This window comes from Pseudomonas sp. URMO17WK12:I12 (assembly GCF_000514395.1).
Classification (GTDB): Bacteria; Pseudomonadota; Gammaproteobacteria; order Pseudomonadales; family Pseudomonadaceae; genus Aquipseudomonas; species Aquipseudomonas mucoides.
In genome coordinates this window covers 115,344-570,513 of the sequence record NZ_AZVV01000003.1, presented here as the reverse complement: position 1 = coordinate 570,513, position 455,170 = coordinate 115,344, and the positions used below count along the sequence as shown (strand labels likewise).

Genomic DNA, 455,170 nt, shown 5'->3' with positions numbered 1-455,170 from the left:
TGTTAAGTGTTGAAATTTTGTCATGTGCTTCGAGGAGAGGGTATCCCCAAACGTGCACCCAATCCGTTTTCTTAACAGGAGTATGACAGGAGATACATGTGCTTGTATCTTTATTGGTTGTTATTGTCGGAGCATCTTGGGCAATTAAGGCCCATCCCCAACCGTTAGTCCATATTCCACTGTTTTGATAACGCCCTTTAGTGTCTTTTATCATCACAAACCATCCATCATTTTTATCCCAAAATGATGCGTGTCCTGTCGTTAAGTCAGCAGCAGTGGCTCCTTGCAACTCTTTAATTAACATAGCGCCATCGGGAAATTCGCCGTGGGATTTGTAATATTCAATTGAATCTCGATCGATATACACCTGGTGTAGTTGTTTCAGTCCGCCTAGTGAATCTCCACCAGGCACGGCGAATGAGCCTAAAAATATAAACGAAGTTCTATAATCTTTAGGGACTTTTATGTTTCCGGCCTTGTCGACATACAGTTCAAAAGTACGTGAATAGCTGGGTGTGTTACTGCTTGGGTGTATTGATGGGGAGCCTGCGCTTGATATTGCTGGCTGAAGGCATATGACCAAAGTCATGCAGGCGAACACAGTTTTAAAGTTCTTGGCACTCATATTAGTAACCTGCCTTGGAATTAGACCGTTATAGTGTGTTTAGGATGCGGCACTCACCTGCGCAACCGAGGCCCATCGTCTGATAAACATCATCGAGGTATCCGCCATGGTCTCGAATCTTACCTTCCATGGCAAAATTGGTGTTTCACGTGACGGTTAGCAAAGCCAGAGGTATCTGTATTGCCCTGGCGTTATACCAATATGTTGCTTGAACGCAGTACTGAAATGGGATTGCGAGCTAAATCCGCATTCTTGAGAGATTTGTGCCAAGCCTAAGGTGGACTCGGCCAACAGGTATTCGGCACGACGTACTCTATGTTCTAAAATATAGGCGTGAGGGGATTGTCCGGTCCTGGCTTTGAACGTGCGTGTGAAGTGAAAGTGGCTTTGTGAAGCGATACTCGCGAGCTCTCCTACATGAATTGCGGAGCTAATACGTTGATCTATGTATTCAGCGACCTTGTTGAACCGTGGCTCTGGTAACTGTGATTTTGGTATTACCATTTCGAAATTAAATTGATTGCTTTTGCGACCCTTTAGCAGCATTGCGAGAATAAATTTCGCCGCAGCGGGACAGTGAAAGCCGTTCCTGACCAGGCTGGCGCACGAGCTAAATCCTTCTCCAATTTTTTCGACGACGCGACGAGCCACACAATCGAAACCAGACTCTGGACCATGATGTGCAACTATATTTTTGAGGGATGTGAGGTTTAGCTTTAAAGTTTCAATTGTTCTTAGTAGAAAGTAATCATCAATCATTATTTCAACAAAGTTATTCGGTAGCTCCCATGCAGCGCTTTGCTCACTTTCAGCGCATCCAAGTACAATGCAAGTACCACATTTTATTTCTACTTCTTTGTGCATGTTGGCTTCTGTTAGCGAAAGCACGCCATTTCCCGTTAGGAAAATTAAAATCGTCATCTGTCCGCTATTCGATGAATATTTTTGATTGCCTCTTTGCTTCATGAATCGTGCGCAGACAACGCTATAAATTTGCGTTGCTGTAGAGTTTGAAGTAGAGTTAGGGAGGAGTAGCGTCGCCATATTAGCCTCTCTTATTAAATGTCCCGCGATTTGTTAGCGAGAATTTAAACTACGATCGGAATCCAAATCTTGTCTCATAGTGCTGCGGCAGCACTGTGAAAACTGGGCGAGAGCAATCCTTGAAACGCTTGGTCTAAAATCCGTGGACAGAAGGACGTAGTGGCACATTTTTTTGCTCCATCGTAGGTGCGCCTTCCTTTTGCGCTGCTGCTGCGTTTGAAAGCCCTTCGCTTTTTGGAAAGCATACTCCTTTCCGCGTCGAGCTGACTCAACCTCTCCTGAGGCCCCAAGAGCTTGAGGCCCCCAGGGCATGAATGTCACCGCTTTGTCGCTTTATCGCGACATCTCAATTTGACGGGCATCGCCCATGACAGATGAGCCAAGGCTAGCCCAATCAAGAGCTAAGCGATTACAAAAACGTGCGCATTTTATGAGTTTTTTTCCGTGGCTTCACTTTTGAAGTCAAACTGAGGAAAGTCAATCGTCGTATTATTTATTCTGTTAACTAAATTGATGAACGTCGTATTGCTCGCAACTAAACAAATCTCTATTAGGTTGTTTTCGGTATATCCGGTATCTAAAAGGGTCTGGATGCTGGAGAGGTCGACAATCCCTTTTGACGTGATCAGGGTGCAAACGAAATCGAGTAACGTATCTATTTTTTCGTTTAAAGTTGGCCGTGCGGTTCTTATGTTTTCTATAGTGGCTTTAGATAATCCCGAAAATTGCCCGAGAAATGCGTATGCGGTTATGCAGTAGTCACAGCATGCATGTATGCTTACCTTAAGCCTGATTGCAGCTAGTTCAGCTTCTGAAAGCGTACTTCCCTCGATAACCTTATCAAGCTCAATTATTGTTTTTAAACCGGTCGGGCAGTGCGTTCCAATCGTCGCATAAACATTTGGAACGATACCGGCCGCTTTTTTTATAGAGGCATAAATTTCTGAAATAGTACCCTGAGCTGACGAAGGGTGGGTTATGGATAAGCGAGACATTGAAGCTTCCCCCAGGTCTGATGGTGTGGTAATTGTTAAGCGTTTTGATGATGACGCTTGCTTTTATTAAGTCCGACAGTTGCAACGAAATGCTGCAATTATTCGCTCAAGCTAGATGATGACTACCGCAATAGGTGTAGTGGCTACTACGGCGTAGCAAAAAAACTCGAAGCGACATTTGCATCTAAGCATTAATCTTGATCTTGGTCCTTTTTCTGTATATTGTTAACTCTCCAACTCTAAGATAGTCGGTTATTATTACTTAATTGACTAGCCACCCAGCGTAGATAACATAAATTTGGATTTTGCATGAATGAGTATCTTTTTCCCTTTCGACTGTTCGTTCGCGTTGCGTATACAGGCAGTTTCTCGCGCGCAAGCAGAGAGCTAGGTATTTCTCAGTCATCAGCGTCGCGAATAATTGCCGCCTTGGAGCGTGATCTCGGGGTGATGTTGTTAGTTAGGACTACGCGAGCTATGGCATTAACACCGGCGGGTGCTAGTTACCTGGCGGATTTAGAGCCAATATTGGCGGCCTTTGAGGAGGCGAATTTTTCGGCTCAAGGGGGGGAGGAGCTTCGAGGGCGGCTGAGATTAGGTATACATGCCGGAGTATCCCTTAGAGAAGTTATACCTAAGTTATCAGCATTTCTTGATTCTCACTCAACGCTTGATGTTGATCTGGTTGCGGATCAGCCTGGTCGAGACGGTTTGAGGGCGCAGGTCGATCTTGCCCTGCAAGTCGTAACGCCTGAGGAGGCTACAACAGCGATGAGACTCATTACGAGTACTCCTAGGGTGTTAGTAGCTTCGCCAAAGTATCTCGTACGTAAAGGGATGCCGGGTTCACCTGTAGCATTGCTTGCGCACTCTATTATTGTCGAGCCCTCACCGGCAGGTGGAAGACCTTGGTTGTTTTCCCGAAATGGGAAAGCAGTGTCGATCAGTATCGATGGGAAAATCACTGCCAATGCATGCGAGGTAGCAATGGCGTCTGCTGTGAGTGGCGTTGGCATTTTGTCCACAGGGCTTTGGTCTTGCCAGGACGAAATAGACTCGGGTGTATTGATTCGCGTACTTGAAGGTTGGGATATGGGTGATATCAAACTGTACGCTTCGCTCCCTGCAGGAGCTGCATCAAAGACGGTCGCACGATCATTTGTTAGTCATTTGACGTCTGAGTTCAATAAACAGGACCTCTGCATCGAGCTTCCCTGAACAGCAGCTCGGGAAGCTCGTATCTCAATTTTCTTCTTGTGCTCTGGTTTTGGTGAAGAAAGCGGTTGCTCCAACTTCTATTTTTTTTGAGTCTCGATGGCTGAGAGGGAATTTCCGATTACAACGAAGGATGCAGCCAGTAAGCCGATATCCTTTAATAGAAATTGACCAGGTACAACAGTTATGGCGGGGAAGCCGAGAGCCGGCTCAAATACAAGTGGAGTGCTGAGCATAAAGGAAAGAGTCGTTACAAATAATCCTACAGATAATATGCCTCCAATAACTGAAAACTTTGGGGATACGCACCTCGCTGCGATTAATAACCCAATTGAAATTTCAAGAATGCCCAGGAAGTATGAGAATCCATTAATGCTCATGAAATTATACATCCACGATAGAAGTGGGCTGTGGCTCACAAAACCGGAGATGCCATTCGCCTCATACATGGTAAATTTCATTCCGCCGAACCATAGATAAATTATGGTTAAAGCGGCAAAAGTAGTAATCTCACCGATACGCGTGATGAGTGAGCCTGCTGGCTCGTCTAACACAGTAAGGATTTTCAGCTCGTTTTTAGGTGGTTGATTGAGGGGAGTGTTCATCGTATTACCTCGAGAAGTGGTTATCAGATGGTGCCCGCTACCTATCAAAGAGACGTTGATAGTTGATTTTTGGCGCTGTACTTGTGCTTGGAGTTTGGCCAGGTACGTGAATTCAAGTTGCGCTGATATTGTTTCATGGTTGAGATTGGGATTTGCTCATTGATCTATCGAAGTCAGATTTTGCAAATGACGAATTATCCCCGCGTGACAGTTTCTAGTGTTTTTGGAGGCGTGTTTTTGTATTAGTGATTAGTTAGTTTAAAAAAGAGTGGGCGCATAATCTCTAAAGCATGCGCCCACCCAAGGGACGACCTTACTAATTCCTTTAGCGAGACCCGTATTCACAGATTAAATTAAAATCTGAATATATTTCAGCTTCAGAGTTGGCACAGATTATCTTGCTTGTTCAATTGTTTATTTCAAAATCGTGCTGATTTTTCGTATCTTTTACCTTGAAAAGGCAGGCTAGTGTTGACTGGAAAATTGTCGCGCGACTTTTAGCCTAGGTAGAGCCGTGTCAGGGGTAGGGCGGGTCAAAACTAGCTTTGGTCAGCAAAGTCTCTCTTCGCAAGGTATGCTGATTGAATTCGCCATCTTGCGGGTGTCATTTCCATATGTTTCTTGAAGGCCCTCTGGAATGCCGCATCTGACTGATAACCGCAGTCTTGAGCTATTTTAGCGATGGGGTCAGATGTCTCAGCGAGTTGCTTACTTGCATTTGCCATCCGTATCTCAACAAGCAGATCGTTGGCGGATCTGCCTGCAGCTTCAGCAAATTGCCTTGCAAACGTCGCTCTCGACATTGAGCACAAGTCCGCTAGTTCAGCCATAGTCCATGTTCTGGAGTAGTTTTCAAACATCGCCGTAAAAGCTGGCTGGAGCCTTGGTCGCTGTGCCAGGCGCAGTAGGCCTATAGGGGGCTCAGCGCTCTCACTGGCTAAACGTAAGGTCATGCCAAAAAGAGCTCCAGACATGTGATTCATCATTGATTCACTGCCAGGACCATGCTCTATCGCCTCTTCATGCATCAATGTAATCAAGCGAGCCAAGCGGCTACTGGCAACATGTTCCTCTGTCAAGTGAGCCAGTTCTTCTGGCACTTTTACTCCTCTAATGATTAGTTGTTGAGGCAAGCTTTCCTTGATCATTTGTCGTGGGGAGGATGGCAAGATAAATCTTCCACACAGCATATTGACTGGCTTCGGGTCTTTGCTGTTAGTTCGAACCTGAAGTCCCCTTTCGCGGTGCATTTTGCCAACCGTCGATGGTGACCCGCTGCCCTCATACAGAACATGGGGGACGCCGGAGGGTATCAGTAAGATATCTCCCGCTTGCATTGACAGAACGGGGTTTTTCCCATCGTCCACCTGTGCTGTCCCGCGCAAAAGGACGTGGTAAGGGATCTCACAGGGACCGGTGGCAGCGTAGTCCAGCCTCCAGGGAGGGCTGAAATGACATCGGGTGTCGAGTGCACCGCTCACAGGCATGAGGAAAAGTAGGCTGCTTAAGATGTCCATTTGAGACGCTCGAGCATAATAATGCTAAATACTAGCATTAACATGGCGAATGTGGAGGATTAGGCTTGAAGTTGTCATAAATCGCTACTGGAAGCTATATCCAGAGGAGTTTTCGATGTCACGCCTAACCACTATGGAGCCGCATGAAGCTACCGGATTAGTGGCCGAAACGTTTGCGTCTATAAAAAGAGCCGCGGGCATGATACCTAACACCTACCTAACCATTGGGACGCACAGTCCTGAGGGACTGCACGCTGTATTACGGCTAGATGAGGTAGTCGCACAGAGCGAAATTTCAGATGCTGATTTAGAAATCATAAGACTGGTTGTAAGTGTTTGGTCGGGGTGTCGTTACGGCATCGCGGTCCACAGTCTAAAAGCCAAGTTCTCCGGGCTTTCGTATGATGCCATTGTGAGAATACGGGGGTCCAGAAGTACTGAGGACCCAAGAAGAGATGCGCTTATCGAGTTTGTTCGAAATATCGTATCAAGCACGGGGACTCTTAGCTCGTTAGATGTGCAGTCAATCATTGATGCAGGCTATTCCGAAAGTCAGATCATAGGTATATCGCTCACAATTGCCGCCACCATGTTTATCAATACGGTTAATCGGATTAACGACACGGTGTTAGATTACCCGGAAATTTGAGTGCCTTAATACGTTTTCACGCGCAGGGAACTATCTCTCAGCTGCGCCTGTAACGGACCAGGGGATATCCTGTTTTGGCTAATTGACAGTCAACATGACTGTGAAAGTACCGACTTTGTCGCGCGATGCGATAAAGTCGGTTGCCTGAGTAGCATTTCTATATCCTTATTTAAAAAGGGTGGATCATGTTGTTTATTGCTTTTTTCGGCGGTATGTTGACTGTTCTTAGCCCTTGTATTCTTCCAGTAGTACCATTTCTATTCGCTGGCGCTAATCGCACACGGTTATCGATACTCCTGACGCTTGTCGGAATGGCACTGACTTTTGCGTTGATATCCAGTCTCGCGGTGGTCAGTACCGAGTGGGTTGTAGGTGCCAGCAACGTCGGTCGTCATGTAGCCCTGATTGTAATGGTGTTGTTTGCACTGTCGCTAATGTTTGCCCGAGTTGGTGACTGGGTAACACGACCTTTTGTTTTGCTTGCCAATGTTCTCGATCCAATCAAGCGCGGAATATCAGGAATGCCTGGCTCAGTGTTAATCGGTGTTGCAACTGGTTTACTCTGGGCGCCGTGTGCGGGGCCGATTCTAGGGGGGATTCTCACAAGTGCCATGCTTGAAGGTGCCAGCGTCGACACTAGCTTGCTGTTAGTAGCCTATGGTTTAGGTAGCGCGATGTCTCTCGGTTTTTTCATCTTCGCCGGGCGCGGTATAGTTAATCGTTTTAAACCGTCGATGTCGGTAGCGGGCTGGATGCGGCGGGGTGGGGGAGTGGCAATGTTAGTTGGTGCGGCAGTGATCTCTACCGGTACCGTTAGCGTGCTTCTGCCCGAAGCATTGTCGAAAGGAGCCGGTGATGTCGAGAAAAGCGTATTCAAACACTTACCAGAATGGACAAGCTATCTCCCTGGGCAAGTAAAGGATCAACCTAAAAACAATAGCCTAGGTGCCATGCCCTCTTTGTCAGGCGCTGTGGAATGGATTAATTCACCTGCACTTACGAACGACTCGTTAAAAGGCAAAGTCGTGCTTTTGGACTTTTGGACCTTTGATTGCCTCAACTGCAAGCGAGATTTACCCTTCGTTAAGCTCTGGGCAGAAAAATATGGAAAAGAAGGTTTGTTGGTAATTGGTGTACATACACCAGAATATGGATTCGAGCGTATTGTTGAAAACGTCAAAAATAAAGTGAAGGAGTACGGTATTACCTACCCAGTAGCCATTGATAACAACAATACAATTTGGCGCAGTTTTTACAATCAGTACTGGCCTGCACATTACCTCATCGATGCTAAAGGGCAAATACGCTTTGTCTACTTCGGAGAGGGTAGTTACGAAGATCAAGAAAATATGATCAAGCGGCTACTAGAAGAATCCAAGATCAATATTATGGCCTTTGATCAGAAAGACTAAGTCCTGTTGTCCAGGTTTATTAATAGTTTTTGGTAGGCCAAAGTTCTTTACCTGTTAAGATTTTCAACGATGAAGATCTCGATACTGACCCGGCGTAATACCTATCCGTTTCTTGAAAGTCGTCGTGAAATGCGATTGGGAGTTGAAACCAGAGTCGTTTGCGATTTGCGACAAACTAATATCGGTTTCAGATAATAAAAACTCTGCCCGACGTAGCCTGCTGTCTAAAACATATGAATGTGGGGAGCGGCCAGTACTTGCTCGAAAAGTTCGAGCGAAATAGAATCTACTCTGTGTTGCGATTTCGGCCATTTCTGACACACTGATAGCGAATGAAATTTCATTTTCAATGTAATCGACAATAGCTTTCAATGTCCTTTCGGGAAGCTGAAGGTTCTTCTGGTTCCGTTTATTGTCGATTTTATTGTTCCGAATGCTAACCATCATGGCGATCAGAAATCGTGCGGCAGGAGCGCAATAATAGCCATCCGCTACTAAGCTCGCACTGCTATACCGTTGGCCGTGCATTTTTTCTGCTAAACGCTTTGCCAGTGCGCCAAACCCGGCTTCCGGGCCATAAACCCCTATGACGTCTGACAGTGCCGTTTTACTTGGCGTAACAGCGGCTATTACTGCAGATACAAATCTGTCTTCGATAGCGATTTCGAGAAATTTGTTCGGTGCGCCCCACGACATGGTGTGATTTTTTTCGATGTCGCCGATAAGTACTGTGGTTCCTACTTTTACTTCTACGTCGATGCTGGCTGACGCAGTATTAAAAACCAAGCGCCCGTTACCACTTAGAAAAATGATTAACGTGAAGCGCCCGGTGTTTGCAACGTAGCTGCTCGGCGATTCACAATTTAAAATGCGTGCACTGACCAGGACCACAGGGTGAAAGTGTGCTTCATTTTTTGACTGTATGTGCCTTTGGTGTCGCATTTTTTATCTCGTTTTCGCTGAAGTGGGTAAGCAGCTATTCCATCGCTCGAGCTTTTCGAAGCCGCGGCATATTGTCCAGCACTAAGAAAAGTTCATCGTCGTTAATTGGTTGTACATAATTTGTATTAACTTCTGAGTATACAATAATTCCTTGTTTGTCGATAATAAATAATGAAGCCATTGGTAGCGTATAACTGTCATCTCCGTTCAACTTATCAAGGTCTGCGCCTAGCATTTGGTACTTTTTTTTCAGCAAGTAAGACAGGCGCCATGTCACTTGGAATTGCAGCGCGACTCGACTATGAGTGTCGCGTAACACTGGAAAACTCAGGAGGCCTTTTCTCTGCATGTCAGTGCTGGAAAAATGTATTTGTGGTGAAATGGCGATAATTGAAGCGCCCCTGCTGATGATGGACTTATTAATTGCCTCAAGAGCGGTAAGCGTTGTGTTCGAATACTTGCACCATAGCCCTCTGATAAAAACAATTATCAACGGTCCCTTTCGAACCAGATCAGCCGAGCGAACTTCGTCTCCCCCGATACTGACAAGAGTGAAGTCAGGTGCGCGGTCACCAGCTTTGATTGACCCTGTTGAAACATTAGATTCGCAAAGTTCCATAACCGAATTTCGTAAAATTTTCTGATCCTCAGCCGCAAGCGGATTTTCATCTCCAGCTAAAAAGTCAATCATTTGCGTGCAAAGCACCATCAATTTTCCCTGATCACATTTAGTTTGATTCTGTTAGCTTCAACATTGGCGTCGAGCAGTTCGGAATGCTGGGGTTTATGTTTGTTAGCGCCTAAATTGAACGTTATTAAAGCTTCTGATATCGTAACCTATTGTTTTATAGGTATATTTCAAAAACCTGCGCTTTTTTTTCTGCTGTATAGAGGCGGATTTTAGGGTAAAGGGGAATATTGAACTCAATCCAGGTTAAGGTTCTGTGCAGAAGAATTGAAAGTTAGGGAAGGGGGGGGCGATAAAATTAAAAGGTGTGCTGTGGAGGGCTGCACCCAATGAAAAATAAGCCTTATTTTTTGATAAAATAAGGCTTATTTTTTTTGATCCGTTTTTTCCTTGTTTAAGGAAGTGGTAGTGGGGTCAGAATTGGCTTGTAGAATTGGACGTACACCATATCTTCCTTGGCGTTATCGATATGGCATCCGGCGCAAGATTCTTTCGGTGCTTCAGTAGAAACTGCTTCGAATGGAGGTGCGTGGTGACCAAAATTGAAGAAGCCCCAGTTTTTGGTTTTTGCAAAGCGTTTACTGTCTTTGACTGATATATCCATACCGCTGGGCCCGCCGCCCGGAAAATAGCCTCTTCCTGATGGCTCCACGCTTGACCCATCAGGTAACTGGCCTTTTTGAGTCAGGTGTAATTCTTTTACCATCATCGTACCTTCAGGCCAAGTACCTGTTTTTCGATAGAATTCAAAAGCTGCTGGCTCTACGTAAACGTTATGGTATTCAGGAAAGCCGGCTTTCCCGTTGTTTAGTCCGTTTGGTGTAATAGGGGCTCCGATAAATACCCACTGCCGAAAATCCTTAGGTTGCATTAATTGACCTTTTTCGTTGAATTTTGGCCCGATTTTTACATCAGGATATTCTTCTGTGGATTGCGCAGCAGCGGCATATAATCCTATGCATGTAGTAACTGCTATTGCAGTTACCGTATTGAGTCTCAGGCTTTTCATTGTGTGTTCTCCAGTAGGCAAAATGCAGATTTTCTGATCCAGGACACGGATGTTTAGTTATGCTGCGAAGTGGAGGCTAGCGCACGTGCTGATGCACCTCTTTCAAAAACGTGCGGACTTTGTCATTCGTTGGCTGCATCGCTTGACATTGGGGGGTTACGTTCCGAGAATAAAATCTAGCAAGGCATACCTGTTGCACTCTTAAAGAAGATGGGCGAACCAGGAAATATATGCGTCCTCGCTACTAGGGAAGATCTTTTTAGATCTCCATGGCGTATTGTTAATTTCTTACGGTTTCGCTTTGTATGCTGCTGAGTGTGCCTGAGTTTAGCGCCTTTTGACGTTCCAGTAGAACCGACTAGTACGTACTAGCATTGGAGTTTTATATGAAAATCATTTCAAGTAATTGCTCTGTTTCAGTTTTGATTGGTTTGATGACGCTTGTTTCCGTTGAGTCGGTGTTTGCTCAGGAGGGCGATCCAAAAAATGGTGAAATAGTTTTTCAACAATGCTCGATTTGCCATCAGGTTGGGCCGGCTGCAACTAATGGAATCGGTCCGAATTTGACGGGTGTGTTGAGCCGGAAGATGGGCTCGGTTACGGATTTTTCTTATGACACCGGTTTGCAGAAGGCGTCGATGGCAGGGGTTAGTTGGGATAAAGAAAAAATATTTAGCTGGCTCGGGGATCCACAGAACTACATCAAAAGTGTTGTACATGATGAGTCGGTTACTACGAGAATGACTGTAAAAATTAGTGATGAACAGGCTCGTCGTGATGTCATTGCGTATATCGCGACGTTCGGTAAATAGTAAGTTATCTCGTAATGCGCTTGCGTGCCGTTGTTACGATAGCTGTTTGTGTACGACAGTTATTGCACTCATAATTCGGACATATCGTTATGGCATTTCAATGGTTTTATCGGTTAGGTTCGCCCAAATGGTTTTATGAGCTGAGCGGCCGTTTTTTGCCTTGGTTGAGTGGGCTTGCCGTACTCCTGATCATTTCCGGTGTAGTGTGGGGCTTGGCCTTTGCTCCTCCGGATTATCAGCAAGGCAATAGTTTTCGTATTATGTATGTTCACGTTCCAGCCGCGATGCTTGCGCAGTCGTGTTATGTGATGTTAGCGATGTGTGGAGTAGTCAGGCTCGTTTGGAAAATGAAACTTGCTGACGTCGTTCTACAGTGCGCGGCCCCCGTCGGTGCGTGGATGACTGCAGTAGCGCTGGTCACCGGGGCTATCTGGGGTAAGCCAACCTGGGGCTCATGGTGGGTTTGGGATGCACGGTTAACTTCTATGTTGATTTTGTTATTCTTGTATTTCGGACTCATCGCACTAGGTAATGCGATCACCAACCGTAATAGTGCAGCTCAAGCTTGCGCCGTATTGGCGATCGTGGGTGTAATCAATATCCCTATCATAAAATATTCGGTCGAATGGTGGAACACGCTCCATCAAAGTGCGAGCTTTAGTCTTACTGAAAAGCCGGCAATGCCGGCTGATATGTGGCTTCCCTTGTTACTAACTATGCTCGGCTTCTATTGTTTTTTTGGCGCGGTGTTGTTGTTACGCATTCGTTTGGAACTACTAAGGCGTGAGTCTCGAACTAGTTGGGTTCAAAACGAGATTTTAAAAAGTCACTTGGTCATCTATCCAAGGAGGCTAAAGCAATGATTTTTTCTTCCTTCAGTGATTTCGTTGACATGGGACAGCATGGCCTGTTCGTTTGGTCAGCCTATGGTGTTTGTTTTCTTGTTCTTTCCATAAATGTCCTACTGCCGCTTTTGGCGCATCGACGTTATTTGCAGCAGGAGTTTCGGAGACTACGGCGGGAGGAAAGCACATGAGTAAGCTCCATAAGTTACGGTTGGTTTTCGTGCTAAGCATGGTGGCAGGGATTGGCACTGCTTCCACCTTGGTGCTGAGTGCCTTGCGGGAAAACATCAACCTGTTTTACACGCCGACCCAGATCGCCAACGGCGAAGCACCCCATGACACGCGCATTCGCGCTGGCGGCATGGTTGAGAAGGGCTCGCTGCAACGTTCCAATGACTCGCTGGACGTGAAGTTCATCGTCACTGACTTAAACAAGTCCGTGACCATCTCCTACCGTGGCATCCTCCCGGACCTGTTCCGCGAAGGGCAGGGCATTGTTGCCCTGGGCAAGCTCAACGTTGAGGGCGTGGTAGTGGCCGACGAAGTCCTGGCCAAGCACGACGAGAAATACATGCCGCCGGAAGTGACCAAGGCGTTGAAAGACAGCGGTAAGTCGGCAACTGTTTCTGTTAAAGAGGGGTAACTGATGACAGCTGGAATCTTCATCCCCGAACTAGGTCACTTGGCCATGATCCTGGCGCTGTGTTTCGCGCTGGTTCAGGCCGTGATTCCGTTGCTCGGCGCCTGGCGCGGTGACCGTTTGTGGATGAGGCTGGCCCAGCCGGCTGCTTGGGGGCAGTTTGCCTTTTTGCTGTTTGCTTTCGGTGCGCTGACTTATGCGTTCATGACCGACGATTTTTCCGTCGCCTATGTAGCCACTAACTCCAACAGCGCCTTGCCGTGGTACTACAAGTTCAGTGCCGTGTGGGGCGCGCATGAAGGTTCATTGCTGCTCTGGGCCTTGATCCTCGGCAGCTGGACCTTTGCTGTGTCGGTGTTCTCCCGGCAGTTGCCGCAAGTGATGCTCGCTCGCGTATTGGCGGTGATGGGCATGATCAGTACCGGTTTTCTACTATTCCTGATCCTCACTTCCAACCCGTTCTCGCGCATTCTGCCGCAGGTCCCGGTGGACGGTCGCGACCTTAACCCCCTGCTGCAAGACATCGGCCTGATCGTGCACCCGCCGATGCTGTACATGGGCTATGTCGGTTTCTCCGTGGTCTTCTCCTTCGCTATCGCTGCGCTGCTGGGCGGTCGCCTCGATGCGGCCTGGGCGCGCTGGTCGCGGCCGTGGACTATCGTCGCCTGGGCCTTCCTCGGCATCGGCATCACTTTAGGCTCCTGGTGGGCCTACTATGAACTCGGCTGGGGCGGCTGGTGGTTCTGGGATCCAGTGGAAAACGCCTCCTTCATGCCTTGGCTAGTGGGCACCGCGTTGATTCACTCATTGGCGGTCACGGAAAAACGTGGCGTGTTCAAGAGCTGGACCGTGTTGCTGGCCATCGCTGCCTTCTCGTTGAGTTTGCTCGGTACCTTCCTGGTGCGCTCCGGTGTGCTGACCTCGGTGCACGCCTTTGCCTCCGACCCGGAGCGCGGCGTGTTCATCCTGATATTCCTGCTGTTTGTGGTCGGTGGTTCGCTGACGCTGTTCGCCCTGCGCGCACCGGTGGTGAAGAGCCACGTCGGCTTCAACCTCTGGTCCCGGGAGACCCTGCTGCTGGGCAATAACCTGGTGCTGGTGGTGGCGGCATCGATGATTCTGCTGGGCACCTTGTACCCACTGATTCTTGATGCAATGACCGGCGCCAAGCTGTCGGTCGGCCCGCCGTACTTCAACGCGCTGTTCATTCCGTTGATGGGGTTGCTGATGGTGGTGATGGCGGTCGGCATGCTGGTGCGCTGGAAAGACACCCCGGTCAAATGGCTGGTGAACATGCTCACCCCCGTGTTGCTCGGCAGTGCCGCGTTGGCCGTGGTGGCGGGCGTCGTTTACGGCGATTTCAACTGGGCGGTGATCGCGACCTTCATGCTCGCCGCCTGGGTGTTGCTGGCCGGTGTGCGTGACATCGTCGACAAGACTCGCCACAAAGGCCTGATCAAAGGCTTGCCGACCCTGACTCGCAGCTACTGGGGCATGCAGATCGCGCACCTCGGTATCGCCGTGTGTGCCCTCGGTGTCGTGCTGTCGAGCCAGAACAGTGCCGAGCGCGACTTGCGCCTGGCGCCGGGCGAGTCCATGGACCTGGCCGGTTACCACTTCATTTTCGTAGGAGCCGAGCACTTCGAAGGCCCGAACTTCAGCTCCGACGAGGGCACCATCCGGGTGACCCGCAACCGCAAGGAAGTCACTGTATTGCACCCGGAAAAACGCCTTTACACCGTGCAGAACACTGTAATGACTGAAGCCGGGATCGACGCCGGTTTCACCCGTGACCTCTACGTCGCCCTCGGTGAACCGCTGGGTGATGGCGCCTGGGCGGTGCGCGTGCACGTCAAACCGTTCGTGCGCTGGATCTGGTTCGGCGGTTTGCTGACCGGTTTTGGCGGATTGCTGGCGGCGCTGGATCGGCGTTATCGAGTCAAGGTCAAAAGCCGTGTGCGGGAAGCGTTGGGCATGAGTGGAGCCACAGCATGAAACGTTGGTTGATGCTGCTGCCGCTAACGATCTTTTTAGTGGTCGCTGTTTTCTTGTATCGCGGCCTGTACCTGAACCCGGCGGAGTTACCTTCGGCGATGATTGGCAAACCGTTTCCCGAGTTTTCCCTGCCAGCGGTGCAGGGCGACAAGACTTTGACCCGCACCGATATCCTTGGCAGGCCGGTGCTGGTCAACGTCTGGGGTACTTGGTGCATTTCCTGCCGGGTCGAGCACCCGGTGCTGAACAAACTGGCCGAGAAGGGCGTGGTGATCTACGGCATCAACTACAAGGACGCCAACGCCGACGCCTTGAAGTGGCTGAACGAATTCCATAACCCGTATCAACTGAACATCCGCGACGACGAAGGCACCTTGGGCTTGAACCTCGGCGTGTACGGTGCACCAGAAACCTTCTTCATTGACGTTAAGGGCATCATTCGTGACAAGTACGTCGGTGTGATCGACGAGCAGGTCTGGCGCGAAAAACTGGCGGCCAAGTATCAGGCGCTGGTCGATGAGGCCAGGCTATGAAGCGCTGGCTCGCCTCTGTAATCCTCGGCTTGAGCGTAGCCAATGTAGCTCACTCTGCCATCGACACCTATGAGTTTGCCAGGGACGAAGATCGCGAGCGTTTCCGCGAGCTGACCAAAGAACTGCGTTGCCCCAAGTGCCAGAATCAGGACATTGCCGATTCCAATGCGCCGATTGCCGCCGACCTGCGCAAAGAGATTTTCCGTATGCTCGGCGAAGGCAAGGACAACCAGCAGATCGTCGATTTCATGGTGGATCGATACGGTGATTTCGTCCGCTACAAACCCGCTCTGAACGCCAAGACTGCTGTGCTCTGGTTCGGCCCCGCAGGCCTGCTGCTGGGCGGCTTCGTGGTCATCGCCGTGATCGTCCGTCGTCGTTTACATCGTGCCGAAATCCCGGACTCGTTTTCAGCCGAGGAATGCGAGCGCTTTAACCACCTGTTGGATAAAAACCAAGAATGATAGATTTCTGGCTCGCAGCAGGTCTGCTAATTCTGGTTGCCCTGAGTTTTCTGTTGATCCCCGTTCTGCGTGGCCGTCGCGCGCAGCTCGAAGAGGATCGTACTGCCCTGAACGTCGCGCTGTATCAAGAGCGTGTGGCTGAGTTACAGACGCAGCAGGAAGAGGGCGTGCTCAATGTTGCGCAAATGGACACTGGCCGCGCTGAAGCGGCGCGTGAGTTGCTGGCTGACACCGAGGGTGTTGCTGCGCCGCGCGAGTCTCGTCTGGGTAAATCGTTCCCGTTGTTGGTGGCGATCCTGGTTCCGGTACTCGGTTTGTGCTTGTACCTGCATTTTGGCGCCCGCGACAAGGTTGAGCTGAGTCGCGAGTTTGCCCAACCACCTGGTTCATTGACTCAAATGACCAGTCGTTTAGAGCGTGCGGTTAACGCGCAGCCAGAGTCAGCTGAAAGCGCATATTTACTGGCTCAAAACTACATGGCTCAGGGACGGCCTGAGGATGCGGCCAAAATGTTTGAGCGAACGGTGTCATTGGCCGGACGTCGACCAGAGTTGCTAGGTAGATGGGCTGAGGCGCTATATTTTTCAAATAGAAAAAAATGGTCAGCGACGATGCAAGCTCTGACAGATGAAGCGCTAGCGAATGATCCGAGTGAGCTAGTGAGCTTAAGCCTCTTGGGATTGGCAGCCTTTGAAGAGACGCGTTATGTAGAGGCCTTAAAATATTGGAATCAAACATTGGCAAGAATGAGCCCTGATGATGCATCACGCTCTGCTTTGATCGAGGCTATTAAAAAAGCAAAAAAAGGTGCTTCAAAGGGAGAAAATAACATCGACTTGATCAATGTTGGCGCAGTTGATATATCCCCGATATTGCTTCGGGTGCGGGTTGAAATTTCTCCTGAAATTATAAACAAGGTCAGTTTAAATGACAGTGTGTTCGTGTTTGTTCAGACGATTTCGGGGTCAAAAGTACCTCTTGCAGCTAAGCGGTTGAAGGTCTCCAACCTTCCTGCAGAACTAGAGTTTTCAGACGCGGACGCGATGATCATCAGCAGTACTTTATCGCGAGCGGGAGCGATTCAGGTGACTGCTAGGGTCTCAAAAAATGGGAAGCCTGCATCGGGGGAATGGTTAGGTCGCGGATCAACGACGATAAGTTCGAAGAATAATAAGCTTAATCTTATGATTGATCGTGCTGATATATAATCAGCAGGAGTTGTTTTATCTTGAGCTCTTTATTGAGCTGGTGCGCGAGCAACGTTGATCAGCGAAGGCGCCGACTACGCAGCAATCGCCATAGCAAAGGCCAACAGAAAATGAGCGGATATCGGTGCAAATATGGGCTGACCTTGATCGGTTCACCCAGATGTCTTTCAAGCTTCCAGAGGACGTAGTCGACAGCCCCTTCAAATGTAAAAAGAGCCTTGATCAGCCGCAAGATATTCAGCATACGACCTTGCAGACGCCTGACTTTCCATTTCCATCGGCAGTGTTGCCTTTCCGATATATCGCCGCTGTACATGAACACTTCCCGTCGACCTTCAACTGGGCTCAGATCAGGTATCGAGGCGGCGGCTCCGCGTGTCATCTGGATAAAGTACTCGGCGTTTGCACTGACGATCTCTCTCGACCGGCTCAATTTCTCAGGCCGCAATTCAGTCGCATAGGTTAGCGACAGGGCGTGCTCCCAGAGTTCAGTACTTGAGAGGGTGGAGTGTGCAACGGGGGCAGCTTCGGACACCATCCTTATCACTGCTCGACTCAACGCATAATGGATGCGTGATCTGATAATTTCGTTCTGGTAATACACAAGCCTGGAGGGTTGCGAAAACCTGCTCCACAAATAGCTGTGAAACCAGATCGATGTTCCTTTTTCGAAGTCTTTCAGGGTTACCAAAGCACACTTTGCGCGCAAGAGCCCGCCACCTGATGCTGGTGATTTGAGTAGGAAGACAGTGGGCGGTAGGCACCGACCGGCCAATCCGGATAAAAGACCCATACGTACGTTGGTGTAGTCATCCAGTAGCACATAGATATCGACCAGGCTGTCCTGCAGATTTCCATCACGAAGACACGAGCCATAGAACAGCAGCGCCATCAGCGCCGTACCAAATCGTGCTTGTAGCGTTTCGGTGATCGTCAGAAGGTCCGATGCCACCGGACGTGAACTTTCTTGATTCACGCTTTGCAGTAATGCTTGTGCGGGCTCGACCAGTCGTGTGCTACGCATTGCGTGACTCGGCATCAAATAGGATGAATCGAGCGCTAACATCTGCCGATAGACATAGTGGACTGCGGGTCGCAAAAAGCTCCCCGTCCAAAAGGTATTCGCTGAGGTTGTGAATAGCGGCATGAGTCAGGTTCTGGCTGACATATGCTCGGCTTTCCTGCATGGCTGCGTTGGATTTGCCACGCAACAGGAATGGGAGAGATGAGAGAAGACGCGGTGCGTGATGGGCGATTGCGGTGAAATGCATCGGTGCTCGCTCAAGCCCCCAGTAGGGTGTGCTCTTGAGTAACAGCTTATCAAGCGTAGTGGCGAGGATCAGTAGCCATGGGGAATAAAGGTATTGATGCTGCAGTTGCAGGCCTGCCCGTGTAGCTAAATTGATATCTTGCTCATTGCGTCGAAACAAGGAAAGCAGCATGCGCATAAAGGTGAAAGCCGGGCCCAAAGCGCCCCGTATGTTCTTGGGGCGCACTTGGGAGTGGAAGTATCTGACGCCATCGATGATCGCGCCGGCCCCAAAAAACAAGCCGAATTGTGGAAGGCCAGAACCGGCATCGGAGACTTGCAGGATTGATCGAGTGCTGACCGAGGGTGGGGGGGCAGTTCCTATGAGCCAACTGATCAGCGCCTCAAGCGTGGATGCCGGTGTCATGGTCATCCCCAGATCAACCGCACTCATGTTGGTTGTGCCTGCAGGTAGCGCCAGAATGAGGGGCGTCAATTTCATGGAGCGTCTGAGTGAGGCGGTAAGTGCAGCCTGAAGACTGCCGTCTCCGCCGATGACCACTAGCAGATCGTTTACCCCAAGGTTGAAAGTGTCTAACGCCTCTGCAATCTCGATAGGGTTTGAAGCTTCGATGACCATTGATTGCGGTATCTGCAACGCGAGCCTGCGAAGCGTTTTGAGATTTCGACTGACATGTCCGCTCTTGGGGTTGAAAACTACTCCAACATGCTTTGGGAGGGCTATCGGATCAATCATTGGAATAACCTGCGGTTGTGATGGATGGAACAAAGCAGTCGTGCCGGTTAACTGAAGGTATTGTGCTCATCAGCTCATCAGCTCACCCGGTCGAATCGATGTACGAGCATCATGGCGATGCCAAGCAAAGCGAACGATGGCAGTAGTGTGGTCAGCATGAGGTTGGCCGCGAACAACAAACCGAGATTGGCTATGATCTGATTACTCACATAGATCAGTAGGCCTAATACGGCTCCGATCGCCAAGCGCCCACCTAACCCGGGAGAGCGCTGTTGAACGAACGTGAAGGGCACCGCAAAAAGGATCATTGCCAGTGTCAGAACTGGACGTCCGAGTTTTTGCCAAATAGCCATCTCATATTCCGCCGTAGGTTGGTCAGAACTGGCCAAGAACTTGATGTAGTGATAAAGCTGAATCACGGAGAAGCTGTCAGTTGGCAGGGTCAATTCTTTCAAGCGTCGTTCTGAAAACACCGACTGCCACACGAGATACTCTTGCTGACTAATGCTTTCATCGGTCTGTTTCCACTCCCGGATCTGGGCATTCTTGAGCAACCAGGTTCCGTCCGGACGGGTGTCAGCACTGTCGGCAAAAACGTAATATTTAAGGCTCATGTCTGGGGCGTAGCGAAAGATCTCGATGCTGACTGGAGTGTTGTGCCGCGTCATCGCGCCGATTCGCGCCACCTCATTGCCTCGCCTTGCCCAGATGCTACCGTTGGGCTTTGTGGACTCACCTGAAACGGCCAGGGCTTCGTTTCTGATGAATACGCCGCGCTGTTGCAGTGGCGATGCAGCCCATTCATCTATGACTCCCATCATTACGACGAAAATCAAACCGGCTACAACGGTAGTGGTTGCGATGCGCACGATTGAGAAGCCGGCCGTGCGCATCGCTGTCAATTCTTGCGTGGTTGCTAGTTGGCCTAATCCGACGATGCCTCCCAGCAACGCAATGAAGGGACTCAGATCAACAGCGCGTCTGGGCAGTGTCATCAGCACAACCATAAGTGCCTGGTTCCACCGATAGCCATCGGACGTCACATCTTCGAGCTCATTGATCAAGTCAAAAGTGGTAAATAAGGGGAGTAGCAGTGCTGCTGCCGCGACGAACCCGATGAGGACATTACGAATGAGGTACGAGCTCGCTATTTTCATTTCGAACGCTGACGCAACAGAGACAAATCTCGGGCCATGAACGCAAGAACTCCCAATGCCATGAGCAACGGCATCAGCCAGACGCCAGGTGTAAGCGCGATGGTGGTATTGGCCACTAGCGTCCGACAGATGTTGCCGGCGTAGAAGATGATTACGAACAGCATGCTGACGGGGAGCAAGGTTGAGAAGCGACCTTTGCGTGGCGCACTTCGACTCAAGGGGACAGCGAGTAGCGCGAGGAGAAATGCACAGATACCGCGTGTTTCGCGCCATTGTAATTCTGCTTTGTCTTTCGGCAGGGAAGACGCGTTCAGCAGTTCTGTCGATGTTCCTTTGCGCTTGTTGTTTTCCTCCGTTTCGATGGGCTTCATGTGCAGCGCCATGGTATTGAAAAGGAGCGTAATGTCCTTCGTTCCCGCATGCTGCAGCGTGTAGGATGTCCCGTTCGTCATCGCGATTATCGGATCATCTGGATTAGGGTCGACCACCTTCGCAAGATTGGCGCGAAAGACACGAGTCTTCCCTTCGCCCGGATCGTAGATGAGGGTGTTTTTCAGGTTGCCTGATTCGTGGTCAACCTGTTCTGCGAGAATCATTCGGCCGTTGTCGGGGTTGAGATTGAATCGTTGATTCAATAGATGATTCACGTCCAGATCAGCCTTGGACTCCTGTTCCAGGCGATAGGTCTGGGTATACGCCCACGGGCGTCCGTAGACTGATAGGACTGTCACGGCGATGGCGATCGGAGTGGAGATCAACGCGATGGCCCGATAGAGCCGTAATGGGCTCGCACCGGAGGCCAGAATAGCGGTGACCTCCGAGTCGTGGTACAGCCTGCCCATGGCAATGGCCACCGAGGCGTACAACGCGACCGGCACCAGCATTTCGAGCGCGATGATGACCTTGTAAACCACCATGTCGATCACTGATTGCAAAGCCAGAGTGCCGTTGGCCGCTTGTGTCAGATAGCGCTGCGCTGAATAGCTTGCGAATACAAACGTGAGAATGCCCACCATGATCGATACAGGGTGGCGAATTTCAGCAATGATGTAGCGCTCGATCAAAAGCATTTCTGGGCCTTGTGGTCAGGCGGTGCAATGAGTTGTTCCTATTTGCCCCTCCGCGGAGCCATGAGGCTTAGCGGCTTCGGCGAAGCATCACAACGTAAGGGGCTTAGGATTTATCAGGCAGTTAAAAGAGCTTTCCGATCAACGCTCTCGCTCCGATAAAAAGTGTTCTACCAGCGCGTGATCACTAACGGAGTCGACGTCTACGGCAGCTTCAGCAAATGGCATGAGGACAGCGCCGATCTTCAATCCGACCATTGATGAGATGTGCTGTAGCGCCTGTTCGAGCGATAGCGTCCCCATGAGGTACTTCAAGGTCGCGGCCAACCCCAAGGCACTTGCAATCACCTTTCTCGGACTTTTGCGCTGCTCTTCGACAGATCGCCAGAATGCGGCGAGTTTCTCGCTTTCCGGTGTCATGAACGCGAACATGTTGCTGCCGCAATAGGGGCCACCCTTGAGTTTGATTGCTGTGCGACGATGTCCTGGAAACATTGTCGTTACCGTTTCCAATGGCGTTACAGCAACTGAAACATCGCAACCGCTGTGGCGCGAACGATCAAGAAAATAGTCAACGATCTCCGGGCTCAGAAGAACATGGTCAGCGGTCGTGACAAATAAGGGTCGGGTTTTGACATGCTGTAGTCCCAATAACGCGCTGGCACTGGGCGTGGACGCAGGTTCCAGTGCGAAAATTTCTCCGCGTCCCAAAAGTGTGTGCATGCGCAGGTCATTGTCCAAAGCCTGGCGCGAAGGACCCACCAGAGTAATTTCACTAATGCGATCGCTCGCTCTCAAGGCAGCCAGTACACGATGAAGCATCGGTATACCCTGGACTTTCGTGAGGGCCTTGCACCCCAAACCACTCATAGCTGCTACGGGATCATTGGCATGTCGATCACCTGCCAATACAAGCGCTGAAAAGCGCACCGGCTCAGATGTTCTTTTCATAGAGTCGATACCGTTTGTAGGCTGTTGCACCAATGCGTTCAAGAATCGTGCGCATACCTGTATTCGTTTCAAGAATCCATGACATCTCCAAAGCATTGAGTTTGCGTCTGACAAAGGGGGCTTTGAGCGCCTCGATCAGCAGCAACGCCAATACCGGCCCCTGCCTACTGAACTGGTAGCGTTGCCTGACGCCCATCAATGGAACTCGCGCAGTTCGAATGCCGGTAACCTTCAATTTCCAAAGCAACCGAAGCCAGCCAAAAGGTAAAAGCTTGCCTTTGAGGGGGGCGATTGCTTCATGGATGTTCGGCATGGCAACGATGAACGCACAAGGTTCATCGTCAATTTCAGCGATGTAGATGAGGTCGTCTGGTACCAGGAGTTTTAGTTGCGTACCCATGTCGCCGAAGTCCCTTTCGGTGAAGGGTACGAAGCCCCAGTTATTTGCCCAGGCGTCATTGAAAATATTGCGCAGCGTTTGCATCTCCTCGTTGAACCTCGACCTGTCCAGCATTCTGATACGAATCTGGGAGCGTTCGCGATTCATCATCTTCTGAAGGGGTGTCGGAAAGTTCAGCTCGTCGGTACGCATCCAGTAAGCCAGAAGGTCGATGGCTTTGCGGTAATCCAGCGCATGCAGGTGTGTTTGGTAGTAAGGATGGTGATGATTCATGAAAGCCGAAGGAGGTGTATCAAAACCCTCAACCAGCAAGCCGCTCTCTTGGTTGATATTCATACTGAACGGCCCAGTAATCTGCTTGACTCCATGCATATGCAGCCACGCTTCAGCGGTGGAGAGTAAGCTGAGAAATACCTCCGGATCGTCGATTGCATCGAGCATCCCGAAATGACCAGTGTCTGCACCATGGAGCTCTTGGTGCAGCGTATCGATCTGAGCGAGGATGCGACCCACAGGTACGCCTTCGCATGTTGCGATCCAAGCTTGCCAGCTAATGTGTTCAGAAGTTGGGTTCCTTTTCGACAGGTGTTCACGCCGTTCTAAGTGCAGCGACTCAATCCAGCAGGGATCATTTTTATATAGCACTCCAGGAAGTGAAATAAAGATATCAAGATCTTGCTGACTTTTAACTATTGTTGTTTTTATTAATGAATTCATTTTGTCCATGGCTGTTATTTGTTTTCTGCATAAATGAGAGGGAGTCAATTCGCATGTCTGTGTACCATTGAGGTAGGGTGCTTGAAAACTGTATTTAGCTGTTGCTGAAATATTTTGATACGGCTATATATAGCGCTATGAAACCGATTGGCCCTAGAGCCAAAGAGTGGAGTGATCCTTTTCTTAAAGCTCCGTTTTACGGTAGCTTTTAGGCGCATGGTTCCTAGGGTAGCCATGTATTGAGCATGGTGTGCCTTGGCTATGGTTACATCCTAAGTTGGCAGGCTGGTTTGTAGTGGTCTGGCTATTTTCATCTGAATGATATGTTCGAAGACGGGTCTTCAATGACAGTACTTGTCAGCGGCTGTAGGTCGGTTTTATGCGTTTTTATAGCAAGGACGCCCAGGCGGAAAAATTAAAAATGTCCAGGTATTCATACGATTTGTCGGTTGGTGAGCATGATTTTGGTTTGTTCGCTAATTGCGTAGTGCAAAGTTTCCTCCCGTGCATGTCGTGACCTAAAACCTAGCGCGAGATTTAGTGGTGCGCCTGATAAAGAGCTCAGACCTATGACCGTTCTCTATTTGTCAGAGACAAGTGCTGTGCGTTCACTGCCTCAACGTTTTGCGGACTTTTCTTCGCTCACCGAAGCGCTTGACTACGCAGCGCTCGGGCAGACGGGCATGAACTTCTACGACCGACGTTGTCATCTGGTGGCCGTTGTTGAGTACAGACAATTGCAGGCTCGAGCCGTTGTAGCGGCGAAGAAGTTACTGGGTATTGGCCTAAGAAAGGGCGACCGTGTAGGGCTTATCGCAGACACGACACCTTGCTTTGTTAAAGCTTTTTTTGCGTGCCAATACGCAGGTCTGATCCCAGTGCCACTGCCTATTCCCGCAGGGGTAGGGCACCATCATGCGTACGTTGAAAAGCTGCGAGGGTTGTTGGCCAGTTGTTCTCCTTCTGCAATTATCGGTGGCCGAGAGTGGCTGCCGTTTGTGGGTGAGGCTGTAGATCCTACCGCTCTGAAATTCTCTGGTGACTTTGATTCGGTCGAAGCGCTCGGCATGTTTGACGTCAAACTCGTGCGTCCGCAGTCGGATGATATCGCCTACCTGCAATACACCTCGGGCAGTACCCGCTTTCCTCGAGGTGTGGTCGTAACACAGCGGTCGGTAATGGCTAACCTTCGAGGCATCAGTCTTCATGGGATCGGGCTGCAACCCCACGATCGCTGCATTTCCTGGTTGCCGTATTACCACGATATGGGGTTGGTTGGTTTCGTCCTGACTCCGGTCGCCACTCAACTATCGGTTGACTACCTGCAGACACGGGATTTCGCCATGCGCCCCAAGCAATGGTTGAGCCTGATGAGCCGTAACAGAGGCACTGTGTCTGTTGCGCCGCCGTTTGGGTACGACTTGTGTGTGCGACGCTGTAGTACTGCCGAGGTAGAAAGCCTTGATCTTTCGTGGTGGCGGGTGGCAGGTGTAGGCGCTGAGCCCATTGCGATTTCCACGCTGAACCGCTTCGCCGAGCACTTTGCTCCAGCGGGCTTTAAAGCCAGCGCGTTCATGCCATGTTATGGCCTGGCTGAAAATACGTTGGCCGTCAGCTTCGCAGCGCCTGGTGCTGGCGGGCAGGTTGATCGGGTGGACCGGGACATTCTGGAACTAGAAGGGCGGGCAGTTAAAGCCACTGAGCAATCCGTGGCCGTCAGCACATTTGTTAATTGTGGCCGCCCTCTGCCGGGCCATCAACTACAGGTGCTAGATGACACGGGTCATGCACTCGCCGAGCGATGTATTGGTCGAATTGTCATTTCTGGCCCAAGCCTCATGGCAGGGTACTTTGAGGATCAGGAGTCGAAACAGCAGCTTGAAGTTACACGATGGCTGGACACCGGTGATCTGGGTTATCTGCTTGACGGTGACTTGTATGTCACCGGGCGCAAGAAAGACCTGATCATCATCCGGGGCAGGAACATCTGGCCCCAGGATATCGAGCTGGTCGCCGAATCAGAGCCGGAGGTCAGGCCAGGAGACGCCATCGTGTTCATTGTGCAGAACAACGGGGAGACATCGGTGGTAGTGCAGGTGCAATGTCGAATCGTTGCTCAAGAGGCGCGCGAATTACTGCTGCACACCTTGTTTGCCAAGATCCATAGTGAGTTCGGGCTCTCACCCATGATCGAGCTCGTTCCACCACATAGCATTCCTCGAACCTCATCAGGCAAGCCTGCGCGAGCTGAAGCGCGTAAGCGCTTTCTCAGTCAGTTGGTGGTGCGCCAGGAGACCCTCGCTGCCGCAGGTTCCGCGTGATGGTAATGACGGTGGCCCTGACCGGAGGGAGCGGATTCATCGGTAGCCCGATCGGGCGAGTGTTGGTAGCCCAAGGATTCAATGTCCGCGCGTTGAGCAGGACGCGGTCGGGTTTGTGCAATGGTATTTATTGGGTGCGAGGCTCGCTGGAAAACTCACGATCACTTGCTGAGCTTGTGATGGGCGCACGCATGGTTGTCCATTGCGCAGGTGCTGTCAGAGGGCGGGATGAATCTGGCTTTCATGTCACCAATGTCGACGGTAGCCGTCGAGTCATAAAGGCCGCACGTGTCGGCGGAGACTGCGAGCGATTTCTTCATATGTCGTCCTTGGCCGCGCGTCATCCTGAGCTTTCCTGGTACTCGAATTCCAAGTTTAACGCGGAGCAAGAAATTCTTCATGAGGCAGGAAACATCAACGTCGGTATTTTCAGACCTACCGCTGTGTATGGTCCGGGCGATCGAGAGCTGCAGCCTTTGTTTTCCTGGTTGTTGCGTGGGCTGTTGATTAGGTTGAGCGCGAGCGACTCGCATTTGAGTTTCGTCCATGTGTTTGATCTCACCGCAGCCGTATTGCAATGGATCACTACACCGTTGGTGATACCTGCGACGTATGAGATCAGCGATGGCACGTTAGGTGGATACAGCTGGAACGGCTTGGCGAGTATCGGGGCTGATATACGCAGCGCGCCTGTGCGGCAGATGACCATTCCTCGTGGCGCGCTGAACAGCCTGGCGCAACTGAACCTCATTTTATCCTACCTGATTCCCGGCGAGCCGATGCTTACGACCAGCAAGGTCAAAGAGCTTGTTCACGACAATTGGGAATGCAGCAACGCTGGCATTACCGATGCCATTGGGTGGGTACCCCAGATCATGCTGCGTCGCGCACTGAAAGACAGGCTGTTCTAAAAACGCGTCAAATCAAACGCTCAAGAGGTTGGCCATGGTTACGCTAGATACGATTCTAAAAAATGTCCTGGTATGCCTGCGGGAAATGGTCCCGGTATCGGAAGAAGTTTTCGCCGAGAGTGACATGGTTAACGACTTGGGGTTGGAGTCCGTCAAAATGATGGACCTGTTGATGAAACTGGAAGACGAGTACGACCTGTCCATTCCCATCAACATATTGATGGACGTCAGAACCCCGCAACAGCTGGCCAGTTCTCTGGTGGCCTATGTGGAGAAAAGCTATGGGGTTGTATGACCGTTTCAACCGCCTGGCAGCCGAGCGTTCCAGTTTGCAGAATGCGGCGCCGAGTCCATTTGGTACATGCATTGATGCGGTGTATTCGCCTACCGAGGGGCGCATAGGCGATCAAAGAGTCATCCTCGCAGGAACAAACAATTACCTGGGACTGACGTTTGATCCGGACGCCATTGTGGCCGCTCAACAGGCGCTGAACGCTGAAGGCACGGGCACCACGGGGTCGCGAATGGCCAACGGTAGTTATGGCGGCCATATAGCGCTGGAGGCTGAGCTTGCGGCTTTTCTAAATCGGCCTTCAGTCATCGTATTCTCCACAGGATATGTAGCGAACCTGGGGGTAATCGGTTCGTTGGCCGGGCCAGGGGAGGTGGTGCTTCTGGATGCAGATTGTCATGCCAGTATCTATGACGCGTGTGCGCTGGGCGGCGCTGAAATTATCCGGTTTCAGCATAACGATGCCAAAGATCTCGAACGACGGATGCATCGTCTGGGCGAGCGTGCCAAACATGCGCTGATTATCGTAGAGGGTATCTACAGCATGTTAGGAGATACCGCGCCGCTCAGAGAAATCGTTGAGGTCAAGGGAAGGCTTGGCGGATATCTGCTTGTTGACGAGGCCCACTCCTTCGGAGTTATGGGCGCCAATGGACGAGGTCTATCCGAAGCACTCGGTGTAGAGAGCGAGGTCGACATTCTGCTGGGCACCTTTAGCAAAAGTCTGGCAGCGATTGGTGGTTTTGCAGCAGGCAAGAGCAGCAGTATGGAAATACTGCGTTATGCAAGTCGACCTTACATCTTTACAGCATCACCGTCGCCTTCGGCCATCGCGTCGGTTCGGTCAACACTGCGTTCGATCGCGACACGTCCCGAGCTTCGAGATCAGCTTTGGAGCAACGCCCATCGTCTGTACCGAGGGCTGGAGAAGCTCGGCTATTCGTTAGGCCCGAATGTCAGCCCGGTCGTACCCGTCATGGTGGGTACCAAAGAACAAGGCCTACAGTTTTGGCATGCGCTGATTAAGCACGGTGTCTACGTCAACTTGGTACTGCCGCCTGCGACCCCTGCGGGCGTGACGCTGGTTCGATGCAGCGTCAGTGCTGCCCACACCCCTGATCAGATCGACCAGATTATCCATGCTTTCGCGATGCTGCGTTCAACGGCGAGCTTGGTCGGTTGACGGTGGTCAGGTTGTTTCGTCGATAGCGAGCCTGCCTTTGAACTGAGTCATCAGGTCGGGGTGTGCGACAAAAATACTGAAGGCGCTTAGCCTGTTATTACCTGTGAGTGCTATGCGAATTATCTTTGCGTTTGGTCGATCCTACCCGGGACGTACTACCTTGATGTTGCTGAGCCTCGTAGTCGCCGGACTGGTTGAGAGCGTCAGTCTGACCACCATGTTGCCACTGGTTTCGGTGATGTTGGGCGACAACGCTCATTCGAAATTTGGTTTGCATATTGTCGACGTACTGCGGAGCCTGGGGCTGGAGCCGACGATTCTTACGTTGTTGATCATTATTGTTGTCGGCATGGCAGTCAGCAGTTTTTTGATCCTTTTGGCCAACCGCCAAGTGGGATACACCGTTGCGCGTGTGGCCACCGACCTGCGGGTAGATCTGATCAAAGCCACCTTGGGAAGCCGATGGGAGTACTACCTACATCAACCAGGTGGGGCGCTAGCCAATGCAGTTGCCACGGAAGCCTACAGAGCGTCCACCGCGTATGAACACGCCGCTAATATGCTTGCCTTATCGATTCAAGCAGTGGCTTACGCAGCCATTGCGCTTATCGTGTCATGGCAAGCGGCAGTGGTATGCCTGGTCGTTGGATTGGCCATTCTTATTGGTCTTCGAGGGTTGGTCAAAACATCGCGTCGTGCAGGAAAAAGTCAGACTCGTCTCATGAAGGATTTGTTGGTGAACCTCACCGACACTCTTGGATCGGTGAAGCCTTTGAAGGCCATGGCCCGAGAAGACATTGCCGATTCCCTATTGAGACACCAAGCCACCGAGCTAAATGCTGCGATGGAAAAAGAAGTGACTAGCCGGGAGACACTGCGTGCTCTGCAAGAGCCCTTACTAGCCATTTTAGCGGCCGCCGGGCTATATGCCGGTTTGGTGGTCTGGCAGTTACCGTTGTCATCGGTGATGGTGTTGATCTTTATGGTCGTGCGTGTGCTCGGCCTTATGCACAAGGCACAACAGCGATATCACCGGATGGCGGGACAGGAGAGTGCATTCTGGGCGTTACGTCACGCGGTTGAGACAGCTGCGTCCCAGGTAGAGCCTCGGGGCGGTAGGGGCGAGCCCACGCTTGAACAACGCATTGATTTTGACAACGTGTCCTTTACTTACGAGCAACGTACAGTCCTAAGAAACGCTTCTTTTACGTTTAAAGTCGGGGCGATGACCACGTTGGTGGGGGCGTCTGGTGAAGGCAAGACGACCATACTCGATCTATTGTGCGTTTTGCTGAACCCTCAGGAAGGGCAAATACGCGTTGACGGCGCCATCCTTAATGACCTCGATCGCCGTAAGTGGCGCCGCATGATTGGGTATGTAACGCAGGAAACTCTCCTCCTGCATGACAGTATTTTTGCGAACGTCACTTTGGGGGAGCCAACGCTTGCACGTGCTGACGCTGAACGAGCGTTGCGTCAAGCTGGGGCATGGGAGTTCGTACAAAGTCTTGCCGATGGTATGGATTCGATCGTCGGTGAGCGCGGCGGAAAACTTTCCGGCGGGCAACGTCAGCGCATCGTTATTGCCCGTGCCCTGGCCCATCGTCCACGCCTCCTGATTCTCGATGAGGCGACGAGCGCGCTTGATCCCGAATCCGAGTTCGATATCTGCACATCCCTTAAAGCTCTGACGCCAGAAATTACGATCATCGCCGTTTCTCATCGTCCTCTCCTGATCGCACAGGCTGATCACGTCATGCAGGTGAGGGATGGACAGGTAACGCGCGTCTCCAAATTTACCGCTGAAACGAACGAGATCATTCAGTAGCAATGAGTGACTCCGTATTGCCCCCAATGATCGAGGTGGAGACCTTTCAATGAGCAGCGCAATCCATAACAAACACACGGTGGCTGGCGAGGATGCGGAAGAGAATTTTCAAGCTGATGTTGTACACCCTCAATTGCCTTTTTCAGATGTTTTACCGGACAAACTGGCACCACTGATTGCTTTCGTGGGGTGCGATGGCGCCGGCAAATCCACTGTGTCCGATGCTGTTCTTGTCTGGATGAAAGAATCCCGAGAAGCACAGAGTTGTCACTTGGGTATCCAGTCCAAATCAATAGGTGAGGCGCTGGTGAAGTGGCCTTTGGTGGGCCCTGCGATCGGACGACTGATTATTGCGAATTCCACTCGTGGTAACCCCTCATTTCGTAGCAATGGGAAAGGGCCGAGCACACTCGTTGCACTCGTAATTTTTCTGTTGTCTGTTCGGCGCTTGAGGCGATACCAAAAGATGATGGGGCTTCGTCGCCGCGGTATTGCCGTCGTTGCTGATCGCTTTCCCCAGATTGCGGTGGCGAACGTGAAGATCGATGGACCAGGTCTTCTGAAGGTCAAGCATCGTAATGGAGTTGTTCGTTTTTTGGCTGGGTGTGAACGTACGCTTTACGCCTACATGATCAGCTACCGACCTGACCTAGTCATCCGTTTGAACGTAGACCTGGAAACTGCTTTTTCACGCAAACCGGATCATCGTTATGAGTCTCTCGCATTGAAAATCGCGAGTGTTCCGCAACTCGAATACCAAGGTGCACCCATTCTGGATCTGGATAGCAGCTTGCCGCTTGAGGAAGTCATCGCACGAGCAAAAGCAGCCGTGTCTCTTCATTTATAAAATGGTTGAGTGATCTATGCCTGGTAATGATTCCAAGTCCTACATCCCTACCAATGAACACGACGGCCAGTGGGCCCCCTTGATTGCTATCATCGGTTCTGATGGAGCGGGCAAGACCACAATCGCTTCCTATCTGTGCAACGCCTTGAAAGGCGATGGAGCAACTTATTCGTACCTTGGCCTTGGCTCCGGCACGATCGGGTTGAAGATTCGGGCATGGCCTTTGATCGGCCCGATATTTGAGCAGCATCTGACATCCAAGGCGCAGCAGGCTCGTAATGTGGAAGAACGAATTCCCGGTCTCATCACGGCACTGACCATTTACGCCTTTTCCTTGATGCGGGCTCGCCGGTTCAAGCAAATGCTCAATATGCGTAAAAGGATGGGGCTAATCATCTGTGATCGCTACCCACAAGTAGAGCTACCCGGCTTCTACGATGGACCGGGTCTCAGTGCCGCGCGACCACGTGGTTACCTGACAGCTTTGCTTGCCATTGATGAGTTCGCCCTATATCAGCGAATGGCTCGTTACCGACCCACGCTGGTGATCCGTTTGAATATTGATGTGGAAACTGCTCTGGTGCGCAAGCCTGATCACAACCCAGAGTTGATCAAAAGAAAAGTGGACGCGACACCGTTGCTGCGTTTCGGCGGTGCGCGAATCGTTGATGTCGATGCGACGTTGCCTCTACTCGAAGTTCAGAGCAAGTGTTTGGAGTTGATCATGCAAATGATGAGTCGTGCCTAATCGTTCACTTGTGATCAGGTTTGTTTAAACAGTCTGTGTGTACCGCTGTTCTTCTCGAAACGACCACGTAATCCGATATCTGCAGTGAGGGAGGTGCTGGTGGACGTTGTTTGTAGACAAAGAGAGGTTTCATGAACGCTAAAAAATCTGATTCAGTCCGTCAACCTACTGATTGGCTTGGCCTAGCCTGGAGTTTCATTTCTTTCTGGTACTTCTCCGGGGTGACGCAGCTGTTGATTGTTCATGCAGGTGTGGCGGGTTGGAAGGGAATGATTCAAGCAACGATGGTCACGGTGCTGTGGTTGATTCCATTGATCCTTTTCCCAACCAGAGCGCGGGTACTGGCAGGGCTGATCGGCATTGTCCTTTGGGCGTCGTCGTTGTCAGGCCTGGTTTATTTTTTGATATATGGTCAGGAATTTTCCCAAAGCGTAATTTTCATCATGTTCGATTCGAACATGCAGGAGTCCGCCGAATATCTGGGGCACTATTTCTCCTGGTCAATTGTTAGCGTGCTCGCCGCCTATAGCATTGTCGGGCTGGTGCTCTGGACTCGTGTTCGGCCCACGTACATGTCTCGCAGCACGATCGTTGTGTGTTGCGCGATGTTCATCGTGGTGGGTGCTGGCTTCAATGCAGTCAATCAGTTGCGTAAGCGCCCGACACTGAGCCTTGCGATCTCCAAATTCGAAGAAAACATTGAGGCTGCGGCGCTATGGCAAATGATCGTTGGTTATCACCAGTACCTCCAGCAACTGGATGAAATGTCGAAGATGCTGACGGTACAGGCGCAGATACCTCCATTGAAAAACCTTTCCGATATCCATGCCGGACAACGTTCAACACTGGTGCTGGTCATCGGAGAATCGACTAACCGCCAGCGCATGAGTCTGTACGGCTACTCTCGGCAGACCACGCCAAACCTGGATCACCTGCGTGGCCAATTGCAGGTTTTTGATCAGGTCATTGCGCCGCGGCCCTACACAATTGAGACGTTGGAGCAGGTACTGACGTTTGCTGACGAGGAACATCCTGATCTCTTCCTGAGCACTCCGACAGTGATCAGCGTGATGAAACAAGCAGGCTACAAGACGTTCTGGATCACCAATCAGCAGACCATGACCAAGCGCAACACCATGTTAACGCTGTTCTCAAAGCAGGCTGATGAGCAGACGTACCTGAACAACAATCGCGACCAGAACCAGACCAGTCAATACGATGAAGATGTACTCGAACCCTTTTCGAAGGTGTTGGACGACGACGCCCCGCGAAAGCTCATTGTGGTTCACCTGCTCGGCACCCACATGAGCTACAAGTATCGTTACCCTGAGTCGTACGATTATTTCAAGGATCGAGCAGGGGTGCCGGACAACGTTACGCAAAGCCAGTTGGGGTTTTACAACGCCTATGACAACGCGGTGCGTTATAACGACTATGTGGTGTCGTCACTGATCAAGCGATTCAGTGAAACTGACCCCAACGGCTTTCTGCTTTATTTGTCCGATCACGGAGAGTCCGTCTACGACCCTGTCGCTCCGGATGTCTTGGGCCGTAATGAAGCAGCCCCGACGCGGCCGATGTACACCGTGCCCTTCATTGTGTGGAAATCGCCGAGCTGGAAATCGGCGCAAGGTACCGTAATGGAGCCTCCTGAATACCTGACGCGTCCTTACAGTACATCGCATTTTATTCACAGCTGGGTGGATCTGGCTGGGCTGCGGTTCGATGAGTTCGATCCTGCAAAAAGCATCGTGAACGCTGGATTCAAATCGACGCGATTGCTGATTGGCAACCCTCATGCTCCAGCAAGCCTGCGCGATTTCAATTTGCTACCTTCCGAGCCGCAGTTGGGCTCAGATGGCGAAATAGCGCAGCACAAGAGCGGTGAATAGCACAGTGCTGTTGCACTTGAAAATGACTGACCAAAGCTAAAATGTCGGTATGAATATCGGCTAGCCGAATGGACCAAAAGACCTATCCGCCTCTGTCTCCGGACAATGCCCAGATAGATCCTGATTACCCAGGCCGTAGGGGCTTGGTGCAGGTGAAAGCTTCCTGTTATTTTAGTATTGTGGCGGTCGATACAAAACTTATGATAGGGTCGACGACAAACCTGTAGAGATATTTAGTCCATGGCTCGCCCTCGTGCATTCAATGAATCAAAGGTTCTTGCCGCTGTAGTCGAAGCATTCTGGACGCGGGGGTATGAAGGCACTTCGACGAGAGATCTCGTCAAGTACACCGGCCTAAACCAGCCGAGCCTTTACAACGCATTTGGCGACAAACGTAGCCTCTATCTTCGCTCCCTTGAGCATTACTTGGAGTGCAGCGTGCGTGATCGTATCCGCCGCCTTGAGGTGTTGCCAAACGCAGGAATGGCCATTACAGAGTTTTTTGCTGAAGTGTTGAATCGCACGCTGACCGATCCACTTCATCGTGGATGTTTGCTGGTGAATTCTGCCCTTGAAGCGACGGCAGAAGATCCTGATTTGCGTCAGGCCATAGCAACTGAACTCGAGACAATTCGCACTTTTTTTCGAGAACGTTTGAATGCTTTCAGCAAACAATCAAGCGGTGCTGTGGGCACCGATGGCTGTCAGGGCGCAAATCATCTGCTCAGTGTACTGCTTGGCGTTCGAGTGCTGGCTCGGGTTAGCCCGGACCCGGCATGTGTCACTGAAGCGATCGAAATTGCACTCAACAGCCTGGGGCTGCCGCCCTTGATTCATTCCAACGTTCACTGATGTCCCCTGCCAGGAGTCAACATGATCAAGTTCTACTATCACCCGTCTCCCAATCCCGCCAAGGTAGCGTTGTTCCTTGAAGAATCGGGTCTTGCATACGAACTCATTCCTGTCGATACGCGTAAGGGCGAGCAGCACGATCCAGCGTTCCTCAAAATCAACCCCAACGCCAAGACACCGGCATTGGTTGATGGTAACAACATCGTGTTCGACAGCAACGCGATGCTGCTCTATCTGGCCGAGAGGACCGGGAAATTCTTGCCTGCCGACAGCCTGAAAGCACGCGGTGAAATGTATTCCTGGCTGATGTTCGTTGCGACAGGTATTGGCCCTTACTCTGGGCAAACGGTGCATTTCAAACACTACGCACCGGAACCAAAAGATTACGCCGTTACTCGCTACACCTTCGAAGCCTGGCGTCACTGGACGATCATCAACGATCGCCTGGCCAACCTGCCATACATGCTGGGAAATGAGTACACGTTGGTGGACATGGCGGTGTGGGGCTGGGCACGCGCGGTACCTTTCATCCTGGGGGATGAAGCCTGGGGGAAACTTTCGAACGTAAAGCGCCTCCTTGACGAGATCAACGCACGTCCGGCCGCTCAGCGTGCTGAAGCGCTGAAGACCCAGCACAGTTACAAGACCGAGATGGATGCTGACGCCCGTAAAGTCATGTTCCCTCAGATTGCTCAGTAGAGGTGCAAGTTCATGATCGACCTGCATTACTGGACGACCCCCAACGGGCACAAGATCACCCTGTTTCTTGAAGAGTCTGGCCTGCCATATCGCATCGTGCCGGTGAACATAGGGAAGGGGGATCAGTTCACTTCGTCGTTTCTGAACATCGCACCCAATAACCGCATTCCTGCCATCGTCGACCATTCACCTCTGGATGGCGGTCAGCCGTTATCGATCTTCGAGTCGGGTGCCATTTTGTTGTACTTGGCTGATAAAACGCATCAGTTCATTCCAGGTGATTTGCGCGGCCGCAATGAGGCATTGCAGTGGCTGTTCTGGCAGATGGGAGGACTCGGGCCGATGGCGGGACAGAACCATCACTTCGTCCAATACGCGCCTGAGCCAATCCCGTACGCTCAAGAGCGCTACGTCAAGGAAACCGCTCGTTTGTACGGGGTGTTGAACAAACATTTGGCTGATGGTCGTGACTATATTGCGGGCGACTACAGCATTGCCGACATGGCTAGTTATCCCTGGATCGTGCCTCACCAAAGGCAACAGCAAGCCCTCGATGACTTCCCACACCTGGCTCGATGGTTTGCGCGAGTAGGGGCTCGTCCTGCGACGAAGTGTGCTTACGCGTTGGCCGATCAGATCAACACTGCGCCGGTGGTCGACGAGAAGACGCGCAAGCTCTTGTTCAACCAGGATGCGAGCACGGTTCGATAAACAGCGGTCGCAATTTGTCAGGGGTCATATGAACAGCGGATGTTAAGGAGCGCAAGGACGCAAGAAACGGCAAAAAAGCACGGAAATCTGAGTCGATTATGAAAATCACTGTCGTAGGTGCTGGTGCTATTGGAGGTTTTCTGGCGTGCAAATTGTTTGCGGCCGGGCATGACGTCAGTGTCATAGCTCGTGGCGCGACACTTCATGCTATTTGCGAGCAGGGATTGCGTCTGCAGACGGGCAACGATGTTCTGATCGCTCCACTTAAGGCTACATCTGAGCCAAAAGAGCTGGGTGTTCAGGATGTGGTGATTTTTGCCGTAAAGGCACCGGCCTTGTCGACAGCTGTTGAAGTTGCAAGAGCGTTGATCGGTCCACAAACCATCGTCATCCCGGCGCTCAATGGGCTTCCTTGGTGGTATTTCCTGAAAGCCAATTCGGCGTTGTCAGGTACGCGTTTAAAGGCAGTCGATCCTGACGGCGTGATCGAAATGAATATCCCGACTGACGCCATCATCGGATGTGTTGTGTTTCCGTCTTGTAGGGTTGAGAGCCCTGGCGTGGTGAGGCATATGTCCGGAAGCAAGATCGTTTTCGGAGAGCCTGGTGGTGGCATCAGTAGCCGTATTTCAAACGTGACGGACTGTTTTCTCAAGGCCGGTTTTGATGCTCATGCGCACGAAAACATACGTGAAGAAATATGGCTTAAGCTGTTGGGAAATGCGTGTTTCAATCCCGTCAGCCTGCTGGTTAATTGCTCCACCGATGAGATGATCGATGACACTAACCTCAACGTGTTGTTCATCGAAATGATGAGCGAACTCCTTGAATTAGGAAGCCGGTTGGGCATCTCACCCAAGATTGATCCTCAGCAGCGGATCGCGATTACACGAAAACTCGGCAAAGTGAAAACGTCGATGCTGCAAGATGTTGAAGGGCACAAACCCGTTGAAATCGAGGCTATTTTGGGAGCGCTGATGTCGGTGGCTGATCTAGCTGGGGCGCCGATGTCTCGCGTGCGTACCGTGTATGCCTTGGCTCGCATGAGGGCACAAACGCTTGGTCTATTGCCGGATTAATTGAACCGACTGGTTCGTATTTAACCGCACCAGCGTCACTACTGAGGATCTCCCGATGACTCCAACAATTGCTTTCGATGTGTACGGTACGTTGATCGACACGAGGTCCGTAGAGAAAGTCTTGAGATTGTTGGTAGGCCAAAAATCTGTAGCTGTCTCGGAGCTCTGGAGACAGAAGCAGTTGGAATACAGTTTTCGTCGAGGATTGATGCAGGAGTATCGGGACTTCTCTGTTTGTACACGTGATGCACTTCTGTTTGCTTGTGAAAGCAATGGTGTGAAGCTAAGCATCCTAGAGCAGGAGCAGGCGATGCATGCTTATACAGAGCTGAATGCTTTTGAGGATGTGAAAGACGGGCTGGCTGACTTGCTAATGTCAAAGCTCCGACTGTTTGCTTTCTCCAATGGCAGCCGTACGGCCATTGACGCCCTCTTGCGGCATGCAACGCTACGAGAGAGCTTTGTTGATGTACTGAGCGTTGAGGCGGTGCGTTCCTTCAAGCCGGACCCAATTGTATATGAGTACCTTGTTAAACAATGTGAGGTGCCCGCACGAGATGTCTGGTTGGTCTCCAGTAATCCTTTCGACGTCATTGGGGCCGCTAATTACGGTTTGCGTACGGTCTGGCTGAATCGCGATCCAACGGTGATTTTTGATCCGTGGGGTGTCGAACCTGATCTGGTTGTACGAGGGCTGGATGATATCGCTAGCAAAATACAATCAGCCAGTGTGTAACTCAGCCAATGCATATGCTTCAGCTTCAGTTGCACAGTATTTGATTGCCGCACCATCAGCCACTACGAGCCATACTGTCCTGACATTCGGTCCTCGAAAACATTCCGGAATGTCAGTTCCCGTCAGCTTGTGCACCGCCACTGCCATACTTTATTCCTGCTACTCATTGATTCCCGAGGGCACAAGTTGCCCGTTAGATTTGACCAGAAGTCTCTGCGATTCACGGTTTCAGATCCGCGGCGACAGTGTCTCTGGAGTCGATCCTATCATTCTTGTAATGAGCTAGGGGGCAGGGTGTGGCTACTCTTGTAGCTCATCTTGTGTTGATTTTCGCTGGAGGTTTGCCTTGCCCACAGAAAAAACTGCACTCGTCCTCGCAGGTGGCGGAAGCCTCGGCGCGGTTCAGGTTGGCATGTTGCAAGCACTCGTCGAGGCGGGTGTTACATTCGATTTGGTGGTTGGTGCTTCGGTCGGTGCCATCAATGGTGCGTACTTTGCCGCGAGACCGAATGCGCAGGGGGTGTTCGAACTCGCGGCCTTCTGGCGAGGTTTACGCAAGTCCGATGTGTTTCCGTTCTCGCTAATAGATACCTTGACGGGAATCCTGCAGGGGCGAGGACATTTGCTTCGCGTTTCGGCATTACAGCGCCTGGTGCGCCGGTCACTGCCGGTAGAATTGATTGAAGAAACAGAATTGCCTTTGCATATCGTCACCACAAATTTACTGAGCGGTGCCGAAGAATTACTGTCCAGTGGCAATGTGGAGCAGGCATTGCTCGCCAGTGCAGCGATCCCGCTGGTATTTCCTACCGTGCGGATCGGTGGGAAGTTTTTAATCGACGGCGGCGTCGCCAGCAACACGCCGATTGCCAGCGCGGTTGTGCTGGGGGCAACACGGGTCATCGTAGTGCCAACGGGGTTCGGTTGTGCCACCACCATCCCACCCAAAGGGCTAGTGGCGTTAGCCCTGCACACATTGAATCTCATGAGCATGCGCCAATTGGTGCGCGATATTGAGTTGTATAGTCCTCGGGCGGCTATTCATGTGGTTCCACCACTGTGTCCCCTGGACACATCGGTCTTCGACTTCAACCAGACAGATCAACTGTTGCAACGGGCCTATCAATCCACTCAAACATGGGTCGAAGAGGATGGGTTGTCTAGCGTTGGAGTGCCGCATACGCTGCAGGAGCACACACATCACTTTGGCTGAGTTAATTTGTTCATGGCTATTCAACGCGTGGGGACAGGGTCCATTGATTTGAAAACTGTAAAATGGAAAGAGCCCACTGGGCCCTTTCCTCACGGCAACATCAACCGCCAACTATCAGTGATCTCCCGGCCAAGCCGTTTCAGGCTGGAGACCCTGGGCACTCCGGGGCGAAGCCTTTCCACCACTCAGGCCGGTCTGGTTGCTGCTGATAGGTCTGCACCTGATCAGCTGCGCTGCCTAACAGTTGTTCGATGCTCAGTCCTCGTTTAGCGACGTATTCCTCCAGTTCCTGCACAGCGCGGGACAATACTTCGTAGCCGCCAGTGAATACCGCTGAAGTCATCTCTGTGGCGCAGGCTCCTGATAGCAAAAAACGCGCGACGTCCAGCCCGTTGCGAGCTCCGTTGGTGGCGATCAGCGGGTAATCGTCGCCCATTGCTTTGCGAGTCATCATCAGCCAGCGTGCGGTCAGTGGTAGCGCCCAGCCGCCACCGATTGCGGCACTGGTGCCGAGCATGGGCAGGCCGGTGTCCAGGTCGGGAAGAAAGCCCATGAATCGACCCATCATCACAACACTGTCGGCTCCGCCTCTGCGTGCAGCCTGAGCCAGGCCGACAACGTCCTCGCTTTGCCCGGTGAGTTTGATCCACAGCGGTAATGTCGTGGCCTGTCGGATACGCGCCACAATAGCCTCAATGCGTGCCGCGCCGCGTTCAAGGACGATGGCGCCCTTGGCGGCTTCTTCACCGTGAGGGGCGCCAATGTTCAGCTCCAACACTCTCAGGCCAGCCTGTTCGATCTGCTGGGCGTAGTCCGCACATTGTTCAAGGTCACTGAGGATCAGGCTTGGGATAACGTAAGCATCTTGCTGCCGAGCTTCGCGGTCCAGCTTCGCCAGGTCGTCGAGCCATTCTCCAAAACTGCGTTGTACCAGACCCGAACGACCGAACAGACTGGCATCCGGTGGTGGGGAGAAGTCCCACGGCAAGCGGTTCCAGTTCGAATCCAGTAACACATAGTCCGTCTTGTCCAGTTGGTGCTTGGCGGCTTGCGATTCGTTGGTGGATTTGGCTACCACCGCGCCAGCGCCGGTGGCTAGGGCCGCGCGGATGGCATCGCGAGTCATGGTCTGCTCGCCAGCCCCGCAGATAACAGGATTCTTAAAGGACAGTGGCCCAATCTGAGTGGTAAGTCGCGTCATGACCGGGTGCTCACAGGTTCATCAAGCGGGAAGCGTTGCCGGAGGTCATCTTGCGAATATCCTCGTCGCTATAATCCAAACCCAGCAGTTGGCCGATTACATTGCGAAAGCCCTCGGCGATGCTTGGATTGCCTTGCTGACCCAGGTCGGATCCGAGGATGGTCAGGTCCACGGTTCCGGCTTCGATCACCTGTTTCAGGAATTGATCGTCGTAGAATTTGAACTTCGATCCAGGTACCCACATGCACATGGAGTGCTCCATGTAGACGCCTTCCTTAGCCAGTTGGCGCATATCATCGAGCGTTGCATCGACCACGTAGGTCGGATGGTTGACCAGCAGTCGTTTGACGCCACGTTTGCGGGCTTCCTCAAACAGCGGCCAGATCTCCCTGATGTTCAGGTGTCCGGCGGAAAGCACCACATCCTCTGCGGCAATCAGGTCGAGGATCGCTTTTACTTCTTCCTTCAAGCGGCCGTCGTCATCGAGGACGGTCAATGGAATCGGTTGCAGCATGCGTTGGGTAGTTTGCGGAAATTTTTCGGTGAATTTCTCGTCCTGATGGTGATGGGCGATGTGGTTGGCCGAGGAAAATGTTGGCATCCAGACCAGCTTCGCACCCAGCTTCAAGCCGTGTTCGACGGCATGGACATTGAGCCCGCCGACTGCGTTGTTCAGTGGCACACCCGATAGCATGTGAACGTCAAGCTCGCTGAAGTGTTTGTTCAGCAGGGTTGTCACTGGTGTGCAGCTGTAATAGTGGTCCTTGAGCAACACCGCCTTTAAACCAGCTGCGCTGGCTTCGCGCATGGCTTCGACATGGTCGCAGTAGCGTGGCATGACCGAGGGGCCGCTGTGGCAGTGCAAGTCGATGGCGCCGCGCATGAGACTGTCGATGCGCGCCTGGCGCTCTTCGTTGGCGGATGTATTAATGATGACGTTCATGGAGTTACCTCTTGTTGTTTTGCAGGCGGCTCAGCGGGTGAGGCTGTGGAAATGACATACCTGTTGAGTCCAGCCAGTGCGCAGCACCGCCTGGTCCGAACCCAGAATGAAAAAGCGCATTCCCTGGCTGCTGAAGCGCTCCAGGTCTTCGCTGTTGGAGACAAAAATCCCGGCAGCCTTGCCAGCTTGCCGTGCGGCCTCGATCACGCGGCTGACAGCAGATTCGACGCGCGGATCATCCAGCGCACTGACGCCGAGCGAGACCGCCAGGTCGGCACGTCCGACCAGCAGGCAGTCGATCTGCTCGACGCTGGCGATTGCCACCAGGTTGTCCAGTGCAGCGCGGTCCTCGATCTGGGCAATGATCGAGTGACGACCATCTTCGGCGGCCATGTGTTCGGCGAGGTTGGCGCGACCATAGGTGCCGGCCCGGGGTGAGTTGGAGAAACCGCGGCTGCCATTGCGATACCGGGTTGCCTGCAATATATGGCGCGCTTGAGCTGCATCGACAATATGGGGCAAAACCAAGCCGTCGGCGCCCAGGTCCAACGCCTGCAACAGCGTGGTTGGGCGGTCGTCGGCGACACGTACCAAACCAGCCACCTGCGCAGCGCGACAGGCCAGCAGACCGCGATCAAGACTGCCTTGATCGAAGGGGGCATGCTCGGCATCCAGGACGATTGCATCCAGTTTGCAGTCACCGGCAATTTCTACCAGCGCATGGCTCGGGGTCTTGATGAACGTACTGATCAGTGACTGGCCAGCACGAAGCCGGGACGAGAAGCTCATGCCGTTCATGGCTGTGCTTGCCCGGCGTCGGCGAACTCACCCGCCTGGTATTCGATCAAGTGCCGGTAGTCGTCGCGAATCGGCGAGAACACATCCAGGTTCATCACCACTTCGTCACCGATCGGTTCGGCGTAATGCACTACATGGGGCGGTATGCGGATCATGCTGCCCGGACCCCCTTCGACCACGTCGTCACCCAAGTGAAAGCGCACGCGTCCCTGCACGATGATCACCAGCTGTTCGAAGGTGTGACTGTGAGGGTTGACGTCCATGCCCGGGGTCAGCCAGTTCATCACACACAGCGTGTCATCGCCGCGGAAAGCCACGCGCTCGACGCCTTTGCGGACGGTTTCGCGGGGCAGGTCATCCCAGTTGTGAAGCAGTGCATTGGCAATACTCATCGGTTCGCACCTTTGTTTCTATTGTAGGAATAGTGTTTCGCTGTGAGATAAACCTAGCGCGCTCAGTTATAGATGGTCAAGCGACTTTTTCGCCTTGACATTCACGCTTTTAGACTCCTAGGATTGCGCCACACAGAGAAATCTTATTTCTCTCAATGAAACCAATTCTGTTCAGTCCCGAAAGGTTCTTTTTTATGCGAGTTATCGAATCCCTGTTGATTGACGGTCAATGGTCTGCTGGTGCCCACGAGCGTTATGCCGATGTGTTTAACCCTGCCACCGGCGAGTTGATTGCCAAGCTGAGCCTGGCTGCGACTGCCGATCTGGATCGCGCCCTGGCGGCGGCACAGCGTGGCTTTCAGGTGTGGCGCAAGATCTCGGCCTACGAGCGCTCGAAAATCTTGCGTCGGGCGGCCGACCTGGTGCGTCAGCGTTCGGACGAAATAGCGGCGCTGATCACTCTGGAACAAGGCAAGCCGTTGGCGGAAGCCAAACTTGAAGCCTTCGGCGCTGGAGATCACATCGATTGGTACGCCGAGGAGGGCCGTCGCGCGTACGGTCGAGTGATTCCTGCGCGTGCCCGAGGCGTCCGGCAGACCGTGTTGCGCGAGCCAGTGGGGCCGGTAGCAGCGTTCAGCCCCTGGAACTTCCCGGTCAGCCAGCTGGTGCGCAAGATTGCGGGCGCACTGGCGGCCGGCTGTTCGATCATTGCCAAAGGCCCGGAGGAAACGCCTTCATCCTGTATCGAATTGTGCCGGGCGTTTCAGGATGCCGGAGTGCCTGACGGCGTACTGAACCTCGTGTTTGGCGTGCCGGCCGAAGTGTCCGATTACCTGATTCGCTCCGAGGTCATTCGCAAAGTGTCGTTCACCGGATCGGTGCCGGTCGGTCGTGCGTTGGGTGCGCTGGCGGGTCAATACCTCAAGCGTTGCACACTGGAACTGGGAGGACATGCTCCGTTCATTGTCTGCGATGACGTTGACGTCAAGGCCGTGGCGGCGCTGGGGGCGGGCCTGAAATTCCGCAATGGCGGCCAGATCTGTGCCTCGCCGACGCGTTTCTATGTGCAATCGGCGGTGTATGAGCAGTTCGTCGATGCGTTCTGCGCAGCCGGTGCTGCCATCAAGGTCGGTGATGGCCACGATGCCTCGACACAACTGGGCCCGTTGGCCAATCCACGCCGGGTGGCTGCCGTGCAGGAATATGTCGATGACGCCTTGGCTGTCGGCGCACAACTGGCGTTGGGTGGCAAAACCACCGACGGCGCAGGCTTCTTCTATCCCGCTACGGTGCTGACCGATGTGCCTGAAAACGCACGGGTAATGAACGAAGAGCCGTTCGGCCCGATCGCGTCCATTGTCCGCTTCGATACCGTCGAAGAAGTGATCGAGAAGGCCAACGGCTTGTCCTTCGGGCTGGCAGCGTTCGTGTTCACCCGATCGATCCAGCGCGCTACGTTGCTGGCTGATGAACTGGAGTCGGGCATGGTCTCCATCAACCACTTCGGCCTTGCTGCTCCCGAAACGCCATTCGGCGGTGTCAAGGACAGCGGTTACGGCAGCGAGGGGGGGAGTGAAGGGCTGGACGCGTACTTCACCACCAAATTCGTCAGCCAGATCGGCTGAACAGAAACACCCGACACCGAGATCAATGCCAATGCAAACCTTCGATTACATTGTGGTCGGGGCCGGTTCCGCTGGCTGTGCCTTGAGCGCACGGCTGGCGAACGCTGGCAAACAGGTGCTGTTGATTGAAGCCGGACCGGCTGACAACCACCCGTACATTCACATTCCCGGCACCTTCATCCGGGTTCACGGCTCCCGGCGTACCTGGATGTATCGCACTGAACCCGAGCCTTTCGTCAATCAACGCCAGGTCTACATTCCCCAAGGCCGCACGCTGGGGGGCGGTAGTTCGGTGAACGCGATGATTTATATTCGCGGCCAGGCACAGGATTATGACGATTGGCAGGCCAATGGTTGCCCCGGATGGGGATGGCAGGATGTTCTGCCGGTGTTTCGGCGCTGTGAATCGAATGTCCGGTTGAGCGGTGCCTTGCACGGCCAGTCGGGCCCATTGAATGTCAGTGACGCGGGGCACCGGCATGCCCTGAGCCGTGCCTTTGTGCAGGCCGCTGTCGAAGCGGGGGTACGCGAGACAGACGATTTCAATGGCGCCAGGCAGGAGGGCGCGGGCTTCTATCAGACCACCACTTCACACGGTCGACGCGCCAGTTCGGCGGTGGCTTACATACGGCCTTTGCGCAACAACGTAAACCTCAAGGTACGCACCGAGACGCATGTCACCGAACTGCTGTTCGATGGTCGTCGGGTCACGGGCGTTCAGGCCACGGATCGCGAAGGTGTTGTGGTCAGGTTTGCCGCCCGTGCAGAGGTCATTGTCAGTGCCGGCGCGATCGCCTCACCCAAGCTTTTGATGCTGTCGGGGATTGGGCCGCGAGCTCATCTGGATGAAATGGGTATTGCTACGCGCGTTCATTCGCCGGGTGTGGGCGAGAACTTCCAGGACCACCTCAGTGCTTCTGTTTATGCGCAAACACGCGAACCTGTCAGCTTGCTCGGACATGACCGCGGCTTGCGGGCGTTGGGGCATGGGCTCAAGTACCTGGCCAACCGTTCGGGTCTGCTCAGCTCCAATGTGGTCGAGAGCGGCGCTTTCGTCGATGCCACCGGTTGCGGTCGGCCCGATGTGCAATTTCACGTGGTGCCCGCGCTGGTGGGCGACATCGACCGGTTGCCCCCCAGTGGCCACGGTATCTCGATCAACCCTTGCGCCTTGCGCCCACGCTCGCGCGGCCAACTGCGCCTGAAAAGTGCCGATCCGATGCAGGAGGTGTCACTGAAGGGCAATTATCTAAGTGATGAGCACGACCTTCGGACCATGGTGGCGGGCGTGAGATTTGCTCGACGCATCTTGCGTGCACCATCGCTGGCCTGCGTGGTGGAAAAGATGCTGTTGCTACCTGATCACGACGACATTCCAGACCATGTGCTGGAGGACTACGTGCGCAGTGTTGCAAAAACCGTTTTCCATCCGGCGGGTACCTGTCGCATGGGGACGGATGCTAACGCAGTGGTCGGGCCCGATCTTCGGGTGCATGGCGTGCAGGGGCTGCGCGTCGCTGACGCGTCGATCATGCCGACCATCGTCAGCGGCAATACGAATGCTCCCTGCATCATGATCGGTGAGCGGTGTGCCGATTTCATTTTGGGGAGCGCCGCGTAATCCCTTCAAATCTGCGCCTGATGCGCACCTCTTCGCATGCACAACAATTACAAGAGTACAGCGATGAACCTTATATCCCGCAGCACCTTCGACAATGAACAGGACAGCGTGCTCTACAACCGTATCGCCTGGCGCCTGCTACCGTTTCTGTTCGTTTTGTACGTCGTCGCCTTTCTGGATCGTGTGAACGTTGGGTTTGCCAAGCTTCAGATGTCGGCCGATATCGGTTTGAGCGATCTGGCGTTCGGTTTCGGAGCGGGGGTTTTCTTCATCGGCTACTGCCTGTGCGAGATCCCCAGCAATATGGTCCTGCAGCGCGTAGGGGCGAGGTTCTGGATCACCCGGATCATGATCACCTGGGGGTTGTTGTCGATCTCCATGATGTTCGTCGAAACGCCAACAGCCTTCTATATTTTGCGCTTTCTGTTGGGCATGGCGGAGGCCGGGTTCTATCCAGGGGTCGTTCTGTACATGACCTACTGGTTTCCTTCCTACGCGCGATCCCAGGGCATGGCCTGGTTCAATCTAGGCATTGCGATGGCCGGCGTTTTAGGCAGTCCGTTGTCGGGTTGGATCATGCAGACATTTGCCGGCGTAGCGGGCATGGCGGGTTGGCAATGGTTGTTTTTGCTGGAGGGGCTCCCGGCCATAGTGCTGGGTATCGCCGTGTTCTTTTACTTGGACGATCGACCTGGCAACGTGCACTGGTTAAGTTCTGAGGAGAACGCCCGCGTGGTGCAGCAACTGGTGGCTCAGCGTCAGCAACAGGAGGCGGCAGGGGCTGGCCACCACTTTCGTGCAGCATTCGTCAGTAAAGATTTGTGGTGCCTGATCTACGTGAACTTCGCGCTACTGTGCGGCACCTATGGGGTGTCGTTCTGGCTTCCGCAGATCGTTCAGGGACTTGGGGTGAAAAGTCTGTTTCAGACCGGGTTGATCGCTGCCATTCCCTTTGCGGTAGCCTCGATCGTCATGGTATTGGTCAGCCGCCACTCGGATAAAAAGCGTGAGCGACGTTGGCACGGTACGCTTTGCAATCTGGCTTCTGCCCTAGGGCTTGCCATCGCGGCGTACTTCCATGATCAGCCGGTGTTGGCGTTGACAGGGCTAAGTCTGGCCATGTCTGGCGGCCTGGCAGGTTTTTGTGTCTTGTGGGCTCTGCCCGGTGTGCTGCTTACCGGGACTGCGGCGGCAGCAGGTATTGCCCTAATTGCCACCGTCGGTAATCTTGGCGGCTATGCTAGCCCGTTCATGATGGGGTGGGTCAAGCAGAGCAGCGGGCATCTGGAATATGGCCTTTATGCGTTAGCCGGCATGACGTTGATAGGGGCACTGGTTATGTTTTCAATCAAGCCTCCAGGCGCCAGGGCTGTTAAAGGATTGCCTGAGTTATCGAACATCTGATATCGCAGAACAACACAAGTGTTTCGGCAGGAGATACAATTGGGCTTTCCAGTTATCGACTAGAGGTGACCTCTTGGAACAGGATGACGAAAAGCCCGCCACCGGCCCCGTATTGCTGGAATCGGTGGAAATGGTGTTCCGTCTGCTCGATGAGCTGACGGCTGCACGCCGCCCCTTGGGGGTGACTGAACTCGCGCATCTGCTTCAAACCGCCAAGCCGAGAACCTACAGGCATCTGGCCTCGATGCGTCAGCTTGGAATACTCGAACAAGACCCCGTCACCGAGAAATACCTCCTCGGCCCCCGCCTGGTCGCCTACGGTGAAGCAGCTGGTGAGCAGTTTGACCTGCGCGCCATTGCTGATCCTTACCTGACGCGTATCCGCGACGCCACAGGGCAAACTGCACTGCTGGCGGTCGCCACCCATGACACTGCGCTGGTGGTGTCGTGTGTCGAGTCCAAAGCCAATGTGTGCATTTCGGTCAAGCCCGGTAACCGCGTGTTGCCCTATTGTTCGGCACAAGGGCGCACCGTGCTCGCTTTCGGCGATGCTGCCAGCCAGCAACGGGTCATGCGACGCAAGATGCCGTGTCTGACCGAGCGTACCCTGCACGATCCCGAGTCGCTCATGCAGCGTCTGGAACTGATTCGTCAACGGCTCTATGACGATGCCGACGGTGAAGTGACCATGGGCATCAACGCCCTGTGCTGTCCGATCTTTCGCGAGAACGACGTGATAGTCGGCACCATTGGCATCGTGGGCCCAAGCGCGGCGATTCCTTCACCACCGCCTGCCGCCATGCTGCGCGAGCTGCAATCGGCAGCGGCTGAAATCAGCGAGCGTTTGCATGCCGGGATCTACAAGCGTTTGTGACGGATAGAGTCGCCGCAACCCCGCACTTGGGCTTCATTCGATTCCGGGGTTGGCCGTCGGGGCTTCTTCGGGACGCTCAAATGGAAAAAAGGACAGACCTGCAATGCGGGCCTGTCCTTTTTTTGCATGAGGATCTGGCTGTTACGAGCGTCGAGTCGCAACGCGTGATAACAGCAACAGCAAGGTGGCGAACAGCACCATGATGGTGGCGGCCGACAACAATACCGGGCTCAAGGCTTCGCGGGCCGTGGTGAACATCTCGCGAGGCAGTGTGCGTTGATCGGGGCCGGCGAGGAACAGGGTCACCACGACCTCATCCAGCGAGGTGGCAAAGGCGAAGAGTCCTCCGGACACCAGGCCTGGCGAGATGAGCGGTAATGTCACTTTGCGCAGGGTTGTCCAGGGCGTGGCGCCCATGCTGGCCGCGGCCCATAACAGACGCTGGTTCAGGCCGCCCAGTGCCGAACCGACATTGACCACCACGAACGGCACCGCCAGGGTGGTGTGCGCCAGAATCAACCCCAGGTAGGTTCGCGTCAGGCCTGCATTGGAAAACACAAAATACATGCCCACGCCGACGATCACCGCCGGCACGATCATGGGGGCGATCAGCAGGACTTCGATGAAGCGTTTACCCGGCATGGCCGGGTGTCGAAGTCCCAGCGCAGCCAGTCCACCCAGGATCACGGCAAGCGCGGTACTCGCCAGCGCCACCGCAAAGCTGTTGAACAGCGCGCTCAGCCATTGTGAGGAGGAGAAGAAGTCCTCATACCAACGCAAAGTAAAGTGCCCCAGCGGCAGCGACATGTAGCGGCTGTCGCTGAACGAGAGCGGCAGAACGATAAGAATAGGCAGCAACAGAAAGGCCAGTACCAGACAGCCACTCAGTGACACGCCGAAATTACCGGCCCAGGCCATCGGCCCGCGATTGGGATTACGGATCATCACTTCGCTCCTGTGCTGCGGCGGGCAAGATGCGCCTGAATGAGGTAGAGCAGGGTGGTCGCGACCAACAGCACCAGGCCCAACGCCGAAGCCAGGCCCCAGTTCAGTGTGCCGGTGGTGAATTGGGCGATGTAGAAACTGATCATTTGATCGGCCGGTCCGCCGAGCAATGCGGGCGTGATGTAGAAGCCGAGGGTGACGATGAAGACCATCAATGCACCGGCCGCCAGTCCAGGGAGGACCTGTGGAAGGTAAACCTGGAAAAACACCCGCGGTGGGCGAGCACCCATTGAGTAGGCCGCCTGTACCAGCAAGCGATTGCAACTGGACATGGCGGCAAGGAGCGGGAACACCATAAACGGCAGCATTACGTGAACCAAGGCCAGGATCACACCGAAGCGGTTGTACAACAGGTGCAACGGACTGTTGACCCATCCCAGCTTTAACAGCATTGCGTTGACGATGCCCTGGTCCTGTAACAGCACCATCCAGGCAGTCGTGCGAACCAGAATCGACGTCCAGAACGGCAGCAGAATCAGCAGCAACAGTGCGTTGCGGGTCTTGGGCGTTCGGCGGTCCAGAAACACGCACAGCGGGAAGGCCAGCAGCACACAAACCAGGGTTGTGATGGCGGCGATGCCAAAGGTGCGTCCAAGGATCGAGCGATACAGGCCGGCTTCATCCTTGCCGACCAGGCCCTGTTGGTAGTCGTGTTTCATGTCCACGGCGGACAGCAGGTGGTAAGTCCCGACAGGGCCTGAGGCGCGTTTGAAGGTTTGCCAGGTAGCATTTTCCAGCCACCGTGGGTCGAGCTTTTGCATGCCCGCGCTGCTGCCGTCCAGGTCACCGGCCTCGCGTTTGGCCGCCATCAGTAAAGCTCGCAGTTCCGGTGCCTCGTAGGCCAGGCGACGGGCAGCCGCTGCCAAGTCGCGGGGCGATACCGCGTTGAGATCCTGTACCAACGGTTTGAACAGTTGCTCATCAGGGGCCGACGTGCCATCCCATTGTGCGACGGCACTGGCCGTCGCGGGCATCGCCTGCGGCAGCTCGCTGTCAGCGACTGCGCGCCACAGCAATGTGCCGATCGGACCGACGAAAGTCAGGACAAGAAACACCACCAAGGGGGCCAGCAGGCCGTAGGCGCGCCAGAGGGCGCCGCGATCCCTGCGGGCGACCACTGGTGATGAGGCATTAATTGCGATTGCACTCATGTCTTTTACTCGACTCGAATCACTGGGCAGACCAAGCGGTCCATTTGGCGTTTAATTCGTCGATACGGTCGACCCAGAATTTGTCGTTGAGCACCAATACGTTGGCACTGTTCTGTGGGGCGCTCGGGGAGTCGGCTAGAGCCGCCGGGTCAGTTTCGGCGATCCCTTTGACGGACGTGATTCCGGTCGGCTGCAGGCTTGGCCATTTCTTCTGGTTCTCAGCTTTTCCCATTACATCGAGCAGGCCATAGGCTTTGTCGACGTTGGGCGAGTTGGCGAGGATCACCCAGCTGTCCATGGTTTGCAGAGACTGATTCCAGACTAGCCCGAATGGCTTGTGATCCTGATGGATCGCGTTGGTGACGCGGCCGTTATAGGACGTAGTCATGCTCACTTCACCTGATGCCAGTAATTGCATCGGCTGGCCACCCGCTTTCCAGAACAGCAGTTGGTTCTTGATCGTGTCGAGCTTCTTGAAAGCACGCTCTACGCCGCCTGAGGTGTTGAGGACTTTGTAGACGTCGGCCGGTGCAACACCGTCGGCCATGAGAGCGATTTCCAGGTTGCCCTTGGGACCCTGGCGCAATGCGCGTTTGCCGGGGAAAGATTTAGTGTCGAAAAAGTCGCTCCAATCTTTCGGGGCGCGACTGGCTTTGCTGGTGTCGTAGCCCAGCACGAAATTGTAGACCGCACTGCCGACACCGCATTCGCTGACCGCACTGGGAATGTAGTTGTCCTTGCCGCCGATGCGTTTGAAGTCCATCGAAACGAAAAGCCCTTCACCGCAACCCAGCTGTAAGTCTTCGGCCTCGACTTGAACCACGTCCCAACCACTGTCTGCGCCTTCCGCGTGAGTTCTCAACAACCCGATGCCGCCTTCCCAGCTGTCATCGATGATTTTGTTGCCGCTGGCTTGGCTGTACGGTTCGAAGAAGATCTTGCGCTGCACATCCTGATACGCACCGCCCCAGGAGGCCACGGTCAGGTCTCTGGCATGGGCGGTTCCCTGGAGCAGGGCAAGCCCGCACAAAACGAAGGTGAGACTGCGAACGGAGCATGAATTGAACATGATGTGACTCCCAGACTTTTGATTTAGTTGTGGTCGGCAGTAGTGACGTAACAGATCGAAGCGTTCTTGTTTTTTGCAGCGCTCAGCACAAAACCATTGCTTGAGCGGCGGGCAGCGCCAGCCTCACGCTTTCACCGGGGTGGGGAGGGGCCTGGCCTAGGTTTCCCGGGTTGTAAGTCATCGACAGCTCGCAGCCATTGGTCATCACCAGGCGCAGCTTGCAGTGAGCGCCATGAAAGATGCTGTCAACGACATTGGCTTGAATCGAGGCTTCTCCCGGAGCTGCCAGTCGTAGGTTCTCTGGGCGAATTGCAAGCGCTGCCGGGTTGCCTGCGGCCAGCTCGGGGTCAGAGCAAAAGGCCTCATGGACCGTGCCGCCTTCGGTCAGGCGGATTCGTGCGAGGTTGCCCGAGACACTGACCAGAACACCTTCCAGAATATTGGTCTCGCCCAGAAAATTCGCTACGAAGCGCGTAGCAGGACGGTTGTAAATGGTTTCCGGCCGGTCGATCTGGGCGATTTTGCCTTCATTGAAAACTGCTACGCGATCAGACATGGTCATGGCTTCGTCTTGATCATGGGTGACGTAGACGAACGTGATGCCCAACTGTTTGTGGATGGCTTTGAGTTCCAGTTGCATGTGCTCACGTAACCCTTTGTCGAGGGCGCCGAGCGGCTCATCCATCAACAGGATGCGCGGGCGATACACCAGCGCCCGGGCGAGCGCGACACGTTGCTGCTGGCCTCCGGACAACTGGGCGGGGTTGCGATCTTCGAATCCTTCCAGGCGCGCCAGTGCCAACGCCTCCTTGACCCGAACCTTTGTTTCGGCGGCCGGTATTTTGCGCAAATTGAGGGGGAAGGCGACGTTCTCGGCCACGCTCATGTGCGGGAAGAGGGCGTAGCTTTGGAAGACCACGCCCATGTCCCGTTTATAAGCTGGTAATTTGCTGATGTCATGGCCGTCCATGAGGATACGGCCACGATCCGGAGCGTCGAAACCGGCGAGCATCATCAGCGTGGTGGTCTTTCCCGAGCCGCTTGGACCCAGCAGGGACAGAAATTCGCCCTGACGGATGCTCAAGTCCAAGTTGTCCACAACCCAACTACGCTCGTCATATGTTTTGTGTACACCTTCGAACCGAACCAATACCGGACTTTGCGTTTCGGGTGCTGCGATGTTGTCGGGTATTGGCATAGGCACTCTGGTCAACGCGCGGCTGGAGTGTGCGGTCATGGTCGGATACTCGCGAGGACTTCATCGAGTGCCTGAGCCACTGCTTTGAGAATAGTCTGGATCTGATCGGCATCGACGATCAGCGGCGGTGCCATCACCAAGGTGTCACCCAAGGCACGCAACAGAATGCCGTTGCGTTGCAGTACATCGCTGACTTTGCTGGCCACTTTGAGCTCGGCAGGGAAGGGTTCACGCGTCTGTTTGTCGGCGACGAACTCCAGCGCAGCCATCAAGCCGATGCCGCGTGCTTCACCCACAAGGGGGTGATCGGCAAAGGCTTTGACGCCAGCCTGAAAGGCCGGGGCCACCTCAGCCACGTGTTCGACGATATCCATCTCGTCATACATGCGCAGGGTTTCCAACGCTACAGCTGCAGCCACTGGATGTCCTCCATAGGTATAGCCGTGACCCAGACCACCCAAGGTGTTGCTCTGATCGGCAATGACCTGATAGACCTGATCGCTGAGCAGCAAAGCCGAGATCGGCTGAAACGCTGCGGACAAACCTTTGGCGCACGTCAACATGTCCGGTTGGATACCCATGGCATGGCAACCCCAGTAATAACCAGTACGACCGAAGCCGCAGATCACTTCATCGGCCACCATCAGAATGTCGTATTTGCGCAGCACCGCCTGAACCTTGGCGAAATAGCCAGCTGGCGGCAGGATCACGCCACCGGTACCCATTACGGGCTCCGCGAAAAATGCGCCAATGGTTTCGGGACCCGCGTCGAGAATGGCTTGCTCCAATTCTTTGGCGAGGCGGGTGGAGAACGCTTCTTCGGTTTCGCCTGGCAGACCTTGGCGATAGAGGTGGGGGCAACGCACATGAATGACGTCGGCCAAGGGCTCACCCCAACCCTTATGCATATTAGGCAAGCCGGTGAGACTAGCCGCGGCCAGAGTGGTGCCATGGTAACTGCGGTGTCGGGCAATCAGGCGTGTCTTGCCCGGTTTTCCCAGCGCAATGTGGTAGTAACGAACGAATTTGATCGCAGTATCGATCGCTTCCGATCCTGAACTCTGGAACACCACTTTACCCAGGCCTGCCGGCGCATGAGCGACCAACTCGGCCGCAAGGTCCGCAGCCGGTCCGTGACTACGATGAGCAAACGTCTGTTGATAGGGCAACTTCAACATTTGCGCATACGCCGCTTCAGCTAGGCGCGGTTGGCTAAAGCCCAGCGTTGCACACCACAGGCCTGACATACCCTCGATGTAACGCCGGCCTTGCTCATCAAATACATAGATGCCCTCGCCACGCTCGATCAGCAATGGACCCAACTGTTCGTGCAGACGCAGATTGGTCTGCGGGTGGAGATGGTGGGCGATATCTCGCTTGGCCAGGGCCGAATCACGAGCGGTCATGACGTCATCCTCTTCAATCATCAATCAGTCGTATGCGTATGCGGTACGTGGTTTTATTTTTACGACTATTGTGGATGGGCGTCAAATGTTTTGTGTATCTCTAGGAGTAATGCTGTTTCTATCAGAGAAAACCATTCCGAGGATTTTTTGAAAAGTTGAATGCTTTTATAGAAAAATCAGCTGCTTAAGCTGCGGCAAATAAAAATTCGAGATGAGAAGCTGCGCGAGGCAAAAATGCGAGACTAAGGCTTGTTGATGAGTGACACACAGATGTATCGTTTCGCTTACGCGAACAACGTGCTTATTTGCAGCGCAAGCTTGCTTGCTCGATCGAGCTTCGATGTATTGCATTAATGGGGATCAAATATGAGCGACGAGGCAGGGAAAGGTGGGGTCAGGTCGGTGCAACTGGCCCTCGATGTACTCGAGCGGGTGGCAAGTGCAGGGGAGGAGGTGGGGGTCAGTGATCTGGCCGTACAACTGAGCATTACCAAAGGCTCAGTGTTCAGGCACCTGAAAACCCTGGTCGAGCGTGGTTACTTGAGCCAAAACCCGCAGACTTCAAAGTATCGGCTCGGCATCCAGGCCTATGTGCTCGGGCAGGTAGCAGCCGGCGGCATCGACCTGCTGAGTGCTTCCGTTGACGCCATTCGAGATCTGCGAGATGAGTTGGGATTGACAGTGGTTCTGTCGGTGCTCCAAGCGCGCCGATTGATGGTGGTGGAAACGTTGTTGGGGAAATCCACTCTTGAAATTGGCGTGCGTACCGGCACTGAACTGCAGCTGCATTGCAATGCTCAGGGTAAGGTCGCTTTGGCCTTCGCCAAGCAGTTGAGCATGGATCAGCTGCCAGGCGAGTTACCTGCTATCACCGTCAATACTGTGACCGACCATGTCGAGCTGGCGCGCCAAGTCAGCGAAGCCAGGTCCCAAGGTTGGGCATCTGCCATCGAGGAAGAAACATTAGGGATATCCGCTATCGCTGCACCGATATTAGGCATCAATGAGGAATTTATTGGCACTGTGGCGCTCGTGGCGACCGTGCAGAATATTTCTCGTGAGCTGGATCCTGAGCATGTCCGGGCATTGAAAAAAGCAGCGCTGCGCGCTTCTTGGAACCTTGGATTCAAAGGAGATTTTTAATCGCTGAAGGTTTTATCAGGAGATCATCCTGGTTTCCTCAGAATTACCAATGTCGAATTTGTGTTCGCGCAAGTCTGATAAAGAATGCAAAAGGCACAAATGCCGTATTTGCCAAGGGGAGGCTCGACCCGAGGCATGGTATTTTCAGCGTGAAATTTCAGTAGGTGCATATTGCTCTATGCGGGGTAGAAGCATTGGGTATTTGGCGTGGAATTGAGGCGAACGTAATTTCCAGTTTTAGAATACATTCTTTCCATTAGTCTACCTTTACTCGCACGCCAAATCAGGAAGCTGCGTTTAGTTACGACCTCCACCCATTGTGGAATTTCCTATACTAGTGATTGCGCGCTGTGTCAAAGCAATACACTTGTCAATATTCCCGGCCTTTTTTGCTTCCATTGCTTCTTTCTTTACTTGTTCAAGATTGTTTATCGCACTTCCTCCGAGATTCTGACCAGCCGTATGTATAACGTCATCAATGCTTTGTAGATTGACGTCGCACAAATTGTCAGCAGCTTGAGACTGGATGGAAAATATGGAAATGGCAATTGATATGATCAGAGCGAATTTATTTTTCATGATTTACTCCGGTAATGAGTATGGGTTACGAAACCAGGTGAACAGTTTTTTGCAAAATTAGCGGTTTCCGTTTCGCCTTTATTGTATATAACGTGACAGGGTGTTAATGCAAGTGGGTGAAACAGAAATATTGAAAATTATACACAAAAAAAAGCATGTTTCTAAAATACAAAATTAGTGGTCGGTGCTAGTGAGGGTGATCGTTAAGTCAAAAATGAGTTTAAATAAAATATTCATCAGGCACTTAATTCCTAATTGTTGGTTTGACGAGTTAGTAACTATTGGTCAAAGCTTTTGATTGCGCTGAAATTCGTAGTTCATACGAGAGTCAGCGCTTATCTCAAAAATTTTGAGATTCAAAGGTCAACCGCAACGACTCCTTGAGCCCTGGAATGTGAAGGAAATCCGTCTTTTGAAAGATCGACTGAGGCTGCTGCCTTAATCAAACCATTCTTTTGGACGGAAAAGCTGTGTATGGCGTTTCCAGTTTTACCAGTGTTTTCTTCGGTCTGATTAATTCTTTGATTGATGACATAAAGGAAATCCTCATCGGGTGAAAGCGCTATCTCGAATGAAGTGCTCCCTGGCTGTACCAAGCTTCGGTTGTTGATGAACGCCTCACCCGGGATAGGAACGTCAACGACTTGAATTTCCATAGGTGACAAGGCGTTTTCGCCTGCAATGTCATAAACAGATATTGTGCTAGTAGTCTGTTGTGTATTTAAGCGTGGCAGGTTGTTCACTGTGTAAAGTCGCGTTGCTTGTTTGTTGACCAGCACCCAGCAGATATCTTGACCGCTATTGTTTACTGCATTTACAAATTTGAGACGTCCAAAGTGGTCGTATGAGAATACACCTAGCTGATTTCTCGTTACGAACCCCGCATATAGTATATTTTGCGATGGGTGACTCCAAAGGCCTAATGGCATTGAGGGAACGCCTGGCGATCCAATGTATAGATAATTCTCAATAGTTTCTGGTAGTGTGACTACATCAGTAAGTGTAATTTTTCCCCTTTCGTCGACCCTCATGGTTCTAACTTGACCTTGAACGCTGTTTTTAGGGCCTGCTAAAAAAGACCGACTACCATCTCCGTCAAAATCAACGTCAACCTGAAATTCATCGGCAAAAAACAAATTTTTCACTGTCTTGGATGCATGAATCTGTGCAGGCTTTTGAAAGCCAGGCACCTTCAAGTTATCCGCATACATCAAGGATCCATTTTGCTGAATTTCAAATGAAGTATAACTGGCTCCCTCAGGGTCAGCTAAGCTCGCTTTTTGATGATAGTCCTCGTTCCGGTTAGCGGCCACCAGGATGTTGCCTGAAATATTAATACTGACTGGTGCGATACCTTTTGATGGGAATGGTGAGCCCGGGATTTCGGTCAGCGTGCCATCTTTTTTAATATTAAATCCTGATATATTGTTGCTATGCGTGTTCACTGCATAAAGTCGTTTTTTATCATTCGTGACGATGATTTGCGAATCGTTATCCTGTGGTCCAAGTTTTCCGTGGGTGTTATTATTAATTCCTGTACCATTCGTTTTGTAGAATCTTATGAATTGAATTGTGCCATCATTCAGCCGTTTGTATTGCGCGACTGCATTTTCATTTTCTTTGATGTTATTCGTTAATGTGTAAAGGAATTTTTTCTCGTTGTCCGCGAAAGCAATGCAGCTGACGCAGATAGCCACTGCTGACAGAATGAGTCTGGGTATTACTGTCATTGAAAGACCCTCAGGTAACCGATTTATTGGTGGGATGAGACTGTCGTTACAGATAACAGTTACTTGTGAAGTTCGAGCTAAGGTGGTCACACAAGGACGCTAACATTACCGTTAGCTGATTGCTTTCAAAAATATGCTTTTTTGCAGGGTGACATCTGTGGGGTCAAGCTTATAAAAACTCAGTAAACTAGTAAAAATGATTAAAGAGTGGAGGTTTATGAATGTCTGTTACTTTTTGGCACGTCGCCAATACACATGGAAGCTCCCCATGCGACAATATCGACTATGCAATTCAATCACAGCTTCCATATAGGCTAGCTTGACCGTGTCAGCTATCTGAATCGTCTTACCAAGGTCTCTTAAATTGCCTAATGCGTAGCGACCTGCGTGGTAGTGCGGTAAGGAATTGTCCTTAAAGTTCGATCCTTACGTGGATTGGCGCAGAGGTTGGTTTAAAATTTATACCCCAGGCCGATCATGTACACCCATGGATCGATGTCCACATTAAGCTTCAAGTCTCCGGCGCCGGCCAAATCGACGTGGGCATTAGTATCAATGTCGATATAACGCACCTGGCCGTTGACCATCCAATGCTCGTCAAGCATGTAGTCGACACCGATTTGTGCGGCCATTCCCCAAGAGTTATCCAGGTCAAGGTTGCTGTACCCTTTGGCTTCAGCACTGCTTGAAGTGTGAGTGTCATAAAAGGCTGTGTAATTAAGACCTATACCTGCGTACGGTTGGAACGCGTAATTTTTATCCAGCGGGTAGTAGATCAAGCTCAGAGTGGGTGGCAGCTGTTTGATATCACCGAGGTCGCCGTTGAGTCCTGCCAAATTACCTGACAGGCCATGTACACCTACATCATGGCTAAATGTGGCTGCCAATAATTCGATCCCCAAATGGTCTGTCATCATGTAAGCAAAATTGAGGCCTAGCCGAGTGTCGCTGTCGACCGTTGCTTTGCCACCCAAATTGCCTAGCGAGCTTTTCACGCCGGAACTATCCTCGTTCGGCTCAACGGTGATTGCGCCAGCACGAACGATGATGTCACCAGCTTCATAGGCGTGAGCAAAACTAGGGGCGGCCACCAGCACTAACAATTGACCAATGAGGGTATATTTATTCATGGAAAGTTCCTTCTGAACCGAGATTTTTCGGTGACGATTGAATTAGGCGCCAGAGTTGAACAGGGTTGATTAACAAACGGCTGCTGGTGAATGCAGTGCAAGGTATTTGCGAAGACGCTAGCATCGATTTTAGTAATGTTCTTACAGAAATATGCTTTTCTGTGGACGAGATGCATGAACAGCGCTTATGAAAAAAATCACAAGCGGATTAAAGAGAATAATCGATAGGTGGGTGCTCATGAAGGGCTATTGGCGTACCCGTAAAATGAACTCAACTCTGGTTCTCGAGTGACTGAGCGCTTCTTCGTAATTTGAGTATGTGTGAAGTGCTCAATACTAGCAGCCAGCCACATCGAATAGGTGAGTAGCTCGATTCCTTCTTCAACAGTAGTCTTGGCGAGTCGCATGTAACCTTCGCTCAGGACTAAGTGCCAAAAATCACCCATACCAAGTATACGAGAAAATACCAAAATGCTCAGCCCTGTAGTCATGGTCCCAAATACTCGAGTACGAGCGAAGGACGCTAAGGCAATCAGTGTTCCCTGGCGATTTTTCTTGTTGAAGGCAAGAGCAACGGAGACTGTTGCTATGGCTGTGAATGGCCAACACCAGGCGCTATGACTTATCGGGTCTAGTAAGCCATCCAGTTCCCGCATTAACAGGCATGCGAAAAAGCCACCAACCAAAATGCTGAATCCCTTTTTATCTGAGGTGCTTGTGCCTGCAAAAAACAGTACTGCACACAAAAATAGCATTGTCTCTTGAGAAATTTCTACAAAGGACATTTCCAACATATTCGTTTTGAATACAACGATGTCTAACCAAATCATACTTAAGGCTATGCCGGTTAGAGCCAACTTCAAACATGCTTCGATACATGAGGTCTGTAACGTTTTAATATCGGAATTCATTAGTACCCCGGGTTTCCGACCATCAGCCGAGACAATCAGGTGGAAAAAAGCCAAAATTTCACGAAATTTTCACATTTCGAGCGCGCACCTTAATATCGATCCTTGGGGGGTTCTTTCAGAAAATTGCTGTTTATAGAGGGGGTTTGCTTGCTGCCTATCATCCGTTTCCCACTGACTACGTCGTGTAGTTCAGCGCAGATATGCTCATACGCGCACCTACCGTACTGAGCTTCATGTATTCCAGGATGGACATTTTTAGGGGGGGCACGAACAATTGGAGTGCTCACTGAGAGCTGTACCCTCGTTTCATTCTGCGAGCTGACGAAACGCCGGTTCGGTAACATTAAAAGGCTTACCACTCCCCCTTTGATGACACCAAGCTATCGAGCTGTTTGGCATGGAGCCGTCGTCGGAGTGGGGAGGCAGGGGTATGGTCTGAGAGGAGAGACCCTATGTCGATTGCTGTAACAGAGGTGTACTGCTGCGGCAGGAGAAAGAGTTTTAACCTGATCTCTCACACCCGATGAACTCACAAAGATTGGGACGGGTTTGAGTTCGGTGAGCTCAATATTTAGGCGAGAAAATGGACAGCCAGGATTCTCTTTCCACACCTTGAGGCCAGCGACTCTTAATGTCTGCAGTACCAGCCTAAGGTTTTTAGTAGAACCGCGGAGTAAGCAGTTTAGGCTTTCGGGGGGACTTTGAGTTTTTTAACGCCGCTTATTTCCAAAAGATGAACTGTGTCCCCTGAATCATTCCATACCGCATTATTCAGGCCCCAATAGAAACGATGGAGAGGTTTTTCAGTAGTCGTTGTACCTAGACTATATTTTCCCGATTTGGTGAACAAAGCAATCCACTCACCTTTCTTAACCAGTTTGGACGGAAAGAAAAAAGTATGCCGAACTTTGTTGCTGGCATTCCCTGAAGCATCGTAGGTGTTGTCAACCACGGCGTATTTGCCCAGGTCGCAATCATCAAGAGCGAGCAGCATAAGGTATTCATTGGGGGCGTCGCCTTGCCCTTTTACAGCGCGGATCTCTAATTTCATCGCTTCGTCCTTGGTCTGAGTCGGTTGTTATGAAGGCCGCAGTCGCATGCTAGCCATTTGCTGTTACGCCGTCTAGCGTGAGCTTTTTTCTTCCACCCAAATCAAACGACAATGTCTATTTCGGCGCTCAAATTAAAGGATTGGATGGCCTTATTTTCTAGACAGGCCACCTCGATGGTGTGAAGCAGGACTTAATCAGTTGGGACAGTACCTGTCTGATGCCTAAACTAGGATCCAAGACAGGGACATTGAGTATCGCCAATGCGTCCGCGAGATCAATCCTGCTATGTCGCTCTTATAGGCTGGGCGGTTTGTTAAAGGCCGGTGTCAGCGATTGTTATTGTCATCTTGATTGTCATCTGCCTCAGAAGAAAAATTGATGACCTGCGAGTTCAAGTCCAAGAATTGCGAGGAAGATAAGAAACCAGCGCCGGAAGGTTGCGGCGCTTATACGCTCGCGGACCGTTGTTCCGAGCCACATGCCCAACAACGAGGGAATGATCGCGAGCACGGACAAAGTAATATTTTCAAGATGGAAGGCTCCGCCGCGAGCCAAGCCTGCTGCAAGCGCAATTGTTGAGACCGTGAAGGACAGTCCCAATGCCTGAATAAGATCATCTTTGGAAAGGCCAAGGGCTTGAAGATAGGGGACAGCGGGTAGCGTGAAAACACCCGTCACCCCGGTGATTGCTCCGGTTACCAGTCCTACTACTGGCGACAGTACACGCTCAAAACGCGCGGAGACTGACAATGGCTTCGCCCACAAACCATGAATCGCATAGAGAACTAATGCCGAACCCAATCCAACACTCGCGTATTTCGTATTAGCGCTTGTCAGGAACCATGCCCCGGCGAGTGTGCCAACCACGATGCAGAGCATCATCATCCAAAGCCTTTTTATTAGTAAAAGGAAATTAGAGCCCGTGAAAAGCTGCCAAAAATTGGTGACAAAAGATGGAATAATGAGTAGCGAGGCTGCGCTGACCGGTGAGGTGATTGCTCCGAGGATGCCCATTGCGACGGTGGGCAAGCCCATCCCTGTTACGCCCTTGACGATACCGGCAATAAAGAATGTCGATACAACAATCAGAACATGCAGCGAAACGTAATCATTCATTTGATTTGCTCGGATTGGTCGGGGTTGCACTCAATAGCGTGATAATTGGGAGTATCTTTTGTAAGCAGGCCCGTTCGATTGACGAGCAGTTTTCTGGTGGAGCCGGTTAGGAAACGGCGCCCATGTATATGTTTATTCATGAAGCTTTCCTCAATTCATTGTTCTGTCTTTTACCCGGTCGGGGGTAATGCCATTGCTTGAAGATTATTGGCGATGCTCTAAGCGTTTTTGATTTTAAGACCGGGTTTGATAGAACATGATGAATAATCTTGATAGAGCTATGCTGTTTTGGAATAGTCCTCGAAATTACTGCATCTCCCGGCTAGAGCGCAGTAAACTGAAGATTCAGAAAGCGGGATACCGTCATGCAAATCAAATGGTTAGAAGATCTTCTGGCATTATCAGAGTGGAAGACCTTTTCTCGAGCTGCGGAAGTTCGTTGCATCACGCAGTCGGCACTCTCGCGTCGTATACGTTCACTTGAAGATTGGGTGGGCGTTGAATTGGTGGACCGTGGAACCTTCCCTGTCCAGCTCACCGCAGCAGGGCGGAGTTTTTGTGAGGAAGGCCGCGAGACATTAACAGGCTTGTTGAAACTGCGATCAGCCTTGCGCGAGGTCGAGCGAATGCCCGGTCGATCTTTGCAGATCGCTGCTGGCCATAGCCTGTCAATGACGTTTCTACCGAAGTGGTTAACCCAGTTTCATCAGAACAACGAGCAATTCAGTGCGCGGGTTGTTGCTGCAAATATTCCGGATGCCATCATCGCTCTAGAGGAGGGGAGTTGCGATCTGATGATTGTCTACCACCACCCACTAGCCCCCATTCTTCTAGATCCTGAAAAATTTCGCAGCCTTACATTGGGAAGTGACGCTTTTTTTCCGTTATGTGCGCCTGACAAGAAAGGACAGCCGTTGTATCGCTTGCCTGGCACCTCAGCCCGCCCCGTTCCCTTTCTCGCGTATACGGCCACGACTTTTTTAGGTCGAGTTGCCGAAATCATGATCAAGAATGGAGCAAAAGTGAACGTGCTCGAACGCTGCTATGAGGCAGACATGGCAATGCTTTTGGTACGTATGGCGATCGAAGGGTATGGCGTGGCTTGGTTGCCACAAAGTGCTGTCATTGACGAGCTTCGGCGAGGGCAGTTAGTGAGGGCGGGTGGAGATGAATGGAGCACGCGACTGGAGATACGCTCATATTGCTCCGTCACGAATAAGAACCCTACGATGCACAGCTTGTGGAAGTCACTCGAAGAGGCTTCCCTTGATCTTCACGGAAAATCTGCCGATTGACTTCAGTCCCCAAGTCGAAAATCATCTTCAACGATGGGTAATGAGCTTTGCGCATTGGGTCATTCTGAAACGTCATAACCAGAATTTTTGCGTGTGATAGCTTCGTCGCAATTTGAATTGGCGCTGTTTATCTCCGCGATGACAGCCATAGTGAGGAGCGATGATGCCTAGAGTTTCACACCAAACATTACGTCGCTCGTTTCGTGAGCTGCTGACATCCAGTAGTTGTTTCCAAACCGCTTCAGTTTTTGATCCGATGTCAGCGCGCATGGCCGCCGATCTCGGATTTGAAGTAGGTTTCCTGAGTGGGTCAGTTGTTGCTCTGCAGGTTTTGGCTGCACCTGACTTCGCGCTCATTACCCTTCCTGAGTTTGTTGAGCAGGCGACCAGGATAGGCCGGGTAGCGCAATTACCAGTCATTGCTGACGCCGACCATGGTTATGGAAACGCACTCAACGTCATGCGAACTGTCCAGGAATTAGAGCGTGCAGGAGTAGCGGCACTCACGATCGAAGATACCCTTGTTCCAGCTCAATTCGGGAATAAATCAACAGGTCTCATCAGTACCGAAGAAGGTGTAGGCAAAGTACGGGCTGCATTAGAAGCACGCCGTGATCCCGAGCTTTCAATTATTGCACGAACCAACGCATCAGATTTACCGATGCACGAGGTCATTTATCGAGCAACTGCTTATCAACGGGCTGGGGCGGATGGCATTTGTATTGTTGGAATACAAGATTTTTCACACCTCGAACAGATCGCGGAACACATCAGGATTCCGCTGATATTGGTCTCTTACGCAAACCCAAGACTTAATGATAGCGAGCGGCTAGCCAAGCTAGGAGTACGAGTTATTGTTGCAGGTCATGGTGCTTATTTCGCCTCCATTAAAGCGACCTATGACAGCCTTCGTAAACAACGCCCGCTCACTCGAGACACATCAAACATTTGCGCGACCGATCTAGCTTACCGTTACACGATGCCGGAATCATATTTGACTTGGATCCGGGATTTTATGGGGGCGCAGGAGTGATGAAAATTTCTTGATCAGCTTTCGCCCGCTGCTCTGCGTATAGATTTCAACAAAACGAGGAAGCCTTAAGCGCTTATGACCAAGCCCAGCTGCGTAACGGGGCATATGGCCTGGCGTATTCATATTGTCGGGCACAATGTTCTTGGCATCGCCGACAGTCGTGGCCGATTGATGTCGGTCGGTCCTGATGGTTGTTGAATCGAAGGAAAGCGATGCATTTGCTTCTACTGGAGGGCACAGGATTATTCGACGCATTAGGATGCGTCCGCAAAGACACCTCGCGACGCGGGCCCACTGTTTTCGAGCGATGTTGTGTTGGCAGCATGCGTTTGGGTGGTCTGCGGTAGGCCAAGCATTTTTCAAGCTCGACAATGCGAAGCTGGAAATACAGATCGACACTCAAACGATCATCGAGAGCGTATTGACGAGCGCCTACAGCCTTTAAAAAAGGCTCGTCAAAAGCAGCCTCATAGGGAAATGGCTCCATGCCTCGTCTCTAGACTTCAGAAGCCGACGTTGAGCGCTTTGGTTCGTGAGTGTTTCGGCTGCAGTTTTCCTGTTATTTTTTCCAAGCCCCATGTCACCTACGTTTTCAACTGGTGTTTGGGCTTCGATCTGAGAGAGTCTCGGTTCAACCATGATTCGTGCCTCACTAAAATCACCCTTTATGGAATTGCGCCATCAGCGCTTACGGCCAAGGTGATGATCGCTAAGACCACGAGAAAAACGTACCATGCGGTAAGCAGTGTCCCTGGCTCGATGTCTTCAATTTTCATGACGTGCTCCGAAAACCGCTGTGGCTGACAGGCCTCAATTCCAAGTGATTTCGCCTCAACGGACAATCAGGTTTATTGGCAGTAGCCTTCGGAATAGTCGAAGGACGACGGAAGCGAAAAATGCGATTTGATCTGGTAGATCTTCGTCTATTTCTTTGTGTTGTTGATGCTGGAAGTATCACCAAAGGATCACAGCGAGCGAACCTTGCATTGGCATCCGCGAGTGAACGGTTACGTAGCATGGAGACCGATGCCGGCGTGACTCTTTTAGAAAGGCGCTCACGAGGAGTTGTAGTAACTCCAGCGGGGGAGGCTGTTGCTCACCACGCGCGGTTGATCTTGCAACAGCAAGCGATGTTGAAGGGGGAGTTAAAAGGCTTTGCCTCCGGTGCTGCAGGTACGCTTACGCTGTACGCCAACACAGCAGCCTTGACTCACTTTCTTCCGCATAGACTTGCTGCCTGGCTTTCAGAGCGACCACAAATCTTTGTAGAGCTACGTGAGCGAACCAGTGCGGAAATCATTCAAGGAGTCTCCGCTGGGCTGATCGACGCGGGAATTGTTTCCGACTCAGTCGACGCGCCGGGGCTTCAGCTGCACGCGGTTGCCAAAGATCATTTGGTGCTAATTGTTCCCGAAGCTCACCGCTTGGCGTTACACAAGACAGTGCAGTTCGCTGATGTTCTCAATGAGGTTTTCGTCGGACTCGCGCCAGGTAATGCATTGCAGGATCATCTTCAGGATCAAGCGCGCGTCTTTGGCCGTGAATTAACGGTTCGCATCCAGATGAAGACTTTCGATGGGCTATGTACGATGGTCAATCAGGGGGTAGGCTTAGGCATATTGCCGCAAAGCGTCGCGGCGCGATACAAACGCCGGTACTCCTATCACATATTGGAGATTGAAGATGAATGGGCCCGCCGCCACCTTTGTATAACCTATCGGAGCTGGTTTGACCTCACGCCCGCAATGCAGAGTTTGTTGACGCAGTTGGGTGCAACCGGCTGATGAATGCCCAAGCGATTAGCTCAATGTCTTCCGATCCTACCGCCTAAGGTCGAACTGAAATCCGTGATACGAGCTAAGGTCCGTGGACGGGCTACTGTTGCGCTTCACTTGGTGTGAATTCTTATCAGAGGTTTGCCTTGCCCTCTGGAAAACTGCACTCGTCATTGCGGGTGGCGGAAGCCTCGGTGGGGTTCAGTTTGCAAGAACTCGTCTAAGCGAGTGTTGCATTCGATTTAGTGGTTGGTGCTTCGGCCGGTGTCATCAACGGTGCATGTTTTGCCGCGAGACCGAATGCGCAGGGGGGGCGAACTTGCGGCCTTCTGACGAGGCTTGTGCAAGTCCAATGTGTTTCCGTTCCCGCCGATAGGTACCTTGATGAGAGCGAAAAGACGCCTTTGGAGGTATATCGCCAGTTATCAACAAAATACCGTAACGTTTGATTTGTAAAAGTAACCGTCCGGGCAACACACCTTCCTTGTCATCGCTTCAGGCGATAGTGGTCAACTAAATTTAAGTGGGCGCCATTTTTAGCCTTTTATGCAGAGCCCATGCAACAAGAACGTCACTCTTATTCCAAATCTTTCATGGCCCAAGTCATTGCCAAATGTGCGCAGCCTGACACCTCGATTGCGAATGTCGCCTTGACCCACAACCTCAATGCCAACCTCTTCCACAAATGGATTTAGGTGCATGCGCAGAAAAACCTGGCACCGCAAACTACCTTTATTCCGGTCAAGGCCGCACCGTCGATAGCGACGCATCAAGTCCCGCTACGATCCGAACCGAAGTGCTTCATTCAAAAGGCGTAGTCGTGGCGAGTTGGCTGACGGAAAATACATCGTCATGCTTCGCTTTCCAACGAGACCTGCCGCGATGATCCATGTTGATTTCATCTGGCTCGCCGCCGAGCCCGTCAATCGCATTGCAGTTCTGGTGCATAACTGCATGAGGATTTGGCTTGCAGCCCGGCACTTGAATCAAGGGGCGCTTCTGTTGGCCAGGCGCGGCACGGCTCTGAAGTCGAGTTGGATGCAGAGCAACTTCAGGCCTTGGTGCTCGGTTTACCGTGGCAACGCGTCGGTTCCGGAGGAGCCATCACGGTGCTCTAATTCGTCTGACATGGCCCGCTTGCCAGCGCAATTGGCCTATCAATCTGTCGCAGCCGTGTGCCCTCTCTTGCGAAACCGGCGACATGACTTCGCAACCGAATCTCTATCATTCAAACCCTGAAGAACTGCGCGCCTAACCGTCTCCATAGACGCCGCGAAACCTTAACTCTCGGTCACAATGGGCCTGAGGATATTTCGTTGGCGATGGCGCGCGAATTACTTTTGAACATGCTAAAAATCGTTCTCAGTGGCATCTCACTGGCGCTTGAAAATCAATGCGAGAAACGCCGGGTGGTCACCATCAAGACCTTCGGCGCGGCATTGGAGACACAGCTGGCCAACGCAAAGGTGGGCCGACGGCCGCATTCCGCTCGTTACCACATTCATTGGCCGAGACCTCCTGCCGGCTTACCGTACTTGCTTACTTACTGGCATTCAGGCGGAAGACCTGTGGACCTTTTGCATCAAGATCAAGGAGCGTGGGGCGACCGCCACTGCGGTTCACATTCGGGATATCGTGAAACAGGTCTATCTCTATGCGATAGCTCACGTTGAAAAGGTGGACAAACCCTGCTGACAGTGCGGGACCATCTTCGATCGCCACTTGCGTGCCGAAAGATCGCGTATTGTCGTCATGCCTAATGCTGCAGAAGACGAAGCTGGTGGCGATCTATCCGACGATCAGACTGGCGATTTTGGCGATTCGCTTGATTATTTAGCGCCCGATTTGCAGGCATTAACGTTTTTTGAAGATACTTCCATCGGCTCCATGAGTTGTCGCGCAAGTAAGCCGGCGTGCGGTGTGAGCGCTGAAAAATCGCGTGCGCAAAGGTGAAGCTCTCTAAGGGCCCAGTAGTCTTGCAGCGGCACCATCGCCAGCGCGAAGTGCTCCAAATCCTTGATTGAAGCCTCAGATAAGACGGCGATTCCAACTCCAGACTCCACCATCATTGCGACGTGCTCGATACCTCTAAGTTGAATGCGATAATGAATCTGACGGCCCAGGCGGCTTGCTCGTTCTCCGATATACGCCTCCAGCGCAGCGTCGAACAAACCGACAAATGGTTCATCTACTACTTCCGCAAACGAGATTGATTGTCGACCGCTGACACAATGCGTTTTATTTACTGCAACGACAAGCTGATCTTGCGTAATCAATCGAGTCTGCAATGCTGTCAGATTCGTGTTGTAGGATACGACTCCTAAATCTGCACGCCCCTCCAAGATAGCCCGGGCAATCTCAATGCTCGGTCGTTCATGGAGATCAATGGAAAGGTCAGGATAAGCGACCAAGAAACTGCCGAGTCGTGGTGGAAGGAAAGCGGCTAATCCGGCAGTGTTGGATAAGAGCCTAATGCGCCCCTTCAGTCCAGCGCCATAGCTGCGAAGTTCTCCGCGCATCTGCTCCACTTGGTCCAGGACCAAGCGCGCGTGGCGAACCAGAGCGTCGCCAGCCGCAGTCGTAGTCACCCCACGCCTACTTCGATTCAAGAGCTGCGCGCCCAACGAAGACTCCATTCCCGAGATGCGTTCGCTCGCCGATGCAAGAGCCAGGTGCATGATTTCAGCACCCTTAGTAAGGCTGCCTTGCTCTACTACGGTCAAGAAAAGCCGCATATCCGTCAAATCAAAGCGCATTGTATTCCTTCGGATTCTCCGAATCATGCCATCGGAAACGCCCAATTGTGATGTTCAATCCGTGAGCGTAAGGTGACTTAAGTGGCTAAGTTTTGCCTGTTTTGGTTAAAAAACGGGAAATTCTCGAACCACTTTTTTAATAGCTATGAATTGTTGTCGTCTTGCTGCGTAACGCGTGCGGCATACCATCGGTTTATGCGAAGCCAAGGATATGCTGCGCTACTCAATAGAAATGTCAAATGAATGATTATTTTTCGTCGTGCACCCTAATCGTCATGTTGACGTTCTTCGTTGCAGGAATCGTCAAGGGCGCGGTCGGAATGGGGCTCCCAACCGTTGCAATGGGAGTCCTCAGTGCCATCATGCCACCGATCAGCGCAGCTTCGCTGCTGGTCATTCCATCGTTCGTCACCAATTTTTGGCAGCTATTCACAGGGCCGAATTTCTTGGCTTTGATTAAAAGGCTTTGGCTGATGATGCTCGGTATCGTGATTGGCACGCTTACGGGGTCGTGGCTGCTGACGAGCGCAAACACGAAATATGCAAGTCTTGGACTGGGTTTCGCCCTTATCATTTATTCGATATACGGCCTTTGGGCGAAGCCGCTATCGGTTCCTGCACGCCTTGAACGTTCTCTGTCGCCAGTCATCGGGCTGACAACCGGGATAATCAATGGAGGGACTGGGGTTTTTACGCTCCCGGCTGTTCCTTATCTCCAGGCGATCGGCCTTTCCAAGGACGACCTTATCCAGGCATTGGGGCTGTCGTTCACCGTCTCAACAATTGCGCTCGCAGCGGGTTTGGTTCGTGGTGGAGTTCTTCATCTTGAAAATATTACGTTGTCCGCGCTTGCGATCATTCCGGCGTTGTTGGGAATGTGGGTTGGAACAGTGGTTCGCAAACGCATAAGCCCGGCAACCTTTCGACGCTGGTTTCTCATCTTTATCGCAATTCTTGGCCTTGAGCTCGCTGCTCATCCTTTCTTCTTCTAAGCCAAAAAACATGATCCATTTCATCAAAGTGACAGACGACAAATACGATTTTCCATGAAAGTAATAGATCAGGGGATGGACTTCTCGTATGCCTCAAATCGACTGGTTAAGCCACCTTCTGCAAATGATGCCCGTCACGGGCTGTGTGGAAGTCCGCTGCGTTTATGGCACACCATGGCGCATAGCTTTTGCTCAATCCGCGTTATACGAAATTCCCTACCACGTCGTGTTACAGGGTAGTGCGGTTATAGAAGATCCGGAAACGGGGACGGCGAGAGAATTAGTGGCTGGGGATATTGTCTTGTTGCCTCACGGGTCAGCGCATGTCTTGCACGATGGCACCGGGCATATGCCGGGTCGAACCTATAGGCGCCAAGTTTCCGCAGGATGGATGCTTAGAGATAACGATGGCAGAGGCGAGCAACTGGACATGTTGTGTGGGCGATTTTTCATCGGACCACCACACGACCGGCTGATTCGTAATTATTTACCCAAGACTCTAATGGTGCGTGCCACGAACGGCCGTGGTGAGCCGGGCATCGATTCTGCATCGCACCACCTGGCCAACCTAGTGCGCATGATGCGCATAGAGTCCGCTGACGAAAGACCAGGAGGGCACGCTATTCTCAACGGACTGACCCTGGCGCTGTTCACACTTGCACTGCGTGCGGCAAGTGAATCTGAACAGGCGCCTGCAGGCTTGTTGGCGCTGGCCGCCCATTCACGAGTGGCACCAGCGATTTCTGCCATGTTCGCCAATCCGGCGCGCCCCTGGAATCTTCCTGATCTAGCCGATTTGTGCAACATGTCTCGCGCAACCTTTGTTCGGCACTTTCGAGACAAGCTTGGTCGCTCTGCTATCGAACTCTTGACGGATATCCGCATGAGCATGGCTGCCAACGAACTGAGGAAGCCGGGACTATCCACCGAGTTCGTGGCCGATGCAGTCGGATATCAATCAGTAGCCGCATTCCGGCGTGTTTTTACCGACAAGGTAGGGATGGGGCCGGGGCAATGGCGCCGCTTGGCGCGCGAGGGTGAATAACGTGTTTTCGTTCTTGACTTATATCTTGGATAGAACATTCGAATATCGAACTTGGCTCGGCAAAACCTCCGCCGCGTCTCACTAGGGCTGATCGGTCGTCTCGTTATCTTGATACTTTTAAGCATTTTGTTGAGCGGACCTAGTCTCGAATTCGATACCGACTGAGCCTAATGTTGTGGCTCTTATCGCCTAACGAGAGAACCGTATCATGAGCCGTATCGTTATCCCCTCAATAGAGTCCGCCACCGACGCTACCGCTGATATCTATGCGCGGGTGAAGAAGCTTTCAGGTGGTCGCGTCCCTAATACGTATGCTGCATTGGGTCATCTTATACCGGCATCCTTGGCTGCGGTGCTCGACGCCCAAGCCACGTTGAACTCTGGCAACCTGAGCAGGCAGGAGCACGAGACGATCAAACTGCTGATTAGTGAAAAGACCGGTTGCGACGTTTGCGTAGCCGCGCATAGCTTCGTCGGCAAACTGGTGGGCTTACCCGTCGACGTTCTGCGTGCCATTCGCGCAGGGATGCCAACGGGGGACGCTAAGCGCGACGCGTTGGTGCGCTTTATATCCCACCTTCACGCCACGAGCGGCACGATTAGCGACGACGAGTTTAACGCCATCCGGGAGGTCGGCTACACCGACATTCAATTGGCGGAAATATCGTTGACCATGGCACTCGGCATCTTCACGAATACCTTCAATCGAATAAACGGGACCGACGTCGACTTCCCGTCCGTCGAGTAAATCGCCAAGCAGTGCGGATAACGCTCATCCGAGTTTTTTGTTTGCTTAAACATGCGGTGAGTGACGGCGGTCCCGCTTTGAGCGAAAGCACTCGAGTATCTCAATCTCTCCCTTTATTCGTAGAAACAACCATGACTAACGTGACTACCGAGATTAATGCAATCATCGAATGTATCGTGAGCCGCCGCTCTAGCAAATTCTACGATCCCACCGCCGTTCTGAGCGACGATCAAATTCGCGAGCTAGTGCGTATTGGCACCACTGCGCCGACATCCTTCAATTTGCAAAATTGGCGTTTTATCGCCCTACGTACGCCTGAAGCTAAGGCTCGTCTAAGTCCGATCGCTTGGAACCAGCCGGCGATCAGGGAAGCGGCTGTTACCTTCATCGTTATTGGAAAGTTGGCCGATGCGAGCACACTCCCGCTGCGCCTGGCTTCTGTCGTTGAAGCCGGGATCATGCCAGCATGTATGGTGCCGGAGAGCGAACGCCGAGCACGTAGTCTTTATGACGATCAACCCCAGCGTCAACGTGACGAAGCCATGCGGAGCGCAACCTTTGGCGCTGCAGCGATGATCTATGCCGCTCACTCCTTTGGCCTGGGCTCCACGCCGATGATTGGTTTTGACGCCGAAGCGGTACATCAAGAGTTTGGCCTTGGCAAAAACGAAGTGCCCGTAATGCTATTGACTGTCGGCCCTGAGCGAGTTGGGAACTGGCCGCAGAAGCCGCGTATGTTGGTAACCGATGTGCTTGATCTTATCTAACTCTTAGGAAAATCAATTTCATATATTGCTGTTCACAGCACGGCTATCCCCGCAATTGGTTTCTCGCACGACTTTACCCATTTACGACAATTAATTTGATCTCTGTAACGACCAAGACATGAATCGCATGTATGCAAATGCATCATGTAGTACGGCGAACCAACGTATCTCAGATTCGAAGAAAAATGAGCATATCGAGTCTTTGATTGAGCCTAACTCGTCTCGAAACAACTACTTCTTGGTCGTAATGTAAACATCTTCAACACCTAAATGAAAGGACCGTTATGACTACCGCAACTATTGAAACCACTCGGACCCGTAATACTACCGGAGGCCTGGTTATGACCAATGCAGTTATCGAAACCATGTTGAGTCGCAGCGCGACAAAATACTATGACCCCGAGGCTGTTTTGACTGATGAGCAGATCACCGCTCTTGTGGAAATCGGAACTTCGGCGCCGACCTCATTCAATTTTCAGAACTGGCGTTTTGTTGCCGTGCGTTCGCCTGAAGGAAAGGAACGGTTGCGTCCCATCGCTTGGAATCAAGCGATTAGTTACGAAGCGGCCGTGACATTCATCATCATTGGCCAGCTCGCAGATGCAAGCACCGTCCCCGCAGTCTTTGGTCCGATGGTGAAAGCTGGTTACATGCCGGCGGACCAACTTCCCGAGGCGGAAAAAGGTGCACGCGGTATTTACGACGACAACCCGCAACAACAGAGAGACGAAGCGATGCGTAGTGCTACCTTCGGCGCAGCTGCAATCATTTACGCTGCCCGGTCGATGGGCTGGGGTTCAACGCCTATGATTGGTTTTGATCCCGCCGCGGCAAGAAAAGAATATGGCCTCGCCAACAACGAAATTCCTGTGATGCTTCTCGCGGTCGGGCCTATGCGCGAAGGAAATTGGCCGTCTAAGCCACGTCTTCCCGTGCACGACGTTCTGAGCTTTCGCTGAACCATAGAGCGTACTGGGTCTGTTTCGATAGACGATTCGTTCGGTCACAGAAGTCCCTGACTTCACCTACCAAATCATTAATTCAGTAATGAGCGTATCACGTAACAGTATGGATATAACCCATTACGGAACACACTAACGATGACGGAGTTATTGATGTCCAGAATTACAATAGCTAAACCGGAAAATGTTCCGGTGGATTCAAAACCGACGCTTGATGAGTTTACTAAGAACATCGGGTTCACGCCCAACATGTTGACGGTCTTCGCGCAGAGTCCGATTGCCTTTAACGCTTGGGCTACGCTACTCGGATCTCTAAGCAAGGCGTTGGACGTGAAGACGCGTGACAGCATCGGTTTGGCCGTTTCCGAAGTGAACGGCTGCAATTACTGCCTGACGGTGCATAGTTTCACCGCCGAGCATATGGCAAAATTGTCGGCGGATGACATCATCTTGGCCCGAAAAGGGCATGCGAACGATCCGAAGCGCGATGCTGCGATCCAGTTTGCTCAAAAGGTTATCGTGACGCGCGGCCAAGTTAATGATGCCGACCTGCAAATCATTCGCAACGTCGGGTACACGGACGCGAACATCACGGAGATTGTCGCGCTAGTAGCTATGTACTCGCTGACGAACTTTCTCAACAACGTGTTCGATCCAGACAAGGACTTCCCTTTGGTAGCTGCAGCTGGGTCGATCTGAATTCAAGATCGTAACGTTTGAACCCGGGTGCATCTCAAGAAATTCGTTGAATGCACACCGGGCAATATAGTGAATATCAGAAGAAATTGTGTCCCAGGTTGATTGATTGAGTCGGTTCCTCAAGTGGTTATCGTCATTTGGCGATTAGAAGTCTTTGCTCGCATGAATCCCCATGGCGTTTGGCAAAGACTAAGTCGGCGACACATGAAAGTTCATACTATATCGTGCTCAATGGACAGGCTGTAGTCGAGTTTCGTTATCGAGTCGAAAACGCCCGAGGTTGCGCCGTGGTGATTTAGGTCTTCTGCCTCACGAATCGACGCGTATGCTACACGTTGGTAGTGAAGTCGCAGCGAAGTCGATCTATGTTCCAGACTTTCGATGGAATATGTAGGGTGGTTAATCAGGTGTTAGTTTTAGGTATGTCGTCTCATTCGTTGCGGCTCGATACAAGTGCCGGAGCTTCTATCACATATTGGCATTTGAAGATGAACTGAACGTCGCCGCTTGTGTGCGCCTCATCGAAGCTAATTTGAGCTCTCGCCTGCAATTCGCAGATTCGATTCAGTTGGGCGTAACAACCTGCTAGAAAATCTTTCAGATGGATGAAAGAAGGACTCAGATCGGCAGCGACTTTTCATGCCTAGGGCTACCGATCATCTATTTCTGACATCAGCGGAGCATCGCATCCGCGTTCTGTCTATGCACAGTTCTCATTTTTAAATGGAAAGTAGGCTGGGTGGAGTCTACTGCAAAGGAGGTTTTTGGTCTGGGTTCGGGGGAGGAGAGGGATTCCAAATTAGGCTGTAGGCTTCAAAGCCAAGCCAGAAATTGTCATAGTAACGAAAGTCCATGATTTTCGCCGTTTTGCGCTCATGCTCTCCTATGATTTCCCACACGTATTGAAATCGGTCTGTGAGGGTTTTTAATTCGAGTAGACGGGTGGCCTCATCAGGCGATAAACGAGCCACCCGCTCTAGCGCTTCTTGATCGTACTCCGGGTTTATCAGCCCATCAGTCCTCGCAGCCAAGCGTTCGGCATGGTCAAATATACCTAGGAGCCAGCCGATACATTGAAATTGGGAAATTTTGACCGATCTGAACTCCTCACTTAAACCGGTTATTTCGACGGAAACTACGGTTTCTCTTTCGAGATGACTTACATTGATGCAATAGGACATAATATTTTCCTTCGCCTGTTTTGGTGCATGCTTATAATTTCTCACGGATGAAGTTTATTTTGCAAGTAAAAAATAATTGCCAATTTGGCAACTAAAAACAGCGAGTATTGATGTTGGATGGTTTGTGTCGTGAAAAAATGCAATTCTCAATAATGTTGTCCGACGTTGGCCGGAACAATCATCGTAGCTGTATTTTGCATCTGCAAAACGGTAAGCGTTCAAATCTCTGTTAGTTGGGGTTAAATCAAATTGCCTCCGGCCGCCGCATAGGGCAGTAAGGTGAACTCGGGTTCTAATACTTTGGGGGTATAGGATCGAGGTCATAGGTCAGCATTCACCTCCTTATGTGTTTCTCGGCTCACTCTATTACGTCTGACAGATGAATTGCATGCTCTATCAGCGTTGTTATGTGCTTTGCAGCTGCAGATGCTATCCGTGTACACAAAGCAAATCCAATGCTGCTTCGCCATGGCGACGTAGCACGCGAACGTTACAGTTTCACTAGTTCCTAATGCATATTGGCTTGACGTAGGTCGCTCGTAAGTGCGGGCAATAAATTTTCCGCAATCCGTGGAATTAAATCTATTATTTGTGGCACCAGTTAATAATTGATTACTCTATTTGCGAGGCGTGTTACGACACAATCATGATAGATGAATTCGATCGAGTTAGATTTTGACGGTAGAGCGAGGTTTTTATTTCAGTGGTGATCAGTTAAGCTGGGTTGGTCGTACGAGATACGTTCAGCAAATTTTGTGCGGTACGTGCATAAAGTACATTCTTCCATCAGCTTGGAGTTGAACTGTTTTCTGATGGTAAGCGTTAACAAGGATTGAGTAGTATATTGCGATTGTTTTGTCTTTCAATTTCTTGCTTATTTGTTTTCGAGTGATCCAATAATTTCTTAAAGTTTGCTGGTCATAGCTTTAAGAGAGATTTTATAATCAGAGAAATAATCTAAAATTCATAGACTGGCTGTGTTTTGGTTTCATTACGTATTAGGTCTTCCTGGAGGTCTACCTTGCCTACTGAAAAAACTGCACTCGTTCTTGCGGGGGGCGGAAGCCTCGGCGCAGTCCAGGTTGGAATGTTACAAGCACTGGTCGAGGGGGGAGTGACATTCGATTTGGTGGTTGGTGCTTCTGTCGGCGCTATAAATGGTGCGTATTTTGCTGCAAGACCTAATGCGCAGGGTGTGTCAGAGCTAGCAGACTTCTGGCGCAATTTACGCAAGACTGATGTATTTCCGTTTTCGCTGGTAGACACCGTAATGGGAATACTGCGTGGGCGAGGTCACCTGCTTCGCACGTCTGCTTTACAGCACTTGGTGCGTCGATCTCTACCCATCGAATTGATCGAAGAAACGGAATTGCCCCTCCATATCGTCACAACAAATCTACTCAGTGGCGTCGAAGAGTTATTGTCGAGTGGCAATGCAGAGCAGGCTTTGCTCGCCAGCGCAGCGATTCCCCTGGTTTTCCCCGCCGTGCAGATCGGTGGGAAATTTTTAGTCGACGGTGGCGTCGCTAGTAATACACCGATCGCCAGTGCGGTGGTATTGGGTGCCACACGAGTGATCGTAGTGCCAACAGGGTTCGGTTGCGCGAGCGCCAGTCCCCCCAAAGGGTTGGTGGCTCTAGCGCTGCATACATTGAATCTCATGAGCATGCGCCAATTAGTGCGAGATATTGAGTTATATAGCCTTCGGGCGGCCATACACGTAGTTCCGCCATTGTGTCCTCTGGACACGTCCGTCATCGACTTCAACCAGACAGGTCAGCTGGTGCAAAGGGCTTATGAATCTACTGAATTGTGGATCAAAGAGGATGGGTTGTTCAGCGTTGGAGTGCCGCATACGTTGCAAGAACACACACATCATTTTGGTTAAGCGAAGGATTCGCAGCATCTCGGGTATACCTGTGACTATCAGGTGGTGATTTAAAGAAACTAGTATCGTTAATTGGAGTGAGACATGAACAAGAAACGGCCGGTTAATCTTGACCTGCGAACCATTAAACTCCCGCTGTCTGCGCTTACATCTTTTTTGCATAGAGTTTCAGGATTTCTGCTCTTTCTTTTTTTGATTCTAATGCTGTACACATTTGGAAAGTCGCTTGACTCCGAGGAAGGATTTAATGAGATCAAAGGTATATTGTTTTCACCGTTCGGCAAAATCATCACTTGGATAGTCTATTCCACATTTATCTACCATCTGGTCGCCGGGATTCGGCACATTATTATGGACTTCGGCGTAGGCCATACATTAGAAGGCGGCAAACGCGGATCTATCGCTGTCATCGTCGTGTCTGGGTTGCTAATAGCCATTGGCGCCCTATGGATTTGGTAGTGTGCAATGCGAGCGATATTGATATGCAAACTAAGCGTCAAGAGGCGTCATCAATGGCCTTAGGCTAGAGGATCGTCTCGCAACTCGCTACTTGACAGGCCTCGACCCTGTAACTAAAGCCCTCAATATGGTGAAGGGATTGGTTGCTACAGCCACGCGAAAAGCGCATTAAATGATGGGAGGCCACTGCTGGGTCACCGTGATTAATATGTCATTTTCCCATTGGAGATGTTGGAATGGATCTTGTGATCGGATTGGTTATGAGGAAGAATCAACCGGCCACCGCAACTATCAGCCTATGGCCGTATTTGTTATCAGATAGGAAACACTAGACTTGATTGAACTACTGAAATCAAAAATCGGGCTGCTGCACGGCGCAGAGCTCGAAAAGTTTATACGTAGACTGTTGCCAACCGTGTCCAACGACTACGAGCACTTAACCGACACGCTTAATTACTTGGGTAGGGTGACCCAAGGCTCGGCTGATTTGCTGGCTTATAAGAAAGCTAACGATCGCTACATCGCAGTTATATGTTCTGGCCAAATGTCCGGGCTCCAGACAAAAATTTTAGCTGACATTGAGAAACTCAGACGAGAAGATTGTGCGGTTCGCGATAAGATCGATGAGGTTGTGATCTGTCTATCAGTGCCAGGAAGCACGGATGAGGAGACCTATCGGGCGGCGTGTGCGGGGCACGGTTGGTCATCCACGATATATGCCCTGGATCTGTTGGCTCATCTTGCCAACGAAAGCCCTGAGATCTCAGATGCCCTTTGTGCTGTGGAGATCTCTGCATTGAGGAAAAAACTGGCGTCAGAAGAGCAGCCTTCGTCCAATACGCATATAAATCCAATAAAAAAACGCTTCTACGATTGTGGGAAACGGGTCGGCGCTGTGAGGGATAGCCTTTCGATGTCTCCCAGTCGATTCATTGACTTAATCGATTACGACAGTGAGAAGCGACTGTCGTACTTGGAGTCCGAGACGATCGATATGAGCCAGGCAGAGATTGCCAGTGTCTGCTACGCAACGGGTATCAGCGTGGAATGGCTGAGTTACGGGGAGAGGAATATGTACCCGGTAGAGACAATTTCTACCTACCACTGGGAAAAAATGAAGTGGTTGAAGGACGCAAACCCAACCTCCGTGCATATGCTGATCAACGACGAGACCCAACAGTTGGTCGTGCTTGCGCATTTGCACTCGAAAAACTGGAAGATCTACAGCATAGCATTCGACCTTAACTTTGCTGCTTGGTGGGGAGACCAGCACCAAATCCCGGAGGTGTACAACATGCTCAAGCAACTGGCTGATGACTACAGGGGTCGAATTTTTGGCAGGGTAATTGGCCCTAATGAGCATGCTGACATCTTATCAGGGCAAACACATCCAGCGCTTTTCTTGAAGAAAACCTACGCCGCAGGTGCTCATTGGTTTGACGATATTTTTGATTACGATCACAAGTATCCAATAGCCGAAAACTATGAAGGCTGGTACGGGAAATGGTTCACAACAGCGCAGGATTATTTCAGTCGATTAGTATCGAAGGCATCGACACCAGCCTAGCTGAGTCTCAATGCAGCGACTGAGTGTGGCCAATCCATGACAATGAATGCTTCCGGGGTTCTCCGAACCCCCCGAGAGGCTGGACAATGCATACGGCTTATCGGCCAGGTCCTCAAGGATGCGCAAAAACCGCATCCCGAGCCCAAGCAAACCTGTTAGTGGACCAAGTCAATTTCATACCGGCTGGAAGTTAAAGCTTCAGTGACTCCCTGCGACGACGGTATTGTCCAGGCAGGTCGAATCGACTGTAGAGCAAGTCCAGCACGCCATTGCCTTGAATGCTTGCCGGCAGCTCAATGAGCCACTCATGTAGGTCGCTGCCACGGACAGGAGGCAAGTGGTCGTTGAAGGCCCTAAACGCCATGAGATGTTGCATGCTCTCAAGGCTCATGTTGTTGAACCCTTTGACGTCGTCCAAAGTCGCGCCTTGTATCCTCTGCTGTATTCGCTTCGGAGTGGCATGCTGGACTTGGAAGCTGAACTGTAGCTCGGAGTAGATCCAGGGCGACAGGGTTCTTGCTTTGTCGCCAAAATTTAAAGGAACAGACTCTTTAGAGCGCACAAAAACGAATGTCTCAGCCCTGGCAATCGTGCGGTGCAGAGCACCTGCCAGCATCATGTGAATATCGGCATGGATACGATGGATGTGTTCTGCTTTCGTTTCGTCATTGTGTGGACTCGTCTGGTCGATGGTTTTCCTCACAAGATCGCCATAAAACCCCCAAACGGTCGAGTCAACGAATACCTTCAAACCGCGGTTTCCCAGCGCGAGCGCGAAGTCGATAGCGTTACGTTGATCGGCATGCGAATGAGAAAGAAAAACGTCGTAATGCGCTTCTGGAAAAATTGCCGCCGCCAGTGCTTCGGCATCCAATAAGCTACGGCGGTTGTAGGTGCCGATGAGGAATCGTGCGAGGTCGCCAATTCGAGTCTCAGCGTCATCTATATAACGGTCGATACGATAATCACGGAAGTGATTTGTCGGCTCGTAGTGTTCGATTTCAAAGCCTAGATACATCGGACAATCCTTGTTGCTTGAAGGGGGGGGGCGCCTGCCGGCGCCTCATGTTTTTTTATGGCTTGCCCGCTGCCTTCGCGGCGGTTTCAATCCATTTGCCGAGGTCTTCGCGACCGTTGTTCTTCCATAGGTAATGGGGTGCACCAGGTACACGAAGCGCACAGCAAGTGGTTGTGTTGCCATTGAAGTCCGAAATGCTGCTGATATCGATGGTCAGGATGCCATTGCCTCGCTCAATGCTTTGCTCAATCTCATATTTCACCCATTTGCTTTTGTCCGTCGTTGCCCCCACCAGCACAACGGTGACGCTCGTGCCGTACAGTTGATCATTGATCCATTTCTTGATGGCCGCTTCGCCCTTGCGCTCGACCTCTTCGAACTCGGCCTTGTCGATAAAGCCTACCTTGTCGTCGGAGGCGATGACGTTGCTGTTGCGCACGTTCATCGCGCGCTGTACGTCTTCGTACTGGAAGCTGAAAAAAACCTTTCTTGCCATGATGATCGTCCTTAAATGAGGGGCAGCAGTTGGAGGATGATGTCGTGGGCGCGCGCGAGGTCTGTGCCTTCAGTGCCCAATTCGTGGAGCAGGGGAGTGATGTTTTTTCCATGCTCGTACTTCGTTTCGTCATACGTCTTAATGACCTCTTTCCAGAGGTCTGCCGAGATCGAGCCGGTGATCCCTATCGGAATGACAAAAACGCCGTTGGCCACCGCGATATCGAACTCCTCGCGCATGCCATTCGACGGTACTACCTCGCCATCCTTTTCAAGCTTGTTGCCAAAGAGGAAGAGGGCGATGCCCGCATGAGCGAGCATGTCCCGGCGATATTCCGTCCACAGCTCTTTCAAAGGACGCTCACCGGATTGGCTTTGCGGGAACGGCCTCAAGATGAGTTGATCGCTGTCCAGACGATGCCCGTTCATGATGGTTTGCTCGACGACGCCCGTAATCACGGCGCTGCCAATGCCCAGACCGAACCCGGAGATCACGCGATACTGTTCTTTGCTGATGGCCTTGCTCAGCTTGTAGACGAACTGTTCGGATTCGGCCTCTGTCCAGGGGCTGTAGTCGTGGGCAGCACCTGATATGAAGATGGTCTTGCGCTTATGACGATGTTCAATCTCCCGCAGGATATCCGTGATCTGAGAGAAATCGTTGACATAGATGGCTTTGATCCCAAAACGAAGCAGCTCCTGCTTGAATAGCTCTTCCTTGCGTTCGCGATACTCGAAATCAGCCTGCTCCTCGTCCTTTTCCTGGCTGACCTTTCGGAGAATGCAGTAGTGCTGGCGCTGGTGTTTCCCGTACTGGATGCGCACCCGGCTCAAGATGTAGTCGAGGTTGGGGTCGGTAAAACTGAAGCCCAAGAACAGGAAGGTCTTCGCAATCAAATCACCACTGAGCGCAGTGATGAATGGCTGCATTTTCACGTGGTAACGTTCGTAGTCATCACGGATAAGAATCGCCTCGGACGCGTGCTCGACGTCTCCGTGCATCTTGTAAACCACAGCGTCGCGCTTTGGCTTGGTTATGGCCAGTTGCTTGACGGTGTACTTGACGTCAGGAATCTTCTCGTTGTCGTCAAGGGCAGTTTCAATCAGCCTGTCGTAGTTCGTTGTCCAGTAAGTCTGGATCGGCAGCCGCGCAAGGATCTTGTGATTATCCGTCGTTTTAACCTTTGCCGAAAATTCGGTCACTAACATCTGATCGAGCTTCGAGCGGTTAGTACCATTTGCGTTGGCGTGGTATTGCGCCAGCGCAACCAGATCTGTCTCCTTGTCGATATCAAGATCCAGTTCCTCCGCTATTGGCTTCAACAGCGTCTTCCAATTCACAAAACCTGCACCCTGCGAGAAGCCTGCGCCTGCGAAAATTGCGAGGTTTCCTTCCGCCAGCTCTTTGGACAGGGTGTCGATGAGCCGTAAATGTTCCCTTTTCATTCTCTTGCACTACCGTAGAGGTGAAGTTAAAGGTTGCGCACCCAAGTACCCTTGCCCCGTGTGTCGAACAGGGCGAGGCCAAGACCGTTACTGGGCACGTCAATCTTGTTGTAAAGGCTCAGATACTCGTTGCCGTAAAACTGGCCCCGGCTGTCTGAGGTGGGGATAATCGCAATGCGGTCATGGGCTTTCTTACCATCAGCAAAGCCGATTTCCCAAGGGCACCAACGGGACACCATCGAGTTCTGTGTGGCGAGAAATAGGAACCAGTCCGCTTTGACAATTGCGACCTTGATATTGAAAGCCGTTTCACCGTCCGGTGTCGCAGGCATCGCCTGATCCTGCCAGTCGATGTAGACGTCCCATCCTTGTCTCTTCAGCATTTCCTGCAAACCCAAGGCGAGCGGAGCATCCTGGTGGCTGTGACTCAGGAAAGCGCTAGGTTGCCCTGCACGCGGGCCAAATTGGCCCTGAGCTGAACGGTTGAAGCTTGTACTGAGCAAATCTGATTGGCGAATCGGCATTAGGGCTTCCCTAGCATTTAGTAGGCAACGTGGCATCTTTCCTAATGCTGCTAAAGCCAAGCCCTGACGAGAAGACGCAGGCGTGAGCGAGCGATGCATCCATGCTATGAGCTTTTAGCAGCGAACAATTATGTTGGCCGAACTGCCCAGACATCTTCCAAAAATGTGCTATTTCGGAAGTGCTCAGCTGTTCGTCTGGAACCTAGAATCGTATTTCATATGTACTGGTTGCCGGCGAGGGAGAGGAGGTTCAGGAATTCGAACAATATTGTTATGTGAGTCGAATTCGTAATCAGGATCGCCTGAGAGGGGAGATACCCCAACACAGGCTCAACCACTGCAGCCGTCCAGTTTTGTAGCTGTTCAGGGGGGAGAACGCCGAAAGTTATCCAAATCGGTGGCCATGCTTATTCGTCTGTATCACCTGTCTTAACTCGCGCTTCCGCTTCACTTAGCGTATTGCCCGTGGTTTGCCCCCGGACGATATCCACAGCCTGCGTGCCTGCCTGTTGAGCACCTTGCTCGGGAGTTATCGACTCATCCATAGGGGGCTCACGGGGCACGGTACGGGCCAGCAACGCTTCCTCGTCTTCAACGCTGTAAAGCGGCGCTATCCGCAGATAAACAACTTGGGCATTCAGCGTTCTTGTCTGCTCCGGATGCTGCGAGTCGTCTTTTGCCCTGATCAGCAAACGCTTGATGAGCTCGAAGTGTTTATCTGTGAACCCGTACTCGCGCAACGGCGAGAACCCTTTGAGGCTTCGGTTGAGAAAATCATCGGGGCAATGTGGATGCCGAAATAAAGGTTCAAGCAGATGCACAATCAACTCCAACAGCATGGCAAAGGTGCACCTGCCGGACTCATACATCTGACAAATAAAGCCGATGGTAGTGAAGCTTGCCGATCCGAATTCCACGGTTGGTGCCGCGAGGTATGCCCGCAGGCTTTTGATACCTGCGTTCGCAAAAACCAGGCCTTGGTCCATCATCCCAATAAGATCAGGGATGCTTACTGAGATGAAGCCGCGGCGTGCGATGATCATTTTGATCAGTGCGCATGAATATTCGACATATCTAAGGACACCAGCGTCAGCCATGCCTTTGAGTAGCATCTGGGGCGAGGCAGAATGCACATTCAGGATGGTGGCGAGTTGACGTAGACGTGCATCCAGAGTCAGCAGGCCAGCCTCATATTCCTTACAAAGCATGAGAGACGCATGCTCTTCCGTAGAAAGTATGTCACGGAGTCGCTGTAGCTCAGGCGCGGGTTGAAGTGGTCCGTAGGCAGGTACAACAGTGCAAAAACTCGCAATTGCGATGTCGATACTGCTGAGGAAGGCCTGGTCGCGAACGCATGCTTCCTCGGTTTCTTCATGGAATCCCAGCTGTCCCTCGTGCGTGAACAACGTGCCACTTTTGCGCAGTGCACCCGAGGACTCCATCTTCATGTCGAGCACCCGTCGTGTGGCGGTGCTGACGTATACCTTGGGCAGATGACTCAGCACATCCAAAAGGCCGAACATCGCGAGCTCGGTAAGCATGGCGAGATCAACAACCCAGCTCGATGCTTGGAGTGGACATGGGAGGGTGTCATGAGCTGTGCCCACTCCAATGGAGACTTCTAGGTAGGGGCCGTCCAAGGGCCAGCCGCGAACAAGATCAATGACATCTCGCCCCAATCGGTCGGCGATCAAATTAAGCGTGAGTGGATGCTGCTCATAAAGCTCGAGTGATTCGGCGACCTGAGATTGATGTCGATCGAGTTGCTGCAGGAAGATCGAAAAATCCATCTCGCCATTGGCATCTGTTGGGATCGTCATAGCAACGAGGGACTTGCTCGGTACAACTGAGTCTCTGACAAGCTTATGCGACAGTTCCAGCAGACGCTGATGAAGGGACATTATGTGCTTGAGCTCCAACACCTGAGTGCCCATCAGATTGTCGAAGGATACCGTTTCTGACACACGCAGACCGATCAGCCTCGTCGCGAACTCCGAATCAGGCGCGATGAACTCAGCACCGGAGGATGGGGACGTTGCGCCCGCAAAATCGATGCTGACATGTTGAAGACTGCCACTTTCGTCGGCTAGTGCGATGGATGTTCCTGGCTCTACTACATCCAGAGCCTGGTGAACCTTTTCCATGACCTCCGTCGCTTCTTGCGACAAGGTCAACATCACCTGTATGTGAGTTGCAGCCAGCTCAACGTCGCCGAGATTGTTTCGCACAGCGTGGGCGATCCGGTTCAAGCCTTTCTCTACTTGACCGTGACGCATTTCAATACTGGCCAATAACAACAGGTCTTTAGGGGTTCCCTCCATATGGCGGGGCATGTCCGAGACGAGTGTATCCAAATCGAGTACGCCTTCGCACGCTGCAACACGAATCAGCGTGAGCCAGGCGTTCGCATTTTTACGGTTCTCGCGGACTGACTGTTCTACGACCGCCCGCATGCGCGCCCAGTCGCCCACACTATTGAAGAGGAACAGCGCCTGCTCTCGAGCTTCGGGCGAATCGCGCCAAGTTGCGGGCATCGATTCGAGGAGGTTAAGGGCTTTCGCCTGTCGACCTGTCAGGGTGTAACAGTGAAGCAAATCAACATGCAGTGGTGTAAACGAATCCTCGGGCAGCAGCTTTTCAAACAGACCAATCGCATCTTCATAGCGGTGAGCGCGCAGCATCGCTCGCGCTCCCATTGCAAGCTCCTGCGGTTCAGTGCTCATAGGGGCAAGTTCTGCTACGCGATCTACAAAACGATTTTGCAGCGCCTCGTCGTCATACGCTCGGCTCGCAAAGCACAATTCGATGACAGAAGTACTGAGCGGCGTGATGCCAGCTTCCTCCAGCTCAGTGCGAACGGCTTTTGCATCGTCACGCAGTAACAACATGTCCCAGTGAATGTGCCGAAGCATGATCGCAATACGAGGTGCAATGTCGGACTCTGTACGCCGCGCCACCTCATCGCGAGCCAGTTGCAGTAGATCTGGACGGGATTGTGCGATGCACGCCTGGCCGAACCGAAGTAGGGACTCATCGGGCAACGTGTCGATCGCATCCTCGAAGCGGTCGATCACTTCTTTCCAGCAATCGAGATCGCACATGGCCTCGACTTCAACCCGGGTCATGACGTCCGTGACACGAACGCCCTTTATTTTTGCTTGCTGGATTAGCTCGATAGCTTCTGAGGGGTGCTGAAGCAGTATCATCCCATAGGCCAAGTGAGCGATGACATCGCTGACTACTTTGGGGCTTTGAGAAGACCAGATCGTATTGTCGCGGTCATCGAAGCGAGACATCGCGTCCGATAAGACCTCTGCATGACCGGGCAATAGTGATCGGCAGTTCACTCGAACTTCATCCAGCGTCGCGAGGCGAATAGCGTAGCGAAGGTAAGACTCAAAGATGAAGAACGAAGAGTCTGGCTTGTCCAGGGCTATGCGAATCGCACGTACAGCGCCATCATCGTCGCCCATCCCAGCGAGCGACGAGGCTATCAGTTGCCAGGCCGCAGCCTTGTCTGCAAAATTGCTCGGAATATCATTTTCATCTAATCGCTCGCCAGCGAGCAGCCGAGCGTTGGTTGTCACAGCCCAGACGGTAAAGGACTCAGGAAACCGTTCCAGCATCGCACGGCCGATTTCCAGTGCTGCCTGGTACTCATCTCGCAGCAGTCGAGCGCGCACCGCGGCCGCAGCGATTCGGTCATCGGAGTCGCAAAGGCTAGCGGCATTATCGAAATCGTTTGCAGCTGCCTCATCGTTACCCATATGCCAGAGCGAAAGGCCGCGGAGCAGATACCATCTCGCCTTCTGATGGTCGTCGAAATCATTCAAATCGCGTTGAAGAAGCTCCAGCTGCCTCAGGCTATCGCCATATCGATGCTCACGTTGTCCGTCGGTGATTTGATCGAGTTGTCGTGATATGAATGAGTTAGCAGAAGCAGCGCTACCGGAGGGGAGGTCATCCGCGATAAGAACTCCTTGGACGACTGCGTTGCTTCGCTTTGGCTTCAAAAATTCTGCGATTTGGCCCTGGATCTCAAGACTTAAAGGGAGGGCGGAGGTCAGTGTGCCCGCTGTGCCATCCAGTCCCTCACCTTGACCGGCATGGAAGCCCTTGAAGATTGAACGAGTGAGTTGAAACTCCAAAGCTAGCGAGCCCAGATGACGCTCTGCAGTGTCCTCACAAATTTGCCCAGCCGAGCTGTTCAGCTCAGCGCATACGGTTTGAAGCAAGGCCCACACATCGTTGCTCTGACGGGAAAAAATTCGCTGGCCAATGAGCTGTTTCTGATTGTCGACCTCAATGGTACGGTCAGAGTCCAGGTCATGTGACATGAACTTAAGATGAAGCACGAAGGGGTAGAGGTCTTCTTTATCCACCTCTGCACCTTTTTGGAGCTCCACCGCGTGTTTGATCGCTGCGTAGGCTTTGCGGTTGCTCTCGTTACTAAACTTTTCTGCGTGAACGCGCACGTGCCAATCGTCAGCGGAGCTGGAAACCATCGCATAACGTACGACCTCTACGGCTCCCTGCATTGAGGAAATGCTGGCGGCGTAATAGACGATGAGGAGTTCATCCAGGTTGCGTTGAAAACTAGTCTTGGAGAAATCTAACCAAGCGAGCCCGACCGCCTCATTGAAGATTTTATTATCAGTGGGCTTCAGGGACCGCTTCATCTGCAAACATTGCTTGGCAGTCTGCCCGGTGAGGGGGTGTCTGAGGAAAATGATCAAATCGTCCGTGTCGTGATCAAAAACTCGACCCTGGAACAGCAAGCGGGTGATAACGAATCCATCACGAGCACCTGGGCACTGCAATCCCAGACACATGGCGAGAAGGCGGACAGCTTGAACGCGGCGCTCGAATGAACCGCCGCGATCGCCCGTGGAGACAGGGCTTGCTACATTTTTCCGTCCACGTTTTGCAGGCGGGTCTTCGTTGGTTGGAGACACCTTTGCGGACTTTTTCCTTGGAGCCTTTGCCATACTTGGTTCGCAATCCTGAATTACAGCTGCATTTTAGCGGGACGCCATGTGCTGTGCGTTGTTAGGCGCTTTTTTCCATGTGAGGGGCATTCGAAAACCGCCAAAAGCCTGAAGTATCATTCTTTGGCGGTAAACCTCGAATCCTATAAAAACGCGGTTTTTTGTGCCCCTTTTGCGCCTTGATCTCGCGCTAATTTATCTTGTTGATGCCGTCGCCTTTTGTACTACCGAGATTTTGTACATCACGAACGCACCCACTGCGTAGATAATCCAATAAATCGGTGCTATTGCCAGGCTGACCAAGAACAGCAGTGCTGTGCTGACAATCAGGAAAATGATGTAGAGCTTGAGTAGCGGAGAGGTGACCGTTTTGCGGATTTGATTTAGCCCTAAAGCAATTCCTGCCATATAGAAGGTGGTGATTAGGCTCCAGATACGAAAGGTAACCGACAGTGCTCGGTCGCCTCTACCATGATCCTGCTCAAAGAAAATGGGCCCCAGCAGCCAAAAAATGCTGATTGATAACGCGATGGTTCCCGCAACGCCCCAACCGAAATAAGTAGCCGAAAAGCTATATTGGCCTTGGCAAAGCCGGCTTCGAAGAAAAGGCTTGGTCAGAAGTGCAAGTAACAAAGGTATGAGCGAAGACATCAGTGCGATCCATCGTGAGTGGTGTTGCTTCCTTGGCTGATGAATAGCCTGGCGCCGCAGTGGCGTCTTGGCTTGATTCAACAGTCCAACGTAGTTTGTGCCGCAAAATGTAGCACAGAGCCATTACGTAGCGCTCACCTGCATAGGTGACCAACCCGTGAGGGCCCGCAACGAAGGCGGCTAATCGATTCAGGCCTGGACAACCTGGTTTTCACCGGTACCAAGCGATCACCTTTGCCTCAGGAGTTCATGGTAGATGGATATGATGCGGTTCAATGACCTTTATCTGCGGTTATACAACGAATCTCGACAGGGGAATGGAGAGGCGCTACTGAATGAGTTTTATGCCCTTTGGTGCGAGGCAGAGAAGGGTGGAGTTGACCGAGCCACGCTGATAACTGAAGCAGACAATTGTTTGCTACAAATCGCAGACTCAGATCTGTTTACGTTGGCTGCCTGCGAATGGATAGGCAAGAAAGCACATCGCAGCATCAGCAAAGCGTTAATGCATCAGGTCGGCGTTCGCCATCTGCAATGCCTTCAGTTGCTCAAATTTGATCTCACTGATGCGCTTGAATCATCTGCCATAGCGGTTGCACCACGGATGTGTGTGCTGACCGCGCCTGTCTCAGTCGTTCTAGGCTGGGTCCTGAGTCTTCATGAAGCGCGACCTTTTAGTGCCAAGGTCATACGCATGGCCACCCGGGTAATTGATTTTCTGGTTGCAGAATATCCTGTCACGTGCAAACGCCTGCTAGAGGCAGAGCACTCACCCTTTGCTCATTCAGAAGTCGCTCAAGACGCGTTGAAGCGGCTGGTCACTGAAGCCGCAGATCTAGATGCACTTCCCGGCTTAATCGAGCTTCGGATGTCATCGGATATGCGGCGCAGCCTCCGATATCTGCGGCGCGACGAAAATCGATCGATGATGGAACAAGTGCGCGAAAACTCTTTGTTTGATCTGATCACGACAGCCCAGCATTTCAAATACTCCAATAGCGTAGCGATGGAGTACGTGACTGACCGCGAGCCCAATGACGCAATCATCCCAATGTTCACTGAAGAAATGAGTATTGAGCTGCCTCAAACCTGGATCACTGACCCGATCGGGTATGCGCAAATTATTAAGAATCTGTGGAGAACGTCAGACGAATGAGCATTCAGTTAGTCCTTTCTCATTATCTCTCAGGGCTGCGCGAACGTGACGAGCTGGATGCGCTTCTTCCAGACCTGCTCCTCGCCATGGGGCACTCAGTGCTGAGTCGTGCTCAGGTCGGGGTCAACCAGGGCGGTGTCGATGTTCTATCTACACAAGTAAACGCCGATGGAGAGACCGAAGCGTTTCTATTCGTGATCAAGTTTGGCAACGTAAACCGCAATGACTTCTACAGTGGGCAGCAGGCGATCCATCCCTCCATCCGACAGGCCGCAACCGAGTACATCCGCAATCGCTTGCCGGCACAATTGCGCACCTGTAAGAAAAAGATCGTTTTGGTCTCAAACGGCATCCTGAAGCAAGACGCCCAATCTGATTACTCATCACTGTCAAAAGAGGTTTCGGAGATTTGCCACCTCTGCTCATTAGACTTCTGGGGCATGGATCATCTGAGTCCTCTCATCGAGCAACATCTATTTGATGATGCGTTGCTGCTGGAAAAAGGCAAATCGGATTTACGGGCTGCCCTGGCCGGACTGGAAGACACGGATACCTCATTCTCAAGGTTCATACGCTTCGTCGAAGATTGCATAGACGCACCTGAAGAAGCTGAAGAAAGAACCCCGCAAGCTCGTAAGCAGCGTTTTCTCAAGCGCGCGGCTGCAGCGGCAATGGGGTGGGGTGTGCTGCTCGTTTGGGGGCAAAGCGAAGGCAACCATAAGCCAGGCATACTCTCGGGCGAATACCTGTTATTACGTCTGTGGGGCGCAGCAATAGCACTCGATGTACAGCGCGACGCTCAGTTCCTCAAGCGCTTTGAAACACTGGTGCAATTCCATTCGAACGCTCTGAGCCGCTACTACGATCGGGTACTGCCGTCACTGCTGAATCGGCGGAAGATGCTGGGGTACCGTCCGGACAACGTTCTTTACATTGACCTCGTCTGCGATGAGCTTGGACGTCTGGGCACAGCCTTGCTGTTGCTCCGGGCAGTGGGAGCAGAGCAGTCAAACCGCTTGGCGCTGCACAATCAACTCATCACCTTCCTCAATCTGCACAAAGGATGCTTGCTGCCCGTCTACGACGGACAAGCCATCGATCTTTCAATCGCATTAGCAGCAATCCTGGCACGGGGCGATTTTTCTAACGCGCAAGCCATCGTGAGCGAGTGCGTCGATCGCTTCGAAACGGCACTGCGCCATGACCTCGCCATGCCTGTAGATACCGACGATATCGAAGATGCCTTGGCGCTACGCAATAAAAAAGAAACCCTCAAAAGTCGGTTCTTCAAAACCACCACTTTGGTTCCGATGCTGGGTACTGTTGCCGGCATTCTGAACGATCAGGATTTGCTCACTAGGCTGTCAACAAACGTTGTCCCTTTGCTGAAAGGGGTGACCATGGAAAGGTGGTTTCCACAAATAGGCTTCCAATCGTTGACGGGCTCTGATGTCAGCTTGAACTTCATCGGGGTGTCGCGGGCTCTTTCAGGGTTTCGAAAGACACCAGCGGAAGAGGTCGATGCATCTGAAAACCTGCCGAAAAATTGTCCTTCGCCTGAGGAGTTCGCCTGGCACGACACACCTTGGGAGGTGTTGGTGGCCATTTCAGCCAGGATGCACCGTCACCCGTTACCAACCTGGTACCTACGGAGGTGTGCTCGTCAAGCCCAAATCGGAACGTTTGTTGATTAGGGCCCTCCTACAGCGACCGGTAACTACACCGGCCGCTGCCTTCGCAAAATTTACCGGTGCTGAATAGCGCTAAGAAACCATCTTGTCTGTTATCAATGAGTTTTTCGCCTTCTTCCGTGCTTACAGTTGGTCGAACGCGAACCATAAGGCCAGAGGATATCCGGGTGACCAATATCCCACCTTGCCATGGATTAAATCGTTAAAGGAGCGGGACGGTTGGCTGGTTGAACAGACATCAATGACCTGCGCACCGACGGATAATGTCCTCCTTGAGTGTGACGTCTATTTAGATCGACGGCGGTCGTACAAGGATCAGCGACTCTTCATTTAAGCCATCTTGCAGGTACCGCACGGGTATGAATTCTTCCCCAGGTGCTTCCATCGCCACCAAGGCTTTGGCTTGATCGAAGGCCTTGGAAGCAGATAGTCCAAAACCAATGGCCGAGTAAAACTGCGCAGAAAAAATGCGTGCAGGCAGGTCTCCTATATCCCTGTTCATGCCGATGGTCGCTGGAAGGTACCGCGTGCAGCCTTGGGCCTGATTGAAAGAGAAGCAAGTATTGAAGAACACCAGCTTCACACTTTACGAACCCAAGGCCATCGCGCTCACAATCGCTTCCATGGACACATGTTTCGGCTGGCCTTGGTCGTCTTGCAGCACCAGAGTATCGGCGATCGTGCCATGACCACTAAAATGCACGATGGTCGGTCGCAGCTCATTGATGGCCTGTAGTACATCCATCGGCCTCACAGCCCAGCGAGTGTGGAACTCCACGGCGTCTTTATACTCGGATGCCCGATACTCGGATGCCCGAATTCGTTCCCTGATCAACCTGGCTTCTTCATCGAGCGCCAACTTGGTGCTGGAAGAACTGCCGGGATCTGCTGCGAAGAAAACGACCGCTATTTTCTCTGGCAGAGCCTTCAGTCGCTCGATCTCCCTTGCAGTCTCGGCATGCAGGTCAGCGTGCTTAGACAGACCATCGTCCAGCACCCGCATTTTGCGATTTTGTTCTCTCATGGCACGTTCTTGCCCAACGAACATCTTCTTGTGATCCTTCACGTGCTTAGCCTGAACAGCATTCCGTTGCTTGAGCTCTCGTTTAATCTCATCGTCCAGGCGACGTTGCACCGCAATCAGCTTTTTATTCTCTGCGGCAATTTTCTTCCCGATTTTGCCAACCTCCACCTGCGTTTTCGCTTGGTCATCTGCATAACGCAGTGCGTCTCGTCGTTTCGAGGTGGCCGTGGAGATCGAAGACGTGCGGGCAGCAGCGGTTAACGCATCGGAGCTTCGTTTTCCGGCCTTCGCCGCATCCTCGACTTTCTTGGATTTATCGCCTTGAAGTTTGACAATGATTTTCTGAAGGCTGATCACCTGGTTGCGAAGCTGATCTGCGCTCAACGACAAACTCCTTTCGGGCGATGCTGCTAAATCGCTACTATACGCAGAATGAGTCTGTTGCCGTATCGGCTCCTGCAAGCAACGCTCCTGTTCCAATTCTCTTGTAAACAACGTGAGTCGAGATTTCTGTTCTGATGAATGAATCTATTACGTACCTGAAAGACCGCTTCAAGGAAGAACAAGCTCGCTTTGATCAGGTTGAGAACAAAAGCGCGAAATTCTTCACCGCGGTGTCGGTGCTGGTTGCTGGTTTGAGTGCGCTGGCGGGGCTCAAGAATGGCATCCTCTTTCAGCTTCAATCTCCCATCGCTATCCTCGCCTTTGTATCGTTCGCTGTGGCAGCTTTTGCCATCGCATGCGCTTGGGGGCATGCCTTGAGTGCCCTTAGTATCAAGGCCTACCCAAACCTGCCTTCCAATCGAGAAACGGCAGAGTACTTAAAGGTGGCGAACGAAGATGAGCGCAATAAGCACCTCTACAACTGCTACATCGACACTCTCGAAAAGCTCAAAACCTCGATCGATGAAAAATCCAAACCACTGAGCCTTGCGTACTCGGAAATCATCATTGGTGCTAGTGCCTTCGCAATGCTTGCCGTACTCATCATTATCAGGGAGCTAACAGCGTGACAGACGAGCAAAAACCACAGAACAATGAACAGACGCGCACACCACCACCGCCTGCGACTACGGAATATCAGCGGCGCTCCCAAGAGCCTCCAGTGAATCAGCAGGATCGATCCGGGCGCCGGTAATTGGTGCCGGAGTCGTTTCTTTAGGGGGGGCGCGGTCGTGTGATAACTCATGAAATCACTGCTATCAGGCTGTGAGGTAGGCGGTCGCTCCTAGGTCTCACGCGACCATTAGCACGCGCTCCATGGATGCCGTCAGAGACTTTTCCCGTTCAATGTATATTTCTTTACTGATTTTTTCTTTCTCGAAATCATCCAGCAGCCGTTTTCTCCGCTTCTCGTACGTTTCGTAAGTTCTGGCCACTTCAACATTATGAATGACCTGTTCGTATTTGGATTTGACCTTGAATGCTGTGTCTACGTAGTCCAGTAGGCTCTCCAGTGTGGCATGACCGCTCTTGATCATCGCTCGCTCGGCCAGCATCTTGTTAGTCATCAACGTCTGTCTGAACGAGTCTGGGCTCAGTGCCTGTGTTTCGGCAATTAGCTGGGCGACGATGTTCGTGCAGAATGCGTGCCGGAACAAGTGCGCGCAGGCCTGTTCTTCAACTCCAGCCGCGCGCCGAATCAACGAAAACTCAGTAGTGAAGGTGTCTATCCCAAGGGGGCGGCCGCCACGCTCGGTGACAAACAGGAAACCGTGATCCGGGACGTCTTTGAATCGCTTCATGATGGTAAAGCGGTCGCCGCGAATGTAGTTCAAGAGCTCCTCAATCATGGGAGGGCTAAGTTCAAGCGCACGTGTCAAACCCATTCCTCCTCGTTTTAGAGTGGTAATTGGAATAGTTGGTTTTTTCACTTTGGCGGCGGCAAGCACTTCGGCAACTGTAATGGGTTGAATCTCGCCCCGTCGCGCACCAAGCTCCTCGAATAATGAAATCATCAGGTGCCGGCGGTTGCTCAAAAACTCCGACGTCGATATTTCATCTATAGCATTACGCAATTTTTCGATAGTAGCTTCTTCAATAGGTCTACGGGTCTTCCTGGCCTCAGGCGTCCTGAACGACCTGTGGTGAACGCTGGAGCGCTTGAAGGCTTTTCCATTTCGATAGAAAACTGAATCCACCATGTAGATTGAGATGGTTCCACCTATACCGACGAAATTGTGTACACCACTCATTTCTCCCACGTGGGCGAGAAAATTCAAGCACCTTCTGCCGATACCGATAATGGTGCGTTCACTTCTTTTAGGAGACTTCGGATTATTGGGCTTTTTCTCTATGCGAAGACCATCTATGAACTCACAGAAGTCGTCATCGGAGAGGGCTATAAAACTGAGATTGTTGTAATAGCAGAATCTGATTAGGTGACTGATTTGGCCAGCGTATTCTCCAAAGGTACCCCCTTTGGTTCCCAATCTTGATGGGCCATTGCCACTGCGACCGGGTTGCATACGTGTCTTGATCATATAAGCGTTTGCTTGAAGGCAAGGCATGCCATCTGGCCATACCATAAACGGCATGTTGCCACCGTCAAGCGTATGCAGCTTATCCAGCGATACGTAGTCATAAAGCCGAAGTTTCGGAATTAAAGTAAACAATTGAGCGGCTTCGGGAAACTTAACGCGTCGTTTGATCATGGGGCACCAACTGCAAAGGCTTCTTCATGGTTAAAATAGCTACGTCATCAAAAGGTGCAGGGTTCAGTCCTAGTATTTTGATGATCCTGTTGATGGCATCTTTGATCCTTTTTTGCCGCAATCCCGTATTGGCCGTGTCGGAGATTGTGATCAAATCCCTCCGGTTAACCTCTAGTGCTTGTATCAGTACCATGTTAACGGCTTGTAGTGAGGAGATGGAATTCTTCAGCTCGTCAACCTGTTTCTCTAGAGCGGTTCGAGTTCGCTTCTTCGGCTCAGTGAGTTCCTCTTCGGATCTGTGTATCACTTGCTGCACGTGTGAGCGTAGCCTGTCTAGATAATGAAAATCTCGATCAGTTTCGGCTCCTACGAGCCTTTTCTTCAAAGTATTAAGACTGATCGGCTTGATCGTGAACTGTTCATCTCGAATGGAGAAATCCATGTCCAAGGAGCATAAGCCCCCCTGGCTTTTTAGCGCATTTAGAATAAGTTCGTTTTTTGCATACGTAGCTGGTGAGCGGCTTATGTCAATCAGTAGTCTGAAAATGCTTTCGATGGAGTGATCAATCAGCTCACGCTTGGTCATGGTGTTCATTTTTTGTTCTCAGCTGACAATGAAAAGAACTTTCATGGATTTGCCATTTTCATCTTTGAAAAACTGTGGCTCCACCCTGGCTTTCCCTTCTTCCAGCATAGCTGCGAGGTAATTTTCAATTTTCTGATCATCGACGAGCGAAAATTTCGTAGTGCCGAACTCCGCAGACAGTAGATCTTTTAAGTTTTGGTAGTTTTCCAACCGGTCTTGCTTGGCCAAGTCTGCAAAATAGCGCGCGCCCGCACCACGGAGGTCTTTAGGTTCCAAGCACTCTGTCAGATAGTTATAGACGTGTTCGATGTCGCGGTGGCCTAGCATCCAGCGCAGAGTATCCAAATCGCCGAAGCTGTTTGTGTAGAAAAACATGATGGCAAAAAAGCGCCGCAACTGGTGTTGGCGAACGTAGTAGCGCTCACCGTTTGCAGTGACATCGCTTTCAAAGTAGTCACAGGCGAAGTCCAGGTGGCGGTTGAAAAGGTGCAAGGAGCAGTCTTGGAGTCCTTTATGTCCCATAGACGACGGGGTGGCAAAAAGGTCGGTCAGATCGTCGATAACGCCAAGACGCTTGAGTAGCTTTTGGAAGCGACGCAGTTCCTCAATCATTTCGACGGCGATGGCGTCGATGGGGCGAGACTCGCGCTGTCGAATACCTAGGGCCTTGCGTGTGGACTTGGCTAGTTTGAAGATCAACCATGACTTGGTCATGTCCAAGCATTTTTTAGCCTCCAGAGTGACCAGTTCATCAGCGCGTCGCGCCATTATCATCCCGACTGTCAGCTGTATGCTGCCGAGGTATACGTAAACCAATTCAAGTAATCCGTGGTTTGCACGTATCTGCTTGAAGTATTGGTTCTTGTCTCCTTTTCGGCGGGATCTCGTTCCAGTTCGGCGGTTACTAGAAAGACCTAGTTTTTTGACGCCAAAATCTACGAGCTCTGGGCCGATGATTTTCAGGAAATCGGCGTCAGCTAGCCGGCTCATCGAAATGTTTTGGGCTTGGCAAAAGCTCGCGACCCTAATGAATCCATTCAGAATCTTCCTTCCGTGGTCGACATGGAACTCCATGCTGCTACGAAAAAGTTTCAATAAGTTTCCAGAGGGCACGCTTCTAAATCGGGATGGTTGATTAAGCTCTGGAGCGTATTCTTTGATCGTAATCGTATCTGAGGGGGCAGGTAGTCCTAGCGCACTCAGCGATGCACTATTCAGGAGTGTGTACCTGTAGTAAAAGTACAATGATTCTTGGAGAGACTCGGCTTCGCCGGTGGTAACTCTTACTGACGGATATTCTCGTTTGTAGTTGTGCTCGTTAGGATAGAAATTCAGTGCCTCCAGCGCTGATTTTGCGGTCTGTCGTCCTCGTAGCGTGTCTGGGTACAGCCGTTCAGAAAGCACTTTAGTGCTGATCTTGTAGCCGTTGTGGTTGTTTCCGTAATACAGGTTCGCTTTCATCATTGCGGCACGAATTTTCGGAATGTCAGAGGCGGTGATGTCGAGCCTGAGATCCTCACAGACTTCATCGCTGACCTCCAGCATGCTCGGATGCTTGGCAAAAAACTCCTCTGCTTCAGCATTGCTGAGGCTGCCTAGTTGGAGCTTGCAAAACGCAGACACGCGCTCATGCCATGCATAAATGGAGTCTTCAGACCGTGCATAGGAGGCCAGTTGATTGAGTATCCCCTTCAAGTCATCGGCGTTCAAAGCACCTAGGCCGAAAGTGATAAGGTCGTAGCTTTGAGCGTTAATGAGCAAGTAATCGATGACTCTCATTGCGCAGGTTAGGCGTGTGTTTTGAGCGTCGTGCGAGAGCGTAGCAAACTCCTCGTTGACACCATTTGTGCTGATGATGAGTAGATGCTTAAGCGAGCGAAGCAAGATCTCATTCTTGCCGTCAGTCAAGACGCTGCCATCCCAAAGTCGAACCCCCCAATCGAGTTCGTATGGTTTTTTCTGGTTGGTCAGTATGACCCAGGAATACTCATCGAATTTGCACCGCAGCCAGGATGCTGTTGTGTGGGGTGATGCTTCGACCAAGTCAAAGTCATCAAGAAATTCATATCCGGATTCACGCCCAGTGAGCAGGGACATAGATCAGCGCCTCCATCTTCTTTGAATCGACTAATTTCAAAGCAGCATCCAAGTGCTTCTTCAGTAGCCGGTTATATCCATTGGAAATCTCGGCTTTAATTTTCTCCGCAAACGACGCCCAGTACTCTGCTTTGCCGCATACGCGAGCTCGATTGGTGGACGTCGTCACTGCTGCTTCAAGTGAGAGCAGCGAAGCGAGGAAAGGGACGCCGATTGAGAGTACGGCCTCGCTGGTTTCAATGGGGGTGCGCTGTTCCTTGCGCTCAGGATCTGAAGCTTCAGATGGGATCTCTTTGATCCGATGGTTATCCAGGAAGGTATCCAGCTCGTCCATGTTATTGAACTGAGTCACGCGAAGCAGGTGAGGGCTGTCCTTCATGGCCTCGCACACCATAGCCTTCTGAAAAATCCTGATCCATCGCGCCTTAATGAAGGCCAGTAGGGCGTCCGGCAGGTAGTGACTGAGCAAGTCTGGGTAATAGTTCTCATGGCCAAGAGCCTTGGACATCGCCTCAGTACTTTTACTCGTAATGAAAACTGCAACCGCTGCAGAAGCTCTGATGCGCCCCAGTCGCACTCTCTGAATAAAGTCCACTAGCTGCATCTCTGGGAGATCGATGTGTGGTGTGAATTGAGCGATCAGTTGCTCGCGTAGACCGCTATTGTTAGCAAAGCTACTGTTATTCCATTGGGGAATAATGTCGGCCCCAAAGACGGTTGTACCCCTGGCGGAATTCACAAATAGCTGGCGCCAGACATCATTACCTTGGGCCTTAAGTTTTCTCCGACCGAGGCTGGTTATCTCGATAATGTCTTTAACGATGGCAAATGAAGTGTCATTGAGCTCAATGGTCTGCTCGCGGACATCCGATTGTTTACGGTCTTTGTAGCCAATCAGGAGCCGTTTCTCTTCATCAAACCCTGACAACTGCCCTCGCGGGTTATAGAGCTCGAATCCGTTGAGAAAGTCCGCCGTGATCTCTGGGTGCTCAAGCACGAGGAGGCACTGCAGCGGATACAGACAGCCTTTCAATTGGAAGCCGTAAGTGCTGGCGAGGTGCATGGCGCTACAATTTTCACCCGTGATATGTTCGTGAACTTTGCAAAGAAAATTATGTGGCACCGCGGAATCTATGTCTTCCAAAGTCGCGCAGATGTCCGCCTGTGTATACCGCTTGACCATGCCACGGCCTGTGTACTCAATAATTGAAGTACCCTCCTGAGCTAGAGAAACTCGGCGAGCCCAGCGGGATTTCAGATCTGCTGCCTGCTTGCTAGCCCAGTTACGTACCGTCGCGAGATCGTTCTTGATATGAAAGAACAACACGTCAATAGCCTCGGCATCGGTTACGTGCAGTGGAATACTCGTGATTAGCTTTTCTTGTATAAGCAGGCCGTCCTCATCTTCACGCAGCCTCGTTTCCGAACCATGTTTGGTAGCTGGAGGTGGGCGCCGGATCGGTGAGGTAAGGCTCGCCCATACGCCTGTTTTGCATAGGCAGGATTCAACAGCGTTGAGGAACTTGTTCCACGCTTTGATCTTGTATTTGCTGTCGTGGCCGTCTTTCTTAGCCTTACCGAAATGAGCAAGAGTGAAAGCGTGCATGAATCGCTTCACTCCTTGTTCGCTCTCGAATGTACGCAGAGGCCATTGGGCTTGATGTTTGTGGAGGTAATCGAACATGAATCCCCATTCGAGACGATAATCACCTCCTCGGCCACGGTAGTGTTTCTCTAGCTGGACATACATGCCCTCGACAAAAGCCCTTCCATAAGCGGCCACGAGAGGTGCAAGTCTCAGGTGCGAGCTCCCACCGCCTTCCCGAAAGATCGTCCAACCTCCCCAGTACCACCTCTTGAAATCGTCCGCCGATGCCACTTTTGCGCATTCGTCAGCATCAGGTTTGAATACGGCGAAGTCCCAGTTAACGGGATAGAGATCAGGGTGCGCGAGCCTAGCTGCAGCTAGCGCCTGATAGATGCGGCGACAGAAATTCACTGACTCTCTATTTGGTAAGTCAAGCAGCTCATCGCCAGCCAACGCGGCTGTGTAGCCTTCCAGGACTGCCTCGATCGCGGGGCTTCTAAGCGTCTCCATCGTGATCCGCTGGCCAGTGATATCGCAGTACGCTTCGAGTACCTGTAGAGCAGGTCGAATCGTAAAACTTCTGGCCTTTGTCGACTGTCGGTAGACCTCGCCAGCCTGAATGATCAGGTCACCGACCTCTGGGTCGATCGCGGTAAGTGGATGGTAGAGGACAGTAGAGGCGTTTTTGATAATTGTCATTTTTTTTTAGCTGTCAGTGGTGTCTTATGAGCCCGTGTTAGAGCTGTTGAACCAATAATGACACCCATCGCTAAATAGTCAAACCAAAGAGCTGGGTTTCGAACTGAACCTGGATTTCAAAGAAGATTTGGCTGATGAAGCCATTGATGCTTTCCTCGACGCGTTCCTGAAAGAAGCCATGGAAGCCAACGGTCTGGGTTATGTTGGCGGCGACGACTTCGGTCTGGTTTGCCTGCAGAAGCGTGGCTCGGTGTCCGAAGAGCAGCGCGCAGCTGTTGAAGCCTGGCTCAAAGGCCGCAGCGAACTGACCGAAGCAACCGTCAGCCCGCTGATCGACGTCTGGTACCCGGAAAAGCCGATCAATCCGGTAGCTTGATGTCATAGCTTTTTGTCTAAAAAAAGCGGCGACCCAAGGGTCGCCGTTTTTTTATGCGTGCTTTTTGCAGGTGCATGGCTTGGCCTGCGAAGTCGATGTCGGATCCCTCAGCCCTTGCGCCAATTCAAAATCACCAGCGTCAACACACCCGCCACAATTCCCCAGAACGCCGACCCAATGGAAAACAGCGTCAGCCCCGACGCCGTGACCATAAAGGTGATCAGCGCCGCCTCCCGTTCCTTCACCTCGGTCATGGCAATGCTCAAGCCATTGATGATCGAGCCAAACAGCGCCAGCGCCGCAATCGACAGCACCAGTTCTTTCGGCAGCGCGGCAAACAACGCTGCCAATGTCGCGCCGAACACCCCGGCAATCCCGTAGAAAATCCCGCACCAGACCGCCGCCGTGTAGCGCTTGTTGCGATCTTCATGGGCATGCGGCCCGGTGCAGATGGCTGCGCTGATGGCCGCCAGGTTGATGCCGTGGGAGCCGAACGGTGCCAGCAGCAATGAGGCGATACCGGTGGTGGTGATCAATGGCGAGGCCGGCACGGTGTAACCGTCGGCGCGCAGGACGGCAATGCCCGGCATGTTCTGCGAGGTCATGGCCACCACGAACAGCGGAATGCCGATGCTGATGGTCGCAGCCAGCGAGAAGTGCGGCGTGGTCCAGACCGGCGTCGCCACTTCCAGGTGGAAACCACTGAAATCCAGCAACCCCATGAACCCGGACAATGCAGTGCCGATCAACAACGCGGCCAGCACGGCGTAACGCGGCGACAGGCGCTTGATCACCAGATAGGTGAAGAACATGCCCAGCACCAGCCCGGTGCGATGCTGGGCGGCGACGAAAATCTCGCTGCCGATCTTGAACAGAATCCCTGCCAGCAACGCAGCGGCCAGGGAGGCTGGAATCTTCTTCACCAACCGTTCGAAGCTGCCGGTCAGGCCGCAGATCGTCACCAGCACTGCGCAGGTGATATAGGCGCCGATGGCTTCGCCATAACTGACACCGCCGAGGCTGGTGATCAGCAAGGCCGCACCGGGGGTCGACCAGGCAATGGTGATGGGCGTGCGATAACGCAACGACAGGCCGATCGAACATACCGCCATGCCAATCGAGATCGCCCAGATCCACGAGGAGATCTGCCCACTGGTCAGGCCCGCCGCTTGGCCGGCCTGGAACATCAGCACCAGGGAGCTGGTGTAACCGGTCATCATCGCGATGAAGCCGGCGACGATGGCCGACGGCGAGGTGTCGGCCAGTGGTCGGAGCTGCGTATGCGTGGCGTCGTTCATGACAGCGCTGTTCCTTTTATAAAGATGTCCGAAACGCCGGTGAACCCTGTGGGAGCCGAGCTTCCTCGCGATGGCGGTGGATCAATCGACACGTGTGTTGACTGCCCGGACGCCATTGCGAGCAAGCTCGGCTCCCACAGGGATTGTGTTCGAGCGGCAGATTTCAGGTTCAAGCCTAAACTCAAACGTAAGGGATCGTTGCAATACAGCGGAAGCGACAAACAGCCGTACAGTCGTGTTGCCACCCTCCATTGTGTACAATCGCGGTGTTTTTTACGCGATACTTGCCAGCGACCCACTGTGCCGTATTACAGTCACCGTCAATTCGCCGCAGTTCTCCCGACTCGAGTGCCCATGAACGAACAGTTGCAGCCCCTCAAAAAACAACCGCGAGCAGGTAAAGCCGGCCGCAGCGGGACCCAGGACGATATTGTCTACGCGCATATCTTCGAGGCCATCCTCGAACAACGTCTGGCGCCCGGCACCAAGTTGAGCGAAGAAGCGCTGGGGGAAATTTTCGGGGTCAGTCGCACCATCATCCGCCGTGCGCTCTCGCGCCTGGCCCATGAAGGCGTCGTGCTGCTGCGTCCGAACCGTGGCGCGGTCGTCGCCAGCCCAAGCGTCGAAGAGGCCCGTCAGGTGTTCCTCGCGCGCCGTCTGGTGGAACGAGCGATCACTGAACTGGCTGTCCAACACGCGACCGCCGAGCAGATCGCCGAATTGCGCCAGATGGTCAACGACGAGCGCGACAGCTTCTCCCGCGGTGATCGCGGTGCCGGCATCCGTCTGTCGGGCGAATTTCACCTGAAACTCGCCGAAGCGGCGAAGAATGCGCCGCTGATCAGCTTCCAGCGCAGCCTGGTGTCGCAGACGTCGTTGATCATTGCCCAGTATGAAAGTGGCAACCGTTCGCACTGTTCCTACGACGAACACACCCAGCTGATCGACGCCATCGAAGCGCGCAACGGTGAGCTGGCGGTGAATTTGATGATGCATCACATGGATCACATCGACAGCAAACTCAACCTCGACGAAGAAAGTGCGTCGGATGATTTGCATGCGGTGTTCTCGCATTTGTTGCAGACCAAGAAGCCTGGGCGGCCAGCGGTCAAACTCTAAGGTAGACCGAGTCGAACCATCGCGGGCAAGCCCGCGATGACGGTCTCAAGAGCAATAAAAATCCCCCGCAACCATCGATTGCGGGGGATTTTTTATGCCCGGAAGATTTAGCGCTGATGCACCTGATTCCCCGCCGCATACGTCTGCAGAACAGCCCGGTCATCCCCCAGCGTCATCAACACAAACAACGTCTCGGCAATGTTGTTCGCCTGCTTCAAGCGATAGCTCAGCAACGGCGTGGCGTTGTAATCCAGCACGAGGAAGTCGGCATCGGTGCCCGGTTTCAAGGTGCCGATCTTGTCTTCCAGACGCAACGCGCGAGCACCGCCGAGTGTCGCCAGGTACAGCGATTTGAATGGGCTCAGACGCGCACCTTGCAGCTGCATGACTTTGTACGCTTCGTTCAAGGTTTGCAGGATCGAGAAGCTGGTGCCACCGCCAACGTCCGTGCCCACACCGACATTCAGTTTGTGCTTCTCGGCCATCGGCAGGTTGAACAGGCCGCTGCCGAGGAAGAAGTTCGACGTCGGGCAGAACGCGATGGCCGAACCGGTTTCCGCCAGTCGCGCGCACTCGTCGTCGCACAGGTGCACGCCGTGGGCAAACACCGAACGCTCGCCGAGCAATTGATAGTGATCGTAGACGTCCAGGTAGCCTTTACGCTCCGGGAACAGCTCTTTGACCCATTCGACTTCCTTCAGGTTTTCGCTGATGTGCGTCTGCATGTACAGGTCAGGGAATTCGCTGAGCAACTGGCCGGCGAGGGTCAGTTGTTCCGGGGTGCTGGTCGGGGCGAAACGCGGGGTGACTGCGTAGTGCAAGCGACCCTTGCCGTGCCAGCGCTCGATCAGCGCCTTGCTTTCGACGTAGCTGGATTCGGCGGTGTCGGTCAGGTAGTCCGGCGCGTTGCGGTCCATCATCACCTTGCCGGCGATCATCCGCAGGTCGAGCTGTTCGGCAGCCTCGAAGAACGAGTTCACCGATTGCGGATGCACGCTGCCGAACACCAGCGCAGTGGTGGTGCCGTTGCGCAGCAGTTCCTTGATGAAAATATCGGCGACTTCGTCGGCGTGTTTCTTGTCGGCGAACTGGCTTTCACACGGGAAGGTATAGGTGTTCAGCCAATCGAGCAGTTGCTCGCCGTAGGCGCCGACCATGCCGGTTTGCGGCAAGTGAATGTGGGTGTCGATGAAGCCGGGGGTAATCAGCGCGTCCTGATAATGAGTGATTTCGATGTCGGCCGGCAGGGTCGGCAGCAAGTCGCTGGCGTGACCGAGCGCGCTGATCTGGCCGTTGTCGACCACCAGCAAGCCGTCTTCGAAATACTCGTACGAGGCTTCAATACCGACTTCGGCGGGGTCGGCAAGGCTGTGCAGGATGGCGGCGCGGTAAGCTTTGCGAGTCAAAGGCATGAGGGTTCTCGGTTTCTAAGGCTTATCAATGAGAGGCTTGGCTGCGGCGTGAAGCGGGCAGCAGTTTGGCAATCGATGATCCGGCGCTGGCGGTCTGCTGGCCGAAATTCGCGTTATAGGTGGCGATGATTTCGCCGGCGATGGAGATGGCGATTTCCACAGGCAACTTGCCTTTGACTTCGCCGATGCCCATCGGGCAGCGCATGCGTTGCACGACGCTGTTGTCGAATCCGCGGTCGCGAAGGCGGTGTTCGAACTTCACCCGTTTGGTCTTCGAGCCGATCAGGCCGAAGTAGGCGAAGTCGTTGCGCTTGAGGATCGCGGCGGTGAGTTCGAGGTCGAGCTGGTGATTGTGGGTCATGACGATGCAGTAACTGCCGGCGGGCAGCTCGTCGATTTCGTCCACCGGTTCTTCGCTGACAATCTTGCGCACGCCGTGAGGGATCTGTTCCGGGAATTCGTCGTCCCGCGAATCGATCCAGCGTACCCGGCAGGGCAGGCTGGCGAGCAGCGGCACCAAGGCGCGGCCGACATGACCGGCACCAAACACGGCGATCTGCGCCTGGACCTGGCCCATCGGTTCGAACAGCAACACGGTCGCGCCTCCGCAGCACTGGCCGAGGCTGGCGCCGAGGCTGAAGCGCTCCAGGTGGGTGTCCTGTTTGCCGCTGGCAAGCAGGTCGCGGGCGATCTGCATGGCCTTGTATTCCAGATGCCCGCCACCGATGGTGTCGAAGGCCTGGGTGGCGCTGATGACCATCTTCGAACCGGCATTGCGCGGCGTCGAGCCAAGCTCTTCGATGATGGTCACCAATACGCAGGGCTCACCCCGGGATTGCAGGTCGGCGAGGGCGTCGATCCAGTTGTACATAGTCACCTCGACATCGTTGTTGTTTGTACCGGCCTCTTCGCGGGCAAGCCCGCTCCCACAAGGATTGCATCGTACCTGTGGGAGCTGGTTTGCCTGCGATGGCCGCGACGCGGTCTTAGAGCGAAGCCAGTTCGGTTTCAGCTTCCACGGCTTTCACCGCCTTCAACTGCCGCATCTGCTCACACCCCCACAACACACGCTCCGGGGTCGCCGGCGCATCGATTTTCGGTTGATGCTTGTAGTCGCCAAGGCTCGCCACGGCGTCCTTGATCGCACACCACGAGGCGATGCCGAGCATGAACGGTGGCTCACCCACGGCCTTGGAATGGAACACCGTGTCTTCCGGGTTCTTGCGGTTTTCCACCAGCTTCACCCGCAGGTCCAGCGGCATGTCCGCCACGGCCGGAATCTTGTAGCTGGCCGGGCCGTTGGTCATCAGCTTGCCCTTGTTGTTCCACACCAGTTCTTCCATGGTCAGCCACCCCATGCCCTGAATGAAACCACCCTCGACCTGGCCGATGTCGATGGCCGGGTTCAACGAGGCGCCGACGTCGTGGAGGATGTCGGTGCGCAGCATCTTGTACTCGCCGGTCAGGGTGTCGACGATCACCTCGCAGCACGCTGCGCCAAACGCGTAGTAGTAGAACGGACGGCCGCGCGCCTGACTGCGGTCGTAGTAGATTTTCGGGGTCTTGTAGAACCCGGTGCTCGACAGCGACACCTGAGCGAAATACGCCTGCTGGATCAGTGCTTCAAAGGTCAGGATGTGATCGCGAACCCGCACGTGACCGTTGTGGAATTCCACGTCTTCTTCGCTGACCTTGTAGTGCCGCGCGGCGAATTCGACCAGACGCTGCTTGATGATTTCCGCTGCGTTCTGCGCCGCTTTACCGTTGAGGTCGGCACCGCTGGACGCGGCGGTCGGCGAGGTGTTTGGCACCTTGTCGGTGTTGGTTGCGGTGATCTGCACACGGTCCATTTCCACCTGGAACACTTGCGCCACGACCTGCGCGACTTTGGTGTTCAAGCCCTGGCCCATTTCGGTGCCGCCATGGTTCAAGTGGATGCTGCCGTCGGTGTAGACGTGAATCAGCGCACCGGCCTGGTTGAGGAAGCTCGCGGTAAACGAAATACCGAATTTCACCGGGGTCAGCGCCAGGCCTTTTTTCAGGATCGGACTGTTGGCGTTGTAGCGACGAATTGCTTCACGACGCTCGGCGTACTGGCTGCTTTCTTCCAGCTCGGCGGTCATTTCTTCGAGCATGTTGTGCTCGACGGTCTGGTAATAATGCGTGATGTTGCGCTCGGTCTTGCCGTAGTAGTTGGCCTTGCGCACCGCCAATGGATCGAGGGCGAGATGACGGGCAATCGCGTCCATCACTTCTTCGATGGCGACCATGCCTTGCGGGCCGCCGAAGCCACGATACGCGGTGTTCGACGCGGTGTTGGTTTTGCAGCGGTGACCGTTGATGGTCGCGTCGCCCAGATAGTATGAGTTGTCGGCGTGAAACATCGCACGGTCGACAATCGACGCCGACAAGTCCGGCGAGCAACCGCAGTTGCCGGCCAATTCCAGGGCGATGCCGTGCAGGCGGCCGGTGCTGTCGAAGCCGACGTCGTACTCGACGTAGAACGGGTGACGCTTGCCGGTCATCAACATGTCTTCGACACGCGGCAGGCGCATTTTGGTCGGCTGGCCGGTGAGGTGCGCGATCACGGCGCACAAACAGGCCGGGCTGGCGGCTTGCGTTTCCTTGCCACCAAAACCTCCGCCCATGCGGCGCATGTCGACCACGATTTTGTTCATCGACACATCAAGCACTTCGGCGACAAGCTTCTGCACTTCCGTCGGGTTCTGCGTCGAGCAGTAGACGATCATGCCGCCGTCTTCCGTCGGCATCACCGAAGAGATCTGGGTTTCGAGGTAGAAGTGTTCCTGGCCGCCGATGTGCAGCGTGCCCTGGATGCGGTGCTCGGCAGTCGCCAAGGCACCCGCAGAGTCGCCGCGCTGATGGGTGTGGCTGTCGAGCACGAAGTGGCGTTTGCGCAGGGCTTCGACCACGTCCAGCACCGGCTCGAGATCTTCGTATTCGATGATCGCGGCCATCGCGGCCTTGCGTGCGGTTTCGAGGTCTTTCGCCGCCACGGCGAGCACCGGCTGACCGACGAATTGCACGTCATCAATCGCCAGCAGCGGGTCGCCCGGCAACAGCGGCCCGATGTCCTTCAGGCCCGGCACATCTTCATGGGTGATCGCGATGCGCACGCCTTCGAAGGCGTAGCAGGGCTTGGTGTCAATGCTGATGATTTTCGCGTGGGCGCGGTCCGACAGGCGTGCATAAACGTGCAGCTGGTTCGGAAACTCCAGGCGGTCGTCGATGTACTGCGCTTCACCGGATACGTGCTTGGCGGCGCTGTCGTGCTTGACGCTGCGGCCGACACCGGTGGTCAGGTCCTTGGCGAACAGTTCAGCCAGTTCGGCTTGGGTCTTCTCTACAGCGTGATGATTAGACATAAGCGGTCACCCGAGTCTCGATGTGCGGTGTTTGCAGTTCGATGAAGTATTTACGCAGAAGGTTTTGCGCGCTGAGCAGGCGGTACTCTTTGCTGGCGCGGAAGTCCGACAGCGGGGTGAAATCTTCGGCCAGTGCGGCGCAGGCGCGTTCGACGGTGGCGTTGTTGAACGGCGCACCGAGCAATGTTTTTTCGCAGGCACTGGCGCGTTTCGGGATGGCCGCCATGCCACCGAAGGCGACGCGGGCATCGGCGATCACACCGTTTTCCAGACGGATTTGGAACGCGGCGCACACAGCGGAGATGTCATCGTCCAGACGCTTGGACACCTTGTAGGCGCGGAACAGTTGTTCGGCGCGGGCCCGTGGCACGATGATCTTCTCGATGAACTCGCTTTCCTGACGCGCGGTGACCCGGTAATCGATGAAGTAATCTTCCAGGGCCAGGGTGCGCCGGGTTTCGCCTTTGCACAGGACGATTTGCGCGCCCAGGGCGATCAGCAGGGGCGGCGAGTCTCCGATGGGCGAGGCGTTGCCGATGTTGCCGCCGAGGGTGCCCTGGTTGCGGATCTGCAGCGAGGCAAAACGTTGCAGCAACTCACCGAAATCCGGGTACTCGGCCTTTAATGCTTCGTAGCAGTCGGAGAGGGCGGTGGCGGCGCCGATTTCCAGGCGATCATCGAAACGCTCGATGCGCTTCATCTCGGCGACGTTGCCGACGTAAATCATCACCGGCAAGGTGCGGTGGAATTGTGTGACTTCAAGGGCCAGGTCTGTACCACCGGCCAGCAGGCGCGCCTGTGGATAAGCGTCATAGAGGTCGGCCAGATCGGCGACGGTCAGCGGCACCAGGCAGCGCTTGTCGCCACTGTTGAGCTCGCCGATGGACGTCGGGGCAATCGCTTTCAAGCGCGCGATGGTGTCGGCTTCACGCGCATCGAACTGGTCCGGTTGCTTGCCGCAGCAAGACTGTTCGGCGGCTTGCAGGATCGGCCGATAACCGGTGCAACGGCACAGATTGCCGGCCAGCGCTTCGTGCGCCTTGTGGGAATCCGGTGCGTCGCTGTTCTTTTGCAGGGCGAACAGCGACATGACGAAGCCCGGGGTGCAGAAGCCGCATTGCGAACCGTGGCACTCGACCATGGCTTTCTGCACGCTGTGCAGTTCGCCCTGATGCTTGAGGTCTTCGACGCTGATCAATTGTTTACCGTGCAACGACGACACGAACGTCAGGCACGAGTTGAGGCTGCGATAGCGAATGTGTTCGCGGCCGTCGTCATCCGTTTGTAGCTCGCCGACCACCACAGTGCAGGCGCCGCAGTCACCGCTGGCGCAGCCTTCTTTGGTGCCGGGTTTGCCCACATGGTCGCGCAGATAATTGAGCACGGTCAGGTTTGGGTCCAGGGCGTGCTCGCTACGGAGTTCCTGGTTAAGTAAAAACTGGATCACGGAAGGCCTCGCAGACTCATTATTGTTGTTAACCGACTTGAACCGAATTTAGCAGGTCTGACTTTTCGGTCAATGATTTTCTGACTTAAAGGTCAGGAAATAGCATTTTGTCGACAAACACCTCATTTCTTCAGTATTGACCCTCACGCACACACCTGCTTTTTTGCTTGAATCGTGCCAAAACCGCCGAGTGGGCACTCCGCCATGAGCTATCAAGTGGGTTACACTGCGCCGCTTGTGCAGATCGAAGAGTTTGAAGGACAACCATGACGTTCAAGGCGCCGGACAGCCTCGCCGAGCAAATCGCTCACCACCTCGCCGAACGCATCATTCGCGGCGAAATGAAGCCCGGGGAGCGCATTCAGGAACAGAAGGTCACGCTGGCGCTCAATGTCAGCCGCGGCTCGGTCCGTGAAGCCTTGCTGATCCTCGAGCGTCGCCACCTGATCGCGATCCTGCCGCGACGGGGCGCCCATGTCACCGAACTCACGGCGCACAAGGTCCAGAGCCTGTGCACGCTGATGAGCGAGCTGTACATCCTGCTCGGTAACGCCGTGGCCAGTGGCTGGAAAGTCCAGGCCGACATGGCGCCGTTCGTGCAGATCCAGCAACGTCTGGCCGCCAGCTACGAGCGTCAGGACATCCGCACCTTCGTCGACGACAGCTTCAATGTGATGCGCGCCGCGTACCCGTTCGCCAACAACCCGTACTTGCAGGAAACCGTCGAGAATCTGCAGCCGGCCATGAGCCGCGCGTATTTCCTCGCCCTGGACCAGCGCAAGGCGTCGATGAGCGAATTCCTCGAACTGTTCGAGCGCCTGCTCGCTGCCGTGCTGGCCCGTGACTTTCCGCAGATCCGCGAAGTGCTGACGGCGTATGCCCAGCGCAGCTGCGATCTGGTGGTTTCTGCCCTGACGGACGCTTAAGCGTGCGGCTCAAGTGCATCAAGCTGGCGGGGTTCAAGTCCTTCGTCGATCCGACCACGGTGAACTTCCCCAGCAACATGGCGGCAGTGGTCGGGCCCAATGGTTGCGGCAAGTCGAACATCATCGACGCCGTGCGCTGGGTGATGGGCGAAAGCTCGGCCAAGAACTTGCGCGGCGAGTCGATGACCGACGTCATCTTCAATGGCTCCACCAGTCGTAAACCGGTGAGTCAGGCCAGCATCGAGCTGGTGTTCGATAACTCCGACGGCACGCTGCTCGGCGAATATGCCGCCTATGCGGAAATTTCCATTCGCCGCAAAGTGACCCGCGACAGCCAGACCACTTATTACCTCAACGGCACCAAATGCCGACGTCGCGACATCACCGACATCTTCCTCGGCACCGGCCTCGGCCCGCGCAGCTACTCGATCATCGAGCAGGGGATGATCTCCAAGCTGATCGAGTCCAAGCCCGAAGACCTGCGCAACTTTATTGAAGAAGCGGCGGGCATCTCCAAATACAAGGAGCGCCGGCGCGAGACTGAAAACCGCATCCGCCGCACCCACGAAAACCTGGCGCGCCTGACCGACCTGCGCGAGGAGCTCGAGCGTCAACTCGAACGCTTGCACCGTCAGGCCGAAGCCGCGAAGAAGTATCAGGAATACAAAGGCGAAGAGCGCCAGCTCAAGGCCCAGCTGTCAGCCTTGCGCTGGCAGGCATTGAACGAACAGGTCGGTCAGCGCGAAGCGGTGATCGGCAATCAGGAAGTCACCTTCGAAGCGCTGGTCGCCGAGCAACGCAACGCCGATGCCGCCATCGAACGCTTCCGGGACGGGCACCATGACCTGTCCGAGCGCTTCAATCTGGTGCAAGGGCGCTTCTATTCGGTCGGCGGCGACATCGCCCGGGTCGAGCAGAGCATCCAGCACGGTCAGCAGCGTCTGCGTCAGTTGCAGGACGATCTGAAAGAAGCCGAGCGCGCACGTCTGGAAACCGAGTCGCATCTGGGGCACGACCGCACACTGTTGCTGACCCTCGGCGAAGAGCTCGACATGCTCACGCCGGAGCAAGAAGTTACCAGCGCCGCCGCCGAAGAAGCCGCCGCCGCGCTGGAAGAATCCGAAACCACCATGCACGGCTGGCAGGAGCAATGGGACACGTTCAACCTGACCGCCGCCGAGCCGCGGCGCCAGTCCGAAGTGCAGCAGTCACGCATCCAGCAGCTGGAAACCAGCATGGAGCGTCTGGCCGACCGTCAGAAGCGCCTCGGTGAAGAGCGCGCGTTGCTCTCGGCGGACCCGGAAGACGCGGCGATCATGGAACTCAGCGAGCAACTGGCGGCCAGTGAAGCCACGCTTGAAGATTTGCAGGCCAGCGAAGAAGCCCAGGTCGAACGCCTTGAGCAACTGCGTCAGGAATTGCAGCTCGCGTTGCACAATCAGCAGCAGGCGCAAGGCGATTTGCAGCGCCTCAACGGTCGTCTCGCTTCCCTTGAAGCCTTGCAGCAAGCCGCGCTTGATCCGGGCACCGGTACCGCCGAATGGTTGCGTGAGCAGCATCTGGCGGATCGCCCGCGTCTGGCCGAAGGTCTGAAGGTGGAAGCGGGTTGGGAGCTGGCGGTGGAAACCGTGCTCGGCGCCGACCTGCAAGCGGTGCTGGTGGACGACTTCGGCGATTTCGATCTGGCTGGTTTTGCTCAGGGCGATTTGCGCTTGCTCAGCCCGGCCACTGATGGCGTGCGCGTGCCGGGCAGTTTGCTCGACAAGGTCGAGGCGCAGATCGATCTGTCGCCGTGGCTGGGGCAGGTCAAGCCGGTCGACAGCCTCGAACAGGCGCTGGCGTTGCGCAGTCAATTAACCCTTGGGCAGAGCCTGATCAGCCGTGATGGTTACTGGGTTGGTCGGCACTTTTTACGGGTGCGGCGGGCCAGCGAAGCCGAAAGCGGTGTGCTGGCGCGCGGTCAGGAAATTCAGCGGTTGACCGAGGAGCGTGAAGAGCGCGAAGCCACGGTCGAGACCCTGGAAACCCAACTGCAGAACCTCCGGGCGCAACAGCGTCAGCAGGAAAACGGACGCGAACATCTGCGCCGTCTGCTGCAAGACGAAGCGCGTCAGCAAGGTGAATTGAAAGCTCAACTGTCCGCCGGCAAAGCCAAGGCTGAACAGCTGACGCTGCGTCGTACGCGCCTCGACGAAGAGCTCGCGGAACTGGGCGAACAGCGCGCGCTGGAACACGAAAACATCGGTGAGGCACGCCTGCAATTGCAGGAAGCCCTCGACGCCATGGCGCTCGACACCGAACAGCGTGAATTGCTGTTGGCCCAGCGCGACAGTTTGCGCGAGCGCCTCGATCGGGTGCGCCAGGAAGCCCGGCAGCACAAGGATCACGCGCATCAATTGGCGGTGCGTCTCGGTTCGCTCAAGGCGCAACACGACTCGACGCGTCAGGCGCTGGAACGGCTGGAAATGCAGTCCGAGCGCCTGACCGAAAAACGCGAACAGCTGAGCCTCAATCTGGAGGAGGGTGAGGCGCCGCTGGAAGAGCTGCGGTTGAAACTGGAAGAATTGCTCGACAAGCGCATGACCGTCGACGAAGAACTCAAGACCGCGCAAATCGCTCTGGAAGACGCTGACCGTGAACTGCGTGATGCGGAAAAACGACGTAACCAGGCCGAGCAGCAGTCGCAGTTGATTCGCGGCCAGATGGAAACCCAGCGCATGGAATGGCAAGCCCTGACCGTGCGCCGCAAGACCCTTGAGGATCAACTGCTGGAAGACGGCTACGACCTGCACGGCGTGCTTGCCACGCTGACGGCCGAGGCCAACGAGAAGGACGCCGAAGAAGAACTTGAACGCATTGCCGCGCGCATTCAGCGTCTCGGTGCGATCAACCTCGCGGCCATCGACGAATACCAGCAACAATCCGAGCGTAAACGTTATCTGGATGCGCAGAACGATGATCTGGTGGAAGCGCTGGACACGCTCGAGAACGTGATTCGCAAGATCGACAAGGAAACCCGCAACCGCTTCAAAGATACCTTTGATCAGATCAATGGCGGTTTACAGGCGCTTTTCCCAAAAGTTTTCGGTGGAGGGCGCGCGTATTTGGAACTGACGGGCGAAGATCTACTCGATACAGGGGTAACGATCATGGCGCAGCCGCCAGGGAAGAAGAACAGCACCATCCATTTGCTCTCCGGTGGCGAAAAAGCCCTGACCGCATTGGCGCTGGTTTTTGCGATCTTCAAGTTGAACCCGGCGCCGTTCTGCATGCTCGATGAAGTTGACGCACCACTGGATGACGCTAACGTTGGACGCTACGCACGGCTGGTCAAGGAAATGTCGCAGACGGTGCAGTTCATCTACATCACCCACAACAAGATCGCCATGGAAATGGCCGATCAACTGATGGGGGTGACGATGCACGAACCGGGTTGCTCGCGTCTGGTGGCAGTGGATGTCGAGGAGGCGATGGCAATGGTGGACGCCTGAGTCGGCGTCTGTAGGACGGGTATTGCCAGGCCGTAGGACGTTTTTACTGGGTCTTACTTGCTGGCCAATCGACATATTCGCTAAAGCCATGGTGACAGACGGTGTAAAGTTGCCTTTGGTCGTGCTAGTTTAATGTCAATTTTTCGTATACGTGGGCAAAACGCCTGTCAGAACATAGAGTTGGCGCCACGTTTTAAAGCGGTTTACGAGTTGTAAACCCCTTATTTTTCAGCATTTTTTATAGAGGCACGGGATTACATGGAAATCGGTCTGCGCGAGTGGCTGATCGTCATCGGCATTATTGTTATTGCCGGTATTCTTTTTGATGGCTGGCGCCGTATGCGCGGCGGCAAGGGAAAACTGAAATTCCGTCTTGACCGAAGTTTGTCCAATCTGCCGGACGAGGACACCAGCGCCGAGCTGTTGGGCCCGCCCCGCGTGCTGGACACACACAAGGAACCGCAACTGGATGAGCACGATCTGCCCTCGGTGAGCATGCCTGCCCGTGAACCGCGTGAGTCGGGTTCCAAGCGCGGCAAGCGTGGTCATGGCGAACCGTCGCAAGGCGACATGAACCTCAGCCTTGATCTGGATGGCGGCCCGAGCTTCAGCAGTCGTGACGACGATTTCCCGGATGACACCAAAGCCTCGCCAGCCGTGACTGAAAAAGATCAACCACAAGCTGAAGAAGTGCTGGTGATCAGCGTGATCTGCCGCGACGCCGCCGGTTTCAAAGGCCCTGCGTTGTTGCAGAACATTCTGGAAAGCGGTTTGCGTTTCGGCGAGATGGACATCTTCCACCGTCACGAAAGCATGGCCGGTAATGGCGAAGTCCTGTTCTCCATGGCCAATGCGGTCAAGCCGGGCATCTTTGATCTGGACGACATCGACCACTTCAGCACCCCGGCCGTGAGCTTCTTCCTCGGTCTGCCTGGACCGCGTCATCCGAAGCAAGCCTTCGACGTGATGGTGGCTGCGGCGCGCAAACTGTCCCAGGAGCTGAACGGCGAACTGAAAGACGACCAGCGCAGCGTGCTGACCGCCCAGACGATTGAGCATTACCGTCAGCGCATCGTCGAGTTCGAACGCCGCGCGTTGACCCAGAAGCGTTGATTCAAAGGTTGCTCCCGCGCCATGCGCGGGACGATCGGCAAAATAGATTGAGCAGCCTCGGCTGCTCTTTTGCTTTATGAGAGAACACCCATGACCGCCGTCAAAAACCGCATTCTAGAGCTGCGTGCTGAGCTGGATCAGCACAACTACCGCTATCACGTGCTGGACGAGCCGAGTATTCCGGATGCCGAATACGACCGTTTGTTCCACGAGCTCAAGGCCCTTGAAGCGGCTAATCCTGAACTGATCACCAACGATTCGCCGACCCAGCGCGTTGGCAGTGCGGCGTTGTCGGCGTTCACCCAGGTGCGTCATGAAGTGCCGATGCTCAGCCTCGGCAATGCCTTCGAAGAAACCGACATGCGCGAGTTCGATCGCCGGGTGACGGAAGGCCTGGACTTGCCGGCTGGCGACTTGTTTGGCGGCGGTGCGGCGGTGGAATACAGCTGTGAACCCAAGCTCGACGGCCTGGCGGTCAGCCTGCTGTATCAGGACGGCGTGTTGGTGCGCGGCGCGACTCGCGGCGACGGCACCACCGGCGAAGACATCAGCGTCAACGTCCGTACCGTGCGCAACATTCCTCTCAAGCTGCACGGCACTGGCTGGCCGGCGATCCTGGAAGTGCGCGGCGAAGTGTTCATGTCCAAGGCCGGTTTCGAGCGGCTCAACGCTACCCAGCTGGACGTCGGCGGCAAGACTTTCGCCAATCCACGCAACGCCGCGGCCGGCAGCTTGCGCCAGCTCGATTCGAAGATCACCGCCAACCGTCCGCTGGAGTTCTGCTGCTATGGCATCGGTCAGACTTCGGCCGATATTGCCGACACGCACATTGGCAACCTGCAGCAGCTCAAAGTCTGGGGCTTGCCGATCAGCCATGAGCTGAAGCTGGCGCACGGCATCGACGAATGCCTGGATTACTACCGCGACATCGGCGAACGCCGCAGCGGGCTGGCGTATGAAATCGACGGCGTGGTGTTCAAGGTCAACAGCATCGCCTCTCAGCGTGAGCTGGGTTTCCGCGCTCGCGAACCGCGCTGGGCGATCGCGCACAAATTCCCGGCCATGGAAGAACTCACTGAGCTGCTCGACGTCGAGTTCCAGGTCGGTCGCACCGGCGCCGTCACGCCGGTCGCGCGTCTGAAACCGGTCAAAGTGGCCGGGGTCACCGTGGCCAACGCGACGTTGCACAACATGGATGAGGTCGCGCGACTGGGCCTGATGATTGGCGACACCGTCATCATCCGCCGCGCGGGTGACGTGATTCCGCAAGTGGTGCAAGTGGTGCTCGAGCGTCGTCCGGACAATGCCCGGCCGGTACACATTCCCGAGCAGTGCCCCGTGTGCGGTTCGCAGGTCGAGCGCACGCAACTGGTCAAACGTAGCAAGGGCCGCGAGACCGTCAGCGAAGGCGCGGTGTACCGCTGCGTCGGTCGTCTGGCCTGCGGTGCGCAACTCAAGCAGGCGATCATTCACTTCGTTTCCCGCCGTGCCATGGACATCGAAGGCTTGGGGGACAAGAGTGTCGAGCAACTGGTCGACGAAGGCCTGGTGAGCTCGCCGGCCGATCTGTATGCCCTGAAGTTCGACGACATTGTCGATCTGGAAGGCTTTGCCGAGGTTTCGAGCAACAAGTTGCTGAGTGCCATCGAGGACAGCAAAAAGCCAAGCCTGGCGCGGTTTATCTATGCCCTCGGGATTCCCGATGTCGGCGAAGAGACGGCCAAGGTGCTGGCGCGTTCTCTGGGGTCGCTGGAGCGGGTTCAGCAGGCGTTGCCGCACGTGCTCACGTACTTGCCGGACGTTGGCCTGGAAGTGGCTCACGAAATTCACAGCTTCTTTGAAGATGCGCATAACCAGCAAGTGATCAAGGAGCTGCTCAAGCACGGTCTGCAGATTCAGGATCAGGGCGAGCTTGGGGCCGAGTTCGCGGCCAGCACGACGCTGGGCGGGTTTCTCGACAAGCTGCACATTCCTTCGGTCGGGCCGGGCGGGGCGCAGAAGCTAGCGGACCGGTTTGGTTCGCTGGAAGGTGTGTTCGGTGCGGACTGGCTGGACTTGCGTCAGACGCTGCCGGAGAAACAGGCCAATTCGGCTCGCGAGTTTTTTGCGCTCGAGGACAATCGTCTGATCGCTGAGGCTGCCGAGAAGCAGTTGCGCGATTTCGGCATGCATTGGCAGAGCGAGAAAAAAATCGTCGAAGGGCTGCCGCTGGCCGGGCAGACCTGGGTGCTGACCGGTTCGCTGGAGTTGATGAGCCGCGACGTCGCCAAGGAAAAACTTGAAAGCCTGGGGGCGAAGGTAGCGGGATCGGTGTCGGCCAAGACCCACTGCGTGGTGGCAGGGCCGGGAGCGGGTTCCAAGTTGGCCAAGGCCAATGAGCTGGGGTTGAAGGTGCTCGATGAAGAAGCGTTCGTCGAGTTCCTGAAACACCACGGTATCGCGGTCGAGTCGTGATCGTTCCCACGCTCTGCGTGGGTCTGCCGCCCCGGACGCTCCGCGTCCCTGGATACGTTCCCACGCAGAGCGTGGGAACGATCGCTGCGTGGCGATGATCTAGTCTTGGCAAGCCTCAGGGAGAGATCGCCATGTACCGCTTCTTCGAACAGCTCAGCGCGCGCATCGCCGCGCCTTTCATGGGCGTCAACTCGCGCAACAGCAAGGTCTGGCAATGTCGCTGCGGGCAGTCGCTGTTCTTTCGCAACAGCCAGTGCCTGGCCTGTTCGGCGGCGCTGGGCTATCAGCCTGAGCAGAGTCGCTTGTCTTCGCTGCAGCCAGGTGAGCAGGCCGACACCTGGCTGCTCGATGCCGACCCGCAAGCCGGCGTGTTCCGCCGCTGCGCCAATCTCGATTCCCCGGCGGCGTGCAACTGGCTGCTCCCGGCCAATGACCACGATGCGCTTTGCATCGCCTGTAGCCTGAATCACACCATTCCCGACCTGTCGATTCCCGAAAACCACGAACGCTGGCGCAAGGTCGAAACGGCCAAGCGACGACTGGTCGCGCAGTTGGTCAGCCTCGGTTTGCAGGTGATACCCAAAACCGTCGACGAAGAAACCGGCCTGGCGTTTGATTTTATCGGTGTCGACCTCGAAGGCAAATCACCGACCACCGGTCACGCCAACGGCTTGATCACCCTCGACATCAAAGAAGCCGATGACGCCCACCGCGAGCAGGTCCGGGTGCAAATGCACGAGCCCTATCGCTCGTTGCTCGGGCATTTTCGGCATGAGGTCGGGCATTATTACTGGGACCGGTTGATCGCCAGTAGCCATTGGCTGGAGCCTTTTCGTGGGTTGTTCGGTGATGAGCGCGCCAGCTACGCCGAGGCGCTGGAGCGGCATTACCAGCAAGGCGCGCCACTCGACTGGCAACAACAATGCGTCAGCGCCTACGCGACCATGCACCCGTGGGAGGACTGGGCGGAAACCTGGGCGCATTACCTGCACATGATGGATGCTGTGGACACCGCGCTGGGATTCGGCATGAGCGCGCGGGAAATGGATTTCGATTACCAGCCATTCCCGTCGAGCGCGCTCTACGACCCGCAGCATCCCGGCGGCGCGGCGTTTCTGTCGTTCGTCAATGCGTGGATCGAGTTGGCGGGCATGCTCAATGAGTTGTCGCGCAGCATGGGCCAGCCGGATTTCTACCCGTTCGTCCTGCCGCCGCCGGTGATCGCCAAGCTGCACTTCATCCATCTGGTGATCCAGCAAGAGGGCGGCAGGGCGGATGAGGTGCTGCAGGACCTCTGACCATCCTGTAGCCGCTGACGTGCAGCGGCTACAGAGGAAGGTCTTTCACAGGGATTGCATGTCCTTGAAGCCGTTCATGTTTTTTAATCCGCCCCAACGGTTGTAACTTCGTCTCAGATAGGTACAATGGCGCGGCTCGCCGTCAGGTGAGCGTCGTTATGGTGACCCCATCGGTCCCCCCGCAACGATTACCCGTGAACCTGGTCAGATCCGGAAGGAAGCAGCCACAGCGGGAACATTGTGTGCCGGGGTGTGGCTGGTGGGGTTGCCTCCATAACGTAAGTCCTTGAATTCTCAAGGCTTTCTCAGTCAAAAATCTCGAAGTGTGACAGCGTTTAAGTACACCTAAGTGGTGCACTGTGCTGGCGATCTTACCTTGATCATTTTTCTCTCGCCACCAAAGCCGTTTAGGTTGCTTTGTCGTTGTTGAGTATTCATGGCTCAGCATCGGGACTAAGGTTTGTCGCTGCCATTTTGACTCCAGCATGCAGCTCACCCCTCTGGATGTCTTAGGGTCAATTCGAGTGAAACCTGTTGTTGGCAACGTGCCATCTGGATACGCTTCGCCCATCACTTAAGACCGCCCAAAGGGATTTGAAATGCGCACCAATCGCTTCGCGATCACTCTGATGATCTGTCTTGCAGCGCCCGGTTTATCCTTCGCCGCAACAAAGAAAGGCGCCAACAAGAGGGTGCTACCAGACTGTGACAAAGTTCTAGCTGATGGGAGTGGCCTTTCTACCCAAGAAAATGAGTTCCTTTTCTCCATCCAGAAGACGGCGATGACTGCCGAGTCTCTCGGATTTGCTGTCGGTGCTGACACCGTTCTGGGAGACTTCTACGCCCAACGGAAGGGTAAGGAGTTCAACGCTGATTTGATGAGGCTTAAGGAGCTATCCCGCAAACAGTCTATGGGGGGACTGATGGGCCATGACTTCCATGAGGCTAACGCCGTATTAGGTTCAGCTCTTACGGAACAGAAGCTCACAAAGGACGCATATGACGTCCTTATCTGTCGTATAGGTGCCATGGCAGACACCTCTACCAATGCCTATAGTATGTATGTCACAACTTACCTGAAGGGGCTTGAGGAGAAGCAAGCTGGCATGCAGGGGCAAGTTGGTTATTTCGACGTGACTGTAAATGATTGCACTCTCAGTAAGTCCATTGATACTGGCAATCGATTTACCACTGTACAACCGGATGCTGACGCACGTTATCTCACAGTAAACGCCACTTTTAAGAACACTGACAATGAGGGCCGACTTCCATTTGAGGGAAGTCTGTTTATCACGAAAGATGGCAAGGATTATAAGTTTGACACCACAGAGTCGGTAATGAGTGAAGGATACGGCATCCGATTGCGATCACTAAATCCCTTCATCAAGCTCACAACGAAGATTGTCTACAAGGTTCCCAATGAGTTGAGTGGTGACGTTTATTGGAAGCCGGGTAGAAACGCAGAGGACAAGAAGCTTTGGTGTACTCGGCTGCCTGCCGCTTAATACTTACCATCCGGTCAGGCGATGAGCACTAACTGCTACTAACGTAATCGGGAAATCCTTATGAAAGCACAGTTGATGGCGGTTGCACTGTTTGGGGTGCTGGGGTGTGGGACGGCTATGGCAGCAGGATCAACGAATGATGGAAATTTGCTGCTAGGGCAGTGCCAGCAATATATAAAATCGGCAGATCCAGAGAGTAACTATAATCGAGCTGATGCAGGGATGTGTATCGGATACCTGCAAGGCGTGCAAAATACATTCGACTTCCTCAATGATGAGATAAAAAGTGGTACTAGACTCTGCATACCTGAAAATGTGACTAATGGTCAGATGGCCCGAATTGTAGTCAGGTTTCTTGAGGATAATCCGAGGCTATTGAACGGTGGGAGGACAGGGCTGGTCTGGCTTGCAATCAAAGATGCCTTCCCCTGTAAGTGATACTCTGGAGAGACTATAGAATGAAAACAAGGTTGATGATAGTTGCTCTGGTTGGAGTGTTGGGAAGTGGAGCTGTTATGGCAGCAGACGCAAAATTCGATGGAAACATGTTGCTCTCGCAGTGTCAGCAATATATTAATGCGGCGGATAGCCAGAAGTATAATCAAATTGACGCCGCCGTGTGTGGTGGCTTTATACAGGGCGTTACCAGCACCGTATTCTTCTTCAGTGAAGACCTTAAGAAAAATGATAGATTTTGTTTGCCTGACAATGCGACCAATGGTCAGATAGCGCGTATTGTGGTTAAATATTTAAAAGATAATCCAAAACTCCTGAATGAAGGCAGGGCAGGCTTGGTGTGGCTCGCACTCAAGGATGCTTACCCCTGCAAGTAAGATTGCTCACACCCAAGGACTGTCATCCTGCACTGTGAAAACGCTAAAGGTGTGAGCGAGTGATAGTGGTTTACATTACGTCCACATGAAATTCACCTGACACCACTTAAACACAGCAACAAACGTGGCAGCAGCCCCAATCACTAATGGGAACACATTATCCGAAAGCCACGGAGCTACAAACGCTCCACGAATCAAAGTTAACAATTTCGCAAACATAGCTATCAGAATATTCGGAGAGAGCGTTTCCGCACTCCCGCCAGCAAGGCTGGGATTGTTACTTGCGGGATCGACAGTTGTATAGTTAACAACTAACCGCAGCTCTGTACGATCTTTTCGCCTAAACGAGTGAAGTCCCGACCATGTATCAGGGTCGTTTTTCTTATGCTCCTGCAAAGTAGCATAACAAGTGACGTGCGCATCATAATAGAAATTAGATATTGAATTCTGTGGGTAATTTATAGATAAATGCTCTTGCGCAAGTTTTTTCAATCTGCGCTTATAAAACAGTAAGCTAAATTTTTTCAAATAAGCATCATACATACTGTTCATGACCTCATCGAACACGAGGCCATTCCTCGGCAATCTTTGATAGTAGCGAAACAAAAAATACACGTTGATAACTGCAAGTACCATCCATGCGCTTTTTGTGATGCTCTGAAGCTTTATTTCATTACCCATCAATTTAAATGAAGACAGGTCGGCTCCGAAATACCAAAGCAGAAATACCACCACAGAGAAGCCTATCAAGAAGCCCCTTGCCTTATTGAAATCTGGAGTATCGGTATCACCCACTATCCCACCCTCGCATTTAGTATTTTTTCTCAGACGACAAATGTTAGCACGTATCAACGAACCGCTACGAATAGCGTTCCGCCACTATCCAGCTACACTCTATCAATGAGGTATCAGCTGATTCGAAATTCATGGGGCGAATGTCATGGTTAGTCTGGGGAAGCTTTGGGCAGGAAGAGCATTTGGAACAAACACAGGTAATCTTGCAATAACGTTCGAAAAAGATGGAGAAGAGCTAGAGGGGACCATCAGATTCGCTGATGATCAATACGGAGTCGTGGTGTTTCAGGTAAGTGGAACATATGGCGATGAGATCGTATTAACTGGTGATGCCATCACAGAAACAGAAGGTGTTGAATTCGGCAAGCTAAGTGTTAAAGCAGCCTTAACGCCCGAGGGCAGCATAAAAGGTGAATGGTCAACAACGAACGGGGCAGGCGGACCATTCACAGTCCACCCACACGGCACGGGAGTTGTTAATACAATAAAGACAGACCTTGAAATTGAGCAAATATACACGCAAGCCTATACACTTGGAGCATTAAGACTTGCGAAAAATGATGTGCTGTCTCTCCTGGATACTGTAAGAAGAGACTTCAACCCAGAAGCAAAGCTGATTGTAACCTACAGAAGTGGCGGAGCTGAAGTTGCACGATATAGCAAAGATTTTGTCGCGCAAATGGATGCACTAAAAAAACTTACTTATCTGAAGTTGTTTATACAAGAGCCAGACGAATTCGGTGTCAACAAAGTCGTAATGGTTGAGCTGATTGATCACGGCGTCAACCGACTAGTCGTTCAAGGTGTGCGTGAGATTTGGGTGGAAGGCAAAGCTCACACGTTACGCAGCGAGTTAACGATGAACGAAAAAAGCCTTGCTACCAACTTCAAAAAATTCGGTTTTAATCTTTCGCAGCTCGCACTTTTCGTTATGATTGTTGTTATTGTTGATGTTCCGTCGTTTTGGACGAGAGTGGGGATCGGGGCACTCGTCCTAGTCTTGATTAAATTTGTTGACTGGGTGCACGTAACATTCATCCCTAATGCCACGATTCGACTGACTGATGACAAAGACAACTGGATTACTCGCTGGGGCTCATCAATGTTTTCTTGGCTCTCTACACTCACAATCACTATATTAGGCGGTGTAATCGTCTACTGGCTAACGGTGATGCCAAAGAGCTGAGAGTAGCCTTAGTATCAATCCCGCTTTTGCGGGATTATTTTAGGTTGAATTGACTCTACCACCCGCCTGTTTACCATTCAGAGCTCTAACACGTATCACTGAATATCTGTCTTAAACACCGGGCGGCAAGTGTAAAATGTTATGGATTGTTGTTTACCAGTCTTCTTGTAATACCCAATAGCATCCCCGATAGGTGGGGCGGAAGTTTCGTTTGCATGCTTCTGACAGGCTGCCTGAGCGGTGAAGGACGGAGCACTGGCAATCGGGGTGGCAAAGCATTTGTTGTCGGTGTCAATAGTGGAGCATGTAACTGCAACAATCGACCATACTAGCAGCATATTTAAAATTTCCATGAATGGGGGTTATATTGCTTCCGTTCTTCAGGAGCAATTACGACTTCGATTGCTTGACTGCAATGTCTCGGATGGTCTGGATATTCTGGTGAATGGCCGACAAAACAAACCACACTCCAGAGCCTAGGCAGCCAACAGCGAAGCCGATAAGGGCGCCGATGTACTCATAGGTGCCTTTCATTGCGAAATATCCCACAACCGTTGCCACTATGATTCCTACCCAAGCGAAGAAATTCACAACGGTGATCACAATATCTTTCATTGTCTTTGCGTCCTGCGTGGTTAGAGTGATGATCATTTTGCCATCACCAGGTTGAGCGGTAAACGGTACAGCGAGAAATAGCAGCATTGATGGCACCAGCGTTCACATCTGGTCGTAGGAGTCTGGGTGGCGGTCTCCGCTGTTTATGATCGCAGCGGATTTGTAGGTTGATGCTTGTTGCAACACCTGATCGATTTTCTGCCTATCTTCTATATTGTAAAAGATCGACCTCACCTTGCTTGCGGGTGAAATTTATTCTAGCCTGAAGTGATTTCAGCACACGTGTCGCGAAAGTAATATGGTGACTCATGAAATTCTTAAATATGATACGACGTTTCTTGTTAGCAGTTTTTCGCCGATTATTTTATGGTGATGATGATGGTCGCAATCGTATGAGTGGCGAGGAGACGAAAGAGTTCTATGGTGGGTTGTTACACGAATTCTTTGATTTGGTATGGCGTAACCCATCTGATACCCATAAAACATTAAGAAGAACATTTGTTCTTGGTTTTTTCGTGTTTGTTTTTTTCGGTGAGCTCCGAGGTTTGTCGCATTTCACATTAATAGGTGCTGCGTTGATAGGTTCCTTCGTTAATTCATTGGCAGCCTTTTTTGTTTTAAGTTGTCTGTGCTTCCATATTGCAAAGGGTGAGGGAGTTAAGGATTATGAAAGGTATTTGGAAGAGTCCCTCAAATATTCCAATCGAACCTTTGTGCGGAAAATAACAACGACCGTTATTGTTGCGCTTATGGGTTGGATTCCCCTAATGGTCCTTGTTTGGCTCAATAGGTTGCTCCAGTGGGGTTAGCTATTAGTCGTACTGTTATATGATGTGATTAAAATGTCATGGTGTTTGATTTGTATTTGGTTAAAAAGGGAGACGCTTATGAGTGTACGCAGTGTAATTCTTAGTTTGGGTATGGCTCTCTCTATTACCGCATGCTCAACCGACCCTGTGACTGAGCAATCAGCATCTCCCGTGCCTTCGGAGAGGATATATCAGCCATCATATGCTGGAGGCGCAGTCTCCTCGTCTGATGCCACTGTCATCTTTCTAAGGGACTCTGGGGTTTTCGGGTCTGGATGTAATCATGATGTATACATAGACAACGTTAAGGTCTTTACTATTCGACAAGGTGAAAAAATTGCAACCCATGTATCTTCGGGGCAACATTTTTTTAGGCTTGAGACTGGAGTCGGGTTATGTCCCAATGTCGCTGCCTCTCAAGAAACCACAATCCAAGGTGGGGCTAAGCAGGTTTATCGAATATTGTTACCTTCGGATGGCAGTTTGAGACTCACCCGTATCGAATAGTATTTCGTATGCGTACCACGACCACGATAAAAAAGAAGGTTGCCCTTGGCCTGGTGTGTGGCATGGGGTGGGAATCTGTTATAGATAATGGTCTGATGGGTTTTACGCGACGGTACGCACAAAAAAAAGCCCGCACAGGTCGGGCTTCTTTCATACGGCTGGGTCAGTCGTCTTCATCTTCCTCTGACATTGGCTCATCACGCTGTGCGGGGACATAGCCCCATTCGTCCCAATTGTCGCTGTCGTCGCTCATCCGACTACCCCTCTGATCAATGTTTGTTGTTGCAAGGTTAGGGTGTCAGCACAAGCGTTTATTGCCAACCACTTTACGCCAGAGTACCCAACCCCTTGTATTTCAGAAAGTCGATTTCAGGTCGAATCAGTACGTTCAGGGTACTGAAATCCGGTGATGTTGTTGGAGATTGGTCTGACGTTTCCAGCCGGCAGGATAATCAGGGCAGCTGAGTGCCCAAACATTGTACAAATCCATAGGAGGATGGTCTGAGGCTGCATAGGATTGCGTACAGACTGTTTGAACTTAATATGAGTGTCACGTACGCGCTTGGCGGTTATCGTTATTCTGCGCGTGCTGCACGAGGTTGTGGTTAGAGGTCTGGATTAAGGACAGCCTTAACCTTTTGGACTGTGGTTGTGCTGCATTCCAACAGGCCAGCGACTGTGCGAATGCTCTTACCATCCTTGAGCAGTGTGGCGATGCGGTTGCGCAGTTCTGTATCCACCTGACGACCTTTGTACGTGCCTTCCTGCTTAGCCTTCTCAATACCCTCAGCCTGACGGCGACGACGGTCTATATAGTCCTTACGTGCAACCACGGCTAGCATGTCGAGCAACATGCCATTGACCGCCGAAATCATCCCCTTCGTGAAGTCGTCCATACCTTCTGTTGGTTTCAATACTGCGTGACTGGTGGATAAGTTGAGGGATACCACTGTCACTTTCTTGGCTGCGATCCGGGCTTTCAACAAGTCCCAGTCTGGTTGTGATAACCGAGACAGACGATCCACACCTTCTATCAGCAGCACGTCACCTTCATGGGAGTCTTCCAGTAGACGGAACAATTCAGGGCGGTCTAGCCGTGTTCCTGATTCGTTCTCAGTGTAGAAGGCTGCGATCTTATGACCATTGTCAGCGGCAAACGATACAAGGGCTGCTTTGGCTCGGCTGGCATCTTGCTCTGAAGTCGATGCTCGAAGGTAGGCACGGATAAACATGTTGAAGTCCCTGCGTGTCATTTAGGATATGTCACATAGTGGTGTGTCACGAAGGGTGTGTCAATAAATGTTTTGGCCATCTTTTAGAGGTTCTTTTGAATACTTTTGGTACGGGTTTTCTGTAGTGCTTGATCCATACCCCTAATGACACAGCGGTTTGTGCGCTCCAGGTCAACCGTGTGCCATCATGGATAAGGTTTCAACTACACGGACAAGGGAAACAGGATGAATGGTTGGCAACGGTTGTGGGTGCTGGGTAGCGGGATTCTGGCAGTCGCTGCCATCGCGTTCGGCGTGGACAGGATCAGTAGGGCAGATGATGTTCAGGACTACCACGATCAATTGATGGTGAGCTATCAGGCCAAGATCAAAGATTTACAACATCCCAACAATGATGCCGTTCCGGGAATACTTTATTCAGCACGAACAGACCACCTTCGCACTGTGGACGAGGTAAAGTCTGCCATTCGACACGCTGAGGATGACTACAAAAATGAGTTGGCGAACTTACCGTGGAAACAGACCGAGCAGGTTGCGCTGTTATTTGCGATTTGGTTGGGCTGCTGTATAGCGGTATACGGAGCTGGCTTAATACTTCGCTGGGTGTATCGAGGGTTTCACCCTAAGAAGGTGTAACCACGTTCAACAACCTGTGACGACATTGCTAGGGCGTTTCTGCAAAGGTTCGTGATGGATAATCAACCAGTGTCGGCTGAATCTGGATTATTCTTCTGATTTCCATCGGATTGCATTCAACCCAAACGATATTGCAGATAAAGCTGCAACAGTGTTTAAACCAATAGCTCACTGAGTCCATATAAAATCAGTGTTTGCGACCATATTGGTCTTCCAGATGGAACTGAATGCGAATGATTGCAGCCTGATACCATCCCTGATACATAACCAGTGTTGACATATTCTGATTGACAATCAGTAATAACTTCTAGAGGTTTGTAACTCTACATACAAAGATATGATCAGCAAGCTGAACGAAGTGAAGTGCTCTTCAATAGGTGGGATAACGAAGTCCACCAGTTTTTGACCTGTCTTCTGTGAAACAGAATATGTATTCACTGTCGTATACGACAGAGTAGTTATTCTCTAAGACCATGTTCTTTGTTTTGAGGGAGCTTGTCCCTCTCTTCTCTTTGCTCTCTCTAAGAGAATACTTAAGGGGAATTCCCCTTAAAAAGAACATCTCTAACACACCTATCCTTTGGACAATCTCCAAAGAAGAAAGAAGCGTCGGTTCGCTTCGCTTCACTCTCTATATATAATAGGACTTTCTCGACCCCCTTGAATTTAAAGGCTTACAGGGCATTTCTTGCGTATTTTTTTTAAAAAAGTTACGTGAAGCTACGCGGCTATGGCGAGACATTCGTCCACACTGAAAGGGCGAAGAGCGCCCGTATGCAGGTAGCCAGCGGGGTAATACCAATGCTTTATGTACTGCTCCTGCCTGAAATCGCCTCCCCGAAAAATCAGTCGAGGGTTGATCGTCAGCTTGATCTCACCACTGCGGATATCGCCTGAGCCTGTGCGAGATGTGGAGACGCGCACCATATTGCTATCAATCAGGGGCTTCAGTTTTTTCATCAGGTTTGACTCTACCGTTCCAAGCGATTTCGCCAAGTCAACTTGAGTCATGATGATCACGTTACGGTACAGAACCAGCTCATGAAGCTTCGTCAAAATGCGCATCATGGGAATCGTGATACGACAATCCGTCCCTGTTCGTCGCCATTCACCATGGGCGTGATCCTGGGCGTCGGTAAGGCAATGCAGCGTATGTGGTGGCAGCTTGCGGCGGTCAACAAGCTTCAGGAGCGCGCTCAGGTCATCAACACTACGGCAGGCGTTAAGCTCGTGTTGGTAGTCAATTCGTCCAGCGTATGCAGAAGACTTGTCGTCATAGTCGTAGATTTCGCCAGTGTCACGATCGATCACCAGTCCATCGACGTGGATAAGAGTTGTTGCGGGTAGTAGCGTATTGCTCATAGTGGTTCTCCTGTTCATTTCGATAGGCGTTACCTCGGGTATTGCCAGTTGGTGTGGGTGAATCGCACGCGTAAAAATTCCACATGATGCATTAAGCCGGGATCGACTAATGATCACATCGAGGTTGAGCATGCCTGATTGAGGACGGGTTTATACAGGAAAAAGCACCACTCGTCAAGAAAAAGCTTGACAAGACGGAATTCTCTAAAACTATTTTTGATTTTCGCCATCAGTGGCAAATCTCAGCAACCCAAAAGCCCCGTACAGATTGGGTAATCTGCCGGGGCCATCGTTGGATCGGCTGCATGAGGAATGGTCTCAAAACGCGCTATGGAGGTTCACAGGATGGTGTCGCCGCCGCTGGTGTAGTCGCCGTCGGCCACCTGTTACTCAGGGAATAACCAGTGGAGAAAATGTATTTAGCACTTCCTTTTCAACTTCTGACATTCGTTTCTTGTAAGCGTCATCGATCCTCTTTTGTTCTTTAGCTGCTGCTGCCTGGATAAGTTGTTGACGCACCAAGTCTTGATAACGAACGTGTTCAACTTGCAGGAATTCAACATACTCAGATTTGATTCTCACTCGAATGTCATCAATATCTTTCTGCTGATGTGTTAGTGGTTTTACCATCCAACACTGGTGATCGAGTTGTGCAATCACAACACTATGATTACGAGATACTGTGTAACCCTCTGATACTTTTGAAGCTACCAATTCAAGGAAGTCATGAGGAAGTGCTGCACGGACGAACTCCATACATTGTGTTGTACCTTTGTAAACTTTAACCCATCCATCAACACGGGTTTCGAACTCAGCATCACTCCATTTTGGCGGAACACCGTTCACAGTAATTTTAGTCATGGTTTGTTTCTTCCTTTCTCTGGTTAATATAATTCAGCATATTCTGAATAGTAGTTGTTCTATATTGCTCATCATGATCTATTTGGGTGGTGATGATTGCAGTGGTTGAAATGTTACCAACCTTCTCTACTTTTGTTTGTTGTTGCATTGCACGTTGCCGTTCAAATGCTTTTATGAGTCCACGACTGAAGTAATCCAGATTACTCACGGTGATCACCATGTGCTTCATGTAAGCATGACATACCATGTTCACTGGTCAGCTTATCAATCACGTCAGTTGCTCTTCGAACTTCAACTTTGTCACCAACTGCAATTGCAGATTGTTTCAGATGAATGAAGTGAACCATCTGCTTTACAGCTAGGTGACGGTCAAGATCGATCGTTGTTTCAATTTTCATTGTTTATCCTTTTTGGTTTTGTTGTATTGAGTCTAGGCTGACATATGCCAAATCAGGCACTTTCAATCTTTGATATACAAGGCTTCCAGAGGCGTAAAAGTGGCAGCCTAGGGGGTAGCCTAGACCGGCAGATATTAAGGCGCATAACGCACTGCAAGAGCTTCTAGCGGTGTTTATTTAAGTAGGCTTTGGCTACCGCTGTACCAGTGAGAAACTTGTCAGATAGATCATATACACCAGCGTTTGGATTGCTGGTGATCCAATCACGAATGGTTGACTGGCGTTCATCTGGTGATGGTGGTACTGCTACACATTCTTTACGAATGCGGGTGGTGACAAGTTGCACCTTACCCTGCTTACCTTTACTAATTTGATTCATGAAGCTTGGGGAACTGTTCATAAGTTCGCCGACTGAGACTTGCACATCTTTTGCAAGAGCCTTTTTGTAAAGTGCATAGTAGCTGTTCAATACAATGATTGAGACTTCGTGAAAACTATGGTCGTTGTCTGGTGCTGGTAGTGTTGAGCACGTGATGATCTTCTGTATCAATTGCGAAGGCTTGTGAATACATATATAGTTGCTCATTGGTTTTCCCTTGTGCGATAGGTTGATCCTTTGACTTGTGGTTAGAAGTATTTGGATTGATTAGTTGTTAGATGTTTGTTGCTGCTACTTTGTTCTTGCCTTTCTTCTCGGCAGACCTGCGAAGGTTGTTGGTGACACTGCTGATCATCACGTTTATGCAATGATTGTGACTGGTGTACCCTGTCCTTAGCATGAGAGCTTCAAGTTGTTGTTGAGCCTCTTGGTTCAATCTGATAATCACTGCTCACACTCCATAGTTTGAAATAGACGATCATGTGCGAATTGAGCGACTGTTACACCAGTAGCCTCAGCAGCATTCTTTACCAAAGCAAAGTTAGCGATGTTCAACATGAATGTCACTGGCAGCATGGTAATGCGTGACTGTCTCCACGCAACGTTGCGGCATTTGCTAGAACAGGTTGTACAGTGACTACGTTTGTTGATTAGCTGGGTGTTACACGCACGGCAAAGCTTCATAGGATAACCTCTGATTGATATATGATTGGGAAGTGTTGAATGTGTCTACAGCAGATAAAAACAAAGCCCGCAACTGGTGAAGGTTACGAGCTTTGTTCTATTAGAGGATGGAGTGAAGGATAACAACAAACTTACGAAGCTCGAGAATGAAGGCAAAAGCTTCGTAAGAACACCGCAGTGAATGGCTATACACTGGAAGAAGGGCGCGTTGCTATCAACTCCACATAAGAGCCATGGTATCACGAATCATTCTCATTTGTCAATATGTGTCCGAACTTAATTGACAGTTTCTTCAACTTTATTTTTCAAAGTTAAAGTTTATAAGTTAGGTACGGAAAGATGTCCTAGTGCTTCCGCCATTGCTTTAATCGGGATGCGACTACCGTACACGCCGAAGGTTATGGCAGAGTCTTCGTGCCCAGCTATACGCTTGATCAACGAGTCTTGTACGCCAGCGTCACGCAGGTCATCAATCATTGTGTGACGAAAACTATGGAATGTTTTCTTTGGATCGTTAATACCCATTTTTATCCGATACCGACTGAACCACTTCGACGGTGCGTGACCAAGTTTTCCACGAACGGGTTCCAGTTCTGGGAACAAACGATCCGAGTTTTGAGAACGCTGACTATCTACATAATCGAGCAGTCCCAATTGAATCAACGCGGGGTGGATTGGTAGGGTCCGACGACTGCTACTGTTCTTCAGCTTTTGGGATTCGTGATCATCGTCGATCCGTATGCAATCGATTCCTTGCAACGTGATGAAGTCGGTGACGTGTAACTGGCAGAGTTCTTCAAGCCGTGCGCCTGTGAACCTGCCAAGTAGAGGTAACCAGTACCGCCATGGGTGCTTGCGGGCTTCTACCTTGAGCGAATCTAGATTGAGAAGGGTGCTCAGGTCTTCGGGTTCAAATGACAACCGGGCTTCCTTCGCTGATCCCGTTTTCACTTTGAGTCCTATTAATGGATTCTCGGCAACGTAACCATTCGACTTGCACCAATTCATGAATGCCGAGAGCTTGCGTAGACGGTTGTTCACGGTCACGGCGGTGATAGTTTTGTACGTACCACCGGACTCAATCACTTGCATCAACGTCTTGTTCTTGAACTGAGGCAACAGTGCAAAGTATTGAGGACACCGGCTCAGACGATCCTTCAGCAGTCGGGCTTGGTGCACGTCGAAAGCTTCGGCGGGCATGTCGCCCATCAGTTCGAACAAATCTCGTAACGAGCGTTCGACTTCGTGCGTGCTGACTTCTCGCCACGTACCACCACGTTTGCCCTCATCTATATAGAGCTTCGACAGCGTAGACAGAGCCGGCCCCTTAGCGACTGATTGCGTAGACTTGGCTACGAGCTGGTGTGAGCGATGCATTAATGGTGGAGCAGGGCATTTATCTCGCCATTCAGTACAGAGTCTACGCAGCGTCAGGATGTCTGCTAGAGGATGCTCGGCAAGGTGTCCATGTATCTGCTGAGCAAGGGAGGCAGCGAGGAACAAGGCGCTCTGACGTTCGCGAATGTTCAAGCACACGCGCAACGTGTGACGGTTCGGGAACAGGTGCTTGGGCAATCGAAGGTTTAGGTAATAGCCCGATTGGCGGCGAACAATATAGGTCATAGTGGAACACCAGAGTGGAACAGCAAAGTGGAACAATGCTGACTGCACCCCGAGTTTTTTGCTGACTGTGATCACCTTGAACACAGACGGTAGGAGCAACCCTATAATGCTACAACCCTTGATATAGAAGCTTCACAACGATACCCGAGCATGCTTGCATGCGACCTGGTCAGATCCGGAAGGAAGCAGCCACAGCGGGAACATTGTGTGCCGGGGTGTGGCTGGTGGGGTTGCCTCCATAACGCACCGCGAATCCTCTTTCGCGTTTTCTATCTGAAAATATTTTTTGTCGTTCTGCCATGGATCATCTCCAGGGCGGTTTTTCGACGTTTGCGGTTTTCAGAACGAACATTTCACTTATGCACCGATATTCATTGCTGCACGAAGGCTTGGACAAGCCTTGGTCAAGCTGCGAGCATTGCGCGCCCTCGTCAGACTGGCGCGAGGTGTTCAAGTCAGATTGATCTGCAGTCTTGCAGGGCCATCAAAAATGCGCGTCCGGGATGACACGCCATTCTTCCGCTAGCGACAGCGAGCCTGATTCATGGATGAGAAGTACCGCAGGGCTGTGGATGCCGCCGCGATTTTTTCCGAGACCGACCTGAACGGCCGGATCACCTACGTCAATGACCAATTCTGCGCCGTGTCCGGTTATAGCCGTGAAGAGCTGATCGGCCAGAATCACCGTCTGCTCAATTCCGGCGTGCATTCCTGCGAATTCTTTTCTGTGATGTGGCGCACCATTGCGCTGGGCAGTGTGTGGAAAGGCGAGATCTGCAATCGCGCCAAGGACGGCAGCCTGTACTGGGTCGACAGCACCATGGTGCCGGTCCTCGATGATGACACCGGGCGGGTCGATCGATACCTGTCGATCCGGTTCGACATCAGTGAAAAACGCGAGTTGCTGCATACCTTGCAATGGCGGGTCGGGCATGACGTGCTGACCGGATTGCCTAATCGCGCGTACCTCTCGGATTTGCTGGATCAGGCGCTGGAGTTCTCACGGCTGGAAGACACCCCGCTGGCGGTGTGCATGCTCGACCTCGACGGGTTTAAAGCGGTCAACGACGGCTACGGCCATGCCAGTGGTGATGTGTTGCTGGTGGAAGTGGCCAGGCGTTTGCGTGGCATCGTGCGGGGCGAAGATGTGGTGGCGCGTCTGGCAGGCGACGAGTTCGTGCTGGTGTTGCGTCATGTGCGGGATCTGCCCGAACTGCGTGCGGCGCTGAACCGGGTGCTGGGTGCGATTTCGGCGCCGTACGTGCTGCATGGCAAGGACGTCCATGTGTTCGCCAGCATCGGGGTCACGCTGTTTCCCCTCGACAATGAAGATGCTGAAACCCTGTTGCGTCACGCCGACCAAGCCATGTACGTGGCCAAGCAGCGCGGACGCAACCGTTTTCACCTGTTCGACGTGACTCGGGATCAAGAGGTCAAGGCGACGCACCAGACCGTCCAGCGCGTGCGTCAGGCGTTGGCAGTCGGTGAGTTGCGTCTGCATTTCCAGCCCAAGGTCAACATGCGCCTGGGTAAGGTCGTCGGTTTCGAGGCGCTGTTGCGCTGGGCGCACCCGCAAAACGGCCTGATACGGGCCAGGGATTTCTTGCCCGCGGTGGAGGAGACGGACCTGATCATCGACATCGGCGAGTGGGTGATGGATCAGGTCCTGGCGCAGTTGCACCGCTGGCAGCAGGCGGGGCAGTGCTGGCCGATCAGCCTGAACATCGCGGCACGGCATTTTCAGCGTGCGGATTTTGTTGAGCGGCTCAAGCAGGTGCTCGCTCGGCACGCCGAGGTGCCTGCGCAGATGCTTGACCTGGAAATCGTCGAGTCGGTGGCCATCGAGAATATCCACCACGTCAGCGTCTGTTTGCAGGCTTGTCAGGCGCTGGGGGTGCAGTTTTCGCTCGGCGACTTTGGCACCGGTTATTCGTCACTGAGCTATCTCAAGCGTCTGCGCACGCAAACCATCAAGATTGATAAGACGTTCGTGCGCGACATGCTGGAGGATCGCGATGACCTGGCGCTGACCACCGCTGTGATCGGTCTGGCCCGGGCATTTGGCCGGCAGGTGATTGCCGAAGGGCTGGAAAGCATCGAGCACGGTGAGTTGTTGCTGAGACTGGGTTGCGAGGTCGCCCAAGGCTATTTCATCGCTCGGCCAATGCCGCCCGAAGCGGTGCCAGGCTGGGTGGCGGGGTTTGTAGTGCCGCCGCAATGGCAGGCAGTGACCATGTCCCTGTAGCCACAGGCTGCTAAAAGTTTGCGGGGGTGCCGATGTACAACCGGATAATGTCATCAATCTCCCCGGACATTTTCATCCGCAACAACGTGCGCAGAATGCGCTGCACCGGCACCTTGGGGTCATTGCGCACATAGCAACCGACATTCTGTTCCTGCAACACGGCCACCGCTTTCAATTGTCGGTCGGGCAGCAGGCGCTGATTGAACCAGTCCAGTGTCCATTGATTGCTCACGGCATAGCGATGACGCCCGGCATTGAGTTTTTCCAGCACTTGTTCCTGATTGCGCGCGTCTTCGCGGCGCAGGCGATCGGCATCGAACAGCGGTTGCAGCGTCGGGTAGTAATAGCCGAGCACTGTGCCGATGGGCTGGCGTGAGAGGTTCGCAGGCAACACCAGGGCGGGCGGGGCTTGCTGACTGACCAGCACGTCACGCTGAAACCACAGCGGGATGCTCCAGATGTAGTCGCCTGACTGATTCGGTAGCCATGACTGCGCGGCATAGCAGCGCACATCGACCTCGCCGTGTTCCATGGCGTTTTGCACTCGCGCCCGGGGCAGTACGTGAAATTCCGCCGGCACTCCCACCTGAGTGGCCAGGCTGAGCATCACGTCATACAGGATGCCCTGGGTCAGGCGGCCATGATCCAGTTGCACCATCGGCATCGCCCAACTGTCGGGCACGACAAATCGCAACGGCGCTTCGGCAGCGGCGGCGCTCACACTTATCCACAGCAATGCCCCCAAGGCACAACGCATAAACGCTCCGGTACAGCTGAAACCCGAGCCGATTAAAGCCCCCAAAGTGCAGCTTAGCCAGATTAGACGAGCACACCGGATGCAATTTTGGCCTTGCTCCGCTAGCATTAGCCGCTTCTGTTCCTTCGTTGCGACGGTTTTCGATGAGTTATCAGGTTCTTGCACGTAAATGGCGTCCGCGCTCGTTCCGCGAAATGGTCGGCCAGACCCATGTGCTCAAGGCTCTGATCAATGCCTTGGACAGCCAGCGGCTGCACCATGCCTACCTGTTTACCGGTACGCGCGGGGTGGGCAAGACCACCATTGCGCGGATCATCGCCAAATGCCTGAACTGTGAAACAGGTATCACTTCGACGCCGTGCGGCGAGTGCTCGGTGTGCCGCGAAATCGATGAAGGGCGCTTTGTCGACCTGATCGAGATCGACGCCGCGAGCCGGACCAAGGTCGAAGACACCCGCGAACTGCTCGACAACGTGCAGTACGCCCCGAGCCGCGGGCGCTTCAAGGTCTACCTGATCGACGAAGTGCACATGCTCTCCAGCCATTCCTTCAATGCGCTGCTGAAAACCCTCGAAGAGCCGCCGCCCTACGTCAAGTTCATCCTGGCGACGACCGATCCGCAGAAACTTCCTGCAACCATTCTGTCGCGGTGCCTGCAGTTCTCCCTGAAGAACATGACGCCGGAACGCGTAGTCGAGCATTTGACCCACGTGCTGGGTGTCGAGAATGTACCGTTCGAAGACGACGCATTGTGGCTGTTGGGCCGTGCCGCCGATGGCTCGATGCGCGATGCCATGAGCCTCACTGACCAGGCCATCGCCTTCGGTGAAGGCAAGGTCATGGCCGCCGACGTGCGGGCGATGCTCGGTACGCTGGATCACGGCCAGGTCTACGACGTTTTGCATGCGTTGATCGAAGGTGACGCCAAGGCGTTGCTCGAAGGCGTTCGTCATCTGGCCGAACAAGGCCCGGACTGGAACGGCGTGCTTTCGGAAATTCTCAACGTACTGCACCGCGTCGCCATCGCCCAGGCCTTGCCTGAAGGCGTCGACAACGGTCACGGCGACCGTGACCGGGTACTGGCGCTGGCCCAGGCGTTGCCAGCCGAAGACGTGCAGTTTTATTACCAGATGGGCCTGATCGGCCGGCGTGATTTGCCGCTGGCGCCGGACCCGCGTGGTGGCTTTGAAATGGTCCTGCTGCGGATGCTCGCCTTCCGCCCCGCAGACACCGCGGACGCCCCGAGGCAACCGCTAAAGCCAGTGGGGATCAGCCAGGCCACAGTTGATTCCGCAAATTCAGTGGCTGCCGCGCCGGTTGTTGCGCCGGTAGTCGCTGCGGCAGTTGCACCTGCTCCCGTTGTTGCCGTTCCAGTTCCCGCGCCGGAACCTGAACCGGTTGCGCCCGTTGTCGTACCGGAACCGGTGGTTGAGCCCGTAGCGGTCGAGGCCGTCGTCGACTTGCCGTGGAACGACCCGGTCGTTCCCGACGTCATGCAGCAACCCGCCGTCGAGCCGGTACTGGAAACCGCCAGCGAGCAGCCCGAGTTGCCGCCAATGCCGTTGCCAACGCCGGACAGCGTGGTGCCGGATGCGCCGGAGTGGGCCGCTGCGCCGATCCCGGAACCGTCCGTTGCCGACGTCGATGCCGCTACCCCTGGCATCGACCAGGACGACGAACCGCCGCTGGACGAGGATTACATCGAGCCGGACATGGATTCGGCCTACAGTTACCTTGATGAACTGGCCAGCGAACACACCGCCGAACCCGCGCCGGAACCGGAGCCGGAACCCGCTGCGATGCCGGCCACCGGTCTGGCGCTGCAATGGCTGGAAATGTTCCCGAAACTGCCGATCTCCGGCATGACGGGCAGCATTGCCGCCAACTGCACGCTGATTTCCGTCGAGGGCGATCACTGGCTGATGCACCTGGACCCGGCCCACAGCGCCTTGTTCAATGCGACCCAGCAACGTCGTCTCAACGATGCGCTGAACCAGTTTCACGGGCGCACGCTGACCCTGAGCATGGAGCTGATCAAGCCTGAGCAGGAAACTCCGGCCCAGGCGGCGTCCCGGCGCCGAGCCAACCGTCAGCGCGAGGCCGAGGAGTCGATCCACGGCGATCCGTTCATCCAGCAAATGATGCAACAGTTCGGTGCGGTGATCCGTAACGATACTATTGAACCTGTCGACGCTCTGGTCAGTCAGGGCTAATAACTGAAGGCGTTCGGTCAACAGGGCCGGACGCTGTTTAATCCAAGTACTTTTGAGGTGATTCCCATGATGAAAGGTGGCATGGCCGGCCTGATGAAGCAGGCACAGCAGATGCAGGAAAAAATGGCCAAGATGCAGGAAGAGTTGGCCAACGCCGAAGTCATCGGTAAAGCGGGCGGCGATATGGTCACCGTGGTGATGACCGGTCGTCACGACGTCAAGAGCGTGACCATCGACCCAAGCCTGGTTGAAGGCTTGAGCGAAGACGACAAAGAGATGCTGGAAGCCGTCGTCGCCGCCGCCGTCAACGATGCCGTGCGCAAGATCGAAGCGAACAGCCAGGATAAAATGTCCGGCATGACCGCAGGCATGCAATTGCCGCCGGGCATGAAGCTGCCATTCTGATTCGCTAAAGCGCATCGGATGAGCTACAAAAAAATGCCAGGCATCGCGCCTGGCATTTTTGTTTCTGCCTGATGGGTGTAGCGTCTGTGCGATCGCCATCGCGGGCAAGCCTAGCTCCCACAGGGATCACCTCAATCCTGTGGGAGCGTGGCTTGCCCGCGATGAAGTCACCTCGGTACACCTGACGAAACATCGAACCTGAAACCGCCACAAAGGTCTGCTCCCCTATACCACTCGATTCTCGATCAAAGGAGACGCTCACATGCCACAAGCATTGACCCTCAACCAACGTATCGTCCTGGCGTCCCGCCCGGTTGGCGCGCCGACGCCGGAGAATTTTCGCTTGGAAAGGGAAGCGTTGCCGGAGCTCGCTGACGGTCAGGTCCTGCTCAAGACCCTTTACCTGTCGCTGGACCCGTACATGCGCGGTCGCATGAGTGACGCGCCGTCCTATGCCGCCCCGGTCGAAATCGGCGAGGTCATGACCGGTGGCGCTGTCAGCCGGGTCGAACGCTCGTTGAATCCAAAATTCCAGGAAGGTGATGTGGTCGTCGGCTCCACCGGCTGGCAGAGCCATAGCATCAGCGACGGTCGCAACATCATCCCGGTGCCGTCCGGGTTGCCGAGCCCGTCGATGGCCTTGGGCGTGCTGGGGATGCCGGGCATGACGGCCTATATGGGGCTGATGGACATTGGCCAGCCGAAGTCCGGCGAAACCCTGGTGGTCGCGGCGGCATCCGGTGCCGTGGGGTCGGTGGTCGGTCAGGTAGCGAAGATCAAGGGTTTACGCACGGTCGGCGTCGCCGGTGGCGCGGAAAAATGCCGTTATGTCGTCGACGAATTAGGTTTTGATGCCTGCGTCGACCACAAGAGTCCGGACTTCGCCCAAGAGCTGGCGAAGGCGTGCCCCAACGGCATCGACATCTATTACGAGAACGTCGGTGGCAAGGTGTTCGACGCGGTATTGCCGCTGCTCAACCCCAAGGCGCGTATTCCGCTGTGCGGCCTGATCGCTTCCTACAACGCCCACGAAGCCCCGAGCGGCCCGGATCGTCTGCCGCAATTGCAACGGACGATTTTGACCAAGCGCGTGCGAATCCAGGGCTTCATCGTGTTCGACGACTACGGCGATCGCCAGCCGGAATTCATCAGTGCCATGGCGCCGTGGGTGCGCGACGGCAAGGTGAAATTCCGCGAAGACGTGGTCGATGGTCTCGAACAGGCACCCGAAGCATTCATTGGTCTGCTGGAAGGGCGCAACTTCGGCAAACTGGTGGTGCGGGTCGCGCAGGACTGAGTATTTGACGCTAAAGAGAGGCGCGGGTATAAACCGCGTCTCGTTGTTTTGTCGGACGTTTCCCTATGAGCTTCAGCCCTTTGATTCGCCAACTGATCGATGCCCTGCGAATTTTGCCGGGCGTGGGTCAGAAAACCGCCCAGCGCATGGCGCTGCAACTGCTTGAGCGTGATCGCAGCGGTGGTTCGCGACTGGCGTTGGCCTTGAGTCAGGCCATGGAAGGGGTGGGCCATTGCCGTTTGTGCCGCACGCTGACCGAGGACGACCTGTGCCCGCAGTGCGCGGATACCCGCCGTGACGACACGTTGTTGTGTGTGGTGGAAGGGCCAATGGATGTCTATGCGGTGGAGCAGACCGGTTTCCGTGGTCGCTACTTCGTGCTCAAAGGGCATTTGTCGCCGCTTGACGGTCTTGGGCCTGAGGCGATTGGTATTCCGCAGTTGATGGCGCGGATTGAAGAGGCCGGGACTTTTACCGAAGTCATTCTTGCGACCAACCCGACGGTGGAAGGTGAGGCGACGGCGCATTACATTGCGCAGTTGCTTAGCAATAAGGGGCTGATTGCTTCGCGTATTGCTCACGGTGTGCCGTTGGGGGGTGAGCTGGAGTTGGTGGATGGCGGGACGTTGGCGCATTCGTTTGCCGGGCGTAAGCCGATAGCCTTGTAGTGGTTGAATGGGCCTCATCGCGGGCAAGCCCGGCTCCCACACTGGATCTCCAGTGTTCACCACAGCATTGTGGGAGCCGGGCTTGCCCGCGATGGCAGCGCCTCAGTTCTTCGTATTGACACAATCCTGTTGAAAACCAAGCAAGCGCTCGGTTAACGTCGCTGAACCTTCAGTGGAGTTCGCCGATGCCTGCCTTTCAGGAATACTTCGATCCCAGCCACCAATTGGTCCGTGACAGCGTCAGACGTTTCGTCGAGCGGGAGATCCTTCCGGACATTGATCAGTGGGAGGAAGCTGAAAGCTTTCCCCGTGAGCTCTACCTCAAGGCCGGTGCTGCCGGGATTCTGGGAATTGGCTATCCCGAAGCGCTGGGCGGCAGCCATGAAGGTGATCTGTTCGCCAAGGTCGCTGCCAGCGAAGAGCTCATGCGCTGTGGCTCGGGTGGACTGGTGGCCGGTTTGGGGTCGCTGGACATCGGCTTGCCACCGATCCTCAAGTGGGCCCGGCCCGAAGTGCGTGATCGCGTGGTGCCGCAGGTGCTGACCGGCGAGAAGATCAGCGCCCTGGCGGTCACCGAACCCAGCGGCGGTTCCGACGTCGCCAATCTGCAAACCCGCGCCGTGCGTGACGGCGACTTCTATCGCGTCAGCGGCAGCAAAACCTTCATCACCAGCGGCGTTCGCGCCGATTACTACACCGTCGCAGTGCGCACCGGCGAGCCCGGTTTTGGCGGCATCAGCCTGTTGTTGATCGAGAAGGGCACACCCGGTTTCACCGTCGGCCGTCAGTTGAAGAAAATGGGCTGGTGGGCGTCGGACACCGCGGAGTTGTTCTTCGATGACTGTCGGGTGCCGGTGGGCAATCTGATTGGCGCGCAAAACATGGGTTTCGCCTGCATCATGGGTAACTTTCAGAGTGAGCGGCTGGCGTTGGCATTGATGGCCAACATGACTGCGCAGCTGGCGCTGGAGGAGAGCCTGAAGTGGGCGCGTCAGCGCGAAGCTTTCGGTAAACCCATCGGCAAGTTCCAGGTACTCAAGCATCGCCTCGCCGAGATGGCGACCGCGCTGGAAGTGTCTCGGGAATTTACCTATCGCCAGGCGGCGAAGATGGCGGCGGGGCAGAGTGTGATCAAGGAAATTTCGATGGCCAAGAACTTTGCCACCGACACGGCGGACCGGATCGTCAATGATGCGGTGCAGATTCTGGGAGGCTTGGGTTACATGCGTGACAGCCTTGTGGAGCGGCTGTACCGGGATAACCGGATTCTGTCGATTGGCGGCGGGACGCGGGAGGTGATGAACGAGATTATCAGTAAACAGATGGGGCTTTGATTGGTGGTGTAGCGGCTGACGTCATCGCGGGCAAGCCCGGCTCTCATATGACATAGGTCACTGTGGGAGCCGGGCTTGCCCGCGATGGCGTCAGTACAACGCCGCTTACTTGTCAGTCAACGCAAACTGCGTCAGGCAGAAAGTAGGAATCCCCATATCTTCCAATCGCTGCGACCCACCCAGCTCCGGCAGATCAATAATCGCCGCCGCTTCATGAACCCGCGCGCCCATGCGTCGAATCAGGTTCGCCGCCGCAATCAGCGTGCCGCCCGTGGCAATCAAGTCATCGAACATCACCACCGAATCGCCCTCGCACAGGCTGTCGGCGTGGACCTCGAGGAACGCTTCGCCGTACTCGGTCGCGTAACCCTCGGCCAACACGTCGGCCGGCAGTTTGCCTTGCTTGCGGAACAGCACCAGCGGTTTGTTCAACTGATACGCCAGCACCGAACCGATCAGGAAGCCACGCGCGTCCATCGCCCCGATGTGGGTGAAATCGGCTTCGACGTAGCGATGGGCAAAGCTGTCCATCACCAGGCGCAGGGCCGTGGGTGACTGAAACAACGGCGTGATGTCACGAAAGATCACGCCCGGCTTGGGGAAGTCGATCACGGGGCGGATCAGGGATTTGATGTCGAAGGAGTCGAAGACCATCGTCGAGGTGTCCTGGCAGGCTGCAAACGTCGCAGTATAACGGCGGCTGAACCGTTTCGCTCAGCCGCAAGGGTGACAATCAGCCTTCGAGAGAGCCGCCGGCCAGCGCGCAGAGTTGGATCGGGTCGAGGATACGAATTTCCTTGCCTTCAGCGGCGATCAATTCGCTCTGCTGAAAACGGGTGAACACCCGGGACACGGTTTCGACCGCCAGCCCCAGGTAATTGCCTATTTCGTTGCGCGACATGCTCAGGCGGAACTGGTTGGCCGAGAAACCGCGGGCGCGGAAACGTGCCGACAGGTTGACCAGGAACGTGGCAATGCGCTCGTCGGCGGTTTTTTTCGACAGCAGCAGCATCATTTGTTGATCGTCGCGAATCTCGCGACTCATGACGCGCATTAACTGGCGACGCAGTTGCGGCAGTTGCACGGACAGTTCGTCGAGGCGATCGAAAGGGATTTCGCACACTGAGGTGGTTTCCAGCGCTTGCGCGGACACGGGGTGCTTTTCAGTGTCCATGCCCGACAGGCCGACCAGTTCACTCGGCAAGTGGAAACCGGTGAGCTGTTCTTCACCGGCGTCGCTCAGGCTGAAGGTCTTGAGGGCGCCGGAGCGCACCGCATAGACGCAATCGAAGGTGTCGCCCTGGCGAAACAGGAACTCTCCTTTTTTCAGCGGACGGCCACGCTTGACGATGTCGTCCAGCGCGTCCATGTCCTCCAGGTTCAGAGACAGCGGTAAACACAGGGGGGCGAGGCTGCAATCCTTGCAATGGGCCTGGTTATGAGCACGCAGTTTGACTGGCTCGGACATTTCTTCAATCCTTGTGGGAAAATCACACATAAGACGTAAGGGTAACCCACGGGATGGCATTCCGGCCAGTTTGTGCAGATATTGTCACGCCACGATACCGCGTGATGTTTGGCGGTCCTGTAAACGCTGAAATCCGCCTCCATGGCGATGAAGAATTAGATCACCCGGGAAAATCGTTGGTGGTTGAGTTGCTGAAGATAAGCATCGAACACCATGCACACCGAGCGCACCAGCAAACGACCGGCCGGCAGTACAGTGATTCGTTCGTTGTCGAGGCTGATCAAGCCGTCATCGGCCATGGTCAGCAACTGCGGCCACAATTGGCCGAAGTAACCGCGAAAGTCGATGTTGAACGCTTGCTCGATCTCGACGAATTCCAGGCTGAACCTGCAGATCAGTTGCTGTATCACCGCCCGCCGCAGCCGATCATCGGCGTTGCACACCAGGCCACGGCTGGTGGCCAGTTGACCCGTGGCCAGGGTGTTCTGGTATTGAGCCAGGTCGCTGGTGTTCTGGCAGTACAGATCACCGATCTGGCTGATGGCTGACACCCCCAAACCGATCAAATCGCAATGGCCGTGGGTGGTGTAGCCCTGAAAATTGCGCTGCAGGGTTGATTCCTCCTGGGCGATCGCCAGTTCGTCGTCGGGCAGGGCGAAGTGGTCCATGCCGATGTAGCGGTAACCGGCCGTGGTCAGTTGCTCGATGGTGCGCTGGAGCATTTCCAGCTTCTGCGCCGGTGTCGGCAGCTCGTCGCTGTTGATGCGTCGCTGCGGCATGAAGCGTTCGGGCAGGTGCGCGTAGTTGAACACCGAGAGCCGATCCGGTTGCAGGTTGATCACTTCATCCACCGTGCGGGCGAAGTTTTCGGGCGTCTGCCGGGGCAAGCCGTAAATCAGGTCGATGTTGATCGAGCGAAATTGCAGGGTCCGGGCGGCATCGATCACCGCGCGGGTTTCTTCCAGGCTTTGGAGGCGATTGACCGCCCGTTGCACGGCCGGGTCGAGGTCTTGCAAACCAATGCTGACACGATTGAACCCCAGCTCGCGCAACAGGCCCATGGTTGACCAGTCGGCTTCGCGAGGATCGATTTCGATGCCGTAGTCGCCGGAATCATCGTCCAGCAAGTTGAAGCTCTTGCGCAGTTGAGCCATTAACTGGCGCAGTTCATCGTGGCTGAGGAACGTCGGGGTGCCGCCGCCGAAGTGCAGTTGTTCGACCTTCTGCGCCGGGTCGAGGTGACAGGCGATCAGCTGGATTTCCTGCTCAAGACGCTGCAAGTAGGGCAGGGCGCGGCCGCGATCCTTGGTGATGACTTTGTTGCAGGCGCAGTAGTAGCAAATGTTCGCGCAGAACGGCACATGCACGTACAGCGACAACGGGCGCAGGGCCTTGCGGCTGTCGCGCAGTGCGTGAAGCAGGTCGAACGAGCCGACTTGACTGTGGAATTGCACAGCCGTCGGGTAAGAGGTGTAGCGCGGTCCCGCCAGGTCATAACGGCGGATCAGATCGGTGTCCCAACGAATGGCGTCGAGCATCATGCGGGCATTCCCCCGGATAGGCTTGCAGTGTGGGCGAGTCTAGGGGGGGAGGCGTTGGGGCATCTTGATTTGCATCAACGGTGAGCACGGACGTGTAGCAGCTGCCGAAGGCTGCGTCCGGCTGCTAAGCAGTCGTAAACCTTTCACCTCGGGCTCTCAGGGGATTTGCATGCTTTGTATAGGCGAGGACTTCGTCCTCGAACGCAGCCTGCGGCAGCTGCTACAGGGCGGACTAGTGACCCATCAACCAATGCTGATGCGGCCCCGGCAAGGTCCAGAGGCCGAACAGCATCACCAGCAGACCACCGGCCATGCGCACGCTGCGTTTACGCAACAGCGCCGTCACCCGCTCAGCCGCCAGGCCTGTGGCCAGCAACACCGGCCAGGTGCCCAGGCCGAACGCGAGCATCAACAAAGCGCTGTCCAGCGCATTCCCCTGACTCGCCGACCACAGCAAAGTGCTGTAAACCAACCCGCACGGTAGCCAGCCCCAGAGCGCGCCCAGCAGCAAGGCGCGGGGCAGGCTCGACACGGGCAGCAGTTTGTTGGCAATCGGCTGGATATGCCGCCACAGGCCGCGACCCAGGCTTTCGATGCGGGTCAGGCCGCTCCACCAACCGGCGAGGTACAGCCCCATGGCGATCAGCAGCAGACCGGCGATGACCCGCATAAACATCGCTGCCGGGCTGTTGGCCACGGCCCAGCCGGCCAGGCCGATCAAGAGGCCGGCGGTGGCGTAGCTGAGGATGCGGCCCAGGTTGTAGGCCAGCAGCAAGCGGAAGCGTCGGCTGCGTTGTTCCTTGGGAATCGCCAGGGTCAACGCGCCCATCAAGCCGCCGCACATACCCAGGCAATGGCCGCCCCCGAGCAAGCCGAGAATCACCGCAGACACCAGCAGTGGCGCCAATTCAAGCATGAGGCGGCGCCTTGTCGTCGGGTTTGGCCGGATGGCCGCTGGCTTCATCGACCGCAGCTTTGTGGGCCGGGTCCTGGTCGTCGAACAGAATGCTGTGGGCCGGGCCGTCGAGGTCATCGTACTGACCGCTGTCCACCGCCCAGAAGAAGATGTAGACGGCGATGGCCACGATCAGCAGCGCGGCCGGAATCATCACGTAAAGAGCTGGCATGGGTGGACTCCATGCCCGCGCGGCTCAGGCCGGCAGCGGGCGGGTTTCTGGCGTGGCGCGGGTGGCTGGCGAGCTCGGCAAGCGAGTCAGGCGCAGGGCATTGAGCACCACGGTCAACGAACTGATCGACATGCCGACGGCAGCCCACACCGGAGTGATCCAGCCGAGGGCAGCGAACGGCAACATGAGGCCATTGTACAGCCCGGCCCACAGCAGGTTCTCGATGATTACCCGACGGGTTCGCCGGGCCAGACTGAAGGCTTGCACCAGTGCGTCGAGACGGTTGGACAGTAACACGGCATCGGCACTGGTTTTCGCCAGATCCGTGGCCGAGCCCATCGCCACGCTGATGTCGGCCGCGGCCAGTACCGGCACGTCGTTGACCCCGTCTCCGAGCATCAACACCTTGCGGCCTTCCTTGTGCAGTTGTTGCAGGACTTGCAATTTGTCGTCGGGACGCAAACCGCCACGCGCCTCGTCGATTCCCAACTCGGCGGCAACGCTGGCGACCATCGGCGAGCTGTCTCCGGACAGCAGCAATGTGCGCCATCCCCGCGCCTTGCAGGCTTGCAGCAATGCAGGGGCATCTGCGCGCAACCGGTCGTCGAGGACAAACCACGCCAGAGGGCCCTGACTGTCGCCGAGCAGCAGCCATTGGCCCGCTTCATCGGGCATCGAAGGTGCGGCAGCGCCACTGAGTTCGCAGACAAAACCTGGCTGGCCAATGCGCAGGCGTTGTACGCCGACCAGGCCTTCAAGCCCCAGCCCCGGTGTGCTGTGGACTTCTTCGGCGGCCAGTGGCGCGCGGCCGAAGGCGCGGGCGATCGGGTGTTCGGAGCGGTTTTCCAGCGCGGCCGCCAGGCTCAGGCATTGGTCACTGTCGAGTGCGGCCAGCGGGCGGATTGAACGTAAGGCGAGGCGCCCTTCAGTCAGGGTCCCGGTCTTGTCGAAGATCACCGTGTCGATCTGGTTCAGACCTTCCAACACATGGCCGCGCGTCAACAGCAGGCCGAGTTTGTGCAGCGTACCGGTGGCGGCGGTCAGCGCGGTGGGCGTCGCGAGGGACAAGGCACACGGACAAGTGGCGACGAGCATGGCCAGCACAATCCAGAAGGCCCGGGATGAATCGAGTTCCCACCACAACAGGCCAATGGCGGCAGCGGCGATCAGCGATAGCAGCAAAAACCACTGCGCGGCGCGGTCGGCGATTTCCGCCAGGCGCGGCTTTTCGGCTTGCGCGCGATCCAACAGGCGGACAATGGCGGACAGTCGTGTGTCCTGGCCCAGGGCCAACACTTGCACGGTCAGCGCGCCTTCAACGTTCAACGTGCCGGCGGTGACTGCATCGCCTGGCATTCGCGGTTGCGGCAAGTATTCACCGGTCAGCAACGATTCATCGATGCTCGACTGACCGTCGAGGATCTTGCCGTCTGCCGGCAGAATGGCCCCCGGATGGACCAGCACCTGATCGTCGACGCGCAATTCGCTGAGCAGGATTCGCTCGCTCTGGCCATCCGCGCTCAGGCGCAGGCATGAAGCGGGCAGCAGGTTGACCAATTGGGCAGTGGCCGCAGCGGTACGTTCTCGGGCGCGGCGTTCCAGATAACGACCGGCCAGCAGGAACAGCGCAAACATGCCGACTGCATCGAAATACAGCTCACCAACGCCGCTGATCGAAGTCCAGATCCCGGCGAGGTAGGCGCTGCCAATCGCCAGCGACACCGACACGTCCATGGTCAGGTGGCGGGTGCGCAGGTCGCGCATCGCGCCTTTGAAGAACGGCGCACAGCTGTAGAACACGATTGGCGTGGTCAGGAACAGCGCGACCCAACGCAGAATGGTGTGCAGTTCGGGGCTGAGGTCGATGTTGAATTCCGGCCAGGTGGCCATCGTCGCCATCATCGCCTGGAACCACAGCAGGCCGGCCACGCCGAGTTGGCGCAAGGCCAGACGGTTCTCACTGGCCAGTTGTTCACTGGCGCGGTCGGCTTGATAGGGGTGGGCGGCGTAACCGATATGGCGCAACTCACTGAGCACCTTGCTCAACGGTAATTGCGCATCGGCCCAGCGTACGTGCAAGCGATGGTTGGACAGGTTGAGGCGCGCTTCGGCCACCGCCGGCAAGCCGCGCAGGTGTTTCTCGATCAGCCAGCCGCACGCGGCGCAGCTGATGCCTTCCATCAACAGGGTGGTTTCGGCGAGGTCGCCGTCGTGGCGCACGAACGGCGCTTGCACGTCGGCGCGGTCGTACAGCGCCAGTTCGTCCACCAACTGCACCGGCAAGGCTTCGGGGTTGGCCGATGACTCGCTGCGATGCTGGTAATAGCTTTCCAATCCGCCCGCCACAATCGCCTCGGCCACGGCCTGGCAACCCGGGCAGCAGAACTCGCGGGTTTCACCCAGGACCGCCGCGGTGAAGCGGCTGCCAGCCGGGACGGGCAGGGCGCAGTGGTAGCAGGGGGTTGGAGTGGTCATTCGGTTTTCACAGGGGGTTGTCCGATGATCGTTCCCACGCAGAGCGTGGGAACGATCAGAGTCGGGCTTACTTTTTCAGGTCTTCCGCGCCTTGCAGCGGCTCATCGCCCAGCAGCAGGTCCTTGTCATGGCTGACCTGTTCTTCTTCGAACAGGCGCCAGGTCTTGTCGCCTTCGACCCCCAGCAGTTCTACAAAGCGACGGCCTTCGACCTTGTCGCTCAGTTGACCGATGTAGCGGCCCTGTTCCGTGTCGCTGTGGGCGAGGGTGATCTTGCGATCCTTCTCCGGTTGCGTCGGCGAGATCAGGTTCAGTTCAAGGGTTTTCGGTTGGCTGTTGCCGCTCAGGTGCAGGTCGACTTCGCCGGTCACGCCATCCAGATGCACGCTGGCCCGTAACAGCAGGGTCTGGGCCAACAGTTCACGGTCGAGGGAGCGGTTGATGCCTTTGCCGGCTTCGTAGTAGTTGTCGTTCACCAGGTTGTCCGGGTTGTTCACCGCGATGGTCACCATGGACAAGGTCAGGGTCACCGAGCAGGCCAGAATCCCGATGATGATCCACGGCCAAAGGTGCTTGTACCAGGGACTTGCGGCAGTTGCTGCGGGCATGATCACTTCTCTCAACGAATTTGGGGGCCGATGAATCGGCTCTTGGCTTCAACATGAACGCTGTCGTCATCGGCATCCTTGAGGATGAATTTCACCTCGTTGGTGCTCGATGGCAGTTGTTCCGGTGCACTGGACAGCTCCACTGGCTGGCTGAAAATTTCCCCGGCGGCGACTTTGATCTCGCGCTTGCCTTGCAGCTTGAGGTCCGGCAGGCCGGTGGCTTCCAGCACGTAGGTGTGGTCGCGCTGATCCTTGTTCATGATCTTCAGGCTGTAGACGTTTTCGATCCGGCCCTCGGCGTTCTCGCGGTACAGCACGCGGTCTTTGCTGACGTCGAAACCGACCAGCGAGCGCATGAAGAACGCGGTGATCAACAACGAGATCATCGCCAGCAGCACCACGGCATAGCCGATCAGGCGCGGGCGCAGTTTATGGGTTTTTTGCCCGGACAGGTTGTGCTCGGTGGTGTAGCTGATCAGGCCGCGCGGGTAATCCATCTTGTCCATGATGGCGTCGCAGGCGTCGATACAGGCGGCACAGCCGATGCACTCGATTTGCAGGCCATCGCGGATGTCGATGCCAGTCGGGCAAACCTGTACGCACATGGTGCAGTCGATGCAATCGCCCAGGCCTTGAGCCTTGTAGTCGATGCCTTTCTTGCGCGGGCCACGGGACTCACCGCGGCGTGGATCGTAGGAAACGATCAGCGTGTCTTTGTCGAACATCACGCTTTGGAAGCGCGCGTACGGGCACATGTAAATGCACACCTGCTCGCGCAACCAGCCGGCGTTGCCGTAGGTGGCGAGGGTGAAGAAACCGACCCAGAAATACGACCAGCCATCCGCTTCGCCGGTGAAGAAGTCGAATACCAGCTCACGGATCGGCGAGAAGTAACCGACGAAGGTCAGGCCGGTGACAAACCCGATCAGCAGCCACATCGAATGTTTGCTGAGCTTGCGCAGGAATTTGTTGGCGCTCATCGGCGCTTTGTCGAGCTTGATGCGCTGGTTGCGGTCGCCTTCGGTGACCTTTTCGCACCACATGAAGATCCATGTCCAGACGCTCTGCGGGCAGGTGTAACCGCACCACACGCGACCGGCGTAGACCGTAATGAAGAACAGGCCGAAGGCACTGATGATCAAAATCCCCGACAGCAGGATGAAGTCCTGAGGCCAGAAGGTTGCGCCAAAAATAAAGAATTTACGCTCCGGCAGGTTCCACCAGACAGCTTGGTGGCCGCCCCAGTTCAGCCACACCGTGCCGAAATACAACAGAAACAAAAAGGCGCCGCCCATCATCCGCAGGTTACGGAACAAACCCGTGAAGGCGCGGGTGTAGATCTTTTCTCGAGAGGCGTAGAGGTCGACGCTGTTGTTCGCGTTCTTGTTGGGTGGAGTGACGTCGTGTACCGGAATCTGGTTGCTCATCATTGCATCCCACGGCAGTGGAAAAATGCCTCGGTCAGTACATGCCGACCGCGGTCAAAAGGGGTGGTGCAGTGGCGCAATGATACGCCTGAAGCTCTAGCACAAGGGTGCGACCTTTGGTCGCGTTGGGAAAAAAACCTGAATGGTGTAGCAGATGTAACAAAACGTGATGCAGATCAATTGACTTGTGAAGTATGGACGAATTTTGGGGGGCAGGGCTCGTTCAGTTGCAGATTTCATGCTTGGGGTCGGTGAAGGGGCAAGCCTTTTGCCTTTGATTGTCTGGCACCCGGTTCGCTGTTTGACGATAAATACCGGCCTTTAATAGTGTTGGAAATTTCAGTGAGTGAAATACTATTAATTAATTAGAGGGGGCGTTGCGTGTTTTGTTTTTGAGGGTTTTGGCATAAGTTTGTTTTCGGCGAAGAGTCGCCGTTCTTATTTGGTTTTGATGGAAATGGAATTCTATGAAGTTGTTAACAAAGAGTGGCTTTATTGTCGGCCTCATGATGGCTTCAATAGCCAGTTATGCGGCGTATGTGCCGAGCATTATAAATCCGGAATTTGCGGTGTTTACTTCTGATCCGCAATACCCCTGGACAGATAAAACAGATGCTGGCGTAGAAGAATCGGATTCTGAACAGCAGGCCCGATCCCGAACGTTGATCGAAAGCCAGTATTCCGATATTGCTCATTTCAGGAAGAGTCGTCCGTGGATGGAAGTTCCTGTCATGATCAACGGTGATATTACGGCGTATGGTCACGGCTGGCAGCGCTCCTATATTCGCTCGGTGCAGAAGAAGTATTTCGGTAGCGATTTTGTCTACGGGCTGGGTAATCATGATTATGAAAATCTCGATTGTTTTTCCGCGAGTTGTGCTGCGGGCAGCATTACCGACTTCGAGGAACATCATCGCGATAAAGTGGGGAGTTTCGATTTAAAAATCAGTGGTCCTTTCTTTAATAAGCTGTATTCCGGAAGTCTCGCCTGGTCCAGAGATGTTGGGGATGTGCATTTTGTTCAGTTGAACAACGAGCCGACGTACTCGGATCGAATTTCCCATCCCTTGAACCCGACGACCTTCGAGATCACGGACTCACTGGATTGGTTGGAGCAGGATTTGAAGACGGCCCGTGCCAAAGGTCAGATCATCCTTCTAAATATGCATAAACCAGGTTACTGGAAAGGCGATTCGGAGCAGGTCACCAGGTTCCGCAAGATAATCGCGGACAATAAGGTCACTGCAGTCTTCGCTGGTCATCTACACGAGGACGCCGGAGGATTTCAGGGTGGATACTACTTTGGCGATGTGCCCTTATTCCTGAGCGGCGCGGCGTCACAGCAGACGTACTTGATTGCCAGCTTTTCGCAAGACCGGAAATCGATGACCGTTGACCTTGTCAAAGGGAATCACTGGCCGAGTCGCACCTTCGTGGCCACGGTTGCGGTCAGGTAAACTTTCGCTACCGGCCCATAACGAAAAAGGCCCCGCCAATTCACATTGGCGGGGCCTTTTTTTGTTGCTTCAAGCGTGTGTCTTACTGAGCGTCTGCCGCCGGAGCCTTCTCGCCGTGAGACAGGCTGTAGACGTAAGCGGCCAGCAAGTGAACCTTGTCGTTGCCTTGCAGCTGCTCTTGCGCAGGCATCTGGCCCTGACGGCCGTAACGGATGGTCTGCTGCAGTTGAGCGAAGCTCGAACCGTAGATGAACGCGGCCGGGTGGGTCAGGTTAGGGGCGCCCATTGCTGGCGTACCTTTACCTTCCGGACCGTGGCAAGCCACGCAGTTGGCGGCGAACAACTTCTGGCCGGCAACCGGGTCAGCCTTGGTGCCTTCCGGCAGTTTGCGGCCATCGAGGTTGGTCAGGACAAAGGCAGCGACATCGGAAACGCCTTGCTCGCCGATTACGTCAGCCCACGCCGGCATGACGGCGTGACGGCCGCCCATGATGGTGGTCTTGATGGTGGCAGGCTCGCCGCCCCAGCGCCAGTCGGCGTCGGTCAGGTTAGGGAAGCCGTAAGCGCCTTTGGCGTCGGAACCGTGGCAGACCGAGCAGTTGGAGGCGAACAGGCGGCCACCCATCTTCAGGGCTTGCGGGTCTTTGGCGACTTCTTCGATTGGCATGGAGGCGAACTTGGCGAAGATCGGACCGAACTTGGCGTCCGACTTGGCCATTTCCTTTTCCCACTCGTGAACGCCGGTCCAGCCGGTCTGGCCGTTGGCGAACGCAGTCTGCTTCTCGTTATCGAGGTAGTTGTAACCCGGCAGCAGGCCTTTCCAGTTGCCCAGGCCCGGGTACAGCACCAGGTAACCCAAGGCAAAAATGATGGTGCCCACGAACAGCATGAACCACCATTTTGGCAGTGGGTTGTCGTACTCCTCGATCCCGTCGAAGGAGTGGCCAACCGTTTCTTCCGTCTGCTCGGCGCGCTGGCCCTTGCGGGTGGACAGCAGCAGCCAGGTCAGGGCGAAGATGGTGCCGAGACTGAGGACTGTGACGTACAGACTCCAGAACGTAGTCATTCTTTGTTACTCCTAGAAGCTTGCTCGACGTGCTTGATGGCTTCGGGATCATCCGCGAAAGGCAGCAAGGTCGCGTCTTCAAACTCCGACTTGCGCTTGGGGCTGAACACCCACAACGCCAGACCGATAAAGGCCACCATCACAACAACGGTGCCCAGGCCACGAATCATCCCGATATCCATCTAAATCACCGTTTGCTTTTGATGATGGTGCCCAGGCCTTGCAGATAGGCCACCAGCGCGTCCATTTCGGTTTTGCCCTTCACAGCATCCTTGGCGCCGGCGATGTCTTCGTCGGTGTAAGGGACGCCGAGCGTGCGCAAGACTTCCATTTTCTTGGCGGTGTCTTTGCCGTCGAGCTTGTTTTCCACGAGGAACGGGTAGGCCGGCATTTTCGACTCAGGCACTACGTTGCGCGGGTTGTACAAGTGCGCACGCTGCCAGTCATCGGAGTAACGACCGCCGACACGGGCCAGGTCCGGACCGGTACGCTTGGAACCCCACAGGAACGGGTGGTCCCAGACGCTTTCACCGGCAACCGAGTAGTGGCCGTAACGTTCGGTTTCGGCGCGGAACGGACGGATCATCTGCGAGTGGCAGCCGACACAGCCGTTGGCGATGTAAATGTCGCGGCCTTCCAGTTCAAGCGCAGGGCGAGGCTTCATGCCTTCGACCGGCTTGTTGGTAACGTCCTGGAAAAACAGCGGAACGATCTGGGTCAGGCCGCCGATGCTGACGGCGATAACCATGAAGAAGGCCAGCAGGCCAATGTTCTTCTCGACTGCTTCATGCTTCATCAGTGAGCTCCAACTACAGCAATCTGTTCAGCAGCTTTGGCTTCAGCCGGGTTCGAGGCACGTACGGTACGCCATACGTTGTAGGCCATGAACAGCATGCCGCTGGCGAAGAACGCACCGCCCAGGGCGCGAACGATGAAACCAGGATGGCTGGCTTGCAGCGCTTCGACGAACGAGTAGGTGAGGGTGCCGTCGTCGTTGATTGCGCGCCACATCAGACCCTGGGTAATGCCGTTGACCCACATCGAAGCGATGTACAGAACGGTACCGATGGTCGCGAGCCAGAAGTGCGTGTTGATCAGGCCGACGCTGTGCATCTGCGCACGACCGAACAGTTTCGGGATCATGTGGTAGATCGCGCCGATCGAGATCATCGCTACCCAGCCCAAGGCACCGGCGTGTACGTGGCCGATGGTCCAGTCGGTGTAGTGAGACAGCGAGTTGACGGTCTTGATGGCCATCATCGGGCCTTCGAAGGTCGACATGCCGTAGAACGCCAGCGACACGACCAGGAAGCGCAGGATCGGGTCGGTGCGCAGCTTATGCCAGGCGCCCGAGAGGGTCATCATGCCGTTGATCATGCCGCCCCAGCTCGGAGCCAGCAGGATGATCGACATCGCCATGCCCAGGGACTGAGCCCAGTCCGGCAGCGCGGTGTAGTGCAGGTGGTGCGGACCGGCCCAGATGTACAGGGTGATCAACGCCCAGAAGTGCACGATCGACAGGCGATAGGAGTAGATCGGACGCTCGGCCTGCTTCGGAACGAAGTAGTACATCATCCCCAGGAAGCCGGTGGTCAGGAAGAAACCTACGGCGTTGTGGCCGTACCACCACTGGATCATCGCGTCAGTCGCACCCGAGTAAGCGGAGTAAGACTTGAACAGGCTGACCGGCAGCGACATGTGGTTGACGATGTGCAGCATCGCGGTCACGACAATGAACGCGCCGTAGAACCAGTTACCGACATAGATGTGCTTGGTCTTGCGCTTGACGATGGTGCCAAAGAACACCAGTGCGTAAACGATCCAGACAATAGCCAGCAAAATTGCCAGCGGCCATTCCAGTTCCGCGTATTCCTTGGTCGTGGTGTAGCCCAGCGGCAATGTAATGCCGGCTCCGACGATCACCGCTTGCCATCCCCAGAAGTGGAAGGCCGCGAGGCTGTCGGAAATCAGTCGCGTTTGGCAGGTTCGCTGCACGACGTAATAAGAAGTGGCAAACAGTGCACAACCACCGAAGGCGAAAATCACCAGGTTGGTGTGCAACGGGCGTAAGCGTCCAAAAGTCGTCCACGGCAGACCGAAGTTCAATTCCGGCCATACAAGCTGTGAGGCGATGAAGACACCGAGCCCCATGCCAAGGATCCCCCAGACCACCGTCATGATGGCGAACTGGCGGACTACCTTATAGTTATAAGCAGTCGGACTGATTGCTGTGCTCATTCTAAGGTTCCACGGTTTGGGTGTTTTATTAGGAGTAAAAATCGGCCGCAAGTATGGAGAAAGCAGGGGGTCATTGCAACGCGCCATGACCTGGGTCAATGCTTTCAAAAGCTGATTCTGCGGCCTTTCCATGCGCCGCGTAAGGACAAAATCACCCAAGGGCAAAATGTCGCAGCGGACGAAAATGAGAAGGGGGTCCGGTCAGATGTAACGGGGTGTGTTCAAACGCAACGATCGGGTGACCGACGGCAATTGGCGCGACAGCCGGTATCTACCAGCCTTTGCGGCTTGCCATTGAGCAGAATCGTCGAACACATCGGCTAAAAACGACCTGGAACCGGCTCATGCCAGTCCGCACCGAGCAAGCTTAGACCCGAATCTGGTGAACCGAAAGAAAGAGCGTGGGGAGGGTGCGACAATGGGTCGCAAAGAAGCAGTTGCAAGCTTCAAGCTGCAAGCTTCAAGAAGATCTCGTCGCTTGCAGCCTTTGCTTTTGTCTTTACTTGACGCTTATAGCTTGAACCTTGCCGCTCAACTGCTCATCACCTTTCGAAAGGCTATAAACATAAGCCGCGAGCAGTTGCACCTTATCGTTGCCGAGCAATTCGTTCTGCGCCGGCATATGGCCCTGGCGGCCATGGCGAATGGTCTGTTGCAGCTGCGCCAGGCTTGTACCGTAAATAAAACCGGCCGGGTGCGTCAGATTCGGCGCGCCCATGGCTTCTGTGCCCTGGCCTTTTGCCCCATGACAGGCGACGCAGGTGGTACTGAACAGTTGCTGTCCGGCTTGCAGGTCGGCGCCGCTGTCGGCAGGCAACGGCAGGCCGGCGAGGTCGTGACGCACATAAGCGGCGACATTCTTCACGCCGGTCTCACCGAGGATTTCACCCCAGGCCGGCATCGCGGCCATGCGCCCGCCCATGATCGTGGTTTTGATCGTGTCGGCCATACCACCCCAGCGCCAATCGCTGTCCGTCAGGTTCGGGAAACCAAATGCACCCTTGGCGTCCGAGCCGTGGCAGACCGAGCAATTGGACGCAAACAGGCGCCCGCCCATCTTCAGCGCTTGCGGGTCCTTGGCCACTTCTTCCACGGGCATCGCAGCGAATTTGGCGAAGATCGGCCCGAACTTCGCGTCGGCCTTGTCCATCTCCTTTTCCCATTCGTGCACGCCAGTCCAGCCGTTTTCATAGCCCGGCAGAATGCCTTTCCAGTTGCCCAGGCCCGGGTAAAGAATCAAATAACCGACGGCAAACACCAGCGTGCCGGCGAACAGCATGAACCACCACTGCGGCAGCGGGTTGTCGTACTCCTCGATGCCGTCGAAGCTGTGGCCCATGGTCTGGTCGACGCTGCCCTTGGTTTCGCCCTTGCGGGTGCCGATCAGCAACCAGGTCAGGCCGATCAGGCTGCCGATAGTCAGTACGCAGATCCACGTACTCCAGAAGGTGGTCATGGCCGGGTACTCCTTGTTTCAGGTTCTTGGGTGGCGTCATCGGGTTTCGGTTCGTCGGCGAACGGCAACAGGCGCGCTTCGGCGAATTCCGGGTTGCGCTTGCTGTTGAACACCCACAGCGTCAGGCCGACGAAGGCCACAAACACCACGACCGTGCCTAAGCCTCGAATCATTCCACTGCTCATTTCAACGACCATGGCTCACCTCTTGCTCTTGATGGCAGTGCCGAGCACTTGCAGGTAAGCGACCAAGGCGTCCATTTCGGTCTTGCCCTTGAGCGAAGCGGTGGCCCCGGCGATGTCATCGTCGGTGTACGGCACGCCCAAGGTGCGCATGGCGCGAATCTTGGTTTCGGTGTGGCTGCTGTCGAGCTGATTGGCCACCAGCCATGGATAGGCAGGCATTTTCGATTCCGGCACCACGTTGCGCGGGTTGTACAAGTGCGCGCGGTGCCAGTCTTCCGAGTAGCGACCGCCGACCCGCGCCAGGTCCGGCCCGGTACGTTTCGAGCCCCAGAGGAACGGGTGATCCCAGACGCTTTCGCCGGCGACCGAGTAGTGGCCGTAGCGTTCGGTCTCGGCCCGGAACGGGCGGATCATCTGCGAGTGACAACCCACGCAACCTTCGCGGATGTAAATGTCGCGACCTTCCAGTTGCAGGGCGGTGTAGGGCTTCATGCCTTCCACCGGTTTGTTGGTCACGTCCTGAAAGAACAGCGGGACGATCTGGGTCAGGCCGCCGATGCTCACGGCCAGCACCATCAACAACAGCAACAGGCCGACGTTTTTCTCGATTGTTTCGTGTTTCATGGCGGACTCCTCAAGCCATCTGCGCGGCAGCGGCGACGTCGGCAGGCTGCGAGGCCCGTACGGTGCGCCAGGTGTTGTAAGCCATCAGGAACATGCCGCTGAGAAAGATCGCACCGCCCACCAGTCGCACGACGAAGCCTGGGTGGCTGGCCACCAGGGTTTCGACGAAGGAGTAGGTCAGCGTGCCGTCTTCGTTGACTGCGCGCCACATCAGGCCCTGGGCGATGCCGTTGACCCACATCGAGGCGATGTAGAGCACGGTGCCGATGGTGGCGAGCCAGAAGTGCGCGTTGATCAGGCCGATGCTGTGCATCTGCTCGCGACCGAAGATTTTCGGGATCATGTGGTACAGCGCGCCGATGGAAATCATCGCCACCCAGCCGAGTGCTCCGGCGTGAACGTGGCCGATGGTCCAGTCGGTGTAGTGGGAGAGGGCGTTAACCGTCTTGATCGCCATCATCGGCCCTTCGAAGGTCGACATGCCGTAGAACGCCAGCGACACCACGAGGAAGCGCAGGATCGGGTCGCTGCGCAACTTATGCCAGGCGCCCGAGAGGGTCATCATGCCGTTGATCATGCCGCCCCAGCTTGGCGCCAGCAGGATCAGCGACATCACCATGCCCAGCGACTGTGCCCAGTCCGGCAGTGCGGTGTAGTGCAAGTGGTGCGGGCCGGCCCAGATGTACAGGGTGATCAGCGCCCAGAAGTGCACGATCGACAGGCGATAGGAATACACCGGGCGCTCGGCCTGTTTCGGCACGAAGTAATACATCATCCCGAGGAAACCGGCGGTGAGGAAAAAGCCCACCGCGTTGTGGCCGTACCACCACTGGACCATGGCGTCGGTCGCACCGGAATACACCGAGTAGGACTTGGTGAAACTCACCGGCAACTCAAGGTTGTTGACGATATGCAGAATCGCCACGGTGATGATGAACGCACCGAAGAACCAGTTGCCGACGTAGATGTGTTTGGTCTTGCGCTTGGCCAGCGTGCCGAAGAACACGATGGCGTAGGCGACCCAGACGATGGTGATCAGAATGTCGATCGGCCATTCCAGCTCGGCGTATTCCTTGGAACTGGTGTAACCCAGCGGCAGGCTGATCGCCGCCAACAGGATCACCAGTTGCCAGCCCCAGAAGCAGAACGCGGCGATTTTCGGCGCAAACAGCTGTGTCTGGCAGGTGCGTTGCACCGAATAGAACGAACTGGCGAACAGGGCGCAACCGCCGAACGCGAAGATCACCGCGTTGGTGTGCAACGGGCGCAACCGGCCGAAACTGGTCCACGGCAAATTGAAGTTGAGTTCGGGCCAGACCAATTGGGCCGCGAGAAAAACCCCGAGCCCCATGCCGACGATGCCCCACACCACCGTCATAATGGCGAATTGGCGGACCACCTTGTAGTTGTAGGCGGTACTGATAGAAGTGTTCATGGTTCCCCATCCACGGTTCAGCTGAAGTGAAGTCGTCTGCGCAAGGCAATGACGCTCCCTTCGGCCGGAGTTATAGGCAGACTAAAAGCGAGGCAAGCATGGACAAACAGCACAAGGCCGGTATTGACGGGGATCAATGGGCGCAGTGCGTGCAGGATCATGGATGGTTGTGGAATGCGGCTACAGGGCCGGCATCGACGACGTTGATCCTTGCCCATGGCGCCGGAGCGCCGATGGACAGCGACTGGATGAACGACATGGCCGCACGCCTTGCTGCGCTGGGCGTCAACGTGTTGCGCTTCGAGTTTCCATACATGGCGCAACGGCGTGTTGATGGGGGTAAGCGACCACCCAATCCGGCGCCGAAACTGCTGGAATGCTGGCGTGAGGTGTATGCCGTGGTGCGACGCCATGTCACTGGGTGCCTGGCCATGGGTGGCAAGTCCATGGGCGGGCGGATGGCCAGTCTGTTGGCTGATGAACTCGGTACGGATGCGTTGGTTTGCCTGGGTTATCCGTTTTATGCGGTGGGGAAGCCGGAGAAACCTCGGGTCGAACACTTGGCCGGACTCAAGACGCGCACGTTGATTGTGCAGGGCGAGCGCGATGCGCTGGGTAATCGTGAGGCGGTCGAGGGTTATGCGTTATCGCCGAATATCGAGGTGTTGTGGCTGGCGGCAGGGGATCATGACTTGAAACCGCTGAAGGCTTCGGGGTTTACGCATGAGCAGCATTTGGCGGCTGCGGCTGGGAAGGTGGTTGGGTTTCTTCGCTAATAGTAATGGTAGCGGCCTCTTCGCGAACGGGCTCGCTCGCGAAGAGGCCGGTCTGACAAAGTTAAGTGAGTTTAAAGCTACCTGTTACCTTCAACTTGTGCCCATTGAAGCTTGCCTCGAAAACGCCGTGGGTTGTTTTTTTCAAGGGATCAAGGCTGATCGTCACCTTGGCTTCATTTGAGACTATGTAATCAGTCCCGAATTTACCGCGTGTGGGGTCCGAGTAAATGAATACAATGAAAAAATTTATTCCTTGTTCATAGGTTTGGTCCACAATTTCATTTTGGATGCCGCCGAGCAATACGTTGAGGGTTCCATTCTGTTTTGCGTCGTTTAAATCCGACCATCCGGCAATATTCCAATTGCCTTCGCCGGTTTTAACAAGTTCACAGCCATCGGCGGTGGTTTCTTTCGCATCGCTGTCAAACTTCCATTTGAAAAAATTTTCAGGGTTTTGAGTCGTCTTTTGGTGAGAGATAATAGTAGGTCTGCTCATTTTTAATCCCTGCTCTTTTATCTAGGTAAACATGAGTTGCCACTGCGTTGCAGTGATGCATCTATTAAATATGCTCATGTTTGTATAGTGTCTACTGTCAAGGTTGACAGTAGACACTAACGTTTAAAGGTGCATTCCAAGGCAAATGATCGGAGCAGGTTAAATTTCAAGCAAAAAAAACCGGTGATTTCACCGGTTTTTTTGACGCCACCACTAACGTCGGATGTCGATTTTAGCGATTAAACCGCTCCACCAACGAATACTGCGTATTAGCCGTCTTCGTCAGCTCTTCACTCAACAACGCCGAGTTCTGCGCCTGTTCCGACGTCTGGTCAGCCAGTTGCGAGATGTTGCTGATGTTGCGGCTGATCTCTTCAGCTACTGCACTTTGCTCTTCGGTCGCCGCCGCGATCTGGGTGGTCATGTCGGTGATGTTGGCCACCGCTTCGCTGATCCCCACCAGCGCCTGATCCGCTTCCAGTACCCGCGCCACCCCTTCTTCGGCCTGGCGATGCCCGGCTTCCATGGTTTGCACCGCCGTGCTCGCGGTTTGCTGCAGCTTGGCAATCAGGGCGTGGATCTGCCCGGTGGATTCACTGGTGCGCTGCGCCAGTTGACGAACCTCGTCAGCCACCACCGCAAAACCACGGCCCATCTCCCCGGCGCGGGCCGCTTCGATGGCGGCGTTCAAGGCCAGCAAGTTGGTCTGGTCGGCGATCCCTTTGATCACATCGACCACGCCGCCGATTTCGTCGCTGTCCTTGGCCAGTTGAGTCACGGTCAGGCCGGTTTCACCCACCACCACCGACAGACGCTGGATGGCATCGCGGGTTTCCCCGGCGATGTCGCGGCCGCGACCGGTCAGGCGATTGGCCTCCTGGGTGGCGTCGGCGGTGCGCTGTACGTGGCTGGCGACTTCCTGAGTGGTGGCGGCCATCTGGTTGACGGCGGTGGCCACTTGCTCGGTTTCGACGCGCTGACGTTCCAGGCCGCTGGAGCTGTTGTGCGCCAGGGTATCGGACTGTTTCGCTTGTTCGGTCAGGTGCTCGGCGGTGTCCTGCAGACGGGTCAGGCAGGTTTTCAGACGGGCTTCCTGGCTGAGGATCGACATTTCCAGGCGCGCCTGGGCGCCGCGGCTGTCGGTGTACATCTGTGCGATCAACGGGTCGGACGTGGTTTGCCCGGCCAGGACCAGCAGGCGCTTGAGACCACGCTGCTGCCAGCTCAGCCCCATCAGGCCCAACGGCACCGACAGGCTGGCCGCCAGGGCAAAGCCCCAATGGGAATTCAGCGTCGCACCGATCATGAAACTCAATTGGCTGACCAGAATGAACGGCAGCCAGTCCTGAAGCACCGGCAGCCATTTATCAGTCGATGGAATGGCGGACTTGCCCTGGTTGATGCGTTGGTAGAGCGCTTCGGCACGCTGGATCTGTTCGGTGGTGGGTTTGATCCGCACCGACTCGTAACCGATCACCTGGTTGCCCTCGAACACCGGTGTCACGTAGGCGTTAACCCAATAGTGATCACCGTTCTTGCAGCGATTCTTGACGATGCCCATCCATGGCAAGCCTTGTTTCAGAGTGCCCCACATGTGCGCGAACACGGCGGCCGGGACGTCGGGGTGACGGACCAGGTTGTGCGGTGCGCGGACCAGTTCCTCACGAGAAAACCCGCTGATCTCGACGAACGCGTCGTTGCAGTAGGTGATCACGCCCTTGGCATCGGTGGTGGAAATCAACCGTTGCTGTGCCGGGAAGGTCCGTTCGCGTTGGGTAATGGGCTGGTTGTTACGCATGGCTAATTCAATCCGCAAGGCTTTGAAAGGTTGTCGGCGGTGTCAGGAATTAGTTGAAATTATTTTTCAATAATCAGCGCTGCGTCGCAAAATGAGCATTGCCTCAACCCGCGAGCATCGGATAGGTGAACAGCGCGAAGTGCAGCAGGTTCAGGCCGAAATGGGTGGCAATGGCGGCACCCAAACCGCCGAAACGATAGGCCAGGCCGTACCCGACACCGGCGAGGCTCGCCAACAGCACCCATTGCCAGCCAGCACCCACATGCACCAGGCCGAATAGCAACGACGCGAGCAGCAGGGCGAGGTTTTCGCCATAGGGCAGGTGTTTGAAGCTACGGCTCAGGCCGCCCTGGATGTAGCCTCGGAACAGCGCTTCCTCAACCAGCGTGACTAGCAACAGATTGTTCAGCAGCCACAGCCAGGCCTGGTCTGGCCACTTCGGCGCCCAACTGATCATGCCCAGCAACAGCGCCCCACCCAAGGCCAGTACGGCACACAGCGTCAGGGCCAGGGCGGTGGCGTAAACGCCCAGGCGCCAGGAGCGCCGGCCGACAATCCATGGACATACCAGCAGTAGCCAGAAGCCGATCAGCGGTTTGTCCTGATTCAGGTACATGGAAAACGGCACGGCATCGGCGGTGAGGTATTGAGGGGCGATCGCGCGACCGTTGAAGAACCCGGGGAGCCAGTGCATCGCCAGCGACATGGCCAGGAAGATGAACAGGCCGTGACCGAAGTAACGGACGATCGGGAGTTTTTGCTGGCGGACGGCGGCACCGGCCGCTAACAGCAAGGCGATGGTGATCAAGGCCAGCCAGCTGAGTTGGCCGTAGGTCAAAGCGAGGCTGAAGCCAAGGGAGAGAAGGGCCAGGTAGGTCCATGGCAGGGCGATCATTGAGCATCCTTAATGTGCAAAATTTTGCGGCATACGCCGGCCCCCTGTAGGAGTGAGCCTGCTCGCGATAGCGGAGTGTCAGGCGACATTGATGTTGAATGTACCGCCCTCATCACGAGCAGGCTCACTCCTACAGAGGTTTTGTGTTGGGTATGCAAAAGCGGGGGGATTATGGGCCGTTTGCGGCACAAACAAAAACACCGCCCGAAGGCGGTGTCTTTGTCAGCAGGCCTTTATGAGGCAATCAACTGGCGCAGCACATAGTGCAAAATCCCGCCGGACTTGAAGTACTCGACCTCATTGAGCGTATCGATGCGGCACAGCACGTCGATCTTTTCCTTACTGCCATTTTCACGGGTGATCACCAGCGTCAGGTTCATCCGCGGCGTCAGCTCCACACCGGTCAACCCTAGGATATCCAGGGTTTCCTTGCCGGTCAGGTTCAGGCTCTTGCGGTTCTGATCCAGCTTGAACTGCAACGGCAACACGCCCATGCCGACCAGGTTGGAGCGGTGAATTCGCTCGAAACTTTCCGCGATGACCGCTTTCACGCCCAGCAGGTTAGTGCCCTTGGCCGCCCAGTCGCGGCTTGAACCGGTGCCGTATTCTTGACCGGCAATTACCACCAGCGGCGTGCCTGACGTTTGATAACGCATGGCCGCGTCGTAGATCGGCATTTTCTCCATCGTAGGAATATAGAAAGTGTTGCCGCCTTCCTCGCCGCCAAGCATTTCGTTGCGGATACGAATGTTGGCGAAGGTGCCGCGCATCATCACTTCATGGTTGCCGCGACGTGAACCGTAGGAGTTGAAGTCCCGCGGCTCCACGCCTTTGTCGCGCAAGTACTCACCGGCCGGGCTGTCGGCCTTGATATTGCCGGCGGGGGAGATGTGGTCGGTGGTCACCGAGTCGCCGAGCAGCGCCAGTACCCGCGCCCCGGCGACGTCCTTGACTTCCGGCGGCGGGCCGCCGATGTCGTCGAAGAACGGCGGATGCTGGATGTAGGTCGAATCGTCCTGCCACACATAGGTCGCCGCTTGTGGCACCTGGATGGCTTGCCATTGCTCGTCGCCGGCAAACACTTCGGCGTATTCCTTGTGGAACATCGCCGTGTTGACCTGACTCACTGAATCGGCAATTTCCTTGCTGCTCGGCCAGATGTCCCGCAAGTACACCGGATTGCCGTCCTTGTCATCGCCCAGCGGCTCACGGCTGATGTCGATGCGCACCGTACCGGCTAGCGCATAGGCAACGACCAGCGGCGGGGAGGCCAGCCAGTTGGTTTTCACCAGTGGATGCACGCGTCCCTCAAAGTTGCGGTTACCCGACAACACCGAAGCAACGGTCAGGTCGGCGGCCTGAATGGCTTTTTCAATCGGCTCCGCCAATGGGCCGGAGTTGCCGATGCACGTGGTGCAACCGTAGCCGACCAGCGCAAAACCCAGTTCATCGAGGTATTGAGTCAGGCCCGCTGCCTTGTAGTAGTCGGTGACCACTTTCGAACCGGGCGCCAGTGAACTCTTGACCCACGGTTTGCGCTTGAGGCCTTTCTCCACAGCCTTTTTCGCCACCAGACCCGCCGCCATCATCACGCTCGGGTTGGAGGTGTTGGTGCAGGACGTGATCGCGGCAATCACCACCGCTCCGTTTTTCAGGCGGTAGGTCTGGCCGTCGTGTTCGTAATCGGCTTCACCGGCCAAGTCCGCGTTGCCCACTGCGACACCGCCGCCGCCCTCACTTTCCAGGCGTCCTACTTCCTTGCTGGTGGGTTTGAATTGCAGGTCGATGAAGTCCGTGAACGCCTGCGCGACATTGGGCAGGGAAACACGGTCCTGCGGACGTTTAGGGCCGGCGAGGCTGGCTTCGACGCTGGTCATGTCCAGCGCCAGGCTGTCGGTGAAGATCGGTTCCTTGCCCGGCAGGCGCCACAGGCCTTGAGCCTTGCAGTAGGCCTCGACCAGTTTCACCGTTTCCGGTGGTCGGCCGGACAGGCGCAAATACTCCAGCGTCACATCGTCCACCGGGAAGAAGCCGCAAGTGGCGCCGTATTCAGGGGCCATGTTGGCGATGGTCGCGCGGTCGGCCAGCGGCAGGTCGGCGAGGCCGTCGCCGTAGAACTCGACGAACTTGCCGACCACGCCTTTCTTGCGCAGCATCTGGGTGACGGTCAGCACCAGGTCGGTGGCGGTGATGCCTTCCTTGAGTTTGCCGGTGAGTTTGAAACCGATGACTTCGGGAATCAGCATCGACACCGGTTGGCCGAGCATCGCCGCTTCCGCTTCGATCCCGCCGACGCCCCAGCCGAGCACGCCGAGGCCGTTGATCATGGTGGTGTGGGAGTCGGTGCCGACCAGTGTGTCGGGGAAAGCGTAGGTGCGGCCATCCTCGTCCTTGGTCCAGACCGTGCGTCCGAGGTATTCAAGGTTGACCTGGTGGCAGATCCCGGTGCCCGGCGGCACCACGCTGAAGTTGTGGAAGGCGCTCTGGCCCCAACGCAAGAACGCATATCGCTCACCATTGCGTTGCATCTCGATGTCGACGTTCTGCTCGAAGGCGCTGGCACTGGCGAATTTGTCGACCATCACCGAGTGATCGATCACCAGGTCCACCGGCGACAGCGGGTTGATGCGTTGCGGGTCGCCGCCAGCCTTGGCCATGGCGGCGCGCATGGCGGCCAGGTCGACCACGGCGGGCACGCCGGTAAAGTCCTGCATTAGCACGCGGGCGGGGCGGTACTGGATTTCGCGGTCGGAGCGACGCTCCTTGAGCCACGCGGCAATCGCCTTGAGGTCGGCGCCGGTGACGGTTTTTTCGTCTTCCCAGCGCAGCAGGTTTTCCAGCAGCACTTTCAACGACATGGGCAGCTTGTCGAGATCACCGAGGCTTTTGGCCGCGTCGGGCAGACTGAAATAATGGTAGGTCTTGTCGTCGACTTGCAGGGTTTTAAGGGTTTTCAGGCTATCGAGGGACGGCATTGAAATGACTCCTTTGGGTCCGCACGGCGACGGACTGGCGGGACGGACAGAGCTCTTAACCTAGCCCTGTTTGGACGTTAAGGCTAATAACTGGACTCTATGGTTAAGTCCAAGGTTCCGAACTCGGCTATCATGCGCCGGTTTTCGTGACAGGCTTTGCTACAGGGCAAGTTTGCGCATCGATTCATTGCCGATTGCCCAGGAGATTCAATGAACACCCTCTTTATGCATTGCCGGCCGGGCTTCGAAGGCGAAGTCTGTTCCGAGATTGCCGAACACGCCGCCCGCCTGAACGTGGCCGGTTATGCCAAGGCCAAAACCGCCAGCGCCTGCGCCGAGTTCATCTGCACCGAAGAAGATGGCGCCGAGCGCCTGATGCGTGGCCAGCGTTTCGCCGAGCTGATCTTCCCGCGCCAATGGGCGCGCGGGATCTTTATTGATCTGCCGGAAACCGACCGCATCAGCGTGATCCTGGCGCACATGGCGGACTTTCCGCTGTGCGGCAGCCTGTGGCTGGAAATGGTCGACACCAACGATGGCAAGGAACTGTCGAACTTCTGCAAGAAGTTTGAAGGTCACCTGCGCAAGGCGCTGATGGCCGCCGGCAAACTGGTGGAAGATGCGCACAAACCGCGTCTGCTGCTGACGTTCAAGAGCGGCCGTGAAGTGTTCATGGGCCTGGCCGAGTCGAACAACTCGGCGATGTGGCCGATGGGCATTCCGCGCCTGAAGTTCCCGCGTGAGGCACCAAGCCGTTCGACGCTGAAACTGGAAGAGGCCTGGCATCACTTCATCCCGCGTGACCAGTGGGATGAGCGTCTGCACAGTGACATGACCGGCGTCGATTTGGGCGCTGCCCCCGGCGGGTGGACCTGGCAACTGGTTAACCGCGGCATGCTGGTGACCGCCATCGACAACGGCCCGATGGCCGAAAGCCTGATGGACACCGGTCTGGTGCAACACTTGATGGCCGACGGTTTCACCTTCAAGCCCCGGCAGCCGGTGGACTGGATGGTTTGCGACATCGTCGAGAAGCCGGCGCGCAACGCCGCGATGCTGGAAGAGTGGATTGGCGAGGGGCATTGCCGGGAAGCGGTGGTCAACCTCAAACTGCCGATGAAGCAGCGTTATGCCGAGGTGAAGCGCTTGCTGGAACGCATCGCCGATGGGTTCAAGGAGCGCGGCATTCGGGTCGAGATCGGCTGTAAGCAGCTTTATCACGACCGGGAAGAAGTGACGTGCCACCTGCGCCGGCTGGATGTAAAGAAACCGAAATCCCGCTGATCCACACAACCCATTTGTGGGGAAGAGCTTTTGTGGGAGCCCCCATAGGGGCGGCTGTATGCCACAGATGACCGAAGACCCGGCAATGCGCGACAATGCCGGCCAGTTTCAGGAGTTAATCATGAGTGAAATGCTTGATACGCCGGTAGACGGCACCCTCGACGCCACCGGCCTCAACTGCCCGGAACCGGTCATGATGCTGCACCAGCACATCCGCGACCTGGTGCCCGGCGGCCTGCTCAAGGTGATTGCGACCGATCCGTCGACCCGTCGCGACATTCCCAAGTTCTGCGTGTTTCTTGACCACGAACTGGTGGCGCAGCACGAAGAGGCGGGCACCTACCTGTACTGGATTCGCAAGAAACTCGCTTAACCCGCCGAATGACTGATACGAATCCGCTTGCGTGCACTGCGCGCCAGGCGGATCGACAGCATCAGCGCCGCGCAGCTCAAGCCTACGATCAAACCTTGCCACAGCCCGCTCGGGCCACTGGGCGCACCCAGCCAATCGGTCAGGCCCAGCGCGTAACCCACCGGCAAACCAATCCCCCAATAGGCGAACAGCGTCAGGATCATCGTCACCCGCGTGTCCTGGTAACCGCGCAATGCGCCAGCTGCCGTCACCTGGATGGCATCGGAAAACTGGAACAGCGCCGAGTACACAATCAGCATCGCGGCCACTCGAATCACCGTCGGGTCAGCGGTGTAGATCGCTGCAATGTGCTCGCGCAGCAACAGCATCATGCTCGCGGACACGCAGGCATACGCCAGCGCCGTGCCCATGCCGACGCCCGCGGCGAAACGTGCCTCGCGTGGTTCCTGTCGACCGAGGGCCTGGCCGACCCGCACCGTCACGGCCATGCCGAGGGAGTAAGGGATCATGAACACCAGCGAGCTGAAGTTCAGGGCGATCTGATGGCCGGCGACCACGGTGGCGCCAAGGCTGCCGATCAGCAGCGCAATGACGGCAAAGATGCTCGATTCGGCGAACACCGCGATGCCGATCGGCAGGCCAATGCCCAGCAAGCGCTTGATCACCGACCATTGCGGCCAGTCGAAACGGCTGAACAACTGGCTCGACTGATACGCCGGCGCCCAGCGTTCCCAGCCGGCCATGCCCAGCGCCATCACCCACATCACAATCGCCGTGGCCCAGCCGCAACCGACACCGCCCATCGCCGGTACACCGAAGTGGCCATAGATGAAGATGTAATTGAGTGGAATGTTCAGCGCCAACCCGCACAGGCCCAGCACCATCGCCGGACGCGTACGCCCCAGGCCATCACTGAAGCAGCGCAACACATGGTAGAAGGCGACGGCGGGCAAGCCGCTGGCGATGCCGTGCAGGTATTGCATGCACGGGCCGATCAATTCGGGATCGACCTTCATCATGTGCAGGATCGGCTCGGCGCTGATCAGCATGCCGGTGGCCATCAAACCCACCACCAGGGCGAGCCACAGTGCCTGACGCACAATCGGCCCGATTTCGCTGTGGGTGCCGGCACCAAAGCGCTGGGCGACTTTTGGCGTGGTGGCCAGCAAGGTGCCGGTCATCAGCAGAAACACCGGCACCCAGATGGAGTTGCCCAGTGCGACCGCCGCCAGATCCCGAGGCCCGACCCGGCCCGCCATCACCGCATCGACAAACCCCATGGCAGTGGTTGCCAGTTGCGCGATCATGATCGGCAGCGCCAGGGTGAGCAGGTTTTTCAGCTCCAGGCGAACCCGGGCCGGGCGGGTGAGGGTGGTAGCGGCAAGGCGGTCAGTCACGGAATTCAAAGGCGAAACGTCCAAAGGTGTTGATGCGCAAGGCGATGCATTCTACGCCCTGACGCAGTGGTCAGGAAAAGTCCTGTGTTAGGGATTTGTAATCGTATTTCGGACGTTGCGAGATTCCCTGCGCAATGCTTGCTGGCTCACAAAGGTCATCTCCGCCTACACTGCCGATCCGCCAAAGGAGCCTGCCATGCTGATTGTTGCCGACGAAAATATCCCGCTGCTCGATGCCTTCTTCTCAGGGTTCGGTGAAATCCGCCGGGTACCGGGACGTTCCATCGACCGCGCCACCGTCGAACAAGCCGATGTGCTGCTGGTCCGCTCGGTGACCAACGTCAATCGTGCCTTGCTCGAAGGCAGCAACGTGCGCTTTGTCGGCACGTGCACCATCGGCACCGATCACCTGGACCTGGATTACTTTCAGCAAGCTGGCATCACCTGGTCCAGCGCGCCCGGCTGCAATGCCCGGGGTGTGGTCGACTACGTGCTCGGCAGTCTGCTGACCCTGGCTGAAATCGAAGGCGCTGACCTGACCCGGCGCACGTATGGCGTGGTCGGTGCCGGCGAAGTCGGCGGTCGTCTCGTCAAGGTCCTGCAAGGTCTGGGCTGGAACGTGCTGGTGTGCGATCCGCCCCGGCAGGCAGCTGAAGGCGGTGATTTTGTCAGCCTCGAACAGATCATCGAGCAGTGCGACGTCATCAGCCTGCACACACCTTTGAAGAAGCACGGCGCGCAGTCGACCTGGCATTTGTTCGATAAAAAACGCTTGGGTCAGCTCAAACCCGGCACCTGGCTGATCAACGCCAGTCGTGGCCCGGTGGTCGATAACGCCGCCCTGCGCCAAGTGCTGCTTGAGCGCGAAGACCTGCAAGCGGTGCTCGACGTTTGGGAAGGTGAACCTGAGGTCGACGTGGCGCTGGCGGAGTTGTGCGTGCTGGCGACGCCGCACATTGCCGGTTACAGCCTTGACGGCAAACAGCGTGGGACGGCGCAGATCTATCAGGCGTATTGCGCGTTTCTCGGGCAGCCGGCTCAGGTCAGCCTGAGTGATTTGCTGCCGGCACCGTGGTTGTCGCAAGTGACCCTGCATGCGCAGGCTGATCCGGCGTGGGCGCTGGCCATGCTGTGCCGTGGTGTGTACGACCCGCGCCGTGACGATGCGGATTTTCGCCGCAGTCTTGTAGGCAGTGTGAGCGAACAGCGTGCGGCGTTTGATGTGCTGCGCAAGCATTACCCGTCGCGTCGGGAGATTGATGGGTTGCAGGTGCGGATTGAGGGGGATTCGGCTGAGTTGCGCAGGATTGTGGCGGCGTTGGGGGCTTCGGCTGTATAGAGACCGAGTTGGCCCCATCGCGGGCAAGCCATGCTCCCACAGGTCTTGGGGCGTTCGCTGAATGGGTGGACGACTCAGCACCCTCAAAAATCACCCATAAAAAACCCGGCCAACCAGGGCCGGGTCAAGAAGACGGTGGCTATATCACTCTTGTTCGGCAGGCTTGACTAATCGCTTTTCCAGTTCGCTGCACGCTTTCTGGATCATGTCTTCAGTGATCGGTACTTCACGCCCATCGGCATCGATAATCGAGCACCCCAGAGACTGGTCTGGCTGTGTGCGGATCACTTGAATCTTGTCTTCGCTGCTGTTTTGCAAGGACATGGCCTGTCTCCTCTTCAGGTGTGTGCTTACTTTAGAACCTTCAGGTGACCGGGCTATGACAACTCCCTGCGATCTTTCCCGAACGGCAATGTCAGTCCACCAGAAATTTATAAACGTTGCCACCCGGACTTTAGACCAATAGCGTCTAGGGGCTAGTCGTCGCGGTCATAATTAACCTGACTCATTGTGATTTACAGCGTTCACCCGCTGACCGTGTAGGCTGGCGATATCAATGGCGTACTGGATAACCCTCGATGCTCTCTGCTCGTCACCGCCGCGCGATCCGCCTGACCCTTCGCTTTCTTGCGCCTTATCGCTGGCAAGCCTTTGGCGCCTTGCTCGCCTTGATTGTCACCGCCGGCATTACCTTGTCGATGGGGCAGGGCATCCGCCTGCTGGTGGATCAGGGGTTCATGACCCAGTCACCGCACCTGCTCAATCAATCCATCGGCCTGTTCATGGTGCTAGTGGTGGGGCTGGCGATCGGCACCTTCGCGCGTTTTTACCTGGTGTCGTGGATCGGCGAGCGGGTGGTCGCAGACATCCGCCGGCAGGTCTTCAACCACCTGGTTTATCTGCATCCGGGGTTCTACGAAAACAATCGCAGTTCCGAAATCCAGTCGCGGCTGACCGCCGACACCACGTTGCTGCAATCGGTGATCGGCTCGTCGTTGTCGCTGTTCCTGCGCAATCTGCTGATGGTCATCGGCGGAATCGTGCTGCTGTTTATCACTAACCCCAAGCTCACCAGCATCGTGGTGATTGCGTTGCCGCTGGTGATTGCCCCGATCCTGATTTTCGGCCGTCGGGTGCGCAATCTGTCGCGCCTGAGCCAGGACCGGATTGCCGATATCGGCAGCTATGTCTCCGAAACCCTCGGCCAGATCAAAACCGTGCAGGCGTACAACCATCAGGTCCAGGACGAGCAGCGCTTTGCCCTGACCGTGGAACAGGCGTTCGACACCGCGCGTAAACGCATCTTCCAGCGCGCCTGGTTGATCACGCTGGTGATCGTGCTGGTGCTGGGTGCTGTCGGCGTCATGCTGTGGGTTGGTGGCATGGACGTGATCGCCGGGAGGATCTCGGCCGGTGAACTGGCGGCGTTTGTTTTCTACAGCCTGATCGTCGGCAGTGCCTTTGGCACCTTGAGCGAAGTAATCGGTGAGTTGCAGCGCGCGGCGGGGGCGGCCGAGCGGATTGCCGAATTGCTGCGTTCGGAAAATATCATCCAGCCACCGACCACCGGCCTGGTAACCTTGCCGGAGCGGGTGAAGGGCGATCTGGTTCTACAGGATGTGCGTTTTTCCTACCCGTCGCGGCCCGAAAGTTATGCCGTCGATGGCTTGAGTCTGACCATAAACGCGGGCGAAACCCTCGCGCTGGTGGGGCCGTCCGGGGCCGGAAAATCCACGGTGTATGACTTGCTGCTGCGCTTTTACGATCCGGCCGCCGGGCAGATCCTGCTCGATGGCGTGCCGTTGACCCAGCTCGATCCGCTCGACCTGCGCCGTTGCTTCGCGCTGGTTTCGCAAAATCCTGCGCTGTTCTTCGGCAGCATCGAAGAGAACATCCGCTACGGTAATCCGGGGGCAACCCTGGCTCAGGTTCAGGAAGCGGCAAAAATCGCCTACGCCCACGACTTCATTGAGCAAATGCCCCACGGTTACCAGACGCATCTTGGCGACAGCGGCCTCGGGCTGTCTGGCGGCCAGCGCCAACGCCTGGCCATTGCTCGCGCATTGCTGGTGGACGCGCCGATCCTGTTGCTCGACGAAGCCACCAGCGCCCTCGATGCCCAGAGCGAACACCTGATCCAGCAAGCCCTGCCCAGCCTGATGAAAAACCGCACCACGCTGGTGATCGCTCACCGTTTGGCCACGGTGAAAAATGCTGACCGGATCGCGGTCATGGACCAAGGGAAACTGGTGGCAGTGGGGACGCATCAGGCGTTGATTGCGAGCAATGCGCTGTATGCGCGATTGGCGGCGTTGCAGTTTAGTGATGGGCACAACACGGTGATCGACCCGGTTACCGACTAAGTCGAGCACCCAAAAAAATGCCCGCATCAATCGATGCGGGCTTTTTTTTGTCAGTGGGTCAAAACGGGATCACTGATCATCAAAATACCGTTCATGCCAATCCACCAGCGGCTGTGGCGAGTTGAGCTTCTGCCCGTAGATCACCGAATACGACAGCACGTTCTGCACATACTGACGGGTTTCGTCGAACGGGATGCTTTCCACCCAGACGTCGAAGCTCAGGTGGTCTGCGCCGCGCAGCCACTGGCGCACGCGGCCGGGACCGGCGTTGTAGGCGGCGGAGGCGAGGACGCGGTTGCCGTTGAACTGGGCATGGACCTGGCTCAGGTACGCGGCGCCGAGCTGGATGTTTTTGTCCGGGTCGATCACTTGCTGCGGCGAGGCCAGCGGAATGCTGAACTTGCGTGCGGTTTCCTTGGCGGTGCCGGGCATCAGTTGCATCAGGCCGCTGGCGCCGACGCCTGAGCGGGCGTCGTCCATGAAAGCACTTTCCTGGCGCGTGATGGCGAACACCCAGCTGGAATGCAGGCCGCGTACTTTGGCTTCGCGGACCAGGGTTTCGCGGTGGGCCATCGGGAAGCGGATGTCCAGATCGTCCCAGTACTGCGCCTGACTGATGGTGCGGATCGCCGGGAAATACCATTTCAGGTCATAGGCCAGTTTCGCCTGGGCGACCATTTCGTCACGGTTGAAGTGACGACTGACGTAATACCACTCGCGGCGACCGTCGACGACCTGCCCGCGGGCGTGGAACTCCAGTGCTCGACGTATACCTGGCGTATTGCGCACCTTATTGATGGTGGCCTGGCTGAGTACCAGCGGTTTGTTGAGTAGCGAGTACGGTAGCTGCGAGCGGTCGGCGGCAAGGAAGCCATAGAAATCACGTTCGCGGGCAAGGCTCTTGTACAGCGTCTGCGCTTCCGGGTTCTGTGGCTGCGCCAGCTCAAGGGCGCGGGCCTGCCAGTAGCGCCAGCGGTTGGTGGTCGCCAGGTCCTGTGGCAGGCGGCGAGACAACTGATAGGCGTCGTCCCAGCGAGCCAGGCGAAGCAGCAGGCGCAGGCGCCATTCGGACACGGTGTTGTCGCGCAGTTCCGGGTCGTACTTGGTCATGACATCAAGCGCACGAGGGTCATAGCGTCGCGCCAGCGTCAGGCCGATTTCCCGGGCGATCGCCACTTTTTCATCGCGAGAGAAGTGCATGCTGCTGGCATAACCGTCGAGCAAGTCCATGGCCTTGTCCGGGTCCTGCTTGGCCAGGCGGCGCAGGCCAAGGCTGACCACGTCGGACATCGGTTCGTCAGCCGGGGTGAAGCGCGAAGGCTGGTTGAGCAGCTCGGGCTTTTGCGCCACATCGATCAGCAGTCGTCCGCGAGGGGCGAGGGTGGTCAGGCCGTTAACCAGGCTGTTGGCCAGTGGATAATTGCGCGCCTGGGCGGCGAGCTTGGCGCGCTCCCAGCGTTTTTGCTCGGTCAGTTGACCTTCGGCAGCCCATTGCCCGAACAACGCGTCGCAGGCGGCGGGCTGGGATTTGCCGGTCAGCCACAGCTTATTGGCGTTGGCATAGCCTTCAGCCTTCTGGTTGTGGCCAATCTGATACTGCGCATTCAGGCAGTCCAGTTCGGTGAAATTGAGCTTGGGGTCGTAATACTTGACGAAGGTCGCCCAGTCGCCACGGTCGGCCAGCCAGCGCAACCAACGCAATTTCATCCAGTTGGCTTGCGGCAGGTCACCGTGGTCGGCGAGGAATTTCTCGATTTCGGCATTGCTGGCGGTTTTTAGACGGGCGGTCAACTCGTCATAGGCCAGGTACGGCTCCAGCGGGTAATCACTGAGGGCCTGGCTGTAGCGAAAGTAAGGACCGGTATCGCCTTTGGCCAGGGCGCGCTTGGCTTCATCGTAATATTGGCGCTGGGTGGACAGGTCCACTGCCTGCGCTGATTGAACGGCAGTAGCAGAAAGTAGCAAGCAAGATAAAAGACTGAAAAGGCGACTGCGCATGAGACGTCCGGGCAGAGAAATCATGAGACAAGTGCGGGATTACCTGCACTGAATAATCTGTAGCTTAGCCTTTTGCCAGCAACGGGCGAAAGCTTTGCAGGCCTGTCAGCCCAAGTTCGTAACATTTGTTATGCAGAGTGCTTCGAGAGTGAAATTGCCGGCCTTCTGAAGCCTCAAGTCAGGTAGAATGCGCCCCCGGTTTTTGGAGAAGCTCATGACCCTGCTCAAATTCAGCGATGTGTCCCTTGCTTTCGGCGCTATGCCGTTGTTGGACAAGGTGTCCTGGCAGATCGCCCGTGGTGAGCGGGTGTGCATCATCGGCCGCAACGGCACTGGCAAGTCCAGCATGATGAAGCTCGTCAAGGGCGACCAGAAGCCCGACGAGGGCTCCGTTTGGCGTGCACCTGGCCTCAAGATTGGCGAATTGCCGCAAGAATTGCCGGTGGCCGACGAGCGGACCGTGTTCGACGTGGTTGCCGAGGGCCTGGACGGTGTGGGCGAGCTGCTCGCGCAGTATCACCACCTGAGCCAGAACATCGTCACCGACGCCGACCTGGACAAACTGATGCACGTCCAGCATGACCTCGAAGCCCGCGATGGCTGGCGTTTGCAGCAACTGGTCGACAGTACGTTGAGCCGTCTGCAGTTGCCGGCCGACAAGACTCTCGCCGAATTGTCCGGCGGCTGGCGTCGTCGCGTCCTGCTGGCTCAGGCCCTGGTCTCCGAACCGGACCTGCTGCTGCTCGACGAACCGACCAACCACCTGGACATCGGTGCCATTGCCTGGCTCGAAGAAGCACTGAAGGATTTCCAGGGCGCCGTGCTGTTCATCACGCACGACCGTTCATTCCTGCAAAACCTTGCGACGCGCATCCTCGAACTGGACCGCGGTGGCCTGATCGACTGGAACGGCGACTACGCCAGTTTCCTGGTGCACAAAGAAGCTTCGCTGGCCGCTGAAGAAACCGCCAACGCGCTGTTTGACAAGAAGCTGGCCCAGGAAGAAGTCTGGATCCGCCAGGGCATCAAGGCCCGTCGCACCCGTAATGAAGGCCGCGTCCGCGCATTGAAGGCTTTGCGCGTCGAGCGCAGCGAGCGCCGTGAGCGCACCGGCAAGGCCAACATTCAGCTGGACACCGCTGACAAGTCCGGCAAGCAGGTGATGGTCCTCGAGAACGTGAGCTTTGCTCACCCGGGTGGCCCGTTCCTGATCAAGGATTTCTCGATGGTCCTGACGCGCGGCGACCGTATCGGTCTGCTCGGCGCCAACGGTACCGGCAAGACCACACTGCTGAAGCTGATGCTCAGTGGTCTGCAACCAACCAGCGGCACAGTGGAAGAGGGGACGCGCATCGACGTGGCCTATTTCGACCAGTTGCGCCATCAGCTGGACCTGGAAAAGACTGTGATCGACAACGTGGCCGAAGGTCGCGACTTCATCGATATCGATGGTCAGAGCCGTCACGTGCTGAGCTACCTCGGTGACTTCCTGTTCAGCCCGCAGCGTGCCCGCACGCCGGTCAAGGCGCTGTCCGGTGGTGAGCGTGCCCGTCTGTTGCTGGCCAAGCTGTTCAGCAAGCCGGCGAACCTGCTGGTCCTCGACGAACCGACCAACGACCTCGATGTTGAAACCCTCGAACTGCTGGAAGAGGTCTTGCTGACCTTCAACGGCACCGTGCTGATGGTCAGTCACGACCGGGCATTCCTCGACAACGTGGTCACCAGCACCCTGGTCTTCGAAGGTGAAGGCAAGGTTCGCGAGTACGTCGGTGGTTATCAGGACTGGCTGCGTCAGGGCGGTTCGCCGCGCCTGCTGGGCGTGACCGAGAGCAAATCCGGCAAGGCCGACCTGACCTCCGCGGTTGTAACGGCGCAGGCAGCACCTGTCGTTGCAGCTGCTGAAGCACCGGTGGCTAAGAAGAAGCTTAGCTACAAGCATCAGCGTGAGCTGGAAATGCTGCCGGCTCAGATCGAAGCCATGGAACAGCAGATTGCGGCGGTTGAAGCGCAAATGGCCGATGCCGGTTTCTATCAGCGTCCTGCTGCCGAGACGGCCGCGGTGATTGCGCAGCTGGAGCAGTTGCAGGCCGAGCTGGACGTGATGGTCGAGCGCTGGGCCGAGCTGGATGCCTGATTGATCCCGTAACAAAAAAAGCCCGGCGTTCAGTGATGAGCGTCGGGCTTTTCATATGTAACGCGAGCTACAGGCTGATGCAGATCAAATGTGGGAGCGTTTCAGCGTTTGATCAGATGTACCGCCAGTACGTCGCAAGGTGCACCGTGCAGCACATCATTGGCGGTCGACCCGAGCAGCAGCGCCAGGCCATGGCGGCCATGGCTGCCGACCACGATCAGGTCGCAGTGGTTTTCCTTGGCGAAATGATGGATTTCCTGGCGTGGCTGGCCATAGGTCAGGTGGCAGTTGGCACCTTCAAGCTCTGCGTATTTGGCTTTCAGGCGCTCTAGGCGCTCCTTGGCCTGATCGAACTGCTGTTGTTGCAGTTGTGACAGGTCCATCGGCACGTCGCCACCAAAGGCCATGGCCATTGGCTCGACAATGTGCACCAGGGACAATTTCGCCCCGTTGCTCACCGCCAGCTCGCGAGCGCGGTGGATTACAGGGTCGCACTCTTCGGTTAGATCTACAGCGACCAGAATATGGTTGTAGGGCATGAGGTGCTCCTCCTGAGGATTGCAATATTGGTAAGTATGGCTGGTTTCAAGCGCAATGGTTCCAGAGTGACCCAAAGCGCCCATCAAGAATCGGGAGTACAGATATGACGGTCTGGATAGTGGTGTCAATCCTGCTGGTGGTGCTGAGTCCGCTGGCATGGTTGCGACCGTCACGTGGTCAGAGCGGGCGCATGGCCCTGCGCATGGAGGCACGACGCATGGGCCTGGCCATGCAGCTGGCGCCTCAGGAATGGCCGCACTGGCTGAGCCAGGAGCCGCCGAGCCCGTGTGCGCAGTACCATCGGCCACGCCGTGGCAATCAGCCTGCATGCTGGAGCTACTGGCAAAAATCACCAGGCGTATGGGTGAATCAGTGGCAGGAGGTTTGCGAGGATCGAGCGTTGCTCAATCATTTTGAAAAATTGCCAGCCAACGTCTACAAGATCGAGGCGGACAAGCAAATGGTTACCTTGTATTGGGGCGAGAAGGGCGAGGCGACTGTTTTGCAGGACATTGACGCGGTGCTGAAAGCGCTGGCGTAAAGTAAGGATATTTCGCGCTGCAATGGCGCGACGGGTCTGACAGACAGGCAATAAAAAGCCCGACATCATCATCGGGCTGGGGTTGGCCAGGCAGGCCGGTAATTCGCTGTAGGGCTGATCTTACGCCGGACATTCACCCAGCGCGTTCATCTTTTTTCTTCAGGTTCATGCCAGCGTAGCTTGTTAAACGCGGGCTGCAGCGAATTAGGGCGACTTTTCTAACTATTGATTCTATGAATGAGTTCACATGCATCTGCGTGTTGAAGATCTTCGCAGTACGGAAGTGACCGCAAAGTCGCGTTTCAACCCGTATTTTGGGCGATTGACAATTGTCGGAAATTCCGTGAAGGTGGCGTACCCAAATCAAACGGGCGTATGAATTGAGCGTTTGTATTTCAGATCGCTCCTACAGAATCCCGACTATCGCGTTGGAGGGTGTGCCGGGTGGATTGGCGTAGCATTGACGTTTAACGTCCTGCCGAGCCATTCGCCTGCGTCCGACGTGTACTGTTCAGCTTCCATATCGTGGAGATCAGTTGATGATTTACGAAGGTAAAGCCATCACGGTTAAGGCTCTTGAAAGTGGCATCGTCGAATTGAAATTCGACCTCAAGGGTGAGTCCGTCAACAAGTTCAACCGTCTAACCCTGAACGAACTGCGTCAGGCTGTGGACACCATCAAGGCAGATGCTTCGATCAAGGGCGTGATCGTCAGCAGTGGCAAGGACGTGTTCATCGTCGGCGCCGACATCACCGAATTTGTCGAAAATTTCAAGCTGCCTGATGCCGAGCTGGTTGCTGGCAATCTGGAAGCCAACAAGATTTTCAGCGATTTCGAAGACCTCAACGTCCCGACTGTCGCCGCGATCAACGGTATCGCCCTGGGTGGCGGTCTGGAGATGTGCCTGGCGGCGGACTACCGCGTCATGTCCACCAAGGCCAAGATCGGTCTGCCGGAAGTCAAGCTGGGCATCTACCCGGGCTTCGGCGGCACTGTGCGTCTGCCGCGCCTGATCGGTGCCGACAACGCCATCGAGTGGATTGCTGCAGGCAAAGAAAACCGTCCTGAAGACGCGCTGAAAGTCGGCGCAGTGGACGCAGTGGTTGCCCCTGAGAAACTGCAGGAAGCGGCCCTGGAACTGATCAAGCGCGCCATCTCCGGCGAGTTTGACTACAAGGCCAAGCGTCAACCGAAGCTGGAAAAGCTGAAGCTGAACGCAATCGAACAAATGATGGCTTTCGAAACCGCCAAAGGTTTCGTAGCCGGTCAGGCTGGCCCGAACTACCCGGCACCGGTTGAAGCGATCAAGACCATCCAGAAAGCCGCGAACTTCGGTCGCGACAAAGCGCTGGAAGTTGAAGCCGCCGGTTTCGTCAAACTGGCCAAGACCTCTGCCGCGCAGAGCTTGATCGGTCTGTTCCTGAACGATCAGGAACTGAAGAAAAAGGCCAAGGCCTACGACGAAATCGCCAAAGACGTGAAGCAGGCTGCCGTATTGGGCGCCGGCATCATGGGTGGCGGTATCGCTTATCAGTCGGCCTCCAAAGGGACGCCGATCCTGATGAAGGACATCAACGAGCACGGCATCGAGCAAGGCCTGGCTGAAGCCGCCAAGCTGCTGGTCGGCCGCGTTGATAAAGGTCGCATGACCGCCGCAAAAATGGCTGAAGTGCTCAACGGCATTCGTCCGACCCTGTCCTACGGTGATTTCGGTCACGTGGACCTGGTGGTTGAAGCGGTCGTCGAAAATCCTAAGGTCAAGCAAGCCGTGCTGGCTGAAGTCGAAGACAAGGTCAAAGAGGACACCATCCTCGCGTCTAACACCTCGACCATTTCCATCACCTTGCTGGCAAAAGCTCTCAAGCGTCCGGAAAACTTCGTCGGCATGCACTTCTTCAACCCTGTGCACATGATGCCGCTGGTTGAAGTGATCCGTGGCGAGAAGTCCAGCGAGCTGGCTGTTGCCACCACCGTTGCCTACGCCAAGAAAATGGGCAAGAACCCGATCGTCGTCAACGACTGCCCGGGCTTCCTGGTCAACCGTGTACTGTTCCCGTACTTCGGCGGTTTCGCCAAACTGGTCAGCGCCGGTGTGGACTTCGTCCGTATTGACAAGGTCATGGAAAAATTCGGCTGGCCAATGGGCCCGGCGTACCTGATGGACGTGGTCGGCATCGACACCGGTCACCACGGTCGTGACGTAATGGCTGAGGGCTTCCCGGACCGCATGAAAGACGACCGCCGTACCGCGATCGACGTGCTCTACGAAGCCAAACGCCTGGGCCAGAAGAACGGCAAGGGCTTCTACGCCTACGAGACTGACAAGCGCGGCAAGCAGAAGAAAGTCGCCGACCCATCGGTGCTGGAAGTGCTCAAGCCGATCGTTTACGAGCAGCGCGAAGTCACTGACGAAGACATCATCAACTGGATGATGATCCCGCTGTGCCTGGAAACCGTGCGTTGCCTGGAAGACGGCATCGTCGAAACCGCTGCCGAAGCCGACATGGGTCTGGTCTACGGTATTGGTTTCCCTCCATTCCGTGGCGGTGCGCTGCGCTACATCGATTCGATCGGTGTTGCCGAGTTCGTTGCCCTGGCTGACCAGTACGCTGATTTGGGCGCGCTGTACCACCCGACCGCCAAACTGCGTGAAATGGCCAAAACCGGCCAACGGTTCTTCGGTTAAGCGTCCCAACACTTGAGCGAGAGTGAAATTTTATGAGCTTGAATCCAAGAGACGTCGTGATTGTCGACTTCGGTCGTACTCCGATGGGCCGCTCCAAGGGCGGCATGCACCGCAACACCCGCGCCGAAGACATGTCGGCGCACCTGATCAGCAAATTGCTGGAACGCAACGTCAAGGTTGACCCGAACGAAGTCGAAGACGTGATCTGGGGCTGCGTAAACCAGACCCTGGAACAGGGCTGGAACATCGCGCGCATGGCGTCCCTGATGACTCAGATCCCGCACACTGCTGCCGGTCAGACCGTCAGCCGCCTGTGTGGCTCGTCGATGAGCGCGCTGCACACTGCTGCGCAAGCGATCATGACCGGCAACGGTGACGTGTTCGTCGTCGGCGGCGTCGAGCATATGGGCCACGTGAGCATGATGCACGGTGTCGATCCGAACCCGCACATGTCTCTGTACGCGGCGAAAGCCTCGGGCATGATGGGCCTGACCGCTGAAATGCTGGGCAAAATGCACGGCATCACTCGCGAACAACAGGACGCTTTCGGCGTGCGCTCCCACCAGCTCGCCCACAAGGCGACCCTGGAAGGCAAGTTCAAAGACGAAATCATCCCGATGCAGGGCTACGACGAGAACGGTTTCCTGAAACTGTTCGATTACGACGAAACCATTCGTCCGGAAACCACCCTGGAAAGCCTGGCGGCTCTGAAGCCAGCGTTCAATCCGAAGGGCGGCACCGTGACTGCAGGTACTTCGTCGCAAATCACCGACGGTGCCTCGTGCATGATCGTGATGTCGGCGCAGCGTGCTCAGGACCTGGGCATCCAGCCTATGGCCGTGATTCGTTCGATGGCAGTGGCAGGTGTGGATCCGGCAATCATGGGCTATGGTCCAGTACCGGCTACACAAAAAGCACTGAAGCGCGCGGGACTTGGCATTAACGATATCGACTTCTTCGAGCTCAACGAAGCTTTCGCCGCACAGGCCCTGCCAGTGCTGAAAGATCTGAAAGTGCTCGACAAGATGAACGAGAAGGTTAACCTGCACGGCGGCGCAATCGCCCTGGGTCACCCGTTCGGTTGCTCCGGTGCGCGTATCTCCGGCACGCTGTTGAACGTGATGAAGCAAAATGGCGGCACCTTCGGGGTGGCTACCATGTGCATTGGTCTCGGCCAAGGCATCTCCACCGTCTTCGAACGCGTTTAAGCGATCCGTTGACGGAAGCCGGGGCCAAGTGCCCCGGTTTTTGTTTTTCTGAAATTATTTTTGTTTTTATTTTGAAAAGATTTGAGTGAGGGCCAAACCATGCCGATACAACCTGGGCTCTACCAACATTACAAAGGTCCGCAGTACCGCGTATTCAGTGTCGCGCGGCATTCGGAAACCGAAGAAGAAGTGGTCTTCTACCAAGCCCTGTATGGCGATTACGGCTTTTGGGTGCGTCCCTTGAGCATGTTCCTGGAGTCGGTCGAAGTTGACGGCGAACAGGTGCCACGCTTTGCTTTGGTGCAAGCCGAACCGAGCCTTTTTTCGTAGCCATAAGTTGAGTGCGCGCAAAACCCTGCGCTTGACCTCACCTTGTAGCCACTATATATAGCGGTGCCGCGTCAGGCGCCAACCGCCTTTCACTTCTAGAATTCAGGAATTTTCTGATCCATGGGCAAATCGCTGGTCATTGTGGAATCCCCGGCTAAGGCCAAGACCATCAACAAGTATCTGGGTAACCAATACGTGGTGAAGTCGAGTATCGGCCATATCCGAGACCTGCCCACCAGCGGTTCGGCTAGCGCCAGCAAAGAGCCAGCCGCCAAGCGCGGCAAGGCTGCCGCGGGTGAAGGTCCGGTGCTCACGCCGAAAGAGAAAGCGCGCAAGCAGCTGGTCTCGCGCATGGGTGTCGATCCCGATCATGGCTGGAAAGCCAAGTACGAGATCCTCCCGGGCAAGGAAAAAGTCATCGAAGAGCTGCGCCGGCTCGCCAAAGATGCTGACACCATCTATCTCGCAACCGACTTGGACCGCGAGGGGGAAGCCATTGCCTGGCACCTGCGCGAAGCCATCGGTGGTGACGACAGCCGCTACAAGCGCGTGGTGTTCAACGAAATCACCAAGAAGGCGATTCAGGAAGCCTTCTCCAAGCCGGGCGAGCTGGACATTGACCGTGTAAATGCCCAGCAGGCGCGTCGTTTCCTCGACCGCGTGGTGGGTTACATGGTTTCGCCTCTGCTGTGGGCCAAGATCGCCCGTGGCCTGTCCGCCGGTCGCGTGCAGTCGGTTGCGGTAAAACTGGTGGTTGAGCGCGAACGCGAAATCCGCGCGTTCAATCCGGAAGAATACTGGGAGGTCCACGCTGACCTCGGCACCGCCAAAGGCGCAACTGTGCGCTTTGACGTGGCGCGCGAGAAAGGCGAGGCCTTCAAGCCGCTTAACGAAGCCCAGGCCATGGCTGCACTGGAAAAGCTCAAAGCTTCCAGCTACAGCATCGCCAAGCGCGAAGACAAACCGACCAGCAGCAAGCCGTCGGCTCCGTTCATCACGTCCACCCTGCAACAGGCAGCGAGCAACCGCCTGGGCTTCGGCGTGAAGAAAACCATGATGATGGCCCAGCGTCTGTACGAAGCCGGCTACATCACTTACATGCGTACCGACTCCACCAACCTCTCGGCCGATGCCGTGACGATGGCGCGCACTTATATCGAAGGCGAATTCGGCAAGAAGTACCTGCCGGAAACCCCGAACGTCTACAGTAGCAAGGAAGGCGCACAAGAGGCTCACGAAGCGATTCGTCCCTCCGACGCCAACACCGAGCCAAGCAAGCTGTCGGGCATGGAGCGTGATGCAGAGCGGCTCTACGAGCTGATCTGGCGCCAGTTCCTCGCCTGCCAGATGCTGCCGGCGCAATACCTGTCGACCACCGTCACCGTGGGTGCCGGCGATTTCGAGCTGCGTGCCAAGGGCCGCATCCTCAAGTTCGACGGTTACACCCGTGTGATGCCGCAAATTGCCAAGCCGGGCGATGACGACGTGCTGCCAGACATGGCTCAGGGCGACGCGATGAAGCTGATCAAGCTTGATCCGACCCAGCACTTCACCAAGCCGCCTGCACGTTACTCGGAAGCAAGCCTGGTTAAAGAAATGGAAAAACGCGGCATCGGTCGTCCTTCGACCTACGCGGCGATCATTTCGACCATCCAGGACCGCGGCTACGTCGCGCTGCACAACCGTCGTTTCTATTCGGAAAAGATGGGTGACATCGTCACCGAGCGTCTGTCCGAGAGCTTCTCCAACCTCATGGACTACGGCTTCACCGCCGGCATGGAAGAGAACCTCGATGACGTGGCCCAGGGTGAACGTGACTGGAAAAACGTGCTGGACGAGTTCTACGGTGACTTCAAGAAAAAACTCGAAGTAGCCGAAAGCGCCGAAAACGGCATGCGTGCCAACCAGCCGGTCATGACCGACATTCCGTGCCTGACCTGCGGCCGTCCAATGCAGATTCGTACGGCGTCGACTGGCGTGTTCCTCGGCTGCTCGGGTTACAGCCTGCCGCCGAAAGAACGCTGCAAGGCCACCGTCAACCTGGTGCCGGGTGATGAAATCGCCGCGGACGACGAGGGTGAATCGGAATCCCTGGTGCTGCGTGGCAAGCATCGCTGCCCGATCTGCAGCACAGCGATGGACGCTTACCTGCTCGATGAGAAGCGCAAGCTGCACATCTGCGGTAACAACCCGGATTGCTCGGGTTACGAAATCGAAGAGGGCACCTATCGCATCAAAGGCTATGAAGGTCCGAGCCTGGAATGTGACAAGTGCGGCAGCGAGATGCAGCTCAAGACCGGCCGGTTCGGCAAGTTCTTCGGTTGCACCAACCCGACTTGCAAGAACACCCGCAAGCTGCTGAAGAGCGGTGACGCGGCGCCGCCGAAGATGGACCCGGTGAAGATGCCTGAGCTGAAATGCGAGAAGGTCAACGACACCTATATCCTGCGCGACGGGGCTTCCGGCCTGTTCCTGGCGGCCAGCCAATTCCCGAAAAACCGCGAGACTCGTGCTCCGCTGGTCATGGAAATTGTGCCGCACAAGGATGAGATCGATCCGAAGTACCACTTCCTCTGTGAAGCGCCGAAGAAAGATCCGGACGGTCTCCCTTCCGTGATCCGTTACAGCCGCAAGACCAAAGAGCAGTATGTGCAGACAGAAGTCGACGGTAAGCCGACTGGCTGGAAGGCGTACTACGACGGCGGCAAGTGGACGGTTGAAGACAAGCGTCCGGCAGCCAAGGCTTAAATAGAGCAGTACACAAAAGGCCGCATGACAACCCTCGGGTTTTCATGCGGCCTTTTTGTTTTGTGCTTGCGGTCGCCGCGGGTGATCCACGACACTGTCTGACCTGCGTGAAGCAATTATTTCGTTGTGGAGGCTGCCGTCATGGCCCACGAACTTTATACCCGTACCAATCAGAAGATTTATTTCGCCGGCCTGTCGCTGGAAGCGCTCGCCAAGGCAGAAGAGGGGCGGGCAATGAACTCGCTGGCGCTGATCCAGGCGGGGCGCGAATCGGCGTTGTTTCACCTGTACGGTGCCTTGCTGGGGCTGTGCCATGAAATCGCCGGGTTCTATCGCTTGCCACAGGCCAATGCGCCTCGGGCTGAGTTGTTGCTAACTCGCGAAGTCCTCGAAGCCATCGCGATTCCTGAAATGGCGGAGATGGTCGAGCTCGCGCAAAACCCTGAAACCTGGTTGGCCAAATTGCTGGCGGCCCATGCGGCGTTGTTTCAACCGCCGCGCGCGCCGCACAAGCCTAAAGGCGACGTGACTCAGCCGCTGATCCTGGCCGTTAACCTGGATGCAGAAGAGGCGCCTGAAGAATTGAGCCGGGAAGAGCTGGAAAGCTGGCGTCAGAACCTGAAAGGTCTGGCGATCCGGTTTCGCGAAGGATTGAACGAGTGCTGAAGGATTAAGCGTAAAGACGGATGCCCCGACAGGGTGTCCGCTCAGGGATGAGTGCAAAAAGATATTTCATTGCCATGACATCTGGTCAACTTGCTGAGCGAAGCCTGACCGATGCCTATATAATCCCCGCCTTTCGTGGAGAACAGACCTTTATGCCAACGTCCTTTCTAGAAATTGTCGAGTTACCAGACGGCCGTATCGAGTTGCGCAGGGCCGAGGACGAGGGTTCTCTGGTTACTTTGGATTTCTCCGAGGATGCCAAGGCGTTCCTGCAAGGCCAGTACGTGGAAGTCGCCAAGGCGATGTTGAGCGTCGGCGTTCAGATGGCGGGACGCCTGGTTGAAGGCGAATTTGAAAAGGATCAGGGAACTCGCGTCCTTCATTGATCCCGCCCGTCGGTTTTTACGGGTACCGCTACAGGTCGGCTTCTCTATCCTTGGAGAAGCCTTGCGCAGATCAAGGCGCGCATTGTTTCTCTGTTAACCCAATCGAATGTTCAAGCTCTGTGCGTCCCCGGTCCGGGCGGCGCTGATCAACTGTTGCCGTGATGTTGTGTTCAATGGGTTGAGCCAGCTGACCACTGTGTGGCTGCGGCCCAGGCGCAAGGCTTCGCAGGTCAACTGCTGAGCGCTTTGGGTGCCGCGAGGTTGCAGCAGCAGAATGCGTTCGCGATTGAGGCCGGCGTCCCGCAGCCAGGCCTGGGTCAGGCTCGCTGGTGGGGCAATCAGTGTCAGCCAGCGTGCGTCCTGGTCTTGGCTCAATTCCCTGAGAATCGGTGCCAGAAGGTTCAGGCAGTTTCCCGCTGCACCACGTAGCGACAGCTCACTGAAGACTTCGGGCTCGGCGCTCCAGGGCGACTCGACCACGTCTTTCAGGATCGGCGCCAGGGGTTGCGCCATGAATGCCTCGAACAGTGGCAGTTGGGCTTGCTGTGATGTGTGTGGGAACTGCATAAAGCCTCCTTTAGCGGCGAATCACGCCGACACTCAAGCCTTCAATCACCAGTTCCTGATCTTTCAGGTTCACTTCGATAGGGGCAAATTCAGGGTTTTCGGCAATCAACCAGACCTTGCTGCCATCACGCTTGAAGCGCTTGACCGTCACTTCATCGCCGATACGTGCGACCACGATCTGGCCGTTACGGGCTTCACGCGTGGTGTGTACGGCCAGCAGGTCGCCGTCGAAAATACCGACATCCTTCATGCTCATGCCATGAACGCGCAGTAAATAGTCGGCGCGCGGATGGAAGAAAGCAGGGTTGATGTTGCAGGACTCTTCGATGTGCTGCTGGGCCAGAATGGGAGCGCCGGCAGCCACTCGACCAATGATCGGCAGGGTGGATTCATCAGCCTTGGCTTCGAAACCTGGAATACGAATGCCACGGGAAGCGCCCGGGGTCATCTCGATGGCGCCTTTGCGGGCCAGTGCCTTAAGGTGTTCTTCCGCTGCGTTGGGTGATTTGAAGCCCAGTTCCTGAGCGATTTCCGCGCGAGTCGGCGGGTAGCCGTTGTCTTCGAGGCAGCGTTTGATGAAGGCCAGAATCTCTGCTTGGCGTGGCGTCAGCTTTAGCATTTTGGTCGCTCTGTCTTTTTATACAGTGACTGGGATTATATACAGTGGAAGCGTCTTGGCAATGCCCCTTTTTTTATCGACCGCCGGACGGTCGAGCGACCCGCTGATTGAAGCTTTGCCGTTGTATGGTTAAATAGCTGACCGACCATTCCCAAAACGAACGGCCAAGCTTGACAATACACAGGCTGAAACGTATGTTTCAAACAAGTGTTTGTCAGGCGGAGTAGCCATGGCCCAGTCGGAAACCGTTGAACGCATTCTTGATGCTGCCGAGCAGTTGTTCGCGGAAAAAGGTTTCGCTGAAACCTCATTGCGTCTGATCACCAGCAAGGCCGGTGTCAATCTGGCGGCGGTGAACTATCACTTCGGCTCCAAGAAGGCGCTGATCCAGGCGGTCTTTTCGCGCTTCCTCGGACCGTTCTGCCTGAGCCTTGATAAAGAGCTGGAGCGGCGTCAGGCCAAGCCTGAAAACAAGCCGACCCTCGAAGAACTGCTGGAAATCCTCGTCGAGCAAGCCCTGGTGGTACAGCCACGCAGCGGCAACGATCTCTCTATCTTCATGCGTCTGTTGGGTCTGGCATTCAGTCAGAGCCAAGGCCACTTGCGCCGTTACCTGGAAGACATGTACGGCAAGGTGTTCCGCTGCTACATGATGCTGGTCAACGAAGCCGCGCCGCGCATTCCGCCGATCGAACTGTTCTGGCGCGTGCACTTCATGCTCGGCGCTGCGGCGTTCAGCATGTCGGGGATCAAGGCCTTGCGCGCGATTGCCGAGACCGATTTCGGCGTCAACACCTCCATTGAGCAAGTGATGCGCCTGATGGTGCCGTTCCTGGCCGCAGGCATGCGTGCGGAAACCGGCGTGACCGACACCGCCATGGCCACCGCTCAGCTGCGTCCACGTAGCAAATCAGTCCCGGCTGGCGCCAAGGTTTAACCGCACACGGGTGGGCGCGGCAGCTGACATCCGCTAAGCTAGCCGCCCATGCCGACTCTCGTTCTGAACCCGTTCCCCATTCGTATCGCCGACCTGCCGGGCATCGCCCATGGCGGCGAATACGTGCGGGCCGGGTTTCTCGTTATCAAGGAATCTCTATGACTGCTGGCCTGCAAGGCTCGTTGATGGTGGACGTCGCCGGTACCTGGCTGACGGCTGAAGATCGCCAATTGTTGCGCCAGCCCGAAGTGGGCGGCCTGATCATTTTCGCTCGTAACATCGAAACTCCGCGCCAGGTGCGCGAGTTGAGCGCCGCGATTCGTGCCATTCGTCCCGATCTGTTGCTGGCGGTGGATCAGGAGGGCGGCCGCGTTCAGCGTTTGCGCCAAGGTTTCGTGCGCCTGCCAGCCATGCGTGCCATCGCCGACAATCCGAACGCTGAATACCTGGCCGAGCAATGTGGCTGGATCATGGCCACCGAAGTGCTGGCCGTCGGCCTCGACCTGAGTTTTGCCCCGGTGCTGGATCTGGATTATCAACGCAGTGCCGTCGTCGGCACCCGTTCATTTGAAGGTGATCCCGAGCGCGCAGCACTTTTGGCCGGCGCATTCATCCGCGGCATGAACAGCGCCGGCATGGCGGCCACCGGCAAGCATTTTCCCGGTCATGGCTGGGCCGAAGCTGATTCCCACGTCGCCATTCCGAATGATGAGCGCAGCCTCGACGAGATTCGCGCCAATGACCTGGTGCCGTTCGCCAAACTGAGCAAGCAATTGGCCGCTGTCATGCCGGCTCACGTGATTTATCCACAAGTCGACTCCCAGCCTGCCGGCTTCTCCCGGCGCTGGTTGCAGGACATCCTGCGCGGCGAGTTGCAATTCGATGGCGTGATCTTCAGCGACGACCTGTCGATGGCCGGCGCCCATGTGGTGGGCGATGCCGCCAGCCGTATCGAAGCTGCGTTAACCGCTGGCTGCGACATGGGCCTGGTGTGCAACGACCGCGCCGCTGCGGAATTGGCGCTGAGCGCTGCCCAGCGCCTGAAGGTCAAGCCGTCGGAGCGAATTGCGCGGATGCGCGGCCAGTCCTACGCCAATACCGAATACCGGCAGAACCCGCGCTGGCTGGCGGCTGTCGGTGCGCTCAAAGACGCTCAACTGATTGAATAAGGACTTTACGTTATGACGGTTTACGCGATTATCGGTGGCACCGGCCTGACTCAACTCGAAGGCCTGAGCATTCGTCAGTCACTGGCGGTGGACACTCCTTATGGTCCGCCTTCGGCCGAGGTTCATATCGGCGAATACGCCGGTAAGGAAGTGCTGTTCCTCGCGCGTCATGGTCATCCGCACCGTTTGCCGCCGCATCAGGTGAACTACCGCGCCAACCTCTGGGCATTGAAGCAGGCCGGCGCCGAAGCGATTCTCGCGGTCAACGCCGTGGGCGGCATTCATGCGGCGATGGGCACCGGGCATTTTTGCGTGCCGCATCAGCTGATCGACTATACCAGTGGCCGTGAACACACCTATTTCGCCGATGATCTGGAGCACGTCACCCACATCGACTTCAGCTATCCCTACAGCGAACCGTTGCGTCAGCAGTTGATCGCGGCGCTGGCGGCTGAAAGCGTGGGTTACAGCAGTCATGGCGTGTATGCCTGCACCCAGGGCCCTCGGCTGGAAACCGTTGCTGAAATCGCGCGACTTGAGCGTGATGGCTGCGACATTGTCGGTATGACCGGCATGCCGGAAGCGGCACTCGCGCGTGAGCTGGAACTGGATTACGCGTGCCTGGCGTTGGTGGTGAATCCGGCAGCAGGTAAGTCGACGGCGGTGATTACCATGGCCGAGATCGAGCAGGCGTTGCATGACGGGATGGGGAAGGTGAAGTCGACGTTGGCGCGGGTGTTGAAGGGGTAAGACAGCCTTTACACCGAGTTGACTCCATCGCGGGCAAGCCGCGCTCCCACAGATTCAGTGATTTCCTGTGGGAGCGTGGCTTGCCCGCGATGGCTATGAAACCGGCAACGCAAATTTCAGCGCTTTTCGAGCTTATCCGGCAACGGCGCAAACAACGCTTCAATATCATCACTCTGCAACTTCCAGTCCCCGGTCTTGCGTCCATCCAGTACGCCAGCCGCCAGGTCGGATTTTTCTTTCTGCAGATGCTGAATCTTCTCTTCCACCGTGCCTCGGGCAATCATCTTGTAGACGAATACCGGTTTTTCCTGGCCGATACGATACGCCCGGTCAGTCGCCTGATTTTCCGTCGCCGGGTTCCACCACGGATCGTAGTGGATCACCGTATCCGCTTCGGTCAGGTTCAAGCCAACACCACCAGCCTTCAGGCTGATCAGAAAAATCTGACGCTTACCGCTCTGAAAGTCCTTCACGGGTGCGCGTCGGTCGCGGGTTTGTCCCGTCAGCAGTGCATACTCGACGCCGCGTTTCTTCAGTTCGACTTCGATAAGCGCCAGCATCGACGTGAACTGCGAGAACAACAGAATCCGTCGACCTTCTTCAAACAATTCATCAAGCATTTCCATCAGGCTGTCGAGCTTGCCTGATGTGCTGCCACGCGTCGGCAGTACGGCATCGTTGACCAGGCGTAAATCACAGCACACCTGACGCAGTTTCAGCAGTGCCTCCAGAATGATGATCTGGCTGCGCGCCACCCCTTTGCGGGTGATCTCGTCGCGGACTTTCTTGTCCATCGCCAGGCGCATGGTTTCATACACGTCGCGCTGGGCTTCGTTGAGTTCGACCCAGTGAATGATCTCGGTCTTCGGCGGCAATTCCGTCGCGACCTGTTCCTTGGTCCTACGCAAAAGGAACGGTTTGATCCGGCCATTGAGGTGCTGAAGTCTGACTTCACTGGCACGCTTTTCAATCGGCACCCGGTAATCGCGGTTGAAGCTTTTCACGTCGCCCAGCCAACCGGGCAGCAAGAAGTGGAACAGCGACCACAGCTCGCCGAGGTGGTTTTCCAGCGGCGTGCCGCTCAGGCACAAACGCTGGCGTGCGTTCAGCTCGCGGGCTGCCTGGGCCGCCTTGCTATTGGGGTTCTTGATGTACTGGGCTTCATCCAGCACCAGCACGTGCAATGGCTGCGCGGCCAGGCGTTCGACGTCCTTGGGCAGCAACGCATACGTGGTCAGGATCAGGTCGTAGTCAGCCAACTGGTCGAAATGCTTTTTGCGACTGGCACCGTACAGTGCCAGCACTTTGAGTTGCGGCGTGAAGTGCGCCGCTTCGTCGAGCCAGTTCGGGATCAGGCTGGTGGGCATCACCACCATGCAGGGCCGATCGAGGCGCCCAGCCGCTTTTTCGGTGAGAACATGCGCCAGGGTTTGTAGGGTTTTGCCCAGGCCCATGTCATCCGCGAGAATCCCGCCGACTTCCAATTGCCGTAGCGACTGCATCCAGCTCAAACCTTCCAGCTGATAAGGACGCAACGTCGCGTTCAAACCTTCTGGTGCAGTGGCGGTGTAGTCCTTGATGTCGCGCAAGCGTTGGGCAAACGTTCGGATCTGTTCGCCGCCTTCCCAAAGCAGCGGCAAGTCTTCCAGCGGATTCAAACGCGTGGCGTCCGCCTTGCTCAAACGTAGGGTGGTTTCGCCGGGCTCCTGCAGATAGAACTCGCCGAGCGTCGCCAACACTGGTTTCAAGCGGCCGAAGGGCAGGGCAACTTGCAGCGGACCGTGTTCGGAGTTCGGCCGATTGGGGATGTTCACCAGAATCAGCTCGTCGTCGCGACGTCGTGCGAGGCGCTCCGGGTTGAGGATTTCAGTGTGCGAGCGCATCAGATTCAACAGGATCGGCAGCAAACTCAGGCGCTCACCGTTAACAATGATCCCCAACTCCAGATCAAACCAGTCGCGCTCCGGTGCTTGCTCGACGGTGGCGTACCAGTCGTCCACCGCGGTCAGGTCGAAACCGAAATCCTCATCGATCTGCAACTCCCAGCCCTGAGTGCGCAGCTTCGGCAACTCGTTGAGCGTGAACGTCAGCCAGGCGCTGTCGTTGACCATCTCGTAGAGCTCACCGGCACTTTCCGGCAAGGCCTTGCTTTGCCGGGTGGCGATTTTGAAGCCGAGGATTCGCAGCTGTTCCCTGTAGGTTTGTTCCACATCCGGGTGGCGTTTTATCCGCAGCGTCTGGGTTTCCTGGCGGATCAGGATGTCAGTGTTCTTCTGCCCGGCAACGTACTCATCCAGATAGCTGAACGACAGGGCGGCGCGATGCTGAATGTAACGCTGCATTTTGCCGTTGCGTGGTTCGAAAGCACTGAACTCGACACTCGCCAGCCACAGGCGAGGCACCGGTTGCACGTTATCCACAAGCACTTGCGGAGGCGCTTTCGGTCCGCGGTTTTCCAGCACGGCCTGAAGTTTTTCCAGCAGGTCGGCGTCTTGGGCTGCTGCGGGGTAGGCCAGTGTTTCCTGGACTTTAAGCAACACCGCCGCGCAATGTTTGCAGTTGCTGTGAACCGGGCAGGTGCAGGTGGCATCGACCATCAGCAAGGTGGCTTTGGCTGACTCGCGCAGGCGAATGGTCTGACGGTACACATTACCGCCAGAGCCTTCGCACGCCGCAGTGATCGTGGCGTCTCCGACCTCGACGATTCTGACACGATTCTCCAGCGCGTAGCGGCGGCCACGCTCCAGGCTCTGTTCTTTGAATCGGCTGACCCAGGAAGGTGCCAGGGGTTTACTCAGGGTCGAGGGCATAGGGACTTCAATCAGTCCGGTATTTCATCGGGGACTGGCCGAGGCGCAGGGGCGGTGAGCGAGGTGATCTTGATCAGCAGGCCGAGGTGGCCGTTGTCGAGGAAGTTCAGCAGGCCGTTCTTGGTGTGGCTTTCTTGCTTGAGGCGTTCGCTGGCGGTGACCATACCATTGCCGTCGATCTGGTTGACCCAGAAGTCGGCATCAACGTCCGTGAAGCGCCCCAGTTTCAGGTTCAACGTGCCCTCGATCGGGAACTGACCATACTGATCCTTGCCATCGCTGATCGCCACTTTGCTGGCTTGTTCCCCGAGGGTTTGTTGCCAGGCTTTGTGCAGCAACACGGTGTAGTTAGCACTGGCCCTGAGTTTTTGCACTTCGTTATTCAGGTTCGGCGTACGCAAACTGTCCTTGCTGATGGGTTGCGCCCCGGCAGCCCAGTCTTCTGGCGCGGCGCGGCTGATGATAGCGGGTACGGCGTTTTGCCGGACCAGGATCATTTCAATCTGATACAGATCATCGGCAAACGCCGTGGGTGCGACCAGCGTTATCAGCAGGGTCAGTGAACGAAACAGGCGCATGCGGCGTCCTTCAAGCAGTTTTCGGGATAAGGAGCTCAAGCAGCGCCTCTACAGTATTAAAGCGTTCTTCCGAGCGCTCCATCGGCACCATGAATTTAAACATCGTGGCACCTTCGAATTTGTAGCGTTTGGGCTGGCCCTGAATCAGTTTGATCAGCGTCAGCGGGTCGACCGGTGTCTGTGCCGCGAACTCGATTCGGCCACCTTGCGGGCCGCCGTCGACTTTCTTGATGCCCAGCAATTCGGCCTGCAACTTCAGCGCCGTGATGCGCATCAGGTTCTTGGTCGGCTCCGGCAACAGGCCGAATCGGTCGATCATCTCGACTTGCAGGTCCTTGAGGCCTTCTTCGTCAGTGGCCGAAGCGATGCGTTTGTAGAGAATCAACCGAGCATGAACGTCCGGCAGATAGTCTTCCGGAATCAACGCCGGTACGCGCAGATTGACTTCCGGGCCGCCGCCCAGCGGCTGATCGAGGTTCGGCTGCTCGCCTTTGCGGATCGACTTCACCGCGCGTTCGAGCATTTCCATGTACAGCGTAAAGCCAACCGCCTGGATCTGCCCGCTCTGCCCATCGCCCAACAGCTCGCCAGCGCCACGGATTTCCAGGTCGTTGGTGGCAAGCACGAAACCTGCGCCAAGGTCCTGGGTGTTGGCGATCGCTTCCAGGCGCTTTTCCGCATCCGGAGTGATCTGCTGGCGTGGTGGTGTCAGCAGGTAAGCGTAAGCCTGGTGGTGACTGCGCCCGACACGGCCACGCAACTGGTGCAACTGCGCCAGGCCGAACTTGTCGGCGCGCTCGATGATGATGGTGTTGGCGCTCGGCACATCGATGCCGGTTTCGATAATGGTCGAGGCAATCAGCACGTTGAAGCGCTTGTGGTAGAAGTCGCTCATCACTTGTTCGAGTTCGCGTTCGCGCATCTGCCCATGGCCGATGCCGATCCGTGCTTCCGGCACCAGTTCGGCGAGGTCGGCGGCGCATTTCTCGATGGTCTTCACGTCGTTGTGCAGGTAATAAACCTGGCCGCCACGCAGCAGCTCGCGAAGCAGGGCCTCTTTGACCGTGCTCTTGTTCTGCTCCATGACGAAGGTCCGCACCGACAGGCGACGGGCCGGCGGGGTGGCGATGATCGACAGGTCGCGCATGCCCGACACGGCCATGTTCAGCGTGCGCGGAATCGGCGTGGCAGTCAGGGTCAGGATGTCGACTTCGCTGCGCAGGGCCTTGAGCTGTTCTTTCTGACGCACACCAAAGCGGTGTTCTTCGTCGATGATCACCAAGCCGAGGTTCTTGATCTTCACGTCATCTTGCAGCAATTTGTGCGTGCCGATCACGATGTCGATCTTGCCTTCGGCCAGGTCCGCGACCGCGGCGTTTACTTCCTTGGTCGACTTGAAGCGGCTCATCACTTCCACGGTCACCGGCCAATCGGCGAAGCGGTCGCGGAAGCTGTTGTAATGCTGTTGGGCGAGCAGGGTGGTTGGCACCAGAATCGCCACCTGCCGGCCGCCGTGCACCGCGATAAAGGCGGCGCGCATGGCCACTTCGGTCTTGCCGAAACCTACGTCGCCGCAGACCAGGCGATCCATCGGTTTCGGTGCGAGCATGTCGGCACGTACCGCTTCGATGGTGGTTTGCTGGTCGGGGGTTTCTTCGAACGGAAAGCCCGCGCTGAAAGTTGCGTAGTCGGCTTTCGGGTCTTCGAACGCATAACCTTCGCGGGCGGCGCGACGGGCATAAATGTCGAGCAACTCGGCGGCGACATCGCGCACTTGTTCGGCGGCTTTGCGCTTGGCTTTTTGCCAGGTTTCGGAGCCGAGACGGTGCAGTGGGGCCAAGGCATCATCGCTGCCGGTGTAGCGAGCGATCAGGTGCAGGTTGGCCACCGGCACGTACAACTTGGCGCCTTCGGCATATTGCAACGTGAGGAATTCGGCGGCCTGATCGTCGATCTCCAGCGTGGCCAGACCGAGGTAGCGACCGACGCCGTGATCGATGTGCACCACTGGCGCGCCTTCGCGCAGCTCAGTGAGGTTCTTGATGACCGCATCGTTGTTGGCGTCGGCGCGTTTTTCGCGACGACGGCGCTGCATCACGCGCTGACCGAACAACGGACTTTCGGCCACTAACGCCAGGGCCGGATTGTCGAGCACCAGGCCTTCGTCGAGCGGGGCGATGGTGATTGCCAAGCGCTCTTTGCTCGCGACGAAGTCCGGCCAGCTGTCGACGGTTTTCGGCCGCAGTTTCAGGCGCTCGAGCAATTCCAGCAACACTTCGCGACGGCCCGCCGACTCGGCTGTGAACAGCACGCGTCCGGGGAATTCGTCAAGGAAACCCGCCAGCGCCGCCAATGGCTGAGTGGCCTTGGCTTCGATGGCCAGGTTCGGCAGTTCCCGCGCCGGGAAACGCTCGCGGCCGACACCGGGTTCCACGTCCTGTTGGCTGGCTACCACGCGGGGCCAGTTCTTCAGGCGGGCAAAGCAATCTTCCACCGGCAGGAACAACTCGGCCGGCGGTAATAAAGGACGGGACGGGTCGACGCGGCGCTCTTCGTAACGGTTGCGCACGTCGTTCCAGAAATTTTCCGCCGCTTGCTCGATGCCGGGCAGGGAAAACACTTGCGTGTCCTGTGGCAGGTAATCGAACAGCGTGGAGGTGTCGTCGAAAAACAGCGGCAGGTAGTACTCGATACCGGCCGGTGTGATCCCGCTGCTCAGGTCTTGAAAGATCGGGCAGCGGCGGAAGTCGACATCGAAGCGCTCACGGAAACGTGCCTTGAAGCGAGTGACCGCATCTTTTTGCAACGGGAATTCACGCGCAGGCAACAGGCGGACGGTGTCAACTTTATCGATGGAACGCTGGTTTTCCGGATCGAACGTGCGCAGCGTCTCGATTTCGTCATCGAACAGATCAATGCGGAACGGCAGTTTGCTGCCCATCGGAAACAGGTCGATCAGCGAGCCGCGCACCGTGAACTCGCCGTGCTCGTACACCGTGTCGACGTAGCGATAGCCGCTGGCTTCAAGCCGGGTGCGCATTTGCTCGACGTCGAGTTTCTGGCCGACGTCCAGCACCAGGCTGCTGCCGAGCAGGAACTTGGTCGGCGCCAGGCGATGCAGGGCCGTGGTGATGGGCACCACCAGCACGCCATGGCTCAGCTCCGGCAGTCTATAAAGGGCGGAGATGCGCTGGGAAATAATGTCCTGGTGCGGCGAAAACAGATCGTAGGGCAGGGTTTCCCAGTCCGGGAAATGCAGCACGGGCAAATCCGGGGCGAAGAAACTCAGCTCCTGTTCCAGCCGCTCGGCACTTTGGCTGTCGGCGGTCAGCAGTAGGGTAAAGCGCTTGGCAGCGCTGGCAGCCTCGGCGATGGCCAGGCTGAGGGCGGCACCGGGCAGGTTGCCCCAGTGCTGTTTACCTGCCGCGGCAGGGAGAAGCGGTAGACGCAGAACGGGCACGGAAGGTTGAGCTCCAAGCGTTGCGACAAAGTCGGTAATTGTAGCGGCCCCGGGTGCCGCCTGTCAGTTGCAGACTGTGTCTATTACGCAGGTTTGGCGAAATGTAGTGGTAAAGACAAAATCCGCCGGTTTTTTACTGATATTTGCCGATTATGTAGTGGCAAAACCAACCAGTGTTACGGAGGGTTACGGACAAGGTAGCGTTGTCTCCAAAAAATTGACTGCGCTGGAAGCCCCGGTTTTATTGGGCTTCGGCGCAGCGTGATTTTTTTGAACAAGAAAATGTTACGGATCGCACGACAAGCGCGCATTGCTACGGGAGGGAGTCGGCGGCATAATGTAGCCCCTTTTTTCTGCCCCTACATGTGGAAGGTTCCCGTGACTCAGAAGCCCGACCAGTGTCTTGGTGAATGGATCGACCGTGAAGCACTCGCAGAAGCGATGATTCCGCTTATCGGTCAGCTCTACCGCAATAACAACGTGGTGAGCTCGATCTATGGCCGCAGCCTGATCAACCGTTCAGTCATTGCGATTCTCAAAGCTCACCGCTTTGCCCGTCATCGTCAGTCCGATGACAGCGAATTGTCCGTCCACGAAACATTCCCGCTGCTCAAAGCGATGAGCGAGCTCAAGCTCGGCGCCGCTTCGGTAGACCTGGGCAAGCTTGCGGTCAAGTTCAAGGCCGAAGGCAAAGGTCGCACTGCCGAGCAGTTCGTCCGTGAAGAACTGGCTGACGTCGTTGGTCAGCAGAACGTTTCCGCTCGCAAAGGCACCGACGTTGTCCTGTACGGCTTCGGTCGTATCGGTCGTCTGCTGGCGCGTATCCTGATCGAGAAAACCGGTGGCGGCGACGGCCTGCGTCTGCGCGCCATCGTTGTCCGCAAGGGCGCCGAGAACGATCTGGTCAAGCGTGCAAGCCTGCTGCGTCGTGACTCGGTTCATGGTCCGTTCGACGGCACCATCACCATCGATGAAGCCAACAACACCATCACCGCCAACGGCAACCTGATCCAGGTTATCTACGCGAAGAACCCGACTGAAGTGGATTACACCCAGTACGGCATCAAAGACGCGCTGCTGGTGGACAACACCGGTGTATGGCGCGACGCCGAGGGCCTGGGTCAACACCTGGCTTGCCCGGGTATCGACCGCGTTGTTCTGACCGCGCCGGGTAAAGGCAAGCTGAAGAACATCGTTCACGGCATCAACCACGGTGATATCACTGCTGACGACAAGATCGTTTCTGCCGCTTCCTGCACCACCAACGCCATCGTGCCGGTGCTCAAAGCTGTGAACGACAAGTTCGGCATCGTAAATGGTCACGTTGAAACCGTTCACTCGTACACCAACGACCAGAACCTGATCGACAACTTCCACAAAGGCGATCGCCGTGGCCGTAGTGCCGCGCTGAACATGGTGATCACCGAGACCGGTGCTGCCACTGCTGCTGCCAAGGCACTGCCTGAGCTGGCCGGCAAGCTGACCGGTAACGCGATCCGCGTTCCGACGCCAAACGTGTCGATGGCCATTCTCAACCTGAACCTTGAGAAAGCCACCACTCGTGAAGAGATCAACGAGTACCTGCGCCAGATGGCCATGCACTCCGATCTGCATAAGCAAATTGACTACGTCAATTCGCAGGAAGTGGTGTCCACTGACTTCGTTGGCTCGCGCCACGCAGGCGTTGTGGATGCTGAAGCAACCATCACCCAAGACAACCGCGTTGTTCTGTACGTTTGGTACGACAACGAATTCGGTTACAGCTGCCAGGTCGTTCGCGTGATGGAAGACATGGCCGGTGTAAACCCGCCAGCGTTCCCGCGCTAAGCGTTAGCAACACTTGAAAACGCCCCGACCTAGGTCGGGGCGTTTTTGTTTGTGCGTTGATCGCTCCCATGCTCTGCGTGGGAATGCCTCAATGGACGCTCCGCGTCCGCTTTTCGGCAAGGACGCGGAGCGTGGGAGCGATCTTGCTGGAGAGTGCAGATCAGGCGCCGCCGACTACGGCCGCTTTCGCCGTCCGCAGCTCATGCTTATTCCCCCGGAACAACACCAGCGTCGCGATCAACCCCAGCACCGCCGCACCACTGAGCCAGATCCCCGGCGCAGCCTTGTTGTCCAGCACATGAATCAGATACGTACACGCCGCCGGGGTAAACCCGCCGAACGTTGCAGTCGCCAGGCTGTAGGCCAAAGAGAACCCGGTCGTACGAACCTCGACCGGCATGATCTCGGTCAGCGCCACCACCATGGCGCCGTTGTACGAGCCATACAGGAACGACAGCCACAACTCGACAATCAGCAAATGGCTGAAGCTCGGGTTTGCCACCAGCCACGACAGGGCCGGGTAAGCGGTGAGGATTGCCAGAATCGTCGCCGCCAACAGTAGGGGTTTGCGCCCGATCCTGTCGGACACGGTACCCATCACCGGCAGCCAGAAGAAGTTCGACAGGCCGATACACACCGTCACCAGCAGCGCATCCAGGTCCGACAGATGCAGTTCGGCTTTACCGAAAGTCGGGGTGTAAGCGGTGATCAGGTAGAACGACACCGTGGTCATTACCACCAGCGCCATGCCGGCGATAACAATGCCGAAGTTCTGACTGATCGAGCGGATGATGTCCCGCAGGGTAGGGCGGTGTTTACGCGCCTGGAACTCCGGCGTTTCTTCCAGCGAACGTCGAATCACGAAGATCACTGGCACGATCATGCAGCCGATCAGGAACGGCACGCGCCAGCCCCAGTCACCCATTTGTTCCGGGCTGAGCCAGTGGTTCAAACCGACGCCCAGCAGGCCGGAGAACACCACCGCGGCTTGCTGGCTGGCGGACTGCCAACTGACGAAAAAGCCCTTGCGACCCGGCGTCGAAATCTCGGCGAGGTACACCGACACGCCGCCCAATTCCACGCCGGCCGAGAAGCCTTGCAGCAGTCGACCGAACAAAACGATCAGTGGCGCCGCGACGCCCAGCGTGGCGTAACCCGGCACGCAGGCAATCAGTACCGTGCCAGCGGCCATCATGGCCAGGGTGATGATCAAGCCTTTGCGACGACCATGACGGTCGATGTAGGCGCCGAGGAAAATGGCCCCCAGCGGACGCATCAGGAAGCCTGCTCCGAACGTGGCCAGTGACAACATCAGGGAGGCGAAGGCGCTGTCGGCAGGGAAGAAGGTTTTAGCGATGGCCGTGGCGTAAAAGCCGTAGACCATAAAGTCGAACATCTCCAGGAAGTTTCCGCTGACGACGCGAAAAATTGCTTTGCCTTTGCTCGTATTGGAAGACATCTCTAGGTACTCACGCTGGATCTTGTTTGAAAACGCTGCGCCTGTGTGTGGCGGTCGTAAGTCCGGTCACCGCTATCGCGAGCAGGCTCGCTCCCACAGGTTTTGCGTTTGACTGACGGGCGCAGGCAGACCTCGCGCTCATGCGCTCTGATGCCCATAATGGCGGGCGCGGTTTTGAGGGGAGATGAAGATTTGTTAACTGGACGATGGGGTGGGCTTGTGGTGCTGGCCGGCATTTTGTGCGGTTGTGGCAACGGCGACAGCCTGGAAAGCTTCGGCGGCCCGACCATGGGCAGCACGTATTCGATCAAGTACCTGCGCCATCCCGGGCTTCCCGCCCCGACGGAAGTTCGTGTTCAGGTCGAAAAGATCCTCGCTGAAGTCGATCAACAAATGTCGACCTACCGCAGCGACTCCGACATCGAACGCTTCAACGATCTGCCCGCTAATCGCTGTCAGAAAATGCCCGCGCCGATCCTCAAGCTGGTGCGTGTCGGTGAGCGTCTGTCGGAACAAAGCGAAGGCTCCTTCGACCTGACGGTGGAACCGTTGCTTAACCTTTGGGGCTTTGGCCCGCAGGCCCGGGAAGAAAAAATCCCCACCGCTCAAGCGCTGGCCGAAGTGCGGCCGCGAGTCGGTTACCAGCACCTGCGTATTGATAATGATCAGCTGTGCAAGGACGCGGCGGTCGAGGTCGACTTCAACAGCATTGCCGCCGGTTACGCGGTCGATACGATTGCCGAAAAACTTGACGCAATGGGCATCCACAACTACCTCGCCGAAGCTACCGGCGAACTCAAGGCCGCCGGCAAGAAGCTCGACGGCTCACCCTGGCGCATTGCCCTGGAAGAGCCTCGAGATGACCAGCAAGTGGCAGAGCGCATCATTGCCGTCGACGGTTATGGCGTTTCCACGTCTGGTGACTACCGAAACTATTTCGTGCAGGACGGTCGGCGATATTCCCATACCTTTGATGCGCGAACCGGTACACCGATCCTGCACACCCTGGCGTCAGTCACGGTGATTCATCCTTCGGCGTTGATGGCCGATGGACTATCGACGCTGTTGCTGATTCTCGGCCCTGAACGGGGTTGGGACTATGCCCAGGCACATGACATTGGTGCATTCTTTGTGATTCGTGCCGATACAGGTTTCGTCACACGAACCAATCAGGCTTTTGAACGCCTCAGTGGCGGCAAAGTCGAGTGATGGCAATGATTCAAGCGGTGAAGACTGGCGTTGTAGTGCAGGCAAAACTAGCCTACGACGCGACCAAGGGTTAATGTGCGCGGCGTTGACGCTTCTATAGACTGTGTCCGGGTTCTGCACTGGCCCCAAATTGTTCCTTCACGCCGCAGATCGGCGTGATTTAGCCGCAGGGCGCCGATGGCGCCGCGGCCTGTTCTGAGGAGTACGCATGGCTGTCTACAACTACGACGTGGTGGTGCTGGGTTCCGGCCCGGCGGGAGAAGGCGCGGCAATGAACGCCGCCAAAGCAGGGCGCAAGGTCGCGATGGTCGACAGCCGTCGCCAGGTCGGCGGCAACTGCACCCACCTGGGTACCATCCCGTCCAAGGCACTGCGTCACTCGGTCCGGCAGATCATGCAGTTCAACACCAACCCGATGTTCCGGGCCATTGGTGAGCCGCGCTGGTTCTCGTTTCCGGACGTGCTGAAAAGCGCCGAGAAAGTCATCTCCAAACAAGTCGCCTCGCGCACTGGCTACTACGCCCGTAACCGTGTCGACGTGTTCTTCGGCACCGGCAGCTTCGCCGACGAACAAACCATCGAAGTGGTCTGCGCTAACGGCGTGGTCGAAAAACTGGTGGCCAAGCACATCATCATTGCCACCGGCTCGCGTCCGTATCGCCCGGCCGACATCGATTTCCACCACCCGCGTATCTACGATAGCGACACCATCCTCAGCCTCGGCCACACCCCGCGCAAACTCATCGTTTACGGCGCCGGCGTGATCGGTTGCGAATACGCATCGATTTTCAGTGGTCTGGGTGTACTGGTCGAGCTGGTGGACAACCGTGGTCAGTTGCTGAGCTTCCTCGACTCGGAAATTTCCCAGGCGTTGAGCTACCACTTCAGCAACAACAACATCACGGTCCGCCACAACGAAGACTACGACCGCGTCGAAGGCGTGGACAACGGCGTGATCCTGCACCTCAAGTCCGGCAAGAAGATCAAGGCCGATGCCTTGCTCTGGTGCAACGGTCGTACTGGCAACACCGATCAACTGGGGCTGGAAAACATCGGCGTCAAGGTCAACAGCCGTGGCCAGATCGAAGTCGACGAAGCCTACCGCACCTGCGTACCGAACATTTATGGTGCCGGGGACGTGATCGGCTGGCCGAGCCTGGCGAGTGCCGCCCACGACCAGGGTCGTTCGGCTGCTGGCAGCATCGTCGATAACAACAGCTGGCGCTTCGTGAATGACGTGCCGACCGGCATCTACACCATTCCGGAGATCAGCTCGATCGGCAAGAACGAGCAGGAGCTGACCCAGGCCAAGGTGCCGTACGAAGTGGGCAAGGCGTTCTTCAAGAGCATGGCGCGTGCACAGATCGCGGGCGAGCCTCAGGGCATGCTGAAGATCCTGTTCCACCGCGAAACCCTGGAAGTGCTGGGCGTTCACTGCTTCGGTTATCAGGCGTCGGAGATCGTGCACATCGGTCAGGCGATCATGAGTCAGCCGGGCGAACTGAACACCCTGAAGTATTTCGTCAACACGACGTTTAACTACCCGACCATGGCTGAAGCCTATCGGGTAGCGGCGTACGATGGCCTCAACCGGCTTTTTTGAGCGGCTCCGGCCGGTGGCCTGAGCCGGCCGGGGAGACCGATTTCAGCAATTCTCGAGCGTGGCGCTGGCCAAACCGGGAAAGTCTGTAATCAGGCTGTCAACGCCGAAGTCGGCGAGTCTGCGCATCAGCGCGGGCTCGTTGACTGTCCACACAGACACATGCAGCCCCTGACGCTGCGCCTTCTGCAGGCGTTCCGGCGTACACAGCGTCCAGTTCAACGCCAGAATGTCACAGCCATAGCTTTGCGCGACCTTCAGCGGGTCGAGCCAGGCGTATTCGGCTACCAGGCCGCGAGACACATCCGGCACCAGGTCCAGCGCAGCTTTGAGCACTTCGCGTGAACTGGAGGTGATCGTGACCTTGTCGAGCAGGCCGAAACGCTGAGCCATTTCACGAATTGCCAGCACCGTAGTCGCGGCGCGGGTGCGTGAAGCGCTTTTGACTTCCAGCTGCCAGTGATCGAAGTCGCACTTTTCGAACAATTCTTCCAGCGTCGGAATCGGGCAGGGTTTGATCCAGCCCGGGCCACCTTTGCGTGCGTCGTAAGTCACCAGTTCGGCCGCCGTGTGTTCGACGACTTTGCCGCGACGGTCAGTGGTGCGCTTGAGTGTCGGGTCATGGATGACCATCAACTCGTTGTCCATGGACAGGTGCAGGTCCAGTTCGCAACGGCGCACGCCGTGCTTGAGGCATTCCTGAAAGCTGGTCAGGGTGTTTTCCGGTGCTTCGCCCTTGGCGCCGCGATGGCCGTAGATGAGGGTCACGGTTCTTCCTTAAATTAGATGCCTGATTCGTTTTCGCGGGCCAGTCGTCGTTCCTGGGCCTGCTTCTGCAAAATGTAGCGGGCCAGCAATTGCCGCTGGGCATCGGTCGGGCGTTCGAACTCGGTGCCGACGTCAAAGGCGCCCGCCTTGCGGTCGCAATGGGTGACGCGGGCTCGCAGCAACAGGCCGAGGGCTTGCGGCATCAACACCAGTTTGACCGACAGGTGCGCGCCCACGGCGATAGGCGTCGGGTACTGAAAGTCGATGCCACCTTCGGAAATAATCACCGGCTGCGGCTCGCCAATCTGCCCGAGCACGGTGATTGCAATCACCTGGCTGAGTAAATCGATGCGTTTATTCTGGGATTTCAGGAACGCCGCGAGGTTGCGGTCACGTTCACTGATCTGGCGTAGCAGGTGTTGCGACTCGAATTCGCTCAGGTGCAGTTCGCTGAGCAAGTTGAACAGTGGAGAAGCATCCTGCAACACTTCAAGGCCTGCGGCCTCGGGAGCGGACAGGGTCCGAATTTCCAGTGCGATCGTGTCCTCGATACGGTAGTATTCGCGGCGATCTTCTTCATCTAATGTCGACATGGCGAACCCATGGTAGCGGCGGTGGTCTGAGTGTAAAGCTGGTTATCGACCCCCGCCACAAGGACGTTCCTTTTCCCTCCGAACAAGCCCCGACATGTTCAGACCTCTCTTCGTATTTATTGGCACGCGTTATACCCGTGCAAAGCGTCGCAATCATTTTGTGTCGTTCATTTCCCTGACTTCAATGATCGGTCTCGCCCTTGGCGTGGTGGTGATGATTGTGGTGCTGTCGGTCATGAACGGCTTCGATCATGAGATGCGCACCCGCGTGCTGGGCATGGTGCCTCACGCGACCATCGAGTCCAGTGAGCCGATCAGTGACTGGCAAAGCCTGGCCGCCAAGGTCAAGCAAAACCCGCAGGTGACGGCCGTGGCGCCGTTTACCCAGATGCAGGGTTTGCTGACCAACAATGGCAAAGTCTCCAAAGTCCTGCTCAATGCCATCGATCCTGCGCTGGAGCGCAACGTCTCGATCATTGATAACTTCATGCAGCAGGGCAAACTCGACGATCTCGTGCCGGGTGAATTCGGCATCGTCATCGGCGACAAGGCCGCGGCCAAGCTCGGTGCGGCCCTCGGCGACAAACTGACGTTTGTCGCGCCGGAAGTCACCGTGACCCCGGCCGGCATGTTCCCGCGCATGAAACGCTTTACCGTGGTCGGCATCTTCCATGTCGGTGCCGGTGAGCTGGACGGTTATCTGGGCATCACCAATTTGCAGGATCTGGCCAGGCTGCATCGCTGGAAGCCGGATCAGGTGCAGGGCATCCGCCTGAAGTTCGACGACCTGTTCCAGGCGCCACGCACCGCGTGGAGTATCGCTCAACAACTGGGCGAAGACCGTTATTACGCCCGCGACTGGACCCGTACCCACGGCAATCTGTATCAGGCCATCCGCATGGAAAAAGCCATGATCGGCCTGCTGTTGTTGCTGATCGTCGCCGTTGCCGCATTCAACATCATTTCCACATTGGTGATGGTGGTGAACGACAAGAAGGGCGATATCGCGATTCTGCGCACCCTGGGCGCCACGCCACGCACGATCATGGCGATTTTCATGGTGCAGGGCACCGTCATCGGCGTGGTCGGTACGCTGATTGGCGCTGTGGTCGGGATCTTCGCCGCGCTGAACGTCAGCGCCGCGATCTCGGCCCTAGAAGGCGTGATCGGCCATAAATTCCTCAACGCCGACGTGTACTTCATCGATTACCTGCCGTCGCAAGTGCAGAGCCAGGACGTCTTGATGGTCTGCGGCGCCGCGTTGGTCCTGAGTTTCCTCGCCACCCTTTATCCAGCCTGGCGTGCCGCGCGCACCCAGCCTGCGGAGGCGCTACGTTATGAGTGAGTCGGGCATGAGTGATAAAGCAATCTTGAGCTGCCGCAACCTGGGCAAATCCTACGAGGAAGGCCCGGAGTCGGTGGAAGTGCTGGCCGGTCTGCAACTGGAGTTGCACCCGGGCGAGCGTGTGGCGATTGTCGGCACCTCGGGTTCGGGCAAAAGTACCTTGCTCAACCTGTTGGGCGGCCTGGATACGCCGACCAAGGGCAGCGTCTGGCTTGACGGTGAAGAACTGTCGGCACTGAGCGAGAAGAATCGCGGTTTGCTGCGTAACCGCTCCCTCGGCTTCGTGTACCAGTTCCACCATTTGCTGCCGGAATTCACCGCGCTGGAAAACGTCTGCATGCCGTTGCTGATCGGCAAGACTGCGATCCCGGAAGCACGTCAGCGCGCCACGGCCTTGTTGGAGCGGGTAGGGCTGGGCCATCGCCTGGAGCACAAGCCGTCCGAGTTGTCCGGCGGCGAACGTCAGCGCGTCGCCATCGCCCGCGCCCTGGTGAACAAGCCAGGCCTGGTGATGCTCGACGAGCCGACCGGCAACCTCGACTCCCACACCGCCCAGGGCATTCAGGATTTGATGCTGGAACTCAGCACCTCGATGCGCACCGCGTTCCTGGTGGTGACCCATGACATGAACCTGGCTCGCCAGATGGATCGCGTCCTGCATTTGCAGGAAGGTTGCCTGACACCCATCTGATTGACCGAAACCCGGCGTCTTGAACGACGTCGGGTCTTTTATTTTTATACGGTGCCCAGCGAATGTTCAGACCGTTATCGATCTTCATCGGCGCGCGCTATACCCGCGCCAAGCGCCGCAATCGCTTTGTTTCCTTCATCTCGATGACTTCGATGATCGGCCTCGCCTTGGGTGTGCTGGCGATGATCGTGGTGTTGTCGGTGATGAACGGCTTTCAGCGCGAAATGAGCTCGCGAATCCTCGGCATGGTGCCGCACGCAACCATCGTCGGCGTGAACCCCATTGACGATTGGCAGCCGGTTGCAGCGGCCGCGATGAAAAATCCGGAAGTCACGGCCGCGGTGCCGTTCACCGAGATGGAAGGCATGCTGTCCTACAAGGGCTCGATGCAGCCGATCCAGGTCAGCGGCGTCGATCCGGCATTGGAAGGCGAGGTCTCAATCGTTGCCAAGCACATCGTTCAGGGGCGTCTGGATGCCTTGAAACCGGGTGAGTTCGGCGTGGTGATTGGCGAAATCACGGCGCGGCGTTTCCGTTTGAACGTCGGCGACAAGATCACCCTGATTGTGCCGGAAGTCAGCACTGCCCCAGGCGGGATTACCCCGCGCATGCAGCGCCTGAACGTGGTTGGCGTGTTCAAGGTCGGGGCTGAACTGGACGGTTCGATGGCGTTGATCCACATGGCCGATGCCGCACAAATGCAGCATTGGGAGCCGAATCAGGTGCAGAGCGTGCGCCTGGCGGTGAAGGATCTGTACGCCGCGCCGCAAGTGTCGAGCGACATCGCCAGCGGTTTGGGTGCTGCCTACAAGGCTGACGACTGGACCCACACCCAGGGCAGTCTGTTCAGCGCGATGAAAATGGAAAAAACCATGATCGGCCTGCTGTTGCTGATGATCGTCGCAGTGGCGGCGTTCAACATCATCGCGACCCTGATCATGGTGGTGAACGACAAGGGTGCGGACATCGCGATCCTGCGCACCATCGGCGCCACGCCGGGGCAGATCATGGCGATCTTCATGGTTCAGGGCACCGTGATCGGGATTGTCGGGACCTTGATCGGCGGCGTGTTGGGCGTGATTGCGGCGTTGAACGTCAGTGAACTGGTGGGCTGGATCGAGCGGGTGAGTGGGCAGCACATTTTCAGTTCTGACGTGTACTTCGTCAGTAACCTGCCTTCGGAATTGCAGGGCGGGGATGTGCTATTGATTTGCTCGGCGGGGTTTATCTTGAGTTTCCTGGCCACCGTTTACCCAGCGTGGCGTGCGGCGAAGATCGAGCCGGCTCACGCGTTGCGGTATTCGTAACGCCTGAAATCGCCATCGCGGGCAAGCCCGGCTCCCACAGTTGATCGAGTTGAATCACACCGTTGTGAACGACTCCAAACCCTGTGGGAGCCGGGCTTGCCCGCGATGAGGCCGGAACTGCTGGCCTCAACTTCCCTTAGGCAACTCAATCACAAAGCGCGTCCACCCATTCTCTGATTCGCAACGAATCTGCCCGCCATGGGCACGTACGATTGACTGCGTAATCGCCAGCCCCAACCCCGCATGTTCGCTGCTACCTTCCTGACGCGCCGGATCAGCCCGATAAAACCGGTCAAACAATCGCGGCAGCAATGCCCCGTCAATCCCATCGCCACTGTTTTCAACCGACAGGGTCAACCCTTTGGCCTGCTCGACAATCCGCACCCGAACCTCACCCTCGGCCGGCGTGAACCGCAACGCATTGTCCAGTAAATTGGACAGCGCCCGGCGCAACATGCTGCGATCACCCTCCATGTGCGCGTTACCTTCCCGCGTGAGCGTCACCTGAGCGTCTTCTGCCAGCGGCGCAAAAAACTCCAGCAACAGATCCACTTCCTGCGCCAGTTCCAGCGGTTCGCGCTTGGGCGACAGCAACCCATGATCCGCCTTGGCCAGGTACAACATGTCGTTGACCAGTTGCGCCATCCATTGCAGTTCTTCGAGGTTGCTGTGCAGCGCCTCGCGGTAGTCCTCGATGGGCCGGGGGCGGGTGAGGGTGACCTGCGTGTGGGTCAGCAGGTTCGACAGCGGCGTGCGCAGTTCGTGAGCGATGTCGGCGGAGAATGCCGAGAGTCGTTGAAAAGAGTCGTCAAGGCGTCCGAGCATGGCGTTGAAGCTGTGGGCCAATTCCGCGAGTTCTGGCGGCATCTTCTCTTCGGGCAGGCGCGCATTCAGTGATTGCGCTGACACCCCCCGGGCGACCGCACTCATGCGCCGCAATGGGCGCAACCCGCTGCGCGCCGCCCATGCACCAAGTAGCGCAGTGGCCAAGGCGGATAAGCCAACAGTCAGCCAGATCAAATGCTGCATGCGTTGCAGAAAATGCTGGTGATGGGTGATGTCCAGCAACAAGGTCAGCTGCGGGGAATCAGGTTTGTCGACAAACAATGGCGCATTCAGCACGCGGTAGTCGGTGTCGCCGTCGTTGAGGGTCGATAAGCCGGGTGTTTGCGGGAGCCTGTCCGGTAACTGCGTCGAACTGTCATACCAGCGCTGGCCATCGCTGCCGGTAATGCGCAGCGATAAATCGGCCTGGCGGCTCAATTCATCCGCGAGTCTGATTTTGCTCTCGCTGGATTGAATGTCGTGAAGTGCCCGGCGCAATCCAATCAGCTTGCCGTCCAGCAATTGCTGATCGAGCTCGACGAAGTGCGCCTCGCTGGCGCGACTGAACAACACCCCGGCGAACAGCGAAACCACCGCTGTGCAGGCCGCAAACAGCAATGCCAGACGGCTGCTCAACGAAAGACGCCGCATCAGGCGATACGCTCTTCAAGGACGTAGCCCATGCCGCGCACGGTGTGGATCAGCTTGTTGGGGAATTGATCGTCGATCTTCAGGCGCAAACGACGGATCGCGACTTCGATGACATTGGTGTCGCTGTCGAAATTCATGTCCCAGACCTGAGAGGCAATCAGCGATTTGGGCAGGACTTCGCCCTGACGACGCAGGAGCATTTCCAGCAGGGCGAATTCTTTGGCCGTGAGGTCGATACGCTGGCCGCTGCGCTCAACGCGACGGCGGATAAGGTCCAGGCGCAAATCGGCCAGTTGCAGGCTGGTTTCCTGTGGCGAAGCGCTGCCGCGACGCAATAGGCTGCGGACCCGGGCCAGCAGTTCCGAAAAGGCGAACGGTTTGACCAGATAATCATCGGCACCCAGTTCGAGGCCATGGACCCGGTCCTCGACTGCGTCACGCGCCGTCAGAAAAAGCACCGGCGTGTCGAGGCCGGCACTGCGCACCGCTTGCAGAATCTGCCAGCCATCGCGACCGGGCAACATCACGTCGAGAATCAACAGCGCGTAGTCGCCGCTCAGCGCCAGTTGTTGTCCGGTGCTGCCATCGGCCACCAGTTCCGCATTGAAACCGGCCTCGGTCAGGCCCTGGCGCAAGTAGTGGCCGGTTTTCGGTTGGTCTTCGACGATCAGTAATTTCATGGGCGACTCTGGGCAAATGGAACGAACGCTTTATACCGTGGGCGGCGTTATTTCAGGTCAACCTGACAAAGTTGTAATCTGGCTGTCAGGTTGCGGGCAGTGGCCGCAGTTTAGAGTTTTCCACAGGCTGAACCTTATCTTGTTGGAGTACGACTATGTTTTTGCGCAAATCTTTGCTGCGGATGGCGTGTTTGTTGGCGTTGAGTTCGCCGGTGTGGGCTGCCCCGGCGCAGTCCTACGACTTCGGCCAACCCGCTGCGGCGGCCAAGGCGACTCGCAGTGTAGAAGTGGTGATGGGCGACATGTCGTTCACCCCCAAGGCGATTGATATCAAGGCGGGTGAGACCATTCGTTTTGTGCTGGTGAATAAAGGCCAGTTGTTGCACGAATTCAACCTGGGGGACGCGGCGATGCATGCCAAACACCAGCAGGAAATGTTGCAGATGCAACAGAGTGGCATGCTGATGCCTAACGGCATGAAGGAAATGGACCACGGTGCGATGGCGGGCATGGATCATGGAATGATGAAACACGACGACCCGAACAGCGTCCTCGTCGAGCCGGGTAAAACCGCCGAGCTGACCTGGACCTTCACCAAGGCCAGCAGCCTGGAGTTTGCCTGCAACATCCCCGGCCATTATCAGGCGGGCATGGTCGGCAAGTTGACTGTCAGTCAGTAAGCACTCAATGGTGGGCGCAAAGGCTGGTAGAATCCGCTGATTCTTCAGTCAGGTTTCCGCCATGCATCCCGCAGCCGAACACTCGCCGCTGGGCAAATCCAGCGAATACATCGCCACTTACACGCCGTCCCTGCTGTTCCCGATCCCGCGTACCGCGAAATGGGCCGAGCTGGGTCTGACGGCTGAGACCCTGCCGTATAAAGGCGTGGATTTCTGGAACTGCTTCGAACTGTCGTGGCTGTTGCCGTCCGGCAAGCCAGTCGTGGCGATTGGCGAGTTCAGCATCCCGGCGGATTCGCCGAACATCATCGAATCGAAGTCGTTCAAGCTGTACCTGAACTCGCTGAACCAGACGCCGTTTGCCGATACGGCGAGCCTCGAAGCGACGCTGGCGAAAGACCTGTCGGCGGCTGCCGGCAAGCCGGTTGGCGTGCGCATTCGCAGTCTCAAGGACGTTGAAGCCGAAGGCGTGGTTGCGTTGCCGGGTGTGTGCATTGATGACCTGGACATCAGCGTCAGCAACTACGAACACCCGCGTCCGGAGCTGCTGCGTTGCGATGAGTCGCGCATCGTGGAGGAGAGCGTGCACAGCCATTTGCTCAAATCCAACTGCCCGGTCACCAGTCAGCCGGATTGGGGTAGCGTGGCGGTGGAATACCGTGGCGCGGCACTGGATCACGCGAGTTTGCTGGAGTACATCGTGAGCTTCCGTCAGCACTCGGACTTTCATGAGCAGTGCGTGGAGCGGATTTTCCTCGACTTGCAGCGGCTGCTGAAGCCGGAGAAATTGACGGTATATGCGCGGTATGTGCGCCGTGGAGGGCTGGATATCAACCCCTATCGCAGCACCGAAACCGTTCAACTGCCGAACCATCGCCTGGTCCGTCAGTGAAGATCTAATGTGGGATAGCATTGCCAATCCCGGATATTAAAAAGCCCCGCTATCGCTAGCGGGGCTTTTTTGTATCCGGCGGGTTCAGATCCCCATGTTGCCCAGGGTTTGCGCGATGTTGCGCAACGTGCCGGCAATAACTGGGTGTTCGAGTTCAAAGCGTTCGACGGCCAGGTTGACGCCGTCAGCCAGACTGGAATCCTTGGTTTCCCGTTCCAGTTCAAGTTTCAGTTCGATCTGTTGCATCAGCGCGTGCAGGTCTTCGCGCTCGGCTTCGGACAGCGGTGGATTCTGTTCCAATTGCTCGCGCAGAGTATTGAGTTGTTCTTGCAGTTCGCGGGCAGGCATGGCGTTCTTCCTTTTATCGATAGGCACTGGCATAGACCGCAGCCTCGCGCCAAAGGTCTATGGCTGACCTTTAGATTAATCCACTTGCGCGCAACCTGCATGATCTCGGTCAGGGCTTTTCGCCCTTGAGCCGGCGCAGGCTGATATCGGCCAGGCAGGTGTCGAGGTCGCCGAGATGATCGATCACCGAATGCACGCCCAGCCCGAATAGCTGCATCGTCGCCTTGCCGCGCAAGTGCTCGCGCTCCTTTTGGGTCAAGGCGTGCCATTCGCTGGGTGCGAGGCCGCAGAGCGAGCCGCAGGACGCCAGGCCAATCGTCCACAACCCGGCATTCAGCCCCGATTGCAGCAACCGGGGTTCGCCACTGACCAGCACGCAGCCATCCAGGCGTTCGACGTTCAACGCCATCAGGGCTTGCCAGCAAGCGTTCGGAGCGGGCCATGGGTTGATTGTTGCGGAATGTTGCGACGAGGTGATCCAGGAGGGCAGGGTGACGGCCAAGGAATGACTGAGGGTGGGAGGTAGTTCATCGAGCCAGGCGCAGGGAATTTGCTGGCGCTGCAAACTGCGCAGGCTGTCCAGCGCGCCGGGAGTGGCCTCGGCGTGCTCGGCAGAGTAAGCCCCGTTCTGACGCGTCCGGGCGCCGAAATCCACCAGGCAACCACTGAGGCCGAACAGGACGGCGGTCAAGCTGGGTGCTGCAACGGGCAAGGTTTCGGCGTGCGGCATAGGAGCGTCCCTGAAATAGTGACAAGGCTATGCGGCGTCAGTGACAGTTGAGTGACATTGATGTGAAGCGCTCTCAATCGGAGCGATTCATCTGTAGGCGAATGAGCGCGAGGCTGCCTAAACTGGCTTTTCCGTCTTATACTTGCCAGCTTAATGCCCGGGCCAAGTGCCCGCGCCAGTAAAATCCAAGGAGTTTTTTTATGCGCTGGAGCAATCATCTCGCTCAGCTTTTTGTGTGTGCCAGCGTGTTGCTGGTTCCGTTTGGGGCTCAGGCTGCTTCAGAAGACGATCCTTGGGAAAGCATTAACCGTCCGATCTACAAGTTCAACGATGTGATCGACACGTATGCACTCAAGCCTGTGGCTCAGGGCTATGAGTTCATCACGCCGCAGTTTCTGGAAGACGGCATCCATAACATGTTTCGCAACGTCGGTGACGTCACCAACCTGGTGAACAACATTCTGCAGGCCAAACCGGCCGCGGCGGGCACCGACACTGCACGTATCATCTTTAACACCACGTTCGGCCTGCTGGGCTTCTTCGATGTCGGGACCAAGATGGGCCTGAATCGTAATGACGAAGACTTCGGTCAAACCCTTGGCTACTGGGGTGTCGGTAGCGGCCCGTATGTGATGCTGCCGCTGTTGGGCCCAAGCACCTTGCGTGATGCGCCTTCCAAGTATGTCGACAGCTACACCGGCCCGTACCCTTACATCAACGATGTGCCGGTGCGTAACTCGGTCTTCGGCCTGAACATCGTCGACACGCGTGCCAGCTTGCTGTCGAGCGAGAAGCTGATCACCGGCGACAAGTACATCTTCATCCGTAATGCGTACTTGCAGAACCGTGAATTCAAAGTCAAAGACGGCAAGGTTGAAGACGATTTTTAATCTCGACCGGTAAAACGAAGAAGGCGGCCCATGGGCCGCCTTCTTCGTTTTGGATCCGGCTTATTTCATCTTCAAGATTGTAAGCCCGAGTTTCTGACCTTCACCGTCCAAAGGCTTCACCCACACCACTTCGGTGTCGGCCTCAAGACCTTTTAAGGCGGCGTGATCGGAATCGATGCGCACGTTGAGCCGGTCGCCCACCTTGAACTCACGCTTCGCTTCAACCTGCATGCCACTGCTGGAAAGGTCGATGCAGACGGCTGGCACCTCATCACCTTCATGAATCAACGACACATCGGCATCGACTCGCATGCGGATGAAATCGCGCTTTTCGCTGTAGTCCCGACCGGTTTGACTCATGGGCTCGATCCTTCCATTGGGTTACGGATTTGTCCGTTCTTATAACTCCCGGTGATTTGACAAGTAAAGACGCCAAGCGACCATCGGCGTGAGCTTGAAACGCCTCTCGGATGGGAGTACCGTCTGCGCCTTAGAAGGGCACCTCTGGTGTACAGGTGAGTAGGGCAAACGCTCGAAAACGGTGCAATAGAGAGGCTAGAAAGCGAATCCAGTAGTGTGAGCCGGGCTAAAACCCGTGCCTGCTACGCCAACCTAATTCTGGCGCCGTTTGCCCACATGCCAAAAACCAGTGCCACGCTGCTGATAATCGATGATGACGAAGTAGTGCGCGCGAGTCTCGCGGCCTATTTGGAAGACAGTGGTTTCAGTGTCCTGCAGGCCAGCAATGGCCAACAGGGTCTTCAGGTATTCGAGCAAGACAAGCCCGACTTGGTCATCTGCGATCTGCGCATGCCGCAGATGGGCGGACTCGAACTCATTCGCCAGGTTACCGAACGGTCCCCGCAAACGCCGGTGATTGTGGTTTCGGGTGCCGGCGTGATGAACGACGCGGTCGAGGCACTGCGCCTTGGCGCCGCGGATTACCTGATCAAGCCTCTCGAAGATCTGGCAGTGCTCGAGCATTCTGTGCGCCGGGCCCTTGATCGTGCACGCCTGCTGCTGGAAAACCAGCGCTACCGCGAGAAGCTGGAAAAGGCCAACCGCGAGCTCGCCGCCAGCCTGAACCTGCTCCAGGAAGACCAGAACGCCGGTCGCCAGGTGCAGATGAACATGCTGCCGGTCAGCCCCTGGACCATCGACGAGTTTCAGTTTGCGCACCAGATCATCCCGTCGCTGTACCTCTCGGGTGATTTCGTTGACTACTTTCGGGTCGATGAGCGTAGGGTAGCCTTCTACCTGGCAGACGTTTCCGGGCATGGCGCCTCTTCAGCGTTCGTTACCGTGCTGCTGAAGTTCATGACCACGCGCTTGCTGTTCGAATCCAAGCGCAGCGGTACATTGCCGGAATTCAAGCCTTCAGAGGTCCTTGGTCATATCAACCGAGGCCTGATCAGTTGTAAGCTGGGTAAACACGTCACAATGGTCGGTGGAGTCATCGACGAGGAGACAGGTTTGTTGACCTATAGCATCGGTGGTCATTTGCCGTTGCCAGTGTTGTACACGCCAGACAGTGTTCGTTATCTGGAAGGGCGCGGTCTGCCGGTGGGGCTCTTTAATGAAGCCACCTACGAAGACCACGTGCTGGAGCTGCCGCCGACGTTCAGCCTGACGCTGATGTCTGATGGCATTCTGGACCTTTTGCCAGAAGCCACACTCAAAGAAAAAGAAGCGGCGTTGCCCCAACGGGTCAAGGCTGCGGGCGGCACCCTGGATGGGCTGCGGCAGGTTTTTGGATTGGCCACGCTGGGGGAGATGCCGGATGATATCGCCCTGTTGGTGTTGAGCAGGAATCTTTAATGAGTACCGGTAGAATCCAGTTCGCCGAGCAGGATGGCACCTTCGTCCTGAAATTCGTCGGTGAAGTTCGCCTGACCCTGTGTTCGGCGTTGGATGCGACTATTGATCGGATCTTCACCGCGTTGAATTTCAACGCGATCGTGATCGACCTGACCGAAACCCGCAGCATCGACAGCACCACCCTTGGCCTGTTGGCCAAATTGTCGATCCTGTCGCGGCAGAAAGTCGGCTTGCTGCCGACTGTCGTCACCACCCACGAAGACATCACCCGGCTGCTCGAATCCATGGGCTTCGAGCAGGTGTTCAACATTGTTGACCAGCCAGTGCCGTGCCCGGAATGCCTGGACGACCTGCCAGACCAGGATCAGTCCGAGGAAGTGGTGAGGATCAAGGTGCTTGAAGCCCACAAAATCCTCATGGGCCTCAATGATCACAATCGTGAAGCGTTCCATGACCTGGTGAACGCGCTGGAGCGTCACTGATCACTTAAGTAACTGGCACAAAAAAGGGCGAACCCATCAAGGTTCGCCCTTTTTGTATTGCGCTAACTCAAATCACAGCTTGGCTTGCAGCAGAGCTTCAAGCTTCTCCTGGTCGCGAGCAAACTGACGAATGCCCTCAGCCAGTTTCTCGGTCGCCATCGCGTCCTCGTTGGACAACCAACGGAACTGCGCTTCATTCAAGTTCAGGCGCGCCTCACCGGCATGCCCAGGCGCCAACTTGCGCTCCAGCTTGCCAGTGTCCGTCGCCAGCTTCTCCAGCAGGTCCGGGCTGATGGTCAGGCGATCACAACCGGCCAATTGCTCAATCTGGCTCAGGTTGCGGAAGCTCGCGCCCATCACCACCGTCTTGTAGTCATTGGCTTTGTAGTAGTTGTAGATGCGGGTCACCGACTGCACGCCCGGATCATCCGCGCCGGTGTAGTCGTTGCCGTTGGCTTTCTTGTACCAGTCGTAAATCCGGCCCACGAACGGCGAGATCAGGAACACGCCTGCATCGGCACACGCGGCTGCCTGAGCAAACGAGAACAACAGCGTCAGGTTGGTTTGAATGCCTTCTTTTTCCAGTGTCTCTGCCGCGCGAATGCCTTCCCAGGTGGAGGCAATTTTGATCAGCACGCGGTCACGGCCAATCCCGGCCTTGTCGTACAGCTCGATCAGACGGTGCGCGCGCTTCAATACGGCGTCAGTGTCGAACGACAGACGTGCATCCACTTCGGTGGAAATGCGGCCCGGGACAACCTTCAGAATCTCTTGCCCGACTGCAACGCCAAAACGGTCGCTGGCCAGGCCCACATCGCCTTTGCAATCGTGAACGCAAGCGTTCAGCAATTCGGCGTAGGCAGGAATCGCTGCGGCTTTGAGCAACAGGGAAGGGTTAGTGGTGGCGTCCACCGGTTTAACGCGAGCAATAGCTTCGAAGTCGCCAGTATCGGCAACCACGGTGGTCATTTGTTTCAGTTGTTCCAGCTTGGAAGTCATGGGCGTGCTCTGTCCTGTGGGTCTAATGACATTACCCGAGCGCTGACAGCCACTCAAGGGCGCATGTACGTATCAATGGCCCCAGCGGCAACAACCTGAAAACGGCTGTTTGAATGGCGGGGCACCGTATCGGTTAATACGATGCCAAAACCGGGCACAGGTTCAAGGTAACTGACCGTTGACGCCTTATCTTGAGAGGGGGCGCCGTTAAAAAGGGTCGGGCCCGCCGTTATAAGATGTCAAATAGCGAGGCCCGGATGCCGTGTAACGTGCTGCTGATAAATGGATGTATCGGACGGGAAGATGACTTCACAGGGGAAGCAGGTGTCTGGAAATGTGGAGGCCTTCGATGACCTTATCCTGGGTTATGTCCTGAAGAAACTCACCGAAGTATTTGAAGAGTTGATGGCCGTTTCAAAAAATAACCACCCGGATAATTTGCAGGGTGTGGTTGAAATGGGCAGGGTTAAAGCCGCAAAAAATATTCCCGGTTGGCTGCAGCGAGTGAAACACAGCGTGCCGTCTCAGGTCACCCGCGTAATGATGGAGCAAATGAACGACGCGCAACAACGTCAGCAAGACCTGCGCATTGAAGCGCAAGTCGTATTGTTGGAAGTGCTGGTGGAAGCCTCTCTGGCGCTCGACCCGACGAGTTATTCCGAATGCACGAACAAGAGCCCCCATTAACCACGGAGGCTGTTTTTCGCTAGGGTGCCTTTAATAGCGTCTTGACGGCCGCTTCCGCTGGTTTTGAGTTGCCATCAGAAGACTTTAATCCAAAACTTCGTTCACGGTCATTGCTGCCTGAGTCGCTGTTTTTCCATTCGTAAAGAGAGGTCAGCGGTATGTTCAGCTGCTTGACGTCGGTAATGAACTTGGTGATGCGTGTGGCCTGTCCGGTAGTTCCTCCGATGGAACTGAGCGATGGCACTCCCCATTCGGTAATCACGCCGGGTACATGGAAACTGTCGAGAATAAATGCTTGAGCACTGCTGATCTCAGTGCTCGACATACCATAGGGATGATAGGAGACAGCACTCAGGCATTTCGGATACGCAGTCATGATTTTAGTCAGTGCAGCGGTCGACTTGGAGCCTGTGGTGGGCGCCCGTGCGAATCCAAACCCGATCAGCGGTGTTGAGTGATCGCGCTTTTGCAATCCGTTGCACACTGCGCTCATGAACGGCACAAAGGTTACTTCAAAATCCTGTGTGGGCCAGTATTTTGGCAAGTCCGGTTCATTCCATATTTCAATGGCCACAAGCTGCGTGCTGTATGTGTTTTCCAGGCCAATGACTGAGTTTGAGAATGCCGCGCCTGCGTTGGCGAGTTCATCGTCACCGCTTTTCGATTTGCCGGTTAACGCTTTGGTTGAGCGAACGGTCATCAATACTGGCAAGTTGGCAGATTTGGCGGCAGCGAAAGCTTCATTGATCTGATTCTGGTACGCCGGGCTGTTCAAGCTGTTGGTCCATACGCCAAAACGCACGAACCCGAAGCCAGAGTCCTTGATTTGCCGGGCATCGGTGGCAGAGAAGTTTTGAATCTTTACCTGAACGCCTATGGTCTTGTTGCCCTCTGCCAATGCGGGAAAAGCCTGGCTGGCGTTAGCGTGATTGTATGCGCCGAGTAACAATAGTGTTGAGACGCTAATACATCGAAAACACGTTAAGGTCATGTCTGATTCCTGAGGGGGCGAGTAATACAGCCATATCATCAATTCTCTATTGCCGGTGCGCCATTGTTATTTTTAGTCGGAAAATAATGCGCAGATTGCTGTCGTTATTTTTGGTCCGGCTATTCTGGTTGGGCGTTTTTTATGTGTCGTGGTATTTAATATCCTTGTATTTCCATGATCGATCCATCTCTGAATGCGGGACCGATCTTATCGGTTCACTCATATCCCCGCTACACATTGGCCGATTCGACACTACACGGGAAGAGTAGCCTTGTTCAGAAAGATTCTTATCGTCTGCGTGGGCAATATTTGCCGAAGTCCAACAGCTGAAATGTTGCTGCGCAACGCGCTGGAGCCTTCGGATATCTCGGTAACCTCCGCGGGGCTGGACGCGCGGGTGGGCGAGTCTATGGAGCCCAACGCACTTTCCGTTCTCGAAGAAAAGGGTCGCGCTGCCCAAGGGTTTAAAGCGCGGCAAATTACGCCTGCGATTGTTAATGAATCAGACCTGATTCTGGTCATGGAAAAAGAGCATGTAAAAGGCGTGCTGAATATTGCCTCGCACGCGAGGGGTAAAGTGTTTCTTCTGGGCAAGTGGCAGAGTGAGCGCGAAATAAAGGACCCGTATCGTCAAGGAAAAGCTGCTTTTGTCCATGCTCATGCATTGATTGAAGATGCTGTTTGCTCATGGGCACAGCGCCTCGGACGTTGATGGATGATTTTCAGATTAGTATTAAAGGTAAAAGAATAGACCTTATGCAGTTACCGTCAGTAGTCAGCACCCGGGATAAAGAAGGAGACGAGATTGATCTTCTCGGCTTACTGGGCACATTGATTGATCATAAATGGTTAATAGGTGCCATCACCGGTGCATTCATGGTGACCGGCGCCGCCTATTCGATACTATCGCCACCTGTGTATCTGGCGAACGCGTTGGTACAGGTCGAACCGAAAAAGAACGACATGTTGGGGTTTTCGGATATCAGCAGCATGCTGGGTGGCCAATCCCCGGCGGCGACCGAAATCGGGATTATCAAATCTCGAGCGGTCATCGGTAAAACCGTCGATGATCTGCGCCTGGATATCGTGATAACGCCCAACACCTTCCCTGTCGTGGGCGGCTTTATCGCGCGACGATACAAGAGTACTCCGACGGAAAGTGTTTCGCCTGCGCGCTTCGGCATGAGCAGTTATGCCTGGGGGGGCGAGCGTCTTGATATCGGGAAGCTCAAGCTGCCTGATGAACTGTTGGGTAAAAAATTGACCCTGGTGGCTGAAGAGCAGAACCGCTTCAAGCTCTACGATGACAATGGCGGTTTGTTGGCCGCCGGCACGACAGGCAACGCAGTTGTAGACAATGGGGTCGAGGTGCTTGTCGCGCGCATGGCCGCGAATCCGGGCACTAAATTCGAAGTCGTTCGCAATCCACGGATTGTCACCATTCAGAATTACCAGGACGCTCTCGATGTCTCCGAGCAAGGTAAAGAGTCGGGCATTATAAGCCTGGCCCTTGCCAGCACCGACTACACCCTGGCGGTGAAGATCCTCAACAAGATCTCGACACTTTATGTACAGCAGAATGTGCAACGCACCTCTGCCGAGGCGGCCCAGAGCCTGGACTTCCTGCAGGCGCAACTGCCTCAAGTCAAAGAGGATCTGGTCAAAGCCAGCAACGCGCTGAACAGCTATCAAACCCGCGGCAATACGGTAAATATCTCACTTGAAACCAAGTCTGTTCTGGAACAGATGGTGGTGCTGGATACGCGCATCTCCGATCTGAAGCTCCAGCAAGCGGACCTGGATCGAAAGTTCACCCGAGAACACCCGGCCTACCGCGCCTTGATGGCTCAAATCGCGGATTTGAACAAGCAGCGCCATGGTTTGGAGAAGAAGGTTCAGGATCTTCCGGCCACGCAGCAGGAACTGTTGAACCTCACTCGTGATGTGGAAGTGGCGACTCAGATTTATACCCAGTTGCTGAATAAATCCCAGGAGCTGGACATCATCAGGGCAGGGGCGGTTGGCAATGCGCGATTGATCGATACCGCCGACGTCGATACCACAACTCCGGTCAAACCACGCAAAGCCCTGATCGTTCTCATTGCAACTTTCCTTGGCGGATTTGTCGGTGTTGCCTTGGTGTTGGTGCGTAAATCCCTGAGCCGAGGCCTCGAGGGGCCGGAAGCCATCGAGCAGCTTGGGCTACCTGTTTATGCCTCCATTCCATACAGCGATTTGCAGCGGGAAGAAGACAGCAAAAAAAATCGGCTGGGTGACGCCGTCAACAACCAGTCTTTTCTGTTGGCCCTGCGTAATCCCACTGACCTGTCGATCGAGTCGATACGCAGCCTGAGAACCTGTCTGCATTTTGCAGGGCTGGATGCGACCAACAACCGGATCATGATTTCCGGGCCGAGTCCGCAGGTGGGCAAAACGTTTGTGTCTTCGAACCTGGCGGCGGTTATTGCTCAAAGCGGGCAGCGGGTCGTACTGATCGATGCCGATATGCGCAAAGGTCATCTGCACAAGACCCTGGCAACGCCGATCACCAATGGTTTATCCGATCTATTAACCAAACGCTGCAGTATTGAGCAGGCGATCAATAGAGTTGAAACGGACAACTTGCATTTTATTAGTCGCGGGCAGGTGCCGCCTAATCCATCAGAGCTGTTGATGCATGCCAACTTCAGAGAGCTCCTGGCAGAACTGAGTGAACTCTACGATGTGGTGATCATCGATACGCCACCGCTTCTGGCAGTGACAGATGCTGCCATCGTCGGACGTGAAGCCGCCATTAATCTGATTGTGACGCGCTTTGGTGTGAATCCTGCCAAAGAGATCGAATTGACAATACGTCGATTTGCGCAAAACGGTATCGAGTTGAAGGGCGCCATTTTTAACGGCGTCGAGAAACGCGCGTCCAGCTATTACGGTAATGGCAGTTATGGCTATTACAACTATGAGTACGCCTCTGACAAGTCCTGATGCGAGTTCTATCTATCAGGTAATCGAGTTGAGAGTGGTTTAACGATCGTTAGCCACTTTCAACGCTGCTTGCCTGCGACTAAGTTCATGGAGATAGGTGGATTATGAAAAAAATACTGCACGTGGCGGAAACAATCAAAGGTGGTGTTGCGACGGTTATTCGTACGATATCGACCCCTCCTCAGGACCACGCACTGAAGTATGAACTGGTTTATCTGGTTCCGTTCGATCAGAAGAAAGAGCTGCACGGCATTGATGAGAAAAATATCAGGACCTTTTCCCGGAACAAGCGCGATGTCATGTCCCTGTTGCGATTTGCCTGGAAACTGGCTGGTGTTATTTTCAAGGAAAAACCGGACGTCGTGCACTTGCACAGCACGTTTTCCGGGGTGATCGGCCGGTGTGTCTGTCTGGTCATGCGCCCTTGGCGGTCCCCTAAAATTGTTTACTGCCCGCACGCATTTTCCTTCTTGATGGAGAGTTCTCCCGTCAAACAGAAAGTGTATTCACTGATTGAGCGGGTTTTGCAGAAAGTGACCGATGTCATTATTTGTGTCAGTCAGTATGAAATGGATAAAGCCGCATCGTTTGGTATTGATCGTCACCGCATGAAGCTGATCTACAACGGTATTCATTATAAAAGTGATGAGAGCAAAACCAGCGACAGTACGGACATTCATCTTCTGTTTGTCGGTCGACTGGACTACCAGAAAGGCTTCGATTTGTTGCTCAAGGCGTTCGCTGAGGTCGAGCGAACTGACTTGAGGCTCACTGTCGTTGGCAGTGCGGTCAACGAAGACACCGTCGAGTGCCCCGATATTGACGCCGTGGAATACCTGCCGTGGGTGACTCCCGCTGAAGTAAACGAGCTGTATAAAACGGCGGATGCCTTGATTGTGCCAAGTCGCTGGGAGGGCTTTGCCATGGTGCCTCTCGAAGGGATGGCCATGGGCGTGCCGGTGATTGCCAGTGACTGTACATCGCTTCCTGAACTGGTGACGGACAACATCACGGGTTACCTGTTCTCCGCCGGCGACTACCAGGCGCTTGCCCGCATTTTGCTGAATATCAAGAAGCAGAAGTTACTGGAACTTGGCACTGAAAGTCGCAAGAAAGTGCGCGAACAGTTCAGCGCGACGTTGATGATCCAGCAAACCTATGACGTGTATTCCGCTCAAACCTATTAAGTAGAAATCAAGATCATGAACGTAACTATTTTGCATGGCTACAGCGCGTCAAACTCGGGTGATGGACTGCTCGTGGATTTGGCAATCGCCATGGTGCTGCGCAACTTTGGCGCAGACACTTTAATTAACGTAGTTGCGTCCGACCCGCAGTCATTCAGTTATCTTCCGTATAAGCGGTATGACGCACCGGTTATGGCGGCGAAAGGGTTCGGAAGGGTGAAGGAGGCGGTTTTTCTCAACCAGTCTTACGCACCCCTTGCCGATCTCTTGAAAACCACTGATCTGATCGTCGGAGTCGGTGGCGGGTACATGCGCTCAAAAAGCGTTTTCGAACATATCAAGCTGAAACTGGGGCATGCCAAGCAACTTGAAACGGCGATCTTGAGCAAGGTGCCGTCGGTTTATCTTCCGCAAAGTATCGGCCCGTTCCATGGCGAGAGCAGTAAAATCGTAGAGCACTACACCAAGGCCGATGCCGTATTTGTCAGGGACAACAGGTCGTCGGCTATTTTCAAATCCAATGAAAACGTCTATCGGGCACCGGACCTGGCAGTTCAGGCGTTAGCGAAAAAGATCCTGGTGCAACCCAAGTTCACCCGCTGTGCACCATCTCCTGCTGTGGTCTGCGTTGTTTTACGCAAGCCGCCGGAATGGAGCAAAGAGAAGAAAGTTGCCTACGTCGCCAACCTGAAGCTTCTATTGCAGAGACTAAGGGCGAAAAGCAAAGTGGTCTGCGCTGTGCAAAGCGCTGTGCGTGGCAACGACGATGGTGCGTTTTACCGGGAGCTTGGCATTACCGAAGACCTGCTGCCCTTGAAGGCGACACTGGCGAAGTATCAGCCAGACCTGGTGATTTCCGTCCGGTTGCACGGGGCGATTGAGTCACTTCTCGCCGGCGTACCCGCTTTCCATATCAGTTATGAACGCAAAGGCTTCGGTGCGTATCAGGACATGGGCGTGGAAGACTGGGTGATCAATGGAGGCGACATCAATGTCGACACCATCATCGACACGGTCTACGCCCCCAACGCGCTCACCCGATTCGGCAAGAAACTCACGGACACCTGTAAAGAAATCGAAGCCAAAACGGTGCAGATGGACAATATCATCAAAGGGATTGTTCGATGATATTTCGGTTGTTGCTGCGGGGAGGTGCATTAGGCGCAAAGTTTTTGCTGGTGTTGGCCATCACTCATTATCTGGGTTATGACGCATTGGGCTTTTACGGCGTTGTGGTTGCTGCCTCTTTGATAGCCTCGAAATTTTACAGTGTCGGGTTCAGTTCTGAAATCAACCGGCTGATCAGTGTCGGGGGCAGTTCGCGGCTTGTCGTTGATAGGGTACTGGTCCTGTACCTGGCCGTTGGTTTGTTGTTGTCGGTGGTCACGGTCGCCCTGTACTCGCTCTTCAGCGATGTGCAGGCGAGTGCCGCGTTGATCGCTTGTGTCACGCTTCTGCTGCTCACCGAGCATCTTTCCTTCGAAATAAACTCGTTTGTTTTTTCGGCGCAAAAAGCCAACTGGGGCGCGGTACTGTTTTTTATAAAAACCGGGCTCTGGGCGCTACTTGCTGTTGCGGGATTGATGGCGGGCGTAGTGTCCAGCATCGCCAGTGTTCTTTGGCTTTGGGTGGTCACCAACCTGCTGGTCATCGTCGCGGGTTACTTGATTGTGGTGAACGTTCACAAGGGGCGGGAAGTCAGTGTCGTCACCACCGTTTCGGTCTGGCGAGCAGGGCTGCCCTTTTATCTGGGTGGTGGCCTGATCGCACTCAGTCAGTACGCCGAGCGTTTTCTTATTCTGGACATTGAACCGTACGCCAGTCTCGGCAAGTACGTGTATTCCTGGTCTGCGGCCAACACCTTGCAAGCGCTGTCCTATGCGGTTGTTGCCGTCGTCGGCATTCCGGTACTTGCCAAGCGCTACAAAAATAATCAACAGGCGCTGACAGTCCGGCAACTGTTCCTGAATCAATGGGTGTTGCGCTCCCTCATCGTTTCCGGCGCGGTGGCTGTGCTGATTTATGCCTTCTTCAATGTCCTGCTGGATTACGTGGACGTGGCAGTCCCGCGTCCGGATAACAGGATTTTATCCATTCTGATTTTCTCCTTTGCCCTTCGGGCCGTCGGCGACATCGTTTGGGGAGGCCTTATTGCGTCGAAGAACAGTCGGGTGTCGCTGGCCAGTGCGGCGATATGCCTGATGGTTTCACTGCCTGTCAGCTATGTACTCATTAAACATTATTCAATTTATGGCGCGGCGTGGGGGAATGTCTTCTCGATTACGGTGCAGTTGGTTGTTATCGCTTTGCTGACCAGGTTTGTCCGGGCGAAGGGGGCGTTGTAATGGCTTTGTCTCTGCCTTCCATAGAGTTTCGAGGGCGAAAACTCGACTCGTCGATCTCATTCCTGATTTTGTTCTGTGGCCTTTTTCTGTCCATTGCGATGCCGCTTTTGATGCACCGCGAACCAGGCCCGGATGCGATGACGTTGTGGTCGTCATACGTTCGTTCAGACAACTGCAACTTCTGGAATCCCTTCTCGCCAGACCGGTCTTCTTACGAATGCTCCGCTTACCTGCTACGTCCCACCGGCATAAACCTGACCAATGCATGGGCTTACGGGATGCTGTGCAATCTGTTTCTGACGTCGATCCCGATCTTTATCTTCAGAAGAATACCCATAACGATCTTCCTCACCTTGTGTTTGTGGGGCGTGGTCCGGTCGTTCTTCCTCGATAACCTGACCAAGGAAATCATTGTCTCGGTGGCGGTGATTGCCATTCTGGTTTTTTCATTTTCGAAGCGATACCGCGCAGGTTTTTTTCTGTCCGCGCTGTTTTACGGCGTGCTGATTAGGCCTTACTGGATCTTGTTTTCTCTGGTCTGGGTTGGCGTGTGCTTCATGAAAAAGCATGTGTCGCGTTTCAGCTTTTTCCTGATGTTGTTCGCGTTCTATCTGGCGATCGCAACGGCGATTCAGGTGTTGGTCGGCTATTCGGTTTCGTCCATTCGGGCCAGTAACAATGAACAGCGCACGTTGGGCGAGGAGGGCTCGAAGTCATTGATCGTGTCGTGGATCAACGGCGGTGATTTCGTATCGCAGGCAGTCGATTCGATGAGCATCTTTTTCAGGTTGTCGTTCCCGGTGGAGTTAATACTTTTATCGGGGCTGGGGCAGATCATCTTTGTCGTCCTGATGATGATGACCTCATTGCTGATGTTCAAAATGATGACGTCGAGTCACTACAAGGGCTCGCTCATCGAACCGAAAGTCAAAGAGCTTATTGCTATCCCACTGTCCTTTTTATTGGTGCAGGGGCTGTTCGAGCCAGACTTCGGCTCGTTTGCCCGACATTTCTCCATGGTAGTGCCGGTTCTGTTTCTGGGACTGGGGTTGCAGTTGCGCTCAAAAAAACCTGAGTCGGTTGATTCAAGCGTCTTGAACTGAGGTTTGTGGTTTATGCAAAGCAAGAAAAAGTCGTTGGAAATAGAAACGCTCAGAGGTCTGGCGTGCTTGCTGCTGGTGCTCTATCACGTGATAGGGCCGCTGGGCGGTGGACTGAAAATTGACCTGGGATCACCTTTCCGAATCCTGGCGGACTCAATGGTGTACGTCAGGATGCCGTTGTTCACCTTTATATCGGGCTATATCTATTCCATTTACAAAATCAGAGGCAATGACTTCTCTGCTTACTGTCTGGGCAAGGTCAGAAGGTTGATCGTGCCGTTGTTCTTTGTCGGTGTTCCATTTTCGGTGCTGCAGGCTGTGGCGCCGGGGGTGAACAAGGACGTCGGGTTGATGGACGCCTTGTTGTCGTTTTACCTGCCGGTTAACCATTTCTGGTTTTTGCAGGCGGTTTTTATCATCTTCATGTTTGTCGGATTTCTTCAGTGGCGCGGTCTGCTACAGACGCCGACTCGCCTGTACCTGTTGTTTTTGTTTTCCGCAGCCGTGTTCCTGATGCCGCTTTTTCCGGTCGATGCGTTTGGCATCAACGGTGCTATTTATCTGCTGCCGTTCTTTGTGACGGGGATGATTTGTCACGAGAATGTCGACGCGTTAAAGCGATCGCTGAAAGTGATCGGGCCCGTGGTGTTCGTCTTGATATCGGTCGCGTTGCTCTACATTGCTGCCGTGGATCGCGAACTCATCGTCGATCGCCGGAGCCTGGTCGGATTGCTCGTTGGCTGTATGTCCTGCGTCGCGCTACTGTCGACCGACATGCGCTCGAAAGTGCTGATCTGGCTCGGCGGTTACTCCTACGCGATATTCCTCTTTCACGTACTGTTTGCCGCCAGTTCACGGTTCGCGTTGGGTCGCTTGGGCGTCACGGATGAAAGTGTCCTGGTCTTCGGCGGTGTGTTGTGCGGATTGTTGGGGCCGGTGGTGCTGTCGAATGTGTTCAGCCGTTTCACCCTCACTTCCGTTCTGTTTCTGGGCGAGCGGACGAGCCGCAAAAAGACCCCGGCGTCAGGGCTGAAGGTGTCTCACTCCTGATTGCCGAATAGAAGGATGAGGCCAATGGTTTATATCGATGATGTACGTCCCGTTTCGACGCCGGTTATCGAGGTAAGAAGTTCAAGCGAACGTATTTCCGGCCTGAGCATGGGCAACTCGGGAGAAGTGCTGGACATCTCAGTGATTGGCGACAGCTACAGCGCCGGGCAGGATTTTTATCTGAATGAACTCACTCAGCGCCTGGCGAAAGACTTCAGTTTTGCCGGGCCTGGTTATGTCGGGTTTAACCACGGCGCTGCGCTCGGCGGTACGAACTTCAAGTACACCCGAAGCAACAAGCAGTACTTCGGTGGTGACTGGGATGTTTCCAGTCTTGGGCAAGCGAGTCCGGACAGTCGTACGGTTACCGGGCCGGCGGGTGCTTACATTGAGATCGACGCTAAGCAGACGGCCGTGATCAATACATCCATTGGCCAAGCCAAGCTGCTCTACCTGGGCAACGGTAAAACCAGTGAGATGAGGTACCGGTGGGCACCTTCCGACACGTGGCAGTCCTTGACGATGTCGGGTTCCGGCGTTCAGGAAGTGCAATTAAGTGTCCCCACTCGAGACGATTGGGCGTTAAGGCTCGAAGTGGTGAAGGGCGCTCCGACATTGTTTGGCCTTTGGATGGCCAATGACCGTGGCGGTGTCCGGGTCTCAAAACTTGCTGCTTCGGGCGCCGCTTCCGCTGACTTTTATAACAGCGACAGCCAATGGCAGGCCCAGTGGAAGGGCGTCGTTTCAAAGATACCGGCAGACATCTACCTGATTATGTTGGGCGGTAATGACCAGGGGTTTGGCGTTAAGCCCAAGGATTATCTGGAGAACATGAAAGGCTTGGTGCGGATGGTTCGCGAGGTGCATCCAGCGGCGAGCGTCAATGTGATCCTGCGCGAGGACACAACACGTTCCAGTGCGTATCCGATGTCGGACTATGCCCAGGTGCTTGAACCGTGGGCGCGTTCGCAGAACATTGCCTATTGGAGTTTGCAGTGTACGTTCGGACCCGACTTCAAACGCTACGCCAGTGACGGACCGACCCCCATGATCGGCCCTGACAAGATTCACCCCATCCCGGATTCGGGAGGTCGGCTTATTGCCGATTATGTCTATCGACTGCTTGTCGGCAAGTCACCGTGTGGTGCCGCTGCGAAGTAACCCTTCACCGCTCAAAGTGTTCCAGCTGACTCAGCAGCTCTGCAGTTTTCAGAGGCATGAGTTCGGGATCACACCGCGTTTCAACATTGATGACGATCGCCGGGTCGCTATAGCGGATGCGAACCCGGAATCGCCAATCGTTGAAAATCACTTTAAGCCCGTCGCGTTCATCGACATCCAGAGCCTGGTTGGCATACAGACTTTTCAGGTGAGCCAAGAGGGAGAGCGGGTCCCTGATCGGGCGATGAATATCGCCCGAAGAGGGGAATACTCCGATCCGCTCAACCAGCAGGGTTGTGCCCAGCCAGGCGGCCGTGTCGAAGGATAACGACGGCGCTTTTGACAGCCAGGCCATCATCCCGAAGTTGCTCGCTTTCAGTTCAGTGTCTACCGAGCGTTTTGCAGTGGTCATAGTGGCCTGCCTGGATGAAAGAGTGTGACGAGGGCTCCGCAAGGTGAGCGGTGATTGGGCTGGGTCGTTTGGTTAAAGGCCCTTGAGATACAGCTGCTCATAGCAAAAGTTGGTGGCATCGATATAGCCTTCTGCACCACCACAATCGAAGCGCAGGCCTTCGAACTTATAGGCCAGCACGCAGCCATTTTGTGCCTGCTTCATAAGCGCATCGGTGATCTGGATTTCGCCGCCCTTGCCGGGTTGGGTGTCGGCGATCAGATCAAAAATATCCGGGGTCAGAATGTACCGGCCAATGATTGCCAGATTGGACGGTGCGTCCTCAGGTGCTGGCTTTTCAACCATGCTGTTGACGCGGTAGATCCCTTCGGAAATCAGCTCGCCGGCGATCACCCCGTACTTGTGAGTCTGATCCCGCGGGACTTCTTGAATGGCGACGATCGAGCAGCGGAATTTTTTGTAGAGCTTGATCATCTGCGCCAGTACGCCGTCACCTTGCAGGTTCAGGCACAAGTCGTCCGCCAGTACCACGGCAAAGGGTTCGTCACCGATCAAAGGACGGCCGCTGAGAATCGCGTGCCCCAGGCCTTTCATTTCGACCTGGCGGGTGTAGGCGAACGTGCAGGTTTCTATCAGCTCGCGCGTGCCGGCCAGAAACTTTTCTTTCTCGGTGCCGCGAATCTGATGTTCCAGCTCATAGCTGATGTCGAAATGGTCTTCCAGTGCGCGTTTGCCCCGACCGGTCACGATGGCCATGTGCTGCAAACCGGCGTCCCGTGCCTCTTCAACGGCATATTGGATTAAAGGCTTGTTGACGATCGGCAGCATTTCCTTCGGCATTGCTTTTGTTGCAGGCAAGAAGCGTGTGCCATAGCCGGCGGCGGGGAACAAGCATTTACGAATCATAGATATATCCTGGAAAGACATTGTTCACAGTCACACAAAAGACGGTGGCCGTGAGTTTGGATGTTTTACGGTGGTTGTACTTTAATACCTGAGACATGGTTTGATGGCAATTAATGGCATGCGCAGAATGGGGTGAATGTTATTAGTTGTCGGGCCTGTCAGTGTTTAGTTAGTTTTGGTCGGTGTCTATTAATAGTATCGGTTCTTGTGAAGTGCTAATAAGTCATTGGCGTCAATTATTGCGTGCGCCAAAAGTTTTAAACGTGGCGCGCAGTTGAATACTTCAATACCCCACTATGGACCGCTCTATGAAGATTCTGGTAACGGGTGGAACCGGTTATATCGGTTCTCACACCACACTTGCGCTGCTTGAAGCGGGCTTCGAAGTGGTTGTGCTGGACAACTTGAGCAATAGCTCTGATGCAGCGCTGCATGCCGTTGAAGCCATCTGCGGAAAGTCCGCATTGATGATTCACGGGGACGTGTGCGACAGAGCCTTGCTTGACCGGATTTTCCAGGCGCACTCCATTGATGCGGTCCTGCATTTCGCCGGCCTCAAAGCCGTAGGCGAGAGTGTGCGCAAGCCGCTGGAGTATTACGAGTCCAACGTGTGCGGGAGCATTACGCTCTGTCAGGCCATGGCCGCGGCCGGGGTATTCCGGTTGGTGTTCAGTTCCTCGGCCACGGTGTACGGCGCGCCTGAGCAGATGCCGATTCGTGAAGACTTTCCGACGGGCACGCCCACCAATCCCTACGGGCAATCCAAGCTGATCATCGAAAACGTACTGCATGACCTGTGTGCAGCGGAGCCCCGCTGGAGTATTGCACTGTTGCGGTATTTCAATCCGATCGGCGCTCACGCCAGTGGGCAGATGGGCGAAGACCCCAACGGGATTCCCAATAATCTGGTGCCTTACATCAGTCAGGTTGCTGTCGGCAGCCTGCAGGAGTTGTCGATATTTGGTGACGATTACCCCACCGTCGATGGCACCGGCGTGCGCGACTACATCCACGTCGTGGACTTGGCGGACGGGCATCTCAAGGCGTTGCAGACGATCTCGACGCGCACCGGGATCAATATCTGGAACCTTGGCACCGGCGACGGTTACAGCGTTCTGCAAGTACTGCGGGCATTCGAGCAGGCTTCGGGCCGGGCGGTGCCTTATCGAGTGATGCCACGACGTTCGGGCGACATTGCCGAGTGTTGGGCTGACCCCTCCAAAGCGGCAAAGGAACTGGGTTGGAAGGCCACTCGAAATTTGCAGGAGATGATGGCCGATACCTGGCGTTGGCAATCGAATCATCCTCGTGGATATGCCGATCAAGGCTGACGGGCGGGCCTATAGCGTCCTGCTTTTCTGCTGAACTGTTATATAAGGACGCGATGTTAATTATGGTCGGGAAAATTGACTGGCAACCCATCCGGCAAGTCCGTAGATATAAAGAACTCGCAGGAAGGAGTTTGATATGAAAAAGATAATGGTAATCGCCCTGTTGTCCATGATGAGCAGTTGGGCACTCGCAGTCGAAGAAGAAGCCCTCACGCTGGATACCCAAGTCGTCGGTGATGTGACGGCGGGACAAGCAGTATTGGCCGGCACCGCGCTGGTTGCCGGTGCTGTGGCAGCGTCCAACAGCGGTGGAAGTTCCAATGGCGGGACCACCGGCACCACGGGTACTACCGGGACGACCGGCACCCATAACTAACAAATTTCGCACGTGTAATACAAGATTGCCCGGCTAACACTGGGCGATCTTGTTTTGGGTTTGCCCTTGAATAGCGTAGTGCCATTATGATTCGTAGTGTTCCTTTTTTAATGCTGGCAAGTATTGCTTTGCAAGGTTGTATGTTTTCGCCGGGGCAACATCTGAGCACCAGTGATATCACGCGCGAAGGTGCCAGCGAAAGCAGTCGGGTCGAGCTGATTCCGATCACCCCCAAGCTCATCGCCATGGACAGGGCAACACAGGTCCATGAGTCACTCCCTCCGGAGTTGTTGACCACACCCGCCGAATATCGCATTGGTAATAACGATGTCTTGTACATCACGGTATGGGATCACCCCGAGCTGACAGCACCTTCCGGCGCGCAGCAGCAGATCGATGCAAACGGCCGTCTGGTTCGTTCCGATGGCACGCTCTACTACCCCTACATCAAAGAAGTCCAGGCCGCCGGCAAGACCATCCAGCAACTGCGATCCGATATCGCCGAGAAGTTGTCGACCTTCATTTCGGACCCGCAAGTGGATGTCGCGGTGTTGCGCTTTGCCAGTCAGAAAGTGGTGGTGTCGGGCGCTGTGTTGAAAGCCGGTCCGCAAGCCATTTCCACCAATCCGCTCAACGTTGTTGAAGCCTTGGGTTCCGCTGGCATTGACCCGCTTAATGCTGACTTGTCCGGGTTGCTGTTGACGCGAAACGGGCGGGTATATCCGCTGAATCTGGATGCACTCAATCAACAGAACGCCGAGTTGCAAAAGGTCTACCTCAGAGGCGGCGATCAGTTGTACCTGCCGTACAACGACAGCAAGAAGATTTACGTCATGGGCGAGGTCAATCAGCCACGCGCGTTGACCTTCAAGACCCGCACCATGAATCTTTCTGACGTTATTGGCTCGGTAGGCGGGTTGAACCAGACCACCTCTAACGGCAACGCCGTGTACGTCATCCGGGGCGTAGAAAACCTCGATGTAGAACCCGCCAAAATCTACCAGCTGCAAGCCGAGTCGCCTTCCGCCATGGCGCTCGCCACCCACTTCGATGTTCGCCCCCAGGACATTGTTTATGTGGGCCCTGCCAACGTCACCCGCTGGAACCGCTTCATCAGTCAATTGGTGCCATCGGCCTCGATTCTGGGCATGGGCGCTGCCGCACAAAACAACTTAAGCGAAGCTAACTCCCGATAAGGTCTGGTCCAACTGTGAGAACGTTGAAAGTTAGCGTCTGCTTGATGGCGGCCTTGCTGTTGTGTGGATGTAACCCGCTGATGAAGGCCACGCTGGCGAACTTCAAAGCCGTGGCCGGCGGGCCCGACGACCTGGAATTGACCCCGGCGCAAATAGCCGAAGTTCGCTACCCCCAACTCAAGCTGACCACCCCTTCCGGTGTAGGGGTGTTGGCGATGGTGCGTGAACGAGGTGACTTGCAGTACTGGGTCGCATCCGGCAAGCAGGTGCTGTTACTGCGCGATGGCCTGGCGGTTCGAAGTGTCGGACTGGGCTTCGACGGGGATCTGGACGGGACCCGTTTTGAAGCGGTCTCGCCGTTCAAACAAGGGCTGCATTCGCTGCCCGATGGCTACACCAGCCAGCGCTGGATCGATCTCTATCACGGCTATGAAGTGGGGGTTGCCGTGAGCAGTCGCTTCACGCGACACCCCATGGAAACCATCAGGATTCTGGACAAGGAGTACGCCGTGATGCGTGTCGATGAGCGTATTGATGCACCGGCTATCGGCCTGCACGCAACCAATCATTATTGGGTCAATCCGCAGAACGGTTTCATCCTGCAGAGCGAGCAGCAACTGACTGCACAGCTCAGGGTCACGATCGTTCAGCTGACCTCTGAACGCAGGACTGTCCGTTGAAGTTTCCCAAGGTTTTATGGACGTGCCTGTGGTTGATCTCCGGCGGCGTGAGCGCGGCGGTGTCCGTCAGTGGCGACGTGCGCAATCCGGGGCCCGTTGAGCTGCAACCCGGTGCTCGCGTGCTGGATGTGATGCGCGTCGCGCAACCCAATCCTGAAGGCTACTGGCTGGCGGCGGCCTGGCTGCGACGGCCCTTGCTCGAAGAGCAGACTCGGCTTAAAGCCGGCGTCTTGTTCGATCTGAAAGTGCTGCAGCGTACCGCGTTGCTCCTGGATCTACCCAGTCGAGCGGCGCTGGCGTTGCGGTTGTACGAGCAAGTCAGCCATTTGCCCGTCACGGGGCGCCAGGTGGCCGTGCTGGACCCGATCTCGGTCGAGGTCGGGTTCGCGCTCAATTTTCGCGTGGCTGACGGCGACAGCCTGATCTACCCGATGCGTTCCGATGTCGTTGAAGTGTTGGGCGCTGTCGCCGCACCGTGCCGGGTTGCGTATCGCGCCATGCAGGAAGCGCGGGATTACCTGCAAGGGTGTTCGCCGCTGGCCGATGCTGAAGCCGATTACCTGTGGATCATTCAGCCCGATGGCATCACCCGTCGGGTCGGCATTGCGCCGTGGAATCGCGAGAGCGGGCAGGTGCCTGCGGCTGGCAGCAAAATCCTGGTCCCTGTCAAAAACGATGATCTTAGTCCGCCTATACCTGAACTGAATCAGCAGTTGGCCGAATTTCTTGCCACGCAACTGGCTGGGGTGGTTCCTTGAATTTACGTTTTGCTGCAGTACTGTTGTTGCCTTGTGGTCTGGCTCATGCAGAGCCGCGATTTACCCAGAGTGATTTTGGCGGCGTGGGCTTGATGCAGACGCCGACGGCCCGAATGGCGCCGGCCGGCGAGCTGAGCGTGAATGCCAGCCGCACCAGCCCCTATAGCCGCTACAGCGTGTCCTTGCAGCCCTTTGAGTGGCTGGAAGGCTCGTTTCGCTATACCGCAATCACCAACCGCAAATATGGCCCCGAGTCCCTGAGTGGCGACCAGAGCTATAAAGACAAGGCCGTGGACCTAAAGCTGCGCCTGTGGCAAGAAAGCCACTGGGCGCCCGAGTTGGCCGTAGGGTTTCGCGACATCGGGGGTACCGGTCTGTTCTCCAGTGAGTTCGTGGTCGCCAACAAGCGCTATGACGACTTCGATTTCAGCGCGGGTGTTGCCTGGGGCTACCTGGGCAATCGCGGCGATTTCGATAACCCGTTGGGGTGGGTCGATGATCGTTTCAAAACCCGGCCAGCCAGTGAAGGCACCGGCGACGTCAATACCAATGCCTACTTCCGTGGGCGTCCTTCGTTGTTCGGCGGCGTGACCTACCAGACGCCTTGGGAGCCGCTCAGCCTGAAACTGGAATACGAAGGCAACGACTATAAGAACGAGCCGAAGGACAACCAGATCAAGCAGGACTCGCCGGTGAACATCGGCGCGGTGTTCAAGCTGACCGATTCGGTTGATCTCAGCGCTGGCTGGGAGCGCGGCAATACCGCCATGTTCGGCATCACCCTGCACACCAACTTCGTCAGCCGCAAGGCACCCACCAAGACCTACGATCCACCTGCGGAGCGTCTGCCGGCCCATGCACCGGTCACCGCGCCGGATCAGGTCAACTGGGCCAACGTCGCCCAACGACTGCAGCAAAATGCAGGCTACAACGTTGAGCGCATTACCCAGCGCGGCTCAGAGTTATTGGTGTACGGCGAACAGTCGAATTATTTCTATTCGGCAAAAGCTGTCGGTCGCGCCAGCCGGATTCTGGACAACAGCGTCAATGACGATATCGACTGGTTTACCTTGGTAAACAAGCGCTACGACATGCCGCTGGACGAAACCAGTGTGCCTCGCGAGACCTTTCGCGAAGTGGTCAACAATGAAGAGCCACTGCAAAGCCTGCACCGTACGACCGAGGTCAACGCGCCGGTGCCGCACCGGGAGACCACGCTCTATACCGGCACGCTCAAACCCTTCAACTACGGGCTTGGGCTGGGTTACAAACAGAACGTCGGTGGCCCTGACGGTTTGCTCTATCAATTGACTGCCGATGCGGACGCCGAGTACCGCTTCACACGCAATACCTGGTGGAGCGGCCTGCTCAGTGCCAATCTGGTGAACAACTACGACAACTTCACCTACGACGCGCCGAGTGGCCTGCCCCGGGTGCGGACGGACCTGCGCAAGTACCTGACGACCTCGGATGTGACGATGCCGATGTTCCAGCTCAGTCATGCCGAGCAACTGGATAAAGACCTGTATGGCATGGTCTACGGTGGCTACCTGGAATCGATGTTTGCCGGCGTTGGCGGTGAGGTGCTGTTCCGTCCGATGGGGCAGGGCTGGTCTGTCGGCGCGGACCTGAACTACGTACGTCAGCGCGAGTTTGACCAAGGCTTTGGCCTGAGGGACTACTCGACCGTTACCGGCCACATCACGGGTTATACCGACCTGCCTTTCGAATCCCAGGCGGCCGTCAGCGTCGGTCGTTATCTGGCGCGGGATTGGGGCGCCACACTCGACTTGTCTCGGCAGTTCAACAATGGCGTGAAATTCGGGGCCTGGGCCACGTTGACCACTGCAACCAGCGCGGAATATGGTGAAGGCAGTTTCGACAAAGGCATTTACATCTCCATTCCATTCGATGAAATGATGAGTATGTCGACAATGCGTCGCGCCAATATCGTCTGGTCACCACTGACCCGCGACGGTGGTGCAAGGCTCAATCGCAGCTACTCGCTGCATGCCATGACCGAGAGCCGTGACAGCGATTTGTTCTATCGCAACTTCGGCAAGATCACCGAGTGAAGGGCGGGCGATCTACAGCGCAACTGACGTTGTAGATCGCACCGTATCCACTGCAAGACATGGCGCCGTATTCTCTGCGCTATCCCACGCTTGAATCAGCACTGCAACCTGATCGACGCCCATGAAAAAGGGGACTTGCGTCCCCTTGTGGTGTTGCTTGTGTCTGTCTACCAAGCCATCAATAAATGTCTTTGGACAGCAAGGTGAAAGGCGTCTTCACCAGGATCTTCAGGTCCAGCCACAACGACCAGTTGTTGATGTACTTAAGGTCGATCTCCACCCGTTTCTGCATCTTGTCCAGGGTGTCCGTTTCACCGCGGCAACCGTTGATTTGAGCCAGCCCGGTAATCCCCGGTTTGATTCGGTGACGGGCCATGTAGGCGAGGATTTTCCCGGAGTAGTAGTTGTTGTGTGCAACGGCGTGCGGACGTGGCCCGACCAATGCCATGTGGCCTTGCAGCACATTGATCAGCTGCGGCAATTCATCGAGCGAAGTGCGACGGATAAAACGCCCAACCGGGGTAATCCGCGAATCGTTACGACTGGCCTGCTTGACCTCGTGATCATCGTGTACGCGCATCGAGCGAAACTTCCAGACCTGGATCACCTTGCCGTTCCAGCCGTGACGGTCCTGCTTGAAGAACACCGGGCCTGGCGAATTGAGTTTCACCGCCAAGGCAATGAGCAACAACAGGGGGCTTAGAAGGACAATGGCCAACAACGCCACGCTCTTTTCCAGCAGGCTTTTACTCAGTGCGGCGGTGGGCTGGCTGGTCAACGGGCTTTCATTCAGGTAGATCGCCGGCAAGCCGTCCACGACTCTTACTGAGTGATTGAGCAGCGTCAGACTATTCAAGTCCGGCACCCAGACCACGTCTACGTTGGCACCCAGCAAATCGATATACATGGCCTCGATTTTCGCCGCTTCGCTCAGGGGCAGCGTAATGTACAACCGTCGGATGTCATGGGCTTCGATCAACTCCAGCAGCTGTTCCTGGGGGCCCACGATACGCGGTGAGCCCGGCGCCGGCGGAAGCGTGGTGTCCGTGCTGACCAGGCCCACCAGCGGGAAGTGCTCCAGGCTGCGCAGTTTGCGGGCCAATCCCAATGCCAATTCGCCAGTCCCCACGATCAGGGTCTTATGCTCGCTTTGAAGCGACCGCTGATAGTATTGCGAGAATCCGTGTAACGGGACGTACAACAGCGCTTGCCCGAGGTAACCGCAGGCGGCCCAGACCAGGATAAGTTGACGAGAAAACAGTTCGTCAGCCTTACAGATAAACGCCACACAGGCTAACGCGGCCAATGTCATTGACCAACCCATGAACAAACGTCCCAAGCCCGTCAGATAGTTATCTTTCTTTGCATAGACGCCGCACCATGTATAGGCGGGAACCGAAGCAAGTACAGTCAGAATTGCACAGACTCGATAATAGAACTCTAGCGTTCCGGTGTGGTAATAAACCAATGAAAACAACAGGGCAACTACAAAGCCCTGACCCAGTGCCCATTGTCCCCAGAAGGTCAATCCTTTGAGGTGGGTATTTCGATTGATACGAAGATTGTTAACCATGCGATATCCCCAAAATACGTCCATTCGCGCGTCGACAGACAACAGCCAAAGTTGATGAAGCAAACGTTATTATTTTTATAAGATTGCAAAGCATTAGTGGGCGAATTGCCACTATGCGGTGCGCTCGCCAGTGAATAGATTAATTTATTGGGGAGAGGGCTGTCTGACGACTTCTAACGGCTGATAAGTTCTGTGGGTTGTTGATCTTGAGCGGCGGGGTGTTAGAAATAGTCGATAAATGTAAGTTGGGGTGGCATGGCATGTATGGAGGGGGAGTTTCAGCTGCGAGGGGGGGTGGGAGTATAAGATAGTGTGCTTTCTTATTTTTGTAATGCACTACCCGCAGGGTCGTTGCGTTTTTTCAGGTGAGGCTTTTTCCTCGTATGATTTTTTGTGTCAGGCAATAACCTCGGTTCCTGACCGCTCGGAACAGGCGTTCGCCGTTACTGGCGTTTTTAAACTTTTCCTGTAGTCGACTAAGGCACATCTCGAGACCTCGATAATGTTCCGGCTCCCTGCCGATGCTCCGAATAAGATCATCTTTGCTCACGACGCGATCATCATGGTTGAGCATTTTTTTGACCAGCGCGGCCTCGAGGCCAGTCAAGACAATCTCGATATCATCTCTGATCAGAGCTCCGTTGCCGTTGCTCAGTCGCCAGGCTTCTGCATGGGAATTGAGTGGCTTGGCCGCCGTGTACATGGCGTCCGAGGCTTCATCTGTACGAGCGTTGCTGTTATTGAATCGCGTGTCGGGCTGGACTGTTCGCCACTCGGATTCGAATGACGAAAGCATACGCTGTGTATCACGTTTGATAACAGGCGGGACAATACTGTCCAGGTGAGGGGAAAAAAACTCCATGAGCTTAGGGGGGGAAGAGGGTGGGGCAACACCTTCGACAAACATTTTTGCCTGTGAGGTGCCAAATGAGTTGTATCGCTTGTTCGACAGCAATGCTTCCAGCTCAAGTTGTAATGCCGAGCTGTGAGTAACGACGACAAAATATTTTCTGGGGAGGGTTGTGCTGCTTTCCATGTCTTCTCTCCTGAAGTGCACTTTCGGTTTTAATTCAAAAGGATGTCGGCAGGGGAGTAATGGCTCCCTTGGAAGTAATCAAAGGGCAACGCGCGTGCCAGTACATGACTGGCAGACTGCTCGACTCTGTCGGCTATGAAGACGACTTTGGTGGTGTGAGTCAGCATGGTCATGCGTTCATGAAGTCGATTGAATAACTCAGGGTTGCCAGTTTGTTTAAGGTTCAAGTCTAGGGTTGGAAGGGGGATTTTTATATAGTCGAATAGATTCAGGGTGGTAAAGAGTTCGATACTTTCGTCGTGGATATCATAGCCGTCGAAAGCAATCTCTATCCCATGATCTTTCAGCAGATAAATGTTGTTGAGGATTTTCTTTTTGTCGGTGAAACTCACCGCCGAAAGAGGCAACTCATTGAGAGCGACAGCCAGTGTCTGGCCAAAGTTACTCAGCGCATCGTTGCACTGGATCAACTCTTCGGTGAGTGCAGGACTGGCGAGATCTGATTGCCCTACGCAAACGAATCGCCGGCTCAGGTATTTATTTTCGCTGGAAACATTGCGGTCTTTCAGCGAAAAGGCAATCAGCCGGGTCTGCATCAGTACTTCACTGTAGATGCCACTCATCTGCTTCATGGGTGGTGCACTGCAGGCACGTGCGGGCGGAACCTGACTGTCGTCAAATTGTATTCTGATCTCGCTGCCAAATGGGCAGTCATCGCGAGTGAGGATCAATTGTCGAGATAAATAATGACTCGCACGATAGATGTGAGACGCGCTCCCCGTTGCGTTCATACTGCAATTACTCCCTTGATACTAATCATCAGGCGGTCGAGATCAGACCCCTGATTAAACGATAACCATGGCCACGAATACTTTGAATAGCATTCGTGCCATATAGGCCTTTTATCTTTCCACGAAGGCGGCTGATGGATTTTTCCAAGGCCCTTGGGTCATAAAAATTAATATTAAGCCCCATGATTCTGGCGATTTCATCGTGGCTCAATATTTGATTTTTTGTGCCGGAAAATGCTTCTAGTATCTTCATTTCCGGAAACGATACATCCAGTCTTTTACAGTCTCCAATCAGGCACATGCGAGTGGGGTCCAGAAGCAGATTGTGTTGCCTCTGCCATTCCGCGCTATTAAAAAACTCGGAAAGCACGTCCGAGTTTTCGTCTGCCAAAGTACCAAACTTAATACAATAGTCGGCCCCGGCAAGATAATATTTCATCTTGTTGTAGGTGCCTCTACCTGTGATCGCTACAAAAATAAGGAGTGCATGGTTGTCAGCACGCATATTTTCAACGAGGGCAAGGCTCTCAACAAACGCTTGAGGGCTGTCAATGACAATGAAGACAGCCCGGTATGAATGAACGTCTTGATTTTTTCTGAAAGAGTTGCTGTAGCACGTTGTATCAACAGGTATATCATTCGGGACGTGGCTTGCTAATAGAGTCTTAAAGTCCTCCACTAACGTTTGGGTCCACCCAATGGTGAGAATACCGATCACCTCCTTCGCGTGACTGTGGCTGGTAGTCGTTATTTTCCCTGTAAGCATCATGCTTTGACTCGGCTGGGTGCTGACGTTCGAATGTTAAAGCACTGATTCTCATCTGTGACTGACAATTGGTAACATTTCATGGGGTTTTCTCGCAGGCATCACATTTTTTTAACATTGCTGGTGAATTTGTTAGAAATCATTGCACTTCTGTGTAGTTGATGGTTGCAGGCAAAAGAGTGTCATTGTGCCATCTTTCGGCTTGTTCTCCCGCCTTTCCAGCGCAGTACCCTGTGCTTCTGGTTAACCCGGCCGCTGCGTGACTTTATGAGGGGAGTGTTATGAATGATCAGCAGGCAGGTTGGATTGAGCTTTTCTTTGGTGCTGAACTAACTGCTATTGATCCTTGTATAACATCAGGGTTGTCAGGTGTAGTGCTGGACAATAATTAACAAGGTGTTCTCATGCGCGGCTGAATGCGTTTTACTCTCTGTTTGACGATGCATTAAAAGCACGTCAGCGGACGTGTTTTTTTGATGGGGAGGATTGATGGATTTTTGGACTACTGTATCGATATTGATTTTAGGCGTGGTCGAAGGGCTGACAGAGTTTTTGCCTATATCAAGTACAGGGCATCAAATTATTGTCGCGGACTTGCTCGATTTCGGTGGTCAGCGAGCAATGGCCTTCAATATCATCATTCAACTGGGTGCAATCCTGGCGGTGGTCTGGGAGTTTCGTCGCAAGATCCTCGAAATCATCACGGGCTTGCCAACTCAACGTAATGCACAACGTTTTACCTTGAACTTGCTGATCGGTTTTATGCCGGCCGTGGTCTTGGGCGTATTGTTCGCCGACAAGATCCATGAGTATCTGTTTAATCCCATCACCGTGGCAGTGGCGTTGGTAGTGGGCGGCTTTATCATGTTGTGGGCAGAGCGGCGGGAACATGTGGTGTATGTCGATCATGTTGACGACATGCGCTGGACCGACGCTCTAAAGGTCGGCTTCGCACAGTGCCTGGCAATGATTCCGGGCACCTCACGCTCTGGATCGACCATTATCGGTGGGCTGCTTTTTGGCCTGTCGCGCAAGGCCGCCACCGAGTTTTCGTTCTTCCTCGCCATGCCGACCATGGTCGGTGCCGCGGTCTACTCAGGCTACAAGTATCGAGACCTGTTCCAGGCCGCCGACCTGCCAGTGTTTGCCCTGGGTTTTGTCACCGCGTTCTTGTTCGCCATGATCGCTGTGCGCGGCTTGCTCAAGTTCATCGCCAACCACAGTTACGCGGTATTCGCCTGGTACCGGATCGCATTCGGTTTATTGATCCTGGCAACCTGGGCATTTGGCTGGGTTAACTGGACTGAGGCGGCAGCGCTCTGATACACCAACCAGGCTGCGAGAAATGCAGCCTGGTTTTTCGCTAACCGTTAGCGCCCCTCAAGTAACTCCGCCGCCTGATCCAGCAACGCCAACGGCTCTTTAGCCTTGTGAATATCTACCGACAACAACTGCCGAAACTTGCGCGCTCCCGGAAACCCGGTGCCCAGGCCCAGCACATGCCGGGTGATATGGTGCATCGAGCCACCCGCATCGAGGTGTGCGGCAATGTAAGGCCGCAACTGCGCCAGCGCCTCGGCACGGCTGATCACCGGTGCCGTACTGCCGAACAGTTGCTGATCCACCTCAGCCATCACATAAGGATTGTGGTACGCCTCGCGCCCCAACATCACGCCGTCGAACGTCTGCAAATGTTCGTGACAGGCCTCCAGCGTTTTGATCCCGCCGTTGAGAATAATCTCCAACTCCGGAAAGTCCGTCTTCAACTGCGCTGCCACGTCATAACGCAGGGGCGGAATGTCGCGGTTCTCCTTGGGCGACAACCCCTCCAGAATTGCAATCCGCGCATGCACCGTAAAACTCGTGCACCCGGCGTCCCGAACCGTGCCGACGAAATCACACAGCTCCTCGTAACTGTCCCGCCCATTGATCCCGATGCGGTGCTTCACCGTCACCGGAATCGACACCGCATCGCGCATCGCCTTCACACAATCCGCCACCAACTGCGGATGCCCCATCAGGCACGCGCCGATCATGTTGTTCTGCACCCGATCACTTGGGCAGCCGACGTTGAGATTCACCTCGTCGTAGCCGTGTTCCTGGGCCATGCGGGCGCAGGCGGCGAGGTCCAGCGGGACACTGCCACCGAGCTGCAGGGCGAGCGGGTGTTCGGCTTCGTTGTGACGCAGGAAACGCTCGTGATCGCCGTTGAGCAGCGCGCCGGTCGTGACCATTTCGGTGTAGAGGAGGGCGTTTTTCGACAATAGGCGTAGGAAAAAACGGCAGTGTCTATCAGTCCAATCCATCATCGGGGCGACGGAGAAGCGGCGGGAGAGCGGGGCGGGTGCGGCAGTGATTGGGGGCATTGGGGGTCTGGAATCGGTGGGGCGAAAGACCGGAGTTTATCAGGAATGGGCTGGTTGGGTTGAGGCGAGTCCTGCGAGATAGCCCTCCGGACGCCGGGAATGGTCTTGAGCGAGACAGTCATCAGGCGGACTGATGGCATCTGGCTATAGATTGCAAAGCTGTTTAAGGAGCGTATTGGTCAGATTCGCAGAGGTCAGGCCGACCTGTTCAAAGTTGAGAGGCCTGTAGAGGCTTGCTGATTTTTGAACTGAAAGGGAGGCGACGCATTAAACAGCTCCGCCCCTTTCTCGTACATTCTCGTCAAGGGCCCAACTCAAAAAAACCAACTGCGATTATCTTCCAGTGCCTGGCGACAAAGCTTGAGCTGCGAATTATAACTTTGTGATTGTTGTTCCACTTTGCGCGCTACCTGTATGAGCCAAGGCTTGCTGAGGTGGGTGCCGTTACGATAGCCGCCACGCCCCTCGTGGTACGCCAGATATTGGTTGTAAGCATCCCATTTCGAGATCCCGAGTTGGCGCTGGGTGCCGGTTGTGTACCAGCCTATGAACATGATCGCGTCATCAAAGTTGTCACGCGAGCCGCCATTGCCAGTGCCGTTTTTGTACTCACCCCACACCGGGTCTTGCGCTTGCGCATAGCCGTAGGCGGAACTGACTCGACCCCAAGGGATGACCCACAACAGGTAGTCGCGGGGTGGCAAGGCATCGGAAATAAAACTGCTTTCTTGCTTCATGATGGCCATCGCCACATGTTGAGGCGTGCCCCACTTCTCCTGCATCTTCAGCGAGTCTTCATACCAGTCAGGGTATTCACGATAGATGTTGCAGAGGTTGTTCTGGTCTTTGGGGGGGGGCGTTGCGCAACCCGTCAAGGTCAGCAGCATCAATACAGGTAGCCATGTTCGCCATTGCTTCATTCATCGTGTCTCGGAAAAGAGTAAGGGCGACGTCAGCCCATCTATATTGCTCGTGGCTCGCGTGGAGCAAAGCACCGCTAGCAACGTCTGATGACATTTGGCTGGATGGGGTCACCCGTTAAGCGATTGGCTTTGTAACGTTCTGCGACCATTGAACTGACCAAAACTGCGATTCCTGAACCAACGCTGTCGCCCCGCAAAGTTTCATAATCCCTACTGACATTGCAGCCTAGGATGACAACTCAAGCTCGTATCACCGCGCCCTCCATCCCACAGGGAACTGAAAAATGATCTCGAATCTCTTCAAAGTTGTGCTAGTCGGTGGTGCAGTGCTGTTGAGCGCCTGTTCGGGTGCAAGTACCCATAGCGAATATTCGGAAGCCACGCTGCCGTCTGCCGGTTTTGGCCCGGGGCCGACCAACAACCCCAGCAAGATGAATGTGCATGGCAGTGCGCTTGGTAACAGTTTCGGCGAGTACAGTTCGGGGTTGTTGCACGACGATTAACTAACGGCGGAAGTGTTTCCGCCGTTTTGCGTTTTGCCTGATAGGGCGTGTAGGTAGGCGAGGGCGACTGCTGCGCAGTCGGACGCTGGCTTCGCCAGCTGCTATAGAGGGGAGTTGGCGGGTTATTTAGTCTCGGGTGTTGCTATCCACTGACTCAGGACTTTTTGGTAACTGCCCGTCACCTTGGCCAGGTGCAGCCACTGATCGACATACAACTTCCAGGTGATGTCGTCGCGCGGTAGCAGGTAAGCCTTTTCCCCATACTGCATAAACTTGCTCGGGTTCACTGCGCACAAACCGGGTTTGAGTTTCTGCTGGTACAGCGCTTCCGACGCATCGGTAATCATCACGTCAGCCTTCTTATCCAGCAATTCCTGGAAGATGCTCACGTTGTCGTGAAGGCTCAATTGCGCCTTGGGCAGGAAGGCGTGAACAAACGCTTCGTTCGTACCACCAGCCGGTTCAACCAGGCGCACTGAAGGCTGGTTGATTTGCTCGATGGTTTGGTACAGCGCCTGATCGTCGCAACGCACTAGCGGGATCTTGCCGTCGACGTCCAGCGTGGTGCTGAAGAAGGCTTTTTTCTGCCGTTCCAGTGTCACCGAGATACCGCCCATGCCGATGTCGCACTTACCCGCCAGCATGTCCGGCATCAGGGTTTTCCAGGTAGTGGGTACCCATTCAACTTTGACACCGAGGCTGTCCGCCAGTGAGCGGGCCATGGCGATGTCGATGCCCGAGTATTCGCCGTCCTCGGCTTTGGAGGTATAGGGTTTGTAGTCACCCGTGGTGCATACGCGAAGTTGGCCTTGCTGGATGATGCTGTCCAGATGCGAAGGTTCTGCCTGAACGCCAAACGATAGAGCGAACAAACCACCGAGCATCATTGTGCTTTTTATGTTCTTCATTGTTCTCGGACTTTTTTGATGGATTCTCATCAGCCCAGCGATAACGCAGAGCCGTCCCCGAACGCATCATAAACACTAAATGCTGTTCTGGGGTTTGAGTGCCAGTTCTGGACTCAACGTCCCCAACCACGCCACCAAACCTACAATCAATACCGCCGCTGCCAATTCCACCCACACGCTGCGCCGCAATGCATTGGCGGCGACCTGATATTGACCGTCTCGTAGCGACCGCTCCAAAAATGGCCCGAGGTGAAAGCGATTCAACGCCGCGAGCACCAGCATCCCGGCGAACAGTGCCACTTTGATGAACAGCAAAATCCCGTAGGTGCTGAGCAATACGTCATCCAGTGTCGGGCCCACGATAAACAGATAATTCACAACGCCCGTCACCGTAATGACCACGACGATCAGCGCACCTGCCGTTTCAAACCGCGAAACCGCACGGGCCAATATTTTGATGCGCTCGTCAGTTTGCAACGCATTGATCTTCGCCATCAACGCAAACGCCACCAGCGCACCCAGCCAGGCACCAGCGCCCCACAAATGCAGAATGTCGCTGGTGAAATGCCAGTGGCGCCGACTGCCTTCATCCATCGCCCCATGTCCGCTCCACGCGAGAGAGGCGAGGGCGACACCGCCGCCAATCGAGGCGATCAACAAACTCATGCCGGGCGCGCGGAGGTTGAGCGTCACGGCCAAACCACAGACAACCAGCGCGACGATGCGCACGATCCAGGCCCATCCGACATCCGTTTCAAACACCATCATCTCGATGTGCGGACGCAGTTCAGCGAGGTCTGACTCTCCGCTCATGGCGCTCGCCATCGCCACCATGCTGACGATGGACAGCAACAGCCCCAGCCCTGCCGTCCCCGTCAACAACGACCAAAACGGCAGCACCACCCCTGACAAACGCTCCCGTCCCTGAAGGCTGTAAATCCCAAACAGCGCCAGCCCGAACAGCAGCATCAAGTCCAGGTACAACGCAAACCGCAGCGCAATGCTGACCGAGTCGCTCATCGATCACTTCACTTTGAACGTGACATTGCCGGTAATCGGGTGGGTGTCCGATGACACTGCGCGCCAATCCACTTTGTAGGTGCCGGCGGGCAGTGGCGAGAGTGGTGTGATGACCATGGTTTTCGGGTCGCTGCCCCCGCTGACTTTGGCCTTCATCGGCATGGGCGAGTGGGCCATGCCGGGCATTTCGGTCATCACCAGTTTTGCGCCAGAGAACTGGGTCATGAGGTTTTCCGAGAAGTGCAGTTCGATGGTGTTCGGTGACGCGCCCTCCGCACCCTCAGTCGGGACGGAGGAGAGCAGTTTCGGGTGCGCTTGAGCGAGTGTGCTCATCAGCAATCCGACGGCGATAGCGGTGATGTTGATGGTGCGCATGCAAGACCTCATTAAAGTGTTGTTTTGGGTGAAGAGGTTTAAAACCACAGCCGAACCCCGAGGACCAGACGTGCTTCACTGCGATCCTCACCTTCGTCGCTGGCGTAGTCGGTGGTTTTGCCGTAGGTGCGGTTCCAGGTCACGCCAACGTATGGCGCGACCTCCCGGCGGATTTCATAGCGCAGGCGCAGGCCGGCTTCGGTGTTGGACAGGCCTGAGCCGATCCCCCGTTGCGGGTCGTTTTTGCCGTAGACGTTCAGTTCGGCGGTCGGCTGCAGGATGAGCCGGTTGGTCAGCAGAATGTCGTAGTCGCCTTCCAGTCGGGCGGCGGTTTGCCCGGCTTCGCCGATGAATGCGGTGGCTTTGGCTTCGAAGTTATACAGCGCCATGCCTTGCACGCCGAAGGCCGCCCAGGTTTGTGGGGCGCCGGGTTTGAAGTCCTGGCGCACGCCGCTGACCACGTCCCACCAAGGGGAAATCGCATGGCCCCACAAGGCCTGGACTTCGGCGTCCTCGGTCTTGCCATTGCTGCGCTCGCCTTCGGAGCGCAGCCACAGGCGATCGATGTCGCCGCCGACCCAGCCGGACAGATCCCAGGCGAGCGCGCTGCCGTCATCAGCGTCCTGCCATTCGAGTTTGTCGGCGAGAAAGTAATAATTGAGCGCAGAGTCATGCACCTTGTGCCCGCCGGGGCTGGCGAATACGGCAGCGCGATCGGCATCGGTCAGCGCCGCGATCGGCGTGCGACTTTCGGTCGGTGCGGCGGGCTGCATCTGGAATTCGTCCATGCTTTGCATCTGGCCGGGGTCCATGCCGGTCATCTGGCTGTGGTCCATGCCCTGCATGTCGTGGGTGGCGGCCATGGCCGAAGAGAGTGTCAGGCTCACCGTTATGAATGCCAAGGAAATCGGGGTAAGTCGGGTCATGGAGTAGCGCCTCATTCTTCCACGCGAACTTCACGGAACATGCCCATTTCCATGTGGTACAGGAGATGGCAGTGATAGGCCCAGCGGCCGAGCGCATCGGCCGTCACCCGGTAGCTGCGTCGAGAGCCGGGTGGCATGTCGATCGTGTGTTTGCGCACCATGAACTGGCCGTTTTCGTCTTCGAGGTCGCTCCACATACCGTGCAGATGGATGGGGTGAGTCATCATCGTGTCGTTGACCAGCACCACGCGGACCCGCTCGCCATACTTGAGGCGCAGCGGTTCGGCGTCGGAAAATTTCACGCCGTTGAACGACCACGCGAACTTCTCCATGTGGCCGGTCAGGTGCAGTTCGAGGGTACGACCGGGCTCTCGGCCATCGGGGTCTTCGAAGGTACTGCGCAGGTCGGAATAGGTGAGCACCCGGCGCCCATTGTTGCGCAGGCCCAAGCCCGGATCGTCGAGTTTTGGCGAGGTGGTCATGGCCTGCATGTCCACCAGCGAGTTGTCTTTTTCCGTGTCCGGATGAGATTGCATGCCCGGCATGGCCATGCCGCCGTGATCCATGCCCGCCATATCGCCCATGCTGCCGTGGTCCATCCCGCCCATGCCCATGTCATCCATGGTTACACGCGGGCGAGGGTCCAGCGCAGGGATCGGCGCGGATAAACCCGCCTTCGAAGTCAGCGTGCCACGGGCGTAGCCGGTGCGATCCATTGATTGGGCGAAGAGGGTGTAGGCCTCTTGCGTCGGCTCGACAATCACATCAAACGTCTCCGCCACAGCGATCCGAAACTCGTCGACGCTCACCGGTTTGACGTGCAGTCCATCCGCCGCGACCACGGTCATTTTCAGGCCGGGAATGCGCACGTCGAAATACGTCATGGCCGAGCCGTTGATGAAGCGCAGGCGCAGCTTCTCGCCGGGCCGGAATACGCCGGTCCAGTTCCTGTCCGGCGCCTGGCCATTCATCAAAAAGGTGTAAGTGGCGCCACTGACGTCGGCGAGATCGGTGGGGTTCATCTTCATCTCGGCCCACATCTTTCGATCCGCGACCGTCTCGCCCCAACCTTTTTCGCCGACGTCGTGGATGAAGTCACCCACGGTGAGTTTGTTGTAGTTGTAGTAATCGGACTGTTTTTTCAGCGTCTTCATCAGGTCGGCCGCGTCTTCGTCGGACCAGTCGGTCAGCATCACCACGTAATCGCGGTCGTACTGGAAAGGCTCCGGTTCTTTGGCGTCGATCACCAGCGGGCCGTAAACACCGGATTGTTCCTGAAGGCCCGAATGGCTGTGGTACCAGTAAGTACCGTTTTGCCGGACCTTGAATTGATAGACGTACATTCCACCGGGCTCGATCCCGTGGAAGCTCAATCCCGGCACGCCGTCCATGTTCGCCGGCAGCAAAATGCCGTGCCAATGGATGGAGGTGTCGTCCTTGAGCTGGTTCCTCACCCGCAGTGTGACGGTGTCACCTTCACGCCAGCGCAGCAGGGGGCCGGGGATGCCGCCGTTGATGGTCATGGCGGTGCGTGGGCTGCCGGTGATATTAACCGGGGTTTCGCCGATCAACAGGTCGAAATCGTTGCCCGCCAGGACCTGAGGTTCACCGGGGCTGGAGACGGCCCAGACTGGCGCACGCCATAAGCCGAGACCGCCGAGCAAGCCGCCGGCGGCCAGGCCCTTCACGAAAGTGCGTCTTGAGGTGTTGGAATGCATGCCGTTGTTCCCGGACCGTCAACGTGGAGTTGACGGCGAGACTAACGAGGGCTGCCTTTCAGAAGACTGAGGAGGGGATTACAGTTTTGACAGGTTCACGCAGTGTTTACTTGCGGAGGGTGGATTTTGACGCCGACGCGACCGTGCCACTGCCGCAGTTGATATACGAAGAGGTTTTCAACCAGCGCTGATCCGGATAGTAAGAGAACAACAGCTGCCCATCTTTCATCGAATCAATCAGCCGATGCGCAATCGCCGGCCTGACTGCCGGGCAGCCGAGGCTTCGGCCAATCCGGCCATTGACCCGGGCCAGCATTGGATTCACATAGGGCGCGCCGTGAATCACGATCGCCCGGTCAAAGGCGTTGTCGTTGAAACCGGGTTCCAGGCCTTCCATGCGCAACGAGTAACCGTTTTGCCCGACATAACTTGACTGTGTCCGGTACAAGCCGAGACTGGTGGCGAAGCTTTCGTTTTGATTGGAGAAGTTGACGGCCATGTTCTCGCCGCTGTTTCGACCGTGGGCCACCAGTTCATGGAACAGCAGCTTGCGTTTTTTAAGGTCAAACACCCATAACCGTTGTTCGGTGGAGGGCAGGGAATAGTCGATGATCGCAAGCCTTTGGACAGGGGCTGCGCCTTGAGCGATGCTGCATTGTGAAGCGCGGACGGCCAGGTTAATGACTTTTGCGTCGGCACCCGGCGCTGCTTTGACGAGGGCGGCGGCCAGCGAATCGGCGTAGGCTGATGGTACGGACATTGCAGTCAGTAGCAGGGCCGCCAATGGAAGGCCAAAACGTAGTAGCGCCATATAGATGTCTCATCATGTTAAGTTCGAGTCTAGCAGTGCGTGGGAAGCTAGCGAGTGAATGCGGGAGATTAAGGATTATCCATGGTGCAATTAACAAGGTTATTCGTCATAAGCCGCGTATTTTTTATGGGCTTTCTGATCAGCGGTGCAGCAGTCGCCGAAACTTCGCCGATTGAGTCGGTAACTGAACCGAACACCGTGATGGACGCCGCAGCGGACGACAACGTCGCTCAAACGATTCAGGCGTCGCTTGCGCCATTGAAAACCGCATTCCCGCCCTTGCTCACTTCAAAGCGCTATCGGCGGCTGGATGTCAGTCGTCTGGTCATGGATTTTTATACCCATCGTGCCTATCGCGCGGCGTGGACCAACGATAGCGATGTCGCACAGTTGATCAAAAGTTTGAACAACCTCCAGGCCGACGGTTTGAACCCGGCGGATTTTCATGTGGATGAAATTGTCCGGACTCAACCCTCGGTGCAAACCCTGACTGCCTCGACTGAGCAGCGCGCAGCGTTTGATATCGCCACCACCCACACTTTTATTACCGCGCTGCTGCAATTACGGCGCGGCAAGGTCGACCCTTCACGGCTGGACAATCACTGGAATTTTGATTCGAACGGCGTCGATCCCCGTAACGACATTAACGCCTTCTTCGCTGCGCTCGATAATCACGACGTGGCGAGTGCTTTCGCCCAGGCACCGCCACAAGAGGCGGTGTACGTCAGTTTGCGTCAGGCGTTGGCGCAACTGCGCGGTATTCGGGATCGGGGTGGCTGGCCGAAAGTGGTGGTGGACCATTCGCTCAAACCCGGCATGGACGAGCCTGCTGTCGCACAGTTGCGCGCGAGGATGGTCGCGGCAGGTTTTCTCGACCCACGATTGATCCGCGGTACGAAGTACGACGGCGCCGTCACCGCGGCGGTGAAGAAGTATCAGACCGAACAGTACCTTGGCGCGGATGGTATCGCGGGGGCGACCACCCTGGCGGCATTGAATGTGCCGGTTGAGGCGCGCATCGACCAGGTGCGGGTGAACATGGAGCGGGCGCGCTGGCTGCTTTATAAACTGCAGGGCACGTTCGTTATCGTCGATATCGCCGGCTACAAGGTGGCGATGTACCGCGATGGCCGACCGATCTGGCGATCCCGGGTGCAGGTGGGTAAAACGGCGCGCAATACCCCGATTTTTCAGGCGCAGATTACCTACATCACCTTTAACCCGACCTGGACGGTACCGCCGACGATCCTCAAGGAAGACGTGATACCAAAAATTCAGGCCAATCCAGGTTACCTGGCCAGCAACCGGATACGCGTACTGGATCGAGCAGGCAATGTGCTCGATCCGTCGACCGTTGACTGGAGCAATGCACGCGGACTGACCCTGCGTCAGGATGCCGGGCCTGATAGCTCGCTGGGCCAGGTCGTGATCCGCTTCCCCAACGACTATGCGATTTACCTCCACGACACGCCGCATCGCGAGCTGTTTGCCAAGACTGTCCGCGCGACCAGCTCGGGCTGCATTCGGGTCGAAAACCCGCTGCAACTGGTGGAGCTGCTGTTCAACGACCCGGTGAAATGGAACAGCGCCGGCATTCAAAAACAATTGGCCAACGGCAAGACCGAGAACATCCGGCTTCCCGTGAAAGTGCCGGTGTTGCTGGCGTACTGGACGGTGGACCTGGAGAGTGACGGGCGAGTGGCGTTCAAGCCTGATGTGTATGGTTATGACGCGCCGGTGTTGCAGGCACTGAACCGGCCGGCGCCAGTGCCGGCGCTGGATTTGCGTGCGGCGGCGGGTTCGGTGGTGGCGTCGGGGCCGGGTGTGCAATAAGAAGGGGGATGTTAGGCTTGGACCCCTTATGTCGCGCGGGTCTAGAGTTCCAGGCCGTCTTGCACTGCCGTCAGCAAGATGTGTTCTGTTAATGCCACCGCATCGGCTTGTTCACCGGACTGCTCAATCGTCTGCAGCCACCAATGCGTCTCGCCGTGCTCATCCACCGTGCGCAACAGGGCGAGTTCTTTACCTTTGGAGTGAATCTCGATGCGCCCCTCGCCATCCGTGGTGAAGCGGGCGACCGGGTCGAACGTCAGGGTGTGGCGATTACCTTCGATTACCAGTTGGTCGATGGCATAGTCGAACGTTTCCCCGTCCTGACGGCTCTCGATGACATGAGTGGGGTTACGCCGCAGGACCAAACCCACCTCGGTCAGCGGATGCAACCAAACCTCGATCTGGCGATACAGGTCATAAACCTGGCTCGGCCAGCTGTCGATCGCCTGATCGGCACGGGTAGACCCGGTTTGTTTCAACTTCGTGGCGAGCTCGTCTGCCTTACTCATTTCGATTCCTTGTCATGATGTAAGAGTAATCGTAGCTCCTCCAGCGCCATCCGGGTCTTGCCTTGGGTCATGCCAGCCATACAAGCGTGACAATTCTTTTCAGGCCGACAGGACCGTCAATTCTCCCCGCAAAAACTCCACCAGCCCGCGTTGCAACCTGGGCGATGCCCAAAGTGCTCGTGCACAATTGGACAGTGCGATGCGGCGTCTGTCCAAAGGACAATTGCCCCTCACCACGGCGTAGACTAAGCTCACAAAAAATAAGGGTTTTGGGCCTTCGCCCACGCCTTACCCTTACAGGACGAGCTTTGCCTATTCCCCTTCACGACCCGCATCACGCCCCCGGCGGCGCGTTGAAACGGTTACCGCTGCTGACAGCTTCGGTGCTGTTCATCGCGACGGTGTGCCTGTGCCTCTGTGCTTTGTTGTACCTGCAACTGGAGCAGTCGCGCCGCCACGATCTGGACGAGGCGCAAGTGGCGTCGTCGAACCTGACCCGGGCCATGGCGCAGCAGGCTGAAGACACCTTCATGAAAGCCGACCTGGTGCTGACCAGCCTGGTGGACTGGATTCAAACCGACGGTTATGGCACTGCACAACGGGCGCGTTTGCAGAAAACCTTTGCCCGCAGGGTGCTGACGCTGGACCAGTTGCACGGGATTTTCCTGTTCGACAAGCAGGGGCAGTGGGTGGTGACGTCGTTCGAGGATCTGCCCCGGGGCGCGGGGGTTGCCGATCGTGAATACTTCAAGTTTCACCAGCAAAACGTGTCGTCGGTCGTGCACATCGGACCGGCCATCCGCAGTCGGCAGAATGGCGAGTGGATCATTCCAGTGTCCAAGCGCGTCAATGACAAGAGCGGCAAGTTTCAGGGCGTATTGCTGGCCGGCATCAAGATGGCGTACTTCGATCAATTCTTCAAAAGCTTCAGCATCGATGACAAGGGTTCGATGTTTTTGGCCCTGACCGACGGAACACTGTTGGCGCGACGGCCGTTTGTGGAGTCGCTGATCAACACGTCATTGGCCAAGGGCGACATCTTTCAGACGCTGCTGCCGAACGCACCGGCCGGCAACGCGATGATCAGTTCGATCGTGGACGGCATCGTCCGTCTGTACGGCTATCGTCAACTGGAAGGTTATCCGCTGGTGGTTTCCGCAGCGTCCTCACGGGACGCGGTGCTCAAGGGCTGGTACGACACGGCGTTTCAATCCAGCGTCATCGTGGCGCTGGTGATCCTGGGGGTTGGGCTGTTTGGCTGGGTGTTCATCCATCAGGTGCGCGACGGTGAGCGAATCGAGGCTGATTTACGCAAGGCGCAAGAAGCGCTGGAGCTGATTGCCACTCACGATAGCCTGACCGGCCTGGCCAATCGTCGGTTGTTTGAAAGGGCACTGGACATCGAGTTCGCGCGCGGGGCCCGGCAGTTGAGTTCATTGGGCCTGGTCATGCTCGATATCGATTTCTTCAAACGCTACAACGACACCTACGGCCATGTCGCCGGCGACCATTGCCTGGCCGAGGTGGCGCGAGCGTTGAAGAGTTGCTGCCATCGCAAGGCCGATCTGGCGGTGCGTTATGGCGGTGAAGAGTTCGCCGTGTTGCTGCCCAACACCGATATCCATGGCGCGTTGGCGATTGCCGAGCAAATCCGCCGCAGCGTCATGGACAAGAACATCACCCACAGTGGTTCGCCCACGGGCTATGTGACGGTCAGTCTGGGCTGTTACGCATTTATACCGACCGGGCGCGACAGCATTGAGGTGTTCATCGAACGCGCCGATGCCGCGTTGTATCAGGCCAAGCATTCGGGGCGTAACCGGTCCTGCGTGTTGTCGTTGGAAGGGGGCTTGGAGGCGCTGCTGCGCTCGGATCGTTGAGTCGCCCGCCTTGTTGTTTCAGTCTTGCAACACCCCGACAACCGGCCGTCCGTCTGTCAATTCTGGCTGAATCGATCGTCTAGAGTTCCGTAAGCCCTGCCGAACCCGGCAGCGCTCCCCAACGCACGGACGATCGCCTAAATGTTGATTACTCAAGCATTGACAGCCGTTGCTCTAACCCTCGCGGCTGCTGCCGTTTTCCCACTGGCCAGCCAGGCTCAACCGAAAGTCACACCCGAAGAAGCGCACGCCATTGGCGTCGACGCCTACCTGTATTTTTATCCGCTGCTGACCATGGACATCACCCGCAAACAGTTCACCAATATCGAACCCGGCAAAGCGTTTGGTAAAGGCCCGATGAACATGTTTGTGAGCGTGCCGCAGTACCCGCCCGCGGATTTCAAAGGGGTCGTGCGCTCGAATTTCGATACGTTGTATTCCATCGCCTGGCTCGACTTGACCAAGGAGCCATTGGTGATTTCCGCGCCGGACACGGCGGGGCGTTTTTATCTGTTGCCGATGCTCGACATGTGGAGCGACGTATTTGCCTCGCCCGGTTGGCGCACGACCGGCACGCAGGCCAGGCAGTTTCTGGTAACCCCGCCGGGCTGGACCGGAACGGTTCCGGCCGGATTGAGCCATTTGCCGGCGCCGACGCCTTTCGTCTGGATCATCGGTCGTACCAAGACCGACGGCGAAGCGGACTACGCGGCGGTGCACAGCATTCAGGCGGGCTACACGGTGACGCCGTTGTCGCAGTTGGGTAAAAAAGTGGAACCGGTCACGGTAAAAATCGACCCGGCGGTGGACATGAAAACCCCGCCGAAGATTCAGGTCGATACGATGTCGGCAGCACAATATTTTGCCTACGCAGCCGAGCTGCTCAAATTGCATCCGCCACATCTCACCGACCAGCCGATCCTGGCGCAGATGCAACGCATCGGCATTGAAGTGGGCAAATCGTTCAGCTTTGAGGCGCTGGACCCGGCCGTGAAAGCCGCGCTGCAGACGGTGCCTGATGAAGCGCAGACGCTCATGAAGTGGAAAGTGGCAACCCTTGCTCGGGTGGTCAATGGCTGGTCGATGAACACCGACACCATGGGCGTCTATGGCAACTACTACCTTAAGCGCGCGATCGTGGCACAGGTCGGGTTGGGGGCGAACTTGCCCGAGGACGCGATTTATCCGCTGAACCTGGGCGATGACCAGGGCAAGCCGCTCGACGGGGCCAACAAGTACGTGCTGCATTTCGATAAAGATCAAGTGCCACCGGTGAACGCCTTCTGGTCGATCACCTTGTACGATCCGGAAGGGTTTCAGGTGGGCAATTCACTCAACCGTTTTGCGGTCAGTAGCTGGATGCCGTTCAAGACCAATGCCAATGGCTCTCTGGATATCTACTTCCAGAACGAAAGCCCCGGCAAGGACCTGGAGGCCAATTGGCTGCCCGCTCCCAAAGGCGCGTTCAACTTGACCATGCGCTTGTACGGCCCGAAACCCGAGGCGTTGAACGGCAAGTGGAACCCTCCCGCAGTCAAGCGCATGTAATGGACGGGTAATGAAAGCGGGCCATGAATCGCTTCATGGCCTGCTTTTATTCGTTCAGCTGCCCGTTCCACCCCCGGCACCTCCGGTTCCGCCTCCCGCCGCCCCGGTTCCGCCACCTGCTCCGGAGCCCGAACCACTGGCGCCGCCATTAGTCCCGGTGCCGGTGCCGCCGCCCGAGTCCGTGTTACTTCCGGCCGGCGGCGTGCCGGGAGTGTGGTCGGTTGACGTGTTCGAGCCGCTGCTGGTCCCGGACTGGGAGCCGGTCGAGCGGGTGCCTTCGTTGGACGCTGCAAACGTGGCTGCCGAGGCGACGCCTAACAAGCCAGCGAGTAACAGTGACGTGAATTTTTTGGTCATCATGGTTCGTCTCCAAAAACTGAGTCGTTACCTGATGTTGGTGCGAAGGGCGGGGTGGTTGGTGCCGGTTGGATGACGAGTGGCAGTGCTTAACACCCTGGTTGGGAGTGAATCATTGTAGGAGTGAGCCTGCTCGCGATAGCGTCCTTTCATCCGACTCAGCTCTGACAGACCTGATGCCATCGCGAGCAGGCTCAGTCCTACAGTGTTTTGAGGTGTTATCGAGGGACGTATTCCGCCAGTTTCTTCTCGAGATTAAGCCGCACCGCCCCCTGGTTGTTTTCGCCGGTGGTGAATTGCACCCGCACACAGTCCAGCACCTCGAATGCATGGCACGGCATCAGGTACAAGGGGAGCCGTCGTCGATTGGCAAGTGCGCTACTGAGACCTTTAATCGCCTGCTGCGCGGGTCATGGCAACTGTCGCCACGCAATCGGGTCACAACCGGATACCGCCAATCCGTTGCGAGCCTCGGACCATGAAAAACCTGAAAATCGCTACCTTCAATGTCAACGGCCTGCGCGCACGCCTGCCCAACTTGTTGGCGTGGCTGGAACGGGAAAAACCGGACATCGCGTGTCTGCAGGAGCTCAAGTCGGTCGACTCGGCGTTTCCGGTTGCCGAGCTTGAAGCGGTCGGCTATGGCGCCCTCTGGCAGGGGCAGGCGTCGTGGAACGGGGTGGCGATTCTGGCGCGGGATGCGCAACCGCTGGAAAGTCGACGCGGTTTGCCGGGTGACGACACGGACACCCACAGTCGCTATCTGGAAGCGGCAGTGCACGGCGTGCTGGTGGGGTGTCTGTATCTGCCCAATGGCAACCCGCAGCCGGGGCCGAAATTCGATTACAAACTGGCGTGGTTCGAGCGGCTGATCGCCTATGCCAAGGATCTGCAGAGCAGCGAGCATCCCGTGGTGCTGGCCGGCGACTACAACGTGGTGCCCACCGATCTGGACATCTACAACACACGCTCCTGGCTCAAGGATGCGTTGCTGCAACCACAAAGCCGCGCGTGTTATCAACGCTTGCTGGATCAGGGCTGGACGGACTCTTTGCGTCATTTGTATCCCAAGGATCGGCTTTACACTTTCTGGGATTATTTCCGCCAACACTGGCAGACCAATTCCGGGCTGCGTATCGATCACCTGTTGCTGAACCCGGCGCTGAGTCCTTATCTGCAAGAGGCGGGTGTCGATGCCTGGGTGCGCAATGAGCCGCATGCCAGTGATCACGCGCCGACGTGGATTCGTGTGAGTTCGCGCAAGCGACATTGATGTTGGCCAGTGGGTTGATTGGCTAAATCAATTGTCAGTGGCACCGCGTTATCCCTTATACATGGCGGCCATCGGCGGAGAGATCCGCGGCCCAAGCATAAGGACTGAGCAATGAGCGAGCCACGCCTGACCCACCTTGCGTTGTATCTACAGCGCCTGGGCTTCGACGCCCCACCGGCGCCGACCCTGGAAACCCTGCGTCTGCTGCAACTGCGCCACACCGGTGCCTTCGCGTTCGAAAACCTCACCACGTTGTCGGGCGAGCCGGTGCTGATTGACCTGCCGTCCATCGAGCAGAAAGTCCTGTTCGACGGTCGCGGTGGTTATTGCTATGAACTCAACAACCTGTTTCTGGCCTTGCTCCAGGAACTGGGCTTCGATGCTCGCGGCATTACCGGCCGTGTCGTAATGGGCCAACCCGAAGGCGCGTGGACTGCGCGCACGCACCGCTTGAGCCTGGTTACGCTGGACGGCGTGCGCTACATCACTGACGTCGGCTTCGGCGGCATGGTCCCCACCGCACCCCTGATACTCGATACCGACGCTGAACAACTCACCCCCCATGAACCGTATCGCATTGAACGCCATGAAGACGGCTACACCCTGCGGGCCAACGTCGGCGGTGAGTGGCGGCCGATGTACATTTTTGACCTGCAGCGCCAGGAAGATACCGATTACACCGTCGGCAACTGGTACGTCTCCACCCATCCCGAGTCGTCGTTTGCGCGGCAGTTGATGGTCGCCCGGACCGGAGACGGCTGGCGCCGTACGCTGAATAACGGCAGCTTTGCGATACACCGGGTCGGTCGCGAAAGCGAACGGCGGCAGGTGGCGGATGTGGACGAGTTGGTCGGGGTACTGCAGGACGAGTTCGCGATTCGGGTGCCGGAACACGAGGTATTAAGGACCGTGCTTGAGCGATTGATTCACCCAAGCTGAGCCCGTGTTTTTTGCGGCCTCAGAGCGGTGTGTTCAAGGCGCCATCACCCGATGAATCTCACTGAGCACCTCGGTTAATTTTTTCTCGAGGTCCTTCAGTTCGCCAGGGGTTATCCCTTCCTTGAAATGCCTGGCATTCCCGACAGCCGTGCGCTGATCGAACTCAACGGGTGTTTCCCGGCGATTGAGCAGCGCCTGACGCAAGGTGTTATTGATCACCGTCTGATAGCCAAAGCCCTCGCTCTCGGCAAGAGAGCGAGCCGCCTCTATGACGGCATCGTCCAGCATGATGGTGATTCGGGTTTTGCCTTTGCTGCTGGCGATGGCGCCTCGCTTGGCATTGCTGAAGTCGTATTCGTCTTTCATTGGTCAATCCTCCATGTACCGGCGACGCTCGTTTTTGGTAGCGATGCGCGCGGAAATGATTCGAACGAAATTCGGATCTCGATAGGCAACGACCAACAGGCGACCTTTTGCATCCATTCCCATGATGATCCACCGCTGTTCATCATGGTGGAGGTCCTGGAACGTAAGGGCCCGCTCGTCATAGAACACCGGCTCCGTTTCTGAAAGGCTGATGCCTTGGTGCTTTAATTTGTTGGCTGCGTTTAAGGCTGAAATGGACACCTGTCCATAATCTGACTGGGGAGTTGTATACAACTCTATAGACATTTGTCCTGAGTCTTGCATACAGTGTGCGCATAACAAAAACCAGGGAACCCCCTAACTATGAAAACGCCCCATGTTTCACACCAACGGCCCGAGGATGAAAACCTTGGGATCGGCGCGAATATGGCTTACGGCCTGCAACATGTTCTGACCATGTACGGCGGCATCGTTGCGGTGCCTTTGATCATTGGTCAGGCGGCCGGGCTTTCGCCGGCGGACATCGGTTTGTTGATTGCTGCTTCATTGTTTGCAGGGGGGCTGGCGACGTTATTGCAGACCCTTGGTTTACCGTTTTTCGGTTGTCAGTTGCCGCTGGTACAGGGCGTGTCGTTCTCTGGCGTCGCGACCATGGTGGCGATTGTCAGCAGTGGCGGGGAGGGCGGGTTTCAGTCGATTCTCGGGGCGGTGATTGCCGCGTCGTTGATTGGCTTGCTGATCACGCCGGTGTTCTCACGCATCACCAAGTTCTTCCCGCCGCTGGTCACGGGCATCGTGATCACCACCATCGGCCTGACGCTGATGCCGGTGGCGGCACGCTGGGCCATGGGCGGCAACAGCCATGCGCCGGACTTCGGCAGCATGGCGAACATTGGCCTGGCAGCGGTGACGCTGGTGCTGGTGCTGCTGTTGAGCAAGATTGGCAGCGCGACTATCTCCCGGTTGTCGATTCTGCTAGCGATGGTTATCGGTACAGTCATCGCGGTGTTCCTCGGCATGGCAGACTTCTCGTCTGTCACCCAGGGCCCGATGTTCGGCTTCCCGACGCCGTTCCATTTCGGCACGCCGACCTTCCACTTCGCCGCCATCCTGTCGATGTGCATTGTGGTCATGGTGACACTGGTGGAAACCTCGGCGGACATCCTCGCCGTCGGTGAAATCATCGGCACCAAAGTCGACTCCAAACGCCTGGGCAACGGCCTGCGCGCCGACATGCTGTCGAGCATGATCGCGCCGATCTTCGGTTCGTTCACCCAAAGCGCTTTCGCCCAGAACGTCGGGCTGGTGGCGGTGACCGGAATCAAGAGCCGCTTCGTGGTCGCCACGGGCGGTTTGTTCCTGGTGATCCTCGGTTTGCTGCCCTTCATGGGGCGGGTCATCGCCGCCGTGCCGACGTCGGTCCTTGGCGGCGCCGGTATCGTGCTGTTCGGCACCGTGGCGGCCAGTGGTATCCGTACGCTGTCCAAAGTTGATTACCGCAACAACGTCAACCTGATCATCGTCGCTACCTCCATCGGTTTCGGCATGATTCCGATTGCTGCTCCGAACTTCTACGACCACTTCCCAAGCTGGTTCGCAACGATTTTTCATTCGGGCATCAGCTCGTCGGCGATCATGGCGATTGTGCTGAACCTGACCTTCAACCACCTCACGGCCGGTAACTCGGATCAGCAGTCGGTGTTTGCGGCCGGTACGGAGCGAGTGCTGCGCTATCAGGATCTGGCAGCGCTGCGTGAAGGGGATTACTTCAGTGAAGGCAAGCTGCATGACTGCGACGGGAAAGAAATCCCGGTGGTGGAGGCTGACCATGGGCATGGCGAGCCGCGTGCCGCGCATGCGAAAAGCAGTGAACATGTCTGACAACACTCAAGACATGAAACTATGAATAAGGCGTCCTTCGGGGCGCCTTTTTTATTGCCTGAACTACGCTCTGGCGACGGTGCTGACCAACCAAGCCTGTCGTCAAATGTGAAGTCACTGACGTCAAATGAAAAGCGGTCGACGTGCTCGTGGCGATACTGGTTTCCCTGCGAGTCCCCGTTTACCCATCAAGCCTGGCGGGGGAGAGCGGTCAGTTGCATCTCAGTAAAACAATTATAGAGAGCGCAGAATGAAGTTCAGTTTTATAGACAACAGCAAGCCGAGCCGCCGGCGCGTGCTACGCGATACCTTCGTCCTGGCTTTTGCGGCTTCTCCGTTGGCAAGTCTTGCCAAGGCTGCCGAGCAAACCGGGCCAGTTGACGAAGCCGCCGAAGAAGTCACCTTCGCGGCTGGCCCACGGCCGTTGGTGCAATACCCGCAAAAGCGTCCGTTGACCTTGGTAACCACTCGCCCGCCGCACCTTGAGACGCCGTTCCCGGTTTTCAATGAAGGGCCGATCACGCCCAATGACGCCTTTTTCGTGCGTTATCACCTGGCCAATTTCCCTACCAGCATCGATCCGGACACCTTCCGTCTGACGATCAAGGGCTCGGTCAATACGCCGCTGTCCCTTTCCCTGGCGGAGCTGAAAGCCCTCGCCGAGCCGGTAGAAGTGGTCGCCGTCAATCAGTGTTCGGGTAACAGCCGTGGCTTCTCGATGCCGCGCGTGTTCGGTGCTCAATTGGGCAACGGTTCAATGGGCAATGCCCGCTGGGTGGGCGTCCCACTCAAGGCAGTATTGGAAAAGGCCGGTGTGAAAGCCGACGCTCAACAGGTGACCTTCCGTGGGCTCGATAAGCCCGTGCTGCCTAGCACTCCGGAATTCATCAAGGCGCTGGACATCAGTCACGCCATGGACGGTGAGCCGATGATCGCCTGGTCGATGAACGGCACTGATCTGCCATTCCTCAACGGTTACCCGATACGTCTGGTGGTGCCGGGGTATTTCGGCACGTACTGGGTCAAGCACCTGAGCGAGATCGAAGTCGTCGACCACACCTACGACGGTTTTTTCATGGCCAAAGGTTACCGCGTACCCGACAACGATTGCTTCTGCATCGCCCCCGGCACTACGGCGGCGCAAACCAAGCCGATTTCCAAACTGCCGGTGCGCAGCTTCATCACCAGCGTCAAACATGGCGATGTGTTGCCGCTGAATAAAAGCGTGGTGCTCAAGGGCATCGCATTCGACGGCGGCGCAGGCGTCAACAAGGTGGAAGTTTCCATCGACGGCGGGAATAACTGGCGCGAAGCCAAACTGGGTCAGGACCTTGGCCGTTTCTCCTTCCTGGAGTGGACGCTACCGATCACCTTTACCAGCAAGGGCGCCACGCAGTTGATGGTGCGAGCCAGTAACAGTGCGGGCGAGACGCAGCCGCTGCAAGCCGACTGGAACCCGGGGGGCTACCGCCGCCACGTCATAGAAACCAGCCACGTGACTGTCGCCTGAGGGGCCTGCATGAAACTTATGAAACGCATGACCACTTTACTGTGCGCGGCTCAGGTTGGCTGGATTGGCCTGGCTGGCGCAGCGCCGCTCTCGATCACCTTGCCGCCCGAAACGGCAGTGCTCAAACCCAATGCGCTGCCAGGTTATCAACTGGCCCAACAGAAATGCTCCACCTGCCATTCCGCGGATTACATCAACTTCCAGCCTCCCGGCATGACCCTGGCGCAGTGGACTGGAGAGGCGAGCAAGATGCAGCACGTGTACGGGGCGCCGATCAGTGATCAGGATGTGAGCGTGATCGGCGCTTACCTGGCGGTCACTTACGGCAGTGCTCATGCGAACGATGCCGAGGTGCAGGCAGCCTCGAACCCGCCGGCAAGCCAGCCTCCGGCAGCGCCCGTGGCCAAAGTCGATGCCATGGCATTGCTCCAGGGCAACGCCTGTTTGTCCTGCCACGCCATTGATCACAAGATTGTAGGCCCGGCCTATCACGAGGTGGCAGCCAAGTACGCCAACGATCCGCAGGCGCTGGCCAAGGTCACGTCGAGCATTCAGCACGGCGGTACCGGCAAATGGGGGGACATTCCGATGCCGCCTTTTGCGCAGTTAAGCCCGGATGATCTGCACACCCTGAGCACGTTCATCTTGCAACAGTAAATTCCCTGCCAACGACGCGCGTTACCTGCCATTGGTGATCGCTCTGGGAATGTCGTCCAGGGCGATCACCCGGTCCACTCCACCCAGTTTGATCGCCTCTTTGGGCATGCCAAACACCACGCAGCTGGCTTCATCCTGAGCGTAGGTGCGTGCCCCGGTCGCATGTAATTCCTTCAAGCCACGGGCACCGTCATCGCCCATGCCGGTCATGATGATGCCGGTGGCATTTTTCCCGGCGAACTTGGCCACCGAACGAAACAGCACGTCCACAGACGGGCGATGACGGTTGACCAGTGGGCCATCGACGACCTCGACGTGATAGTAGGCGCCGCTGCGCTTGAGCAGCATGTGCTTGCCGCCGGGGGCGATCAGGGCCAGGCCGGGAATCACTCGGTCGTTGTTCTTCGCTTCGCGCACTTCTATCTGCGACAGCGTGTTCAAGCGCGCAGCAAACGAGGCGGTAAATTTTTCCGGCATGTGCTGCACGATGACGATGCCCGGGCAAACCCGTGGCAGTGCGGTCAGCACCCGTTCCAGTGCCTGGGTGCCACCGGTGGAGGTGCCGATGGCGACAATCCGCTCCGTGGTCTGCGCCATGGCCTGGCCGCTGGAGGGCGGCAGAATGGCGTCGGCATTCAATTTGGCGCCCACCGGCGTATGCGCTGCGGCGTTCCTGACCAGTTGCTTGACGTTGGCCTGGGCGGCGGCCCTGACCGCCGCCACCAGTTCGGCGGAGGATTGTTCCAGAAAACCTTTCAGGCCGGCCTTGGGCTTGGTAATGATTTCCACGGCCCCGGCGGCAAGGGCCTGGAGCGTGGTTTCCGCGCCTCGTTCCGTGAGCGTTGAGCAGATCACCACCGGAGTAGGGCGCTCGGCCATGATTTTTTTCAGGAAGGTGATGCCGTCCATGCGTGGCATTTCCACGTCCAGCACAATCACGTCGGGCCATTCTTTGGCCATTTTGTCCATGGCGAAGAGGGGGTCGGAGGCGGCGCCAATCACCTGGATATCCGGCTCGCGCTCCAGCAACGCCAGCACCACCTGCCGTACCACGGCAGAGTCGTCGACCAGCAGAACCTTGATTTTTTTCATAGGCGCTTTTAGCTCTCGTTCAAGTCTTGACGGCGGACCCAGACATGGCCGCTGCTGATATCGAAGATCACGTCACGGTGCCCGTTGCGTCCTAAATCCTCGGCGCTCAGGCGCAAATGGTGACGCGTGACCAACAGGCGCGCGGCGTTGATATTGCTTTGGGCGACGCTGGTTTCCTCGCTGTAGCCGGGGAACATGGTGCCGCCGCCGAACAGCTTGACCTGGTAATCCTCGGGCCGCGTGTGGTGGCGGGCCACCTCCAGCAGAAAAAGCGCCATGGCCTCGTTGGCATATTTGCCGTCGAGTGGCCCGCCGGGCTTCTGCCGGTTCGGCAGCATGTAGTGGCACATGCCACCAATCATGCGCGCCGGGTGCCACAGGGTAATGGCGACGCAGGAACCCAGCAGGGTGCGGATACGTGTGGCCGCATCGCCGAAATAGAACTCGCCGGGCTGCAGGAAAATCTCGTTGCCGCCGAGGGGCCTGTTCATGGCTTGCGGTAAATCGAGGGTGAGATCAGTTTCAAGGCATCGGTAATGCCGTTCAGGCTTTCCGAATGACTGACGATGAAATAGCCGCCGGGTTTGAGCCGTGGCAGCATGCGCGCGACCACCTTGCGCTTGGTTTCCTGGTCGAAATAGATCATCACGTTGCGCAGGAAAATCACCTCGAATTCGCCGATATCCGGCAGTGTTTCGTTGAGGTTGATCGGCATGAAGTGCACCCGGCTGCGCAGGCTTCGCTCGATCAGGAACGTACCCTCCTGGCTACCGGTCCCTTTCAGGCAATGTTTGGCCAACAAGGGGTGCGCAATGTGGCTGGCGCGCTCGATCGGGTAGTGTCCTGTGCGGGCCTTGGCCAGCACCTGACTGCTGATGTCGGAACCGATGATTTCCCAAGGGGTGCTGCCCAGGCCATCGGCCAGGGTCATGGCCAGGCTGTAGGGTTCCTCGCCGGAAGAGCTGGCTGCGCTCCACAGACGGAAGGTTCTGCCCGGAGCGGCCTTGGGTAAAACCTGCTGGCGCAGGAAATCGAAATGCTTGGGTTCGCGGAAGAAATAGGTTTCGTTGGTGGTGAGCAAGTCCAGGGCTATCTGCAGTTCCGCAGTGGCCCCATGGCCCATGATCATCTGGAAATAGTCGCCGTAGCTGTTCAGTTGATGGTGCTTCAAACGTTTGGACAAGCGCCCGGCAACCAGTGCTTTTTTCGCGGGGCTCAGGTTGATGCCGGCGGCACGATACAGCCAGCTTTGGAACTGCTTGAACTCGCTATCCTTGAGCGCTTCTGCATTCACGATCAAACATCCTTGCCAGGTCCAGGAACGACGTTGCAATGCACAATCGATCAAGGCCGAGGCGCACCAGGCGCCTCGACCAGAATCGATGATCAGCCGGCCGGGCCGCTAGCCCGACACGGCGTCCGTCAGTGCGCCGACTTCGGATAACCTTGCCATCTCGTCGACCGACAGCACGCGGTCGGCATTGAGGACGATGACGAATTTACCCGCCACCTTGGCCATGCCACTGATGAAGTCGGACCGTATCCGCGCACCGAAGCTGGGTGCCGGTTCGATCTCGCTGGCGGGGATTTCCAGGACCGCCGAGACCGCATCCACCATCAGCCCCACATCCTGAGTGCCGGCGTCCGAGTCGGACTCGATAATGACGATGCACGAGCGCCGGGTAATATCGGACTTTTGCCGGCCGAACCGCGCCGACAGGTCCACCACCGGCACCACCGCGCCACGCAGGTTGATCACCCCACGGACGAAGGCGGGCATCATCGGTACGCTGGTAATGTTGCCGTACTCGAGGATCTCCTTGATCCCGAGAATGCCGATGGCAAACATCTCGCCGCCCAGGAGGAAAGTCAGGTACTGCGCTTCCTCCTGGTGGAGGGCCTCGGGTCGATTGGTAGTAATCAGAGCACCCATGCTGACCTCCCGTTAAAACCGAGTGAATTCGGCTTCTGCGACGCTGCTGGTCGCGTAGTGAGTGGCCGCCCGGTGGGGCAGGTGCTTGGGAGGTTGTGGCGGTTTTTTGCCCGACAGCGTCCTGTGCGCGACGGCCTTGTGCAGGCTGTCGCTGACATCGGACTCCCGGGCAAAGAAGCTCATCGCCTGTTGCAGTTGTTCGGCCTGGCTGCTCATCTCCTCGGCGGTGGCGGCCAGTTCCTCACTGCTGGAGGCATTCTGCTGGGTGATCTGGTTCAGTTGGTTCATGGCCGTGTTGATCTGCGCCACCCCGGAAGATTGTTCTTCCGACGCTGCGCTGATCTCCTGCACCAGGTCTGAGGTCTTGTTGATCGAGGGCAGCATTTCGTTGAGCAATTTGCCGGCCTTCTCGGCCATCTCCACGCTACTGGAGGACAACTGGCCGATCTCCTGGGCCGCCACCTGGCTGCGCTCGGCGAGTTTGCGCACCTCGGCGGCGACGACGGCAAAGCCCTTGCCATGCTCGCCCGCCCGCGCGGCCTCGATGGCGGCGTTAAGCGCCAACAGGTTGGTCTGGTAGGCAATGTCGTCGATGATGCCGATGCGCTGGGCGATCTGCTTCATCGCGGCGACTGTCTGCTGTACCGATTCGCCACCCTCGGTGGCTTCCTTGGAGGCCTTGCTGGCCATGCCGTCGGTGACCTTGGCGTTTTCGGTGTTCTGATTGATGCTCGCGCTCATCTGCTCGATCGACGCGCTGGTTTCCTCGACGCTGGCCGCTTGTTCGCTGGTGGCCTGACTCATGGACTGGGCGGTGGCACTGACTTGTTCGGAGGCGGTGACCAACGCGTCCGCCGCGGCACTGACATCCTCGATAATCGTGGTCAGCTTCTCCGCCGTGGAATTTGCATCGTCTTTGACCTGAGTGAAGATCCCGGTCGACTCTCGCGTGATGCGCTGTCCGAGGTCGCCATTGGCAAGCCCGCTGAAGACACGACTGACATCCTCGATGACGTTCGAGAGTGCGTCACAGCTGGCATTCGCATCGTCTTTGACCTGGCCAAAGACACCCGAATAGTCGCGGGTGATGCGTTGTCCCAGGTCGCCCTTCGACATGGCGCCAAACAGGCGTCCCACGTCCGCGAAAATAACCCCGGTGGTTTCCATCAGCGAGTTGACGCCGGCGCATAGCACCTGGATCGGGCCGCTCTTACCTTCAAGGGGAATGCGTTGGCTCAGATCGCCATCCTTCGCCGCTGAAGTCACGTGCTGCGCTTGCTCTACCGCTTGCACCAACATGTTGTTGGCATTGACCTGCGCCGTCACGTCGGTGGCATATTTGACGACTTTGAAGGGCTGGCCGTTCATGTCCATGATCGGGTTGTAGGAGGCTTGAATCCAGATCTCCTTGCCGCCTTTGCCAATGCGCTTGTACTCGCCAGCATCGAATTCACCACGCCCCAGCTTGTCCCAGAACACACGGTATTCTGGAGAGGCGCGGTAGACCGGGTCGGCAAACATGCTGTGATGTTGCCCCTTGATCTCGGCGAGGGTGTAGCCCAGCGTGTTCAGGAAGTTGTCGTTGGCGTGCAGAATCTTGCCGTCGAGCGAGAACTCGATCACCGCTTGTGCCTTGTTGATGGCGCTGAGCTGGCCGGCGAAATCGGCTGCCTGCAACTTGCTCTGGGTGATGTCAGTCGCATACTTGACGACTTTGAAGGGCTTGCCGTTCATGTCCATGATTGGGTTGTAAGAGGCTTGTATCCAGATTTCCCTGCCGCCCTTACCGATGCGTTTGTACTCACCGGCATCGAACTCACCGCGTCCGAGTTTTTCCCAGAACAGACGATATTCAGTCGAGGCGCGGTAGACGGGGTCGGCAAACATGCTGTGATGTTGCCCCTTGATCTCGGCGAGGGTGTAGCCCAACGTGTTCAGGAAGTTGTCGTTGGCGTGCAGAATCTTGCCGTCGAGCGAGAACTCGATCACCGCTTGCGCCTTGCCGATGGCGCTGAGCTGGCCAGCGAAATCGGCTGCCTGCAACTTGCTCTGGGTAATGTCAGTCGCGTACTTGACGACTTTGAAGGGCTTACCGTCCATGTCCATGATCGGGTTGTAGGAGGCTTGTATCCAGATTTCCTTGCCGCCTTTACCGATGCGTTTGTACTCGCCGGCATCGAATTCACCGCGCCCCAGTTTGTCCCAGAACAGGCGATATTCAGGGGACGCGCTGTAGGCCGGATCGGCAAACATGCTGTGATGTTGGCCCTTGATCTCGGCCAGGGTGTAGCCGACTGTGCTCAAGAAGTTGTCGTTGGCGTGCAAGATCCTGCCATCGAGTGAAAACTCAATGACGGCCTGTGCCTTGTTGATAGCGTCGATTTGCCCTTTTAAATCCGATAACAGCGCTTGCTCTTTAAGGCGATCTTCCTGGTTATAACTGAACCGATTAATTAAACGGGTGATCATTGATTGATTAGCCTGATTCATGACAACTCCCAATGAAGTTCAATTTTTTATTCGGTGGCCTGTTGCATCGCTTCAGATGTTATTGAGCAGGTCAGTCATGCGCCCCTTGTTCGGCACGCGTTAGTTCCCCTTGAATCAGCGCTTTGCGCGTTCATCAACCGTGTTTTTCACGTCAGTTTCAGGCTTCAGCCAACGCCGGTTGCAGGTGGTTGTGTGCCTGCTGTTGGGTGACCTGTTGCAGCAAATTCGGTACATCGAGAATCAATGCCACCTCGCCGTTGCCCAGAATGGTCGAGCCGCCGATGCCGCGCAGGGCGCTGAACAGCTTGCCCAGCGGTTTGATCACGGTCTGGAATTCACCTTGCAGTTCGTCCACCACCAAACCGGCTTTCTGTTCGCCGCAACGCACCACCACCACGTTCTCGCGTCGGCCCGGGCTGCCTTCGGCGTTGAACTGTTCACGCAGGTACACCAGCGGCAGCACTTCCCCCCGCAAGTTCAGGTAGCTGCGCTCGCGGGTGGCTTGGCGATCTTCTTCGGTCAACTCAAGGCACTCTTGCACCATGTCCAGAGGCACCACGTAAGTGGCCTGACCGACGCCCACCAGAAAGCCATCGATGATCGCCAGTGTCAGCGGCAGGCGGATGCGCACCCGGGTGCCCCGACCCGCCTGGCTGTCGAGGTCGACGCTGCCGCGCAGGGCGGTGATGTTGCGCTTGACCACGTCCATGCCGACGCCTCGGCCGGAGAGGTTGGTGACGGTCGCCGCGGTAGAGAAACCCGGCTCGAAAATCAGGTTGTAGATGTCCTGATCGGACGGTGTGGCGGTGGCGGAGAGCAGGCCGCGCTCGCGGGCCTTGTGCAGGATGCGTTCGCGATCGAGTCCGGCGCCGTCATCGACGATCTCGATGACGATGCTGCCGGAGTCGTGGTAGGCGTTGAGGCTCAGCGTACCCGTTAGCGATTTACCCGCCGCCTGGCGAACCTCGGGCGATTCAATGCCGTGATCCATGGCGTTGCGCAGCAAGTGCATCAACGGATCGCCGATCTTTTCCACCACGGTCTTGTCCAGTTCGGTGTCGGCGCCGCTGATCTGCAGATCGATGTCCTTGCCCAGTTCGAGGCTGACATCGCGCACCACTCGCTGAAAGCGGTTAAAGGTGTCGCCGATCGGCACCATGCGCAGGCGCAGGGCGCTGTCGCGGATTTCCTCGACCAGGCCTGAGACCCGGGAACTGGCTTCCTGCAGCGCATCGTTGTGGCTGCGCTGAGCCAGCAAGTTGGCGCCGGCTCCCGCAATGACCAACTCGCCGACCAGATTGATCAGCTCATCCAGCTTGTCCGCATCCACGCGAACGTAGCGGTTCTCTTTGCTCTTGCTCTCCTGGATCTGGCTTTGCTTGTTCAGGGCGGCCTGCACCAGTGCGGGCGTCACCGAGCGCTGCTCGACGAGGATTTCGCCCAGGGGGACAGCCGGGTTGTTGGATTCAACAGGGGCGCGTTGTGCGTGCAGGGCTTTTTCCAGTTCTTGCGGGGTCAGGGCGCCGCTGCTGACCAGCAGCTCACCCAGACGGGCCGCATCTTCCGGCAGCCGATCAATCAGCTCCATGTATTCGGCGATCTTGCTGTGCGGCGGGAGGATGTGGATCAGGCAATCGTCGCGCACAAAGTCGAAGGCTTCGGCGATGGCCGCTTTGTCCGCTGTGGACTGGTAGTCAATCTCGAAGCCCAGGTAGCAGGCTTCGGCATCCATGGCATCGGCCTGCGGCATGCCGTCGGCCAGGGTGGTGATGCGCACGATCTCGCCTTGGCTGTTGAGATAGCGCAGGAACGACAGCGGATCCATGCCATTGCGCAGCACGTCCTGGCCAAAGCGCAGCGAGATGTGCCAGAGGTCAGAGGCCACGCTGTCATCCGCGCAAACCTCGGTCAGATAATCGGTATTGAACGGCGCAATTGAGGTGGCGGGTGGCTCCAGCACCAGCGAGTTGCCCTGGTAAGTGTTCAGGCGTTGGCGCAGGCCGCTTTCCCGAGTCTGTGCCGGGGTATCCAGCTGACCACCTTGGGCGGCAACCACGTTGACCAGCTCCAGCATATGGTCGCCGCATTCCAGCAGAAGGGCGACCAGTTCGCTATTGATACCGACCGCGCCGTCACGCACGCGATCGAGCACGTCTTCGACGATATGGGTGAAGCCAACGACCGGCTCCAGACCGAACAGCCCGGCCGAGCCCTTGATGGTGTGCGCGGCACGAAAGATGGCGCCCAGGGTGTCGCTGTCGCCCGGTTCGCTCTCCAGTCGCAGCAACGACTCTTCCATATCCTGCAGCAGTTCGCGGGCTTCGGCGATGAAGGTTTGCAAGGCTTGATCGAGATTTATACTCACGCTGAATTCCTTTTACGCTGAGGTCAGCTAGCGGCCGAGTTGGAAATAACCAGAGGATCGCCAAAGAACGCGGCGAGGTTGCACAGGTCGAAGACTTCCAATACCGCGCGGCTGTGCCCAACCAGGCGCAAGGTCGTGCCGACACGTGTGGCTTCGCGTTTGGCCAACAACAGTTGCTGCATGCCGGCGCCGTCCATCTCGCTGACCAGGGACAGGTCGATTTCCAGCTCGCCGGGCTCGGCCAGGTGGGGCAATAGCTGTGCCTTGAACTCGGCCGCGGTATAGATGTTCATCTCGCCTTCGATATGCAGCTGGCACAGGCCGTTGGTTGTGGCTACGCGGATGTTCATGCTCGCCTCCGGATTCGGTCGATCAAGGCAGGATCAGTTTGGCGACGGCGGCCAGCATTTGTGCCGGCTGGAAGGGTTTGACCACCCAGGCCCTGGCCCCGGCAGCCTGGCCTTCCTGTTTCTTCGCTTCCTGGGATTCGGTGGTCAGCATGATGATCGGGGTGAATTTGTAATTGGCCAGCTTCTTCACCTCCTTGACCAGCGTGATGCCATCCATGTTGGGCATGTTCACATCGCTGATCATCAGGTGGATTTTCTGTCCGTTCAGCTTGGTCAGCGCATCCTTGCCATCGCTGGCCTCGATCACGTCGTAGCCAGCCCCCTTCAAGGCAATGCTGACCACCTGGCGTACGCTGCTGGAATCGTCGACGACCATTACGGTTTTAGCCATGCTGCTCTCCTGCTAGAAGAAAGTGATTTCCTGTTCCTTGGCGGCGCTGGAACTGTGTCCGTGATGGATTTGCCGTTGCTCATCGGTGGCGTAGGTCAGCTCCATGCTCGCCAACCAGGCTCGGGCATCGATCTGTTCCAGCTGATCCGGATTGCGCTGGCCGTTCTGCAGGTGCTGGTGCAAGGCCTGCATGTTGTCGCGAACATGGGAGAGGATCTGGCTGACGCGATCCTGGAATTGCAGGCCGATCAGGACCTCGCTGATTTCGTCACGGATGCCGACGCTCTCTTGCTGGAGTAACTCGGTAGAACCCGACAGGCGCTGGGTAATGCTGTGAAAACGGTCCAGCACATGTTGAATGCTGGCTTCGGAGGCGGAGACCGAGTGCTGGTCATTCGCTGCAGTGTCGTCGGCGACTTCGACCAGGCGGGTGATGGCGCTGTTGATGATGCCGACGGTGGCCGACATTTTTTTTCCGGTGTCGCTGGAGAGGCTCGACAAGCTGCGCACGGCATCGGCCACTACGGCGAAACCACGCCCGGCTTCACCTGCTCGTGCAGCTTCAATTGCGGCGTTCAGTGCCAGGAGGTTGGTTTGCGCAGCAATCGCCGCAACCTCTTTAGACATGCTGAGCAGTTCGCCGGTGTAGTCGGTGAGGCTGCGGACTTGTTCCAGCATCTGGTCGCGACTCAGTTGCGTGGCCTTGAGGGAGTTGACCACCTGCGTCAGTTCCGTTTCGCTCTGCGCGAGCACCACCACTGCGCCGCTCTGGGCATCGCCGGCCAGGCCATCCGCCGCTTGTTGCGAAGTCTGTACGGCTTCTTCCAGCTTGCTGTAGATGCCTGAGAAGCGCTGGCTCAGCGTGACGATGGCCTGCTCGGTCTGGCTGCGGGAGTTCTCGATCTGCTTGGTCCAGATGGGCACCGCTTCCAGGCACACGGCCTCCAGACCGTTGGCTGCGGACGCGGCACTGGCGGCCTGGTGTTGGCTCAGGCTGCGGGCATGAGCCTGGCTCAACGCCTGGTCAAACAGCTTGCGCTGGCTGCGGACAATCCAGACGCTGGCAGCGCCGCCACTGGCGAGCAGGATCAGCGCGGCCGTTATCGGCAGTGCCGCCAACCCGGTCAAAACCAGGAGCGACACAGCGCCGCCCGAGGCAATGAACAGGACGGGCCAAACCAAGGAGGTGAAGTCAGGTCGAACGGAGGAATAATTGCGGTCAAAGTCATAAGAAGACAAGGGCTGGTCCTTATTCAAATCGCTCCATTCGAGCGGCTAAATGTGTCACCGATAGCGAAGTGTCTGTCCCTGTGCTTGCAGCTGAATCGTTTCAAATTCAAAGCCTTAGCCAGCGCTGGCACAGGTCATATTGCTTTGGAACTAATACAAAATGCTGCTGTCTTCGACGATAGCAGTAGGCCACTCTTTTGCAAGGCAGCCACTGCGTCAGCCAATGTTTTATTGCTGTTTTTTTGGTGCGGGCTGCTTATTTTTTGCGTGACTGCGAGGGGTTATTAATTGCGTTGCGGGGAAGGGCTGAGCGGAGGGCGAGTGGGACAACCCAATAAACAGGCACAAAAAAAGGCCCGCTAAGCGCTGACCTTTTTTGTGTATCTAGATGGCACGACCTGGACTCGAACAGAAAAATAAGCATTTGTTCTACAATGAAATTATTCTGTTTTTAAGTATATATATCCCTACGATTATCCTAATCCAGCCCGTATTTTATTGGAGTTCTTTCGATATCCCTGGATCAGGAAAAAACATTCGAGTTTCCGCTCTTTTTGAGACAACGCGAGCATCTGAGTCATCTCGCTGCCAACCGCCGCCCAATGCTTTGAACGTGGCCACTGCGGCGCGAGCCGATTCAGTTTGTGCTTGGGCTCTGCCATCAGATGCCGCCAGGAGATGTTCATCGGCATCCAGCACTTCGATCAAGCTGACCACACCTTTTTCATAGGCGGCAAATGACGTCGCTCTGGCTTTCGCATACGCCGACTCGCCCTGGGCGAGCTGGGTTGATTGTTGCTCGCGGTTGAGCCGTGCCGAAACAGCGCTTTCCACATCTTCGCAAGCCCGCAGAACGGACTGGCGGTAAGCGGCCAAGGCTTCGGCTTCCTGGCCTTTCGCCAAATCAATCTGGGCGTTGATGCGGCCAAAATCGAACAGCCGCCAGCGTAATCCCAGTGCCGCCGAAGCCTGACTGGCGCCGTTGCTGAACAGGTTTGCGCTGGATACCGAGGTAGCACTGCCGAGCAGCGCAGCCACAGACAGTTTGGGGTAGTACTCGGACATGGCTTCGCCGATGCGCGCGCTGGATGCCGCAAGACGGCGCTCCGCGACGATCAAGTCTGGACGCCGACGCAGCAGGTCGGCTGGAGCGCCCATGTCCGAGAGGCCTGGCACCTCAGGGATAGGCGCCAGCTTAGTCAACTGCGCGCTGTAAGTGCCGGGCGCCTTGCCCAACATGACATCCAGCGCGTTCATTGCCGCGTCAAGGCCAGCTTGCAGTACCGGCACGGTTGCCTGCGCTTGATTCAGCGCGCCTTGGGTCTGGTTCAATTGCAGTTCAGCTGCCAGTCCTTTTGCATAGAGGTGTTCGATGGTGGTGAGCAGTTGTTGTCGCGTGTCTACTTGATGCCGGGCAATTTCCAGGCGTGCTTGCAGGCCACGGATGCTAATGTAAAGATCGGCTGTCTGCGCGACCACTGCCAGGCGCGTGGCAATCGCTCCGGCTTGCGAGGCCTGATAATCGGCGAAGGCGGCTTCTTTACCTCGGCGCAGCCCGCCAAACACATCCAGCTCCCAGCTGGCATTCAAATTCGCCTCATAGGCACTGCCGTAGCGATTATAGGAAGGGTCTGAATTCAGCACTTGGCCCAACGGCGTCTCCAATGACTGACGGGCTCGGGCCGCCTGACCATTGACGGTAGCCGACGGCAGGAGGGCTGCGTTAGCTGCGCCCAAACCGGCGCGAGCCTGCTCGATCCTTGCGTTTGCCTGGGCTAAATCGAGGTTCTGTTCAAGTGCTCGATTTATCAGTTGACTGAGTATCGGGTCATTAAATGCATTCCACCAAGCGGCGAGATCGGCATTTGCAGCGTCCACTTGCCGTGCCTTGGACGTTTGCGCCGAGAAATGCTCGGGCAATTCCACACGGGGTTCCGAGTAGTCGGGGCCCACTGCGCAACCTGCAACCATACCCAAACACAGTAAGACGGCGAAACGAGGAGGAGGGTGCATGCTATGCCTGCGAAAGGGTCGGTTTGTGACGATATTACAATTTGGTCACAAGTTGTCAACCACCTTTGGGATGAGTAAGCTGCTCGCATGAATCAGCCATCAGTTTCTTCGCCCAGCGCCCGTGGCCCAGCCGATCACGACATTCGAGACCAGATTGTCGCGGCGGCCAACGAGCATTTCAGTCAGTACGGTTATGGCAAGACAACGGTTTCTGACCTAGCCAAAGCTATCGGCTTTTCCAAGGCTTACATCTACAAATTTTTTGAATCCAAGCAGGCGATTGGTGAAGCAATCTGTACAAATTGCCTGACTGAAATCGTTGCGGCAGTGGAGCAGGCCATCAATGTAGACGGCATCTCGCCGACTGAACGTTTTCGGCGCCTGGTCAAAACCTTAATCGCTACAGGTGTGAGCCTGTTCTTTAACGACCGTAAACTCTACGACATCGCAGCGTTCGCCGCGTCGGAGCGCTGGCCCAGCTCACAAGTCTATGACGCTCAGATCAAGAGCTTCGTGTTGCAAATCGTGCGTGAGGGGCGAGAGCTCGGCGAGTTTGAACGCAAGACTCCGCTGGACGAGACGGTAGAGTCGATTCATCTCGCTCTGCGGCCCTTCATGAATCCTCTGCTATTGCAGTACAACCTCGATTTTGTTGAAGAAGCCCCTTCTCTCATCTCCAATCTTGTTCTGCGCAGCCTGATGCCTTAAACCTCTGCTGACGGATGCGCTGCGCATCCGTATCAGCGTGTGCGCCTGAAAAAACCAGATATCAAGCCTCTCTGCTTTGCTCTGATCAAGTGGGCGACGTTCATTCGTCTTGGTAGTGACTATTGACATAATTGGTCACTTGAATAAGCATGGCGCATCCGCTACCGAGAGGTCTTTATGATCCAGCGCCACCGTATGCCACTCATTTTCATTGTCTTGTTGCCGTTTGCCCTGGCGGCCTGCAACGAGGCCGCGCCTGCCGATCCTCGCCTTCAAGTGCCCTTGGTGCGCATCGGCGTGGTTCAACCCTCCGCACCTGCGGTACGAGTATTCACCGGTATCGTCGCGGCCCGAGTTCAGAGCGATCTCGGTTTTCGGGTACCTGGGAAGGTCTTGGAGCGTTTGGTGGATGCTGGACAGAGTGTCAAGCGCGGGCAGCCCCTTATGCGAATCGATGCCAACGACCTGACGCTGACCGCGCGGGCACAGCAGGAAGCGGTACTGGCCGCCATGGCCCGAGCTCGGCAGGCCTCCGATGACGAGCTTCGCTACCGTGATCTGGTGTCCGTCGGAGCGGTATCTGCTTCAGCTTACGCAGGGTTCAAAGCAGCTGCCGACTCGGCGAAAGCCCAACTCAACGCTGCCCAGGCCCAGGCTGATGTGGCGAAAAACGCGACCGGTTATTCGACGTTGCTGGCGGATGCTGACGGGGTGGTAGTGGATACCTTGGCGGAGCCGGGGCAGGTAGTTGGCGCAGGGCAGGTGGTGGTACGCGTTGCCCATTCAGGGCAGCGCGAGGCCGTGATTCAGTTACCCGAGACGCTACGTCCTGCGCTGGGCTCGGCGGCGACGGTTGAGCTATACGGCCAGCACCAGACTGCAGGTAAAGCGCGTTTACGCCAGTTGTCCGACTCTGCCGACCAACAGACCCGAACGTTTGACGCGCGTTATGTGTTGGAGGGGGCACTCTCCAACGCCACCCTGGGTTCGACGATCTCAGTGGTTATCGCTGACACGGATGTTGCTGATGCCAAGGAATTACAGGTGCCCATGGGGGCCCTCTACGACACCGGTAAAGGCCCGGGGGTCTGGGTGGTGGGCGGGGAACCTGAGCAGGTGGCATGGCGCCCGATTAAGGTTCGCGGCCTGAATAATGAGGCCAGCGTGCGCGTGACGGGGGATCTGCAGGTGGGTGATCGTGTTGTCGCATTGGGTGCTCACTTGCTGAGCGAGGGAGAAAAGGTCAGGACTGAACTCGCCGATGCTCCGCAAAATTCAGTGGTTGAGGTAAGTCGATGAGCGGCTTCAATCTTTCGGCGTTGGCCGTACGCGAGCGCTCAATCACCCTGTTTTTGATCCTGCTGATTTCTGTGGGTGGGTTGTACGCTTTCTTCAAACTGGGGCGTGCGGAAGATCCCGCATTCACCATTAAACAAATGACGGTGGTCACTGCCTGGCCTGGGGCGACGGCCCAGGAGATGCAAGATCAGGTGGTAGAAAAGCTGGAAAAACGCATGCAGGAGCTGCGTTGGTACGATCGGACCGAGACCTTTACCCGGCCCGGCTTGGCATTCACTACGGTGTACCTGCTCGACAGCACGCCGCCCTCAGCCGTCCAGGAGGAGTTTTACCAGGCGCGCAAGAAAATTCTGGATGAGCAGAAGGGGTTGCCGTCTGGTGTGATCGGCCCGATGGTCAATGATGAGTATTCCGATGTCACCTTCGCGCTCTATGCGCTCAAGGCCAAGGGCGAGCCCCAACGTCTGTTGGTGCGCGAAGCCGAGAGCTTGCGCCAGCGTCTGCTGCATGTGGCGGGTGTGAAGAAGGTCAACATCATCGGTGAACAGGCCGAGCGCATTTTTGTCGAGCTGTCCTACGAGCGTTTGGCGACACTGGGCATTTCCGCACGAGACATCTTCAGTGCGTTGAACACGCAAAACATGATAACCCCGGCAGGTTCGGTAGAAGCGAAGGGCCCACAGGTTTTCATCCGCCTGGATGGCGCGTTTGATGACTTGCAGAAGATTCGTAATACCCCACTGACGGTGCAAGGCAGAACCCTCAAGTTGTCCGATGTGGCTGAGGTCAAGCGTGGTTATGAGGACCCCGCGACGTTCCTGGTACGCAACAACGGCGAGCCGGCACTGTTGCTCGGCGTGGTCATGCGCGATGGCTGGAACGGCCTGGATTTGGGGACGTCGCTGGACGCTGAGGCCACAGCGATCAACGAGCAGATGCCTTTGGGTATGAGCCTGACCAAGGTCACGGATCAGGCGGTGAATATTGGCGCCTCCGTCAACGAGTTCATGGTGAAGTTTTTTGCTGCCTTGGGCGTGGTGCTGCTGGTGTGTTTTCTCAGCATGGGCTGGCGTGTCGGCGTTGTGGTTGCCGCGGCGGTGCCGCTGACCCTGGCGGCCGTGTTCATTGTCATGGCGGCCACGGGCAAAGATTTTGATCGAATTACCCTGGGCTCGTTGATTCTGGCGCTGGGACTGCTGGTGGACGATGCAATCATTGCCATTGAAATGATGGTGGTGAAGATGGAGGAGGGCTACGACCGAATCAAGGCCTCCGCTTATGCCTGGAGCCACACGGCCGCGCCGATGTTGTCGGGAACGTTGGTGACGGCGATCGGCTTTATGCCCAACGGTTTTGCCAAGTCGACCGCTGGTGAGTACACCGCGAACATGTTCTGGATCGTTGGCATCGCGCTGATCACTTCCTGGGTGGTGGCCGTGGTGTTTACACCTTATCTGGGCGTCAAACTGCTGCCGCAGATCAAGGTGCCTGAAGGCGGGCATACGGCGATTTACGGTACACCGAACTACCAGCGTTTCAGGCGCCTGCTGGGCAGTGTGATCCGCCGCAAAGGCCTGGTGGCGACATCCGTCGTGGGCTTGTTTGTTGTTGCGATTTTGGGCATGGGCGTGGTCAACAAGCAGTTCTTCCCCACGTCCGACCGACCTGAGGTGCTGGTTGAGGTGCAGATGCCTTACGGCACCTCTATCGAACAGACTGATGTGGCGGCGGCCAAGGTCGAGGCGTGGTTGGCTCAGCAGCCGGAGGCCAAGATCGTCACTGCTTACATTGGCCAGGGCGCGCCGCGCTTCTACTTGGCGATGGCCCCTGAACTACCCGATCCATCCTTCGCAAAAATCGTCGTCCTGACCGCGAATCAGCAAGAGCGTGAGGCGCTCAAGCTCCGCCTCAGACAAGCGGCGGCCGATGGCTTGGCGCCTGAAGCTCGGGTGCGGGTGACGCAGTTGGTATTTGGTCCTTATTCACCGTATCCGGTGGCCTTTCGGGTGATGGGCGCCGACCCCGCGGTGTTACGAGATATCGCCGCGCAGGTGCGTGCGGTCATGAGCGTCAGCCCCCAGATGAGGACCGTCAACACCGACTTAGGCGAGCGCGCACCGGCACTTCATCTCACGCTGGATCAGGATCGCCTGCAAGCATTCGGCTTGACCTCGACCGATGTCGCGCAACAGCTGCAATTCCTGCTTACTGGGGTGCCTGTCACCGAGGTGCGTGAGGACATTCGTTCGGTTCAGGTGGTGGCTCGCTCGGCGGGTGAAACGCGTCTGGATCCGTCGAAAATTGCCGCCTTCACGCTGACCGGTGTCCAAGGCCAGCGCGTGTCGCTGTCCCAGGTAGGAGCGGTGGATGTGCGCATGGAGGAGCCCATCCTGCGGCGTCGTGATCGGACGCCGACCATCACCGTGCGCGGTGACGTGGCTGAAGGTCTTCAGCCTCCCGATGTCTCCAACGCCTTGATAACGCAGTTGCAACCCATCATCGAAAAGCTGCCGGCGGGCTACCGCGTTGAGTTTGCCGGCGCGATCGAGGAGTCGGGTAAAGCAAACAAGGCATTGCTGCCGTTGTTCCCGATCATGATCGCGCTGATGTTGCTGACCATCATCATTCAGGTGCGCTCGATGTCGGCAATGATGATGGTGTTCGCCACCGCGCCTTTGGGCCTGATTGGTGTGGTGCCAATTCTGCTGCTGTTCCAGCAGCCGTTCGGGATCAACGCCTTGGTGGGATTGATTGCCTTGTCAGGGATTCTGATGCGCAACACGCTGATCCTCATTGGCCAGATTCACTCTAATAAGCAAGTCGGTCTGTCGCCTTATGACGCCGTGGTCGAAGCCACTGTGCAGCGTGCACGGCCAGTGATTCTCACGGCGTTGGCGGCGATGCTGGCGTTCATTCCTCTGACCCATTCGGTGTTCTGGGGAACGCTGGCGTACACCCTGATTGGCGGAACGTTTGCCGGCACAGTGCTGACCTTGGTGTTCCTGCCAGCGATGTACGCCCTCTGGTTTAAGATCAAGCCTGAGCCCGTGCATGAGCTTGCAGCGAACACTCATGTTGCTTGATACCTGCGTGCCTGGATCGTCTCAAAAAGGAAAATCGATATGAGCTCGTTGGCCCAGATTACTCAACAGTTTGATCCCGCTGCGCCCTTCGTGGCTTCGGCCAACTGGCTCCAGGGAAGAACGGTGTTTGGCGGGCTATCTGCAGCCCTGTCATTGCAGACGGTGTTGTTTGAGGCATGGCTGACCGTAGCGATTTTTACCTGGCGTGCAGTGAGCTCAGCGCAACGGTTGTTTCTGCTATTCCACCTTCAGTGATTACCGCTTGCCACCGATCACTGTGCGCTTTGACCGTGCCGTAAAATGGCTGGTACCCACCGGAATCCGACAGAACGCCAAAACGAAAAAACCCGCCAGAAGGCGGGTTTTTTGGGGGGCAGAGATTTTGAAAGCCTTCTCTGGAACCTTGTCTGGCTCCACGACCTGGACTCGAACCAGGGACCCAGTGATTAACAGTCACTTGCTCTACCAACTGAGCTATCGCGGAATGGCGCCTATGTTACTGATTCAAAAAGAGAAGTCAAGCGCCTGCTAGCAACTTGGGCGATTCGTCGGGACAGGCGGTGGTTTATCGACCATGAGCGGTTACCAGAATCGTCCCAGAGGTCTACCATGGCTGCCCGGAAGTGGTCACACGCGCTACCGGCCATTCGCCGAAACAGGTATGCGCCATGAATCATTCAATCCTTGCACCTCACACAAACGAGGTGTTCGCATGAGCATCGCTCAGATCAGCTTGCCCAAAGGTGTCGGCCCTCACGCCGAAAAACTGCTCGACGCAATCACGCAGGCCAGCACGGCCGAGGATTTGAACCGTGCCGGTGGCAAGGCCGAGGGTTTTGTTTTGGGCCTGGAAAGTGCCAAGGCGATCAAGAGTCAGATTGCCGAGTCGCTTTATGTCGCCTATGACGACGCCGCCAGCCAGCGTGCTACCGAACTGGCTTAACCGCCGAACGTGAAGGTGCCGAGCATCATTTTGGCGTAGAGCGTCGCGGCGGCCAGTTGTACCAGCCACAAGGCCAGGCCGCCGAGAAACACACCCGCAGCGACTTGCAGTACCAGGTTATTCCCGCGTTTGGCCGGGGTGCGAGGGACGAAGTCGTCCAGCTCATCGCGGTCTGCGCGTAGGTCATCGTTTTTCATGTGGGTTCTCGTAAAAATTCTCGGGTGTACACAAAACCTGTAGGAGCCGGGCTTGCCCGCGATGGCGGTCGATCAGCCAACATTGATGTTAAATGTGATGGCCTCGTCGCGGGCAAGCCCGGCTCCCACAGTGGGATGGTGTGCAGTCTAGAGGGCTTGGCCGTCGGGTTGAGAGTTATCTGCGACAAATAAAAAACGGGAAGCCCATCGGCTTCCCGTTTTTCATATCACCGAACGACTCAGATCACCGCAACGATGGCCTTGGTCACTGCGTCGATGTTGCTCTGGTTCAACGCCGCCACGCAGATGCGGCCGGTGTCCAGGGCGTAGATGCCGAACTCGGTGCGCAGGCGGGTGACTTGCTCAACCGTCAGGCCGGAGTAAGAGAACATGCCACGCTGACGGCCGACGAAGCTGAAGTCGCGCTGCGGGGCGTTTTTCGCCAGGGTGTCGACCATCTGAATGCGCATGCCGCGAATCCGCAGGCGCATTTCAGCCAGTTCTTCTTCCCACTGGGCGCGCAGGACCGGGCTGTTCAATACCGCGGCGACGATGCTTGCACCGTGGGTTGGCGGGTTGGAGTAGTTGGTGCGGATCACGCGTTTGACTTGCGACAGCACGCGCGCGCTTTCTTCTTTCGATTCGCTGACGATCGACAGGGCGCCAACGCGCTCGCCGTACAGCGAGAACGATTTGGAGAACGAGCTGGACACAAAGAAGGTCAGGCCCGATTCAGCGAACAGGCGCACAGCGGCGGCGTCTTCGTCGATGCCGTCGCCAAAGCCCTGGTAAGCCATGTCTAGGAACGGTACGTGGCCTTTGGCTTTAACCACTTCCAGCACGTTGTTCCAGTCCGCCGGGCTCAGGTCCACGCCGGTCGGGTTGTGGCAGCAGGCGTGCAGCACAACGATCGAGCCGGAGGGCAGGGCGTTCAAGTCTTCCAGCAGGCCGACGCGGTTTACGTCGTGGGTCGCGGCGTCGTAATAGCGGTAGTTCTGCACCGGGAAACCAGCGGTTTCGAACAGGGCGCGGTGGTTTTCCCAGCTCGGGTCGCTGATCGCCACGACAGCGTTCGGCAGCAGTTGCTTGAGGAAGTCGGCGCCGATTTTCAGTGCACCGGTACCGCCCACAGCCTGGGTGGTGATGACGCGGCCAGCGGCGATCAGTGGCGAGTCATTGCCGAACAGCAGTTTCTGCACGGCCTGGTCGTAGGCGGCAATACCGTCGATTGGCAAGTAGCCACGGGAAGCGTGTTGAGCGACGCGAATCGTCTCGGCTTCGACAACGGCGCGCAGGAGTGGAATTTTCCCCTCCTCGTTGCAGTAAACACCGACTCCCAGGTTGACCTTGTTGGTACGGGTATCGGCGTTGAATGCTTCGTTGAGGCCCAGGATTGGATCGCGTGGTGCCATTTCGACAGCGGAGAACAGGCTCATTTTTGCGGCGGCTCTGAATGGAGTGTGGAGGGACGTGTGGCGCTCCAGCCGAATGCACTAGAGCGGTGCACAAACGGGGAGCTAGTATAGAGGCCATCAGCGACCGATGGCGACAGACGTTTCGGCTTTTCCGCTAAGTTTTTCCGATTATTTTTCGACCGTTAGTCGATTGCCGTCGTCAAAGGATTCACGGGATGTAGGACGTTTGCCTTGAAAGAGCAGGCAATCGACTCCACATTGAGCACAATCCAGTTTTTTCCTCGGGCGACGTCGGTCGTTTGCGGTCTTTCTCGTTGCTGTCCGGTTTGACCGGTCAGGCGCGACCCCAGGGGTATTGAATGTCTGAATTCCAGCTAGTCACCCGCTTCGAGCCCGCCGGCGATCAGCCGGAAGCCATCCGCCTGATGGTCGAGGGTATCGAAGCCGGGCTGGCGCACCAGACGTTGCTCGGTGTGACCGGTTCCGGCAAGACCTTCAGCATCGCCAACGTGATCGCGCAAGTGCAGCGTCCGACCCTGGTGCTGGCGCCGAACAAGACCCTGGCCGCGCAGTTATACGGCGAGTTCAAGGCGTTCTTCCCGAACAACGCCGTCGAATACTTCGTTTCCTACTACGACTACTACCAGCCCGAAGCCTACGTACCGTCGTCCGACACCTTCATCGAGAAGGATGCCTCGATCAACGACCACATCGAGCAGATGCGCCTGTCCGCGACCAAGGCGTTGCTGGAGCGCAAAGACGCGATCATCGTCACCACCGTGTCGTGCATCTACGGTCTGGGCAGCCCGGAAACCTATTTGAAGATGGTGTTGCACGTGGATCGCGGCGACAAACTCGATCAGCGTGCCTTGCTGCGTCGCCTGGCGGACCTGCAATACACCCGCAACGACATGGATTTCGCCCGTGCAACCTTCCGGGTGCGTGGCGATGTGATCGATATCCACCCGGCGGAATCCGATTTCGAAGCGATCCGCATCGAACTGTTCGATGACGAAGTGGAAAGCCTGTCCGCCTTCGATCCGCTGACCGGCGAAGTGATTCGCAAACTGCCGCGCTTCACGTTTTATCCGAAAAGCCACTACGTGACGCCACGAGAAACCCTGCTGGGTGCCGTCGAAGGGATCAAGGTCGAGTTGCAGGAGCGTCTGGATTACCTGCGCACCAACAACAAGCTTGTCGAGGCTCAGCGTCTTGAGCAACGTACGCGCTTCGATCTGGAGATGATTCTCGAACTGGGTTATTGCAACGGTATCGAAAACTACTCGCGCTACCTGTCCGGCCGTGAATCGGGCCAGGCGCCACCCACGTTGTTCGACTACCTGCCGGCCGACGCCTTGCTGGTAATCGACGAATCCCACGTCAGCGTGCCGCAGGTCGGCGCCATGTATAAGGGCGACCGTTCGCGTAAAGAGACGCTGGTGGAATACGGTTTCCGTCTGCCGTCGGCGCTGGATAACCGGCCGATGCGTTTCGACGAATTCGAAAGCATCAGCCCGCAGACGATTTTTGTCTCGGCGACGCCCGGCAATTACGAGGCGGAACATGCGGGGCGTGTCGTTGAGCAACTGGTGCGTCCGACGGGGCTGGTCGATCCTCAGATCGAAATCCGTCCGGCGCTGACTCAGGTCGACGACTTGCTCTCGGAAATCGGCAAGCGCGTCGCGCTCGAAGAGCGGGTGCTGGTCACGACCCTGACCAAGCGCATGTCCGAAGACTTGACCGATTACCTGGCCGACCACGGCGTTCGCGTGCGTTACCTGCACTCGGACATCGACACCGTGGAGCGGGTCGAAATCATTCGCGATTTGCGCCTCGGTACGTTCGATGTGCTGGTGGGGATCAACCTGCTGCGTGAAGGCCTGGACATGCCGGAAGTGTCGCTGGTGGCGATTCTCGATGCGGACAAGGAAGGCTTCCTGCGCTCCGAGCGTTCGCTGATCCAGACCATCGGCCGGGCGGCGCGTAACCTCAACGGTCGGGCGATTTTGTATGCAGATCGCATCACCGGCTCCATGGAGCGGGCGATCGGCGAAACCGAGCGTCGTCGCGACAAACAGATCGCCTTCAACCTGGCCAACGGCATCACGCCAAAGGGCGTGTTCAAGGACGTCGCCGACATCATGGAAGGCGCCACTGTGCCGGGCTCGCGCAGCAAGAAGCGCAAAGGCATGGCCAAGGCTGCAGAAGAGAGCGCCAAGTACGAAGCGCAATTGCGCTCGCCGGGTGAGATCGCCAAGCGGATTAAAGCCCTGGAAGAGAAGATGTACGCGTTGGCGCGTGATCTGGAGTTTGAAGCGGCGGCGCAGATGCGCGATGAGATTGGCAAGTTGCGGGAGCGGTTGATCACTGTCTGATATTTGCAGCGCCTGTCATGCCGCCATCGCGATCAAGCTCGGTTCCTGCGGTAGGAGCCGAGCTTGCTCGCGATGCTTGCGCCTCGCTCTCAGTGTGCTTCCCCAGCCTTAATCCCCTCCGGCAATTTCTTGGTCAACAAGATCGCCAGCATGCTCACCCCCAACGCAATCCCGACAAAGTGAAACGCATCGTTGTAGGCCATGATTGACGCCTGCTGATGCGCAATCTCACTGATTTTCCCCAGCGCCGCCGTCTCATTGCCCAGTCGGTCTGCCATCGACGCCAGTCGCTCGGCCACCTGCGGATTGCTCGGCACGATGGCTTCACGCAAATAATCAAAGTAGGTCTTTGTTCGCGCATCCAGCAGGGTGGCGAGGAGGGCGATGCCAATCGCACCGCCGAGGTTGCGCAGGATGTTGAACAGGCTCGACGCCGAACCCGCGTCCTGCGGCAGGATGTATGCGGTGGCGATCAGCGAAATGGTGACCATGATCAATGGCTGACCGAGCGCGCGGATGATCTGGATCTGATTGAATTGCGGTCCGGCGAAGTCCGGGTTCAGTACCCCCGATGAAAAACTCGCCAGCCCGAACAGTCCAAATCCCAGCGTGCACAGCCATTTCGGCGAAATGTACTTCATCAATTTGGGCACCAGCGGAATCAGAAACAGCTGCGGCACGCCCATCCACATGATCACTTCGCCGATCTGCAGGGCGTTGTAGTTCTGAATCTGCGCCAGGTACAGCGGCAACAGGTAAATCGAGCCATACAACCCGACCCCCATCCCCAGGCTGGAAATACTCGACAGGCCAAAGTTGCGGTTGCGCAGGATGCCGAGGTTGATCAGCGGGTTGGGTTTGGAAAACTGCACGATCACAAAGGTGATCAGGCTGATCAGCGCAATGCTGCCCAGGGTCACGATCAGGTTCGACTCCAGCCAGTCCTTGCGATGGCCTTCCTCCAGAAATACCTGCAAACAACCGAGCCCGACGCCGAGGGTGAGAATGCCCATGTAATCGGTGCTTTTCAGCAATTCCCAGTGCGCTTCCTTCTTCTCCAGGCCGTACATCAGGCCCGCAATCATGATCAGGCCTGGTGGCACGTTGATGTAGAAGATGTATTCCCAACCCCAATTCTCGGTCAGCCAGCCGCCCAGCGTCGGGCCGATCGAGGGCGCGAAGGTGGCAGTCATGGCGAACATGGCCATGCCTTTGGCGCGGTGATGTTCCGGGAGTTTGATCAGCGTCAGGGTGAATGCCAGCGGGATCAGCGCGCCGCCGGTGAAGCCCTGCATGGCGCGAAAGACGATCATGCTTTCCAGGCTCCACGCCATGGAGCACAGCAGCGAGGAGGCGAGGAAACCCAATGACACCCACACCGCCAGTCGCCGCGCCGACAGCAACTGCACCAGCCAGGCGGTCAGCGGAATCATGATGATTTCCGCTACCAGGTACGAGGTGGAAATCCACGAGCCTTCTTCCAGGGTGGCCGACAGGGCGCCCTGAATATCCTTGAGCGACGAGTTGGTGATCTGGATGTCGAGCACGGCCATGAAGGCGCCGAGCATCACGCTCATGACCGCGATCCAGTCCCGCCGGGTCGGTTCGCCGGCCGGGCGGATCAGTTGATCACCGGCCATCGTCAGGGGCGTCTTTGATGTTCACTTTGGCGGTGACTGACATGCCCGGGCGGATCTTGCCGCGCAACGGATTGTCCGCGTCGAACGTCAGTTTTACCGGAATCCGTTGTACGACTTTGGTGAAGTTGCCCGTGGCATTGTCCGGTGGCAACAGGCTGAACTGCGCGCCCGACGCGGCGAACAGGCTGTCGACGCGGGCCTTGATCGGCGTGTCGCTGTAGGCGTCGAAGGTCAGCTCGGCGCTCTGGCCGGGCTGCATGTGGCCAATCTGGGTTTCCTTGAAGTTGGCCTGAATCCAGATGTCCTGGTCCGGGACGATCGACAGCAAATACGCGCCGGCCTGCACCACTTGGCCCTCGCGGGCGGCGCGCTGGCCAATCAGGCCGCTGATCGGCGCGTGGATTTCGCTGCGGGTCAGGTTCAGTTCGGCTTGCGCCAGGTCGGCCTTGGCGTTGGCGATCTGTGCGTCGAGGCGCTTGATCTCGGCATTCAGGGCGTTGACCTGCTGGCGCTGGCCTTGAGCGTCGGCCTGGGCCTTGGCCACTTGCGAGCGGGCGATGTGGTTGTCGGCGGACAGGGTGGTCACCCGTTCTTCCGAGATGTAGCCGGGTTTGCGCAAGGTCTGGGCGCGGGTCAAATCGATGAGCGAGCGGCCGAGGCTGGCCTGGCTGGATGCCACTTGCGCTTCGCTGGCGGCGATCAGGCTGGATTGCTGGGTCAGTTTGCTTTGCGCTTGCAGGCGTTCGGCCTGGCGGGTGGCGAGGGTCGCGTTGGCGCGGTCGACGGCGAGGTCGAAATCGGCGCCTTCGAGCTTGATCAGCAACTGGCCTTTCTCGACGTGCTCGTTGTCGTGCACCAGCACCTGGTCGATGCGCGCGCCCAACTGGCTCGAGACACGGGTGATCTCGCCCTGGACATAGGCGTTGTCGGTGCTTTCATAAAACCGTCCCTTGAAGAACCACTGGGCAAAGAAGCCCCCGGCAATCAGCAGGACAATCAACAGGAAAATAAACAGGCGACGCTTGAGTTGGGCAGGCATGGGGCAGACTGTAGTCGAGAAATTGTAAGGAAAGTTAACAGCTGGTGAATCTGTCATACAGCCGACAAGCGGTAAATGCCATCGGCTGATATTCGGCCATTCACCAGGGTATACGCGCGTTGTAGGCGCAAACTTGGCTTAAATGCCCTGCTCACTGGAGCCGGGCGGGTATCGCCTGTTACCATTCGCCCTTTGTTTTATCTTCATTCGAGACTTGCCATGACCACCGTCCGCACGCGCATCGCGCCATCGCCTACCGGGGACCCCCACGTAGGTACCGCTTACATCGCTTTGTTCAACTACTGCTTTGCCAAGCAGCATGGCGGTGAGTTCATCCTGCGGATCGAAGACACCGACCAATTGCGTTCGACCCGCGAGTCCGAACAGCAGATTTTCGACGCGCTGCGCTGGTTGGGCATCGACTGGAGCGAAGGCCCGGACGTCGGTGGCCCGCACGGTCCATACCGGCAGAGCGAGCGCGGCGATATTTATCAGAAGTATTGCCAGCAACTGGTTGAAATGGGCCATGCCTTCCCGTGCTTCTGCACCGCCGAAGAGCTGGACCAGATGCGCGCCGAGCAAATGGCTCGCGGCGAAACCCCGCGTTACGACGGCCGTGCGCTGTTGCTGTCCAAGGAAGAAGTCGCGCGCCGCCTGGCCGCTGGCGAACCTCACGTGATCCGCATGAAAGTGCCGAGCGAAGGCGTGTGCGTCGTGCCGGACATGCTGCGTGGCGATGTCGAGATCCCGTGGGATCGCATGGACATGCAAGTGCTGATGAAGACCGACGGTTTGCCGACGTACTTCCTGGCCAACGTGGTCGACGACCACCTGATGGGCATCACCCACGTCCTGCGCGGCGAAGAGTGGCTGCCGTCGGCGCCTAAACTGATCCTGCTTTACGAGTACTTCGGCTGGGAACAACCGGAGCTGTGCTACATGCCGCTGCTGCGTAACCCGGACAAGAGCAAGCTGTCCAAGCGCAAGAACCCGACCTCGGTGACGTTCTACGAGCGCATGGGCTTCATGCCGGAAGCGATGCTCAACTACCTGGGGCGCATGGGCTGGTCGATGCCGGACGAGCGCGAGAAGTTCTCGTTGCAGGAAATGGTCGATCACTTCGACCTGAGCCGTGTGTCGCTGGGCGGGCCGATTTTCGACATCGAGAAACTGTCCTGGCTCAACGGCCAGTGGCTGCGTGACCTGCCGGTGGAAGAGTTCGCTGCGCGCCTGCAGACCTGGGCGCTGAACCCTGAGTACATGATGAAGATCGCGCCGCACGTTCAGGGCCGGGTTGAAACTTTCAGCCAGGTGGCTCCGCTGGCCGGGTTCTTCTTTGCCGGTGGCGTGAATCCGGATGCCAAGCTGTTCGAATCCAAGAAGCTTTCGGGCGATCAGGTGCGTCAGTTGATGCAGTTGATCCTGTGGAAGCTGGAAAGCCTGCGTCAGTGGGAGAAGGACAGCATCACTGCGACGATTCAGGCGGTGGTTGAATCGCTGGAGCTGAAGCTGCGTGACGCCATGCCGTTGATGTTTGCCGCGATCACTGGCCAAGCCAGCTCGGTGTCGGTGCTGGATGCGATGGAAATCCTCGGTCCGGACCTGACTCGTTTCCGTTTGCGTCAGGCGATTGACCTGCTGGGCGGCGTGTCGAAGAAAGAAAACAAGGAATGGGAAAAACTCTTGGGCAACATCGCCTGACAGACTCGCTCTTCGGCGTTCACGCGTAATTGATGACGTTCACCTGTAGCAGCTGCCGAAGGCTGCGTCGGGCTGCGGAGCGGCCCTTGAGGGCCGCCACCCAATGGGATGGCGAGCGCTGCGCACTCGAACACAGTCTGCGGCAGCTACTACAGGAGCGGATACACCCCCGGATTTAGGGGGGAGGGCGGTAAGTGATTGTTATGTCGGCAAAAAACTTTGAAATATTTTAAAAATAAGTTTGACAGCTTTTCGATCCGCCATTAAGATTCGCCCCGTCCTCAGCGATGAGGGGCTATAGCTCAGCTGGGAGAGCGCTTGCATGGCATGCAAGAGGTCGACGGTTCGATCCCGTCTAGCTCCACCAATTTACACTTCAAGGTCTGGCCACACCGGCCTTGAAGCGATCAACACTCAGCGTTGATCTGTTGTATAGAAGGGTTTGCGTCCCCTTCGTCTAGTGGCCTAGGACACCGCCCTTTCACGGCGGTAACAGGGGTTCGAGTCCCCTAGGGGACGCCAGTTTTACAGAAGCGATGTTGCAAGATGTCGCTCCGCCGCGAGGCGAAAAATCCGGGGCTATAGCTCAGCTGGGAGAGCGCTTGCATGGCATGCAAGAGGTCAACGGTTCGATCCCGTTTAGCTCCACCAATTTTACAGTTCAAGGTCTGGCCACGCAGGCCTTGAATCGATCAGCTCTCAGCACTGATCAGTTGTATAGAAGGTTTTGCGTCCCCTTCGTCTAGTGGCCTAGGACACCGCCCTTTCACGGCGGTAACAGGGGTTCGAGTCCCCTAGGGGACGCCACGATTACCCGCTCTGCGGGATTTTATAAGGGTCATTCAATTATTGAATGGCCCTTTTGTTTGTCTGGCGTTTGGCCAAATCCCCCAATTTCTTTCAAACTGTTCTTCAGACCAGCGGTCACATCCACGACTTGCGAAAAATTATTATGAGAATAATATTCTAGTCGTAATATTCGGAGGCAACGATGAACGATAAAAAAGCTCAAACCCGCGAACGCATCCTCAAGGCTGCCAGCGCAGCGCTGATTCAGCGCGGCCCGGCAGAACCGAGCGTTGGCGAAGTGATGGGCGCAGCCGGCCTGACCGTCGGCGGCTTTTATGCGCACTTCGAAAGCAAGGACGCAATGATGCTCGAAGCGTTCCAGCAGTTGCTCGGTCACCGTCGAGGCATGATCGCCGACATGGATGCCGAGTTGACTGGCGAAGAGCGTCGCGCCTTGGTGGCGGCGTTTTACCTGTCGCGTAAACACCGTGACTCTTCTGAGTCGGCGTGCCCGATTCCGGCTTCGGTCGGTGAATTGGGGCGGCTGCCGGACGCGTTTCGTGTCGCACTGAATGAGCATGTGGAAATGATGGTCGCGCAGTTGGCGGCCAGCCCGGAAGACACCGACAAAGCCCTCGCTGACATGGCGTTGATGGTGGGTGGTTTGGCGCTGGCCCGCGCGCTGGGGCCAGGAGAGTTGTCCGATCGATTGCTGCGCGCCGCCAAGTCGGCGGTGCTGTGACCTGAAGGCATTGGCCTGAGGAGTGAGAGCGATGAGCACGTTGAAGTGGGTTCGTGGCGTTAATGGCACCTTGGGCTGGTTCGCACCACAACTGGTCGCGAGCAGAATGCGACTGGCATTCATGAGCCCGCGAGCACTGCCTCCGCGTGACTGGGAACTGCCGCTGCTGGCGAAGTCCGAACGTATCACGCTGCGCTTTGGGCTCTCGGCGCTGCGCTGGGGCCAAGGCCCTGCCGTGTTGTTGATGCACGGGTGGGAAGGGCGGCCGACGCAGTTCGCCAGCATTATCACTGCGCTCGTCGATGCCGGTTACAGCGTGGTTGCCCTCGACGGTCCGGCCCATGGTCGTTCACCGGGCGAAGAAGCGAACGTCGTGCTGTTTGCCCGGGCCATGCTCGAAGCTGCCGCCGAGTTGCCGCCGCTGCAGGCGGTCATTGGTCATTCGATGGGCGGCGCCAGTGCCATGCTCGCCGTGCAACTGGGTTTGCGTACCGAATCCCTGGTCACCATCGCCGCTCCGGCGCGAATTCTCGGCGTGCTGCGCGGATTTGCCAAGTACGTGCGACTGCCGCCCAAGGCGCGTTCGGCCTTCATTCGTCAGGTCGAGAAAGACGTCGGCATGCGCGCAGCGGCGCTGGACGTAGCGCACTATCAACTCGACATGCCAGGCCTGATCGTCCATGCCGAAGATGACCGCTTTGTGTCGGCCAAGGAATCGCAACTGATCCACGAGGCCTGGTTTGACAGTCGCTTGCTGCGTCTCGAAGAAGGCGGTCATCAGCGGGTACTGGCCGATCCCCGGGTCATTGATGGCGTGTTATCACTCCTGGCCGGTCGCAGCCTGCATTCGCGCCAATCGGCGTAAGCATCCGTTACACTGCCCCGGTCGACATTATCTGACCGGGAGTGGGGCATGAGCTGGGATCGGGCAACGCCATTTATCATTGATCTGCAAGTGGGCGCCGAGGACATCGACGGGCTGGGTCACGCCAATAATGCGGTGTACGTGACATGGCTCGAGCGTTGCGCCTGGCGCCACTCGCAGCGTCTGGGCCTTGATCTGGTCGAATATCGGCGACTGGACCGGGCGATGGCGGTGGTGCGGCACGAGATCGATTATCTGGCTGCCGCCTACGAAGATGATGAATTGCAGTTGGCGACCTGGATCGTCGATTGGGATCAGCGCCTGAAAATGACCCGACATTTCCAGTTGAAGCGCCCGCGCGACAACACCACGTTGCTGCGCGCGCAAACCACGTTCGTCTGCATCGAACTGTCGACCGGCAAGCCAAAACGCATGCCGACCGAGTTCATTGAAGGCTACGGCCCGGCGTTATTGTCGCAAGAATTAAATACCACCCAAATCTAATGCAGGAGTGAGCCTGCTCGCGATTCAGGCGGCGCGGTTTACCCGGTACGCCGCGTCATCGTTCATCGCGAGCAGGCTCACTCCTACAAGGAATCTGCGATTCCCCGCGCAATCCAGTAAACTGCCGCACGTTTTTCGTCGAGTGTGTTTTTCATGCAAATTGCTTTGGCGCCCATGGAGGGGTTGGTCGACAACATCCTGCGGGACGTGCTGACCCGTGTGGGCGGTATCGATTGGTGCGTGACCGAGTTTATCCGGATCAACGATCAGTTGCTCACGCCTGCCTACTACCACAAGTTCGGTCCCGAGCTGCTGACCGGTGCCCGCACCGCTTCCGGCGTGCCTCTGCGTGTGCAATTGCTCGGTTCTGATCCCGTGTGCCTGGCGGAAAACGCCGCGCTGGCCTGCGAGTTGGGCTCTGAAGTCATCGACCTGAACTTCGGTTGCCCGGCCAAGACCGTCAACAAGTCTCGCGGTGGCGCGGTATTGCTCAAAGAGCCTGAACTGCTCAACGAAATCGTCGAGCACGTGCGTCGAGCGGTGCCTGCGCACATCCCGGTGACCGCCAAGATGCGCCTCGGTTTCGACAGTCCGGACGGTTCGCTGGTGTGCGCCACAGCCTTGGCTGAAGGCGGCGCAGCACACATCGTGGTGCATGCGCGGACCAAAACCGATGGCTACAAACCGCCAGCGCATTGGGAGTGGATTCCTCGTGTGCAAGAGGTGGTCAAGGTGCCGGTGTTTGCCAATGGCGACATCTGGAGTGTCGAAGACTGGCGTCGTTGCCGCGAGATCAGCGGCGTGGAAGACATCATGCTCGGCCGTGGCCTGGTCTCGCGCCCGGACCTGGCCCGGCAAATCGTGGCAGCGCGTGCCGGTGAAGAAGTGGTCGAGATGACCTGGGCCGAGCTGTTGCCGCTGCTCCAGGACTTCTGGCTGCAAGCCAAGGCGCAGATGACACCCCGCCAATCTCCCGGCCGCCTCAAGCAATGGTTGGCGATGCTGACCCGCAATTATCCGGAAGCAGTGGAACTGTTTACTGTGTTGCGGCGTGAAACCGAGCTGGATCAGGTTTCCCGTTTGCTGGGTCTGACAGTCGCCGAAGCGGCGTAAAAAAATCTGAAAAAAGTCTCTTGAAATGCAATCAACGGTCCCTATCTAAGGGTTACGCGATGCCGAATTCGGGTCGCGGAGATAAAAAACCTTGCTGATTGTTTTCAGGAGATTTGAATCATGACTACTGCATTTTCCCTGGCCCCACTGTTCCGTTCCTCGGTAGGCTTCGACCGTTTCAACGACCTGTTCGAAACCGCCCTGCGCAACGAGCCAGGCAGCACCTACCCACCTTACAACGTGGAAAAACACGGCGATGATCAATACCGCATCGTCGTCGCCGCAGCCGGTTTCCAGGAGGAAGACCTGGACCTGCAAGTGGAGAAAGGTGTGCTGACCATCAGTGGCGGCAAACGCGAAGCGAACGAAAGCGTGACCTTCCTGCACCAAGGCATCGCCCAACGTGCGTTCAAGCTGTCGTTCCGCCTGGCGGACCACATCGAGATCAAGGCCGCTGACCTGCGTAACGGTCTGTTGAGCATCGACCTGGTGCGCATCGTTCCAGAAGAGGCGAAAGCCAAGCGTATCCCGATTAACGGGACGCAAAAACCGGCTCTGCAGCACTAAGCCAGAGCAACGAAAAGGGCGCCCTCGCGGCGCCCTTTTTTATGCCCAAACATCACACATACCCCGTAGCAGGCCGGGTTATTTCAGGAGTTTTTGAAATGCTTCCACCGGCAACGGCCTGCTGTGTAAATACCCCTGATAGAAATGGCAGCCCAAGCCCTGCAAAAACTCCAGTTGCTCCGCCGTCTCCACTCCTTCGGCGATCACTTTCAGCTCCAGACTGCGCGCCATGGCGACAATCGCGCGGATGATCTCCGCGTCGTTCGGATCAGTCGTGGCGTCACGGATAAACGACTGATCGATCTTCAATGTGTCGACCGGCAAACGCTTGAGGTAGGTCAGCGAGGAGTAGCCGGTGCCGAAGTCGTCCATCGCAAAACTCACGCCGAGTTTTTTCAGGCGGCGCATTTTGCTGATGGTGTCTTCCAGGTTCTGGATGACGATGCCTTCGGTGATTTCCAGTTTCAGCAGCGAGCAGGGCAGGCCGTGGCTGCTGAGGCTGTGTTCGATGCGTTCGACGAAGTCGGTTTGGCGAAATTGCCTCGGACTGATGTTCACGCACAGGCTGAAGCTCAACGGGTTGACCAGGCCTTTGGCGACCAGTTGTTTGAAGGCCCCGCAAGCCTCGTCAAGAATCCAGGTGCCAACTTCGAGAATCAGCCCGCTGTCTTCCAGCACCTTGATGAACTCCGCCGGTGATTGCGGCCCGAGTTCGGGGTGGTCCCAGCGCACCAGCGCTTCGGCGCCGACAATGCGATTGCCCCGGGCGTCGATTTGCGGTTGGTAATGCACATGGAATTCGCCGCGAGAAAGCGCCAGGCGCAGGTCGGTTTCCATGCGCAGGCGTTCGCTGGCGGCCTTTTGCATGGTGTTGTGATACATCTGCGTGGTGTTGCGGCCCGAGTCCTTGGCGCGGTACAGCGCGATGTCGGCGCGTTTGAGCAGGTCAGTCGGGGTCGAACCGTGGTCGGGAATCAGCGCGATGCCGATGCTCGGCGTCACTTGCAGGCGCTGGCCATCGAGGAACATCGGTTCCGACAACAGTTCTCGCAAGGTGTCGGCCAGCTCCCGGACCTGGGCGCTGACTTCGTTGCGCGAACCTTCCAGGCCGCTGAGCAACACCACAAATTCGTCACCGCCCAGCCGCGCCACGGTGTCTTCCATGCGCACGCTGGCTTCCAGTCGCGCGGTGATGATTTTCAGCACGGTATCGCCGACCGGGTGGCCGAGGGAGTCGTTGATGTGCTTGAAGTGATCGAGGTCGAGGAACAACAGCGCACCGCGCAGGCTGTGGCGCTTGAGCAGGGCGATCTGCTGGCTCAGGCGATCCATCAGCAGCGCGCGGTTGGGCAGGTTGGTCAGGGGGTCGTGGTAGGCCAAATGACGGATTTGCGCTTCGGCGTTTTTCAGCAGGCTGACATCGCGGGCGGTCAGCAACAGGCAGGCGGTTTCGTTGAGGGTGATCGGCTCGACCGAGACTTCGACGGTCAGCAATTCCCCACGTTTATTGCGCCCGAGCATTTCCTGGTGGTGCACGCGGCCCTTGAGCTGTAGCTCGGCGAGCAACGCTGAGCGTTGTTTCTCTTCGGCCCAGATGCCCACTTGATACACCGTGCGCCCGATCACTTCCTGGGCACGATAGCCAGTCAGGCGGCAGAAGCCGTCGTTGACCTCCAGATATCGCCCGGTATCGCGCTCGGTAATGGTGATGGCGTCGGGGCTGGAGTGGAACGCCTTGGCGAACTTTTCTTCACTGGCCTTGAGCGCCGCTTCGGAGCGTTGTTGCTGGGTGATGTCGCGCAAGGTGGTGACGATGCAGGGTTGATTATCGACGTTGATCTTGCGGCTGGAAATCACGCAGGTCAGCGATTGCCCGTCCTTGTGCTGGGCGATGATGGCGACATTGTTCAGTCCTTGTTCGCGGATGACCTGTTCGATCCGTTGCAGGCTTTTCGCCGAGGCGTCCCACAGGCCGATTTCGTCGGCGCTGCGGCCAATCACTTCGGCGGCGCTCCAGCCGAAGGTCTGGGTGAAGCTGGAGTTGATCTCGATGAACTGGCCGGTGTCCTGGCGCGTCACGCAAATCGGGTCCGGGCTGACCTGGAACAGCGTGGCGAATTTTTCTTCGGAGGCCACCAGCCGCTGCTCGCGCTCCACCTGATCGGTGATGTCCAGGAGGGTACCGGCCATGCGCAACGGGAAACCGTTTTCATCGCGGTAGAGGCGGGCGCGGCTTTCCAGGTAGCGCGAGCTGCCGTCTGGCAGTTGCACGCGGTAAGTCAGCTGATAATTGCCGGCCGGGCCTTCGCGCAGGCTGCGGTAGGCGTCGCGCATGGTGTCGCGTTCTTCGCCGGGCACGCCTTCGAAAAATTCCTCGAAGGATTCATGGAAGGGCTTGGCTTCCAGTCCGTGCAACTGGGCGGCTCGAGCCGAGCCGTAGAGCATGCCGCTGGGGATGTGCCAGTCCCAGGTGCCGAGTTGCGCCGAGTTGAGGGCGAGGTCGAGACGTTCCTGGCTATCCTTGAGGGCTTGTTCAGCGATTTTTCGCTCGGTGGTGTCGAGGAAGGTGCTCAGCAGATACGGCTGGCCCTCGAGTTCGACTTTTTGTGCGCTGAGGATGCCATCGAGGACCTGCCCGTTGCTGGCGCGAAACTGCACCTCCATGCTGATCAACTCGCCTTTGGCCTTGGTGGCCGTGACCAGTTTGGCGCGTTGCTCCGGGTGCACCCACAGGCCCAGTTCCAGCGTGGTGCGGCCTATCGCGTTTTGCACCGGCCAGCCGAACAGGCTTTCGAAATACTGGTTGGCTTCGGTGATCAGGCCGTCTTCCTGGCGGGTCAGCAACACCATGTTCGGGCACAGGTGAAACAGCGTGGCGAAGCGTTTTTCCGAACTGCTCAGGGCTTGTTCGCGCTGGCGCTGGTGGGTGATCTCGCGGATCACCCCGATCATGCGTGGTCGTCCGTGTTTATCCGGCAGCAGGCTGCCGCTGATTTCCAGCCAGTGCAGGCTGCCGTCGGGCCAGCGGATGCGGTGATGCATCGCTTGCTCAAGCGGCGCGCCGGCAATCACCGCATGGAATGCGCGAACGGTTTTCGCCCGGTCTTCGGGCGGCAGCAAATCGAGGTATTCCAGGTCCTCGGGCAATGGCACGTGCGGATCGAAACCAAACAGCGCCTGAGTCCCCCGCGACCAGCTGATCTGCCCACGTTCGATGTCCCAATACCAGGCCCCCAGCCGAGCGCCGTTGAGGGCGGCGAGCAATTGTGGCGCGCTTTCCCAGCTCAGTTCGGACCTTTTTGGGTCAAGCGCCTGGATGCGCGGCATCGGCGGAACACGGTCAACAGATTTCGGCATTGGCAGCAGGCCTTGGGCGGATATGGGCGTTAGGCACAGGAATTCGCAGCACTATAGGCGTAGCACACGTTAGCCTTGAGTCCCTGGCAAATCGAGTTGTGCATCCAGCAAAGCCATAAAAGCCCTTGCCGCATTCGATAGCGTCCTTTCGGTGTGCAAGATATAGCCTAGCTGGCGAGTCAGTTGTATGCCCGGCAAAGGTATTCGCGCAACCTGATCATCGAGCATCGTACGCGGCAACACGCTCCAGGCCAGGCCGATCGAGACCATCATCTTGATCGTTTCCAGATAATTCGTGCTCATGGCGATGTTCGGGGTCAGGCCCTGCGCCTCAAATAACCGCTGCACGATGTGATGAGTAAAGGTGTTGCCGCCGGGGAAGACGGCGGGGTGCAGGGCAATGTCGGCCAGGGTGACCGGGCCGTTGCTGATAAGCGAATGCTCCGGGGCGACCACGAAATCCAGCGGGTCGTCCCACACCGGTGTTGCCTTGACCAATGAATGGGGCTCCGGCGCCAAGGTAATCACCGCCAGTTCCGCGCGGCCATGGAGGATTTCTTCGTAGGCCACTTCCGAATCGAGGAACTGAATATCCAGCGCCACTTGTGGGTAACGTCGGGTGAACTCCCTTAATAAGGGCGGCAAACGGTGCAGGCCGATGTGGTGACTGGTCGCCAGGGTCAGGCGGCCGGTCACTTCGCCGGTCAGATTGGTCAGGGCGCGCCGGGTGTCGTCCAGCACATTCAAAATCTGATAGGCCCGAGGCAGCAGGGCGCGACCGGCCTCGGTCAGGCCGACTTCACGGCCGAGGCGATCAAACAGGCGCACCTTCAATTGCTGCTCCAGCCCGGCGATGCGTTTGCTGATGGCGGGTTGTGTCAGGTGCAGCCGCTCGCCGGCGCCGGAGAAGCTGCCGGTCTCGGCAATGGCGATAAAAGCATTGAGGTTGGCCAGATCCATTGCGGTATTCCAGTTGGTTATCCAAAGCATAAAAAATATGAATTTGAGTTATTTAATGTAACCCCCTAGGATCGACCTCACAAGCCAAAGGGTTATACAAACGGCCCGGGGCATAGAAACAAGCTGATGAGGAAACCGTCTGATGGCCGGCAAAACGCTCTACGACAAGCTCTGGGATTCGCATTTGGTCAAACAGCGCGACGATGGCTCTGCGCTGATTTATATCGATCGTCACATCATCCACGAAGTGACCTCGCCGCAAGCCTTTGAAGGTCTGCGTCTGGCCGGGCGCAAGCCTTGGCGCATCGATGCCAACATCGCGACCCCGGACCACAACGTACCGACAACCCCGGAGCGCAAGGGCGGCATCGAAGCGATTGTCGACCAGGTCTCGCGTTTGCAGGTTCAGACCCTCGACGACAACTGCGATGAATACGGCATCGTCGAATTCAAGATGAACGACATTCGCCAAGGCATCGTTCACGTCATCGGCCCGGAGCAGGGCGCGACCTTGCCGGGCATGACCGTGGTTTGCGGCGACTCCCACACCTCGACCCACGGTGCGTTCGGTGCCCTGGCTCACGGTATCGGCACTTCCGAGGTCGAGCACGTGCTCGCCACTCAGTGCCTGGTCGCCAAGAAAATGAAGAACATGCTGGTGTCGGTCGAAGGCAAATTGCCGTTCGGCGTGACCGCCAAGGACATCGTCCTCGCCGTGATCGGCAAGATCGGCACCGCCGGCGGTAACGGCCACGCCATCGAGTTCGCCGGTAGCGCAATTCGCGACTTGTCCGTTGAAGGCCGCATGACCATTTGCAACATGTCCATCGAGGCCGGCGCACGCGTAGGTCTGGTGGCGGCTGACGAAAAAACCGTGGCTTACGTGAAGGGCCGTCCATTCGCCCCGAAAGGCGCGGAATGGGACTTGGCTGTCGAAGCGTGGAAAGACCTGGTGTCTGACGCGGATGCGAAGTTTGACACCATCGTTGAACTCGACGCGACCCAGATCAAGCCGCAAGTCAGCTGGGGCACCTCGCCTGAAATGGTCCTGGCCGTGGATCAGAACGTGCCGGACCCGGCGAAGGAAATGGACCTGGTCAAACGCGATTCGATCGTGCGCGCCTTGAAGTACATGGGTTTGACCGCCAATCAGGCGATCACCGACATTCAACTGGACCGCGTGTTCATCGGCTCCTGCACGAACTCGCGGATCGAAGACTTGCGCGCCGCAGCCGTCATCGCCAAGGGCCGCAAAGTGGCGTCGACCATCAAGCAAGCCATCGTCGTGCCGGGCTCGGGTCTGGTGAAGGCGCAGGCCGAAGCCGAAGGTCTGGACAAGATTTTCCTCGAAGCCGGTTTTGAATGGCGCGAGCCGGGTTGCTCGATGTGCCTGGCGATGAACCCGGACCGTTTGGAGTCGGGCGAGCATTGCGCGTCGACCTCCAACCGCAACTTCGAAGGCCGTCAGGGCGCCGGTGGTCGTACTCACCTCGTCAGCCCGGCAATGGCCGCCGCCGCTGCTGTAAATGGTCGTTTCGTCGACGTCCGTGAATTGATCTAAAGGAGCGCAGCATGAAAGCTTTTACCCAGCACACTGGTCTTGTCGCGCCTTTGGATCGTGCCAACGTCGACACCGATCAGATCATCCCGAAGCAGTTCTTGAAGTCGATCAAGCGCACTGGTTTCGGTCCGAACCTGTTCGATGAATGGCGTTACCTGGATGTCGGGCAACCGTATCAGGACAACTCCAAGCGTCCGCTGAACAAGGACTTCGTCCTCAACGCCGAACGTTATCAAGGCGCCAGCGTATTGCTGGCCCGTGAGAACTTCGGTTGCGGCTCCAGTCGTGAACACGCGCCGTGGGCGCTGGAAGAATACGGTTTCCGCAGCATCATCGCGCCGAGCTACGCCGACATCTTCTTCAACAACAGTTTCAAGAACGGCTTGCTGCCGATCATCTTGAGCGACGCTGAGGTTGATGAACTGTTCCAGCAGGTTGAGGCGAATCCTGGCTATCAATTGCAGGTCGACCTGCAAGCCCAGACCGTGACCCGTCCGGATGGCAAGGTGCATAACTTTGAGATCGATGCGTTCCGCAAGCATTGCCTGTTGAACGGTCTGGACGATATCGGCCTGACGTTGCAGGATCATGAAGCAATTGCAACGTTTGAAGCCAAGCACCGGGCGAGCCAGCCCTGGTTGTTTCGCGACGCGTGATGAGGCTGAGATTTATGTAGATAGGGCTGGTCTCATCGCGGGCAAGCCCGCTCCCACAGGGGCTTGCGGTGTACACAAAACCTGTGGGAGCCGGGCTTGCCCGCGATGAGGCCGGAACTGGCACCACAAAATCAAAGGAAGTGACCATGACCAGCACCGCCCAGCACACCCAGGTCGTCCAAAAGCAATTCGGTGAGCAGGCTTCGGCCTACCTGAGCAGCGCCGTTCACGCTCAAGGTACCGAATTCGCGCTGCTACAAGCCGAACTGGCCGGGCAGGGCGATGCTCGGGTACTGGACCTGGGTTGCGGCGCCGGTCACGTGAGTTTTCACGTGGCTTCGCTGGTCAAGGAAGTGGTGGCCTACGACCTGTCGCAGCAAATGCTCGACGTGGTCGCCGGTGCTGCCGTTGATCGTGGCTTGAGCAATGTATCGACGGTCCTCGGTGCCGCCGAGCGCCTGCCGTTCGCCGATGGTGAGTTCGACTTCGTTTTCAGTCGTTACTCGGCGCACCATTGGAGCGACCTCGGTCTGGCGCTGCGCGAAGTCCGGCGGGTGCTGAAGCCGGGTGGGGTGGCGGCGTTCATCGACGTGTTGTCACCGGGCAGTCCGTTGTTCGACACTTACCTGCAAAGCGTCGAAGTGCTGCGCGACACCAGCCATGTGCGCGATTATTCCGCCGGCGAGTGGTTGCGCCAGGTCAGCGAAGCGGGGTTGCATACCCGCAGCACCACGCGCCAACGGCTGCGTCTGGAGTACACCTCCTGGGTCGAGCGCATGCGCACACCTGAAGTGATGCGCGCGGCAATCCGCGAGCTGCAGCAGTCGATGGGCAACGAAGTGCGCGAATATTTTGAGATTGAGGCTGATGGCTCGTTCAGTACCGATGTATTGGTTCTGATGGCCGAGCGATAGAATTTTTCCGGGTGTGCCCAAGGGGCGCACCGACTGATGACATGAGGAAAGCATGAGCAAGCAGATTCTGATTCTCCCAGGTGACGGTATTGGCCCGGAAATCATGGCCGAAGCGGTCAAGGTGCTGGAATTGGCCAGCGACAAGTTCTCCCTGGGCTTCGAGCTGAGCCACGACGTGATCGGCGGCGCTGCCATCGACAAGCACGGCGTGCCATTGGCCGACGAAACCCTGGAGCGCGCCCGCGCCGCCGATGCTGTGCTGCTGGGTGCCGTGGGCGGCCCGAAGTGGGACACCATCGAGCGTGACATCCGCCCTGAGCGCGGTCTGTTGAAAATCCGTGCGCAACTGGGCCTGTTCGGCAACCTGCGTCCGGCGATCCTGTACCCGCAACTGGCCGAGGCTTCGAGCCTGAAGCCGGAAATCGTCGCCGGCCTGGACATCCTGATCGTCCGTGAGCTGACCGGTGGTATTTACTTCGGCGCACCACGCGGCACCCGCACCCTGGAAAACGGCGAGCGTCAGTCCTACGACACCCTGCCGTACAGCGAAAGCGAAATTCGCCGCATCGCCCGCGTCGGCTTCGACATGGCCATGGTGCGCGGCAAAAAGCTCTGCTCGGTGGACAAGGCCAACGTATTGGCGTCCAGCCAGCTGTGGCGTGAAGTCGTCGAGGAAGTGGCCAAGGATTACCCGCAAGTCGAATTGAGCCACATGTACGTCGACAACGCTGCCATGCAGCTGGTGCGAGCACCGAAGCAGTTCGACGTGATCGTCACCGACAACATGTTCGGCGACATCCTGTCCGACCAGGCCTCGATGCTCACCGGTTCCATCGGTATGCTGCCGTCGGCGTCCCTGGACACCAACAACAAGGGCATGTACGAGCCGTGCCACGGTTCGGCGCCGGACATCGCCGGCAAGGGCATCGCCAACCCGTTGGCGACCATTTTGTCGGTGTCGATGATGTTGCGTTACAGCTTCAACCAGCAGGCTGCAGCCGATGCCATCGAGAAAGCCGTGAGCCTGGTCCTGGACCAAGGCCTGCGCACGGGCGACATCTGGTCGGCAGGTTGCACTAAAGTCGGTACGCAGGAAATGGGTGACGCAGTAGTCGCCGCGCTGCGGAATCTGTAATCTCTCGGGCCCGCTGCGAAATTCAATACAAAGCAGCGGCCCACTTTTTAAGAAGGTGTAGTTGCGATGAAACGTGTAGGTCTGATCGGTTGGCGCGGTATGGTCGGTTCCGTGCTCATGCAGCGGATGCTGGAAGAGCAGGATTTCGATCTTATCGAGCCGGTGTTTTTCACCACTTCCAATGTCGGTGGCCAAGGCCCGTCCGTGGGCAAGGACATTGCTCCGCTCAAGGACGCTTACAGCATTGAAGAGCTGAAAACCCTTGACGTGATTCTGACCTGCCAGGGTGGCGACTACACCAGCGAAGTGTTCCCCAAGCTGCGTGAAGCCGGCTGGCAGGGTTACTGGATCGACGCCGCTTCCAGCCTGCGCATGCAGGATGACGCGGTCATCGTCCTGGACCCGGTCAACCGCAAGGTCATCGATCAGCAGCTGGATGCGGGCACCAAGAACTACATCGGCGGCAACTGCACCGTCAGCCTGATGCTGATGGGCCTGGGCGGCCTGTTCGAAGCCGGTCTGGTCGAGTGGATGAGTGCCATGACCTATCAGGCGGCCTCCGGTGCCGGCGCGCAGAACATGCGTGAACTGATCAAGCAAATGGGCGCGACCCACGCCGCTGTTGCCGATCAACTGGCCGACCCGGCCAGCGCGATCCTCGACATCGACCGTCGTGTGGCCGAAGCCATGCGCAGCGAAGCGTACCCGACCGAAAACTTCGGCGTACCACTGGCCGGCAGCCTGATCCCATGGATCGACAAGGAACTGCCGAACGGTCAGAGCCGTGAAGAGTGGAAGGCCCAGGCTGAAACCAACAAGATCCTTGGTCGCTTCAAGAGCCCGATTCCGGTCGACGGTATCTGCGTGCGCATCGGCGCCATGCGTTGCCACAGCCAGGCGCTGACCATCAAACTGAACAAAGACGTGCCGATCGCCGACATCGAAGGGCTGATCAGCCAGCACAACCCTTGGGTCAAACTGGTACCGAACAACCGCGACATCAGCATTCAGGAACTGAGCCCGACGAAAGTCACTGGCACCCTGAACGTGCCGGTGGGCCGTCTGCGCAAGCTGAACATGGGTTCGCAATTTGTCGGTGCTTTCACCGTCGGCGACCAACTGCTATGGGGCGCGGCCGAACCGCTGCGTCGCATGCTGCGGATTCTGCTTGAGCGTTGATCGGTTGAAGTAATGAAGAAACCCGTGCCTTGAAAGAGGTGCGGGTTTTTTTATTCCTGTAGCAACTGGCGAAGCCTGCGTTCGGCTGCGCAGCAGTCGTAAAACCTGAGTGTGCGGTTCTTCTGAATGATCGGGGATCCCCAAAGCGAGGACTTCGTCCTCGAACGCAGCCTTCGGCAGCGGCTGCAAGGTTTCGCGCGTCGAATTGCCTGTATCCCCACCACCCGGTAAAGTGCCGCTCCCCCCGTTTCGCCTGAGGTAGAACCATGAGCCAGTCCTTTGATATCGCCGTCGTCGGCGCCACCGGTACTGTCGGCGAGACGCTCGTGCAGATTCTTGAAGAGCGCGACTTCCCGGTCGGCGACTTGCACCTGCTGGCGAGCAGCGAATCGGCCGGTCATTCGGTGCCGTTTCGCGGCAAGAACGTACGGGTGCGGGAGGTCGATGAGTTCGATTTCAGTAAAGTCCAGTTGGTGTTTTTCGCTGCCGGCCCGGCAGTAACCCTCAGTTTCGCCTCCCGCGCGACCGCTGCCGGTTGCTCGGTGATCGACCTGTCTGGCGCTTTGTCGGCTGATCAGGCGCCGCAAGTGGTGCCTGAAGCCAATGCCGAAATCCTCGCGACGTTGAAAAAGCCCTTTCAGGTCAGCAGCCCAAGCCCGTCCGCCACCACCCTGGCCGTGGTACTGGCGCCGTTGCTTTCGGTGATTGACCTGCAACGGGTCAACGTCACCGCCAGCCTGGCGGTCTCCGCCCAAGGTCGCGAAGCGGTGAAGGAGCTGGCCCGGCAAACTGCCGAGCTGCTCAATGTGCGCCCGCTGGAGCCAACTTTCTTCGATCGGCAGATGGCGTTCAACCTGTTGGCTCAGGTCGGCAAACCGGATGATCAGGGCCATACGCTGCTGGAAAAACGTCTGGTGCGTGAGTTGCGTCAGGTGATTGCGCGGCCTCAATTAAAGATTTCCGTCACTTGCATTCAAGCCCCGGTGTTTTTTGGCGATAGCTTTAGCGTGACCTTGCAGTCAGGGAGCGCTGTCGACCTGGCGAAAGTCAACGCGGCGCTGGAAGATGCACCCGGTATCGAGCTGGTTGAAGCCGGCGATTATCCGACCGCAGTGGGCGATGCGGTAGGGCAGGACGTGGTGTACGTCGGTCGGGTTCGCAGCGGTGTCGACGACCTGTCGGAACTTAATTTGTGGCTGACGTCAGATAACGTACGCAAAGGCGCCGCGCTCAATGCTGTGCAGGTGGCTGAATTGTTGATAAAAGACCAGCTGTAAAAGATACTTGGCAACAATTCACAGAATGATTCTAGCCGGGCGCTATGCTTGGCCGCACTGCTGAAGGAAAGCCCCTCTATGGGGTTTTGCGGGGCAGGCAAGAAATGATCGCGCGCGATGACACTTCGACGCCGCGCGCAATGCCTTACGGCAGCGACTATCAATACCTTCTCGCTGGCCGAGGAATGTTCAAACAAAGGATGAGGCTATGGTTCAAGTTCGCAAACTGGTGTTAGCAATTGCGGCCGCCTCGGCGCTGTCATCCGGTATGGCGCATGCCCTCGGGCTCGGGGAACTGACCCTGAAGTCGACGCTGAACCAACCCCTGGTGGCGGAAATCGAGCTGCTCGACGTCAAGGATCTTACGGCCGCCGAAGTGGTGCCGAGCCTGGCCTCGCCTGAAGATTTCGCCAAGGCCGGCGTCGACCGTCAGGCCTTTCTCAATGACCTGACCTTCACCCCTGTGCTTAACGCCAGCGGTAAAAGCATCCTGCGTGTGACTTCCAGCAAGCCCCTGTCTGAACCGATGGTGAAATTCCTGGTTCAGGTCATGTGGCCTAACGGTCGCCTGCTGCGTGATTACAGCGTACTGCTCGATCCGTCCAAATTCTCGCCGCAGACCGCTGAAGCGGCTGCGCAGTCAGCGCCAACTTCAAACGTTACTGCGCCGGTGACGGGTGCCACCAAACCGGCTCAATACACCACCACCCCGCGCGATACCCTGTGGGAAATCGCTGCGAAGGCGCGTAACGGTGGTTCGGTTCAGCAAACCATGCTGGCCATTCAGGCACTGAACCCGGATGCCTTTATCGACGGCAACATCAACCGGCTGAAAACCGGCCAGGTGCTGCGCATGCCGGATCAGGCGCAAGCCACCACGCTGCCGCAACCCAAGGCAATCGCTGAAGTGGCCGCGCAGAACACCGCGTGGCGCCAGGGGCGTCGTTATGTGGCGAAACCCGGCACCGGGCAGCAACAACTCGATGCCACCAAGCGCGGTCGTGCTGACGCCGGTAGTGCAGAACCTGCCAAGGACAAGCTGAGCCTGGTCTCTGCCGAATCCGGCAAGGCCGGTGGTAAAGGTGTCGCGGGCGATGCCAAGAACCTGAGCAACAAATTGGCTGTGACCCAGGAAAGCCTCGACACGACCCGTCGTGACAACGCTGAACTGAAAAGTCGCATGACCGATCTGCAAAGCCAGTTGGACAAGCTGCAAAAACTGATCGAACTGAAGAACAATCAGCTGGCCAGGATGCAGGCAGAAGGCGCGGCGGGTGCACCTGCTGCTGCGACTGAGACCGCTCCGGCCATGTCGGCTGAGTTGGCAGCCAACCCTGCGCCGGCACCGGCTGAGGTGGCGCCGGCTCCGGCGGCGGCCCCTGAAGTGACACCGGCACCTGCCGAGCCGGCAATCGAGCCGACACCAGCGGTCTCCGACGACCAGAAGTTCAACGAACTACTGACCAATCCGATCCTGCTGGGCCTGATCGGTGGCGGTGCGGTGGTGTTGGCACTCTTGCTGCTGTTGCTGGCGCGTCGCCGCAAAGCCCAGCAAGAAGCCGAGAAACATCTGCGCATGGCCCGTGCGTTGTCTGAAGAACAGAACATGTCCTTCGACAACGACCTGCCGGAAAGCAGCTTCGAAGGCCTGGAAGTGCCGCCGCCTAGCGTGAAGCTCGCCACTGCGCCGACGCCTGCACCGGCTCCTGCACCTGCACCTGCTCCTAAGCCAGCGCCTGCACCAGTTGTGATGACTACGCCGATTGCAGCACCTCTGGTGTCGCCGGCTGGCGAGCGTGATGACGACGTGCTGACCAAGGCGCAGTCGCACATTGCTGCGGGTCGTCTGAACCAGGCTGCCGCGTTGCTGGAAGACGGTATCAAGCAAGAGCCGCAGCGCAGTGACCTGCGTTTGAAGCTGATGGAAGTGTACGGTCAGCAAGGCGACCGTGATGCGTTTGTGGGCCAGGAGCGCCAACTGGTCGCTAACGGCGATAACTTCGCCCAAGTCGAAAAACTCAAGACCCGTTTCCCGGCCATGGCCGTGGTTGCCGCCAGTGGCCTGGCTGCGGCCGCCATCGCTGCGGAACTGGATGCGCAGTACGTCAAGGACCTGCTGTTGGACGAGCCGCAAGCGCCGGCAGCCGCAGCCGATGACGACTTCGACAGCGCGTTCGACCTGAGCCTGGACGACCTGGAAGCCGCTTCCCCGGCTGTGGTTGCGCCTGAGGCAGACGTGTCGACCGAGCTGGACGAATTCCCGCTGGATGACGATTTGAGCTTTGAATCGGTGCTGCAGCAGCAAACCGACATCAAGGACAACCTCGACGACCTGTCGGACTTCGATCTGGACATGGACCTGGGTGCAGACCCGACGCCGGCCATGCTCGTTGAAGACGGCTTCCTGCTGGACCTGGACGAAGGCGTGAAAGACTTTCCGGTCGTGCCTGAAGCGCCTCAGGACGATCTGGAATTACCTGCCGATTTTGACCTGTCGCTGGCGGATGAAATGGACGCGGCTCCGGCCAAGCCTGCCATCGCTGATGTTCCGGATGACTTTGAAGCAGAACTGGATGACGTCAACGCCGAACTGGATCGTCTGTCCCAGAGCATTGGCGAGCCGCGCTTCACCGCAGAAGATGCCCTGGCGTCGGCGGCGGATGAGCCGGACTTCGACTTCCTCTCCGGTACGGATGAAGTCGCTACCAAACTCGATCTGGCCCAGGCCTACATCGACATGGGCGACAACGATGGTGCTCGGGACATCCTCAATGAGGTGGTGACCGAGGGTGATGCCGGGCAGAAGAGCGAAGCCAAGGAAATGCTTTCGCGTCTGGTTTGAGTGACCCGTCAGCAGTCAATAAAACGGCAGCCCATTGAGGTTGCCGTTTTTGTTTGAGTGGTGAGCAAGTGGGTGTCTGGTCTTTTGCTATCGTCGGAACGCCGCCCGGTGCCAGCTCGCTCCCACAGTGGATTTGCGCTGTTCACAGACCCCCTGTGGGAGCGAGCTTGCTCGCAATGAGGCCCTGACATTCGCCGCCGATGCTGAAGCCACTCTGGCGTCTCGGTCCGGCGGCCTTATAATGCCCGCCTTTGCGTAGATCAGCAGGCTGTACCCCTTGGCAAATATAGATAATCCGGCTGCGGAAATGGCGGCCGACGGCTTTTACCGGATCGCATTGGGCGTTGAATACAAAGGCTCGCGTTATCGCGGCTGGCAGCGCCAGGCCTCCGGTGTGCTCACGGTGCAGGAAACCCTTGAGAAAGCCTTGTCCAAAGTCGCCGACTCACCGGTGTCGCTGCTGTGCGCCGGGAGAACGGACGCAGGCGTGCATGCCTGTGGTCAGGTGGTGCATTTCGATACCCAGGTCGAGCGGTCGATGAAGGCCTGGGTCATGGGCGCCAACATCAATTTGCCCCACGACGTCAGCGTCAGTTGGGCCAAGGTCATGCCGGCGCATTTCCATGCGCGGTTCAAGGCCATTGCCCGGCGTTACCGCTACGTGATCTACAACGATCAGATCCGCCCGGCGCACCTCAACGAAGAAATCACCTGGAACCACCGTCCGCTGGACGTCCAGCGCATGGCCGAGGCCGCGCAGTACCTGGTCGGCACCCATGATTTCAGTGCGTTCCGCGCCGGTCAGTGCCAGGCCAAATCGCCGATCAAGGAATTGCATCACCTGCGCGTCACCCGTCACGGCAAGATGATTGTGCTGGATATCCGTGCCAGCGCGTTCCTGCACCACATGGTGCGCAACATTGCCGGCGTGCTGATGACCATCGGTGCCGGCGAGCGCCCGGTGGAGTGGATGAAGGAAGTGCTGGAAAGCCGCATTCGCCGATCTGGCGGGGTCACCGCACATCCGTTTGGCCTGTATCTGGTGCAGGTCGAGTACCGCGACGAGTTCGAATTGCCCGAGCGTTACATCGGCCCACACTTCCTGACCGGTTTCACGGAACTTGACGGCTGACGCCCTCGAACGCATTTGTTACCATCCGGGACTTTCCCGGAATTGCCCTGAGGATTTATCGACATGTCAGCCGTTCGCAGCAAGATTTGCGGGATTACCCGCATAGAAGATGCGTTGGCGGCGGTCGAGGCCGGGGCCGATGCCATCGGATTTGTGTTCTACGCCAAAAGCCCGCGGGCCGTGACGTTCCAGCAGGCGCGCGACATCATCAAGGCGCTGCCGCCGTTCGTCACCACCGTGGGGTTGTTCGTCAATGCCAGCCGCTGCGAACTGGGCGAATTACTCGATGCCGTACCGCTGGACCTGTTGCAGTTCCATGGTGACGAAACGGCCGCCGATTGCGAAGGCTGGCACCGTCCGTACATCAAGGCGCTGCGGGTCAAGGCCGGAGACGACATCGCGGCAGCCTGCGATGCATTCCCCAGTGCGAGCGGAATCCTGCTCGACGCCTACGTTGAAGGCGTGCCGGGCGGAACCGGTGAAGCATTCGACTGGTCTCTGATACCGCAAGGCTTGAACAAGCCGATCATTCTGGCGGGCGGTCTGACCCCGGATAACGTCGCCGGGGCGATTGCCCGGGTCCGGCCTTATGCGGTGGACGTCAGCGGTGGGGTAGAGGCGAGCAAGGGCATCAAGGATCACGCAAAGATTCAGGCGTTCATCAAAGCGGTACGCGGTAGTACATAGAGGATGTGACGGCTGGCAGACTGCCGCCGTCCCAAAATGCACTGCGCTGCACAAAGCAGGCACGGCTGAGGGTTGATGGGTTGTACGCAGGTCGCGTTTCGCTGACCCGGCCATCCACCGACCATCGCCACACACATGAATTTAGCTCAAGGGCATACGCGGGGCTGCGAACCAGAGCGTTCGGGCCGCCGGTACTGGAGAAAGAAAGCATGAGCAACTGGTTAGTAGACAAACTGATCCCTTCGATCATGCGTTCCGAGGTCAAGAAGAGCTCGGTGCCTGAAGGTCTGTGGCACAAATGCCCGTCTTGCGAGGCTGTGCTGTATCGTCCGGAGCTGGAAAAGACCCTGGACGTTTGCCCCAAGTGCAACCACCACATGCGTATCGGCGCCCGCGCCCGCATTGATATCTTCCTCGACGCTGAAGGCCGTGCCGAACTGGGTGCTGACCTGGAGCCGGTTGACCGTCTGAAATTCCGCGACGGCAAGAAGTACAAGGATCGCCTGACCGCCGCCCAGAAGCAGACGGGCGAAAAAGACGCACTGATCTCCATGAGCGGCACCTTGCTGGGCATGCCGGTTGTCGTGTCGGCATTCGAATTTTCCTTCATGGGTGGTTCGATGGGTGCCATCGTCGGTGAGCGTTTTGTTCGCGCCGCCAACTACGCCCTGGAAAACAAATGTCCGATGATCTGCTTCGCCGCTTCCGGTGGTGCGCGGATGCAGGAAGCCCTGATCTCCCTGATGCAAATGGCCAAGACCTCGGCGGTACTGGCGCGTCTGCGTGAAGAAGGCATTCCGTTCATCTCCGTACTGACTGACCCGGTCTACGGCGGTGTTTCCGCTAGTCTGGCGATGCTTGGCGACGTGATCGTCGGTGAGCCGAAAGCCCTGATCGGCTTTGCCGGTCCGCGCGTGATCGAGCAAACCGTGCGTGAAAAGCTGCCGGAAGGCTTCCAGCGCAGCGAATTCCTGCTGGAGCACGGCGCCATCGACATGATCATTCACCGTCAGGAACTGCGTCCGCGCCTGGGTAACCTGCTGGCACAAATGATGGGCCTGCCGACGCCGAAATTCGTCGCTGCGCCAATCGAGCCGATCGTTGTACCGCCGGTACCTGCGAACATATGACCGAGCGTACCCTTGGCGAGTGGCTCGCCTACCTTGAGCAATTGCACCCTTCGGCCATCGACATGGGGCTGGAGCGCTCGCAACAGGTAGCGTCCCGCATGGGGCTGGGCAAGCCGGCGCCGCGGGTGATCACGGTCACCGGCACCAACGGCAAGGGTTCTACCTGCGCATTCGTGGCTTCATTGCTACGGGCGCAAGGCCTGAATGTGGGTGTCTACAATTCTCCGCACCTGCTGCGCTACAACGAGCGGGTGCAGGTCAATGGCGTCGAAGCCTCTGACGCCGAGCTGTGCGAAGCCTTTGCGGCTGTCGAAGCCGGTCGTGGCGACACCTCTCTGACGTACTTCGAAATGGGCACCCTGGCGGCATTCTGGCTGTTTCAACAGGCCGGGCTTGATGCGGTGGTGCTGGAAGTCGGTCTGGGCGGGCGTCTGGACACGGTCAACGTGGTTGATGCCGACATGGCGCTGGTCACCAGCATCGGCGTCGACCATGCGGACTATCTGGGTGATACCCGTGAGTCCGTGGCCTTTGAGAAGGCCGGCATTTTCCGTCAGGGTGCGCCTGCGCTCTGTGGCGATCTGAATCCTCCACAACCTCTGCTGGATAAGGCGCGCGAGCTCAATTGCCCGTTTTTCCTGCGTGGGCGCGATTTTGACCTCGGCATCACCGATCACAACTGGCAATGGCGCGGCCTGGATGCTCAAGGGTGTGCGGTCGAACTGCGCGATCTGCCGTTGCTTGATCTGCCAATGGAAAACGCGGCGTTGGCGTTGCAGGCCTATCTGCTGCTCGGTTTGCCGTGGGTGGATTCACAGATTATTGATGCGCTGAAAGCGACGCGGGTGGTGGGTCGTCTCGACCGCCGTCAGTTCGACTGGCAGGGCAAGCGTTTGAACCTGCTGCTGGATGTGGGGCATAACCCGCATGCCGCCGAATATCTGGCGCGGCGTCTGGCCAGCCGTCCACCGGTCGGCAAGCGTCTGGCGGTGTTCGGTTTGCTGGCTGACAAGGATCTGGATGGTGTTGTCGGTGAATTGAATGCTAGTGTCCAGCACTGGGCCGTTGCGCCGCTGGATTCTCCGCGAGCGCGACCGGTTGCCGATTTGCAGGCAGCGTTGCAGAACGTTGGCGCGTCGGTAACGTCCTATGGCAGCGTGGCGGCCGCCCTGGAAGGGCAGAGCGCGCTGGCGACGAGCGACGACGAGATTCTGCTGTTCGGATCATTTTATTGTGTCGCCGAGGCCCTCGAATGGCTGGCCCGGCGCTCCACGGAGGAAGCGGCAAATGGCATTGCTGGATAAGGCCTACAAACAACGCATGGTTGGCGCGCTGGTGCTGGTGGCGCTGGCGGTAATTTTCCTGCCGATGCTGTTTTCCCGTCAGGATGAGCAGCGTCAGGTGGTGGTCGACGCCCCCACTGCGCCGCATGCCCCGGCGGTGCCGCAAGTGCAGGTCGAGCCAGTCGTGGTGCCTGAGCCGCAAGCGCTGCCTCAAGAGCCGGTGCCGAGCGATGATGAAATCGCTCAGCAAGAGGCGCCGACGGCACCGATTGCGCCGGCGGTCCCTGTAGCCCCGGCGCCTGCTGCCAAACCGGTCGCGCCTGCGCCAGCCGCCAAGGCTACGACGCCACCGGCCCAGCCGATCGCGGCAGCGCCGACTAAACCGGATATCACTCAAAGTCGCATCGATGCCAATGGCCTGTCGGTGAGCTGGTCGGTGCAAGTGGCCAGTCTGTCGAGCCGAGAAAACGCCGAAAGCCTGCAGAAAGACCTGCGCAGTCAGGGCTACAATGCTTACATTCGATCCTCTGACGGTAAAAACAGAGTGTTTGTCGGGCCGCTGATCGAGCGCGCCGAAGCCGACCGTCTGCGTGATTTGCTGGACCGCCAGAAGAAGCTCAAGGGCTTTGTCGTGCGATTCCAGCCAGAGCGCGGCTAAAACCGACACCTTAATCTGTGTAGCAGCTGTCGAGCCCGCGAGGCAGCGTCTGGCGGCGAAGCGGCCGTAAACCCTGCCTCCGCGGTTTGTCTGACACACCCAATTACCTGATTTTACGGCGGCTGCGCACCCGAACGCAGGCTTCGCCAGCTGCTCCAGGGTTGGGTGCGGTTTAAAACTATCGCCCCGATTTGAAAAGCACTGACAATCGCAGCTTACCGATAGCCATGCGCTCTGCTAAAATGCGCCGCCTTATCCGTCTGTAGGCTGCACTGTGCCATTTACCTGGGTTGACTGGGCGATCGTTGCAATCGTCGCCATCTCCGCATTGATCAGTCTGAGCCGCGGCTTCGTCAAAGAAGCACTGTCGCTGGTGACCTGGATCATCGCAGGAGCTGTTGCCTGGATGTTCGGTGGTTCATTGTCCGAGTACCTCGCCGGATACATTCAAACACCGTCGGCTCGTGTGATCACGGGCTGTGCCATCATGTTTGTTGCCACGTTAATCGTAGGCGCAATGATCAATTATCTTATCGGCGAATTGGTTCGCGTCACCGGGCTATCCGGGACCGATCGATTCCTCGGCATGGCCTTCGGCGCCGCGCGTGGCGTGTTGCTGGTGGTCGTGGCGGTCGGGCTGTTGAGCCTGGGGCCGGTACAGCAGGACGGGTGGTGGAAAGAGTCACAGCTCGTGCCAAAATTTCTATTGGTCGCAGACTGGTCCAAAAACCTGATTCTCGGGTGGAGCAGTCAGTGGCTTGCCAGCGGTATCAGCGTACCCGCTGAGATACCGTTCAAGGATCAACTCTTGCCGATGGCCAAAACGCCTCAGTGAGTGTTGTTCAGTTCAGATCCATTAAGTAGGGGTTGCGTCGCATGTGTGGCATCGTCGGTATCGTCGGTAAGTCGAACGTCAATCAGGCGCTGTATGACGCGCTAACCGTCCTCCAGCACCGCGGCCAGGACGCTGCCGGTATCGTGACCAGCCATGATGGCCGGTTATTCCTGCGCAAGGACAACGGCCTGGTACGTGACGTGTTCCATCAGCGTCACATGCAGCGCCTGGTCGGCCACATGGGCATTGGCCATGTGCGTTACCCGACCGCGGGCAGCTCGACGTCGGCTGAAGCTCAGCCGTTCTACGTCAACTCGCCTTACGGCATCACGTTGGCGCACAACGGTAACCTGACCAACGTTGAACAACTGGCCAAGGAGATTTACGAATCTGACCTGCGCCACGTCAACACCAACTCCGACTCGGAAGTCCTGCTGAACGTGTTCGCTCACGAGCTGGCCCAGCGCGGCAAGTTGCAGCCAACCGAAGAAGACGTGTTCGCCGCGGTGACTGACGTGCACAACCGTTGCGTTGGTGGCTACGCGGTCGTGGCGATGGTGACCGGTTACGGCATCGTCGGTTTCCGTGACCCGCACGGCATCCGCCCGATCGTCTTCGGTCAGCGTCACACCGACGAAGGCGTCGAGTACATGATTGCCTCCGAAAGCGTCTCCCTGGACGTGCTCGGTTTCACCCTGATTCGCGACCTGGCACCGGGCGAAGCGGTCTACATCACTGAAGACGGCAAGCTGCACACCCGTCAGTGCGCGACCAACCCGTCCCTGACCCCTTGCATCTTCGAGCACGTCTACCTGGCGCGTCCGGATTCGATCATCGACGGCGTGTCGGTCTATAAGGCCCGTCTGCGCATGGGTGAGAAGCTCGCCGAGAAGATCCTGCGCGAACGTCCTGAACACGACATCGACGTGGTCATCCCGATCCCGGACACCAGCCGCACCGCAGCTCTGGAGCTGGCGAACCACTTGGGCGTCAAGTTCCGCGAAGGCTTCGTGAAGAACCGCTACATCGGCCGGACCTTCATCATGCCGGGCCAGGCTGCACGGAAAAAATCCGTACGCCAGAAGCTCAACGCGATCGAACTGGAATTCCGTGGCAAGAACGTGATGCTGGTGGACGACTCGATCGTTCGCGGCACGACGTGCAAGCAGATCATCCAGATGGCTCGCGAAGCCGGCGCCAAAAACGTCTACTTCTGCTCCGCCGCACCGGCCGTTCGTTACCCGAACGTCTACGGCATCGACATGCCGAGCGCTCACGAGCTGATCGCCCACAACCGTTCGACCCAGGACGTTGCTGACCTGATCGGCGCTGACTGGTTGATCTATCAGGACTTGCCTGACTTGATCGAAGCGGTCGGTGGCGGCAAGATCAAGATCGAGAAGTTCGATTGCGCAGTGTTCGACGGCCAGTACGTCACCGGCGACGTCGACGAGGCTTACCTGAACAAGATCGAGCAGGCTCGTAACGATGCCTCCAAGGTCAAGACGCAGGCAGTCAGCGCGATCATTGATCTGTATAACAACTGAGTAACAACCGGCCCTGAGGGGCCGGTTTTGTATCTACTAGATGAGCAAGGCAAGGAGTGACAGCATGAGTCAGGATTGGGATGCCGGTCGGCTGGACAGCGACCTCGAAGGCGTAGCGTTCGATACCCTGGCCGTACGCGCCGGTCAGCACCGTACGCCGGAAGCCGAGCACGGTGATCCGATGTTCTTCACTTCCAGCTATGTGTTCCGCACCGCTGCCGACGCTGCGGCTCGCTTTGCCGGGGAAGTGCCGGGTAACGTTTACTCGCGCTACACCAACCCGACCGTGCGGGCGTTCGAAGAGCGCATTGCTGCGCTGGAAAGCGCCGAGCAAGCCGTGGCGACGGCCACCGGCATGGCCGCGATCATGGCGGTGGTGATGAGCCTGTGCAGCGCCGGTGATCATGTGCTGGTTTCGCGCAGTGTGTTCGGTTCGACCATCAGCCTGTTCGAAAAGTACTTCAAGCGCTTCGGCATCGAAGTCGATTACGTGCCTCTGGCGGATTTGTCCGGTTGGGACGCGGCAATCAAGACCAACACCAAATTGCTGTTTGTCGAGTCGCCATCCAACCCGTTGGCCGAGCTGGTGGATATCGCCGCGCTGGCGGAAATCGCTGACGCCAAAGGCGCGATGCTGGTGGTCGACAACTGCTTCTGCACGCCAGCGTTGCAGCAACCGCTGAAGATGGGCGCGGACATCGTCGTGCACTCGGCTACCAAGTTCATCGACGGCCAGGGCCGTTGCATGGGCGGCGTCGTGGCTGGTCGCAGCGAGCAGATGAAAGAAGTGGTCGGTTTCCTGCGCACCGCGGGGCCGACCCTGAGCCCGTTCAATGCCTGGATCTTCCTCAAGGGTCTCGAAACCCTGAACCTGCGGATGAAGGCGCATTGCGCCAATGCCCAGGAACTGGCCGAGTGGCTGGAGCAGCAGGACGGCATCGAGAAAGTCCATTACGCCGGTCTGAAAAGTCACCCGCAGCACGAACTCGCCCAGCGTCAGCAGAAAGGGTTTGGTGCGGTGGTCAGCTTTGAGGTCAAGGGCGGCAAAGAGGGCGCCTGGCGCTTTATCGATGCGACCCGTCTGATTTCGATCACGGCTAACCTCGGTGATACCAAGACCACCATTACTCACCCGAGCACCACCTCCCACGGCCGTCTGGCGCCGCAAGAGCGTGAAGCCGCGGGCATTCGTGACAGCCTGATCCGCATTGCGGTCGGCCTGGAAGACGTGGCTGATCTGCAAGCCGATCTGGCGCGCGGGTTGGCGGCCTTGTGATCGAGTTGTCCACGCCGACCTCCGGGTCCAATGGTCGTGTCGCGCTGGTCACCGGCGCGGCGCGAGGCATCGGTCTGGGGATCTCGGCCTGGCTGATCAGCGAAGGCTGGCAGGTGGTGCTGAGCGACCTGGACCGGGTGCGCGGTTCGAAAGTGGCGAAGGTGCTGGGCGACAATGCCTGGTTTATCGCCATGGACGTCTCGAACGAAGGGCAGGTGGCGCTGGGGGTTGCCGAAGTGCTGGGGCAGTTCGGGCGCCTGGATGCACTGGTGTGCAACGCCGCGGTGGCCGATCCGCACAACATCACCCTGGAAAGCCTCGATCTGGCTTACTGGAATCGTGTGTTGGCGGTGAATCTCAGCGGGCCGATGTTGTTGGCCAAGCACTGTGCGCCGTATCTGCGCGCGCACAGCGGCGCGATCGTCAACCTGGCCTCGACCCGCGCCGGGCAGTCGGAACCCGACACAGAGGCTTACGCGGCCAGCAAGGGCGGACTGTTGGCGTTGACTCACGCCTTGGCCATCAGCCTTGGGCCGGAAATCCGTGTGAATGCCGTCAGTCCGGGCTGGATCGATACCCGGGATCCTTCCGTGCGGCGTGCCGAGCCACTGACCGATGCCGATCATGCCCAGCATCCGGCGGGCAGGGTGGGGACGGTTGAAGACGTGGCGGCGATGGTGGCCTGGTTGCTGTCGAAGAATGCCGGATTCGTCACGGGCCAGGAGTTTGTGGTCGACGGTGGCATGACCAAGAAGATGATTTACGAGCAGTGAGAAGCCGTTTCAAGCTTCAAGCTGCAAGTTAAGGCTCGACAGTGTCATGCCGGCTTCACGCGTGACGGCTTCCACTTGTGGCTTGAAGCTTGCCTCTGGCAGCTGTTTTGAAAAAACTTCAATCCTGCTATTGACTTAGGTTCGGTACCTGCGTAAATTTCGCGGCCTCGGAGATGCAAACGGGTGATTAGCTCAGCTGGGAGAGCGTCTGCCTTACAAGCAGAATGTCGGCGGTTCGATCCCGTCATCACCCACCACTTCCGAGATACTTGCGAAAGCAAGAGGTAGGCTGAAATGCCTCCACCGACGCGCAGCGGTAGTTCAGTCGGTTAGAATACCGGCCTGTCACGCCGGGGGTCGCGGGTTCGAGTCCCGTCCGCTGCGCCATATTTTCCGAGTCAGATTTATCTGGTTCGAGATTGAAAAGCTTCTGAGTTTTCAATCAGACGAGTTACTTGGATTAAAGTCCAAAGCGATGCGCAGCGGTAGTTCAGTCGGTTAGAATACCGGCCTGTCACGCCGGGGGTCGCGGGTTCGAGTCCCGTCCGCTGCGCCATATCTGCTACAAGGCCCACTGAACGCCTTGGAGCTACGAAGAAAACTGCTGGTTTTGCCAGTGTTACTTCGAGTCGATAGCAAAGACCCTGGTCGAAAGACCGGGGTTTTTTGTGTCTGGAATTTGGCTTTTTCTCCTCTTGCAGTGTCCCTTGCCGGGCCATCCTGGCCGCCTTCTTCTATGCTGCCTCAAAGGTTGTCGCGACGACGCCGTCCGGCCGGGCTGACCTTGGCGTTGCATTCGCTTGCCTGCTCAATTCTTCGCACTGAAAACACAGTATTTTGATTCGCTGGTCAGTTTTTTTGTGTGGGGCTGTTTGCCGCAGGCGCATAAGCCTATAAACTTAACCTTTCGGTCAGCTTTGCACTGTCATTTCAGCCCTTCGTTTCGTCAAAAAGGGCTTCTGCACGACTCGAGATTTCCAGAACATAACCAGAAGGGCGGGTCTATAACCGCCCAGAGGATGATCCATGTCCAACCGTGAAATATCCCGGCGCTCGTTCCTTCAGGGCGGGCTGGTGGCAGGTGTGAGCGTGACGCTCACGCCGCTCAGCAGTCAGGCGCTCGCTGCCTTGATGGAAAACAGCGTGACCGTGCCGTCCGAGCAATGGCTCGGCAACAACGGCAAGGCGCGCACGCGTAACGATGCCTTGTCGAAGGTCTGCGGCAGCAAAGTCTTTGCCCGCGACATCCGCGCCAAGGACATGCCGGGCTGGCCGCAGCAGCAAGGCCACGCCATGCTGCTGAAAACCATCAAGGCCGACCGCATCTACGCGGGCATGGAACTGTCGTGGCTCGGTGCCGAATTGCAGCCAGACCGCATCGTCACCGCCGCTGACCTGGAAAAGGACGGCATCGTCTTCCCGGAGGAGCATGCGCCGGATCCGCTGTTGCCGGAAGGCAAGGTGCCGATGTTTATCGGTCACCCGGTGGCCATCCTGATCTGGAACGACTTCGAGCGTTTCCGTCAGGCCAAGGCCAAACTCAAATTCAATGACAAAGCGATTCGTTACGGTGCTCAAGTGCCGTTCTACGAAGGCGATCCCTACGGCAGCTTCCGCTATGTGCGGGTGGGCGGTGCGACCTCGGCGGACGAAGACGAATTCGCCAGCCTCAAGGATTCGATCCTGTTTCCGATGCTGAAAAACCGTCGTCCGGTGTGGAATTCCCAACCGAACCTGCACGGCAACCTGACCGAGCGTGGATTGTTCTACGCCGATCGCATGAAACAGCAGATCGACACGCCGCCGGACAACTGGCTGGTGTTCGACGAGCGCTACAAAACCCCTTCGATCGAACCGGCCGCGATGGAGCCGGACAACGGCAATGGTTGGTACGACCCGGCAACCAAGACCCTGCATTTCGTGGTGGCGACCCAGTGCCCATTGGAAGCAGCGACCGAGACCGCGAAGATGATCGCGCCGTCGCGCTTCGGCCTGGCGAACCTGAACATGCACCCGGGTTACACCGTCGGTTACGGTTCCAAAGACCACAACATTTTCGTCTACTACGCCGCCCTCGCGGCGCTGTATGGCGCCGGTGTGCCGGTGCGTCTGGCCAACGACCGCTATGAGCAATTCCAGAGCGGCATCAAGCGTCACCCGTTCGACATCCGCTACCAATTGGCCGTGGACAAGACCGATCACAGCTTCAAGATTTTCCGCGCCGAAATGAGCGTCGACGGCGGTGGCCGGGTCAACTACAGCCCCTCCGTGGCGGCCGTTGGCGCCACGGCGGCGCAGTCGATCTACTACATGCCGCAGAACGATTTGCAGGTCACGGCCTACCATTCCCGCGCCGTTGAAGCCGGCTCGATGCGTGGTTACGGCACCCTGCAAAGCATGGCGTCCACCGAGATGATGGTCGACGAAATTGCCGGTCGCCTCGGCATCGACGCCATCGACCTGCGCAAGAAAAATGCCATGGTCTCGGGCATGAAAAATACCCAGGGCGCGGTGCCGGCGGGTGCGTTGCGCTTGCACGAGATTCTCGACAAGGCCGCCGTTCACGACGTCTGGAAAAACCGCGACGCGATCAAAAAGCAGCGCGAAGCGCAGGATCCGGACAACTGGTACGGCGTCGGTTTCGCCATCTGCCAAAAAGACTTCGGCACGGGCTCTGAAGCGCCGATGGCGAGCATCGAGTTCACTGCTCAGGGGCACATCACCCTGCGCCACATCGGTATCGAAATCGGCACGGGCATGTCGACCTCGCAAGCCTTGGTCGTGGCCGATTTCCTCGGCATCGCGGCGACGGAAGTGAAGACCGGCGAGACCGAATGGAAAGAGTTGCAGCTGATCAGCGGCGGCAACCCTTACATCATGAGTCAGGCCGAACAGGACAGCCTGCTGCGCAATCCGCGCTGGGTCGGCAAGATCGCCTCGGCGTCGTCGGCCACCAACTCTGCCTACTATTTTAGCCACGCCACCCGTGAAGCGGCGCGTGTGCTGTTCAACCACGGCTTGTGGCCGGCAGCGCTGCAGATCTGGAGCCAGGGCCCTTACGGTGGTTCGGCCAACCCTTACGTGGTGCGTCGCGAAGATGCGCATTGGGTCGACGGCAAACTCACCGCCAACGGCATGCAGCCGCTGAGCTTTGAGCAGTTGGCCAAGCACGCTCACGAGAAGGGCCTGGTCACCGGCGCGACCGTGCACGGTTTCAACCGCTGGAGCTGGGCCGAGGCCGAGTTCAGCATCGACGGCGTGCGTGAACGTCTGCCGCTCGACGGCCTGGCAGTCAAGTACGGCGACGGCGCGCCGAGCGTGAAAAAGGCGCAAATGAACAGCGCCGGTTTCCACCTGCTGGATCGCCAGAACGTGCACTACCCGGACACGCAGTTGAACAACGCGGCAGTGACTTACTACAGCCCGGTCGCGACGCTGGTGGAAGTGAAAGTCAACAAGGGTTCGGCCGAAGTGCAAGTGCTCAACCATCACTCGTGGGTCGAGTGCGGTCGAGTGCTGGTGGAAGAACTGGTCAAGGGCCAGATCGAAGGCGGGATTGCCATGGGTATCGGCCATGCGCTGATGGAAGAGATGCCGCTGTACGAAGGCGGGCCGGGGGAGGGTGACTGGAACTTCAACCGTTACCGCTTGCCGATGGCGCGCCACGTGGCGGTCTGGAAGCAGACGGCTGAAATCCTGCCGCCGCTGTCGCCGAGCGATCCATCGAAGGGCATCGCCGAAGTGGTGATGATCCCGGTGGTCGGCGCCATCGGTAACGCCGTGGCACACGCCATCGGCAAACGGGTCCGCGACCTGCCTATTACTTCTGCACGCATCAAGGAGGCCCTCAATGGCTAACCGTCCGCTTCAACTGACCCTCAACGGTCAATCCGTCGGCCCGGTGGAAATCCCTGATGACCTGCCGATGATCGATTACCTGCACGAATACAAAAACCTCACTGGCTCCCGCTTGGGCTGCGGTCAGGGCATCTGCCACGCCTGCGTTGTGATCGTCGACAACCCGGATGGCACCAGCGAAGAAGTACGCACCTGCATCACTGGCGCGCACTATTTCGAAGGCAAGAAAGTACGCACTATCGAAGGCCATGCGAAGCGCGACGAGGAAGGCAAAGTCACTGAGCTGAACCCGATCCAGCAGCGCTTCGTCGACGAATTCGCTTTCCAGTGCAGCTACTGCGCACCGGGGTTCGTGAATGCCGCGACCGTGCTGGTGGAGAAGTTGCAGCGTCAGCCGATCGTCAAAAGCCAGCTGGAAAAAGTCATCGAGGACAGCCTCGGTCACCACATCTGCCGCTGCACGGGCTACGTGCGTTATTACAGCGCGACACGTAACGTGCTGACCGATCTCGGCCTGGTCAAGGAGGGTTAAGCATGAAGCAACTACTTTCCCGCCTGGCATTGGCGGTCGGTCTGGCTGCGCCGGTGTTGCTGGCGCACGCGGAAGATCAGGTCAAGCGCGGCGAATACCTCGCCCGCGCCGCCGACTGCATGGCCTGCCACACCGCGCCGGGTGGCGCGCCGTACGCGGGTGGTCTGCCGATTGTCTCGCCGTTCGGTACGATCTACGGCACCAACATCACCCCGAGCAAAGAGCACGGCATCGGCCTCTACAACGATGACGAATTCTTCGCCGCACTGACCGAAGGCAAGCGCCGTGACGGCGCCAACCTGTACCCGGCGATGCCGTACACCTCGTATCACTTGATTCCGCGTGACGACTCGGACGCGATTCACGCGTACCTGAAAACCGTCGAGCCGATCGAGCGTGCAGCGCCAGTCACCAGCCTCAGTTTTCCGTTCAACGTGCGCCTGGGCCTGATGGGCTGGAACATGCTCTACGGCAAAGACGTGAAGCTTTCGTCCACCGAGGGCAAAAGCGATGCCTATAAGCGCGGCCAGTACATGGTCGACGTGCTCGGCCACTGCGGCGAATGCCACACCCCGCGCGGTTTGCCGGGCGCGATGCAGCAGGACAAGCGCCTGACCGGTGGCCTGCTCAATGGCTATCTGGCACCGAGCCTGCTGGCCAATGACCTCGCGGCTCGCGGCTGGAACCATCAGGACCTGAGCTCGTTCCTCAAGCATGGCATGAGCGCCCAGGGCACGATGTTCAACGAGATGTTTCCGGTGTTCCACAACAGCACCCAGGGCCTCAATGACCCGGACCTCGCGGCGATGGCGACCTTCCTGCTCGGCGATCAACCGCCGCAAGCCAAGGTGTTGACTGACGTGCCGTTGGACAAGCTCACCGCCAGCGCTCAACGCGGCCGTCAGGAATACCTGAATGTCTGCGCCGGTTGCCACGCGGTCGGTGGCGAGGGCAAACCGCACATCGCGGTGGCCATGCGCGGCAACACCACGCTGCGCCTGGAAGATCCACGCAACCTGGTGCGGGTGATCGACGACGGTATTGGCGAACAGAAGTTTGCCGGGTTTGAGCATATGCAGCCAATGCCTGGGTTCGCCGAGAAGCTCAGTCACGAGCAACTGACTGATTTGCTGAACTACCTGCGTCAGGGCTGGGGTGGTCAGCCGGATGATCTGGCGGTGAATGACGTGCAGAAGTTGCGGGCTGATGCGCCGCCGCTCGAGCACAAGGCGCACTGATATGCAGCATCTCGATCTGCAAGTCGTGCGCCGGGCGCTGCAATGGTCGTCGGCGGGTCAGCGCGTCTGGCTGTGCACGGTGCTCGCCACCTACGGCTCGGCGCCGCGTGCACCGGGTTCGCTGCTGGCGGTGAACGCTGGCGGGCAATGGATCGGTTCGCTGTCGGGTGGCTGTGTCGAGGAGGACTTTCTCGAGCGAGTCGCCGAAGGGGCGTTCCTGGAAGCGGTCAGCGTCGTGCGTTATGGCGAGGGTGATGATCCGCGCTCGCGGGTGAGTCTGCCCTGTGGCGGTGTACTCGATGTGCTGGTGGAGAACCTTGGGCCGGATTGCGAGGTTCAGGCGCATCTGCGAGAACTGGAGTTGGCGTTGTTGGGTCAGCGTCGCCTGATCCGCGAAGTCGATCTGGCCAGCGGTGCGCGCAGCCTGTTCGATGATCGCGAGCAGGGCGTGCGCATCGAGCGTGAGATCGACCGGGTACGCGTGCGGATCGGTGCGGCTCAACGCTTGTTGCTGGCCGGGTATTCCTCGGTTGCGCAGGCGTGTGCAGCGTTCGCCGTCGGGTTGGGTTTCGAAGTGATTCTCTGTGATCCGCGCGACGAGGTGCTGGAAGGCGTGGTGCTGGAAAACGTCGAGATTCGTCGTCAGTTGCCCTCGGTGTTCATTGCTGACGGCGGTTGCCACAGCGACACGGCGGTGGTGGCGTTGACCCACGATCCCCGCATCGACGACCTGGCGATGATGGAAGCTGTGCGTACCGAAGCGTTTTACATCGGTGTGATGGGGTCCATGCAGACATCGCAAAAGCGCTTTGAGCGGTTGCGCAGGATTGGTGGTCTGGGGGAGGCCGAGCTGGCGCGGATTCATGCGCCGATCGGATTGAACCTGGGCAGCAAGACACCGGCTGAAATCGCCCTTGCGGTACTCGCCGATATCCTGCGGATCCGCAGCGGCATTGCACGGGACAAACTGTAAACACCACTCCTACAAAAAAGGGGCCGCATTCAGCGGCCCCTTTTTTGTATCAGTATCCGAATTTGTCCCGCAGTCCGTAGTACCAGGCGCCCAGCGCCGCAAACGGTGTGCGCAGCAATTGTCCGCCAGGGAACGGGTAGTGCGGCAGATCGGCAAACGCATCAAAACGCTCCGCTTGACCTCGCAGCGCCTCGGCCAGCACTTTGCCCGCCAGGTGCGTATACGTCACGCCATGGCCGCTGCAGCCTTGGGAATAGTAGATGTTGTCACCGATCCGTCCGACCTGTGGAAGACGCGACAGAGTCAGCAGGAAATTGCCGGTCCAGGCGTAGTCAATTTTCACGTCCTTGAGTTGCGGGAACGCCTTGAGCATCTTCGGCCGAATGATCGCCTCAATGTTTGCCGGATCCCGCGCGCCATACACCACGCCACCGCCGAAGATAAGGCGCTTGTCACTCGTCAGGCGGTAATAGTCGAGCAGGTAATTGCAGTCTTCGACGCAGTAATCCTGCGGCAGCAGGTTGTTCGCCAATTCCTCGCCCAGCGGTTCGGTGGTAATCACCTGAGTCCCGCAAGGCATCGATTTGGCTGCCAGCTCCGGCACCAGGTTGCCGAGGTAAGCATTGCCCGCCACGATGATGAACTTGGCCCTGACCTTGCCCTCTGGCGTATGCACCACCGGATTCGCGCCGCGCTCGATGCGCACCGCTGGCGACTGCTCATAGACAATGCCGCCCAGCGACTCAACGGCTGCGGCTTCACCCAGTGCCAGGTTGAGCGGATGAATGTGCCCGCCGCTCATGTCGAGCATGCCCCCGACATACTGATCGCAATTCACCACTTCACGGATACGACGTTGATCCATCAGCTCAAGCTGCGTATGACCGAAACGTTCCCACAGGCGCTTCTGCGATTCCAGATGACCCATCTGCTTGGCCGTGATGGCTGCGAACACGCCACCGTCCTTCAGGTCGCACTGGATATTATATTTGGCGACCCGCTCACGAATGATCCGCCCACCCTCGAACGCCATCTGCCCCAGCAACTGTGCTTGCTTGGGGCCAACGCTGCGCTCGATCACATCGATATCGCGGCTATAGCTGTTGACGATCTGACCGCCGTTACGACCCGACGCGCCAAAACCAACCTTGGCCGCTTCCAGAACCGTTACCTTGAAACCGTTCTCCAGCAGAAACAGGGCAGAGGACAGACCGGTGTACCCGGCGCCGATCACGCAGACATCAGTCTCTACTTCACCCTGCAAGGCCGGGCGCGGCGGAACCGCATTGGCCGATGCGGCGTAATAGGATTCTGGGTAGGGAGTGTTCGCCATCCTGCTGCCTCTGTTTAATATATTTTACGAGTGCCTTGATCCTACCCGAGTTAAAAATCGACCGCCAGCCACCGGAAAATCTTCTTCATCGCTGCAAAATTAAATATTTTGCATATTCATAGGGTTAGCTCGAAAAAAGGTGTTGACACCCCTCCGGAATTCCGTAGAATGCCGCCTCACAGCAGGCACGTAGCTCAGTTGGTTAGAGCACCACCTTGACATGGTGGGGGTCGTTGGTTCGAGTCCAATCGCGCCTACCAAACAAAATCCGCTCTGCTGGGCGGTCTAGAAGGGCTCACCGAAAGGTGGGCCCTTTTTTGTTGTTCGTGATATTACAAATTTTATAAACAATCCAGCTCGTTAGATCTGTTCCTCGCATCGCCTCAAATCTCAATGCGCCATTAAATGTTGCTAACCAGCTGCCGATACGCCTGTAACCAAACACCAACAGGCGACGACGCATGGATGTCAGTAATACTCAAAACGAATATCAAAAGCCAAAAAACCTGGCGGGTCTGGGACGTCGGTGGGGTGGGCAAATGATCGACTCACTCATCACGTTCTTTCTGTTCTTGTTTGTGGGGCGAATGGGCGACTTCGTAGGTCTGCCTCCCACCGTGGTCGCTATCCTGGCGCTGGGCGCGGGTGCGGGTTATTACCTGTTTTCCGACGCTATGCCCAATGGTCAAAGCGTTGGCAAAAAATGGCTGGGCATGTCGGTGATAGATGAGCGCAGCTACCTTGACTGCAATCTTTATCAATCCTTTGTGCGCAATATCACCACACCGTTCCTGAGTATTCTTGACTGGATCTTTATTTTCTTTGGTTCGCGCAAACGTCTTGGCGATATGCTCGCGTCGACGATCGTGATTCGATCCAGGTAAAGGGCGGTTTGCAGCAATTGAGGCGTAAACTGGCGGTGCTACCTCATCAAAAGGAGCCGCATATGATCGCCGACCAAACGAACAAACAGATGTCTGAGACTAGAACTGTTTGGGATCAGTTTTTCTGCGCTGCATTGATTGCGGAGAGCAACCTGACGGCCCCGGTCGTAGGTGGGGCTACTCACGAAGACAGGCAGAACCTGTTGATCGAAAGAGCCAAGGCGCTCGCAGACAAGATGATGGAAAACAGAAGGTAACCAGGGCCCAGCCATTGCGCTGGGCTTTTCATGCCTGGCTATGCCAATGACTGGTGTTTGAATCAGGCGATCAGGTCTACTTTCCCGGTTGCCAGGCGATAAACGCCGCCCACTACTTTCAACGTGCCTTTGCTGAGGGCGTCCGTCAGCAAGGGGGAAGCATTTTTTAGTCGCTTGACCGAGTCTTTGACATTTTGCGCTACCGCATTAGCGGGAAGACTACCCGGCTCCTTGAGTACCGTCTCGATAGAGCCCTTGAGTGCCTCAGTCAGTTTCGGGATGTGGCCAGGAAAAACGGTGTGATCTTTTACCGCCTTGATACCTGCGTTAATCGCACCGCAGTCTTCATGCCCGAGCACGAGGATTAGTGGTGAACCAAGCACCGCGACAGCGTATTCAAGGCTGGCCAAACCCTCATCAGTGACGAAATTGCCAGCAACGCGTATGGCGAAAAGATCTCCCCGGGCAGTGTCAAAAGCGTACTCGGGGGCGATACGAGAGTCAGAACAACTGAGTATCGACACGAACGGGTTCTGGCCTGTGACCAGGGCTTCTCGTTCGGCCTTGAAGTCATGAGTCTTGGAGGTACCGGAAACATATCGCTCGTTTCCCTCCATTAGCCGTTGAAGGGCCATGTCGGGGTTGATTGAGTTTTGCGGTTTTGGGGGTGGCGCCGTTTTCTCGGCGGCCAGGAGGAGTTGGTCAGGCAGGGCGCCAGCCAATAGCAGGGCACCGGCTCCAAGGCCGGCATACTTCAGGAACTTACGGCGACCACCCGCGTTTTGAAGTGGTTTTGAATCACATGATTCACACATGGCTTGTGTACTCAGGTGAAAGGGGGGGGGCTTGCTGTCAAAAGCGAGTGCTTTCAGAAGCCTTCAGCTCTTGTGTGGTGGAGTCTAGCCCGTCTGTGACGTAATGTTTCTGGTGCTGTTTTCAGGCCTGTTGCTTTCGTTTGCGATGACTTGGTTTAGTCAGAGTCTTGCTCATGTTCCATAAAAAAAGTGTGGATATTTAAGGGCTTACGATTTTTTTTAACCGGCCGGTGGTCGAAAATATATTGTTACAAGTGGGTTGCTGGGATATTATCGCCCCGCGTTCACCACCACGGTTTATGCATTTTTAAGTCCCAAGCTTCCATCAGCTGCTTGGGATTTTTTTTTGCCTGAAATTTGTCCTGCCCCTTCGAACACCCGCCCAAACCGGGCAAGTCCTGGTCTTTTGGGCTACTACTGTCTGGCCAAACTCAAACTCGGTCTGATGGGGGTACATCGATGCTGGTTCATTGGTCTCTTGCGGCAATTCACCTGCTGGCCGTTGCGCTGGCATTCTGGGCCGTTTTAAACCGCGGCACGGCATTCAGTCGCCTGGCGGCCGGGACTGGGGAAGCTCGGCGCGTGCTGGTGGCCGATAACCTGTGGGGGATTTCTGCGGTCATCCTCCTGATCACCGGAGGGATGCGGGCCTTTGGCGGGTACGAAAAAGGCACCGATTACTACCTTCACCAGCCACTGTTCCACCTCAAGATGACGCTCTTCGTGCTGATCCTGCTGCTTGAAGTTGCCCCGATGGTGGCGTTGATCAAATGGCGGATTGCGCTTGGGCGTGGCGTGACGATCGATACCGCTCGGGCAAAACTGTTTGCTCGTTTCAGTCATATCGAAGGCTTGCTGGTGTTACTGATGGTCATCGCGGCGACGGGGATGGCGCGTGGGGTAACCTTTGGTTGACCGAGAGCGATCACGTCCTTCCTCGGGGTTATTCGGAAACGTCTGACAGCCATGGCATGAGATATGCCAGTAGTATCGGCTTCAAGTTTTGGCGGGAGAGGGGGAGCGAGCCGGCGGGCATTGCGGCGCTCGAATCTTTAGCCAGCCGGTGTTCAGGGCGAACGGGCTGGCTACTGACTGCAACAGGATTCAGGGGGTTTGTGGCTTGTCTGGCGCGGTGAGGCCAGCCTGAATGCGCTGATAAATTTCTTCACGGTGCACTGCAACGTCTTTCGGGGCGTTGATGCCGATCCTGACTTGCTGGCCGCTCACGCCCAGAATGGTGATCGTAATGTCGTCACCGATATTTATGCTTTCACCGACTTTGCGGGTGAGTATCAGCATGGTCTTCTCCTTGATTGCTTTGTAGGGCACCTGATTCGAACAGTGCAGAGGTCGGTGGTATGTATAGATTAGTGCGAAGTCTCACGGTTTGGGTGCCTCTTTCTGACGCGCAGATGCTGCATTAATTCCCAAGGCGTAACTATACAGAGGCCGCAACCATCAATCTCGTTGTTTTGTGCCCATTTTGCGGCACTCGGGAAGTATTCATGAATGTTAAAATCACCGCTTTCGGCATTCAGAGGGAACCGTTGTGCGCAAAATGGTCTTGGTAATCGCTGTATTGGCGCTGGCTGGATGCGGTGAAGGGAAGGGTGTTGACGCTCAAAAAACGAAGCCGGCAGTCGTTTCCGCCCCCGCCGCGACAAACGGGCCGCAATGGGACCTCGAAGTGCGAGGTGAAACACCCCAGGCAGTGAGTGATCTGAGTGGCTGGCTGATTGAACACAGCTTCGTCTCCAACGTCATCATGGAAAACGGCAAGACGCGCATTCTGATGGGGCCATTCAGTTCGAAAGCCGAGACCGAGGCCAAGCAGGCAGAAGTGGCTGCAGCACTGGCGCGGGCCAAGAAACAGAATGTCGAATTGCTGGTGCTCGAGCGTCCTGCGGCCCAGTAACGCAGTGGCTGAAAAGGCAAAAGGCCTCGGGTTTTACGCCGAGGCCTTTTTACTTTCCAGCGGAAAGTCAGCCGCAGGCTTTCATGTTCACCGGCCCGACAAACTCGTTACCGCGACCCATGACGCACGCCACGCTCTGGTTACGCTGACGTTCCCAGGCTTCAACTGGATAAGTTTTGTTCCAGGCTTCGTACAGTTGGCGGTCTTGTTTCGACAGACTCAAGCCGTATTGCTTGCTCATGTAGAAATAAGTCCGGGCGATCATGCCGCGAATGGAAGGGCGGGGCATGACCTTCTTGGCCTTGAAATCCACCTGGGTCAGGCATGAGCCATATTGACCGGTCTGCACCGGCAGCCAGCCAAAACTGAAGTTGTTGCGGTCACCGTTCACCTCGCCAATGCTCGGCACCAGGTTGTGCAAATCGGCTTCGGCCTTCTGGAATACCGGATCGTAACGGGTGCAGTTCTTGCGCCCACCGGCCTGCCAGCACTGGCGCTGATGACCGATCTGCCACGCCGGGACAATATGCTCCCACTCGATGCGGGACGCGCGCTTGGCGTTTTTGCGCGGCACATAACCACAAGCAGCCAGGTTCACCTTGTTGCCGGTGTATTTGCAGCCGCAATAGAACTCGGTGGATTGCGGTGCATACAGTTTCCAGGCGACTTTTTTGGCTTCACTGAAGGTGCGTGGGGTGCCAGCCTGGGCCCCGAGGGAGATGAATAAAACCAGCAAAGCAAGCCAGCGGACACTCATTGACTCAATCTTCCTTCGGCACAACCCAGAAAATTTGCACACCGCCATCGTCGCGATAGGCGAGGGTGACGTTGTCGTTCTCGTCGATTTCTTCGAGCAATTGTTCCCACTCATCCACTGGTTCGTCCGGCAGGCGGAAGATCAGTGCTGCTTTGGCTTTTTGAGCGGTGGGGGAATTGATGATTTTCTGAACGCGCAGACCCATGCGTGCATAGGTATCAGGAGAAGCAGAGGGGGTGGCCACAGGATTATCCTTAGTAAGCTGTACGTGCATACAGTATTTAACTGTAAGCATTTTCGCAACTGCTTAAAATTCAAGAAAATCCTCTGACAGCGGTTTCTACCGTTTGCTGTAGGAAGAGGAGAAAACTTTTATCGGAGTTTTGCCAAGGGTGTTAACCACTCGTCAACGCTGACGAGTGGTTAAGAATGTGCCCGACCAGAACCGGTCGGGCGAGGGCGAATCAGTACTCCCAGAACATCCGTTGCAACTCTTTGCTGTCGTTGGTCTTGGTCAGTGCGACCATGGCCAGGATGCGGGCTTTTTGCGGGTTCAAGTCATGCGCGACCACCCAGTCGTATTTGTCGTCAGGCTGTTCGGCATTGCGCAGTACGAATCCGCCGGCGTTGACGTGGGACGAACGAATGATTTGCACGCCATCTTTGCGCAGGGCTTGCAAGGTCGGAACGACCCGCGAGGAAACCGAGCCGTTGCCGGTACCAGCGTGGATGATCGCCTTGGCCCCGGACTGAGCCAGCGCCTTGTACGCCGTGTCGCTCACGTTGCCGTAGGAATAGGCGATTTCTACGTCAGGCAGGCTCTTGATGGTTTTGATGTCGAATTCCGAGTCCATGGTGTGGCGCTTGGCCGGCAGACGGAACCAGTAGGATTTACCTTCGACCACCATGCCCAGCGGACCCCAGGCACTTTTAAACGCCTCGGTCTTGATGTTGATCATTTTGCTGACGTCGCGGCCCGACTGGATTTCATCGTTCATGGTCACGAGGACGCCCTTGCCGCGCGCTTCTTTGCTGCTGGCGACGGCGACGGCGTTGTACAGGTTGAGCATGCCGTCGGCCGACATCGCCGTGCCTGGGCGCATGGAGCCGACGACGATGATTGGCTTGTCGGTCTTCTCCACCAGGTTCAGGAAGTAGGCGGTTTCTTCCAGGGTGTCGGTGCCGTGGGTGATCACGATGCCATCGACGTCTTTGCTGTCCGCCAGTTCGGCCACGCGACGGCCCAGTTGAAGCAGGTTGTCGTTGGTGATGCTTTCCGAGGCGATCTGCATGACCTGCTCGCCACGAACGTTAGCCAATTGGCTGAGTTCCGGAACGCCGGCAATCAACTGGTCGATGCCGACTTTTGCCGCTTGATACGTCGCGCTGTTAGCAGCGCTCGCACCGGCGCCGGCGATGGTGCCGCCGGTGGCCAGGATGACCACGTTCGCCAGTTTCTGTTGGGTTTCGACTTCTTTTGCCTGAAGGGCGGTAGGGAGTAGCAGCAGGAGGGCCAAAGCGCCCGGAATAAAAGTGTTGAAGGCAGATTTCATTATTTTCTCTCTAGTAGTCAGACGGTGCTGATGCAAGTTCATCTAGATACGCCCCCGGCAGATCTGAACGCCGGGGGTGTAGGTGGAGAGCAGGATCTGTACCAGCCAAACGTTGAACGAGAAAAAGTTTTAACTAGTTGATTTATATCTGAAATTATCTTGGCTCTAGTCGAGGTTAAACATGAAGGCGTCCGGGTTTCCGAATAGGTTGAGCGTTTACGTTCGGCTCTCCGAAAATGCCTACGACGTTTGTAGAGAAGGTCACCTTGCCAAATCAGGAATCAATGCTAAAGAAACCCCCACATCGGTCGATGCCCCGTTAAGGTTATTTTTCTTACAGGAGTTCCCATGTCATTTTCTGTTGGTTTTCCAAATGCGGGCGCGGTCACCATCGGCGGCAAGTCCCCGTCGACGATCAATGCCTTGAGCGAAGCGACGGCTGACACCGCGACTCAGGTGCAGGGGAAGGAAGAGGGCAGCGACAACCAGGTTCGAACCGGTGGCGGTGCTCAGGACGAAACCAAGTCCAAGGGCGGCAGCACTCAAAGTATTGCGGTGCAAGTACTGCTCAAGCGCATGCAGGAACTGCAACAGCAACTGCGTGAGCAACAGCAACAACTGGCGGCTGCACAGGCAGCGTCTTATCCGACCCCGGAAGCCAAGGCCACGGCGGTGATGTCGATCCAGGGGCAAATCGCGGAAACCAACGGCGCGCTGTCACAAGTGGCAGGCAATCTGGTGAAAGAACTGGCCAAGGACTCCAGTACAGGCGGTCTGATCAGCACCGTTGCCTAACGTGGCAGGTCGGTTTTGCCAACGGAGACACCAAACAGGGCGTTGACAAATAGCAGCAGGGTTCGCATAGTTCGGTCTACGCAAACGTTTGCGAGGTCTTGTCGGTGGTCATGCCGTCGACGATCGGAGTCCAGGCATTACTCCAGCGCAAGCATTGCTCACAATAATCATAAGATCGGAGTGAACCCATGAAGCTGCCATTCGCTGGACGTCTTCTTGCTGTCGCTATGCTGGCTGTCGCATCCGCCGCGCTGCCCGTCTCATCGGCCTTCGCCGAATCGCCTGAAAAACCCAAAGTCGCACTGGTCATGAAATCCCTGGCCAATGAATTCTTCCTGACCATGGAAGACGGCGCCAAAGCTTATCAAAAAGACCACTCCGGCGAATTCGACCTGATCTCCAACGGCATCAAGGACGAAACGGACACTGCTGGCCAGACGCGCATCGTCGAGCAGATGATCCTCGCCAAGGTCAATGCCCTGGTCATCGCACCGGCGGATTCCAAGGCCATGGTTCCGGTGATCAAGAAAGCCATCGATGCCGGCATCACCGTGATCAACATCGACAATCAACTCGACCCGACCGTCCTCAAAAGCAAGAACATGACGGTGCCGTTCGTAGGCCCTGATAACCGCAAAGGCGCGCGTCTGGTTGGCGAGTACCTGGCCAAGAAACTGAAGGCCGGTGACGAAGTCGGCATCATCGAAGGCGTGTCCACCACCACCAATGCCCAGGCCCGCACCGCGGGTTTCAAAGATGCAATGGAAGCGGCGCAGATCAAAGTCGTTTCGTTGCAGTCCGGTGACTGGGAGATCGACAAGGGCAACAAGGTTGCCGCCTCGATCCTAAGTGAATACCCGGACGTCAAAGCCCTGCTGGCCGGCAACGACAGCATGGCCGTCGGTGCCGTTTCCGCCGTGCGTGCAGCGGGCAAGGCTGGCAAGGTGCAAGTAGTCGGTTACGACAACATCAATGCGATCAAGCCGATGCTCAAGGATGGTCGCGTCCTGGCCACCGCCGACCAGTTTGCAGCCCGACAAGCCGTGTTCGGTATTGAGACTGCGCTGAAAATCATCAAGGGCGAGAAGGTCGACAGCGGCACCAACGGCGTGATCGAAACCCCGGTAGAACTGGTCACCCAGTAAGCCTTCTGGCGACACACTGGTGCTCGCCCGTCCGGGCGGGCACAGGGAGAGTTTTATGTCCGTTTGCGCTCCGAACGCTGTCCTCACGGTCAGCGGTATCGGTAAGACCTACGCTCAGCCGGTACTGACCGGCATCGACCTGACGCTGATCCGCGGTGAAGTGTTGGCACTGACCGGTGAGAATGGTGCCGGCAAAAGCACGCTGTCGAAGATCATCGGCGGGCTGGTCACGCCGACCACCGGCCAGATGCAATTCCAGGGTCAGGATTACCGTCCCGGCAGCCGGACCCAGGCTGAAGACCTGGGCATCCGCATGGTCATGCAAGAACTCAATCTGTTGCCGACCCTGTCGGTGGCGGAAAACCTGTTTCTCGACAACTTGCCCAGCAACGGTGGCTGGATCAGTCGCAAGCAGTTGCGCAAAGCGGCGATCGAGGCCATGGCCCAGGTCGGCCTCGACGCGATCGACCCGGACACCCTGGTCGGCGACCTCGGCATCGGCCACCAGCAAATGGTCGAGATCGCCCGCAACCTGATTGGCGACTGCCATGTGCTGATCCTCGACGAACCGACGGCCATGCTGACGGCTCGTGAAGTCGAGATGCTGTTCGAGCAGATCACCCGCCTGCAATCCCGTGGCGTATCGATCATCTATATCTCTCACCGTCTTGAAGAACTGGCGCGGGTTGCCCAGCGCATTGCGGTGTTGCGCGACGGCAACCTGGTCTGCGTCGAGCCGATGGCCAATTACAACAGCGAGCAACTGGTCACGTTGATGGTCGGTCGTGAGCTCGGCGAACACATGGACATGGGGCCGCGCAAGATCGGCGCTCCCGCGTTGACGGTCAAGGGCCTGACCCGCTCGGACAAGGTTCGCGATGTGTCCTTCGAAGTGCGTGCTGGCGAAATCTATGGGATCTCCGGATTGATCGGGGCAGGGCGCACCGAGTTGCTGCGCCTGATCTTCGGCGCCGACACTGCGGACAGCGGCACGGTCGCGCTCGGGTCTCCGGCTCAGGTGGTGAGTATCCGCTCGCCGGCCGATGCAGTGGGTCACGGCATCGCCCTGATCACGGAAGACCGCAAAGGCGAAGGCTTGCTGCTGACCCAATCGATCAGCGCCAACATTGCCTTGGGCAACATGCCGGTGATTTCCAGTGGCGGTTTTGTCAACAACGGCGACGAGATGTCTTTGGCTCGGCGTCAGATCGACGCCATGCGCATCCGCAGTTCGAGCCCGACACAATTGGTCTCCGAACTGTCCGGTGGCAACCAGCAAAAGGTCGTGATCGGCCGCTGGCTCGAGCGTGATTGCTCGGTGATGTTGTTTGACGAGCCCACCCGTGGCATCGATGTCGGCGCCAAATTCGACATTTATGCGTTACTTGGCGAGCTGACCCGCCAGGGCAAGGCGCTGGTGGTGGTGTCCAGTGACCTGCGAGAGCTGATGCTGATCTGCGACCGGATCGGTGTGCTGTCGGCGGGGCGCCTGATCGACACGTTCGAGCGCGACAGCTGGACCCAGGATGACTTGCTTGCCGCCGCTTTTGCCGGCTACCAAAAACGTGATGCGTTGCTCAACGAAGCAGCGCCTAGGGACCTTCCATGAAAACTGCATCTTCTGCCGGCAAACGTAGTGGCAACTTCTACGGCCTGGGCACCTATCTGGGCCTGGCCGGTGCCTTGCTGGCGATGATTGCGCTGTTCTCGGTATTGAGCAGCCACTTTCTTTCTTATGACACGTTCAGCACCCTTGCCAACCAGATTCCCGATCTGATGGTGCTGGCGGTCGGCATGACCTTCGTGTTGATTATCGGTGGCATCGACCTGTCGGTCGGTTCGGTGTTGGCGCTGGCGGCATCAACGGTCAGCGTGGCCATTCTCGGCTGGGGCTGGAGCGTCCTGCCCGCCGCATTGCTCGGCATGGCGGCGGCGGCATTGGCCGGGACCATTACCGGTTCGATCACCGTGGCCTGGCGGATTCCGTCATTCATCGTCTCTCTGGGCGTGCTGGAAATGGCCCGGGGCGTGGCGTATCAGATGACCGGGTCGCGCACCGCTTATATCGGTGATGCCTTCGCCTGGCTGTCCAACCCGATTGCCTTCGGCATCTCGCCATCGTTCATCATTGCCTTGCTGATTATCTTCATCGCGCAGGCCGTGTTGACTCGTACGGTGTTCGGTCGCTACCTGATCGGCATTGGCACCAATGAAGAAGCGGTGCGTCTGGCGGGGATCAATCCAAAACCCTACAAGATTCTGGTGTTCAGCTTGATGGGGCTGCTGGCCGGTATTGCCGCGTTGTTTCAGATTTCCAGGCTCGAGGCGGCGGATCCCAATGCCGGCTCCGGGCTGGAGTTGCAGGTCATCGCCGCTGTCGTCATCGGTGGCACCAGCTTGATGGGTGGCCGTGGTTCGGTGATCAGCACCTTTTTCGGCGTCCTGATCATTTCCGTGTTGGCAGCGGGCCTCGCGCAAATCGGCGCGACCGAGCCCACCAAACGCATCATCACCGGCGCGGTGATCGTGGTGGCGGTGGTGCTGGATACTTATCGCAGTCAACGCGCAAGCCGGCGGACCTGAATCATGGCAACGATCAAGGATGTAGCCGCACTCGCGGGCATTTCCTACACCACCGTGTCACATGTGGTGAACAAGACCCGGCCGGTCAGTCAGGAGGTGCGGATCAAGGTCGAAGAGGCGATCAAGACGCTGGACTACGTGCCGAGCGCCGTAGCCCGTTCGTTGAAAGCCAAAACCACCGCGACCATCGGGTTGCTGGTGCCCAACAGCCTCAACCCGTACTTCGCCGAACTGGCGCGAGGCATCGAGGATTACTGCGAGCGTAAGGGGTATTGCGTCATTCTCTGCAACTCCGACGACAACCCGGACAAGCAGCGCAGCTACCTTCGCGTATTGCTCGAAAAGCGCATCGACGGTTTGATCGTGGCGTCGGCCGGTGGCGATGCGGGGCTGGCGGAAGGTCTCGCCGGTGTACGCACGCCGATGGTCATCGTCGACCGCGGGCTGGAAGGTGTGAATGCCGATCTGGTGCGCATTGATCACGAATACGGCGCGTATCTGGCCACTCGGCATCTGCTGGAGCTGGGGCATCGGGACATCGCCATGATCGGCGGTCCGGTGGGTACCAGCGTGGCGCAAATGCGTCTGGCGGGTTATTGCCGTGCCTTGCAAGAGGCGGGCGTCGACGTCAATCGCGAGCGCATGCTGGAAAGCGACTTCACCAGCACCGGCGGTTACAACGCCGCAGCGATTTTGTTGGAGCGCAATCCGCCCAGCGCGATCTTTGCCGGCAACGACATGATCGGCATCGGCGTGCTGCGAGCGGCCGCCGAACGCAATGTTCGGGTGCCGAGCGAGCTGTCGGTGATCGGCTTCGACGATATCCAGATGAGCCGTTATGTCTATCCGGCGCTGACCACCGTGGGGCAGTCGATCCTGCAGCTCGGTGAGATGGCGGCTGAAGTGCTTTTGCGCAGGATCGCCACGCCGGACATGGCCACTGATCAGCGCATCGTGACGCCCAGTATTGTGCTGCGAGAGTCGACCGCGCCGCTCGCCGGCGTGTTCGCCCAGTTTCGTTGAAGCACGCGCCGCTAAACCAAAAGCACTGCAGACACAGAATTAATGAGTAGCAATGTATGCCAGCAAAAGTAGTGGTGATAGGCAGTCTGAACATGGACCTGGTAACCCGGGCGCCAAGGCTGCCGCGTGGCGGTGAAACGCTGATCGGTCAGTCGTTTGCCACGGTGTCCGGTGGCAAGGGTGCCAATCAGGCCGTTGCAGCAACCCGGTTGGGCGCCGAGGTGTCGATGGTCGGTTGCGTGGGCAATGATGCCTATGGCGCAGAACTGCGCGCAGCCCTGTTGGTCGAGGGCATCGATTGCCAGGCTGTCAGTACCGTTGAGGGCTCCAGCGGCGTCGCGTTGATCGTGGTCGATGACAACAGTCAGAACGCTATCGTCATCGTCGCGGGTGCCAACGGCGCATTGACTCCGCAGGTCATCGACCGTTTTGACGCCGTGTTGCAGGCGGCGGATGTGATTATTTGTCAGCTGGAAGTACCGGATGCAACGGTAGGCCATGCCCTCAAACGGGGGCGTGAGCTGGGCAAGACCGTCATTCTCAACCCGGCCCCCGCCAGTCGCCCATTGCCGGCGGACTGGTTTGCCGCCATCGACTACCTGATCCCCAATGAAAGCGAAGCCTCTGCCCTGACGGGGTTGACGGTGGATTCCCTGGAATCGGCGGAAACCGCCGCGACCCGATTGATCGCCATGGGCGTGGGTAAAGTGATCATTACCTTAGGCGCCGAAGGCTCGCTGTTCGCCGACGGGGCACGCCTGGAGCATTTCCCGGCACCGAAGGTCAAAGCCGTCGATACCACCGCCGCCGGAGATACCTTCGTGGGTGGATTTGCCGCCGCATTAGCGTCTGGCAGCAGTGAAGCTGAGGCGATCCGCTTCGGTCAGGTTGCCGCGGCCCTGTCGGTCACCCGCGCTGGGGCACAACCCTCGATTCCCACCTTGTCCGACGTACAGGCGTTTAAAGCATCATGAAAAAAACCCCATTGCTCAATATCGCGTTGTCGCGGCTGATTGCCTCGCTGGGTCACGGCGATACGATCGTGATCGGTGATGCCGGTCTGCCAGTGCCGTCAGGTGTTGAACTGATCGATCTGGCACTGACCCAAGGCATTCCGGACTTTGTCAGTACCTTGAACGTTGTGCTGAGCGAAATGCAGGTCGAAAGCCATGTGCTGGCTCGCGAGATTCTCGACAAGCAGCCACCTGCATTGAGTGTTCTGGACAAGTTGAACGCTGAAGGTGCTCTGGGTTCGCGCGAGTTGCTCAGTCATGACCAGTTCAAGGTCCTCAGCCGACAGGCGCGGGCGATTGTTCGTACAGGTGAGTGTGCGCCGTACTGCAACATCGTGCTGGTATCGGGGGTGACGTTCTAGCGCTGGATTCGTTTTCCCCCTCGCACAAGGAGTGCGTTATGCCCCGCTATGCTGTGAAACTTCACCACCTGCTCCGGAGTTTGCTGCTTTTGTCCCTGATTACTGCAACGAGCGCCCAGGCGGCGGAAAAAATCGATTTGATCATCGACACCGATCCCGGAACCGACGACGTGGTCGCTTTGCTGTTTGCCCTGGCATCGCCCGAAGAATTGAGTATTCGTGCGCTGACAACCGTGGCCGGCAACGTGCGTCTGGACAAGACATCGCGTAATGCTCGACTGGCCCGGGAGTGGGCAGGGCGCGAAGACGTGCCGATTTATGCCGGTGCGCCGAAGCCGCTGATGCGCACGCCGATCTATGCCGAGAACATACATGGCAAGGAAGGTCTGTCAGGCGTCACCGTGCATGAGCCAAAGAAAGGCCTGGCTGAAGGCACTGCGGTCAACTACCTGATCCACACTTTGAAAACGGCCAAACCCCATAGCATCACGATCGCCATGCTCGGCCCGCAGACCAACCTGGCCCTGGCGTTGATTCAGGAACCTGAAATCGTTCAAGGCATCAAGGAAGTGGTGCTTATGGGCGGTGCGCACTTCAACGGTGGCAACATTACGCCGATGGCCGAGTTCAACCTGTTCGCCGATCCGCAGGCCGCCGACATCGTGTTGAAAAGTGGCGTGAAACTGACTTATCTACCACTGGACGTGACCCACAAGATCCTCACCAGCGAATCGCGCCTGAAGCAGATCGCGGCGATCAACAACAATGCCAGTAAGTTGGTAGGTGACATTCTTAATGGATATATCAAGGATGACATGGAGCACTACGGTATTCCCGGAGGCCCGGTGCATGACGCCACCGTCATCGCCTACCTGCTCAAGCCTGAGCTGTTCAGCGGTCGCTTGGTCAACGTGGTCGTTGATAGCCGCGAAGGTCCGACCTTTGGTCAAACTATTGTCGACTGGTATGACGGCCTGAACGCGCCAAAGAATGCGTTCTGGGTTGAAAGTGGCGATGCTCAGGGCTTCTTCGACTTGCTGACTCAGCGTCTGGCCCGTTTGAAATAAACCTCACGCCCGCAGGTGCCAGCCTGCGGGTCTTACGCCCGTCCTGCCTCTACGGCGGCTTTTTGGTCCGCCAGGTGTTTTTCGAAGATTTGCTCGATGAACGATTGTGCGGCCTCGGTTCCAAGGTCCCGGACCAACAGATCGATACCGATAATGGCGAGCTCTTCCGTACTGCTTGGGCTGTAGGAGCTATGTCCGTCCTGCCATTTGGCTTTGATGTCGGCGTCGATGCTTACGGTGGTCATGATGGCGCTCGTGAAGTCGGGGAAGTCTGAGCGTCGAGTTAACCATTTTGCGCGGCGTTTGGCACTCCGACTTAGGCATGGGAGGAGGGCTATGCGACACTTGGTCTTTGACGAATTTTCAAGGACCGCGCTGTGCAGATCGATTTGAACACTCCTGACGGTTTGACCCTTGAGGCTGTGCGCCAGCTATTGGCCTGCGCCAGTGACGATGAACACACTCAACTGCGGGTCACCAAAAGCGGCATCGCCTACATTTCGTCGGGCGTTGTGGGCGGCACAGACATCGACGGGCTGCGGTTTCGCCTGGAAACATGGGCCAAGGGTTCGGGTTATGTCGGGCGGGTCGCAGCCAGCGACGAGGTTTGGGTCATGCAGATTTTCAATGCGCTGAAAGACAACTGGCCGAATCCGCCGTTCGACTACATCGACGTCTATTGACGCTGTTCATATTCAGTCACGATTGCGGGATGAATGGTAGGGCGATGCTCAGGCACACTCGGCGCTTATGCGAATCGAGGGTCGGGTGAGGGCATTCACCTTGAAACCTATCGCCGAAATGGCGGTCGCACGATCTCTGCTTAATTATTGAAAAGGAGGCTTCATGCCTTGGAAGCTCGCGTCATTGGGTACTGTGTTTGCCGTCACTCTGCTGGCAGGTTGCAGCAGTCCGTCATCCGAGTCGGCAACTGACCCTGTAACGACGACTGACACGGGTCATAGCCGCTGCGAAGCAAAGGCTGCGCAATTCACTGTTGGCAAAGTGGCTTCGCCCGAACTGCTGGAGCAGGCGCGCACTCGCGCAGGCGCACAGAACGCACGGTTCCTGTCGCCCAACGACATGGTGACCCTGGAGTATCGCTCCGATCGCCTGAACCTGAACACCGATGCCAATCGGGTGGTCACTCGCGTCAACTGCGGCTGATCGCACCAGGCTTTTGTTTCGCCCATAAAAAACCCCGTCACATGGACGGGGTTTTTTTAGTGCGCCAGAAACTTACTCTGGGCGAACTTGTGCAGCTTGCATACCCTTTTGGCCTTTCTCAGCCACGAAGGAAACGGTTTGGCCTTCTTTCAGGCTTTTGAAACCGTCGCTTTCGATAGCTTTGAAGTGTACGAACAGGTCGTCACCGCCACCTTGAGGAGTGATGAAGCCGAAGCCTTTTTCATCGTTGAACCATTTAACGGTGCCGGTTTGGCGATTAGACATGGTGTATCTCCAAGAAACATATATTTTCAGTAGTGCTGTGCTGCTCAGGCCAACTGGGCACACCGGAGTATCATAGTCGAAATGTTCGCTTTGGGAGCCCCCCGGACGTGCTGTTTGCCCTCATGTAGCATGCTTTTCGTCACGTCGAATGGCTGGAAGCCCCGGTTTAAGCGGTTTTGCGCTAAAAAACAGGGCAGTAAAAAAAGCCATAAAACCTGCGTAAATTATGTAAATCAGCCCTTTTTGGGCTGGTTTTGACCTGCCAATCCTTCAGGATCCGAGCTATGCACCCTTATTTTGAACTCGGCACACCGCGATTTCTTTCAATGCGCGCTGACTCAATTCAGGGCCCGGCGGATTATTTTTGTCCATCAACTGCGCGATCTCTTGGGTGGTGAATTTCTTCTCGAGAACGTCGGCACCACATGAACAGTGCTTCTGCGCTTCGACCGGGTTGACGCTTTGGCTGGCCGCTTTGGTGCAATCGCTCATGTACTGGGCTTTCACACCGGCAGGCCAGGCAGCGTATGCGCTCAGTGGCAGCATCAAAGCAAGCGGGGCGGCGAAGGCGAAAAGACGGGGAAGACGCATGTCAGGAACTCCTTGGGGTCGATAATCTGTAGCGATTCTCAGCCTATTTGAGGTGGCCCGTACATCTCAAGTTCACTCTGCGCGGTAAAAGTGTGGAAATCTTCATTGTCTGAGCACGCAGGCGTCGACGACCGTTCATCTGTGCTAGCATGCCTCGCTCGGGCCTTTGCAAGCTCCGGATGACCTTCAGTCCCGGTGGCGGCAAATGCGCGATTAACCCTGATTTGAATCCCAGTCACTCTGGTTCGGTTTTCCGGTTGGCCGCAAGGCTCCTGCCGCTGTAAGGCAGGCGTTCGTCATTGAATGGCCTGGATCGGATCTTGTACTGGCTCATCCCAACCCACGTGACCTTTGGTAGGGGTCACCACTAGGAGAGGAGGCGCCATGCCAACTATTACTCTTCCCGACGGCAGTCAACGTTCATTCGATCACCCGGTTTCCGTAGCCGAGGTCGCCGCATCCATTGGTGCTGGCTTGGCCAAAGCCACCGTGGCCGGCAAGGTCAATGGCAAGCTGGTCGACGCCAGCGACATCATCGACAGCGATTCCACGCTGCAAATCATTACGCCAAAGGATGAAGAGGGGCTGGAGATCATTCGCCACTCTTGCGCCCACCTGGTTGGCCATGCGGTCAAGCAGTTGTACCCGACCGCCAAAATGGTGATCGGGCCGGTCATTGACGAAGGCTTCTATTACGACATCGCCTTCGAGCGTCCTTTTACTCCGGACGACCTGGCCGCCATCGAACAGCGCATGCAGCAGCTGATCGAGAAAGATTACGACGTGATCAAGAAAGTCACTCCGCGCGCCGAAGTGATCGAAGTGTTCAAGGCCCGTGGCGAAGACTACAAACTGCGCCTGGTCGAGGACATGCCGAACGAACAGGCCATGGGCCTGTACTATCACGAAGAATACGTCGACATGTGCCGCGGCCCGCACGTGCCGAATACGCGTTTCCTGAAATCCTTCAAGCTGACCAAGTTGTCCGGCGCCTACTGGCGTGGCGATGCCAAGAACGAGCAATTGCAGCGCGTTTACGGCACCGCCTGGGCGGACAAGAAGCAGCTGGCGGCTTACATCCAGCGCATCGAAGAAGCTGAAAAGCGCGATCACCGCAAGATCGGCAAGCGCCTGGGCCTGTTCCACACCCAGGAAGAGTCGCCGGGCATGGTGTTCTGGCACCCGAACGGCTGGACCCTGTACCAGGTTCTTGAGCAGTACATGCGCAAGGTTCAGCGCGACAACGGCTACCTGGAGATCAAGACGCCTCAGGTCGTTGACCGCAGCCTGTGGGAGAAATCCGGGCACTGGGCCAACTACGCCGACAACATGTTCACCACCCAGTCGGAAAACCGCGACTACGCCATCAAGCCAATGAACTGCCCTTGCCACGTGCAAGTGTTCAATCAGGGCCTGAAAAGCTACCGCGAGTTGCCGATGCGTCTGGCCGAATTCGGTGCTTGCCACCGTAACGAGCCATCGGGTGCGTTGCACGGCATTATGCGGGTGCGTGCGTTCACTCAGGATGACGCCCACATCTTCTGCACTGAAGAGCAGATGCAGGCTGAATCCGCTGCGTTCATCAAACTGACCATGGACGTTTATGCCGATTTCGGCTTCAAAGACGTCGAGATGAAGCTGTCCACTCGTCCGGAAAAACGCGTGGGTTCTGACGAATTGTGGGATCGCGCCGAAGCGGCATTGGCTGCAGCCCTTGATAGCGCGGGCCTGCCGTACGATTTGCAGCCGGGCGAAGGTGCGTTCTACGGTCCGAAGATCGAGTTCTCGCTGAAAGATTGCCTTGGCCGCGTCTGGCAGTGTGGTACCCTTCAGCTCGATTTTAACCTGCCTGTCCGTCTGGGAGCCGAATACGTCTCCGAAGACAACAGTCGCAAGCACCCGGTAATGTTGCACCGGGCGATCCTGGGCTCCTTCGAACGTTTCGTCGGAATCCTGATCGAGCACTACGAGGGTGCATTCCCTGCGTGGCTGGCTCCGACCCAGGCAGTGATTATGAATATCACTGATAAACAAGCCGATTTTGCTGCTGAAGTTGAAAAAACCCTCAACGAAAGCGGATTTCGTGCCAAGTCTGACTTGAGAAATGAAAAGATCGGCTTTAAAATCCGCGAGCATACTTTGCTCAAGGTTCCCTATCTCTTGGTTATCGGAGATCGGGAAGTCGAGATGCAGACTGTCGCTGTGCGTACTCGTGAAGGTGCTGACCTGGGCTCGATGCCCGTCGCCCAGTTCGCTGAGTTTCTCGCGCAAGCGGTTTCCCGGCGTGGTCGCCCAGATTCGGAGTAATTATTATTAAGCGTGAAATGAGACAAGATAAACGAGCTGCACCGAAAGCCCCGATCAACGAGAATATCTCGGCACGCGAGGTTCGGTTAATTGGGGCTGAAGGCGAGCAGCTTGGGATTGTGTCAATTGAAGACGCGCTTCTTAAGGCTGAAGAAGCCAAGCTCGATTTGGTGGAAATTTCCGCCGATGCAGTACCCCCTGTTTGCAAGCTGATGGACTACGGCAAGTCGATCTTCGAAAAGAAGAAGCAGATTGCTGCGGCCAAGAAAAACCAGAAGCAGATCCAGGTTAAAGAAATCAAGTTTCGTCCAGGGACGGAGGAAGGGGATTACCAGGTAAAACTGCGCAACCTGGTACGTTTCCTGAGTGATGGGGACAGGGCCAAGGTATCCTTGCGATTCCGCGGCCGTGAGATGGCCCACCAGGAGCTGGGGATGGAACTCCTCAAGCGAGTTGAAGGTGACTTGCTCGAGTACGGTTCGGTCGAACAGCATCCTAAGATGGAAGGACGCCAGCTGATCATGGTCATCGCCCCGAAAAAGAAGAAGTAATCAACAGGGCACGGCAGGCCTTCTGATTATGTTTATCAACTGAATGCGGAGTATCCGAACATGCCAAAAATGAAAACTAAAAGTGGTGCTGCTAAGCGGTTTCTGAAAACTGCTAACGGTATCAAGCACAAGCACGCTTTCAAGAGCCACATCCTGACTAAAATGTCGACCAAGCGTAAGCGTCAACTGCGCGGTAGCAGCTTGCTGGCACCGTGTGACGTGGCAAAAGTCGAGCGCATGCTGCGCCTTCGTTAATTTAGTCAAGAATAGAGGAAGTAACTCATGGCTCGTGTAAAGCGTGGCGTCATTGCCCGTAAACGTCACAAAAAAATTCTGAAACTTGCTAAAGGCTACTACGGCGCTCGCTCGCGCGTATTCCGTGTTGCCAAGCAAGCGGTAATCAAGGCAGGCCAATACGCCTACCGTGACCGTCGTCAGAAAAAACGTCAGTTCCGCGCTCTGTGGATCGCTCGTATCAACGCTGGTGCACGTATCAACGGTCTGTCCTACAGCCGTTTCATCGCCGGCCTGAAAAAAGCGTCCATCGAGATCGACCGTAAGGTTCTGGCTGATCTGGCAGTGAACGAAAAAGCGGCGTTTGCTGCGATTGTCGAGAAAGCTAAAGCCACCTTGGCTTAAGTACCCCCGACAGTCACCCGGCCTCACCTCTGTGGGGTCAGGTGTTAAACGTCATAAATAGGGGAAGAGCCTTCAAGCTCTTCCCCTATTTTGTATCTGGAGTCTGTACATGGAAAACCTGGACGCGCTCGTCTCTCAAGCACTAGAGGCTGTGCAAAGCGCTGAAGATATCAATGCCCTGGAGCAAATCCGGGTTCACTACCTTGGCAAAAAGGGTGAATTGACTCAGGTGATGAAGACCCTGGGGAATTTGCCGGCAGAAGAGCGTCCGCAAGTCGGCGCCCTGATCAACGTTGCCAAGGAGCGTGTCACAGAGGTTCTCAATGCTCGCAAGGCACTGTTTGAAGAGGCCGACCTGGCCGCCAAACTTTCTGCCGAGTCCATTGACGTGACCCTGCCTGGCCGCGGCCAGACTTCCGGTGGTCTGCATCCGGTTACCCGGACTCTGGAACGTATCGAACAGTTCTTCACCCACATTGGCTACGGCATTGCCGAAGGCCCTGAGGTCGAAGACGACTATCACAACTTTGAAGCGCTCAACATCCCAGGCCACCACCCGGCCCGGTCGATGCATGACACCTTCTATTTCAATGCCAACATGTTGCTGCGCACCCATACCTCGCCGGTACAGGTCCGCACCATGGAATCGAAACAGCCGCCGATCCGCATCGTCTGCCCAGGCCGTGTGTACCGTAGCGACTCCGATATTACCCACTCGCCGATGTTCCACCAGGTCGAAGGCCTGCTGGTCGATCGCGATATCAACTTCGCCGACCTCAAAGGGACCATCGAAGAATTCCTGCGCGTGTTCTTCGAAAAAGAACTGGCCGTGCGTTTCCGTCCTTCGTACTTCCCGTTCACCGAGCCATCCGCCGAAGTCGACATGGAATGCGTGATGTGCAGCGGTAAAGGCTGCCGCGTCTGCAAACAGACTGGCTGGCTGGAAGTCATGGGCTGCGGCATGGTTCACCCGAACGTGTTGCGTATGTCCGGGATCGACCCGGAAGAGTTTTCGGGCTTTGCCTTCGGCATGGGCGTTGAGCGTCTGGCCATGCTGCGTTACGGCGTGAACGACTTGCGTCTGTTCTTCGACAACGACTTGCGGTTCCTCGCGCAATTTCGCTAGTCGTAACGAATTCTTAGGAGAGCAGGATGAAATTCAGTGAACAATGGCTGCGTGGCTGGGTAAGCCCGCAGGTAAGTCGCGACGAGCTGGTTGCTCGTCTGTCGATGGCCGGTCTTGAGGTCGATAGCGTTACGCCGGCCGCCGGTGTTTTCAGCGGTGTGGTCGTGGGCGAGGTGCTGAGCACCGAGCAGCACCCTGACGCTGACAAGCTGCGTGTGTGCCAGGTCAGCAATGGCTCGGAGACCTTCCAGGTCGTCTGCGGCGCGCCAAACGTGCGCCCGGGCCTGAAGATCCCGTTCGCCATGATCGGTGCCGAGCTGCCGGGCGACTTCAAAATCAAGAAAGCCAAGCTGCGTGGCGTTGAGTCCAACGGCATGCTGTGCTCGCAAGCCGAGCTGCAAGTGGGCGAAGGCAACGATGGCCTGATGGAATTGCCGGTCGATGCACCGGTCGGTCAGGACATTCGCGAATACCTGAGCCTGGACGACGCCAGCATCGAGGTTGACCTGACCCCGAACCGCGGCGACTGCCTGTCCCTGGCCGGTCTGGCTCGTGAAGTCGGCGCGCTGTACGCCGCCACTGTCACCCGCCCGGTCGTTGCCACCGTTCCAGCCGTGCACGACGAAGTGCGTTCGGTTGAAGTGCTGGCGCCAGCCGCTTGCCCACGTTACCTGGGGCGTGTGATTCGTAACGTCGACCTGTCCAAGCCTACGCCGTTGTGGATGGTTGAGCGCCTGCGTCGTTCCGAAGTGCGCAGCATCGACGCGGCTGTCGACATCACCAACTACGTGATGCTGGAGCTGGGTCAACCGCTGCACGCCTTCGATCTCGCCGAAATCAATGGCGGCATCCGCGTGCGCATGGCCGAAGAAGGCGAGAAGCTGGTGCTGCTCGACGGCCAGGAAGTCACCCTGCGTAGCGATACGCTGGTGATTGCCGACCACACCCGCGCCCTGGCTATCGCCGGCGTCATGGGTGGCGAGCACAGTGGTGTGAACACCGCGACCACTCGCGATATTTTCCTTGAAAGCGCGTTCTTCGATCAGATCGCTGTCGCTGGCAAGGCCCGCTCCTACGGCCTGCACACCGACGCCTCGCACCGCTACGAGCGTGGCGTGGACTGGCAACTGGCCCGTGAAGCCATGGAGCGCGCCACTGGCCTGCTGCTGGAGATCACTGGCGGTGAAGCCGGCCCGATCATCGAAACCGTCAGCGAACAGCATCTGCCGAAGATTGCTCCGGTGACGTTGCGCGCACAGCGCATCACCCAAATGCTGGGCATGGAAATGGATTCAGCCGAAGTCGAGCGTCTGCTCAACGCTTTGGGCCTGACCGTTTCCGCCGACGGGGCAGGGCAGTGGCGCGTTGAAGTGCCAAGTCATCGCTTCGACATCAGCCTGGAAGTCGATCTGATCGAAGAGCTGGCCCGTCTGTACGGTTACAACCGTCTGCCGGTTCGCTACCCGCAAGCTCGCCTGGCGCCACAAGCCAAGGCCGAAGCGCGCAGCGATCTGCCTGAGCTGCGTCGCCTGCTGGTCGCCCGTGGTTACCAGGAAGCGATCACCTACAGCTTCATCGATCCGAAACAATTCGAACTGTTTAATCCGGGTGTGGAACCACTGCTGCTGGCCAACCCGATTTCGAACGACATGGCGGCCATGCGCTCGTCCTTGTGGCCAGGCCTGGTCAAGGCGCTTCAGCACAACCTGAATCGTCAACAGGACCGCGTCCGTCTGTTCGAAAGCGGCCTGCGCTTCGTCGGTCAACTCGAAGGCCTGAAGCAAGAGCCAATGCTCGCCGGTGTGGTGTGCGGTAGCCGTCTGCCAGAAGGCTGGGCACAGGGTCGCGATGTCGTGGACTTCTTCGACGTCAAGGCTGACGTGGAAGCGGTGCTGGGCTTCGCCGGTGCGCTGGACTCGTTCACTTTCGTGCCGGGCAAACACCCAGCGTTGCACCCGGGTCAAACCGCGCGCATCGAACGTGAAGGCCGTCTGGTTGGTTTTGTCGGCGCCATCCACCCTGAATTGTCGAAAACCCTCGGTCTCGACCGTCCGGTCTTCGTTTTCGAGCTGGTGCTGGCGGAAGTGGCGTTGGGCAAAATGCCTAAATTCCAGGAGTTATCGCGCTTTCCTGAAGTGCGTCGTGACCTTGCACTGATTGCCGAAAAAGACGTCGCAGCCAGCGCCGTACTGGACGTAATCCGTGAAAATGCAGGGGAATGGCTGACGGACCTCAGGCTATTTGACGTGTATCAGGGTAAAGGCATTGATCCTGATAGAAAAAGCCTCGCAGTCGGCTTGACCTGGCAGCATCCATCGCGCACTCTTAATGACGATGAGGTGAATACCACGACGCAAAATATCCTCACCTCGCTCGAACAAAGGTTGAACGCCACGTTAAGGAAGTGACGTATGGGGGCTCTGACGAAAGCTGAGATGGCGGAACGTCTGTATGAAGAGCTGGGCCTGAATAAACGGGAGGCCAAGGAATTGGTCGAACTGTTTTTTGAAGAAATCAGGCACGCTCTTGAAGACAACGAACAAGTCAAATTGTCCGGTTTCGGCAATTTCGACCTTCGGGACAAACGCCAGCGGCCTGGCCGCAATCCGAAAACGGGGGAAGAAATCCCGATCACGGCTCGCCGTGTGGTCACCTTTCGTCCAGGGCAGAAGTTGAAGGCCCGAGTTGAGGCTTATGCTGGAACCAAGTCATAACGACGAGCTCCCCGTCATCCCAGGCAAACGCTACTTCACCATTGGTGAAGTCAGCGAGCTGTGTGCGGTAAAACCGCACGTGCTGCGCTATTGGGAGCAGGAGTTTCCTCAACTCAACCCCGTCAAACGCCGCGGGAACCGCCGGTATTATCAGCGACAAGACGTGCTGATGATCCGGCAGATCCGCGCGCTTCTTTACGATCAAGGGTTCACCATCGGCGGCGCGCGCTTGCGCTTGTCCGGCGATGAAGCCAAAGACGACACCACTCAATACAAACAAATGATCCGGCAGATGATTGCCGAGCTGGAAGATGTGTTGGTGGTCCTCAAGAAATAATTTCATGCGTTTGAATACTTCCAGTTTTCAAAAGCTTGCGATATATTCTTGAGCGTCCTTCGAGAAGAGGGACGAGTTTCACGCCTAGTCGGGGCGTAGCGCAGTCCGGTAGCGCACTAGCATGGGGTGCTAGGGGTCGAGTGTTCGAATCACTCCGTCCCGACCATATTTTTCAATGACTTAGCCGCTTTCGAGCGGCTTTGTTGTTTCTGCCATAGTGACTTTCCGAGTGACCCTGGCGTTTTTCATCATGCTTCCCTCCTTTTCAGAATCGTCAGCGCTGGTGCGCGCGAGTCGGTTGCTGATACCTTGTTTGCCGCTGCAATGAGCTGATCCAGTTCCGCCGCCGAGTAGTGGCTGGTGATGCTTCCGTTCTTGTGGCCGAGCAGCGCTTTCCGATCTTCCTCAGTCACGCCAGCAGCACGTAGCCTTCTCCCAAAGGTGTGCTTCAAGTCGTGAATGCGGATCCTGGCAAAGCCATCATGTGCCGGCCGCAAGAATTTCTCCTGCCACTTCTTCGCCGCTCGAATACGTGCCTTCTTCCAGGCCGAATCGTTCATGCGATGCACCGTCGTTTCATTCCCCTCGCCATCAGGCTTGCCAAACGGAAATACATAAACCGGGTGCTGCCCTCGCTGCTGCTCGATGACCGACTTGGCAACGTCATTCAAAACAACCAGACGTTCGTCCCGGTTTTTCACGCCGGCTCGTGCACTGCGGCCACCAAACCCCGGTGGAATCAGAAACACGCTTGTGTTCAGCTCTGGTACCGCGATCTCCCAAGTCCACTCCAATTTGCAAACCTCCTGCTCCCGGCATCCAGTATTGACCTTGTAAAGGGCCATCTTCTGGAGGTGCGCCGGGAGTTCGGCGAACAGGATCGACTGCTCTTCCCACGAAAGCGGGTAGGGCTTCCGGCTATTCGTTTTCTCATCCAGTAGAGAGATCATCGGCACGACATCGAGCAATGGCCGCCGCTCCTCATCCCGCCACTTCCGCGCACAAAGGTTCAGCACTCGGATCACCCTTTGCAGCGCGATGTTCACCGTACGGTTTGTGACCGGCCTGCCCTCAGTCGGGTGAAGCTTTGACTTGATGTAGGGGGCGAGCGCGTCGTCGTCGATGTGTGTGAGTGGCATATCACCGATGAACGGGTCGAGCTGCTCCATATAAGTAGCCGAAATGTGAATTGAAGCCTGGTCCTTCACCTCTAGCAGGAAGCGTGTTGCCGCCTCCCGCCAGGTTCTCACTCGACGAACGCCGTAGACCTTCTGCTGGCGCAATTGCTCCAGCTTGTGGATCAGGTATTGCTCAGCTTCGGCGCGGTTACAAGTGCCAGTACTCTCTTGAATTCGTTCTCCTCTGTATTTTTTGTCGATCTTCCAGATGCCGTTCGGCATTTGCTGGAGGCCGGTGATAGCTTTTTGGGCCACGGCATTTCTCCTTGCTTCTTGCCCTGGCGCTCGCTGCGAGGGCGATTGTTGTCCTGATTGGCCGTCTTTTCAATCGACTTGCGAGCGACGTAGGCATCGGCCCATTCGTCAAGCTCATGCCGATCGAACGCGATTCCTTGCTTTCCAATTGGAAATTCGCGTATGTGCGGGCGTACCTCGGCATCAAACACCGAGCGGCACATGCCCAGGTATGCGGGTGCCTGTTTGGCCCGGATGAATCGGGGGAGGAGTGCGAGTTCGGCGCTCATGGCTGCGCTTCCTTGATCTCAGCAGCTTCTTTTTCCAAACGCTCAAGACGAGCGTCAAGGTTGAACAACAGATCGAAGTAGTCCTGTGGATTCAGGACCGGAATGGCGACGAACAGAATCCCGGCTTTCGCCATGGCGTCGGCCGCTTCAAGTGCTTTTCTAAGCTGTACTGGGCTGGCTCGGTTCATGCCTTCCTCCAGGTAGCAGCCGACACCCGCGCCCAACGCTCGGTCGTGACGATGATGAAGTTGCGGATGCCGGTCATAACCTTGTGCATCTCGCCGTCGAACTCGACGAACTGGCCGGTCTTGCGGTGTTCGGGCTGGCGGTCGATCACATCGAGGAGGCGGCCGACTCCGCCATCATCACGACGTTCGTGAATGTCATAGGTGGGCATTGCAATGCTCCATGCCGCGCGTGGCGGCAGAAGGTGGGGAGTGTTTATTCGTCTTCTTCGTCTTCGGGCCAGCCCTTCAGGTCGCGGGCCCAGGCCGTCCACTGCTGGCGATCCTGTTCACTCATGTCGTCCCAGCGCCCGGCGACCTCCGACGAAACTACTTCGCCAGCCTGGAGACGCACAGTCCCGCAGTTACTGCCAAGGTCTTCGTCCGCATAGCGAACAGTGATTTCGTCATCTGGATGGCGCTTTGAAAGCTCCATCAGGACCGGTAGAGGGCACGACCAAGCGGTGTCGAACGACAGCTCACCCGCTTCCAGGTCAATCACCTGGTCGTAAGCATTCCACTTTGTGCCCCAGACATCGCGGGCGAAGTCCAGCGAGTGGAAGTGCCCAGACGATCGCTTGTTGCGCAGCATCTGGATGAACTGCTCGAAGCATTCTTCGCTCAGTTGCAACACATTGGCGTCGGCGCGGTTACGCCGTTCAAGCCCTGCAATCAAAGGATGGCCGTTGAGCGGCTGAGCGGTGATGGCTTCCGCCGCGGTCTCGGCCTGCCCGCTGATGCCATCCCAGGGAAACTCCCCGCGAAATGGGAGGATGGTGTTGAAGTCGATCTTGCCGCTTTCGTTGATCAGCGACTTCAAAACGTGTGCTGACGCGCGCACCTTGTTGGTCACATGGTTTGGCATGGCAATAGAATTCCTCGCCCGCCGTTCACCGGCAGGCTGGTAGGTGGATGATGGGAATCAGATGAGGGGTGTGAGGCAGGTAGAGCGGCTGAGCTATGGTTTATTCGTTCGTCTCGCCAGTTGCGTAACTCGCAGCTCCCCTTCCTGAAGTGACTGGTGGGGCGAACCCATAGGGTCGAGGCCCCTTGTAGCAGTACACGTAGGCGAACCAGGCGAGTGCGATCATGGCGCCACCCCGCCGGCAGGCAACAACTCGCCAGCCAATTCCGCAGCCAGACCAACAGGCCACCAGTACCGCGCTCGCTGGTATTCCGGATACGCCTCCTCACGAATCACCAGCCCTTTCCGCCGTAGCGCCTTGAAGATGCTTAGCACGGAGGGAGCGGCGACGCCGAGGCGGTGGCCAACCTGATAGGTCAGACCGCCCATGCCGAACACGCACGCTTGGTCGCCCCTGGCCAGCTTCTCGCAGTCGGTCTGGTGCAAGTGCGGTTGGGTGTCGCGATAGCGATTAGCGTTGTCCCGGCCGATCTTGCGCAGTTCGTCGAGGACATTCTGCTGTTTTGCTGTCAGCTTCATGAGGTCACCGCTGCGACAGAGAAGTATAGGACGCCCCAAAAGCAGGCGGTTACAGCCATTGCTTTCAGGATCATCAGTAGTCCCCCCAGCTCAGGCCCTGAATGTATTCACTCGGAATTGTCACGGCCCCGACGGGGATCGTGCTTTCAACTTCGAGGTTGCCGAAATACCCAATGGCCGCCAGGGCTCGCTCCATCGACAATTGCGCATGTCGCAGTTGCCAAGATTTGCGGGCCTTGTACGAGCGCAGCGCCAGTGCCTTGTCGGTGTAGGCGAAGCGCCGGCCCCAAGTGCCGCCTTCTTTCAGGACGCGCTTGCGACGCTTCTTCACTGCTTCGTCGGTCCAGCTGTATTGCGGGCCGTTGACCAGGTCGCAGGTATGCTTGTCGCCGATGTAATAGCACTGCGCTGTTTCGCCGATCACCTGGTAGGTGATGCAGTGCACCTCAAGACCTTCTGGCCCGATGGTGTCGATATAGCGGTAGTGTTCTGGCCAAGCCGGTTTCTTTTTTTCAGGCATGACTTCGTCCTTGCCGCTATAGCGGCTGACTTTGAAGGGGGAGGGAGTTAGTTGGCGTTGTGAAAGAAGCAGCCCGCGGCGGCGACTGTGACAATCGCCAGCGCAAGCCAATATGCGAGGAATGTCACGAGCATGCTTGAGCCCTCGAAGCGCGAATCCATGTCTGGAATGTCTGCCGGCAAAACCCGATGTGCGCCTCGATGTCGTCCCACTTCTTGCCCTTGGCTCGCATATCCAACGCCATGTTCAGGTACTCGTCCGTGCACTCACGCGACCGGCCCTTGTTGCCGAGGACGATCCCAGCGTTATTGAGGTAGCGAACGACGGAGGCGTAGGAGCAGCCGGCCGCATCCATAATCTGGTCTACGGAGTGGCCTGCCGCGTGCATCGTGAAAATCAGCCCGATCGATTCAGGCGATAGTTTGGCTGTCATGATCATTCCTCCGCGCATGTTCCCGTTGCCGGGCCTTGCTGCATTTGTTGTGATTGCCTTGGCTACGCGGCCGACCGCAGATGCTGCAGCCGAAGTGGAGCTCCATGTAGCCCGCGTTGAGTTTTCCTTTGGATGACATGGGGCCTCCCGGGTTTAGGTGAGGTGGAAGTGGTTCAGGATTTTTCGAATTCGCGAGCGCGCGGCGGGAAGTCCAAGCGCTGCCGTATTCCCAGCATCAACGTGCTGACCTTTGACCCTTTGCTGAAGATCGTGCCGGGCGGGAGCTTCACGTCGCAGGGCAACGTCTGGTCATCGCGAGCAAGCGACTCTTCAACATGCCGCGCCATCTCTGACCAGACGTGAATCTCGAGTCGAACTTCCGCTCGCACGGCCTCTATGATCCACATCGGAAGAGTGATCAGGCGCTCGTCGCGAGAGGCTGATAGTTTTTCTGAGGGCATGGTTGATCCTCGCCTGCTGGCGTGATTCGTTGAAGTGGGGTATTTGTGGTGCTTGGCTGTTTTACTTGCTTGCGGAATTTCTCCACGGGCAAAACAGGGTGGAGTTGTTCGATGGTCAATAAATTTGAAGGGGTGTCATTTGAACACAACGGCATCGGTATGAACGTGCCGAATGATGCTTCATTTCACATGAAGGATGTGCACTTCAAAAACAACAATGTTGGTTTTCAAATGTATGACGTGAGTAGCCAGCAAGGACGCCTTGGTCTCCCGCTCGACACTCCAAACGAGGTACTCCTTGAGGTACTCGCTCTGTTGAAGGAACGCTCAGCTGACAAGGATCTCAATCCAGTAGAGACCCTGAAAGAATCGAAATTGTGGACCTATATTCAACGAGCAAGCGACGGGGCGGCAGTTATTCAAAAGATCATTGAAATTTATCAGACTCCGGCGATCACGCTCATGATTGCCTCTTTGACAGCGGCAATGAGGTAAGAGCGGTTCAGGCGAAAATATCGATCTGTGCAGCCAGGCACTCACTTTCACCGTGTGGCAGGAGCGCGAGCTCTTGCCGCGCCGCTTCAACTTCGCCGGTGTGCCGGCCTCGATCGGTGTCGATGCTCACCGTCGATCCATCCGGCCGGCGTATCGTCCTGGCACCGCGCGCGCCGCGCTCGACGGTGTACCCAAGGCGCTCCCATAGCCCGTTCGGGCTTTCGAATTGAGCTTTCATACATCTCCTTTTTTCTTCGGGTAGGTCTTGGTCAGTGCGCCATTGACGCAGTGACCGCGCTGCATCACGACGCGAGCCAGCTTCTCGCGGTCTTTTCCGCTGTGGCTGGCCTGGCTGAGCAGGCCGAAATAGCTGTTGGCGGTTTCGCGAAGATCTTCGGCCGGCGCGGCGGCGGTCCGTTTAAGGGCCTGAGCCAGTGAGCGTTTGCGGGTTGATCGCCGCCACGGCTTGATGACGTGGCCGACGAAGTCGACGCCCCGATCCACCGGTTGAAGGATGGTTTTTGTCGGGTTCAACTTGGCGGCGAGGGTAGGCAAGAATGCTTCAACCTCTGCCTTCCAGGCGTTCAGCTGCTGCGGCGACTCATGCAGAAACACGAAGTCATCGACGTAGCGGACGTAATGCTTGGCGCCGAGCTTGTGCTTGGCGAACTGATCCAGCGCGTCGAGGTAGATGTTGGCGAAGAATTGCGAAGAGAGGTTGCCGATTGGCAGTCCAAGGTGTGCCGGCTGCGCGGTGAGGCGCTTGTGCTGCGGTACCCGGTTGAACAGATGCGCCGGGCTGCGCACCTCGTAGTCTTCGCGCGGATCGTGCATCAGGATCTGTTCTGCGAGAGCCAACCACCAAGGTTCTGTGATCTTGGCGGCCAGTTGCCGGCGTAGCACCTGTTTGTCGATCGCGACGAAGAAGTTCGACAGGTCGCACTTCAGGTAGAAGATCGGCTTCGACCAGTTCTGACTGGCGCTGCGGATCTTCGCCTCAAGCCGCTTCGCGGCGTACAACGTGCCGCGGCCCGGGATGCAGGCGCAACTGTCTGCTATGAAGCTGGCATAGAAGCGCGGTGCCACACGGTTGTACAGCAAGTGGTGGACGACGCGGTCCCGGAAGGCTGCAGCCCAAACCTCGCGGGCTTTCGGCCGGGTGACCACGAAGCATATCGAGCGGCCCGGCCGGTAAGTGCCGGCGAGCAGGTCGTCGTGTAGACCGATCAGGTTGCGCTCGAGGTCCATTTCGAAAGCCAATGCACTGGCGCTGTTGCGCTTCGTGCGGCGGCAATCGTAATAGGCCTGAACCAACTCGCTGAACGGGTAGGGACCAACATTCGAATCTGCGGACGGGGCGGACGCGGAGCTCGTTGTTCTTGTCGTTGTTGTTCTGATTGCCATCATCGAAGTTCATGTTGAATGCGTTGTTGGCGGAGCGCTGCGACCTGTCGTGCTATCTACGTCGCCACGCCGAAGGCAAAGCCGATCAGCGAGGAAACTGCGCGAGACCTGCACGGACGCTTTAGACCGTCGGTATCTCTGATGCGCATGGCGGTGACCCAGAGGTCAGCGGCACGACCAGATTCAATTCGCACAGACCTGAAAGCCATGACTCTCAGGTAGCGGGCGCGGTTGGGGTGGAGCGTTTCCAGGCATTGGCCTGCTTTCCGATTGAGGTCGTGACCTCAATTGCGGTGGCGTGCTGCCCGACGCTGATGAACCGGCTCTCTTTGAAAAGCCGCATCAGGAACTCGATGACCTGGACCTTCTCGACCAGCAAGGTCAGATGTGGACTCTTGTCCCGAGTCGAGTTGGCCCGGGCAATCAACATCAGCACGTCGATGCACTCATCGATAACGCGCTTACCGAGAGACTGCTTGAGATCTCGGGGTATGTTGCGAGTGAGGTTCGTGGCCATCAACAGCAGGCCGAGCGAAGCCTTGTAGATGCTCAAATCCGTGTGCATACCCATGATGGGTGCTCTCCAAGAGCAACCGGCCGCAGGCGGCCGGATTAAATAAGCGAATTAATCAATAAGTTCGCTGCGGACGGGGCGGACGCGGAGCTCGTAGCTCTTGCCGAAGCTGCCCTGAGTGCCACCCTCGAAGTGCAAGCTGAACGCGTAGTAGGCGGAGCGCTGCGAACTCGACCAGTACCAGGTGTCGCGAAAGGCTTCAGCGCCTCCCGCTTGAAAGGCTGTCAACGTGGTCTGAGCCGGCGATTCCTCGCTATACAGCAGGCCTACCGGATCGCTGTTCGGGTTGTCACCATCGCGTCGACCCGCCCAGTTCTCTTCGGTGGTCGGCTTGAAGTGGCGATACTGCAGCTCCTGCACATCGCGCGCCGGGATCGCCCAGTCAGTGAAGCCGCCGATATCGAGAGCCAGCACCTTCTGCGCCAGCTCGCTACCAGCGGCCGCCATCGCTACGGTGTTGGCCAGGCTGTTGGTGAAACTGTCGGCGCCTTCGATCTTTTCGCCGTATTCGCCCCAGGCACCAACCAGTTCATGCGCCGCGCCGGCGGTGATGTTTAGGTAACGCTTGCCGGTGTCGGGATCGCGGGTGATACCGCTGAAGAAGCCGCCGCCGAATGGCTGGCCGATTTCCGGAATGTTCACTGCTGGTACTGCTTTAGCTGCTGCGGTCATGGGTCTTTCCTCTTTTCGAAGGCAACAAAAAAGGCGCTGCTGCGCCCGGTGCCGGATCAAGAACGAATGAATGAAGGATTAAATAAAGAATCTGCGGACGGGGCGGACGCGGAGCTCGGTGACCTTGACGAAGCTGAGCTGAAAGCCATCATCGAAGAACATGACGAATGCGTTGTTGGCGGAGCGATGCGTTGACGACCAGTACCAGGTGTCTTTTGCGAACAAGTCAGGCACATTCACCCAGCAGTGATACAGCTCGGCGCAGGCCGGAAGGTAGAAGTCCGAGTGGCCGTCAGCCTGATAGGCGAAAGCTGCTTTGGCCGCCGGGTGGTCTTCACTCTCGCCGGAGAGGATTGCCGTATTGGCGCGGCCATCGGTCTTGCTGGTGGCTGCTGATTCTTTGCCGCGACCTCCCCATTCGAAGTCACCGATATCTTCCTTGGCGATGATCAGGTAGTGCGCCGGGATGCCTCCATGCTCGGCTGCCAGTCCACCATTGAGACCACCTTGACCTGGCCAGTATTCGCCGAGGGCTGGAATAGGGCCTGAAGCGGCAGGTTGAACATTTGCTGCCGGCGGAAGCACCTGAGCGAAAATGCTCGCCATGGCCAGCTTCGCCAACGACGACGCTGGCATCTTGATCGTGGCATCGCCGTGCTTCAGGGTGATCATTTCAGCTTTCATTGGGATGCTTCCTTGTTCTTTGGAAAGAAAGCGGGGCGGACGCCGCCGCGAGCAGTTTTGGGATAGTCGATTCCGAACTTTTCGAGCAGGCGACTGAACGCCCGATAGTTGACCCCGAGTTTTTCGGTCGCTTGATTGCGGGTCAGGCCGAGCTCTTTAAACGCCTTGATCCGCTCGGCGTTCTTCGCTTCCTTGGCCTCGTCAGGAATCCAAGGCCGTAGATTTGAGGTAGGGACATAGCTGGATTTCTTGAAGGAGAATCCATTTTCCTTGGCGATGGAGTGGAGCTTGCGCCGATCCAATCCGGTGTGAGCCATGGCTTCGCCCTGGGTCATGTCCACTGCGAGTTTCCGGATCCGCTCGATCAGCTCGGCTTTATCCTTGGCCCTCTGCGCTACCCGCTCTTCGCGCTCGATATCTCGCAGGGTGATTTTGTCGATAAAGGGTGTTTCTGCGACCGCCTGTTTCGCCGGCTTCGCAACCTTCTTGCGCGGCGGCGGCTCATGCCGGATCGGCGGTGGGACGAAGCTCGGCCCCTGCAACACCTCAATAGTCCCTCCTTTATTCAAGAAGGCATCCTGAAGCAGGGCCAGTTCGTGGCGTTGAGGGTCGAGCATTTGGATTGCGCTGAGTTCTGCGCTGACGTAGTTCATGCTGCTTTACTCCGCAGTTTCGCCTCGTACCCGTCGACCAGGAGCTTGAATTGCCACAGGTCTTCCTCAAGCTTTTCGATGTAGTCGTCATCGCGCTTGAACTCCTGAAGCCAAAGCTGGCGGCCGACGGGCTTGAGCAGGGGGCAGTACATCCCGATATGCCACCACTTACGGCCGGTGATCCACATACAACCCTGCACCTGGTCGATAACGTCGCTCGCGTCGTTGTCGATGTGAAAGGCGCGGAGCTTGTCAGGCGCGAGGAAGCACTTGTACTCGCTGCCACCGTCGTCGCCGATGAAGCCGTCAGCGCTGGCTCCGAAAGCCTCGTCATCAGTTTTAACGAGGCCAACCTGAGTGACGATCAAACCGGTCTGGATTTCATGCTCCATCCGCGCCTCAGGTTCGAGTTCGTGCCCACGGCGCATTTGCCATGTCTCGAATCCGCCGTCGAGCGGCGCGCCACCGATCCGCTCTACGGCCAACTCGAATGCGTAGGAGAGGGCGGCATTTGATGGCTCGCCAACCGTTTCGCCGTCCAGGGCGCGCTGCACTACTTCGGCCTTTGGCCCTGCTTTGTAGCCAGCCAGGTCCCGGGCGCGGGCTTCGCTGTGCCCGGCCAGAATCGCGTCGACGTAGGTTCGTTGCTGGGCAGTGAGTCCATTCACCTTCGAGCGGGCGGTGCTGAACATGCTAGCGGTGATAACGCCGGCGCGGCCTTGCAGCCACTCAGGTGAACCCTGGGTGCAATTAACAATGATCATTGAGGCGCCTCCAGCTTGGCTTTGTGAACGGTGACGGCGGTCTTCACTGTGGAATACCCATTGGTGTCACCTGATGCTTGAAGGACTTTCAGGCCCGCCTGCCAGACGTCCTTCAATTCATCCGGCGTAGTGGTCTGCCCGACACGTTCAAGAATGTCCGCGACGACCTGGGCGCGCATGTCATCCGTATCGGATCCATCGGCCGACTGTCCGTCATCGTCGCGGGTTTCGCCCGTGGTGATGTTCAGCAGCGCGCTCATGACGTAGCGCTTTCCGTAAGTAGTGGACGATCCGACTGCCTGAACGTCGTTTCGGCCTTTACCGACATCGACCGGCAGGCTCATAGTGGTCTGTTCACGATGTCCCCCGCGATGCATCAGGATCCCGGTGACCTTGATCACCTTGTCCTCGGTTTCGACCTTGAAGGTGATGGCGAAGCCATGTTGCTGCATGATTGGCTTCAAGGTTTGGGTGATGTGATCCAGCGTCGCGTATGAGTTGCCCGTGTGCAGGTTCACAGCGCCCTCGAACACCGTGGGGATGCTGCACTGCATTTCGGCCATGGCCGCGTTGAACTCCTGCTCGGAGGTTTTTGCCTGCATGCGCTCATGCATGGCGAGCAGTCGCTCCATCTTTTCGATATCGCAGGTCGGATCGGCGGCAGCTCGGCTGATGACAGCCATGATGCTGTTGTCGGTGGATATCGGCGCCACAGCTTGGCGGCGCTGCTCCGGCATGATGAGTTCGCCCATGATGAGCCTCAGAAGTTGATTGTGATATTGGGGACTTCGCGGCGTGCGATCTTCAGAACGATGGCCTTTGCCAGTTCCTCGGTGATGTTCATCGACATCAGCGCCTCTTTGGCAGCGCTCATGATCTTGATCTGGTGCGCCTTGTCAGCTTCACGTGCCGCTTGCTGGCGAGCAGCCTCATCAGCCTCAGACTGTTGTCGAGCAACTTCGGCCAGTCGGGCACGCTCAGCTGCTTCAGCTTGGCGGCGCTCAGAATCGATCCGCTCTTGCTCGGCACGCTGTTCGGCCGCCAACAGGTCTGCTTTGGCCTGAGCAGCTGCTCGCTCGGATTGCTCGGCCTGCAGCTTCAGTTCCAGCTCGCGGCGGTCGGCGGCGGCCTTGGCCTCGGCTTCACGCTTGGTCGCAGCATCGCGTTCAGCTTGTGCGCGCTCCTCAGCCTCGCGGCGGGTGCGCTCTTCGGCTTCCCGTGCAATCTCTGCTTCACGATCGCGCTGGGCCTGTGCTTCAGCCTCGGCGCGTAAGCGGACCAGTTCGGCCTGCTCGGCTTCGTATTGGGTTCGCTCAGCCAGCATGGCGCGCAGCTTGGTCAGGGCCTGATCTTTCGCCTGGGCGGCGTCGGACAGAAATTCTTCCCATGCGTCGTCGAGTGCAATAGCCTCGAGGTCGGCAATGACGCGGGCGACTTCGGAAGCCGGAGGCGTTGTGCTGAAGAGAGCCATATCCTTGATCCGCTGGATGCCGTCGTTGTGCTTGTCGACGCGCGCATCCTCGGCTGCTTGCCAGTCATCCAGTGGTTTGCGGACTTCCTTCTGCCAGGACTCCAGAATGTCCCAGACACGTTTGCGTTCGGCGTCGATCTTCTTCGGGATCTCCTTTTGCTGAGCAGAAATCTCCTTACCGACGGCCTCCAGTGCGTTTTTAGACTTGGCGATCTGGTGTGCCATTGAGGCGTAGGCTTCACGGCCTTTCCGCGTTTTAAGGTCTGGGAGTATCTTTTGGAACTCATCCACCTTCACGCGCACCTGTTGCAACCAAGGCTCAAGTCCGTTTGCGGCGCTGAAGACGGCCAACGCCGTTTCCTTTGGCGGAACGACGGCAAGTTGAGTTTCTGCGGACATGGGGGGATTCCTTCCGCCATGCAGGCGGCTCGGTAATGAATAGGGGAAATGCCAGGTCACGCCCGGGCTGGGTAGACCTGCCGGCTTCTCAAGTTGGCGACAGAAGCAAGCAGGTTGAGAGCAGCCCTAGGCGCCCTGACTGCACGGTGATGGTTGCGCGCTCTTACCGGCTTACGCTCCCTTTCGGGTGCAGATATCCCTTGCGGGCCTGCTGCGCTCAGGATGCGATGATTCAGGAGGTGATGCGGTCGGCGAGGGCGCCAAGCAGCATGACGAAGGTGGTTCCGAAGAGGACGACGGCTGAGCCGCGCCAGATGACAATGCGTTTGGCTCGCTGGTAGGAAGTCATGACACGGGCCTCAAGTGCTGTAAAACCAACTCATGGAGCGCTTTTCCGTTTCGGCTGACGCGCTCGCCGCGAAGTTGCCACTTCTTTGTGCTGGGCCAGCAGTCAATGATTCGGCCATCAGGCAGAGTCAGCACGACGTGAAATCCGTTGTTGTGCTTCTTGTGGGCAATTCCGGTGCGGGTCAGCCACCCATCAAAGCGCTGCATAGCCTCAGCCTTCATGCGCTTTTTATGGCCCTCATCGTTGGGCTGGCTTCCTTCACCACCACAGTTCCGACAGCAGCGCGGATATCCAACATCATCCCCGATGAACTGGCAGCAACTGAGGCAGTGACTGCCATCTTCCACGTTGTCTTCGTAGAAGCTCATCGCGACACCGTCATCGGAGGGCTGATCTGCTCGCGCTGAACCTCGCGCACCTGGTCATACATGCCCCAGCAGAAAACAGTGAGCACGGTGAGAATCCAGAAGAGAGGCTTCATGAAATCCTCGCAACCAGCATGCCGCGCCGGGTCTGAATTTTTATGCGCTGTGGCAAATCAGCGACCAGAAAAAAGCCCTGACGATTCAGGGCTTCGGCCATTGCTTTGGCGTTTCTCGCGATGATGGTCATGCGGCGACTCCCTTCAAATCGCTGATGCGCTTGGCGCGCTTCTCGTCGAGTTCGTTGCGGTATCGGTTGGCTGCGGCCGGTTCGATCAGCTCGCAGAACTCGGCGAGCTCAATCATGCCCATGACGAACGTGTGATCCGGTACCGGTGAGTGCGTTACGCCGATCTTGGCGACCTCGTACTCAATGGCGGAGATTGCTCTATTCACGCTCATCAGTCGGAATCCTCGGCCAGGGCGATCAGCGCGTCATCGGCCAGCGGCTCGAGCAGCATTTCCGCGATCTCGCCAAGTTTGCCCAGCGGGTGATAGCTGTTGCCGAGCAATTCCGCGACGGCGGTCTTGTCGGCACTGCCGATCGCCGCCGTGATCAATAGCCAGCCGAGTGCAGGGGTGTGAACTTCACTGTCGGCCAAGCGATTGTTCACGTATTCATCCACCGCCAGGGCGAACTCTTCAGCGGACACGCCTTGCGGCTTGCGCATGCGGCGTTGGAACGACACGCTGCCGCCACGCAACAACTCTTCGGCTGCGCTATAGAGCCAATCAGCCCGGGCGACGTCCTGCGGGTCGTCGCTCACTGGAGGCGGTGCGCGGCGTTCGAGTTTCAACTGAGCAAGCTGTAGGGGGTTCATGGTCGCCTCCGGAGGCGAGGTGGCGTAGGCGAGGGCCGCCCATCCGTTTTAAACATATTGACCGCGGCCTATTCGGCGCGATCCATTGGCATGGTCAGACGTCGTCGGCCAGATAATCGGAATGCTCATTGATGAGCCATTCCTCCATCGTTGCGACTTCGGATTCGGTCATGTGGCTGATGTCCTCTTCCGCTTCCCACTCGATTTCGCAACTTCCGTAATACTCATCAGGATCGGAGGCAGCCGGGCTGAACGTCCCTTTGGAGCCAGAGAATGAAACCACGGTTAAATTCACGACGAAGTCTTCGCCGTCCTTCACCGTCCAATAGTCGTAGGTCCTTGCCATCTCAATCTCCAATCAGGCTATGTACCCGCCTGGCATAGTGACAACGACCTTCTTGGCGACAGGGTCGTGCATACGGCCTTTGGCGCAGTCGTGAACGTCGGGGCGGGGCTTGCGTGGTGAGGGGTGTGTGCGTTTCATGGCTGGCTCCTGGCTGCGAGCATGGCGTCGGCCAGCGCGTAAGAAATGCGCGCTATCTTTTGTGCTACAGATTCTTCGCCGCGAGGGTCGACGTAATCTGGAATGAGGTAGCCGCTGTCAGCGCTCGTCGCGGTCGCTTGTGCCTGCGCAAAGCCGGCGGCGAAGTAATCACGAAGACTCATGCCAAGCACCGCGCCGAATTGGTTGCTGTCGAGCGGGAACGCCGGACCGCTTTCATCTATTTTGCTCATCACGCTCACCTCCAATCGTCCAATAAAAAGCCCGGCGCGAACCGGGCTTTACCTTCCCTACATGACTACCGGGCGCATGGGGCGTCGGATAGTTGGCTGGCTGTTACATGGCTGCAAATCCTCCGCGTTGGGTTGGGCAATTTGGGTACAGATGCCCGGTGCTGATCTCCGGGTTGAGAGTCATGCCGCGGTCAGCGCCTTTCGGCTACCGCAATGCCAGTTATTACGAGCCGGTACCGCGCGGGCATAAAATAGTACTTAGCCGGTCAGCGTTCACTCTCGGAACTGTTAGTTTTCAAACCTGCCCATCAGCCTGGGCGTGCATCTGCATCGGGGTGTGATCTTGTGGTCAATCGCCATCTCGGGGTATCCAAGGCTGCTATCCACGACATCCTTGGCAGCCGGAGTTCGCACCGGCCCGCTCATTTGCGTTTTATCTGCTGAGCTGCGCTACCAGCTCATGTCGCCCGAAGGCCGCGCCCACTGGATTGAAGATCACACTCCGATGCATTCTCCATCACCATGGAGATATCGGGCCGTTTGCGTCCGGCGGACGTGTACGGAGACTTTCGAATGCCTCCCGGGGTGTGAGAGGCATTTGTAAAGCCAGATGGCCAGCCTGAAACAGCAGGAAGCCATCTGTGATCCGTGTCGCTTTGGTTGGGCCTGCCAGTCGCCTGGCTGATGCGCGGTCACATCGTCGGCCCTGCTTTCCGCTGCCTGTCATGGTGTTGGGCGCGGCCTTCAGGCTTGCTGCGCCACTCGGGGTTTATTGGCGGGGAAGGGCTGCCAGAACAGTTCCGACCCCGATGGATGTTCGCCAGTGCTCACGCACTTCTTGCAATGGATCGGTTGGCAAGCCGGCAGAGATAGGCGGTTCTGGCCGCACATGACTCAGCGCTGCGCCGATCAGGATGATTTGGAGCATGTCGTTCTCCGTTTGGGTGGGCGATGCAGAAGGCCGGACGCTACCCCGGCTTTGGAACGTGCATGATCTGTGTAATGGCCGCAGCGCGTTCGGTATCGCCCGATTGCTCGGCAAGGCTGCTGTACGTCCGAATCCAGGGGCCTGTTTCCACCAATACAAGAAGGTGTGCACTTACCCACCTTGGTTCCAATCCCCAAGGAGCGATCCCCATCGAGTCATGCCGTGAATAGCGTGTCTGCGCGACTGAGTATCCAGTCTCCCTTTCCACGCTGCTTCTGCATCCGTCTGCTCACTCACTGAATGAGCAGAGGTGATGCTCAAGCAGCCAACGCTTTGAGCTTTTGGCGGCAATCGCGCAGCTCAGCCATGCAGCGCAGGCCGTCGGCGCGATCACCGCGGCGTAATGCTTCAAGCGCCCAGTGCTTCCAGTCAGCGATGAAGCCTTCGAGGTCGGCAATCAGTGCTGCTTTGGTGCTGACGAACTGACCCTTGTCGTTACGAATAGCCATGGTGAATCCCTCCGTTCGATTTTCCAGATGACCCTGTTGCCAAGGTCATCGAGGAAATCTGTTTGTCTCCACCACGCGCATCGCCCGATTCATATCTCTGGCCGGCGTCACACATTTCGTGGACGGTGTTCTTCGCCGGCTGGCTTGCGTGGTTTCGCGTACTCACATCTGGTGAGCACGGCCAGTTCCAGAGCTGGCATGGCATCGACTATTTGTTGCTCGCACTTACCGGCTGAAACCCGGGGTAGTCGATGGCGAGGATCCCTAACTGTTAAAGAGCGGTCGGTCCCTTTCAGGCCCTGGCTGATTTGCTCTTGTGTTCCAAGTGCAAGTTCGCTTGCATTTATAAAAGCATGCTGGTGCTTTGAATGCAAGCACGCTTGTATATATTTTTTGTACTGTATGGATATACAGCATGAAAAGGAGGGCGTCATGGCAAAGCAGAAGGGCAAGGCAGAACTCGCAAAGCGTCAGGAAATGACGGGGCTAGAGCGGCTTGGATTGAGGGTTTCCTCGATGATCAATTACCCGACATCGCAGCTGAATCGGACCGTGACGATTCATAGGCTGGATACGGATGGCGATCAGGAGTGGGAGGAGGTGATGGGGCTACTGTCCGAGACGGACGATCTGGAAATGACGTTCAACGACGATGAGTCGGTGACGCTGCAGTGGGAAGCGCGATCAGACGAAGATCGGGTGCTTGAAGTGGCTGACCTGGGCGAGGTGGAGGATCCAGCACCTTTCTGAAGAGCATAAAAAGCCCGGCACATGGCCGGGCTTCAATAAATCGAGAAAACAATTTTTCGCATCAGACCTTCTGCGCGTTCCAGACCAGCAGAACCTTCGCATGAATGGTTACGTCATCGATCCGCGCTGTTTGATTTTCGTAGTGTTTGTTGTCCGAGATCATCCGCAAATGTTCCTCGTCAACCTGTTGCAGTCGCTTGATGTAGAGGAGGCCGTGCCAGGTGAGAACGTAGACACCATCACCAATGAACTCATTTACTCCACGATCAACGATCACTGGATCCTTGTCATTGATCGTGCCTTCCATGCTCTGACCCCAACCGGTAATCATCGCAAGCGCGGCAGCAGAGGTGTACGTCACGCCTTTCTCGCGCAAGACGTCCTCACGAACGATCAGATTGCGGATCGCTTCGTTGTAGTCGGCCGGAACCTGGCCGTGTCCCATTGCTGCGCGCACATCGTATTGCGGAATCAGGATCTCGTCCGGCCTTGCCTTCAATCCTGAGAAGTCGGCCTCGATGACGTTTCCACCCGATTCGCTCGCAACTGCCAGCGCGGCAGCAGCGAGTTTCTCCTGGGCGGCAGAATCGAGGCTTTTGCCGGCGTGCTTGCGGATCATTTCGAGCATCTTTTGTGCAGCGCCAGTCCCTACAACCGCAGCATCCGGGCTTTCTGGTGGCGCACCTTTCCTGCTCGGCGGCTCTCCCTTCCCGGATAGCAACCAATCGACGGTGGTGTCGTAACCCTCGGCTATCGCGATCAGGTTCTCGTTCTTGATGTTCTCAGTATCCCCAGCAAACCACTGGCGAACAGCTTCGTAGCTGACCCCGCAGGTGTTTGCCAAGTCACGCTTAAACCCGCGCACGCCGATCTCCGGCTTCCTCGCGAGCACAAGTTTTGTAATTCGATCAGTCGTTTTCATAGACGCAATTTACAAGAGTGCTTGTCAAGCATGCTTGCCTTGCAAACACAAGCATGCTTGAATATGAATAAGCAAAGGAGGTCGGCATGACCAAAACACAAGCGATCAAGCATTTCGGCTCTGTATCGGCACTAGCGAAGGCGCTCAGCGTGACCTACGAGGCCGTTCGCCAATGGGAAGGCGTGCCGGAACTACGCCAGTACCAAATTGAGCGAATCACCCAGGGCGCGTTGAAAGCTGAACAGAAAACCCAGGCTGCGTAGCCGTGCCGACAGCCCACAAACGAACCGAACACTTACGCCGCTGAAACCAATTTCAACCACGCAAGGAATCAATAAATGGCCTACGACGACACACGCCACCTAAAGGATCGGGAGATCAAATCCCGCTATGACGACGAAACCTATGAAGCGCTGAAAGCAGTAGCGCGCCTCCACAAGCTTCAGCTCGCCGTATTCGTTCGCATGTGCGTTGAGGAAAAGCTGGAAAGCATCGTTGAGACAGATGCTACCGGTAAACACATGTCGGCCTGAAGGGCCTGAAGGAGGCTATGTGCCTGAAACCACGATCTGCCATGGGATCGATGGGCGCCTCTACGAAAAGCTTGAACGGTTGGCGAAAGAAGCGGGCATGACGCCCGATGAGTACGCCGCAAAGCTTGGAGCAGAACGCTTTTTCGAGAAGACCAGGCCAAAGGGAGCAGGAAAGCTTCGAAACCTGCCAACACCCCGGCGCAACCATCCGCCGGACTTAAAAGGGCCTGAAAAAGGAGGGGCTGATGAAGACCCCGAATAGATACACCCAAACAGCAGGCGAAAAAAAACCACCCGGCCAGGTGGTTTCTTACGTTGCGCACTGCAAAACGTTCTGGAGCGAATCATGAATGACACCGAAAGAAGCGTCAAGGGGGTCATGTGATGGCCCGCATTCGAACTGTCAAACCGGAGTTCTGGTCGAGCGAGCAGGTGATGTCCTGCCGACCGCTTGCTCGTCTTCTGTTCATTGGTCTTTGGAACTTCTGTGATGACGGCGGAAATCATCCGCTTTCGCCCCGGACCATTAAGGCCCTCGTCTTCCCTGGCGACGACATCACCACTGATGAAGTTAGCGAACTGTTGGGCGAGCTGGAAGGTTCGAACCTGACCCAAAGCTACAGCGTCGCTGGGAAAATCTACATTCATGTTCTCGGCTGGAAGCATCAGAAAATCGAGAAGAAGAACTTCAAATATCCACCTTTTCCCACTGAATTCGACGACCAGTCTGAGAGCGGTCGTCGACAATTCGCCGAGGAGTCGTCGACTGGTCGTCGACCGCTCGGCCCCGGAAGGGAAGGGAAGGGAATAGGAGAAGATCAACACAACTCTCATGGCGCGGGCGAATTCGATTTTCCTGAATCGGAGCAACCTGTCGACCCAAAGACCCCATGCGAGATGACCCTTGAGTGGAAGCCTGACGAGAAGCTGCTGAAGGCTTACGCATTGCGCATGGCAATTCCAGTTCACGCTTTCACGGACGAAGCGACAGCCTCATTCGTTTGCCACTACTCGGCATCGGGGCGGTTCGAGACCCAGGTGTCTTGGGTGAGCCTGCTGGTGAAGTGGGTGAAGCGCGACTTCGCATCAGCCAGCAATGTTCGCCAATTCCCTGTCCGCCGCCAGACCAGCGAACCGGACTTCGACAGCAGTGCCTGGGCTGAAGGCCTTGTGGTGAGCCCATGAAGCCAGCCAACCAACTAATGGCGACCATGGGCAACCTGCCGGCCGTAGATCGTCCTGATCCGCTGCCAGTGACGCCACAGACCGCCGAGGTAGTGAACGATCTGTTCCGCCGCCTGCGAGGGATATTCCCTGCATGGCGCCAAGCCTGGCCGTCGACGGAAGCGCTGGACGCTGCCAAAGCCGAATGGATCAAAGAGTTCGCCGCCGTTGGCATCCGCACCCTGGAGCAGATCGAGTTCGGCATTCAGAACTGCCGCAAGCTCAAGAAGCCTTTCGCACCGAGCGTTGGTGAGTTCATCGCCATGTGCACGCCCGGGCCTGAAGACTTCGGCATGCCTGCTGCTGCGGATGCATGGATGGAGGCGTTGATGGGCACCTACAGCCATGAAGGCGTCCGTGTCGCTGCCAACGAGACCGGGATCTTCGACCTGCGCGCCGCGAAGCAGGGCGACAAGGGCCTGCACGATCGTTTCGACCGCAACTACGAGATCGTCATCCGCCGCGCCGTGGCAGGCCTGCCGCTCGACGGGAAGATCCTCGCCGGCATCGGCCACGACAGCCAGAAGACTGAATTCGAACTGGCCAACGAACTGGCCGACCAACAAACCCAAGCACGAATCCTTCAGCAAGGCATCCCGGCCGACGGCAAGTCCGCCCGCGCGCTGCTGCTCTCGAAATTCGGCAAGAACAAGGACCAAGGGGCATCTCATGGCTGACATCTGCGACGACGCCGACGACGTAATTGAAAAGACCCGCCAGCACGCGCTGGCCAACATCCCGCGCTACACAGGCATCAGTGCCTTTGAGTGCGAGGAGTGCGGTGAAGACATTCCCGAGGATCGCCGCGAGGCAGTCAAAGGCGTGAAGCTTTGCGCGCCTTGTGGGTCGTTGGCTGAGTTGAAGGCCAAAGGAGTTCGGCGCGCATGAAAACCATCCATTACGTATCGCATAGCTGTGCCCTTCAGGAGTGTGATTGCTCGCCTCACTGCCATCAGTGGGGCGAAATCAAGCAAACCAGTGTTGAGGCAGATGTCAGCTGCAAGAACTGCCGGCGCGTTCTCGCTGCCGATCAGAAACGAAGAGCCAAGCGCATCTCGGCACAGATGGCGTCGCACAAAGCTTGGGCGGATGAAGCAAGGGGGTTCGAATGACTGACAAAATCAGCGTGAACAGCTCCAGCAAGCTCACCGAAGCCATCGGCATGCTGACCGCCATGTTCCGCGAGAAGAAGTTCGTGGTGGTTTCGCTGCGCCCGGGCAAGGACCGCACGTTGGATCAGAACGCCTTGTGGTTCGCCTTCTACAAGCGCATCGCCGAGATGACGCAGATCGGTGATGCCTCGGATGCGCGCAAGCACTGCAAGCTTCACTTCGGCGTGCAGATCCTGCTGAATGATGATCCGGAGTTCCAGGAGGCCTGGTACCGGGTGATGCGCCATCTGCCGTACGAAGAGAAGCTGGCGATGATGGGCGACTGCAAGCTGTTCGGCCCGGAAGGCTTCCCGGTGACCAGCCTGTTCAATCGAGCCCAGGGCATCGCCTATACCGACCGCATCGTGGCCGACTTCACAGAGAAGGGTGTGTTCTTCGGCGACCTGCTGAGCAAGGAGGCCGCATGAAGCGCACCCCACTGCAGCGAAAGACGCCGCTCACATCCGGCGGCCAACGTCGCAAGCGCTGCCCGTCCTGCCGAGTGATGTTCACGCCTTCCCGTGACGCACAGGCGGTGTGCGGAGAGATCGAGTGCGCCATCGCTCACGGGAAGTCAGAGCAAGGCAAGGAAAGCACCCGGAAGGCCTTAGCGGACATAGAGCGCCGTGACATCAAGGTCCGTAAAGAGGCCCTGAAAAGTCGCGCAGACCACCTCAGGGATGCACAGCGAGCCTTCAACACCTGGATTCGCCTACGCGATGCCGGACAGCCATGCATTTCCTGCGGCACGACCGCCGACGTCCAGTATTGCGCCGGCCACTACAGGACGACCGGATCATGCCCGGAGCTCCGCTTCGAGCCGCTGAATGTGCATCTCCAATGTAACAAGAACTGCAACCTGTCGAAGTCCGGAAACATCCACGGCTATCGCCCTCGGCTGCTGGAGAAGATCGGCGCCGAGAAACTGGCATGGCTCGAAGGCCCTCATGAGGCCAAGCGCTACACCATCGCAGATCTCAAAGTGATCACCGCCGACTATCGCGCCAAAACCCGCGAACTCAAGAGGGCAGCAGCATGAACCAGATTGCGCAAATGACTGGCGGAGCGAGTAGCCCCGCCAAAGGCTGGCTCAAGCCAATGTTCCCGATCACCGGAAAGGCCCACTACTTCACCAAGCGGAAGGGCGTTGCCGTTCTGACAAGCCATGGCCGTGCGACCTACTGGCTCTCACTTTGCGGGATTGATGCTGCCAGCACCGACAAGATGCCGATGTTCGAACCCGGCAACTGGGACCGCTGCAAGAAGTGCGCGAAGAAGGTGATGCCATGATGACCACCATTCCAAGCGAAATCCTGCTTCACCTGTGGTTGGCCTTCATGCTGATTCTCGGTGTTGGCTGCATTGAGGGTTGCCGCCGGCTGATGCGCCAGGAACGGACTGCTCGGGGGATTCGGCCATGAATTGGAAAGCGATCAGCAAGAACTGCATGTCCAGCGAAGAGGGTTACCTGCTGAGCAAGTACGCACTGCAGGAAGGCGCGGCCTACATCGCCCGGACACCGGCTGGGAAGATCCTGCACTCGGGCAAGGACCTGGCAAAGGCCAAAACGGCATGTACTGATCACCTGAGCAGCCAGAAGGTGGCTGCATGAGTCCAGAGCTTCAGTACCCGATCATTTTCATCTCCGCGTTCTTCCAGGTGTTCCTACTTGGCCTGAACAGCAAGCTGCTGCGTGACGACAAGATCGTCGCCGGCTTCTTCGTGAGCTGGATGATCACCTTGGCGCAATTCGCCTACATCTGGGCCGTCGCGCATTCGAATATCTCGACCGGTAACTTCTTGGTCGTGTCCGGGTTTGGCGGATCCATCGGTATTACCGCCGCGCAGTTTTTCTACCGCTGGTACGACTCGAAATTCCATCGCAAAGGGGCAGCCGTATGACCGAACTCAAGCCAACGAATCCAAAGGACCTGATCGGAAGCGGAAAGCTGCCGCTGCACCTGTGGCCCGTGACCGCTACCGCGCTGGGTAGCCTCGGTCTGCTCGATGGGATGCTGAAGTACGGTCGGTCAAACTTCCGTGCCGTTGGCGTGCGGGCCTCGATCTACTACGACGCAGCCAGCCGCCACCTGAACGCATGGTTCGAAGGGGAAGCGGTGGATCCGGACAGCGGGCTGCCTCACCTGGCTCATGCGCTTGCCTGTCTTGCGATCATCGTCGACGCAGAGGCCGCCGGAAAGCTCAACGACGACCGCATGCACCCAGGCGGCTACCGCGCACTGATCAATAGCCTCACACCTCACGTGGCGCGCCTGAAGGAAGTTCACGCAGACAAGAATCCGCAGCACTACACCATCGCTGGAGACGCGTAATGGCCGAACGTAAAGTCACGGACGAGCAGGTCATCGAAGTGCTCAAGGCGATGACCATGCCTGAGGCGGCAAGACATCTTGGAATGCATATCCGCAGCCTCCAGAAGCGCAAGGCACGAATGGTCCGCAAAGGGTGGAGCCCAGAGCACGACATGACCCACATCGTGCCGGACGGCTACCGCCTACGCGGCACGTCGAGCTTGTACAAGGAGGGCGTCAAGGCGCCTGTGCTGCAATGGGTGAAAACAAGCATCGACCACGAGCGGCAGCGCGAGCTCAACGAAGCATTCGCCAATGCTTTCATGGAAGACTTCAATCCTCTGCCTGAAATCAGAGGGCCTATTGAGGCTCTGGATACCGACATCATCCCGTGGTTCCAGATCGGCGATGCCCACATCGGAATGCTCGCGCACTCCCATGAGGTTGGGCATAACTTCGATCTGAAGATCGCCGAGCGCGAATTGATCATCGCCATGCACAAGCTGATCGACCGCGCGCCGAGCTGTGAGCGTTGCGTCATACAGGATCTGGGGGACATGTCGCACTACCAGGACTTCACGGCCAAGAGTGAATCCGGCCACGACTTCGACTTCGACAGCCGCTACCCGAAGATGATCGAGGTCTGCGCCCGCGTTATGCGCTCAATCGTCGACAAGGCGTTGAGCAAGTTTCAGTTCGTGGACGTAATCGTCAACCAGGGCAACCACTCCCGGTCGAACGATGTCTGGATGCGGATATTCCTGAACCATGTCTATCAGGAAAACCCTCGCCTTCACGTCCTCGACAACTCCAGTGTGTTCATCCCTTACCGTATGGGCAACACATTCGTCATGTGTCACCACAGCGACAAGTGCAAACCGGATCGCCTGATCGACGTGATGGCGACCGACTTCTCGGTTGACTGGGGCGAGGCGACCTACCGCTACATCGACATCGGTCACATCCACCACCGCATGCAGTCGAAGGAATCCGCCGGCGTCACGGTTGAATCGTGGAACCAGCTTGCACCAGGTGACAAGTACGCACACGACGGAGGCTGGCGTTCACGCGCATGCCTGAGTGCCGTGCTGCGCTCCAAGACCTATGGCGAGAAGGGCCGTATCACCATCAGTGCCGAAGAGGTGAAGGACATCATCTCGAACGCTGTGCCAGGTGCTGAAGCTTCGAAACGTCGCGCTGTGTATTCGGTTTAAGGGGGATTCAATATGACCTATCGCAATGTGGTATCCGCAGTGGTGCGTGCTCTGGCCGCCGAAACCATCAACTCGGCCGGGGGCTGCGACTTTGAACCGAAGGTGCAGTGCGCCAAGCAGAAGGGGGAGATCGTCGGGAAGGAGGCAGCATTCCTGACTGATTGCTGGGTGTTCGGCCGATTGCACAAGGGGTTGGAAGCCGCTCAGTGGCGTGCGCTGGTGGCGAAGTTCTCCACGCACACCGACCGCAAGCATGCAGCCATCGCTGAGCTGACGTGCGCCATCCGCTCACCAGCGCCTGAGCGCTTCCGTCACTGCGCCGTCGTTACCTGGGCATTGCCGAAGCTGCCCGGCGTGGAGGGGAAGCGATCGACGAATGTGCTGCCGGCCGGCTGGTACGAGATGGATAATTGGACCGATGAGCCGCATCCGATCAAGACCCAAGAGCGGTGGCGGAGGGACATCCGCAAGAGTTTGGAGTCAGCTGTAGACGAGGCTTTACAGGCCGCTCAAGAAATTCTAGATCATGAGGGGTTAATTGGCATGGAAGCTGCTTGACAATCACTGAGCCAGTGAGCCACTATGGCGTCATCCTGTCGTACTTGCGCATGTAGGTGATGACAGAAAGAAGCCCCGCCATTGAGCGGGGCTTTTTGTTTGCGCTACGTGAATCAGCGTACATGCCGCATTGGCGTACTCGCAGCAAAGGCAGCTTCATGCGTAATCTGAAGCCGCAGCCCAAAGCAGGCCAAAGCTTCTTCAAGGCTTTCAAGCTTTGAGGTGTGCTCAAAGTCGACCAGGCGCGCGGCCGCCGTCGGCGAGATCTTCAGCATGGCTGCCAAGTCGGCTTTCGTCTTGCCGGTGTGGATGAGTTGATTCCAGAGAATCGCCTTCGCCACTGTCACGCCAGACAGCCGGACGTAGTGATCCCCAGCACCTGATGCATGAGGGATCTCTCGTCGCTGATCCACATAGATCGAAAGCGCCAAGGTGATCCCATCGACTGCATTCTTCAGCAGCTCCTCGAGGGTATCACCGACGCTGTGTGCTTCCGGAATGTCCGGGCATGTCGACCAGAAGTGGTCATGCTCCTCATGGGCAATGATTTTGTATGAGTACATATGGTTCCTCTCGTTAGGGGAGCTGATGTTTTCGCATTCCGGGGTAGAGCCTCAGTCCTTGAGGCCCAGTTGTTTGATTATGTCCTTCCTGAGTCCTTCGCCTATCTCCTTGGCGCCGTGGCTTGGGAAGATCGTCTGTCGGTCCTTGTATCGAATCTTGAAGTGACTGCCGTTTGCTGACTTCGAGAATTCGACCCCTTGGGCCTCCAGCCATCGCCGGAATTCGTTGTATTTCATCAGCTCTCCTCTGTTGTGTTGATGGGTTCATTGTATCTACATAAATGTTCACTGTAAACACTTATGTTTAGTTTGATCGGTTTGTTTTTTCTTCCCCCACCACATGCAACTGAGAGGTCGAGCGCATGGAATTCATTCATCGCCTGCTCGACAAGACCGAATGGATCGTTGCTGGATTCCTCGGCGCCATTGTCGCGAGCTGGTGGCACAAGGACGATTTGACGGACTGGAAGGCGTGGGTGGTCTTCTTGATCACTGGTGTTGCATGCGCCCTGTACCTGACCGGGATTGTCAGCACCTACCTTGGCATCACGGACCCCAGCAATGTGGCCGGTGTCGGCTTTCTCTTGGGAGCCTTCGGCGGGTCGCTCATGACCGCCATTAACCGCGCCATCAAGGCCGCCGACCTCTGGGCGCTTATTCGCTCGAAGTTCGGAGGGGGTTAACCCATGAATCTTCAAACATTGAGCACCCTGTTCATCGGCGTTATCAGCTTATGGGCCATGTGGTGCATGTTGAGCGCGCGAGTCCATGACGGAATTGTCGGCAAGGTCATCTACGCCGCGATCATGGTGTCTGGCTTCGCGATCGTCACGCGGGCGGAGACGGTGTTCGTGACGCCATCCACAGCAGGCGTCACTTTCCATGGAGCTCTCGCATTGGCTGGACTTCGTCACTGGTTCGTCGCCAATCACTGGCCGCGCGTCAAAGGCTGGCTCTGCCGATACCTGCACTGCGAGCAATGCCTGAACAACCCCAACAAGGCGGACAAGACATGAACCTGATTCCCCAATGGCAACAGCTCTGGAAGATGTACAGCGTTCAGTTGGCCGGCCTGCTGGCTCTGCTCAATGCGGCCGCCTACTTCTGGCCAGGGCTCCAGGCGCTGGTGAGCCCTGAACTCTTCGCCGCCGTGAATGGCTTCCTTGCTGCCGCAATCGCTGTTGTACGTGCGATCCCGCAGGCGAACCTGACACCAGTCGCTGAGACGCCAACCGTTTAAACCAAAGGGCGCCTGGCTTCGTGCGGGCGCCACTCTCCACCCGCAATAGATTGCGCGAATAGGCCGAAAACGCTCGGAATATTGGCAATTGGTTGCAGATCATCCGGTGATGCCATGGCCAAGATCACATTGAAGGCCTACTACCCCTGGTGGTTCAGGCTCTACGTTGTGGCCGTGCACACCTTTGCCTATCTCGCCGGCCTTGAAGCTGATGAGGAAGTGCTCCACAAGCACGCCCGGGCAGCCAAGCGTTACCGCGAGATAGTCCCGACTGATGAGATGCAGCCATGAGCGAGCCATGTGGTGATCATGTGCACTATGTCGGTGATGGTCGCGGGCGCCGGCTCGTCATCCTCGACGGATCGGAATTGAGCCACGTCATCTGGTGCGACACCTTGGCCGGCGTTGCGGTGGTGGCTGATCAACCATTGCATTCTTCTGATGGCGAGACAGTCGATATCCATCCTGTATGGGGTGAGATCAAAGTGTTCCGAATGGGCGAGGGCCAGATCATATGACCACGATCGCCTACAAGGACGGCATCATCGCCTATGACGGCCGCATCACTCGTGGCAACCAGATCACCTATGACGACTTCGACAAGTGCCTGGAGCGCGACGGCGTCAGGTTCGTCTGTTCAGGCGGTACCGCAGACTTCGAAAAGCTCATCAGTGCCTACTTCGGTAATGAGGTTGCCGACTGCGGTGCGGTTGCGCTGATCATAGCCGATGGGGCTGTTTGGCATTCCGCCGTGGATGAGAACACAGGCTTCTGGAAGTCGGCCTTGATTCAAGATCAGCCTTACGCTCTCGGAAGCGGATCGGAACACGCGCTGACCGCTATGGACATGGGTGCAACAGCTTATCAGGCTGTCGAGATGGCCATGAAGCGAGACAATTGCACTGGCGGCAAGATCAGAACACTCACCGTGAAGGCGGAGTAGGTGTGCCGCAGGTGTGTACGGCACGGATGGATCAGTCTCGGTACTCTTCAACTTTCTGAGGCATAGCAGGGAACCACAGCCATTCGCCTTCTTGCATTGGGGTGTTGAAGTTACGCTTCACTTCGAACACTGCGTCGGTGCCTTGGCTTCCTGTCACCGAGATGACGTCAACCGATTGCCACCCTTTGAAGGCATCGACTTGCAGGCCTAGCCATCCAGCACGCTGCACGATACCGCCCGTATTATCTGCGCCTGTGTATAGAGAGCGCTCACCGGGGTTGAAGTGAAACGGTACTGCGGCAAGCCGTACTTGGTCTTCGGCCCCTGGGTTGACTTCAATGTCCGCTATTTCAAAATCCATGCGCGATCTCCGTACGTTAAGTTGGCCCTCACCAATACCGACAACCAGCCATCAATTCAAGTGCCAGGTGATTCGTGAACAGACCGATGCCGCCTGCCTCGATCCTGGGGCTGTCAGGACTATCCGACTTCGGTATCCGCCTCACTCCAGCGCCTGAAGTGTGGGAGTGGCTGAGCTCCGAGATATTGGCCGACACCGGAAGCATCCATAACGAAGACCATGCTCACCTTATCGATGCTGATGTCAGGTTCATGTGGGCGTCGTCACACTTCGAGAAGCAGGGAAGGACAGTGCTCGGCCAGACCGAACAGGTAGCGTTCCGCGCTGGTGGATGGCAGAAAGCCCGGATGGAGCAGCAGATGTTTGATTGGTTCGGCGATGTGCCGGCTTTCATCATCACTCTCGCTGCCGACTACTGTGACACCTGCAGCGATACCGACTTCTGCGCGCTGGTTGAGCACGAGCTCTACCACATCGCCCAGGCGACCGATAAGTATGGTCAGCCAGCCTTCACCGAGGAAGGCAGTCCCAAGCTGAAGATGCGCGGCCACGACGTGGAAGAGTTCGTCGGAGTGGTCCGCCGTTACGGTGCGAGCGCTGACGTTCAGGCTCTGGTAGATGCAGCAAACAGACCTGCTGAGGTAGGGACATTGAACATTTCGAGGGCCTGCGGAACCTGTCTGCTCAAGTCGGCCTGAATCCCATGACAGGTTTTGACGGATGACAACCATATGGCAGTACTACGAAGCGAGGTCAAAGCCTTCATCGTGCAGGCTCTTGCCTGCTTTGATACGCCATCTCAGGTGGTCGAATCGGTCAAGAAGGAATTCGGGATTGAGTTGAGCCGCCAGCAGTGCGAGTCCCATGACCCAACGAAGTACGCTGGGCAGGGGCTTGGCGCCAAGTGGGTCGAACTCTTCCATGCGGCTCGCAAGCGCTTTCGTGAAGAGACTGTTGATATCCCCATTGCCAACCGTGCGTATCGACTCCGGGCGCTGGGTCGCATGGCCGAGAAGGCCGAGAACATGAAGAACATGGCGTTGACTGCCCAGTTGCTGGAGCAGGCCGCCAAGGAAGTCGGTGACATTTACGTCAATCGCCACCGCAAAGACGAACCCGACGACGAGCCCGCCGTTCCGACGAGTATTGAAGTGCGCGTAGTGGACGCGAGGAAGCCAAATGCCGAGCCTTAATGTTCCGCAGGCTCAGTTCCTCACGCTGCCGCACAAGTTCCGCGCATTCGTTGCCGGGTTCGGCTCGGGAAAGACCTGGGTGGGCTGCTCGGCGTTGAGCAAGCATTTCATGGAGTGGCCGGGCGTCAACGCTGGCTACTTCGCTCCGACTTACCCGCAGATCCGCGACATCTTCTATCCGACAATGGATGAGGTGGCGTATGACTGGGGGCTGAAGACCAAGATCAACCAGGCGAACCATGAGGTTCACATCTACAGCGGCCGGCAGTATCGCGGCACAGTGATTTGCCGATCGATGGAGAAGCCGCAAACCATCGTCGGCTTCAAGGTCGGTCACGCGCTGGTCGATGAGTTGGACGTCCTGACGTCGATCAAGGCTCAGCAGGCTTGGCGCAAAATCATTGCCCGGATGCGCTACAACCTTCCCGGGCTGAAGAACGGCGTCGATGTAACCACTACCCCGGAAGGCTTCAAGTTCGTCTTCCAGCAGTTCGTGAAGCAACTGCGCGATAAGCCAGCGCTGAATGATATGTACGGGCTGGTGCAGGCCAGCACGTTCGACAATGAATTGAACCTGCCCGACGACTACATCCCATCGCTGATGGAGTCGTACCCGGATCAGTTGATCCTTGCCTATCTCAATGGCCAGTTCGTCAACCTGACCTCTGGATCGATCTATCACACCTATGATCGCAAGCTGAATCAGTGCTTCGACACTGTGCAGCCGGGTGAGCCGCTGTTCATTGGCATGGACTTCAACGTCGGCAAGATGGCCGCGATCACCCACGTCAAGCGCGACAACGGCATGCCCCGCGCGGTGGATGAGCTGGTTGAAGGGTACGACACGCCGGACATGATCAAACGGATCAAGGAACGCTACTGGCGCTATAACGGCAACGACTTCGAAAAGACCTGCGAAATCCGGATCTATCCGGACGCCTCAGGAGACTCGCGAAAGTCGGTCAACGCCAGCGTTACCGATATCGCCATGCTGAAGCAGGCCGGTTTCGCAGTGATCGCGCCGGCGGCGAACCCGCCGGTGAAGGATCGGATCAACGCCATGAACGCCATGTTCTGCAACGCGGCCGGCGAGCGGCGCTACCTGGTCAACCCGTTTACTTGCCCGACCTATGCGGACGGCCTGGAGCAACAGATCTGGGCGCCCAACGGCGAGCCGGACAAGAGCCAAGGCAATGACCACGCCAACGACGCAGGCGGGTACTTCATCCACAAAGAATTCCCGATCATCAAACGCATCGCGAAAAGCGAACCTCTGAGAATGTGAATATGAGTGATGACCCAAGCAAGACGCTGCCGGCAGTGGAAGCCATGCGTGAGGATTGGGCCATCGTCGATCCTCTGATGGTCGGCACCAAAGCGATGCGCAAGGAGGGTGAGGCGCTGCTCCCAAAGTGGCCACAAGAGGAGAGTAAGGCCTATCAAGATCGGCTGAAGCTTTCAACTCTGTTCCCTGCGTACAGCGAGACGGTAAAGAACAACACTGGTCGGGTATTCGCAGAGCCGATTGTGCTGGGTAAAGACGTTCCGGCCCCGATTCAGGAGCTCACCGAAGACTTCGACCGTCAGGGCAATAATCTGCAGGTCTGGGCGAAGTCGTACTTCAGTCAAGCTCTGTCACACGGCTTGTGTCATGCGCTTGCCGAATACCCGAACATCAAGCCTAAAGGCGACACTGGGCAGTTAGTAACGCTCGCTGATGCACAAGCGATCAAAGCTAGGCCTTACGCAATCATGATTCGGCCGCAGCAAGTCATCAGCTGGCGAGCAACCAACGAAGGTGGCGAGCACATCCTTACCCAGTTTCGCTACATCGAATCGGTTGAGGAAGACGATGGGCCATTTGGCGTCAAATGCATCGAGCAGATCCGAGTGCTGGTACCAGGTGGTTGGTCGACCTACCGCGAGCAGACTGATGCCAAAGGCGTGAAAACCTGGGTGATGCACGACGAAGGTAAAACTTCGCTCGGCCACATCCCGCTGAGTACGCTCTATACCGACCGCACTGGCTATATGACGGCTAAGCCGCCGCTGTTGGAGCTCGCGCACCTCAACGTCAAACATTGGCAGTCCCAAAGCGATCAGGACAACATCCTGCATATTGCTCGGGTGCCTATGCTCGCGGTGATAGGCCTCGAAGAGACGGATACCATCGTCGTTGGCGCTGGATCGGCCACCAGGTTGCCGCTCAACTGCGACATGAAGTGGGTCGAACACACTGGCAAGTCAATCGATGCCGGTAGGACCTCCTTGCAAGATCTTGAGGACCAAATGCGCGTCGCCGGAGCCAAATTGCTCCAGCGGGAAAAGCAAGCAGTCAAAACAGCAACGCAGGCTGAAGACGAAGCCGCTCAAGAATTGAGCCCTCTGCAAACCATGGCAGGCAATCTTGAGGACTCGCTTGATCAACTCCTGCAGTTCTTCGCAGAGCTGTCCGGCGTAAGTGAAGGTGGTCACGTTGAGGTCAACGGCAACTTCGATATCGACTTCGCACCTGAAACGACTTTGCCGCTGCTGCTCAACATGGCAACGGCTGGCAAGCTCTCCGACGAAACTCTATTCGCCGAAATGCAGCGCCGAAATGTCGTGTCTGGCGACAGGAAGTGGGAGGAGGAGAAATCCAAGATAGCAGCGCAGCCGAAGCCGGTAGCCGAAACTCCGGTCACACGATGATTCATACAGGCCTCGTCAATGACGGGGCTTTTTTATTGCCGCTAGGCGGCCAACGAACCCAAGGGGTTAGCAGATGTTCATTTTCGGCAGGTGGTATCCGCTGATGGCGGAAGAGGGTGGCAGTGAAGGTGGAACCGGTGGAGGTGGCGGCGGGTCAGGCCCGGAAATCACTCCAGAGCTTCAGGCAATCATCGATGCTCGAGTTGGTGAGGCCGTAACAGGCCTGAAGACCAAAAATTCCGAGCTGCTGGGTAAGTTCAAAGAGACGAGCGACAAGCTCAAAAGCTTTGATGGCATAGACCCTGAAGCAGTGCGCGGCATGATCGCGAAGTTCGCGAATGACGAAGAAGCACAGCTGATTGCGAAAGGAGACATCGAAACCGTCCTCAACAAGCGTGCCGAACGTATGAAGTCAGGCTTCGACAAGGAACTGACGACTGCCAAGGAAGAAGCCCAGCGTCATGCATCGCGTACCGAAAAGTTCGCTTCGCGCGTGCTCAAAGGTGAGGTGATCGGCGCCGCATCGGCCGCAGGCGTGCACAAGTACGCCATGGAAGACGCGATGCTGGCAGCAGCCCGAGACTTCGAACTGGACGATGAAGGCAACCCTATTGCTCGAGAGGGCAAATACGGGAAGGACGGCAAACCACTAACGCTTGCCGAATGGTTCAACGACATGAAGGACTCCCGTCCTCACTGGTTCCCTGCTACCGGAAACGGCGGCGGCGCGGGCCACGGTGGCGGTAGTGGCTCGAAAGTGATGACACAGGCTGACTTCGATGCTCTTCCCGCTAAGCAGCGGGCTGTAGCGATGGATAGCGGCGTCATCATCAAGGGCTGATTAACACAACCAAATCCCAGGCCCGCCATGTGCGGGTTTTTTATTGCCATAAGGAAACCGCCACATGGCCAACATCTTTACCGCTCTCCAGCCGGTTCTCTACAGTGCCGCCCAGGAAGTGTCCAACGAACCGTTCGGCGTTATCGCCGCAATCACCTCCGACTTCGATGACAAGGGTGTTGCCGTCGGCGACGCTGTCAAAGTCCCGGTTGCGCCGATCCGCGCCGTCAAATCCTTCACCCCGTCGATGGCTATGCCGACTGGCGATGATGCCACCGCCGATGGCGTGTCCGTCACTATCACCAATACCGACTATGTCGACTGGAACCTCACCGGCGAGCAGATCAAAAGCTTGGAAAATGCCGGCTCCGATAAGGAGTGGGTACGCCAGATGATTGCCCAAGGCATGCGTGCTCTGCGGAACAAGGCCGAAGTCGCTGCCTGTACCGCGATTAAAGTAGGTGCTACCAGAGCCGTCGGTACCGCGGGCACCAACCCATTCGCGACGGACATCAACATCATCCCTGATGTGCGCAAGGTACTTTTCGACAACGGCGCGCCGATGGCTGACCTGCAGCTCTGCATCGACTCAACCGCTGGCACCTCGGCACGCAAGCTCGGCATCATCCAGCAGGCCTACCAAGCAGGTAACGACCAAGAGCGTCGCTCCGGCGATCTTCTGCGTCAGTTCGGCTTCTCGATTCGCGAGTCCGCCGGCATCAGCGCGCATACCAAGGGTACTGGCACCGGATACGTCACTTCTGGATCGACCGGCATCGACGTTCCAAGCGTTGCGCTGGTAACCGGTTCCGGGACTGTGTTGGCTGGTGACGTCGTAACCTTCGCGGCTGACACGGTCAACAAGTACGTCGTGAACAACGGTGTTGCTGCTCCGGGCACCATCACTCTGGGCCGCCCTGGCGCTCAGATCGTGATCCCGACTGCCAACGCATTGACCGTAGGCAACAACTACGTGCCGAACCTCGCGTTCGAGCGCTCGGCTGTTGTGGGTGTGATGCGCGCGCCGATCATTCCGGCGAACCCGATCATTACCCAGACAATGATCAGCGACAAATTCGGCATGACTTATCTCCTGCTGCAAATCGCTGGTTACGGCATGACCACTTGGCAGCTGCACATCGCCTACGGCTTCAAAGTCGTTCAAGGCGAGCACGTCGCCGTCGTCATGGGCTAACTGTCTGTCACGGAGAGGGGCTTCGGCCCCTGTCTGCTCAAGAGGAAATGAATCATGGCTGGTTTGACCAAAGAGCAAAAAGCCGAAAGGGCTCAGCAGGAAGCCCTGTTCGCCAAAGCTGTTGAGCTGAGCGGCTTGAAGGCTGAAGAATTCAAGGCGCTGTCTGCTGAAGAGCAGGACGCCTTTACCGTAAAAGCAAAAGAATTTCTCCATGCACTGGAACTTGCCATTCAGGACAGTTCCGAGGACGAAGTGGATAACTCGCACCTGGTTAAGGTCACCAAGGATGGTGAAACGCTCGAAGTTCACCCGGCGTGCTTGGCGGATCACAAGCGTATCGGATGGAAAGAGCTGTAAACCATATCCCCTACAACATTGACTGGAGAGCTGAAAATGCTGACCGACTTGCAGCTCTCTGATGTGAGGCGCTTCGCTGGATATCCGATGCGTGGTGACGTACCGCTGAGCAGCGACAACGATTTGGCGTGGGGGCAGGTTGCTCCTATCACCTGGCAGGCGCTGAATCATCGACTTGCTACGCTGCGCCCAGAGGAAGAAACACGAGTCGTGACGTTTCTGACCACACTGGCAGGACTCGAAACAGACGTGCTCTCGTCCACCGAGAATCTTGATACCGACCAGGCCGCCGTCTGGGTGCACAACAAAAACGAAGTTGCTGACCGGATGAAGTTGTACCGGCTGTGGCGGCGCGAGCTTTGCGCATTCATCGGTGTTGAGCCAGGTCCTTCACTCGGTACAGGCGGAATCAGCCTGATAAGGGGCTGACATGGACGGTGCAAAGCTTCAGGCCAAGATCTACATCGGCTACGGCAAGGCCGCCAAGCGAATCGGTTTCGACTACCAGCAATTTCGCGCTACCAGCGCCAGTAACCCGCTGTCGTCAACCGCTTTGCAGACGCTGCCCGTGTCGTTCACCACGAACTTCAAGTACTCGGCGCCCAATAAATATGGGAAAGCTGACTGGCTGGGCCTGTTCGATGCCCGTGAGTTTGCCGTCGGAGACTTTCTCGTCGGCCGGCAGGGCACGTTCTTCATCGCCGCGATGCAGGACACGCTGCCAATCCTCTGTGTGCAGACCAATCGCACGGTGGACGTGCTGCGAGTCGGTCAAGATGCAGGCGTTGGCCTTGGCACTTGGGCCGGCGACAAGCCCACGACTGAAGCGGTGCTGATGGAGGGCTGGCCAGCCAGCATCTTGCAGGGCACGAAGGGCGAGACGAACGAGACGAAGCTGCCTCTGGACGTCAAAACCCCGTGGTGGGCGATCCTCATGCCGGTCTGGCCGGGTGTGGTGTTCCGCACCAGCGACATCATCCGCGACGACTTGGGCCGTAAATACATGATTTCGAGCGCTGAATTGACCGACATGGGCTGGCGCATCACCGCAATGCAAGCGCAGGTGTGACGATGGCCAGCCTTACCGACGTAATGAAGCAGGTGGCCTCACAGGTCGCCGCGATCATGTACCCGAATGGGACTGGTCAGCCAAGCGCCTCGGGCATTCCGGTGCGTATTTACCCTGGCTGGCCGGTGCCGGGCGAGCTTGAAACGGATCTGGCGGCAGGGAAGGCGCACATCAGCATCTTCCCGGCCGGCAAGGACCGGAAGACCACCCGATATCTGGGCGGTTCTTGGGTACCGCTCACCGTCCCGTCGCACACCGTTGTGATGACGGTTGTCGGCGCGGTGGTGACGCTCTCCGGCACGATCAGCAAGCAAAACCTGCTGATCAATCTGAATGGTGTCAGTTACGTCTACGCCATGCAGGTCACGGATACGCTCACGACCGCAGCTGCGGGGCTTGCTTCGCTGATTCCGGGTGCCAGTAGCGCTGGGCCGGTCATCACCCTGACAGGGGCTCATGCTGTGTTTGCGCGTGTCGGTGGTTTCGGCACAGCGATCAAGGAAACGAAGCGCCAGGAGCAGCCGGTGCAGATCACGATTTGGGCGCAGACGCCCGAAGCGCGTGATGCGGTGGCCAGTCCCATCGACTCGGTCCTTTCCGATAGCAACAACATCTCCTTCACCGATGGTTCCTTCGGGATCATCACATCCTCCGGATCACTGATGACCGACCAGTTGCAGAAGGCGGACCTGTACCGGATGGACCTGTTTTATCTGATCGATTACGCCACCACGCAGACCCAACAGCAAACCGAAGTCATCGCTCCGGTGCTGAACATCGTCAACGCCCAGTCCGGGCTTCCTGTAATCACTGTGAACCCTTGAGGCCCGACATGGACTCCGAAAAAAATCCGGCAAAGGCCAAAGCCTCGCCATACAAGCTGACCGTCAAGTTCGCCTTTGCTGACTATCAAGTCGGCCAGGAGATCACTGACCCCGATGAAGTCGCCGCCATCTTGGCGGGCGAGTGCGCGGGCAACGTCCTGAAAGTCGCCAACGCCTAACAGGCGAAACCCACTCACAAGAAACCGCCCATCGAGGCGGTTTTTTCATTAGGAGGACGCCATGCCCATTTACCCGGCAGGCAGCTTGAATACGGCGGCTCTTCAGGCCCCGGATCTCTACATCCAGATCGTTCCACCGAAAACCCGCTACATCAACGGCGTGGCGACCGACATTCTCGGCATTGTCGGCGTGGCTGATTGGGGTCCGGTCGGCGCCTCGACGCTTATCGGCTCGCCTGGCGATGCGTCGCAGAAGTTCGGCACGCAGGCTGTGCGCAAGTACGACCTGTGCACTGCGATTGCGGTGTCGATTCAGGGCGGCGCCTCGAACATTCGCGCAGTGCGAGTAACTGACGGCACCGATACTGCGGCGACCGGCCAGTTGAAGGATACCGCTGCCGCCACCGGCGCGACCCTGACGGCGTTCTACACCGGTACGCTCGGCAACTCGCTCAGCGCGACCCTGTCCGCAGGATCTGCCGCCGCAAGCTGGAAGCTGGTCATCACGCTGCCAGGTGTTGCGCCTGAAGTCTTCGACAACATCACCGGCTCCGCCGGCGCGTTGTGGGCGAACATCGTCAGCGCTGTGAACAACGGCCAATCCGGCATTCGCGGCCCGTCGCAGTTGGTGATTGCTTCCGTGGGTGCGAGCATTCTTGCTCCAGCGACCACGCAGACCATCGCGTTCACCACCGGTACTTCCGGCAACACGACCATCACCGATGCTGTGCTGATCGGCGTGGACGGCGTGACCGGCGCAACCCGCAAGGGCATGTACGCCTTGCGTGGCAGTGGCGCCCAAGTCGCGAACCTGGTCGACGTCACCGACGGCACGCAGTGGCCAACCATGCTGACCTACGGTCTGTCCGAAGGCTGCTACATGGTCACGCAGGGTGCGGCGGGTGCTTCCTACGTCACCGTCAGCACTGCACTGACCACTGCCGGCTGCGACAGCTACGCACTGAAGGTCATGGTTGGCGACTGGGTGTACTGGCAGGATCAGGTCAACGGCCAGCAGCGCATGATTGCTCCGGCAACCTTCGCGGCGGCCAAGATCGCCGCGTTGTCGCCGAACCAGAGCCCGCTGAACAAGCCGATCACCAACGCGGTGTCGACTCAGCGCAACCTGTCGCAACAGCCGTACAGCATCGCCGAAATTGGCGCGATCAACACCGCGCGCCTTGACGTCATCACCAACCCTTGCCCGGGCGGCAGCTACTTCGGACATCGCTCCGGCTTGAACGTGTCCAGCAACTCCGCGGTGAACGGCGACAACTACACCCGGATGACCAACTTCATCTCGCTGACCATCGCGGCATCATTCGGCGGTGTGATCGGGCAGTTGCAGACGCCAGATGTCCGCCGCACCACCAAGTCGACCATGGAAAGCTTCCTGCAGACCCTGGTCGACCAAGGGATGATCGGCGACGTCAACGGCGGCCCGGCGTTCTCGGTCCAGATCGACAAGGCGAACAACCCAGATTCGCGCGTCGCCCTGGGCTACATGCAAGCCGACGTGCAGGTCAAATACCTGTCCGTGATCCGCTACTTCCTTGTGAACCTCGAGGCCGGCCAGTCCGTCTCGATCGTTGCATCCGCCACCCCGCGCACCTAAGCGCTGAAACCACTTCCCAGCCCGGCCTAGCGCCGGGTTTTTCATTTGGAGAATGCCATGCCCGGTCAAGGCGGATACAACACGGGGAAGGATGTCTCGATCGACATCAACACCCCGACGGGGCCAATCCGGCTCAGCAAGCTGATGAACTTCGACTCCAAGCCGAAGGTGACGAACCAAGACATCACCCCGCTCAACGGCCTGACCGATGAGCTGATGATTCCCAAAGGTTGGACCGGCACGTTCGAAGCAGAGCGCGTCGACTCTACTCTCGATGATTGGTGGGCGCAGTTCGAAAGCGACTACTACAACGGCGTCAACCAGGCCCCCGCGACCATCACCGAAACGATTCAGGAAATCGGCGGCGGCAGCACTACCTGGCGCTACACCAACGTGATTCTGAAGCTTGAAGGCGCAGGTAAGAAGGAAGGCGACAAGACGATTCGTCAGTCGATGTCCTTCACCGCTCGCCGCCGCATCAAGGTTTGACCCTGTTCGCATGGCAGCCCGGCAGGGCGCGGGACTCGTCACCCCGCACGCCATGCACCTTTTGACGACTCGCTGACCAGAGGATGTACCCATGGCTAAAGTAACCGTTCACGAAGCAGCGGCGCCTGTTCATGTCGACCAGAAACCGCGCTTCGAAACAATCCAGGATTCGAAAGGCCGCACCATCCAGTTGCGCAAGCTCGGCCCGCTCGAGCAGGGCCGCGTGGTGATGGCTGTCGGCGGCGAGACTGCCGGCAACCAAACATACATGTCGGGTTTCGCGCTACCGGCCGCCATGGTCGTCTATATCGACGACACTCCATATGGCCTGCCGCAAACGCTGACGCAGATCGAGGGCGTCCTGAAAGAGCTGGGTGAAGAGGGTATGGAGGCCATCAACGGCCATTTCATCAATAAGTACGAAGCCGCCAAGGCTGAAGCTGACGCCAAAGCACTTCAGGAAGGCCTCGGCGCCGAGCAGGCCGCAGCAAAAAACTAGCAACGAACCCCGAGTTTCGCCGCGATTGCTGGCTGGTGAAAAACGGGGTTCCGTTCGATAGGTTGTTCGACTGCGGACCATTGACCGATTACGAGCGGTTCGCCTTTTCCATCCTGTTCTCTGAATTCGAGGGCTCGGGGATATGGAACTGGTCCAGCATGCAATTCGAGAAGGGGGACTGACCATGGAATTCAGCAGTTTGGGTAGCCTCGCGCTGCACCTGGTCAGTCAGGAAGTAACGTTGCTGGCCAGCCTCCACGAGGGGCTTGAGAAGTGTGCGGAGAAGGTCGAGACGACTGCCAAGGACGAAATCGGGCACTACCAATTAGGTATTGGTCCGTTTCCCGCCTGGGCTGATCTTGCCGACTCCACCGAGGAACAGAAAGCGAAGATGGGCTATCCATCCGACGCGCCATTGCTTGCCAGTGGGGCGATGCAGAACAGCATCACCCACACCACGCATGTGCTGGAGACGGTGATCGGCTCAACGGACGAGAAGATGGTCTATCACGAATTTGGAACGCCGAAGATGCCGGCGCGCCCGGTGATGGGACCGGCAGTGCTTCGCAACAAGGAGTACATCCGGCGGGTTTTGGGGCTGGCGACCGTTACCGGCCTGATTGGAGGCTCTGCAATTCATGCCTCGCTGGGCTACGACTCTACTCCGTGACCCACATTGAGCCTTTGTCGGTCTTGACCTGCGTATACAGGCCATCTCGCTTCAACACGCGGAACTTGCCTGTCAGCGGCTTGCACATGAAGGTCGAAAGATTGACCAGTGACTCACGCATCTCAGCCCGTTGAGCAACGTAGTGCGGGTTGTCTGACACGATGTTCTGCATCAGCACCTGCCGGGACTGCTGAGTACCCTGGTCTTCGCAACCGTATTCTCCATCGAGCTTCAAATCGTCAGCCACTACCGAGCTTGAAGGCGCGGCGGCTTTTTCATGCAATCACCGAACGAAGAGCGCATACAGCGTGAACAGGATCGCGCACAGAGCTCCGCCGGCAAAGACGAGACCCAAGCTGCAAAGTGTGAATAGCAGCAGGCCATTCTGCACGCCAAGAGCTGCGGGTTTTTTCGTGCCTACTTCCTCGATCCGGTTGCCTCGCCATTCGTACGTTCGATACCCATTTGCCATGTGATTCACCCACAGAATAGGAATGTTGATTATGGCATTTGAGGCGTACTCGGTTGCCGTCAAGCTTTCGCTCATCAACCACGTCAGCGCCGGCATGCTGATGATCAGCAAGAGCCTGGCCACCACGGGCCAGGATGTCGACAAGCTCAATGCTAAGCTGGCGTCTATCGGCAAGCAAGGCGCTATTGGGGGCCTCATGGTCGCCGGAGGCCTTGGCATCGCTGCGATGTTCAAGACGCCGCTCGACGAAGCCAAGAAGTTTCAGAACGAGGTAGAGCGCTTCCGCTCCCTCGGGCTCGGCGACAAGGTCACCGATGACGCTGTGAAATTCGCCAGCGGCATGAACACTTACGGCACCAGCATTCGCGAGAACCTCGGCCTGTTGCGTGATGCACAAACCGTTTTCGGCGATTTCCACGAAGCGCAGATGGTCGTACCGCTTCTGTCCAAAATGAAATTTGCCAACGCCGCGCTCTATGGCGACGAAGGCGGCGCGATGAAAGATCGCGCATTCATGGACATGCTTAAAGTCATCGAAATGCGCGGCGGCCTGAAGAGCGAAGAGGCGTTCAATAAGCAAGCGAACATGATCCAGCAGGTGCAAACAGCAACCGGTGGACGCGTTGGTGCGAATGAATACCTGAACTTCATCAAGACCGGCGGCGTGGCTGCCAAGGGTATGGCTGACGACAAGTTCTACTACAACATGGAACCGCTGATCCAGGAGATGGGCGGCTTCCGAGTGGGTACGGGCCTCATGTCCGGGTATCAGAACCTCGTCCAGGGTCGAACCACGGCCCGCGCCGCGAACGAGCTCATGCGCATCGGCATGCTTGATCCCAAGAAGGTCGACTACGACAAGGTCGGCAATATCAAGCAGATCAAGCCGGGCGCCGTGTCGGGCAGCGATCTGATGGTCGCAGATCCATTCAAATGGATGCAGACCGTAATGCTGCCGGCGTTCGCCAGTAAAGGAATAACCTCACAACAGGCAATCCTTAACGAAATTGGCGCGATTTTCACAAATCGAACGGCGTCCAACCTCTATTCGACGATGTTCCTCCAGCAGGCCAACATCGAGAAAAACATGAAACTGAACGCCGGTGCCGCCGGTATCAACGAGTTGGAGAAGAACGCCAAGAACACGCTCTCCGGTAAGCAGCTGGAGTTCGGCGCGAAGTGGCGTGACTTGATGTTGAATCTGGGCGCTGTTGTGCTCCCGCTGGCCATCAAGGCCCTCGATAAGCTGAACCCGGCACTGAAAGACCTCGCTCTATGGATGAATGACAACCAGGGCAAAGTGAAAGGGTTTGTCTACGCGCTCATGGGACTGTCGGCGTTCCTCATCACCGGTGGTTTGATCAACATGCTCATCGCCGCCGGGCGCGGGTTCTTCCTGCTCGGTCAAGCGATGATGTTGTTCAGCTCTAAAGCCCTCGCACCGCTGGTTCCATGGCTCGCAAGGATGGGGACGTACATCGTCATGTTTTTCGTGAGCCTTGGTCGTGCGCTGCTGATGAATCCGATCGGACTGATCATCACTGGTATCGCCGCCGCTGCCTTCCTGCTCTGGAACAACTGGAAGGAGATCAGTGGTGCGCTGAAGCTCATGTGGAATGACATGAAAACCGGCTTCATCAAGCTGTTCAATGGCGATATTGGTGGCGCGTTCAAGTCGTTCGCTCTGGTCTTCCTGACTGGCTGGCAGACGATCTTCAACACATTGATCGCGGGTGCGAACCTGATCTTGCCGTCCTCAATGCAGATATCAAAGGCGACCTTCGCAGATGATTATCGCGGCAAGTCGTCACAACCGCAGGCATCTGCCGCGCCAGCCCCTTGGGCACTTTTGCCAAGCCTTGCGCCGAAGGATGTGCAGCCGATGGTGGCGCCTGTTCCGCCAAAACAGTCACTCACGGTGCAGCTGACACAGCCAATCCACCTGGACGGCAAGAAGATTGCTGAGTCGGTAACGACCCACCAGGCCAAAGATGCTTCCAAGCCACGGACAGGAACGCAGGGCTTCGACCCTACCCGCAGCATGCTGATGCCAGGAACCCCGAGCACAGCCTACCCAAGGTGATCAACGATGAGCTTTACGAGCTTCCTGGACAACTTCGCTCCGGGCGGGGACCCCTTTGCCACTCGTTTGATCGTCGGCGATGTTGAATTTACCGGCCTCGAAGTACCAGAGGCGGTGACGATCGGCGCCAAGCAACAAATGGTGGTGCACAAGTTGGTCGGCGGGAAACGGATCGTCGATGTGCTTGGCGTGGATTACAAAAACATTTCGTGGTCCGGCTGGATGACCGGCGCGACAGCAGGGGATCGAGTCAACGAGCTCGAAACACTGCGCGACGCCGGCCAGCCTCTGACGTTCAACATGGACGGGTACTACTTCAACGTCCTGATCCAAGACTTCGACGCCCGTTTCGAGCACGTCTATCGCCGGTACTACAGCATCGAGCTTGTGGTCGTCTCCAGGCTGGATGCTCCCGTCACTGAAAACGCCTTGGCGGGCACGCTGGACGCCTTGATCAACAGCGATGTGGGTGAATCGCTCGGCCTGGCGAGCATCATCAACTCCGATGCGGTGACCACCAGCATCAATACGGTCAAGGACGCCGTGTCGCAGGTGCAGGGCTTCGCGAACGCCACTATCGAGACGGTTCAGACGGTCATTCGCCCGCTTGTTGCAGCTCAGGCCGTCGTGCAGTCGGTGATCTCGCAAGTCGGAGCCTCAATCAATGACATCACCACGCTGGGCGGGCTGATTCCCGGCAACCCGGTGTCGACCGCGGCAAACAATGTCTTGCGCCAAGGTGCCGCGCTTACCCAGCTCGCGCCGCTGTACCAGATGCAGAGCGTGCTGGATCGCATGCAGAAGAACGTGCTGGCTGGGCCTCTCGCTAACGGCACATCCAGCGTCACTACAAGCAACTCCACACTGCAGAAAGTCGCCGCCGATAGCTACGGCGATCAGTCGCGCTGGACCGAGATTGCCGCAGCCAACAGTATCGTCGACCCACAACTCGACGGCATCCAGACGATAAAAATCCCAGTAGGCGAATAAATGGACCTGAACAAAGCCGAGACAGAGCAAATCGTCCGGCAGGTAGTCGGCCGCCTGCTGTTGAATGGGGTCGAAGTGCCGTTCGTGTCGTGCGAAATCGACAGCAACGCCTTCTACTCGGCAGACACGTTTTCCGTGCTGTTCGCCAGGACGAATTTGCCCCCGCCATACAACACGGTGTCTTGGTGGTCGACACAAACCACGATCGAAATTTCCATTTCAATTGGCCTTCTCGACCAGAACATCGAAGACTGGCGCGAGCTGGTCGTCGGTGCGGTGGATCGCCTCAGCTTCCGAATGAGCCAGTTCGAAGTGAACGTTGAGGGCCGGGACTACACCAGCAAATTCATCGACACGAAGACGAACGAAAAATTCGCCAACATGACCACCAGCGAGGTGGCCACGTTGCTCGCCAATCGCCGCGGGCTCACTCCGGTAGTGACGGCGACCAAGACTCAGGTCGGCGGGATTACGAAATGGGACCACGCGCACTGCACCGATGAGCGCACGGAGTGGGACTTGCTGGCGTACTTCGCTGGCCTGGACGGCTTTCAAGTCTACGTGACCGGCAACGAGCTGCACTACGAGCCGGCTCTCGACCCTGAAACCACTGATCAGTACCTGATCCGCTGGGTAGAGCCGGGGGCGCTTGCTTATCCGCAGTGCAATACGTCGGATGACCTCACGTTCGAGCGTGATCTAACGCTGGCGCGCGGGGTGACGGTGCAGGTGCTGTCCTACAAGGACGGTAAAACCTACAAGGCCACCTATCCGACCAACTCTGCGAAGGGCATTTCACCGGGGCAGGCGACAGCGAAGCGCCAGGTCTACGAGATCAAGCGTAACGGCCTCGACCAGTACGCCGCGCAACAGCTCGCGCAGAAGATCCACAAGCAAATCACCGACCACGAAATGCGCATGTACGGCTCGCTGCCGGGTGATAACTCGCTGATGCCGAACACGATCGTGCGCGTCGAGGGCACCGGCTCAGGGTTCGACCAACTCTATTACGTCGACTCGGTCCGGCGGTCACTGAGCTTTGAATCTGGCTACACCATGAGCCTGTCGGCCAAAAACCATAACCCCAACTCGATGGTGCAACCATGATCGCGAACCTTGCCAATGCCATGCGGCAGCAGCAGACAGACGATCTAACCGGGCCCCGCACCGGGACGATCACCAGTTACGACGCAGCCAACGGGGTGGTGAAGGTAGCGCTTCAGCCTGAAGGTCGGGAAACGAACTGGTTACCGCTCGACTGCCCCGGCGTTGGTAATGGTTGGGGCTTTCAGATCGGCCCGCAAATCGGCGATGAGGTCACAGTCAGTTTCGATTCGTCCGATCCCAACCTGGGCAAGGTCACAGCGAGGCACACCAACAGCCAGAATCAGCCGCTGCCGGTGCCGTCCGGTGAAATTTGGGCCGTTCACGAGTCGGGAGCGCTGCTCAAGTTCTTCAACGACGGCACGGTGACGCTGCATTCAGGCGTCGCCATCAATTACGACGCCCCGCAACACCATTTCACCGGCGGACCGGTCTCGATGGACCACAAGCTGACCGTGACCGATGAGGATGGCATCGAGGTTGTCGGTGGCGACGTCAAGGCCGACACGATCAGCCTGAAACTCCACAAAACCAGCCAGGTACAGCCTGGTACCGGAACCTCTGGAGTGCCTGTGCCATGAAGGACCTGAACCACTATCCCGGAGACGACCTTTCACTGTCCCCGACCGGAAGCTTGTCGCCGGTCGAGGGCATGGAGAGAGGCAAGCAAAGGATTCTGCGCAGATTGATCACAAACCCAGGCGATTACCTGTTCCATCCAAATTACGGCGCCGGGCTCGGCCGATATGTCGGCGCTCTGATGAACATCCCGGAAATCATCTCGCTCATTCGCGGGCAGATCCTCCTTGAGGATTGTGTCGCCAAGAAGCCGGCTCCAGTGATTTCTGTCACGCCGGGCAACGACTCCATCTCCGTCAATATCAGCTACACCGATTCGCCATTGGGCGAGCCGGTGACGCTCTCGTTTGAGGTAAATCGCTGATATGGCATCGCTCAATATCAAGGACTTCACTACCCTTGTCCGGGACCAGGTGACTGCCATACAGGGCAGGGCGGCCGGGCTTGTCGACTTCACCATTGGCTCGCTGTTGCGGGCCATCACCGAAAGCAATGCAAGTGTCCTGCAGTGGTTACAGCAGCTGATCGTGACACTGCTTGCGACCACTCGAGCCTCCACGTCATCCGGCGCAGATCTGGATAGTTGGATGGCGGATTTCGGGTTCTTCCGCCTTTCGGCCAGCTTCGCGACCGGCAGTGTCACCTATTCGCGGTTCACCCCGACAAACTCAGCGCTGATCCCGATCGGCGCCTTGGTGGGCTCCACCGACGGGTCACAGCAGTATTCTGTGACGATCGATACCACTAACGGGATGTATAACGCCACGCTCGGCGGTTATCTGATCCCGGCCGGCATCGCGACCGCGACAGTTCCTGTCATTGCCACCACAGCGGGCGCCGCTGGCAACGCTTTGATTGGCACGGTCACGGTAATCGTCGGCAGCATCAGCGGGGTGGATACGGTCACGAACTCTGCGGTCTTCACCAATGGGGTCGATCCGGAAGGGGACTCTGCGTTTCGCGCCCGGTTTGTCCTGTGGGTGCAATCGCTTTCGAAGGCGACAAAGGCTGCCATCGGGTTCGCTCTATCGTCCATGCAGCAAGGCGTTTCCTACACGCTCACCGAGAATCAGGACTACAGCGGCAACTTGCTGTATGGCTACTTTTACGCAGTCGTTGACGACGGTAGCGGCGCGCCGTCCGGTGCGTTTCTGGTGTCGGCTGGCGCGGCTATCGAATCTGTCCGTGGGTTCACCACGCGTTACGGTGTGTTTCCACCAGTACTGGTCACGGCCAACGTCGGCATGACCATTGCCACGGACCCAACAGTCACGCACAGCGTGGTGGTCGCGCAGGTGACCACCGCCATCCAGACCTACATCTCCAAGCTCGGCCTGGGGCAGATCCTGCCTTTCACACAGCTCGCCGCCATTGCCTATGGCGTCAGCCCAGCCATCACGAATGTCTCCGGTGTGCTGCTCAATGGCGGAACGGCTGATCTCGGGGCTACCAATAAACAGGTCATCCGACCCGGCACAGTTACGGTGGCTTAAATGAGTACTGGCGATCAAACGGACATGTTCGGCCGGCTGAAGAGCCTCTTGCCTCTGGGCTGGTTCGGCGACGACAACCCGGTCCGAGATGCGCTTTTGTGGGGGTACGCCCAAGCATTGTCCTGGGGCTTCACCCTCTACCTTTACGCCAAGGATCAAACGCGGATCAAGACCGCTACGGATAGCTGGTTGGATCTGATCGGGCTGGATTTCTTCGGCAACAATCTACTCAGGCTGTCGGGCCAGCTTGACGCCAGCTATCGGAACCGAATCCTGATCAACATTTTCAGGGAGAGGGCCACGCGGCATGGCATGGATCAAGTTCTCTTCGATCTGACCGGGCGTCACCCGCTGATTATTGAGCCGGCCAAACCGGACGACTGCGGCTGTCTTGGGCGCACGCTCGGGCTTGGTGTTGCCGGCCCGCTCGGCTCCACGAGTTGTCCGTACCAAGCATTCGTCACGGCCTACAGGCCAAGTGGTAACGGGGCAGCAAATTGGCCTGGCATCGCCACCAACTGGTTTGGCCTCTCACAGACAAGTGCCTTGCTGCCGGTCTCTCAGCTTTTTTCAGACGTGTCTGACGACGATATCGTTGCCGCTATTGAAGCCACGAAGATGTACGGCTCCACGGTCTGGTACCGGATCACCAACTGATTTTCACTCATTCAACTCTATGCCCGCCAAGTGCGGGCTTTTTATTGGGGATTCCATGGACAGACAGATCGTTTACCCGGGCCAAATCCTGCCGGAAACCAGCCTGCTCCAGATGGCCAAAGATGCAATGATCGGCCTTGCCAAGTTGTCGGCCACCGTTACTGGCACGAGCACCATGGCCAGCGGGTTCGCCGTAACGCCGACAGGTCCGGCATCGCTGCAGGTGGTATGTGCTCCTGGCGAAATCTATAGCCTGACCAGCATCGACGCTTTGGCCTTCTCGTCGCTTCCTGCCGACACGACTCATTCGATCATGAAGCAGGGAATCCTGCTTGATGGCGTGACGTTGAGCTGCCCCGCGCCAGGTACTTCAGGCCAATCCATCAACTATCTGGTTCAGGTGACCTATCAGGACTCGGACTCTACCCCTGTTCTGCTGCCTTATTACAACAGCGCGAACCCTGCGCTTCCGTACAGCGGTATGGGCAACAACGGATTGACGCAAAATACTGCTCGCAAAGGGATTGCGGTGGTGTCGGTGAAGGCAGGCGCATCGGCGGTGACTGGGAGCCAGGTAACTCCGGCACCTGATGTCGGCTATGTGGGCTTGTACGTTGTCACCGTGGCGTTCGGTCAGACCACCATCACCAGCGGAAGCATTGCTCAATACAGTGGCGCGCCACTGCTCCCGAGCGGATTCATCCAAGCTCTGCAAAGTGGCTCGCCAGTCAGCGCGAATGACATTGGCACCGCCAACGTTTATGCGGCCAACTTCACCCCAGCCATTACAGTCCTCACCGACAAGATGATGCTGCGCCTGAAGGCCGCCAATGCCAACACCGCAGCCAGCACCTTCACTCCAGCACCGGGTGTCATTGCCGCTGCGCCAATCGTCGGCGGCGCGCACGCCGCGCTGCAGGGTGGTGAGATTGTCCAGAACGGCGAAGTCTGGCTGCAATACAACACGTCCGTTGGTGCCGGTTCCTGGATCATCATCGCCAGCTCCGGCGGAGCGATGCAGGTTGCTCCGGCGACGAAAAGCGCCCATGCGATGCAGCTTTCGCAAATGGCAGCGATTACCGGCGGAATGAAGAACGCCAGGATGTCCATTCCTACGCCAGCGGGTGGTCCTACCTTTACCGCTGATGAGATCGTGGTAAGCACTGCTCTCGGGGGCTTGAGTTACAGGCTTTCCAACTTCAGCAAGCTCATCAACGGCGGCGCCACCGGTGCTGGTGGGATGGATGTCGGCACTGCACCTGCGAGTGGCTATGTTGCGATCTACGCGATCTACAACCCAAACGCACCGCTTTCAGGGTCCAACCCGGCTCTGCTTGGCGTAAACGCAACAGCCGCGGCTCAACCGGAGGTGTACGGCGGGGCAAACATGCCTGCAGGCTACACAGCCTCAGCTCTGGTCAGCGTGTGGCCAACGACTCCAGGAACTGCATTTGCGGCGGGCTATCAGGCTGACCGTACCATCAGCTTTGGTGGGAAAAGTGTTCTGTCAGGCGGCACGGCCGTTACGGCGACCGCCACTTCAATCGCAAGTGCTGTTCCGCGAAATGCCAAAACGTGTGCGGGCTACGCAATCAACAACGCAGCCAACGGCGTTATCCAAATCGGTGCCGACGCCAACTATTCCGGCGGTGGACTCGTGGGTGTTGGCAACGTATCGCCTGCCACAGCCCCGATCTGGGGATGGTTTGCAACACCGATTATCACGCCACAAACGATCTACTACGCGGCAACACAAGCCGCATCTCAAAACGGCGTTATCTGGCTTTCGTCGTATACGTTTTGACTGGGGGTGAGGAATGAGCGTCATACACGTGCAATTTGCAGACGATACGGAAGCGGTTGTGATGACAGTTTTCGGATGCGTCCAAGGCCCGGAGATTCCAAATCAAGGAGAAATCGAAGAGGAAGACCCGAGATACCTATCGTTCCTGGAGTCGCGGCTGCCGAGCGCCAAAGACAGTGCAGAAAGTTTGCTCCTGGAAAAGCTGCGCAATGCCGAGTTGAACATCGCGCCGCTTCGATACGCCGACGAGCTCGGTGAGTCAAACGATGACGACCAGGTGCAACTGCTGGCTTGGAAAAAATATGCCGTTGCCTTGATTCGCGTCCGCACCCAGGCAGGATTTCCACAAATAATCGAATGGCCCGTTGCACCGGCGTAATTGTGGCGAACTCACACGCGCTATGGATAAGCAGCCCCTCCTGGCTTACCATCGGCGACTTTATTTGAAATTAGTCGTCTGGTGGTGAGCGTGCTCATGGATAACCGCGTTTCCCGCGCAAGGAGAAAATTCTTGCAAATATTAGGATTGGGAGTTGGCGCAATAAGTGTGGATGCTGTGGCACGCGGCAACACCAGTCATGGCAACGCAGTACCTTCAAATCGAGTCAATATCATTGAAGAAGGTGGTATTGACGACGATGCTTCGGATAATACATCCGTCTTCATGAAGATATTTCGGAACAATCCGAATGGCTGCGTCATCGAAATGCCACGGTCTTCGCACGGTGTTTATTTCATCTCTGGCAATAACCATTTTACCGATATCGGGAAATTCGTTTTAGATCCTGGTGTTGGTGTTTCGGTCAGATTCGATGCTTGGGAATGTTTTCTTGCAGGCGATGGAGCCAGAACAACAGCTCCTCTTTCCATAAGATATGACTCGCTTAGATATACGTTCACTCTTGGGCCTGAGGCGTATAAGAGCAACGTAGAAAAGTCCTTTTTCATGAGTCCGCTGCTTGGCGAGGCTGAGATTCCTGAGTCGCTCGATGCGTCTCGTTTTTTCAACCAGACAGTCAATCTCACGAATGGTGACCTAAGTTTTTCTACACCCGTTCTCGCGTCAAAAGACCTCGTCATGTTCTCCAGCGTTCCGGCGACTGGGTTTAATTTGACGACTACGCCGGTTCGACCTGGGCATGAGATTCATGGCTGCTTTGACACAGCCACGTTCTGCGGCCTGGTTGCGGCAGCGGTTGTCACGGATGAGGGCTGGTGTATCGCCTATCAGCACACCGCGGGCGGCCCGATAGGCATAGCGACAAAGAGTGGCTCTCAACCAGTCAGCTTCTCAAAGCCGATCATCTACCCCATGCAGGAAAGGAAGGAATACTTCGCCAAGAACGCCACCGTAGGCGTCAGGGTGCATTCCGCCAAGATGTTTTCCGTGGTTTTCAACGGGCTGGAAGTGGCGCGGGTGAAAAATGCGGGTGGAAACATCACCTATGCTGGGTGGGCCGTAGGCAATCAAACCGCGGCTGGCGCGACCTCGTTGGTCGCTCCGTATCGTGTGATCGGCAAGAAGTCCATGGGTTCGAGCCCGCTGAAAATTGTTGTATGCGGGGATTCAACCACTACTGACACTGTTGCAGGTGCCTGGCCTGGTCACATGCGGAGATTCCTCACGGGGATGTCCGGCGTCCAGATCATGGAGCTCAAAAACCTCGCAGTGGCTGGTGATATTTCGTCCCAGCAAAAGGATCTGCTGCTTGCGACGGACATAGAAGGTTATAACTACTGCCTGATTCAGCTGGGCATCAATGACATTCAGATTTCGAACTACATCACTGCGTATGTCGCTGAGATTGAAGCGATGGTCAGCTATTGCCAGAGCAAGGGCGTGACACCAATCGTTGGTCTTCCGACGTATTGGTATGGAAGGGCTGACGCTTTGCCGTACGGAAATATGGGACAGGATGCTCTTCAATCCGAGAAGGGCGCACCATTCCGAAATTATCTAATGCGTCGTCTGGCGGATCTGGGGGTACAGGGAACGACACTTGCCATCCAGGATCAAGGCGCTGTGATGGCCGACTTCCTGGCTCGCTCGAGTAATGATCCGATCGTAGTCGACAACATCCATCCTGGTGCCTACGCGAGAATGGTGACGGGATTTGCGTGGGCGAAAGCCTTGGCCGGCGCCATATCACCGAAGGTGTCGAAAGACACACCGCCAAAGACGGTGAACGCGAACTGGCTTTACAAGGGGTTTGGCTCAGCAGCGAAGCCGGTCTACTCGATTCAGGGAGATCACTTCTCGCTTTCCGACTGTTTGTCATACAGCGGGCTAAGGCTGGTCGATGGATCAAACATAATGGCGGTGCCGGCGGCATTCGCCACCAGATGGCAAAAGCTCATACCGGTCACCTGGCAGAAAGCAACAGGCGAGATCGGCGGGGTAGTGCACATCCTTGCGGGTGTAGATGGATCCTTTAAAATTTTCGACTCGCCCTATGAGGGCAGCTATTACATCAATCTGAGTGCAATTTCCTATCAAATTGCAGAATAAGAAAAGCCCGGCATGAGCCGGGCTTTTTGTTTATTGCCTCAGGGTATCAAGATGCCCGGAGCATTGATCTTCGCCCACTCCACAAATACCTCTGCGAGCTTACCGCTCGCGAACTCAGAGAAGTGACTGTACTCGTCTCGGAAAAGCGGCATATTGTCGATGACCAATTTGCAGCTCTTATCGTCGCAATACAGTTGGTTCGGATCAAAGAACTTCGCATCTGGATGGCGCTTGGTAACGCTATCAACCAATGGCTGGAAACTCTGGTGAATTTCATCAAGTTTCGCGCGATCTAGTTCGCAGGCAATGAGAGGTGCCTTCAGTGGGCGCGGGAAGCAACCTTTGATTTCAAACTGCGCCCTGACGTGGGGATAGAACACGATCACTTTTACGCCGCGTCGCTCCAGCTGGTCTATGTATTCATTGAGCACTTCAATGTTTTCCGCGTCCACATTCGGCCGCAGACCACTGAAAATCACGTATTTCACCGTACCAGATTCATCAATAACCTTGTCGGCTAGATCCCTCTGGTGCTTCACCCGATTTCCTGCGCAAGGATTTTTGTCTACCGGGATACTTTCCTCTGGCAGCACCGGCTGAGATGGATCGCAAGATCCCATCGAGACGATGTTGTTTTTGCTGGTGGCCGGATTGGAGGCAATCCCAGCGTACAAGTGATTCGCGAAGCTGGTGCCCAAAATCAAGAGCGTCGGTTTCTGATCGTTGTTTGCCATGCAGAACCACCAGAGGTAGTCAGACGACTCCTTCAGTGGGTATTTGTTGAGGCAGATATCATTTTTCATGTACTTCCACAGCGGCCCGACAAACTGCGAGTTCACTCGCTCAGCGTCCTTGATCAGGGCGCGATTCGGCAGGCCGGCATGGCTGTAGGTGAGGTATCCAGCAATGCCGGTCACCACCATAAAGCCGATCAGCACAGCGGTTTTTTTGGTCCCGCGGCCACCGGTGCGAAGTGGACGCTCAACGAAGCGGTAGGTGATCAAGGAAAGCACAATGGCCAGCAACACTGCGAGACAGCGGACCGTGACAGATGGCACTGCGCTTTCAATAATTCGCGCGAACGTCAGCAACGGCCAGTGCCAAAGGTATAGCGGGAAGCTGATGAGGCCGAACCATACGAAAACGCGGTTCGACAGAATGACTCGGTTGAACCATGCGCTCGGTCCAGCAGCGATAATCAGTGCCGCGCCAGCGGTCGGCAGAATCGCCCACCAGCCGGGGAATTTGTCGGCTTTGGTGATGACCGCAAAGGCTACTGCCAGGCAGGCTACACCGATGATTGACTGTATGTTTCTCAGAACCAGGCTGCTTTCAGCCCTCCAATTCGGAAATATCTTGTCCTTGTTCATGGTCATATAGGCTAGGAACGACCCGACCAGCAGCTCCCAAAACCGAGTTTGCGGTGAGTAGAACGTCCCGACAGAGTCTGATTGAATGAATGCAATATTCAGTGCAAATGAGATCGCTGCCGTGATAACGACGAGCAATAGAGCGTTCAGTCTGACTTTCCATGCTGCCCACAGGAGCAGAGGCCAAATAAGGTAGAACTGCTCTTCAATCCCAAGGGACCACAAGTGCAACAGAAGCTTCGTCTCCGCAGTGTTGTCGAAGTATCCAGCCTCTCCCAACAATACGAAATTTGAGAGAAACACCGATCCGCCTGCGATATGTTTCCCCAACTGCATATATTCATCTGCAAGTAGGGTGAACCAACCGAATACCCAACTTGCGGCCAAAACCAACAGTAGCGCGGGAAAGATTCGATTGACTCGACGGCTGTAAAACTCGCCGAAGCTAAAGCTGTTCTTCTCAAGACTACCGAAAATGATGCTTGAGATTAAGTATCCAGAGATAACGAAGAAAACATCAACGCCAACGAACCCACCATGAATAATGGAGGGAAAGGCGTGAAAGGCGACCACTGAAAGCACGGCAAGTGCGCGAAGGCCGTCAATATCCGGTCGATATTTCGGGTGGCTCAGGTGTTTATCAATCGCTGGCATCGCCGCGGCAGATGTGGAAGTCATTGTTGTGTGAGGCTCCATGTGACAAAAGCCCATGCTGGGCGCCGCGTATCCTACCAGTACATCCGACCATTACCGCCATTGAGCGGTTTTTTTTCGCTTGGAGTTGAGCATGCCCATCACTGCGCAGCAACTGCTGCTGATCCTTCCGAGCGCCGGCAAGCAAGCCGGCGTTTTTGCGTCTGCGCTGAACCTGGCCATGGATCGGTACCAGATCAACACCCACCTGCGGATGGCTGCCTTCATCGCCCAGGTGGGGCATGAATCAGGCCAATTCCGCTACGTGAAGGAACTCGGCGGAGACCAGTACCTGAGCAAATACGACACAGGTGCGCTGGCTCAACGGCTGGGCAATACGCCAGAGGCTGATGGCGACGGGCAGAAGTACCGCGGGCGCGGCCTCATCCAGATCACCGGACACGACAACTATTTGGCCTGCAGCAAGGCGCTGTTCGGAGATGACCGATTGCTGCGCACGCCTGAGCTACTGGAGCAGGCCGAGTGGGCTTGCAAGTCGGCGGCCTGGTTCTGGAATTCTCGCAACCTGAACGCGCTGGCTGATGCCAAGGATTTCAACGGCGTCACCCGGCGCATCAATGGCGGGCTGAATGGATTGGCCGAGCGACTGGCTTTCTACGCCGCCGCACTGAAGGTGCTGGCATGAACGCGATCCTGCTCCGGTTTCTTCCTTATATAGCTGCGCTCGCATTGGTGGCCGGCGCGCTGTTCGGCGCCTATCACCATGGAGTGACTGTCACGGATGCCAAATGGCAGGGTGAGTGGAATGCTCGCGACACCCGAGACGCTGCTGCGAAGGCCAACAACGAAGCCGCCGAGCGCACCAGAGAGCAAGCCCGTCAACAATCCATCAACAAGGCAATCCAGAATGGCCAACAGATCATTGATCAAGTCACTGCTGATGCTGCCACTGCTCGCGCTTCTGCTGACAGCCTGCGCGGGGCAGCCGACAAACTTGCCGCTCGACTCGCAGCCAGTGAAGCCAGCGGCAATTCCTGCACTGCCGCCGCAAGCAAGGCAGCTGCCCACGCCGCAGTTTTGCTTGCCGACGTGCTCAAGCGGGCTGACCAAAGAGCGGGCGAACTGGCTGATGCTGCTGACCAAGCCCGCGCTCGGGGAGTGACCTGCGAGCAGGCGTATGATGGATTGATCCGATCGTCAGCGATTAATTGAAGATTCATCCATTCAGCCTGATACTGTTTATTTATCCAGTATTGGGCGAGCAATGTTTTTCATTATTACCCGCATGAGAGAAAAGGGAATTGCCAGAGATTGGAAGGCGATCAGGCAGACGGTGGGCATTCGGGGTGACATCAACATCCGCAACCAGATGTGCGAGTTGCTGAATAGGACGAGCGACATTGCCGAGATCCGTCCGCAGGGGATGCCACTTGACGCAGTGCCGCTTCCGCCGTTGCTTGACGCGCGGCTATCGGGAATGGCGACCAACGCTTTCACGCTGAGCGGCTTGGAGGAAATCGACGGCTGCCTGTATGCGCAGTCCTGGTGGTGCAGGGAGGTTTGATTGTGTTTTGGTCGGCAGAACGCCGGTAGATGGGGCCGAAATGGCTCAGTGACTTTTCGAGTGACTTTGTAAAACGTGGTTGCGCACTGTTGGGCATCGTTGCAGCGAGCTCCAAGCGCGAAGCCTTGTATTTGGCGGGTTCCAGCGATCTAAGCTTGCATGGGGTGCTAGGGGTCGAGTGTTCGAATCACTCCGTCCCGACCATATAATTCAAGGGGTCGCGAGATTTTATCTCGCGACCCTTTTTTGTTTTAGACGTTTTTACCCCTACAAACGACTGGCTCTGGGTGGAATCTTCAGCGGATACCGAAGCCGGAATCGGTCTCTGCGCTTTGGCCCTCAGTTTGATAAGCGAGTTGCCGACGGTTACTAAAGATGAGTTTGCTATCGCTTACTTTCCACAAATATATGCATAGCGAGGCAACACAAGTTCCAACGTCGACATCATCGGTGTACTGACTAAGCTTGAGCTCAAACTTCAGACTACCGGTGGTCCAGCTGTATTGGTGACCCTTAATCAGACCGCGATAGTCCGACTCGCTCGACAAGTACCAGCACTTATCGGTTTCGGCGTAAGCCACCCATTTTTGGAGCGTGACTGTCAGGCCTTCCGGTCCGATCGTATCGACGTATCGACGTATCGACGTATCGACGTATCGGAGATGGTCAGGGCCTGGATTTTTGTTTTCCATGGGCAATACCTGTCCTTTGCCTCCATAGCGGCTGGCTTTTGAAGGAGAGGGATAAAGCTGACCAGTGGTCAGACTGTATGAATTATCTGAGGTGACCGTACTCGACCGTTCGAGGAGCGGCTGTTTCTCAATGGCGGTGAGTTCCGCCCAGGAGAAAGGCAATGGCTTCTATTGACGACTTCAGATTTGAGTCGCACCAGCTTCTATTAGAGCTTGACGCTGCCACCATGGGAATGATGACGCTGGTTTCATCTAGGTGTGTTTCAGGTCCCGAGTGGGATGCTGCAAACAAGAGGCAGCACGAAGCCTATAAATGCTGGGATGCCTTTATGAATGCCCCGCTCATCGCCGGCACCAACAATCTCCCGCCTGCTATCTGAGCGACTCATTCAGCGAATGGCGCTGACGTTTAAGGGGGAGGGATTTAAGGTTTCGTGTGGACGTCGAGAAGGTGCTCGACTTGATTCGACTGCATAAGTAGCGCGAAACGCACACGACACCCTGAACCCGGCCACTGCGTCGGGTTTTTTTATGGGGGCTCCATTCCCTGACTATTCTCATTTGACCTGAAACGGCAGAGGGAATTTACATATGAAGCGGAATTGGAATTACATCAAGGCACTTCTTGAGCAAGTCGAGCAGGCAAATAGAAAAGGAATTCTTCAAGAGCATGCTCTGAACGTAGTGTATGGTCACGACACTCATGACCAGGTCAAAAAGGAGCAGGCGACCCATGCACTCCAGCTCATCGTCAAGGAAGCATTCGTGGAGAGCACCGTGGACGCCTCAGGCGTGGAGACTTTGATCTCGCTCACATGGCGAGGCCATGACCTGCTTGATGACATGAGAGCGAACGTCGCCAAGTACGAATTCAAGCACTTTCATTAAGTCTCCTCCTACTAAGCCTCGCCATCGTGCGGGGCTTTTTCGTTTCAGATGCGTGGTAGAGCAGCGGTCAGCTTGTCGGGCTCATATCCCGAAGGTCGATGGTTCGAATCCATCCCTCGCAACCAATCCACTGCAGCCAGGGCAGCCTCACGGAAGGCTTGGACACTGATAAGCCGGCAATCGCAGTGCTACGACAAAACACCGACAGCCCGCGCATACAGATCTGACAGTGCTTTCTGAGTGGCGCGAGACTGAATCAGCGAGATTGATGCAATAGGGTGTCGACGTTAGGAAGTCGTTAGCTCGCCATCATAGGTTCGAATCACTCCGTCCCGACCCTATATTTAAAAAGGGTCGCGAGATTTTATCTCGCGGCCCTTTTTTATTTTCAGTGTCCCGTACTGATAGAAAAGCTGCCGCCATTTAGCGCAGCCTTTTCAGCGATCACAGCTCGCTGATACTGACCCAGCGCTGGTCCCGTGCCGCCAGTCGAATCGCCGTCGCCAGTCGCTCCACTTCAAAGGCTTGCTCGAAATCAGTGCCGGCTTGTCCGTGCCCGGCCAAGGCCATGATCAGCTCATGCACTTCCAGCGTCTTCAACTCGTTGTAGCCCAGCTGATGCCCCGGCGCCGGACTGAACGCTGCGTAACCGGGCAGGTTCGGCCCGGCCAATAAACGCTGGAATCCGTCTTGCCCGGCGCGGTACAGGCGTAACTCATTCAAACGTTCCTGATCGAACGCAAGGGTGCCTTGTGTACCACTGATCTCGAAGCTCAGATGATTCTTGTAACCGTGCTTGAGCCAACTGCTGCTGAAGGTACCGCGCGCACCGCTGGAAAAGCGCAGCAAGGCATGAGTCTGATCATCGACAGCAATGTTACGCGGTTCCAGGCTACCGGCCGTGGCCGGGCGCTGACGATGCACGGTCTGGGAATCGGCGCACACTGCTTCGACAGTGCCGAGCAGATGGCGCGCCATGGCGAGCAAGTGGCTACCCAGATCGGCCAGGGCCCCGCCGGCATGTTCGGCCTCACAGCGCCACGACCAAGGGGATGCTGGATCGGCCATGAAGTCTTCGCTGAATTCGCCTTGAAAGCAGATGATCTCGCCGAGACTGCCGTTCAGTATCAGTTCCCTTGCCAGGCCGATGATCGGGTTGTGCTGGTAGTTGTAGCCGACACGCGTGACGACGCCTGCATTCTTGGCTGCCAGGTGCATGGCATTGGCTTGTTCAAGGTTCACCGCCAGCGGCTTTTCGCAGTACACCGCCTTGCCGGCGCGAATAGCGGACATCGCCATCGGGTAGTGCAGGTGGTTGGGTGTGGTGATGGCGATCAGGTTGACCTTGGGATCATCGACCAATTGCTGCCAGTCGTCATAGGCGTGCTCAAAGCCCCAGGCGGTGGCGCATGCTTGCGCACGAACGGGGTCGGCGTCGGCCAGGGCGGCGAGGTGAAGCGTGAAGGGCAGTTCGAATGCCGCACTGACGTTACGAAACGCCAAGGCATGGGCACGACCCATGAATCCCGTGCCGATAAGTCCGATTCCGAGTTCGCGCATGACAGATCCTTTGGATTCTTGTTTTCAGAGATCCAATTAATAGAATATTTATTCCTTTTTATCAATTTATGAAAATAATATTTACATCAGGCTGCTGGATCGCAGCCAGTGATTGGGCGCAGTGGGTTCGGTTCTGCCTCGACAGCCGCTGCGCGCGGAGCCAAACGTCAACGTCTCGGTCAGTCGTCGAACCCGACCTGCTCGTGAATATCGTCGACCTTCAACTCCAGTCGATAGGCCACGGCGATAAACAGCGCCTGGCACAGGCACAGGGTTGCACTCAATGAACGGAACGCAAACGAACTGCCTTCGTTGACGAGCAGAAGAGTGTTGGCGCGCTTGGCCAGGGGAGAGAGATTGCTGTCGGTGATGATCAGGGTTTTCGCCTGTTGATGCTGGGCGATGCGCAGGCAGTGCTGCGTCTCCTTGCCGTACGGCGTGAAGCTGATGGCGATCACCAGGTCATTGGCGCGCACGCTGCGCATTTGCTCGCGGTAGCTGCCGCCGAGTCCCGAGACCAGGTGGATGCGCTTGTTGGTGTGTTGCAGGTTGTAGACCAGGTAATCGGCTACCGCGAACGAACGGCGCACGCCGACCACGTAGATGTTGTCGGCATTCACCACCATGTCCACGGCCTTGTCGAAGGCCTGATCATCAAGTTCCAGCCCCAGTCGTTCGATGCCCGACAGGGTCGCATCGATGCACTCGCGCGCCAGGTCGCCGCCGCTGGCTTTCTGCGATTTGTTGGCGATCATGCTGCGAATGCGCTGCTGGTAGTTCTGCACCGGCGTGGTTTTGTGGGTATACGCCTCACGGAACAACGCCTGCATTTCACTGAAGCCGCTGAAGCCGAAACGCTGGGAAAACCGCACGATGGCCGACGGGTGCACTTCGCATTCGCGGGCGATGTCGCTGATGCGGTCGACCATGATCCGGTCGCTTTGCTGGCTCATGTAACTGGCGATGCGTTTGAGCTGGCGCGGCAGGCTGTCGTATTCATTGGTGATCAGCTGCAGCAGACGCTCGGCATTGATCGGGGGGCTGGCGAAATCGCCCTCGGGCGTGCTCTCGGTCGATGCCGGCTGATCGGTGCGGGACATAGGGAATCCTTCAGGCTTGTTCTTATAGGGACGATGGTTCACCTCGTCCCCTGACAATAGGTTGGCTGTGCGCAGTCTACAGGGTAGGCCCGAACAAAATCATGAGCTTGCGGCCATGTGAAGCTTGCTGAATCGATGCACTGCCTCTGGAACGCTCGTATCAAAGTTTATTGGAAAAAATATTCCATGTAAAAAATATATAGAATAATTATTGATATTTCGGTCCCGTACGTTCTAGTCTGCATCCACCAAGAGTGTTCGGCGCGGCCATCGCCTCGAACACAGGCTGATAAAAATAACAGGAGCCAGCATGGGCCAGACTCGTTTTGCCAGTGGACGTCGGTTGGATCTGATTTGTCTGGGGCGCCTTGGCGTCGACCTTTATTCGCAGCAAATCGGGGCGCGGTTGGAGGATGTGAGCAGCTTCGCCAAGTACCTCGGTGGATCGTCCGCCAACATCGCTTTTGGCACGGCGCGCCTGGGTATGAAATCGGCGATGCTGAGCCGGGTGGGTGACGATCACATGGGCCGCTTTTTGGTGGAATCTCTGGCCCGCGAAGGTTGCGACGTCAGCGGCATCAAGGTCGACCCGGAGCGCCTGACTGCCATGGTCCTTCTGGGGCTCAAGGATCGCGAAACGTTTCCCTTGGTCTTCTACCGCGAAAACTGCGCCGACATGGCACTGCGGGCCGAAGACATCAGCGAAGCCTTCATCGCATCCAGCAAAGCGCTGCTGATCACCGGCACCCATTTCTCCACAGACGGCGTGTACAAGGCGAGCATCCAGGCGCTGGATTACGCCGAAAAGCACAACGTCAAACGGGTGCTGGACATCGACTATCGCCCGGTGCTTTGGGGCTTGGCGGGCAAAGCTGACGGCGAAACCCGTTTCGTCGCCGACCAGAACGTTAGTCAGCACGTACAGAAAATTCTCCCGCGTTTTGACCTGATCGTCGGCACTGAAGAAGAGTTTCTGATTGCTGGCGGCTCCGAGGATTTGCTCACGGCATTACGTAATGTCCGGCGGCTGAGCGCTGCGACCCTGGTGGTCAAGCTCGGCCCGCAAGGTTGCACGGTGATTCACGGGGTGATCCCGGAACGTCTCGAAGACGGCGCCATTTATCCGGGTGTGCGAGTGGAGGTGCTCAATGTGTTGGGCGCTGGCGATGCCTTCATGTCGGGCTTCCTTGCCGGTTGGCTGGAAGATGCCAGCGATGAGCGCTGCTGCCAGTTGGCCAATGCCTGTGGTGGTCTGGTGGTCTCCCGCCACGCTTGCGCCCCGGCCATGCCGACCCGCGCCGAACTCGACTATCTGTTTAACAGTCCGGTGCCGATAACCCGGCCTGATCAGGATGAAGTGTTGCAACGTCTGCATCATGTCAGCGTGCCGCGCAGACAGTGGAAGCAGTTGTTCATTTTCGCCTTCGATCATCGTAGGCAACTGGTGGAACTGGCGCACAAGGGCGGGCGCGAGCTGAGCGCCATCGGTGAACTCAAGCAACTGTTTATCAAGGCCGTGGAGCGCGTCGAAACCGATTTGCGCAAGCAAGGCATCGAAGCCGATGTCGGGTTGTTGGCTGATCAACGCTTTGGCCAGGACTCGCTCAACGCCGCCACCGGTCGCGGCTGGTGGGTCGCTCGCCCGGTTGAAGTACAAGGCTCGCGGCCATTGGCTTTCGAGCATGGTCGTTCCATCGGCAGCAACCTGATCGCCTGGCCGCAGGAACAAATCATCAAGTGCCTGGTGCAATTTCACCCTGACGACGAGCCGTTGCTGCGACTGGAGCAGGAAGCACAGATCAAGGGTTTGTATCAGGCCTCCCAGGTCAGCGGTCATGAACTGTTGCTGGAAATCATCCCGCCCAATGATCATCCGTCGACCCATCCGCATGTGTTGTATCGCGCCCTCAAACGCCTTTACAACCTGGGCATTTACCCGGCCTGGTGGAAGATCGAAGCGCAGAGCGCCGAACAGTGGCAGCAACTCGACGAGCTGATTCAGGCGCGTGATCCGTATTGCCGAGGCGTGGTGTTGCTGGGCTTGAATGCGCCGGCCGCAGCATTGGCCGAAGGGTTTCAACAGGCCAGCAAGAGCCAGACTTGCCGTGGTTTCGCCGTCGGCCGAACGATTTTCCAGGAGCCGAGCCGCGCGTGGATGGCGGGTGAAATCGACGATGAAACGCTGATCCGTCAAGTGCAGGACACGTTTGTAGAGCTGATCGATGCCTGGCGCACAGCCCGAAGCTGAACATTTTCAATGTGCGAACACTGAACCTGTGGGAGCGAGCTTGCTCGCGATGGGGCCTTCAAACGCACCAAGAGCAACGCGAGCAAGCGCGCTCCCACAGGGTTTTGTGTCGCTCTTACTGGTTAGAAAAAACAATAAAAGGTGCAGCCATGCCCGCTATTCGAATTGGCATCAACCCGATCTCCTGGAGCAACGACGACCTGCCATCCCTCGGTGGCGAGACGCCGCTGAGCACCGCGTTGAGCGAAGGCAAGGAAATCGGCTACGAAGGTTTCGAACTCAACGGCAAGTTCCCCAAGGATGCCAAAGGCGTCGGTGACGTGCTGCGGCCGTATGACCTGGCGCTGGTGTCCGGCTGGTATTCCAGTCGTCTGGCCCGTCGCTCGGTGGCCGAAGAAATCGACGCCATCGGCAGCCATGTCGAGTTGTTGGCGAAGAACGGCGCCAAGGTGCTGGTATACGGCGAAGTCGCTGACTCCATTCAAGGCCAGCATATCCCGTTGGTCGAACGCCCGCAGTTCCACACCGAGCGCGCCTGGCAGGAATACGCCGACAAGCTCACCGAACTGGCACGTTTCACCCTGTCCCAAGGCGTGCGCCTGGCCTATCACCACCACATGGGTGCCTACGTCGAATCCCCGACCGACATCGACAAACTGATGGCGCTGACCGGCAGTGAAGTCGGTCTGCTGTTCGATTCGGGGCATTGCTACATGGGCGGTGGCGAACCCTTGCAGGTGCTGAGCAAACACATCAAACGCATCTGCCACGTGCATTTCAAGGACGTGCGCAAGCCAGTGGTGCAGTTGGCGCGCAACAACCTTTGGAGCTTCCCGGACTGCATCATCAACGGCACGTTCACTGTGCCCGGCGATGGCGATATCGATTTTGGCGCTTTGCTCGACGTACTGCTGGCCGCCGATTACCACGGTTGGCTGGTGGTCGAAGCCGAGCAGGATCCAGCGGTGGCGCCGAGTTATGCCTACGCCAAAAAAGGCTACGACACCCTGCACGCACTGCTCGACGAGAGGATTGCACTATGAGCCTGCTGGTCAAAAGCAATGCCCGTGGCCGGACCATGGTCGAGCTGGGCAAAGGTGAGCTGGAATACGTCGGCTTCGCCGCTTACCGCTTGAGCCTGGGCGAAACCCTGCCGGTGTCGGCCGGTGATAAAGAGCTGTGCCTGGTGCTGCTCAGCGGCCGGGTCAGCATCAAGGGTGAAGCGCCGGGGCAGGGCGCATTCGACTGGGATAACATCGGTGATCGTCAGTCGGTGTTCGAAGACAAATCCCCCTTCGCCGCATACTTGCCACCGGGCAGTCAGGCGCAAGTGGTCGCGCTCAGCGACGTGCAAATCGCCGTGTGCGCCGCGCCCGGTTCAGTGAGCAACGGCCTCGGCCCACGGCTGATCAAACCTGACACCATGAAGCGCAGCGTGCGCGGCAAAGACGCCAACACCCGTTACGTCTGCGACATTCTGCCGGACACCGAACCGGCCCATTCGCTGCTGGTGGTGGAAGTGCGTACGCCGTCGGGTCACTCCTCAAGCTACCCGCCGCACAAGCACGACACCGACGATTTGCCGCACCAGAGTTTTCTCGAAGAAACCTATTACCACCAGATCAACCCGCCCCAGGGCTTCGTATTTCAGCGGGTGTACACCGATGATCGCAGCATCGATCAGGCCATGGCCGTGGAAAACAGCGACCTGGTGGTCGTGCCGAAGGGGTACCACCCGGTCAGCGTTCCGTACGGCTATGAGTCGTATTACCTGAACGTGATGGCCGGACCGAAACGTGTCTGGCAGTTCCATAACGATCCGCAGCACAGCTGGCTGCTGGATCTCTGAACCAGACAGCCTGAATTCCAACTTCTGCACGGAGAACACGATCAATGAGCAATGCCCCGATCATCGGCCATTACATCCACGGTCAAGTGCTGGACAGCAGCAGCGAACGGTTCAGCAACGTCTTTAACCCGGCCACCGGCAGCGTCCAGGCGCGCGTCGGGCTGGCCAGCCAGAAGACCGTAGACGAAGCCGTCGCCTCGGCCCTGAAAGCCTTTCCGGGCTGGTCCGAACAGTCGTCCTTGCGCCGTTCTCGGGTGATGTTCAAATTCAAGGAATTGCTCGACCAACATCACGATGAGCTGGCAGAAATCATCAGCCGCGAACACGGCAAGGTGTTTTCGGACGCCAAGGGCGAAGTCACCCGGGGCATCGAAATCGTCGAGTACGCCTGCGGTGCGCCGAACCTGCTGAAAACCGAGTTCAGCGACAACATCGGCGGCGGCATCGACAACTGGAACCTGCGTCAGCCGCTGGGTGTGTGCGCCGGCGTCACGCCATTCAACTTCCCGGTGATGGTGCCGCTGTGGATGATCCCGCTGGCGCTGATCACCGGCAACTGCTTCATCCTCAAGCCGTCCGAGCGCGATCCGTCCGCCAGTGTGCTGATGGCCCGCCTGTTGAGCGAAGCCGGTTTGCCCGATGGAGTGTTCAACGTGGTCCAGGGCGATAAAACCGCGGTCGACGCCCTGCTGCAGCACCCGGACATCGAGGCCATTTCCTTTGTCGGTTCGACACCGATTGCCGAATACATTCACCAGCAAGCCACCTCGCGTGGCAAGCGTGTGCAGGCACTGGGCGGGGCGAAGAATCACATGATCGTCATGCCCGATGCCGATCTGGATCAAGCAGCGGATGCCCTGATCGGCGCGGCTTACGGCTCGGCCGGCGAGCGCTGCATGGCGATTTCGATTGCCGTGGCAGTGGGCGATGTCGGCGACTCACTGATTGCCAAACTGCTGCCGCGCATTGATCAGCTCAAAGTCGGCAACGGTCTGAAGGGTGACAGTGACATGGGGCCGTTGGTGACGGCCGAGCACAAGGCCAAAGTCGAAGGTTTCATCGACGAAGGCGTAGCCCAGGGCGCACAGTTGATCGTCGACGGTCGCCACTTCAAGGTGCCAGGCGCCGAGAACGGCTTCTTCGTCGGCGCGACGCTGTTCGACAACGTCACGACCGAGATGAGCATCTACCAGCAGGAAATTTTCGGACCGGTGCTGGGCATCGTACGGGTGCCGGATTTCGCCAGCGCCGTCGCGTTGATCAACGCCCACGAGTTCGGCAACGGCGTGTCCTGTTTCACCCGCGATGGCGGCATCGCCCGTGCCTTCGCCCGCACCATCAAAGTCGGCATGGTTGGGATCAATGTACCGATTCCGGTGCCGATGGCCTGGCACTCGTTCGGCGGCTGGAAACGCTCGCTGTTCGGCGATCACCACGCTTACGGCGAAGAGGGCATCCGCTTCTACAGCCGCTACAAAAGTGTGATGCAGCGCTGGCCTGACAGCATCGCCAAGGGCCCTGAATTCAGCATGCCGACGGCCAATTGATACACCTGTGCGGAGAATAACAACAATGAGCAAACCCCTGCGTTTCGCCCTGAACCGTATGGTCGCCCCACGCTTGTCCCTGCCGGCATTCATCGAGTTGGCGGTGGCCCTCAAGGCCGACGCCATCGAAATTCGCAACGACCTTAAAGGGGTCGAGATCGAGGACGGCACGGCCCCCGAGCGCGTCCGTGAATTGTGCGCGGCCAAAGGCGTTACCGTGCTGTCGATCAACGCGTTGTATCCATTTGATGTTTGGAATGACGAGCGCCGTGCGCAGGCCCTGAAACTGGCGGCTTATGCCCGTGATTGCGGCGCGCAAGGGTTGGTCATGTGTCCGCTCAACGACCGTGCCGATCCGCGTACCGAGGCCGCACGCGCTTCAGGGCTGCGCACGGCGTTGACTGAACTGGCGCCGATCCTGCGTGAACACGGCATTGTCGGTTTCATCGAGCCGCTGGGGTTCGAAGAGTGCTCGCTGCGCCGCAAGCGCACAGCGGTGGACGCGATCAAGGCCATCGGCGGGCTGGATGTGTTCCGTCTGGTGCATGACACCTTTCATCACCACTTGGCTGGCGAACATGAATGCTTCCCCGAGCTGACCGGGCTGGTGCACATCTCCGGCGTCGAGGATGCCGAGGCCCCGTTGGCGACCATTCGAGACGGTCATCGGGTGCTGGTGGGCGAGGGCGACATTCTTGGCAACGCGGCGCAAATCGACGCTTTGCTCAGCAGCGGTTATAGCGGCTACCTGTCGTTCGAACCGTTTGCCGACAGCGTCCATGGCCTGGCGGATATCCAGCAGGCGATTGGGGCGAGCATGGATCACCTGCAAAAAACCCTGGCCTGAGGCCAACGCGGATCAAATGTGGGAGCGAGCCTGCTCGCGAAAGCGCTGTGTCAGGCGACATCGATATTGACTGTGCCGCCGCCTTCGCGAGCAGGCTCGCTCCCACAGGGTTTCTTCGTTTATTGAAGGATCGGTTATGACTACGACACGACTGACCATGGCCCAGGCCCTGGTGAAATTCCTCGATAACCAGTACATCGAGGTCGATGGGGTTCAAAGCAAATTCGTCGCCGGGATCTTTACCATTTTCGGTCACGGCAACGTGCTGGGCCTGGGACAGGCCCTGGAGCAGGACAGTGGCGACTTGATCGTCCATCAGGGCCGCAACGAGCAGGGCATGGCCCACGCGGCGATCGGCTTTGCCAAGCAGCACCTGCGGCGCAAGATCTACGCCTGCTCGTCATCGGTAGGCCCGGGGGCGGCGAACATGCTGACGGCCGCTGCGACGGCGACCGCCAACCGCATTCCCTTGCTGCTGTTGCCCGGCGACGTTTATGCCTGCCGCCAACCGGACCCGGTGCTGCAACAGATCGAGCAGTTCCACGACCTGAGCATCAGCACCAACGACGCGTTCAAGGCCGTGAGCAAATACTGGGACCGCATCAACCGTCCCGAACAACTCATGACGGCGGCGATCCACGCCATGCGCGTGCTCACCGATCCCGCTGAAACCGGCGCGGTGACCCTGGCCTTGCCACAAGATGTGCAGGCCGAGGCCTACGACTATCCTGATTACTTCCTGCAAAAGCGCGTGCACCGCATCGAGCGTCGTCCGGCGACTGAAGCGATGCTCGGTGATGCGCTGGCACTGTTCAAAGGCAAGCGCAAGCCGCTGATCATTTGCGGCGGTGGGGTTCGTTACTCCGGCGCCAATGCGGCCTTGCAGGCGTTTGCCGAGCGCTTCGATATTCCTTTCGCCGAAACCCAGGCCGGCAAAAGTGCGGTGGTGTCCAGCCACCCGCTGAACGTCGGCGGGATCGGTGAAACCGGCTGCCTGGCGGCGAATCTGTTGGCCAGGGACGCGGATCTGATTATCGGTGTCGGCACCCGCTACAGCGATTTCACCACCGCGTCGAAATCCCTGTTCCAACACCCGGACGTGCAATTTCTCAACCTGAACATCAGCCCTTGCGATGCCCTGAAGCTCGACGGCGTGCAACTGCTGGCGGACGCCAAAGTCGGTTTGCAAGCCCTGGCTGAAGCCTTGGGCGATTACCGCTCCGCGTGGGGCGACCAACCGCATCTGGCCAAGGCGCAACTGGACGAAGAAGTCGACCGGATCTATCAGGTCGAATACCAGGCGAAAGATTTCGTCCCGGAAATCAACGACCACATGGACCCGGCCGTATTGCGTGAATTCATCGAGCTGACCGGTTCCTGCCTGACCCAGAGCCGCGTGCTCGGCGTGCTTAACAAAACCCTGGCCGACGACGCGGTGATCGTCGCCGCGGCCGGCAGCTTGCCCGGGGACTTGCAGCGCAGCTGGCGCAGCAAGGGGGTGAACACCTATCACGTCGAGTACGGTTATTCCTGCATGGGTTACGAGGTCAACGCCGCCTTGGGTGTGAAGCTCGCCGAGCCTGAACGAGAGGTCTACGCGCTGGTTGGCGATGGCTCTTACATGATGCTGCATTCTGAACTGGCGACCTCGATCCAGGAGCGCCGCAAGATCAACGTGGTGCTGCTCGACAACATGACCTTCGGTTGCATCAACAACCTGCAGATGGGCAACGGCATGGACAGCTTCGGCACCGAGTTCCGGTTTCGCAACCCGGAAACCGGCAAGCTCGACGGCGGTTTCGTGCCGGTGGATTTCGCCATGAGCGCGTCGGCCTATGGCTGCAAGACCTACAAGGTGAACACGGTCGAAGCGCTGCAAGCCGCATTGGCCGATGCGCGCTTGCAGACCGTGTCGACGCTGATCGACATCAAGGTCCTGCCCAAAACCATGATTCACGGCTACCTGTCGTGGTGGCGGGTCGGCGTGGCGCAAGTCTCCACCAGCGCCCGCACCAATGCCGCGGCCAAGACCCTGAACGAACGACTGGCCAAGGCCCGTCAGTACTGATTGCCCTGAAACGCACAACAACACATCTAGGAGTCTTTTCATGTCTTTGAAGCTTGGAGTCATCGGCACCGGGGCCATCGGCCAAGACCATATCCGTCGTTGCAGTCAAACCTTGCTTAACAGCCAGGTCGTTGCCGTCACCGACATCAACTTGCAACAGGCCGCCAATGTGGTGTCCGACCTGAAGCTGACTGCCGAGGTCTATCCCGACGGCCACGCGCTGATCAAGGCGCCGGAGGTCGAAGCGATCCTCGTCACCTCCTGGGGACCGAGCCACGAAGAGTTTGTGCTGGCGGCGATCGCGGCGGGTAAACCGGTGTTTTGCGAGAAGCCGCTGGCGGTCACCGCTGCAGGCTGCCGCAAAATCGTCGAGGCTGAAGTGGCCCACGGCAAGCGCCTGGTTCAGGTCGGTTTCATGCGTCCCTATGACGAAGGCTATCGGGCACTCAAAGCCGTGATCGACAGCGGTCAGATTGGTGAGCCATTGATGTTGCACTGCGCGCACCGCAACCCGACCGTGGGTGAAAACTACAAGACCGACATGGCAATCACCGACACGCTGATCCATGAGCTGGATGTGTTGCGCTGGTTGCTCGATGACGACTACGTCTCGGTGCAGGTCGTATTCCCGCGCAAGACCAGCAAAGCCCTCGCGCACCTGAAAGACCCGCAGATCGTATTGCTGGAAACCGCCAAGGGCACGCGCATCGACGTGGAAGTGTTCGTTAACTGCCAATACGGCTACGACATCCAGTGCGAAGTGGTGGGGGAGACCGGCATCGCCAAATTGCCGGAGCCTTCGCAGGTTCAATTGCGCAGCGGGGCGAAGCTGTCCAACGCGATTCTGATGGACTGGAAGGATCGGTTTATCGCCGCGTATGACGTGGAGTTGCAGGCGTTCATCGATGGCGTACGCGCCGGGCAGGTGGGGGGGCCGTCAGCGTGGGACGGGTTTGCAGCCGCAGTCGCTGCAGATGCGTGCATCGAGGCGCAGAACAGCGGGGCGATCGTCAACGTGGCTCTCCCTGATCGCCCGCACTTCTACGGCTAACCGGCCTCCCTGTAGGAGCAAGCTCGCTCCCACAGGGTCCGCGTTCTATAAGGAGAATATTCCATGCGTATCGGACTTGTCGGTTACGGCCATGGCGGCCGGTTTTTCCATGCTCCGCTGATCAGCAGTTTGCCGACGGCGACGTTTGTGGGGGTGGTCACCCGTTCGCCTGAGCGCCGACAGTTGCTGGCGGCCGAGCACCCTGGGGTGCCAGCGTTCGACAGCATCGGCCAACTGGTGGAGGCCGGGATCGATGTGCTGGTGGTGTCCACTCCGCTCAAGGGGCGTCCGGCGCTGGTACTCGACGGCATCGAACACGGTGTGGCAGTGGTCAGCGACAAACCGTTTGCCGCTGACGCGCAGCAAGCGCAAACCCTGATCACCATGGCCGAGCGCCAGGGCGTGCAACTCAGCGTCTACCAGAACCGTCGCTGGGACTCGGACTTCCTGACCGTGCGCAAACTCATCGAATCCGGTGCGTTGGGCCAGGTCACCCGTTTTGAATCGCGGATCGAACGTTACTCACCACAGGCGGTGAACAACGGCAGTGGCGGCGGCTTCCTGCGCGATCTGGGTAGCCACCTGGTGGATCAGGCGTTGCTGTTGTTCGGCCCGGTAACAAAGGTCTACGCCGAACTGGAGTACCTGGAAAAAGGCCAGGTTTTCGATAACGGCTTCTTTGTGTCCCTGACCCATGCCAGTGGCGTGACCTCACACTTGGGCGGCAGTTGCCTGCAAAGCACTCCCGGCCCGCGCTTTCGGGTGACCGGCACCCAAGGCTGTTACAGCGTTGATGGCCTGGACGGGCAAGAAGCATTGGCACTCGCCGGGCTCTCGCCAAAGTCCGAAGGTGAACGTTGGGGGGTTGAAGAGCATCGCCGCTGGGGCTGGTTTGAACAGGGCGAACGGCGCGAACGGGTTCCGTCCGAACGCGGTTGCTGGAATCAGTTCTATTTACAGCTGCAAGCCGCGCTGCACAGCGGTGGCCCGCTGCCTGTGGACGCCTATGACGCACTGGCGACCACCCGCGTGCTAGACGCTGCGCGACTGAGTTTCGAGCGGCATCAAGTGGTGGAGTTGAGCCCGTTCAAGCGTCATGGAACAAAATCAGAATAAAATTCTAAAATGAGTTGATATGGAAATTATTTTCCAATAAAGTCATTTTCAGCGACCTGCCTCGCGACCCGTTTCAACCCTTTGCGCTTGCCTGCTTACTGAAATCGTCACGCCTCATCCATAAAACCAACAAGAATGTGGAGAAAGACTTTTCATGAAGACCAAGATCCGCTTTGCCTCTCTTGCCTTGTCCCTGATGTTCGCCAGCGGCGCGGCGCTCGCCGATATGAAAATCGGCGTCAGCATGTCCCAGTTCGATGACACCTGGCTGACCTACCTGCGCGAATCCATGGACAAAAAAGCCAAGTCCTATCCCGAGGGCGTGCAGTTGCAATTCGAAGACGCTCGCAGCGACGTGGTGAAGCAACTGAGTCAGGTAGAAAGTTTCATCAGCCAGAAGGTTGATGCCATCGTGGTCAACCCGGTGGATACCGCCGCCACCCGGAAAATCACCGAAGCCGCCGTCAAGGCCGGCATCCCGCTGGTCTACGTCAACCGCCGCCCCGATGATCTGAAGCTGCCCAAAGGCGTCGTGACTGTCGCCTCCAACGACCTGGAGGCCGGGGAAATGCAGATGCAGTACCTGGCTGACAAGATGGGCGGCAAGGGTGACATCGTGATTCTGCTGGGCGACCTCGCGAACAACTCCACCACTAACCGCACCAAGGGCGTCAAAGACGTACTGGCCAAATACCCGAACATCAAGATCGAGCAAGAGCAGACCGGTACCTGGTTGCGAGACAAGGGCATGACCCTGGTGAACGACTGGCTGACCCAGGGCCGCAAGTTTGACGCGGTCATCGCCAACAACGACGAAATGGCGATCGGTGCCGCGATGGCACTTCAACAGGCTGGCGTCGACAAAGGCAGCGTCCTGATCGCAGGTGTCGACGGTACGCCGGACGGCTTGAACGCGATCAAGAAAGGCAACATGACGGTGTCGGTGTTCCAGGACGCCAAGGGTCAGGCCGACGGCTCCATCGACACCGCCGTGAAAATGGCCAAAAACGAGCCGGTTGAACAGGCCGTTTGGGTGCCGTACCGCTTGATCACCCCGCAAAACGTCGACACGTTCAAATAGCCCGTCCGTTCAATAACAACAATAAATACGCAAGGTTGCGACCGCGACCTTGCTGATGGAGTACCTGATCATGTTCGCTTCAGCGACTGCTTCGAGCCCCCCGTTGGTGGGTATCCAGCCAACTGCAACACCTGTCGATGAGCCGTACCTGCTGGAGATCATCAACGTCAGCAAGGGGTTTCCCGGTGTGGTGGCCTTGTCCGATGTGCAGCTTCGGGTACGCCCCGGTTCTGTCTTGGCCCTGATGGGCGAAAACGGCGCCGGCAAATCCACCCTGATGAAAATCATTGCCGGCATCTACCAGCCCGACGCCGGTGAACTGCGCCTGAAGGGCAAGCCGGTGGTTTTTGAAACGCCACTGGCTGCGCTCCAGGCCGGGATCGCGATGATCCATCAGGAACTCAACCTGATGCCGCACATGAGCATCGCCGAGAACATCTGGATCGGCCGTGAACAACTCAACGGTTTCCACATGGTCGACCACCGGGAAATGCACCGCTGTACGGCGAAACTGTTGGAACGCCTGCGGATCAACCTTGATCCGGAAGAGCAGGTGGGCAACCTGAGCATCGCCGAGCGGCAGATGGTCGAAATTGCCAAAGCGGTGTCCTACGACTCCGACGTCCTGATCATGGACGAACCGACTTCGGCCATCACCGACAAGGAAGTCGCCCACCTCTTTTCGATCATTGCCGACCTCAAAAGCCAAGGCAAAGGCATCATCTACATCACCCACAAAATGAACGAAGTATTCGCTATCGCCGATGAAGTGGCGGTGTTCCGCGACGGCGCCTACATAGGCCTGCAGCGGGCCGACAGCATGGACAGCGATAGCCTGATTTCGATGATGGTCGGTCGTGAGTTGAGCCAGTTGTTTCCAGTGCGTGAAAAGCCGATTGGCGATCTGCTGCTTTCAGTGCGCGACCTCACGCTGGATGGCATCTTCAAAGGTGTCTCTTTCGACCTGCATGCCGGGGAAATCCTTGGCATTGCCGGGTTGATGGGCTCCGGCCGGACCAACGTTGCCGAAGCGCTTTTCGGGATTACCCCAAGCGACAGTGGCGAGATGCGTCTCGATGGCGAGGTGGTGCGCATCAGCGATCCGCACATGGCGATCGAGAAGGGCTTCGCCTTGTTGACCGAGGATCGCAAGCTCAGCGGCCTTTTCCCATGCCTCTCGGTATTGGAGAACATGGAAATGGCGGTGCTGCCGCACTACGTCGGCCACGGCTTCATCCAGCAAAAAGCCTTGCGGGTCTTGTGCGAAGACATGTGCAAGAAGCTGCGGGTAAAAACCCCCTCACTGGAGCAGTGCATCGATACCTTGTCGGGCGGTAATCAACAGAAAGCCTTGTTGGCGCGCTGGCTGATGACCAACCCACGCATCCTGATTCTCGACGAGCCGACCCGCGGTATCGATGTCGGCGCCAAGGCCGAGATTTACCGCCTTATCTCCTACCTCGCCAGCGAAGGCATGGCCGTCATCATGATTTCCTCGGAGCTGCCGGAAGTGCTCGGCATGAGCGACCGGGTAATGGTCATGCACGAGGGCGACCTGATGGGCACCCTCGACCGCAGCGAAGCGACTCAGGAACGAGTGCTGCAACTGGCCTCGGGAATGTCCCCGTGTCATTAAATCAAGGGTGAGCACGGTTTCTGTGACGAGGGGGGGGGCTCCCGCCGGGGTGCCAAGCGGCCCCAATGTCTCGGATTGACCGTAGAACTGGCGAGCGCTGCGCACTCGAACGGGAGCAAGTTCCCTCGCCACACTGATTTCATTTGAAGGGTGAGTGGTTATGAACGCGATACTGGAAAACAAACCGGCAACCGCACAGGTCAAGAGTCGCCGGCGCTTTCCGACCGAGCTGAGCATCTTCCTGGTGCTGATTGGCATCGGCCTGGTGTTCGAGATTTTCGGCTGGATCGTGCGCGACCAGAGCTTTCTGATGAACTCCCAGCGGCTGGTATTGATGATCCTGCAAGTGTCGATCATCGGTCTGCTGGCGATTGGCGTGACTCAGGTCATCATCACCACCGGTATCGACCTGTCGTCTGGTTCGGTGCTGGCCTTGTCGGCGATGATCGCGGCCAGCCTGGCGCAGACCTCTGATTTTACTCGGGCGGTATTCCCGTCGCTGACTGACTTGCCGGTGTGGATCCCCGTAATTGTCGGGCTCGGTGTCGGACTGCTGGCGGGGGCCATCAACGGCAGCATCATTGCGATCACCGGGATTCCACCGTTCATTGCCACCTTGGGCATGATGGTCTCTGCCCGTGGCCTGGCGCGTTACTACACCGAAGGCCAGCCGGTGAGCATGCTATCGGATTCCTACACTGCCATTGGTCATGGCGCGATGCCGGTGATCATTTTTCTGGTAGTGGCGGTGATCTTCCACATCGCACTGCGCTACACCAAGTACGGTAAATACACCTATGCCATCGGTGGCAACATGCAGGCGGCGCGGACGTCCGGTATTAACGTCAAGCGCCATCTGGTCATCGTCTACAGCATTGCCGGGTTGCTGGCAGGACTGGCGGGCGTGGTGGCTTCGGCCCGTGCTGCCACTGGGCAGGCCGGGATGGGCATGTCCTATGAGCTGGACGCGATTGCCGCAGCGGTCATCGGCGGGACCAGCCTGGCGGGCGGGGTTGGACGCATCACCGGCACGGTCATCGGCGCACTGATTCTTGGCGTGATGGCCAGCGGGTTCACGTTCGTCGGCGTCGATGCTTACATCCAGGACATCATCAAGGGCTTGATCATCGTGGTCGCAGTGGTCATCGACCAATACCGCAACAAGCGCAAACTCAAGCGCTGAAATGGACTGCGAACAGCGGGAGCCTGTTCTGGCTCTCGCTTCCCAATACCCCGATCGTTGATCGATTGGGGGGGTTATTGGCGCTCCGAGCGAATGGGTATCGCTCCTTGCTCTTCCGCTACTCCCTCAGGCATCGCCACTGCCGTAGCGAAATTTAACGCCGTCATGTACATCAACCCTCTGCCAGGCTCGGTCAGCCTGGCGTTTACGCATATGAAGTCGAACACCTCTTCAGCCTGGGCTACTTCCACCACCACATTGACTACCCGGGTGAGCACCGCCTCTGGCACTTCGTCGCGGGGTGCTTTGGCGGCCTGCAGTATGGCCACACCTCGGCAATTGACGCTGTCCGCGCGGGTAATGCCATGTGTCTCTCGCAATAGCTGCAGCAGCGTGCGCTCAGTGCCATCGTCGGGCAACACGCAGGTAATGAGTTTTGCAGCCCCACCCGGTACGCCTGCGACCGCCAGACTCACGAGGCATTCTCCTGTTTCAGCATCTCGCGGGGGATGTAGGTCGCGACTTTTTCCACGGGGGTCGCATAGATCATTCCAGCTCCGGGAACATTCAAATTGGCCGCATGATAGATCGCCTCCAGTACCGCATCCTGGTAGTCGGCGGCGACCAGCAGGCTCACTACTTCCTTCTCCGCATCGATGGCGATGCTGAGCAGGCCGAGTCGCTCACGGGGGCCGATCCCGTTGGCGTGGTAGACGATGGCACCTGGCGCGCCCATGCCCTGGGCCGCACGGATCACCAGATCTGCGCGCCCGACGGGGACAATGCAGGTGATCAGTGCAACGTCAGTGAGGTAGGTAATTCCTTCAGCTTTCATCCTGCTTCTCCCGTGCCCATTAATTGCTTCGCAGGTTGTTCCGCGGCGGCCTTTGTCTGTCTCCACAATTGGAAACGCGCCCACTGTCCGAGGAGCATGACGCTGATGACCGGGCCGACGGAGGCCATGCAAAGAATGCCGAAACCCTCGACGGCGTTGGTCGCATTGCCCAGTCCCAGGCCCATGGCCAGAACGAGCGGAACGGTGATCGGCCCCGTGGTGACACCCGCGCTATCCCAGGCCACGTTGACAAATTCTTCGGTCGAAAAAATCGTCAGTACCACCGCGAACAGGTAGGGCGGCACCACCAGCCAGACCAGTGGCAGGCCGAACACCAACTTGGCCACACCCACGGCAATGCCGCAGGCGACACCTATCGATACAGCACGGATAAGGCCGCGCTTGCGGATAAAACCGTTGGTCAGTGTCTCGGCGGTGACGCCGAGCGCATTCAGCGCGGGTTCGGCGACGGTCGCCCCATACCCGAGCACCCAGGCGAAAACCAGGGCCAGTACCAACCCCACCTCATACCGGTAGAGCGGGGAGTCGTCCGAACCCGGCGTCTGCATGAAGGCCGCTGGAATCAGCGAGCCCGCACTGCCTCCCAGCTTGGACAGGCCATAGGTCAGACCGAGATTAAACAGGCACATGCCCACCACAGTCAGGGCGATGCCGAGGAAGATCTCGCCGCGCCGTGGCAGGCTTTGGCGCAGCAGCAGTTTCAGGACGATCAGCAGGAATATCACCAGCGGCACGATGGCCCGCAACCCGGAAACGATCTCCAGTCCGGGGCTGACGGTGTGCCAGTCAGCCGCCAGTTGTCCGGCGCTGGCCGCCGCGTGCGCCGCGGCGATGATGTCTGCCGGCGAAGAGATGGCCGCGACGTACAGGCCCAGCAGCATGACGCCGATCACGGGAAACAATGAGGCGAGGGTGACAATACCGAATCCGGACAGCCCGGAACCGCCCTTGCCGGCAGCCGCCGCGATGCCGATGCCCAACGCCAGCACCAGCGGGACAGTGACCGGCCCGGTGGTGACCGCGCCGGCATCCCAGGCCAGGCCGATAATCTTTGCCAGCTCAGGATCACTGCTCATGTACACCGTCAGCAGCAGAACGGGCGCCAGTGACAAATAGATCAACGGCTTCAGGCTCCAGCCGTAGAGGAAGCGCAGCGTGCCGATGACAGCTGCCAGACCGACACTGGCCCCCACCACCAGAACCAGTGCGCTGGTCCATTGATTGAGGATCGCCCAGAGGTAGGGCGCGCGCTCTGCCGAAACGTTCTGCCCGGCGGCGCGCAGCGCACCGATAGCGGGCTCGGCGAACGTCACCCCGATGCCCAGCAGCAGGGTCACCAGCAACACCACTGGCAGCGATAACTTGCGCGGAAGGTTGCTGCCGATGATTTCGCCGAAAGGCATCAGGCCAAGTTTCAGGCCTTCCATGAACAGCATCAGTCCGACGATGACGGCGAACAGGCCTGCCGTGACAAGCACCGAGTCCTCAACCAACTGGCGCAGGATGATGATCTGAAACAGCACCAGGTACAGGGCCAGCGGCACCACGGCGCTAAGCTGCTCCATAAAACGGACATTGAGATAAGGCTTGAGGATGGCGGCGATCTCGCCGCCACGTAATTTCACTGCTTTGTGAGGGGCGGCCTGCCAGTGGCCATCGGCATCGCGAACCGGTGCGCAGACCAGTTCACGCATGGGGATTTCGCGGCGACCTGCTCCGATCTTATGCAAGTATTCGGCGTAGCGAATGGTGTCTTTCATAGAGTCATCTGTTGAGGTTGATCTACGGGTGTTCGACCATCAGGCGGTCTCGTCTTTGTCGAGGTGTTCCCAGACCTCCGTTGAGTCATCAGCGTAGCAGGGGAGATGAGGAGTGACTCGATGTGAGCCCGTTCCCTTGAAACCCAGTTCGAACTGAACCAGGTTAATCAACTCGTACGCATCAATCGGCTTCAACAGAAAGTCGACCACATTCAAATGCATGGCCTCTATGGCATCTCGAACCTCTGCATCTCCGGAAACGATCACAACGGGCAGATCCGCCCACTCGGACTTGCGGATCTCGCGAATCAACGCCAAGCCACCCAGCGGATACATATGCAAGTCAGTAATCACCAGCCCGATCGAACTGTCGATTTCCAACAAACACAAAGCCTCGGCGACACTGTCAGCCGTCACACACGCGACGCCATTGACTTGAAGAATTTCGGCCAGCAACTCGCGTGTGGCGTCGTCATCGTCGACGATCAAGGCTGTTTGAAGTGGCAATCCCGGGGCCTGAATGGCGGCGTTGATTGCCGCTCGCTCGGCGTCACTTAAAAGGTCGTAGTCGATCATCGGCTTCTTGGTCGGGAAGAGGGTTTCAAGGGTTTGAATCGAGCGACCCACAGGGCCGCTCAATTCAACTGCGCATTACCAGAGAATGTAAGCAGAGGCCGTTGTTTGATTCAGATCGATTTCACCAACTTCCAGTACTTCATATTCGGCACGGATACCAATGTTGCGAAATACATCAAATTCAACGCCGGCCCCGTAGGTCAGGTCCACGCCAGTGTCGTCATCGCTGGCATTACCGTCAGCATCCCAAGCGTGAGCACCGACACTACCGAACACTCGCACGCGATCGCCTATCGGAAAGCCGATATGGGCCGCGGCCTGAACTGACTTGCCATCGAAATCAAGATCCTTGTCTTCGAATTGGCCGAGATCAACAAATGCGCCTTCGAACGCGAGATAACTGTTGAGGCGATAGCCTGCAAAAACCTTATAGCTGGTGTCGTCATCGCTCAGCTGGGATTTGTCGGTTTCAATGCTGCTGACGCCGGCGCCAAGATACAAACCCTTGTCATCCGCCAATGCCTGAAAAGACAGTAACGAAAGCAGCGAAACGAAGCCAAGGTTTCGAAATAACATGTGAGGTGAAGTCCTTCTACAGGTTGTCGGTGGTGAGGTGAACGCCAAGAATTTGAGTGATCGCGAAGGTTGATAGAAATCAATGATTGATATTTTGTGTGCGTTATAAGCTGTCAATCAGCCAGGCTAACGCGACGCCACATAGGTACGCGGCCAGGCAAAAGAAGATCTTTTGTTTGAGCGGTAATGAATTCAATCGATAGCGCATGCTGGTCCCTTCGGCTGAGAAATAAGCAATGTTGGCCATTCGGGGGAGCGGAGAAAAATTAATGATTGTTATTTTTTGATCTGGCGCTTATCGAAGTTGCAGTTTGGATGAGTGGCGCCGTGCGGTTTCCGAAGGCACTTCCCCATAAGCATCGTGATACGCCTTGGAAAACCTGCTCAGGTGGTGAAAGTTCCAATACATGGCCGTTTCGGTGACCGTTGGCCAAGTGTTGCGGATCAAGTCTCGGCGAACATTGGCGAGCCTTACATTTCTAATGTAGGCAATCGGCGTCACGCCGAACGTTTCAACGAAACCATGATGCAAGGTGCGAGTCGTCGTTCTGAGTTGTTTGACCAGCGCTTTCATGCACAGCGCTTTTTTTGCATTGGCGTGGATGTATTCGATGGCTTCTATCGCCACCCTTCTTCGGGTCGGGGTTTTAAGCGCGGAGCGCCCAACCGGCGTGAGTGCCCGCAGCAGCGAAGTCAGCAATGCACTTTCAATGCCTGAAGCTTTCGAGCTGTCACGCTGTTTTAAAGAAGGGGTTTTGACGTCGATTGCGTAAGCGCTGATGGCTTGAATGGCAGACTGTATTAATTTGAAGTTGGCCACCTGAAAGCGCTGTTCCTTTCGATTGGCCAGGACGTCGATCGCGGGATGATTTTCCAGGCACTGGGCATAGTGTTCCAGCGTCGTGGTCAGGGTGAACAGCGTTTCATTCGGCTCACAGGTGTAACGCACGGGTTCATCGCTGTGCAGCGCGATGATTTCGTTGGGGCGCAGTTCATGATCATTGACGATGGGGCGGCCAACGGAAGTCTGTGAAATGGCAAAGCTTACACAGCCATGAGGCACAGAGCTGATCATCGTGACCGCCGAATCAAACTCCAGCCGACTGCATTGCACTCGGGGGCTATGCATGAGTTTGTGCTGTCGAATGTTCGCCTCATGTTCTGAGGTGATGAGGTTAATCTCCCATCGGCCAATGGTTCTATTGGCGTTGTCCGCAGGAGTAGCGGTTACATGAAAGACTTCATCAGGGATGCTCATGGAATTGAAGGCTCTTCAGCTAAATGGACGGTGCCAGGCGATGCCGGCATAAGCTCCAGCGCCGCGGCAAAAACGTACGCGTCGCTCAGGGGGGTATCCACCAGGCTCTGAAGTTTGCACGGCGCTAGCTTCGACCCGAAAATGGCCGATGTTTCACTGGCCGGGCCGATCGCGGCGGCATCAAAGGCAAAAAAATCGTCGACTCGATAGTCTGTGCAAATCTTGTAACGAGAGTGCTCATCGTCCTGCGACTTCTTGTTGCTTTCAACACGCGTCATGTCGGAATTATAAACTTCCTTGTCATAGGCCATGGCCTTGAGAGAAAGCAATACACCAAACGAAACGGTTGCGAAGTTTTTTAGCTGCATTGACGTGCTTTCCTTGTTAGTGATTTTTCAGTCAGAGCCTGGTGTCAGCCGCATGATGCTCACGGCTTGGTCTGTGGATGATCACGCGCCGGCGATGCTAATTAAAGTCAAAAACTCATATTGCCCAGGGTCAGGCAGTCAAGCGCAGAACAATTATCAAAGCAGGATCAGAGCAGGGTCGTCATTGATGACGTGTTGTGGCGGAGAAGGTCGGGGGGTGTTGTTTGTTCCTTCCTCGTCATGAGATTCATTCTCTGAGTAAATCTGAAGGTGCGACAATTTCAGCTTTTCATTCGGACTCAATTCTATTGAGTAGAAGTCAATCTCGGTGCTGCCGTTGGAGTATTCATCGTGTGCCACTGAATGAAAGGGCAATGCCGCTAGAGACAGGACTGCCAGCATCTTGGTCATCATCGGTATGACGGCTCGCAAAAATGTATGTGTCGGAATAAGCCTGGAGCCGTTGTTGTGCTGAGCGACAGCAGATCGGCTCCGAGAACGGTAGAGGAGGGACTTTGAAGGGGGAGATCGGTTGATACAAATTAGTAATTATTATTTTTATTATTGACCCGGTTTCAGCAAGCTCAGTGATTCATGCAGCGTAGGCGGCCAAGATCATGCACATAAAAACACACGGTGTTTTTATCATTCGTAGGGATCAACTCGTAATTTAGAACGGCGCCTTCTTGCAGAACATATTGACGTCTGAAAAAAAGATCAGGTGTTTTTTCAATCGCAAACAGTTCTGTGTCCTGGCTAAGTTTGACGTTGTTTATTTTTATCTGAACGTGATGGTTACTTTCGCGAATGATGTCCGCCGTCAGAGTGGCGTTACGAATTTTTCCGTTCAGGCTTTCCAGAGTGGTTTGCGTCAGTCGACCGTGGCCAATGGTCAGATACTCTTCGGTATTGAGCTGATTGAGATCTTCCAGCCATTGACGGGTGATGGTTTGATAACTGATATTTTCCATGTAATAGGATGGCGAATAAACCAGGGAGAAAATGCAAACGGCGTTGATGATTGCCAGCACTGTCCAGTGCGCAATGGGCGGTATTGTCTTCATAGGGTCGTCTCCAGGCATTGGCGGATCATCAATGCGAGGTCTTTTTGATCACTATTTAATTGCAAGTTTACGGTGCTTTCATCCGGGCGAACGCATGAAACGGAATAGTTTGATTTAAACAAGTTCAGCCAGACCTGACCTTTCAAGTTCAGCGAAGCCTGTTGCACCTGTTTAGCTGAAAGATCCCTCAGTGATTCAGCTTCAGCGACGCTATTGCCGACTGCATGGATAGTCAGGTCGTTCTGTTTGAGGCTTGAAACCTCTACATTCCGCGTATCGAAACCAGAGTGGAAACCAGAGTGGAAACCAGCAAATGCGCAGACGCCCAAGGTCAGGACATAACCGACTGACAGCGCCTTCGTCATGTAAGTCGATTGTGTGGTTTTGCCAGGCCGTAGCGGGGCAGGCTGAATGTCGGCTGGCGCAAGCTCCTCAGTAACGGGCGCAGAAGGTTGCACGGCTTCCTCTGCAGGCACCGGCAAATCCGTCTGTGCATCGACGACATACTGGCGGTTGAAACAATAACCTCGTCGAGGAACCGTCATCAGAATCTCATGATCCCGACTGTCATTAAGCAGGTTTCTAAGGGAAAAAACGGCCTGATTCAAACTGCCGGAGGCGACGACGCGGTCATTCCAGGTGTAGTCGATGATCTCATCGCGGCTTTTGGTCTGGCCGGGTTCCATCAGCAGCAGGTCCAGCAGACGGGATTCAGCCCGGCCTATCGTGGAACTTTGAACATCGCCATAGGGCGTGGTGATGGAAAGCAAGGCGGTATCGGGGTCGAAAAGGGCCATGGCACCATTTTTCAACTTGAAGGCGTAGCGCATGGGAGTCCTCCGTTCGGCGGTTCTGGCTGAGTATACAGACGGTTTGGATGGGCTGGATTTGACGCGATCCATACGGGTCAGGGAGCTGAACGGCTACAAGCGGACAAGCGCGGAAGGTGCGGAGGGAGCCCTTAGAGACGGCTGGGATAGCGCAAAAAAAGCATCACTGGAATCAAGCAAGGGTAACCCACGGAGTTTCTATCGAGGGCAGTGATGATGCTCGATACGGGTCATCGGCGCTAGCCGAAAACTGCGAGGCAGATTGTTCAGGCGGGCCAGCGCTCCATCAAGGAGCGCCTGGATCAAGGCAAAACGTTATAGCCACGCTGTTGCAGGCAGCTGCTGTACACGGAGTTGTTGGCGGTGACGCTTTGGTCGGTGGCGGCAGCGTCCTGACGGCGCTCCTGGCGTTGTCTGGATCCCCCGATCACCACACCGGCCGCGGCGGCACTGCGCGCATTGTTCTGGCGATAGTCTTGCTTGATATCGTCGTCGACCTGGTCGTAGAGGTTGTCGTGTTGGCGGCCTCGAACCTCCGCGGCAGTGGCTCCGACGACCGCCGCTTTGGTCGCGCCTTTTACCCGACCACCCGATGGCGTTGTGTTTTGGATCGGGAATTGGGCATTGGCCTGAGATTGGCAGGCGCTGGTGTCTTGCTGGATCGTCTGGGAAGTTTGGCTCTTCAGCGGCACCACCGTCACCGCCAATGCCTGCGAACTGGCGAGCAATGCCAGGGCCGATAAGGTAAACGTCAGTATTTTCATCAAACCGGACTCTCGTAAAACGTCGTTTCGTGGCCTTACAGTTTGTTCAGGCCAGAGGCTGAAACCCCATGCGCGTCTACTCGCAATGGGGTACTCCGCGGGGGTTACTGCTTGGAAAGCAGTGCGTGAATGTCGTTCGTCACGTCTTTAAGTGCGACCTTGAAGTCATTGGCAGCGATAGGCTGGCTGGCGTTTTTCAACGTCGCGCCGAACACCTTGCGTACCACCTTGGCGACTGCCAAACCGGTGTTGGCGTCGACCAGGTCGGCTTCAATAAACATCTCCGCCGTCTGATCGCGATGGCCGGTAGCGGCTTGAGTGGCCCCGATAATCCCGCCGATTGGAACGGCTTCATACCAATGCATGCCCTCGTTGTTGGCGCTGACATGGGTAATCGCCGCCTGCAAGATCAAGGTCCGCGAAGCGGCCGGTGCCTGTTTTGCAGTCGAGACAATGGTGTAGGAGGGGGCCAGGGCAGTCTTGATACTGTTGCTGGCCATCGTCTGCACGTCTTGCAGGGTTTTCAGGTTGACGCGTTCGGTCGGTTTCGGCGCCGGATACAGCTCTACTTCCTTGAACACGACAGTGGAATAGGCGTGAGGATCAAACCCGGGCGACACCCAGCGCAGCACTTTCTGTTCGCTCGGCGTCGTTTGTTCTTCCAGCCCCTGATAATTGGCTAGGAAGCCCGAATACTGCTCTTGCTGCGCCACTTTCGAGACGCAGCCGACCTGAAACACGCAGCTCAAGGCGATACCCGCAATCCATTTATTCGACATGCTCATGTGTTCTGTTCTCAAGTGATGAAAGTTGTCATTCAGGTTCCGGCAAAGCGGGGCGCATGCTGCCCGCACTGACTGGATAATCCGAATCAATAACCCTCAATAAACTATTAAACACGGCCGCCGGAGCATCTCCGGCCCTCAACCCGAATCTTTCCTCAAGGCATGTGTCATGAAATGAAAAGCCATTGTCGTCTGATGAGAAGCGGTTCCCAGGGCGGCATCCTACAGTCCAATCAGCGCATTTCGACGCAGCAAGCCAACATTGCAGATTGGAGAATAAGAAATCATGGCCAAAGCCGTACGCTTCTACGAAACCGGTGGTCCCGAAGTCCTTCGCTATGAAGACGTGGAAGTCGGCGATCCCGGTCCAGGCCAGGTTCGTCTTCGTCATGTGGCGGTCGGCTTGAACTATGCCGACACTTACTTCCGCAATGGCACCTATCCGATCCCTATGCCCAACGGAATGGGCGTTGAGGCTTCCGGTGTGGTTCAGGCCGTCGGGGAAGGCGTGACCAATGTGCAAGTGGGGGATCGCGTCACCTACACCGGTTTTCTCAATACCCTGGGTGCCTACAGCACCGAGCGTCTGATCGCGGCCGCACCGCTGATCAAGTTGCCGGAAACTATCAGCTTCGAAACCGCCGCCGCCATGACCATGCGCGGCCTGACCTCGTCGTACCTGATGCGCCGCATCTACGACTTCAAGGCGGGTGACACTATTTTGCTGCACGCCGCTGCCGGTGGTGTCGGCCTGATCGTTTCGCAGTGGGCCAAGTTGCTCGGCGTGAACGTCATCGGCACCGTATCCACCGAGGCCAAGGGCGAAATTGCCCTGGCTCACGGTTGCAGCCATGTCATCAACTACAGCCATGAAGACGTCGCCCAACGCGTTCGTGAAATGACCGACGGCGTGGGTGTCAACGTGGTGTTCGACAGCGTTGGCAAAAACACCTTCGAGGGTTCGCTGGATTCGCTCAAGCGTCGCGGCCTGATGGTGTGTGTCGGGACTGCATCCGGTCCGATTCCGCCGTTCAATCCAGCGCTGCTGGCGATGAAGGGCTCGCTGTACATGACGCGCCCGGCCCTGGCTGACTACATCGCCGATCCGGCGGAAAAAGCCGAGCTGGCCGGCGAGCTGTTCGACCACGTCGGCAGCGGTCGCATCAAGATCGAAATCAACCAGCACTATGCCTTGCAAGACGCCGTCCAGGCCCATCGCGACCTGGAGTCACGCAAGACCACTGGTTCGTCGATTTTCGTCATTTAAGGAGCTGCCAGCCATGAAAGTCGAACAATTGACCTGCAGCATTGGCGCCGAGCTGATCGGCGTCAACCTGGCCGACGCGGTGCATGACGACGGTCTGTTTGCCGAGATTCGTGCCCAGCTGCTCAAGCATCGGGTGGTGTTCCTGCGCGATCAGGACATCAGCCGTGCCGACCACGTGGCCTTCGCCCGTCGTTTCGGCGAGCTGGAGGATCACCCGGTGGCCGGCAGCGACCCGGATCACCCGGGGCTGGTGCGCATCTACAAAAATCCGGACCAGCCAATGGACCGCTACGAGAACGCCTGGCACACCGACGCCACCTGGCGCGAAGCCCCGCCGATGGGCTGTGTACTGCGTTGCGTAGAGTGCCCGCCTGTGGGCGGTGACACCATGTGGGCCAACATGGTCCTGGCCTATGCGAACTTGCCGGAAGACGTAAAGGTCAAGATCGCCGACCTGCGCGCCCGCCACAGCATCGAAGCGAGCTTCGGTGCCGCCATGCCGATTGAAAAACGCCTGGCGCTCAAGGCGATGTACCCGGACGCCGAACACCCGGTGGTGCGCACCCACCCGGAAACTGGCGAGAAAGTGCTGTTCGTCAACGCTTTCACGACGCACTTCAGCAACTACCACACCCCTGAGCGGGTGCGCTTCGGTCAGGACGCCAACCCTGGCGCCGGGGAGTTGCTGCGTTACCTGATCAGCCAGGCCTACATCCCTGAGTATCAGGTTCGCTGGCGCTGGAAGCCGAACAGCATCGCCATCTGGGACAACCGCAGCACCCAGCATTACGCGGTCATGGATTACCCGCCGTGCCATCGCAAGATGGAACGCGCCGGGATTATTGGCGACAAGACGTTCTGATCGATCCCCTCTGAATTTTGTACTCGTAGACGCGCCTGCCAGGCATGACCGGCAGGCGGACAATCATAAAAACTGGAGTTACTCATGCAATTCTTCGACGATTCCCTGCACCCGGAAAACATGGAAAAAGTGGTCATCACCGTGGCCCCGTACGGCCCTGAGTGGATGCCCGAAGATTTCCCGGAAGACATCCCGCTGACCATGGACGAGCAAGTCCAGAAAGCGGTCGAGTGCTATGAAGCCGGCGCGACCGTGCTGCACCTGCACGTACGTGAACTGGACGGCAAGGGTTCCAAGCGCCTGTCCAAGTTCAACGAATTGATTGCCGGCGTCCGTGAAGCGGTGCCGGACATGATTATCCAGGTCGGCGGTTCGATTTCCTTTGCACCGGAAAGCGATGGCGAAGCCGCGCTGTGGTTGTCCGACGATACCCGCCACATGCTGGCCGAGCTGACGCCAAAACCGGATCAGGTCACGGTGGCGATCAACACCACCCAGATGAACATCATGGAATTGCTGTATCCGGAATACCTGGAAGGCACTTCCCTGGCCAACCCTGCCTACCAGGCGGCCTACAGCGAAATGACCGTACCGGCCGGCCCGGCCTGGGTTATCGAGCACCTCAAGCGTCTGATGGACAATGATATCCAGCCGCACTTCCAGCTGACCGGCATGCACGCTTTGGAAACGCTGCAGCGCATGGTGCGCAAGGGTCTCTACAAAGGTCCATTGAACCTGACCTGGATCGGCATCGGCGGCGGTTTCGACGGCCCGAATCCATTCAACTTCTTCAACTTCATCCACCGCGTACCGGACGGCTGCACCCTGACCTCCGAGTCGCTGCTCAAGAACGTGCTGCCGTTCAACACCATGTCGATGGCCATGGGAATGCACCCGCGCGTGGGCAACGAAGACACTATCATTGATCACAAGGGCGAGCGTTTTGGTTCGGTTGCCCAGATCAAGCAGACCGTGCGCATTGCTCATGAACTGGGTCGTGAAATCGCTACCGGTAAAGAAGCTCGCGAGATTTATCGCATCGGTGTGAAGTACGACACCATCGAAGAAACACTGTTGGCCAACGGCATGGCCCCCAACCGCAAGGCTGGGCAAAAAGGTGTGCCGCAACGCGGCTGACCGACAGCGGGAGCGAGGGGGGTAGACCCCTCGCTCGCTGCAGTGAAACACGCTCGATAACAACAATAAAATAATGTTTCGAGGAGGCTGCATGGCCTTTCACCCTATCGCCGCCGACGATGACGACACCAGTGGTGTCGGTGTTGCGCGCAAATATGCCTGGATCGTCTTCGCACTGACGTTCGGCCTGTTGATTTCCGATTACATGTCCCGCCAAGTGCTGAACGCGGTATTCCCGATGCTCAAGGGCGAGTGGGCCCTGACGGACGGCCAGCTGGGTTTGCTCAGCGGCGTGGTGGCCTTGATGGTCGGCCTGCTGACGTTTCCGCTGTCGTTGATGGCTGACCGCTTCGGCCGGGTTAAAAGCCTGGCGCTGATGGCGTTGCTGTGGAGTCTGGCCACGCTGGGTTGTGCGCTGGCGCAGGACTACCAGCAAATGTTTATCGCCCGCTTCATGGTGGGTGTCGGTGAGGCTGCGTATGGCAGCGTCGGTATTGCCGTGGTGATTTCGGTGTTTCCGAAACACATGCGGGCCACCCTGGCCAGTGCCTTTATGGCGGGCGGGATGTTCGGTTCGGTGTTAGGCATGGCGTTAGGCGGCGCTATCGCGGCCAAGCTCGGCTGGCGCTGGTCGTTTGCCGGCATGGCCCTGTTTGGTCTGCTGCTGGCGGTGCTTTACCCGATCATCGTCAAGGAAGCGCGCATTGCCCCGCAACGCGCCGCCCAGGCGGGCAAAAAAACCGCCGCGGTGGTCAAGCGTCCATTGCGCACGCTGTGCTCCAGCCCTTCGGTGATTGCGGCTTACATCGGCAGTGGCTTGCAACTGTTCGTGGGCGGCACCGTGATTGTGTGGATGCCCAGCTACCTCAATCGCTATTACGACATGGCGCCGGACAAGGCGGGCGGTGTCGCGGCGATCATCGTCCTGTGCAGCGGTGCCGGGATGATCCTGTGCGGCATGCTCAGTGATCGCATGTGTCGTCAGTCGGCCGAACGCAAGGTCGCTTTGGCCATCGCGTATTGCCTGGGCAGTTGCCTGCTGCTGTCGGCGGCGTTTGCCTTGCCGCCGGGACCTGCGCAATTGCTGTTGATTTGCCTGGGCATGTTGATTGCCGCCGGCACAACCGGCCCGGCCGGGGCGATGGTTGCCAACCTGACCCACTATTCGGTGCACGGTACGGCGTTTGCCACGCTGACACTGGCCAACAATTTGCTCGGCCTGGCGCCGGGGCCGTTCATTACCGGCAAGGTGTCCGACCTGATCGGTTTGCACGCGGCCTTCCAACTGGTACCGCTGGTGAGTATCGCGGCAGCGGCGGTGTTCTTTTTTGCCAAGTGTCATTACCACAAGGATATCGCCCGGTTGGCGGGTGAACGTGTCAACGATTCTGTAAGTGAAGCTGTGGTAGAGGTGAAGGTGTGAGTGTTCGTTTACGTATAGATGTATTTTTCGATTTCATCTGCCCTTGGTGCTTGATCGGTAAGCGCCAACTGGAGCGCGCGCAAGCGTTGCTGCACGCGCAGCAACCGGATGTGCTGGTCACCACGGTATGGCACGGGGTGCAGTTGTTGCCTCACCTGCCGGTACAGGGTGAACCGTTCGCCGAGTTCTACCTCAACCGTCTGGGCAGCGCCGAAGCGGTCACCATGCGTCAGGCTCAGGTGCAGCAGGCGGCGAAAGCGGTAGGGGTAGACGTCGACTTGAGTCGCATCACCACCATGCCCAACACCGCGGACGCCCATCGTCTGTTGGCGCATGCCAACTCGCGGGGTAGCACGGCTCAACGCGACCAATTGCTTGAGCGTCTGTTCGCCGCGTACTTCCAGAACGGCGAGGACATCGGTCGCCGCGAGACGTTGATCACCATCGCCCAATCGTGCGGTTACGACGCCGACGCGGTGAGGGACTACCTGAGAGACGAATCCGGTCCCTTTGTCGGTAACGAGGTCGGGGCCTCCAGCGGTGTGCCGAGCTTTCTGTTCGACCGCCAGTTAACGTTGGTCGGCGCGCAGCCTGCCGAGGTGATGCTGAGCGTCATGTACGAAGCGCTGGAACGCCAGCGCATGCAGACCCCGTCATGACGCGTCGTGTCCCGGTGCCTGCCGCAAAGCTCCCGCAGGCGGGTGGTCGTGCGCTGTTCGAATTCGAGAACAAAAGCCTCGCGCTGTTCAACGTCGAAGGCGACGTGTTTGCCATCGATGACAGTTGCCCGCACCAGGGCGCTTCGCTGTGCGGCGGGCGCCTGGATGGCCGGGTGATTCAATGCTGCGCCCATGGCCTGCGCTTCGATCTGCGCAGTGGTTACCTGCTCAATTCCACCCAGCTCAAGGTCAACAATTACCCGGTCGAGCTCGTCGACGGCCAGGCTTTTATCGTTATCGCTTCTGAGGAGTCCGCGCCATGAGCGCCATTGCTCTCACCCGTATCCATAGCCGAACACGCGAACTGGCCCCGGGTTTTATCGTCAGTCTGATCGTGGCCGCCGCCGCTTCGTTTTTGTCCGAGCACTACGGTGCACCGGTGATGCTGTTCGCCTTGCTGCTGGGCATGGCGCTGAACTTCCTGGCCGGGGAGGGCGTGTGCAAGGCCGGTATCGAATTTACCGCGCGCACCGTGTTGCGCCTTGGCGTGGCCCTGCTGGGCATGCGCATTACCCTTGAGCAGATTGCCGGTCTGGGCTGGAAGCCAGTGGCGCTGGTAGTGACGCTGGTGGTGGTGACCATTGGCGTTTCGGTGATTGCGGCCAAGATGCTGGGTTTCCAGCGTTTATTCGGCATGCTCACCGGTGGCGCGACGGCGATCTGTGGCGCTTCGGCAGCGCTGGCACTGGCGGCAGCCTTGCCCAATCATCCGCAGAAAGAACGCGCCACACTGTTTACCGTCATTGGCGTGTCGGCCCTTTCGACGATGGCGATGATTGTTTATCCAATGATTGCCAACTGGTTGTCATTGTCACCGCAAATGGCGGGTATTTTCCTCGGCGCCACCATCCACGATGTGGCCCAAGTGGTCGGTGCCGGTTACAGCATGTCGACCGAAACGGGCGACACGGCCACGGTGGTCAAGCTGATGCGAGTCGCCATGCTCCTGCCAGTGATCGTCTGTGCGGCCATGGTCACGCGCATGCAAGGCGCCGAAACGGGCGGCAAGCGACCGCCGCTGCTGCCGTGGTTCGCCGTCGGCTTTCTGCTGCTGGCGTGCATCAACAGTACGGGATGGATAGCGCCCGTCGTTCAAGGCACGGTCAATGACCTGTCGCGTTGGTGCCTGGTGGTGTCCATCAGTGCCCTGGGCATGAAGACTCAGCTCAAGGAGCTGGCCTCCGTCGGCATCAAGCCCATTCTCCTGATGGTGGGGGAGACGGTGTTCCTTGTCGTCCTGGTGCTGCTGTTGCTGCGCTGGGGGTTCTGAGCCCGGTCAACATCCGTTTTATGGCAGCGCCGCACCGGGTTTGACTCCTCAGCACTGTGCGGCTCTCGGTCGGTGTCACAAACGCCGGCTTTTCGCGGCGACTGTATAAGCAGTCGCCGCTTTTTTCGTTGGTTCGAAAACAGTTTGTGATGAGGTAGCTATTGTGGCGAGGGAGCAAGCTCCCTCGCCACAGGGCTGCGGTTACACAGTTGGCTCAATGCTTTTAGCAGCAGCGCTATCTAAAAGGGACGGGTTAAAGAAAATCCCGATCAGGTAATTAGGCCGGGGGGATTTGGCTTGAGAACTGAGCGCGGCTGTATCTAGGCGTTGCAGGTCAGCTGGAATAGATAGGCTGGATCATAAATTTTTTTGCCGAGTATTCCTTCCAACGCACCAAGCTGCTCGGCAGTGAGGTTATATCCCTCCCAGCCTTGTTGGTCCGCCGTCCATCCCATAATCGCTTTCAGCTCGTTATCGTAGCCACTCGGCAATTTTTCTTCGAATGCGATGAGCTCGGTTTTTTTATCAAATGCTTCTATGACGTAAATCATGGTTCCACACTCCTGGTCTTATCTGCGGGTTTGGTCTGCTCGCCCGTAGTTGGATCATATTCACCGAGATGACGACCACGTTTGTCGTACATCTCGACAGCTCCGTGCTGCGAGTCCCATTCGAAAATTATCCCTTTTGGGTTTTTCCATCGCTTCCTAAGTCCGCCACCGCCTTTTATGGGTGTTTTACGATTTGACTTCGTCGCGTCAGGAAAAGCAGTAAGGCCTGTCGGTGCCGGATGGTAATTGTGATCAGAAACACTCACCACAATGTAAACCGGCTTCACCCCCGACCCCACCGGGAACACCAGAATGAAATCCTTGTACTCCGGCGGATACACCGGATTCACTATGATGCTGGCCGCCGCCGCCGGCGTCGGCGGGTACACCCAGATATGCGGCGCCGGTGGTGCCGTTTCCAGCGCAGGAATGCCGAGGATGTCCGAGCCATCCACGGCCGGTGTCCAGATCAGCTCGACGCCATCCCCAAGATCCGCCACCTGCTGACTGCCGCGCAGTGTGAACTGCACAACATCGACCATTTCCCAATCACGGTTTTTGCCGGTGTAAAACCCGTAGCCCTTGAGGCTGCCGTCAGCCTGTTGCTCGACCTGAAGCCTAACGCGGGTTCTGGCCTGTTTGAGGGTACGCAGTTGGTCTTCGGTATAGAGCGCGCTATCACCCAGGCTCGGCGTCCAGAACAAGGCGACGACACCGGCCAATGTCGCGGCTCCGGCAGCGCCAAGGCCCAGAACCGGGGCAGCAAGAGTTGGGGCGCTAAGGGCGAGCCGCCCAATGCCGAGGGAGACGGTACTGCCACTGATGGTTTCGAGATTCAGCAGCCCGGCGTCGTCTACGTCACGAGCGCCGAGCCACGCAATTTTGCCGTAATCCTTGAGGCTATCGGTCGGGACCACACCCGAAGGACTCGAGTAATTAATGATGGCGTCTGGAAGGTTGCAGGATTTGGCGAAGACGCATCCTGCGCGAGCGATTTCCGGCTTTTTCGTAGAGGCTTGAAGCCGATCTTCAAAAGCCTGCTGCCGGGCGAGCATGGTGTCGTAGGCGCTTTGTCGCGCCTCGCGCTCGGCCAGTTCGGTGGCCGTCATGAAACGGTAGGTGATGTGATGACCATCACCGGAGGGTGGGTTTTTAACCCTGGGAACTTCCTTGTTACCGGCCATTGATCTTCCTTGCATTCGTCCGTCGATAGCTCCGGAAAAAGGAGCTGTGCGACGTTAACGAACGAGGTTGATCGTGGCTGTAGGACGAGTCCTGAATGTCGCCAAGACTGTTCGCTATCTCAGGATTGAGCCTCGTTAAAGATCAGCGTTAGCTGTGCGGATCGACGTTATCCAGCATCCGGTTCACCGCCATTTCTCCGAGCATCACAGAGTTTTGAATGCCCAGCAGGGTGTGGCGCTGTGTACCGTTCAGTTGCCCCGCGAAATCACTCAACATCACACTCGCTGACGCCAATGTCTCACAGGCGTTGACCAGCAGGGTTTCGTTGTCGGTGTCGGGGCCAACGAAGTAGATTGTGCTGGGTCTGCGCGGGGTGTCTTTTGGAATGACCGGTTTGAGGTAGTAATCGAGGGCGCGGTCGGCGGCTTCGTTGAGTTTTTTGGAGTCGGGGGTTTCGTAAGGGGAAACGTCGTCGGTTTCTGGCGGGTTGGGCGTGATTTTGAACATGGTGAAACTCCTTGATCATGGGAGCCAGCATCCATCGCTGCTAAACGAAGTGGGTGGCGGCTGTACGCGGGTTAGCAGACCAGGGATCAAGGAACCCGGCGCACCGAAGTGCCCCACGCATAGCCGCCATAACGCAGAGCAACTGACGAAACAGTGTCGGTTGATCAGAGGCGGCACTGACGTGCCTTGATATTTGTCCGAGCTGCTAAACCCGATCGCTGAATTGTCAGCGACCCGGAAACGATAGAGACCCGGACCAAGGCGCACAAGCCGGCGGATTCTGGCGTAGCCGTAGGCAACGGCGCAAGGTCTTGTGGCTTTCCGGAAGTAACCTGGAAGGGTTTTAAACAGGCGCTTTCGGGCGATGTTTAATACCCCGAATTCCCGGGGGGGGACTCAGGGGTTTGGCGGCCTCAGGATTCGTTATGACCCGGGACAGATTTGGCGCTGCCTTGCTTTTGGGCACGCCACGCCGCCGGCGGCATGCCGAACTGGGTGATGAACCAGCGCGTGAAAGAGCTCGCCATCGAGTACCCGAGCATGTCGGCGATGCGCCCCAGCGAATAATTCGGATTCTCCAGGTAACGCAGGACCAGATCGCGGCGCACGTCGTTGATCAGGTCGTTGAAGGCGCAGCCATCGTCTTTGAGGCGTCGTTGCAGCGTCCGTACGTTCATTCCCTGGGTCTGGGCGATTTGCTCGATGGTGGCGCGGCCCATGGGCAGCAGCAGGTAAATGGCCTTGCGCACCTCGAACAGCAACGACTCGCCTTCATGGCTCAGCAACGAGTCGAGGTAGCCCTGAGCGTAACGTGCCATGGCCGGGTCGGCGTGGGGGTTGGTCACGTCCAGGCTGGCATTGGGGCAGACAATGCCATTGAACTCGCTGCCGAACTCCACGGTGCAGCCAAACAGGCGACGATGCAGTTGCAGGTTGTCCGGAGGCTGGTGCGTGAAGTTGACGCTGTAGGGGTGCCAGTGCGCGCCGAGCAGGGCGGCGCACAAACGGAACATCACGCCGATGGCCAGTTCGTTGGCTTGCCGTGAAGGCATCGGCGTATCGGTCACGACCTCTTCGCGAATGATCACCATCTTGCCGGCCTCTTCAATGAAGATGGCCAGCGAATCATTCATCAAGTGACGGTAATGCACCACCACCTGCAAGGCTTCGCGCAGTGTGCGCTGGTGCGTGAGCAGCAGGCTGACCACGCCGAAATCCGAGAGCTGGCGTGACTCGGCCATGCTCAGGCCGAAGCTCTGGCAACCACTGGCGACGGCGGAATCTTCCAGCACGCGCACGGCGGAATCGATAGGGATCCGGTGTTCCGGCGCCAGCAACTGAGCCCTGCTCAAGCCGTTGGCAGCCAATACATCACGCGGGTTGAAACCCAGGTAATTAGTGACCTCCAGGTAGTTGGTCAAGACGGCGGCGCGAACAAGCTTGGTCATGCGTGGGTCTTCCCTGGGCCGGTGAGGGTGGAAATGAGCGTGGCGACTATATCCAGCACGTCATGAAATGGAAAGTTGTTGGTTGAGTGTAGTCAGGCGCCCGGTTCTCCCTTTAAACGTAGCCATCTGATCGCGATAAATCCGTCCACGTATTGATTACAGTGGCCTTGGGCAAACCTGCCGTGGTTTTCGACCAGCGGGCACCTCACGTCGACGCCCCCGAATTTGTCATGAAAAGAAAAGCGACTGACGTCTAATGTAAAGCGTCCGGGGTGGGCGCTCTTTAATGTCAGCACTACAAAAACGTCTGACCAATGAGTCAGTCGAGTCATCGAGAAAGCGTAGGTGCTGACGTGGACAAACTGCAAACTGCTGCAACCGTTTTAATCGTACCGGGCTTGCGTGAGCACGTGGCCGAGCATTGGCAGACTTTGCTTGAAGCCAGGCTTGCCAAGGTACGCAGCGTCCCACCGCTTGAAACCGACAAACTCGACTGCGCTGCACGGGTCCGTGCGATCCAGCATGAACTGGAGCAAATCGACGGGCCGGTGATTCTGGTCGCCCACAGTGCCGGCGTATTGATGGTCGCGCACTGGGCCGCGTTGCACAGCCGTCCGATCAAGGGCGCTCTGCTGGCCGCGCCGCCGGACCTCGATGCCACCTGGCCGCAAGGCTACCCTTCTTCCGAATCGCTGCGGTCCCATGGCTGGAATCCGCTACCCGAAGGTCCGCTGCCGTTCCCAAGCCTGGTGATTGGCAGCACCAATGATCACCTGGCCGGTCTCGAAGCCGTCAATCGCATGGCTCGAGGCTGGGGTGCCGAACTGCGCAATCTCGGTGCAGTAGGTCATCTGAACCCGGCTGCAGGATTTGGCCACTGGCCAGAAGCCGAAGCTTTCATTCTCGAGCTGGATCGCTAATTCAGGCGCCGGCTGGCCGCAAGCCAACCGGCATTTGCCCTCAATCCTGAGCAACGCAAAACCCTGGTACAAGGGAATGCGTGAGGGCGGCTGCGCTTAAAACAAATACAAAAGGCGGAGACAACGCAATGCACAACAATAAGAGTCACGGGTTCACGGTTTCGCGTTACACATTGCTGGCCTCAGCCATTCTGGCCGCGTCCATGCCGACCGCCCACGCGGTTGAACTGGATACCGGTAACCCGGACTGGACCGCGCGCATCGATAACACCATCAAGTACAACTACGGTGTGCGCACCGAAAGCGCCGACAAGCGCATGTTGGGGACGCCAAACAACAACGATGGCGACTACAACTTCCGCAAGGCTGGCACCAACATCACCAACCGTATCGACCTGTTGACCGAGATGGACGTGGTCTACAAGAACACCATGGGCTTTCGTGTCAGTGCCGCCAGCTGGTACGACAAGGCGTATGAGAACACCGGCTCCAACTCCAACCCGTTCGTCAACGGCAACGATGCACGCTCCGGCCTGGTCGCCAACGACCCACGCCTGGCTGCCGTCACCAACGACAACGTCGGTTTTGGCAGCCCGCACCTGAGCAACTACGCCCAGCGTTACTACACCGGCCCGTCCGGTGAAATCCTCGACGCATTCGTGTTCTACAGCACTGAAGTGGGCGAAGAATCATTGCTCAGCATGAAGGCCGGTCAGCACAACGTGTTCTGGGGCGAGACCATTCTCAACCCGGTGCATTCGATCAGCTACGGCCAGTCCGGCCTCGACCTCGCCAAGCTGGCGGCGTCGCCTGGCACTGAAGCCAAGGAGCTGTTCGTACCGCGTAACCAACTGTCGACGACCTTCACCGTTAACCCTGAGTTGACCATCGGCGCTCAGTATTTCCTCGACTGGGATGCAGCTCGCTTGCCTGAAGCCGGCACCTACTACGGTGGTTCCGATCTGGTGGGTTTCGGCGCGCAATCGTTCCTGTTGGGCAACACCAACGCCGTGGTTCCGGGCAGCCCGCTGGGTTGCGGCCTGGCGCCGTGCAACGGTTTGACCAACGTGGTGCGTGGGAATGACCTGACGCCGCACAGCAGCGGTGACTGGGGCGTCATGGCCAAGTGGTCGCCGGCCTGGCTGGACGGGACGCTCGGCGTCTACTACCGCGAGACGTCGGAAATCCTGCCGCAAGCCTGGCTGGATGCCCGAGGCATATCGTCGGCCAACCCGAACGGCACCCGACCAGCAGGGCAAGTGCCTGCCGTGGTCAACACGCTCAATTCGTTGAACACCGCCACTTATCAACTGGCCTATGCCGACGACATCAAGATTTTCGGCCTGAGCCTGTCCAAGGACGTTGGCGGCGTGAGTGTGGGTTCCGACCTGAACATCCGTCACAACATGCCGCTGGCCAGTATCCCGGCAATCGTCAGCTCCACCAGTCCGTTGGGCCTGGGCAAAGGCCTCGGCCTGTTGCCGGCGCGCACCGATGCCACGGGCGTGATCTACGACACCCCGAGCCGCGGCGACAGCATGAGCGCCACCGGCGAGACGTTGCACTGGACGTTGAACGGTCTGATGACCCTGCCTAAAACGCCGGTGTTCGATCAGGCGACAGTGCTTGCCGAACTGTATTACAGCAACCTGTTAAGCATCGATGACAAAAACAAGGCGCTCTACAAGGGTGAGGACAGCTATCGCGGTATCGACAAACCGACCCGTGACAACTGGGGCATCGCGGTCAACTTCACACCGACCTGGTACCAGGTATTCCCGGGCGTTGACCTCAACGCGCCAATGTCCGTCAACGTCGGCATCGACGGCGTGTCCCCGGTGTCCGGTGGCGGTGCCAAGGACACCGGCAACTATGCCTTCGGCGTGGGTGCCGTTGTGTACAACAAATACTTTGTCGACCTGAAGTATGTGGACTCTTTCGGCCAGACCGAGAAGTGCAATAAAAGCGGCGTGAGTACCGGCCCGACGGGGGGCGACGGCTCTACTCCCAACGCCTTTAGTGGTAACGAAAACTATGCGTGCTACGCCGGTGGCTACTCGTCCTTTTCCGGTGGCGGTGCCACGACTGAGGATCGTGGTGCTGTGTACCTGACAATGAAAACCACCTTTTGATTCATCACTCGCTTACTCGACGTAAGCAGGAGAACCTCAACATGAAATTTGTACAAACCGTGTTGGCTGCCTCGCTGGCGATGGTTGTTGCCGCCCAGGCACACGCTGCCGTATCTGCTCAGGATGCCGCCAAACTGGGCAGCAGCCTGACCCTCGTCGGCGCTGAAAAAGCCGGGAATGCCGATGGTTCCATCCCGGCCTATGACGGCGGCCTGACCACGCCACCCTCCAGCTTCAAGGCCGGTGACAGCATGCGCCCGGATCCGTTTGCCAATGAAAAACCGCTGCTGGTGATCGACGGTAAAAACGTCGATCAGTACAAGGGTCAGCTCACCGCAACCACCGCGGAACTGGCCAAGCGTTTCCCGACGTTCAAAGTCGAGGTGTACCCGACTCACCGCACCGTTTCGCTGCCTAAGGCGATCCTCGACAACGGCGTGAAAAACGCCACCGGCGCCAAGTCCCTTGAAGGTGGCCTGGCCATCGACAACGTGCTGCCGGGCGTACCGTTCCCGATTCCGCAATCGGGTAACGAGGCGATGTGGAACTTCCTGTTGCGCTATCAGGGTGTGAGCATCAACTCCAAGTACGACTCCTGGAACGTTGACTCCGCGGGCGTTCCAAGCCTGGCGACCACCGGGCAGGCATTCATCTCTTATCCGATCTACGAAAACCTGGCGCAGCCGATCAGCAGTGCCGACGTGTACTACCAGATGAAGCTGCAATACACCGGCCCGGCGCGTCGTGCCGGCGAAGCGGTGATGCTCAAGGACGCCGCCAACCCGCTGCAACAACCGCGTCGTGCCTGGCAGTACTTGCCTGGTCAGCGCCGCGTGAAGCTGGCTCCGAACCTGGCCTACGACACGCCTAACCCAGGCACCGCCGGCGCCGGCACTTACGATGATGTGTTCGTGTTCAACGGTGCGCTGGATCGCTACGACTGGAAGCTGGTCGGCAAGCAAGAAATGATCGTGCCGTACAACACCTACAAGCTGACCTACGTGCAGGATCCGAAGTCGATCACCACGCCTAATCACCTGGCATCCGATTATGTGCGCTGGGAAAAACACCGCGTGTGGGTCGTCGAAGGCACCCTCAAGGCCGGTGCACGTCACATCTACGCCAAACGTCGCTTCTACCTCGACGAAGACAGCTGGACAGCTTTGGCCTCGGACCAATATGACGCCCGTGGTCAGCTCTACCGTGGTTCCTTTGCCTTCCTCAGCCAGAGCTATGACAAGCAGGTGCCTGACTCCACGCCGTTCATGATTTACGACCTGGTGGGCGGTTCCTACAACATCAACGGTGTAGTCGGCCCTTACGGCGGCATCAAGTACATCGATCCGCTCTCCAAGGCGCAGTGGTCGTCGGAGTCCCTGGCGGGCGCCGGCATTCGCTAAGCAAACCGCAACAAGGCGTTCATCGGTCCACGGCCCGCAAGCCGTGTGACCGGCGACGGTCGGTGCTCGCCGATCGTCGCGGCGCCGGTTTTCAACGTCGGGCTGCACGCTTGCAGTCCCAGACGCGGTTTTCCCAAGAGGACGCGGTATGTGTTCGTACAAAAAGTACCTGCAGTTAACGCTCGGCGCCCTGCTTGTCATGTCGCAGGGCGTCACCCAGGCGGCCGGTTACATCGATGTGCTGGACCTGCCCGCCAGAGTCAGTCCGCTGGCGGTCAGCAGCCCGTTGACCGGCATGACCCGTGCGGGCGACCGATTGGTTGCCGTCGGGCAGCGTGGGCACATTCTCTATTCCGATGACAGCGGTAAACACTGGCAGCAGGCTGTCGTGCCAGTGAGTGCCGATCTCAGTGCGGTGAACTTTCCATCGGCCAGGGAAGGCTGGGCGGTCGGTAATGACGGCGTGGTGTTGCACAGCAGCGATGCGGGCGCGACCTGGACCAAACAGCTGGACGGCCGTGAGATCGGTGAGTTACTGATCAAGCATTATGGTGCGTTGGCCAGTGCCGAACCGGACAACGAACAATGGTCACACTGGGCCGCCGAAGGGCAGCGGCTGGTAGAGCAGGGCGCCGATAAACCCTTGCTCGACGTCTGGTTCGCCAATGAAAAACTGGGTTACGCGGTCGGCGTGTTCAACCTGATCCTGCGCACTGAAGACGGCGGCCAGACCTGGACCCCGTTTCAGGACCGCACCGACAACCCGCAAGGCTTTCACCTGAATGCCATCGCCTCCACGGGGGATGCGTTGTACATCGCCGGCGAGCAGGGTCTGTTGCTCAAATGGGACGACGCCAGCCAGCGTTTCGCTGAAGTGCAAACGCCTTATCAGGGCAGCTTTTTCGGCGTGCTTGGCAAACCCGGCGAAGTGCTGGTCTACGGCTTGCGCGGCAACGTATTGCGCAGCACCGATGGCGGTCAGAACTGGACCGCGCTGGACACCGGCCTGCACATCAGCGTCACCGCCGGCCTGATCGATAACCATGGCGACTACCGCTTGTTCACCCAGGGTGGGCAGATGCTGGTCAGCCAGGGTTCTGGCGCGCAACTGCAGCTGGTTCAGCAGCCTGTACCGACGCCGATAGCTGGCGCCACCGAAGCCTCCGACGGCTCGTTGGTCGTGGCTGGCAGCCGTGGCGCACTGGCGCTGTCCGTCGTTAAGACCTCGAACCCTTAAAGCGAGAACCCAGACATGGGCAACATAAAACAACAAGAAGCCATGCCGGTGATCCGCGACGTGCGCGATTTCGACCGTCGCTCCGGCAACCTGCTGGAACGCCTGGTCTTCAACTACCGCCCTCTGTTCATGCTGCTGATGGCGCTCGCCACCGTGGTGCTGGGCTTCATGGCGGTCACCCGTCTGGAGCTGCGCCCCAGCTTCGAAAAAATGATTCCGCAGAGCCAGCCGTACATCCAGAATTTCCTGGAAAACCGTGCGTCCCTACGCGGCCTCGGTAACTCGGTGCGGGTGGTGGTGGAAAACACCCAGGGCGACATTTTCGACCCTGAATACCTGGACGTGCTCAAGCAGGTCAACGACCAACTGTTCCTCACCGAAGGCGTTGACCGCGCCTGGATGAAATCGCTGTGGAGCCCGGCGGTACGCTGGACCGAAGTCACCGAAGAAGGCTTCCAGGGTGGCCCGGTGATGCCCGACACTTACCAGGGCAAGCCTGAGCAAATCGAGCAGCTGCGCCAGAACATTTCCCGTGCCGGGATCGTCGGCAGCCTGGTCGCCAGCGACTTCAAATCCAGCATGCTGATTGTGCCGCTGCTGGATAAGGCGGGCGCCGGCGGAAAGCGCATCAACTACCACGAATTTTCGCAGATGCTCGAAGAGCAGTTGCGCGACAAGATCGAATACGCCGGTGACAGCGCCGCGCGCAAGTCCGGCGTCGAAGGCAAAGGTCACTACAAAGTCCGGGTGATCGGCTTCGCCAAATTGATGGGCGACCTGATCGACGGCCTGATTCAGGTGATGATGTTTTTCGGCCTGGCCGTGATCACGTCGCTGGTGATCATTTACGCCTACACCCGTTGCGTACGCAGCACCTTGCTGGTGGTCGGCTGCTCGCTGATTGCGGTGGTCTGGCAGCTGGGCATCGTCGCCTGGCTGGGTTACGCCATCGACCCGTACTCGGTGCTGGTGCCGTTCCTGATCTTCGCCATCGGCGTGTCCCACGCCGCGCAGAAGATGAACGGGATCATGCAGGACATCGCCCGCGGCACCCATAAACTGATCGCCGCGCGCTACACCTTCCGCCGTCTGTTCATTGCCGGGGTCACCGCGCTGCTGGCCGACGCCGTGGGTTTCGCCGTGCTGATGCTGATCGACATTCCGGTGATCCAGGACTTGGCGATCACCGCCAGCATCGGTGTCGCCGTCTTGATCTTCACCTCGCTGCTGCTGATGCCGGTGGCGCTGTCCTACGTCGGCGTCGGTGCGAAAGCCGCCGAGCGCGCGCTGAAAATCGACACCCGCGCTGAAAAGCACAAAGGCTTTGGCCGACTCTGGGATTTGCTCGACCGTTTCACCACCCGCAAGTGGGCCACGGGCGCCGTATTGGTCGCGGTGCTGATGGGCGTCGGCGGCTTCATGGTCAGCCTGCACCTGAAAATCGGCGACCTGGAAAGCGGGGCGCCGGAGCTGCGTGCCGACTCGCGCTACAACCGTGACAACGCCTACATCACCCAGCATTACGCACTGTCCAGCGACCTGTTCGCGGTGATGATCAAGACCGCACCGGAAGGCTGCCTGAACTACAAGACCCTGGTATTGGCCGACCGTCTGGCCTGGGAGCTGCAACAGAACCCGGGCGTGCGTGCGACCACCTCGCTGGTCAACGCCGTGCGCCAGATCACCGCCGGCACCTACGAGGGCAACCCCAAGCTCAACAGCATCCAGCGCAACCAGGACGTGCTCAACTACGCCGCGCAACAGGCCTCGGTCAACTCGCCGGAGCTGTTCAACAACAATTGCTCGCTGATGCCGGTGATCGCCTTCCTCAAGGACCACAAGGCCGAAACCCTGGACGAAGTGGTCGCCATCGCCGACAAGTTCGCCAAGGAAAACAGCACCGACGATCGTCAGTTCCTGCTCGCTGCCGGCAGTGCCGGGATTGAAGCGGCGACCAACATCGTGGTGCGCGAGGCCAATCACACCATGCTGCTGTACGTGTACGCGGCGGTGACGCTGTTCTGCCTGATCACCTTCCGCAGCTGGCGCGCGACGCTGGTGGCGCTGCTGCCGCTTGTGCTGACCTCGATCCTCTGCGAAGCCTTGATGGTGGCGATGGGCATCGGCGTGAAAGTCGCGACCTTGCCGGTGATCGCGTTGGGCGTCGGCATCGGCGTCGACTACGCGCTGTACCTGCTGAGTGTGCAGCTGCATTTCCAGCGTCAGGGTCTGTCGTTGTCCCAGTCGTACCGCAACGCCGTGTCGTTCACCGGCCGGGTGGTCGGGCTGGTCGGCATCACTCTCGCCGCCGGCGTGGTGTGCTGGGTCTGGTCGCCGATCAAATTCCAGGCCGACATGGGCATCCTGCTGACCTTCATGTTCCTGTGGAACATGCTCGGCGCGCTGATCCTGATTCCGGCCCTGTCGTACTTCCTGCTACGCGAAAAGTCCCTGGAAACACGTCCTGTCGAGGACGCTCTGCTGGCGCCCGCCGAAGAAGCCGGCACCTCGCACACTTCACCTGTTCCACATGCCTTGAGCACACCTGAGTAAGTCACTATGTCCGAATACAAAGCTCCCTTGCGCGACATGCGCTTCGTCCTCAATGAAGTCTTTGAGGTGTCCAGCCTGTGGGCGACATTACCTGGCCTGGCCGAGGTGATTGATGAAGAGACGGCTGCCGCGATCCTCGAAGAGGCCGGCAAGATCACTGGTGAAGTGATCGCACCGCTGAACCGCAATGGCGACGAACAAGGCTGCACCTGGAACAACGGCGAAGTCATCGCGCCGGACGGTTTTGTCGCCGCGTACCAGGCGTTCGCCGAGGGCGGTTGGGTCGGCGTGGGCGGTGATCCGCAGTTCGGCGGCATGGGCATGCCCAAGGCGATTTCGGCGCAGGTCGAAGAGATGGTCAACTCGGCCGGCCTGTCCTTCGGCCTCTACCCGATGCTGACGGCCGGCGCGTGCCTGTCGATCAATGCCCACGCCAGTGAAGAGCTCAAGCAGCGTTATTTGCCGAACATGTACGCCGGCACCTGGACCGGTTCGATGTGCCTGACCGAAGCCCACGCCGGCACCGACCTGGGCTTGATTCGTACCCGCGCCGAGCCTCAGGCCGACGGCAGCTATAAAGTCAGCGGCAGCAAGATTTTCATCACCGGCGGTGAGCACGACCTGACCGAAAACATCATTCACCTGGTACTGGCCCGACTGCCGGATGCACCGGCCGGTCCTAAAGGTATTTCCCTGTTCCTGGTGCCCAAGGTGCTGGTCAACGACGACGGTTCCCTGGGCGAGCGCAACGCGCTGTCCTGCGGGTCCATCGAGCACAAGATGGGCATCAAGGCCTCCGCCACCTGCGTGATGAACTTCGACGGCGCCACTGGCTGGATCGTCGACGCGCCGAACAAGGGCCTGGCGGCGATGTTCACCATGATGAACTACGAGCGTCTGGGCGTCGGCATTCAGGGGCTGTCCTTGGGCGAGCGCTCGTACCAGAACGCTGTCGAGTACGCCCGTGACCGTCTGCAAAGCCGTGCGCCAACCGGTGCGCAGAACAAGGACAAGGCCGCCGACCCGATCATCGTCCACCCGGACGTGCGCCGCATGTTGTTGACCATGAAAGCCTTGAACGAAGGAGGCCGTGCGTTCTCCAGCTACGTGGCCCTGCAACTGGACACGGCCAAGTACAGTGAAGACGCGACCACGCGCAGTCGTGCACAGGAATTGGTCTCGCTGTTGACCCCGGTGGCCAAGGCGTTTCTCACCGACATGGGCCTCGAAACCACATTGCACGGTCAGATGATTTTCGGCGGCCACGGCTACATCCGCGAGTGGGGCCAGGAGCAGTTGGTGCGTGACGTGCGCATCACCCAGATTTACGAAGGCACCAACGGCATCCAGTCGCTGGACCTGGTCGGGCGCAAGATCGTCGGCAGCGGCGGGGCGCTTTACCGCTTGTTCGCCTCCGAGGTTCGTCACTTCGCCGCCAACGCCAACGCCGAGTTCAGTGAGTTCAGCAAGCCGTTGAACGCCGCCGTGGACGTCCTCGACGAATTGACCGCGTGGGTGCTCGACCGGGCGAAAAACAACCCGAATGAAATCGGCGCAGCCTCGGTCGAGTACCTGCAAACCTTCGGCTACGTCGCCTACGCCTACATGTGGGCACTGATGGCCAAGACCGCCATCGGCAAGCAGGCCGAGGACGACTTCTACGTCAGCAAACTGGCCACCGCACGCTTCTACTTCGCCCGCCTGCTGCCACGCATCCATTCATTGAGCGCATCGGTCAAGGCCGGCAGCGAGTGCCTCTACGAGCTGGACGCCGCGCAGTTCTGATCGCCAGGCCCCCGCGACTCCCGACTCCGCGTCGGGAGTCGATTGCAACTGAGTGCATCGAGGGGCTCTGAGCCAATAACATAAGGACCAGGAACCCAAACATGATGGCGACAAAAATAATCCCGCCCGCCGATGGCGCCTACGCCTATCCCTTGCTGATCAAGCAATTATTGCTGTCCGGTGCGCGCTACGAACCGGGTCGCGAAATCGTCTACGCCGACAAACTGCGCTACGACTACCAGACCCTCAACAAACGCATCCGCAAACTGGCCAACGCCTTGACGGCCGCCGGCGTGAAAGCCGGGGACACCGTGGCACTGCTGGACTGGGACAGCCATCGCTACCTGGAATGCTTCTTCGCCGTGCCGATGATCGGCGCGGTGCTGCATACGGTGAACATTCGTCTGTCGCCGGATCAGGTGCTGTTCACCATGAACCACGCCGAAGACGATCTGGTGCTGGTGCATGATGATTTCCTGCCGTTGCTCGAGCAGGTCCAGGATCGGTTGACCACCGTCAAAGGCTATCTCCAACTCACCGATGACAGCGCCGCCAGCACCTCGTTGCCGGTGCTGGGTGAATATGAGCATTTGCTGTCGCTGGCATCAGACCAGTACGACTTCCCCGATTTCGACGAGAACTCGGTGGCGACCCTGTTCTACACCACCGGCACCACCGGCGACCCGAAAGGCGTGTACTTCACCCATCGCCAACTGGTCCTGCACACCCTGAATGCCGTTGGCACGCTGGGCGTGTATCAAGGCCAGCCGCTGCTGCGTTCCGATGACGTGTACATGCCGATCACGCCGATGTTTCACGTGCATGCGTGGGGCGTGCCGTATGTCGCCACGCTGATGGGGCTGAAGCAGGTTTATCCGGGCCGCTACGAACCCAACAGCCTGGTCCGGTTGTATCGTGAGGAGAAGGTCACCTTCTCCCATTGTGTGCCGACCATTCTGCAAATGATCCTGAACTGCGAGGCCGGGAAGCAAACCCGTTTCGAGGGCTGGAAAATGCTCCTCGGCGGCAGTGCGCTGACCCTCGGTATCGCCAGCGAAGCCAGCGCCAAAGGCATGGTGGTGCACAGCGGTTACGGCATGTCGGAAACCTGCCCGTTGCTGTGCCTGAGTTACCTGCGTGACGACGTGCTCAAGCAACCCATGCAAGACCAATTGGCAACCCGCATCAAAACCGGCACCCCGGTGCCCATGGTTGACCTGAAAATCGTCGATGCCAGCGGCAACGATGTGGTCCATGACGGTGAGTCTCTCGGCGAAATCGTGGTCCGCGCACCGTGGCTGACCCAGGGTTATTTGAAAGAACCGGCAAAGGGCGCCGAGCTCTGGCTCGACGGCTGGATGCACACGGGCGACATGGCTTCCATCGACTCGATGGGCGGCGTGGAAATCAAGGACCGCATCAAGGATGTGATCAAGACCGGGGGCGAGTGGATCAGCTCGCTGGAACTGGAGAGCCTGATCAGCGAACACGCGGCGGTGATGTCTGTCGCGGTCGTCGGCATCGTCGATGAGCAGTGGGGCGAACGGCCCATGGCGATGGTGGTGTGCGAGCCGGGTCAGTACCTCGACAAGCAAATCCTCGAGACGCACCTGCAGACATTTGTCGAGAGTGGGCGTATCAACAAATGGGCGATTCCGAAGCAGTTCAAGTTCGTGGCCGAGATTCCCAAGACCAGTGTCGGGAAGATCAACAAGAAGCTGATTCGGGAGAGTGAGGCGGGCTGACGGTTGAAGCAGTTGTCCGGCTCGTTGGGTCGATAAAAGAACGTGGCGTGGGGGAGACCTCACGCCACGTTTTCGTTTGGGGTTGCTTGTTGATTGTGGGGGGGATTTAAGGACTTGGCCTACGCCGATTTCCAACTTTCCTGACTGCTTTCCTGATTGATCTCCCGCAAAGTCTCGCGCGCTCAAAACGCTGCGCGAGGGCGAAATTTCTGGGCAAGGTCGTCGGAAGTTTCCTTCAAGTTGTGGCGGCTTTGATGAACTGGTACGAAGTGAGATCCATGGATAGTCTTTGGCTGTCGCTGCAAATGCAGTGGCAGGGTGTAGGAACCCTTGGATTTTCACCGCGCGTCAGCGCTGTCGTGTGATTGCGGCACTTACTTAGTGTCCGTAAGATCGTTCGCGGCGGCTGTGCGCGGGACACGCTTCGGCGTGGCTGAGTTTGGTGGATCCTCAGTTTCCTACTCCCGCGTACGGCTGCCACCCAAGCCCGTAGGAAGGCCGTTGGTAGCTTAAATTTATCCGCCCAAGGTCTGAAAAAATGAAAACCCTTCACCCCGATCCACCCTACGAAAAACCCATTCCCCACCCCAAAAGCCGCTTCATGGCGCTCACCAGCAACTGCACCGACATGCCCACGCTGTTCGTCGACACCCACGCGCCGCTCGATGTTTTATACGAAGCTGCCAACTACCGGATTCGCGCCGTCACCCAGGTACTGGAAAACATGTCGATGCGCGGTTCGGTCGAGTGCGAATCCTTCATCCTCAGCGACTTTGCGCTGCTGTGCGCCATCCCATTGCGCGATGGCTGTGATGTGCTGGATGTAGTGGGGCGGCGATTGCGGGCGCAGGCTTCGGATTAGCGCCGCTGAATAATCGTTCCCACGCTCTGCGTGGGCATGCAGCCCATGACGCTCTGCGTCAAACGGGTGCCCGGCTTGACACCGGCAGTATGGCTGGAACGCGGAGCGTCCCTTGAGGCGTTCCCACGCAGAGCGAAGGAACGATCATCGCAATAGCGACTCACCGCAAAGCACATGCGCAAGTAGGGGTCACCCACCAGTGGGTGCCACTCCTTGGTGCAAAGACTCACTCAGAGCAAGTAACCCGCAGCCTGGGCGAGGTGGTTGTCCTGCACACCAGCGATCAAGTGCAAGGGGATGTGCTGTTGTTCTTCCATGACGGGCACTTCGAAGCACCCCACAATTTGAACGTGCCGCTCACTCAATCCGGACGACTCTTGTGCCTGTAATTTAGCCATTCTCGCGTGGTTCGCTGCGATTTCACTGAGGGTTGACACGTTAAATCTCCGGTGACTCACCAGGCGTTTCGCTGGTGTCCTTAAATGTTGAGTGGATTGTCGTCGCGTCAGATTTACGTCGTTTCCGGGCGGCTACGACCGGCCTTTGCAATCCCTGCGCCAGAGCGTCTCGTGCATTGCGCGACACGATTTACCAAGCGACGAATGGTTGAAAGGACAAGAAAGTTTCTGGGCGTGTCGTCGGAGAGTTTATGAAAGTTGCAGCGGTTTAAATGACCGTATGCGCCTTTCGACTGCGCATACGGTGTCGCGAATGCTCTGTAACGTCGCTTACTTGATCTCGACGTCGTTGAATTTCACGACGCTGTCATCGCCGTGATTGGTCCGCAGGCTCAGCTTGAGTGCAGGGGAATTTTGTAAATCACCGCGTCCTTGCTCAAACGCCAATCTCACCCGCGTGGGTACGCCGCGCACAACCGGGAAGGTTTCGCGGTTCATGAACTTTGAAGAGCCTACCTGCATCTTGTCGATGTTCAGCGCCCCACCGGTTTCTTCGAACAGACTTGTGTCGGAGTTGAAGTGAAATTCACCGTCCAGGCGGGTATTCGTCAGCTCGAAATCACAGTTGGGCGAACGCCCGATTTTCTCGCAGCCCAACAGTTCGATGCGCACACCGTCAATCACCTCGATGCGTTTGCCCAACATATTGGCACCGCCGTTCTCGATGAATTTCTGCTGGTTACGGGCGAAGTCGAAACTCGGTTTTGCGTATTCACCACCCAATGCGAAAAAAATCACCGCCAGGCCCGCCGAGAGGATCACCAGCATTGCACCTTTGAGCATCTGCGGGAGGCGGCTGGCATACCAGCCCAGGAAAATGACCGACAGAAAAACAAAGGCACTCATGAACAGGATCACGTTTTTCCAGTTCAGAAAGCTCAGCCCGAACACGGTAGGGTCTGGAAACACATAGGTGATCAACCCCCACATAGCAGCCAGCAGTGCACTGATGCCGCCCATGATGCGCGTGATAAGACCGGAGATTTTCTTCGGTGGCAGTGCGGTTTCCATGTAAATCCTTGAGTGATTTCGTCGACGGGCGTTGTTGCCCATCGAGAGAGGTTGAAATAGGGAAGGGCGCTTCATGGAGTCCATTATCGAAGCGTTAGCTGTCAATTTTGAGTGAAATCAAGAGGGATGGCAATCTAATGGCCAAGGTCGTCTGTTTCGCCTGAAAGCAGGGAGCGAGAGCGGGCTTTGTTATATCTAAAAAGAATAAATAGATAATTATATATTCCTTTTATTGCTTGCCTGATGGGTGCACGTTGGAGGCCTGCACATTTTGTGCGTATTGGCCCGACATCAGACAGGAAGCCTCATCATGACCATCAAAGCGATTAACGTCCGGAACCAGTTCAAGGGCGTTATCAAGGAAATCGTCCAAGGCGAAGTGGTGTCCGAAATCGACGTGCAAACCGCCTCCGGCATCGTCACCTCAGTGATCACCACCCGTTCGGTGCGCGACCTTGAACTGAAAGTGGGCAGCGAAGTGATTGCCTTCGTTAAATCCACCGAAGTCTCGATCGCCAAGCTCTGAAGCCCCCAGCCAACACATACTTTGTAGGTTGTGCCATTCCTTAATTTATCGGCATTGGCCAGTCACCCCCGAGGTTTTCATGACGACACCTTTCAAGCGCTCCGCACTAACCCTGTTCGCCACTTCCGTGGTGGCGCTGAGCGCATTACTCAGCCCGGTGGTTCAGGCCGAAGGCAAAATCAGCATTGCCCAGCAATTTGGTATCGGTTACCTGATTCTGGATGTGGTGCGCGACCAGCAGCTCATCGAAAAACACGGCAAGGAGCAGGGCCTCGACATCAAGGTCGACTGGAACAGCATCTCCGGGGCCACCGCCATGAACGAAGCGCTGCTGGCCGGGGCGCTGGATGTGGTGTCGGCCGGCGTGCCGCCGATGCTGACGATCTGGGACCGGACCAAGGGCAAGCAAAACGTCAAGGCCATTGCCTCGCTGGGGTCGATGCCCAATTACCTGCTGACCAATAATCCGAATGTGAAAAGCCTCAAGGACTTCACCGAAAAGGACCGAATCGCGGTGCCGGCGGCGGGGGTAGGTTTCCAGTCGCGCACCTTGCAGATCGAAACGGCCAAACAGTTTGGCGTGGACAATTTCAAGAAGTTTGACGATATCTCGATCAGCCTGGCCCACCCCGATGCAACGTCGGCGCTGATCGCCGGCGGTTCAGAGATCAACTCACACTTCTCCAGCCCGCCGTTCCAGTACCAGGAACTGCAAAGTCCCAACGTGCACAAGGTGCTGAGTTCCTACGACGTACTGGGTGGCCAGGCCACGTTCAACGTGTTGTACACCACCGAAAAATTCCACGACGAAAACCCGAAAACCTACAAAGCGTTTTACGCAGCGCTGGCCGAGGCAGAGCAGATTATCAAGGCTGATAAGCCCGCAGCGGCCCAGACCTATATCCGCGTGGAGCAATCGAAACTATCCTTGCCATTGGTTGAGAAAATCGTCGCCGACCCGGAAATCGATTTCACCGTGGTGCCACAGCGAACCTATATCTATGCCGAGCAATTGCAGACGTTAGGGGTGCTGAAAAACAAGGCAGACAGCTGGAAAGACTATTTCTTTGAGGAAGCACATGGCGGTGCAGGCAGTTGAGACACGCTCGAACATTATGCAAACCCCGACCTACCAACGGCTGGACGTCGCCAACGGCAAGCCGATCAAGCTCTGGACCGAAGGCGTCCCGGTCGAAAACGAAGCCCGGCAGCAACTGATCAACACCGCGAAGATGCCGTTCATCTTCAAGCATCTGGCGGTGATGCCTGACGTGCACCTGGGCAAGGGCTCGACCATCGGCAGCGTGATTCCGACCGTGGGCGCGATCATCCCGGCGGCCGTCGGCGTCGATATAGGCTGCGGCATGATCGCCGCCTGCACCACGCTGACCGCTGCGGATTTGCCCGACAACCTGCACGGTTTGCGCAGCGCCATCGAGAGAGCGGTGCCCCATGGCCGCACGCTGGGACGTGGCGTCCGGGACAAAGGCGCCTGGGACAGTGTTCCGAAACAGGCCGATCATGCCTGGTCGGCGCTGGCTTCACGGTTCAAGGCAATCACCGATAAGTACCCGAAACTCGCCCACACCAACAACCGTGGGCATTTGGGCACGTTGGGCAGCGGTAACCACTTTATTGAAGTGTGCCTGGATGAGACCGACCGGGTCTGGTTCATGCTGCACAGTGGTTCTCGCGGGGTCGGCAATGCCATCGGAAACCTGTTCATCCAACTGGCCCAGGCCGACATGCGACAGCACCTCGCCAACTTGCCGGACCGTGACCTGGCCTATTTCAAGGAAGGCAGTCGGCACTTTGACGATTACGTCGAAGCCGTGGGTTGGGCGCAGGATTTTGCCAGACAGAACCGTGCGCTGATGATGCAATCGGTGATTCAAGCGACCCGGCAAGTGATCAGGAAACCCTTCGAGGCGGCGCTGGAAGCGGTGAACTGTCACCACAACTACGTGCAAAAAGAGCGGCACTTCGGCGAGGACATCCTGGTCACCCGCAAAGGTGCGGTGTCGGCGAAGAAGGGCGAGTTGGGGATCATTCCGGGGTCGATGGGCGCGAAAAGTTTTATCGTTCGCGGGCTCGGCAATGAGCAGTCGTTCTGCTCCTGCAGCCACGGCGCCGGCCGCACCATGAGCCGCACCAAGGCGAAAAGTCTGTTCACCGTCCAGGATCAGGTTCGCGCCACCGCCCACGTGGAATGTCGCAAGGATGCGGC

445 protein-coding genes, 11 tRNA genes, 1 other RNA gene and 5 pseudogenes (2 of these 462 only partly in view) are annotated in these 455,170 nt (G+C 56.7%); 267 read left to right on the top strand and 195 right to left on the bottom strand.

The genetic code is table 11. The features are described 5' to 3' along the window. From D882_RS1000000131805 to D882_RS1000000131795, 3 genes are all read right to left on the bottom strand, one after another. Positions 1-625, bottom strand: the 5' portion of a protein-coding gene (locus D882_RS1000000131805) for a cytochrome P460 family protein (protein ID WP_081743902.1). Its footprint begins 8 nt before the window's first position; 625 of the gene's 633 nt are visible here — the first part of the coding sequence; it begins with the start codon at positions 623-625; its stop codon lies off the left edge, out of view. A 156-nt stretch (positions 626-781) separates the two neighbouring features. Next, positions 782-1,669 (bottom strand): helix-turn-helix domain-containing protein, encoded by an 888-nt coding sequence (locus D882_RS1000000133065; RefSeq protein WP_256218286.1) that lies wholly within the window; start codon positions 1,667-1,669, stop codon positions 782-784. Positions 1,670-2,097: 428 nt separating this feature from the next. Beyond that, complete coding sequence (locus D882_RS1000000131795; RefSeq protein ID WP_081743900.1) at positions 2,098-2,664, bottom strand: carboxymuconolactone decarboxylase family protein; 567 nt, start codon at positions 2,662-2,664, stop codon at positions 2,098-2,100. A 309-nt stretch (positions 2,665-2,973) separates the two neighbouring features. On the opposite strand from D882_RS1000000131795, the gene D882_RS1000000131790 reads away from it, so the two are divergent. Continuing rightward, positions 2,974-3,882, top strand: coding sequence for a LysR family transcriptional regulator (locus D882_RS1000000131790; RefSeq protein ID WP_081743898.1), 909 nt, complete (start codon positions 2,974-2,976; stop codon positions 3,880-3,882). A gap of 77 nt (positions 3,883-3,959) precedes the next feature. Here the strand turns inward: D882_RS1000000131790 and D882_RS0102825 are convergent, their stop codons facing one another. Beyond that, positions 3,960-4,484, bottom strand: a complete 525-nt coding sequence (locus D882_RS0102825) for a YkgB family protein (RefSeq protein WP_027921823.1) — start codon at positions 4,482-4,484, stop codon at positions 3,960-3,962. 539 nt (positions 4,485-5,023) lie between these two features. Beyond that, positions 5,024-6,001 (bottom strand): AraC family transcriptional regulator, encoded by a 978-nt coding sequence (locus D882_RS0102820; protein ID WP_027921822.1) that lies wholly within the window; start codon positions 5,999-6,001, stop codon positions 5,024-5,026. A gap of 115 nt (positions 6,002-6,116) precedes the next feature. On the opposite strand from D882_RS0102820, the gene D882_RS0102815 reads away from it, so the two are divergent. Both D882_RS0102815 and D882_RS0102810 read left to right on the top strand, forming a co-directional pair. Continuing rightward, positions 6,117-6,650: a carboxymuconolactone decarboxylase family protein gene (locus D882_RS0102815; protein ID WP_027921821.1), complete on the top strand. Its 534-nt coding sequence runs from the start codon at positions 6,117-6,119 to the stop codon at positions 6,648-6,650. A gap of 185 nt (positions 6,651-6,835) precedes the next feature. Next, on the top strand, positions 6,836-8,062 hold the full coding sequence (locus D882_RS0102810) for a cytochrome c biogenesis protein/redoxin (protein ID WP_027921820.1): 1,227 nt from the start codon (positions 6,836-6,838) through the stop codon (positions 8,060-8,062). 63 nt (positions 8,063-8,125) lie between these two features. On the opposite strand, the gene D882_RS1000000133060 is transcribed toward D882_RS0102810, so the two are convergent. The 3 genes from D882_RS1000000133060 to D882_RS1000000131780 form a co-directional block, all read right to left on the bottom strand. Continuing rightward, positions 8,126-9,004 carry a helix-turn-helix domain-containing protein gene (locus D882_RS1000000133060; RefSeq protein WP_050590141.1) on the bottom strand — a complete coding sequence of 293 codons (879 nt, stop codon included), beginning with the start codon at positions 9,002-9,004 and terminating at the stop codon, positions 8,126-8,128. 34 nt (positions 9,005-9,038) lie between these two features. Continuing rightward, entirely contained in the window at positions 9,039-9,695 is a 657-nt protein-coding gene (locus D882_RS0102800; protein WP_177327589.1) for a peroxiredoxin-like family protein, read from the bottom strand. A 391-nt stretch (positions 9,696-10,086) separates the two neighbouring features. Then, complete coding sequence (locus tag D882_RS1000000131780) at positions 10,087-10,701, bottom strand: cytochrome P460 family protein (protein ID WP_081743896.1); 615 nt, start codon at positions 10,699-10,701, stop codon at positions 10,087-10,089. 386 nt (positions 10,702-11,087) lie between these two features. Between D882_RS1000000131780 and D882_RS0102795 the strand changes: the two genes are divergently transcribed. The 8 genes from D882_RS0102795 (at position 11,088) to ccmI (ending at position 17,198) form a co-directional block, all read left to right on the top strand. Then, complete coding sequence (locus tag D882_RS0102795; RefSeq protein ID WP_027921818.1) at positions 11,088-11,513, top strand: cytochrome c family protein; 426 nt, start codon at positions 11,088-11,090, stop codon at positions 11,511-11,513. Between the two features lie 89 nt (positions 11,514-11,602). Further along, complete coding sequence (locus D882_RS01000000130800; protein ID WP_032833394.1) at positions 11,603-12,376, top strand: heme ABC transporter permease; 774 nt, start codon at positions 11,603-11,605, stop codon at positions 12,374-12,376. Further along, on the top strand, positions 12,373-12,549 hold the full coding sequence (ccmD, locus tag D882_RS0102785) for a heme exporter protein CcmD (protein WP_027921817.1): 177 nt from the start codon (positions 12,373-12,375) through the stop codon (positions 12,547-12,549). Before D882_RS01000000130800 ends, ccmD begins: the two co-directional genes overlap by 4 nt. Beyond that, entirely contained in the window at positions 12,546-13,001 is a 456-nt protein-coding gene (ccmE, locus tag D882_RS0102780) for a cytochrome c maturation protein CcmE (protein WP_027921816.1), read from the top strand. Before ccmD ends, ccmE begins: the two co-directional genes overlap by 4 nt. A 3-nt stretch (positions 13,002-13,004) precedes the next feature. Continuing rightward, on the top strand, positions 13,005-14,993 hold the full coding sequence (locus D882_RS0102775; RefSeq protein ID WP_027921815.1) for a heme lyase CcmF/NrfE family subunit: 1,989 nt from the start codon (positions 13,005-13,007) through the stop codon (positions 14,991-14,993). Continuing rightward, positions 14,990-15,526, top strand: coding sequence for a DsbE family thiol:disulfide interchange protein (locus tag D882_RS0102770; RefSeq protein ID WP_027921814.1), 537 nt, complete (start codon positions 14,990-14,992; stop codon positions 15,524-15,526). Before D882_RS0102775 ends, D882_RS0102770 begins: the two co-directional genes overlap by 4 nt. Then, positions 15,523-15,990 carry a cytochrome c-type biogenesis protein gene (locus D882_RS0102765; RefSeq protein ID WP_027921813.1) on the top strand — a complete coding sequence of 156 codons (468 nt, stop codon included), beginning with the start codon at positions 15,523-15,525 and terminating at the stop codon, positions 15,988-15,990. Before D882_RS0102770 ends, D882_RS0102765 begins: the two co-directional genes overlap by 4 nt. Next, on the top strand, positions 15,987-17,198 hold the full coding sequence (ccmI, locus tag D882_RS0102760) for a c-type cytochrome biogenesis protein CcmI (protein ID WP_027921812.1): 1,212 nt from the start codon (positions 15,987-15,989) through the stop codon (positions 17,196-17,198). The genes D882_RS0102765 and ccmI overlap by 4 nt, the downstream gene beginning before the upstream one ends. 58 nt (positions 17,199-17,256) lie before the next feature. On the opposite strand, the gene D882_RS0102755 is transcribed toward ccmI, so the two are convergent. The 6 genes from D882_RS0102755 to D882_RS0102730 form a co-directional block, all read right to left on the bottom strand. Then, positions 17,257-18,222, bottom strand: coding sequence for a hypothetical protein (locus tag D882_RS0102755; protein WP_256218285.1), 966 nt, complete (start codon positions 18,220-18,222; stop codon positions 17,257-17,259). Then, positions 18,215-19,204, bottom strand: a complete 990-nt coding sequence (locus D882_RS0102750; protein ID WP_027921810.1) for an acylglycerol kinase family protein — start codon at positions 19,202-19,204, stop codon at positions 18,215-18,217. Before D882_RS0102750 ends, D882_RS0102755 begins: the two co-directional genes overlap by 8 nt. 77 nt (positions 19,205-19,281) lie before the next feature. Then, complete coding sequence (gene lptG / locus D882_RS0102745; protein WP_027921809.1) at positions 19,282-20,361, bottom strand: LPS export ABC transporter permease LptG; 1,080 nt, start codon at positions 20,359-20,361, stop codon at positions 19,282-19,284. Further along, on the bottom strand, positions 20,358-21,431 hold the full coding sequence (gene lptF / locus D882_RS0102740; RefSeq protein ID WP_027921808.1) for an LPS export ABC transporter permease LptF: 1,074 nt from the start codon (positions 21,429-21,431) through the stop codon (positions 20,358-20,360). Before lptF ends, lptG begins: the two co-directional genes overlap by 4 nt. A 138-nt stretch (positions 21,432-21,569) precedes the next feature. After that, the gene (locus tag D882_RS0102735; protein ID WP_027921807.1) at positions 21,570-22,379 is read right to left on the bottom strand and encodes a nucleotidyltransferase family protein; all 810 of its coding nucleotides are present in this window, start codon (positions 22,377-22,379) and stop codon (positions 21,570-21,572) included. Next, positions 22,363-23,505, bottom strand: coding sequence for a hypothetical protein (locus D882_RS0102730; protein ID WP_027921806.1), 1,143 nt, complete (start codon positions 23,503-23,505; stop codon positions 22,363-22,365). Before D882_RS0102730 ends, D882_RS0102735 begins: the two co-directional genes overlap by 17 nt. A 560-nt stretch (positions 23,506-24,065) precedes the next feature. On the opposite strand from D882_RS0102730, the gene D882_RS0102725 reads away from it, so the two are divergent. The 14 genes from D882_RS0102725 to D882_RS0102660 all read left to right on the top strand — a co-directional run bounded on the left by D882_RS0102725 (position 24,066) and on the right by D882_RS0102660 (position 38,808). Next, on the top strand, positions 24,066-25,817 hold the full coding sequence (locus D882_RS0102725) for a fatty acyl-AMP ligase (RefSeq protein WP_027921805.1): 1,752 nt from the start codon (positions 24,066-24,068) through the stop codon (positions 25,815-25,817). A gap of 5 nt (positions 25,818-25,822) precedes the next feature. Beyond that, complete coding sequence (locus tag D882_RS0102720; protein WP_256218284.1) at positions 25,823-26,728, top strand: NAD(P)-dependent oxidoreductase; 906 nt, start codon at positions 25,823-25,825, stop codon at positions 26,726-26,728. A gap of 34 nt (positions 26,729-26,762) precedes the next feature. Further along, positions 26,763-27,023, top strand: a complete 261-nt coding sequence (locus D882_RS0102715) for an acyl carrier protein (RefSeq protein ID WP_027921803.1) — start codon at positions 26,763-26,765, stop codon at positions 27,021-27,023. Continuing rightward, positions 27,010-28,203 carry an aminotransferase class I/II-fold pyridoxal phosphate-dependent enzyme gene (locus tag D882_RS0102710; protein WP_027921802.1) on the top strand — a complete coding sequence of 398 codons (1,194 nt, stop codon included), beginning with the start codon at positions 27,010-27,012 and terminating at the stop codon, positions 28,201-28,203. The genes D882_RS0102715 and D882_RS0102710 overlap by 14 nt, the downstream gene beginning before the upstream one ends. 163 nt (positions 28,204-28,366) lie before the next feature. Continuing rightward, positions 28,367-30,031, top strand: a complete 1,665-nt coding sequence (locus D882_RS0102705) for an ABC transporter ATP-binding protein (protein ID WP_256218283.1) — start codon at positions 28,367-28,369, stop codon at positions 30,029-30,031. 49 nt (positions 30,032-30,080) lie between these two features. Beyond that, on the top strand, positions 30,081-30,878 hold the full coding sequence (locus tag D882_RS1000000133055) for a nucleoside triphosphate hydrolase (protein ID WP_256218282.1): 798 nt from the start codon (positions 30,081-30,083) through the stop codon (positions 30,876-30,878). Positions 30,879-30,894: 16 nt separating this feature from the next. Beyond that, positions 30,895-31,626, top strand: coding sequence for a hypothetical protein (locus D882_RS0102695; RefSeq protein ID WP_050590140.1), 732 nt, complete (start codon positions 30,895-30,897; stop codon positions 31,624-31,626). A 131-nt stretch (positions 31,627-31,757) separates the two neighbouring features. Then, complete coding sequence (cptA, locus tag D882_RS0102690) at positions 31,758-33,518, top strand: phosphoethanolamine transferase CptA (RefSeq protein WP_027921798.1); 1,761 nt, start codon at positions 31,758-31,760, stop codon at positions 33,516-33,518. 240 nt (positions 33,519-33,758) lie between these two features. Then, a complete protein-coding gene (locus tag D882_RS0102685) occupies positions 33,759-34,370 on the top strand; it encodes a TetR/AcrR family transcriptional regulator (RefSeq protein ID WP_027921797.1) in 612 nt (203 codons plus the stop codon). Between the two features lie 21 nt (positions 34,371-34,391). Further along, positions 34,392-35,069 (top strand): glutathione S-transferase family protein, encoded by a 678-nt coding sequence (locus D882_RS0102680; RefSeq protein ID WP_027921796.1) that lies wholly within the window; start codon positions 34,392-34,394, stop codon positions 35,067-35,069. A 12-nt stretch (positions 35,070-35,081) separates the two neighbouring features. Next, positions 35,082-35,780, top strand: a complete 699-nt coding sequence (locus tag D882_RS0102675) for a glutathione binding-like protein (protein WP_027921795.1) — start codon at positions 35,082-35,084, stop codon at positions 35,778-35,780. 98 nt (positions 35,781-35,878) lie between these two features. Further along, positions 35,879-36,859: a ketopantoate reductase family protein gene (locus D882_RS0102670; protein WP_027921794.1), complete on the top strand. Its 981-nt coding sequence runs from the start codon at positions 35,879-35,881 to the stop codon at positions 36,857-36,859. Between the two features lie 55 nt (positions 36,860-36,914). Beyond that, positions 36,915-37,595 (top strand): haloacid dehalogenase type II, encoded by a 681-nt coding sequence (locus D882_RS0102665; protein WP_027921793.1) that lies wholly within the window; start codon positions 36,915-36,917, stop codon positions 37,593-37,595. 346 nt (positions 37,596-37,941) lie between these two features. Next, a complete protein-coding gene (locus D882_RS0102660) occupies positions 37,942-38,808 on the top strand; it encodes a patatin-like phospholipase family protein (protein WP_027921792.1) in 867 nt (288 codons plus the stop codon). A 139-nt stretch (positions 38,809-38,947) separates the two neighbouring features. Here D882_RS0102660 and D882_RS0102655 read toward each other — a convergent pair whose 3' ends face one another. The 4 genes from D882_RS0102655 to D882_RS0102640 all read right to left on the bottom strand — a co-directional run bounded on the left by D882_RS0102655 (position 38,948) and on the right by D882_RS0102640 (position 42,142). Next, positions 38,948-39,934, bottom strand: a complete 987-nt coding sequence (locus tag D882_RS0102655; RefSeq protein ID WP_371258928.1) for a dihydroorotate dehydrogenase — start codon at positions 39,932-39,934, stop codon at positions 38,948-38,950. Between the two features lie 85 nt (positions 39,935-40,019). Next, entirely contained in the window at positions 40,020-40,952 is a 933-nt protein-coding gene (locus tag D882_RS0102650) for a DUF6282 family protein (protein ID WP_027921790.1), read from the bottom strand. Between the two features lie 30 nt (positions 40,953-40,982). After that, a complete protein-coding gene (locus D882_RS01000000130795) occupies positions 40,983-41,741 on the bottom strand; it encodes an HpcH/HpaI aldolase/citrate lyase family protein (protein ID WP_256218281.1) in 759 nt (252 codons plus the stop codon). Positions 41,742-41,746: 5 nt separating this feature from the next. Next, positions 41,747-42,142, bottom strand: a complete 396-nt coding sequence (locus tag D882_RS0102640) for a cupin domain-containing protein (protein ID WP_027921789.1) — start codon at positions 42,140-42,142, stop codon at positions 41,747-41,749. A 194-nt stretch (positions 42,143-42,336) separates the two neighbouring features. Here D882_RS0102640 and D882_RS0102635 point away from each other — a divergent pair, with 194 nt between their 5' ends. From D882_RS0102635 to D882_RS0102620, 4 genes are all read left to right on the top strand, one after another. After that, positions 42,337-43,767 carry an NAD-dependent succinate-semialdehyde dehydrogenase gene (locus D882_RS0102635; protein ID WP_027921788.1) on the top strand — a complete coding sequence of 477 codons (1,431 nt, stop codon included), beginning with the start codon at positions 42,337-42,339 and terminating at the stop codon, positions 43,765-43,767. A 31-nt stretch (positions 43,768-43,798) separates the two neighbouring features. After that, complete coding sequence (locus tag D882_RS0102630) at positions 43,799-45,388, top strand: GMC family oxidoreductase (RefSeq protein WP_027921787.1); 1,590 nt, start codon at positions 43,799-43,801, stop codon at positions 45,386-45,388. Between the two features lie 63 nt (positions 45,389-45,451). Next, positions 45,452-46,792, top strand: a complete 1,341-nt coding sequence (locus tag D882_RS0102625) for an MFS transporter (RefSeq protein ID WP_027921786.1) — start codon at positions 45,452-45,454, stop codon at positions 46,790-46,792. Between the two features lie 73 nt (positions 46,793-46,865). After that, on the top strand, positions 46,866-47,666 hold the full coding sequence (locus tag D882_RS0102620) for an IclR family transcriptional regulator (RefSeq protein WP_027921785.1): 801 nt from the start codon (positions 46,866-46,868) through the stop codon (positions 47,664-47,666). Positions 47,667-47,807: 141 nt separating this feature from the next. On the opposite strand, the gene D882_RS0102615 is transcribed toward D882_RS0102620, so the two are convergent. From D882_RS0102615 to D882_RS0102595, 5 genes are all read right to left on the bottom strand, one after another. Beyond that, positions 47,808-48,608 carry an ABC transporter permease gene (locus D882_RS0102615; RefSeq protein ID WP_371258930.1) on the bottom strand — a complete coding sequence of 267 codons (801 nt, stop codon included), beginning with the start codon at positions 48,606-48,608 and terminating at the stop codon, positions 47,808-47,810. 2 nt (positions 48,609-48,610) lie between these two features. Next, complete coding sequence (locus D882_RS01000000130790; RefSeq protein ID WP_032833388.1) at positions 48,611-49,822, bottom strand: ABC transporter permease; 1,212 nt, start codon at positions 49,820-49,822, stop codon at positions 48,611-48,613. A 19-nt stretch (positions 49,823-49,841) separates the two neighbouring features. Next, positions 49,842-50,891 carry an ABC transporter substrate-binding protein gene (locus tag D882_RS0102605; RefSeq protein WP_027921783.1) on the bottom strand — a complete coding sequence of 350 codons (1,050 nt, stop codon included), beginning with the start codon at positions 50,889-50,891 and terminating at the stop codon, positions 49,842-49,844. Between the two features lie 82 nt (positions 50,892-50,973). Further along, a complete protein-coding gene (locus D882_RS0102600; RefSeq protein WP_081743878.1) occupies positions 50,974-52,128 on the bottom strand; it encodes an ABC transporter ATP-binding protein in 1,155 nt (384 codons plus the stop codon). Then, positions 52,125-53,495: an aminotransferase gene (locus D882_RS0102595; RefSeq protein WP_027921781.1), complete on the bottom strand. Its 1,371-nt coding sequence runs from the start codon at positions 53,493-53,495 to the stop codon at positions 52,125-52,127. Before D882_RS0102595 ends, D882_RS0102600 begins: the two co-directional genes overlap by 4 nt. A 366-nt stretch (positions 53,496-53,861) precedes the next feature. Between D882_RS0102595 and D882_RS0102590 the strand changes: the two genes are divergently transcribed. Next, positions 53,862-54,638, top strand: a complete 777-nt coding sequence (locus D882_RS0102590; RefSeq protein ID WP_027921780.1) for an IclR family transcriptional regulator — start codon at positions 53,862-53,864, stop codon at positions 54,636-54,638. A 297-nt stretch (positions 54,639-54,935) separates the two neighbouring features. Here D882_RS0102590 and D882_RS0102585 read toward each other — a convergent pair whose 3' ends face one another. The 6 genes from D882_RS0102585 to D882_RS0102560 form a co-directional block, all read right to left on the bottom strand. Next, on the bottom strand, positions 54,936-55,217 hold the full coding sequence (locus D882_RS0102585; protein WP_027921779.1) for a hypothetical protein: 282 nt from the start codon (positions 55,215-55,217) through the stop codon (positions 54,936-54,938). A 356-nt stretch (positions 55,218-55,573) separates the two neighbouring features. Further along, positions 55,574-56,947, bottom strand: coding sequence for a beta-propeller fold lactonase family protein (locus D882_RS0102580; RefSeq protein WP_027921778.1), 1,374 nt, complete (start codon positions 56,945-56,947; stop codon positions 55,574-55,576). A gap of 452 nt (positions 56,948-57,399) precedes the next feature. After that, entirely contained in the window at positions 57,400-58,077 is a 678-nt protein-coding gene (locus tag D882_RS0102575; RefSeq protein ID WP_027921777.1) for an OmpW family protein, read from the bottom strand. Between the two features lie 236 nt (positions 58,078-58,313). Next, positions 58,314-58,988, bottom strand: a complete 675-nt coding sequence (locus tag D882_RS01000000130785) for a hypothetical protein (RefSeq protein WP_050590138.1) — start codon at positions 58,986-58,988, stop codon at positions 58,314-58,316. A 682-nt stretch (positions 58,989-59,670) separates the two neighbouring features. Continuing rightward, complete coding sequence (locus D882_RS0102565) at positions 59,671-60,039, bottom strand: hypothetical protein (protein WP_027921776.1); 369 nt, start codon at positions 60,037-60,039, stop codon at positions 59,671-59,673. A gap of 364 nt (positions 60,040-60,403) precedes the next feature. Beyond that, positions 60,404-61,156, bottom strand: coding sequence for a sulfite exporter TauE/SafE family protein (locus tag D882_RS0102560; RefSeq protein WP_027921775.1), 753 nt, complete (start codon positions 61,154-61,156; stop codon positions 60,404-60,406). A gap of 365 nt (positions 61,157-61,521) precedes the next feature. Here D882_RS0102560 and D882_RS0102555 point away from each other — a divergent pair, with 365 nt between their 5' ends. The 4 genes from D882_RS0102555 to D882_RS1000000133395 all read left to right on the top strand — a co-directional run bounded on the left by D882_RS0102555 (position 61,522) and on the right by D882_RS1000000133395 (position 65,954). Continuing rightward, the gene (locus D882_RS0102555) at positions 61,522-62,451 is read left to right on the top strand and encodes a LysR substrate-binding domain-containing protein (RefSeq protein ID WP_027921774.1); all 930 of its coding nucleotides are present in this window, start codon (positions 61,522-61,524) and stop codon (positions 62,449-62,451) included. 163 nt (positions 62,452-62,614) lie between these two features. Next, positions 62,615-63,484 carry an oxaloacetate decarboxylase gene (locus D882_RS0102550; protein WP_027921773.1) on the top strand — a complete coding sequence of 290 codons (870 nt, stop codon included), beginning with the start codon at positions 62,615-62,617 and terminating at the stop codon, positions 63,482-63,484. A gap of 896 nt (positions 63,485-64,380) precedes the next feature. Next, complete coding sequence (locus D882_RS0102535) at positions 64,381-65,268, top strand: LysR family transcriptional regulator (RefSeq protein ID WP_027921771.1); 888 nt, start codon at positions 64,381-64,383, stop codon at positions 65,266-65,268. Positions 65,269-65,816: 548 nt separating this feature from the next. After that, positions 65,817-65,954, top strand: coding sequence for a transposase (locus D882_RS1000000133395; RefSeq protein ID WP_155953697.1), 138 nt, complete (start codon positions 65,817-65,819; stop codon positions 65,952-65,954). A gap of 106 nt (positions 65,955-66,060) precedes the next feature. Here the strand turns inward: D882_RS1000000133395 and D882_RS1000000132590 are convergent, their stop codons facing one another. Further along, on the bottom strand, positions 66,061-66,249 hold the full coding sequence (locus D882_RS1000000132590) for a hypothetical protein (RefSeq protein ID WP_155953696.1): 189 nt from the start codon (positions 66,247-66,249) through the stop codon (positions 66,061-66,063). A gap of 375 nt (positions 66,250-66,624) precedes the next feature. Between D882_RS1000000132590 and D882_RS1000000133390 the strand changes: the two genes are divergently transcribed. Next, positions 66,625-66,954: a hypothetical protein gene (locus tag D882_RS1000000133390; RefSeq protein ID WP_371258927.1), complete on the top strand. Its 330-nt coding sequence runs from the start codon at positions 66,625-66,627 to the stop codon at positions 66,952-66,954. Positions 66,955-67,088: 134 nt separating this feature from the next. Here the strand turns inward: D882_RS1000000133390 and D882_RS01000000130775 are convergent, their stop codons facing one another. After that, positions 67,089-68,015, bottom strand: a complete 927-nt coding sequence (locus D882_RS01000000130775; protein ID WP_050590137.1) for a LysR substrate-binding domain-containing protein — start codon at positions 68,013-68,015, stop codon at positions 67,089-67,091. A 239-nt stretch (positions 68,016-68,254) separates the two neighbouring features. On the opposite strand from D882_RS01000000130775, the gene D882_RS0102520 reads away from it, so the two are divergent. The 6 genes from D882_RS0102520 to D882_RS0102495 all read left to right on the top strand — a co-directional run bounded on the left by D882_RS0102520 (position 68,255) and on the right by D882_RS0102495 (position 73,228). Beyond that, positions 68,255-69,007 (top strand): sulfite exporter TauE/SafE family protein, encoded by a 753-nt coding sequence (locus D882_RS0102520; protein ID WP_027921770.1) that lies wholly within the window; start codon positions 68,255-68,257, stop codon positions 69,005-69,007. A gap of 88 nt (positions 69,008-69,095) precedes the next feature. Next, positions 69,096-70,052, top strand: a complete 957-nt coding sequence (locus D882_RS0102515; protein WP_027921769.1) for an AraC family transcriptional regulator — start codon at positions 69,096-69,098, stop codon at positions 70,050-70,052. Positions 70,053-70,260: 208 nt separating this feature from the next. After that, entirely contained in the window at positions 70,261-70,800 is a 540-nt protein-coding gene (locus D882_RS0102510; protein WP_027921768.1) for a carboxymuconolactone decarboxylase family protein, read from the top strand. Positions 70,801-70,931: 131 nt separating this feature from the next. After that, positions 70,932-71,567: a nitroreductase family protein gene (locus D882_RS0102505; RefSeq protein WP_027921767.1), complete on the top strand. Its 636-nt coding sequence runs from the start codon at positions 70,932-70,934 to the stop codon at positions 71,565-71,567. A gap of 341 nt (positions 71,568-71,908) precedes the next feature. After that, the gene (locus tag D882_RS0102500; protein ID WP_050590136.1) at positions 71,909-72,526 is read left to right on the top strand and encodes a nitroreductase family protein; all 618 of its coding nucleotides are present in this window, start codon (positions 71,909-71,911) and stop codon (positions 72,524-72,526) included. Between the two features lie 156 nt (positions 72,527-72,682). Beyond that, positions 72,683-73,228 (top strand): carboxymuconolactone decarboxylase family protein, encoded by a 546-nt coding sequence (locus D882_RS0102495; RefSeq protein WP_027921765.1) that lies wholly within the window; start codon positions 72,683-72,685, stop codon positions 73,226-73,228. A gap of 746 nt (positions 73,229-73,974) precedes the next feature. Here the strand turns inward: D882_RS0102495 and D882_RS0102490 are convergent. After that, on the bottom strand, positions 73,975-74,409 hold the full coding sequence (locus tag D882_RS0102490) for a hypothetical protein (RefSeq protein ID WP_027921764.1): 435 nt from the start codon (positions 74,407-74,409) through the stop codon (positions 73,975-73,977). A gap of 1,021 nt (positions 74,410-75,430) precedes the next feature. Here D882_RS0102490 and D882_RS0102485 point away from each other — a divergent pair. The 3 genes from D882_RS0102485 (at position 75,431) to D882_RS0102475 (ending at position 78,323) form a co-directional block, all read left to right on the top strand. Beyond that, the gene (locus D882_RS0102485) at positions 75,431-76,297 is read left to right on the top strand and encodes a patatin-like phospholipase family protein (RefSeq protein WP_027921763.1); all 867 of its coding nucleotides are present in this window, start codon (positions 75,431-75,433) and stop codon (positions 76,295-76,297) included. 84 nt (positions 76,298-76,381) lie between these two features. Beyond that, positions 76,382-76,756 carry a succinate dehydrogenase, cytochrome b556 subunit gene (sdhC, locus tag D882_RS0102480; protein WP_027921762.1) on the top strand — a complete coding sequence of 125 codons (375 nt, stop codon included), beginning with the start codon at positions 76,382-76,384 and terminating at the stop codon, positions 76,754-76,756. 334 nt (positions 76,757-77,090) lie between these two features. Continuing rightward, positions 77,091-78,323, top strand: coding sequence for a hypothetical protein (locus tag D882_RS0102475; protein WP_027921761.1), 1,233 nt, complete (start codon positions 77,091-77,093; stop codon positions 78,321-78,323). Between the two features lie 190 nt (positions 78,324-78,513). Here the strand turns inward: D882_RS0102475 and D882_RS0102470 are convergent, their stop codons facing one another. The 6 genes from D882_RS0102470 to D882_RS0102440 form a co-directional block, all read right to left on the bottom strand. After that, the gene (locus D882_RS0102470; RefSeq protein WP_027921760.1) at positions 78,514-79,341 is read right to left on the bottom strand and encodes a toll/interleukin-1 receptor domain-containing protein; all 828 of its coding nucleotides are present in this window, start codon (positions 79,339-79,341) and stop codon (positions 78,514-78,516) included. A 55-nt stretch (positions 79,342-79,396) separates the two neighbouring features. Then, a complete protein-coding gene (locus tag D882_RS0102465; protein ID WP_027921759.1) occupies positions 79,397-79,837 on the bottom strand; it encodes a TIR domain-containing protein in 441 nt (146 codons plus the stop codon). An 11-nt stretch (positions 79,838-79,848) separates the two neighbouring features. Continuing rightward, complete coding sequence (locus D882_RS01000000130770; RefSeq protein ID WP_032833384.1) at positions 79,849-81,282, bottom strand: SIR2 family protein; 1,434 nt, start codon at positions 81,280-81,282, stop codon at positions 79,849-79,851. Between the two features lie 26 nt (positions 81,283-81,308). Then, on the bottom strand, positions 81,309-81,806 hold the full coding sequence (locus D882_RS0102455; protein WP_027921758.1) for a toll/interleukin-1 receptor domain-containing protein: 498 nt from the start codon (positions 81,804-81,806) through the stop codon (positions 81,309-81,311). Positions 81,807-82,213: 407 nt separating this feature from the next. Continuing rightward, positions 82,214-86,794, bottom strand: coding sequence for a lipopolysaccharide assembly protein LapB (locus D882_RS01000000130765; RefSeq protein WP_256218280.1), 4,581 nt, complete (start codon positions 86,792-86,794; stop codon positions 82,214-82,216). Between the two features lie 195 nt (positions 86,795-86,989). After that, positions 86,990-87,445: a hypothetical protein gene (locus D882_RS0102440; RefSeq protein WP_027921757.1), complete on the bottom strand. Its 456-nt coding sequence runs from the start codon at positions 87,443-87,445 to the stop codon at positions 86,990-86,992. A 256-nt stretch (positions 87,446-87,701) separates the two neighbouring features. Between D882_RS0102440 and D882_RS0102435 the strand changes: the two genes are divergently transcribed. Beyond that, entirely contained in the window at positions 87,702-88,601 is a 900-nt protein-coding gene (locus tag D882_RS0102435) for a hypothetical protein (RefSeq protein ID WP_027921756.1), read from the top strand. Beyond that, positions 88,598-90,295 carry a hypothetical protein gene (locus D882_RS0102430; protein WP_027921755.1) on the top strand — a complete coding sequence of 566 codons (1,698 nt, stop codon included), beginning with the start codon at positions 88,598-88,600 and terminating at the stop codon, positions 90,293-90,295. The genes D882_RS0102435 and D882_RS0102430 overlap by 4 nt, the downstream gene beginning before the upstream one ends. Before the next feature lie 286 nt (positions 90,296-90,581). Here D882_RS0102430 and D882_RS1000000133045 read toward each other — a convergent pair whose 3' ends face one another. Next, a complete protein-coding gene (locus tag D882_RS1000000133045; protein WP_256218279.1) occupies positions 90,582-90,875 on the bottom strand; it encodes a hypothetical protein in 294 nt (97 codons plus the stop codon). A 3-nt stretch (positions 90,876-90,878) separates the two neighbouring features. After that, positions 90,879-91,700, bottom strand: coding sequence for a hypothetical protein (locus tag D882_RS01000000130760; protein ID WP_256218278.1), 822 nt, complete (start codon positions 91,698-91,700; stop codon positions 90,879-90,881). 134 nt (positions 91,701-91,834) lie between these two features. On the opposite strand from D882_RS01000000130760, the gene D882_RS01000000130755 reads away from it, so the two are divergent. Beyond that, positions 91,835-92,329, top strand: a complete 495-nt coding sequence (locus D882_RS01000000130755; protein ID WP_050590135.1) for a hypothetical protein — start codon at positions 91,835-91,837, stop codon at positions 92,327-92,329. A gap of 222 nt (positions 92,330-92,551) precedes the next feature. On the opposite strand, the gene D882_RS0102415 is transcribed toward D882_RS01000000130755, so the two are convergent. From D882_RS0102415 to D882_RS0102400, 4 genes are read right to left on the bottom strand one after another with little or no spacing between them, the layout of a single operon-like run. Further along, complete coding sequence (locus D882_RS0102415; protein WP_027921754.1) at positions 92,552-93,970, bottom strand: site-specific integrase; 1,419 nt, start codon at positions 93,968-93,970, stop codon at positions 92,552-92,554. Further along, the gene (locus D882_RS0102410) at positions 93,951-94,565 is read right to left on the bottom strand and encodes a hypothetical protein (RefSeq protein WP_027921753.1); all 615 of its coding nucleotides are present in this window, start codon (positions 94,563-94,565) and stop codon (positions 93,951-93,953) included. The genes D882_RS0102415 and D882_RS0102410 overlap by 20 nt, the downstream gene beginning before the upstream one ends. Positions 94,566-94,574: 9 nt before the next feature. After that, entirely contained in the window at positions 94,575-96,653 is a 2,079-nt protein-coding gene (locus tag D882_RS0102405) for a hypothetical protein (RefSeq protein ID WP_027921752.1), read from the bottom strand. Then, a complete protein-coding gene (locus tag D882_RS0102400; RefSeq protein ID WP_027921751.1) occupies positions 96,631-98,940 on the bottom strand; it encodes a hypothetical protein in 2,310 nt (769 codons plus the stop codon). The genes D882_RS0102405 and D882_RS0102400 overlap by 23 nt, the downstream gene beginning before the upstream one ends. A 91-nt stretch (positions 98,941-99,031) precedes the next feature. Between D882_RS0102400 and D882_RS0102395 the strand changes: the two genes are divergently transcribed. After that, positions 99,032-99,316, top strand: a complete 285-nt coding sequence (locus tag D882_RS0102395) for a 50S ribosome-binding protein YggL (protein ID WP_027921750.1) — start codon at positions 99,032-99,034, stop codon at positions 99,314-99,316. Positions 99,317-99,423: 107 nt separating this feature from the next. Here the strand turns inward: D882_RS0102395 and D882_RS0102390 are convergent, their stop codons facing one another. Further along, a complete protein-coding gene (locus D882_RS0102390; protein ID WP_027921749.1) occupies positions 99,424-100,614 on the bottom strand; it encodes a benzoate/H(+) symporter BenE family transporter in 1,191 nt (396 codons plus the stop codon). 354 nt (positions 100,615-100,968) lie between these two features. On the opposite strand from D882_RS0102390, the gene D882_RS0102385 reads away from it, so the two are divergent. Then, positions 100,969-101,733 carry a GntR family transcriptional regulator gene (locus D882_RS0102385; RefSeq protein WP_010456474.1) on the top strand — a complete coding sequence of 255 codons (765 nt, stop codon included), beginning with the start codon at positions 100,969-100,971 and terminating at the stop codon, positions 101,731-101,733. Positions 101,734-101,840: 107 nt separating this feature from the next. Here D882_RS0102385 and guaD read toward each other — a convergent pair whose 3' ends face one another. The 4 genes from guaD to xdhA form a co-directional block, all read right to left on the bottom strand. Beyond that, positions 101,841-103,145 carry a guanine deaminase gene (guaD, locus tag D882_RS0102380; protein WP_027921748.1) on the bottom strand — a complete coding sequence of 435 codons (1,305 nt, stop codon included), beginning with the start codon at positions 103,143-103,145 and terminating at the stop codon, positions 101,841-101,843. A gap of 25 nt (positions 103,146-103,170) precedes the next feature. Further along, complete coding sequence (gene xdhC, locus D882_RS0102375; protein ID WP_027921747.1) at positions 103,171-104,016, bottom strand: xanthine dehydrogenase accessory protein XdhC; 846 nt, start codon at positions 104,014-104,016, stop codon at positions 103,171-103,173. A 115-nt stretch (positions 104,017-104,131) separates the two neighbouring features. Continuing rightward, positions 104,132-106,531: a xanthine dehydrogenase molybdopterin binding subunit gene (xdhB, locus tag D882_RS0102370; RefSeq protein ID WP_027921746.1), complete on the bottom strand. Its 2,400-nt coding sequence runs from the start codon at positions 106,529-106,531 to the stop codon at positions 104,132-104,134. Then, positions 106,524-107,978, bottom strand: coding sequence for a xanthine dehydrogenase small subunit (gene xdhA / locus D882_RS0102365; protein WP_027921745.1), 1,455 nt, complete (start codon positions 107,976-107,978; stop codon positions 106,524-106,526). The genes xdhB and xdhA overlap by 8 nt, the downstream gene beginning before the upstream one ends. Before the next feature lie 266 nt (positions 107,979-108,244). Here xdhA and D882_RS0102360 point away from each other — a divergent pair, with 266 nt between their 5' ends. From D882_RS0102360 to D882_RS0102325, 9 genes are all read left to right on the top strand, one after another. Beyond that, positions 108,245-108,904, top strand: a complete 660-nt coding sequence (locus tag D882_RS0102360) for a GntR family transcriptional regulator (RefSeq protein ID WP_027921744.1) — start codon at positions 108,245-108,247, stop codon at positions 108,902-108,904. A 2-nt stretch (positions 108,905-108,906) separates the two neighbouring features. Beyond that, complete coding sequence (gene smc, locus D882_RS0102355) at positions 108,907-112,395, top strand: chromosome segregation protein SMC (RefSeq protein WP_027921743.1); 3,489 nt, start codon at positions 108,907-108,909, stop codon at positions 112,393-112,395. Between the two features lie 258 nt (positions 112,396-112,653). Further along, entirely contained in the window at positions 112,654-113,508 is an 855-nt protein-coding gene (gene zipA, locus D882_RS0102350; RefSeq protein ID WP_027921742.1) for a cell division protein ZipA, read from the top strand. Positions 113,509-113,598: 90 nt separating this feature from the next. Beyond that, the gene (gene ligA / locus D882_RS0102345) at positions 113,599-115,962 is read left to right on the top strand and encodes an NAD-dependent DNA ligase LigA (protein WP_027921741.1); all 2,364 of its coding nucleotides are present in this window, start codon (positions 113,599-113,601) and stop codon (positions 115,960-115,962) included. Between the two features lie 131 nt (positions 115,963-116,093). After that, entirely contained in the window at positions 116,094-117,260 is a 1,167-nt protein-coding gene (locus D882_RS0102340; RefSeq protein ID WP_027921740.1) for a putative zinc-binding metallopeptidase, read from the top strand. Between the two features lie 168 nt (positions 117,261-117,428). Beyond that, an RNA gene (gene ffs, locus D882_RS1000000131770) (signal recognition particle sRNA small type) lies at positions 117,429-117,525 on the top strand. Positions 117,526-117,859: 334 nt separating this feature from the next. Further along, positions 117,860-118,765: a DUF4352 domain-containing protein gene (locus D882_RS0102335; RefSeq protein WP_027921739.1), complete on the top strand. Its 906-nt coding sequence runs from the start codon at positions 117,860-117,862 to the stop codon at positions 118,763-118,765. A 60-nt stretch (positions 118,766-118,825) separates the two neighbouring features. After that, positions 118,826-119,203: a Rap1a/Tai family immunity protein gene (locus D882_RS0102330; RefSeq protein WP_027921738.1), complete on the top strand. Its 378-nt coding sequence runs from the start codon at positions 118,826-118,828 to the stop codon at positions 119,201-119,203. 20 nt (positions 119,204-119,223) lie between these two features. Next, positions 119,224-119,598 carry a Rap1a/Tai family immunity protein gene (locus tag D882_RS0102325; RefSeq protein WP_027921737.1) on the top strand — a complete coding sequence of 125 codons (375 nt, stop codon included), beginning with the start codon at positions 119,224-119,226 and terminating at the stop codon, positions 119,596-119,598. A 75-nt stretch (positions 119,599-119,673) separates the two neighbouring features. Here the strand turns inward: D882_RS0102325 and D882_RS0102320 are convergent, their stop codons facing one another. After that, entirely contained in the window at positions 119,674-120,393 is a 720-nt protein-coding gene (locus D882_RS0102320) for a hypothetical protein (RefSeq protein WP_027921736.1), read from the bottom strand. Positions 120,394-120,538: 145 nt separating this feature from the next. On the opposite strand from D882_RS0102320, the gene D882_RS0102315 reads away from it, so the two are divergent. Beyond that, complete coding sequence (locus tag D882_RS0102315; protein WP_027921735.1) at positions 120,539-121,579, top strand: hypothetical protein; 1,041 nt, start codon at positions 120,539-120,541, stop codon at positions 121,577-121,579. A gap of 390 nt (positions 121,580-121,969) precedes the next feature. On the opposite strand, the gene D882_RS0102310 is transcribed toward D882_RS0102315, so the two are convergent. Then, positions 121,970-122,281: a hypothetical protein gene (locus tag D882_RS0102310; protein ID WP_027921734.1), complete on the bottom strand. Its 312-nt coding sequence runs from the start codon at positions 122,279-122,281 to the stop codon at positions 121,970-121,972. Between the two features lie 221 nt (positions 122,282-122,502). Between D882_RS0102310 and D882_RS0102305 the strand changes: the two genes are divergently transcribed. After that, positions 122,503-123,003: a hypothetical protein gene (locus D882_RS0102305; RefSeq protein WP_155953695.1), complete on the top strand. Its 501-nt coding sequence runs from the start codon at positions 122,503-122,505 to the stop codon at positions 123,001-123,003. Positions 123,004-124,115: 1,112 nt separating this feature from the next. On the opposite strand, the gene D882_RS0102300 is transcribed toward D882_RS0102305, so the two are convergent. Beyond that, positions 124,116-124,742 carry a recombinase family protein gene (locus D882_RS0102300; RefSeq protein ID WP_027921732.1) on the bottom strand — a complete coding sequence of 209 codons (627 nt, stop codon included), beginning with the start codon at positions 124,740-124,742 and terminating at the stop codon, positions 124,116-124,118. Positions 124,743-124,967: 225 nt separating this feature from the next. On the opposite strand from D882_RS0102300, the gene D882_RS0102295 reads away from it, so the two are divergent. Next, positions 124,968-125,378 (top strand): hypothetical protein, encoded by a 411-nt coding sequence (locus D882_RS0102295; RefSeq protein ID WP_027921731.1) that lies wholly within the window; start codon positions 124,968-124,970, stop codon positions 125,376-125,378. Between the two features lie 720 nt (positions 125,379-126,098). Here D882_RS0102295 and D882_RS0102290 read toward each other — a convergent pair. From D882_RS0102290 to D882_RS0102265, 6 genes are all read right to left on the bottom strand, one after another. Further along, entirely contained in the window at positions 126,099-126,740 is a 642-nt protein-coding gene (locus tag D882_RS0102290) for a hypothetical protein (protein ID WP_027921730.1), read from the bottom strand. Between the two features lie 390 nt (positions 126,741-127,130). Next, positions 127,131-127,601, bottom strand: a complete 471-nt coding sequence (locus D882_RS0102285) for a hypothetical protein (protein WP_027921729.1) — start codon at positions 127,599-127,601, stop codon at positions 127,131-127,133. After that, complete coding sequence (locus tag D882_RS0102280) at positions 127,594-127,809, bottom strand: hypothetical protein (protein ID WP_155953694.1); 216 nt, start codon at positions 127,807-127,809, stop codon at positions 127,594-127,596. The genes D882_RS0102285 and D882_RS0102280 overlap by 8 nt, the downstream gene beginning before the upstream one ends. Further along, positions 127,802-127,999, bottom strand: a complete 198-nt coding sequence (locus tag D882_RS1000000132585) for a hypothetical protein (RefSeq protein WP_155953693.1) — start codon at positions 127,997-127,999, stop codon at positions 127,802-127,804. Before D882_RS1000000132585 ends, D882_RS0102280 begins: the two co-directional genes overlap by 8 nt. Positions 128,000-128,162: 163 nt before the next feature. Further along, positions 128,163-128,585: a hypothetical protein gene (locus D882_RS1000000132580; protein WP_155953692.1), complete on the bottom strand. Its 423-nt coding sequence runs from the start codon at positions 128,583-128,585 to the stop codon at positions 128,163-128,165. 795 nt (positions 128,586-129,380) lie between these two features. After that, positions 129,381-130,685, bottom strand: coding sequence for a site-specific integrase (locus D882_RS0102265; protein WP_027921727.1), 1,305 nt, complete (start codon positions 130,683-130,685; stop codon positions 129,381-129,383). 544 nt (positions 130,686-131,229) lie between these two features. On the opposite strand from D882_RS0102265, the gene D882_RS0102260 reads away from it, so the two are divergent. After that, entirely contained in the window at positions 131,230-132,930 is a 1,701-nt protein-coding gene (locus D882_RS0102260) for a bifunctional diguanylate cyclase/phosphodiesterase (protein ID WP_027921726.1), read from the top strand. A 10-nt stretch (positions 132,931-132,940) separates the two neighbouring features. Here D882_RS0102260 and D882_RS0102255 read toward each other — a convergent pair whose 3' ends face one another. Further along, the gene (locus D882_RS0102255) at positions 132,941-133,687 is read right to left on the bottom strand and encodes an ABC transporter substrate-binding protein (RefSeq protein ID WP_027921725.1); all 747 of its coding nucleotides are present in this window, start codon (positions 133,685-133,687) and stop codon (positions 132,941-132,943) included. Between the two features lie 143 nt (positions 133,688-133,830). Here D882_RS0102255 and dnaX point away from each other — a divergent pair, with 143 nt between their 5' ends. The 5 genes from dnaX to D882_RS0102230 all read left to right on the top strand — a co-directional run bounded on the left by dnaX (position 133,831) and on the right by D882_RS0102230 (position 139,604). Further along, a complete protein-coding gene (dnaX, locus tag D882_RS0102250) occupies positions 133,831-135,900 on the top strand; it encodes a DNA polymerase III subunit gamma/tau (protein WP_027921724.1) in 2,070 nt (689 codons plus the stop codon). Positions 135,901-135,966: 66 nt separating this feature from the next. Next, positions 135,967-136,305, top strand: coding sequence for a YbaB/EbfC family nucleoid-associated protein (locus D882_RS0102245; RefSeq protein WP_027921723.1), 339 nt, complete (start codon positions 135,967-135,969; stop codon positions 136,303-136,305). Between the two features lie 262 nt (positions 136,306-136,567). Further along, positions 136,568-137,602 carry an NADP-dependent oxidoreductase gene (locus D882_RS0102240; RefSeq protein WP_027921722.1) on the top strand — a complete coding sequence of 345 codons (1,035 nt, stop codon included), beginning with the start codon at positions 136,568-136,570 and terminating at the stop codon, positions 137,600-137,602. 65 nt (positions 137,603-137,667) lie between these two features. Continuing rightward, a complete protein-coding gene (gene recR, locus D882_RS0102235; RefSeq protein ID WP_027921721.1) occupies positions 137,668-138,270 on the top strand; it encodes a recombination mediator RecR in 603 nt (200 codons plus the stop codon). A 185-nt stretch (positions 138,271-138,455) separates the two neighbouring features. Beyond that, complete coding sequence (locus D882_RS0102230; protein WP_027921720.1) at positions 138,456-139,604, top strand: acyl-CoA dehydrogenase family protein; 1,149 nt, start codon at positions 138,456-138,458, stop codon at positions 139,602-139,604. 105 nt (positions 139,605-139,709) lie between these two features. Here the strand turns inward: D882_RS0102230 and D882_RS0102225 are convergent, their stop codons facing one another. The 8 genes from D882_RS0102225 to ccoG all read right to left on the bottom strand — a co-directional run bounded on the left by D882_RS0102225 (position 139,710) and on the right by ccoG (position 148,249). Next, entirely contained in the window at positions 139,710-140,258 is a 549-nt protein-coding gene (locus tag D882_RS0102225) for an adenine phosphoribosyltransferase (protein WP_027921719.1), read from the bottom strand. Between the two features lie 79 nt (positions 140,259-140,337). Next, the gene (gene fnr, locus D882_RS0102220; RefSeq protein ID WP_027921718.1) at positions 140,338-141,072 is read right to left on the bottom strand and encodes a fumarate/nitrate reduction transcriptional regulator Fnr; all 735 of its coding nucleotides are present in this window, start codon (positions 141,070-141,072) and stop codon (positions 140,338-140,340) included. A gap of 155 nt (positions 141,073-141,227) precedes the next feature. Continuing rightward, positions 141,228-142,610: an oxygen-independent coproporphyrinogen III oxidase gene (gene hemN, locus D882_RS0102215; protein ID WP_027921717.1), complete on the bottom strand. Its 1,383-nt coding sequence runs from the start codon at positions 142,608-142,610 to the stop codon at positions 141,228-141,230. A 235-nt stretch (positions 142,611-142,845) separates the two neighbouring features. After that, on the bottom strand, positions 142,846-143,529 hold the full coding sequence (locus tag D882_RS0102210; protein WP_027921716.1) for a sulfite exporter TauE/SafE family protein: 684 nt from the start codon (positions 143,527-143,529) through the stop codon (positions 142,846-142,848). Further along, positions 143,522-143,740 (bottom strand): cbb3-type cytochrome oxidase assembly protein CcoS, encoded by a 219-nt coding sequence (ccoS, locus tag D882_RS0102205; protein ID WP_027921715.1) that lies wholly within the window; start codon positions 143,738-143,740, stop codon positions 143,522-143,524. Before ccoS ends, D882_RS0102210 begins: the two co-directional genes overlap by 8 nt. A 24-nt stretch (positions 143,741-143,764) precedes the next feature. Continuing rightward, positions 143,765-146,215 (bottom strand): heavy metal translocating P-type ATPase, encoded by a 2,451-nt coding sequence (locus D882_RS0102200; RefSeq protein ID WP_027921714.1) that lies wholly within the window; start codon positions 146,213-146,215, stop codon positions 143,765-143,767. Positions 146,216-146,282: 67 nt separating this feature from the next. Further along, complete coding sequence (locus tag D882_RS0102195) at positions 146,283-146,822, bottom strand: FixH family protein (protein WP_027921713.1); 540 nt, start codon at positions 146,820-146,822, stop codon at positions 146,283-146,285. 11 nt (positions 146,823-146,833) lie between these two features. Beyond that, positions 146,834-148,249, bottom strand: coding sequence for a cytochrome c oxidase accessory protein CcoG (gene ccoG / locus D882_RS0102190; RefSeq protein WP_027921712.1), 1,416 nt, complete (start codon positions 148,247-148,249; stop codon positions 146,834-146,836). Positions 148,250-148,716: 467 nt separating this feature from the next. On the opposite strand from ccoG, the gene D882_RS0102185 reads away from it, so the two are divergent. Further along, positions 148,717-149,706, top strand: coding sequence for a metallophosphoesterase (locus tag D882_RS0102185; protein ID WP_027921711.1), 990 nt, complete (start codon positions 148,717-148,719; stop codon positions 149,704-149,706). Between the two features lie 82 nt (positions 149,707-149,788). Here the strand turns inward: D882_RS0102185 and ccoP (D882_RS0102180) are convergent, their stop codons facing one another. From ccoP (D882_RS0102180) to ccoN (D882_RS0102145), 8 genes are all read right to left on the bottom strand, one after another. Then, positions 149,789-150,772, bottom strand: a complete 984-nt coding sequence (gene ccoP, locus D882_RS0102180; RefSeq protein WP_027921710.1) for a cytochrome-c oxidase, cbb3-type subunit III — start codon at positions 150,770-150,772, stop codon at positions 149,789-149,791. Then, positions 150,769-150,954 carry a CcoQ/FixQ family Cbb3-type cytochrome c oxidase assembly chaperone gene (locus D882_RS0102175; protein ID WP_003175465.1) on the bottom strand — a complete coding sequence of 62 codons (186 nt, stop codon included), beginning with the start codon at positions 150,952-150,954 and terminating at the stop codon, positions 150,769-150,771. Before D882_RS0102175 ends, ccoP (D882_RS0102180) begins: the two co-directional genes overlap by 4 nt. Positions 150,955-150,959: 5 nt before the next feature. Further along, positions 150,960-151,568 (bottom strand): cytochrome-c oxidase, cbb3-type subunit II, encoded by a 609-nt coding sequence (gene ccoO / locus D882_RS0102170; protein ID WP_027921709.1) that lies wholly within the window; start codon positions 151,566-151,568, stop codon positions 150,960-150,962. After that, positions 151,568-153,010, bottom strand: coding sequence for a cytochrome-c oxidase, cbb3-type subunit I (ccoN, locus tag D882_RS0102165; RefSeq protein WP_027921708.1), 1,443 nt, complete (start codon positions 153,008-153,010; stop codon positions 151,568-151,570). Before ccoN (D882_RS0102165) ends, ccoO (D882_RS0102170) begins: the two co-directional genes overlap by 1 nt. 499 nt (positions 153,011-153,509) lie before the next feature. Next, on the bottom strand, positions 153,510-154,466 hold the full coding sequence (ccoP, locus tag D882_RS0102160; RefSeq protein WP_027921707.1) for a cytochrome-c oxidase, cbb3-type subunit III: 957 nt from the start codon (positions 154,464-154,466) through the stop codon (positions 153,510-153,512). After that, on the bottom strand, positions 154,463-154,663 hold the full coding sequence (locus tag D882_RS0102155) for a cbb3-type cytochrome c oxidase subunit 3 (RefSeq protein ID WP_027921706.1): 201 nt from the start codon (positions 154,661-154,663) through the stop codon (positions 154,463-154,465). Before D882_RS0102155 ends, ccoP (D882_RS0102160) begins: the two co-directional genes overlap by 4 nt. Before the next feature lie 3 nt (positions 154,664-154,666). Then, positions 154,667-155,275, bottom strand: a complete 609-nt coding sequence (gene ccoO, locus D882_RS0102150) for a cytochrome-c oxidase, cbb3-type subunit II (protein ID WP_027921705.1) — start codon at positions 155,273-155,275, stop codon at positions 154,667-154,669. Positions 155,276-155,285: 10 nt separating this feature from the next. Further along, complete coding sequence (gene ccoN / locus D882_RS0102145) at positions 155,286-156,710, bottom strand: cytochrome-c oxidase, cbb3-type subunit I (RefSeq protein ID WP_027921704.1); 1,425 nt, start codon at positions 156,708-156,710, stop codon at positions 155,286-155,288. A 98-nt stretch (positions 156,711-156,808) separates the two neighbouring features. On the opposite strand from ccoN (D882_RS0102145), the gene D882_RS0102140 reads away from it, so the two are divergent. Next, complete coding sequence (locus D882_RS0102140; RefSeq protein WP_027921703.1) at positions 156,809-157,486, top strand: alpha/beta family hydrolase; 678 nt, start codon at positions 156,809-156,811, stop codon at positions 157,484-157,486. Positions 157,487-157,547: 61 nt separating this feature from the next. Here D882_RS0102140 and D882_RS0102135 read toward each other — a convergent pair whose 3' ends face one another. From D882_RS0102135 to acnA, 4 genes are all read right to left on the bottom strand, one after another. Continuing rightward, complete coding sequence (locus tag D882_RS0102135; protein WP_027921702.1) at positions 157,548-157,982, bottom strand: hypothetical protein; 435 nt, start codon at positions 157,980-157,982, stop codon at positions 157,548-157,550. A 232-nt stretch (positions 157,983-158,214) separates the two neighbouring features. After that, complete coding sequence (locus tag D882_RS0102130) at positions 158,215-159,780, bottom strand: PAS domain-containing methyl-accepting chemotaxis protein (protein ID WP_027921701.1); 1,566 nt, start codon at positions 159,778-159,780, stop codon at positions 158,215-158,217. A gap of 103 nt (positions 159,781-159,883) precedes the next feature. Next, on the bottom strand, positions 159,884-160,675 hold the full coding sequence (locus D882_RS0102125; RefSeq protein WP_027921700.1) for a CPBP family intramembrane glutamic endopeptidase: 792 nt from the start codon (positions 160,673-160,675) through the stop codon (positions 159,884-159,886). 233 nt (positions 160,676-160,908) lie between these two features. Continuing rightward, positions 160,909-163,650 carry an aconitate hydratase AcnA gene (gene acnA / locus D882_RS0102120; protein WP_027921699.1) on the bottom strand — a complete coding sequence of 914 codons (2,742 nt, stop codon included), beginning with the start codon at positions 163,648-163,650 and terminating at the stop codon, positions 160,909-160,911. A 210-nt stretch (positions 163,651-163,860) separates the two neighbouring features. Here acnA and rlmM point away from each other — a divergent pair, with 210 nt between their 5' ends. Together rlmM and tusA are read left to right on the top strand one after the other, a co-directional pair. Beyond that, complete coding sequence (rlmM, locus tag D882_RS0102115; protein WP_007945067.1) at positions 163,861-164,934, top strand: 23S rRNA (cytidine(2498)-2'-O)-methyltransferase RlmM; 1,074 nt, start codon at positions 163,861-163,863, stop codon at positions 164,932-164,934. A gap of 121 nt (positions 164,935-165,055) precedes the next feature. Further along, positions 165,056-165,307, top strand: coding sequence for a sulfurtransferase TusA (tusA, locus tag D882_RS0102110; RefSeq protein WP_007945068.1), 252 nt, complete (start codon positions 165,056-165,058; stop codon positions 165,305-165,307). Here the strand turns inward: tusA and D882_RS0102105 are convergent. After that, the gene (locus tag D882_RS0102105; protein WP_027921698.1) at positions 165,304-166,713 is read right to left on the bottom strand and encodes an MATE family efflux transporter; all 1,410 of its coding nucleotides are present in this window, start codon (positions 166,711-166,713) and stop codon (positions 165,304-165,306) included. The two genes, tusA and D882_RS0102105, sit on opposite strands and share 4 nt — an antisense overlap. 187 nt (positions 166,714-166,900) lie before the next feature. Between D882_RS0102105 and pdxB the strand changes: the two genes are divergently transcribed. After that, positions 166,901-168,043, top strand: a complete 1,143-nt coding sequence (gene pdxB / locus D882_RS0102100; protein WP_027921697.1) for a 4-phosphoerythronate dehydrogenase PdxB — start codon at positions 166,901-166,903, stop codon at positions 168,041-168,043. A gap of 144 nt (positions 168,044-168,187) precedes the next feature. On the opposite strand, the gene D882_RS0102095 is transcribed toward pdxB, so the two are convergent. Continuing rightward, on the bottom strand, positions 168,188-168,367 hold the full coding sequence (locus tag D882_RS0102095) for a PA1571 family protein (RefSeq protein ID WP_027921696.1): 180 nt from the start codon (positions 168,365-168,367) through the stop codon (positions 168,188-168,190). 254 nt (positions 168,368-168,621) lie between these two features. Here D882_RS0102095 and D882_RS0102090 point away from each other — a divergent pair, with 254 nt between their 5' ends. Continuing rightward, entirely contained in the window at positions 168,622-170,406 is a 1,785-nt protein-coding gene (locus D882_RS0102090) for an ABC transporter transmembrane domain-containing protein (protein ID WP_027921695.1), read from the top strand. Positions 170,407-170,475: 69 nt separating this feature from the next. Here the strand turns inward: D882_RS0102090 and D882_RS0102085 are convergent, their stop codons facing one another. Continuing rightward, on the bottom strand, positions 170,476-172,404 hold the full coding sequence (locus D882_RS0102085; protein WP_027921694.1) for a transglycosylase SLT domain-containing protein: 1,929 nt from the start codon (positions 172,402-172,404) through the stop codon (positions 170,476-170,478). Positions 172,405-172,618: 214 nt separating this feature from the next. On the opposite strand from D882_RS0102085, the gene D882_RS0102080 reads away from it, so the two are divergent. Then, positions 172,619-174,538 (top strand): ATP-binding cassette domain-containing protein, encoded by a 1,920-nt coding sequence (locus tag D882_RS0102080; RefSeq protein WP_027921693.1) that lies wholly within the window; start codon positions 172,619-172,621, stop codon positions 174,536-174,538. 101 nt (positions 174,539-174,639) lie between these two features. Here D882_RS0102080 and D882_RS0102075 read toward each other — a convergent pair whose 3' ends face one another. Continuing rightward, positions 174,640-175,077 (bottom strand): universal stress protein, encoded by a 438-nt coding sequence (locus D882_RS0102075; protein WP_027921692.1) that lies wholly within the window; start codon positions 175,075-175,077, stop codon positions 174,640-174,642. 104 nt (positions 175,078-175,181) lie between these two features. Between D882_RS0102075 and D882_RS0102070 the strand changes: the two genes are divergently transcribed. The 7 genes from D882_RS0102070 to D882_RS0102040 all read left to right on the top strand — a co-directional run bounded on the left by D882_RS0102070 (position 175,182) and on the right by D882_RS0102040 (position 183,644). Then, a complete protein-coding gene (locus D882_RS0102070; protein WP_027921691.1) occupies positions 175,182-175,619 on the top strand; it encodes a hypothetical protein in 438 nt (145 codons plus the stop codon). Positions 175,620-176,158: 539 nt separating this feature from the next. Beyond that, positions 176,159-178,306: a fatty acid oxidation complex subunit alpha FadB gene (fadB, locus tag D882_RS0102065; RefSeq protein WP_027921690.1), complete on the top strand. Its 2,148-nt coding sequence runs from the start codon at positions 176,159-176,161 to the stop codon at positions 178,304-178,306. Positions 178,307-178,338: 32 nt separating this feature from the next. Then, positions 178,339-179,514 (top strand): acetyl-CoA C-acyltransferase FadA, encoded by a 1,176-nt coding sequence (fadA, locus tag D882_RS0102060; RefSeq protein WP_007944141.1) that lies wholly within the window; start codon positions 178,339-178,341, stop codon positions 179,512-179,514. Between the two features lie 99 nt (positions 179,515-179,613). Beyond that, the gene (locus D882_RS0102055; RefSeq protein ID WP_027921689.1) at positions 179,614-179,844 is read left to right on the top strand and encodes a DUF1653 domain-containing protein; all 231 of its coding nucleotides are present in this window, start codon (positions 179,614-179,616) and stop codon (positions 179,842-179,844) included. Positions 179,845-179,964: 120 nt separating this feature from the next. Then, complete coding sequence (topA, locus tag D882_RS0102050) at positions 179,965-182,592, top strand: type I DNA topoisomerase (RefSeq protein WP_027921688.1); 2,628 nt, start codon at positions 179,965-179,967, stop codon at positions 182,590-182,592. A gap of 141 nt (positions 182,593-182,733) precedes the next feature. Continuing rightward, positions 182,734-183,258: a DUF6586 family protein gene (locus D882_RS0102045; RefSeq protein WP_027921687.1), complete on the top strand. Its 525-nt coding sequence runs from the start codon at positions 182,734-182,736 to the stop codon at positions 183,256-183,258. Positions 183,259-183,410: 152 nt separating this feature from the next. Beyond that, on the top strand, positions 183,411-183,644 hold the full coding sequence (locus D882_RS0102040; protein WP_027921686.1) for a hypothetical protein: 234 nt from the start codon (positions 183,411-183,413) through the stop codon (positions 183,642-183,644). A 93-nt stretch (positions 183,645-183,737) separates the two neighbouring features. Here the strand turns inward: D882_RS0102040 and sulA are convergent, their stop codons facing one another. Then, a complete protein-coding gene (sulA, locus tag D882_RS0102035) occupies positions 183,738-184,211 on the bottom strand; it encodes an SOS-induced cell division inhibitor SulA (protein ID WP_027921685.1) in 474 nt (157 codons plus the stop codon). A gap of 10 nt (positions 184,212-184,221) precedes the next feature. Continuing rightward, positions 184,222-184,830 (bottom strand): transcriptional repressor LexA, encoded by a 609-nt coding sequence (gene lexA, locus D882_RS0102030; RefSeq protein WP_007944149.1) that lies wholly within the window; start codon positions 184,828-184,830, stop codon positions 184,222-184,224. Positions 184,831-185,059: 229 nt separating this feature from the next. Between lexA and D882_RS0102025 the strand changes: the two genes are divergently transcribed. The 3 genes from D882_RS0102025 (at position 185,060) to D882_RS0102015 (ending at position 187,686) form a co-directional block, all read left to right on the top strand. Further along, entirely contained in the window at positions 185,060-185,767 is a 708-nt protein-coding gene (locus D882_RS0102025) for a TetR/AcrR family transcriptional regulator (RefSeq protein WP_027921684.1), read from the top strand. A gap of 170 nt (positions 185,768-185,937) precedes the next feature. After that, positions 185,938-186,936, top strand: coding sequence for a beta-N-acetylhexosaminidase (gene nagZ, locus D882_RS0102020; RefSeq protein WP_172825946.1), 999 nt, complete (start codon positions 185,938-185,940; stop codon positions 186,934-186,936). 12 nt (positions 186,937-186,948) lie between these two features. After that, positions 186,949-187,686, top strand: a complete 738-nt coding sequence (locus D882_RS0102015) for an S-methyl-5'-thioinosine phosphorylase (protein WP_027921682.1) — start codon at positions 186,949-186,951, stop codon at positions 187,684-187,686. A gap of 116 nt (positions 187,687-187,802) precedes the next feature. On the opposite strand, the gene D882_RS0102010 is transcribed toward D882_RS0102015, so the two are convergent. Genes D882_RS0102010 through mfd form a run of 3 tightly spaced genes read right to left on the bottom strand, consistent with a single transcriptional unit; the run spans position 187,803 to position 194,534 of the window. After that, positions 187,803-190,496: a DEAD/DEAH box helicase gene (locus tag D882_RS0102010; RefSeq protein WP_027921681.1), complete on the bottom strand. Its 2,694-nt coding sequence runs from the start codon at positions 190,494-190,496 to the stop codon at positions 187,803-187,805. A gap of 11 nt (positions 190,497-190,507) precedes the next feature. Further along, on the bottom strand, positions 190,508-191,074 hold the full coding sequence (locus tag D882_RS0102005) for a CsiV family protein (RefSeq protein WP_027921680.1): 567 nt from the start codon (positions 191,072-191,074) through the stop codon (positions 190,508-190,510). 10 nt (positions 191,075-191,084) lie between these two features. Further along, positions 191,085-194,534 (bottom strand): transcription-repair coupling factor, encoded by a 3,450-nt coding sequence (mfd, locus tag D882_RS0102000; protein ID WP_027921679.1) that lies wholly within the window; start codon positions 194,532-194,534, stop codon positions 191,085-191,087. 363 nt (positions 194,535-194,897) lie between these two features. Here mfd and D882_RS0101995 point away from each other — a divergent pair, with 363 nt between their 5' ends. Then, positions 194,898-196,361: a glyceraldehyde-3-phosphate dehydrogenase gene (locus D882_RS0101995; protein ID WP_027921678.1), complete on the top strand. Its 1,464-nt coding sequence runs from the start codon at positions 194,898-194,900 to the stop codon at positions 196,359-196,361. 160 nt (positions 196,362-196,521) lie between these two features. Here the strand turns inward: D882_RS0101995 and D882_RS0101990 are convergent, their stop codons facing one another. Then, complete coding sequence (locus D882_RS0101990) at positions 196,522-197,820, bottom strand: MFS transporter (RefSeq protein ID WP_027921677.1); 1,299 nt, start codon at positions 197,818-197,820, stop codon at positions 196,522-196,524. 159 nt (positions 197,821-197,979) lie between these two features. Between D882_RS0101990 and D882_RS0101985 the strand changes: the two genes are divergently transcribed. Continuing rightward, positions 197,980-199,029, top strand: coding sequence for an FAD:protein FMN transferase (locus tag D882_RS0101985; RefSeq protein ID WP_050590134.1), 1,050 nt, complete (start codon positions 197,980-197,982; stop codon positions 199,027-199,029). A 208-nt stretch (positions 199,030-199,237) separates the two neighbouring features. Beyond that, complete coding sequence (gene sthA / locus D882_RS0101980) at positions 199,238-200,632, top strand: Si-specific NAD(P)(+) transhydrogenase (RefSeq protein ID WP_007907752.1); 1,395 nt, start codon at positions 199,238-199,240, stop codon at positions 200,630-200,632. Between the two features lie 42 nt (positions 200,633-200,674). On the opposite strand, the gene D882_RS0101975 is transcribed toward sthA, so the two are convergent. Further along, positions 200,675-201,397: a glycerophosphodiester phosphodiesterase family protein gene (locus D882_RS0101975; protein ID WP_027921675.1), complete on the bottom strand. Its 723-nt coding sequence runs from the start codon at positions 201,395-201,397 to the stop codon at positions 200,675-200,677. A gap of 14 nt (positions 201,398-201,411) precedes the next feature. Continuing rightward, positions 201,412-201,990, bottom strand: a complete 579-nt coding sequence (locus D882_RS0101970) for a PilZ domain-containing protein (RefSeq protein ID WP_027921674.1) — start codon at positions 201,988-201,990, stop codon at positions 201,412-201,414. Between the two features lie 94 nt (positions 201,991-202,084). Here D882_RS0101970 and D882_RS0101965 point away from each other — a divergent pair, with 94 nt between their 5' ends. The 3 genes from D882_RS0101965 (at position 202,085) to D882_RS0101955 (ending at position 205,333) form a co-directional block, all read left to right on the top strand. Continuing rightward, positions 202,085-203,335, top strand: coding sequence for a lipoprotein-releasing ABC transporter permease subunit (locus D882_RS0101965; protein ID WP_027921673.1), 1,251 nt, complete (start codon positions 202,085-202,087; stop codon positions 203,333-203,335). A 7-nt stretch (positions 203,336-203,342) separates the two neighbouring features. Continuing rightward, positions 203,343-204,026: a lipoprotein-releasing ABC transporter ATP-binding protein LolD gene (lolD, locus tag D882_RS0101960; RefSeq protein WP_167360488.1), complete on the top strand. Its 684-nt coding sequence runs from the start codon at positions 203,343-203,345 to the stop codon at positions 204,024-204,026. A 62-nt stretch (positions 204,027-204,088) separates the two neighbouring features. Next, positions 204,089-205,333: a lipoprotein-releasing ABC transporter permease subunit gene (locus tag D882_RS0101955; protein ID WP_027921671.1), complete on the top strand. Its 1,245-nt coding sequence runs from the start codon at positions 204,089-204,091 to the stop codon at positions 205,331-205,333. Positions 205,334-205,459: 126 nt separating this feature from the next. Here D882_RS0101955 and D882_RS0101950 read toward each other — a convergent pair whose 3' ends face one another. Then, on the bottom strand, positions 205,460-206,809 hold the full coding sequence (locus D882_RS0101950; protein ID WP_027921670.1) for a heavy metal sensor histidine kinase: 1,350 nt from the start codon (positions 206,807-206,809) through the stop codon (positions 205,460-205,462). Next, entirely contained in the window at positions 206,809-207,489 is a 681-nt protein-coding gene (locus D882_RS0101945) for a heavy metal response regulator transcription factor (protein ID WP_027921669.1), read from the bottom strand. Before D882_RS0101945 ends, D882_RS0101950 begins: the two co-directional genes overlap by 1 nt. A 155-nt stretch (positions 207,490-207,644) precedes the next feature. Between D882_RS0101945 and D882_RS0101940 the strand changes: the two genes are divergently transcribed. Together D882_RS0101940 and queF are read left to right on the top strand one after the other, a co-directional pair. After that, complete coding sequence (locus D882_RS0101940; protein ID WP_027921668.1) at positions 207,645-208,169, top strand: plastocyanin/azurin family copper-binding protein; 525 nt, start codon at positions 207,645-207,647, stop codon at positions 208,167-208,169. 61 nt (positions 208,170-208,230) lie between these two features. Further along, the gene (gene queF, locus D882_RS0101935; RefSeq protein WP_027921667.1) at positions 208,231-209,061 is read left to right on the top strand and encodes an NADPH-dependent 7-cyano-7-deazaguanine reductase QueF; all 831 of its coding nucleotides are present in this window, start codon (positions 208,231-208,233) and stop codon (positions 209,059-209,061) included. Positions 209,062-209,145: 84 nt separating this feature from the next. Here queF and D882_RS0101930 read toward each other — a convergent pair whose 3' ends face one another. Both D882_RS0101930 and D882_RS0101925 read right to left on the bottom strand, forming a co-directional pair. Beyond that, a complete protein-coding gene (locus D882_RS0101930) occupies positions 209,146-209,409 on the bottom strand; it encodes a DUF4404 family protein (RefSeq protein WP_027921666.1) in 264 nt (87 codons plus the stop codon). A 109-nt stretch (positions 209,410-209,518) separates the two neighbouring features. Further along, positions 209,519-210,139: a hypothetical protein gene (locus D882_RS0101925; RefSeq protein ID WP_027921665.1), complete on the bottom strand. Its 621-nt coding sequence runs from the start codon at positions 210,137-210,139 to the stop codon at positions 209,519-209,521. Between the two features lie 200 nt (positions 210,140-210,339). Between D882_RS0101925 and D882_RS0101920 the strand changes: the two genes are divergently transcribed. Next, positions 210,340-211,029, top strand: coding sequence for a VacJ family lipoprotein (locus D882_RS0101920; protein ID WP_027921664.1), 690 nt, complete (start codon positions 210,340-210,342; stop codon positions 211,027-211,029). Positions 211,030-211,089: 60 nt separating this feature from the next. On the opposite strand, the gene D882_RS0101915 is transcribed toward D882_RS0101920, so the two are convergent. Beyond that, complete coding sequence (locus D882_RS0101915; protein ID WP_027921663.1) at positions 211,090-211,389, bottom strand: PilZ domain-containing protein; 300 nt, start codon at positions 211,387-211,389, stop codon at positions 211,090-211,092. A gap of 276 nt (positions 211,390-211,665) precedes the next feature. Here D882_RS0101915 and rssB point away from each other — a divergent pair, with 276 nt between their 5' ends. Both rssB and rssC read left to right on the top strand, forming a co-directional pair. Continuing rightward, positions 211,666-212,847: a two-component system response regulator RssB gene (rssB, locus tag D882_RS0101910; RefSeq protein ID WP_027921662.1), complete on the top strand. Its 1,182-nt coding sequence runs from the start codon at positions 211,666-211,668 to the stop codon at positions 212,845-212,847. After that, positions 212,847-213,329 carry an anti-sigma factor antagonist RssC gene (rssC, locus tag D882_RS0101905; protein WP_007943680.1) on the top strand — a complete coding sequence of 161 codons (483 nt, stop codon included), beginning with the start codon at positions 212,847-212,849 and terminating at the stop codon, positions 213,327-213,329. Before rssB ends, rssC begins: the two co-directional genes overlap by 1 nt. A gap of 72 nt (positions 213,330-213,401) precedes the next feature. Here the strand turns inward: rssC and tal are convergent, their stop codons facing one another. Continuing rightward, positions 213,402-214,328 carry a transaldolase gene (gene tal / locus D882_RS0101900; protein ID WP_027921661.1) on the bottom strand — a complete coding sequence of 309 codons (927 nt, stop codon included), beginning with the start codon at positions 214,326-214,328 and terminating at the stop codon, positions 213,402-213,404. Between the two features lie 282 nt (positions 214,329-214,610). On the opposite strand from tal, the gene D882_RS0101895 reads away from it, so the two are divergent. Then, on the top strand, positions 214,611-215,015 hold the full coding sequence (locus D882_RS0101895) for a hypothetical protein (RefSeq protein WP_256218273.1): 405 nt from the start codon (positions 214,611-214,613) through the stop codon (positions 215,013-215,015). A gap of 19 nt (positions 215,016-215,034) precedes the next feature. Here D882_RS0101895 and D882_RS0101890 read toward each other — a convergent pair whose 3' ends face one another. Further along, complete coding sequence (locus tag D882_RS0101890; RefSeq protein WP_027921659.1) at positions 215,035-216,006, bottom strand: glycosyl hydrolase family 5; 972 nt, start codon at positions 216,004-216,006, stop codon at positions 215,035-215,037. Positions 216,007-216,277: 271 nt separating this feature from the next. Here D882_RS0101890 and D882_RS0101885 point away from each other — a divergent pair, with 271 nt between their 5' ends. The 8 genes from D882_RS0101885 to D882_RS0101850 all read left to right on the top strand — a co-directional run bounded on the left by D882_RS0101885 (position 216,278) and on the right by D882_RS0101850 (position 225,837). Beyond that, complete coding sequence (locus D882_RS0101885; protein WP_027921658.1) at positions 216,278-216,718, top strand: low molecular weight protein-tyrosine-phosphatase; 441 nt, start codon at positions 216,278-216,280, stop codon at positions 216,716-216,718. Positions 216,719-216,762: 44 nt separating this feature from the next. Then, entirely contained in the window at positions 216,763-218,991 is a 2,229-nt protein-coding gene (locus D882_RS0101880; RefSeq protein WP_027921657.1) for a polysaccharide biosynthesis tyrosine autokinase, read from the top strand. A 104-nt stretch (positions 218,992-219,095) separates the two neighbouring features. Continuing rightward, positions 219,096-220,178: a glycosyltransferase gene (locus D882_RS0101875; protein WP_027921656.1), complete on the top strand. Its 1,083-nt coding sequence runs from the start codon at positions 219,096-219,098 to the stop codon at positions 220,176-220,178. Between the two features lie 15 nt (positions 220,179-220,193). Beyond that, a complete protein-coding gene (locus tag D882_RS0101870; protein WP_027921655.1) occupies positions 220,194-221,306 on the top strand; it encodes a polysaccharide pyruvyl transferase family protein in 1,113 nt (370 codons plus the stop codon). Next, a complete protein-coding gene (locus D882_RS0101865) occupies positions 221,303-222,523 on the top strand; it encodes a polysaccharide biosynthesis C-terminal domain-containing protein (protein ID WP_027921654.1) in 1,221 nt (406 codons plus the stop codon). Before D882_RS0101870 ends, D882_RS0101865 begins: the two co-directional genes overlap by 4 nt. Further along, positions 222,523-223,626 (top strand): hypothetical protein, encoded by a 1,104-nt coding sequence (locus D882_RS0101860; protein ID WP_027921653.1) that lies wholly within the window; start codon positions 222,523-222,525, stop codon positions 223,624-223,626. The genes D882_RS0101865 and D882_RS0101860 overlap by 1 nt, the downstream gene beginning before the upstream one ends. Before the next feature lie 12 nt (positions 223,627-223,638). Then, positions 223,639-224,676: an acyltransferase family protein gene (locus tag D882_RS0101855; protein ID WP_027921652.1), complete on the top strand. Its 1,038-nt coding sequence runs from the start codon at positions 223,639-223,641 to the stop codon at positions 224,674-224,676. Positions 224,677-224,700: 24 nt separating this feature from the next. Further along, a complete protein-coding gene (locus D882_RS0101850; protein WP_027921651.1) occupies positions 224,701-225,837 on the top strand; it encodes an SGNH/GDSL hydrolase family protein in 1,137 nt (378 codons plus the stop codon). A 4-nt stretch (positions 225,838-225,841) separates the two neighbouring features. On the opposite strand, the gene D882_RS0101845 is transcribed toward D882_RS0101850, so the two are convergent. Both D882_RS0101845 and galU read right to left on the bottom strand, forming a co-directional pair. Continuing rightward, positions 225,842-226,249: a mannose-1-phosphate guanylyltransferase gene (locus tag D882_RS0101845; RefSeq protein WP_027921650.1), complete on the bottom strand. Its 408-nt coding sequence runs from the start codon at positions 226,247-226,249 to the stop codon at positions 225,842-225,844. A gap of 72 nt (positions 226,250-226,321) precedes the next feature. Next, complete coding sequence (gene galU, locus D882_RS0101840) at positions 226,322-227,155, bottom strand: UTP--glucose-1-phosphate uridylyltransferase GalU (protein WP_027921649.1); 834 nt, start codon at positions 227,153-227,155, stop codon at positions 226,322-226,324. A 308-nt stretch (positions 227,156-227,463) separates the two neighbouring features. Here galU and galE point away from each other — a divergent pair, with 308 nt between their 5' ends. The 6 genes from galE (at position 227,464) to D882_RS0101810 (ending at position 233,571) form a co-directional block, all read left to right on the top strand. Continuing rightward, positions 227,464-228,486 carry a UDP-glucose 4-epimerase GalE gene (gene galE, locus D882_RS0101835; protein WP_027921648.1) on the top strand — a complete coding sequence of 341 codons (1,023 nt, stop codon included), beginning with the start codon at positions 227,464-227,466 and terminating at the stop codon, positions 228,484-228,486. A gap of 136 nt (positions 228,487-228,622) precedes the next feature. Further along, complete coding sequence (locus D882_RS0101830) at positions 228,623-228,862, top strand: hypothetical protein (RefSeq protein WP_027921647.1); 240 nt, start codon at positions 228,623-228,625, stop codon at positions 228,860-228,862. A 140-nt stretch (positions 228,863-229,002) separates the two neighbouring features. Next, a complete protein-coding gene (locus D882_RS0101825; protein WP_050590133.1) occupies positions 229,003-230,058 on the top strand; it encodes a polysaccharide biosynthesis/export family protein in 1,056 nt (351 codons plus the stop codon). Positions 230,059-230,072: 14 nt separating this feature from the next. Beyond that, on the top strand, positions 230,073-230,738 hold the full coding sequence (locus D882_RS0101820) for a YjbF family lipoprotein (RefSeq protein ID WP_027921645.1): 666 nt from the start codon (positions 230,073-230,075) through the stop codon (positions 230,736-230,738). Then, a complete protein-coding gene (locus tag D882_RS0101815; protein ID WP_027921644.1) occupies positions 230,735-231,496 on the top strand; it encodes a capsule biosynthesis GfcC family protein in 762 nt (253 codons plus the stop codon). Before D882_RS0101820 ends, D882_RS0101815 begins: the two co-directional genes overlap by 4 nt. Beyond that, on the top strand, positions 231,493-233,571 hold the full coding sequence (locus tag D882_RS0101810) for a YjbH domain-containing protein (protein ID WP_027921643.1): 2,079 nt from the start codon (positions 231,493-231,495) through the stop codon (positions 233,569-233,571). Before D882_RS0101815 ends, D882_RS0101810 begins: the two co-directional genes overlap by 4 nt. A gap of 178 nt (positions 233,572-233,749) precedes the next feature. Here D882_RS0101810 and D882_RS0101805 read toward each other — a convergent pair whose 3' ends face one another. From D882_RS0101805 to D882_RS0101790, 4 genes are all read right to left on the bottom strand, one after another. Then, entirely contained in the window at positions 233,750-235,144 is a 1,395-nt protein-coding gene (locus tag D882_RS0101805; RefSeq protein WP_027921642.1) for an undecaprenyl-phosphate glucose phosphotransferase, read from the bottom strand. A 361-nt stretch (positions 235,145-235,505) separates the two neighbouring features. Next, complete coding sequence (locus D882_RS0101800; protein ID WP_027921641.1) at positions 235,506-236,180, bottom strand: helix-turn-helix domain-containing protein; 675 nt, start codon at positions 236,178-236,180, stop codon at positions 235,506-235,508. 29 nt (positions 236,181-236,209) lie between these two features. Next, positions 236,210-236,971 (bottom strand): EAL domain-containing protein, encoded by a 762-nt coding sequence (locus D882_RS0101795; RefSeq protein WP_027921640.1) that lies wholly within the window; start codon positions 236,969-236,971, stop codon positions 236,210-236,212. 28 nt (positions 236,972-236,999) lie between these two features. Continuing rightward, positions 237,000-237,740, bottom strand: coding sequence for a winged helix-turn-helix domain-containing protein (locus tag D882_RS0101790; RefSeq protein ID WP_027921639.1), 741 nt, complete (start codon positions 237,738-237,740; stop codon positions 237,000-237,002). Positions 237,741-238,226: 486 nt separating this feature from the next. On the opposite strand from D882_RS0101790, the gene D882_RS0101785 reads away from it, so the two are divergent. After that, positions 238,227-239,060 (top strand): undecaprenyl-diphosphate phosphatase, encoded by an 834-nt coding sequence (locus D882_RS0101785; protein WP_027921638.1) that lies wholly within the window; start codon positions 238,227-238,229, stop codon positions 239,058-239,060. A 47-nt stretch (positions 239,061-239,107) separates the two neighbouring features. Here D882_RS0101785 and dusA read toward each other — a convergent pair whose 3' ends face one another. After that, the gene (dusA, locus tag D882_RS0101780; protein ID WP_081743876.1) at positions 239,108-240,103 is read right to left on the bottom strand and encodes a tRNA dihydrouridine(20/20a) synthase DusA; all 996 of its coding nucleotides are present in this window, start codon (positions 240,101-240,103) and stop codon (positions 239,108-239,110) included. A gap of 314 nt (positions 240,104-240,417) precedes the next feature. Then, entirely contained in the window at positions 240,418-241,023 is a 606-nt protein-coding gene (locus D882_RS0101775; protein ID WP_027921636.1) for a hypothetical protein, read from the bottom strand. Positions 241,024-241,310: 287 nt separating this feature from the next. Between D882_RS0101775 and D882_RS0101770 the strand changes: the two genes are divergently transcribed. Then, positions 241,311-241,529 carry a hypothetical protein gene (locus tag D882_RS0101770; protein ID WP_027921635.1) on the top strand — a complete coding sequence of 73 codons (219 nt, stop codon included), beginning with the start codon at positions 241,311-241,313 and terminating at the stop codon, positions 241,527-241,529. 122 nt (positions 241,530-241,651) lie between these two features. Here the strand turns inward: D882_RS0101770 and D882_RS0101765 are convergent, their stop codons facing one another. The 6 genes from D882_RS0101765 to D882_RS0101740 form a co-directional block, all read right to left on the bottom strand. Further along, positions 241,652-242,437 (bottom strand): transporter substrate-binding domain-containing protein, encoded by a 786-nt coding sequence (locus D882_RS0101765; protein WP_027921634.1) that lies wholly within the window; start codon positions 242,435-242,437, stop codon positions 241,652-241,654. Between the two features lie 75 nt (positions 242,438-242,512). Then, entirely contained in the window at positions 242,513-243,457 is a 945-nt protein-coding gene (copD, locus tag D882_RS0101760) for a copper homeostasis membrane protein CopD (RefSeq protein WP_027921633.1), read from the bottom strand. A gap of 3 nt (positions 243,458-243,460) precedes the next feature. Next, positions 243,461-243,832 (bottom strand): copper homeostasis periplasmic binding protein CopC, encoded by a 372-nt coding sequence (gene copC, locus D882_RS0101755; RefSeq protein WP_027921632.1) that lies wholly within the window; start codon positions 243,830-243,832, stop codon positions 243,461-243,463. A 38-nt stretch (positions 243,833-243,870) separates the two neighbouring features. Continuing rightward, a complete protein-coding gene (locus tag D882_RS0101750; RefSeq protein ID WP_027921631.1) occupies positions 243,871-244,758 on the bottom strand; it encodes a copper resistance protein B in 888 nt (295 codons plus the stop codon). 11 nt (positions 244,759-244,769) lie between these two features. After that, positions 244,770-246,476 (bottom strand): copper resistance system multicopper oxidase, encoded by a 1,707-nt coding sequence (locus D882_RS0101745; protein ID WP_027921630.1) that lies wholly within the window; start codon positions 246,474-246,476, stop codon positions 244,770-244,772. 106 nt (positions 246,477-246,582) lie between these two features. Continuing rightward, on the bottom strand, positions 246,583-247,287 hold the full coding sequence (locus D882_RS0101740; RefSeq protein ID WP_027921629.1) for a murein L,D-transpeptidase catalytic domain family protein: 705 nt from the start codon (positions 247,285-247,287) through the stop codon (positions 246,583-246,585). Between the two features lie 81 nt (positions 247,288-247,368). On the opposite strand from D882_RS0101740, the gene D882_RS0101735 reads away from it, so the two are divergent. Further along, complete coding sequence (locus D882_RS0101735; protein WP_027921628.1) at positions 247,369-249,120, top strand: murein L,D-transpeptidase; 1,752 nt, start codon at positions 247,369-247,371, stop codon at positions 249,118-249,120. Positions 249,121-249,161: 41 nt separating this feature from the next. Here D882_RS0101735 and D882_RS0101730 read toward each other — a convergent pair whose 3' ends face one another. After that, positions 249,162-249,629: a hypothetical protein gene (locus D882_RS0101730; protein WP_027921627.1), complete on the bottom strand. Its 468-nt coding sequence runs from the start codon at positions 249,627-249,629 to the stop codon at positions 249,162-249,164. A gap of 308 nt (positions 249,630-249,937) precedes the next feature. Between D882_RS0101730 and D882_RS0101725 the strand changes: the two genes are divergently transcribed. Beyond that, entirely contained in the window at positions 249,938-251,509 is a 1,572-nt protein-coding gene (locus D882_RS0101725; RefSeq protein ID WP_027921626.1) for a GGDEF domain-containing protein, read from the top strand. Between the two features lie 141 nt (positions 251,510-251,650). Next, positions 251,651-253,057: a DUF1254 domain-containing protein gene (locus tag D882_RS0101720; protein WP_027921625.1), complete on the top strand. Its 1,407-nt coding sequence runs from the start codon at positions 251,651-251,653 to the stop codon at positions 253,055-253,057. A 54-nt stretch (positions 253,058-253,111) separates the two neighbouring features. Here the strand turns inward: D882_RS0101720 and D882_RS1000000133040 are convergent, their stop codons facing one another. After that, a complete protein-coding gene (locus D882_RS1000000133040; protein ID WP_081743874.1) occupies positions 253,112-253,417 on the bottom strand; it encodes a hypothetical protein in 306 nt (101 codons plus the stop codon). A gap of 269 nt (positions 253,418-253,686) precedes the next feature. Beyond that, positions 253,687-253,761 (bottom strand): annotated as a pseudogene (locus D882_RS1000000133035) (GNAT family N-acetyltransferase); the annotation flags it as partial. 131 nt (positions 253,762-253,892) lie between these two features. Between D882_RS1000000133035 and xth the strand changes: the two are divergent. Then, positions 253,893-254,687: an exodeoxyribonuclease III gene (xth, locus tag D882_RS0101710; protein ID WP_027921623.1), complete on the top strand. Its 795-nt coding sequence runs from the start codon at positions 253,893-253,895 to the stop codon at positions 254,685-254,687. Between the two features lie 111 nt (positions 254,688-254,798). After that, complete coding sequence (locus tag D882_RS0101705; RefSeq protein ID WP_027921622.1) at positions 254,799-255,626, top strand: arylamine N-acetyltransferase; 828 nt, start codon at positions 254,799-254,801, stop codon at positions 255,624-255,626. A gap of 33 nt (positions 255,627-255,659) precedes the next feature. Here the strand turns inward: D882_RS0101705 and D882_RS0101700 are convergent, their stop codons facing one another. Both D882_RS0101700 and D882_RS0101695 read right to left on the bottom strand, forming a co-directional pair. Beyond that, on the bottom strand, positions 255,660-255,992 hold the full coding sequence (locus D882_RS0101700; RefSeq protein ID WP_027921621.1) for a BrnA antitoxin family protein: 333 nt from the start codon (positions 255,990-255,992) through the stop codon (positions 255,660-255,662). Positions 255,993-255,995: 3 nt separating this feature from the next. Then, positions 255,996-256,298, bottom strand: a complete 303-nt coding sequence (locus D882_RS0101695) for a BrnT family toxin (protein ID WP_050590131.1) — start codon at positions 256,296-256,298, stop codon at positions 255,996-255,998. A gap of 57 nt (positions 256,299-256,355) precedes the next feature. On the opposite strand from D882_RS0101695, the gene D882_RS0101690 reads away from it, so the two are divergent. The 3 genes from D882_RS0101690 to D882_RS0101680 all read left to right on the top strand — a co-directional run bounded on the left by D882_RS0101690 (position 256,356) and on the right by D882_RS0101680 (position 260,040). Further along, positions 256,356-257,873, top strand: coding sequence for a nucleobase:cation symporter-2 family protein (locus tag D882_RS0101690; RefSeq protein ID WP_027921619.1), 1,518 nt, complete (start codon positions 256,356-256,358; stop codon positions 257,871-257,873). A 250-nt stretch (positions 257,874-258,123) separates the two neighbouring features. Further along, complete coding sequence (locus tag D882_RS0101685) at positions 258,124-259,383, top strand: molybdopterin-dependent oxidoreductase (RefSeq protein ID WP_027921618.1); 1,260 nt, start codon at positions 258,124-258,126, stop codon at positions 259,381-259,383. A gap of 9 nt (positions 259,384-259,392) precedes the next feature. Further along, positions 259,393-260,040: a c-type cytochrome gene (locus D882_RS0101680; protein ID WP_027921617.1), complete on the top strand. Its 648-nt coding sequence runs from the start codon at positions 259,393-259,395 to the stop codon at positions 260,038-260,040. 21 nt (positions 260,041-260,061) lie between these two features. Here the strand turns inward: D882_RS0101680 and D882_RS0101675 are convergent, their stop codons facing one another. The 11 genes and pseudogenes from D882_RS0101675 to D882_RS01000000130745 all read right to left on the bottom strand — a co-directional run bounded on the left by D882_RS0101675 (position 260,062) and on the right by D882_RS01000000130745 (position 271,904). Beyond that, the gene (locus D882_RS0101675) at positions 260,062-261,132 is read right to left on the bottom strand and encodes a chemotaxis response regulator protein-glutamate methylesterase (RefSeq protein WP_027921616.1); all 1,071 of its coding nucleotides are present in this window, start codon (positions 261,130-261,132) and stop codon (positions 260,062-260,064) included. After that, positions 261,104-261,623, bottom strand: a pseudogene (locus tag D882_RS0101670) (chemotaxis protein CheD); the annotation flags it as partial. The pseudogene D882_RS0101670 and the gene D882_RS0101675, both read right to left, overlap by 29 nt. Beyond that, a complete protein-coding gene (locus D882_RS0101665; protein WP_371258926.1) occupies positions 261,620-262,426 on the bottom strand; it encodes a protein-glutamate O-methyltransferase CheR in 807 nt (268 codons plus the stop codon). The pseudogene D882_RS0101670 and the gene D882_RS0101665, both read right to left, overlap by 4 nt. Positions 262,427-262,534: 108 nt before the next feature. Beyond that, positions 262,535-263,065 (bottom strand): chemotaxis protein CheW, encoded by a 531-nt coding sequence (locus D882_RS0101660; RefSeq protein ID WP_027921613.1) that lies wholly within the window; start codon positions 263,063-263,065, stop codon positions 262,535-262,537. Between the two features lie 12 nt (positions 263,066-263,077). After that, a pseudogene (locus tag D882_RS1000000133030) lies at positions 263,078-263,956 on the bottom strand (methyl-accepting chemotaxis protein); the annotation flags it as partial. A 414-nt stretch (positions 263,957-264,370) separates the two neighbouring features. Next, positions 264,371-265,534: pseudogene (locus tag D882_RS1000000133025) on the bottom strand (PAS domain-containing protein); the annotation flags it as partial. A gap of 178 nt (positions 265,535-265,712) precedes the next feature. Beyond that, positions 265,713-267,920 (bottom strand): chemotaxis protein CheA, encoded by a 2,208-nt coding sequence (locus D882_RS0101650; RefSeq protein ID WP_027921612.1) that lies wholly within the window; start codon positions 267,918-267,920, stop codon positions 265,713-265,715. Between the two features lie 23 nt (positions 267,921-267,943). Next, complete coding sequence (locus D882_RS0101645) at positions 267,944-268,270, bottom strand: lipid asymmetry maintenance protein MlaB (protein WP_027921611.1); 327 nt, start codon at positions 268,268-268,270, stop codon at positions 267,944-267,946. Positions 268,271-268,292: 22 nt separating this feature from the next. After that, positions 268,293-268,661: a response regulator gene (locus D882_RS0101640; protein WP_027921610.1), complete on the bottom strand. Its 369-nt coding sequence runs from the start codon at positions 268,659-268,661 to the stop codon at positions 268,293-268,295. 12 nt (positions 268,662-268,673) lie between these two features. Beyond that, positions 268,674-269,339, bottom strand: coding sequence for a methyl-accepting chemotaxis protein (locus tag D882_RS1000000133385; RefSeq protein WP_371258929.1), 666 nt, complete (start codon positions 269,337-269,339; stop codon positions 268,674-268,676). Between the two features lie 1,047 nt (positions 269,340-270,386). Beyond that, positions 270,387-271,904 (bottom strand): efflux transporter outer membrane subunit, encoded by a 1,518-nt coding sequence (locus tag D882_RS01000000130745; protein ID WP_050590129.1) that lies wholly within the window; start codon positions 271,902-271,904, stop codon positions 270,387-270,389. Positions 271,905-271,991: 87 nt separating this feature from the next. On the opposite strand from D882_RS01000000130745, the gene D882_RS0101620 reads away from it, so the two are divergent. The 4 genes from D882_RS0101620 to D882_RS1000000132830 all read left to right on the top strand — a co-directional run bounded on the left by D882_RS0101620 (position 271,992) and on the right by D882_RS1000000132830 (position 277,249). Then, entirely contained in the window at positions 271,992-272,612 is a 621-nt protein-coding gene (locus D882_RS0101620; RefSeq protein ID WP_017339654.1) for a TetR/AcrR family transcriptional regulator, read from the top strand. A 177-nt stretch (positions 272,613-272,789) separates the two neighbouring features. Next, on the top strand, positions 272,790-273,911 hold the full coding sequence (locus D882_RS0101615; protein WP_027921608.1) for an efflux RND transporter periplasmic adaptor subunit: 1,122 nt from the start codon (positions 272,790-272,792) through the stop codon (positions 273,909-273,911). Further along, the gene (locus tag D882_RS0101610) at positions 273,908-276,994 is read left to right on the top strand and encodes an efflux RND transporter permease subunit (protein ID WP_027921607.1); all 3,087 of its coding nucleotides are present in this window, start codon (positions 273,908-273,910) and stop codon (positions 276,992-276,994) included. The genes D882_RS0101615 and D882_RS0101610 overlap by 4 nt, the downstream gene beginning before the upstream one ends. A gap of 39 nt (positions 276,995-277,033) precedes the next feature. Beyond that, positions 277,034-277,249, top strand: coding sequence for a hypothetical protein (locus tag D882_RS1000000132830; RefSeq protein ID WP_027921606.1), 216 nt, complete (start codon positions 277,034-277,036; stop codon positions 277,247-277,249). 153 nt (positions 277,250-277,402) lie between these two features. On the opposite strand, the gene D882_RS0101600 is transcribed toward D882_RS1000000132830, so the two are convergent. After that, a tRNA-Asn gene (locus D882_RS0101600) sits at positions 277,403-277,478 on the bottom strand. Between the two features lie 228 nt (positions 277,479-277,706). On the opposite strand from D882_RS0101600, the gene D882_RS0101595 reads away from it, so the two are divergent. Beyond that, entirely contained in the window at positions 277,707-277,937 is a 231-nt protein-coding gene (locus D882_RS0101595; protein ID WP_027921605.1) for a hypothetical protein, read from the top strand. Here the strand turns inward: D882_RS0101595 and D882_RS0101590 are convergent. Next, entirely contained in the window at positions 277,934-278,134 is a 201-nt protein-coding gene (locus D882_RS0101590; RefSeq protein ID WP_027921604.1) for a hypothetical protein, read from the bottom strand. The two genes, D882_RS0101595 and D882_RS0101590, sit on opposite strands and share 4 nt — an antisense overlap. Before the next feature lie 239 nt (positions 278,135-278,373). Further along, positions 278,374-279,570, bottom strand: a complete 1,197-nt coding sequence (locus tag D882_RS0101585; RefSeq protein WP_027921603.1) for an amino acid aminotransferase — start codon at positions 279,568-279,570, stop codon at positions 278,374-278,376. 338 nt (positions 279,571-279,908) lie between these two features. On the opposite strand from D882_RS0101585, the gene uvrB reads away from it, so the two are divergent. Continuing rightward, positions 279,909-281,924, top strand: coding sequence for an excinuclease ABC subunit UvrB (uvrB, locus tag D882_RS0101580; RefSeq protein WP_027921602.1), 2,016 nt, complete (start codon positions 279,909-279,911; stop codon positions 281,922-281,924). Positions 281,925-282,013: 89 nt separating this feature from the next. On the opposite strand, the gene D882_RS0101575 is transcribed toward uvrB, so the two are convergent. Continuing rightward, positions 282,014-283,564, bottom strand: coding sequence for an MDR family MFS transporter (locus D882_RS0101575; RefSeq protein WP_027921601.1), 1,551 nt, complete (start codon positions 283,562-283,564; stop codon positions 282,014-282,016). Then, positions 283,554-284,603: an HlyD family secretion protein gene (locus tag D882_RS0101570; protein WP_027921600.1), complete on the bottom strand. Its 1,050-nt coding sequence runs from the start codon at positions 284,601-284,603 to the stop codon at positions 283,554-283,556. The genes D882_RS0101575 and D882_RS0101570 overlap by 11 nt, the downstream gene beginning before the upstream one ends. 219 nt (positions 284,604-284,822) lie before the next feature. Between D882_RS0101570 and gltX the strand changes: the two genes are divergently transcribed. The 10 genes from gltX to D882_RS0101520 all read left to right on the top strand — a co-directional run bounded on the left by gltX (position 284,823) and on the right by D882_RS0101520 (position 290,884). Continuing rightward, the gene (gene gltX / locus D882_RS0101565; RefSeq protein WP_027921599.1) at positions 284,823-286,304 is read left to right on the top strand and encodes a glutamate--tRNA ligase; all 1,482 of its coding nucleotides are present in this window, start codon (positions 284,823-284,825) and stop codon (positions 286,302-286,304) included. Between the two features lie 291 nt (positions 286,305-286,595). Further along, positions 286,596-286,671 (top strand) — tRNA-Ala (locus D882_RS0101560). A gap of 79 nt (positions 286,672-286,750) precedes the next feature. Then, a tRNA-Glu gene (locus D882_RS0101555) sits at positions 286,751-286,826 on the top strand. Between the two features lie 53 nt (positions 286,827-286,879). Next, positions 286,880-286,955: transfer RNA gene (locus tag D882_RS0101550), tRNA-Ala, on the top strand. A gap of 80 nt (positions 286,956-287,035) precedes the next feature. Continuing rightward, a tRNA-Glu gene (locus D882_RS0101545) sits at positions 287,036-287,111 on the top strand. 184 nt (positions 287,112-287,295) lie between these two features. After that, positions 287,296-287,835: a TetR/AcrR family transcriptional regulator gene (locus D882_RS0101540; protein ID WP_027921598.1), complete on the top strand. Its 540-nt coding sequence runs from the start codon at positions 287,296-287,298 to the stop codon at positions 287,833-287,835. 31 nt (positions 287,836-287,866) lie between these two features. Next, positions 287,867-288,700, top strand: a complete 834-nt coding sequence (locus D882_RS0101535) for an alpha/beta fold hydrolase (protein WP_027921597.1) — start codon at positions 287,867-287,869, stop codon at positions 288,698-288,700. Between the two features lie 48 nt (positions 288,701-288,748). Beyond that, a complete protein-coding gene (locus D882_RS0101530; protein WP_027921596.1) occupies positions 288,749-289,204 on the top strand; it encodes a thioesterase family protein in 456 nt (151 codons plus the stop codon). Positions 289,205-289,357: 153 nt separating this feature from the next. Further along, positions 289,358-290,317 (top strand): tRNA-dihydrouridine synthase, encoded by a 960-nt coding sequence (locus tag D882_RS0101525; RefSeq protein WP_027921595.1) that lies wholly within the window; start codon positions 289,358-289,360, stop codon positions 290,315-290,317. Between the two features lie 120 nt (positions 290,318-290,437). After that, complete coding sequence (locus tag D882_RS0101520) at positions 290,438-290,884, top strand: Hsp20 family protein (RefSeq protein WP_007943514.1); 447 nt, start codon at positions 290,438-290,440, stop codon at positions 290,882-290,884. Positions 290,885-290,962: 78 nt separating this feature from the next. On the opposite strand, the gene D882_RS0101515 is transcribed toward D882_RS0101520, so the two are convergent. After that, positions 290,963-294,241, bottom strand: a complete 3,279-nt coding sequence (locus D882_RS0101515; RefSeq protein ID WP_027921594.1) for a bifunctional diguanylate cyclase/phosphodiesterase — start codon at positions 294,239-294,241, stop codon at positions 290,963-290,965. Positions 294,242-294,310: 69 nt separating this feature from the next. Next, the gene (locus D882_RS0101510; RefSeq protein ID WP_027921593.1) at positions 294,311-295,201 is read right to left on the bottom strand and encodes a LysR family transcriptional regulator; all 891 of its coding nucleotides are present in this window, start codon (positions 295,199-295,201) and stop codon (positions 294,311-294,313) included. A gap of 142 nt (positions 295,202-295,343) precedes the next feature. Between D882_RS0101510 and leuC the strand changes: the two genes are divergently transcribed. The 23 genes from leuC (at position 295,344) to D882_RS0101395 (ending at position 320,687) form a co-directional block, all read left to right on the top strand. After that, on the top strand, positions 295,344-296,762 hold the full coding sequence (gene leuC, locus D882_RS0101505; RefSeq protein WP_027921592.1) for a 3-isopropylmalate dehydratase large subunit: 1,419 nt from the start codon (positions 295,344-295,346) through the stop codon (positions 296,760-296,762). Positions 296,763-296,773: 11 nt separating this feature from the next. Beyond that, the gene (gene leuD / locus D882_RS0101500; protein WP_027921591.1) at positions 296,774-297,418 is read left to right on the top strand and encodes a 3-isopropylmalate dehydratase small subunit; all 645 of its coding nucleotides are present in this window, start codon (positions 296,774-296,776) and stop codon (positions 297,416-297,418) included. A 146-nt stretch (positions 297,419-297,564) separates the two neighbouring features. Next, entirely contained in the window at positions 297,565-298,332 is a 768-nt protein-coding gene (locus tag D882_RS0101495; protein ID WP_027921590.1) for a class I SAM-dependent methyltransferase, read from the top strand. A gap of 52 nt (positions 298,333-298,384) precedes the next feature. Beyond that, complete coding sequence (leuB, locus tag D882_RS0101490; RefSeq protein ID WP_027921589.1) at positions 298,385-299,467, top strand: 3-isopropylmalate dehydrogenase; 1,083 nt, start codon at positions 298,385-298,387, stop codon at positions 299,465-299,467. A 66-nt stretch (positions 299,468-299,533) separates the two neighbouring features. Then, positions 299,534-300,646: an aspartate-semialdehyde dehydrogenase gene (asd, locus tag D882_RS0101485; RefSeq protein WP_027921588.1), complete on the top strand. Its 1,113-nt coding sequence runs from the start codon at positions 299,534-299,536 to the stop codon at positions 300,644-300,646. A gap of 266 nt (positions 300,647-300,912) precedes the next feature. Next, the gene (locus tag D882_RS0101480; protein WP_027921587.1) at positions 300,913-301,923 is read left to right on the top strand and encodes an aspartate-semialdehyde dehydrogenase; all 1,011 of its coding nucleotides are present in this window, start codon (positions 300,913-300,915) and stop codon (positions 301,921-301,923) included. Between the two features lie 208 nt (positions 301,924-302,131). Further along, on the top strand, positions 302,132-304,765 hold the full coding sequence (locus D882_RS0101475; protein ID WP_027921586.1) for a FimV/HubP family polar landmark protein: 2,634 nt from the start codon (positions 302,132-302,134) through the stop codon (positions 304,763-304,765). 307 nt (positions 304,766-305,072) lie between these two features. Continuing rightward, positions 305,073-305,897 (top strand): tRNA pseudouridine(38-40) synthase TruA, encoded by an 825-nt coding sequence (gene truA / locus D882_RS0101470; RefSeq protein ID WP_027921585.1) that lies wholly within the window; start codon positions 305,073-305,075, stop codon positions 305,895-305,897. Positions 305,898-305,960: 63 nt separating this feature from the next. Continuing rightward, positions 305,961-306,584 carry a phosphoribosylanthranilate isomerase gene (locus D882_RS0101465; RefSeq protein ID WP_027921584.1) on the top strand — a complete coding sequence of 208 codons (624 nt, stop codon included), beginning with the start codon at positions 305,961-305,963 and terminating at the stop codon, positions 306,582-306,584. A 209-nt stretch (positions 306,585-306,793) separates the two neighbouring features. Beyond that, positions 306,794-307,714 (top strand): acetyl-CoA carboxylase, carboxyltransferase subunit beta, encoded by a 921-nt coding sequence (accD, locus tag D882_RS0101460; protein ID WP_027921583.1) that lies wholly within the window; start codon positions 306,794-306,796, stop codon positions 307,712-307,714. Continuing rightward, entirely contained in the window at positions 307,711-309,018 is a 1,308-nt protein-coding gene (folC, locus tag D882_RS0101455) for a bifunctional tetrahydrofolate synthase/dihydrofolate synthase (protein WP_027921582.1), read from the top strand. Before accD ends, folC begins: the two co-directional genes overlap by 4 nt. Next, positions 309,002-309,655: an SPOR domain-containing protein gene (locus D882_RS0101450; protein WP_027921581.1), complete on the top strand. Its 654-nt coding sequence runs from the start codon at positions 309,002-309,004 to the stop codon at positions 309,653-309,655. The genes folC and D882_RS0101450 overlap by 17 nt, the downstream gene beginning before the upstream one ends. Before the next feature lie 274 nt (positions 309,656-309,929). Continuing rightward, positions 309,930-310,490, top strand: a complete 561-nt coding sequence (locus tag D882_RS0101445; RefSeq protein ID WP_027921580.1) for a CvpA family protein — start codon at positions 309,930-309,932, stop codon at positions 310,488-310,490. Positions 310,491-310,531: 41 nt separating this feature from the next. Further along, positions 310,532-312,037, top strand: coding sequence for an amidophosphoribosyltransferase (purF, locus tag D882_RS0101440; RefSeq protein ID WP_010456022.1), 1,506 nt, complete (start codon positions 310,532-310,534; stop codon positions 312,035-312,037). A 64-nt stretch (positions 312,038-312,101) separates the two neighbouring features. Next, positions 312,102-313,313: an O-succinylhomoserine sulfhydrylase gene (locus D882_RS0101435; protein ID WP_027921579.1), complete on the top strand. Its 1,212-nt coding sequence runs from the start codon at positions 312,102-312,104 to the stop codon at positions 313,311-313,313. Beyond that, positions 313,310-314,086 carry an SDR family oxidoreductase gene (locus D882_RS0101430; RefSeq protein WP_027921578.1) on the top strand — a complete coding sequence of 259 codons (777 nt, stop codon included), beginning with the start codon at positions 313,310-313,312 and terminating at the stop codon, positions 314,084-314,086. The genes D882_RS0101435 and D882_RS0101430 overlap by 4 nt, the downstream gene beginning before the upstream one ends. A gap of 181 nt (positions 314,087-314,267) precedes the next feature. Further along, a tRNA-Val gene (locus tag D882_RS0101425) sits at positions 314,268-314,343 on the top strand. 53 nt (positions 314,344-314,396) lie between these two features. Then, positions 314,397-314,473, top strand: a tRNA-Asp gene (locus D882_RS0101420). A 92-nt stretch (positions 314,474-314,565) separates the two neighbouring features. Further along, positions 314,566-314,642 (top strand) — tRNA-Asp (locus D882_RS0101415). 470 nt (positions 314,643-315,112) lie between these two features. Then, positions 315,113-317,944, top strand: a complete 2,832-nt coding sequence (locus D882_RS0101410; RefSeq protein ID WP_027921577.1) for a xanthine dehydrogenase family protein molybdopterin-binding subunit — start codon at positions 315,113-315,115, stop codon at positions 317,942-317,944. Next, positions 317,937-318,476 (top strand): (2Fe-2S)-binding protein, encoded by a 540-nt coding sequence (locus D882_RS0101405; protein WP_027921576.1) that lies wholly within the window; start codon positions 317,937-317,939, stop codon positions 318,474-318,476. Before D882_RS0101410 ends, D882_RS0101405 begins: the two co-directional genes overlap by 8 nt. 2 nt (positions 318,477-318,478) lie before the next feature. Beyond that, positions 318,479-319,714, top strand: coding sequence for a cytochrome c (locus D882_RS0101400; protein ID WP_027921575.1), 1,236 nt, complete (start codon positions 318,479-318,481; stop codon positions 319,712-319,714). Position 319,715: 1 nt separating this feature from the next. Continuing rightward, positions 319,716-320,687 (top strand): XdhC family protein, encoded by a 972-nt coding sequence (locus tag D882_RS0101395; RefSeq protein WP_027921574.1) that lies wholly within the window; start codon positions 319,716-319,718, stop codon positions 320,685-320,687. A 49-nt stretch (positions 320,688-320,736) separates the two neighbouring features. Here D882_RS0101395 and D882_RS0101390 read toward each other — a convergent pair whose 3' ends face one another. Beyond that, the gene (locus D882_RS0101390; protein WP_027921573.1) at positions 320,737-322,020 is read right to left on the bottom strand and encodes an FAD-binding oxidoreductase; all 1,284 of its coding nucleotides are present in this window, start codon (positions 322,018-322,020) and stop codon (positions 320,737-320,739) included. Between the two features lie 183 nt (positions 322,021-322,203). Here D882_RS0101390 and D882_RS0101385 point away from each other — a divergent pair. The 3 genes from D882_RS0101385 (at position 322,204) to D882_RS0101375 (ending at position 323,161) form a co-directional block, all read left to right on the top strand. Continuing rightward, positions 322,204-322,280, top strand: a tRNA-Val gene (locus tag D882_RS0101385). Between the two features lie 201 nt (positions 322,281-322,481). Then, positions 322,482-322,904 carry an RDD family protein gene (locus D882_RS0101380; RefSeq protein WP_027921572.1) on the top strand — a complete coding sequence of 141 codons (423 nt, stop codon included), beginning with the start codon at positions 322,482-322,484 and terminating at the stop codon, positions 322,902-322,904. 62 nt (positions 322,905-322,966) lie between these two features. After that, positions 322,967-323,161, top strand: a complete 195-nt coding sequence (locus D882_RS0101375; RefSeq protein ID WP_027921571.1) for a hypothetical protein — start codon at positions 322,967-322,969, stop codon at positions 323,159-323,161. A 62-nt stretch (positions 323,162-323,223) separates the two neighbouring features. On the opposite strand, the gene D882_RS0101370 is transcribed toward D882_RS0101375, so the two are convergent. After that, positions 323,224-323,976, bottom strand: coding sequence for a carbonic anhydrase (locus D882_RS0101370; RefSeq protein ID WP_027921570.1), 753 nt, complete (start codon positions 323,974-323,976; stop codon positions 323,224-323,226). Positions 323,977-324,435: 459 nt separating this feature from the next. Here D882_RS0101370 and D882_RS0101365 point away from each other — a divergent pair, with 459 nt between their 5' ends. Then, entirely contained in the window at positions 324,436-324,891 is a 456-nt protein-coding gene (locus D882_RS0101365) for a DUF2214 family protein (RefSeq protein ID WP_027921569.1), read from the top strand. 189 nt (positions 324,892-325,080) lie between these two features. Here D882_RS0101365 and csrA read toward each other — a convergent pair whose 3' ends face one another. Then, entirely contained in the window at positions 325,081-325,275 is a 195-nt protein-coding gene (csrA, locus tag D882_RS0101360) for a carbon storage regulator CsrA (RefSeq protein WP_007938114.1), read from the bottom strand. A gap of 250 nt (positions 325,276-325,525) precedes the next feature. Between csrA and D882_RS0101355 the strand changes: the two genes are divergently transcribed. Then, complete coding sequence (locus D882_RS0101355; RefSeq protein WP_027921568.1) at positions 325,526-325,891, top strand: sporulation protein; 366 nt, start codon at positions 325,526-325,528, stop codon at positions 325,889-325,891. Positions 325,892-325,958: 67 nt separating this feature from the next. Here the strand turns inward: D882_RS0101355 and D882_RS0101350 are convergent, their stop codons facing one another. The 3 genes from D882_RS0101350 to D882_RS0101340 form a co-directional block, all read right to left on the bottom strand. After that, on the bottom strand, positions 325,959-326,648 hold the full coding sequence (locus D882_RS0101350; RefSeq protein WP_027921567.1) for an endonuclease: 690 nt from the start codon (positions 326,646-326,648) through the stop codon (positions 325,959-325,961). A 4-nt stretch (positions 326,649-326,652) separates the two neighbouring features. Next, positions 326,653-326,943, bottom strand: coding sequence for a DUF1654 domain-containing protein (locus tag D882_RS0101345; RefSeq protein WP_032833378.1), 291 nt, complete (start codon positions 326,941-326,943; stop codon positions 326,653-326,655). Positions 326,944-327,112: 169 nt separating this feature from the next. Then, positions 327,113-328,201 carry an asparaginase gene (locus D882_RS0101340; protein WP_027921565.1) on the bottom strand — a complete coding sequence of 363 codons (1,089 nt, stop codon included), beginning with the start codon at positions 328,199-328,201 and terminating at the stop codon, positions 327,113-327,115. Positions 328,202-328,549: 348 nt separating this feature from the next. Here D882_RS0101340 and D882_RS0101335 point away from each other — a divergent pair, with 348 nt between their 5' ends. From D882_RS0101335 to D882_RS0101300, 8 genes are all read left to right on the top strand, one after another. Beyond that, positions 328,550-328,996, top strand: a complete 447-nt coding sequence (locus D882_RS0101335; protein WP_027921564.1) for a hypothetical protein — start codon at positions 328,550-328,552, stop codon at positions 328,994-328,996. Between the two features lie 188 nt (positions 328,997-329,184). Continuing rightward, positions 329,185-330,141, top strand: a complete 957-nt coding sequence (locus D882_RS0101330) for a sugar ABC transporter substrate-binding protein (RefSeq protein ID WP_027921563.1) — start codon at positions 329,185-329,187, stop codon at positions 330,139-330,141. Between the two features lie 55 nt (positions 330,142-330,196). Next, complete coding sequence (locus tag D882_RS0101325; protein ID WP_027921562.1) at positions 330,197-331,750, top strand: sugar ABC transporter ATP-binding protein; 1,554 nt, start codon at positions 330,197-330,199, stop codon at positions 331,748-331,750. Further along, on the top strand, positions 331,747-332,724 hold the full coding sequence (locus D882_RS0101320) for an ABC transporter permease (protein ID WP_027921561.1): 978 nt from the start codon (positions 331,747-331,749) through the stop codon (positions 332,722-332,724). The genes D882_RS0101325 and D882_RS0101320 overlap by 4 nt, the downstream gene beginning before the upstream one ends. A gap of 3 nt (positions 332,725-332,727) precedes the next feature. Then, positions 332,728-333,747, top strand: coding sequence for a LacI family DNA-binding transcriptional regulator (locus tag D882_RS0101315; protein ID WP_027921560.1), 1,020 nt, complete (start codon positions 332,728-332,730; stop codon positions 333,745-333,747). 56 nt (positions 333,748-333,803) lie between these two features. Beyond that, complete coding sequence (gene rbsK / locus D882_RS0101310) at positions 333,804-334,721, top strand: ribokinase (protein ID WP_027921559.1); 918 nt, start codon at positions 333,804-333,806, stop codon at positions 334,719-334,721. Continuing rightward, positions 334,718-335,122: a D-ribose pyranase gene (rbsD, locus tag D882_RS0101305; RefSeq protein WP_027921558.1), complete on the top strand. Its 405-nt coding sequence runs from the start codon at positions 334,718-334,720 to the stop codon at positions 335,120-335,122. Before rbsK ends, rbsD begins: the two co-directional genes overlap by 4 nt. Before the next feature lie 38 nt (positions 335,123-335,160). Further along, positions 335,161-336,189 (top strand): nucleoside hydrolase, encoded by a 1,029-nt coding sequence (locus tag D882_RS0101300; RefSeq protein WP_027921557.1) that lies wholly within the window; start codon positions 335,161-335,163, stop codon positions 336,187-336,189. A 32-nt stretch (positions 336,190-336,221) separates the two neighbouring features. Here D882_RS0101300 and D882_RS0101295 read toward each other — a convergent pair whose 3' ends face one another. Next, positions 336,222-336,434 carry a hypothetical protein gene (locus tag D882_RS0101295; RefSeq protein WP_027921556.1) on the bottom strand — a complete coding sequence of 71 codons (213 nt, stop codon included), beginning with the start codon at positions 336,432-336,434 and terminating at the stop codon, positions 336,222-336,224. A 132-nt stretch (positions 336,435-336,566) separates the two neighbouring features. Here D882_RS0101295 and D882_RS0101290 point away from each other — a divergent pair, with 132 nt between their 5' ends. Both D882_RS0101290 and D882_RS0101285 read left to right on the top strand, forming a co-directional pair. After that, positions 336,567-336,872: a hypothetical protein gene (locus D882_RS0101290; protein WP_027921555.1), complete on the top strand. Its 306-nt coding sequence runs from the start codon at positions 336,567-336,569 to the stop codon at positions 336,870-336,872. Positions 336,873-337,035: 163 nt separating this feature from the next. Next, complete coding sequence (locus D882_RS0101285) at positions 337,036-337,356, top strand: I78 family peptidase inhibitor (RefSeq protein ID WP_027921554.1); 321 nt, start codon at positions 337,036-337,038, stop codon at positions 337,354-337,356. A 72-nt stretch (positions 337,357-337,428) separates the two neighbouring features. Here D882_RS0101285 and D882_RS0101280 read toward each other — a convergent pair whose 3' ends face one another. Together D882_RS0101280 and D882_RS0101275 are read right to left on the bottom strand one after the other, a co-directional pair. Continuing rightward, complete coding sequence (locus tag D882_RS0101280; RefSeq protein WP_003179963.1) at positions 337,429-337,641, bottom strand: cold-shock protein; 213 nt, start codon at positions 337,639-337,641, stop codon at positions 337,429-337,431. Between the two features lie 282 nt (positions 337,642-337,923). Beyond that, a complete protein-coding gene (locus D882_RS0101275) occupies positions 337,924-338,232 on the bottom strand; it encodes a hypothetical protein (protein WP_027921553.1) in 309 nt (102 codons plus the stop codon). Positions 338,233-338,616: 384 nt separating this feature from the next. Between D882_RS0101275 and thrS the strand changes: the two genes are divergently transcribed. From thrS to D882_RS0101230, 9 genes are all read left to right on the top strand, one after another. Continuing rightward, positions 338,617-340,539: a threonine--tRNA ligase gene (gene thrS / locus D882_RS0101270; RefSeq protein ID WP_010455934.1), complete on the top strand. Its 1,923-nt coding sequence runs from the start codon at positions 338,617-338,619 to the stop codon at positions 340,537-340,539. Next, positions 340,539-341,090: a translation initiation factor IF-3 gene (infC, locus tag D882_RS0101265; RefSeq protein WP_172435341.1), complete on the top strand. Its 552-nt coding sequence runs from the start codon at positions 340,539-340,541 to the stop codon at positions 341,088-341,090. Before thrS ends, infC begins: the two co-directional genes overlap by 1 nt. 60 nt (positions 341,091-341,150) lie before the next feature. Next, the gene (gene rpmI, locus D882_RS0101260) at positions 341,151-341,345 is read left to right on the top strand and encodes a 50S ribosomal protein L35 (protein WP_008145659.1); all 195 of its coding nucleotides are present in this window, start codon (positions 341,151-341,153) and stop codon (positions 341,343-341,345) included. Between the two features lie 27 nt (positions 341,346-341,372). Next, on the top strand, positions 341,373-341,729 hold the full coding sequence (gene rplT, locus D882_RS0101255; RefSeq protein ID WP_007905879.1) for a 50S ribosomal protein L20: 357 nt from the start codon (positions 341,373-341,375) through the stop codon (positions 341,727-341,729). A gap of 109 nt (positions 341,730-341,838) precedes the next feature. Beyond that, complete coding sequence (gene pheS, locus D882_RS0101250) at positions 341,839-342,855, top strand: phenylalanine--tRNA ligase subunit alpha (protein ID WP_007905876.1); 1,017 nt, start codon at positions 341,839-341,841, stop codon at positions 342,853-342,855. A gap of 26 nt (positions 342,856-342,881) precedes the next feature. Further along, a complete protein-coding gene (pheT, locus tag D882_RS0101245) occupies positions 342,882-345,263 on the top strand; it encodes a phenylalanine--tRNA ligase subunit beta (RefSeq protein ID WP_027921552.1) in 2,382 nt (793 codons plus the stop codon). A 3-nt stretch (positions 345,264-345,266) separates the two neighbouring features. Then, positions 345,267-345,569, top strand: coding sequence for an integration host factor subunit alpha (gene ihfA / locus D882_RS0101240; RefSeq protein ID WP_002553164.1), 303 nt, complete (start codon positions 345,267-345,269; stop codon positions 345,567-345,569). Beyond that, complete coding sequence (locus D882_RS0101235) at positions 345,550-345,906, top strand: MerR family transcriptional regulator (RefSeq protein ID WP_003179985.1); 357 nt, start codon at positions 345,550-345,552, stop codon at positions 345,904-345,906. The genes ihfA and D882_RS0101235 overlap by 20 nt, the downstream gene beginning before the upstream one ends. 89 nt (positions 345,907-345,995) lie before the next feature. After that, positions 345,996-346,072, top strand: a tRNA-Pro gene (locus tag D882_RS0101230). Between the two features lie 82 nt (positions 346,073-346,154). Here the strand turns inward: D882_RS0101230 and D882_RS0101225 are convergent. From D882_RS0101225 to D882_RS0101185, 9 genes are all read right to left on the bottom strand, one after another. Continuing rightward, complete coding sequence (locus D882_RS0101225) at positions 346,155-347,306, bottom strand: tyrosine-type recombinase/integrase (RefSeq protein WP_256218289.1); 1,152 nt, start codon at positions 347,304-347,306, stop codon at positions 346,155-346,157. Next, positions 347,207-347,608: a hypothetical protein gene (locus D882_RS1000000133020; protein WP_256218268.1), complete on the bottom strand. Its 402-nt coding sequence runs from the start codon at positions 347,606-347,608 to the stop codon at positions 347,207-347,209. Before D882_RS1000000133020 ends, D882_RS0101225 begins: the two co-directional genes overlap by 100 nt. Further along, the gene (locus D882_RS0101220) at positions 347,605-347,796 is read right to left on the bottom strand and encodes a DUF1382 family protein (protein ID WP_027921550.1); all 192 of its coding nucleotides are present in this window, start codon (positions 347,794-347,796) and stop codon (positions 347,605-347,607) included. The genes D882_RS1000000133020 and D882_RS0101220 overlap by 4 nt, the downstream gene beginning before the upstream one ends. Next, the gene (locus tag D882_RS0101215; protein ID WP_032833377.1) at positions 347,793-348,005 is read right to left on the bottom strand and encodes a hypothetical protein; all 213 of its coding nucleotides are present in this window, start codon (positions 348,003-348,005) and stop codon (positions 347,793-347,795) included. The genes D882_RS0101220 and D882_RS0101215 overlap by 4 nt, the downstream gene beginning before the upstream one ends. A gap of 44 nt (positions 348,006-348,049) precedes the next feature. Further along, complete coding sequence (locus D882_RS0101210) at positions 348,050-348,697, bottom strand: hypothetical protein (protein ID WP_027921548.1); 648 nt, start codon at positions 348,695-348,697, stop codon at positions 348,050-348,052. 222 nt (positions 348,698-348,919) lie between these two features. Next, entirely contained in the window at positions 348,920-349,276 is a 357-nt protein-coding gene (locus D882_RS0101205) for a hypothetical protein (protein ID WP_027921547.1), read from the bottom strand. Between the two features lie 73 nt (positions 349,277-349,349). Continuing rightward, a complete protein-coding gene (locus D882_RS0101200; protein ID WP_027921546.1) occupies positions 349,350-349,796 on the bottom strand; it encodes a hypothetical protein in 447 nt (148 codons plus the stop codon). A gap of 124 nt (positions 349,797-349,920) precedes the next feature. Continuing rightward, positions 349,921-350,229 carry a helix-turn-helix domain-containing protein gene (locus D882_RS0101195; protein WP_027921545.1) on the bottom strand — a complete coding sequence of 103 codons (309 nt, stop codon included), beginning with the start codon at positions 350,227-350,229 and terminating at the stop codon, positions 349,921-349,923. 173 nt (positions 350,230-350,402) lie between these two features. Further along, the gene (locus D882_RS0101185; RefSeq protein ID WP_027921544.1) at positions 350,403-350,690 is read right to left on the bottom strand and encodes a hypothetical protein; all 288 of its coding nucleotides are present in this window, start codon (positions 350,688-350,690) and stop codon (positions 350,403-350,405) included. A gap of 111 nt (positions 350,691-350,801) precedes the next feature. On the opposite strand from D882_RS0101185, the gene D882_RS0101180 reads away from it, so the two are divergent. Then, positions 350,802-351,185, top strand: coding sequence for a hypothetical protein (locus D882_RS0101180; protein ID WP_027921543.1), 384 nt, complete (start codon positions 350,802-350,804; stop codon positions 351,183-351,185). A 7-nt stretch (positions 351,186-351,192) separates the two neighbouring features. Here the strand turns inward: D882_RS0101180 and D882_RS0101175 are convergent, their stop codons facing one another. The 9 genes from D882_RS0101175 to D882_RS0101135 all read right to left on the bottom strand — a co-directional run bounded on the left by D882_RS0101175 (position 351,193) and on the right by D882_RS0101135 (position 357,806). Further along, positions 351,193-351,423: a hypothetical protein gene (locus D882_RS0101175; protein WP_027921542.1), complete on the bottom strand. Its 231-nt coding sequence runs from the start codon at positions 351,421-351,423 to the stop codon at positions 351,193-351,195. Beyond that, positions 351,420-352,592 (bottom strand): RNA-directed DNA polymerase, encoded by a 1,173-nt coding sequence (locus D882_RS0101170; protein ID WP_027921541.1) that lies wholly within the window; start codon positions 352,590-352,592, stop codon positions 351,420-351,422. The genes D882_RS0101175 and D882_RS0101170 overlap by 4 nt, the downstream gene beginning before the upstream one ends. A 211-nt stretch (positions 352,593-352,803) precedes the next feature. Beyond that, the gene (locus D882_RS0101165; RefSeq protein WP_027921540.1) at positions 352,804-353,160 is read right to left on the bottom strand and encodes a four helix bundle protein; all 357 of its coding nucleotides are present in this window, start codon (positions 353,158-353,160) and stop codon (positions 352,804-352,806) included. A 54-nt stretch (positions 353,161-353,214) separates the two neighbouring features. Then, the gene (locus D882_RS0101160; protein WP_027921539.1) at positions 353,215-353,835 is read right to left on the bottom strand and encodes a DUF1566 domain-containing protein; all 621 of its coding nucleotides are present in this window, start codon (positions 353,833-353,835) and stop codon (positions 353,215-353,217) included. 78 nt (positions 353,836-353,913) lie between these two features. Beyond that, the gene (locus tag D882_RS0101155) at positions 353,914-354,519 is read right to left on the bottom strand and encodes a DUF1566 domain-containing protein (protein ID WP_027921538.1); all 606 of its coding nucleotides are present in this window, start codon (positions 354,517-354,519) and stop codon (positions 353,914-353,916) included. Further along, the gene (locus D882_RS0101150) at positions 354,516-355,172 is read right to left on the bottom strand and encodes a hypothetical protein (protein WP_027921537.1); all 657 of its coding nucleotides are present in this window, start codon (positions 355,170-355,172) and stop codon (positions 354,516-354,518) included. The genes D882_RS0101155 and D882_RS0101150 overlap by 4 nt, the downstream gene beginning before the upstream one ends. Continuing rightward, positions 355,169-355,936 carry a lambda exonuclease family protein gene (locus tag D882_RS0101145; RefSeq protein ID WP_027921536.1) on the bottom strand — a complete coding sequence of 256 codons (768 nt, stop codon included), beginning with the start codon at positions 355,934-355,936 and terminating at the stop codon, positions 355,169-355,171. The genes D882_RS0101150 and D882_RS0101145 overlap by 4 nt, the downstream gene beginning before the upstream one ends. After that, a complete protein-coding gene (locus tag D882_RS0101140) occupies positions 355,933-356,688 on the bottom strand; it encodes an ERF family protein (protein WP_050590128.1) in 756 nt (251 codons plus the stop codon). The genes D882_RS0101145 and D882_RS0101140 overlap by 4 nt, the downstream gene beginning before the upstream one ends. 8 nt (positions 356,689-356,696) lie before the next feature. Continuing rightward, on the bottom strand, positions 356,697-357,806 hold the full coding sequence (locus D882_RS0101135; RefSeq protein ID WP_027921534.1) for a hypothetical protein: 1,110 nt from the start codon (positions 357,804-357,806) through the stop codon (positions 356,697-356,699). Between the two features lie 381 nt (positions 357,807-358,187). Here D882_RS0101135 and D882_RS1000000132565 point away from each other — a divergent pair, with 381 nt between their 5' ends. Next, entirely contained in the window at positions 358,188-358,562 is a 375-nt protein-coding gene (locus D882_RS1000000132565; protein WP_027921533.1) for a hypothetical protein, read from the top strand. Between the two features lie 70 nt (positions 358,563-358,632). Here D882_RS1000000132565 and D882_RS1000000133015 read toward each other — a convergent pair whose 3' ends face one another. The 7 genes from D882_RS1000000133015 to D882_RS0101090 form a co-directional block, all read right to left on the bottom strand. Then, on the bottom strand, positions 358,633-358,767 hold the full coding sequence (locus tag D882_RS1000000133015; RefSeq protein ID WP_256218266.1) for a hypothetical protein: 135 nt from the start codon (positions 358,765-358,767) through the stop codon (positions 358,633-358,635). Then, positions 358,764-358,979 (bottom strand): hypothetical protein, encoded by a 216-nt coding sequence (locus D882_RS0101115; RefSeq protein ID WP_027921532.1) that lies wholly within the window; start codon positions 358,977-358,979, stop codon positions 358,764-358,766. The genes D882_RS1000000133015 and D882_RS0101115 overlap by 4 nt, the downstream gene beginning before the upstream one ends. After that, positions 358,979-359,398 (bottom strand): hypothetical protein, encoded by a 420-nt coding sequence (locus D882_RS0101110; RefSeq protein WP_027921531.1) that lies wholly within the window; start codon positions 359,396-359,398, stop codon positions 358,979-358,981. The genes D882_RS0101115 and D882_RS0101110 overlap by 1 nt, the downstream gene beginning before the upstream one ends. Positions 359,399-359,492: 94 nt before the next feature. Next, on the bottom strand, positions 359,493-359,744 hold the full coding sequence (locus D882_RS0101105; RefSeq protein WP_027921530.1) for a hypothetical protein: 252 nt from the start codon (positions 359,742-359,744) through the stop codon (positions 359,493-359,495). 134 nt (positions 359,745-359,878) lie between these two features. Beyond that, the gene (locus D882_RS0101095; protein ID WP_027921529.1) at positions 359,879-360,133 is read right to left on the bottom strand and encodes a hypothetical protein; all 255 of its coding nucleotides are present in this window, start codon (positions 360,131-360,133) and stop codon (positions 359,879-359,881) included. Positions 360,134-360,902: 769 nt separating this feature from the next. Next, the gene (locus D882_RS1000000132560; RefSeq protein WP_155953690.1) at positions 360,903-361,061 is read right to left on the bottom strand and encodes a hypothetical protein; all 159 of its coding nucleotides are present in this window, start codon (positions 361,059-361,061) and stop codon (positions 360,903-360,905) included. Positions 361,062-361,378: 317 nt separating this feature from the next. Further along, a complete protein-coding gene (locus tag D882_RS0101090) occupies positions 361,379-361,570 on the bottom strand; it encodes a hypothetical protein (protein ID WP_027921528.1) in 192 nt (63 codons plus the stop codon). A 432-nt stretch (positions 361,571-362,002) separates the two neighbouring features. On the opposite strand from D882_RS0101090, the gene D882_RS0101085 reads away from it, so the two are divergent. Then, the gene (locus D882_RS0101085; RefSeq protein WP_027921527.1) at positions 362,003-362,320 is read left to right on the top strand and encodes a DUF1654 domain-containing protein; all 318 of its coding nucleotides are present in this window, start codon (positions 362,003-362,005) and stop codon (positions 362,318-362,320) included. A gap of 61 nt (positions 362,321-362,381) precedes the next feature. Here the strand turns inward: D882_RS0101085 and D882_RS0101080 are convergent, their stop codons facing one another. Then, positions 362,382-363,242, bottom strand: a complete 861-nt coding sequence (locus D882_RS0101080) for an XRE family transcriptional regulator (RefSeq protein WP_027921526.1) — start codon at positions 363,240-363,242, stop codon at positions 362,382-362,384. Between the two features lie 86 nt (positions 363,243-363,328). On the opposite strand from D882_RS0101080, the gene D882_RS0101075 reads away from it, so the two are divergent. The 15 genes from D882_RS0101075 (at position 363,329) to D882_RS0101000 (ending at position 370,234) form a co-directional block, all read left to right on the top strand. Continuing rightward, entirely contained in the window at positions 363,329-363,505 is a 177-nt protein-coding gene (locus D882_RS0101075) for a Cro/CI family transcriptional regulator (RefSeq protein WP_027921525.1), read from the top strand. A 75-nt stretch (positions 363,506-363,580) separates the two neighbouring features. Next, a complete protein-coding gene (locus tag D882_RS0101070) occupies positions 363,581-363,775 on the top strand; it encodes a hypothetical protein (protein WP_027921524.1) in 195 nt (64 codons plus the stop codon). 19 nt (positions 363,776-363,794) lie between these two features. Beyond that, on the top strand, positions 363,795-364,037 hold the full coding sequence (locus tag D882_RS0101065; protein WP_027921523.1) for a hypothetical protein: 243 nt from the start codon (positions 363,795-363,797) through the stop codon (positions 364,035-364,037). 122 nt (positions 364,038-364,159) lie between these two features. Beyond that, entirely contained in the window at positions 364,160-364,960 is an 801-nt protein-coding gene (locus tag D882_RS0101060) for a DnaT-like ssDNA-binding domain-containing protein (protein WP_027921522.1), read from the top strand. Next, on the top strand, positions 364,957-365,676 hold the full coding sequence (locus D882_RS0101055; RefSeq protein ID WP_027921521.1) for a replication protein P: 720 nt from the start codon (positions 364,957-364,959) through the stop codon (positions 365,674-365,676). Before D882_RS0101060 ends, D882_RS0101055 begins: the two co-directional genes overlap by 4 nt. Next, entirely contained in the window at positions 365,669-365,887 is a 219-nt protein-coding gene (locus D882_RS0101050) for a TraR/DksA C4-type zinc finger protein (protein ID WP_027921520.1), read from the top strand. Before D882_RS0101055 ends, D882_RS0101050 begins: the two co-directional genes overlap by 8 nt. 220 nt (positions 365,888-366,107) lie before the next feature. Then, positions 366,108-366,578: a hypothetical protein gene (locus tag D882_RS0101040; RefSeq protein WP_027921518.1), complete on the top strand. Its 471-nt coding sequence runs from the start codon at positions 366,108-366,110 to the stop codon at positions 366,576-366,578. After that, positions 366,575-367,189, top strand: a complete 615-nt coding sequence (locus D882_RS0101035; RefSeq protein ID WP_027921517.1) for a recombination protein NinG — start codon at positions 366,575-366,577, stop codon at positions 367,187-367,189. The genes D882_RS0101040 and D882_RS0101035 overlap by 4 nt, the downstream gene beginning before the upstream one ends. Further along, the gene (locus D882_RS0101030; protein WP_027921516.1) at positions 367,186-367,440 is read left to right on the top strand and encodes a hypothetical protein; all 255 of its coding nucleotides are present in this window, start codon (positions 367,186-367,188) and stop codon (positions 367,438-367,440) included. The genes D882_RS0101035 and D882_RS0101030 overlap by 4 nt, the downstream gene beginning before the upstream one ends. Beyond that, positions 367,437-367,571, top strand: a complete 135-nt coding sequence (locus tag D882_RS1000000133010) for a hypothetical protein (protein ID WP_256218265.1) — start codon at positions 367,437-367,439, stop codon at positions 367,569-367,571. Before D882_RS0101030 ends, D882_RS1000000133010 begins: the two co-directional genes overlap by 4 nt. After that, complete coding sequence (locus tag D882_RS0101020; RefSeq protein WP_027921515.1) at positions 367,568-367,762, top strand: hypothetical protein; 195 nt, start codon at positions 367,568-367,570, stop codon at positions 367,760-367,762. The genes D882_RS1000000133010 and D882_RS0101020 overlap by 4 nt, the downstream gene beginning before the upstream one ends. Continuing rightward, a complete protein-coding gene (locus D882_RS0101015; RefSeq protein ID WP_027921514.1) occupies positions 367,759-368,052 on the top strand; it encodes a hypothetical protein in 294 nt (97 codons plus the stop codon). The genes D882_RS0101020 and D882_RS0101015 overlap by 4 nt, the downstream gene beginning before the upstream one ends. Then, complete coding sequence (locus tag D882_RS01000000130740) at positions 368,049-368,483, top strand: dATP/dGTP diphosphohydrolase domain-containing protein (protein ID WP_050590127.1); 435 nt, start codon at positions 368,049-368,051, stop codon at positions 368,481-368,483. The genes D882_RS0101015 and D882_RS01000000130740 overlap by 4 nt, the downstream gene beginning before the upstream one ends. Further along, positions 368,483-369,676, top strand: coding sequence for a hypothetical protein (locus D882_RS01000000130735; RefSeq protein ID WP_050590126.1), 1,194 nt, complete (start codon positions 368,483-368,485; stop codon positions 369,674-369,676). The genes D882_RS01000000130740 and D882_RS01000000130735 overlap by 1 nt, the downstream gene beginning before the upstream one ends. A 12-nt stretch (positions 369,677-369,688) precedes the next feature. Beyond that, positions 369,689-370,234: a hypothetical protein gene (locus D882_RS0101000; RefSeq protein ID WP_027921513.1), complete on the top strand. Its 546-nt coding sequence runs from the start codon at positions 369,689-369,691 to the stop codon at positions 370,232-370,234. Positions 370,235-370,347: 113 nt separating this feature from the next. On the opposite strand, the gene D882_RS01000000130730 is transcribed toward D882_RS0101000, so the two are convergent. Further along, on the bottom strand, positions 370,348-370,797 hold the full coding sequence (locus D882_RS01000000130730) for a type II toxin-antitoxin system HicB family antitoxin (protein ID WP_032833375.1): 450 nt from the start codon (positions 370,795-370,797) through the stop codon (positions 370,348-370,350). A gap of 51 nt (positions 370,798-370,848) precedes the next feature. Beyond that, a complete protein-coding gene (locus tag D882_RS0100990; RefSeq protein ID WP_027921512.1) occupies positions 370,849-371,034 on the bottom strand; it encodes a type II toxin-antitoxin system HicA family toxin in 186 nt (61 codons plus the stop codon). A 125-nt stretch (positions 371,035-371,159) separates the two neighbouring features. Between D882_RS0100990 and D882_RS0100985 the strand changes: the two genes are divergently transcribed. The 6 genes from D882_RS0100985 to D882_RS0100960 all read left to right on the top strand — a co-directional run bounded on the left by D882_RS0100985 (position 371,160) and on the right by D882_RS0100960 (position 372,980). Next, complete coding sequence (locus D882_RS0100985) at positions 371,160-371,480, top strand: hypothetical protein (protein WP_027921511.1); 321 nt, start codon at positions 371,160-371,162, stop codon at positions 371,478-371,480. A 3-nt stretch (positions 371,481-371,483) separates the two neighbouring features. Further along, positions 371,484-371,813, top strand: a complete 330-nt coding sequence (locus D882_RS0100980) for a hypothetical protein (protein ID WP_027921510.1) — start codon at positions 371,484-371,486, stop codon at positions 371,811-371,813. Further along, entirely contained in the window at positions 371,810-372,037 is a 228-nt protein-coding gene (locus D882_RS0100975; protein ID WP_027921509.1) for a hypothetical protein, read from the top strand. Before D882_RS0100980 ends, D882_RS0100975 begins: the two co-directional genes overlap by 4 nt. Positions 372,038-372,151: 114 nt before the next feature. Beyond that, a complete protein-coding gene (locus D882_RS1000000132555; protein ID WP_155953689.1) occupies positions 372,152-372,328 on the top strand; it encodes a hypothetical protein in 177 nt (58 codons plus the stop codon). Next, positions 372,325-372,555, top strand: coding sequence for a hypothetical protein (locus D882_RS01000000130725; protein WP_032833374.1), 231 nt, complete (start codon positions 372,325-372,327; stop codon positions 372,553-372,555). The genes D882_RS1000000132555 and D882_RS01000000130725 overlap by 4 nt, the downstream gene beginning before the upstream one ends. After that, positions 372,552-372,980 (top strand): proteasome subunit beta, encoded by a 429-nt coding sequence (locus D882_RS0100960; RefSeq protein WP_027921508.1) that lies wholly within the window; start codon positions 372,552-372,554, stop codon positions 372,978-372,980. Before D882_RS01000000130725 ends, D882_RS0100960 begins: the two co-directional genes overlap by 4 nt. Positions 372,981-373,011: 31 nt before the next feature. Here D882_RS0100960 and D882_RS0100955 read toward each other — a convergent pair whose 3' ends face one another. Further along, positions 373,012-373,341, bottom strand: coding sequence for a hypothetical protein (locus D882_RS0100955; protein ID WP_027921507.1), 330 nt, complete (start codon positions 373,339-373,341; stop codon positions 373,012-373,014). 74 nt (positions 373,342-373,415) lie between these two features. On the opposite strand from D882_RS0100955, the gene D882_RS0100950 reads away from it, so the two are divergent. The 15 genes from D882_RS0100950 to D882_RS0100875 all read left to right on the top strand — a co-directional run bounded on the left by D882_RS0100950 (position 373,416) and on the right by D882_RS0100875 (position 384,963). Next, positions 373,416-374,039 (top strand): putative metallopeptidase, encoded by a 624-nt coding sequence (locus tag D882_RS0100950; protein WP_027921506.1) that lies wholly within the window; start codon positions 373,416-373,418, stop codon positions 374,037-374,039. A gap of 33 nt (positions 374,040-374,072) precedes the next feature. Continuing rightward, on the top strand, positions 374,073-374,534 hold the full coding sequence (locus tag D882_RS0100945; protein WP_027921505.1) for a DUF2280 domain-containing protein: 462 nt from the start codon (positions 374,073-374,075) through the stop codon (positions 374,532-374,534). Further along, positions 374,521-375,819, top strand: a complete 1,299-nt coding sequence (locus D882_RS0100940) for a terminase large subunit domain-containing protein (RefSeq protein WP_027921504.1) — start codon at positions 374,521-374,523, stop codon at positions 375,817-375,819. Before D882_RS0100945 ends, D882_RS0100940 begins: the two co-directional genes overlap by 14 nt. Positions 375,820-375,821: 2 nt before the next feature. Beyond that, entirely contained in the window at positions 375,822-377,225 is a 1,404-nt protein-coding gene (locus tag D882_RS0100935) for a DUF4055 domain-containing protein (protein ID WP_027921503.1), read from the top strand. Between the two features lie 73 nt (positions 377,226-377,298). Continuing rightward, positions 377,299-378,066: a hypothetical protein gene (locus tag D882_RS01000000130720; RefSeq protein WP_050590125.1), complete on the top strand. Its 768-nt coding sequence runs from the start codon at positions 377,299-377,301 to the stop codon at positions 378,064-378,066. A gap of 64 nt (positions 378,067-378,130) precedes the next feature. Beyond that, complete coding sequence (locus D882_RS0100925; RefSeq protein WP_027921502.1) at positions 378,131-379,261, top strand: hypothetical protein; 1,131 nt, start codon at positions 378,131-378,133, stop codon at positions 379,259-379,261. Between the two features lie 54 nt (positions 379,262-379,315). Beyond that, positions 379,316-379,618, top strand: a complete 303-nt coding sequence (locus tag D882_RS0100920; protein ID WP_027921501.1) for a hypothetical protein — start codon at positions 379,316-379,318, stop codon at positions 379,616-379,618. 36 nt (positions 379,619-379,654) lie between these two features. Continuing rightward, positions 379,655-380,047 carry a hypothetical protein gene (locus D882_RS0100915; RefSeq protein WP_027921500.1) on the top strand — a complete coding sequence of 131 codons (393 nt, stop codon included), beginning with the start codon at positions 379,655-379,657 and terminating at the stop codon, positions 380,045-380,047. Between the two features lies 1 nt (position 380,048). After that, positions 380,049-380,687, top strand: coding sequence for a hypothetical protein (locus D882_RS0100910; RefSeq protein WP_027921499.1), 639 nt, complete (start codon positions 380,049-380,051; stop codon positions 380,685-380,687). 2 nt (positions 380,688-380,689) lie between these two features. Next, entirely contained in the window at positions 380,690-381,511 is an 822-nt protein-coding gene (locus D882_RS0100905; protein ID WP_027921498.1) for a hypothetical protein, read from the top strand. Between the two features lie 8 nt (positions 381,512-381,519). Then, entirely contained in the window at positions 381,520-381,690 is a 171-nt protein-coding gene (locus tag D882_RS1000000132825) for a hypothetical protein (RefSeq protein WP_177327588.1), read from the top strand. 61 nt (positions 381,691-381,751) lie between these two features. Beyond that, positions 381,752-383,305 (top strand): tail protein, encoded by a 1,554-nt coding sequence (locus tag D882_RS0100895; RefSeq protein WP_027921496.1) that lies wholly within the window; start codon positions 381,752-381,754, stop codon positions 383,303-383,305. A 57-nt stretch (positions 383,306-383,362) separates the two neighbouring features. After that, entirely contained in the window at positions 383,363-383,794 is a 432-nt protein-coding gene (locus D882_RS0100890) for a hypothetical protein (RefSeq protein ID WP_027921495.1), read from the top strand. Positions 383,795-383,885: 91 nt separating this feature from the next. Further along, on the top strand, positions 383,886-384,293 hold the full coding sequence (locus D882_RS0100885) for a hypothetical protein (protein WP_027921494.1): 408 nt from the start codon (positions 383,886-383,888) through the stop codon (positions 384,291-384,293). 184 nt (positions 384,294-384,477) lie between these two features. Next, positions 384,478-384,963, top strand: a complete 486-nt coding sequence (locus tag D882_RS0100875; protein ID WP_027921493.1) for a hypothetical protein — start codon at positions 384,478-384,480, stop codon at positions 384,961-384,963. On the opposite strand, the gene D882_RS0100870 is transcribed toward D882_RS0100875, so the two are convergent. Next, positions 384,953-385,246 carry a hypothetical protein gene (locus tag D882_RS0100870; RefSeq protein WP_155953688.1) on the bottom strand — a complete coding sequence of 98 codons (294 nt, stop codon included), beginning with the start codon at positions 385,244-385,246 and terminating at the stop codon, positions 384,953-384,955. The two genes, D882_RS0100875 and D882_RS0100870, sit on opposite strands and share 11 nt — an antisense overlap. 211 nt (positions 385,247-385,457) lie before the next feature. On the opposite strand from D882_RS0100870, the gene D882_RS01000000130715 reads away from it, so the two are divergent. From D882_RS01000000130715 to D882_RS0100815, 10 genes are all read left to right on the top strand, one after another. Then, positions 385,458-387,518, top strand: coding sequence for a hypothetical protein (locus D882_RS01000000130715; protein WP_155953687.1), 2,061 nt, complete (start codon positions 385,458-385,460; stop codon positions 387,516-387,518). Between the two features lie 6 nt (positions 387,519-387,524). After that, a complete protein-coding gene (locus D882_RS0100855) occupies positions 387,525-388,508 on the top strand; it encodes a hypothetical protein (RefSeq protein ID WP_027921490.1) in 984 nt (327 codons plus the stop codon). Further along, positions 388,509-389,615 carry a phage late control D family protein gene (locus tag D882_RS0100850; RefSeq protein ID WP_027921489.1) on the top strand — a complete coding sequence of 369 codons (1,107 nt, stop codon included), beginning with the start codon at positions 388,509-388,511 and terminating at the stop codon, positions 389,613-389,615. It abuts the gene before it with no gap. After that, positions 389,612-390,193 (top strand): phage baseplate assembly protein V, encoded by a 582-nt coding sequence (locus tag D882_RS0100845; protein WP_027921488.1) that lies wholly within the window; start codon positions 389,612-389,614, stop codon positions 390,191-390,193. The genes D882_RS0100850 and D882_RS0100845 overlap by 4 nt, the downstream gene beginning before the upstream one ends. After that, complete coding sequence (locus tag D882_RS0100840) at positions 390,190-390,555, top strand: hypothetical protein (RefSeq protein WP_027921487.1); 366 nt, start codon at positions 390,190-390,192, stop codon at positions 390,553-390,555. Before D882_RS0100845 ends, D882_RS0100840 begins: the two co-directional genes overlap by 4 nt. A gap of 1 nt (position 390,556) precedes the next feature. Further along, positions 390,557-391,684, top strand: a complete 1,128-nt coding sequence (locus tag D882_RS0100835; protein WP_027921486.1) for a baseplate J/gp47 family protein — start codon at positions 390,557-390,559, stop codon at positions 391,682-391,684. Further along, on the top strand, positions 391,685-392,341 hold the full coding sequence (locus D882_RS0100830) for a hypothetical protein (protein WP_027921485.1): 657 nt from the start codon (positions 391,685-391,687) through the stop codon (positions 392,339-392,341). It abuts the gene before it with no gap. A 55-nt stretch (positions 392,342-392,396) separates the two neighbouring features. Next, positions 392,397-394,145 carry a hypothetical protein gene (locus tag D882_RS1000000132970; protein WP_050590123.1) on the top strand — a complete coding sequence of 583 codons (1,749 nt, stop codon included), beginning with the start codon at positions 392,397-392,399 and terminating at the stop codon, positions 394,143-394,145. 13 nt (positions 394,146-394,158) lie between these two features. Next, entirely contained in the window at positions 394,159-394,524 is a 366-nt protein-coding gene (locus D882_RS0100820) for a tail fiber assembly protein (protein ID WP_027921483.1), read from the top strand. 96 nt (positions 394,525-394,620) lie between these two features. Beyond that, positions 394,621-396,654, top strand: coding sequence for a hypothetical protein (locus D882_RS0100815; protein ID WP_155953686.1), 2,034 nt, complete (start codon positions 394,621-394,623; stop codon positions 396,652-396,654). Between the two features lie 38 nt (positions 396,655-396,692). Here D882_RS0100815 and D882_RS0100810 read toward each other — a convergent pair whose 3' ends face one another. Continuing rightward, positions 396,693-398,702 carry an acyltransferase family protein gene (locus D882_RS0100810; RefSeq protein WP_027921481.1) on the bottom strand — a complete coding sequence of 670 codons (2,010 nt, stop codon included), beginning with the start codon at positions 398,700-398,702 and terminating at the stop codon, positions 396,693-396,695. Positions 398,703-398,811: 109 nt separating this feature from the next. On the opposite strand from D882_RS0100810, the gene D882_RS0100805 reads away from it, so the two are divergent. Genes D882_RS0100805 through D882_RS0100795 form a run of 3 tightly spaced genes read left to right on the top strand, consistent with a single transcriptional unit; the run spans position 398,812 to position 400,242 of the window. Then, the gene (locus D882_RS0100805; protein WP_027921480.1) at positions 398,812-399,363 is read left to right on the top strand and encodes a glycoside hydrolase family 19 protein; all 552 of its coding nucleotides are present in this window, start codon (positions 398,812-398,814) and stop codon (positions 399,361-399,363) included. Next, a complete protein-coding gene (locus tag D882_RS01000000130710) occupies positions 399,360-399,890 on the top strand; it encodes a DUF2514 family protein (RefSeq protein ID WP_032833371.1) in 531 nt (176 codons plus the stop codon). Before D882_RS0100805 ends, D882_RS01000000130710 begins: the two co-directional genes overlap by 4 nt. Before the next feature lie 52 nt (positions 399,891-399,942). After that, positions 399,943-400,242: a hypothetical protein gene (locus D882_RS0100795; RefSeq protein WP_027921478.1), complete on the top strand. Its 300-nt coding sequence runs from the start codon at positions 399,943-399,945 to the stop codon at positions 400,240-400,242. A 296-nt stretch (positions 400,243-400,538) separates the two neighbouring features. Here D882_RS0100795 and D882_RS1000000131595 read toward each other — a convergent pair whose 3' ends face one another. Then, positions 400,539-400,934: a hypothetical protein gene (locus D882_RS1000000131595; protein ID WP_050590122.1), complete on the bottom strand. Its 396-nt coding sequence runs from the start codon at positions 400,932-400,934 to the stop codon at positions 400,539-400,541. Positions 400,935-401,095: 161 nt separating this feature from the next. On the opposite strand from D882_RS1000000131595, the gene D882_RS0100785 reads away from it, so the two are divergent. The 3 genes from D882_RS0100785 (at position 401,096) to D882_RS0100775 (ending at position 401,947) form a co-directional block, all read left to right on the top strand. Beyond that, positions 401,096-401,314 carry a hypothetical protein gene (locus tag D882_RS0100785; RefSeq protein ID WP_027921477.1) on the top strand — a complete coding sequence of 73 codons (219 nt, stop codon included), beginning with the start codon at positions 401,096-401,098 and terminating at the stop codon, positions 401,312-401,314. Between the two features lie 211 nt (positions 401,315-401,525). Continuing rightward, positions 401,526-401,822, top strand: a complete 297-nt coding sequence (locus D882_RS0100780; RefSeq protein ID WP_027921476.1) for a DUF2513 domain-containing protein — start codon at positions 401,526-401,528, stop codon at positions 401,820-401,822. Positions 401,823-401,871: 49 nt separating this feature from the next. Then, a tRNA-Met gene (locus D882_RS0100775) sits at positions 401,872-401,947 on the top strand. Positions 401,948-402,266: 319 nt separating this feature from the next. On the opposite strand, the gene D882_RS0100770 is transcribed toward D882_RS0100775, so the two are convergent. Both D882_RS0100770 and D882_RS0100765 read right to left on the bottom strand, forming a co-directional pair. Continuing rightward, the gene (locus D882_RS0100770) at positions 402,267-403,382 is read right to left on the bottom strand and encodes a Gfo/Idh/MocA family protein (RefSeq protein WP_027921475.1); all 1,116 of its coding nucleotides are present in this window, start codon (positions 403,380-403,382) and stop codon (positions 402,267-402,269) included. 179 nt (positions 403,383-403,561) lie between these two features. Then, complete coding sequence (locus D882_RS0100765) at positions 403,562-404,482, bottom strand: MurR/RpiR family transcriptional regulator (protein ID WP_027921474.1); 921 nt, start codon at positions 404,480-404,482, stop codon at positions 403,562-403,564. Positions 404,483-404,792: 310 nt separating this feature from the next. Between D882_RS0100765 and iolC the strand changes: the two genes are divergently transcribed. From iolC to D882_RS0100710, 11 genes are all read left to right on the top strand, one after another. After that, complete coding sequence (iolC, locus tag D882_RS0100760) at positions 404,793-406,730, top strand: 5-dehydro-2-deoxygluconokinase (protein ID WP_027921473.1); 1,938 nt, start codon at positions 404,793-404,795, stop codon at positions 406,728-406,730. Positions 406,731-406,879: 149 nt separating this feature from the next. Next, entirely contained in the window at positions 406,880-407,773 is an 894-nt protein-coding gene (gene iolE / locus D882_RS0100755) for a myo-inosose-2 dehydratase (RefSeq protein ID WP_027921472.1), read from the top strand. After that, positions 407,770-408,579: a 5-deoxy-glucuronate isomerase gene (gene iolB, locus D882_RS0100750; RefSeq protein ID WP_027921471.1), complete on the top strand. Its 810-nt coding sequence runs from the start codon at positions 407,770-407,772 to the stop codon at positions 408,577-408,579. Before iolE ends, iolB begins: the two co-directional genes overlap by 4 nt. 44 nt (positions 408,580-408,623) lie before the next feature. Further along, positions 408,624-410,126 (top strand): CoA-acylating methylmalonate-semialdehyde dehydrogenase, encoded by a 1,503-nt coding sequence (locus D882_RS0100745; protein WP_027921470.1) that lies wholly within the window; start codon positions 408,624-408,626, stop codon positions 410,124-410,126. 25 nt (positions 410,127-410,151) lie between these two features. Then, positions 410,152-410,973 (top strand): TIM barrel protein, encoded by an 822-nt coding sequence (locus D882_RS0100740; RefSeq protein ID WP_027921469.1) that lies wholly within the window; start codon positions 410,152-410,154, stop codon positions 410,971-410,973. Between the two features lie 136 nt (positions 410,974-411,109). Further along, positions 411,110-413,041, top strand: a complete 1,932-nt coding sequence (gene iolD / locus D882_RS0100735) for a 3D-(3,5/4)-trihydroxycyclohexane-1,2-dione acylhydrolase (decyclizing) (protein ID WP_027921468.1) — start codon at positions 411,110-411,112, stop codon at positions 413,039-413,041. A 40-nt stretch (positions 413,042-413,081) separates the two neighbouring features. Then, positions 413,082-414,092 (top strand): Gfo/Idh/MocA family protein, encoded by a 1,011-nt coding sequence (locus D882_RS0100730; RefSeq protein WP_027921467.1) that lies wholly within the window; start codon positions 413,082-413,084, stop codon positions 414,090-414,092. Positions 414,093-414,155: 63 nt separating this feature from the next. Beyond that, positions 414,156-415,208, top strand: coding sequence for a Gfo/Idh/MocA family protein (locus tag D882_RS0100725; protein ID WP_027921466.1), 1,053 nt, complete (start codon positions 414,156-414,158; stop codon positions 415,206-415,208). 154 nt (positions 415,209-415,362) lie between these two features. Next, positions 415,363-416,289 (top strand): sugar ABC transporter substrate-binding protein, encoded by a 927-nt coding sequence (locus tag D882_RS0100720; protein WP_027921465.1) that lies wholly within the window; start codon positions 415,363-415,365, stop codon positions 416,287-416,289. Between the two features lie 70 nt (positions 416,290-416,359). Continuing rightward, positions 416,360-417,925: a sugar ABC transporter ATP-binding protein gene (locus tag D882_RS0100715; protein WP_027921464.1), complete on the top strand. Its 1,566-nt coding sequence runs from the start codon at positions 416,360-416,362 to the stop codon at positions 417,923-417,925. 160 nt (positions 417,926-418,085) lie between these two features. Then, positions 418,086-419,108 carry an ABC transporter permease gene (locus D882_RS0100710; RefSeq protein WP_027921463.1) on the top strand — a complete coding sequence of 341 codons (1,023 nt, stop codon included), beginning with the start codon at positions 418,086-418,088 and terminating at the stop codon, positions 419,106-419,108. Positions 419,109-419,182: 74 nt separating this feature from the next. Here D882_RS0100710 and D882_RS0100705 read toward each other — a convergent pair whose 3' ends face one another. From D882_RS0100705 to D882_RS0100650, 11 genes and pseudogenes are all read right to left on the bottom strand, one after another. After that, on the bottom strand, positions 419,183-419,584 hold the full coding sequence (locus D882_RS0100705; protein ID WP_027921462.1) for a hypothetical protein: 402 nt from the start codon (positions 419,582-419,584) through the stop codon (positions 419,183-419,185). Next, positions 419,581-419,943 carry a P-II family nitrogen regulator gene (locus D882_RS0100700; RefSeq protein WP_027921461.1) on the bottom strand — a complete coding sequence of 121 codons (363 nt, stop codon included), beginning with the start codon at positions 419,941-419,943 and terminating at the stop codon, positions 419,581-419,583. The genes D882_RS0100705 and D882_RS0100700 overlap by 4 nt, the downstream gene beginning before the upstream one ends. Then, complete coding sequence (locus D882_RS01000000130700; protein WP_032833370.1) at positions 419,940-421,724, bottom strand: DUF1538 domain-containing protein; 1,785 nt, start codon at positions 421,722-421,724, stop codon at positions 419,940-419,942. The genes D882_RS0100700 and D882_RS01000000130700 overlap by 4 nt, the downstream gene beginning before the upstream one ends. Before the next feature lie 141 nt (positions 421,725-421,865). Continuing rightward, positions 421,866-422,300, bottom strand: a pseudogene (locus D882_RS01000000130695) (response regulator); the annotation flags it as partial. Positions 422,301-422,375: 75 nt separating this feature from the next. After that, positions 422,376-422,876 carry an outer membrane beta-barrel protein gene (locus D882_RS0100685; RefSeq protein ID WP_027921460.1) on the bottom strand — a complete coding sequence of 167 codons (501 nt, stop codon included), beginning with the start codon at positions 422,874-422,876 and terminating at the stop codon, positions 422,376-422,378. Between the two features lie 295 nt (positions 422,877-423,171). Next, positions 423,172-424,134 carry a helix-turn-helix domain-containing protein gene (locus D882_RS0100680; RefSeq protein ID WP_027921459.1) on the bottom strand — a complete coding sequence of 321 codons (963 nt, stop codon included), beginning with the start codon at positions 424,132-424,134 and terminating at the stop codon, positions 423,172-423,174. Next, positions 424,131-424,502 (bottom strand): hypothetical protein, encoded by a 372-nt coding sequence (locus tag D882_RS01000000130690; protein ID WP_050590121.1) that lies wholly within the window; start codon positions 424,500-424,502, stop codon positions 424,131-424,133. The genes D882_RS0100680 and D882_RS01000000130690 overlap by 4 nt, the downstream gene beginning before the upstream one ends. Before the next feature lie 584 nt (positions 424,503-425,086). After that, positions 425,087-425,566: a hypothetical protein gene (locus D882_RS0100670; protein WP_027921458.1), complete on the bottom strand. Its 480-nt coding sequence runs from the start codon at positions 425,564-425,566 to the stop codon at positions 425,087-425,089. Further along, complete coding sequence (locus D882_RS0100665; protein WP_027921457.1) at positions 425,563-426,396, bottom strand: transcriptional regulator; 834 nt, start codon at positions 426,394-426,396, stop codon at positions 425,563-425,565. Before D882_RS0100665 ends, D882_RS0100670 begins: the two co-directional genes overlap by 4 nt. A gap of 302 nt (positions 426,397-426,698) precedes the next feature. Continuing rightward, the gene (locus D882_RS0100655; protein WP_027921455.1) at positions 426,699-427,160 is read right to left on the bottom strand and encodes a hypothetical protein; all 462 of its coding nucleotides are present in this window, start codon (positions 427,158-427,160) and stop codon (positions 426,699-426,701) included. Between the two features lie 104 nt (positions 427,161-427,264). Continuing rightward, positions 427,265-427,945 carry a DUF3313 domain-containing protein gene (locus tag D882_RS0100650; protein ID WP_027921454.1) on the bottom strand — a complete coding sequence of 227 codons (681 nt, stop codon included), beginning with the start codon at positions 427,943-427,945 and terminating at the stop codon, positions 427,265-427,267. Positions 427,946-428,231: 286 nt separating this feature from the next. On the opposite strand from D882_RS0100650, the gene D882_RS0100645 reads away from it, so the two are divergent. The 7 genes from D882_RS0100645 to D882_RS0100615 all read left to right on the top strand — a co-directional run bounded on the left by D882_RS0100645 (position 428,232) and on the right by D882_RS0100615 (position 434,623). Beyond that, positions 428,232-429,212 (top strand): quinone oxidoreductase, encoded by a 981-nt coding sequence (locus D882_RS0100645; RefSeq protein ID WP_027921453.1) that lies wholly within the window; start codon positions 428,232-428,234, stop codon positions 429,210-429,212. 13 nt (positions 429,213-429,225) lie between these two features. Continuing rightward, positions 429,226-430,074 (top strand): TauD/TfdA family dioxygenase, encoded by an 849-nt coding sequence (locus D882_RS0100640; RefSeq protein WP_027921452.1) that lies wholly within the window; start codon positions 429,226-429,228, stop codon positions 430,072-430,074. An 84-nt stretch (positions 430,075-430,158) separates the two neighbouring features. Next, entirely contained in the window at positions 430,159-431,211 is a 1,053-nt protein-coding gene (locus tag D882_RS0100635) for a 3-keto-5-aminohexanoate cleavage protein (RefSeq protein WP_027921451.1), read from the top strand. A 91-nt stretch (positions 431,212-431,302) separates the two neighbouring features. Continuing rightward, entirely contained in the window at positions 431,303-432,634 is a 1,332-nt protein-coding gene (locus D882_RS0100630; RefSeq protein ID WP_027921450.1) for an MFS transporter, read from the top strand. Next, positions 432,631-433,293 carry a DsbA family oxidoreductase gene (locus tag D882_RS0100625; protein WP_027921449.1) on the top strand — a complete coding sequence of 221 codons (663 nt, stop codon included), beginning with the start codon at positions 432,631-432,633 and terminating at the stop codon, positions 433,291-433,293. Before D882_RS0100630 ends, D882_RS0100625 begins: the two co-directional genes overlap by 4 nt. Then, positions 433,290-433,616: a Rieske 2Fe-2S domain-containing protein gene (locus D882_RS0100620; RefSeq protein ID WP_027921448.1), complete on the top strand. Its 327-nt coding sequence runs from the start codon at positions 433,290-433,292 to the stop codon at positions 433,614-433,616. Before D882_RS0100625 ends, D882_RS0100620 begins: the two co-directional genes overlap by 4 nt. Continuing rightward, positions 433,613-434,623 (top strand): YeiH family protein, encoded by a 1,011-nt coding sequence (locus D882_RS0100615; RefSeq protein WP_027921447.1) that lies wholly within the window; start codon positions 433,613-433,615, stop codon positions 434,621-434,623. The genes D882_RS0100620 and D882_RS0100615 overlap by 4 nt, the downstream gene beginning before the upstream one ends. 320 nt (positions 434,624-434,943) lie before the next feature. Here the strand turns inward: D882_RS0100615 and D882_RS0100610 are convergent, their stop codons facing one another. From D882_RS0100610 to D882_RS0100595, 4 genes are all read right to left on the bottom strand, one after another. Continuing rightward, entirely contained in the window at positions 434,944-435,174 is a 231-nt protein-coding gene (locus D882_RS0100610; RefSeq protein ID WP_027921446.1) for a hypothetical protein, read from the bottom strand. Further along, positions 435,171-436,358 (bottom strand): colicin E3/pyocin S6 family cytotoxin, encoded by a 1,188-nt coding sequence (locus D882_RS0100605; protein ID WP_027921445.1) that lies wholly within the window; start codon positions 436,356-436,358, stop codon positions 435,171-435,173. Before D882_RS0100605 ends, D882_RS0100610 begins: the two co-directional genes overlap by 4 nt. 148 nt (positions 436,359-436,506) lie before the next feature. Next, positions 436,507-436,866, bottom strand: coding sequence for a DUF6124 family protein (locus D882_RS0100600; protein ID WP_027921444.1), 360 nt, complete (start codon positions 436,864-436,866; stop codon positions 436,507-436,509). A 413-nt stretch (positions 436,867-437,279) separates the two neighbouring features. Then, entirely contained in the window at positions 437,280-438,314 is a 1,035-nt protein-coding gene (locus D882_RS0100595) for an AraC family transcriptional regulator (protein ID WP_027921443.1), read from the bottom strand. A 353-nt stretch (positions 438,315-438,667) separates the two neighbouring features. Between D882_RS0100595 and D882_RS0100590 the strand changes: the two genes are divergently transcribed. The 8 genes from D882_RS0100590 (at position 438,668) to D882_RS0100555 (ending at position 450,948) form a co-directional block, all read left to right on the top strand. Next, positions 438,668-439,234 (top strand): alpha/beta hydrolase, encoded by a 567-nt coding sequence (locus D882_RS0100590; RefSeq protein WP_027921442.1) that lies wholly within the window; start codon positions 438,668-438,670, stop codon positions 439,232-439,234. A 128-nt stretch (positions 439,235-439,362) separates the two neighbouring features. Continuing rightward, positions 439,363-441,366, top strand: a complete 2,004-nt coding sequence (locus D882_RS0100585) for a DUF1302 domain-containing protein (protein WP_027921441.1) — start codon at positions 439,363-439,365, stop codon at positions 441,364-441,366. Between the two features lie 41 nt (positions 441,367-441,407). Then, positions 441,408-442,766 (top strand): DUF1329 domain-containing protein, encoded by a 1,359-nt coding sequence (locus D882_RS0100580; protein ID WP_027921440.1) that lies wholly within the window; start codon positions 441,408-441,410, stop codon positions 442,764-442,766. A 148-nt stretch (positions 442,767-442,914) separates the two neighbouring features. Then, positions 442,915-444,003 carry a YCF48-related protein gene (locus tag D882_RS0100575; RefSeq protein WP_027921439.1) on the top strand — a complete coding sequence of 363 codons (1,089 nt, stop codon included), beginning with the start codon at positions 442,915-442,917 and terminating at the stop codon, positions 444,001-444,003. 15 nt (positions 444,004-444,018) lie between these two features. After that, positions 444,019-446,556, top strand: coding sequence for an RND family transporter (locus D882_RS0100570; RefSeq protein WP_027921438.1), 2,538 nt, complete (start codon positions 444,019-444,021; stop codon positions 446,554-446,556). 6 nt (positions 446,557-446,562) lie between these two features. Further along, entirely contained in the window at positions 446,563-448,341 is a 1,779-nt protein-coding gene (locus tag D882_RS0100565) for an acyl-CoA dehydrogenase C-terminal domain-containing protein (protein WP_027921437.1), read from the top strand. Between the two features lie 101 nt (positions 448,342-448,442). Then, a complete protein-coding gene (locus D882_RS0100560; protein WP_027921436.1) occupies positions 448,443-450,086 on the top strand; it encodes a fatty acid--CoA ligase in 1,644 nt (547 codons plus the stop codon). Between the two features lie 538 nt (positions 450,087-450,624). Further along, on the top strand, positions 450,625-450,948 hold the full coding sequence (locus D882_RS0100555; RefSeq protein WP_027921435.1) for a hypothetical protein: 324 nt from the start codon (positions 450,625-450,627) through the stop codon (positions 450,946-450,948). Positions 450,949-451,178: 230 nt separating this feature from the next. Here D882_RS0100555 and D882_RS0100550 read toward each other — a convergent pair whose 3' ends face one another. After that, a complete protein-coding gene (locus tag D882_RS0100550) occupies positions 451,179-451,385 on the bottom strand; it encodes a hypothetical protein (protein WP_027921434.1) in 207 nt (68 codons plus the stop codon). A gap of 291 nt (positions 451,386-451,676) precedes the next feature. After that, entirely contained in the window at positions 451,677-452,417 is a 741-nt protein-coding gene (locus D882_RS0100545) for a hypothetical protein (RefSeq protein ID WP_027921433.1), read from the bottom strand. Between the two features lie 310 nt (positions 452,418-452,727). Between D882_RS0100545 and D882_RS0100540 the strand changes: the two genes are divergently transcribed. From D882_RS0100540 to D882_RS0100530, 3 genes are all read left to right on the top strand, one after another. Next, positions 452,728-452,943, top strand: a complete 216-nt coding sequence (locus D882_RS0100540) for a molybdopterin-binding protein (RefSeq protein WP_027921432.1) — start codon at positions 452,728-452,730, stop codon at positions 452,941-452,943. A gap of 79 nt (positions 452,944-453,022) precedes the next feature. Next, positions 453,023-454,042 (top strand): ABC transporter substrate-binding protein, encoded by a 1,020-nt coding sequence (locus tag D882_RS0100535; RefSeq protein ID WP_027921431.1) that lies wholly within the window; start codon positions 453,023-453,025, stop codon positions 454,040-454,042. 16 nt (positions 454,043-454,058) lie between these two features. Then, positions 454,059-455,170, top strand: partial view of an RtcB family protein gene (locus tag D882_RS0100530; RefSeq protein WP_027921430.1) — the 5' portion only. Its footprint extends 115 nt past the window's final position; 1,112 of the gene's 1,227 nt are visible here — the first part of the coding sequence; its start codon is at positions 454,059-454,061; the stop codon falls past the right edge of the window.

Bases quoted from the DNA above. Each gene is read 5' to 3' on its own strand.
- D882_RS0101585 (WP_027921603.1), bottom strand. From the start codon at position 279,570: ATGAGCCTGTTCTCCGCTGTCGAAATGGCACCACGCGATCCAATCCTG.
- D882_RS0102600 (WP_081743878.1), bottom strand. From the start codon at position 52,128: ATGACCGCACACTCCAGCCGCGCGTTGACCAGAGTGCCTATGCCAATA.
- D882_RS0101390 (WP_027921573.1), bottom strand. From the start codon at position 322,020: ATGGCGAACACTCCCTACCCAGAATCCTATTACGCCGCATCGGCCAAT.
- D882_RS1000000133040 (WP_081743874.1), bottom strand. From the start codon at position 253,417: ATGATGACCAAAAAATTCACGTCACTGTTACTCGCTGGCTTGTTAGGC.
- D882_RS0100570 (WP_027921438.1), top strand. From the start codon at position 444,019: ATGGGCAACATAAAACAACAAGAAGCCATGCCGGTGATCCGCGACGTG.
- D882_RS0102820 (WP_027921822.1), bottom strand. From the start codon at position 6,001: ATGGACATCTTAAGCAGCCTACTTTTCCTCATGCCTGTGAGCGGTGCA.
- D882_RS0101540 (WP_027921598.1), top strand. From the start codon at position 287,296: ATGAACGATAAAAAAGCTCAAACCCGCGAACGCATCCTCAAGGCTGCC.
- xth (WP_027921623.1), top strand. From the start codon at position 253,893: ATGAAAAACCTGAAAATCGCTACCTTCAATGTCAACGGCCTGCGCGCA.
- D882_RS0101785 (WP_027921638.1), top strand. From the start codon at position 238,227: ATGGATTTTTGGACTACTGTATCGATATTGATTTTAGGCGTGGTCGAA.
- D882_RS0101675 (WP_027921616.1), bottom strand. From the start codon at position 261,132: ATGAAAAAAATCAAGGTTCTGCTGGTCGACGACTCTGCCGTGGTACGG.
- D882_RS01000000130715 (WP_155953687.1), top strand. From the start codon at position 385,458: ATGTTGATTATGGCATTTGAGGCGTACTCGGTTGCCGTCAAGCTTTCG.
- D882_RS0101160 (WP_027921539.1), bottom strand. From the start codon at position 353,835: ATGACCGCAGCAGCTAAAGCAGTACCAGCAGTGAACATTCCGGAAATC.
- D882_RS0101705 (WP_027921622.1), top strand. From the start codon at position 254,799: ATGAGCGAGCCACGCCTGACCCACCTTGCGTTGTATCTACAGCGCCTG.
- D882_RS0102735 (WP_027921807.1), bottom strand. From the start codon at position 22,379: ATGAAAAGAACATCTGAGCCGGTGCGCTTTTCAGCGCTTGTATTGGCA.
- D882_RS0101135 (WP_027921534.1), bottom strand. From the start codon at position 357,806: ATGTCCGCAGAAACTCAACTTGCCGTCGTTCCGCCAAAGGAAACGGCG.
- D882_RS01000000130795 (WP_256218281.1), bottom strand. From the start codon at position 41,741: ATGAGCTTCTCGTCCCGGCTTCGTGCTGGCCAGTCACTGATCAGTACG.
- D882_RS0101955 (WP_027921671.1), top strand. From the start codon at position 204,089: ATGTTCAGACCGTTATCGATCTTCATCGGCGCGCGCTATACCCGCGCC.
- D882_RS0101515 (WP_027921594.1), bottom strand. From the start codon at position 294,241: ATGCCGAAATCTGTTGACCGTGTTCCGCCGATGCCGCGCATCCAGGCG.
- galE (WP_027921648.1), top strand. From the start codon at position 227,464: ATGAAGATTCTGGTAACGGGTGGAACCGGTTATATCGGTTCTCACACC.
- D882_RS0102055 (WP_027921689.1), top strand. From the start codon at position 179,614: ATGCCGATACAACCTGGGCTCTACCAACATTACAAAGGTCCGCAGTAC.
- D882_RS0102255 (WP_027921725.1), bottom strand. From the start codon at position 133,687: ATGCGTTGTGCCTTGGGGGCATTGCTGTGGATAAGTGTGAGCGCCGCC.
- D882_RS0101855 (WP_027921652.1), top strand. From the start codon at position 223,639: ATGCAAAGCAAGAAAAAGTCGTTGGAAATAGAAACGCTCAGAGGTCTG.
- D882_RS0102695 (WP_050590140.1), top strand. From the start codon at position 30,895: ATGCCTGGTAATGATTCCAAGTCCTACATCCCTACCAATGAACACGAC.
- D882_RS0102195 (WP_027921713.1), bottom strand. From the start codon at position 146,822: ATGCCCGCAGCAACTGCCGCAAGTCCCTGGTACAAGCACCTTTGGCCG.
- D882_RS0101575 (WP_027921601.1), bottom strand. From the start codon at position 283,564: ATGGCCGGTGATCAACTGATCCGCCCGGCCGGCGAACCGACCCGGCGG.
- D882_RS0101180 (WP_027921543.1), top strand. From the start codon at position 350,802: ATGGTCAATAAATTTGAAGGGGTGTCATTTGAACACAACGGCATCGGT.
- D882_RS0101805 (WP_027921642.1), bottom strand. From the start codon at position 235,144: ATGGTTAACAATCTTCGTATCAATCGAAATACCCACCTCAAAGGATTG.
- D882_RS0102075 (WP_027921692.1), bottom strand. From the start codon at position 175,077: ATGCCCTACAACCATATTCTGGTCGCTGTAGATCTAACCGAAGAGTGC.
- D882_RS0101090 (WP_027921528.1), bottom strand. From the start codon at position 361,570: ATGGCTATTCGTAACGACAAGGGTCAGTTCGTCAGCACCAAAGCAGCA.
- D882_RS0101530 (WP_027921596.1), top strand. From the start codon at position 288,749: ATGAGCTGGGATCGGGCAACGCCATTTATCATTGATCTGCAAGTGGGC.
- D882_RS0100830 (WP_027921485.1), top strand. From the start codon at position 391,685: ATGAGTACTGGCGATCAAACGGACATGTTCGGCCGGCTGAAGAGCCTC.
- fnr (WP_027921718.1), bottom strand. From the start codon at position 141,072: ATGTCCGAGCCAGTCAAACTGCGTGCTCATAACCAGGCCCATTGCAAG.
- D882_RS0101915 (WP_027921663.1), bottom strand. From the start codon at position 211,389: ATGAGTCAAACCGGTCGGGACTACAGCGAAAAGCGCGATTTCATCCGC.
- D882_RS0102265 (WP_027921727.1), bottom strand. From the start codon at position 130,685: ATGACCTATATTGTTCGCCGCCAATCGGGCTATTACCTAAACCTTCGA.
- D882_RS0102455 (WP_027921758.1), bottom strand. From the start codon at position 81,806: ATGCCGATTCGCCAATCAGATTTGCTCAGTACAAGCTTCAACCGTTCA.
- rpmI (WP_008145659.1), top strand. From the start codon at position 341,151: ATGCCAAAAATGAAAACTAAAAGTGGTGCTGCTAAGCGGTTTCTGAAA.
- tal (WP_027921661.1), bottom strand. From the start codon at position 214,328: ATGACTTCCAAGCTGGAACAACTGAAACAAATGACCACCGTGGTTGCC.
- D882_RS01000000130740 (WP_050590127.1), top strand. From the start codon at position 368,049: ATGACCGAACTCAAGCCAACGAATCCAAAGGACCTGATCGGAAGCGGA.
- D882_RS1000000132585 (WP_155953693.1), bottom strand. From the start codon at position 127,999: ATGAAAATTGAAACAACGATCGATCTTGACCGTCACCTAGCTGTAAAG.
- D882_RS0100650 (WP_027921454.1), bottom strand. From the start codon at position 427,945: ATGAGCATGTCGAATAAATGGATTGCGGGTATCGCCTTGAGCTGCGTG.
- D882_RS0100885 (WP_027921494.1), top strand. From the start codon at position 383,886: ATGGCTAAAGTAACCGTTCACGAAGCAGCGGCGCCTGTTCATGTCGAC.
- D882_RS0100725 (WP_027921466.1), top strand. From the start codon at position 414,156: ATGCGTATCGGACTTGTCGGTTACGGCCATGGCGGCCGGTTTTTCCAT.
- D882_RS1000000132830 (WP_027921606.1), top strand. From the start codon at position 277,034: ATGAGCTCGTTGGCCCAGATTACTCAACAGTTTGATCCCGCTGCGCCC.
- D882_RS0101940 (WP_027921668.1), top strand. From the start codon at position 207,645: ATGTTTTTGCGCAAATCTTTGCTGCGGATGGCGTGTTTGTTGGCGTTG.
- pheT (WP_027921552.1), top strand. From the start codon at position 342,882: ATGAAATTCAGTGAACAATGGCTGCGTGGCTGGGTAAGCCCGCAGGTA.
- D882_RS0100955 (WP_027921507.1), bottom strand. From the start codon at position 373,341: ATGGATTTTGAAATAGCGGACATTGAAGTCAACCCAGGGGCCGAAGAC.
- D882_RS1000000133395 (WP_155953697.1), top strand. From the start codon at position 65,817: ATGCAACAAGAACGTCACTCTTATTCCAAATCTTTCATGGCCCAAGTC.
- D882_RS0102095 (WP_027921696.1), bottom strand. From the start codon at position 168,367: ATGTCCTTGCAAAACAGCAGCGAAGACAAGATTCAAGTGATCCGCACA.
- D882_RS1000000133065 (WP_256218286.1), bottom strand. From the start codon at position 1,669: ATGGCGACGCTACTCCTCCCTAACTCTACTTCAAACTCTACAGCAACG.
- folC (WP_027921582.1), top strand. From the start codon at position 307,711: ATGACCGAGCGTACCCTTGGCGAGTGGCTCGCCTACCTTGAGCAATTG.
- D882_RS0100645 (WP_027921453.1), top strand. From the start codon at position 428,232: ATGGCCAAAGCCGTACGCTTCTACGAAACCGGTGGTCCCGAAGTCCTT.
- D882_RS0101365 (WP_027921569.1), top strand. From the start codon at position 324,436: ATGCTGGTTCATTGGTCTCTTGCGGCAATTCACCTGCTGGCCGTTGCG.
- D882_RS0101520 (WP_007943514.1), top strand. From the start codon at position 290,438: ATGACTACTGCATTTTCCCTGGCCCCACTGTTCCGTTCCTCGGTAGGC.
- D882_RS0100815 (WP_155953686.1), top strand. From the start codon at position 394,621: ATGGATAACCGCGTTTCCCGCGCAAGGAGAAAATTCTTGCAAATATTA.
- D882_RS0102305 (WP_155953695.1), top strand. From the start codon at position 122,503: ATGAAATTCTTAAATATGATACGACGTTTCTTGTTAGCAGTTTTTCGC.
- D882_RS0101370 (WP_027921570.1), bottom strand. From the start codon at position 323,976: ATGTGTGAATCATGTGATTCAAAACCACTTCAAAACGCGGGTGGTCGC.
- D882_RS0102555 (WP_027921774.1), top strand. From the start codon at position 61,522: ATGCAAATCAAATGGTTAGAAGATCTTCTGGCATTATCAGAGTGGAAG.
- D882_RS0101930 (WP_027921666.1), bottom strand. From the start codon at position 209,409: ATGCCTGCCCGCGAACTGCAAGAACAACTCAATACTCTGCGCGAGCAA.
- D882_RS0100985 (WP_027921511.1), top strand. From the start codon at position 371,160: ATGGAATTCATTCATCGCCTGCTCGACAAGACCGAATGGATCGTTGCT.
- D882_RS0101325 (WP_027921562.1), top strand. From the start codon at position 330,197: ATGTCCGTTTGCGCTCCGAACGCTGTCCTCACGGTCAGCGGTATCGGT.
- D882_RS1000000131595 (WP_050590122.1), bottom strand. From the start codon at position 400,934: ATGGAAAACAAAAATCCAGGCCCTGACCATCTCCGATACGTCGATACG.
- D882_RS0100585 (WP_027921441.1), top strand. From the start codon at position 439,363: ATGCACAACAATAAGAGTCACGGGTTCACGGTTTCGCGTTACACATTG.
- D882_RS0102825 (WP_027921823.1), bottom strand. From the start codon at position 4,484: ATGAACACTCCCCTCAATCAACCACCTAAAAACGAGCTGAAAATCCTT.
- D882_RS0100935 (WP_027921503.1), top strand. From the start codon at position 375,822: ATGAGTGATGACCCAAGCAAGACGCTGCCGGCAGTGGAAGCCATGCGT.
- D882_RS01000000130725 (WP_032833374.1), top strand. From the start codon at position 372,325: ATGAGCGAGCCATGTGGTGATCATGTGCACTATGTCGGTGATGGTCGC.
- D882_RS0101795 (WP_027921640.1), bottom strand. From the start codon at position 236,971: ATGAACGCAACGGGGAGCGCGTCTCACATCTATCGTGCGAGTCATTAT.
- D882_RS0100770 (WP_027921475.1), bottom strand. From the start codon at position 403,382: ATGCGCGAACTCGGAATCGGACTTATCGGCACGGGATTCATGGGTCGT.
- D882_RS0101680 (WP_027921617.1), top strand. From the start codon at position 259,393: ATGAAACTTATGAAACGCATGACCACTTTACTGTGCGCGGCTCAGGTT.
- D882_RS0100615 (WP_027921447.1), top strand. From the start codon at position 433,613: ATGAGCGCCATTGCTCTCACCCGTATCCATAGCCGAACACGCGAACTG.
- D882_RS0100855 (WP_027921490.1), top strand. From the start codon at position 387,525: ATGAGCTTTACGAGCTTCCTGGACAACTTCGCTCCGGGCGGGGACCCC.
- D882_RS0101030 (WP_027921516.1), top strand. From the start codon at position 367,186: ATGAACCAGATTGCGCAAATGACTGGCGGAGCGAGTAGCCCCGCCAAA.
- gltX (WP_027921599.1), top strand. From the start codon at position 284,823: ATGACCACCGTCCGCACGCGCATCGCGCCATCGCCTACCGGGGACCCC.
- D882_RS0101020 (WP_027921515.1), top strand. From the start codon at position 367,568: ATGAATTGGAAAGCGATCAGCAAGAACTGCATGTCCAGCGAAGAGGGT.
- D882_RS0102090 (WP_027921695.1), top strand. From the start codon at position 168,622: ATGCTCTCTGCTCGTCACCGCCGCGCGATCCGCCTGACCCTTCGCTTT.
- D882_RS0101830 (WP_027921647.1), top strand. From the start codon at position 228,623: ATGAAAAAGATAATGGTAATCGCCCTGTTGTCCATGATGAGCAGTTGG.
- D882_RS0102795 (WP_027921818.1), top strand. From the start codon at position 11,088: ATGAAAATCATTTCAAGTAATTGCTCTGTTTCAGTTTTGATTGGTTTG.
- D882_RS01000000130745 (WP_050590129.1), bottom strand. From the start codon at position 271,904: ATGCACCCTCCTCCTCGTTTCGCCGTCTTACTGTGTTTGGGTATGGTT.
- D882_RS0100960 (WP_027921508.1), top strand. From the start codon at position 372,552: ATGACCACGATCGCCTACAAGGACGGCATCATCGCCTATGACGGCCGC.
- D882_RS0100945 (WP_027921505.1), top strand. From the start codon at position 374,073: ATGGCAGTACTACGAAGCGAGGTCAAAGCCTTCATCGTGCAGGCTCTT.
- D882_RS0100940 (WP_027921504.1), top strand. From the start codon at position 374,521: ATGCCGAGCCTTAATGTTCCGCAGGCTCAGTTCCTCACGCTGCCGCAC.
- D882_RS0102310 (WP_027921734.1), bottom strand. From the start codon at position 122,281: ATGCTGCTATTTCTCGCTGTACCGTTTACCGCTCAACCTGGTGATGGC.
- D882_RS0102405 (WP_027921752.1), bottom strand. From the start codon at position 96,653: ATGTCCCTGCTCACTGGGCGTGAATCCGGATATGAATTTCTTGATGAC.
- D882_RS0101995 (WP_027921678.1), top strand. From the start codon at position 194,898: ATGTGGAAGGTTCCCGTGACTCAGAAGCCCGACCAGTGTCTTGGTGAA.
- ccoN (WP_027921708.1), bottom strand. From the start codon at position 153,010: ATGAGCACAGCAATCAGTCCGACTGCTTATAACTATAAGGTAGTCCGC.
- D882_RS0101115 (WP_027921532.1), bottom strand. From the start codon at position 358,979: ATGAGCGTGAATAGAGCAATCTCCGCCATTGAGTACGAGGTCGCCAAG.
- D882_RS0102630 (WP_027921787.1), top strand. From the start codon at position 43,799: ATGCAAACCTTCGATTACATTGTGGTCGGGGCCGGTTCCGCTGGCTGT.
- D882_RS0102300 (WP_027921732.1), bottom strand. From the start codon at position 124,742: ATGTTTATCCGTGCCTACCTTCGAGCATCGACTTCAGAGCAAGATGCC.
- D882_RS0100680 (WP_027921459.1), bottom strand. From the start codon at position 424,134: ATGAGCATCCCTGATGAAGTCTTTCATGTAACCGCTACTCCTGCGGAC.
- D882_RS0102330 (WP_027921738.1), top strand. From the start codon at position 118,826: ATGAAAGCACAGTTGATGGCGGTTGCACTGTTTGGGGTGCTGGGGTGT.
- D882_RS0100820 (WP_027921483.1), top strand. From the start codon at position 394,159: ATGAGCGTCATACACGTGCAATTTGCAGACGATACGGAAGCGGTTGTG.
- D882_RS0100920 (WP_027921501.1), top strand. From the start codon at position 379,316: ATGGCTGGTTTGACCAAAGAGCAAAAAGCCGAAAGGGCTCAGCAGGAA.
- D882_RS0102575 (WP_027921777.1), bottom strand. From the start codon at position 58,077: ATGAATAAATATACCCTCATTGGTCAATTGTTAGTGCTGGTGGCCGCC.
- D882_RS0101225 (WP_256218289.1), bottom strand. From the start codon at position 347,306: ATGCCGAACGGCATCTGGAAGATCGACAAAAAATACAGAGGAGAACGA.
- ccoO (WP_027921709.1), bottom strand. From the start codon at position 151,568: ATGAAGCATGAAGCAGTCGAGAAGAACATTGGCCTGCTGGCCTTCTTC.
- D882_RS01000000130710 (WP_032833371.1), top strand. From the start codon at position 399,360: ATGAACGCGATCCTGCTCCGGTTTCTTCCTTATATAGCTGCGCTCGCA.
- D882_RS0101970 (WP_027921674.1), bottom strand. From the start codon at position 201,990: ATGTCGACATTAGATGAAGAAGATCGCCGCGAATACTACCGTATCGAG.
- D882_RS0102500 (WP_050590136.1), top strand. From the start codon at position 71,909: ATGACCAATGCAGTTATCGAAACCATGTTGAGTCGCAGCGCGACAAAA.
- D882_RS0100640 (WP_027921452.1), top strand. From the start codon at position 429,226: ATGAAAGTCGAACAATTGACCTGCAGCATTGGCGCCGAGCTGATCGGC.
- D882_RS0101615 (WP_027921608.1), top strand. From the start codon at position 272,790: ATGATCCAGCGCCACCGTATGCCACTCATTTTCATTGTCTTGTTGCCG.
- D882_RS0102670 (WP_027921794.1), top strand. From the start codon at position 35,879: ATGAAAATCACTGTCGTAGGTGCTGGTGCTATTGGAGGTTTTCTGGCG.
- D882_RS0100655 (WP_027921455.1), bottom strand. From the start codon at position 427,160: ATGAAAATACTGACGTTTACCTTATCGGCCCTGGCATTGCTCGCCAGT.
- D882_RS0102585 (WP_027921779.1), bottom strand. From the start codon at position 55,217: ATGAAAAATAAATTCGCTCTGATCATATCAATTGCCATTTCCATATTT.
- D882_RS0102730 (WP_027921806.1), bottom strand. From the start codon at position 23,505: ATGGACAAAATGAATTCATTAATAAAAACAACAATAGTTAAAAGTCAG.
- D882_RS0101880 (WP_027921657.1), top strand. From the start codon at position 216,763: ATGCAGTTACCGTCAGTAGTCAGCACCCGGGATAAAGAAGGAGACGAG.
- D882_RS0102135 (WP_027921702.1), bottom strand. From the start codon at position 157,982: ATGAGCAGACCTACTATTATCTCTCACCAAAAGACGACTCAAAACCCT.
- D882_RS0101105 (WP_027921530.1), bottom strand. From the start codon at position 359,744: ATGGCAAGGACCTACGACTATTGGACGGTGAAGGACGGCGAAGACTTC.
- D882_RS0101990 (WP_027921677.1), bottom strand. From the start codon at position 197,820: ATGTCTTCCAATACGAGCAAAGGCAAAGCAATTTTTCGCGTCGTCAGC.
- lptG (WP_027921809.1), bottom strand. From the start codon at position 20,361: ATGAAAATAGCGAGCTCGTACCTCATTCGTAATGTCCTCATCGGGTTC.
- D882_RS0101800 (WP_027921641.1), bottom strand. From the start codon at position 236,180: ATGGAAAGCAGCACAACCCTCCCCAGAAAATATTTTGTCGTCGTTACT.
- D882_RS1000000132560 (WP_155953690.1), bottom strand. From the start codon at position 361,061: ATGCTCCAAATCATCCTGATCGGCGCAGCGCTGAGTCATGTGCGGCCA.
- D882_RS0102360 (WP_027921744.1), top strand. From the start codon at position 108,245: ATGACGTTCAAGGCGCCGGACAGCCTCGCCGAGCAAATCGCTCACCAC.
- D882_RS0101850 (WP_027921651.1), top strand. From the start codon at position 224,701: ATGGTTTATATCGATGATGTACGTCCCGTTTCGACGCCGGTTATCGAG.
- D882_RS0101535 (WP_027921597.1), top strand. From the start codon at position 287,867: ATGAGCACGTTGAAGTGGGTTCGTGGCGTTAATGGCACCTTGGGCTGG.
- D882_RS0102640 (WP_027921789.1), bottom strand. From the start codon at position 42,142: ATGAGTATTGCCAATGCACTGCTTCACAACTGGGATGACCTGCCCCGC.
- D882_RS0102295 (WP_027921731.1), top strand. From the start codon at position 124,968: ATGAATGGTTGGCAACGGTTGTGGGTGCTGGGTAGCGGGATTCTGGCA.
- D882_RS0101340 (WP_027921565.1), bottom strand. From the start codon at position 328,201: ATGAAATCTGCCTTCAACACTTTTATTCCGGGCGCTTTGGCCCTCCTG.
- D882_RS0101050 (WP_027921520.1), top strand. From the start codon at position 365,669: ATGGCTGACATCTGCGACGACGCCGACGACGTAATTGAAAAGACCCGC.
- D882_RS0102415 (WP_027921754.1), bottom strand. From the start codon at position 93,970: ATGATCAAACGACGCGTTAAGTTTCCCGAAGCCGCTCAATTGTTTACT.
- D882_RS0102430 (WP_027921755.1), top strand. From the start codon at position 88,598: ATGAGCATTCAGTTAGTCCTTTCTCATTATCTCTCAGGGCTGCGCGAA.
- D882_RS0102750 (WP_027921810.1), bottom strand. From the start codon at position 19,204: ATGATTGATCCGATAGCCCTCCCAAAGCATGTTGGAGTAGTTTTCAAC.
- D882_RS0101395 (WP_027921574.1), top strand. From the start codon at position 319,716: ATGCAGCATCTCGATCTGCAAGTCGTGCGCCGGGCGCTGCAATGGTCG.
- sdhC (WP_027921762.1), top strand. From the start codon at position 76,382: ATGAACAAGAAACGGCCGGTTAATCTTGACCTGCGAACCATTAAACTC.
- D882_RS0100840 (WP_027921487.1), top strand. From the start codon at position 390,190: ATGAAGGACCTGAACCACTATCCCGGAGACGACCTTTCACTGTCCCCG.
- D882_RS0101875 (WP_027921656.1), top strand. From the start codon at position 219,096: ATGAAAAAAATACTGCACGTGGCGGAAACAATCAAAGGTGGTGTTGCG.
- D882_RS0100850 (WP_027921489.1), top strand. From the start codon at position 388,509: ATGGACCTGAACAAAGCCGAGACAGAGCAAATCGTCCGGCAGGTAGTC.
- D882_RS0102240 (WP_027921722.1), top strand. From the start codon at position 136,568: ATGCCACAAGCATTGACCCTCAACCAACGTATCGTCCTGGCGTCCCGC.
- D882_RS0102155 (WP_027921706.1), bottom strand. From the start codon at position 154,663: ATGGTCGTTGAAATGAGCAGTGGAATGATTCGAGGCTTAGGCACGGTC.
- copD (WP_027921633.1), bottom strand. From the start codon at position 243,457: ATGAGCGACTCGGTCAGCATTGCGCTGCGGTTTGCGTTGTACCTGGAC.
- D882_RS1000000133015 (WP_256218266.1), bottom strand. From the start codon at position 358,767: ATGACCATCATCGCGAGAAACGCCAAAGCAATGGCCGAAGCCCTGAAT.
- D882_RS0101335 (WP_027921564.1), top strand. From the start codon at position 328,550: ATGTCATTTTCTGTTGGTTTTCCAAATGCGGGCGCGGTCACCATCGGC.
- rssC (WP_007943680.1), top strand. From the start codon at position 212,847: ATGAGTACCGGTAGAATCCAGTTCGCCGAGCAGGATGGCACCTTCGTC.
- D882_RS0101070 (WP_027921524.1), top strand. From the start codon at position 363,581: ATGGCCTACGACGACACACGCCACCTAAAGGATCGGGAGATCAAATCC.
- D882_RS0102045 (WP_027921687.1), top strand. From the start codon at position 182,734: ATGGCCCACGAACTTTATACCCGTACCAATCAGAAGATTTATTTCGCC.
- pheS (WP_007905876.1), top strand. From the start codon at position 341,839: ATGGAAAACCTGGACGCGCTCGTCTCTCAAGCACTAGAGGCTGTGCAA.
- topA (WP_027921688.1), top strand. From the start codon at position 179,965: ATGGGCAAATCGCTGGTCATTGTGGAATCCCCGGCTAAGGCCAAGACC.
- D882_RS0100560 (WP_027921436.1), top strand. From the start codon at position 448,443: ATGATGGCGACAAAAATAATCCCGCCCGCCGATGGCGCCTACGCCTAT.
- D882_RS0100915 (WP_027921500.1), top strand. From the start codon at position 379,655: ATGCTGACCGACTTGCAGCTCTCTGATGTGAGGCGCTTCGCTGGATAT.
- D882_RS0102515 (WP_027921769.1), top strand. From the start codon at position 69,096: ATGCCTCAAATCGACTGGTTAAGCCACCTTCTGCAAATGATGCCCGTC.
- D882_RS0100720 (WP_027921465.1), top strand. From the start codon at position 415,363: ATGAAGACCAAGATCCGCTTTGCCTCTCTTGCCTTGTCCCTGATGTTC.
- dnaX (WP_027921724.1), top strand. From the start codon at position 133,831: ATGAGTTATCAGGTTCTTGCACGTAAATGGCGTCCGCGCTCGTTCCGC.
- pdxB (WP_027921697.1), top strand. From the start codon at position 166,901: ATGCTGATTGTTGCCGACGAAAATATCCCGCTGCTCGATGCCTTCTTC.
- D882_RS0101590 (WP_027921604.1), bottom strand. From the start codon at position 278,134: ATGAAAAACGATGACCTACGCGCAGACCGCGATGAGCTGGACGACTTC.
- D882_RS1000000132825 (WP_177327588.1), top strand. From the start codon at position 381,520: ATGGACTCCGAAAAAAATCCGGCAAAGGCCAAAGCCTCGCCATACAAG.
- D882_RS0101215 (WP_032833377.1), bottom strand. From the start codon at position 348,005: ATGCCCACCTATGACATTCACGAACGTCGTGATGATGGCGGAGTCGGC.
- D882_RS0102015 (WP_027921682.1), top strand. From the start codon at position 186,949: ATGACGGTTTACGCGATTATCGGTGGCACCGGCCTGACTCAACTCGAA.
- D882_RS0101110 (WP_027921531.1), bottom strand. From the start codon at position 359,398: ATGAACCCCCTACAGCTTGCTCAGTTGAAACTCGAACGCCGCGCACCG.
- D882_RS0101750 (WP_027921631.1), bottom strand. From the start codon at position 244,758: ATGACCCGACTTACCCCGATTTCCTTGGCATTCATAACGGTGAGCCTG.
- D882_RS0100535 (WP_027921431.1), top strand. From the start codon at position 453,023: ATGACGACACCTTTCAAGCGCTCCGCACTAACCCTGTTCGCCACTTCC.
- D882_RS0101525 (WP_027921595.1), top strand. From the start codon at position 289,358: ATGCAAATTGCTTTGGCGCCCATGGAGGGGTTGGTCGACAACATCCTG.
- D882_RS0101695 (WP_050590131.1), bottom strand. From the start codon at position 256,298: ATGTCTATAGAGTTGTATACAACTCCCCAGTCAGATTATGGACAGGTG.
- D882_RS0102685 (WP_027921797.1), top strand. From the start codon at position 33,759: ATGGCTCGCCCTCGTGCATTCAATGAATCAAAGGTTCTTGCCGCTGTA.
- asd (WP_027921588.1), top strand. From the start codon at position 299,534: ATGAAACGTGTAGGTCTGATCGGTTGGCGCGGTATGGTCGGTTCCGTG.
- D882_RS0101475 (WP_027921586.1), top strand. From the start codon at position 302,132: ATGGTTCAAGTTCGCAAACTGGTGTTAGCAATTGCGGCCGCCTCGGCG.
- D882_RS0101200 (WP_027921546.1), bottom strand. From the start codon at position 349,796: ATGCCTGAAAAAAAGAAACCGGCTTGGCCAGAACACTACCGCTATATC.
- D882_RS0102765 (WP_027921813.1), top strand. From the start codon at position 15,523: ATGAAGCGCTGGCTCGCCTCTGTAATCCTCGGCTTGAGCGTAGCCAAT.
- D882_RS0101685 (WP_027921618.1), top strand. From the start codon at position 258,124: ATGAAGTTCAGTTTTATAGACAACAGCAAGCCGAGCCGCCGGCGCGTG.
- zipA (WP_027921742.1), top strand. From the start codon at position 112,654: ATGGAAATCGGTCTGCGCGAGTGGCTGATCGTCATCGGCATTATTGTT.
- iolD (WP_027921468.1), top strand. From the start codon at position 411,110: ATGACTACGACACGACTGACCATGGCCCAGGCCCTGGTGAAATTCCTC.
- D882_RS0102580 (WP_027921778.1), bottom strand. From the start codon at position 56,947: ATGACAGTAATACCCAGACTCATTCTGTCAGCAGTGGCTATCTGCGTC.
- D882_RS01000000130690 (WP_050590121.1), bottom strand. From the start codon at position 424,502: ATGCAGCTAAAAAACTTCGCAACCGTTTCGTTTGGTGTATTGCTTTCT.
- guaD (WP_027921748.1), bottom strand. From the start codon at position 103,145: ATGCCTTTGACTCGCAAAGCTTACCGCGCCGCCATCCTGCACAGCCTT.
- D882_RS01000000130720 (WP_050590125.1), top strand. From the start codon at position 377,299: ATGTTCATTTTCGGCAGGTGGTATCCGCTGATGGCGGAAGAGGGTGGC.
- D882_RS0102715 (WP_027921803.1), top strand. From the start codon at position 26,763: ATGGTTACGCTAGATACGATTCTAAAAAATGTCCTGGTATGCCTGCGG.
- leuC (WP_027921592.1), top strand. From the start codon at position 295,344: ATGGCCGGCAAAACGCTCTACGACAAGCTCTGGGATTCGCATTTGGTC.
- leuB (WP_027921589.1), top strand. From the start codon at position 298,385: ATGAGCAAGCAGATTCTGATTCTCCCAGGTGACGGTATTGGCCCGGAA.
- D882_RS0100975 (WP_027921509.1), top strand. From the start codon at position 371,810: ATGAACCTGATTCCCCAATGGCAACAGCTCTGGAAGATGTACAGCGTT.
- uvrB (WP_027921602.1), top strand. From the start codon at position 279,909: ATGTCTGAATTCCAGCTAGTCACCCGCTTCGAGCCCGCCGGCGATCAG.
- D882_RS0102705 (WP_256218283.1), top strand. From the start codon at position 28,367: ATGTTGCTGAGCCTCGTAGTCGCCGGACTGGTTGAGAGCGTCAGTCTG.
- rlmM (WP_007945067.1), top strand. From the start codon at position 163,861: ATGAACACCCTCTTTATGCATTGCCGGCCGGGCTTCGAAGGCGAAGTC.
- D882_RS0100730 (WP_027921467.1), top strand. From the start codon at position 413,082: ATGTCTTTGAAGCTTGGAGTCATCGGCACCGGGGCCATCGGCCAAGAC.
- D882_RS01000000130700 (WP_032833370.1), bottom strand. From the start codon at position 421,724: ATGAAAGACACCATTCGCTACGCCGAATACTTGCATAAGATCGGAGCA.
- D882_RS0101210 (WP_027921548.1), bottom strand. From the start codon at position 348,697: ATGCCAAACCATGTGACCAACAAGGTGCGCGCGTCAGCACACGTTTTG.
- D882_RS0101055 (WP_027921521.1), top strand. From the start codon at position 364,957: ATGAAGCCAGCCAACCAACTAATGGCGACCATGGGCAACCTGCCGGCC.
- D882_RS0102565 (WP_027921776.1), bottom strand. From the start codon at position 60,039: ATGAAATTAGAGATCCGCGCTGTAAAAGGGCAAGGCGACGCCCCCAAT.
- dusA (WP_081743876.1), bottom strand. From the start codon at position 240,103: ATGCCCCCAATCACTGCCGCACCCGCCCCGCTCTCCCGCCGCTTCTCC.
- D882_RS0101435 (WP_027921579.1), top strand. From the start codon at position 312,102: ATGAGTCAGGATTGGGATGCCGGTCGGCTGGACAGCGACCTCGAAGGC.
- ccmI (WP_027921812.1), top strand. From the start codon at position 15,987: ATGATAGATTTCTGGCTCGCAGCAGGTCTGCTAATTCTGGTTGCCCTG.
- D882_RS0100910 (WP_027921499.1), top strand. From the start codon at position 380,049: ATGGACGGTGCAAAGCTTCAGGCCAAGATCTACATCGGCTACGGCAAG.
- D882_RS0101405 (WP_027921576.1), top strand. From the start codon at position 317,937: ATGGCTAACCGTCCGCTTCAACTGACCCTCAACGGTCAATCCGTCGGC.
- D882_RS0102665 (WP_027921793.1), top strand. From the start codon at position 36,915: ATGACTCCAACAATTGCTTTCGATGTGTACGGTACGTTGATCGACACG.
- D882_RS0101620 (WP_017339654.1), top strand. From the start codon at position 271,992: ATGAATCAGCCATCAGTTTCTTCGCCCAGCGCCCGTGGCCCAGCCGAT.
- D882_RS0102470 (WP_027921760.1), bottom strand. From the start codon at position 79,341: ATGTATCTAGGCTTTGAAATCGAACACTACGAGCCGACAAATCACTTC.
- D882_RS0101170 (WP_027921541.1), bottom strand. From the start codon at position 352,592: ATGATGGCAATCAGAACAACAACGACAAGAACAACGAGCTCCGCGTCC.
- D882_RS0102520 (WP_027921770.1), top strand. From the start codon at position 68,255: ATGAATGATTATTTTTCGTCGTGCACCCTAATCGTCATGTTGACGTTC.
- D882_RS0102230 (WP_027921720.1), top strand. From the start codon at position 138,456: ATGCCTGCCTTTCAGGAATACTTCGATCCCAGCCACCAATTGGTCCGT.
- D882_RS0100555 (WP_027921435.1), top strand. From the start codon at position 450,625: ATGAAAACCCTTCACCCCGATCCACCCTACGAAAAACCCATTCCCCAC.
- D882_RS0101770 (WP_027921635.1), top strand. From the start codon at position 241,311: ATGATCTCGAATCTCTTCAAAGTTGTGCTAGTCGGTGGTGCAGTGCTG.
- D882_RS01000000130775 (WP_050590137.1), bottom strand. From the start codon at position 68,015: ATGCGCTTTGATTTGACGGATATGCGGCTTTTCTTGACCGTAGTAGAG.
- D882_RS1000000133010 (WP_256218265.1), top strand. From the start codon at position 367,437: ATGATGACCACCATTCCAAGCGAAATCCTGCTTCACCTGTGGTTGGCC.
- D882_RS0101220 (WP_027921550.1), bottom strand. From the start codon at position 347,796: ATGAACCGAGCCAGCCCAGTACAGCTTAGAAAAGCACTTGAAGCGGCC.
- D882_RS0101740 (WP_027921629.1), bottom strand. From the start codon at position 247,287: ATGGCGCTACTACGTTTTGGCCTTCCATTGGCGGCCCTGCTACTGACT.
- rplT (WP_007905879.1), top strand. From the start codon at position 341,373: ATGGCTCGTGTAAAGCGTGGCGTCATTGCCCGTAAACGTCACAAAAAA.
- D882_RS0101400 (WP_027921575.1), top strand. From the start codon at position 318,479: ATGAAGCAACTACTTTCCCGCCTGGCATTGGCGGTCGGTCTGGCTGCG.
- D882_RS0102625 (WP_027921786.1), top strand. From the start codon at position 45,452: ATGAACCTTATATCCCGCAGCACCTTCGACAATGAACAGGACAGCGTG.
- D882_RS0101035 (WP_027921517.1), top strand. From the start codon at position 366,575: ATGAAGCGCACCCCACTGCAGCGAAAGACGCCGCTCACATCCGGCGGC.
- D882_RS0101300 (WP_027921557.1), top strand. From the start codon at position 335,161: ATGCCCCGCTATGCTGTGAAACTTCACCACCTGCTCCGGAGTTTGCTG.
- D882_RS0102590 (WP_027921780.1), top strand. From the start codon at position 53,862: ATGAGCGACGAGGCAGGGAAAGGTGGGGTCAGGTCGGTGCAACTGGCC.
- thrS (WP_010455934.1), top strand. From the start codon at position 338,617: ATGCCAACTATTACTCTTCCCGACGGCAGTCAACGTTCATTCGATCAC.
- D882_RS0102655 (WP_371258928.1), bottom strand. From the start codon at position 39,934: ATGACTCGCGATGCCATCCGCGCGGCCCTAGCCACCGGCGCTGGCGCG.
- ccoP (WP_027921707.1), bottom strand. From the start codon at position 154,466: ATGACCACCTTCTGGAGTACGTGGATCTGCGTACTGACTATCGGCAGC.
- D882_RS0101645 (WP_027921611.1), bottom strand. From the start codon at position 268,270: ATGAACATCCGCGTAGCCACAACCAACGGCCTGTGCCAGCTGCATATC.
- queF (WP_027921667.1), top strand. From the start codon at position 208,231: ATGCATCCCGCAGCCGAACACTCGCCGCTGGGCAAATCCAGCGAATAC.
- D882_RS0101845 (WP_027921650.1), bottom strand. From the start codon at position 226,249: ATGACCACTGCAAAACGCTCGGTAGACACTGAACTGAAAGCGAGCAAC.
- D882_RS0102140 (WP_027921703.1), top strand. From the start codon at position 156,809: ATGGACAAACAGCACAAGGCCGGTATTGACGGGGATCAATGGGCGCAG.
- xdhB (WP_027921746.1), bottom strand. From the start codon at position 106,531: ATGTCTAATCATCACGCTGTAGAGAAGACCCAAGCCGAACTGGCTGAA.
- D882_RS0101280 (WP_003179963.1), bottom strand. From the start codon at position 337,641: ATGTCTAATCGCCAAACCGGCACCGTTAAATGGTTCAACGATGAAAAA.
- D882_RS0101155 (WP_027921538.1), bottom strand. From the start codon at position 354,519: ATGAAAGCTGAAATGATCACCCTGAAGCACGGCGATGCCACGATCAAG.
- D882_RS0102080 (WP_027921693.1), top strand. From the start codon at position 172,619: ATGACCCTGCTCAAATTCAGCGATGTGTCCCTTGCTTTCGGCGCTATG.
- D882_RS0102070 (WP_027921691.1), top strand. From the start codon at position 175,182: ATGACGGTCTGGATAGTGGTGTCAATCCTGCTGGTGGTGCTGAGTCCG.
- D882_RS0100785 (WP_027921477.1), top strand. From the start codon at position 401,096: ATGGCTTCTATTGACGACTTCAGATTTGAGTCGCACCAGCTTCTATTA.
- D882_RS1000000132555 (WP_155953689.1), top strand. From the start codon at position 372,152: ATGGCCAAGATCACATTGAAGGCCTACTACCCCTGGTGGTTCAGGCTC.
- D882_RS0100780 (WP_027921476.1), top strand. From the start codon at position 401,526: ATGAAGCGGAATTGGAATTACATCAAGGCACTTCTTGAGCAAGTCGAG.
- ccmE (WP_027921816.1), top strand. From the start codon at position 12,546: ATGAGTAAGCTCCATAAGTTACGGTTGGTTTTCGTGCTAAGCATGGTG.
- D882_RS0101950 (WP_027921670.1), bottom strand. From the start codon at position 206,809: ATGCGGCGTCTTTCGTTGAGCAGCCGTCTGGCATTGCTGTTTGCGGCC.
- D882_RS1000000133020 (WP_256218268.1), bottom strand. From the start codon at position 347,608: ATGAGCGCCGAACTCGCACTCCTCCCCCGATTCATCCGGGCCAAACAG.
- D882_RS0101195 (WP_027921545.1), bottom strand. From the start codon at position 350,229: ATGACAGCCAAACTATCGCCTGAATCGATCGGGCTGATTTTCACGATG.
- D882_RS0101495 (WP_027921590.1), top strand. From the start codon at position 297,565: ATGACCAGCACCGCCCAGCACACCCAGGTCGTCCAAAAGCAATTCGGT.
- D882_RS0100635 (WP_027921451.1), top strand. From the start codon at position 430,159: ATGCAATTCTTCGACGATTCCCTGCACCCGGAAAACATGGAAAAAGTG.
- copC (WP_027921632.1), bottom strand. From the start codon at position 243,832: ATGCGCACCATCAACATCACCGCTATCGCCGTCGGATTGCTGATGAGC.
- D882_RS0102225 (WP_027921719.1), bottom strand. From the start codon at position 140,258: ATGGTCTTCGACTCCTTCGACATCAAATCCCTGATCCGCCCCGTGATC.
- D882_RS0102510 (WP_027921768.1), top strand. From the start codon at position 70,261: ATGAGCCGTATCGTTATCCCCTCAATAGAGTCCGCCACCGACGCTACC.
- D882_RS0101465 (WP_027921584.1), top strand. From the start codon at position 305,961: ATGTCAGCCGTTCGCAGCAAGATTTGCGGGATTACCCGCATAGAAGAT.
- lptF (WP_027921808.1), bottom strand. From the start codon at position 21,431: ATGCTTTTGATCGAGCGCTACATCATTGCTGAAATTCGCCACCCTGTA.
- D882_RS1000000133060 (WP_050590141.1), bottom strand. From the start codon at position 9,004: ATGCGACACCAAAGGCACATACAGTCAAAAAATGAAGCACACTTTCAC.
- D882_RS0102290 (WP_027921730.1), bottom strand. From the start codon at position 126,740: ATGAGCAATACGCTACTACCCGCAACAACTCTTATCCACGTCGATGGA.
- ligA (WP_027921741.1), top strand. From the start codon at position 113,599: ATGACCGCCGTCAAAAACCGCATTCTAGAGCTGCGTGCTGAGCTGGAT.
- D882_RS0101745 (WP_027921630.1), bottom strand. From the start codon at position 246,476: ATGCATTCCAACACCTCAAGACGCACTTTCGTGAAGGGCCTGGCCGCC.
- D882_RS0102810 (WP_027921820.1), top strand. From the start codon at position 6,836: ATGTTGTTTATTGCTTTTTTCGGCGGTATGTTGACTGTTCTTAGCCCT.
- acnA (WP_027921699.1), bottom strand. From the start codon at position 163,650: ATGCCGTCCCTCGATAGCCTGAAAACCCTTAAAACCCTGCAAGTCGAC.
- D882_RS1000000133055 (WP_256218282.1), top strand. From the start codon at position 30,081: ATGAGCAGCGCAATCCATAACAAACACACGGTGGCTGGCGAGGATGCG.
- D882_RS0102720 (WP_256218284.1), top strand. From the start codon at position 25,823: ATGACGGTGGCCCTGACCGGAGGGAGCGGATTCATCGGTAGCCCGATC.
- D882_RS0100610 (WP_027921446.1), bottom strand. From the start codon at position 435,174: ATGATTTACGTCATAGAAGCATTTGATAAAAAAACCGAGCTCATCGCA.
- galU (WP_027921649.1), bottom strand. From the start codon at position 227,155: ATGATTCGTAAATGCTTGTTCCCCGCCGCCGGCTATGGCACACGCTTC.
- D882_RS0100895 (WP_027921496.1), top strand. From the start codon at position 381,752: ATGCCCATTTACCCGGCAGGCAGCTTGAATACGGCGGCTCTTCAGGCC.
- D882_RS0100710 (WP_027921463.1), top strand. From the start codon at position 418,086: ATGAACGCGATACTGGAAAACAAACCGGCAACCGCACAGGTCAAGAGT.
- iolC (WP_027921473.1), top strand. From the start codon at position 404,793: ATGGGCCAGACTCGTTTTGCCAGTGGACGTCGGTTGGATCTGATTTGT.
- leuD (WP_027921591.1), top strand. From the start codon at position 296,774: ATGAAAGCTTTTACCCAGCACACTGGTCTTGTCGCGCCTTTGGATCGT.
- D882_RS0101085 (WP_027921527.1), top strand. From the start codon at position 362,003: ATGGCAAAGCAGAAGGGCAAGGCAGAACTCGCAAAGCGTCAGGAAATG.
- D882_RS0100765 (WP_027921474.1), bottom strand. From the start codon at position 404,482: ATGTCCCGCACCGATCAGCCGGCATCGACCGAGAGCACGCCCGAGGGC.
- ccoP (WP_027921710.1), bottom strand. From the start codon at position 150,772: ATGACTACGTTCTGGAGTCTGTACGTCACAGTCCTCAGTCTCGGCACC.
- D882_RS0100845 (WP_027921488.1), top strand. From the start codon at position 389,612: ATGATCGCGAACCTTGCCAATGCCATGCGGCAGCAGCAGACAGACGAT.
- D882_RS0101890 (WP_027921659.1), bottom strand. From the start codon at position 216,006: ATGACCTTAACGTGTTTTCGATGTATTAGCGTCTCAACACTATTGTTA.
- D882_RS0101985 (WP_050590134.1), top strand. From the start codon at position 197,980: ATGGCGGGCGCGGTTTTGAGGGGAGATGAAGATTTGTTAACTGGACGA.
- D882_RS0102125 (WP_027921700.1), bottom strand. From the start codon at position 160,675: ATGATCGCCCTGCCATGGACCTACCTGGCCCTTCTCTCCCTTGGCTTC.
- D882_RS0101965 (WP_027921673.1), top strand. From the start codon at position 202,085: ATGTTCAGACCTCTCTTCGTATTTATTGGCACGCGTTATACCCGTGCA.
- ccoG (WP_027921712.1), bottom strand. From the start codon at position 148,249: ATGAGCAACCAGATTCCGGTACACGACGTCACTCCACCCAACAAGAAC.
- D882_RS0102550 (WP_027921773.1), top strand. From the start codon at position 62,615: ATGCCTAGAGTTTCACACCAAACATTACGTCGCTCGTTTCGTGAGCTG.
- D882_RS0102775 (WP_027921815.1), top strand. From the start codon at position 13,005: ATGACAGCTGGAATCTTCATCCCCGAACTAGGTCACTTGGCCATGATC.
- D882_RS0100835 (WP_027921486.1), top strand. From the start codon at position 390,557: ATGGCATCGCTCAATATCAAGGACTTCACTACCCTTGTCCGGGACCAG.
- D882_RS0101185 (WP_027921544.1), bottom strand. From the start codon at position 350,690: ATGCCCTCAGAAAAACTATCAGCCTCTCGCGACGAGCGCCTGATCACT.
- D882_RS0100745 (WP_027921470.1), top strand. From the start codon at position 408,624: ATGAGCAATGCCCCGATCATCGGCCATTACATCCACGGTCAAGTGCTG.
- D882_RS0101075 (WP_027921525.1), top strand. From the start codon at position 363,329: ATGACCAAAACACAAGCGATCAAGCATTTCGGCTCTGTATCGGCACTA.
- csrA (WP_007938114.1), bottom strand. From the start codon at position 325,275: ATGCTGATACTCACCCGCAAAGTCGGTGAAAGCATAAATATCGGTGAC.
- D882_RS0101140 (WP_050590128.1), bottom strand. From the start codon at position 356,688: ATGGGCGAACTCATCATGCCGGAGCAGCGCCGCCAAGCTGTGGCGCCG.
- D882_RS0100685 (WP_027921460.1), bottom strand. From the start codon at position 422,876: ATGTTATTTCGAAACCTTGGCTTCGTTTCGCTGCTTTCGTTACTGTCT.
- D882_RS0101375 (WP_027921571.1), top strand. From the start codon at position 322,967: ATGATCGCCGACCAAACGAACAAACAGATGTCTGAGACTAGAACTGTT.
- D882_RS0101730 (WP_027921627.1), bottom strand. From the start codon at position 249,629: ATGAGTAAGGCAGACGAGCTCGCCACGAAGTTGAAACAAACCGGGTCT.
- fadB (WP_027921690.1), top strand. From the start codon at position 176,159: ATGATTTACGAAGGTAAAGCCATCACGGTTAAGGCTCTTGAAAGTGGC.
- sulA (WP_027921685.1), bottom strand. From the start codon at position 184,211: ATGCAGTTCCCACACACATCACAGCAAGCCCAACTGCCACTGTTCGAG.
- D882_RS0101060 (WP_027921522.1), top strand. From the start codon at position 364,160: ATGGCCCGCATTCGAACTGTCAAACCGGAGTTCTGGTCGAGCGAGCAG.
- D882_RS0101660 (WP_027921613.1), bottom strand. From the start codon at position 263,065: ATGGGTGCTCTGATTACTACCAATCGACCCGAGGCCCTCCACCAGGAG.
- D882_RS0102340 (WP_027921740.1), top strand. From the start codon at position 116,094: ATGTACCGCTTCTTCGAACAGCTCAGCGCGCGCATCGCCGCGCCTTTC.
- D882_RS0102260 (WP_027921726.1), top strand. From the start codon at position 131,230: ATGGATGAGAAGTACCGCAGGGCTGTGGATGCCGCCGCGATTTTTTCC.
- D882_RS0101040 (WP_027921518.1), top strand. From the start codon at position 366,108: ATGACTGACAAAATCAGCGTGAACAGCTCCAGCAAGCTCACCGAAGCC.
- D882_RS0102315 (WP_027921735.1), top strand. From the start codon at position 120,539: ATGGTTAGTCTGGGGAAGCTTTGGGCAGGAAGAGCATTTGGAACAAAC.
- D882_RS0101315 (WP_027921560.1), top strand. From the start codon at position 332,728: ATGGCAACGATCAAGGATGTAGCCGCACTCGCGGGCATTTCCTACACC.
- D882_RS0102635 (WP_027921788.1), top strand. From the start codon at position 42,337: ATGCGAGTTATCGAATCCCTGTTGATTGACGGTCAATGGTCTGCTGGT.
- D882_RS0102465 (WP_027921759.1), bottom strand. From the start codon at position 79,837: ATGGCAAGAAAGGTTTTTTTCAGCTTCCAGTACGAAGACGTACAGCGC.
- D882_RS1000000133385 (WP_371258929.1), bottom strand. From the start codon at position 269,339: ATGCTGGAACAAGTCCGCAGCCTCACCGACTACACCGGCGAACTGCTC.
- D882_RS0100665 (WP_027921457.1), bottom strand. From the start codon at position 426,396: ATGCGCTACGCCTTCAAGTTGAAAAATGGTGCCATGGCCCTTTTCGAC.
- D882_RS0100540 (WP_027921432.1), top strand. From the start codon at position 452,728: ATGACCATCAAAGCGATTAACGTCCGGAACCAGTTCAAGGGCGTTATC.
- D882_RS0101720 (WP_027921625.1), top strand. From the start codon at position 251,651: ATGTTGATTACTCAAGCATTGACAGCCGTTGCTCTAACCCTCGCGGCT.
- D882_RS0101790 (WP_027921639.1), bottom strand. From the start codon at position 237,740: ATGATGCTTACAGGGAAAATAACGACTACCAGCCACAGTCACGCGAAG.
- rssB (WP_027921662.1), top strand. From the start codon at position 211,666: ATGCCAAAAACCAGTGCCACGCTGCTGATAATCGATGATGACGAAGTA.
- D882_RS0101080 (WP_027921526.1), bottom strand. From the start codon at position 363,242: ATGAAAACGACTGATCGAATTACAAAACTTGTGCTCGCGAGGAAGCCG.
- D882_RS0102535 (WP_027921771.1), top strand. From the start codon at position 64,381: ATGCGATTTGATCTGGTAGATCTTCGTCTATTTCTTTGTGTTGTTGAT.
- D882_RS01000000130730 (WP_032833375.1), bottom strand. From the start codon at position 370,797: ATGTACTCATACAAAATCATTGCCCATGAGGAGCATGACCACTTCTGG.
- D882_RS0101330 (WP_027921563.1), top strand. From the start codon at position 329,185: ATGAAGCTGCCATTCGCTGGACGTCTTCTTGCTGTCGCTATGCTGGCT.
- D882_RS0101865 (WP_027921654.1), top strand. From the start codon at position 221,303: ATGATATTTCGGTTGTTGCTGCGGGGAGGTGCATTAGGCGCAAAGTTT.
- xdhC (WP_027921747.1), bottom strand. From the start codon at position 104,016: ATGTACAACTGGATCGACGCCCTCGCCGACCTGCAATCCCGGGGTGAG.
- D882_RS0102040 (WP_027921686.1), top strand. From the start codon at position 183,411: ATGCCAACGTCCTTTCTAGAAATTGTCGAGTTACCAGACGGCCGTATC.
- D882_RS0100740 (WP_027921469.1), top strand. From the start codon at position 410,152: ATGAGCAAACCCCTGCGTTTCGCCCTGAACCGTATGGTCGCCCCACGC.
- D882_RS0100605 (WP_027921445.1), bottom strand. From the start codon at position 436,358: ATGGCCGGTAACAAGGAAGTTCCCAGGGTTAAAAACCCACCCTCCGGT.
- D882_RS01000000130765 (WP_256218280.1), bottom strand. From the start codon at position 86,794: ATGGCAAAGGCTCCAAGGAAAAAGTCCGCAAAGGTGTCTCCAACCAAC.
- D882_RS0101205 (WP_027921547.1), bottom strand. From the start codon at position 349,276: ATGAAGCTGACAGCAAAACAGCAGAATGTCCTCGACGAACTGCGCAAG.
- D882_RS0102435 (WP_027921756.1), top strand. From the start codon at position 87,702: ATGGATATGATGCGGTTCAATGACCTTTATCTGCGGTTATACAACGAA.
- D882_RS0102390 (WP_027921749.1), bottom strand. From the start codon at position 100,614: ATGAACGACGCCACGCATACGCAGCTCCGACCACTGGCCGACACCTCG.
- D882_RS0101860 (WP_027921653.1), top strand. From the start codon at position 222,523: ATGGCTTTGTCTCTGCCTTCCATAGAGTTTCGAGGGCGAAAACTCGAC.
- D882_RS0100595 (WP_027921443.1), bottom strand. From the start codon at position 438,314: ATGACCAAGCTTGTTCGCGCCGCCGTCTTGACCAACTACCTGGAGGTC.
- D882_RS01000000130735 (WP_050590126.1), top strand. From the start codon at position 368,483: ATGGCCGAACGTAAAGTCACGGACGAGCAGGTCATCGAAGTGCTCAAG.
- ccmD (WP_027921817.1), top strand. From the start codon at position 12,373: ATGATTTTTTCTTCCTTCAGTGATTTCGTTGACATGGGACAGCATGGC.
- D882_RS0101735 (WP_027921628.1), top strand. From the start codon at position 247,369: ATGGTGCAATTAACAAGGTTATTCGTCATAAGCCGCGTATTTTTTATG.
- D882_RS0102605 (WP_027921783.1), bottom strand. From the start codon at position 50,891: ATGTTCAATTCATGCTCCGTTCGCAGTCTCACCTTCGTTTTGTGCGGG.
- D882_RS0102130 (WP_027921701.1), bottom strand. From the start codon at position 159,780: ATGCGTAACAACCAGCCCATTACCCAACGCGAACGGACCTTCCCGGCA.
- D882_RS0101350 (WP_027921567.1), bottom strand. From the start codon at position 326,648: ATGAGTGTCCGCTGGCTTGCTTTGCTGGTTTTATTCATCTCCCTCGGG.
- D882_RS0101320 (WP_027921561.1), top strand. From the start codon at position 331,747: ATGAAAACTGCATCTTCTGCCGGCAAACGTAGTGGCAACTTCTACGGC.
- D882_RS0100795 (WP_027921478.1), top strand. From the start codon at position 399,943: ATGTTTTTCATTATTACCCGCATGAGAGAAAAGGGAATTGCCAGAGAT.
- truA (WP_027921585.1), top strand. From the start codon at position 305,073: ATGGCGGCCGACGGCTTTTACCGGATCGCATTGGGCGTTGAATACAAA.
- D882_RS0102325 (WP_027921737.1), top strand. From the start codon at position 119,224: ATGAAAACAAGGTTGATGATAGTTGCTCTGGTTGGAGTGTTGGGAAGT.
- lolD (WP_167360488.1), top strand. From the start codon at position 203,343: ATGAGTGATAAAGCAATCTTGAGCTGCCGCAACCTGGGCAAATCCTAC.
- D882_RS0101690 (WP_027921619.1), top strand. From the start codon at position 256,356: ATGAAAACGCCCCATGTTTCACACCAACGGCCCGAGGATGAAAACCTT.
- D882_RS0102285 (WP_027921729.1), bottom strand. From the start codon at position 127,601: ATGACTAAAATTACTGTGAACGGTGTTCCGCCAAAATGGAGTGATGCT.
- D882_RS0101610 (WP_027921607.1), top strand. From the start codon at position 273,908: ATGAGCGGCTTCAATCTTTCGGCGTTGGCCGTACGCGAGCGCTCAATC.
- D882_RS0102595 (WP_027921781.1), bottom strand. From the start codon at position 53,495: ATGACCGCTCGTGATTCGGCCCTGGCCAAGCGAGATATCGCCCACCAT.
- D882_RS0102650 (WP_027921790.1), bottom strand. From the start codon at position 40,952: ATGAACGTCATCATTAATACATCCGCCAACGAAGAGCGCCAGGCGCGC.
- recR (WP_027921721.1), top strand. From the start codon at position 137,668: ATGAGCTTCAGCCCTTTGATTCGCCAACTGATCGATGCCCTGCGAATT.
- D882_RS0101595 (WP_027921605.1), top strand. From the start codon at position 277,707: ATGAGCATCGCTCAGATCAGCTTGCCCAAAGGTGTCGGCCCTCACGCC.
- D882_RS1000000132970 (WP_050590123.1), top strand. From the start codon at position 392,397: ATGGACAGACAGATCGTTTACCCGGGCCAAATCCTGCCGGAAACCAGC.
- fadA (WP_007944141.1), top strand. From the start codon at position 178,339: ATGAGCTTGAATCCAAGAGACGTCGTGATTGTCGACTTCGGTCGTACT.
- D882_RS0101145 (WP_027921536.1), bottom strand. From the start codon at position 355,936: ATGATCATTGTTAATTGCACCCAGGGTTCACCTGAGTGGCTGCAAGGC.
- rbsD (WP_027921558.1), top strand. From the start codon at position 334,718: ATGAAAAAAACCCCATTGCTCAATATCGCGTTGTCGCGGCTGATTGCC.
- D882_RS01000000130800 (WP_032833394.1), top strand. From the start codon at position 11,603: ATGGCATTTCAATGGTTTTATCGGTTAGGTTCGCCCAAATGGTTTTAT.
- D882_RS0101175 (WP_027921542.1), bottom strand. From the start codon at position 351,423: ATGAAAGCTCAATTCGAAAGCCCGAACGGGCTATGGGAGCGCCTTGGG.
- D882_RS0101095 (WP_027921529.1), bottom strand. From the start codon at position 360,133: ATGAGCAAAATAGATGAAAGCGGTCCGGCGTTCCCGCTCGACAGCAAC.
- D882_RS0102800 (WP_177327589.1), bottom strand. From the start codon at position 9,695: ATGATTGACTTTTTAGCTGGAGATGAAAATCCGCTTGCGGCTGAGGAT.
- D882_RS0102025 (WP_027921684.1), top strand. From the start codon at position 185,060: ATGGCCCAGTCGGAAACCGTTGAACGCATTCTTGATGCTGCCGAGCAG.
- D882_RS0101410 (WP_027921577.1), top strand. From the start codon at position 315,113: ATGTCCAACCGTGAAATATCCCGGCGCTCGTTCCTTCAGGGCGGGCTG.
- D882_RS0101765 (WP_027921634.1), bottom strand. From the start codon at position 242,437: ATGAAGAACATAAAAAGCACAATGATGCTCGGTGGTTTGTTCGCTCTA.
- D882_RS0101870 (WP_027921655.1), top strand. From the start codon at position 220,194: ATGAACGTAACTATTTTGCATGGCTACAGCGCGTCAAACTCGGGTGAT.
- D882_RS0102505 (WP_027921767.1), top strand. From the start codon at position 70,932: ATGACTAACGTGACTACCGAGATTAATGCAATCATCGAATGTATCGTG.
- D882_RS0102560 (WP_027921775.1), bottom strand. From the start codon at position 61,156: ATGAATGATTACGTTTCGCTGCATGTTCTGATTGTTGTATCGACATTC.
- D882_RS1000000132565 (WP_027921533.1), top strand. From the start codon at position 358,188: ATGGAGCGCTTTTCCGTTTCGGCTGACGCGCTCGCCGCGAAGTTGCCA.
- D882_RS0100630 (WP_027921450.1), top strand. From the start codon at position 431,303: ATGGCCTTTCACCCTATCGCCGCCGACGATGACGACACCAGTGGTGTC.
- D882_RS0101640 (WP_027921610.1), bottom strand. From the start codon at position 268,661: ATGGCTAAAACCGTAATGGTCGTCGACGATTCCAGCAGCGTACGCCAG.
- D882_RS0101345 (WP_032833378.1), bottom strand. From the start codon at position 326,943: ATGCTTACAGTTAAATACTGTATGCACGTACAGCTTACTAAGGATAAT.
- ccoO (WP_027921705.1), bottom strand. From the start codon at position 155,275: ATGAAACACGAAACAATCGAGAAAAACGTCGGCCTGTTGCTGTTGTTG.
- D882_RS0101015 (WP_027921514.1), top strand. From the start codon at position 367,759: ATGAGTCCAGAGCTTCAGTACCCGATCATTTTCATCTCCGCGTTCTTC.
- D882_RS0102440 (WP_027921757.1), bottom strand. From the start codon at position 87,445: ATGTCTTCGCTCATACCTTTGTTACTTGCACTTCTGACCAAGCCTTTT.
- hemN (WP_027921717.1), bottom strand. From the start codon at position 142,610: ATGCTCGACGCCATTCGTTGGGACACCGATCTGATCCGCCGTTATGAC.
- D882_RS0102710 (WP_027921802.1), top strand. From the start codon at position 27,010: ATGGGGTTGTATGACCGTTTCAACCGCCTGGCAGCCGAGCGTTCCAGT.
- D882_RS0102010 (WP_027921681.1), bottom strand. From the start codon at position 190,496: ATGCCCTCGACCCTGAGTAAACCCCTGGCACCTTCCTGGGTCAGCCGA.
- D882_RS0100925 (WP_027921502.1), top strand. From the start codon at position 378,131: ATGGCCAACATCTTTACCGCTCTCCAGCCGGTTCTCTACAGTGCCGCC.
- D882_RS1000000131780 (WP_081743896.1), bottom strand. From the start codon at position 10,701: ATGAAAAGCCTGAGACTCAATACGGTAACTGCAATAGCAGTTACTACA.
- ccoN (WP_027921704.1), bottom strand. From the start codon at position 156,710: ATGAACACTTCTATCAGTACCGCCTACAACTACAAGGTGGTCCGCCAA.
- ihfA (WP_002553164.1), top strand. From the start codon at position 345,267: ATGGGGGCTCTGACGAAAGCTGAGATGGCGGAACGTCTGTATGAAGAG.
- D882_RS0102385 (WP_010456474.1), top strand. From the start codon at position 100,969: ATGAACGAACAGTTGCAGCCCCTCAAAAAACAACCGCGAGCAGGTAAA.
- D882_RS0101165 (WP_027921540.1), bottom strand. From the start codon at position 353,160: ATGGGTATGCACACGGATTTGAGCATCTACAAGGCTTCGCTCGGCCTG.
- D882_RS0102770 (WP_027921814.1), top strand. From the start codon at position 14,990: ATGAAACGTTGGTTGATGCTGCTGCCGCTAACGATCTTTTTAGTGGTC.
- sthA (WP_007907752.1), top strand. From the start codon at position 199,238: ATGGCTGTCTACAACTACGACGTGGTGGTGCTGGGTTCCGGCCCGGCG.
- D882_RS0102495 (WP_027921765.1), top strand. From the start codon at position 72,683: ATGTCCAGAATTACAATAGCTAAACCGGAAAATGTTCCGGTGGATTCA.
- D882_RS0100670 (WP_027921458.1), bottom strand. From the start codon at position 425,566: ATGAAGACAATACCGCCCATTGCGCACTGGACAGTGCTGGCAATCATC.
- D882_RS1000000131795 (WP_081743900.1), bottom strand. From the start codon at position 2,664: ATGTCTCGCTTATCCATAACCCACCCTTCGTCAGCTCAGGGTACTATT.
- D882_RS0100545 (WP_027921433.1), bottom strand. From the start codon at position 452,417: ATGGAAACCGCACTGCCACCGAAGAAAATCTCCGGTCTTATCACGCGC.
- D882_RS0101700 (WP_027921621.1), bottom strand. From the start codon at position 255,992: ATGAAAGACGAATACGACTTCAGCAATGCCAAGCGAGGCGCCATCGCC.
- D882_RS0101285 (WP_027921554.1), top strand. From the start codon at position 337,036: ATGCCTTGGAAGCTCGCGTCATTGGGTACTGTGTTTGCCGTCACTCTG.
- D882_RS0100715 (WP_027921464.1), top strand. From the start codon at position 416,360: ATGTTCGCTTCAGCGACTGCTTCGAGCCCCCCGTTGGTGGGTATCCAG.
- D882_RS0100980 (WP_027921510.1), top strand. From the start codon at position 371,484: ATGAATCTTCAAACATTGAGCACCCTGTTCATCGGCGTTATCAGCTTA.
- D882_RS0101925 (WP_027921665.1), bottom strand. From the start codon at position 210,139: ATGCCGCACGCCGAAACCTTGCCCGTTGCAGCACCCAGCTTGACCGCC.
- ccoS (WP_027921715.1), bottom strand. From the start codon at position 143,740: ATGCCAGCTCTTTACGTGATGATTCCGGCCGCGCTGCTGATCGTGGCC.
- D882_RS0100700 (WP_027921461.1), bottom strand. From the start codon at position 419,943: ATGAAAGCTGAAGGAATTACCTACCTCACTGACGTTGCACTGATCACC.
- D882_RS0101295 (WP_027921556.1), bottom strand. From the start codon at position 336,434: ATGACCACCGTAAGCATCGACGCCGACATCAAAGCCAAATGGCAGGAC.
- accD (WP_027921583.1), top strand. From the start codon at position 306,794: ATGAGCAACTGGTTAGTAGACAAACTGATCCCTTCGATCATGCGTTCC.
- D882_RS0101825 (WP_050590133.1), top strand. From the start codon at position 229,003: ATGTTTTCGCCGGGGCAACATCTGAGCACCAGTGATATCACGCGCGAA.
- D882_RS0100875 (WP_027921493.1), top strand. From the start codon at position 384,478: ATGGAATTCAGCAGTTTGGGTAGCCTCGCGCTGCACCTGGTCAGTCAG.
- D882_RS0101895 (WP_256218273.1), top strand. From the start codon at position 214,611: ATGGATGTATCGGACGGGAAGATGACTTCACAGGGGAAGCAGGTGTCT.
- D882_RS0102410 (WP_027921753.1), bottom strand. From the start codon at position 94,565: ATGAACACCATGACCAAGCGTGAGCTGATTGATCACTCCATCGAAAGC.
- D882_RS0101480 (WP_027921587.1), top strand. From the start codon at position 300,913: ATGAGCCAGTCCTTTGATATCGCCGTCGTCGGCGCCACCGGTACTGTC.
- D882_RS0100575 (WP_027921439.1), top strand. From the start codon at position 442,915: ATGTGTTCGTACAAAAAGTACCTGCAGTTAACGCTCGGCGCCCTGCTT.
- D882_RS0100600 (WP_027921444.1), bottom strand. From the start codon at position 436,866: ATGTTCAAAATCACGCCCAACCCGCCAGAAACCGACGACGTTTCCCCT.
- D882_RS0102400 (WP_027921751.1), bottom strand. From the start codon at position 98,940: ATGACAATTATCAAAAACGCCTCTACTGTCCTCTACCATCCACTTACC.
- D882_RS01000000130790 (WP_032833388.1), bottom strand. From the start codon at position 49,822: ATGAGTGCAATCGCAATTAATGCCTCATCACCAGTGGTCGCCCGCAGG.
- D882_RS01000000130755 (WP_050590135.1), top strand. From the start codon at position 91,835: ATGAATGAATCTATTACGTACCTGAAAGACCGCTTCAAGGAAGAACAA.
- D882_RS0102210 (WP_027921716.1), bottom strand. From the start codon at position 143,529: ATGCTTGAATTGGCGCCACTGCTGGTGTCTGCGGTGATTCTCGGCTTG.
- D882_RS0101510 (WP_027921593.1), bottom strand. From the start codon at position 295,201: ATGGATCTGGCCAACCTCAATGCTTTTATCGCCATTGCCGAGACCGGC.
- D882_RS0102725 (WP_027921805.1), top strand. From the start codon at position 24,066: ATGACCGTTCTCTATTTGTCAGAGACAAGTGCTGTGCGTTCACTGCCT.
- D882_RS0100565 (WP_027921437.1), top strand. From the start codon at position 446,563: ATGTCCGAATACAAAGCTCCCTTGCGCGACATGCGCTTCGTCCTCAAT.
- D882_RS0101945 (WP_027921669.1), bottom strand. From the start codon at position 207,489: ATGAAATTACTGATCGTCGAAGACCAACCGAAAACCGGCCACTACTTG.
- D882_RS0101275 (WP_027921553.1), bottom strand. From the start codon at position 338,232: ATGCGTCTTCCCCGTCTTTTCGCCTTCGCCGCCCCGCTTGCTTTGATG.
- D882_RS0100890 (WP_027921495.1), top strand. From the start codon at position 383,363: ATGCCCGGTCAAGGCGGATACAACACGGGGAAGGATGTCTCGATCGAC.
- D882_RS0102680 (WP_027921796.1), top strand. From the start codon at position 34,392: ATGATCAAGTTCTACTATCACCCGTCTCCCAATCCCGCCAAGGTAGCG.
- D882_RS1000000131790 (WP_081743898.1), top strand. From the start codon at position 2,974: ATGAATGAGTATCTTTTTCCCTTTCGACTGTTCGTTCGCGTTGCGTAT.
- D882_RS0101235 (WP_003179985.1), top strand. From the start codon at position 345,550: ATGCTGGAACCAAGTCATAACGACGAGCTCCCCGTCATCCCAGGCAAA.
- D882_RS01000000130785 (WP_050590138.1), bottom strand. From the start codon at position 58,988: ATGAATTCCGATATTAAAACGTTACAGACCTCATGTATCGAAGCATGT.
- D882_RS0102335 (WP_027921739.1), top strand. From the start codon at position 117,860: ATGCGCACCAATCGCTTCGCGATCACTCTGATGATCTGTCTTGCAGCG.
- rbsK (WP_027921559.1), top strand. From the start codon at position 333,804: ATGCCAGCAAAAGTAGTGGTGATAGGCAGTCTGAACATGGACCTGGTA.
- D882_RS0101570 (WP_027921600.1), bottom strand. From the start codon at position 284,603: ATGCCTGCCCAACTCAAGCGTCGCCTGTTTATTTTCCTGTTGATTGTC.
- D882_RS0100810 (WP_027921481.1), bottom strand. From the start codon at position 398,702: ATGACTTCCACATCTGCCGCGGCGATGCCAGCGATTGATAAACACCTG.
- D882_RS0101775 (WP_027921636.1), bottom strand. From the start codon at position 241,023: ATGAAGCAATGGCGAACATGGCTACCTGTATTGATGCTGCTGACCTTG.
- D882_RS0102005 (WP_027921680.1), bottom strand. From the start codon at position 191,074: ATGCGCCTGTTTCGTTCACTGACCCTGCTGATAACGCTGGTCGCACCC.
- D882_RS0101380 (WP_027921572.1), top strand. From the start codon at position 322,482: ATGGATGTCAGTAATACTCAAAACGAATATCAAAAGCCAAAAAACCTG.
- D882_RS0102200 (WP_027921714.1), bottom strand. From the start codon at position 146,215: ATGACCACTCCAACCCCCTGCTACCACTGCGCCCTGCCCGTCCCGGCT.
- D882_RS0100805 (WP_027921480.1), top strand. From the start codon at position 398,812: ATGCCCATCACTGCGCAGCAACTGCTGCTGATCCTTCCGAGCGCCGGC.
- D882_RS1000000132580 (WP_155953692.1), bottom strand. From the start codon at position 128,585: ATGAGCAACTATATATGTATTCACAAGCCTTCGCAATTGATACAGAAG.
- tusA (WP_007945068.1), top strand. From the start codon at position 165,056: ATGAGTGAAATGCTTGATACGCCGGTAGACGGCACCCTCGACGCCACC.
- D882_RS0102245 (WP_027921723.1), top strand. From the start codon at position 135,967: ATGATGAAAGGTGGCATGGCCGGCCTGATGAAGCAGGCACAGCAGATG.
- iolB (WP_027921471.1), top strand. From the start codon at position 407,770: ATGAGCCTGCTGGTCAAAAGCAATGCCCGTGGCCGGACCATGGTCGAG.
- D882_RS0102675 (WP_027921795.1), top strand. From the start codon at position 35,082: ATGATCGACCTGCATTACTGGACGACCCCCAACGGGCACAAGATCACC.
- D882_RS0102185 (WP_027921711.1), top strand. From the start codon at position 148,717: ATGAAGTTGTTAACAAAGAGTGGCTTTATTGTCGGCCTCATGATGGCT.
- lexA (WP_007944149.1), bottom strand. From the start codon at position 184,830: ATGCTAAAGCTGACGCCACGCCAAGCAGAGATTCTGGCCTTCATCAAA.
- D882_RS0102085 (WP_027921694.1), bottom strand. From the start codon at position 172,404: ATGCGCAGTCGCCTTTTCAGTCTTTTATCTTGCTTGCTACTTTCTGCT.
- D882_RS0100580 (WP_027921440.1), top strand. From the start codon at position 441,408: ATGAAATTTGTACAAACCGTGTTGGCTGCCTCGCTGGCGATGGTTGTT.
- cptA (WP_027921798.1), top strand. From the start codon at position 31,758: ATGAACGCTAAAAAATCTGATTCAGTCCGTCAACCTACTGATTGGCTT.
- D882_RS0101920 (WP_027921664.1), top strand. From the start codon at position 210,340: ATGCGCTGGAGCAATCATCTCGCTCAGCTTTTTGTGTGTGCCAGCGTG.
- D882_RS0102175 (WP_003175465.1), bottom strand. From the start codon at position 150,954: ATGGATATCGGGATGATTCGTGGCCTGGGCACCGTTGTTGTGATGGTG.
- D882_RS0102815 (WP_027921821.1), top strand. From the start codon at position 6,117: ATGTCACGCCTAACCACTATGGAGCCGCATGAAGCTACCGGATTAGTG.
- D882_RS0101000 (WP_027921513.1), top strand. From the start codon at position 369,689: ATGACCTATCGCAATGTGGTATCCGCAGTGGTGCGTGCTCTGGCCGCC.
- D882_RS0102490 (WP_027921764.1), bottom strand. From the start codon at position 74,409: ATGTCCTATTGCATCAATGTAAGTCATCTCGAAAGAGAAACCGTAGTT.
- iolE (WP_027921472.1), top strand. From the start codon at position 406,880: ATGCCCGCTATTCGAATTGGCATCAACCCGATCTCCTGGAGCAACGAC.
- D882_RS0100990 (WP_027921512.1), bottom strand. From the start codon at position 371,034: ATGAAATACAACGAATTCCGGCGATGGCTGGAGGCCCAAGGGGTCGAA.
- D882_RS0100905 (WP_027921498.1), top strand. From the start codon at position 380,690: ATGGCCAGCCTTACCGACGTAATGAAGCAGGTGGCCTCACAGGTCGCC.
- D882_RS0100620 (WP_027921448.1), top strand. From the start codon at position 433,290: ATGACGCGTCGTGTCCCGGTGCCTGCCGCAAAGCTCCCGCAGGCGGGT.
- D882_RS01000000130770 (WP_032833384.1), bottom strand. From the start codon at position 81,282: ATGAAAAGGGAACATTTACGGCTCATCGACACCCTGTCCAAAGAGCTG.
- D882_RS0101450 (WP_027921581.1), top strand. From the start codon at position 309,002: ATGGCATTGCTGGATAAGGCCTACAAACAACGCATGGTTGGCGCGCTG.
- D882_RS0101150 (WP_027921537.1), bottom strand. From the start codon at position 355,172: ATGAACTACGTCAGCGCAGAACTCAGCGCAATCCAAATGCTCGACCCT.
- purF (WP_010456022.1), top strand. From the start codon at position 310,532: ATGTGTGGCATCGTCGGTATCGTCGGTAAGTCGAACGTCAATCAGGCG.
- D882_RS0102755 (WP_256218285.1), bottom strand. From the start codon at position 18,222: ATGCGTAGCACACGACTGGTCGAGCCCGCACAAGCATTACTGCAAAGC.